Raw genomic sequence first — 461,373 nt, 5'->3', positions numbered from 1 at the left:
GGGTAGCTGATGAGAGCCACTTTGGTGGCGCCGTCGATCGAGATGATGTTCACTGCAGTGAGGGCCAGGGCAATGCCGATGAGCATCCCGGTGAAGAAGAGCACGAAGACCGCATCGAGGGTCCTCGCCCACCAGCGTCGGGTCGGTGGTGCCGGTGTCATCGGACCGGAGCTTCGCCAAGGCCCGGGGCCATGGACGGCAAGTCCAGCCTGGGCACGGTAGTTCGAACTCATTGTGCGTATCTCTCTCGGTGGTGATGGGCCGATGACCTTGACTCTATGCGAACGCCTGCCGGCAGAAGGTGATCGTCAGGAAACATCCTGTGCCAGTACCGGTACGAAACGCTCCCGTGCGCCCGTTTGTGGTCAATGCACCGAGGAGAATCCGACGGTTCGGCGGAGAGGCCTCGGCGCATTGACCACAAACGGGCGCTGAGAGAGGTGTGTCGAGACAGAGAACGAGCCTTCACAGAAGCCGGGAATGAGAAATGTGCCGCGACATCGAGTGAACGAAGTCGCGGCACATTGTGTCGGTGGGCCCCGTGGGGATCGAACCCACGACCCGCGGATTAAAAGTCCGCTGCTCTACCAACTGAGCTAGAGGCCCCGCCCCATCACAAGCGCAGAACACAGGCCTGCCGGCACATGATGGAGACGAACTAATAGTAGAGGTTCGCGTCCGGATTACTCAAACCAGGAGCTCCTCCGTCGACGCACGGCAGCAGTCCGCCGAACCGGGGCCGCCGCAAGCCGAGCCGCCGCGGGCCGAGCCCCGCCCTCACTTATCCAGTTCGGGGCGATCCTCGCCGGTGTGGGTGCGGGGCAGACCGTCCGGCGACTCGAGTTCGTCGGGGTCAGCGGGTTCGATGACGTCGGACTCGATGGCCTTGTTCTTCTTCAGCTTTCCGACCAGGGCGCGGACATTGGTCAGACCCGCCAGCAGCTTCCGGTCCTTCTTCGGTGCCACGTACTCGGGGTCGGTTTCGATCGGGAAGACCGTCGGAGCGGCGCCGAAGGCTTCCTTCGACTCCTTCGCGATCTGGCGGGCCATCTGGCCATTGACGACGGCACCGATGACAGCGCCGACTCCGAAGGGCAGCAGTCGGCCGACGAGAGAACCGCCGGCGCGCGCGGCGAACTTGCGGATGAAGGTCTTGCGCAGCTTGCGCACGAGCAGATCGACCAGGGGAGCGGGCAGCTGCTTGGTCACGGTGGCGCCCCAGCTGCCGAGCATGGAGTCCACTCCGCCGTTCTTCTTGCTGAAACGCTGCACGAGGTTCTTCCCGTCCTTGCCCAGCATCAGCCCGAGCACCAGGGCGTTCGCCCGCTTAGCGTCGGCCACAGGCAGGCCGTGGATCTCCGAGATCGCCTGAGCGAACAGCGCAGTGCCTTCGAGGAATCCTGCGGTTTCGACGCCGGCGACGCCCAAAGCGGCCGTCGTGCCCAGACCCGGAACGGCCGCGGTCGCACCGACTGCGGCGCCTCCGGAAGTGGTCAGGGTGAGGTAGTGCCTGCGGATGATCTTGATGAGCTCTTCGGGGGTCGCCTCGGGGTGTTTGCGGCGCAGGCTGCGCACGTAGGCCAGGGCGACGGGCCGCTGTACGGACAGCAGACGCGACAACATCGACTGGGCGCGGGGATTGAGGGTGCCATCGTCATTGACTGCGAGCTTCGTCGCCTTGTCGATGCCCTTCTTCGCCACGGATGATTTTGCCACGAGAGTTCCTCCTCGTATCGGTCACTCGCGACTGCGGGTCGCAGACACGAATCACTGACAAGTTTAGTGGCCGCCACTGTGAGCCGAGCGAGCGAATCCTGACCGTGGGGCGAAAGTCCGAATGTGCTCCACGTCCTAGTCTCCGCACCCTCGCAGGGACTAAACTGCCGTGACCATGTCACAGCGCGCATTCCACCGTCCCGTTCCCCTCGCCGACCTCGACGCCGTCGGCGCCTCTGACGACCCCGTCGCCCGCTCCGAGACCTCACATGCGACAGCGGCGCTGCTCCTCGGCGACGCGCAAGGCAACCGCGACGAGGCCGCCACCAGGCGCTTCGTCGAACTCGCCGATGACATCGGCTTCGAGGTCATCGCCGAGATGTGGTCGGCCGCTCCTGCCGTTTCCGCACCCGGAGCATTGTGGCGCCTCTACGCCCTGCGCCAATGGATCAAGTCTGCCCCTCGCGCACTCGCTGAGATGTTCTCCGACGGCCAACGCCGCGTCACCGAGGGCATCGGCTACGACGAGATCCTCGCCGGCGTCGAGCTGCCCGCCGGCCCCGACGAGGTCGCCCACGCCATCGACGAAATCCTCGTCGGCGCCTTCCGCGGCGACGTCGTCATCGCGCTGCTGCGCGCCTCCGCCTTCGTCGGCATCTGCGCGGCAGGCACCGACGACCACGACACCGGCGCCCGCCTGCGCCAGCTCTCCGAAGACCTGTCCGACGCCGCCGTCGCCCATCGCCGAGGCGGTCTCGACTGAACGTCGGAACTCAAAGGCCCCGCCCTCGCCGTCGCCCCTCGCCGAGGCGGTCCCGACCGACCGTATGAGTGCGGTCCTCGTCAGGGCCCGATATTCCCACCCGACCCCGTTCTCGACTGTGAGATTCTCAACGGACGAAGTGCCGCCTCGGCGGTGGATTCATGAGCATGAACGAGTATCGTAGGGGGTGGCCTTCGGGCCACCGGACGCTGGATCGCTGAAGCCCCGGGCTCCAAATTCAGCCGCTTCGAGCGGCCTTCCGCCGAGAGGCGCTCTCGGTCCAGTGTCCGGCACATATCATTGAGGCATCATGCATATTCGTCCGGCTCGTCCGGGCCTCGGGCAGGAGGAGCGCATGCGGCTCAAGCGGGTACCTCAGGACTCTGTCTTCTACGAGCGGTTGTCCGCTCTCGTCTCTCAGATGCGGCAATGCAACTTGGTGCTCGCAGAACTCTCCGGAATCGAAATCAGCGAACGGCGCGATGTCGCTGATCGCCTCCGCGAGATCGGGGATCAAGCCGATGAGGACATGGGCGCGATGCTGCGGGCGCTGCGGGAGAACTACATCACCCCGTTCGACCGCAACGACCTCTACCTGCTCAGCCACCACATGCGCGATATCTGCCATCGCCTGCACGGGGTCGGATTCGTCCTCGCCTCCGGAGCCTTCGACCCGCTGCCCTCAGGCGTGCCCGAGACCCTGGCGGTGCTGTCGAACCAGACCGACCACACTTCGCGGATGATCACCCGGCTGCCGGGCAAGCTCGACCAGTGGGACTACGTCGATTCGATCAACCGGCTGACCTACCAGGTCGAGAGCCTGCAGTGGCGGATGTCGGACGCGGTGCCGAACTCCAAACGCGGTCTCACCTATATGGCGGCGGTGTCCCAGCTCGGACAGGCCTTCGTCCGGGCCGCGCACGGGTTCACGGAACTCGGCAAGGTCGTCGCGGCCATCGCGATCAAGGAGTCGTAGTCCGTGGAGCTGCTGTTGGCGGCAGTCATCGTCGCTGCGGTGATCTTCGCCGGTTCGAACGGTTTCCACGATGCTGCCCTGACCGTCGGCAATGCGGTCGTCGGCCGAGCGATGCGACCCGGCTGGGCGCTCAGCCTGGCCGTCATCTTCAACTTCATCGGCGCCCTCCTCGGTGAGGGAATCGCCATCGTCGTGGCCAACCAGATCGTGCTGTTCTCCGGTTCGGCCGACCTCATCCTCACCAGTCTGATCATCGCCTTCGTCGCGGCGACGGCCTGGAGCCTGTTCACCTACTACCTTGCGCTGCCGGTGTCCTCGACGCACTGTCTCATCGGCGGGCTGCTGGGTGCCGGCATCGTCTTCGGCTTCTCGATCAACGCCGAGCATGCGATGAACAACGTGGTGTGGCCGCTGCTGCTCTCACCCATCCTCGGGTTCATCCTCGCGTGGGTGCTGACCCTCGTGCTCTCGAAAGTGCTCGCGTCGACTCCGCCGAAGCCGCTGTACCGGGGTGCGCGCATGGTCGATTCGGTGCTCACGGCGTCGCTGTCCCTCGTTCACGGAGTCCAGGACGCACAGAAGGTCGCGGCCCTGGTCATGGTCGGCATCCTTGCGGTCGAAGCCACGCCGCACGACGGTCTGTCCATCGTTGAGATCTCCTGGCCGGTGCGCCTCCTCATCGCCGGAGCCCTGGCGCTGGGCACCGGGCTGAGCGGTTGGCGCGTGGTCCAGACCCTGTCGGTGCGGATGGTCAGACTCGACCCCCTCAAATCTGCCGTCGCCGATGGCGCGGCATCGATCCTCATGTACACCGCGGCCCTGATCATGCGCGTGCCCGTGTCGCTGACCTTTGTGCTGGGCTCATCGATCCTCGGCACCCAGTACGCCGGTCGCAAAGGCCACGCCCGGGCCCGCTACTTCCTGCCGATGTTCGGCGTCTGGGTGCTGACGATCCCCGCCGCAGCGCTGCTCGCCCTCGTGCTCGGATGGATCGTCAAGGCCGCAGTCGGGCTGTAGCGACCGACGCCGCAGCCATCGTCGCAGTCACCCGCCGGTCGTTTGTCAGCTGGTGAAAGGCCCGTACGTGGCCAACAGGTTTCCCTTGCTGGTGCGCTGGACGTCCTTGAGTGCGAGTCGAGTCGTCGCCCCGCCCTCGAAGAGGGACCGTCCGCTGCCGGCGACAACCGGATGTATGGCCAGCGTCAGCTCATCGACGAGGCCGGCTTCGACGAGCTGACGGACGACGGACATCGAGCCTTCGACGGCGATCTTCCCGCCGTCTGTCTCTTTGAGCGTTCGGACGAAATCGACGAGGTCTCCCTGAATGAGCGTCGATTTCTCCCACCGGAGGTCTGCCTGTGACAGCGTCGTCGAAGCGATGTGTTTGGGCGTCGAGTTGATGAAGTCGGCGAACGGCGCGTCCTCGCCCTCTGTATGGTTCGGCCAGTAGTTCTCCCACTCCTGATAGGTGATCCGGCCGAGGACGCAGTCGTCGACTCCGCCGATGGCCGTGTTCATCCATTCGCCCATCTCTTGGTCGAAGGAGTCGAACTGGAAGTTGAACGGGTCCGAAGCGATGCCGTCGAGAGACTGGAACAGTGCGGCGATGACGGTGCGGCTCATGATGTTCTCCTCGGTGAGTGTCGTGTGAGTCGAGTGTCGCGCAGCTCGTATCAGTTTAAAAATTGAACTGCAGTTTTAATGATGAAGCATTATCGCTACACTGTCAATCATGAAGTCGTACGGGCAATACTGCGGCTTGGCCAGGGCGGCCGAGATTCTGGGCGAGCGGTGGTCTCTGATCATCCTTCGCGACCTCCTCGTGGGGGCGAAGCGCTTCAACGAGCTGCGGCAGGGCATCCCCGGCATCCCATCGAACTTGCTGACTACCCGTCTGCGCGATCTCGAGTCCGCCGGCATCGTCGAACGCAGCCTCAAGGACCGGCATGTCGTCTATCGGCTCAGTGAGTACGGAGAGGGCCTCGGCCCCGTGCTCATCGAACTCGGCCGCTGGGGCTCGCGCCGCTTGGCCGCTCCTCGTGAGGACGAAGTGCCCACCGACAGTTCGTTGGCTGCTGCTCTGCTGACGTCTCGGACCGACGTGAGCGTGCGCCCCTTCACCGTCGAAGTGACGGCCGGTCCGGCAGTCGCTCACGCGGCAGTGCATGAATCCGGGGTCGACGTGGCCGAAGGTGCCGATCCGTCGGCACAGGTCTTCATCGGAGGGACGGGCTTGCGAGGGCTGCTGGCCGGTGGTGATGCGAAGACGGCAGTGGCTGACGGAGCGGTGACAGTCGCCGGGGACGAATCCCTACTGACGGAGTTCGCCCGCGCCTTCCGGGCACCCTTAGACGATGCTGCCAGCACCCCACCGAACGGCAAATGAGTCCAGGCAAAAAAAGTTCTCCGGTCGTTCCAGAGCGATTCTCACGCGGAGAACGCACTGGAACGACCGGAGAATGAGGAGCTGAGGCGCACTGCGCCCGATACGTCACCCCGCCAGAGCCGGAGTCCCGCCAGAGCCGGCATCCCGCCCGCTGCGAACCTCAGATCATCCGAAGCGGCCGGAGATGTAGTTCTCGGTCTCTTCCTTGTCCGGGTTCGAGAAGATCGTCGAGGTCTCGTTGAACTCGATGAGCTTACCGGGCTTGCCGGTGCCGGCGATGTTGAAGAACGCAGTCTTGTCGGACACGCGAGCGGCCTGCTGCATATTGTGCGTGACGATGACGACCGTGTACTTGTCCTTGAGGTCGTTGATGAGGTCCTCGATCGCCAGGGTCGAGATCGGGTCGAGAGCCGAGCACGGTTCGTCCATGAGCAGGACCTCAGGCTCGACGGCGATCGCGCGGGCGATGCACAGACGCTGCTGCTGACCGCCGGAGAGTCCCGAGCCGGGCAGGTTGAGACGGTCCTTGACCTCGTTCCAGAGGTTCGCGCCGCGCAGGGCACGCTCGGTCAGGTCGTCGGCTGCGGACTTCGACAGGCGCTTGTTATTCAGGCGCACACCGGCGAGCACGTTCTCCTTGATGCTCATCGTGGGGAAGGGGTTCGCCCGCTGGAACACCATGCCGACTTCGCGGCGGACGTTGACGGGGTCGACGCCTGCACCGTAGATGTCGTTGCCGTCCATGAGCACCTCACCGGAGACGGTGGCGCCGGGGATGACCTCGTGCATGCGGTTGAGGGTGCGCAGCACGGTGGACTTGCCGCAGCCGGAGGGGCCGATGAAGGACGTGACGGAGCGCGGCTTGATCTGCATCTGCACGCCGTCGACGGCGCGGAAGTCGCCGTAGAAGATGTCGAGATCCTTGATGTCGATCTGCTTGGACATTGTGTTTCCTATCCGTGGATTCTGATGAGTCTGGAAGTCTGTGGGCGGCAGGCGATCACCGGCGGGCGATCAGCAGCTGGTGATCACCGGCCCGTGATCAGCGGCCGGCCTTCGGTGCGAGCACCTTCGCGATGATGCGTGCGAGCAGGTTGAGGACCATGACCAGGAGGACGAGCACGAGGGCGGCGGCCCAAGCGCGTTCGGAGCTGGCCAGTGCCGCAGCGCCGGGAGAGACCGGTCGCAGCTGCGAGTCGTAGATGAAGGTCGGCAGCGTCGACATCCAGCCGGAGAAGAGGTTCCAGTTGAGGGTCTTCGCGAATCCGGCAGTGACCATGATCGGTGCGGTCTCACCGATGACGCGGGCGATGGCGATGGTGACACCCGAGAGGATGCCCGACACCGAGGTGGGCAGAACGATCTTCACGATCGTCTTCCACTTCGGCACGCCCAGTGCGTAGGAGGCTTCGCGCAGGTCCATCGGCACCAGGCGGAGGATCTCCTCGGTGTTGCGCACGACGATCGGGATCATCAGCACGGACAGGGCCACGGCCGCGGTGAAGCCGGTCTTCGCGATCCCCGCGGACGCGGGCATGACCAGGTTCGCGATCGTCGAGAAGAGTGCGAAGGCGAAGAGGCCGGCCACGATCGAGGGAATGCCGGTCATCACGTCGACGAGGAAGGTGATGGACTTGCCCAGACGGTTCTTGCCCGCGTACTCGACGAGGTAGATGGCGGTGAGGACGCCGATCGGGATCGAGATGATGCAGGCAGCGAGTGTGATGAGCACGGTGCCGACGATGGCGTGGTAGAAGCCGCCCGCCAGAGTGGCTTCGCCGGCGACGTACTGCTGGTCGAGCACACCCTTCATGCCGAGCATGGTGCGGGTGAGCAGGTCGCCGCTGATGGCGGCGCCGCCCTTGGACACGGTCAGCCACAGCAGGGAGATGAGGGGAACACAGGCGAGGACGAACGTCGAAGTGACGACGGTGGTCGCCACACGGTCGACGGCCTTGCGGCGGCCTTCGTAGGCTCCGGAGACCGCGAGTACGGCAACGATGTTGATGAGTCCGGCGAGAACGGCGACGACGGGGATGTTGAAGCCGCCGAAGGCGATAAAGCTGATGATGATCGCCGCAATGATCGAGGCGACGGCGATGACCCAGGGCGTGGCCTTGGGCAGCTGCTTCGAAGTCAGCTTCGCGGGTTTGGCGATGGCAGTGTCTGCGGTGGTCAACGTTCTCAGCTTCCCTTCACCGAAGTACGGGCGACGATGGCGCGGGCCCCCATGTTCACCAGCAGAGTGATGACGAAGAGGACGAGGCCGACCGTGATGAGTTCGGACAGGCGCAGGCCCGCGGCCTCGGGGAAGTTCTGCGCGATCTCAGAGGCGATGGTCTGGTTGCCGCTGACGACGAGCGAGGCGGTGAGGACGCCGGGGGAGAGGATCATGGCCACAGCCATGGTCTCGCCGAGGGCACGACCGAGACCGAGCATCGTCGCCGAGACGATGCCGGATTTGCCGAACGGGAGCACGGCCATGCGGATCATCTCCCAGCGGGTGGCGCCCAGAGCCAGGGCAGCTTCTTCCTGCAGGCGCGGAGTCTGGAGGAAGATCTCACGCGTCAGCGAGGTGATGATCGGCAGGATCATGATCGAGAGCACGAGCGAGGCGGTCAGCAGCGTGCGTCCCGTCTGCGAGACCGACCCGTCCGCGGCGGGTGCGAAGATCGGGATCCACCCGAACCACTTCGACAGCCACAGGTAGAAGCCGGTGAGGTTGCCGGCCAGGGCGATGCCCCAGAGACCGTAGACGACCGAGGGGATCGCAGCGAGCAGGTCGATGACGTAGCCGAGCGTCGGAGCGAGCTTGCGCGGAGCCATGTGCGTGGTGAACAGCGCGATGCCCAGAGCGAAGGGCGTCGCCACGACCAGAGCGATGGCTGCGGAGATGAGCGTGCCGATGACCAGCGGCCACACATAGGAGAAGAATCCCTTGCCGCCGGTGATCTGCGACGGATCGTTGATCTGCGCAGAGATGGTGTCCGACGACTGCGCGAGAAGGAACAGGGCCACACCCGCGAGGATGAGCAGGATCAGGATGCCGGCGATGAGTGTGGCGGCGGAGAAGATCCGGTCGCCGGGACGGACGACGGTCTTCTGCTGCTTAGGTGCGGAACTTGAGCCCTGCGGCGAAGCTCCGGACTGTGGTGTGGAGCCGGGCCCTGTGGGGCCTGACTCGGTGGTCTGTGTGCTGGTCGGCACAAGTACTCCTCACGTGACTTGTGGTGGAACCCGGGATGGTCCCACAGGGGGCGGAGCCTGGTGGATGCTCCACACGCGCCGAAAAGCGGCGCAGGGGATCTGCGCCGCTCCCGACTGGTTATTTCTCGAGGTCAGAGACCAAATGTCAGCCTGCAACCTTGATTGAGTCGATGACCTTCTCGATTTCCGTACGGAGTTCGTCGGAGATCGGAGCGGAACCGGCCGAATCGGCGGCCGACTTCTGTCCCTCTTCCGAGACCACGAACTTCTCCCAGGCCTTGACCATGTCCACGGTCTCCTGGTCCTTGTAGGACGAGCAGACGAGGTGGTAGGAGACGAGGACGATCGGGTAGGCACCGGACTCGGTGGTGTCGCGGGCGAGGTCGTAGGCGAGGTCGCCTTCGCTGCGTCCTTCGACCTTCTCCGAGGCGTCGACGACCTTGGTCGCGGCTTCGGGGGAGAGCTCCACGAACTCTTCGCCGACCTTGACCTTGGCGGTGGACAGCTCACCGACAGCGGAGGCATCCGCGTAGCCGATGGCGCCGTCGGTGTCCGAGACGGTCTGGATGACGCCGTCGGTGCCCTGCGAGGCCTCGCCGCCGTACTCCTTCGGGAAGTTTCCGTCGACCTCTGCGTCCCACGTCTTCTCGGCGGTGGCCTTGAGGTACTCGGCGAAGTTCTCGGTGGTGCCCGAGTCGTCGGCGCGGTGGACGGCGGTGATCTTGAGATCAGGCAGATCGGCGTCCGGGTTGTCGGCCTTGATGGCCTTGTCGTTCCAGTTCGTGATGTCGCCCTTGAAGATCTTCGCGATCGTGTCGGGAGAGAGGTTGAGCTCGTCGACGCCTTCGACGTTGAACGTCACGGCGATCGGGGAGATGTAGACGGGGAACTCGTAGGCTCCGTCGGCGCCGCAGGCTTCTTCTCCGGCCTTGACCTCTTCATCGTCGAGGTGGGCGTCGGAGCCGGCGAACTGCGCGTTTCCGGCGAGGAACTGCTCGCGACCGGCACCCGAGCCGTCGGGGGAGTAGTTGACGGTCACGCCGGAGTTCTCCGAGGTGAAGTCCGCGGTCCAAGCATCCATGGCGGCCTTCTGAGAGGATGCGCCGATGCCGGTCAGGGTGCCCTGCAGGTCACTGTTGCCGCCGGAAGCCTCTTCACCGGTGGCCGAGGCTCCGCCGCAGGCCGAGAGGGTGAGGGCGCCGACCGCGAGGATCGCAGCTGAGGGGGCGAGATGCTTCATCTTCACGAAGATGCCTTTCATGTTGTGGACACAGCTCGAGGGGTCTCGATTGCTCGTGTACCACGCTAAGGATCACGCGTGAAGTGCAAGGAGTTGGAACATGAATGGAAGGTGAACGAGCGGCGAAGGGTTGGAACCACCTTGAGTGCTTGATCACAGACCGCATGCGATCCGTGAAAGGATCCCCACAGGGACGCTTGTCCCCTCGCCGAGGCGGCCCGCCGATCCGCTCCCACCGACCGATGCACATCGCCCCGTTCCAGGCGCGTCTGCGACCGTTCCCTGCCGAGTATGCGTGCACTTCCTGAGGTTCGTCGAACCCTTGCCCTGGCCAGGTGCCCATCCCTACCGTCCCTCATGTGAACGGTCCGGAAACCCAAGCTGGGTGCCCGGGCGGAGGACAACGACGGTGGAGGCACCGATGCATGAGCAGAACCGCTATCTTCTCGGGGATTCCGAGAGCGAACACACACGACTGCGCGACCAATCGGTCGTGTTCGACCCACTGACCAGACAGCTGCTGACAGAGGCCGGGATCACCGAAGGCATGAGCGTCCTCGACATCGGCACCGGGGCCGGCAATGTGGCCGCCATCGCGGCCGATCTCGTCGGCGCAGGCGGCCACGTGCTCGGCGTCGACCGGGATCCTTCCGCGCTCGACGGGGCGCGGACCCTGCTGGGCCCGAAGGTCGAATTCGCCGAGGCGGATCTCGCCTCACTCGACCTGGATCGGGAGTTCGACGCAATCGTCGGCAGGGCAGTGCTCATGCACACAGCCGACCCCATCGAGGTGCTGGAGCGGCTCAAGCACCATCTTCGACCGGGAGGCCTGCTCGTGATGCATGAGCTCGACGTCACCCATGACTGGGCGAGCGTGAGCACACCGCTGTGGGAACGGGTGAGGTCTCTCATTCTCGAGACCTTCGCTGAGATCGGCGTCCACAACAGGATGGGTGCGGATCTCTTCGGTGCGTTCCGCGCAGTCGGCCTGCCCGATCCGACACTGACGTTGAGCGCTCCGGTCGGGGGTGGGACAGAGGCGCCGAGCTTCGGCTGGGCGAACGCACTCGCCGCTCTGCTGCCCTATCTCGAACAGCGGGGGAGGGTGAGCGCCGATGAGCTCGATGTCGACACACTCACCGGGCGGCTCAGTGACGAGCTCGACGCCGCGGACGCCACCCTGCTCGGGCCGCTCATGTACGGTGCCTACTGCACGGTGCCCTGAAAACCCACAATGCCTACCGCGTCGTTCCCTGAAGCGGCACTGCCTGCTGCGCCCTCCCCTGAACCGACACTGCGCCGAGGTGCCCGGGCGGCTGGCCCCAGGCGTCCGTCCCCTGAACCTCAGGAGTCGATGGGGCGGACGCGTTCGATCTCGACGATGCGCGGCACTGGGCCGGGCCGGACATAGGCGATGAGCACCTCGCCGGGCTTGAGATACGGATCGTCCTTCGGCAGCTTCGCCTCAACCCGTTTGGGGGAGTGCTCGGCATAGACGGAGAAGATGGTCGGCAGCACGGGTCGGTGCGTGCAGTAGATGACGGGGCGGCCCTTCTCGAGCAGTTTGCGGATGAACCGCGCGGTCTTCTCCGGGTCCGCCGCGGTCGCCTTCTCGCTCAGGGTCGACACTTTCTTGATCGACTTTCCCCGAGCCGCCGACAGCGGCGCCAGGGTGGCCATGCATCGCTTCCACGGGCTAGAGATCAGCTTCTTCGTCTCCCAGGCGCTGAGCAGGCCGGTCAGCGCCATGGCCTGTCGGGTGCCGAGCTTGAGCAGCGGACGCACATGCTCGGTTTCGTACCATTTTGCGCGCGGGAACGCCTTGCCGTGTCTGACGAGGATGAGCGGCCATGCCCGCAGCGCATCCGTGGAGTCGAACTTCTCCAGCGTGTCGAGCTGCTCGCGATCGGCGTAGGACGTCAGCTTCGTCCTGGCCTCGGCGACGGGGAACCAAGCGGCACGGTCGACCTCGCGTCTGTTCACCGGATTGAAGTCGGTCTCGCCAGTGACCTCTGCCGACCAGTAGATGACCTTCTTGAGGTTGTTGCCGCCGACAGTGTATTCGGCCGACGGCAGCGGGATGCCGAGGTGGATGTCGAGTCCCGTCTCCTCTTTGACTTCGCGCACGGCTGTCTCCGGCAGCGTCTCGCCAGGGTCGACCTTGCCCTTGGGCCAGGACCAGTCGTTGTACTTCGGACGGTGGATGAGGACCACTTCGAGACCCTTGGCCCCGCGCCTCCAGCACACCGCGCCGGCGGCGAGGATATCGGCTTCGACACGGGAGGACGCCTGTGCCGAGCTGACCGAGGAGCCGCTCACGCTTCGTCCCCGATTCGCCGACGCTTCCGGTGTCTGCGGATGAGCTCCGACTGATAGTCGGTCAGCGGGCTGCCCTCGGCGTCATGGGTGCGTCTGGTCCAGGTGCCGTCGCTGGTCAGTTCGAACGCCGAGGTGGTCGGGGCGAACGCGAGGTCGAAGAGTTCGATGATCTCCGCCCGGTGGCTGTCGTCGACGATCTGCACGAGCGTCTCGACACGGCGGTCGAGGTTGCGGTGCATCATATCGGCGGAGCCGATGTAGACGATGGGGTCGCCGTTGTTGCCGAAGACGAACGCGCGGGAATGCTCGAGGAACCTCCCGAGCACTGAGTGGACGGTGATGTTCTCGCTCAGCCCGTCGATCCCCGGCCGCAGGGCGCAGATGCCGCGGACGAAGACCTCGACGTCCACTCCGGCCTGGGAGGCCCGGTAGAGGGCGTCGATGATGGCTTCGTCGACGATCGAGTTGACCTTGATGCGCACCTGCCCGGTGCCGCCGGCCTCGACATTCGCGATCTCCGAGTCGATGAGGTCGATGAGGCCCGTGCGCACCTGGCTGGGGGCGACGAGCAGCCGCGAGTACTCGGATCTCGGCGCATAGCCCGAAAGCTGATTGAACAGCTTCGTCAGGTCATCGGCGACCGCCCGGTCTTTCGTCAGCAGACCGAAGTCCTCGTAGCCGCGGGCGGTCTTCGGGTGATAGTTGCCGGTGCCGACGTGGCAGTAGCGGGCCAGGCCCTCGGCTTCCTGACGGACGACGAGGGAGAGCTTCGCATGCGTTTTGAGTCCGACGATGCCGTAGACGACGTGCACGCCGGCGCGCTCCAACTTGCGCGCCCACGTGATGTTGGCCTCCTCGTCGAAGCGGGCCTTGATCTCGACGACGGCGAGGACCTGGATGCCGGCCTGGGCGGCATCGACGAGGGCGTCGATGATCGGCGAATCGCCGGAGGTGCGGTACAGGGTCTGCTTGATCGCGAGCACGTTCTTGTCCGCTGCGGCCTGTTCGAGGAAGGCCTGCACACTGGTGGAGAACGAATCGTAGGGGTGGTGGAGCAGGATGTCGCGGCTGGACACCGCGGCGAACACGTCGACCTGGTCGCTGGATTCGCGCAGGGACAGGTCCTTGTTCATCTGCGGGACCATCTTCGGGAAATGCAGATCATCGCGCGGAACATCGGCGATATCGGACATCCCGGACAGGTCGAGCGGGGTCGGCAGGTGGTAGATCTCGGATTCGTGGATGCCCAGTTCGTCCTTGAGCATCTCGAGCACTCGGGGGTGGATGTTCTCCGTGATCTCCATCCGCACGGCCGGACCGAAGCGGCGGCGCAGCAGCTCCTTCTCCAGGGCCTTGAGCAGGTTCTCCGCATCGTCCTCTTCGACCTCGAGGTCTTCGTTGCGGGTGACGCGGAAGGTTGAGTGGTGGATGACCTCCATGCCTTCGAAGAGGGTGCCCAAGTGCTCGGCGATGATGTCCTCGAGGGCGACGAAGCGGGCCGGGACGTCGCGTCCGGCGGGACGGTCGGTCGCCTCGGCGACATTGAAGAACCGGGGCAGGCGCGGGGGCACCTTGACGCGGGCGAAGAGCTCCTTGCCGGAATCCGGGTAGCGCAGGAGCACACCGAGGTTGAGCGAGAGGCCCGAGATGTAGGGGAACGGGTGGGCCGGGTCGACGGCCAGTGGGGTGAGGACGGGGAAGACGTGGCCGAAGAAGAACTCGTCGACGCGGGCACGCTCGTCCGCGGTGAGGTCCTCGACCTGGATCTTCGTGATCGACTCCGCGTCGAGGCGGGGGCCGATGTCCTCCTTGAGCAGTGCGGCATGTCGGCTCATCAGCTCATAGGCGCGGACGCCGATGGCGTGCATGACCTGGGCGGGCATCCGGCCGGTCACGCTCGGCACGGCCAGGCCGGTGTTGATGCGGCGTTTGAGGCCGGCGACGCGGACCATGAAGAACTCGTCGAGGTTCGTTGCGAAGATCGAGAGGAACCGGACCCTCTCCAGCAGCGGGATCTCCGGATCCGAGGCGAGGTCGAGGACGCGTTCGTTGAAGGCCAGCCAGCTGAGCTCTCGATCGAGGAAGCGGTCCGCGGGATCGGGGAAGCCCAGTTCCTTGCCGGCCGCTGCGATGTCGTACAACGCTCTACTCCTTCTCGCTCGTCGTCGCTGTGCTCGTGGCCCGGTCACCGGCATTCGACTCAGCCGGCGCACCGTCCGTGCCTGCCGATACGTCGCCCGAGCCCGCCGACACGTCGTCGCCGTCTGCCGGCGCGTAGGACACGTGCGCGACCGCGACATGGAATCCCAGCCGCTCGTACAAGCCTAGCGCCGGGGCGTTGTCCGATTCGACGTAGAGCTCGATGACGTTCGCTCCGGCGGCGACCATCCGCCGCATCCCCTCGATCGTCAGCGCCTTGCCCACACCCTTGGCGTGGATGCGCGGATCGACGCCGACGACATAGACCTCGCCGAGGCGGCCCTCGGCAGCCGTGTCCGTGAGCTTGATCTGGTGGAAGCCGATGACCTCGCCGTCACGGACGGCGAGGACGACGGTGTCGGGGTCGAAGTCGGCAGCGGAGACGATGGCGTCGATATCGGCCCGCGTCTGCCCGCCCTGTTCGGGGTGCCAGTCGAAGGCGGCGTTGTTCACGGCCAGCCAGCCGTCCTCGTCGCCGGACGTGAACGAACGGATCTCCACACCGTCGGGCGCCTCGACGGCGGGCATGTCGGTCAGGCTCAGCCCCGCCTCGGTGCGCATCTGATAGAGCACACGGTCACGGCCGAGGTCATGCTTCTTCGCCAGATGGGCCGCGGCAGGGTGGTCTCCGTGGGACCAGCACCAGGAGTCGGGCGTCTCGGCGAGGATCGTCAGCAGCAGCTCTTCGCCGAGGCCCTGCCCGCGATGGTCGGGGTCGATGAGGAATTCGGCGGCGTGACGGTCGCCCTGCAGGGCGCGGATGCCGAAGCCGATGAGCTCACCGGGCGCGGAGGTGCCGGCCTCACCGTCGCACACCCTCCACACGCTCGAGGCGGTCTGCGCCTCGTGGGCGGTGTCCTCTCCGGTGGCGATGGCCATGAGCCCGCCGGAGATCTCGGGGGCGCCGTCGAATGCTGCCACGCGGTCGAGGAACTCGAGCTCCGCCTCGGTGAGGGTGTCGATGGGGGTGCTCGCGGTCGCTCCGCTGGCCTGGATTCTCATGCCTTCACGTCCTCTTCGTCTTCTGATTCGGTGACGCTGTCGGCACTGAAGCGGTAGCCGACGTTGCGTACGGTGTGGATGGCGTTCTCGAGGTCTTTGCCGAGTTTCGCACGGAGGCGGCGAACATGCACGTCAACGGTGCGGGTGCCGCCGAAGTAGTCGTCGCCCCACACGGCCAGGAGGATCTCATCGCGGGTGAAGACGCGTTCGGGGTGCAGGGCGAAGAACTTCAGCAGTGCGAACTCGCGGTAGGTCAGATCGAGGCTGCGGCCGCCGAGGTCGGCGGTGAACGCTGTTTCGTCGATGCGCAGGGTGCCGGTGACGACGATCATCGGTTCGCCGTCGGCGTTCCACGGGCCTTCGCCGTCAAGCGCTTCGCCGGTGCGGTTCGCACCGGAGCGTCCGGCGAACCCGCCGCCGGTGATTCCGCGGGTGCCGACGGCAGGACTCAGACCGCGTCCCGAGCCGGCGCCCCATGCGGCACCTGTGCCACGTCCGGAACCCACGCCGCGTGCGGAACCCACGCCCCGTCCGGAACTCAGGCCGTGTGCGGATGTGTGCGCGGCGGACCATTCTGACTCGAGGTGACGGTCACGGGCCACGCGCAGCCTCGCTTCCACCTCGGCGGGGCCGGCGGTGGTGAGGATGAGATCGGAGACGTTCCACTTCGCCGAGGCGGTCGCCAGTCCGCCCTCGCCGAGGACGACGATGATGGGTGCCCTGACCCTCCGCGCGGCGAGCAGCTCGGCGATCCGCGGAGCCACGGAGAGGTCGAGGCAGGCATCGGCGACGACGACGTCGGCGTCCAGCGCCGCGCGATCGGCGGTGGGGACCGCCTCGGCGCCGATGCGGTCGATGTGATGGCCGAGGTACTGCAGGGATTCGGGGGCGACGGGGGCATCGAGCCTGTCCGTGGGGCAGATGTGCAGAATCCGCATGTGCTGCCACCACCTCCTCGGCGCCCGTCGAATCGGCACCCATCGTCTGTGCAGATTATAGCGAGACCGGCGGTGGCGGTGACGGCCGGTGCGTCACCGACCGGCGGCCGGTGCGTCACCGGTGCGTCAGGCGAAATCGCGTGGGTGCGACCGAATGAGGCACGATAGTGCTGTGATCAGATGGATTCGAGTCGCCGTAGCCCTGGTGCTGGTGCTGGCGCTGAGCGCCTCCGCGTACTGGGGCTATTCGCTGTTCCTGCTGGCGACCGGGCTCATCGTCTTCGGCGTCGCCTACGGGTGGCCGCGCCTGACGGACTCCCCGCAGCCGCGGGCGACGTCGATCATGCTCGCCCTCTTCGGCACGGCGGGACTCTTCGCCGCATGGCAGGACTCTTCCGCCCCGTACCTCGACTGGCTGCCCGTGCTCGCAGGTCTCGGGCTGCTGTGGACCTTCGTGCAGAACCTCACGCGCGGTCTCGGCGCCTCCGATGCTGTGGCCAACGTCTCCGCGCAGGTCTCGGGCCTGGTCATCGTGCTCTCGGCGAGCACCTGGGTGGCTGCCATCACGGTCCCCGGTGACAAGGAGGCCATCGTCATCGGCCTGGCCTCACTCATCGTGGCCCAGTGCATGACCGCACTGCCGTGGCCGGCGATCTACACCTCACCTCTGGCCATCCTCATGTCCACTGCCGTCGCGGGAATCCTGTCGGTGCTCGTGTTCTCCCCGTCGATCTCCCTGCCTGCTGCGCTCGTGCTCGGCGTCGTCATGGGTCTGCTCGTGGCCGCGGTCGACCGGATGCTCGGACTCGTCGCGTTCGCGAAGTTCCAGGCGGCCAACCTCGAGGCCTCACAGAACATCGAGGTGAAGAAGAACGTCGAGAAGGCGCGCAGCTTCGCCGTGCAGCTGGCCCTCGGCGCCGCTCCGATCGCGCTGGGCGGAGTCGTCGTCTACGCCCTGGAGCGCGTCGCTCTCTGAGCCTTGGAGCGCGACGTTGCCCGTCCGCGCACTTGGCGGGCTGGATGCACACCACTTTGCCAGGAACTGTAGACTGGGAGCATGGAAAATCTCGTTGCTCTCGAAATCGTCTTCTCCAGCCTCGTCGGCATCGCTGCTCTCGGTGCCCTGGGCGTCGGAGTCAAGGTCGTCACCGCGCTGTTCAAAGACAACCGCTGATCCCTCATGATCGAACTTGATGCCTCGGTCCATCCGGAGCTCGTCCCCCTGTCCTGGCTCATCGGGTCCTGGGAAGGCGTCGGCGTCGTCGGCTATGCGGACACTCCTGAGAAGCAGTTCGGCCAGCGCATCGACTTCGTCGCCCATGAGGGCACACCGTTCCTCCAGTACACCGCGCATGCGTGGCTGCTCGATGAGGCTGGTGAACTCGAATCGACCCTGACGCTCGAGTCCGGCATCTGGCAGCTCGTGCGCCAGCACGACGAAGGCGATGTCGGCCCGGGCATGATGGTGCCCACCGCTGATCAGAGCTTCACCTCTGCCGCCGCGGTCGAGACCCTGCGCACGAACGACGACGCCTTCGAGATCGAAGCCGAGATCGTCCACCCGCACGGGGTCATGGAACTCTATGCAGGCACCGTCAAGGGCCCGCGCATCGACCTCGCCACCGACGTCGTGGCCCGGACGAAGACCGCGAAGGAGTACACCGCCTCGACGCGGATGTACGGCCTCGTCGGCGGTGAGCTCATGTGGGCCTGGGACATGGCCGCGATGGGCCACGAACTCGCCTCCCATTCCTCCGCCAGATTGAAGAAGCTGTCTTAAGATGACTGATCCCGTGTCGCCGAATTCCGATCCGTCCGATTCGCCGTCGCCGGAGAACACGAACACCCCCGCCGAGGCGGCCACCCCGACGAACGACGCAACCACTGCGACGAACGGCGCCGCCGATTCCGCGACCGATGCCGTCGCCGAGGCGGCGCGCCGGTCCTCACTCGCCCGTGGGCTGAGCTCGACCGCGGTCCTGGGTGCCGGCGAACTGTCGCAGACTCCCATCCATTACGGGGCACCCCTGCGGGAGCAGCGCGTGCTCGAGGAGAAGAACGGGCTCGTCGACCTCGCCCACCTGCGCGTGCTGCGTCTGAGCGGACCCGACCGGCTGACCTGGCTGAACTCGATCACCACGCAGAAGATCGACCAGCTGGCTCCGGGAGTGTCCACCGAGACTCTCGTCCTCGACCCGAACGGCCGCATCGAAGGCTGGCTGAAGATCGTCGACGACGGTGAGGCACTGTGGGCAGTGAGCGAACTGAACACCGATGCGACGCTGGACTTCCTGCGCAAGATGGTCTTCATGATGCGCGTCGAGATCGAGGACCTCAGCGACGAGTATCAGTGCTTCGGCGCCGTCACCTCGCTGCCGGAGACGCTGCCGGTGACCCAGCTGTGGGCCGACCCGTGGCCGCACATCGGCTCGGGGTCGGCATCGTATGCCCAGATCGACCTCGGGCAGTCCGTCGTCGGCACCGATCATCCCGGCCTCGAGACCCCGTTCGTCATCGGCATCGTCAAACGCTCCGACCTGCAGGGACTCTCCGCCCGAGACTTCGAGATGGCGGGATTCGACGCCTGGGAGGCGCTGCGGATCGCCGCGTGGCGGCCCGGGAAGAACGAGATCGACCACAAGGCACTCGTCGGCGAGCTCGACCTGCTGCGCACCTCCGTCCACTTGGCCAAGGGCTGCTACCGCGGTCAAGAGGCCGTGGCGCGCGTGCACAATCTGGGGCAGCCGCCTCGGCGATTGGTCTTCGTTCACCTCGACGGGTCCGGGCACATCGCACCCGAACCCGGCACCGAGGTGCTCGCCGAGGTCCGCGGATCCGAACGCGGTGCGGGCACACTGACCTCGGTGACAGCCCATTGGGAGCTCGGCCCGATCGGTTTGGCCGTGGTCAAGCGCAATCTGTCCCCGGACGCGGCACTGAGTTTCGAAATCAGTGACGGCGAGCGGGTCGTCGGTGCGCAGGAGACGATCGTGGTGCCCGTGCGCGAACACGAACGGACCCTGCCGGAACGGAATAAGGACGTCGACGCCCGCAACCAGAAGCGCTGATCGACGCGGCCGGAACCGCGGCTTCGGCCCCAGTGTGCGCACGCCCGGCAACCCGTGTTCGCAACCGGATCGGATGCCCGATTTCCGGCTGCGCAGGCGCAACGGATTTCGCACCTCATCCGGGCCGATCTCACGTGTTCGTCCGCATAAGCACGCGTGTTCTGCTCAGCCCTCGGACGGCAAGTGACAAAAAGCGTCGACAACCCCTATTCTTCCCCTTATGACAGCTTTGGAAATTGGCGGCGAAGCTCTGCCGCAGGAACGTAAGATCGTCACCGAGATTCCCGGACCGAAGTCCCGCGAACTCGAGGCGCGTCGCAAGTCGGCCGTGGCGACCGGTGTCGGTTCGAGCCTTCCCGCCTACGTGGTGGCGGCCGGGGGTGCGATCCTCAAGGACGTCGACGGCAATCAGCTCATCGACCTCGGTTCGGGCATCGCCGTGACCACCGCCGGCAACTCGAACGCCCGCGTGGTCGAGAATGCGAAGGCCCAGATCGAGGCCTTCACCCACACCTGCTTCATGGTCAACCCGTACGAGAGCTACGTCGAGGTCGCCGAAGCCCTCAACCGCCTCACCCCAGGTGATCACGAGAAGCGCACCGTGCTGCTGAACTCCGGTGCCGAAGCAGTCGAGAACGCCGTGAAGATCGCTCGCGCCCACACCGGCCGCGACGCCGTCGTCGTCTTCGACCACGCCTACCACGGCCGCACCAACCTGACCATGGCGATGACCGCGAAGGCCGCTCCCTACAAGGCCGGCTTCGGTCCCTTCGCCGGTGAGGTCTACCGCGCACCCATGTCCTACCCGTTCCGCGACAACGACGCGGCAGGCACAAAGCTCAGCGGTGAGGACGCGGCCAAGCGCGTCATCACGATGATCGAGAAGCAGATCGGCTCCGAATACGTCGCCGCGATCGTCATCGAACCCATCCAGGGTGAGGGCGGCTTCATCGTCCCGGCAGAGGGCTTCCTGCCCACGCTCGTCGAATACGCTCGCGAGAAGGGCATCGTCTTCGTCGCCGACGAAGTGCAGGCAGGATTCGCCCGCACCGGCAAGATGTTCGCCTCCGAATGGGAGGGCATCGTCCCCGACCTCATCACCACCGCCAAGGGCATCGCCGGCGGTCTGCCGCTGTCGGCCGTGACCGGTCGTGCGGAGATCATGGACTCGGTCGGACCGGGCCGCCTCGGCGGAACCTACGGAGGCAACCCCACCGCCTGTGCCGCTGCTCTCGGCGCGATCGCCGCGTACGAAGAGGACGGACTGGCCGATCGGGCCGGACACATCGGTGAGATCATCGTCGACCGCCTGACCAAGCTGCAGTCGAAGTACCCCGAGGTCGGCGACATCCGCGGCCGCGGCGCCATGATCGCCGCCGAGTTCGTCGAGCACGACTCGATCGAGCCGAATGCGGACCTGGTGAAGAAGATCGCGGACTACTGCGCGAAGAACGGTGTCCTCGTGCTCACCACGGGAACCTTCAGCAACATCCTGCGCTTCCTGCCGCCGCTGACGATCTCCGATGAGCTGCTCCACGACGCCTTCGACGTCATCGAGGCCGGGCTGGCCGAACTCCTCCCCGCCTGACCCCTATTACTACCTGACGGCGCCCCAGCAACCCCGCGCCGGGTTGCTGGGGCGCCGTCAGGTAGTTCCGGGGGGAGTGGGTGTTGCAGAATAGTGGACATGACTTCAGCGACCGACGGTTCGGCCGGGAGCGTCCCGGCCCGAGTGTGGCAGTTCCTCAGGGGCCCGCGTTTCATCGACCTGCCGATCCGATTGCTCGCGCTCATCATGGGCCTGACGATCCTCGTGCCAGGGTCGTTCGAAACCACCGAGCCGCTCTATTCGGGGCTGCTCATCCTCGCCTATGCGCTCATCGTCGTCGCGGCCTTCCTGCCGCTGACGACCGTCATCGCGGCGACCGGTCTCGGAGTCGTCTTCTCCCAGCTCTTTCCCGATCTGCAGAACATGTTCCCCGAGGCGCTGCTGCTGGCGATCGCGGTCCTCATCAGCCGTCGTCGTTGGGTCGGCTTCGCAATCGGCACTGCGGGACTGGCCGGCTACCTCGGGTTCTCGACCTGGCTCGGGTCCTATGACGCGGGCTTCGAGGGGCTCACCGACCTCGGCTACGGCTGGCTGACCTACTCGCTCCTCGGACTGTGCGCGAGCTTCGTCGAGGCTCGGATCCGCAGGGAGATCGCGCGCCGCGAACGCGCGGCCATCGACCATCAGAAGACGCTCGACGCGATGCGGACGCGGTTCACCAGCGACATGCATGACACGATCTCCCACTCCCTGACCACGGAGTCCGCGATCATCCGCACCCTCGCCAGGGAGACCGATTCGGAGCAGGCCGACCGGCTGCTGGCCGAGCTCGCCCTCGTCAACGCTGAAGCGACGAAACGTCTGCGCCAGCTCGTGACGAGCCTGAGCAGCTGGGAGACCGACACCTGCCCCGGGGACACCCGCACCCGCCGTGTCCGTTTCCGCGCCGAGGCGGAGCAGCTGGCCGGTGCGATCGAGGACGGCTGCGCTGCCGGCTCCGTTCCTCTGACCGCGCAGCTGTCACCGCTGCCGACGTATTCCTCGGACTCGCTGGCGCACCATTTCCGCGCAATTCTGCTCGAGCTGGCCACGAACGTCATCCGCCATTCCACTCCGGGCACTCCCGCGAAGCTCACCGTCGAACTGCGCAGCGGGAGCGGCGACCGGATGGAGCTCGTGTGCCGCAGCTGCAACGAGTCACCGACCGAACTCACCCAGGTGCCGCGATCCCTGCACCGCCGCGCAACGGCCGTGGGCGGGACCTGCACCGTGGGTGCAGGGGCAGAGAAGAACACCGTCGTCGAGGTGGCCCTGCCCATCCGTCGACTGACCCCGTCCGCACAGGCCGAGTCCGGACAGGTTAAGTCTGCACGGGCCGAGACCGCACAGGTTAAGTCCGCGCGGGCCAAATCCTCGCAGACCCTGTCCCCGGAGGTCATGTCAGGAACGGCAGAGCCTGCCGAGATGATCGACATCGCCGAGGTCGAATCCAGCGCCAGCTCCAGCTCCGAAGCCGACCACGGTGCCGGTACCGAGACCGACAACGAGCAGGCATCGGCACCGGACACGGACCGCGTGAGCGCCTCGGCGAATGCGGACGACGAACGCCGGTCCGACAGCAGTCCCGACACCGCAGCAACCGACATCGCAGCAACCGGCACCGCAACAACCAGCACTGCCGCGCCTACGACCGGCAACTCGAGCGATCCCGCATCGACGTCGCCGTCCGAGACACGACGCAAGGTCGAGGCGTGAAACCCTCCGTCCTCATCGTCGATGACGATCGGTGGACGACGCGCGCTGTCGCGGCGACGCTGAGCGACGACGGCGGATTCGACGTCCTCGAACCGGTCCACACCGGCGAGGACGCCGTCGACGCCTTCGCTGCGAGCCGACCCGATCTTGTCCTCATGGACGTCAACATGCCGCCGGGGATGAGCGGGGTCGACGCGACGGCGGCGATCATGAACCACGACCCGCAGGCGCATGTCGTGCTGCTGACGACGGTGGCACCGGGCCCGGGCATCGCCCGCGGTCTCGAGGCCGGTGCGATGGCCGTGCTCAACAAGACCGCCGGTGAGTCCGAGCTCGTCGCGGTGGTGCGCGCCGCTTCGGCCGGGGAGACGCCGGAACTGCTCAAGGGGCTGGCCACGGACATCGCCATCAGCGGCGACCAGCTCCCCGAGGCACCCGAAGCGGCCCCGCAGCTGACCGAACGCGAGCTCGAGCTGCTCACCCTGCTCTGCGAGGGGCACGGGTACGACGAGATCGCGGCCGATCTCAAACTGAGCATGCACACGATGAAGTCGCATGCCCAGAACCTGCGCCTCAAACTGGGAGCGAAGAACCTCGCCCAGCTGGTCATCCGCGCCCTCCAGTTCAAGTTCTACTCCCCGGAGTAGACACCCCGCACCGAGGCGGCCGCCCACATTCCGCTACCGCTGACCGTCCCGCGCGGCCCATGTCACCGCGCCCCGCGCCCGCGCGGGGCGGTCCCGCGTTGACTACAGTGGTGGCATGACCGACACCGCGAGCCCGCGCCTGTCCCGCCTGATCCGGGACACCGAAGGCTTCCTCCTGCCGCTCACCGAGGCAGCCGAGGATGTCGTCATCACTCGAATCGAATTCGGCTTCGACCTGTCGACGAGCAATTCCCTCGCCGAGGAGGTCGCCCCCACCCGTCGTACCGTGACCTCTCGACGCGGTGCGGAGCCGGCTGCACTGCCTCGTCGCACACTGACCTCCGAACGCGACGCGGGCACAGCCGAACACGGCACGGACACAGCCGTCAGCGGCGCAGTCACAACCGAGCCCGGCACGCGGTCGGGCACCGTCGTCCTTGTCACCGAGCCGGTGCGCAGTCGCGCCGGTCTCGGTTCGGTGGTGGCTGAATATGCGGGAGCGGCGGCTCTCGTGCTCCCTCCCGGATCGCACTCCCACCTCGGCGAAGCGGCCATCGGACGGGGGAGCGGGGGAGAGACGCCCGTCCTCCTCGAACGCTCGTCGCACGTGACGTGGTCTGAGGCGCTCGTCCATCTGCGGCAGCTCACAGAGGGCGCGACGAGTGCTGTGGCCTGGCCCGATGTCGACGACCTCAGCGCTCTGGCCGCGGTCATCGCCGAGTCCACAGGCGCCTCGATCACGATCGAGGATCCGGCGTCACGGGTGCTCGCGCATGCGAACCTCGGCGATGATCTCGATGAGATCCGGCGCGAGACGATCCTGTCCGGGGCTATCCCCGATTGGCGGATCGCTGAGCTCGAAGAATCCGGGTTCCTCGACACGATCCGGCGTTCGACCGATGTCGTCGAACGTCCCGCCGAAGGCACATCACCGGCACGGTCGGTCATCGCTCTGCGCAGCGAAGGTGAACTCATCGGCACGATCTGGGCGGCCTACCCGGCCGAGGTCGACCCGGCCCCGCTGCGCGAGATTCTGCGCGACGCCGCTCGCGCCGCACTGCCGGTGATGCTGCGGACGCTGCGTCGTTCGCCGTTCGAAAAGCGCATCCGCCGCGAGGCGCTCGCCGCGATCCTCGCAGGCTCCGCTGAGCTCGGGCCCTCGGCGACACTGCTCGCACTGCCGTTCGCCGGTCACTACTGCGTCCTCGCCTTCGCCGAGGTGGCCCCCGAGAGGGAGCCCGTCCTGCGGTTCCATCTGCGAGCCGCCTTCGCCGATGCCGTGCTTTCGCAGGTCGAGTCGGGAACCGGATCGCACCTTGCGGCGCTCGTGCAGATGAGCGCACCCTCGAATGCCGCGCAGATCCGCGATCACGTGGCCTCGACGCTGCGGCGATCGCTGCCGGACGATGAGGCGCTGAGCTTCGGCGTCGGTTCTCCGGTCGACCGCCTCGATGAGGTGCATCGCTCCTGGTCGGAGGCCGCATACGTCGTTGACGCCGTGAACGGCCGACAGGCGAGTGGAGGTGCTCAAGCGGCCCCGACGATCATCGGAGCGACGGCCGCCGACGCAGCCGCCGAGGTCATCGGACTGCGCGTGGCCGATACGCTGCTGGCCGCAGAAGCCGCTGAGACTGCCGAGGTCGGTGCTGCCGGTGCCGGCGCTGCCGTCGGTGCCGGAGCTGCTATCGGTGCGGACGGCGCAGAACCCGCCGGCCGGAACCCCGATGCCGGCAGCGTCGTGTGGCCGGCGCGGGCGCTGGCCCGGCACGATGCCAACCACAATGGCAGCCTGCTCGAGACTCTGCGGGTCTACTTCGCCACTGTCGGCAACTCCGCCGAGGCGTCCCGCCGACTGCACGTGCACACGAACTCGCTGCGGCACAGGCTCGGCAGGATCGAGGAGATCACCGGTTTGTCGACCGTGAACCCGGCCGAGCGCCTGTGGCTCGAACTTGCGGTGCTCGCCCATGACCGCGCCGGCGGCTGAAACCCACCACCGCAGAACGCTCAAGCATCTCCGCGACCGCGACTGAGACAACTCCGCTCCCGCGGCCGAAGCACACCCGAACCCCATCGTGCGAAACCTACAATCGACCTTGGCGAAGTTTGGTGCGCAATCATCCGTTCGCTCAGGTCAGCCGTCCTAATCTGGCATCAGACCACGAACAAAGGACGTCATGCCCCGCAGTCACCACTCCATCCCGGACAGCCGCGCACGTGCGATCAGAGCCATCGCGCAGAACTCCACCTCGACTCCCGAGCGGGGTGACATTCCCGCGCTGTCGGACCAGTCTCCCGTGCTCGGGCTGATGGATCTCGACGCAGTCGATGCCGCCTTCGCAGACCTGACCTCAGCGTTCGACTCCGACCGTGAGGTCCTCCACGCGGTCGCCTGCAAAGCTGTGCCTCTGCCGTCGGTGCTGCGCCGCTATGCCGAAGCCGGTGCCGGCTGCGAGGTCGCAAGCCCCGGTGAACTCGAACTCGCCCTCACCGCGGGGTTCCCGCCGGAGCGGATCGTCTTCGACTCCCCGGCCAAGACCTGGGCGGAACTGCACCGCGCGCTCGAGCTCGGTGTCTCGATCAACGTCGACAACTTCGATGAACTCGCCCGCCTCGACACCCTCGTGGACGAACGCCACGTGAGCGCCGCCTCGGCGACGATCGGATTCCGCATCAATCCGCAGTCGGGAACCGGTGCGATCGGTGCCCTGAGCACCGCGACCGCAACCTCGAAGTTCGGCGTCGGACTCGACGATCCCGGCACTCGCGAGGCCCTCATCGAGGCCTTTCTCGCCCGCCCCTGGCTGAACCAGATCCACGTCCACTCAGGGTCCCAGGGCATCAGCCTCGACAAGGCTGCCGTCGGCATCCGCGCCGCAGTCGACCTTGCCCAGGAGATCAACGATCGGGCCGCCTCGGCGAACTCTTTGACGCGCACCGCCGACCCGAGTCGGGTCACCACACTCGATGACGACCGACGGATCGCCGCAACCGGCGACGAACGCCGCGTCACCCGCATCGACATCGGCGGGGGGCTGTCGGTGAACTTCGATGATGAGGACATCACCCCGACGTTCGCCGACTACCGCACCGTGCTCGAAGAGCACGTGCCGGGGCTGTTCGACTTCGACATCGTCACCGAGTTCGGCCGCGCGCTGCTCGCCAAGGCCGGCACCGTCCTCACCCGCGTCGAATACGCGAAGACCACCGGCAGGCGCCGCATCGCGATGACCCACGCCGGCGTCCAGGTCGCCACCCGCACCGCGTACGCGCCGAACGACTGGCCGTTGCGGATCTTGCCGTTCACCGTTGCCGGAGACCCCAAGATCGCCGAGGCGGTTCCCACCGATGTCGCAGGCCCCGCCTGCTTCGCCGGTGACCTCCTCGCCCGGGACCGGATGCTGCCGCGCCTCGAGGTCGGCGACATCGTGGCCGTGCCCGAGACCGGTGCCTACTACTTCTCGAACCCGTTCTCCTACAACCTGCTCCCACGGGTGCCCGTCTTCGGATACGGTGCTGGTGCTGGTGCAGGTGCAGACGCAGGCGCAGGTGCCGGTGCCGGTGCAGGTGCAGGTGCCGGAGCAGACGCAGGCCCAGACGCCGAAGCAGACGCGCCGCTCCAGTTCTTCCTCATCAGACGGGGACAGACGACTGCCGAGGTCCTCGCCGAGGCAGGGGAGCTGCAGCTGAATGCGCTCAGCCCGACCGACTGCGCTCAGCCGGCAGACAGCGGCCGGTGAAACCCGGGAAACGGACTGTCACAGAGCTGACCTGTGGTGATTGCACAGCGGCGCACAAGCAAGTTTGTGTGTTGTTGTGCGAAAAACACCCCACTTCAATCGTAGAGTGATGAGAGACACACTCGTCTCGAGCTGAACGACCCATTCGTCCGGTTCGAGAGAGCACAACCGCATCATTGCACGAGCAGAAGGACAAGGATGTTCACGCACTCATCACTGCGCAGGGGCTGGCGACGCTGCCTGGCCGGCGTCGCAGCACTGGCATTGGCCGGCTCCATGGCCACCGCTCCGGCTCAGGCCGCCACCTCGGAGGCTCCGGCCCCCGACAACGTCCTGCGCATCGCCACGGACGGCTTCATCGATTCGTTCAACCCCTTCACCTCGTTCTACCTGGTCCCGACGAACACGTTCCGGTACATGTACGAGAACCTCGTGGCCAACGACGCCAAGGACGGCTCGGTCACCGAAGGACTCGCCACCGAATGGAACACCGACTCCGACGGCAAGGTCTGGACGTACACGATGCGACCGGACATGAAGTGGTCCGATGGTGAACCACTCACGGCCGAGGACGTCGCCTGGACCTACAACCAGATGATGGAGAAGGACGAGATGGCCGTCGCCAACGGCAGCCTCGTCGAGAACTTCGCCAAGGTCGAGGCACCCGACGAGGGCACCGTCAAGATCACCCTGAAGAAGCCGCAGGCGAACAACCCCGGCCAGGAGATCCCCGTCGTTCCCGAACACGTGTGGTCGAAGATCGACAAGCCCGGCGAGTTCAAGAACGACAAGAAGTCGGTCGGATCGGGACCCTTCCAGCTCGACAGCTATGAGGCGAACAAGTCCATCACGCTCAAGGCGAATCCGAACTTCTGGCGCGGCAAGCCGAAGCTCGATGAGATCCAGTACCGCTACTACACGGACTCCGACGCCCAGGTGCAGGCGATCCGCTCCGGCGAAGTCGACTTCATCACCGGGCTCAGCCCCGACCAGTTCACCGCCCTCGACGGGGCGAAGGACGTCGAACTCAACGACGGAAACGGGCGCCGCTTCAACGGCATCTCCATCAACTCCGGCGTCGCCGATGCCAAGGACAAGGAATTCGGCACCGGGGCCGAGGCGCTCAAGGACAAGAAGGTCCGACAGGCCATCCGCGCCGGCATCGACACCGAAACCCTGCGCAAACAGGTCATGCAGGACTACGCGCAGCCGGCCACGAGCTTCATCCCCGCTGTCTACCCGACCTGGGCACTCGACGCCGAGAACCCAGTCATCACCGGCTTCGACGTCGACCGTGCGAAGAAGCTGCTCGACGATGCCGGCTGGAAGGAAGGCTCCGACGGCATCCGGGAGAAAGACGGCGAGAAGCTCCAGCTGCGTTTCCTCACCGACGCTGATGCACCCATCGAGCAGAACACCGCGAAATTCCTCAAACCGTGGATGAAGGACATCGGCATCGACCTCAAGAACGAGTCGACCGACGTCGACACCGTGTCCGAGCGCAGCACCAAGGGCGACTACGACATGTACTTCTCCGGCTGGTCGATCAACCCGGACCCGGACTACCAGCTGAGCATCAACACGTGCGGCCAGCGCCCCGATGCCGAAGGCAACGGCGGCACCAGCCAGGACGGTTGGTGCAATAAGGAATTCGACAAGCTCTACCAGGCGCAGCACGTCGAACTCGACCAGACGAAGCGGGCAGAACTCGTGCAGAAGGCCCTGGCCATCCACTACGAAGAGACCCCCTCGGTGACGCTGTGGTACCCGAACCAGCTCGAGGCCTACCGCTCCGACCGGTTCGATAACTTCACGAAGCAGCCCACCGATGGCGGAGCCATCGCCAACCAGGTCGGCTACTGGGGCTACGAGTCGGTGGAACCGGTCAGCGAAGAAGACGCAAACGGCGCCGGCGGGCTCGGCGCGGGCGGTTGGATCGGCATCGCCGCAGCCGTGATCGTCGTCCTCGGCGGAGGCGGCTGGCTGCTCAGCCGTCGGAAGAAGTCCGACGACCGCGAATAGTCCCCGTCCCCGAGGTCCGGGTGCCGCAGCACCAACATCACCAGCAGCGTCTGCGGCACCCGGACCCCCAGACTGCCCCCACTACCTGGAGCACCACAGTGAGCACACCCACCCACGACGATCCCCAATCAGGGGATCCCCGAAACGGGGACCCCGACCCATCGGGCACATTCGCGAAGAACTCAGGAGCCGCCTCGGTGACGGGATCCGACACCGCCGACGGATCCTCCGCTGCCGCAGATATGGACGAACCACCGGCAGGCGGATCATTCGCCCGCTACCTGCTGCGCAAGATCGGCGGGGCCGCGACTTCGATGGTCCTCGTCATCCTCCTCGGCTTCTTCGCGTTCCGCATGCTGCCCGGTGACCCGGTGCTCAAGATCGCGAAGGAACGGCCGATGAGCCCGGCACAGATCGCCGAGCTGCGCAGCCAGTACGGGCTCGACAAACCCGTCATCGTCCAGTTCTGGGACTACCTCGTCGGCATCGTCACCGGCGACCTCGGCGAAAGCTACGTCTACCGCAAGTCAGTGTCCGCGCTCATCGGCGAATACTTGGGACCAACGCTGCTGCTGACCGCGACCGCCGCCGTCATCGCGATCGCCCTGGGACTGTGGCTCGGGCAGCTCTCGGCCTGGCGGCGCAATTCGCTCTTCGACAAGCTCGCCTCCTCGACATCACTGATCTTCTGGTCCGTGCCGACGTTCTGGCTCGGCCTCATCCTGCTCATGATCTTCGGCGGCACCCTGCAGTGGCTGCCCACCGGCGGCATGATCACCCCCGGCATCGACCCATGGTCACCGGCGGGAATCATCGACGTGATCAAACACCTCATCCTGCCCGTCGTCTCACTCGTCGCGGTCGTCTACGCACAGTTCCTCATGGTCATGCGCGCTTCCCTCCTCGAAGAGATGAACGAGGACTACCTCACCACCGCCCGCGCGAAGGGCCTGACCGAGGACGAGGTCCGCCGCAAGCACGCCGTGCCCAATGCGCTGCTGCCGACGGTCACCGTCGTCTTCCTCCACATCGGCGGACTCATCGCCGGTGCCGTCACCGTCGAGGCCGTGTTCTCCTGGCCGGGACTGGGCAAACTCACATTCGAAGCGATCCGCGGCCCCGACCTGCCGCTGCTCCAGGGCACGTTCGTCGTGTTCTCGGCGATCATCATCGTCATGAACCTCGCCGCCGACATCGTCTACCGATTCCTCGATCCCCGCGTCAGGAGGGCCTGATGAGCACGAACACCCCCGCCGAGGCGGCCCCCGGCCCCTCATCGAACGAACCGGATCCGCGCGGGACAGACTCCCGCGCCTCGTCGCCCGTCATCGACGGTGCGAAACTCGTCCGCGAACGTCGGCTGAACAACTGGAAGAAGAACTGGGCTCTGTTCCGCTCGGACGTGCCCGCGCTCATCGGCGCGGTCGTCCTCATCTTCTTCATCGTCATCGCGGTCGCCGCCCCGATCATCGCCCCCGCATCGATGCTCGACGTCACGAAGCAGCTCGACGTACCCCGCTACGCTCCGCCGAGCCTCGACCATCCGCTCGGCACCGATGACCTGGGCAGGGAGATGTGGGTGCGCATCCTCTGGGGTGCACGTGTGTCAATCCTCGTCGGTGTTGCAGCGACCGTCATGTCGATGGTCATCGGCACCATCATGGGACTCGCCGCCGGCCACTTCACCGGACTCTTCGGCGGGATCATCATGCGCATCGTCGACTTCTTCATCGTGCTGCCATCCCTGCTGCTGGCGATCGTGCTCTCCTCCGTCCTCGAGCGCGGAGTCTTCACCATCGTCGTCGCCATCGGACTGACCTCATGGGCCTCGACCGCACGGATCGTGCGCTCGCAGACCTTGAGCGTCGAGTCCCGGCTCTACATCGAAAGGGCGCGCATCCTCGGTGCCGGTCATCGGCATATCCTGTTCCGGCACCTGCTGCCGGCGGTGATGCCGCTGGTCCTCGCGAACACGACCCTGACCGTCGGCGGGGCGATCATCGCCGAATCCACCCTGTCGTTCCTCGGCCTCGGCGATACGTCGAAGGAATCGTGGGGAACGATCCTGAAGAACTCGATGGACGTCTCGGCCGCGACCTCGGGCTACTGGTGGTACGTGCTCACCCCGGGCATCGCGATCCTCCTCGTCGTGCTCGCGTTCACGATGGTCGGGCGCGCGTTCGAAGCCATCATCAACCCTGCCCTGAGGAGCCGCTGATGACCGATCTGAGCTTCGAGAACGTCTCGATCACCTACCGTTCCTCCTCCGACCGCGGCGACGTCGCTGCCGTGTCCGATGTCAGCCTCGACCTGTCCGCCGGGGCCACGCTAGGCATCGCCGGCGAATCCGGATCCGGGAAGTCGACGCTGATCATGTCGGCCCTGCGCCTGCTGCCGAAGTCGGCGCACCTGGACGGGCGGGTCCTCCTCGGCGGGAAGGATCTCAAGGATCTGAGCTTCGGCGAAGTCCGTGCCGTCCGGTGGGCGCAGGCCTCGATCGTGTTCCAAGGGGCGCTGCATTCGCTCAACCCCGTCCGCGAGGTCGGCGGTCAGATCATCGAAGCCCTCGCACACCATGCGAAGGACACGTGGACGACTCCTGAGAAGCGTCGGGCGCGGATGCTCGACCTCCTCGACGAGGTCAACCTCGAACGGGCGAAGGCCAGCGCCTACCCGCACGAGCTCTCCGGCGGACAGAAGCAGCGGATCATGATCGCCATGGCGCTCGCCTGCGAACCTGACATCATCATCGCCGACGAACCGACCACCGCCCTCGACGTCATCGTGCAGAAGCAGATCCTGACCGGGCTCGCCGCCCTCGTCGCCGAGCGGGGGATCTCGCTGCTGATGATCAGCCATGACCTCGCAGTGCTGTCATCGGTGTGCGCGAATCTTGCGATCATGCGCCACGGCCGCCTCGTCGAATACGGGCCCAGCGACGAGGTGTGCCTGCGACCGCAGGAGGACTACACGAAGCAGCTGGCCGGTGCGTTCCCGCAGATCGGGGACCCCGAATCCCGGTTGAATCCACGGACCCTCAAACCCGCCGAGGTGACCCGGGCGGAGCCGTTCGCCATGAGTGATGAGGTGGTGCTCGAGGCGCGGGACCTCAGCGTCTCCTTCGACACCCGCAGGGGGCGGGAGCGTGCCGTGCGCGGGGTCGACCTCAGGCTGCGCAAGGCCGAGATCCTCGCTGTCGTCGGTCAGTCGGGGTCGGGCAAGACGACCCTGGCGCGCTCCCTGCTGGGACTGCAGGAGGTGGAGCCGGGTTCGCAGCTGTCGTTCGCGGGCAAGCCGCTGCCGCGGAAGGCGAAGGCGCTGCGGACGTTCAGGCGGCAGGTGCAGATGATCCTCCAGGACCCCTCCGGTTCGCTCAACCCCAAACGCAGCGTCTATGAGGCCGTGGTCGAGGGGCTGCGGGTGCAGGGGATCAAAGATCGGGAATACGAAAGGGTCATCGGGGCACTCGAAGCCGCCGAGCTCTCTCCGGCCGCCGACTACCTCGAGTCGATACCGCAGGAGCTCTCCGGCGGGCAGCGGCAGCGCGTCGTCATCGCCGGTGCCTTGGCCCTGGAGCCGCAGGTGCTCATCGCCGACGAGCCGGTTGCATCGCTGGATGCCTCGGTGCGCGGGGAGATCCTGTCGCTGTTCCTCGCGCTGAAGAAGAACCTCGGGATGAGTGCGCTCATCATCACCCACGACCTGGGACTGGCCTGGAACATCGCGGACACCGTGGCCGTGATGAAAAGAGGTGAGATCGTGGAATACGGTGAGGTGGACACGGTGCTGTCGAACCCGCAGCACGAATACACGCAGGAACTGCTGGCAGCGGTTCCCCGATTGGGAAGTCAGGCTCTGGTGAGGAATGAGTAGTTTCGCAGCGAACGGCGTCACGTCCGGCTCTGCGGCCGCGTCGGCAGGCTGGTCCGGAGTGGGGCGTACGGGCGCAGCCGAGCCGAGTCCGTATCTGACCTCGGCGCCGCTGCAGACTGGTGACACCGTCCGGCTCATCGCCCCGTCGGGGCCGACCGATGAAGAGTCCCTGCTGCGTGCGATCGCGCAGCTCGAATCCTGGGGTCTGCACGTCGTCCCCGGTGAGAACATCCGTGCCCGCCATCCGCGAGTGACCTATCTGGCCGGCACGGATCGGCAGCGTCGCGACGACCTCGTCGCCGCGTGGTGCGATCCGGACACCGACGCCGTCATCGCTCTGCGCGGCGGCTTCGGTGCGATGAGGCTGCTCGACGGCATCGACTTCGAGCTCATGCGTGAGCACATGTGGCGCCGAGACGGTCGACCCAAACTTCTCACCGGATCATCGGACATCACCGCGCTGCATCAGGCGTGGGAGCACCACCTGGGAGTCGCGACGCTGTTCTGCCCGATGGTCGGCAACGACCCGTTCAAGAACTCGGCCGTCGTGCCCACCGAGGTGGCGTCCTGGCTGTTCGAACCCTGGGGCGGCCGCGAACTCGGCTTCCCTGCAGAGGAGGCTGCCGAGACTTCTGCGGCACCTGCTGGGGCGGAGACCGCTCGTCCGCTCAGCCGGGCTCAGACCTTGGTTCCGGGGAGAGCGAAGGGCCGCCTCGGCGGAGGAAATCTCAGCCTCGTCGCCGCGGGGATGGGCAGTCCCGAGCTCGCCGACGTCCGGCAGCGACGGGAGACGCGCGGGCCGAGCATTCTCATGCTCGAAGACGTCGACGAGGAGCTGTACCGGCTCGACAATCTGCTTGTGCAGCTCGTCCGCGGCGGATGGTTCGCTTCGGCCGATGCTGTGGTGCTCGGATCGTGGGAGGACTGTACGAAGGTGCACGAGGTCGAGGCACTGGTCATCGACTACCTCGGCGACACCGGGATTCCGATCGTCTCGGAGATGGGGTTCGGCCATGACCCGGATGCGCCGAGCGTTCCGCTCGGAGTCGACGTCACCCTCGACGCTCCGGCAGGTGAGCGACCGCGCCTGTGGGTGGACCCAGCAGCGAACACAACAGCAGAAAGTGAGGCTCGACCATGAGCGACCTGAACTTCGACGGACTGCCGGGGGTGCGCTTCAGTGCGCTGGCCTTCGACGTCGACAGCGGCGAACGCGTCTTCGCCCACAACGAGAACGATGAACTCGACACCGCGAGCATGGGCAAGGTGTTCCTGCTCCACACGGCTCTGCAGATGTACAAGGACGGCACGCTTGACCTTGAAGAACGTCTGCACCGCAGACCATCGGAGCGAGTCGACGAATCCGGTATCTGGTACCTCATGGAACAGGACGACCTGAGCATCTTCGACGTGGCGCTGCTCATCGGCGCCTTCAGCGACAATTTCGCCACGAACGTGCTCATCCGCCGGGTCGGTCTGGAGAATGTCGCGGCCCAGGTGGAGCGGCTCGGGTACACGGATTCGGGCCTGCACGACTTCCTCCGCTGGCCGCGACCGGCGAAGGCTCCGCGGACCCTGTCGACCGGAACCGCGGCGGAGCTCAGCGACTTCATGGCTCGGCATGCGAAAGACGAATTCTGGGACGAGTCGACGAACGAGATCTTCCGCCGCTGGCTGGGAGCCGGAGCGGACACCTCGATGGTCGCCTCGGCGTTCGACCTCGATCCGCTCGCGCACTACAACTATCAGCGTGATGTGTGGGTGTGGAACAAGACGGGCACGAACGGGACTATCAGGGCCGACGCCGGGATCGTCATGACGCCGCAGCGCCGCGTCGCCTACGCGGTGTTCGCGAACTGGGAGCCTGGCACCGACCGCGTCGTCGACGTCATGCCGATCATGCGACGGGCCGGCGAAGCGATCCACCGATTCCTGTGAAGGGGCGGATGCTGACACCCGCCGAACGCTCTCCGGTACGGAGTACCGGACGCCGTCCGGCACGGAGTACGGAACGCCGTCCGGCGCGGAGAGCCGTGCGGTAGTCTGGGGGCGATGTCCGAAACGATCTACCTCACAGGCGAAGCGAAAGCTCCGTCGAACAACCCGATCACCAGCCAGTTCGGTCTGTTCTACGTGGCTTTCGAGATCGAGCCGGACACCCACCGAATCCTCGATGTGGACTGCACGGCGACGTTGGCTCTGACCCGAAACTTCATTCGGAGCCTGTTCGTCGATGCCGACATCACGGACCCTGGTCGGCTGCTCGAGCGCATTCAGCGCCGCTACCACGGATCCTCGCAGAAGGCGCTGATCACAGCAGTGAACAATGCTGTGAAGAAGTACCGCGAGGTCACCGCGCAGTAGCGCCGCAAGCTCGCCACGCAGCAGTTTCGCGAAGTTGCTGCGCAGCAGCGCAACCGACCATCACGATTGCCTGGCCCTTCACCGGACCGGATCCGATCGACAACTGCACATTGCTCCACCTCGGGGAACTCTGTCGGGGTGGACGAATTCAATGAGGAAGTGTCGTTAGTGATCACGGACGGTTTTCTATTCATCAGCCTGCTTCTGGCGATCTCCGCAGCCCTTGTGGTCGCGGACCGGAGCGGACGTTTCAAGCTCTTCAAATACGTGCCCGGCTTCGTCATCCTCTACATCGTCGCCGCGCTGCTCAACACCGTCGGCGTCTTCGACCACGACGGCGGAGACATCACTGCGGTCGGCGACACCCTGCGTGAGGTGATGCTGCCCGCGATGATCCTGCTCATGCTGATCAAATGCGATATCCGGCAGATCATCAAGCTCGGGCCCAAACTGCTGCTCACCTTCGCGGTGACCGCGGCGAGCATCATCATCGGCTTCATCATCAGCTACCTCATCCTCCACTCGAGCCTCGACCCTGAAGCGTGGAAGGCCCTCGGCGCGCTCAACGCCTCCTGGACCGGAGGTTCGGCGAACATGGTCGCGGTGCAGGAGGTCCTCCAGGCGCCCAAGAACGTGTTCGGCTACGTCCTCATCGTCGATACGGTGCTCTACTCCTTCTGGCTGCTGCTCGTCTTCTCCTCGGTCACGGTCTCCGACAAATTCGACAAGTGGACGAAGGCCGATATGTCGAAGCTCGACTTCACCGACAGGGTCTCCGCCGAGGAGGAGAAGCCGATGACGCTGTCATCGGTCTTCGGGCTCATCGGATTCGCACTTCTGGCCTCTGCTCTGGCGATCCGCCTCGGCGAACTGCTGCCCGAGGTCGGAGCGGTCATCGACGGCACCGCGTGGACGATCCTCATCGTCAGCGTCCTCGGCCTCGCCATCGGATCGACTCGGTTCGGCAAGACCTCCGGATCCAACGAGCTCGCGACGATCCTGCTCTACCTCATCATCGGCATCATCGCCTCCGGATCGGACTTCACCTCCTTGGCCGAGGCGCCGCTCTACCTCGTCGCCGGCATCATCGTCCTTCTCGTCCACATCGCCATCATGCTCATCTACGCGAAGCTCACCCGCACCGAGCTCTTCAGCATCGCTGTGGCCAGCACCGCGAACATCGGCGGAATCGCCTCGTCGCCGGTCGTCGCGGGTGCCTTCAACCGGCAGCTCGTGCCCGTCGGTGTGCTGTTCGCGCTGATGGGAACGTTCCTCGGCACGTTCCTGGGTCTGTGGTCGGCGCAGATCCTCTCAGGGCTGGCATGATGAACGAAACGCCCCACCCACCCCGCCCATCCCACCGGAAGGACAACACCGTGACAGCACCAGATCCCGTCGACGTCTTCGACGGACACAACGACCTCGCCTGGTTCCTGCGCGAGGAACGCGACTACAGCGTCGACGGGCTCAACGACCCGTCCGTGTCCCCGTTCACCACGATGGATCAGCTGGCCGCGGGCCACGTCGCCGCGCAGTACTGGTCCGTCTACGTCCATTCCTCGATCACCGGTGCGGATGCCGTCAAGGCGACGTGGGAGCAGATCGACGCCGTCCAGCGGGTGGTCACCGCCTACCCCGAACGACTCGCCTTCGCCCGCACCGCCGCCGACGTCCGTGCCGCCCGAGCCGCCGGAAAGGTCGCCTCGCTCATGGGAGTCGAAGGAGGCCAGCAGATCGACGAGTCCCTGGCGATGCTGCGCTCCTACGCCCGCGCCGGGTCCCGGTATATGACGCTGACCTGGTCGACCACGCATTCGTGGGCCGACTCGGCCACGGATGAGCCGGTCCACGGGGGACTGAGCGAGTTCGGCCGCGAGGTCGTGGCGGAGATGAACCGGATCGGCATGATCGTCGACCTGTCCCATGTCGCGCCGTCCGTCATGCACCAGTCGCTGGACCTGAGCACGCTGCCGGTGATCTTCAGCCACTCCTGCGCGTTCGGGCTCAACCCGCATCCGCGCAATATCCCGGACGACGTCCTCGACCGCGTCCCCGGCAACGGGGGAGTGGCGATGATGACGTTCGTGCCCTCGTTCGTCTCGAACGCCCGCCGCGAATGGGTGGAGGCCGGAGAGCAGGGCACCGCCCCCGAGGTGGTCGTGGCGCAAGTCGCCGATCACTGCGATTACGTGCGCGAGAGGATCGGCATCGATCACGTCGGCCTCGGCGGTGACATCTGCGGAGTCGACGAGCTGCCGACCGGACTCGGTGATGCCGGACAGTACCCGAACCTGTTCGCCGAACTCGCCTCCCGCGGCTGGTCGCAGACCGATCTGCGCAAGCTCGGCTTCGACAATGCGATGCGCGTCCTCGACGCGCACGAGGACGCGTACACGGCGTTCCTCGGTTCCGCTGAAGACGCGGGCTCTGCGGGTGACGCGGGCTCCGCGGACGACGGCACAGCCGCGGCGAACGGCACAGCCGCCTCGGCGGGGGCGGGATCATGACCCGTCTCCTCGTCGTCGTCAATGACATCGATTCCCAGCCGGGGCTGCTGACCCAGTGGATGATCAGCGAGAACGTTGAGTTCGATCTGCGGATCGGCGGGGTCTCGCCGCTGCCGCAGCCGGCCGAGCTCGACGCCTATGACGGGCTCGTCATGCTCGGCGGCGGATACATGCCCGATGAGACCGATCGGGCACCGTGGCTGGCCGCTGAGGCCGAGCTCGTTCGCCGCGCCCTGGACACGGACCTGCCGCAGCTGGGGATCTGCCTCGGCGGGCAGCTCATCGCCCACGTCATCGGCGGCGATGTGCGGACACGGACCGGCGCTCCGGAAAAGGGGTACACACGCATCGACACCACCGCCGAGGCGGCCGCCGACCCCGTGTTCTCCGCGATCCGGGAGCAGACGTCGTTCGTCGAAAGCCACGTCGATCGGATCGTGGCGCTGCCGCAGGAAGCGACGCTGCTGGCCAGGAGCGAAGCCTGCGAATTCCAGGCGTTCCGGGTCGGTCGGGCATGGGGCACGCAGTTCCATCCGGAGTCGACGCGGGCGAACATCGAACGCTGGGACGCGGCGAAACTGCAGACATTGGGGTTCGACAAAGATACCCTGTTGGAAGAGGCGACGGAGCTCGGGCCGGAGAGCGAACGTGATGCGAAGGCCCTGTTCTCGGCGTTTCTCGCTGTGGTCCGAGACTGAAACATGTGTCTGAGGCTTGAGTCTGAGGCATACTGGGCGAGGCTCTGACCACAGTCAGGGTTGCCAGGTATGCGGCACAGCAGCCGCATTGGACACGGAGGAATCGTGAGCGATAAGGAACCCACGACCACAATCGACCCCGGTGACGGCCAGCAGCCGGAGACCCTCAAAAGGGTCATGGGGCCGAAGCTTCTGCTTCTGTTCATCGTCGGAGACATCCTCGGAACCGGCGTCTATGCGCTGACCGGCAAGGTGGCCGGGCAAGTCGGAGGTGCCGGATGGGCACCGGTGATCCTCGCCTTCCTCATCGCGCTGATCACCGCGTTCTCCTATATGGAGCTGGTGACGAAGTACCCGCATGCCGCGGGTGCCGCGCTGTACACACACAAGGCGTTCGGCATCCACTTCGTGACGTTCCTCGTCGCCTTCGCGGTTCTCAGCTCAGGAATCACCTCAGCGTCGACGGCATCGAACGTCTTCGCCGCGAACCTCGTGGCCGGCTTCGGCTGGGACATATCGGGCACCGGGGTGATGTGGATTGCGCTGGCCTTCCTCACGCTCATCGCGCTGATCAACCTCCGCGGTGTCGGGGAGAGCGTGTGGTTCAACGTCGTCCTCACCCTCATCGAACTCAGCGGCCTGCTGCTGGTCATCGTCGTCGGGTTCTTCGCACTCGGCTCCGGCGATGCCGACTTCTCGCGCGTGATGATCTTCGAGACCGAGGGCGATAAGAGCGTCTTCCTCGCGGTCACCGGCGCCACTGCGCTCGCCTTCTTCTCCATGGTCGGCTTCGAGGACTCGGTGAACATGGTCGAGGAGACGAAGGACCCGAGGGTGTTCCCGAAGATCATGCTCTCCGGGCTGACGATCACCGGCATCATCTACGTGCTCGTCTCCATCGTCACCGTCGCGGCCGTGCCGATCGGCGTGCTCACCGAGAGCGAGACTCCGCTGCTCGAGGTCGTCCGCGAGGGTGCCCCGGGCCTGCCGATCGATACGATCTTCCCGTTCATGACGATGTTCGCCGTCGCGAACTCGGCCCTGATCAACATGCTCATGGCCAGTCGACTGCTGTACGGAATGGCGAAGCAGAATGTGCTCCCACCCGTGTTCGCGAAGGTCTTGGCCGGTCGCCGCTCGCCGTGGGTGTCGATCATCTTCACGACGCTCATCGCCTATGCGCTCATCTTCGTCGTCACCACGATCCTGCCCGAGAGCGTCACAGCCTCCTTGGGCGGCACCACCTCGCTGCTGCTGTTGGCGGTGTTCGCCGTCGTCAACGTCGCTGTGCTCATCCTGCGCAAGGACAAGGCGGGCAAGGACCACTTCAAGGCACCGACGATTCTGCCGTGGATCGGCATCATCACGTGTGTGTTCCTCGTCGGTCCGTGGGCCCGCCTCGACGACCTCATCCAGTATCAGATCGCGGTGGCGCTCGTCGGCATCGGCGTCGTCCTGTGGTTCGTGACCTGGCTGTGGAATCGTTCGACGAAGGGAACGAGCACCCGGTTCCGCAACCCCGAAGAACTGACGTGAACCCGTCCCCTCGCCGAGGCGGCCCACCGTCCCGCTCCGCCGTGACCACGGCGTCGTGTGCGGTTGGCGGAGGCTGGGCCGCGCTTTCGGGCACGGTCTGTCCGCCGTGTCAGCGAGACTCGTTATCCTGAGGTGGTGGGTTCCCGGCCTGCGCACTCGGATCTGTTCAGCTCAACCCAACGAAGGTGAAAAATGACAGTACTCGTCGGTTACGTCAACAACCCCGCCGGACATGCCGCCCTCGACGCCGGCATCGAGCAGGCGAAGAAGGACGGTTTGGAGCTGGTCGTCGTCAATGCCTCACGGTCGGCCCAGCGCAATGACTCCTACCGTCTCGGCGAGGGTGAGCTCGCGTCTGTGAAGGACTATCTGGGCAGGTCGGGAGTGGAATTCCGCGTCCTGACGATGGGCAGCGAATACGACCCGGCCGAGCAGATCCTCGACACCGCCACCGAGGTGGGGGCCGAGCTGATCGTGCTCGGAACCAGGAAGCGGACACCGGTCGGGAAGTTCCTTCTGGGATCGACGATCCAGAAGGTCATCCTCGACGCCGTGGTGCCCGTGCTCTGCGTGAAGGCCGCACACTGACGGAGTGAGTCTTGGTCTCAGCCGAGCTTTTCCATGATGAGATCGGCGTTGACATGCGCGCCGGCGAGCACGCCGCTCGCTGTGCTGGCGACGACCATCGCCGACATGTCTGCGCTGTTGCCGACCGCCCACACGCCCGGCACATCGGTCTGGCCGGCCATCTGCGTGGGAATGAAGCTGCCCATTCCGCTCGGATGGTCGATGACCTCGCCGCCGAGCTGGGAGAACAATTCGGCATTCGCTCGCGCATACGTGCCGACTGCCAGCGCGTCGAAGACGAGCTCATGCGCAGCGCTGGCTGTGTGGGTTGGTCCTGCTGCCCCCACCGAGACGATGGTTTCCGAATCGGTGCGGGCCACCTCGGTGATGGCGGCGTCGACATACTCGATGTCGAGCTTCTCCAGCATCTCCGACTGCTGCGCATCAGGTGCGGCAGCATTGTGACGAACAAACGTGACAGTGTCGCTGAGCTGGGAGAACAGCATCGCCTGGTGGTAGGACATAGCGGTCGTGCCGATGATGCCGATGCGCTGCCCGCGCACCTCGTACCCATGGCAGTAGGGGCAGTGGAGGACGGTCTCGCCCCACTCTGCGGCGAGCCCCGGGATGTCGGGAAGCGCATCGCTCAATCCGGTCGCGATGATGACGCGGCGGGCCGCTATCACCACCCCCGCCGAGGTGGTCAGTTCGAATCGATGGGACGGAGCCGCCTCGGCGGGGTGATCACTGTCTTCGATCGTGCTGCCGGGCAAGTTGTCTGTGGCACCGTTCGGAACGGCTGAGGCACCGTTCGGATCGGCTGCGTGCGCGTGGGTCACGGTCGCGTCGATGAAGCTGACTCCGTACCCCTCCGCCTCGGCGCGGCCTTTCGCGATGAGTTCTCGCGGGTTGATGCCCTCCTGGCCGAGGACGTTATGTGCATGCGCGCTCGGCGCATTGCGCGGCTGACCCGAGTCGATGACGACGACGGAGCGCAGTGATCGTGCCAGGGCGACCGAGGCGGCGAGTCCGGCGACCCCTCCGCCGATGACGGCCACGTCGAAGGCTTGGCGAGCGAGGGAGTCAGGGGAGTTCGAGGCGGATGGATGTGAGGTATCGGGTGCGGCCGGATTGGCTGGGGTGCTCGGTGCGGCTGCGTTATCGGGGTTGCGTGGTGCGGCTGCGTTGGCAGGGGTGCTTGGTGCGGACATGATGCTCCTTGGAGTGGGTGATCGAATCGCACAAGGCGCTTCGATCGGATTCGTGGTGTCTATGAGCATGTGACACCCAGACGCAACTCTGCAAACTGGTTTGCAGAATCGGCAAATTCTGCGATGCTATGAGCATGACTGAGCACAACCATTGGGAGAATCGGGCCGGTATGCGGGCGGTGGGATCGACGCCCGTAGCAGGAACGGCATCGGCATCGGGTTCGGCTGCGGTGGTGGGATCGGCCGCGTCAGCAGGATCGGCGCCGGAGGATCCGCAGCGGGCCATCCAACAGTCATTGGCCGGAGTCGGTGCGCGACTGCGCGGTCTGCGGCAGGGGCAGGGGCGCACCCTCGACGAGGTGGCAGAGCTGTCCGGAATGTCGACGAGCACTCTGTCTCGGCTGGAGTCGGGCAAGCGCAAGCCCAGCCTCGAACTGCTGCTGCCGCTGGCCGGAGTCTACGGGCTGCCGCTCGATGAGCTGGTGGGGACTCCGCCGATCGGGGATCCGCGCATCCACATCTCGCCGAGGAAGTTCCACGATCAGACCATCCTGCCGCTCAGCCGTGGAGCCATCGGTGTGCAGGCTTTCAAGCACATCGTCGACGGGAAGCAGACGCCGAAGCTCGGTTCCCTGAAGACTCATCCCGGATTCGAATGGGTCTACGTGATCAGGGGGAGGCTCACGCTCATCCTCGGTGACCGGACCATGACCCTCAGTGCTGGCGAAGCCGCGGAGTTCGACACCCGGACTCCGCACTGGTTCGGGGGAGCGGACGAGAACGGCGTCGAATACCTCAGTCTCTTCGGCCCGGAGGGGCAGCGCGTCCATATGAAGAGCTGACGACGGAGGGTCTTCGCGCGAGATCGTCTCGCTTAGTGTTCTCATGAGTCGACCGCGAGCGGCTCTGTGTCAGACGACCGGGGGCGGCCCTGCGCCGGCGACAGGCGACGGCTCTGTGATGCTCCTATAGATGTCAAACTGTTTCGAGCAGATATTTTCGGTACTCATCAGCTAATTCGTCATTGCGAGTCAGTCCGCGTTCGAGCCGTGAGATCGTGGTCTCCCACGTACTGAAATACTCGGCAACTGTCTTCAGCGTTATCTTCCTCGACTTCCGCAACGGCCGCAGATCGTCAATTGTTGGCACGGCAGGTGGATCGGTGATCAGGGAATACACCTCGTTGGCGACGTATCGCTTCAGGCACCGCATGCTTTCCTTCTTTGTCTTGCCCTCTGCTATCCGACGGGCCACATACTCCTTCGTGCGCGGATCATTAGACATCCTGGACTTCACGATGTCGTACAGCGCACTGTTGGCCTGCCTGTCACCACCCCGGTTGAGCCTGTGGCGATTCGTTTTCCCCGACGAGGCTTGCAACGGACTGGTCCCGCACAGGGCCGCGAACGCAGCCTTCGACGTAATGCGCTCCGGGTTCTCGCCCGCGGTCACTAGCAACCTGGCAGCGGAGACCGGGCCGATGCCCTTCGCCGCTGCTAGTGCGGGGGCGACGTCTTTCGTGAGGGCATCGAGTTGGTCGTACGCGGTGTCGATCTCGTCGGTGAGGAACTCGATACGCAGTGACAGCCGGCGCAGGGCTATTCCGAGGTGATCATCGATGACTGGTTGGGTTGCGATGAGGGCGGCGTGGAGGTCATCACCGGTCAGTCCGGCGTATTGCTCCCGGACGACGGCTGGTGCGGTGGTGAGGAAATGGATGATCTGTGTGGTGGCGGCTGTGCGTGCCTTCATCGCGGTCGTCCGGGCCTTCAAGAGCATGCGGATGCCGTCGATGGCTCCGCCGAGGAGCTTGGGGACTGGGAGGTCATCGCCGTCGGCGGCGACGGTCTTGGCTGCGGAGTAGGCGTCGATGGGGTCAGACTTCCCGCCCCGGCGGGTTTGTCTGTTGGGACGAATGACTTCCTTGACGGTGATGTTGTGTGTGCGCAGGTAGGCGGTGATGCCGGCACCGTAGGAGGCGGTGCCTTCGATACCGATGGCGATGATGGTGCCGAAGGTGAGGACGAAGTCGAGCAGTGCTTGGTATCCGGTGCTGGTGGTGGGGAATTCTTTGTCGGCGAGTTTCTTGCCGACTTCGTTGATGATGCCGACGTGGTTCGTGTTCTGGTGGGTGTCGATACCGGCGTACACATTCGGTTGTGGTGCTGTCATGATGGTGTCTGCCTCTTCCATTGGACTGGTGGGGGTGAGGGCCAGTCGGTCGGGCAGACAGGACGTAGACGAGACTCCGTGGTCGCGGAGTCACGCTCCTATGAGGTCATGTCCCCACCGGCTGGTTCTCTTCGGTGGGTGACAAAGCTCCCGGTGGACTGATCACAGGAAAGACACCACGGGGTGGGTCAGTCAGAGCCTGGGTCACACCGGGAACCTGTCTCTAACATTCTCTACGTCAGTGCCGCCACGTAGGGTGGATTCCACTCAAGCGACGGACGCGCCGTCACCTGCACCGAAGTGGCTGAATCTGCGATCCGCGTCGCGGTTTGCAACCATCTCGCCTCGCCGAGAACTATCTTCAATCAACCTCTCTAAATCGTATCTACTCGAACATTACGAAAAATAATTCAGATAAACAGATTGAAAGTATGGTATTTGTTCGAATCATGAATTAGAATAAGACTAGCCGAAGACATCAACGATGATGAACGGACACAGAGAACATGGCTCTCATCCCCGACCGTAGGCATAACGAACAGAACGACGATGACGCTCATTCGGCGTCATCTGAAGCAGCTCAATCCGTTTCCCTAGAACCCGCTTGTTCGGAAGCTGCATCCCCGGAAGCGATTGGCGACACTGGCCCGACCTATCGTGAGCTCCTCGAGCAGGCCGGCCTCGACCTGACCGGGCACCCGCTCGCCGACCGTTTCGACGGCATCGCCGACGAGTCGGAAACGCTCGATCTCACTTCCGAACTCGACCCCGCTTCTGGCTTTGTTTCCGACTCCACCTCTGGTGTTGCTTCCGACTCCGCTGACAATGACTCGGCAGGAAGCCGGTCGACGCTTCAGGGCAGCGACTTCCGCAAAGGAGAAGGCCTGTGGACGCGCAGGCGGACCGAGCCTCAGACGGAGGCCGAGATCAAAGCATGCGTAGAAGAGATCGAAGCGCGTCAGGCCGCATGGATGAAGAAGAAGCGCGAAGAGGGAGAGACCCCCGAACAGCGTGCCGCGCGAGAAGAACGCGAGGCACGCGAGGAACTCGAGGCGGAGCTGCGTCGCGAGGCGATCGCACGCGAAGGCGCAGAGCTGGACGCCAAATTCGCCCGGTTCGATGAAGAGCAGCAGAAGAGGCGCGAAGCTGAGCTTGCGGCGGAGGAAGAGCGTGCAGAACGGTACAGAGCCGTGACCGAACGCCTCGAGTCCGAAGGCGCTGCAGCGGTTTCCGACGGGGCCTCGACCGCAGCGGTTGAGACTGCGGGCACCGGCGACAACGGCGCGGTGGTGAACACGCACCCGCTGCTCGACGAGTACCGCTGGTCGGACCTCAAGCACATTGCTCCCGAGGTCACTGACAGCGTCGAAAAGCTGCAGCGCATGCTGGGCGAGCTCAGCGATTTTACTCGCCCGATGGGTCCTGACGATGCTGTGGTCATGCTCGACGGTCTCGAGACGCTCGGCCGCCTGACTGAATCCCTGTTCGTGGTAACGCTTTCAGTGTTCGAGCGCGTCGGGACTCCGCGCGACTACGGTGCCAAGTCGACGAGGATGCTGATCCAGCACCGCCTCAACGTGTCCGCACAGGAAGCCAGCCGCAGAACCCAGCTCGCCGAGCACCTCGGCAAGCGCACCGCCATGAGCGGGGAGTCGATCGAGCCGGAATTCCCGACCTTGTCCGCGGCCCTGCGGGATGGGGCTCTGTCGTCCAACCAGGCGACGACGATCATCAAGTGTCTGAAGTCTCTGCCGCCCAGGGTCTCCGGCGAAGACCGGCTCAAGGCCGAGCGTCTGCTCGTGGAAAAGGCGCCGAGTGTTCGAGTGCGTGACATCCACGCACTCTTCGAGGAGATTCTCGGCTGGATCGACCCCGACGGGCAGGAGCCCCAGGACGCAGCCGACAGGGAGGACTTCAACGTCAACCTTCGCCAGCTCAAGGACGGAACCTGGACGCTCAAAGGCCGTCTCGACGCGGAGACCGGTGGAGTCCTCAATGGACTGCTCACCTCGAGGATAAAGGCCGATGGCAAGTCGGAAGCAGGCACCGGTGAAGAGGGAGTCGAAAGCAACCCCGAGACAACCGACGCCAGTGACGAGCCAGCAGACAGCGATCAGCCCATCGTCGACACGTTCAACGAGGTGCTGAGCGGCGATCGCTCCGACTGCCTGGACCCCTCGCTCGACTTCACACAGCCGCAGATGGGCGGGAACGGCGAGATTCCCAAAGGGGCCGGGGTACGGGAGGATGGCACGCTCGTCGCAATGGCCGAGCAGCAGCCGAGCGTGCGCCAGCGCATCTACGAACGCTTCTCCAGCCTCGTCGGAAGCATCGAGATGAACCGGATCAAAGCCGGCGCAGCCTATGCTCTGGTTGTCAATGCCAAGGCAGAAGACCTCGCTACCATGACCGGCAAAGCCGTGACCGGGGTTGAAGCTCCGTTCCCGATAACCTCGGCCGCACTCGAAGGCCTCAACGGTTCGGTGTTCTTCCACCTTATGGGTGAGAAAGCCAAGTCGATGGCGCTGGCAACAGAACGGAGGCTGGCGACCGAGAAGCAACTGGCGATCCTCGCCAGCCGCGATCAAGGATGCACCTTCCCCGGATGTGACACGCCTCCCGGATGGTGCGAAGCCCACCACATCGTCCCCTGGGCGGACGAAGGCAAGACGGACGTCAACAACCTCACGTTGGCATGCGGCGCCCATCACCACCTGATCGACAAGTCCGATTGGTATTGCGAAATGCTCTTCGACGGTCGGCCGGCGTGGGTGCCGCCGGCGTCTCTTGACCCCGCGAGAAAGCCGATCCTCCACGCACGCTTCATCGCGCGCGAGATCGGAGAGACGCTCTTCAACTGAACACCGACGGCACGTCGTTCGGTCGCACAGATGTACGCCGGACGACAACTTCCCTCTGCCCGGAATGGTCCTGCCTGTGGTTGGCGCGTTGGCGGAATGAACCTGCCAGCAACACTGTTGACCCGGTATGAAGCTTTCCATCCTTGACCTGATCTCTGTCCGCAAGGGACAGACCACCGCAGATTCGTTCGCTGCATCAAAGCAGATCATCGAAACTGCTGACAAGCTCGGTTTCGTCCGCTATTGGGTCGCAGAGCACCACAACATGCCGTCCATCGCGTCGACGATGCCGGGGCCGGAACTCATGTATCTCGGTCAAGGAACCGAACGCATCCGTCTCGGATCCGGCGGAGTCATGTTGCCCAACCATGCACCTCTGGCCGTAGCCGAACTCTTCGCTCTGCTCTCTGCGGTCTATGGGGATCGCATCGACCTGGGAATCGGTCGTGCACCCGGGACCGACCCCGTCACTTCAGCGGCAATGCGCGGCCACCTCGGTGAGGGTCGGATGGTCGACCGTGAAGGAAATACGATCGACCCGGTGCAGCAGTTCCCACAGCACGTGATCGACACTCTCAGCCTGATGCAGCCCGACGGTCTGCGAGTCCCGCTGCATGGTGGACGCGAACATGTGCTCAAAGCGACTCCCGCCGCAGTTCCCGGCACACAGCCGCTGCCATGGCTGCTCGGATCCTCCGGATACTCGGCCCGACTGGCAGCCGAGCTGGGCATGCCCTACGTCTTCGCGAACCACTTCGCCTCCGGTGCGACCACCGGAATGAAGATCTACCGCGACAACTTCACCCCCGGCGCCTACGGAGACGAACCACAGACCTTCGTCACCGCCAACGTCGTCGTGGCACCCACTGAAGAAGAAGCACAGCTGCGTTCAGAGCCGTTCATGCTGCAGATGTCACGCATGCGCACTGGTGGGCCGATGGAGAAGCTGCACTTGGCAGGCGAGGATGTCCGCTCCGTTATGAGCGACGGTGAGCGCATGGTCGGCGAAGAGCTTGCGAGCAACTGGATCATCGGCGACCCGAAATCCGCAGCCGCCCAGCTCGAGGAACTCGCCGAACGATTCGAAGTCGATGAAATCATGATCCAGCCGATCGCCGGAGCCATGGACGGTGAAGACCTGCGCGAAGACCCGGGTCGAACCCAGACGATCGAACTCCTCGCCGATGAGCTTCTCGATCCCGCAGATGCGCTCAACACCAAGGAACGGCTCAACACCGTGGTCGACGCCTGAAGCGTTGAAGCCTGATGCCAGCGCGCCCCACCTGAAATCAGCGTGCCCCGTCTGACGCCAGCGCGCCCTACCTGCCGCCAGCGTATCCCGCCTGAAACCAGTGCATCTCGCCCGAAAAACCAGTGGGCCGAGTCGTTGAACCTCAGTCGATCGATGCGGAGCCGAGGTCTCGGCTCCGCATCGATTCGAGCAAGTGGACTTCAAACTGCGGGCTGATCGGGTTATCCTGTCACAGTGTCATGATTGCTGGCAGTCATCAGACAGCCAGTAGAATTGCCACCGTGCTGTGACTCGAAGTCGGCGCGATCACCCTCTCGAGGGAGACCGCGTCAGCAGCGAAAACAGTACGCCGAGTGCGCTTGCGCAACTTCGGAGACTTCCCCCACGCGGGCCCTGCGTCCGCAGACCGAAAGAGAAATAATGCGTACCAAAATTGCTGTTTCGGCAGCACTTGGGGTCGGACTGGTTTTCGGCGCCGGTGCTCCCGCAATGTCGAGTAGTCTCACCAAGGCCGATGCCGAGAAGACATCTGACATCTCGGCGGGCGTCGTTCCCGGCCAAGAACTCGAACGGATCACCGACGGAAAAATCGAAAAGGGCGAAACGGCATACGTCGATGTCACAGTGGCGACGCTGTGGACCGACCCGAAGGCCCCACGCAAAGTGGACAAGCCTGCCCTCAGCCACCCCGTCGACCTCGATAAGTGGAACAAGAACCTCAAATCCACCGATGTGCGGCGCGGACTGACCGGCAAGACCGAAACGCAGGCGACTTACGGTTCGGAAGTCACCGTCCTCGAGACCAAGGGCAGCTGGGCCAAAGTCGCCGTCGCGGACCAGAAGACCCCGAAGAACAAAAAGGGCTACCCCGGCTGGCTGCCGACGAAGCAGCTGGTCGAGAACGATCGCTTCGGAAAGCTCCGCGATGAGCAGCCCCGCGCCGTCGTGACCACACCCAAGAGTGAGCTCACCGGCATCGAGTTCACCAAGGACACCGGTGCTGACATCAGCTTCAATGTCGACTTGCCGCTCATCGCTCAAGACGTCGATGACGTCCGCGTTGCCCTCCCCGGAGGCGGAGCCGCCTGGGTCGACATCGACGATGTCGATGTCTACGACGTCGATGGGAAACCAGAGAAGCCCAGCGGCAACGACCTCGTGAAGACCGCGAAGCAGTTCGACGGACTCCGCTACCTGTGGGCCGGTGTCTCCGCCTACGGTTACGACTGCTCCGGATTCACCTACTCGATCTACAAAGCCCATGGCATCGACCTGCCCCGCGACTCGGGAGAACAGGCGAAGGCCGGCAAAGCCGTGTCGTCATCGAACCTCAAAGCAGGCGACCTGCTCTTCTTCTCGACTCCTTCGGGCACCGTCCACCACGTCGGTATGTACATCGGCGATGGCAAGATGATCCACTCGCCGAACGCATCGAAGGACGTCTACGTCACCGATTGGAAGAAGTGGGATTCGGGCAACGAATTCTCAGGAGCCCGCCGAATCCTCTGATCCCACGATCACCGCTGGTACACAGTCCAGCCGACGCCGAAAGCTGACTCACAGTCGGCAGTCACACCAGATGGCCGGTGCCCCAAAGTGGGGTACCGGCCATCTGGTGTCTCAGCGACGAATAGCTTCAGCCGCGAAAAAACTCATTGCCGAAAAATCCCGGCGATGTGAAGCCTCAGTGCTGAAAAGCGGCTGCATTGAGAATTTTCGGTGCCGAAAAGCCTCAGTGGCGAGAACTCTGCGTCGACTTGAGGAAGATTGCGCGAGCCAGGTCGTCGCGGCGTTCGATCACCAGACGGCGCAGAGCTGCAGGCGCATCAGGGTTCGCTGCCAGCCAGATATCGGTCTTCTCGACGACGTCATCCTCGTAGACCGACCACTTCGGGTAGAGACCCAGCACCAAGCGACGCGCGATCTCGATCGAATTGTCCGTCCAGAATCCCAGCAGCCCCGCGAAATACTCATCGACGTAGTCTTCGATGAGCGGCAGCGCACTCGGCGCGATGAACCCGGCGATGATCGCCGAGAGCACATCATTGCTCAGCGCGCCCGCCTCGCGGATGGCCTCCCATGCGCGGATCTTGACGATCGGCAGGGGCAGAGCGGCGCTGGCCGTTTCGGCGTGAAGCCTGCCCGAGGAGCTCGGATCCGACTGGTTCTCCCGCGCAATGTCCGTCTGATCCGCCCATCCGAGGCACACGAGTGCAGTGAGCGCATTCCACCGCAGCGCATGATCGTTGACGAGACCGCGGAACGGCAGCGTCGCAGTCGAATGCTCGGCCCCGCCAGAGCCACGAGCCCCGCCAGATCCGCCAGAACCACCGGCCCCGCCAGATCCGCCAGAACCACCGGCCCCGCCAGATCCGCCAGAACCATCGGCCGCCTCGGCGTTCTGACCAGGAGCCTGCGGATACATGCGGTCGATCTCCTCACCGACCGGCACAGCGAGGATCTGACTGGCGAATCCGCGCCCCATCGCCACCGCCGAACTTCCGTCCGCGCACCGCGCCGTGCGCGAAGTCAGCGCCAGCACGAGGTTCGCCAGATGCAGCTGAGCATCGGATCCTGCCTTCGCTGCCGCCAGCGCATCGAGCGCCGCCCCGAGCAGACCCGTGATCGCAATATCGAAATTCCGATCCGCCACCCACTGATCGATGCAGGTCAGAGCCGTTTGACTGAGACCGGCCATGATCCCCGCGTGGCTCTCCTTGCCGAGGCTGCGAGCATAGGCAGTCAGATACTTCTGCACCGGCATGAGGCCATCGCGGACCGCATTGTCCAACGCCGACCACACCAGAGCCCGCGACAGGGGATCGGTGATCCGTGACGCCGAGGTGACCGCCGCCTCCGTCGATTCCGGGTCCAGTCGCACACGCGCATAGTCGAGATCGCTGTAGTTGAGCAGAGTGATCACGCCGGCGCTGCGCCCGATGAGAGGCTCGACCTCGGCGGTTTCGGTGGAGAACTCGAACCGGAACGTATCGAGCGGCACGATCTCCCGTCCCGACCGGCCGAGCGTGGCGATCTCGAATGTATGCGGACGCAGCAGAGCCGCACCCTCGGCCGAATCGGCCTGAGTGATGGTGGCGCGAGTGATCGTCTCGGACCCGGTCCGTCGCCGAGGCGGCTCGACCTCTGCCTCCGGCGCGGAGTTCCCTGCCCGGGAGTTTCCCCGCACGGAACCGTCCGACGCAGCCCCGTCCGTCCTGGCACCGGCCGCATTCTCGTCAATGTCGGGACTGCGCAGCCGCGCTCCCGTGCTCGAGGCTACGCGCACCCCGCTTCTCGCACCGTACGCCGGGGTCTGAGTCCCGTTTCCGGTCGATGCCGACGTCGAAGCCGACGTCGATGCTGACGACGAAGCCATCGACGAATCGGACGTGGTCAGCTGCAGGGACAGCTCGGATACTCCGGAGGTGCCCAGCCACGCGCTCGCCCAGCTGGCGATGTCACGGTCGGGAGCCGCCTCGGCGAGGCATTCGAGGAAGTCCGCGAGCTCGGTGTTGCCGTACTCGAACCGCTTGAAATACAACCTCGACCCGGCGAAGAACTCGTCCCGGCCGACGAACGCGACGAGCTGCTTGAGCACGGACGCGCCCTTGGCGTAGGTGATGCCGTCGAAGTTGAGCTTCGCGGCCTCGACATCGGGGATGTCGGCGACGATCGGGTGCGTCGTCGGGTACAGGTCCTGCGTGTACGCCCACGCCTTGCGCCGCAGCGCGAAGGTCACCCAGCCGTCGGTGAATCGGGTCGCCTCGGCGAGTGCCAGCCCGCCCATATAGTCGGCGAAGGACTCCTTGAGCCACAGGTCGTCCCACCATTTCATCGTCACGAGGTCGCCGAACCACATGTGCGCCATCTCGTGCAGGATGACGTTCGCGCGTGACTCGTAGTTCGCGTCGGTGACCTTGTCCCGGAAGATCAGCGAGTCGGTGAACGTCACCAGTCCCGGATTCTCCATCGCGCCGAGGTTGTACTCGGGAACGAAGATCTGATCGTACTTCCCCCATGGGTACGGGTAGTCGAATTCCGAGGTGAAGAAGTCGAGGCCCGCCTTTGTGATCGCGAAGATATCGTCGGCGTCGAGGTGATCGACGAGGCTGGCCCGCGTCCATGCGCCCAGCTGCACGGTCTGCCCGGTGTTCGGGTCCGTCCATTCGTCGGTCGCCCCTTCATAGGGTCCGGCGGTGATGCAGGTGATGTAGCTCGACTGCTTGAGCGTCGGTTCGAAATGGTGCGTGACCGCCGACGCTGACCTCGTGTCGTGGGAGCCCGCCGCCGAGGTGGTCCCGGCCGAACCGCCGGCCGGTTGAGTGCGCGCTTCGGCCCGATTCGACAGGACCTGGAAGTGGGCGGGCGCTGTCACGGAGAACGTGAATGGGGCCTTGAGATCGGGCTGGTCGAAGTTCGCGAACACCCGCCTGGCATCGGTGGGTTCGTACTGCGTATAGAGGTAGACCTTGCCGTCGGCCGGGTCGGTGAAGCGATGCAGGCCCTCACCCGACGTCGAATAGCGGGCCTGCGCCTCGACGGTGAGGCTGTTGCGGCCCGCGCGGACGGGGAACGTGACACGCGCACCGTCGAACACCTCGGTGGGGGAGAGGGGCTGACCGTTGACATAGACGGAGGAGACGGAGTCGGCGATGAGGTCGATGAATGTCGAATCTGCGAAACGAGCGGTGAAGTCGACGACCGTGCGCGTGAGGTAAGTGCTGTCATCGGTCTCGGCATTGCTGACATCGATGTGAACCGTATAGGCATCGACCTCGAGCAGCTGTGTCCGGCTCTGCGCTTCGTTTCGTGTGAGATTCGTTGTCATTCAATAGCCTCCTCGGCGCACAGACTTTAGCATGCCACATTTCCGGTACTCTGAGTACAGCACCGGCGAACGGCAGAGGGGACTGATGGCGGAGACTCGAGTCAGCGAACTGCCTCGGCGGGGTTTCAACATCGTCTCCCACCGCCTGCGGTTGGGGTTCAAGCGCGTGTGGGTGAATTCCGGCCAGCTGATCCAGATCCCCATCGCTGCGACCGCCGCCTATGCCTTCTGCGTCTACGTGCTCGGCCACCCATATCCGTTCCTCGCCGCAGTCGCCTCCGCCGTCGGCATCGGCCCTGTCGTCGACCGGCGACTGCGCCGCGCTCTGGAGATCGGCATCGGCGCGACGTTCGGGGTGCTCGTGGGCGAGATCCTCGTCAACGTCTACGGAACCGGAATCTGGCAGCTCGCGCTGACTCTGATCATCGGCCTGGTGATCGGCACGATCCTCAACTCCGGCGGCATCTTCATCACCCAGATCGCAGTGCAGTCCGTCTACGTCGTCGTGGTCCCGGCCACCGCCACGTCCATGCCGTTCCCGCGCACCCTCGACGCGCTGACCGGATCCGTGTGCGCGATTCTGCTGGCTCTGCTCATTCCGCGCGATGCCAGAAAGGTTCCCCGACGCCTGGCCGCGGACATGCTCGAGGAGGTCGACGCCATCCTCAGGATGATGAAACGGGCTCTGGGCGAGGCAGATTCGACGATGGCCAACCGGGCCCTCGAACGTGCCCGCGAAACCCAGGACATCATCGACTCCTGGGGCTCGTCGCTGCGGGTCTCCCGTGAGGCTGCGAAGATCAATGCGCGTGCCCGTCGCCATGCCGCCGAGGTGACCCGACTGTCCCGCGCCCACACCTTCTCCGATCGGGCGATGCGCACCATGCGGGTGATTGCCCGCCGCGTCGTGGGTGTCACCGAGCTGGGTGTCGGCAAACCCGTCATCGCCGACTATGTCGGCTCCTTGGCCGACGGGGCGAAGAAGCTCGAGATCGCGTTGCGTCGCGGTACCGATCGTTCCCTCGCCGAGGCGGCCCTGTCCGAAGCGGCGGGCACTCTGGATCCGCGGGCGAAGTCCGATTGGGACATCCACGACGAATCGATGGTCCTGCTCCTGCGGACCGTCGCCGTCGACCTGCTTCAGGCCGCTGGACTCACGCGTGAGGAAGCGCAGTCTCGACTCCCGCCACTGGCCGAGAACGCCGATGATGAGTCAGGTCCGGCCGTCGAATAGTCGTCGAATGGCTGAGTCGAGAGTCGGACGGCTGTCCCGAGGCAGTTAGGGAGCTCCCAGAGCGATGGGGTTCCGGGTCAGCTGCTCTCGACGACGAAGACGGCATTCGTGCCGGGTTTGAGTGCCGTGAAACGATGCGGCTGATCGCCCGGATGCGTGAGGTAGTCACCGACACCGAGCTCATACGTCTGACCGAGGACCTCGATGCGAGCAGCCCCGTTGCCGAGGATGACATGTTCGATCGTCCCCTGCGGATGCGGTTGGGACGTCCTCGGCTCACCCGGTTCGGCCTGGATGAAGTAGATGTCGCGGCGTGCGTTCGTCGGCGATGGTGACAGCAGCGTCGCCACATAGTTCGCTGTCGTCGACGGCAGGCTCGGCATATCTCCGACGTGCTGCAGCGCGATTTCGTGTGTGGGCGGGTCGAGGAGGCGGGCCAGGGGGATGTCGAGTGCGGCGGCCAGCGCCCACATCGTCTCGAGGCTCGGGTTTCCGCTGCCGGTTTCGAGCCCGGACATCGTTGACTTGCCGATGCCTGCACGCCGCGCGACCTCCGAGAGCGAGAGACCGGCGCGCAGACGTTCCCGCTTGAGTGCCGCGGCGATCTGCTCGCTGGGCGAGAGCGTCGGAGACGACTCGAAACTGTCCGGCAGAACAGCGGCGTCCTGTGGCACAGCAGTGTCCTGCGCGGGGTCGTGGCGTCGTGAACTCATGTGTTCACTATAACGTCAAAGTCGTTCGAGTTGACGAACGAACGGCAGGAGTGCACTGTGTAGAACATGGGTTCATTATTTCGTACGGCTGAGCGGGCGCGTTCGCAGACTCGACAACGCGGGGTCGAGCGGACACTGCCGGGGTCGATCTACCGGGCCGTCGCGATCGTCACCGTCACGATCATCGCCGTTGCGCTGTCGTACGGGGCGATCTCCGCGGTCTCCGGCTTCGCCTGGTGGCAGACTCTGCTGTTGGCGATGTTCGCACTCGGCGGTGCTGCGGAATTCACTTTCGTCGGCGTCATCGCCGCCGGAGGTGCCCCGATCCTCGCCGTTCTGGCAGGACTCCTCGTCAACTCCCGCAACTTCGCCTTCGGCGTCGCCGTCGGCCCCTTCTTCCCTCAGGACTGGCGGGCCCTCATCGCCTCTCACTGGATCAATGACGAGTCCACGGCGATTTCGCGCATGGGACAGAATGATCGAGCGAAATGGCACGCCTTCCTGCTCATGGGGGCTGCGATCGCGCTCATGTGGCCCAGCGGCGCCATGGCCGGGCAGTGGCTCGGCAATGTCATCGATGCTGACATGCTCGGCCTCGACGCGGCGTTCCCGATCATTCTCTTCTGCCTCATCCGCGGTGACCTGAAAAATCGTGTGACGCTGTCTCTCACTCTCGCCGGCATCATCGTCGCCGTGTGCCTCACCCCGGTGCTGCCGCTCGGCCTGGGCGCGGTGACGTCGCTGTCCGTCTTCGTCTTCGTCGCCGCAGGATGGGCGGTGCGGTCGATGCGCCGTCGCCGTGGGACTCACCATGAGGCTCAACATGAGACTCGGGACAGGTTGATGACTGGCACGGCAGATGTGGGCCACTCCGCAGGCCGGCACGATGCCGAACGCAGCGAACCGGGTCATCACGGATCGGGCCTCCACGGATCGGACCATTCGAGCGCAGCGGGGGAGGACCGTCGATGAACGCAGGAAGCTTTCTCATCGCCTTGGCGGCACTGAGCATCGGAACGTATCTCATGCGCTTCGCCGGGGTGAAACTCGGAGCCGCGATCGCCACGAAGGGGCGTCGACGCACCCCGGCGACCGCCTCGGTGGGGGTGGACGGATCCAGTGCAGACGCAGGCTCCGGCGCCGTCGGAGGTTCCGGAGTCGAGGCGGAGCATCGGACCGAGGTGGCAGCCGGTGGCGCCGTCGACGAACCTGCCGACTCGACCGAACGCGTGACCAAGTGGATGGACCGCGCCACGGTCGTGCTCATCGGCGCGGTGTTCGCGACGACCGCGGTCTTCGACGGCAAGGACATTGCGGATCCGGCCCGCCTCATCGGCGTCGGAGTCGGTGTTCTCGCGGCGATCGTGCGCGTGCCGATGCTGCTGGCGGTTCTCATCGGCATGGCCGTGTGCGCGGTCATCCGTATGACCGGGATCCTCTGAGATCACCCCGGCAGGCTGGGTCGCCGGTTCCTTGCTGCCCTGGCCCCCGCGCAGGTACTGCCCTGGCCCCCGCGCAGGTACTGCCCTGGCCACCGCGCAGACCAGCGTCCCCGCATCCACGCGTGCGCGTTCCCCACGGGCGAGCCCGTCTCCCCGCTGAAAGCCAGGTGGGGCTGAGAGCCCGGTGGGACGCGGATGGGCACTTGCCCAGGATCCGCCGCCGGGTCCTGCCCCGTCGCGGCGCGGTTGCTAGGCTGTACAGATGCAATACATCGCGGGCTTTCAGCAGCTGATCTTTCTCGCCCTGACGGTGGCCGCATTCGTCGTCCAGCTGTGGGCGTTCATCGACTGCCTCCGCTTCAAGGACGAGAACTACCGCGCCGTGGACAAACAGAGCAAGAAGTTCTGGGTCATCCTCCTCGGCGTCGGACTCGCGCTCGCCATCATCGCACTGCCCCCGATGGGCATGAGCATGATCTTCCTCAACATCATCGCCCTGGTCGCCGGCCTCGTGTACCTCACCGACGTGCGCCCGAAGGTCCGCGCCGTCGACCCGCGCTACCGCAAGCGGTGAGCACGCTTTTCAGACGAGCCCACTGTCCCGATGAACCCACTTCCCTGAAGAGCGCACTTTCCACATGAGCACAGACCTCAACGTTCCGGGCCCCGAGTCCGGCTTCATCGCCACGTTCGGCACCGGCGAACCGCACACCCTCTTCGGCCACGGATTCGCCGGCGCGATCCGCGACACCCGCCCGTTCGGCACCGGCATCACCGGCACCCGCCACTTCCTCCACCTGCCCGGACACGGCGGCCGCCCCTCACCCGGTCCCGGTTGGAACTACCCGCAGATCGCCGAGGTGCTCGCAGAAGCCGTCGAGACCACCTCGGCGAGCCGTGCTCTGGGCGTTTCGATGTCCGCAGGAGGGCTGCTCCACCTGCTGAGCATCGCCCACCCCGCGATCCGCGATCTCGAAAAGATCGCGCTCGTCCTCCCCGCCTCCTTCACCGGATTCCCCGCCGAGGTGGCCGCCGCCAACCGCTCCCACCTGGAGAGACTGCGTGGTCTGGTCGCCGACGAGGACATCGACGGCATCGTCGAACTCATGCTCTCCCGCGAACCCGCCGAGGTGGCCCAGATGCTTCCCGCGCGGGCGTGGACGAAGGCGAAGGCCGAGAACCTCGTCCACACGGACATGTCCGACGGACTCGGGCTCGCCCTCGAGATCGCCGTCGACGATACGGCTGAGTCCGCCGAGAATCTGCGCAGCTTCCCCGGCGAGGTCCTCGTCCTCACCCATGAGGACGATCCCGCGCACCCCGTCGCCATCGCCGAGGCGGTCCACGAGGCCATCCCGAGCTCCCGACTCGAGGTGCTGCCGGCCGGGTCGATCCTCTGGCGCGGACGTCACGAAGTCCGCCGCATCCTCGGCGAGTTCTTCGGTTAGGCACCGGTCAGCCGTCGTTGGCTAGACTGTCGTCGTGCGTATCAGTGTCCTCTCCCTCCACACCTCACCCGCGGCCCAGCCGGGTCAGGGCGATGCCGGGGGGATGAACGTCTACGTCGACCAGTCCGTGCGCGCGTTCGCCGCCGCCGGCCACCGCGTCGACGTCTTCACCGCTGATCCGGGCGGACTCGACGGAACTGGCGCGAACGCCGGCGCGACCGATGGCACTGGGACTGCCGGCAGGACGATGGAGATCTCCGAGTCGATCACCCTCCACCACCTCCCGGTCGGCGCGTCGACGAAGGACGAGCTCGCCGATGCCATCGACGAACTCGCGCAGCTGCTTCTCGCTCACCCTGACTATCGGGCCGCCGAGTTCATCTGGACCCACTATTGGATTTCCGCCGAGGCGGCCCTGCGCGTCCGTGAGATCACCGCCGACCCGTCGGTCGGCGGTCCTCTCACCGCAGGCTCGCTCACTGCCGCCGGCCCGCTCACCGGCGCTGACCCGTCGGCCCAGTCCGCCCCCGGCGGGTCCGTCGCCGAGTATCTTCGTGCGCCCATCGCGGTGAGCATGCACACGATCGGTGCCGTGAAGAACCGCGATTCCGAGACCAGCCACGAGCGCCCCCAACGATTGGAAGCCGAAGAGCGGATCGCCGCCGAAGCGGACCTGCTCGTGGCGGCGACACCCGTCGAACGTCGTGACCTCATCACCGAACTCCGTGCCGACCCCGATTCTGTCGTCGTCGCCCGCCCCGGCGTCGACCACACCCTCTACACGCCGGGCGCGAAGTCGGCGGCACGGCAGAGGCTCGGCTTCACCGATGACGAAGCCATCGTCCTCTACGTCGGACGGATGCAGTTCATCAAGGGCACGGACGTCGCCGTCGACGCCCTCGCCGACCTGCGAGAACGCGACCCGCACCTGGCATCACGGACCCGTGGGATCCTCCTCGGTGCAGCGTCCGGTGCCGATACCGGAGTCGGAACCCGTTCGGCTCTTCCGCGAGAAGGCAGTGCCTCCTCGTCCTATCTGCGCGAACTGACCTCGGCGATCGCGGCCGAACCCAGCGTCGAGATCCGTCCGCCGGTACCCTCGCGGGTCCTCGTCGACTACTACCGGGCCGCGGATGTGCTCATCGTGCCCTCCCGCAGCGAATCCTTCGGACTCGTCGCCGCCGAAGCCGCGGCCTCAGGACTGCCGGCGATCGCCTCAGCGGTCGGCGGTCTGCCCGAAATCGTCGAACACGGCCATTCGGGCCTGCTCATCGCCGACCACAACCCGCACCACTGGGCCACGGCCATCGAAACCCTGCTGCACGACGAGATTCTGCGCACCGAACTTGCCGAGCACGCCGTCCAGCGCGCCGATCGCTTTGACTGGGGCCGCACCGTCTCAACCGTCCTCGACGCGCTGCCCCGTACGGCCGGCGCAGCGCAGCGGCAATCCGAAGCCCTCGGAGCAAGCTGAAGGACTAGGGGCAGGCTGAGGGCCCGGGAGCAAGCTGAAGGCACGGGGGCGCAGGCTGAAGGACTAGAGTCGGCGGTGAGCATGAAAGCCGAACGAGAGGCGTGAGAGCATGACCACCGACACCGAGGCGATTCTTGCGGGTGTGCGCACTTGGGCCGAGGACAACGACGTTCCCGTCGACTCGGTGGAGGACACAGAGATCGTCGTCACCCTGCCGGGCGAGAAGAAGCTCAAGACGAACGTCGCCATCAGCGTCTTCGCGCGCACCGCACATCTGCAGGCCTTCGTCATCCGCCACCCGGATGAGAACGCCGCCGAATTCAACCGATGGCTGCTGCAGAAGAATCTCAAGCCCGGTCCGGTGGCGTTCGCGATCGACAGCCTCGGCGATGTGTACCTGCGGGCGAGCGTGCCCAGGGAGCATCTGCTCGACGAACTCGACGCTCTGCTCGGAGCGATGCTCTCCACTGCCGACTCGTCCTTCAACGAACTCCTCCTCATCGGATTCCTCACCGGGATGAAGAAGGAATGGGCTTGGCGAGTCGCCCGCGGAGAGTCGACCCGGAACCTCGCCGCCTTCGAAAGCGTACTCAGCGGCGACGACAACGAATTCCTCGGCACCTTCGGCGACGGCGAGACAGACCATCCCGAAGTGGTGCGACCTGAGACTGCGGTTGAAGCGGGGAGCCCGCAGGCGGCTGCGCGGGCTCGCCTCAATCGAGGGGGAGCTTGAGCCCTTCATGGCTGGCGACATAGCCGAGCCGGGAATAGAACCGCTGCGCATCGGTGCGTGACCGGTCGGTCGTCAGCTGGGCGAGGCCCGCCCCGAAACGACGACCGCACTCATGCGCCCATGTGAACACCGCAGTGCCGAGCCCGATTCCCTGCGCCGCGGCACCGACTCGCACCGCTTCGATCTGCAGTCGCAGAGTGCCGCGCCGCGAAAGGCTCGGCAGAAGACTCAGCTGCAGCGTCCCGACCACATCGGATTCCTCTGTGACGGCGACGAGCAGCTGATTGGGGTCGGCTGCGATGAGGGCGAAGGCACGATAGTACGCGGCAGCATCCTCGGTGGTCGTTGTCTCGGTACTCGTATCTGCGGCATCTGAGCCCGAAGCGCCCGTTCCATCGGCTGTCGAGACCTCTGCCTCACGCTTTGCCCCGAGCGCGTCGTCACGCAGCAGAGCGACGAGCGCGGGCACATCGGATTCGCCGGCCCGACGGACGGTGAACGTCCGTCCCCCTGCCTCCAGGGTCTCGGGACTGAAACCGTCGAACCCTCTGCTCGGTGCCGCCTCGGCGCTCATCGGGTCGACCCGGCACCCGTGGCCGCAGTGTCGCGTGCGATGTGGTCGACGGGAGGCTTGCCGTAGGGGCGGCGAGCGAAGATCGAGGCGAGCAGCGCGCCGGAGACGTTGTGCCACACGCTGAAGACAGCGCCGGGCAGGGCCGCCAGCGGCGAGAAGTACGTCGTGGCCAGAGTCGAGGCGAGCCCGGAGTTCTGCAGTCCGACCTCGAAGGACAGCGCTCGACGCGTCGGGGTGTCGAGACGGCAGGCCGCCGCGACCCCGTAGCCGACGCCCAGTCCGAGCAGGTTGTGCGTGACCACTGCCAACAGCACGAGCACTCCGGCGGTGGCGATCGACCCGGCCGAACCTGCCACGACGATGGAGACGATGTAGGCGATGGCGATCGACGCCAACCACGGCAGCACCGGTGAGATCTTGTCGACGAACTTCGAGGCGAACACACGCACGATGACGCCGACGATGACGGGCACGAGCACCGTCTGGCAGATCGAGACGAACATCGACCAGAACGGCACATCCATGTACGACCCTGCCAGCCACAGAGTCAGCAGCGGGGTGAGCACGGGCGCGAGCAGCGTCGACAGTGTGGTGATCGACACCGACAGCGCAGTATCGCCCTTGGCCAGATACGTCACGACATTCGACGCCGTGCCGCCCGGAGCGCAGCCGACGAGGATGACGCCGACGGCGATCTCCGTCGGCAGAGAGTAGACGGTGACGACCAGGAGACCGAGCAGAGGCATCGCCACGAACTGGGTGACGACGCCGAGCACCGCGATCCACGGACGCTTCGCGATCCGGGTGAAGTCCGGCAGCGTCAGCGTCAGCCCCATGAAGAACATGACCACGCCGAGTGCCCAGGTGATCGACGGGGCCAGGGGAGTGAAGGCGTCCGGAAGGAGGAATCCGAGGACTCCGGCGATGACCACGAGGACCGGCAGAGCTGTGACGGCGATGATCGAGCTGCGATCCGCGGCGGGCGCGGTGCCGTTCGTCGAGGATGTGTGTGCTGGTGCGTCTGGCATGCGCTCAGGCTACTCCAGGCGTCTTGTGACTCGAGACACTGCGCCAATTGCTGAGACGATCAGGTGGGTGCAGGAGGCGCCGGTGGACGGTCGTGCCAAAATGGTGCCATGACGCATAACCTCATCCTGCTGCGCCACGGCGAGAGCGAATGGAACCAGAAGAATCTGTTCACCGGATGGGTCGACGTGACCCTGACCGAGAAGGGCCGCGCCGAAGGTCAGCGCGCCGGTGAGCTTCTGCGCGAAAAGGGACTCATCCCCGATGTCGTGCACACTTCGCGGCTCAAGCGCGCGATCCTCACCGCGAACCTCGCGCTCGAGGCCGCCGACCTCTCCTGGCTCGACGTCCACCGCAGCTGGCGACTCAACGAGCGCCACTACGGTGCGCTGCAGGGCAAGAACAAGAAGGAGATCCGCGAGGAGTTCGGCGAAGAGCAGTTCATGACCTGGCGCCGGTCCTTCGACACCCCGCCTCCGGCGCTGGCCGACAGCTCGGAATTCTCGCAGGCCGGTGAGGCGCGGTACGCGAACCTCGGCGCTTCGATGCCCCGCACCGAATGCCTCGCCGACGTCATCGACCGTCTCCTGCCCTACTGGTACGACGTCCTCGTCCCCGAACTCACCGTCGGCAAGACTGTGCTCGTCGCCGCTCACGGCAACTCGCTGCGCGCGCTGGTCAAGCACCTCGACGGAATCTCCGATGCCGATATCACCGGGCTCAACATCCCCACCGGCATCCCGCTGCACTACGAACTGACCGAGGACTTCACTCCGGTCACGCCCGGCGGCACCTACCTCGACCCCGAGGCGGCCGCAGCGGCCATCGGCCAGGTCGCCAACCAGGGGCGCTGAGTCCTATATGGATACGCTCAGCACTTCACGGCGCTGAGCCCCTCACGAAGCTGAGCCCTTCACGAAGGCACTGGGCTGAGCCCTTCATGAAGACGATGATCGCCGAGGCGGCACGTCCGCCTCGGCGATCGTCTTCATCTCCCTGAGCAGGAGCCCGATCGCCGGTGAGGCCGACATCGACTGCCTCCACACGAGGTGGATGGTACGGGCGATGGACGGATCGTCCAAGGGGACGTGCATGACATCCTCGGGCAGGTGCGGACGCCCCAACCTGGGCACCAGCGCGAGCGCACCCATGGCGCGAACGAATTCGATCTGAGTGTCATACTCGTAGGCCAGATAATCGATCCGCGGCTCTGCGTCGAGGTCGACGAACAGGGCCTTCAGCCACCGATGGCAGACGCCGTTGTGCGGGGCGGAGACGAACACCTCGTCGACGAGGTCACGCCGCCCCAGCTCGGCTCGATCCGCCAGGTGATGGTCCTGGCTCATGATGATGTCTGCTCGGTCAACGGCGATGAGCTCCGAATTCACCGTCGACGGCAGGCGCAGAGACGAGCCGTTCCAATCGAAGACCAACGCGGCGTCGATGCGCCCGGCCGTGACCATCTCGAGCAGCTCATCCGGCTCCTCCTCGGTATTCGACACCGTGAGCTCCGGAGCCGAGTCGCGCAATCGCGGCAGCGCCGGCACCAGCAGTCCGCGGATTCCCGTGGAGAAGCCGCCGACCGTGATCCGTCCCCGCGGCACCCCTGACCGGGCGCGGAGGTCGGTCTCCAGACTCTCGAGGTCAGCGAGCAGTCCTGCGCCGCGTCGACTGAGCTCGCGCCCGATCGGGGTCAGGGCGATGCCCCGCCCGATCCGCTCGGTCACCGGCGTTCCGAGCAGGCGCGAGAGCTTCTGCAGCTGATGGCTCACCGCGGCCGGCGTATAGCCGAGGGACTCAGCCGCGGTCGTCACCGAGCCGAGCGAATCCAAAGCGACGAGAGTGCGTAGTGCGACGATATCAATCATGAAATAATCGTAAAGAGTCGACGCAAAGACTTTCAATGGATATTTGATTGCCGGGCTGAAATGCTTGTCCTATGCGCACCGTTCACTACCTGCTCGCACTGCTCGTCGTCGTGCTCTGGGGAGTCAACTTCGTCTTCATCGACTTCGGGCTCCAGGACTGGCCGCCGCTGCTCCTGGCCGCCGCCCGCTTCACTTTCGTCGTGCTCCCGGCGATCTTCTTCGTCCGGTTCCCGCGCGGCTCCTTCCGCCGCATACTCTTCATCGGTGTGTTCATGTCGGCCGGGCAGTTCGCACTGCTCTACACATCCATGGCCCTCGGACTGCCGGCCGGGCTGACCTCGATCGTCATTCAGATTCAGGCGGCATTCACGGTCGTGGTCGCTGCCGTGGCCCTGCGGGAGTTCCCGGCCCGACGGCAGATCATCGGCATCCTCATCGGGCTGACCGGCCTGCTCGTGATCGGGCTGAGTCTCCAATCCGATGTGCCAGTGCTCGCCTTCGTCGTGGCTCTCGGCGCCGCCCTGTCGTGGTCGATCGGCAACGTCGCCGCCCGCGGAGTCAAAGACGGAATCAACGGCGTGCAGATGACCGTGTGGTCAGCGATCGTCGTTCCCCTCCCGCTGCTGGGCCTGTCGCTGCTCTTCGACGGGCCCACCGCAGTCGCCCACGCGCTCACGCATCCCACCTGGGGAGTCGTGGCCTCGGTCGTCTACACGGCCGGCGTGGCCTCGCTCGTCGGCTACGTCATCTGGAATTCTCTGCTGGCCCGCTTCCCGGCCTCCCAGGTAGCTCCGTTCACTCTGCTCGTTCCGGTCGTCGGAGTCCTCTCGGCGTGGGTGGTCCTCGGCGACCGGCCGACGGTCCCGGAGATCATCGGGGGTGTGCTCCTCCTCTTCGGAGTGGCCGTGACGACCGGTGTGCTCAAGGCCATTGCACGAGGAGCCTCGCGCAGGGCCAGGGGCGCCCGCATCGGCCGGCGCCGGAGGGTGGTTGTCAGTGAGGAGCCTGAGCGGGCGGCGCGCACCGGTGCGCGCTGATGATGTCGGATGATCGCGCTGGTGCTGGTGCTGGTGCTGGTGCTGGTGCTGGTGCGAGTGCTGGGGCCGCAGTGCGCTGACGGGCTCGGCACGGAGTCCGAGCTCGGCGCGGAGTCGGAAAGTGCGACAGACGACGATCGCCGAGGTGGATGAACCACCTCGGCGATCGTCATCTGTCTGTGCGGACTGTCGTCACTTCTTCGACAGGTGCGGCTCCCAGTTTCCGGTGAGCAGATATTCGACCTTCTGCGACACCGAAACGGCATGGTCGCCGAAGCGCTCGTAGTAGCGGGAGAGCAGCGTGACATCGGCGATGTGGCGAGGTGCCAGAGTCCCGGCAGGGGCCTCGGCCAGCTTGGAGAACACGCTCAGGTGCAGCTCGTCGAGCTCTTCGTCGATGGCGTTGATCGTGGGCACATCGGCCAGGCCGGGATTCGACAGCAGCCGCTGCGTCGCCTCGGCGATCTTCTCTCCGGACTCGCCCATGCGGGAGAACGTCGATTCGAAGGGGTCGGGAATCGCAGATTCCGGGTAGCGGATGCGCACCTGCTGCGCGATGTGACGGGCGAGGTCGCCCATGCGCTCCAGCGAAGCCGACATCCGCAGGGCACCGATGACGGCGCGCAGATCGGCGGCCACCGGAGCCTGCAGGGCCAGAATCTCGGCGGACTGCTGGTCGAGAGTGAACTGCATATTGTCGATGACGACATCGGCCTCGATAACCTGTTCAGCCAGCTCGAGGTCATTCGAATGCAGCGCCTGATTGGCCAGACGGATCGCCTCGAGGGCCTTGGTGGACATACCGACCAGCTGTGTGGCCAGATCGTCCAGTTCGTTTCTGAAGACTTCGCGCATTGGCGGCGGTTCCTTACTTTCGGTCGTACGAGGTGTTCCTCATAGGGACATCGTGTTCCTCAACGGGACATCAGCGGGTGTGCATACCCGATCTGCGCCTTCGGGCCCGCGCCCGAAAGCGCGTGGATTCGCATGGGGGAGCGCAGGCACACAGACGTCAGCATCGCATGATCGGGTGAACGTCGCCAGACGGGAAGGTGAATTCCTCGGCAAATACGGCGTGCGGAAGTGAATTCGGTGCGCCGACCTGATGGACAGCACCTAAGCTTGAGGCTGTGGATCTCTTAGTAGTGGCGGTCCTGACCGGCGTCGTCGGTCTGGGCCTGGGTATAGCGGGCATCCTTGCGTTCCGGTTCAGCGAACGCTCCCGTGATGCTGCCGATCTGCACTCAGAAGACGACCTGCCCGAAGGCATCGCTGAGGTTCTCGCCGTACTGCCCTCGGCCGCGATCGTCATCGACGCGGGCGACGACGTCGTCAAAGCCTCGCCCGCCGCCTATACGTTCGGCCTGGTCAGAGGTCATTCGCTGGCCTCTCCTGAGATGCTGCGTGTCGTCGGCCGGGTCCGCGCCCGCGGCCTCATCGAAGAGATCGACCTCGAGCAGAAGCGGGAAGCCTCCGATTCCGTCCTCCGCTACCTCCACGCCCGCGTCGCTCCCTTGGGCACCTCGTTCGTCCTCGTCCTCTGCGATGATCAGACGGAATCCAAACGCGTCGACGCCGTGCGTCGGGACTTCGTCGCCAACGTCTCCCACGAGCTCAAGACCCCGATCGGTGCGATGGCACTCCTCGCAGAGGCGGTCACCGACTTCGCCGACGACCCGGCCGCAGTCGAGCGCTTCGGCAGTCGGATGCAGCGCGAATCGAAGCGGCTGACCCAGCTGGTGCAGGAGATCATCGATCTCTCCCGCGTCCAGGACCACGCCGCGCCGGCGACCACGGAGAAGATCTCCGCCGCCGAGGTGGTCGACGATGCCGCCGACCGTGCCCGCACGCGCGCCGAAGGCAAGAACATCCACATCGAACTCTCTCCGCCGCAGGATCTGCTCATCGAGGGCAACTACGAGCTGCTCGTCAACGCCGTGCGCAACCTCATCGACAACGCCATCAACTACTCTCCCGACGGAACCCGAGTCGGGGTCGGAGTCAGCCTCGTCGACGAACGCGTCGAGATCGCCGTGACCGACCAGGGCATCGGGATGAGCGCGCAGGACACCGAACGCGTCTTCGAACGCTTCTACCGGGTGGATCCGGCACGATCACGGATCACCGGCGGCACGGGACTGGGCCTGAGCATCGTCAAGCACATCATCGCCACACACGGCGGCGAAGTGCGGGTGTGGAGCCAGCTCGGCAAGGGATCGACCTTCACGATCGTGCTCCCGCTGGCCGGTACCGCGCCCGAGCATGCCGCCAGCGATTCGGCACCGGAAGGGGTGCTCATCGAGCATTCCGCGAATCCGAGTGAGACCGCCCCGCCGACGGACGGCGATGATGCTGACTCGACAGACGCCGCGAACCGCGGAACCGCCTCGGCGGCGGACGGCGATGATGCTGACTCGGCGAATGACGCGAACCGCGGAACCGCCTCGGCGAATGACGCTGCTGTGGGACGCGATGAGGACCGTGAGGACATCTCGGCCGAGGCCGGAGATAATGGAGGCGGCGGCGACGTCGCCCGAGCCGGGAAATCCGGCTCGCCCGAAGATCAGACCGATGAAAGCGAACAAAGGAAGCTCACAACGTGACTCGTATTCTGCTTGTCGAGGACGAGGATTCGTTCTCGGACCCGCTGTCGTACCTGCTCGGTAAGGAAGGGTACGAGGTGACGGTCGCCGACGACGGACTCAAGGCTCTGGCAGAGTTCGACCGCAACGGTGCCGACCTGGTCCTGCTCGATCTCATGCTTCCCGGCGCCTCCGGCACCGAAGTGTGCCGCGAGCTGCGTGCGAAGTCGAATGTGCCGATCATCATGCTCACGGCCAAGGACTCGGAGATCGATAAGGTCGTGGGACTCGAACTCGGCGCCGACGACTACGTCACGAAGCCGTATTCTTCGCGGGAGCTGCTCGCCCGCGTGCGTGCGGTGCTGCGGCGCAACGTCGAGACCGAGGACTTCGAGGACGAATCCGTGCTCGAGGCCGGGGGAGTGCGCATCGACGTCGAACGGCATGTCGTGTCCGTGCGCGGTGAAGAGCTGTCGATGCCGCTCAAGGAATTCGAGCTGCTCGAGATCCTCGTGCGCAATTCCGGGCGCGTGATGACCCGCGGCCAGCTCATCGACCGGATCTGGGGCGAGGACTACGTCGGCGATACGAAGACCCTCGACGTCCACGTCAAGCGTCTGCGCGCGAAGGTCGAGGAGAACCCCTCCGAGCCGCGGCTGCTCACCACGGTGCGCGGGCTCGGGTACAAATTCGAAGCCTGAGGCAGTCAGCTGCGGGCGGGTCGGTGTGCCGAGTCCCCGCAACCGCCGCGGTGTGAAAGAACGCGGGTGAATGCGAAAGGAGCCGCTCACATGGTGTGAGCGGCTCCTTTCAGCGTTCGCGAAGGGGGATTCAGCCGTTGGCGGTGCCGGTTCCTTCGGTGGCGCCCTCAGTGGCGTCAGTGCTTTCGCTGGGCACGTTCGACGGCGACTCCGACGGCACATACTCCTCGTAGTAGGGGAGCACGTCGGTGAGGAGCTGAGTCTCGATCGTCTTCTCTTCGCCGCCGACCTTGACGGTCACATCGACGAGGTCACCGGGCTCGGCTTTGAGGTCGTCGACCGTGACGACATCCTTGGTCGACGTGGACGGACTCTTCGGGTCCTGGACGAAGGTATCGCCGGCCTTGACCGATTCGCTCACCGAGGTGCCTGCGACATCGAGAGACACCTCGGCGGTGTCCTCACCCTGATTGATGAGCGTGAAGAAGAGCTGCGCAGGTCCCTTGCCGGACTCATCCATGATGAGCATGAGCCCACGGACTTCGACGTCACCGACGGTGCCCCAGGCTCCGTCGCCGCCGTTGTAGCGGTACTCGGCAGTCTGGTGGGGAGACAGCAAGCTTGCACATCCGCTGACGGGGATAACGAGAGCGAGTGCGGCAACGGCGAGAGCCGCGCGGTTGTGCCGTTTCATTATGCTCCTTGAAGTGGCAATACAAGATCAGTCTGTATACTACCCGGTTTTTGACCTCCTGTAGAACCGGATCTCATCGTCGGGTGAAACCGGAACTCATCGTCCGACGAAGGGACGGGCGAAACATATTCGGGCGTGCACGGGAACTGTTGGCTGCGTCTGGGTAAGGGGGTCGGGCGTGGCGCGGGTGGCGCGAATCGAGTTCATTGGAAGTTCATTCCCTGCCCGGTCTCGGAGCCTGTGGCTAGTCGACCTTGGCGGCAATGGGCCCGATGCCGATGTTTCCGCTGGTGGCCCCGTCAGCAAGGGTGCTTTTTGGTGGTTGTCGCGATCGGCAGGAGGCGGAGCCTAGCATGAAGATTCATTACCCTGAACGATTTCTGTGGCGAGCCTCATGGTAAACTGGGATTCCGCGAAAGGGGTTTGAAGAGAATATGAGTTTCCAGGTCGGCGACACTGTTGTCTATCCACATCACGGTGCAGCGACAATCCAAGAAATCAAGAAGCGAACCATCAAAGGTGAGGAGAAACTGTACCTCAAGCTCCAAGTCGCCCATGGTGATCTTGTGATCGAAGTTCCGGCAGAGAACTGCGATCTGGTCGGTGTGAGAGATGTCGTCGGCGAAGAAGGTGTGGAAAAGGTCTTCAACGTCCTCCGCGCAGAATTCGTCGAAGAACCCGCGAACTGGTCACGCCGCTACAAGGCGAACCTCGAGAAGCTGCAGTCCGGTGACGTCATCAAGGTCGCCGAAGTCGTCCGAGATCTCTGGCGTCGCGAGCAGGACCGTGGCCTGTCGACCGGCGAGAAGCGCATGCTCTCGAAGGCTCGGCAGATCCTCGTCTCCGAACTCGCACTGGCCGAGAAGAAGGAAGAGTCCGAAGCAGAAGCCCTGCTGGACGAAGTGCTCGCGTCCTGAGCACCTGTGTCATCATCCCGGCCGCAGGGTTGGGATCTCGTCTGGGCGGCGGTGAGCCGAAGGCATTCGCCTATGTGCATGGGCGGAGTATTCTGACCCGCAGTCTCGAGACGATCATCTCCTCGGGAGTTGCCTCCACAATCGTGGTGGCCGCTCCCGAGGATTTTCTTTTCCGCGCACGCGAGGAAATCGACGCAGTCACAAAGAAATGGGAATGCGAGATTTCAATTACAGCCGTAGCAGGTGGTTCTGATCGTGCAGAATCAGTGCAAATAGCCTTGAAGCATATCGGCGACGCCGAATACGTGCTCATCCATGACGCGGCGCGATGCCTCACCCCTCCTGAGGTGTTCGTGCGAGTGGTCGCTGCGGTGCGTTCCGGCGCCGAGGCGGTCGTCCCCGTTCTGCCCATGATCGACACCGTCCGTCGGGCGGTTGCTGACCCAGCGGTGGGTGCGGAACCGGAAGTCCTCCGCGGCGACCTCGACCGCTCGCTCCTGCGACGGGTGCAGACCCCTCAAGGCTTCCGTGCCGCCACCCTTGTGCGCGCCCACGCACAGCACCGAGTCGACGGCGAACCCGCCACCGACGATGCCGGTCTCGTCGAACGCCTCGGCACCGACGTCGTGGCCGTCGACGGCCACGAAGAGGCGCTGAAGATCACCTATCCGTTCGACCTCATCCTCGGCGAGCAACTGGCTCGGATGCATGACGAGATGGATGCCTGCAAGGCTGCGCGCGATGCGGACGGTGCGGGCAGCGATGCGCGAACAGACGACAGAGGAGCCCCGCGATGACTGCGATCATTCCCCGCACCGGAATCGGTGTCGACGTCCATGCCTTCTCCTCCGACCCGGGACGCGAACTCTGGATCGCCGGGCTGCTGTGGCCGGGACAGCCGGGACTCGAGGGGCACTCGGACTCCGATGTCGTAGCCCACGCCTGCTGCGATGCGCTGTTCTCCGCCGCGGGCCTCGGTGACCTCGGCGAACACTTCGGCGTCGACCGACCGGAATTCGCCGGCGCTGCAGGTTCCGATCTGTTCACCGAGGCGGCCCGCACCGTTCGCGCAGCAGGCTTCGAGATCGGAAACATCGCCGTCCAGGTCATCGGCAACCGCCCGAAGATCGGCACTCGTCGCGCCGAGGCACAGCAGGTCCTGTCCGCGGCCGCCGGAGCTCCGGTGTCCGTCTCGGGCACAACCTCCGACAGGCTCGGCCTGACAGGACGCGGCGAAGGGATCGCGGCCATCGCCAACGCCCTCGTCTACCCGAGTTGACGTCTACCCGAGCTGAAAGGGACAGGTAACCGATGAGAGTCCTCTTCCAAGGAGCCGGTGCCATCAGCCTCGCCGGGGCCGCACTCTTCACCGACTCCCACGACGTCGCCGTCGTCTCCCGCACAGGGAAGGATGAACCACGTGCTGCGTATCCGCGTCGGGTGAGCAGACTCGACCCGACTGACTCGAACGACTCACATGGCGACTGCGGAGCTGCCAGGCGCGACCCGGGACTGACGCCCGAGTCCACTGCGCGCACGCCCGGGACCTCAGAGCGGCCCGTGAATCGGGAATGGACCGTGACCCGGGTGGCGGCGACTCGGCGCGTGACGATCACCGATTGGAACAGCGCCCTTGAAGCCGGTCCGTGGGACCTCATCATCCTCTCCACCAGGCCGGGCGATCTTGACTCTGCGACCGCCTCGGCGATTCGGGAGATCTCACCGACTTACCTTGCGATCACCAGCCAGGTCGACGGTGACCTTGAGCGTGCACAGACGGAATTCCCCGACACCGAGGCGGTCATCTTCGCCCCCGCGTTCCTGTCCGAACGGCTCGAGCCTGGAACGGTCCCGCACGGACGAGAGGTCAGCTACTGGGCACCCCTTTGTGCGCCGCGTTTCCTCGTCGCGGGGCGAGGGGGCACAGTGCGGTCGCTCGTGACGGGTCTCGGGCGTCTCATCGTGCCGGTTCCACTCGCCGCGGTTCTGATGCCCCCTGCGGTGTTCATCCCCTTCGTCGCAGAGCTGAGCATCCGAGGTGGTGACTGGGCCGCGCTGAAGACACACCTCGAGCGTCCATCGAGGGCCGCCGCCGAAGCGGTTCAGTCCCGTCTCGGCGTGCGACTTCCAGTGTTCCGCAGGCTGGCGAGAGGCGTGCTCGAGGTATTGGAAGCGATCGTGCCGATCGATATCACAGACTATGCGGGCAGGCATTTCGCCCGCCACAGCGGGCAGACTCTCGACATGCTGGCCGGTTGGGCCGCGACGAAGCGGCCGACACCGGTGCTGGACGAACAGATCGCGTCACTGAACGCACTGCGGTAAGTCGGCTGCGCCTCGGCGGCGGGGCTCTGACGATCGGTGTGCGCGGGATACCCGGCCACGGCGTCGCCTCTTGGCCTGGCGTCGGCTGCCCGACAGCGGGGTCACACGTTCGCGGCGGGACTCAGACCTTTGCGGTCGGGTTCCGTTTCGTGACGATGATGCCCACGACATAGAGCGCAGCGACGAAGATGAGCGTGCCGACGATCTGGAAGCGCACGGATTCGACGGTGAGGCCGAGCCCGATGATCACGGCGATGCCGGCGAGCGTGACATACGACAGCCACGGGTAGCCCCACATCTTCAGCGGCAGGCGATCTCCGGTCGCCTCGGCGCGACGACGCAGCACGATCTGCGAGACCAGGGTCGCGACCCACGTGACGATGAGCGTGGAGCCGACGATGTTGAGCAGGACCCCGAGCACCTCGGCGGCCCAGAAGTAGTTGAGCGCCACGGCCACGAAACCGAACGCCGAGGTGGCCAGCACCGCAGCCACGGGCACGCCGCGACGACTGGCACGGCCGAGTCCGCGGGGCAGCATGGACCGCTGCGACATCGAGAATGCCATCCGGGACGCCCCGTAGATGTTCGCGTTCATCGACGACAGCAGCGCGATGATGATGACGGCGGCGAGCAGGGAGGCGATGAACGGCAGGCCCGCGGTTTCGAGCACTGCCACGAACGGCGACTCGGCCAGGCGCTCATCCGTCCACGGCAGAACGAGGACGATGATGGCCACGGAGCCGATGTAGAGGAAGAGGATGCGCCACACGATCGTCTTGATCGCCTGGCTCACGCTGCGCTCGGGGTTCGCAGTCTCGGCAGCGGCGACGGCGACGATCTCGATGCCGCCGAAGGCGAAGGCGACGACGAGCAGGCCCGCGGCGATGCCGGAGATCCCGGTCGGCATGAACCCGTCGGCGAAGATCTGCGCGGGCGGTTCCGCAGGCGTCCACCCCACGAGGTAGGCGATGCCGAGGACGACGAACAGGACGACGAAGGCGACCTTGATGAGTGAGAACCAGAACTCGAACTCACCGAAGCTGCCGGAGGTGGTGAGGTTGATGGCGGTGAAGATGAGCATGATCGCCAAGGCGATGACCCACTGCGGGATCGCCGGAACGTAGGAGGCGGCGATCTGTGCGGCAGCAGTGGCCTCAGCGGCGACGACGAGGCACAGCTGCACCCACCACAGGGCACCCACGGCGAACGCTGCGGCAGGCCCCATGGCCTTGCCCGCATAGTGCGAGAAGGCACCCGGATTCGGGTCGGCGGCGACGAGCTCGCCCAAGGCCCGCATGACGAAGATGACGATGAGGCCGGCGACGACATAGGAGATGAGCACGGCGGGCCCGGCCGCCTGGACTCCCGCGCCGGAGCCGACGAAGAGACCGGCACCGATCGCCGAACCGAGACTCATCATCACCAGATGCCGCGGTTTCATCCCCACCTTGAGGCCGGACGAGGTGACGGCGGAACCGCCGGCGGACGCGGCTGCGTCGGCGGGCTGCGAAGACTGTGAATCAGGCACGCGATGAGTCTAGCCGTCGGTATGCGGACACGCAGAAGCGGGTCGCGGGTCCCCGCACGCGCAGAAGCGGGTGGCAGGTCCCCAGGCAGGCAGAAGCGGGTCGCCGCCCACTGTGGGACGTGCGACCCGCTTCGTCGTGACTTCGACCGGCAGTGCCGGCCAGGCTCAGTCCGGCAGTGCCGGCCAGGCTCAGTCCGGCCGCTCCGGTTTCAGCGGCTCAGCGGCTTAGCTGCTCAGCGGCCTACCGGCAGCGCCGGGCCCTGCGGTTCAGTGGCCGCGTTTGAGCCAGTCGTCGAGCGCCGGGCGCTCGGCGCCGATCGACGTCGAATCGCCATGCCCGGTGAGCACGACGGTCGCCTCGGGCAGCGGGAAGAGCACATCGCGGATCGATTCGATGATCGTCTCGAAGCTCGAGTACGACCGCCCGGTGGCGCCGGGGCCGCCGTTGAACAGCGTGTCACCGGAGAACAGCACCGGACCGACGGCCCGACCGGCCCCCGCCGACACAGGTGCCGGCAGACCGGTTTCGACGAAGAAGCACGTCGAACCGGGGGAGTGGCCGGGGGTATGCAGCGCCTTGAGCGTGACACCGCCGACGGTCCAGGTGTCGCCGTGGGCGATCTGCCCGTCTGGACGGTAGCTGTCGTACGTCATGTCCCACAGCACGTAGTCATCCGGGTTGAGGTAGACGGTGGGATTGCCGACGCGCTGGGCGAAGTCGCGGACGACTCCGACGTGATCATCGTGACCGTGCGTGAGCAGAACGGCTTTGACGTCTCTGGATCCGACCGCCTCGGCGATGGCATCGACATCATGGGCGGGGTCGATGACGATGACCTCGGAATCGTCGCCGATGATCCACACGTTGTTGTCCACGTCGTGCGTCTCACCGTCGAGGGAGAACGTGCCCGACGTGACGAGATGTTCAATAGCTGTCATCAGAATTCCACCACCGATCGCAGTACCTTGCCCTGGCCCATCTTCTCAAACGCCTCCTCGACGTCGCCGAGTCCGATGCGTTCGGTGACGAACTTCTCCAGCGGGAAGCGTCCCTGCTGGTAGAGGTCGACGAGCATCGGGAAGTCGCGGTCCGGCAGGCAGTCGCCGTACCACGAGGACTTGAGCTTGCCGCCGCGGCCGAACACGTCGAGCAGCGGAACGGTCAGCTCCATCTCCGGGGTGGGCACGCCGACGAGCACGACGGTGCCCGCGAGATCGCGGCCGTAGAAGGCCTGACGCCAGGTCGCCGGAAGTCCGACGGCGTCGATGACGACATCGGCGCCGAAGCCGCCCGTGCGCTCCTGGATCGCGGCGACGACCTCGTCCTCGCTCATGCCCTTGGTGCTCACCGTGTGGGTGGCACCGAGATCCTTCGCCCAGTCGAGCTTCTTCTCATCGATGTCGAGGGCGATGATCGTTCCGGCACCAGCCAGGGCCGAACCGGCGATCGCCGCACAGCCGACACCGCCGGCGCCGATCACGGCCACGGTCTTGCCGCGGGTGACCTCACCGGTGTTGATGGCGGCGCCGATTCCGGCCATCATGCCGCAGCCGAGCAGACCGACGACGGCAGGATCGGATTCGGGGACCTTCGTGCACTGACCGGCGGCCACCAGCGTCTTCTCGGCGAACGAGCCGATGCCCAGTGCGGCCTCGAGCTCAGTGCCGTCGGGCAGAGTCATCTTCTGCGAAGCGTTGTGCGTGGCGAAGCAGTACCAGGGCTCACCGCGCTTGCATGCGCGGCATTCGCCGCAGATCGCACGCCAGTTGAGGATGACGAAGTCGCCGACCTCGACGTTCGTCACGCCGTCGCCGATCTCGGAGACGACTCCGGCGGACTCGTGGCCGAGCAGGAACGGGTAGTCATCGCTGATTCCGCCCTCGCGGTAGTGGAAGTCCGTGTGGCAGACTCCGCACGACTTCACGTCGACGATGACCTCGCCCGGTCCCGGATCGGGGATGACGATGTCAGTGAGTTCGACGGGTGCTCCCTTGCTGCGGGAGATGACGCCTTTGACTGTCTGTGGCATTGCGTCTCCTTCATGTCTTCGACGATGGGCCGCCGAGGCGTTCGGTGCCTGAGGTGGACCGTGCTCGGTGCCCGAAGCGGACCGAGTGCACCCCGGGATGGGGTGCTCACAGTCCCCACCCTAACCAAGCCGACCGACGTCGACCAGGCCGGTCCGAGAAATCGGCTCTTCACAGGCTGAAACAGGGATTCTCGCATGCTCTGACCTGGTGCAGAACCAGCCGTCGCAGCACCGGAGAGGCAGGCGCCGAGGAAGTGGCGATCGCGGCTCGGAAATTGGTTTATTATTAGTCGGTCAACTCAACCTCAGTGATCCGTGTCACATCAAACGGTGCGGTCCTCACTGCCATACTGCAAAGGAGGAGTCATGGCTGGCGAATGGAAACGCACGAAGTCCATCGAACAGAGCATCCGTGACACTCAGGACCCCGAACATCAGCTGAAGAAGAACCTCGGCGCCCTCGACCTCGTCATCTTCGGAGTCGGCGTCTGCATCGGGGCCGGCATCTTCGTCCTCACTGGGCAGGCCGCGGCCACGAATGCGGGACCCGGCATCGCCCTGTCCTTCCTCATCGCGGGTGTCGCCTGCGGCCTCGCGGCACTCTGCTACGCGGAATTCGCGTCGACGGTGCCGGTCGCCGGCAGCGCCTATACGTTCACCTTCGCGACGATGGGCGAGCTGCTGGCCTGGATCATCGGCTGGGACCTCATCCTCGAGTTCACCGTCGGATCGGCTGCGCTCGCGACCTCATTCAGCCAATACCTGGCTGTCGTCCTCCAGAACACCCCGTTCGCGATCCCAGATGCCATCGCCACAGCCGAGGGCGGATGGATCAACCTGCCCGCCGGGCTGCTCGTGCTGGGTCTGACGATCGTTCTCGTCACCGGCATCAAGCTCTCGAGCGGGATCAACATCATCGTCACCTGCCTCAAGGTCGTCGTCGTCCTCGTCGTCATCATCGTCGGGCTCTTCTTCGTCAAGGTCGCAAACTGGGTGCCGTTCATCCCGCCGGCACAGGAACCCGCCGACACCGGCGGCTCGATGCTCCACCTGCCCGTCATCCAGGGACTCTTCGGTCTCGAACCGAGCGTCTTCGGCATGGGCGGCATCTTCGCCGCGGCGGCCATGGTGTTCTTCGCGTTCATCGGCTTCGACGTCGTGGCCACCACCGCGGAGGAGACGAAGAACCCGCAGAAGAATCTGCCCATCGGCATCTTCGGCTCACTGGCCATCGTCACAGGTCTCTACATCGCCGTCTCGCTCGTCATCACCGGCATGCAGAACTACAAGGACATCGACCCCGAGGACGGTGCTCCGCTGGCGACGGCGTTCGTCAACGTCGGACTGCCCGTGATGGGCAGCCTCATTGCGATCGGTGCCTGCATCGGACTCATCGTCGTCTGCATGATCCTCTTCATGGGACAGACGCGCGTCGGCTTCTCGATGGCCCGCGACGGGCTGCTGCCGCAGTGGCTGGCGAAGACGAACCCGAAGTACGGCACCCCGTACAGGTTCACGATCATCACCGGTGTGATCATCGCGATCATCGCCGCGTTCGTGCCCCTGTCGACGCTCGCCGAACTCGTCAACATCGGTACGCTCTCGGCCTTCGTCCTCGTCTCGATCGGCGTCATCGTGCTGCGGCGCACCCGTCCCGAGCTCGAGCGCCCATTCAAGGTCCCGTTCGTCCCGGTGCTGCCGATCATCTCCGCGATCATCTGCTTCTACCTCATGCTCAACCTCAACATGGACACGTGGATCCGCTTCCTCGTGTGGTTGGCGATCGGCCTCATCGTGTACTTCGCGTACTCGCGCAAGCACAGCCGACTCAACACCCCCGCCGAGGTGGCCGTGCCGTAACAGCGGCACTTCCGCCGCGCTGATCGCGAGGCGGTCCCGCACCGTGCCGAGCCGACCGTGGCCGACGGTCGGGCCGCCTCGGCGAGGGCGAGCATGACGAAGGCGGTGCGCATCCTGTCGGACAGGACGCGCACCGCCTTCGTCATCTCACTTCCGGATTCGTCATCTCATTCCGGAGGAGTCGGAGTGTGCGGGGCGCTCACTCCTCGTCGGGGTGCTTGCGCAGGTGCAGCATGGCTGCGATGAGCCCGCCCCAGACGGTGACCATCGCGATGATCATCATGATGATTGCTGAAGTGCCCATGTCAGACTCCCTTTGTCTCGTTGCGGAGGTTATCTTCGGCGACGGAATCGGCGATCGCCTCGTGCATGTCATCGATCGTCTTCTTCGGCCATTTGACCAGCGTGAGGATGATCGACGCGACGATGAGCAGCGCGATCATGCCCCAGCCGTAGACGCCGAGGATGAGCGGTGGATAGTCCTCATAGCCGTCAGTGGCGTAGGCGATGATCTGCGTGATGAGCATGTAGACGAGCACCACGCCGGTGATCGAGATGAGGGCCATCCAGATCGGTCCGAGCTTGAAGCTCGAGACGGCATTGAGGTGACGGCTGAAGACCGGCATCTTGCGCAGCAGCCAAGCGACGACGATGATCGCGAGCACGGCGGAGCCGACGATACCGAGATTGTTCGCGAACGCATCCATGGTGTCGAGTGCGTACAGGCCGGTGACGGTGGGCATGAGCAGGATGGAGACGACGGCCATGACGCCGACGACCCAAGCGGTCGAGGCCTTGTTGCTGACGCGGAACTTGTCGCGCAGCGCCTGGATGGGCACCTGGACGATCGAGATCAGCGAGGTCAGACCAGCGAAGACGAGGCAGGCGAAGAAGACGAATCCGAAGATCGCGCCACCCGGCATCTCGGAGATCAGCGTCGGGAAGCCGACGAAGGCCAGGCCGATGCCCGAGGAGGCCACATCGGCGACCTCGACACCCTGCGCCGTGGCCATGAAGCCGAGTGCGGCGAAGATGCCGATGCCGGCGAGGATCTCGAACGCCGAGTTCGAGAAGCCGACGACGAGGCCCGCGCCGGTGAGGTTCGTCTTCTTCTTCAGATACGAGGCGTAGGTGATCATGATGCCGAAGGCGATCGACAGGGAGAAGAAGATCTGCCCGTACGCCGCGATCCACACCTTGTGATCAGCCAACGCCGCGAAATCCGGAGTGAACAGTGCATCGAGTCCCTCAGCGGCACCGGGCAGGAACAGCGACCGGACGACCAGGGCGAGGAAGAGGATGATGAGCAGCGGAATGAAGATCTTCGAGAAGCCCGCGATGCCGTTCTGGACGCCCATCAGCAGGACGACGAGGACAATCGCCCAGACGATGATGACCGGGATGAGGACCGCCGGGACGAAGTCCAGGGAGATGCCCGGATCGCCCATCTTCAGGTACTCGCTGAAGAAGAACTCCTCGGCGTTGTCGCCCCACGATTCCTTGAGGGAGAAGAACATATAGGAACCGGCCCAGCCGATGATCGCGGCATAGTAGATGCCGATGACGATCGCGACACCGGTGGCGAACCAGCCGATGGGCTCGGCAGCCTTGTGGGTCATTCGGTAGGCCAGCGGAGCCGAACCGCGCGAACGGTGGCCCATCGCATAGTAGAAGAACAGCAGCGGGATGCCCGCAGTGAGCAGAGCGACGAGGTAGGGGATGATGAAGGCGCCGCCGCCGTTGTCATACGTGACATACGGGAAGCGCCAGATGTTGCCGAGGCCGACCGCCGAACCGATGGCCGCGAAGATGAACGCGCCGCGGGAGACGAAGACCTCCCTCTGGGGTGAAGACTTTGGAGACATGATGTCCTTTCTCGATCGGTCACGGGGTTTCGAGACCGAGTTGCGCCCCCGCAGTCTCGTCCGTGAGACGGGTGGGCTCGTGCGAAGTCCGGAATGCGAGAACGCCACTCGCCTCGGACTTCAGTGCTTGCGTCCACTTTACTGGGAATTTGCTGTGTAATGTGCCGTGCATCACGTGAGGTGCATAACAGTCCTGTATCGAATCCGGGGAAACAGTGAATTCGGTGCGGCCCGGTAGACTTGTGGGCGTGACTATCTCGCTCTATAACACCGCCAGCCGCACGACCGAAGAACTGCGCCCCGTCCACGACGGTCAGGTGGGGATCTACGTCTGCGGCGCCACGGTGCAGGGCGAACCGCATATCGGCCACCTGCGATCGGCGTCGGTGTTCGACACTCTGCGTCGCTGGCTGCTCTACAGCGGGTTTCAGGTGACGATGGTCCGCAACGTCACGGACATCGACGACAAGATCCTGTCGAAGTCCGTCGAAGAGGGCCGTGAGTGGTTCGCTCACGCGTACAAGTACGAGCGTGCCTTCACCGCCGCCTATAACGCACTCGACGTGCTGCCGCCGAGCAGTGAGCCGCGCGCGACCGGGCACATCACCGAGATGATCGAACTCATCTCCCGTCTCATCGAGGCCGGTCATGCCTACCCTGCTCTCGACGGCAGCGCCGATGTCTACTTCGACGCCGCCTCGTGGAGCGAATACGGGGCGTTGACGAACCAGAAGCTCGAGGACATGGAACTGGCCGAGGGCGCCGATCTGCGCGGGAAGAAGGACGCCCGGGACTTCGCGCTGTGGAAGGCGCACAAGGACTCCGAGCCGATCACCGCCTCCTGGCCCTCCCCGTGGGGCCGAGGCAGGCCGGGCTGGCACATCGAATGCTCGGCCATGTCGACGAAGTACCTGGGGTCGAACTTCGACATCCACGGCGGCGGACTCGACCTGCGCTTCCCCCACCACGAGAACGAGCTCGCCCAATCCCGGGCCGCCGGGGATGGCTTCGCGAACATCTGGATGCATTCGGGTCTGCTCAATGTGGGCGGGGACAAGATGTCGAAGTCCCTGGGCAACTCGGTCTTCGCCTCCGACCTGTTCGAGAGCTTCAGCCCGCTGGCCGTGCGCTACTTCCTCACGGGAGCCAGCTACCGGTCGATCCTCGATTTCTCGAATGAGGCCATGGCGCGCTCCGCGGCCTCCCTCGAACGCCTGCAGAACTTCCTCCAGCGTGCCCGCCAGTCACTCGGGGCCGATGCTCCGGCACTGCCCGATGTCACTGACGGCTACGCCGGACGCAGCGTCGACGTTCCCGTCGAATTCGCCGCCGCCCTCGATGATGACCTCGGAGTGCCGCGGGCGCTGTCCGTGGTCTTCGCGACCGTCACGGAGGGGGCGAAGCTCCTCGACGCCGGACGCGATCGTGACGGCCTTGCGCGGACCGTCGCCGAGGTCGAACTCATGCTCGACATCCTCGGCGTCAATCCCAGCGCTGCAGTCTGGGCAGGCTCGGCTGCCGACGCGAAGGCCGAATCCGCGCTCGACTCGCTCGTGGCCGCCATGGCGAACCGACGTGCCGAGGCGAAGCAGGACAAGGACTTCGCCACCGCGGATGCCATCCGCGACGAACTCGCCGCGGCCGGCGTCGTCATCGAGGACACGGCCGACGGATACCGCTACCACCTCGGCGAGGGCTGAGGACAACGAATTTCGGTCACGGGTGTGAGCCCGCGACCCCAACGCATCTGATAGGAATCACATGGCTTCAACTCCCCGCTCCGGCGGTTCGAAGAAGGGCCCGACCAAGGGGTCGGGCGGCAAGAACAAGCGCAGTCTGCGCGGCAAGGGCCCGACACCCAAGGCCGAGGACCGTGTCTACCACAAGGCGCACAAGGCCGCGCAGCACCGGAAGTCCGCGAACGCCTCGGCACAGGCGAAGCGGCGGAAGAAGGAGCTCGGACCGAACATGGTCGCCGGGCGCAACTCCGTCCTCGAAGCGCTGCGCGAAGGGGTTCCGGCCACCGCGATGTACGTCTCCGGGCGCATCGACTCCGATGACCGTGTGCGCGAGTCCATCACCTTGGCCACTCAGCGCGGAATCTCGATGCTCGAGGCGAGCAAGCCCGACCTCGACCGTCTCACCGATGACGCGATCCACCAGGGCATCGCCCTGCAGGTCCCGCCGTACGAATACGCCGATCCCTCTGACCTGCTCGAATACGCGGCCGACCGGGCCGAGACCCCGCTGATCGTCGCACTGGACGGGGTGACCGACCCGCGCAACCTCGGCGCGATCGTGCGCTCGACTGCGGCCTTCGGCGGACACGGAGTGATCATTCCGGAACGGCGGGCCGCCTCGATGACGGCTGCGGCGTGGAAGACCTCTGCAGGTGCGGCCGCACGGATCCGTGTGGCCCAGGTCGTCAACCTCGCCCGCGCCATCGACGAGCTGAAGAAGCAGAACGTCTTCGTCGTCGGCCTCGATATGGATGGCGACGTCGAACTGCCCGAGCTCACGTTCAGCCGCGACCCGCTGTGCATCGTCGTCGGCTCCGAAGGTAAGGGGATCTCGCGCCTGATCTCGGAGAAGTGCGACCAGATCGTGTCGATCCCGATCGCCGCGACCACCGAATCGCTCAATGCGGGCATCGCCGCGGCAGTGTCCCTCTACGAAGTGGCCCGATCCCGCCGCGCCTGACCTCCCCCTCTTACTACCTGACGGGCCCCCAGCAACCTGGCGTGGACTGGTCCCCAAAAGTTGGACTGCTGTGAGGTCAGCATAGTTCGTAAATAGGCTCACCATCCTTGGCGGTCTTGCTTCGATATTCCATCGGGGCAAGATCGCCAAGTCGTGTCGAGATCCTTTCGTAGTTGTACCAATGAATGTACTCATCGATCGCGGCTTTGAGGTCATCGACTGAGTCGAATTTCTGCAGATAGAACATTTCGGACTTCAACTGCCCGAAGAAGTTCTCCGCCATCGCGTTATCCCAGCAGTTTCCCTTCCGCGACATCGACGCTGTCGCACCGTGCTTGGCCAGGATCGACGCCCAGGACACGTGCTGGTACTGAAACCCCTGATCGGTATGCACCAACGGTGTCTGACCCGGCGGAAGCCCCTGACAAGCACTCCTCAATGATTCGTTCGTCAATGCCGTGTTCGGTGACGTCGACATCGAGTACGACACCACACCGGCATCGAACAGATCGATCACTGGTGACAGATACAGTTTCTTGTCTTCAACAGCGAATTCCGTGACGTCAGAAACCCATTTCTCGTTCGGTTCATCAGCGGTGAACTCCCGATTGAGTACGTTGTCAGCAACGGCCCCGACCGTGCCGCGATGGGAGTCGAATTTCTTCTTCCGCACCTCGGTCTGCAGACCCATGTCACGCATCAATCGCAGCACCGTCTTCTTCGCGATCGTGATGCCCTGTTTGACCAAGACAGCCCAGATCTTGCGGTGCCCGTAACGTTTGTGACTCTTCTCGAAGATGTCCTCGATGAGGGTTCTCACCTGCGCGTATGGGTCGGGTCTCACGTCGAATCGTTTCTGGTGATAGAAGAACGTCGACCGGGCCAAACCCGCGACCTGCAGCAGCAATGGCAGTGGATAGTCTGCCTTGAGACTGGCAACGATGCGTGCTTTCACAGCTGCCCTTTTTGCCTCAAGGCCCGCAGTTTTTTCAAGTAAGCGTTCTCCGCTTCAGCCCGCAGCAGCCGGTCTTGTAGCTGCCGGTACTCGGCCAGGCTGATGTCCTCGACATGCGTCTTCTTCGCCATCAGGTCTGGCTTGGATGGGGCCGGATCAGCATCGGGGTCCTGACCGTTGTCGAGGGCTCGTATTCGTGCTGTCTTGCCTTTGGCCGGCGGCGGTGTCGCGAACGCGTCTTCGCCCTTGTCCCGGTATTTCTTCGCCCAATCAACGACGGTGCGTGAGGATGCCAGGCCAAGCTCTTGAGCCAGGACGACTTTGTGTTCGCCGTCGAGGTACCGTTTCGCAGTCGCGATCTTTGTCTCTGCCGGTATGCGGCGGGGCTGGTGCGGTTCCATGACCGATATTGTTCCACGCACCAGCCACCGGTCGTGGAGGAGTTTGAGCGTGGGTTTATGCACGTCGAGCTTCGTGGCGGTCGCGGCGTAGCCGTGCCCTTTGTCGAAGAGCTCGATCGCGGCTTTGGCTTGTTCGTCTGTGATCAGACAGTCCTTACGCATGGACTGGTCCCTTCAAGTTGTCTTGTGTTGATCACAGTCCAACTTTCGGGGACCACTCCAGCGCAAGGTTGCTGGGGGCCCGTCAGGTAGTAATAATCAGGCGTCTACGGTGGTGCGGTAGTCCTGTTCGCTCAGGTGACCGACGACGGAGTGGCGGCGGCTGTAGGTGAAGTAGACGATCGCGCCGACGGCCATCCAGGCGGCGAAGACGATCCAGGTCCGCCCGCCGAGGTTGACCATGAGGAACGCGCACGACAGTGCGCCCAGCACCGGTACGACCGGACCGAAGGGAACCTTGAACGACCGGTCGAGATCGGGGCGTTTGAACCGCAGGTAGATAACGGCGAGATTGACCAGGAAGAACGCGAAGAGCGTGCCGATGCTCGTGGCATCGGCGAGCTCACCCAGCGGGATGAACGCCGCGGTGATCGCCACGAGTCCGCCGATGATGAGGGTTCCGGCCAGGGGAGTGCCCGTGCGCGAGGAGACGCGACCGAAGATCTTCGGGACCATGCCGTCGCGCGACATCGTCAAAAGGATCCGCGACTGTCCGTAGAGGACCGTGATGACCACGGAGAAGATCGCGAGCACCGCGGCCACGGCGAAGAGCAGCACAGCCACATTCGAGTCGGTGATCTCCTCGACGATCTGGACCAGCGGGGCGTGCGCGGAGTCGAACCACTGCCAGTGCCGGGCGCCGATCGCTGTGACGGCGACGAGGACGTACATCGCGGTGACGATGAGCATGGAGAAGATGATGGCCCGCGGGAGGTCTCGCCGCGGGTTCTTCGCCTCCTCGCCGGCCGTCGAGGCGGCATCGAAGCCGATATAGGAGAAGAACACGCTCGACGCGGCCGCAGTGACACCGGCGGCGCCCATCGGCAGCATCGGTGCGAAGTTTCCGGCTTTGAACGCGGTGAACGCGACGATCGCGAAGAACACGAGGATGCCGAGCTTGACGAAGACGAGGACCGTGTTGACGACACCGGACTCGCGGGCACCGCGCATGAGCAGCACGGTCGCCAGGGCCACGACCACGAGGGCCGAGACGTTGATGACTCCGCCGGGGTTGTCCGCCAGGCCGGGACCCGTGGTCAGCGAGGCCGGCAGTTCGACGCCGAAGACACGCAGGGTCTCATTGACGTAGTCGGCCGCCCCGACCGCAACCGCAGCGACCGAGACCGCGTATTCGAGGACGAGGCACCAGCCGCAGACCCAGGCCACACCCTCACCGAGGGTGGCATACGAGTACGAATAGCTCGATCCGGACACCGGCACCATGCCCGCCATCTCCGCGTAGCTGACCGCTGAGAGCAGCGCCGTGATGCCGGCCAGGACGAACGCCAGCCACACGGCAGGGCCGGCGATGGGAACAGCCTCACCGAGGATGACGAGGATGCCCGTGCCCAAGGTGGCGCCGACGCTGATCATCGTCAGCTGGAAGACGCCGAAGGTCCGCCGCAGCCGACCCGACTCCGCGGACTGTTCCGTGGCGTGCGCCTCGGCGGTCATGGCGCTGATCGATTTGCGCCGTCCCAGCTGCCGCAGCACGCCGGTGGGCGAGGGCGACGACGGGGTGGATGGAGTCGAAGGTGCGGTCATATGAATAGTCTTGCATAAACATGCATATCTTCTCGGGAGGGGTCCCCGAGATCGCGGGCCTCGGCAGCACCGACCGTCGTGAACCTCACACGTCGACCCCGCGCAACGCAGCCCGCAACCGCGTCCGCGCAACTGCCCGCGCAACCGCGCTCGCGCAACCTCACACGTCGGGGGTGAACCGTCCGTCCTGCGCCATCCATCCGCCGTCGACGAGCTGGGAATGACCGGTGACGTAGCTGGCGGCGTCGGAGGCGAGGAAGACGACGGGTCCGGCGATCTCGTGGAGGCGTCCCCAGCGGCCCAAAGCAGTCTTGTCCGCGTAGGCGTCCCACCACGTGTCGTCGGCCTTGATCTGCTGAGTCAGGGGAGTGTCGAAGGGGCCGGGCAGCACTGCGTTCACGCGCACACCCTGTCCGCCGAGCTCACTGGCCAGCGTCTTCGTCAGCTGCACCACGCCGGCCTTGGCCGCCGCATAGATTCCCTGCCCGGGTTCGACGGCCAGCGCCCGGAACGACGCGTAGGTGACGATCGAGCCGCGGCCCCGAGCCGCCATCTCGCGTCCGAATCCGCGCATCAGGCGGTAGGTTCCCTTGAGGTTGATGTCGATGACACGGTCGAATTCGTCATCGGTGGTCGCCGTCAGGCGCTTGCGCACGTTCGCGCCCGGTGTGACGACGAGGACCTGAGCATCGGAGAAGGCGGTGACGAGGGATTCGACCGAGTCAGTGTCCGTGATGTCCACGGCATGGGCCGCGGCGGAACCGGCACCGCGGGCGGTGATGAGGGCGGCGGTCTCCTCGGCGCCGGCGACATTGAGGTCGGCGGCGATGACATGCGCGCCGGCGTCGGCCAGCCCGATCGCACTGGCCTGACCCAGCCCTGATCCGGCACCGACGACGACGGCGGTGCGGCCGCTGAGGTCGAACAGGGAGGGAATCGTCGGGTTGTGCTCGTTCGTGGGCATCGGGTCGGTCGCGGTCATCGGGGTCCTTCCACAGGGGAGTCGGTGCGGGAGGGACGTCGTCGTCACCTCCGTCGAATTCCAAGATATGCCCGCCGAGGCGGCCCCGCGGTTCCCGTTTCACCTTGTGGAACATCGGCTGAGGTCAGGGCCGCCTCGGGGATGGGGTCAGAACTTCTTGCTGTCGACGTAGCGGATCTCGTCGGGCAGGTTCGCGAGGTAGTCGACGATGAAGTACGCGATGGCCTCCATCGTCGGAACGTCGCGCTGACGGGCGCGGGCCATGGTGCGGCGGTGCTCGGCGAACTCGTAGAAGATCTGTCCGGGTTCGAGTTTGCGCGTGAGATTCTGCGGGATCGCCTGGATGAGGGGTTTGTAGACTTCGTCGAGCCACCGGCGGGCGGCTTGGTGCTCATCGAGTTCGTCGACTTCGGCGATCTCCGGGGCGGAGCGGAAGGAATCGAGGTCGTTGAGCATCGCACGAGCCTGGTTCTCGTTGGCGCCGATTCCGGTCAGGCGCAGCAGACGCCTGGAGTGGTGATTGGGTTCGACGACCTTCGGTTCGACGAGCAGGCTGATGCCGTCGAGGTCGGTCGTCACTGCCAGTTCGCCGAGGTCGAAGCCGAGGTCATTGAGCCGTCGGATGCGTTCGTCGATGCGCCACCGTTCGTTGACGCTGAACTCCTCGACCCGTGTCAGCTCCGCCCACAGTCCGTTGTAGGACTCGCACAGTCGCTCACCGGCCGCCAGGGGATCCGTCTCCGGAGCGACGAGGCCCGCGGCCTGCAGGTCGAGGAAGTCGCCGGCGATGTTCATCCGCGCGATCCGCAGATCCATGTTCCGCTGCCCGTCGGAGAGCTGGTCATGCAGCTCCCCGGTCTCGGCGTCGACGACATAGGCGGCATAGGCGTCGGCGTCGCGGCGGAAGAGCGTGTTCGACAGCGACACATCACCCCAGAAGAAGCCGACGAGGTGGAGCCGGGCCAGGAGCACGGCCAAAGCATCGACGAGGCGGCCCCCGGTGTCCTCGGCGAGATCCCGGGAGAACAGGGCGCGGTAGGGCAGGGAGAATTCGAGATAGGCGGTCACGAGTGCACCGTTGAGCCGCTCACCTGATTCGGTGGTGCGACCGCTGACGACGGCCCGCGGTTCGACGAGGGGGACATCGAGGTTGCCGAGCGCGCCGAGGATGTCGAACTCGCGCATCGCCTGCCTGTCCTCGGTCTCCTTGATCGCGAGGACCTCGTCACCGATCTCGACATAGCGCACGACGTGGCGGGAGATGCCGCGGGGCAGACCGCCGAGCAGGTTCTCCGGCCATTCCGCCAAAGGCAGATGCCAGGGCAGCTGCGCCAGCTGGGCACGGTCGGCATTGCGGACAGTGTGGATCTCTGGGGCCGGAACGAGGCCGGCACCAGCGGAGGGCGCCGAGGCGGAGGTGGCGGCAGCGGGAGTCGCCGAGGCAGATCCGGACGAGGCGGCCCGCGCGGATCCAGCGGAACCGCCGGTGGTCGGGGTGCCCGCCACGGCTCAGGAGTCCGAGTCGGAGCCTGAGGCCACGAGCGCCTCGGCGAGTTCCGGTTTCTCCACCCCGATGAGCCTGCCGTGGTTGAGGTAGGCGATCCGGTCGCCGAGGATCTTCGCGTCCTCGAGATCGGAGGTGGCGTAGATGGTCGTCATCCCGAATTCCCGCTGCAGGTCCTTGATGAGCCCAACGGTCTCGGCCTGCTGTTCGGGGACGAGGTTGATCACCGGTTCGTCCATGATGAGTACCTTCGGCCGGCGCACGACGGCTCTGGCCAGTGCCACGGTCTGCCGCTGCAGCTGGGTGAGGTCGCCGGGGACGGAATCGAGGATCTCCGAGAGCCCGATCGTGTTCATCACGGACTCGACTCTCTCCGTGATCTCTTCGGCCGGCAGGCCGTCGACGCGGAGGGCGAAGCCGAGGTTGTCGCGGACGCTCATGTGCGGGTAGAGGGCGTAGCTCTCCAGGGCGAGAGTGACATCGCGGTCGTTGACCGCGGCATGGGTGATATCGACGCCATCGATGAGGATGGTGCCCGACTTCGGGGACTCGAGCCCATGGAGCATCCGCAGGATCGTCGATTTGCCCGACCCGGACGGGCCGTAGAGGACGAGGAATTCGCCGGTGTCGACGAAGAGATTGAAGGGATGTACGGACGCGGACGTCGTGTTCTCGTAGATATGACTGAGGCCATTCAACGACACCGTTGACATACGTCCTCCTTTGGGTAGTTCTGTGAGCAGCTGGTCGTCGGTGACCTGGCAGGGATGCTCAGTCACCCTCATCCTACGTGGTGGATCCTCCCGGTGCTCAGTCTATTCGACAAAGCGTAGAGTGATTCTCAGCACCACCACAGTGCGCGAGCGCAGATGACGGCAGCGCACAAGCACAGACTCGTACAGACACGGCCGAAAGTAGACTGACACGTATGAAGGTCACGCACGCATGAAGGTCACGCTGGAGGAGGTCGCCGCCCGGGCGGGAGTGTCCCTGGCCACGGTCTCCCGCGTCCTCGGCAGACGCGGGGCAGTCGCCGAGGCGACCCGGACGAAGGTGCTCGAGGCGATGAGCGAACTCGGCTACTCGCGTTCGACCCTGCTCCATGACGCACCGAGGCGGCTCGTGGCCGTGAGCGCTCCCGGCAATCCCGAACATTGGCAGGTCCAGGTCTGCACCCGTGTGGCCAAGGCCCTCCAGGACCATGATCTGCTCGTCACCCGCCCCCTGGTGGAGACCGATCCGGAGCCGCTGCAGGTGGCGATCGACGCCGGTGCGGTGGCTCTGGTGACCCCGACTCTGACGAGCCTGCACACCGACATCCCCTGCATCCGCGTCGACGAACAGTCCGCGGCAGAGACCTCCGTGGGACCCGTGACCGGCGGGATCCCGTCCGTCGACGCAGCGGACGGATCGACCGGGCAGGCGGCTGCCGGCGGCCGGCCCGGGGCTGCGACCGGTCCGGGCAGTGCCGATATCATCGCCGCCCGCCTCGACCTCGGCGGCGGGATGACCACGGCGTTCGAGCACCTGCAGGCGATCGGCCACCGGCGGATCGGTCTGATCTGCAACGATAGCGGTGAACTTGCCGTGCAGCTCATCCGCCGCTTCCGTGCCGAGCACCCGGCGAGGAACCTGGGCCTCGATCTCGAGGACTGGATCGCGCGGGTGCCGAAGTCGTTCTCCGGTGGGTCCCGAGCAGTGCTGGAACTCAAGGACGCGACCTGCACCGCCGTCATCGTCCAGTCGGCCCTGCAGCTGCACGGGGCGCTGCACGGACTGCGCAACCGGCATCTGCAGGTGCCGCGGGACATGTCGATCGTCGGCTTCGGCGACTCGCCGACGATGAAGTTCACGGGTCCTCCGGCCACTGTGCTCGGCCTCGACGTCGAGGGCCTGTCGAACGCGCTCATCGCCGCGACCCTCACCACCCTTCGGATCACGCCGACCGGGCTGCCGACGGTGCCCCCGGTCTTCCGGCCCCGACTCATCGCCCGCACCTCGACGACGGCGGCCAGGCAGTGACGGCGCGAAACGACGACTCGCGAGGCGAGAACCAGCGAGGCGAGTACAGAGACGGCGGCCCGGCGGCGACCGGAGCGCCGCAGCCCGAACACCGGCATGTTCGGTTAGCCGAGATCGCTGGTGCCGCGGGGGTCTCGAAGGCCACCGCCTCCCGGGCCCTGCGCGACCCCGAATCGGTCTCGGCCGCCTCGTTGGCGAAGGTGCAGCAGGCTCTGGCCATCCTCGGCGCCGCGGGCCACAGTCCCGAAACCCGCCATGCAGGCCGGCCTCAGGCCGCAGGATCCGAGGCCGGGAAACTGCTCATCGCACTCATCAAACCCGCCGTGTCCGCAGGAAACGTCGACCCCTATTCGCGTCTGGCGGAGATCCTCACGAATCGGATGTTCGCCCTGCACATCGCTGTCGTGCACATCGAAGCGATCGCCGAACGCAATGCCGCATTGGCCGAGACGATCCTCGGCGATGATCATGGCGGCCCGACGATCTCCGGGGCCATCGTCGTCGGCGGGGGCGCGGCCGGAGTCCTCGCCGGGACGCTTGCGCAGCGTGGGCTGCCGCTGATCCGGATCTCGAATGCCCAGCACGACGACGGGATCTCCCGCATCTACCTCGACGCGACCGGAGGCATCGACACCGCCGTGGCCCACCTCGTCCACCTCGGGCACCGTCGGATCGGGCTCGCGGTGCTCCGCGACTCCGCGGCACCGGCCCGCATCGCAGGCTTCCGCAAGGCGATGGCCGGCATCCTCCACATTCCTGCGACCCGCGATCAGGCACCGGTCGTCGAGGCCGCCGGGGGAGCCATGGCCGGGGTCGCCGCCGCCGAGGAGCTCCTCGATCTGCGCTGCACGGCCGTCATCGCCTGTGCCCCGTCACTGTCCTTCGGACTGCTCGAGGCCGCACAACGGCTCAAGCTCGATGTGCCCCGCGACCTGTCGCTGCTCACTGTCGGCGACGTCCCCGATGCCGATGTCGTCCAGCCCCCGCTGTCGCAGGTCGTCTACGACTGGGCGACCGTGGCGCAATCGGCGATCGATGAGATCCGCACGATGATCGCCGCCGGTGAGTCCCGTGTGCACGTCGACTACACGGTCGACCCGGACCTGGTGCTCCGGGCCAGCGCGGTTCCCCCGCAGCGTCGCTGAGCGACTCTTCAGTTCCGACCGGTGGCCGCGGCGTCGCTGAGCGTCAGTCCAGTTCCGACCGGTGCCCGCATTGTCGGCAGAAGCGGCGGTTCAGGTCCGACCCGCACCGAGGTGGTCCGCCCGCTCCCGGGCGAGACGTCGGAGCAGGGCGGCGACGGCTTCGGGATCGGCGATCCGCCAGTCTGCCGCCGTCGCAGCGGTTCCCACCTTGACGGACAGGCTCGCGTCGAGAGACGGATCAGCCGGAGCGTCATCCGAGTTTCCGGCCGAGATCCCCGCTGAGCTCCCGGCCGAGGGCCCATCCGAGGTCCCCTCCGTGGGCCTGGAAGCAGCGGTGAGTTCGGCGAGGGCGGCGAAGGCGTCTTCATCGGTGACATCATCGCCGAGATAGACCATTGCCGAGGGTCGCCCGGCTCGGGCGAGCAGCCGCAGACCATCGCCCTTCGTCGCCTGTTTGACCGCGAGCTCGGTGATGTCATGGCCTTCGATGACCCGGATGGCGGGGAACTCTGCGGCGACGGCCGTGGCGTGATCGTGCAGAGCCGCGGCCACAGCGGGGGTGAGCCCGCGAGTGTGCACGGTCCGGGAATAGGGTTTGTCCTCGATGAGGACCCCGGAGATGTCTTCGGGGAGCATGTGTTCGAAGGCGTCGAGATGGTCGTCGATGGCCGCAAGCATCTCCGCCTCAGCGGCGGTGAGCTCGGGAGAGACGGTGGTCCCGGATGAGCTCGTGGCTCCGGGGGAGACGGTGGCTCCAGAAGAACCGGTGGTCTCGGGGGAAATGGATCTCCCGGCGGCAGACCCGAGGTCCGCCTCGGCGCCGTGGGAGCCGATCATCCACACCGACTCCGGGGTCTCGGTCAGCCGGCGCAGGGTCGCGATATCGCGCCCGGAGACCAGCGCCACCCGGGTGCGCGGCAGCCGGGCAAGGGCATCGATCGCGGCCGCCGAGCCTGCTGTCATCCGGGAGGTCTCCGGATCGTCCTGCAGCGGTGCGAGCACCCCATCGAAATCGAGGGCGACGAGCAGCGAATCGGCGGGGACGCACTCGCGCAGATCCACCTCGGCGGGGGTCGACTGGGCAGGAGCAGTCACGGTCGGTTCCATTCTCAGCAGGACTCTTCCTAACGGGAGGTGGAGATCTCGGACACCCAGTCGGCATCCTCGGGGCGGTTTGCGCGATCCGACGGCGATGCGGGCGTGTCCGGAGGGGGAGCGGTTCGGCTCTTCTGCACCACGGGGCGGTCGGGGACGACGGCGTCGGGGTTGAGTCTGATGTGGTCGAGTTCGGCGAGGAAGTTCTTCGACCACAGGCTCACGGTGTCCGTATCGATCTTCCGCCGCATCTGCCGCATCCTCCGCGTCCGCGTCTTATCGTCCATCTCGATCGCCTCGAGGATGCCGGCCTTGAGGTTGCCGATGTCGTGCGGGTTGACCATCACCGCACCCTTGAGCTGCTCGGCCGCACCTGTGAACTCCGAGAGCACGAGTGCACCATCGTCGTTCTTCCGGCACGCCACATACTCCTTGGCCACGAGGTTCATCCCGTCGCGCAGAGCGGTCACGAGCATGACGTCGGCGGCGAGGAAGAACGCCGTCATCTCATCGCGCGGATAGGAATGGTGGAGGTAGCGGACCGGGATCGACCCGACATCTGCCTGTTCGCCGTTGATGCGGCTGACGGCGAGTTCGACGTCGTGGCGGATGATCTTGTACTGCTCGAGCCGCTCCCGCGAAGGGGTGGCGATCTGGATGAGCACGACGTCCTCGACGTCGAGGCGGCCTTCGGCGATGAGCTCACCGTAGGCCTTGAGCCGGTGCCGGATGCCCTTCGTGTAGTCCATGCGGTCGACGCCGAGCATGAGGATCTTCGGGTTGCCCACGTCCTCGCGGATCTGTTTGGCCCGTTCGACGATGGCGGGATCCTCGGCGAGCTCCTCGAGGTACGGGGTGTCGATGGAAATGGGGAACGGTTCGGCACGGACGACATGTGCTGCGACCGCTTCGCCTGCGGGCACGAGGACAGTCGAGCCCTTCGTCGTGAAGTTCAGCCGGCCGCGGACTGCGCGGCGGAAGTTCGCGGCGTCCGCGGGTCGCTGGAACCCGACGAGATCAGCGCCGAGGAGGCCGCGCAGGATCTCATCACGCCACGGCAGCTGAGCGAAGAGCTCATAGGGCGGGAACGGAATGTGGTTGAAGAAGCCGATCGCCACGTCGGGACGCATCCGACGGACCATGAGCGGAACCAACTGGAGCTGATAGTCGTGGACCCACACGGTCGCGGACTTCGCGGCCACCTCGGCGACCTTCTTCGCGAAGCGCTCGTTGACCCGCACATACGCGTCCCACCACGTGCGGTGGTATTCGGGCGGGACGATGACGTCGTGGTAGAGCGGCCACAGCGTGGCGTTGGAAAACCCTTCGTAGTACCTGAGGACATCCTCACTTGTCAGGGTCACCGGGGTCAGGTGCATACCGTCGATGGTGAAGGGTTCGAAGTCCTGGTCCGGCACCCCTGTCCACCCGATCCATGCACCCTCTTGCGACTTCATCACCGGAGCCACCGCAGTGACCAAACCCCCTGGTGAGGTGCGCCATTCCTGGTTTTCGTCATCGGGGTCGCGGTCGACCGGAAGTCGGTTGGCCACGACGACGAAATCGCTGTCGCCGTAGGGGATCTTCGTGCCGGGTTCGGCAGAGTCGACGGTGCTCATCTGCGCCTCCTCCTGTGTCGGTCCTTGGAATGAACTGTACCCGCTCGACTAGGCTTGGCCAGGTGATGGAACAGGAACTGGGAGGCTACCGCCTCATCGAGGAGCTCGGCTCGGGCGGCATGGGTGTCGTCTACCTCGGTGTCGACGGCGGAAACAACCCGGTCGCGGTCAAAGTGCTGCACCCTCACATCGCCAATGACGAGACCGCGCGCAAGCGGCTGGCCCGAGAAACCCGGACCCTGCGCCGCATCCGCCATCCCCGCATCGCCGAGGTGCTCGACGCCGAGCTCGATTCCGCGCAGCCGTTCATCATCACCGAATTCGTCGACGGGCAGACCCTGTCCGATGACGTCCGCGACAACGGGCCCTTCGCCGAGGATGAACTCGTCCACTTCGGCCACGCCCTCCTCGACTCCCTCAACGCCGTCCACGACGCCGGGGTCATCCACCGAGACCTCAAACCCGCGAACGTGATGATCATGGACGGTGAACCCATGGTCATCGACTTCGGCATCGCCCAGGTCGCCGACGAGGTGCGAGTGACCGCGACCGGCCTGGTCATGGGCACACCCGGCTACCTGTCCCCGGAGATCGCCGACGGCAAACCCTCGAGCGAGAAGACCGACTGGTGGGGGTGGGCGGCGACGATGGCGTTCGCCGCGACCGGCCGCAACCCCTATGGTTCGGGACCACTGGAGGCCGTGCTCGGGCGCGTGGCCATGGGCAAGTTCGACCTCGACGGGGCACCGAAGAACTTCGTCCCGCTCATCGGCGCCTGCCTCGACCCGAAACCCGAACGCCGCCCGTCGGGGCAGATGATCCTCGACGCGCTCGTCGACATCGAATCAGGACGGATGCCGCAGCTCGGATCGGGACCCAGCGCGAGCTCTGGCGGAGCGCAGCGCTCACCGAGCGGAACCGCGGTCATGCCCGCCGTCGACGACGGACCCGGTGCCGGATACGGCGGTGCGGCCTTGGGCGGTGCGGCTCTCGGCGGCGCTGCCGCATATGGTGCGGGTCAGGGCAGTCCAGGCCAGGGAGGACCGGGGCAGGGAGGACCGGGTCAGGCCGGGCCCGGTCAGGGCAGCTCAGGTCAGGCCGGTCCCGGTCAGGGCAGCTCAGGTCAGGCCGGTCCCGGTCAGGGTGGTCCCGGACCGTATCCGGGAGCTCCCGGCGGGTCGCCGCAGTATCCCGGCGCAAGCCGGCCGACCAATCATGCATCCGGTCACGGAGCAGGGCAGTACGGCGGGCGGATGCCCGGCCAACCGCAGCAGGGAACCGCTCCGCCGATCGGCAGCCCCAACGGCAATATCCAGGCGGGACCGGGATCCCCGATGGCCGGTGCCGATCTCGGCAGATCCGGATTCGCCCAGCCGGGACAGGTCCATCCCGGACAGGGCCGCCCGGGGCAGGGACTCGCACCCGGACAGGCTCAGGGCTTCGTCGGGTCGAACGGCCAGGGCATGCAGCCACAGGGGCAGGGCCCATGGGCCGGCCGCGGCGGCCCGGGCGGGCCCGGCGGGCAGGGGATGCAACCTGGCGGCCAGGGCATTCAGCCCGGCGGGCAGCCGTGGATGCCGATGACGCATCGCCGGGTCCGCAGCGGCGGTTGGGTCGTCTTCGGCCTCATCGTGCTCGGGGTGGCCGTCATGCCGCTGAGCCCGTTGGTCATCGTTCTCGTTGCGCTCATCTGGTCGGTCCTCGCCCGCACGGGCACGCGTCTGGACCGGAAGGTCCAGCGGTATCGGTTCGACCGCGGACTGGACACGGGCGGATTCGGGCGGGCGCTCGCCTCGGCGCCGGGGGCCGTTGCGGCCTCTGTCCTGACGTCTGTCGCCTCATTCATTCTGCCGGCGATCGCGGGTGTTGCCGCGCTCGTGCTCACCCGCCTCGACATCGGCGGGATCGTGCCCAGCGGAGACTCCGAACAGTGGTCGGTGTGGATGGCCGGAGCTGCGGGCGCCCTCGTGCTGTGGGTCGGTCCCGGCGCGTCGAGCCTGCGCTTCGGTTCGCGGCTGCTGGTCTCGGGGGCGACGCGCAATCAGCTCGGACGGCTCATCGCGTTGGCTGTGATCGCGCTGCTCATGATCCTCGCCGTCATGGTCATCCAGGCAGGTGCCGCGATGTCGTGGTGGCCGTTGACCTTCAATCCGTTCGACCATCTTCCCGGACAGGTGTGAGCAGGACCTGTTCTCGCGCGCTGAATGATCGGTCCCTGCAGGGCTGAATCGTCGACGCAGACTGCAGGTAGTTGAACGTTGTAGTTGAACCTTGAATATTTCTGGGAGTCGGCATAGACCTGATTTCGGTACAGTGGTGCCGTCGGGTCGCGGAAGCCGTCCCGTACCGTTCGGGCCTCAGGCCGCACCGATGTCAGACGATCCAATGTGAGGAACAATGGCGAAGAACAGCTCCGGAGACGACAAGCGGAACAGGGCACGCGAGAACGCCCGCCAGATCGCAGCGAACCAGGCGAAGAAGGAGAAGACCGCGAAGACGATCCTCTACGCCGGAATCGGTGTCGTCATCGTCGCTGTTCTGGCCGTCGTCGGTGTGCTCATCTTTCAGCAGAGCAAGCCGGCCACGAATCCCGATAACTACGTTGCCGGCGGTATCTCCATCGGCAAGGACGACGCACTCGTGCAGCCGCTGAACATGCCTGAAGGCAAGACTTCGGACCTGCCCACAGCCAGTGAAGCCGGTACGAAGAAGGACGCAGCCACAGTCACCGTCTACCTCGACTTCCAGTGCCCCGCGTGCCAGGCTTTCGAACAGGCTAACGCGTCGATGCTCAAGAAGCTCGCCGACGAAGGTTCGGTCGTGATCAACTACAAGCCGGTGTCGTTCCTCGACCGAATGTCCAGCGGCAACGAGTACTCGACCCGCGCGGCGAACCTCGCCGCATGTGTCGTCGACAGCCAGCCCGACAAGGCCGTTGGTCTCTTCGAAGCACTGTATGCCCAACAGCCTGAGGAAGGCGGCGAGGGACGCACCGACGAAGAGCTGCTCAAGGTCGCCGAGAAAGTGGGCGTCGACACCTCGAAGACACTCTCATCCGATGCCGAGCAGACCGTGAAGTCCTGCGTGACCGACAAGAGCTTCGAGAAGTTCGTGGAAAAGTCGACCCAGGACGGGCTCGATGCGGGAGTCGAAGCCACCCCGTGGGTGCTCATCAACGGCAAGCAGACCGACAAGACGGGCGATCCGCAGGCCCTGGCCACCGAGATTCTCAAGGCCACCGGCGAGTTCAAGGGCTGAGAGCCCGAGACTGCTCGGAACAGATCGAACGGATCCATTCGATCGGTTGAAACCATGAGAAGGCCGGACCCCGCCGAGGTGGGGCCCGGCCTTCGTCATCCGCGCGGTTTTGTGGCGGGCGTGGACCATGGACTACTATCGTGTAGGTGCAGATGCTCGGTCTGCGTCACGCCTCCTTAGCTCAGTTGGTAGAGCACCGCTCTTGTAAAGCGAAGGTCGTCAGTTCGAGTCTGACAGGGGGCTCCACACGAGCAAGCCCCGTACACCGCTGAAATCAGCGAAGCGCGGAGCTTCTTCTTTTCCGACCGCTACCCGTCGCCGTCGCGTTTGAACACGAGCATGAGGGAGCGCATGCTCAGCACGAAACCGCCGAAGAGCAGCACGAAGCCGAAGAACGAATACAGGTGGATGTCCTTCGTCAGCAGCGGTCCCTCATCGCTGGTGATGAGCATGATCGCGCCCACCACTGCGGCTCCGGCGAGGACGGCGACGATGAGCTGCTGGAACAGGCCGGTGAGGAAGCGACGATCCGACGAGTTCTCGAGGACACGCATGTTCATCGAGAACCGACCGTGCTCGAGGTCCTCGGTGATCTTGTTGATCCGACGCGGCATCCGGTCGATCATCGGCATCAGCTGCAGGGCCCGACGCTGCAGTTCATCGGTGAGCTTCGTGCCCTTGAGCTTCGCCCTCACGAGCCTGTTGCCCTCCTTGCGGGACACCTCCACGACGTCGAATTTCGGGTCGATCGTCAGCAGTGCACCCTCCACTGAGGCCATCGCCCGGAAGGCGGCGCTGATCGGCGCAGGCACGGAGAACCGATGCGCGAGCACGAGGTTGAACAGGTCGTCGAAGAGCTTCTGCCCCTGTGTGGCCCGGGTGCCTCCGCCGTAGCGCAGCAGGAGCTCACCGACAGCGCGTTCGACTTCCCGGTCATCGAGCCCGTCGGGACGTCCGAGGAGTTCGATGAGGGCATCGGTGGCTCCGGCGCTGTCATTCTGGTCGATCGAATAGAGCATGAGGCCCAGCGACGTCTGCGTGCCCGGATCGAGTCGACCGACGGCACCGAAGTCGAGCAGGCCCAGCTTTCCGTCGGGGGTGATGAAGATGTTGCCGGCATGCAGATCGGCATGGAAGATCCCGTCGCCGATGATCTGTTCGAGCGTGGCCCCCAACAGCGTCGTCGCCAACCGGGACCGCTCGGCCGTGCTGAGCCCGCCCAGCAGTGCGCCCGCCCGCGAGACAGGCTGGCCGGGCAGCCGATCCATGACCAGCAGTCGTTCGCCGCTGAGCTCCGGATAGCCGTGGGGAACGGTGACGTCGAACTTCCCCGACCGTTTGAGAGAGGCCTCGATGCTGGCCATGTTGTCCAACTCGATCCGGTAGTCGAGTTCCTCTTCGAGCGTGTTCGCGAACCCTGCGGCCAGTGATTTCACACCCAGATCCCTGCCCCAGGTCGTCGTCTTGTTCAGCCACGCCGCCAACCGCAGGATGATGTCGAGATCCTGCGTGACCTGATTGAGCGCCTTTGGGCGCTGTACCTTGACGATGACCTCGGTGCCGTCGCGCAGCGTCGCCTCGTGCACCTGCGCCACCGAGGCGGCCGCCAGCGGTGTGGAGCCGATCCGGGAGAAGACCTCTCCGATCGGTCGGCCGAGCCGCTCCTCGATGGCCGGTTCGATGACCGACCAGGGTTCGGGGGTGACCTGGGTCTGCAGGGTCTCGAGCTCACGGACGAAGACCGGGGGGAGGATGTCTCGCCGGGTCGAGAGCATCTGACCGAGCTTGACGAAGGTCACCCCCGCCTCGGCGAGGGAGTCCTTGAGCGCTCGCGCGGTCTTGACCTCGCGGCCCGGCGAATCCCCGCCGAAGCCGCGCAGCTGGGAGCCGAGTCCGTGCCGGACCGCGATCGACACGACCTGGGCGTAGCGGCGGGCGCGGCGACGGCGCGACTTCCAGCCGAAGAACAGCGACTGCGGGCCGGGCAGGGAGCCGGTGGGAAAGGCGGCCTCGAGCATGACGAGGGCGCCGACGCCCAGGGCGAAGATCCAGCCGAGGGCGAGCACCATGAACAGCCCCGCGACACCGGGGGAGACGTCGAGGCCGCTGGCGTTCTGACCGGTGCCGGCTCGGTAGAGGTACTGGACGGTCACGGCCACGACGGCGCTCATGACGAGACCGACGGCGAGCGTGCGCGGCCAGCCGGTGGGAACGCCGACGACGCGACGGACCACGGTGGCGGCGAACCACGACTGCAGGAAGAGGAAGACGAGTGCTGCCAGGCTCACCAGCACATATCCGCCGACGTCCAGCGCTTCCATCGATGACTCTCCTGATCCTGTTCGGGGTCTCAGCCGAACATCGTCGAATCGGTCACTCCCAGACTAGACCGTTGACCGACCACGGTGCTGAGAGCCGCAGCCCATGCTCAGCTCGCAGTGCGCCGCCCGCCCTGCGCTCGAATGACGCGTGCCCGTGTGCGGCCCGCCCACTCCTCAGTCCGAGTGCGGCGGGTCGAGGCGTCCGCGACGGCCGGGCAGCCCCACCTGGCGGGCCCAGACGAGGATCCACACCGCGCCGAGGAGAGCGAGAAGTCCCGGGAACAGCACCCCGAACCGCAACGAGGTCACGGTGATGATGAGCGAGAGCAGGGTCGGCCCGCCGAGCTTGCCGCCGTTGTTGAAGATCGCCCAGATGCCGAGGAACCGGGGGCGGCCGATCGCGGGGGAGAGATCTGCCCCGATCGTCATGTTCACACCCGCCCCGAGGCCGTTGCCGAAGGCCATGACCGCAGCGGCGATGACCATGCCCGACAGATCCGGTTTCGCGACCATGATGACGAACCCGGTGCCGAAGATGGACAGGCACGCGACGAGGGTCGCGACCCGGCCGAGGTGGTCCTTGATGTAGGCACCGAGGAACATGACGATGAGTTCGAGTCCGGCGCCGAAGGCGATGATGAGCGAGATCGACGACTTGTGCAGCCCGATCTCCACGCCCCACAACTGGACGACCACGGGTTGTGCGGCGCGGGCGGCGGCCAGCGCGATGATCGTGACACCGGTGAGGACGACCGATTTCCAGCGCACCTCGAGAGGCGGGCGGCGATCCTTCTTCTTCCCGCGCCGAGGATGGGCGACGTTCCCATCGACGGCATCTGCCGCCTCGGTGGAGGGAGCCGCCTCGGTGCCGGAATCCTTCGCCGAAGCGGAACCGCGGTGATCGTCGAAGCCGGGGATCTGCGCGATCGGCAGAGCCATGATGACGATCGCAGCGACCGCGGTGAGCGCCGAGAAGACGAACACCGACCAGATGGGGAAGACGAGCATGAGACCGGCGCCGATCATCGGTCCGATGAGGTTGCCGACCCGCTGAGTGCCGCCGAGTGCGGTCATCGCCTTTGCGAGATCGGCCGCCGGCATCACCTCGGCGACCACAGCCTGCCGGGCGAGGCTCCACACATCGGAGACCGGGCCGAAGACCATGAGCGCGAGCGTGTAGACGATGAGCGAATACGGCGAATCCCAGATGAAGGAGGCCACGATCGCGCCGAGGACGATGATCGCGGCGCCCGTGGCCACGGCCATGGCCCGGAAATCGCCGAGGCGGTCGATGAGGATCCCGGCCGGCACCGTCGCCGCCAGGGACACGGCCCCCATGATGCCGACGATGGCTGCCGCGAACGCCTGCGTCGACCCCAGCGACAGCGCCCCGAGGACGAGGATCGGCATGATCGCACCCAAGCCGACGGCGAAGAGGGCGAACGGCACGAGCACCGGCCACAGGATGGGTTTGAGCACACGGCAAGCTTAGTTGAGGCCGCACTGCGTCGAGGCCGAGGACGCGTCGGCCTTGTTCTACGGCCGCCGGGCGGTCATAGAATATTCGGGCACAGCGACCGACCATCTGGAGGGCCCATGGCCACGTCGAAGTCACCGACCGGCGATACCGCACGAAACGGCACTGCCGCCGACAACGCCCGGACTGCGCCGACGCGCTTCCGACTCAGCCCCATGCGCCCGCGTGATCCGAACGAACCCGGACGGGCTGCGAGCACACTCGAACTCTTCTTCGATCTCGTCTTCGTCATCGCCGTCTCGATCGCCGCATCACACCTCCATGACACGGTCACGGCGGGCCGCCTCGGCGAGGGCGTGATCAGCTATCTGCTCGTGTTCTTCGCGATCTGGTGGGCGTGGATGAACTTCACGTGGTTCGCCACCTCGTTCGACACCGATGACTGGCTCTACCGGCTGCTGACGATCGTGCAGATGGGCGGGGTGCTCGTCCTCGCCGCGGGCATCGGTCCGGTCTTCGAGAGTGAGGACTTCCGGCTGCTCATCGCCGGCTACGTTCTCATGCGGATCATCATGATCTCCCAATGGCTGCGCGCCGCCCGCGGGGCCGGGACGGCACGGTGGACGACGATCGTCTACGCGGCCGGGATCGGCATCGCCCAGATTCTGTGGGTGGCGTGGCTGGCCATCGATGATCCGACGATGCGGGCGGTCGGGCTGGGTCTGCTCATCCTCGCCGAGATCTCGATCCCGGTCATCGCCGAAACCCGCGGCACCACTCCATGGCACCCGGATCACATCACCGAACGCTATGGCTGCTTCACCATCATCGTCCTCGGTGAGAGCCTGCTGGCCTCGGCGAATGCGGTCTTCGACGCCCTCGGCGAGGTGGCGGACATCGTCCCGCTCATCTCGCTCGGACTGCTGTGCCTGATCGTCACCGCGGCCATGTGGTGGATCTACTTCTGGCCGCCGCACCATCGTGCCATCGGCAGCCTGGGAGGTTCGCTGAAGTACGGCTACGGCCACTACTTCATCTTCGCGGCGGCCGGTGCGTTCTCTGCCGGGGTCGGCGTCGAGGCTGATTCCCAGCTCGGCAACAGCGCCCTCGACCCTGTGCTGGCGACGTTCACGGTGTCGGTGCCCATCGTCGTGTTCGTCCTCGGCGTGTGGGTGCTCGCGATCCGCGCCAATGCGAATGCCGTGGTCAACACGGTCGTGCCCGTGTGCGCGCTGCTCATCCTCGCCGACCCGATCATCCCGATCCCGACATTCCTCACGACGTTCTTCATGATCATCATCGTCATCACCCTCGTCGTCTTCCCGCCGACGACCGAGGACTCGTAGACGACTCATAGTGGGCGACCCTTAGGGTGGTCCCTCGCCGAGGTGGCCCCCGGGTGAGCGTGCCCCGTTGAGCAGGCGTGTGGAAACGGCGATCGGGTTGAGATGCCGAGCCGCCCGGTGAGCGTGCTCCGCTGACAATCCCGATCAGAAGGGCAGCCCGTGGTACCGGTCGAGGTGGCGCTGCTTCGCGGCGTCGACTCGGCGCGACATCTCCGCGGGATCGGTGCGAACGCGCAGGGACCGGACGCGGGACCGGACGCGGCGGCGTTCGACCAGCCACAGTGCCAGGCGCAGGACCAAGCGGTCGAGTCCGGCCGCCTCGGCGGACGTGTCGTCACCGCTGTCGACGACGATTTCGCGGGTGACGATGACCGTGCGTTCGACGATGCGTCGGTGCTGGTCGGCAAGCGGCGGGCGGATGGGTGGGGTGAGCGTGCTCATGATGGTGTTTCCTCTCCATCGATCAGGGGGAAGGCATAGAACTGGATCTGCACCGGGCGCGACCCCGGATCGTTGCGGCCGCGATAGGTGTTGATGAGTGCCATGACCGTTCTCTCGTATTCGGCGGCGACCTCCGCCAGCTGCTCCTTCGTCAGGCGCAGGTTGCTCGTATCGCTGGCGGAGGCTTCGACCCAGTCGGTGGGCAGCCGCCGATCGTCGTAGGCCGCATCGACGAAGTCCGCGAAGTTGCGGTGCATATTGCGCACGAGCTCACGGTTGACGTAGTGGGAGGCGGTCCGTGTCGAGGGGTCCAGATCGCTTTCGGGCCCCGGTACCTTCATGGCTCCAGGGATCCGCTCCCACCACTTCTCCCGTCCGCTGTGCTGGCCCTCGACTTCGCGGATGAGCCGGTGGCGAGCGAGTTGGCGCAGGTGATAGCTCGTCGATCCCGACGATTCGCCGAGGCGCTTGGCCAGGCTCGTCGCCGTCTGCGGCCCCAGCGTCGACAGCGCATCGTAGATCGCCGTCCGCAGGGGATGGGCCAGGCCCTTGAGGGCCGATGTGCTGATTTCGCGAACACCGTTCGGATGTGTGATCTCCTCATGCATACTGCAAAGATACGCTTGCAAAGAAGGCTTTGCAATACTTTCTTCGCGTCATTTTCGTAGCCTGCGCGCGGGCGGAACGGACCTGGTCTCTGTCGATTCGCCGCCGAAAGTGGCAGGCTGGACTCATGACTTTCCACAGCGTGGTCCCGCCCTACCTCCTCGATGCGATCGCCGAACGCGGCATCGAGCGCTTCCCGAAGGCGGCCGCTGCCGCCCGCAGCTGCCGGATGTCCGATGAGACCTGTCGGAACCTGCGCCTCGCCGGGCTCCGCTACACCCCGCCGGCCGACCTCGGCAAGGACGAGGCAGCGCTTGCCGCACCCGCTCCGGCAGGACTCCAGCGACTCATCCACGATGCCGAGAACACCGAGGTGCTGCCCGGCACACTCGTTCGCTCCGAGGGCGAGGAGCCCGTGAGCGATGAGCCGGTCAACGAGGCCTATGACGGACTCGGCGCCTCGTACGCGCTGTTCTCGGAGGCCTTCTCCCGCGATTCCCTCGACGGGCGGGGGATGCCGCTCATGGCCAGCGTCCACTATGGCAATGACTACGACAACGCGTTCTTCGACGGCCGCCTCATGGTCTTCGGCGACGGTGACGCCGAGGTCTTCACCGGCTTCACCGGGTCCGTGTCGATCATCGGCCACGAACTCTCACACGGAGTCATCAGCCACACCGCGGACCTCGAATACTTCGGCCAGCCGGGAGCACTCAACGAGCACTGCGCCGATGTCTTCGGGGCGCTGACCGAGCAGCACGCGGCGGGGCAGAACGCCGAGGACGCCGACTGGCTCATCGGGGCAGGCATCTTCACTCCCGAGGTCACAGGGCGGGCCCTGCGGTCTATGCTCGAACCCGGCACAGCGTATGACGATGACGTCCTCGGCAAGGATCCGCAGCCGGGACACATGGACGATTTCGTCACCACCGATTCCGACAACGGCGGCGTCCACCTCAACTCGGGCATTCCGAATCGGGCGTTCGCGCTCGCCGCCAAGAGCATCGGCGGTCCCGCGTGGGACAGCGTCGGGCAGGTCTGGTACGCGGTGCTCACCGGTTCCGAGATCACCAAGCAGACCGATTTCGACGCCTTCGCACAGCTGACCATCGCCGAGGCGGCCGATCAGTTCGGTGCCGGATCCGACGTTCACGACGCGGTCGTGACCGGGTGGCAGACAGTGGGCATCACCCATGCGGCAGCAGCCCGGGGAAACGAGGGGAGCAGCTGGTGACTGAGAGCCGGGCCGGTTCGGGAGACGGCGACGGCTTCGGTCGTCTGCTCGTCGAACGTTCCGGGGGGATCGGCGGAATGCGGCTCGTCTGGGAAGTCGACATCGACGCGAGCAGCCACGCCGAGGGCCTCGGGCGAACGGTCGCCGAACTGCCCTGGTCGGCAGCCGATGCGAGCAGCCGCGCATCGACCGGAGCCGACGGCTCGGCCCAGACCACTGCCGACAGCTCGGTTCCGACCGGCGCCGACCGTTTCGTCTACCTCATCGAGAGCCGCTACGGGCGCGTCCGATTCGGTGAGGCCCAGATGCCGCAGGAATGGAAGCGACTCGTCGACGAAGTCCGTGAAGTCACCGAACCGCAGAGACGGCCACCGGGCTGAGCCTCATTGCGGCTGAACCGTCCCCGATGCAACTGGGTCACTCCTGCGCAACCGGGCTGACCCTTATGCTGGAGCGCATGACCGACTCGAACACCGAACCGAGCAAAGACGCCAGGTCCACGGCGGAGAAGAACGTGCGTGACCTCGAGGACGGGGTCCACACCGACCTCAAGAAGACGATGACCTACGGGTCGTATCTCGACCTCGATCGGCTGCTCGGCGCTCAGCACCCCGTCAGCAGCCCCGAGCATCACGATGAGATGCTCTTCATCATCCAGCACCAGACCACCGAACTGTGGTTCCGCCTCGTCATCCACGAACTCCTCGACGCCCGCCGGCTCATCGCCCACGATGAGCTGCAGACCGCGCTGAAGCGCATCGCCCGCGTCAAGCACATCCAGAAGACCCTGACCGAACAGTGGTCCGTCCTCGCCACGCTGACCCCGAGCGAATACATCGGCTTCCGCGACCAACTCGGCCGTGCCTCTGGTTTCCAGTCCTGGCAGTACCGAGCGGTGGAGTTCCTGCTCGGGAACAAGAACCGGGAGATGCTACCGGTCTTCGACGGTGAGCCCGAAGCGCGTGCCGCACTCGAGCAGTATCTCGAGGAACCGAGCATCTACGACGAGTTCATTGCATGTCTGGCCCGCCGCGGACTCCCGGTGCCGCAGCGGCTGCTCGACCGCGACAAGTCCGTGGCCCACACCTTCGACGAAGAGCTGAGCGACACCTTCCGCATCATCTATGAGAACCCGCAGAAGTACTGGCAGGAATACGAAAGCTGCGAAGAGCTCGTCGACCTCGAGGAGAACTTCCAGCTCTGGCGCTACCGGCACATGCGCACGGTGCTGCGGATCATCGGCATGAAGCGCGGCACCGGCGGTTCGAGCGGAGTCGGGTTCCTGCAGAAGGCGCTCGACCTCACGTTCTTTCCCGAACTCTTCGATATCCGCACCGGCATCGAGAACGGTCCCGGCATCAGCCCCGAAGGGATCTGAGATTCCCTCATCAAGCCCGGGATCGGCGGCCGCTGAAACCGAGGTGCGACCCTCACCTGATGAAGACCGCCCTTACCCGAGGAGGAGGTCCCTCACCTGCGGGAAATACGGGGACTCGGGGTCGATGACATCGGCATGGTTCGCCCCGGGCAGTTCGGTCAGGGCCGCGGGAAAGACCCGGGAGAACTCGATGGCGACGGTCTCATCGGCATCCCCGTGGATCGAACGGACATCGACGCGGCCCGGAATGAGCACGGCCCGAGACCGAGGATCATGACGCAGATACGCCTGAAGATCCTCCTCGGGCCGCACACCCATGTAGTCGAGGACCGCACCATCACCGAGGCTGCCCGCCACTTCCCGCAGCAGGTCCGTAACCGGCGCCAGCGGTCGCAGACGGAATCTCGGCCCGTCCTCGGGCAGGTGGGAGGCCCACGCGAGGACGAGGCAGCCGCCGGCCGAATGCCCGGAGACGATGAGGTTCTCCCGCCCAGACTCGCTGACGTCCCAGTTCGGCAGTTCGAACTGCACCGCCTCGATGGCCGCGGTGACATCGTCGAGCAGGAGCGGCTGTCCGCCGTCCCGACGGTATTCGACGAGGACGACGAGCACTCCGGAGGCGGCCAACGACAGAGCCAGCGGTCGGGCATGAGCGAGGTCCGTGCGCGGACGGAAGTAGCCGCCGTGGACGAAGATCACCGTCGTCGAGGCGGCTGCCGGGTCACCGTAGACCTCGACGAACTGCTCAGGCGCCTCCCCGTAGGCATGCCGGAAGGCCGGCGTATCCGCCCCCGGACCGCCGTCATCCGGACCGAGCCCTCCGAAGGAGGCGGTCGGTCCGCCGAATGCGGCGCCGGCGGCGGAGAGTTCGGGTATGCGCACGCTCTCACCGCTCATCTCTCGTCCGTACCCCGACCGGCCACACCCCGATCGGCCGCACCCCGATCGGCCGCACGTCGAACGTCTGCGGCGTCAGCTTCCCGTGCCCGCTCGACGAGGTCGGCGACGCGGGTGAGCTCGGGCAGCTTCGGATCGAGCTTGTCCCCGGAGGACTCACCGCGCAGGCGACGGCCGACCCACGGACCCAAGTACTGCTTCGCCCACCGAGACTCTTCGCTCATAGCCTCGCGGATCGCACGCGTCGGACGGGCCGGCACACCGAAGCCCTCGGTCGGCAGCGAATGACCGGATTCGAGCGTGGCCAGTGCCTGCTCGGCGACGAGATGATGGCCCTTGGGGGAGAGGTGGATGCGATCCTCGGCCCACATCTCCGCGGCATAGAGCGACCGCAGACCCCACAGGTCGACCATGTGGCAGCCGTGGCGCTGCGCGATCGACCACAGGTGGGCGTTGTAGACACCGACGCGGGGGCGCACCGCACGGATGAGCGGGGAGCTGAATTCCGTGTCGAAGCCGTTGCACATGAGCACCTCGATGCCGGCTTCGCGCAGGTCGATGACGGCGCGCTCGAACTTCGCGGCCAGGGCGTCGATATCGGCCTTCGGCCGCAGACAGTCATTGCCGCCTGCACACAGGCTGACCAGATCCGGCTTCAGCTCCAGGGCACGGGGAACCTGTTCGTCGATGATGCGGTCGAGCAGCCGTCCGCGGATCGCGAGATTGGCATAGGAGACATCGGGGCTGCCCGCCTTCGACTCCGTGAGCATGAGGGCCAGACGGTCCGCCCAGCCGCGGAACCGGTCGTCGATGCGCGGGTCGGGATCCATCAGCCCTTCGCTGAATGAATCTCCGACAGCGACGTAGGAGGTGATGGTCTCTAGCATCAGGGAACCTTCTCTCTTCGGGCAATGGTCCAAGACTATATGCCGGGGGTGACACGAGGCACCCGTGAGGGAGCCGGGATGAACCGGGAGAAACGGCATGTGGCGTAGACTCGACTCCGCAGCCAGACGTCGTCGCCGACCCCATTGCTAGGAGCACAATGTACCGTTCGGTTCCGGTCCCCGCCGCCGCAGATCTCGTGATCACCAACGCACGGATCGTGCCCGTCGCTGATGCGAACGGGCACCGCGCCGAGGCGATCGAAACGGGTACGCTCACCGTCACCGACGGCCGCATCGCAGAGGTGGTCGACGGGACCGTCGACACCTCATCACTCCCCACGGACACCGAGGTCATCGACGCCGGCGGACGCTGGGTGCTGCCCGGCTTCATCGAAGCCCACGGCCACCTCGGCGTGCATGAGGACGGCGAGGGCTGGTCCGGTGATGACACGAATGAGATGACCGACCCCAACGGGGCCGGGCTGCGCGCCCTCGACGGCATCGACCCGACCGACATCGGCTTCAAGGATGCGCTGCGCGGGGGAGTCACCTCGGCGCTCATCAAACCCGGATCCGGCAACCCCATCGGCGGGCGCACCGCCTTCGTGAAGACGTGGGGACGGATCGTCGACGAGATGCTCGTGACCGAGGACCTGTCCGTGAAGTCCGCGCTCGGCGAGAACCCGAAACGCGTCTACGGGGAGAAGAAGACGACCCCCTCGACGAGGATGGGCACCGCGAAGATCATCCGCGACGCTTTCGTCGACGCCCGCAACTACCAGGCCAAACGTGCCCACGCCGAGGCTGAGGGCACTCCGTTCGACCGGGACCTCGTCAAGGAGACCCTGGCCGATGTGCTCGACGGCAGACTCGCCTGGGACCAGCACTGCCACCGCGCCGATGACATCGCCACGGCCATCCGACTGTCCGAGGAATTCGGGTACCGCCTCGTCATCAACCACGGCACCGAAGGCCACAAGATCGCCGATTACATCGCGGCCAAGGGCATCGACGTCATCCTCGGCCCCCTGATGACCACTCGGTCGAAGGTCGAACTGCGCGACCGCACCCTGGCCACCGCGGCGGCCCTCGCCGAGGCGGGGGTGCGCATCGCTCTGACCACCGACCACCCGGTGATCCCCATCAATTTCCTCATCCACGAGGCGTCCCTGGCCGTCAAGGAAGGTCTCGACCCGATCGTCGCGATCGAAGCCCTGACGATCAACCCCGCAGCGATCTTCGGACTCGATGACCGTCTCGGGTCCCTGGCCGTCGGCCGTGACGCCGACATCGTCATCTGGTCGGGCGACCCGCTCGATCTCGACTCCCGCGCCGAGACCGTGTTCGTCTCCGGACGCCGCGTCTTCGACTACGACGCCGAGACGGGAACCGCGAACGTCGCCGATCCATACGGCCCGACACTCATCTGCGAGCCGTGAGCGACGAACTCGAAGACGCCACCACCGCCGAGGTGCGGGTCGATCCACCGACCGCCCCCGGGCCCGTTCGGGGGTCGTCCCCTGCCCCGGTCAACGGCGGCAATCCTGAGGCCGGATCCCAGGCTCTGAGGGAGCTGCTCGAACGCACCCGACTGCAGCGTCTGGCCGAACTGCGGGATTCCTCGCCGGACCCCAAGCCTGAGGACATCGAGAAGGCCGCTGCCGCGAAGGCGGCGAAGCCCGAACGCAGCGTCGGCCGGTCGAAACCGCGGACGGACCACCGCGGCGCTTCTCAGCGGATCGCGCAGAGCGTGGCCCGGCGCACCGTCGGCAAACTCGTCTCAGGTACGACTCCGAACACGCAGCCGGTGCCGATCGTCACCGCGCTCAAGGGCACCCCGTATCAGGCGCCGGTGCAGGCGACCGAGCCGAGCGAGGACGAAGCTCGGATGATCCTCGACCTCGCCGCCGATATCGCGGCGATGATGATGCGCGCCGGCGCGGGCACCAGCGATGTCGAGGTCTCGGTCATCGCCGCATGCACGGCATGCGGCCTGGCCACCGTCGAAGTCGATCTCACCTCGAACACGCTCGTCGTGCACTACTCGACCTCCGACGGTCGTCTGCTCACGGTGATGCGGGTCAATCGCGGTGAGTCCACGCATTTCGCGAAGCTCGCCTCGGTGCACAAGCTCGTCACCGACCTCGTCGACGGACGCCTGGAATTCCACGAGGCGCGCAGCCGTCTCGACGCCATCCGCGCGCAGCGACGGCCGTTCCCGCAGTGGTTCGTCACCGGAGCATGGGGGTTCATGGTCGGCGCCCTGGTTCTGCTGCTCGGGGGAGGCCCGATCGCGGTGCCGCTGGGTATCGCCATGGCCATCCTCATCTTCCAGGTCGGCAAGTTCCTCGGTCGCACCCACCTGCCGTCGTTCTTCATCACGGCGCTGCAGGCCGCCTCGGCGACGCTCATCGCCACGATCGCCGGCGACATCGGCATCATCAACTCCCCGCAGTACCTCGTGGCCGCCGGCATCGTCCTCCTGCTGCCCACCCAGTCACTGTATTCGGCCGTCCAGGATGCGCTGACGAACTTCCCGCTGACCGCGGCCGGCCGCGTCGTCGGGGTGTTCATGACTCTGGCGGGCATCGTCTCCGGCATCGCCCTGGGCGTCGTGTGCGGGCAGGCGATCGGACTCAGCCATATCGAAGTGCTCGTGCCGAAGACGAGTCCGCATGTGGTCACGGCGATCCTGTCGATGGTCGCCGCCGCCGTGGTGTCGATGTCCGGCGCCGTGGCGATGTCGGCCCGGCGGCGGTTCATCCTGCCGGCGGCGATCGTCGGTCTGGCTTCGCACATCACGATGATGTCGCTGACCCTTCTGCACATCGACAATGTCCTCGCCAGCCTCTTGGCCGCCACCGTCACCGGGTTCCTCTCGAGACCATTGGCGCTGCGGCTGGGAGCGCCGGCGATCGTGCTCATGATTCCCGGCATCTACACCCTGCTGCAGGGATTGTCGATCTTCACCGCCGTCTATCAGATCGCCTCGGAATCGGAGAACGTGACCTTCGCCGTGGGCCTGTCCTCGCTGTTCACAGCGATCCTGGCGAACGCGGCACTGGCGGTCGGAGCTGTGCTCGGCAGCTACCTGGCGCTGCCGTTGAAGAACCTCAAGAGCCAGAGCTCGGCCGAGGAGAAGGTCGAATCGGTGCGCAGCGGCGAGACCTCGACCGCTGTCATCGACTCGGTGCAGCCGGGACCGGCGAAGACCCAGTCGAGCGGGACGGGAACCTCGGGTGTTTCGGGCGCCGGCAAAGGCTCGCCCGAGTCGGGCGGGATCCAGCCCTGAGCTCAGTCGTGAACTGGCAGCGCCCAGTCGATCGGCGCGATGCCCTTCTGGGCGAGCAGCTCATTCGTGCGCGAGAACGGGCGGGAGCCGAAGAAGCCGCGGCTGGCCGACAGCGGCGAGGGATGCGGTGATTCGATGATGGCCACCTCGGCGGTGCCGGAAGTCAGCAGCGGTGCGAGGTTGCGGGCATCCCGGCCCCAGAGGATTGCGACGAGCGGCTGATCTCGCTGTGTCAGCGCAGTGATCGCCCGCTCCGTGATCTCCTCCCACCCCTTGCCGCGGTGTGAGGCGGGCTGGCCCGGAGCGACGGTGAGGGCTCGATTGAGCAGCATCACGCCCTGCCTCGACCACCCGCGCAGGTCTCCGTGAGGGGCAGGTGGGATGCCGAGATCGGCTTCGAGCTCCTTGTATATATTGCCCAGCGAGCGGGGCAGCGGTCGGACATCGGGATCGACGGCGAAGGACAGGCCGATGGGATGGCCCGGTGTCGGGTAGGGATCCTGACCGACGATGAGCACCTTCACCTGTTCCAGCGGTTCGGCGAAGGCACGGAAGACGAAGTCCCCGGCAGGCAGGTACTCGCGACCGGCGGCGAGCTCATCGCGCAGGAAGTCGCCCATCGCATGGACGCGGTCCTCCACATCGGTCAGGGCCTGCGCCCAGTCAGGGGACATGATCTCGGTCATCGGAGGTCTCGACGTCATGGGCACGAGTGTAACGAGATCAGGTGGACGCGAACTCCACGACTGCCTCGGTGAGGGTGATCGCGTACGTCAGCACATCCTCGGTGAGGGCATCGTGCGGGTGTGCACCGAGCGCAGATCGGGTGTGCGCGATCGCCTATCGAACAGGTGTACTGCCCGCAGACGGCACGCGTTATGCTCGGCCTAAGGAGTTCATCGTTGAACGAAAGGACCGAAATGTCGGAATTCCCAGAGGCCAAGAACTGGAAGATGCTCATCGGCGGCGAGTGGGTCGACGCTGCTGACGGCGACACCACCGATGTCATCACCCCCATCGACCGCAACGTCGTCATCGCCAAGGTCCCCAACGGCAAAGAGGCCGACGCCGACCGTGCCGTCAAGGCTGCACGCAAGGCCTTCCCCGAGTGGGCGGCCCTGCCGTTCAAGGAACGCCAGAAGAAGCTTGTGGCCTGCGCCGATGCGCTCGAAGCCGCCTCGGAGGAGCTGGCTCAGCTCACCGCCCTGGACACCGGCAACGCGATCCGCACCCAGGCCCGCCCGGAGACGATCATCCTGGCCGACCTGTTCCGCTACATGGGCGGAGTCGCCGGTGAGGTCAAGGGCAACACCCTGCCAGCCGGAGACAAGCAGCTGCAGTACACGAAGCGCGTGCCGCTGGGCGTCGTGGCCGGCATCCTGCCGTGGAACTCGCCGCTGATGATCGCGGCCTTCAAGACACCTGCCGCGATCGCCGCCGGCAATACGATCGTCCTCAAGTGCGCCGAGGATGCACCGCTGACGATCCTCAAGATGGCCGAGGTCATCGCCGACATCCTGCCCGCCGGTGTGCTCAACGTGGTCACCGGCAAGGGATCGGTCATCGGTGAGGCCCTCAACGTCCACCCCGACGTCGACAAGGTCTCGTTCACCGGTTCGACGAGCGTCGGCCGTCACGTCGCCGAGGTGGCCGGTGGCCGTCTCGCACATTCGTCGATGGAGCTCGGCGGCAAGTCCCCGAACATCATCTTCCCGGACTCGAACGATGAGGACACCCTCGAGCAGGTGCTCCTGTCGACGCGCTTCGCTCGTCAGGGCCAGTCGTGCACCATGGGTTCGCGTCTGTTCCTCCACGAGGACATCTACGACGACTTCCTGGGCAAGCTCGTCGACGCTGTCTCGAAGATGAAGGTCGGCGACCCCCGCGATGAGGACTCCGACATCGGCTGCATCATCAACCAGAAGCAGTACGACCAGGTCGCCAGCTACATCGAACTCGGAAAGTCGATGGACGGTGTGGAGATCGCCTACGACGGCTCCGATTCCCTTGAGGTCGGCGAGCCCGGCTTCTACCACGCACCCGTGATCTTCTCGAAGGCGAAGAACGACTGGCAGACGAGCCGCGAGGAGATCTTCGGCCCCGTCCTCTCGGTCATCCCGTGGAAGGACATCGACGAGGTCATCGACATGGCCAACGATTCCGACTTCGGTCTCGCTGCCTTCGTCTTCACGAAGGACGTCGACGCGGCACTGACCATGGCCAACCGGATCGAATCCGGTTGGGTGCAGGTCAACCAGGGCGGCGGCCAGCTGGCCGGCCAGTCCTACGGCGGCATGAAGACCTCAGGCTTCGGACGTGAGGCATCGCTGGAAGGCATGCTCGAAGGCTTCACCCAGATCAAGCAGGTCAACATCCGAATCCGCTGATCATGCACCCTCGCCGAGGCGGTCCTGACCTTACGTCGAACGCGCGGTTGATCCGATCCCCGAGATCAGGTCAGCCGGGTTCGCCGAGGCAGCGCCACCTCGGCGATGGTCCTGATCGTCACCCCGTCGCGGAGGTCTTCGAACAGATTTCCTGCGGCGGGGTGACGCCGTCTCCGGCGGTTGGGGGCGAGCTCACAGCCGACGGCGGCGCGCCGGAAATTTCGGTCCCGTCGCTCGGGCGATAATATAGAAGCACAGACACCTCTCGAAGGAGCACACCCTCTATGCCGCCGAACAACGACACCTCAGAACTGAGCGAGCTCGAGGTGGCCGTTTTGGAGTTCGAGCGGCGGTGGTGGAAATACGGCGGAGCCAAGGATCACGCGATTCGTGAGCGCTTCGACATGTCCGCCACCAGCTACTTCCAGATCCTCAACTCGCTTCTCGACAACCCTGCAGCTCTGGCCAGCGACCCCATGCTGGTCAAGCGCCTTCGCCGGATCCGCAGCACGCGGCAGAGCGAACGCGCCCAAGCCCGCGTCTCGAGGTAGACATGACCGACGAATTCGACGAGATCGAGCCCGGCCGGCGCAGCGGTGCCCATCGACAGGAATCCGCAGCGTCGTCGAACATCGGTGCCATCTCGCTGGTCATCGTGCTCGCCCTGGTCGCGGTCCTGCTCGTCGTGGCCGCCATCAACATCATCGTCTCGTCGATGGGCAACCCCGAATCGAAGGTCGCCGATCCGCCGGCTTCGGAATCGGCTTCGGCCGAACCCTCGCCGAGCGAGAGCGAAGTCAGCGTCGCTGATGACTCGCTCACCGTCGACGTCCTCAACGGCTCCGGCGTCTCGGGTGCTGCGAAGAAGTTCTCCGAAGCGGTCGACGAGAAGGGCTGGAAGCTCGGGCAGGTCGGCAACTACTCGACGAACCTCACCGATTCGACCGTGTACTACAACGGCGAGGAGAACGCCTCGCAGGCGAAGCTCGTTGCCGAATCGCTCGGCATTTCGGCCACGGAGGCATCGACGGACTTCGAAGCCGATGTCACGGTCGTCATCTGCTCGGACATCGCCGACCGGGGACCTGAGCCCAGCGGAGGCGAAGGCTCGGAGTGATCCGGGGCGACAGTTGTGAACAGGGCGAAAACCCTAAAGTAACGAATTTATAACAGTGTCGAGAGGCCCGGGGCGCAGTGTGTGCCTGCGGTAGAGTTGCATCAGCTAGGCAAGCACAGCACCTTGTGTTCTATTCGTGCTTCACCGAGATTATTCTCCCGAGGTCAATGAGAGAAATCGCGGGGTCAGTTGAGTTTTACTAGCTTCCGCATTCCAGATGCGGTCGCCAGGTCGCGGCTGAAATGCGGGATTTCAATGGCACTGCACTGTATGGAGAAGTAATGGCACAAGGTACCGTCAAGTGGTTCAACGCTGAAAAGGGCTATGGATTCATCACCCTCGAAGGCGACAACCAGGACGTGTTCGTTCACTGGAGCGCAATCCAGATGGACGGCTACCGCTCTCTCGAAGAGGGCCAGCAGGTTCAGTTCGAAGTTGGAGAAGGACAAAAGGGTCCTCAGGCGGAGTCCGTCACCCTCCTCTGAGACTGGCTGCTGACAGCACAGTTTTACAGATTTCTGATCCGCTGCACGGCGGTGTCCGAACGGCCATCCGGTCGACCGGCGCTGTTGTGCGTGGGGAAAGCGCCGAGCAGGCAACTGCCCGGCGCTTTTCAGTTCTCCGGGAGCGGCCCGCTTTGCTCCGGAAAGCCCACTTTCTTCTGTATGGATTTCGGAAGAAGGTGAGCCGTAAGCGGATGGTCTGCCGTGGAGAACGCTGCCTGGGTCGGTTCGGAGGGGATCGTGTCGGGCGACAGCACTGACTTGTGTGCGTCGCGGTGCGCGCCGCTGGCCCCGGCCGCGGGAACCGCCGCGTTGCCCGGCCGCGGGAACCGCCGCGTTGCCCCGCCGCGGGACTCGCCGCTCGCCCCGGCACGCGCCCCAGGCACTGTTTCGCGCTGAGCCGAACCCGCCAGCCGACTCCCGAGCGGCCCCGAGTATTCGCGTTTCGCGCCCACGGACGCCCATGACCGCAGACGGCCAATATTTGCACTCGCATGGGGAGAGTGCTAAATCTAGTACTGGTGAAAACCGATGGGTTCCCACCAGTTGTCTCGAGAGCGTGGTCCATATGTGGAATGGAACATGCGGACACACTCTCTGCCGTCGCGGGCGCTGATGACTGCTCTGGATACCCACTCCACTCCATCAGGGAGGATCTAAGCCACTATGGCAAAGATGATTGCATTCGACGAGGAAGCTCGTCGGGGACTCGAAGCTGGCCTCAACCAGCTCGCGGACGCGGTCAAGGTGACCCTTGGACCCCGCGGTCGCAATGTCGTGCTCGAAAAGCAGTGGGGCGCACCGACCATCACCAACGATGGCGTGTCCATTGCCAAGGAGATCGAACTCGAGGATCCCTACGAGAAGATCGGCGCCGAGCTCGTCAAGGAAGTCGCCAAGAAGACTGACGACGTCGCAGGCGACGGAACCACCACCGCTACCGTGCTCGCACAGGCTCTCGTCCGCGAGGGACTGCGCAACGTGGCAGCCGGTGCTGATCCGCTCAGCCTCAAGCGCGGCATCGAGAAGGCCGTCGAGGCTGTGACGCAGGTTCTGCTGAACAACGCCATCGACATCGAGACCAAGGAACAGATCGCCGCCACCGCTGGCATCTCCGCTGGAGATCCCGCAATCGGTGAACTGATCGCCGAGGCCATCGACAAGGTCGGCAAGGAAGGCGTCGTCACCGTCGAGGAGTCCAACACCTTCGGACTCGAACTCGAACTGACCGAGGGTATGCGCTTCGACAAGGGCTACATCTCCGGTTACTTCGTCACCGACACCGATCGCCAGGAAGCTGTCCTTGAGGATCCCTACATCCTCATCGTCAACTCCAAGATCTCGAACGTGAAGGATCTGCTGCCCGTCCTCGAGAAGGTCCAGCAGTCCAACAAGCCGCTGTTCATCATCGCCGAAGACGTCGAGGGCGAAGCCCTGGCCGTCCTGGTGCTGAACAAGCTCAAGGGCACCTTCAAGTCCGTGGCAGTCAAGGCTCCGGGCTTCGGTGACCGCCGCAAGGCTCAGCTCGCCGACATCGCCATCCTCACCGGTGGCCAGGTTGTGTCCGAGGAAGTCGGGCTCAAGCTCGACAGCGTGACCACCGATCTGCTGGGTACCGCCCGCAAGGTCGTCATCACCAAGGACGAGACCACCATCGTCGAGGGCGCAGGAGACGCCGAGGAGATCGCCGGACGGGTCGCACAGATCCGCGCCGAGATCGAGAACTCGGACTCCGACTACGACCGTGAGAAGCTGCAGGAACGTCTGGCCAAGCTGGCCGGCGGTGTTGCAGTCATCAAGGCCGGAGCCGCCACCGAGGTTGAGCTCAAGGAAACCAAGCACCGTATCGAAGATGCCGTGCGCAACGCCAAGGCTGCTGTGGAAGAGGGAATCGTCGCCGGTGGCGGCGTGTCCCTGATCCAGGCGGGCAAGACCGCTTTCGCCGACCTCGCACTCGAGGGAGACGAAGCAACCGGTGCCAACATCGTCAAGGTTGCCATCGAAGCTCCGCTCAAGCAGATCGCCACGAACGCCGGCCTCGAAGCCGGTGTGGTTGCCGACAAGGTCGCCAACCTCGAACCCGGATTCGGCCTCAACGCCGCAACCGGTGAGTACGAGGACCTGCTGGCCGCCGGCATCAATGACCCGGTCAAGGTGACCCGCTCTGCTCTGCAGAACGCTGCCTCGATCGCCGGTCTGTTCCTCACCACCGAGTCGGTCGTCGCCGACAAGCCCGAAAAGGCCGCAGCTGCAGACGCAGGTGCCGGCATGGACGGCATGGGTGGAATGGGCGGCATGGGCTTCTGATAGCCCCTGCTGTTCGATCGGCCGTGCCGGTGCCCGCGAGGGTGCCGGCACGGCCGTTTTCATGCTCGGGGCATTGTGACCCCGCCTCTTCCCGCTTAGGCTGGACCCATGACTTTCACCGGCACCGATGCCTGCGGAAACAGCCCGAAGAACGTCTTCGTCGCCGAATTCGAGGAGCACCTGTTCGAAGGTGACAGGGGAGCCCTCGCCGAGGCGGTCGCCGAGGACTGCGTCCTCCAGATCGTCCGCCCGGCGGGAGTCGAGACCCACACCGGTCGGGAAGCCGTCGTCGACGTCCTGTTGGAGCTGTCCGCGCATTCGCCTGAAGTAGGTCACCTCGAAGCGGCGATCACTCACGGCAAGGCCGCAGCCGCTTGGGGTTACTGGCAGGCCGAAGCCGACGGTGACGACCTGCGGCATTTCTCGCACACCATGTGGTTCACCACTCACAAGGCTCAGGAGTTCGGGCAGATCCGGGTCTTCCAGAACTGAGCCGAACCCTCAGAGCTGAGCCGATCTCTCAGAGCTGAGCCGAACCCTCAGTCCCAGGGATTGTCGCGACGATGACGACGGCCGTCCCGGCGCCGGTGCCGATCATCCCGACGTGAGATCTGCCCGGGGGAGTACGGCGGGTGGGACGGATGCGGCGGCTGCAGCCCCGTACCGAAGTCGGCTTCGTAATCTCGCGGGGGATCCTCACCCTGTTCGAGCTGTCGTTTGGCCTCGGCATCGCCGAGGTGGGCCCGAGCTCGACGCGTGAGCTCACGTCTGCGATTGCGGATGATCTCGTCCTTGTTCGCAATCCGGCGCAGGCCTCCGAAGAGCATGGGCAGGATGACGAAGATCGGCCAGAAGAAGATGAACTGGCCAGAGGCGATCGACGAGATCGCCCAGATCGCCAGGACGATCCCGGCCGGGCCCGCGACGGCTCCGAGCAGAGACCTGCGCACCCGATCCCGGTAGTACTTCTGCGCCGCCGCATCGATCTGCTCCGGCGTGATCGGCACCCGATCGGCCTCCAGGCGAGCCAGAGCCTGCGCGCGCCCCGCATCGTCGAGCTGGCCGGGCTCGGTCTCGGCGGCATCGGAGAGGACGAGGTCCTCGATCAGCTCTGGGACTTCTCCTAGCGTTTTGATCTTCGCAGCCGCCTCGGTGCGTTCATCGAACTCCTCCACGTCGAGCTGACCGAGGGCGTAACCCTCCGAGAGGACATCACTGACGACCGCGCGATCGGCATCAGAGGCTCGGACCTGCCCATACGATCGCGGATCTGCGCTGAACCGCGACCAGAGGGGACTGGCGTTCATGATGAATACTCTAACCCCGCGCAGCCGCGCGCAGGCTGGCAAAGAGCGGCAAGAGCCCTGCACTAGACTCGGCCAGGTGGAACCCGTCGTCGTGCTCATCCTCTTCGCAGTGTTCCTCGGCGCCTTGTCCCAACGGGTCACCGGAATGGGATTCGGCCTGGTCAGCGGCCCGTTCCTCGTCCTCCTCCTCGACCCGTTCAGCGGCATCATCCTCGTCAACATCTGTGGGATCGTCGCGTCGTTCTCCGTCTTCGCCCGCACCTTCGCCGAGGTGGAATGGCCGTCGTTCCGTCACCTGGCCCTCGGCGCGGTGATCGGGACGATCCCGGGAGCGCTCATCGCCTCGGCTCTGCCGACCGCTCCGCTGCAGATCCTCATCGGCCTGCTCATCATCGTCTCCCTCATCAGTTCCCTGACGCTGGGCAGGCTGGGCCGTCGGATTCCGGCGAACCTGGGCACCCGGATGGGAACCGGAATACTGTCCGGAGCAATGTCGGCGGCTGCGGGAGCCGGTGGACCTGCGGTGAGCGCCTATGCGGTGCTGACGAACTGGGAGCAGAGGTCGTTCGCGGCCACTCTGCAGCCGTTCCTCGTCGTCGGGACCGCCTCGGCGGTGGTGGCGAAGGTGATCGTCCACGGCGGGGTCTGGCCAGATCTGACGATGGGAACGTGGATCGGACTCGGACTCGTCCTCGTGGCAGGACTGGTCGGCGGTGACGTGCTGTCGCGGCGTGTCGACACCTCGATCGCACGGATCGGGATGCTCGTCCTCGCCTTCGGCGGGGGAGCCGCCGCGCTGGTCAAAGGCATCGTCGGGCTGGTCTGAGAGGCGGCCGGGACTGAGCGGATGTGAGGCACAGGCTCAGACGTCTGTCAGATTCGTCGGGCATACTGTTCAAGGACAAAGACAGCCGGGGAGGCATAGATCGTGAGTACGGTATTCCTATTGCTGCTCGTGGTTCTCGGAGCGGTATTCTTCATCGGCCACCGCAAGGAGAAGGCGCGTCAGCGGGAGCTGCACGCCGCTGAGCTCGAGCAGGTGAAGAAGACTGCAGAGGAAGACGTCACCTCGTTCGGCGAAGAGGTCGCCGAACTCGACGTCATCACTGCAGGAGTCGATCTCGACACCGGCGGTGCGCAGGACTACAAGCAGGCGCTGGATTCCTACGACATCGCCAAGGAGACGCTGGAGAAGGTGGACGAACCCACCGATATCCGCCACGTCACCGAGGCGCTCGAAGACGGCCGTTATGCCGCGAAGTGCGTACGTGCCCGGGTCGAAGGCAAACCCCTGCCGGTGCGTCGTCCGCCCTGCTTCTTCAACCCGCAGCACGGCCCGTCCGTCGAGGACATCGACTGGGCCCCGGCCGGCGGCCAGCTGCGCCCTGTGCCTGTGTGCGCCGCCGACGCCGAACGTGTGGCCGTGGGTGCCGATCCGATGGTGCGCAAGGTGGTCACCGGTGACGGACACACTCGTCGCGCCTACTGGGAGGCCGGACCGGCCTACGCCGAATACAACCGCGGCTACTTCAACTCCTATGCCGGCTCCGGACTGCTGCCCGGCGTCCTCATGGGTGCCATGATGTTCGGCGGAATGGGCGGCGGCTGGGACGGTGCTTACGGAGGCGACATGGGTGACGCCGGCGGCGATATGGGCGGAGACATGGGCGGCGGTGACGGCGGTGGCCTCTTCGGAGGCGACGGCGGTGACGGCGGAGGCCTCTTCGACGGATTCGGAGATCTCTTCTGATGGAGACGATCGAGATCCGCGGCGAGTCGATCAAGCTCGGTCAGCTGCTCAAACTCCACGGTGTCGCCGAGCACGGAGCCATGGCCAAGGACATGATCGCCGACGGTGAGGTCACCGTCAACGGTGAGGTCGAGACCCGCCGAGGTGCGACGATCCGGCCCGGCGACCGAGTCGAGGCACTCGGTGAAGCCATCGAGGTGGCACTCGAGCAAGCCTGACTCTCAACTTCATACACAGATGGAGGGCGTCCCCGCAGGGACGCCCTCCATCTGTATGCCTGGTGAATGCGGCTGCTGCGGCTCAGCCGTGCAACTCAGGTACTCAGCTCAGGTGCTCCTGGGGTGTCGTTCATGCCGGGTGCGTCCCACAGGGCCGACCAGTTCGACGTGTCCTCTTCGAAAGGCAGCTCGCCGGAGAGGACGCCCTTGACCTGGATCTCCAACGGATTGTCCCGCTGCTTCGGACCCGATTGCACGAAGGGATAGAAGGTGCCGCGCTTGTACTGGTACACCAGAGCCATGCGACGACCGTCGGGGTGGACGAAGTACACGGTGGTGCACAGCAGCATCGTGTCGAAGCCCTGACTGACCAGCGCCGAGTTCACGGCGTGGATGTTCGTCACGAGGTTGACCACCTCGGCGTTCTCATCGGCAACGACCTGCCACGTGAACCCAAAGCCGTCGTTCTCCTGCCTCACCGAGGCGGCCGGATCGGAGCCGATGAGGGCGACGCTCTCGGACTCCGCGGACTGGAATGCCGCGCCCTCGACCTGACGGAAGGCGACGGCACCGACACCGGTCGGGGTGAAGCCGGTGGCCGCCTGCAGCGTCAGAGCTGCCGGCGGCAGGGCGAAGAGATCGTCGAGATTGGCGCGCTTCGGTTTGGTCCTGCCGAGCAGTGCGTCGAAGAAACCCATGAAACTCCTAGTCGGGGGTGGTGTGGTCGCTGGTGAGGCGGCGAGATGTCACTCGGGGCGGGAGAGCTGAGCGGAGATCTTCGCCAGCTGTTCCAGGCGCTTCTCGAGCGAGGGGTGGGTGGAGAAGAGCTGACCGAAGGCGGCCTTGCCGCTGATGGCCGGGATGAGAGCCAGATGGTTCGCCGAGGCGGATGAGCGCAGGTCCTTCTCCGGGATCTTGGCCATGTCTCCGCTGAGCTTCGTCAGTGCCGAGGCCAACGTCGAGGGAGCACCGGTGAGGATGGCTGCGGCGCGGTCGGCGGCGAGCTCACGGTAGCGCGACAGCGCCCGGATGAGGACGAACGACAGGCCGTAGACGACGGCTCCGACGAGGATGAAGAGCAGCTGGATCGGGACGCCATTGTTATTGTTGTTCGACCGTCCGAAGCTCATGTAGTAGCCGGCGCGCATCATGAGCGCGGCGACGACACCGGTGACACCGGCAACGGTCATCACCGTGACATCGCGGTGAGCGACGTGGGAGAGCTCGTGGGCGAGGACGACTTCGACCTCATCACGATCGAGCTTCTCCAGCAGTCCGCGGGTCACGCACACCACGGAGCGTTCGGGGGAGCGGCCGGTGGCGAAGGCGTTGGGGATCGAGGAATTCGATACGGCCACGCGCGGCTTCGTCGAGTCCGCGAGCTGGCAGAGTCGGTCGATGATCGTGTGCAGCTCGGGAGCCTCCTCGGGGGAGACCTCCCTGCCGCCCATCGCCCGCATGGCGATCTTGTCGGAGAAGTACCACTGGAAGAAGAATGCGCCGGCACTGACGACGACGGCGAAGATCACGCCGGGGATGCTCTGACCGAACATCCACCAGATCGCGAGGATGAGGATGACATAGATGAGCCCGTTGAGGAAGATCGTCCATCCCATCCGCATGGTCAGTCCGTTGTCTTTGACGAAGCGATTCTTCATCGTCGTTCCTCTCTGGGTGTGGCAGAACCGGCCCACTGTCTCAGACAATGGGCCGGGTGCATGATCGTGCTATTCGTTTTCAGGCTGGATCCGGGATGAAGCCCTCACCGGTGAGCAGCTCGGAGATTTCGGCCAAGGTGGCGTCGACGTAGGGGACGACGACATCGGAGGATCCGAGGTAGTCGTCGGCGACAGGTTGGCCATTGGCCTTGACGTATTCGTGGAGGGCCGTCAGTGCGGTGCGCACGGCCTCCTCGTTGCCGGCGTTGACGGCGTCTTCGACCTGGTTGTCATACTTCTGCAGCAGCACCTGGTCGACGTTCTTGACGTCGAACTGGCCTTCGCCCATGATCCGGATGATCATTGCTGATCCTCCCCTTCAAGGGACTTCTGGTCCTTCTTCTCGGATCCTGCCGGCAAGGATTCGCGCATCCGCTGGAGTTCCATCTCCACGTCGTTGTCGCTGGACAGCGAGTCGAGCTGCGCGGTGATGTCGTCCTTCTGCGTACCCGTGACGTCGTCGAGGGCACCGGAGGCGAGCAGTTCGTCGACGGCACCGGCCCTGGCCTGCAGAGAAGCGGTCTTGTCCTCGGCGCGCTGAACCGCGAGTCCGACGTCGCCGAGTTCTTCGGAGATGCCCGAGAAGGCTTCGCCGATCTTCGTCTGCGCATCCGCGGCGTTGTAGGTGGCCTTGAGGGTCTCCTTCTTCGTGCGGAAAGCGTCGACCTTCGCCTGGAGGCGCTGCGAAGCGAGGGTGAGCTTCTGCTCCTCGCCCTGCAGTCCCTCGTGCTGACTCTGCAGATCGGTGATCTGCTGGGTGAGTCCGGACTTGCGGGTCAGAGCCTCACGGGCGAGATCCTCCCGACCGATCTGCATGGCCTTCTCGGCCTGGCCGGAGAGCTTGTTCTGCTGCTGTTCGAGCTGGTTGATCTGCAGCTCGAGACGCTTGCGGCTGGTGGCGACATCGGCAACACCGCGGCGAACCTTCTGCAGCAGTTCCAGCTGCTTCTGGTACGAGTAATCAAGGGTTTCGTTGGGGTTTTCGGCCTTGTCCAAGGCCTTGTTGGCCTTTGCACCGAAGATCGTCGCGATCCGTTGGAAGATGCTCATCCGTAGTCGACTCCTGCATTGGTTTGACCCGACGCTGCCAAGCCGATCCACTCCGGTCCGGAGATTCTTGGCCAACACCGCCGCGAACTATCGCTCTCAGCCTACTAATAAAGGCTGATAGTTTGCCAGATGCCGGCCACGAGAACGAAGAGACTTCGACCCCGTGATCGCAGGGATCGCGGAGGTGGTGTCGGGGCGCCCATGCTCGGGCGTTCCGACGGCGCGGTCGGTCCGTCCGCACGGCGCAGGCGAACCGTTGACGGTCACGGAGCGAAGAGTCGCGAGTTCGCGGATTCGACCTCATCGTATTGGCGAGCCGCGGTGTTGAGTGCTCCGTGGATGGAGTTGAGCGATTCCATCAGCTGCTTCTGCGCGGACTCCCACTGGTTGATGACCGCTTGGAAGTTCTGCGCCGCACTGCCGCGCCAGCATTCTTGGAGTGAGAGCAGATTGCGCAGCATCGTGTCGGATTCGGACACGAGGTTGCGGGACGTGCCCGCGGTGGCGGTGGCGGCTGATTGGACGCGTTCGGCGTCGACTTCGAAACTCACGATGACTCCTCCTGATCAGAGACGTCCCACCGCGGTCGGGCGAGACGACACCAGTGTCATCGTGCAGCTGTGAGGAGCCAAGGGCATGCGAAGAGGGTGTGGACAGCGGTTGGCTGTCCACACCCTCTTCGCGGTCGAGTCGCGGCGGAGTCTCGCCGCCTGTGAGGTCGAGTCGCGACTGGCCACGACCGGGCCCGATCGACCAGGCCCGATTGACCAGACCCGATCGAACCGGCTCGACGGAACCGGCCCGGCTGACCCAGACCAGGTCCGACCCGACCAGCCCCGTGTGCCTACTTCAGCACGAGCGAGACGTCGACCTTCTGCTCCTGGCCGCCGCGCACAAGGGTGACCTCGACGGGTGTATTCACCGGCTGGGCACGGACGAGGGCGCGCAGGGCGATCGCGTTGTTGACCTTGGTTCCGGCCACCTCGACGATGTCGTCGCCGTCCTTGATCCCGGCCTTTGCTGCGGGTGAGCCGCCCTCGACGGACTGCACCTTGGCACTGCCGCGAGAGATGCCGCCGCTGTTGATGTGCCCATCGGTGAGCGTGATGCCCAGGAACGGGTGCAGCGCCTTGCCGTTGTTGATGAGCTGGTCGGCGATCATCACGGCCTGGTTGGCGGGAATCGCGAACCCGATGCCGATGGATCCGGACTGCTGTCCCTCTCCGGCCTGGCTCAGCGACGCCGCCGCCGAGTTCACGCCGATGAACTCACCATCGCCGTTGACGAGCGGGCCGCCGGAGTTGCCCGGGTTGATCGCCGCATCCGTCTGGATGGCGTTGGTGATCGTCATCTCCTTCTCCTGCGAGGTTGCGTCCTCGCCGATGTTCTCCGTCGACACCGGGCGGTCGAGGGCCGAGACGATGCCCGTGGTCACGGTGTCGGCGAGGCCGAGCGGGTTGCCCAGAGCCATCACCGGATCTCCCACGGACAGCTTCTTCGAATCACCCACCACCAGGGGCTTCATCCCGTCGGGAACCTCGTTGAGCTTGATGATGGCGATATCCGTCGACGGGTCGCGGCCGACGATCTTCGCCTCAGTCGTCGCTCCGTTCTTCATCGTCACAGCGATCTCGCCGTTCGGGGTGTCGGCCGGGGCGACGACGTGGTTGTTCGTGATGACGTGACCTTGGTCGTCGTAGAGGGCGCCCGAACCGAGCCCCTGCACCTGACCGTTTGTGCCGACCTGGATCGACATCACGCTCCCGGAGGTCTGCTCCGCCACCTGCGTCCAGTCCGGGGTTTCGATCGTCTGCTCGGCGACCTTGCGCGGTTCTTCTCCCTGCAGAGCCGACAGCGCATAGTTCCCACCGAACGCAAGACCTCCGCCGAGGAGGGCGGCGATGGCCGCGATCGCGATCGTCGCACCCCAACCGGGGCCTTTCTTCTCTCGCCGAGGCGGCTGTTCCGGCCCGTACGGACCCGGGCCTCCCGGCCCACCGTAGAAGGCCGGTCCGCCGGTGCCGGTCATCGGTTGGGATCCGACGTTCGGCTGCTGCTGTGTTCCGGGAGCGGCGAAGACGGAGTTCATCTGCGTCGTCTGAGAATGGGGATCACCGGAGTTCGGCGATCCTGTGTACTGAGAGCCGCCGTACTGGGAGCTGCCATACTGTGAACCGCTGTGCTGGGAGCCGCCATGTTGGGATCCGCCGTGCTGCGATCCTCCGTACTGGGCCGCTCCGGGATATGCCTGCGATCCACCGGATTGCGGGTAGTTCTGCTGGTTGTTCTGCTGCTGGGCGGCACCTGGCTGGTGGGAGCCGTACTGAGAGGGGTTCTGCTGGTACGGGGAACCCGGCTGGTGCTGCGAACCTTGCTGGTGCTGCGAACCCTGCTGGTTCGGCGATGCCCGCTGGGCTTGAGGCGCCGGTCGGTGCTGCGAACCCGGCTGCTGCTGCGATGCCTGCTGGGACTGAGGCGCCTGCTGGTACGGCGAGCCCTGCTGTGGGGAGCCGTGCTGGAAGTCGGGGGACGGCTGGGACGAAGGGCCGCCTCGGCGAGGATCGTCCACAGGGTTCTGCGCTCCAGTGGGCGCATTGTCGGGGCGACGCTCCGGCGGCGCCACGGGTGGGCTGACTCGGGCCGGGCCGGAGGACTGCGATGAGTTCGGGAACGTGCGCGGAACTTCAGCGCCCGATCCTCGGTAGCCGCCGGCGTTCGGCCCGCGGCGGCCGTATGCGGATTCCTCACCCGGGTTCTGGGAATTGCCGTTGTCACTCATCGCTTGTCCTTTCGTGTGTCCGCAGCGGGGCTGCCGGGCTCGGAGATGGGCAGGTCGATGCGGAAAGTGGCACCGCCGCCGGGAGTTTCGTGTACGGAGATCGCGCCGTGATGGTTCTCGACGATCGCCTTGACGATCGACAGACCCAGACCGGAACCGCCGGTGTCCCGGGTCCTGGAGACGTCGAGGCGATAGAAGCGTTCGAAGATCCGCGGCACCACCTCGGGGTCGATGCCGTCGCCGTGGTCACGGACCTCGAAGCGGACGCGGCCGTTGGGGAACCCGCGCAGAGACTCATCGACAGTGATCGACCCGGCAGCCGTGACATCGGGGACGATGCCCGCCGGCGCCTGATCTCCGGTCGGTGCGCCATTCGACGCAGCGGACGGGTCTCCTGATCGGGCGTCGGCCGGCGACTCCGGACGGGACGACTGCTGGGCACCGGTCTCCGGTGAGGTCTGCGGGGTGGGCTGGGTGTCGGCCTGGTCGCCGCCGGTGGAGTCGCCTCGGCGGAAGATGCGGACCCCGCCGGTGACGAAACCGCGCTCACGCGATTTCTCCTTCGACCCGCCTCGCCCGTTCTGACCCTTGGCCGTGCCCTCGCGGATCTCACCGGTGTCCGCGCCGCTGGAACCGGGAGCCTCGGGCAGGCCGATGACTCCGACCGCGAACTCGATCGCGGTGTTCTCAGGGGTGTGGCGCACGGCGTTGCCGGCGAGGTTGACGATGACCTGGCGGATCTTCGATTCGGAACCGCGGATGAGCGGCACCGGCTGCGCGTCCTCACCGTCGAGTCCGATGAAGCTGATGTCTCTGTCCGGGGCCTGCGCGGCCGCATCGGCGGCAGCGTCACGGACGACCTTGTGCAGATCGATGGGACCGATCTCGGCCGGCCGCTGCTCATCGAGGCGGGCGAGTACGACGAGGTCGTCGACGAGCACGCCCATGCGCTTGGCCTCGGCCTCCATCCGCTCCATCGCATTCGCGACATCTTCGCCCTTCGTGATCGCGCCCTGCCGGTACAGCTCCGCATAGCCGCGGATGGTCACCAGCGGAGTGCGCAGCTCGTGCGAGGCGTCCGAGACGAATTGGCGGATGCGCTTCTCCGAGCGAGTCTGCCCGTCGAAGGAGTCCTCGATGCGCCCGAGCATCGTGTTCAGCGCCGCCGACAGTCGGCCCAGCTCGGTGTTGCGCGGATAACTGGGCACACGCTGCGAGAGGTCACCGGCGGCGATCCGCGATGCGGTCTTCTCGATGTCACGCAGCGGCCGGAACGTGTTGTTGATCGCCCAATAGCCGACACCGGCGACCATCGCCAGGGCCAGCAGTCCGATGCCGATCATCGTATTGCGGGCGCGTTCGTTGATGTTGTCGACCTCGCGGTCGAAGGGCACGGCGATGGACACGAGCACGTCGGTGTTCTTCACCTTCATCGCCCGCGCCCGCCACTGCGAACTCGTCCCCGCCACGGTGAAGGGCTCACCGGCTCGGGAATAGACTTCCTGCTCATCGATCTTCGGCAGGATCGGATGGTTCTGCGGCTCCGGGGCGACGGGGTCGCGGATCGGATCGCCCTTCGTGTCATAGAACTGCACATAGAAGCCTCCCGGCAGGAGGCTCTTGAGCTGATCCCAGGAATTCGAATCGATCGTCGTCGACGACGGCGAATCCTCGGTGCCGTCATCTCCCGAACCGGACTGGAGCTCGGCCGGCTGGAACACATCTTGGTAGGCCTGCTTCGCCAGAGTCTCGGATGCGCTGATGAGTCGCTCATCCGTGCGTTGGACGAGGCTGTCGCGCAGGTTCTCCAACACCCAAGCGCTCGTCCCCGTGAGGACGAGCAGCATGAGCAGCATCATGATGGCCAGCAGCTTGGTGGTCAGAGACCATTCTTCCCAGAAGCCGGGACGGGTGGGACGGGATTCTTTTGCCACGTAGGTAATCTATCGTCCTTGCTTGGACGACTACTTGGATTCCGGTGTGCGCAGCATGTAGCCGACCCCGCGCTTGGTCTGGATCATCGGGGTCCACTCCATCTCGATGGGGTGGCCGGCGGCGTCCGTCTCCGGGGTGACGTCGATCTTGCGGCGCAGGTAGGAGATATAGGACTCGACGATTCCCGTGTCGCCGCCGAAGTCGTACTCCCACACGTGATCGAGGATCTGCGACTTCGACAGCACCCGGTTCGTGTTGAGCATGAGGTAGCGCAGCAGCTTGAACTCAGTGGGGGAGAGGTCGATGAGGATGCCGGAGCGGCGGACCTCATGCGTGTCGTCGTCGAGTTCGAGGTCGCCCGCCACGATGACGGCGTTCTCCTCGTCCTCGAGATTCCGGGTGCGGCGGAGGACGGCGCGGATGCGGGCGACGACCTCTTCGAGGCTGAAGGGCTTCGTCACGTAGTCATCGCCGCCGACGGTCAGGCCGGTGATCTTGTCCGAGGTGTCATCACGGGCGGTGAGGAACACGACGGGGGCGTTCATCCCGATCTGACGAAGGCGGCGGGTGACGGTGAAGCCGTCCATGTCCGGGAGCATGACGTCGAGGACGAGGAGGTCGACCTCGGTCTGCTCGGCCAGGCGCAGCGCCTCGGCGCCGTTGGCGGCGGAGACGACGTCGAACCCGGCGAAGCGGAGACTTGTGGACAGGAGTTCGCGGATATTGGGCTCATCATCGACAACGAGCAGGGTGGCTTCGATGTCGGTGTCGTTCTGTGCTGTAGTCATGGCTCCAGTCTGGGACCCATTTCTGGGAGCGGGCTGAAGGTTGACTGAATGCGAATGTGAGGTGCGTCACTGGAAAACTCTCAGGAAAGTCGTTCCGGGGCCGTTTCGCCGCTTGCGTTCTCAGGAATGAGGGGGCGATTTCAGTGAAAAATGTGGTCGCGGTCAGGCAGGGTTCAGAAAGTCTCGCCGAGGTGGTTCTGGGCGGGCAGGTTCTGTTCAGTGTTGGCGGGGTGGGCGGAGGTCGAAGAGCTGCTGAGTGACAGTGAAGCGCAGGACCCGTTCGGGGCGGTGGCGGTCATAGACCACCTGGCCGACAGTGCCTCGCATCGACGGGTCCTGCTGGACGAGGTGGCGGATCCAGCGATCTCGCCCTCTGGTGTCGACGAAATGCACCACGGTCAGTTTCGGTGCTCTGAACTGACTGCCGTCCCAGTAGTCGATGACGCGACCTTCGGCCAAGGCTGTGGTCGGGTGCGGCGGGCGGTCGAGGATCGGATGGCGGGCCTTGCGGAAGGGGAGTAGGGATACGGCGATGAGTGAGACGGCCGCAGTGATGGACACGACCCACCAGATCGGAGCCGCGTCGGACACGCCATCGGACACGCCAGGGGCAAGGCCGAGGCCGAGCGCGCAGCCAACCCCGAGTGCTGCCAGCTGATATCGGAAGAATCGAGATAGGCTGCCGCCGGTGCGGAAGCGGCCGAGCGCCGCGCGCATGAGCAGGTGACAGGCAGCGACGACGATCAGGGTGATGCCGAGTCCGGCAGTGAGGTGGATGACCCTCTCAAGCGCAGATTCCCAGGGGTCGAGCGGAGAGAAGATGAGGGACACGAATGCCCAACCTGCTCCGATGCTCAGGAACGTCACGAACCCGGCAATCGCTGCGGCGAGCTTGCGCCCAACTGTGATGCGCAAAGGCTGCACTGACATCGTCGACTCCTTTCAGCGCGGGCGGGGTGGGCGACGGTCGGGCGGCATCGGCATGACGTGAGGCGACCGAGACGCGGGGTTCTCCCGGACCTCGCGCGGCGGGCGGAGGTCGAAGAGCTGCTGCGTGACGGCGAAGCGACGGACCCGTTCGGGGCGGTGGCCGTCGTAGTGCACCTGCCCTCGTGTGCCGAGCAGCGACGGACTCTGCTGAACGAGGTGGCGGACCCAGCGATCGTGTCCCGTGGAATCGGTGAAGTGAACCACGGTCATGTCTGGGGCCCGGCTCCTGGGCTGGGACCAATAGTCGACGACGCTGCCTTCGGCCAGGCCGATGTCGGGAGAGGGCGGACGATCGAGGATCGGATAACGAGCTTTGCGGAAGACAAGCAGACTGACGGCGATGAGTCCGAGACCTGCGGCGATGGAGATGACCCACCAGATCGGGGCTGCTTCGGCCATTGCTGGGAGGAAGCCGAGCCCGAGCCCGCCGCCGACGCCGAGGGTGGCCAGCTGGTAGCGGAAGAAGCGCGTGAGACTGCCGCCGGTCCGATGGCGGCCGAGAGCGATGCGCATGAGCAGGTGGCAGGCGAGGACTGAGACGATGGCCGCGGCGAAGGTGAGGCCGATGAAGAAGGGCTTCGCGCCGGCCGGTTCCGCGGGGCCGCTGGGGAGGAAGGTGAGCGCGGTGAGGAGGGAGCCGAAGGTCAAGCCGGTCACCATGGTGAGGATGCCGGCGACGCCTGCGGAGAGCTTGCGTCCAGCGCTGATGCGCAATGGCTGAAGTGACATGGTCGGCCCCTTGGGTCAGCGATCGGTTTCCGCGTCGGACTGTCGGGCACGGAAGGCCGCGACGTGGGTGCGGTTGGCGCAGCTGCCGGTATCGCAGAAGCGCTTCGAACGGTTGCGGCTGAAGTCAGCGAGGTAGGCGCGGCAGTCCTCGGCGGCGCACCGGCCGAGCCGGTCGAGATCACCGGAGCGGATGAGGTCGATGAGGACGAGGGCGACATCGGCGGCCACCCGGTCGGCCAGACTGTCATCGCTGCCGGTGGCGTGCAGATGCCAGTTCCAGCTGCCGTGCCGGACCAGCTGCGGCATCGACCCCGAGGTGCGCAGTGTGATATTCACCTCATCGACGACGGCTTCGACGGCGTCCGAGGCCTCCGCGTCGGTCTGGGCATCGATGCTCGCGTCGAGGGCCGAGGCGAATCTCTCCCGCAGCCGCTGCGTCTCCTCGACGTCGGATTTCGTCGCTCGGATCGGCCCGGAGAAGTCGTGTCGGGCCGCAAACTCGCGGATTCCGGCGGTTGTCGTCAGCTCGTCACCGGCCGCGGCGACGGTCCCCGAGGTGTTGAGGAGGTCGACGAGCATGAGGAGGTTCGAGCGGATGTCGTAGGCGAAAGTCATAGCGGAACCATTGTGGCATACGATGTAATGACCAAAATGTACTTGACTCATTTCACGGGCGTGGGAAATACTGAACTCAGGCCGTGGGAAGGGCACGCACACGTCGCCTTCCGGCCGCCTCGGCGAGGGGATTGTCCCTCGCGTCGCTTCACCTGGGCGGGGGATCCTCCGTCACCCAACCCACCCACGTTTCACCGCTTCAGGAGGTCAAGAATGAGTCGCACCGTCATCGCAGGGTTCCTGCTCACTCTTGCCTCCGCGTTCTTCTTCGCGGTGTCCGGGCCGATCGCGAAGACGATGTACGCGATCGGATGGACCCCGGGTGCAGTCGTGCTCATCCGCTTGGCCGGCTCCGCGGTCCTGCTGCTCATCCCCACCCTCATCGCGCTGCGCGGACGCTGGGGCGAGGTGCTCACGCACTGGCGCACCGTCGTCACCTACGGTCTGGTGTCGATGGCCGGCGTGCAGGGGTTCTACTTCGTCGCCGTCGAACACCTCACCGTCGCCGTGGCGCTGCTGCTGGAGATGACCGCGCCGATGCTCATCGTCTTCTGGATCTGGGCCCGGACCAGGACGCGGCCGGCGACCGTGACGTTCATCGGGGTGCTGGTCTCGATGGTCGGTCTGCTGCTCGTGCTCAACCTGCGCGGTGCCTCGATCAGCGTCTTCGGTGTGATCATGGCACTGGCCGCCGCAGTGTGCCTGGCCAGCTACTTCCTCGTCTCCGCGAAGGACGCGATCACGATCCCGCCGGTCGCGCTGACCGGTTTGGGCATGGGCATCGGTGCGCTGGCGATGTCGGTGCTCGTGCTCGCCGGCGTCATGCCCTGGGGCGCTGTCGCCGGTGACGTCGACTTCGGCGGGGTGTCGATGTCGTGGGTCGTGCCGATGGCGATGATCGTGCTCTTCACCGTCGGGGCCTATATCACCGGCATCCTCGGACTGCGCTATGTCGGCGCGACCGTCGGATCGTTCGTCAACCTCGTCGAGGTGCCGTTCTCGGTCATCGTCGCCTGGCTCGTGCTCTTCGAGATGCCCGCACCGATCCAGCTGTTCGGCGGGGTGTTCATCCTCGGCGGCGTCGGCTTCATCAAGTGGGGCGAGGCCCGCCTGGCCGCCCGCGTCGCCCGCCGCGAGGTCGTCCTCAGATCCGAAGCCGACACCCTCATTACTACCTGACGGCGCCCCAACAACCCGGCGCCACCACGCTGGGGGCCCGTCGGGTAGCAATAAGGGGAGGCGGGGTCAGCGGACTTCGATGCTGTAGCTGTAGCCCTGCTCGGTGAGGAAGCGGCGGCGCTGGGCGGCGAAATGCTCGTCGATGGTGTCGGCGGCGACGACGGTGTAGAACGTCGCCGAGCCCTGATCCTCCTTCGGACGCAGGATCCGTCCGAGCCGCTGGGCCTCCTCCTGCCTCGAGCCGAAGGCTCCCGAAACCTGAATCGCCACCGAGGCGGCCGGCAGGTCCACGGAGAAGTTCGCAACCTTCGAGACGACGAGGACGGGGATGTCCCCGGCCCGGAAGTCGCGGAAGAGCTCCTGCCGCTGCGATTCCGGGGTCTGCCCGGTCAGCACCGGAGCACCGAGTTCGGCCCCGATCTCCTCGAGCTGATCAAGGTACTGGCCGATCACGAGGATCTGCGCATCCGGGTGGTCGGCGACGAGTTCGGACACGATCGGCAGCTTCGCATCCGAGGTCGCGGCCAACCGGTACCGGTCCTCACCATCGGCGCGGGCATAGGCGGTGCGGGTTCCCCCGTCGAGGCGCACGCGCACCTCGTGACAGGCCGCCGAAGCGATGTAGCCGAGGCGTTCGAGTTCCTTCCACGGCACTTCGTACTGCTTGGGGCCGATGAGGGAGAACACCTCGTCCTCGCGACCGTCCTCACGCACGAGTGTCGCCGTCAGACCCAGACGACGCCTGGCCTGCAGGCTGGCCGTGAGCCGGAAGATCGGAGCCGGCAGCAGGTGGACCTCATCGTAGATGACCAGGCCCCAGTCCTTGGCGTCGAGGAGTTCGAGGTGCAGGTACGAGCCCTTCCTGCGGGTGGTGAGCACCTGATAGGTGGCGATGGTGATCGGGCGGATCTCCTTCGTCGAACCCGAGTATTCGCCGACCTCATCCTCGGTGAGTGTGGTGCGACGCAGGATCTCGTCCTTCCACTGTTTGGCCGAGACGGAATTCGTCACGAGGATGAGTGTCGTCGTCTGCACCCGTGACATCGTGGCCACACCGACGATCGTCTTCCCGGCACCGCAGGGCAGCACGACGACACCGGACTCACCGGCCAGCGACTGGTCGATGGCCTGCTTCTGATAGTCGCGCAGATGCCATTTCCCGCCATGGGCGTCATCGGAGAGATCGATGTCGTGGGCTTCGCCGTCGACGTAGCCGGCATGGTCGGAGACCGGATGCCCCAGCTGCAGCAGCGCATGCTTGAGCTCACCGCGTTCCGAGGGGTGGACGAGGACCGATTCGTCATCGATGCGTTTGCCGAACTTCCCGACAAGATCGGGTTGACCGGTGAGTTCGTCGAGCAGGCCGGTCTCCGTCGAGGTCAGTGTCAGTCCGTGGATCGGATGGTCGATGAGAGTGAGGACCCCGAAGCGGTCCATGATGTCGACGATGTCGACGAGCAGCTCATGCGGGACCGGGTATTTGGCGAATTCGAGGAGCACGTCGACGACGGACTCGGCGTCATGGCCGCTGGCCCGGGCGTTCCACAGACCCAGCGGAGTGATCGTATAGGTGTGGATGTACTCCGGGGTCCGTGACAGCTGCGCGAACGGGGCGATCGCCACAGCCGCCTCGACGGCCTGCGGGTGTCCCGATTCCAGCAGCACAGTCCGATCGGACTGCACGATCAGCGGACCATTCATTCAATCTCCCATTCCCGACAATGCCCACAGTGGGGCGACACCAGAGAGGACAACACGTCCCCGCCCTCGATTGTTCCCTCCCCGTGCTACCCGACGGGTCCCCAGCAACTCGGCGCCGGGTTGTTGGGGGCCCGTCAGGTAGCAGTTGAGGGGGTGACTGAGACGATGCGGGCGATCGACAGAGACGCCTCGGCGCCGGTCGTCGTGACCGTCCCGCGCACCCGCCCGGCATTGACCGTGGCCGGTCGCATCTCGATGCTGCGCTCTTTTCCCTGCGAATCCGCGATCCGGATGAGCACCCGCCTCTTCGCCTCCGCGGCCTCCCGCAGCAGATCCATATGCCCCAACGGTTCGTCGGTGCTCACCGACTCCTGCCCCTGCGTCGGTGCCGACCGCAGAATCCGAATGTACTCGCCGAGGTGGCCGTCGGTCACCCGCGGACGTCGCCTGACGCTGACCTCGGGTTCCGACTGGGTGATCACCTTCCGTTTGCGCACCGGGCCTGCCGCCGAGTGCAGCAGCGCGTGATGGTCTCCGGCCTCGAGCAGGTGCATCGTCCGCTCCGGTCCGAGCTGGGAGATCGCGACCGTCGGGGCCAGCCGTTCGAGACCTGCCGGCAGCATCGTCTGATCGGAGACGATGACATCGAGGTCGACCGGGTCGTCGACGACGAGCACGGCACGTGCCCCGGCCACCCGGACCCGTCGCAGCTTCGACGCAGTGTTCTTCACGAGGAAGTCCAAGGTCGAGGGCAGCTCCTCGGCGCTGATCTCGGCGAGCTCGCTCAGTGCCTCCTCGGGGGTGAGCCCCGACTGCATGGTGTCTTCGATGGTCTCGGCATCGATGCGGTACACGGTGCCCTGACCGCGGGCCTCGACGACGGCGTACCTGCGCAGGATGTGATGGACCCGCGGTTCGATCGGCCCGGTCGCCACCGCCGTGAGATCGGACTGGATGAGCACAGTGTCGACTTCCGGACCGAGCCCCTCGGTGACCGCGGCGATGACATCTCCGGGAACCTCGAGCGCCTCGACGGCGACGCCGAGCGGAGCGATCGAAGGATCCTGCTTCCCATGCTCGACCAGTGCCCGATCCAGACCGGCGGCCAGCCGGAGACCGAAACGGCTCGGCCCGAAATGGTCCGGCTGCTGCAGGGGAGTGGTCGCAAGCCCGAGGCTTACACACGTGTGCAGCACCGCCTCGGTCATGGCGAACTCGTGCGCCTGCAGCAGCGGGCGTCGACGCAGCACCTCGGCATGGATCCACTGGGCCGACCGGGCGGTGCCCAGACCGATGTCGTGGAGGACGTCGAGGACGGTCAGGCGCAGCAGCGGCATCGCCGGCACGGACTGCGGATACCCCTTGAACAGGGCCTTCTTCGGGGTGGCGAGCACGGTGAGGCGTTCGTTCTCACTCGCCCCGGCCGCCAGCTGGGTGACGTCGAGGGACTCGCGCAGCCACGCGGTCACCAGCGCCGTCCACAGTTCGGCCCGATCGCCGGCGAGCACTGAGTCGGCATCATCGGCGGCCGTCCACTGCGGGTCGAGCGCATCGTCGAGGACGCCGATGAGGTGCAGCGACTTCGCGGCCAGCAGCAGCGTGATCGTCTGCTCGAGCCCCAGATCGAGGGTGCGGGCCAGCCGGGACACATCCCGTTTGGAGATGCCGCCGCTGGTCAGCCGCGAGATGGGGGAGGCGGACATTTCGTCGACGAGGCCGCGCAGGGACGAGATCACCTCGGCGACGGCGGCCTGCTCGCTGTTGTGGATGAGCGGCTGAGCGATCGTCGCAGTGCTCGCATCGACCGTGGTCGGATCGATCTGCCAGGGGAGGGCGCGGGCGGATTCGGCCGCCGATGTCGGCAGCAGGGTGATCGCCTCGGACTGGATCTTCCACGTCCCGGATCCATCGGCAGTCCCGCCGCTGGCAGCCGTCCCCGACCCACCGTTTGATCCCGGCCCACCGGCCGACCCGGACCCGCCCGTGTTCCCACCGGCAGGCCATGCCAAGCCGAGGTCGCGGAGTCTGGGCAGAGCCGCCTCGGTGCGGGTGGGGTCGATGTGGGGATTGGCGGCGATCTCGATCTCCGGCGTCGTCCGGGCCGCCTTGGCCAAGGCGATGAAGACGTCGAGGGATTCCGCGTCGAGGGCTTCGATGGCGCGGGAGACCCCGATGCGCGAGGATGCGGCCGCGGCCAGGGCGGGGATCGTCGGTGACTCGGGTTGGAGGAGGTCGCGTCGGGTCCGGACGAAGGACTCGAACTCGGCATCTGCACTGTGGGACAGCCACTGGCTGAAGGTCATTGACATCGCATTCCAGTCTATCGCGAGGGGTACAATGGAGGGGCAGAACAGGAACCGGGATTGCCCCACGAACCGTCAGGAAGGACGCGCATTGTCAGCCACTCGAGTCGACACGACCATAGTCGTCGCCGCGGTTGTCGCCGCAGCCATCGGGGCGCTCGGCCTCATCGGTGTCCTCGGCCAGGCGTGGATGGGGCAGACCCCGAGTTCGTTCCTCACGTACCTGCCCATGATCCTCGTGCCCATCGCCATCGCCCTGGCCTGCGTGGCCATGATCCGGACGGCGTATCGACGCAGACAGACCGGGGTGGGCCACCGCTGAAACCTTCACTCATGCTGCTCACCCCGGACGGTTCGGGGTCTGTCATGAGCCACGCTCGCACAGTGTGATCCAGGCGGTGTAGCGCCCCACCTCGCCGAGGTGGCCGCCCCCCTCACCGCATCCGTGCACTTCCTCGCCCGCCACCGGGGCGCTCGCCGCCACAGGCTCGCACCTTCCCGGTCCGACACGGGCGAGACACCACACCGGCACCCGCTCCAGCGGGGTGTCCAGAATCGCTCGCAGCTGCGAGCAACCGCACTCAGCCCGCAGACGCGGGCACCACACGACTGGCCCGCTCCTGCGGGCACGCCACTACTGGCCCGCTCCTGCGGGCACGCCACTACTGGCCCGCTCCGGCGGGCACCGCACGACAAGCCCGCCACGGCGGGTGCAAGCAGACAGAAAGAAAGGACATCATGCCTACCGGACGCGTGAAATGGTTCGACGCCGACAAGGGATTCGGCTTCGTCATCGCCGAGGACGGCTCCCAGGCCTTCCTCCACTCCTCCGTGCTTCCCGAGGGACTCGAGGTCACGAAGGGCACCCGACTCGAATACGACGTCGTCGAATCCCGCCGCGGAGCACAGGTGCTCAAGGCCCGCCCGATCAGCACTCCGGGCAAGGTCGCCAAGGCCCGCCGACGTCCCGCCGTGGACATGGCGGTTATGGTTGAAGATGTCATCAAAGTATTGGATGACCTCAACAACGGACTGCAGCACGGCCGCTACCCGGACCCGACGCACGGGAACAAGGTGGCCAGCCTGCTGCGGGCGATTGCCGACGATTTGGAGTCCTGATGTCATCACTGTTCAGTGATTGGCTGGCCCGGCAGACCGCCGCGCCCGCTGAGAACGACGCCGAACAGACCACCGCCGCCGCGGCCCCGGGCGAGTCTGCCCCCGCCGCCGCGGCGGGGGAAGCGACCGCTGCTGGAAGCGCGGTCAGCGTGGATTCCGGCACGGCCGCCTCGGCGAAGGCATCGAAGACCGGCCGTTCGCGGTCGGGCGCGGAGAAGATCGTCCTCGACACCCAGCTGGCCGCGGCGATCGACATCGCCCGCTCCGCCATCACCGAGGTGGCCGGCACCGCCGTTGTCGGCGAGCACCTGGGAACCGTGGCCGAAGGCACCCGCCTGGTCACGCACTACTTCGTGTGTACGGACCCGTCCTACCGCGGATGGCGCTGGGTGGCGGTGCTCGCCCGCGCCCCGCGCGCGAAGAAGGTCACCGTCTGCGAAACCGCGCTGCTGCCCGGACCCGACGCTCTCACCGCTCCCGAATGGGTGCCGTGGGAAGAGCGCCTCGAGCCGGGAGATCTGACGCCGCGGGACACGCTGCCCAAGCTTGACCAAGACCCGAACCTGCAGCCGGGCTTCGAACAGACCGAGGACAACTCGGCCGACAACATCGACCAGATCGCGAACTTCGAATTCGGTCTCGGACGGGAGCGGGTCCTCTCCTCCGACGGACTCTCCGCAGCGGCCAGCCGCTGGGCCGATTCGGAGGCCGGACCCGAAGGCGAATTCGCCTCCCGAGCCTCGGCGAACTGCGGCAGCTGCGGCTACCTCATGCCGATCGCCGGTTCGCTGCGCAAGTCCTTCGGCGTCTGCGCCAACGCGTGGTCGCCCTTCGACGGTCGTGTGGTCGGGCTCGAATCCGGCTGCGGTGCCCACTCGGAGACCGATGTGAGACGCCCCGGTCACGAACCGGCCGAAGCCGTCGTCGACGACTTCTCCGACGCTCTCGAGTTCCAGGAGGGCTGAACCACTCGATGTCCCAGACGTTCCGGTCGCTGGCGGAGCCGAACTACCGGCACTGGTTCGCCGGTGCCCTGATCTCCAACACCGGAACGTGGATGCAGCGCACGGCGCAGGACTGGATCGTCCTGACCATGCTCACGGACAACAATGCATCCGCACTGGGACTGACGATGGCTCTGCAATTGGGGCCGCAGCTGATCATGTTCCCGTTCGCGGGCAACCTCGTCGACAAGTTCGACAAACGGCGTCTGCTCATGGTCACCCAGGCGCTGCTGGGCACCATCGGACTCATCCTCTTCGCCCTCGTCATCACCGACGTCATCGTGCTGTGGCATGTGTACGTGCTCGCGTTCACCCTGGGCATGCTCACGACCCTGGACAACCCGGCCCGGCAGGCCTTCGTCTCCGAACTCGTCGGGGAGAAGCTGCTGCCGAACGCGGTGAGCCTGAACTCGGCGTCGTTCAACGGTGCCCGCATGATCGGCCCGGCCGTCGCCGGAGTGCTCACCGCGCTCATCGGCGCGGGGCCCGTGTTCCTCATCAGCGGCCTCGGTTTCGCGGCAACACTCACGGTGCTCCTCCGCCTCGACAAGTCCCGGCTGCACCCCTCCGGTCGGCGGGGCAAGGGCGGAGTGCTCGGGGGACTGAAGTACCTGCGCCGGCGCCCGGACATCACGATCGTGCTCGTGGTGCTGTTCATCGTCGCGACCTTCGGATTCAACTTCAACATCTACACAGCGACGATGGCGAAGATCGAATTCGGCAAGGACGCCAGCGGTTTCGGTCTGCTCAACTCCGTCATGGCCATCGGCTCGGTCACTGGGGCGCTCGCCTCGGCGCGGCGGGAGAAGCCCCGACTGCGATTCATCTTCGGCGCCGCCGGCGGTTTCGGTGTGGCTGTCGGAGTGGCCTCACTCATGCCGAACTACTACCTCTTCGCGGCCTCCCTCGTCTTCGTCGGCTTCGCTTCGCTGACGATGATGACCTCGGCGAACGCCTACGTGCAGACAACCACGGCCGCGAACTACCGAGGCCGGGTGATGGCGATCTACGCCGCCGTCGTCATGGGCGGCACCCCGATCGGTGCGCCCTTGGCCGGATGGGTCGCCGACGTATTCGGACCGCGGATGGCTCTGACGGTGGGAGCCGCCTCGGGGATCATCGCCTTCGCCGTGGGCCTGCTGTGGATGATCATGGCCAAGGACCTGCGGGTCCACCGCGACCCGAAGTCGCGGATCCGTCTGCATGTGAGCTACCACGGCCGACCGTGATCGGTCGGGGCCGCTGGACTCGGCAGTCGGGTGTGCTGGACTCGGCGGGCATTGAGTTTCGTCGAATAGAATTCTCACGACAGCCTCGGCGCGTTCCGGGGGAACCCCTCGGCGCGTTTCGCAGGACCGCCTCGGCGCAGGAAACGGACTGTTCGTGAACGTTGACATCATCACCTCGGTGCTCGTGGGCTTGGCGATTCTCGTCGGCTGCCTCGGCATCATCGTGCCCGTGCTGCCCGGTTCGATTCTCATCGGCATCGCTGTCCTCGTCTGGGCGATCATCATCGGCGGGCCCACCGCCTGGATCATCTTCGGCATCGTCGCCGTCTTCGTCGTGGGCGGGATGAGTGCATCGCTCGTGCTCACGGGGCGGAAGCTCAAGACCCTGCAGGTGCCGAACACGTCGGTGCTGCTGGCCGGGGTGCTCGCCATCGTCGGGTTCTTCGTCATTCCCGTGCTCGGGCTGCCCATCGGCTTCGTCGGTGGACTTCTCCTCGCCGAATACGCCCGGCTCAAGGACCTGAAGACCGCGTGGACGTCGAGCTGGGAGTCGATCAAGGCGATCGGGCTGGGCGCAGGAATCGAATTCGGCCTCGCACTGCTGGCCGCGATCACCTACGGCATCGGCCTGCTCATCCACTTCGTCGGCTGACAGCTGTTCGCACCGACAGCGGCATCCCCTACATGTACTGACGCATCCCTCACCTTTAGCTCCATAACCTCCCGGTGCAACGGGGTTGTGTGCGGCTAAGGGTGACGGATGCTCGCCGTAGCTAGTAGGGGAGTCGCCGAGGATGCTCTACGCGAGCCGAGGGCGCGAAGAGTGCGCAGAACCCCAGAACTTTGTGCTCCACATACAGTGAGCGCCATAACCTCCCGGTGCACCGGGAGGTTATGGCGCTGACTGTAGGAATTGATAGGAACTGTAGGCATTGCGAGGAGCGCGCGGTTAGGGTCCGGCCCCGCGCGGTTACTTCAGGGCGTCGATGACGTAGTCGATGCACGCCAGCAGCGCGCGGACATCGGCCGGGTCGACGGAGACGAACGTCGCGATGCGCAGCTGGTTGCGGCCGAGCTTGCGGTACGGCTCGACATCGACGACGCCGTTGGCCCGCAGCACCTTCGCGACTGCCGCCGCGTCGATGGACTCATCGAAATCGACGGTCGCAACGACCGACGAGCGATCGGCCGGGTCGGTGACGTAGGGGTGGGCCGCCTCGGCGGAATTCGCCCAGTCGTAGACGAGGCCGGAGGACTCAGCGGTCCGCTCGGTCGCCCAGGGCAGGCCGCCGTTTCCATTGATCCATTCGATCTGTTCGGCGAGCAGCAGCAGGGTCGCCACGGCCGGGGTGTTGTAGGTCTGGTCCTTGGCCGAGTTCTCGATCGCGGTGACGAGGTCGAGCGAGGTCGGGATCCACCGTCCGGAGTCCTTGATCTCCTGCGCCCGAGCAATCGCGCGCGGCGACATGAGAGCCACCCACAGGCCGCCGTCGGAGCCCATGTTCTTCTGGGGTGCGAAGTAGTAGACGTCGGTCTCGGCGATGTCGACGTCGAGGCCGCCGGCCCCGGAGGTCGCGTCGATGACGACGAGGGCATCCTCGGCGATGCCGGCCGGACGGGCCACCGATGTGGCCACACCGGTCGAGGTCTCATTGTGGGGCCACGCGAAGACGTCGGCGGCGGATTCGCCGGTGGCCGACTCGGCGGGGGAGGAGACGAGGCCGGCGGCAGCCAGGGCCTCGGGCGTCGGGATCGCCGAGGTGCCGGGTTCGGCATTGAGGATGAGCGACGATGCAAGATGCGGGGCGGTGTCGGTGGCCTTCGCGAACTTCTGCCCGAACTCGCCGAAGGTCGCATGAGCGGCACGGTTGCGGACGAGGCCGAACGCGGCGACGTCCCAGAACACGGTCGATCCGCCGTTGCCGAGCACCACTTCGTAGCCCTCGGGCAGGCTGAACAGGTCGGCCAGCCCGGAGCGGATCCGGCCGACGAGGTTCTTCACCGGCGCCTGGCGGTGGCTCGTGCCGAGCACCGAGGTCGCGGCCGAGTTCAGGGCCTCGATCTGGGCGGGACGGATGCGGGCCGGGCCCGATCCGAAGCGTCCGTCGGCGGGCAGGAGGTTCTCTGGGATCGTTATATTCGTCGCAGTCACGCTCGACATTCTACGGCGGGCCTCGCCCGCGCCCGCCGCCGGTCCGTCATGTGACGCGGGCGCGCCGAGCGACGATGACTCGTGTCCGTGTCGCGTCGTAGAGTGAAACTATGACTGAACCCGTCGATCGCCTGCCGCAGACCCGGAAGTCCTATGACTCCGCCGTCTTCGAACACCCGGACGCCGCGCCGCTGGCACTGTTCCGACAGTGGTACGACGAAGCGGCCGACCACGTCCGCGAACCCAATGCGATGACCGTATCCACCCTCGACGAATGGGGCCCGAGCTCGCGCATCGTCCTGCTCAAGGGTCTCGACGAACGCGGGTTCCTCTTCTTCACCGACTATGACTCCGCGAAGGGTCAGCAGCTGAACGACGACCCCCGCATCGCCGTGAACTTCCCCTGGCATGACATGGAACGACAGGTCCGCATCCGCGGCCTCGCCGAGGTGGCCGACCCGGCGGACTCGGACGCGTACTTCGCCGTGCGCCCCCGTGGTTCGCAGATCGGGGCCAACGTGTCCAAGCAGTCCCAGCCGGTGACCGACCGTGAGCAGATGCAGGCCGAATACGATGCCGCAGTGACCGAGTTCGACGGCCGCGAGGTGCCGCGCCCTGACCATTGGGGAGGCTTCCGAGTGCGCGTCTTCGAAATCGAGTTCTGGCAGGGACAGCAGAACCGGTTCCACGACCGGTGGGTCTTCCGCCGGGCCGACGGCAGCCACGAGGCGGCCGACCTCGACGATGCTTCTGCGTGGGAGGTCGTGCGCCTCTACCCCTGAGCCCGCCACCACCCCTGAGCGCCGGGCGCTCGCAGTGCACATCCGCCCCGCAGTGCGCAACGGGTCGGTGTTGCAGAACGAATCAGCACCGGCACCCGATCACACAGCACAATGGTCAGTACATATGCGCCGCGGAACCGGGCGCACACAATGCAAAGGAACAGCCATGACGCAGGCGACCACCGAGCCCACCACCCAGCACGGACCCGATGTCGTGTTCGACAACCTCATCGGCGGGCAGCGGGTGCCCAGCGACGACCGGTCGACGAACACCAATCCCTCTGACCCGTCCGACATCATCGGCCGCTACGCACGCGCCGACTCCGCCACCGTCGCCCGAGCGATCGACGCAGCCCGGGCCGTCGCACCCGACTGGGCGGACTTCGGCACCCAGCAGCGCTTCGCGATCCTCGACAAGGCCGGCAGCCTCATCGCCGAACGTGCCGACGAACTCGGCGACCTCCTCGCCCGCGAAGAGGGCAAGCAGCTCGCCGAAGCCAAGGGCGAAGTGCTCCGGGCATCCCAGATCTTCAAGTTCTTCGCCGGTGAGACCATCCGCAACACCGGTGAGACCGTCGACTCCGTCCGCCCCGGTCTCATCGCCGAAATGACCCATGAGCCCATCGGCGTCGTCGGCATCATCACCCCGTGGAACTTCCCGATCGCGATCCCCGCCTGGAAGATCGCCCCGGCGCTGGCCTTCGGCAACACTGTCGTGTTCAAACCGGCCGAACTCGTCCCCGCCAGCGCCTATGCACTGGTCGACATCCTCACCGAGGCGGGACTGCCCGACGGGGTGCTCAACCTCGTCATGGGGCCGGGGTCCGTGGTCGGGGACGTACTGACCACCTCGGCGAAGGTCGATGCCGTGACCTTCACCGGATCCGTCGCCGTCGGCCGCTCGGTCATCGCCTCCGCCGCAGCCCACCAGATCCGGGTGCAGTGCGAGATGGGCGGGAAGAACCCGCTCGTCGTGCTCGGCGACGCCGACCTCGACGCGGCTGCCGACGCCGCGATCAACGGCGCCTTCTTCTCCACCGGACAGCGGTGCACGGCATCATCACGTCTCATCGTCACCTCCGACGTCCACGACGAATTCGTCGCTCTGCTCAAGAACAAGATGGCAGCGTTGACCGTCGGTGACGCACGGGCTGAGGGAGTGGCCATCGGCCCAGTGGTGTCCCAGACGCAGCTCGACCAGGATCTCGCCTACATCGACAAGGCCCGCGCCGAAGGGGGAGAAGTCACCGGCGGTGAGCTCGTCGAATCGGACACCGGCGGCCACTTCCTCGCCCCTGCGCTGGTCACCGGGACGAAACCCGACGACACGATCAACGTCGATGAGGTATTCGGTCCGGTCGCCTCGGTGATCAAGGTCGCCGACTACGACGAAGCCCTGGCCGTGGCCAACGACACCGAGTTCGGCCTGTCCGCGGGCATCTTCACGACCTCCCTGAAATATTCGACCCACTTCAAGCGTTACGCCGAAGCCGGGATGGTCATGGTCAACGCCCCGACCGCGGGTGTCGACTACCACGTGTCCTTCGGTGGGAGGAAAGGTTCGAGTTACGGACCCCGAGAACAGGCTCGCGCAGCGCGGGAGTTCTACACCGTGCACAAGACGACCTACACGAATGCCGGGTGATACGTCGTCGGCACGACCATGTCAGGCGCGGATTCTCGACTCACGGGAAACGCTGAACGCACGATAGGATTGGGGCAGATCGCAAAGGCCGCGAACGGGTTCGCCTGTGCGCGGGCCTGCGCAGGGTCGTGATGACCCGAAGTGGTGACAACGCCTGAAATGGTCGCAATGACCTGAAGACGAAGAGTGGAGTGGCTGGTCAGAAGTGAACGACCTCATTGATACAACCGAGATGTACCTCAAGTCGATCATCGAGCTTGAGGAACAGTCGATCGTGCCATTGCGCGCTCGGATCGCCGAACGACTGGACCACTCCGGCCCCACCGTGTCGCAGACCGTGGCCCGCATGGAACGTGACGGGCTGCTCCATGTGGGCACAGACCGCCACCTCGAACTCACCCCCGAGGGCCGCCGGATCGCCACCGACGTCATGCGCAAGCACCGTCTGGCCGAGCGACTCCTCTCCGACGTCGTCGGTCTCGAATGGGAACTCGTCCACGACGAGGCCTGCCGCTGGGAGCACGTGATGAGCGAGCAGGTCGAGCGCAAGCTCGTGAAGCTGCTGCCCGAGACCTCCTCCGGCCCGTACGGCAACCCGATCCCCGGACTCGACGTCATCGGCGGCGAAGCTGCGAAGAACACCGAGGTCATCGACCTGGCCACAGCAGTCGGTCGGGATGGTGCGAAGAAGCTGACGATCGCCTGGCTGGCCGAACCGCTGCAGGTCGACATCCACCTGCTCCAGCAGTTCCAGGTCGCAGGCGTCCTTCCGGACAGCGAAGTCGAGATCTCACGCAACGGCGAATACATCACCGTGCAGGTGCCCGGAGCGCAGGACGTGCTCGACCTGCCGCTGGAGACGGCCTCGCACGTCTTCGCCTACAGCAGCTGAGCGCGCAGACGCACAGTCGGCCGGGGCTGAGCGCGCGGACGCATGGTTGACGCGGCCTGAGCGTGCTCGCGCGTCGATGACGAAGGTCTCCGGCGACACCGACGAAGGTCTCCGACCATCACGCCGAGACAACCTCGCGGTAACGATGCAACCCGCACCAGAGTCTCGATTCGTTACAAATGACCGTGTTCCGTGACACAGGGGGTGGTTCTCCACCCCCTGTTCTGCGTCGTATAACGGAAGAATGTTACGAAATTTTGAAGACTTTTTAGCCCTCTGACCTGGGCGTTTATGGAAAACATCACGGTTTCCCTCCTCCGGTTGTGACAGAAACGTGACAATCGGTCACCGATTGGTTACAGTTGTGGAGGTCGTTCACGAAATGGCGACTTCACAGCGAGAACCGAACGCCGCGCTGGCTGTGAGATATCAAGGACCGAGAGTGGCGATTGGCCCGGAAAGCCAATAGGTACGAGAGGGAAAACGTGGCAACTAAGCAGCATGGCCGCCGCGCCGCAGATGCCAAGGTCAAGACTCCACTGACCGAACTCACTGAACTTCTGAACGCCAACTCCGGTGTCTTCGGGCGTCGCGCAGCCGTCGTTGCTGCCAGCGGTGGCCTGCTCACCGCAGCCGTGATGCCAGCCGCCGGCCAGGGTGCCGACGACCAGGCAGCTGTCTCCGCCGAGGCCGAGACCACCCAGCAGGTTGAGTTCAAGAACCAGACCGTCACCATCGGTGACGAGTCGAAGGACAAGAAGTCCGAGAAGAAGACCGACTCGTTCGGTGTCGAGAGCGAAGCCATCACCGCTGAGGCTGCTCCGAAGCCCGAACCGAAGCCGGAACCGGAACCGACTGAGTCCGCAACCGCCGCTTCCACCGGTGGCTCCAGCGACAGCGAGGATGCCAACAGCGGCTCCTCCGACTCGGACAAGAGCGATTCCAAGGACTCCGGCTCGGACGCCGGATCCATCGACGGCTCGAAGGCCGAACAGGTCCTCGGCTGGGCAGCCAAGGGCGTCGGAACCCCCTACGTCATGGGCGGCACCAGCCAGAGCGGCTGGGACTGCTCCGGATTCACCTCCTGGGTCTACAGCCACGTCGGCGTGGACCTGCCCCGCACCTCCGGTGCTCAGAAGGGTGCAGGCCAGGTCGTCTCCCAATCCGAAGCCAAGCCCGGTGACCTCATCTGGCGACCGGGCCACATCGGCATCTATGCTGGTGGCGGACAGATGTACGATGCCGGTTCACCGGGGTCGGGAACCTCGAAGCGCAGCTACAGCTGGATGGGCAACGTCACCTTCATCCGCGTTCTCTGATCTTCACACCGATAGCTCCCCGCACGACTCGACGGTCCTCGAGTTGGGCGGGGAGCTTTCGTTTGCCCGGAAACATCCCCGCGCCGAGGCAGCCCACCGCGCCCGCGAACGCGCCCCCTCCGCCCGGTTCGGTGAACGGAATCCGAAGTTTTCGTGACTCAAAGCGTATGAATTGGGTCACAGGCCCACGTGGCGTTACTCTGGAGAAGATCGAATTCCCTGTACGGTTCGCCTCCCTTCAGGAGGAGACCGCTGACTAAGAGGAAAGAAGATGGGGCATAGTCGAATAGTTCGAATAGCCGCTCCAGTCTCTGGTGCGGAGTACATACGTGTCTCCGTGTCCTCTTTCCAGGCGTCGTGCCCATGAGCACGGCGCCTTTTGTGTTCCCTGGGGCCGAGGCAGCCGGTTTCGGCCCCCTAGAGAAGAAGATGAGGGGCGAGATATGAAGACTCTCGTGCTGAATGCCGGTTATGAACCACTGTCGATCGTGCCGTTCACACGCGCCGTGGTGCTCGTGCTGACAGGCAAGGCGACAGTGCTGGCCGCAGAGGACATTCCGGTGAGATCCGAGCACATGAGTCTCGATCAGCCCTCCGTCATCCTGCTCACCCGCTACGTCAGACCTCCGAGCGATCGTCGCGTCTCACTGTCCCGGCGTGGAGTCCTGCGTCGCGACGGTCACCGCTGCGCGTACTGCGCGAAGCCGGCCTATACGGTCGACCACGTGGTTCCGCGATCGCGCGGCGGCGGCAACACCTGGGAGAACCTCGTCGCGTGCTGCCGCGAATGCAACAACCGCAAAGGCAATCGCACCTTGAACGAGATCGGATGGAAGCTGAGCTTCCGACCGCAGGAGCCGCGTCTCGGACAGCTGTGGATGCGCGGGATCGACAAACCGGTCGAGAAGTGGCGGCCGTTCCTCGAGCTGTCGTCTGCTGCCTGAACGACGAAACCTGATCCCCTCGCCGAGGCGGTCCTCCGCAGCCGTGCTTGCGCGGCGGGCGGCCCGGCATCCTCGGTGGCGATTCGGGCATCGTTCCGGTCACAGGCGGGCCGCGATCTGTACATCGTTCCGGCCGCCGGCAGGAGAGGATCCGGGCCCCGTTCCCCGGCATCGTCCCAGATAGGGGACGGTGTTGTCCGCATGGTGATGGAATTCGGATAACGATGTGACATAGGTGAAGTCGTCGCCTGCAAAGTGCCTTAGGGTGGACGAAAGAGAAGTTCGCTTCGACCCAAGGAGCTTGCGATGAGTGAGCAGGACCGCACACAGAATCTCGACACGGGCCCGGCCGGAGAGCCCGAGGCCGTCATTGTCGGAATCGACGGTTCGCCACCGAGCCGCAACGCTCTGGCGTGGGCGATAAAGGAAGCTCGTTCGTTGAATCGGCCGATCCGCCTCGTCGGGGCCTACACGATCCCGAGCGTGGCCGCGGCCGCGATCGACGTCTCGTATGTGCCCATCGACGACAGCTCGATCCGTGCCGCCGTGACGAATACGCTCAAGGAAGCCGCTGCCGAGGTCAAGGCCGCCGGTGTTCCCGTCGAAGCAGTCATCGAGATCGGTGATGCCGCGGGCGTGCTCATCGACGAGTCGAAGTCCGGCGTCCTCACAGTTGTGGGTTCGCGCGGTCGGGGCGGATTCGCCGGGCGTCTGCTCGGCACGGTCTCCAGCGCGCTTCCGGCCCACTCGGCTTGCCCGACCGTCGTCGTCCCCGCCTGTTGGGACGGTCAGGCCGACCGCACTGCGCACCCGACCTCCTCCCGGCCGATCCGCCAGGACAGACGCGAAGTCGAAGAGCACGACCCCAACGCCGAGGCGATCGACGGGCTGCGCTTCGACGGCAAGGTCGTCGTCGGCGTCGATTCCCTCGGAGCCGAATCCCCGGCACTGTGGAAGGCCGCCCGACTCGCTGTGCGCCGGGGTTCCCCGCTGCACATCGTCGCCGTGATCACCACGACCGTCATCGGCCCCGAATGGCTGCCGAGCACCGCCGACCTCGAAAGGCTCGTCAGCGAAGGGGCCGACAAGCTCGTCGTCGCCAAACAGCGCCTGGCCGAGGAGTTCCCCGACCTCGATGTCACGTGGACGCTCTTCGACGGTCAGCCCGCCGAAGTGCTCGTCCGAGCCTCGGACACCGCCGAGGTGCTCGTCATCGGTTCGCGCGGTCGCGGCGGATTCGCCGGACTCCTCCTCGGCTCGACCTCTCAATCTGTCCTGCCGTATGCGCAGTGCCCGACGATGGTCGTTCGCGTCGCCCGCGACCACGGGCGCCGCAAGCACGGAGAGGCCCCAGCCGAACCGGGCCTCTGACCGAGCAGATAAGCACGACCCAGCGGATAAACATCGAGGCGGCCGATCGCAATGATCGGCCGCCTCGGTGCTGGTGATGGCTGGATATGAAGTCTGTGTGCGCCCCCGGGCAGATTCGAACTGCCGACACCCGCTTTAGGAGAGCGGTGCTCTATCCCCTGAGCTACGGGGGCTGTGTGGTCGCGTCCAACCACGATCACCCAGTGTAGCGTAGAAGAAACCTCGGTGTTCCACGGTGTGCCAGCACCTATTATGGGCAGTTTCTCGTTAGGGTCGAATTGTGTCGGATTCCGTTGCAGACGAACAGTTCCCAGAACTCGGAGAAGTCTTTGCCGAGTGGAAGAAACAGGCCGCCCATCTCGGCGGTCGCGACACCATGCTCCATTTCCGGGACTCCCGTGATGGCAGCATCGACCTCTCCGGAGCTCACCCGTCGGGACTGGCGCAGCTGCTGGCCGGACGTGCCACACGCCTGTCGAGTCTGATCCGCGACCACGACATCCTCGCCGATGCGCGCCGCCGCGCGAAGTCCATCCGTTCGAAGGCCGAACAACTCGACAACGAACGCGGCATCCGCACCGCTCACCTGGCCATCGGCTTCGCCTCCTGGACGGAGAAGGACGCGAAGTTCAAGTTCAACGCGCCTGTGGTCATGCGCCACATCACGCTCGTTCCCCGCGGTTCCCGAGTCGAAGACTACGAGATCGTGCTCGACAACGAGATCACGATCAACCCGGCACTCGTCCAGCACCTCCGCGCGGAATACGACCTCGACGTGCCCGTCGAGGAGTGGGTCGACGCGACCGGCGGTCCGCACGGCTTCGATCCGGGCCCAGCTCTTGATCGCCTGCGTGACCTTGGGCAGAGTGTGCCCGGTCTGCGGATCAACCACCGTCTGATCATCTCGACGTTCGCGAATATCGCGAATCCCTTCTCGACCGACTATCTGCCGACGCAGCACCCCGTGCTGCGGGCACTGGCCGGCGACGAAGACGTGCGCGCTTCACTCGGCGGCCCCTCCTACGTGCCGCAGCCGGGAGTGGTTCCCGACGAGAGGATCGCCGCAGCCGAGAAGACCGAGGTCGAGCAGAAGCGGGCCGAGGAGAAGCGGGTCGCCGGAGTCGTCGCTGGGGCCGATGACAAGGGTGCATCAGAGCCGACTGACGCGGCCGAGGGTGCAGCCGAGACCAGCACTGCCGCCGAGGCCGAAGGCAAGGACGCGACGTCCGCGGACGGGACCAAGGGTGATAGCGCCGAGGCGACCCCGGGGCCCGCAGCTGAGTCGGCGACCGCTGGCGGCGAGTCTGCCGACGCGACGACGTCGACCGCGACCACGGATGCCGACGATGACGAGGACTACGGTCAGCCGACCGTGCCGATCACCGACGAACCGCTCGATCCTGCGAAGTCGGACGGCACCGCCGATTCAGCAGACGGCACGTCGGCCGAACGTGAGAAGTCCCCAACCACGACCGAGGCGAAGACCGACAAACGTGAGACCTCGGCCGAGACCACCGCAGCGCCTAACGCCGCTGTTACGGACAAGGCCGACACTGCGGACAAGGCCGACACAGCACCCACGTTCGACACCGCAGACAAGACCGCAGACGACGCTGCCCGAGACGTTGAGACTGATGCCGCGTCCGCTGCTGACGCCGACGGTGAGGACGTCGTCCCCGCCGCACTCCAGGAACCCATCACCCCGCTTCCTGATCGGAAACCGCAGGAAGAGTTTCTCGTCATCGACGTCGACGGTGACCAGCAGGCCGTTGTCGACGCAGCAGTCTCGGGCCACTCGGTCGTCGTCGACACCCCACCCGGAACCGGCGCCACTCAGGTCGCAGTCGCGGTCGCCACGACGCTGGCTCACACCGGCAAGAGCGTGCTGTTCCTCGCTCAGACCTCCGATGCTCTCGACGATTTCTCCTCCCGCCTCGGCGAGGTGGGTCTGTCCGACTTCGCCGTCGACACCCGCGAAGGCCAGGAGAACATCCGCAAGCAGCTCATCGGTCTCATCGCCTCGGCCGAGAAGTCCGAACGCCCGGACCTGTCAAAGCTGCTGGGCGACCTCAACGAACAGCGGGCGACGCTGGCCGAGCATGTCTCCTCCCTCCACCGCCGCCGTGCCCCCTGGGACGTCTCCGTCTACGAAACGATGCAGCATCTCGCGGAGCTGACCTCGGGCGATGACTCCCCGCAGACTCCGGTGCGCTTCGACGAGGACATCCTCGGCGCCAGCGACGACCGCCGCAGCGTGCTGCGTGCCAAACTCGGCGAACTCGCCTCCCTCGGCGCATTCACCCTCGACGTCGAAGACACCGTCTGGTTCGGTGCCGACCTCAAATCCGTCGACGAGGCGGAAGCCGCACGCACCGTCGCCGAACGCATCGGCCGGACGATCCCTGACCTCGTGGAGGCGACCGAACCCGTCCTGCAGAAGGCGAAGCTCAACCCGCGCCGCAATGTCGATGACTGGGCTCGGGCCATCCGGGTGCTCCTGCGCGTGCGCAAGACGCTCGACAGCTTCGCACCCGACATCTACGACCACCGCCTCGACGACCTCATCGCCGCCACCGGCACACCCGAATACCGCACCGAGGTCGGCGTGGAGATGGGCATGATGCAGCGCCGGCGACTGAAGAAGTCCGCTGCCGAATTCCTCCGTCCCGGCGCCGAGGTGGCCGACCTCCATTCGGCCCTCATCGATGTCCGCGCCCAACGCGTGATCCTCACCGACCTCGCCGGCCACGACGGACGACCGCAGATCCCGCGCGGCGTTCTCGAAGCCGATGAGATCCTGCAGAGCGTCGAGGCCGATATGGCCAAGCTCTCGCCGATCCTCGAGACCACCCCCGACGGCGGCGACCTCGGATCGATGCTCATCGAGGAGCTCCAGGCCCGCACCGAGGCGATGGGCCGAGACTCGGAGAACCTCGCCGACCTGCCTGAACGTTCCCGCCTGCAGCGTGAACTCGACGGTGAGGGACTCGGCGATCTCATGTCCGATCTGCGTCGTCGCAAGGTCGACGACGCCCTCGTCGGTGCAGAATTCGACCTCGCCTACTGGGCATCGGTGCTGCAGACCATGGCCGGCGAAGATCCGGCGATCGGCCGCCACGACGGAGCGGCCCTCCACCAGGTCGCCGAAAGCTTCCGGGAGAACGACCGCGCCTTCGTCGCCGCCGGTGCCTCCCGTCTGCGCTTCAATCACGCCCAGGCGTGGAAGCGCAGCATCGAATCCGACCCGATCGCCGCAGGAGTCATCAAGCAGGAGCTGCTGTCGAAGCACACCTCGGTGAACCGGATATCCACCCAGGCTCCCGAACTGCTCACGACCCTGGCCCCGGTATGGATGGGTAGTCCGTATACGGTGCCCGAACTGTTCTCCGCGCTGCCGCTCTTCGACGCCGTGGTCATCGCCGACGCCGGACGACTCTCAGTCGCCGACGTCGTCCCCGGCATCACTCGCGCCCGCCAGGTCATCTCTCTCGGTGACTCCCGACTGCTCGGCCCGCGCCCGTTCTCGATCGCGGTCGATCGCTTCGGGATGGATGACGGGAATCATCCGCGGTCAGTGCAGGACCGCCTCGGCGAGTTTCTGCCGCGGATGCGGCTGTCGAACTCCTACCGGCTGTCCCCGGTCGGGCTCATCGACCTGGCGAATCGGCATTTCTACGATTCGACTATCTCGACGCTGCCGACCGCGCACACGGGGGAGGGCAGCGGCCTCGAATTCTCCTATGTGGCGGACGGACGCGGTCCCACGGACATCGGCACCGGTCGGGTCGAAAGCCCCGATGCCGAGGTCAAACGGGTTGTCGAACTCGTGCTCAAACACGCGCGGAACCGCTCCCGCGAATCGCTGGCCGTCATCGCGCTCACCCAGCATCACGCGCAGCGGGTGGCCACGGCGATCTCACGGGCGATGAAGGACCTGCCGTATGTGGCGGCGTTCTTCAGCGACTCGTCGAAGGAGCCCTTCGTCGTCACCGATGCCGAACGGGTTCAGGGAATGTCCCGGGACGCCGTGATCTTCACCCTCGGGTACGGGCGCACTGTGCACGGACGGGTCATCCACGACTTCGGAGCGCTTTCAGGTCCTGACGGTCGGCGGATCCTGGCGGCCACGATGACGCGTGCGCGCAAACGGCTGACCGTGGTCTCGAGCATCGAGGCCGACGATTTCGATCGCAGCAAGCTCAACGGGGGAGCGGTCATTCTGCCGCAGCTGCTTGATGAGATCGCCGCCGGCGGCGTCAGCCAGCCTGGACCGCACGGTGAGATCTACGATCCGCTGTTCAACGACATCGCCGACCGCCTGCTTCAGCTCGGCGTCGTCGCCCACGAACACTACAACGGCATCGATCTGGCCGTGGCGAACTCCGCAGAGGACGAGCACGGAATGATCATCGCCGTCGCCGGCGACGGTCCCGAGTATGCGTCGATGCGCAGCCTGCGCCAGCGCGACCGCGTGCTGCCCGAGCAGCTGAGCCGGCGCGGCTGGAAGTTCATGCGGGTGTGGTCGACCGATGCGTTCGTCGACCCCCAGACCGAGACCGAGAAGATCTTCGAGGCCTGGCGTGCGACCGTGGAGACGATGAGTCCACAGGCCGTGCTCAACGCTGCCCGGGCCGCGTCGGTGGTCGTGGGGCGCACCGGCAGCCGTCCGAAGCTCGTACCGGGACTGCCGATGCACAAGTACTCCGCCGAGGGTCTCGACCAGATGATCGACTGGATCCAATCCGATGCGGTCGTTCGCGGGGACGGCGAAATCAAGGACCTGCTGCGCACCGCGCTCGCGCAGAAGGGGAACTCCTCCCGTGGAGACTCCCAGCTGCAGGCTGCGGTCGACCGGTACCGTGAACGCCACGCACAGGCGAAGAAGGTCACCGGTTCTGAGGTGTTCATTCCGAGTTCGCGTTCGACCGGTCCCGTCGAGGACGACATCCTGCCGACCTTCGACACCGGCAAGATCCGTGCCGATGAGCTCCGGTCCGCCGGACTCGTCCGGACCGCAAGCAACGAACAGGTGGCCGAGTCGGATGAGAACTCCGATGCGAGCGACACAGGCGATGCCACGTCTGACGGCGCCGATGCGGTCGTGGGCGAAGCGACCGGCGGCCAAACGACCGGCGGTGCAAAGGCTGACGCTGCAAAGACCGACGGTGCGAAGGCTGACGCTGCTGAGTCCGGAGCTGACAGCAGCGATGCACAGGCTGACAGCACCGGCGCACAGGCAGACGGCACTGGTGCCAAACCGGAGTCGAAGAACAACGATGCCTGAGCAGCCCGACGAGGTTGTGCCTGCCGAAGATGCGGCAGGTGGGGATGGCACGTCGGGGTCGGGTGCGGAGCGATCTGCCGACGACGTCGAACCGGTTGACGCGGAAGCGGCCGCCGACGAAGCGGGCGATGCGAAAGCACCCGCCGACGACGAGGCGGTCGATGCGGAACCGGTGGACGCGGAAGCGGAAGCCGAGCGCGCGGCCCGCGTTGAAGCCGCGAAACGACGCTACCGGGCGACTCTGCGCAATGAGGCCGACACGGGTGAAGGCGGCTTCAGCAAGGACTATTACCGTGCACAGAAACCGCCACACTGGTCCTGACTGTTGGCTCCTGACCGCTGACCGCCACACTGGTCCTGGCCGTTGGCTCCTGACTGCTGACCGCTGACCGCCCCGGCCGGAAACGCCCACTTTGATCTGAACGGCTCACGTTCTTCGGTGTGTATTCCGGAACAACGTGAGCCGTTTCGGCGTTTCGAGTCACTTCGGTGGTCGAAGACTTCGCCTGAGCAGTCTTCGCCTGAGCGTGAAGGACAGGAAAGGAAAGAGACACGCAGGGAAATCGTCACGCGGGGAAATCGTCGCGCAGGCAATGAGAAGGGCCCGTCCACCAAGAACTGGTGGACGGGCCCTTCTTCTGCGGCCAGCGCTGAGTCCTGCTCAGACGCTCAGCCGCAATCGCTGATCAGTGACGCGGCGGCTGATTCGGATCGATCGGTCCGTCGGTTGCCGGGCCCTCAGCAGGTCCGGTGGCAGCAGCGGTCTGGTTGCGCAGGATCTCGCGGATGTCGCCGAGCAGATCCTCGGTGGTCGGAGGAACCTCTTCCTCGGGCACTCCGCGCTTACGCAGCTCGTTGAGCTTGTTCATCGGCACGATGATGATGAAGTAGACGATGGCGGCGACGATGAGGAAGTTGATGGCCGCAGTGATGACCGCGCCCAGGTCGATGGTCGTCTCCGGGACGTTCGGCTTGATCTGGAACGAAAGCGCCGGGCCCTCGGCGCCGCCGACGGCGGCGATGAGCGGGTTGATGATCTTGTCAGAGAACGCAGTGACGATCGCGGTGAAGGCACCGCCGATGATGACCGCGGTTGCGAGTTCGACGACATTCCCCTGGAGAATGAAGTCTCTGAAGCCTTTAAGCATTAGAGAAACCCTTTCGGTGTGTGTTCACTGCAATGCGGTTGAGAATTGTTCAATTACGTTCCAATAGTACACATCGGTAACACATTGTCAGCAGAATCGAACCGCGAGTTTCTTCACCGGATTGTCGACCCATTCCACAGGTACGAGGCCTTCTCCCGGGTCAGCTGTTGTCAGCGAGGCAGGATGGCGAAGCTGATCGGCAGGCCGGCGAATTCGGCAACACGCCCGGCATCCTCCGCAGTGAGGATGACAGATACAAGCTGCCCTGATTCAGCGGCAATTCCGTCCGGCTTATCCACGAGGCGGGCGATCGTCACCTTTTCAACGACGACTTCGGAACCGCCGTCGGGCAGGGATGAGAAGAGCCGAATCTGCTGACCGGGCTGAAGCAGGGCAGCCGAGGCATCATCGGCCAGACGGATCGGCATGAGCAGGTCCTTGCCGCCTTTCGGCAGTGCCTGCTGGTCGAGGACCATCGTTTCAGTCAGGGGCGACCCCTTCGACAATCCCGCTGAGGTGTGGCGCCCCTCGGCTTCATCGACAGAGGTGAACGCCTTGTCAGGGACGAGGTCGGGAGGGAAGTCAGTGAGAGTGAGATCCTGTGCGGTCAGCTCCGCGCCGGGAGCCAGATCGGATCGCGCCACGACGACTGCGGTGCCGGCTTCGTCGGGAGTGAACATCCACACGATCAGGGCGCACGCGCAGGCAAGACACAGTGCGGCGAAGACGCGCTGTGGACGGAGACGAGCCGATCGAGCCCAGCTGGTCGACGCGCTGCGGATGCGCTGCAGAATGCTCATGTCCGAAGCATCGACCGCTCAGAGAGAGTGAGCAAGAGCGAATCCCTGTCCTGTGGATGGACTTTCGTCATCCACAGGGGAGCGGTGTCTGAGTGGCGTTCGGCTCCCCGTACGACGGGGTCTTAAGCAGGAGCCAGCGCCCAGGGGCAGCGACGGTGACTGAGCGACGGCGGGTGCCTTAGCGACGGCAGGTGCCTTAAGTGCGAAGAGCCGGCGCGAGGCGCCCGTGTATCAGCCTGCTGCTGGAGTGCTCGCGGACGAAGAGCTCGACGAGGATGAACTGGACGAAGCGTCCGAGGACGAACTCGACTTCGAGGAGTCCTTCGACGATTCGGAGGGTGATGAGCTCGAGGAGCTGACCGTGCTCGACGTCGAGGAGCGGGAGTCGGTGGCGTAGAAGCCGGAGCCCTTGAAGCTGATGCCCACAGTGCCGAATACCTTCTTCAGGCGACCCTGGCATTCCGGGCAGACGGTGAGTGAGTCTTCGCTGAAGTCCTGATGAATATCAAAGGCGTGACCACAGCTCTTGCAGGCATAGGAGTAAACGGGCATTCGAGACCTTTCTTCGACGAGAAGATTATAGTGCACGTCGCGCACCCGAATGCGCACAGGTCCGGACTGTGCACAGGGTTATCCACATATCAACACGTCTGAGTGGGCATTGATTCCCCACTCCGAGGTGCTCGTGGAGGCAGTGCTAGGCGTTCGTGGAGGCAGTGCGAGGCGTTCGTGGAGGCAACGCGAGGCGCCCGCAGCGGCAGAGCGTGGGGCTCGAGGAAGCATCAAGTGTCTCGGCTGCTCGGCAATGAACCTAAGGTCGCTGCTCGCCAGTGAACGTGTGGACGCCATCCTCGGTGATGGCCGAGGGGATGCGCAGATCCCATTCCTCCGCGGTCAGCCCGGACAGGCCGAGCTCCTCGGTGAAGCACACCCCGAGGACACCGCCGCCGTGGTCGAGGGGCGCCACGCCGTGCGGGCCGAACGTCCGGTCATAGAAGCCTCCGCCGTTGCCCAACCGTGCTCCGTCAGCGCCGAAGCCCAACGCGGGAATGAACAGGAGGTCAAGGCCCACCTCGGGGGACAGCAGCTGCGCGGCAGTGAGCAGTTCGACCCCGTCGGCAGGTTCGCGGATGCCCCACTTCCCCTGCGGTTCGAGGCTCGCCATCGATCCGGTGACCTCGCCGAAGGCCAGGGGCTCACCGACCTTCGTCACCACAGGCAGGTAGACGGTCCCACCGGCTGCGAGGAAACGGTCGAGTGCCGGGTCGAGGTCGGGCTCACCCGGCAATGCCGCATAACCGAGCACGACACGGGCGTCCGCGGCGCGGATGACTTCCCACGTCGTGTCCGCCACGGACGCGCCCACGCCCGGGACCGCCTCGGTGCGGGACGGATCTGCACCGGCCGTGTAGGAAGGGTCCTCCTCGGTGCGGGACGGATCTGCACCGACCTTGTGGGAAGGGTCCGCCTCGGTGCCGGTGGGGTCTGCGCCGGCGGCGTGGGCAGGGTTCACGGGGGAGACGCGGGCACGATTCGCGCGGGCTGTGCGGACACGCGACCGCAGCTGCGCCTTCGAAGATTGTGGTTCCACGCAATTCAGACTAACCGGGACCGGGGGATTCGTTAAGATGACTTCATGAGTGATGAAGCGCAGCACACCGTTCGCAAGGCCGTGATCCCCGTCGCCGGCCTCGGAACTCGGTTCCTCCCCGCCACGAAGGCCACCCCGAAGGAAATGCTCCCCGTCGTCGACAAACCGGCGATCCAGTACGTCGTCGAAGAAGCCGTCGACGCCGGGCTGCAGGATGTCCTCATGATCACCGGTCGGAACAAGCGACCGCTCGAGGACCATTTCGACCGGGTCGACGGACTCGAAGACGCGCTGGCGAAGAAGGGCGATGAGAAGAAGCTCGCCGCCGTGCGCCATCCGTCCGAGCTCGCTGACATCCACTATGTGCGCCAGGGGGATCCGAAGGGACTCGGCCATGCCGTGCTCAAGGGCCGCCAGCACGTCGGCAACGAACCCTTCGCCGTGCTCCTCGGCGATGACCTCATCGACGAGCGCAGCCCGATCCTGCCGAAGATGATCGAGGTTGCGGAGAAGACCGGTGGCAGCGTCGTCGCTCTCATGGAGGTTCCGCGCGAGGCCATCCACCTCTACGGCTGCGCCGCCGTCGAACCCACCTCCGATGGTGACGTCGTCAAGGTCACCGACCTGGTGGAGAAGCCCGCCACCGAGGAGGCCCCCTCGAATCTCGCGATCATCGGCCGTTACGTGCTGGCCCCGGAGATCTTCGACGTCCTCGAGACGACCGAACCGGGACGCGGCAACGAAATCCAGCTCACCGATGCCCTCCAGGAACTCGCCGGAGATGCGGATGGCCACGGTGTCTACGGAGTCGTGTTCAAGGGGGCCCGCTACGACACCGGCGACAAGCTCGACTACCTCAAGGCCGTCGTGCAGATCGCGTGCGACCGTGACGACCTCGGCGATGATCTCAAGGGCTGGCTGCGCGAGTTCGTGCCGACCCTGGACTGAGCACCAGGGCAGGGCCGGAACCGCCCGCGGCAGACCCCGGACAGTCCCGGACAGTCCCGGACAGTCCCGGACTGTCCCGGACGGTTCCGGGGCACTGACCCGGCAGGGCAATTCCGGGCCGTCAGGCCGACCGCAACCGATCCCGAGAGCGAGGGCAGCCGCGTGTGGCCTGTCATCCTGACTGACCGTCAGTCCGATATCGTGCTGCGTCCCCTCCGCCGTCGCGATGAGGACGCCTGGCGGGAGGTCCGCCGATTCAACCGCGATTGGCTGCGCCCCTGGGACGCGACTCTGCCCGCACCCGGTCAAGAGCTGCCGGGATTTCGCACCATGGTCCGGATGCAGGACAAACAGGCCAAACGCGGACAGACCGTGCCCTTCGCCATCGAGGTCGGCGGCGACTTCCGCGGCCAGATCACCGTCTCCGGCCTGACCTGGGGATCGATCCTGTCCGGTCAGATCGGCTACTGGATCGATTCGCGCGTGGCCGGTCGCGGCATCACCCCGATCGCCGTGGCGATGGCCGCAGACCACTGCTTCTTCGCCCTCGGCCTCCACCGCATCGAGATCAACATCCGCCCGGAGAACGCAGCGAGCCTGCGCGTGGCGGCCAAGCTCGGCCTCCGCGACGAAGGGGTGCGCGAACGCTATATGCACATCGACGGGCAGTGGTGCGATCACCGCACCTTCGCCCTCCTCGCCGAGGAGGTCCCGCACGGCCTGCTCGCCGCCTACCGGCACGGCACCGGCGGAACCGCAGCGCAGTGACGCGCAGGCCGGGAACGCAGTAACGTTCAAGCTGTGCATCGCGGTGACATCCTGGCTGAGAATTGTGTGAACATCGCGCCAGTTTGACCGACACACCTGCCGTCTTCACGTCTTCGTCGATGCCCGCAACTTAGGGTGGCAGTGTGGACACCAGCATCATCGTCGTCATCGCCATCGTCGTGGTCTTCGCCGTTGCTGTGCCCGCAATGATTCGGAAGTCCGCGACGGAGCTCTCGCGCGCCGAAATCGATACGGTCCCGGACAACGCGGCCGTCGTCGCAGCCGAGATCCCCAACCCCGGACACGACCATTCGGAGCGCACCCAGGTCTTCCACGACAAGCCCCGAAAAACGCCCTCGGTCCCGACCCCGCACGTCTCTGCAGACAAGGACGCACCGACCCTGAGCCTCTCCGCTGCGACCCCCGCGTTCGCCGTCATCGACGGCCTGGGTCAGGCCCGCACCGTCACCGAGGCGGCCGAATCCTCCCAGCCCACCGTCCTTCCCGTCGCGGTCGGAGAGACCCACTCGGCGTTCTCTGCCGACCACGCCTCCGGTCATGCACATGCCGGGCAGGCCGGGACGGGCTCCGGACTGGGGCTCGCCGGGACCGGCAATGTGCGACCCCTCCATCCCGCAGTGTCCGCCGTGTTCAACGACAGCACACCGGCAGGCGGGCGGCAGAACGGTTCCGCCCGTACCCCGCAGGCACCCACGCCGCACGCGTCAGCGAGCGGCCGGACCGAGTCGACCGGCGCGCGCTCACGACCTGCCGACGCGGCAAGTCCGCGAGGCGGCGCACCACGGGGAGGCGGCGCAGGCACGGGCCGGGGCGGTCGCCTCGGCGAAGGCGAAGCCACCACCACAGACACCGATCCACAGATCTCCACTCCGAGCACCGGAACCGACGAGGAACATGCGATGACTGAGCAAGCAACGACTCTGCGCGAGTCCCTGAAGTCGCTGAACACGATGGTGAAGGGATTCGCCGTGGTCTTCCTGGCCTCGGTGCTCGGCATCCTCGTGACCGGAGTCCTCGCGCTGTTCTCGGTCGTGCACATCGCGCTGGCCGGAGTATTCCTCGGCCTCGCCGTTGTGTCGCTGTTCCTCGTGCGCACCCTCAACCTGCGCAAGGCCGCGACGAAGAAACAGCTGCGCAGGCTGGAACGCACCCCGAAGTCGGCCGCACCGACGCGGACCGCACCGAAGCAGACCGCGACGAAGCCGACCACGCCGAACCAGTCCTCATCGAAGCAGACCGTCCCGGTGAAGGAACAGCAGAGCCACGCGAGTACCGCACCTGCCACCGGACGGACAGCTGCCACCGGAGGGACAGCCCCGACCGCGAAGCAGTCCACACCGACTCGAACGACGGAACGCACACGCACCGCGGCACAGCCGGCCGCCTCGGCGCCGACCTCGAGCGGGACTGCCGCGCGCATCGCAGCCGCCGCACAGGCACGCAGCGGATCGACGAAGGCCGCGCAGGCCCGGGCCGCGATGGCGCACGGCGCCGAATCGAAGAAGGCCCGCGAGGAGGCCGACACCGGCGAGATCCCGCTCGTGCGCGTCCGCAAGGAAGACAGCGAGGGACACACCACCCGTCAGGTCCTGCTCACCGGACCGATCCCCGTCGTCAAGGAGAACGCCCCCGCCGAGGCGACCGAGCAGTCCGATCGGGAGTCCACGAAGGCGCCCGCTGAAAAGGCACCCGCCACGGCACAAGCCGAGAAAGTGCCCGCTGCGAAGGCACCTGCTGAGAAGTCATCGAGCGAGCAGTCGTCGACCGCTTCGGCCGCGGAGGAGTCCACGTCCAGGTCCACGTCCGAATCTTCGGCCGAGGCTCCGGTCTCGCTCGGTTCCGATCTGGTGGCCGACCAGTCGACGTCAGGTTCGGCGAACGAGTCCAGCACCGGTGCCGAACGCGACGCCGATGTGCACGCGGCACTCGACGCGGCGGCGCAGGTCGACGACCCGTTCATGCAGAGGCTGAAGTCGCGCGACGGCTGGTCGCCGACGCCGCTGCCGGTGCCCAGCTACGTGGACGCGCCCGAAGCCGAACACCCTGTGCCCTCGGCGACGGCAGCCGATGCGAGCTCGTACGAGACCGAGGCCCGCAGCCGCGAGGACATTGCGGCAGAATTCGCCGCCGAGCTTGGCTACCGCCCGGAACTCAGCGACTCCGCCCGCGAAGACGGGCCGCTCGGACACGGACGCAAGGCGATCCGGACGACGAAGGCCGCCGACCTCGGTGCCGTCAACGACGTCTTAGCCCGCCGCCGCGCCTGAGACTGAAGAACTGGACCGAGGCTCCGGCGTGGAGTCGGAAGTTCCCGGAGGAGTCGTAACTGCCCTGCGGAGCCGGTTGTTCGGTCCCCGCAGGGTCGAATGTGCCCCACGGAGACGGATGTTCGGTCCCCGCAGGGGCGTATGTGCCCCGCGGAGTCGCAATTTCCCCGCGGAGTTTCGGAAGCGGCTCAGCTTGTTCCGAGATACTCACGTTCTTCGGTGAGCTTCTCGGAAGAAGGTGTGCCGTTTAGGCGGAGAGGAGCGACCGTCAGGCGGAGAACACCGACCAGCAGATGGAGTCCCGGGCCGCCTGATCCTCAAGCACGAGATCACGCACCTCGGCCGGTAGCCGCTCACGCTGCCAGTCTCGTTCAGTTCGTCCCGCATTGAGGTCCGTACCCGAGGGGCCGCGCGCGGCCTTGATCGCATAAGCCGCCGCGCCGAGGTCGTGCTCGGCGACGTGTCCGACGCAGGCGGCCTGTCCTGCCGCATACGCAGCGAAGCGCGCGGGTCCGCGCAATGGCCTGGCCGCACCCATGGCGTGGCCGCCGGTCGCACGGGCGGTCATCATCGGCGTGGTGCCCGCAGCCCACTCTCGAGCGGCAGCGATGGCCGCACGCGGGCGTACATCGTCAAGACAGACCGACTCGAAGATGGGGAGGACGTGCTCAGCGCAGTCGGCCGCCCACAGCGCGAGAAGGCTGTGGTGATCGTCGGTCAGCGATCCGCCTCGGCGAACGGTGATCATCCGCGGGTCTCGGACTTCGGGGAGGATCACCGGATGTCCCGGGTCAGGCGAAACGGCGCGGGGCCGGTCAGGCAGGGTGGCACACGGCCGGTCTGAGTGTGACAGTCTGAAATGGCCCCACTTGGAGCAAAAATGATCCTCTGATTTGGCCCCACCCCCGACCTACCAGCCGTACCGTTCGTGATGTCGACCAAGACGTTCACGAAGAGGTGGGGCATATGAAGGAGATGTCGAGAGTGGAGCAATTCGAGAATATCCGACGAGACCACAGAGACCATGAGATGTCGATTCGACAGTTAGCCCAAAAGTACAAGGTCCACCGCAGGACGGTACGTCAGGCGTTGGCGGATGCGGTACCACCGCGGCGGAAGACTCCGGAGAGGGTAGCACCAGTCCTCGGTGAGCACGTTGCCACCGTCCGGGCTTGGTTAGTTGCTGACAAAGAGGTCCCTCGGAAGCAGCGTCATACCGCCCGGCGGGTCTGGCAGCGCCTCGTCGAGGAGGAAGGAGTCGAGGTTGCGGAGTCGAGTGTGCGAACCCTGGTCGCGAAGCTGCGCCGGGACATTTTCGATCAGTCGTTGGAGGTCAAGGTTCCTCAAACCCATGCCCCGGCGGCTGAAGCCGAGGTCGACTTCGGGGAGTTCTACGCCCTCATCGGTGGGGTGTGGTTGAAGCTGTGGATGTTCATTCTGCGCCTATCGCATTCGGGTAAAGCCGTGCACATTGCTTACGCCAACCAGGCTCAGGAGTCGTTTCTCGACGGTCATGTGAAGGCCTTCGACCGGCTCGGTGGAGTCCCGACGGGCATGATCCGGTATGACAACCTGACTCCGGCGGTGGTGCGGGTGCTGCTGGGTCGGGAACGGGAGGAGAATCCCCGGTTTGTCGCCCTGAGGTCGCATTACGGGTTCGATAGCTTCTTCTGCCAGCCCGGGATCAAGGGTGCTCATGAGAAGGGTGGCGTCGAGGGGGAGGTCGGTCGGTTCCGGCGCCGTCATCTGGTGCCGGTGCCCGAGTTCGCCTCCTTAGCCGAGCTCAACGCTTTCATGGTCGCTGCCGATGCTGGTGATGACGACCGAAAGATCACCGGCCGGGTCGAGACGGTCGGGGCCGCGGCGGCCCGGGAGCTGCCTGGCCTGCGGGGTTTGCCCGATGAGGTCTTCGATGCCGCGCAGACCCTGTCGTGTCGGGTCGATGCGAGAGCCAGAGTGTGCGTACGTCAGTCCTATTACTCGGTGCCGGCCCGGTTGGCTGGCAGACGCCTCCAGGTGCGTTTGGGGGCCACGACGGTGACCGTGATCGCTGAGTCGGGGGTGGTCGCTGTCCATACCCGGTCGCTGCATAAGTACACCGAAGATTTGGTCCTCGATCACTACCTGGAAGTCCTCATACGCAAGCCCGGAGCATTCGCCGGGGCCACCGCGCTGGCGGCTGCCCGGAAGTCCGGGATGTTCACGAACGCTCATCAACGGTTCTGGGATGCTGCGCGTGGGCAACTCGGCGACACGGCCGGGACCCGGGCGCTCATCGGTGTGCTGCTACTGCACCGCAGCCTGCCCAACGGTGACATTGTCACCGCATTGACAACCGCGACCGGGTTGGGATGCTTCGATGCTGATGTGGTCGCGGTCGAGGCCCGCCGGGCCGGTCAGGCGATGACTGCGCCACCGGCGGTGGTCGTCCCGGCCCACGTCGGACCAGTCGGGGAGAGGCCGGTGCCGGGCCTGGGCGCCTATGACGAACTGGTCTCGGTGGTGGGAGCATGAACGCGAAAACCATCCCGGCATCGACGCCGGCAGTGACTGCTCTGGGTGATCAGGCGGCTGAGGCCGCGATCGCCACGGCTTGTCGGACCCTGTTCATGCCCACGATCCGTGACCAGGCCTCACCGATGGCCGAGGCAGCAGCCCGAGAACGGCTCTCGCACAAGGCCTACCTGGCTGAGGTGTTGGCCGCGGAGTGTGATGATCGTGATGCCCGCCGTCGGATCCGGCGGATCAAGGAAGCGAAGTTTCCTCGCACCAAGCACCTGTCCGACTTCGATACCGCCGCCATCGAGGATTTGCCGCCGGCCCGGTTGGCGACTCTGGCCACCGGAGCGTGGATCGATGCCGGTGAGCCGTTGGTGCTACTCGGTGATTCCGGGACAGGGAAGACGCATCTGCTGATCGGTCTGGGGACCGCCGCGGCCGAGCAGGGCCGCAGAGTCCGCTACGTCACGACGGCGGCCCTGGTCAACGAGCTCACCGAGGCCGCCGATGCCAAGCAGCTCTCCCGGGTAGTGGGCCGCTATGCTCGCCTGGACCTGCTGTGCCTGGATGAGTTGGGGTATGTCAGCCTCGATTCTCGTGGAGCTGAGTTACTCTTCCAGATCATCACCGAACGTGAGGAACGAGCCTCGATTGCGACAGCCTCGAACGCCTCGTTCAGCGAGTGGGGGCAGACATTCACCGACCCGCGGCTGGCCGCGGCCGTTGTCGATCGGTTGACGTTTAACGCCCACATCATCAACACCGGCACCAGCTCTTACCGGCTGCGCACCACCCGGGCCAGGAGCGAAGAGGCCACTTTGCAGGAAGGAGATCAACCATGATCACCACCGAGGATCAGGAACCAGCCAGCGGAAATGCCATCGATGCCACCGAGGACTGGGTCGCCTACATCAGCCAACGCCTCAATGACGCCCAGGATCTCCTGGACGGGATCAGTGTCACCATCGAGTCTGTTCAGCCCAGTGGCCGCGAGCATGCCGCCGATCTGATCGATTCGGCTATTGAGGACCTTCAGCGACTGCGTCGCCGATTCGGACCAACCGAACCCGACTACGGCCCTGGCGATCCGCCGTTCTGACCACACTGGAACCTGAGAGGCCCGGCCACTCCTGTGGCCGGAGAAAGGCTCGCAACACAACACCGCCCGACCCCGCTGGGCCGCGACTGTTACCAACGCGCGGCGAGCACGACCACACATGCTGGGGTGGGGCCAAATCAAAGCATCACAGTGGGGCCAAATGGGGTTGACACACTCAGCCGGTCAGGCGAAACGGCGCAAGGTCGGTCAGGTGAAGCCGGGCACGCTCGGGGAGAGCCGGTGCCGGCGCCACGTTGCAGCCGCTGCGAGTCATTGCGAGCGTCCGCCGAAATCCTCAGCGATCGAGACCGCGACCGCCTGCAAGCGGGGAACGACATCGTCTTCGATCGAGAGTCCGCGCAGGTGGGAGGTGTGCAGCGAGACATTGACCGCGGCCAGGGTGGTGTCCCCGCGGCGAACGGGCACGGCGAGGCCCCGCAGCCCCTCATCGAGCTCCTGGGACACAAGGCACCATCCCTGTTCGCGGATGCGTTCGAGCTCCTTGCCGAGCTCGTCGCGTGAGGACACGGTCCGGTCGGTGAACGTCGAGATCTCGGTGCGGTCGAGGAATGCCTGCCGATCCTCGGGCGGCAGCTCGGAGACGAGGATCCGGCCCATCGATGTCGCCCACGCGGGCAGACGATTGCCGAGGTTGACCGTGACGGTGTGCAGCCTCGGGGCGGTGGCACGTGCGATATAGACGATGTCGTCCTCGTCGAGGATGCTCAGCGTCGCGGATTCGTCGAGGTCGTTGGCGAGCCGGTTGAGATGCGGCTGCGCGACCTTCGGAAGATCGAGTCCGGCCAGGAACCCCGCACCGATGTCGAGCACGCGCGGGGTGAGTGAGAACTGGGTGCCGTCGGTGGTGAGATACCCGAGGTCGACGAGTGTGAGCAGGAACCGGCGGGCCGCGGCCCTCGTCAGATGGGTCGCCTCGGCGACCTGAGTGACCGACAGGCGCGGATTGTCAGCGGTGAACGCGAGCAGCACGGACAGCGTCTTTTCGGCAGACTTGACGTAGTGGTCGCCGGTGGACGCCTGTGCTCCTGAATTCTTCTCTGACTTCACCGTTCCAGGGTATCGGGAAGAGCCGAACCGCTGTGCATTGTGCGCTATGCGTACATGTGTGCAAAAAGCGCACATCGTGGTACTGTGATCTGCGACAAGCACGAACACGCCCTCATCGCGGAGGAACCGCGGGGGCACCATTCGAAGGGGAATGCCCATGTCAGCAGCGGAACACACAAGCCCGGGGGCCACCGCGGAACTCAAGCGGGCCAGACGGGCCGCCGCGGGATCGTTCATCGGCGCCGTCGTCGAATGGTACGACTTCCTCCTCTACGGAATCGTCGCCGCACTGGTGTTCGGCGAGCTGTTCTTCCCCGACTACAGCTCCCACGCCGGAACCCTGGCGGCATTCGCAACCTTCGGCGTCGGATTCGTCTTCCGCCCGCTCGGCGGCATCATCTTCGGCCACTTCGGCGACCGCCTCGGCCGGAAGTCCATGCTCGTCTGGACGATGACGATCATGGGAGTGGCCACAGCGCTCATCGGATTCCTGCCGACCTATCAGTCCATCGGCTGGCTCGCTCCCGCCCTGCTCGTGCTGCTGCGCTGCATCCAGGGCATCGCCGTCGGGGGCGAATGGGGCGGTGCCGCCCTCATGGCCGTCGAGAGCGCACCACCGAAGCTGCGCGCCTTCTTCTCCAGCGGAGTCCAGATCGGCTATTCCTTCGGACTGCTGCTGGCCACCGGGCTCGTCGCCCTGCTCAGCAGCAACTTCTCCGCCGAGGCGTTCCTCGCCTGGGGCTGGCGCATCCCGTTCTTCTTCAGCGCCGTCCTCGTCCTCGTCGGGCTGTGGATCCGCGCCGGCGTCGAGGAATCCGAAGAGTACCTCGAGCGTGTGAAGAACGCGAAGACCGACAAGACCGCGAAGCTGCCGATCTTGGAGGCCTTCAAACGCTACCCCGCACAGATCTTCCAGATCGTCGGACTGCGCTTCATCGAGCTGCTGACCATGTACATCGTCACGACCTTCGCCCTGTCGTACTCGACCGAGCAGCTCGGCCTCGACCGGCAGATCATGCTCAACATCACCCTCCTCGTCGGCGGCCTCGGCATCATCACGATCCCCGCCTTCGCCTACCTCTCCGACCGCTACGGACGGCTGCGGGTCTACCTCACAGGCGGCGTCATCGGCCTCATCAGCGCCGTGCCGTTCTTCCTCTTCCTCGAGGCCGGCAACATCGTCGGCATCGTCATCTTCGCGGTGCTGCTCATCAACATCGCCCACGATGCCGTCGTCAGCGTCCAGCAGCCGCTGTTCGCCGAGATGTTCAGCCCCGAATTCCGCTACAGCGGCGCCGGCGTCGGCTACCAGCTCGCCAGTGCCATCGCCGGCGGCTTCACTCCGTTCATCGCGACGTTCCTCGTCGGACTCGGCAACGGGACCTGGTACCTCGTGGCGGCCTACCTCGGCGGCGGCTGCCTCATCTCGATCGGGATCGCCGTGCGCCTGGTCCGGAAATGGCAGATCGGCCGCCGCGCCGAACGTCGCACCGCCGAATCCGCGCAGGCAGTGACCGCCTGATGGTTCGCCGCGCCTCCTTCGCCGCCGCCGTTTCGTCTCCCGGGGCGGTCCGGTCGATCCGGTCGGTTGAGATCACCGCTGCCGGGCACGTCGAGGTCGTCGACCGGCCTGCTCCGCAGGGACCTCCTGCCGCTGGGCAGGTGCGGGTGCGGATGCGTGCGGTGGGAATCTGCGGCACTGACCTCAGCCTCGCCGCGGGATCCAGGACGCCTCCGGAGCTGCCGTGGCGACTCGGCCATGAAGGCATCGGTGAGATCGCCGAGGTGGGGCCCGGGGTCGAGGGATGGGCGATCGGTGACGGGGTCGCCCTCGAACCGAACATCACCTGCGGGCAGTGCGAGTACTGCCGCCGAGGCGTGACCTCGGCATGCGCATCCCGGCTGAGCGCCGGGGTGCTCACGCAACCAGGATTCCTCGCCGAGGTGGTCGATCATCCCAGCGAATTCTGCCACCGCCTGCCGGCCGGCATCCCCGTCGAGCGCGCCGTCTGCGCCGAACCGCTGACCGTAGCTTCCGCGGCGATCCGCCGCACCGAGCTGCGGGGAGGGGAAGATGTCCTCGTCATCGGCGCCGGAGCGCAGGGACTGCTGGCGACCCTCATCCTCGTCGACCGCGGATACCGACCGTGGGTGAGTGAGCCGGACGCAGCCCGGCTGCAGTTGGCGACCGAACTCGGGGCCCGGGCCTTCGTCCCCGGGCGCAGCCCTGCTCCCGAGGTCGTCATCGATGCGGCGGGAGTCCCGGAGGGACTCGCCGCCGTCGTCGACCATCTGGCGCCGTTTGCGAAGGTCACGATCGTCGGGGAAGATCAGCACCACCTCGGCGCGTCGAGCTTCCATATCGTCCAGCGGCAGCTGAACATTCGGGGCTCGTTCATCTACGAACACCCGCAGGACATGGCGACCGCGGTCGAACTGCTGAAGAGGCTGCCGACGGAGGCGATCGTCGGACCGGGACGCAGTCTCGATGAAGTGCCCGAACTCCTCGGCGCCCGTTCCGGTGGCATCGACTCAGTTGCCGGTGGTGCCCGTCAGCCCGGGAGCGCCGGTGGGAGTCGCCGGCCCGGGGTCAAGCAGTGGGTGGATCTGCGCGGCTGACCGACCCGGGAACCGAGGCGGTCAGCCGCGGGGCAGGGCCACGTACTTGACCTCGAGGTATTCGTCGATGCCGACGCGACCGCCCTCACGGCCGAGGCCGGACATCTTCACTCCGCCGAACGGGGCCGCAGGGTTCGAGACGAGGCCGGTGTTGAGTCCGACCATGCCGACCTCCATCCTGTCGGCAAGGCGGAGGGCGCGTTCGATGTTCTCGCTGAACAGGTAGCCGACGAGGCCGAACTCGGTTTCGTTGGCCAAGGCGATGCCCTCTTCGTCCGTGTCGAAGGTGACGATCGGGGCCACGGGGCCGAAGATCTCCGTCGTCCTGATCTCCGCGTCATCGGGAATGTCGGTCATCACCGTCGGGGTAAAGAAGAAGCCGTCACCGTCGATCCGATGTCCTCCGGTGAGGACCTTCGCTCCCTTGGCCACGGCCTCATCGACGAGACCCGCGACCTTGTCGAGGGCGTCCTGGTCGACGAGCGGACCCATCTCGGTGCCGTCGTCGAGGCCGTTGCCGACCTTCATCGCGCCGATGCGTTCGGCCAGCCTCGTGGAGAACTCCTCGGCCAGCGAGGAGTGGACGAACATGCGGTTCGCGGCGGTGCAGGCCTCACCGCCGTTGCGCATCTTCGCGAGAACCGCGCCGTCGACGGCTTTGTCGATGTCGGCATCGGCGAAGACGACGAACGGGGCGTTGCCGCCGAGCTCCATGGAGGTCTTCATAACGGTGTCGGCGGCCTGCTTGAGCAAACCCACCCCGACCTCGGTGGACCCGGTGAACGTGACCTTGCGGGCGATGCCGGACTCCATCCACGGAGTCACGACGCGGCGCGCGGACTCGGAGGTGACAAGGTTGAGCACCCCGGCAGGAAGGCCGGCTTCGACGAGGACGTCGACGAGCATGAGCGAGGTCAGCGGGGTCAGCTTCGCAGGCTTGAACACCATGGTGCAGCCGGCGGCGATGGCCGGGCCGATCTTGCGTGCGCCCATGGCCAAGGGGAAGTTCCACGGGGTGATGAGGATGCAGGGCCCGACGGGTTCACGGGAGATGAGCATGCGGTTCTTGCCGTCGGGTGACTGCGAGTAGTCGCCCCCGATGCGCACTGCCTCTTCGGAGAACCAGCGGAAGAATTCGGCGCCGTAGGTGACCTCGCCCTTGGATTCGGCGAAGGGCTTGCCCATCTCGGCGGTCATGACCGCGGCTATGTCGTCGGCACGGTCGTTGAGCAGCTCGAAGGTCCGGCGCAGGATCTCGGAGCGCTCGCGCGGGGAGGTAGCGGCCCACTCCGCCTGGGTGTCACCGGCGACAGTGATGGCCTCGTTGGCATCGGCGGCGGAGCCGTCGGCCACTGTGGTGATGACTTCGCCGGTCGCGGGATTGCGGACCTCGAGGGTCTTGCCGCCCTCGGCCTTGCGCCACTGGCCGCCGATGAACAGTCCGGTGCCCAGCTTGTCGATGATCGGGGTGATGTCCATGACGCATCCTCCTTGAGTGTCGTCAGAGCAGAGCCGCGTGATCGGCGTGAGGAGATCTCCGCAGCGGTCTCGGAACGCGGCCGCCTCCAGTCTAGTGCTCTTCGGGCCGCGGTGTTCTGCGGATTTCGTGGTCTGCGGATGTTGCAGAGTTTGCCTACTGGCCGGGGGAGTCGGTGGGCTCTCCGACCGCGGCGTCGTCACCGCCTGCGGCTGCGCGGGCCATCATCGACAGCGACGCATGGGCTAGCGCGCTGGTGGCGATGAGCTGCCGGTTGTGCATTGTGATGCCGCGAATGACCCGGAGGCAGACTTCGTCGCGGCTGAGCTCGGTGCCGATCGGTCGGATGTTGTCTCCAGCCGTCGAGGCGATGGCTCGGCACTGATCAACGACCGATTCGACGCTGACGCGATAGCCGGCGGCATCGACCATTTCGAGGACTCTGGCCAGGGCACTCCGGGCGGCGGATTCCTCATCCGGCCAGCCCAGCCGGTCGAGAGCCTCGGAGACGATCCCATCGAAACGGTCCGATGGCGACCGCGGAGCCGCCTCGGTGCCGGTGCCGGATCTGAGGGTGAACGGAGGTGAACCGGGTGCTCGCAGCGCCGAGGCGGGAAGCCCGGAATTCCCACGCAGGGCGAACTCCTGGCAGATCCCCATCAGCTCGATCGTCGACAGCGACTCGTCTCCGATCGCACGGGTGAGATCGGCGATGTCAGAGATCGGTGTGCTCAGCTCATCACGGAGCCAGCGGATGAGCTCGAGTCGGTGGAGGTGAACGTCGTCGTAGACCGCTGTCGTCGCGTTCTTCTTCCGCCCCGCGGGGAGGAGTCCCTCGTGGATGTAGAACTTGATGCTCGCGGTCGAGATTCCTGCGGCGGCGGCCAGGGCGCTGAGCTTCATCGCTGGTCCAGTCGTGTCGGCTTCATCGCGTGTCCTGTCTCATCGGCGCTGTGTCTCTTCGCATCAGAACCCCGTCTCTGCGGGTGGGATCGGATAGTGGATGCGGCTCGTGCTATCTACGTTGCCGTCGTTGGTTAGTGGAACTATCTTAATCGCATGTCAACGATGATCATCGCCATCCACGCCATTGCCGCCTCGGGTGTCATTCTGCTGGGCCCGATTCAGATCCTCCGCCGCACCAAGGACCGCAAACACCGTTTCATCGGCCGGTCCTGGGTCATCCTCATGTACTTCGTGTGTGTGAGCGGAATGTTCATCTACTCCCTCACCGGTGCGTTCACGCTATTCCACGCGCTGGCGATCTGGACGTTCATCTCCACGACCCTCGGCGTCATCGCCATCCGTCGCGGCAACGTCCGTCGCCATATCGGCATGATGGTCGGCTCATATCTGGGCGCGCTGACCGCGGGGATCTTCGCCGCGGCCGTTCCCGGTCGCGATATCCCGCAGCTGGCCGTGCACGATCCGGCGCTGCTGTGGATGCTCGTGTCGGCGGTCGTCCTGCTCGTCACCGCGTGGGCGGTCTTCGTCCTGCGGTTCGTGTCCGGGCAGGATCGCTCGAGCGAGAGGGCTCGCTCGAGCGAGGGGGCTCGCACGAGCGAGGGTGCCGACAGTGAACCGTCGACACCGGCCGCCGCTGGGAACTCCGCTCCGGTCGCTGTGAAGTGACGACGAACGCTCAGGCGACGTGCTTGTCGAACTCCGTGTTCTTCTGTAGGAAGTTGTGCACGTAGGAGCATGTGGTGCGGAACTTCAATCCCGCCTCGGCGCTGGTCTCGAGGGCATAGCGCACGAGGTGGCCGGCCAGGCCGCGTCCGCCCCATTCGGGCTCGACCACGGTGTGGGTGAAGGTGCGCACGGTGCCCTCGGCGGTGTCATCGGGTCCGGTCTCGCGGTCGACGTAGTCGGCGACGCCGATGACCTTGCCGTCATGGGAGACGGTGAAACGGTGGGCCGCCGCATCCTCGGCGATGGTGAAGGTCTCTCCGGAGCTCTCGATGTCCATGTCATTCCTCTCGATTGTCCGTGCCGGCGGCACTGTGGTTGCGGTGGCGGCGCTGGGGCGGTGCCCGGCGACGCTGCGATGATCGACGATCGGCGTCGATTCGTCCTGACCTCTGACACTATAGGTCTGCAGTCGAAAAACCGATTAGCCTGTTGAAACATGACGCAATGGTCGGCCCGCCCGGCCGCATCTCAGCCAAACGCTCGCGAAGGAGTCGGTCACATGTCCTCACCCACCCCGGTCACCATGGTCGATGCGCACCAACTGATCCTCCATGAGGCCGGGTACGAGGTCACCGAGCTCACCCCCGCCGACATCGCCGACTACGTCGCGCTCGTGTCCTCGGCCTACCGCGGGGAGGGCTCGAAGCAGGGATGGACCACCGAGGCGGACATCCTCGGCGGTCAGCGACTCGACGTCCCGATGGCTGAGGAGATGCTCGCCGAGGCGGACTCCACGATTCTGCTCGTCCGCGACAGCCAGGGCAGGGCCGTGGCCAGCGTGTACGTGCGACAGCCGACCGACGGAGAGGCCTACCTCGGCGTGCTCGCGGTGTCCCCGGTGGGGCAGGGCAAGGGAGTCGGATCGGCGCTGATCAACCTCGCCGAGGCGTGGGTGGCCGAACGCTGGAGTGCCCACACGATGCGGATGAGCGTGATCAACAAGCGCGACGAGCTCATCGCCTACTACGAACGACGCGGCTACGAACGCACCGGCGAAGTCGAACCCTTCCCCTACGGTGACGAACGCTTCGGAGTCCCGAAGGTCGACGATCTCGAATTCGTGCTGCTCGCCAAACCGCTGGGGTGACGCACATACGCGGGTGAATATAGGTCAGCATCGGATACTTTCCACGAGCAGAAGTGTCCGATGCTGACCTATGTTCGAGCTCGGGTGTCCGATGGCGACCTATATTCGAGCATCAAGCGGGCGGGCGAAGAGCCGGACGCCCTGCCCGCCCCGCGCTGAGCCGGGCCGGCGGCGCATCCCCAGAACTGAAGTGCCTCAGAAGACCATCGCAGGTACGACGAGTCCGCCGACGAGGGCGACCGGCCCGATGATCACCATCGACATGCCGAACTTCACGAGGATGCGCGTCAGACGCGGCTTGTCCTCGACCGGGGCAGTCGCGACGACCGTGGCACCCAACGTCGAGAACGGTGACACGTCGACGACGGCCGAGCACACGCCCAGCGCCGCGATGAGCGCCCATCCCGGCACTCCGCCGGCGGCGATGAGCGGCAGAGCCAGCGGCACCAGCGCGGCGAGGATGCCTGTGGTCGATGCGAATGCGGAGACGAGTCCGCCGACGACGCAGAGGACGAACGCGGCGATGAGCGGCGAACCGATCGCTTCGGCACCTTCGCCGAGGAGGTCGACGGCGCCCATGTTCTGCAGCACCCCGACGAAGGTGATGATTCCGCCGACGAGGAGCACCGTCGACCAGTCGATCTTCGGCAGCGCCGCCTTGCCGGTCTTCGGATCGACGAGGGAGAGGATCGCACCGAACATGAAGCACAGCAGGCCGATGTCCGGTTCCTTGCCGATGGCGGCGAGGACGACGACGGTGCCGATGAGCCCGATCATGAAGACGACGGTGAGGATCTGCACGAAGGTGAACGGAGTCGACTCGGAACTCGCCTCCGAGCTCGAGGAGTCGAAGAGCGCTTCGTCCTCGTCGTCTTCACCGAAGGCGACACTCGAGGCCGAGGCGGAGCCGCGGGAGACGCGGGTGTCGGCCATCTCGGGCACGGTCGCCTTCTGCTTCGAGAACAGCGACCGGCCGTACATGAAGTAGGCGACGACGAGCATGACCAGATAGACGGCGACAGCGATGCCGAAGAGCAGGAACGGTGAGAGGTCGATTCCGGCATCATGAGCGGTGGAGTACGTGACGATGCCGTAGAGGCTGGTCGGGGCGAAGCCGCCGGCGCCGATGGCGAAGCAGATGGCCAGACCCATGAGCGCATAGTCGACCCCGTACTTGCGGGCGACCTGCATGCCCACGGGCATCATCACCAGGCCTGCCAGCGGTGCACCCATCGCTGCGATGCCGCCGGTGATGAGGAAGAACACCGCAGGCAGCAGCACGGCCGAGGATCCGACGCGTTCGAGCGCCCAGTCGATGATCTTGTCGACGGTCCCGTTCTCCTGCGCGATCGCGAAGAAGTAGGTCACTCCGGCGAGGAGGACCATGATGCTCAAGGGGAATTCGGCGACGATGTCCTCGACAGCCATATCGGCGAGCAGCAGTCCGGTGCCGGCCGCGCCGACGAGCATGAGCACGCCGATCTGTACGCCGCGGATCGCGCCGATTGCGAAGAGGGCGATGAAGATGAGCAGAGCGATGATCTGAGTGAGCATGACGTCCTCGGGATTCTGGAGCGACACTGAGTATCGCCGGGCCATTCGCTGAGAGACACTACCAGCGTTACCGGCCGGTACAGTGGCGACGTGTCCGACTGCCCGCGGATTCCCGACAGGTGGCACACCCTCGCCGAGGCGGCTCTTCCCTCCCGTACGAAACCGCCCACTCCTGCAGGTGGGGAGAGGGTTGCGCTTGGAGGTGGGAGAGGGGGATGCGCCGAGGGTGAGCGGCCCCAACGGCTCAGGTGAGCAGGAGGGCTCCGCCGAGGCCGATGAGGCCGACGATGATCGTGACCAGGGCGGCCAGCACGAGCGGGCGACCGCCGAGGTTCTTCAGCGAACGCCACTGCACTCCGCGACCGAGGGCGAACATCGCCATGGCCAGGCACACCGTCTGGATCCAGTTGAGTCCGGTGACCGCGAACTCCGGCAGCACGCCGACGGTGCGCAGAGCCGCCATGATCAGGAAGCCGACGACGAAGAGCGGCACGATCGGCGGTCGCTTGGTTGATGCCGGGGCGGTCGAGGAGGCGGTCATCTGTCCGGTGCGCCCCGAACTGGCACCTGCCGCATCTGACCCGGCGGCCGCGGAACCTGATTCGGCCCCAGCCGTCGTCGATCCATCACCTGTCGCATCCGAGCCGGCGGCCGCCTCGGCGGTGGTGCTGGCCTGCGCTTGTGCCTCGCTGCGGCGCACGGCCCAACTGAACACCGCGACGGTGGGGGCGAGCATGATGACGCGGGCGAGCTTGACGAGAACGGCGATCTCGAGCGCGGCGGGACCGATGATGCCGCCGATCGCGACGACCTGCGCGACCTCGTGGGTGGAGGCGCCGCCCCACATTCCAGCGGTCTCCGGGGACAGCCCCATGGCCGTCGACAGGGACGGCACGACGGCGATCATCAGGGTGCCGAAGAGGACGACGAGGCCGATCGCGGCGGCAACATCCTCCTTCTTCGACTTCAGCGTCGACTCGACTCCGGCGACTGCCGCGGCACCGCAGATGCCGAAGCCGCTGCCGATGAGCACGGCCAGGGGGCGGTCGACCTTGAGCGGTTTCGCCAGAGCCAGGGCCGAGAGGATGCCTGCGGCGACGACGACGGCGGCGAGGACGAGGACCAGCCAGCCGAGATCGAGGATGTCGCCGAGCACGACCTGCGCGCCGAGGGCGATGATGCCCAGGCGCAGCAGCGGCTTCGCGGCGAAGTTGAGGCCGGGGACGAGCGCCTCGGGAAGGTTGGGGACGAGGTTGCCCAGCAGAATGCCCAGCACGATGGCCACAAGCAGCGGGGAGAGCACCGGCAGGAGCATGGAGATCGGCCAGGCGATGGCCGTCGCCGCAGCGGCGATGGCCAGGCCGGGCACGAGGGAGGTGAAGCGGTTCATGACCTCAGTCTGGCAAGGCGCAGTCACGGCCGGTAGACGGCGATTGCGAAGCAACCCATATGCATCTGATATGCCATGATGAGGCTATGCATGATCTCGGGGATATGAAGAAGTGGCCCGAGCTCCAGGCCCTGGGGCTGCTGGTGGCGCTCAGCGGCAATGCGCGGTCGATCGGTCAGGCAGCGGCCATGCTCGATCTGGCCCAGCCGAACGCCTCCCGCAGCCTGCGCAACCTCGAACGCGACCTCAAAGTGCCGCTGCTCAGGCGATCTCCGCGCGGAACCGAGCTCACCGTCGAAGGCCGAGCAGTCGCCGAATGGGCGTCGAAGGTCATCGAAGCCTATGACACCTTGTACGCGGGAGCGCGTGCCATACAGGACGCCCGCGCCGGCACCGTCAAGGTCAGCGCCTCACTGACCGTGGCCGAATACCTCATGCCCCACCGCCTCACGACCTTCCGGGCCGCGCACCCGGACATCGACATCGGTCTGTCAGTGGAGAACTCGGCGACCGTCATCGATAGAGTGCGCAGACAGACCTGCGACCTCGGACTCATCGAATCCGTGTCCCTGCCGACGGGACTCGAGACCGCGGTGGTCGGCCGCGACCGGCTGATGATCGCCTGCGCTCCGCAGTTCGCCGGAGCGTGGACGAAGCCGATCACCGCCGAGGCGCTCGCCGAGGTTCCGCTGCTCGTGCGCGAAATCGGTTCCGGAACGAGAGAGGCCATCGACGCGGCACTGGCATCGGTCGGCGGAGTGACGACGGCGGGGGAGTACGAGTCGAATTCGGCGCTGCGCATCGCAGCGGCCACGTCGATCGCCCCGGTGGTGCTCTCCGAGCTGGCGCTGCGCGATGACTTCCGGGCCGGACGACTGCTGCCGCTGCCGGTCTCCGACAGCCTCGACCTCTCCCGCGAACTCCATGCCGTGTGGTCACCGGCCAGACGGCAGTCCGTGGGAGCCCGGCTGCTCCTCGACCACATGGTCGACAGCCTCGGCTGAGCGGACTTCACACAACCTGGCCGGGCGGCCGCTCGACATGGCGAAGCGGCGCCGAAATGCGTCTGTTACACCGCCGTCGACATCGTGTAACGAGGTGGGCATATATTGGTCGTATGACTTCGCCCGAGCCCGACTCTTCAGCCCGCCCCGCACTCTCCCCGGACACCCTCGTCGTCGAAATCGGGCGCCCTCCGCGCACCGACGGCGCCTCGGTGAACCCGCCGATCGACCTCTCGTCGACCTTTGTGAGCACCGGCGACATCTCATCCTCTCCCTACGCCTACGCCCGCTTCGACACCCCGGCCTGGTCGCCGTTCGAAGAAGCTCTGGGACAGCTCGAACATGCTTCCCTGCCCGGGCTGGTCTTCGGCTCCGGATTGGCAGCGATCTCCGCGGTGATCAGTCTGGTCCCGGCCAGCGGCACGCTCGTCATCCCGGCCCACACCTACCAGGGGGCGCTCGCCTCGGCCGAACAGATCGCCCAGCGGCAGGGCTTCGACCTCGTGACCGTCGACATCGCCGACACCGAGGCGGTCATCGCAGCCCTCGACGAGGCGTCTGCGAAGACGGCGGGACCCGGGATGCTGTGGATCGAATCGCCGACGAACCCGATGCTCGAGGTCGGCGACGTTCCGGCGCTGACGGCGGCTGCGAAGGATCGCGGCTTCCTCGTCGCCGTGGACAACACCTTCGCCACACCGCTGCTGCAGACTCCGCTGGATCACGGCGCCGATATCGTCGTCCACTCGGTGACGAAGTACCTCGCCGGGCACTCCGACGTCGTCCTCGGAGCAGCGCTGACCAGCAGCACCGAACTGCGGGAGCGCCTGCACACCGAACGGTCGATGCGCGGGGCCATCGCCGGGCCCTTCGAGGTCTGGCTCGCCCTGCGCGGGCTGCGCACCCTGGCCGTGCGGCTCGACCGCGCGCAGGCCAACGCCCAGGCCATCGCCGAACGCCTCGCCGCGCACCCGACCGTCACCGAGACCCGCTACCCGGGCCTGCCCGCCGATCCCGGCCACGCCCGCGCGGCAGCGCAGATGAACGGGTTCGGCGCGATCATCGCCTTCACCGTCGACACCGCGGAGAAGGCCACCGCCATCGCCGAGGCGGTCCGACTGTGGACGCCGGCGACCTCCCTGGGCGGGGTGGAATCCCTCATCGAACGTCGTCGCCGCCACCCGGCGGAACCCGAGACGGTGCCCGAGGGACTCATCCGGCTGAGCGTAGGCATCGAGAACCTCGAGGACCTGTGGGCCGACCTCGAGGCGGCCCTGGGCTGACTCCGGCGGTGCCGTCCGCCGAAACACGGGTTGAGTGTTCGAGAGACGCATGTGTGCACGCGTGCCTCGGCGCTCAACCCGTTTTTCGACGGTGAGCGAAGCAGCGCAGACGCAGTTCGGACCTGTGACGCAGATCAACTTAACGTACGTTAAAGTGGCGGTGGAAGCCCCATCATCCACATGGACCACCACCGGATTCGTACGAAGGAGTCGCATTGTCCTCCAGTGTTCTCACCGAAGTCACCGGCGATGTCACGACCATCACCATCAACCGCCCGGAGAGCCTCAACGCCCTCAATGAGGAGACGTTCCAGTCCATCGGCGCAGCCGTCACCGAGGCCGCAGAGAACTCACGCGCCCTCATCCTCACAGGCAGCGAACGCGCATTCAGCTCCGGGGCGGACCTGCAGGGAGGAGTCGCTGAGCGCGAGGGCATCGACCTCGCCGGAGCGAACGCGATCATCGCATCGATCCTCGACCTCTCCATCCCCACGATCGCTGCGGTCTCCGGACCGGCTGCCGGCATCGGGTGTTCCCTCGCCCTCGCCTGCGACTACCTGGTGATGAGCGAGAAGTCCTATCTCATGCTGCCCTTCACGAAGATCGGTCTCATGCCCGACGGCGGCTCCACCGCCCTGGTCGCCGCCTCCGCCGGACGCCACCGGGCACTGCGTCTGGCACTGACGGGAGAGAAGCTGCAGGCCGCCGACGCCCTCGACTGGGGGCTGGCCAGCGAAGTCGTCCCGGCCGGGAGCCACCTGACCCGTGCCGAAGAGGTCGCCGCAGTCTTCGCGCAGGGCCCCACCCTGGCCCTGACCGCTTCGAAGCGAGCGATCAACCGGGCCAGCTTGACCGCACTCGAGTCGTCCTTCGGCCGCGAGGTCGAAGGACAGGACGCACTGCGTGCCAGTGCCGACTTCGCCGAGGGGGTCGCCGCCTTCCTCGACAAGAGGTCCCCGGACTTCACCGGACAGTGACATTCCTCGGACAGTGACACTGGAGACGAAGCGGAGCGTCGGCGCGGCTGTCTCTCCTTGATAACGTTCCGCACCGCTTCGCCCCTCGGAGTCCGCTGCGAGGATAGTCTGACGGTGATGATCGCCCACCGGGGCACCCGCCCACCGGGGCGCCCACCGGGACACCCGCCCACCAGGGCAACCGGGCGTCCGGCGATCGACGGTTCGATCACCCGCCGTTGAAAGTGGTGATCACCCTTAAATCTCTGCCGCGGCCGCAGATCCGCTGCAGGTTCCGAGCGCGAACGAAGGAGTCTCATGCTGACAGGAATTCCGTCCACTCTGGGCGACAGCTACCAGCTCAACACCACCACCCTCATCCGCCATGCGGCCACCGTCTTCGGCACCTCCGAAGTCGTCTACCGCCGTTCGGACGGGTCCTGGGGGCGGTCGAACTACGCCGACGAGTTCAAGCGCATGGCGCAGCTCGCGCACGGCCTCGATGAGCTCGGCGTCGGCGCCGGTTCCATGGTCGGCGTCCTCGACTGGAACTCCCGCCGCCACCTCGAGCTCTACTTCTCGGTGCCCGGTGTGGCCGCGACGATGCTTCAGCTCAATCTGCGTCTGGCGCCCGAGGACCTCGCCTATGTCGTCAGCCATTCGAAGTCCGACTGGATCTTCGTCGACGAATCGCTGCTGCAGGTCGCCGAGTCCCTGGCACCGAAGCTCGACGTCAAGGGCTGGGTCGTGATGACGGACAAGCCGGTCGGTGAGATCGAGACGAGCCTGAGCAATGTCGTCTTCTACGAGGACCTCATCGCCGACAAGCCCGAGACCTACGATTGGCCCGTCATCGAGGAGAAGACCGCCGCCTACGCCGGCTACACCACCGGCACCACGGGGCGGCCCAAGGGCGTCTACTACTCCCACCGGTCCATCTACCTGCACACCATGGGCGGTCTGGCCGCGCTCAATGCGACGTTCGACGACTGCGTCATGCCGATCACCCCGATGTTCCACGTCCTGTCTTGGGGCTTCCCGCAGAACGCCGTGGCCGCCGGAGCCAAGCTCGTGCTGCCGGGCAAGTTCGCCGCCGAGGAGTTCGGCGCCATCGCGCAGGCGTTCATCGATGAGAAGGTGACCCTGGCCAATGGTGCGCCGGCGATCTTCGGCCCGATGCTGCAGATGATGAAGAAGATGCCGCAGGCACCGGACCTCAGCGGTGTGCGTCTCGTCTCCGGATCCTCGGAACCGCCGCTGTCGATGATGCGCGGGTTCAAGGAGATCACCGGCGCGGATGTCATCCACGGCTACGGCGCCACGGAGACCACCCCGTTGGCGACGACGAACTGGAAGCTCAAGCCCGACATGGACCTCACCGAGGAGGAGAAGTGGGATCTCAAACGCTCCCAGGGTCTGCCGATCATCGGCGTCGAGCTCAAGACCGTCGACCCCGAAGGCAATGAGCTGCCCCGCGACGGGAAGTCCATGGGAGAGATCGTCATGCGCGGCCCGTGGATCACTGAGTCGTACTTCAAGCTGCCCGACAATGCCGACCGCTTCCTCGACGGCTGGTGGCGCTCCGGCGACGTCGGCGTCATCGACGAGCACGGGTACCTCAAGATCACCGACCGGCTCAAGGATGTCATCAAGTCCGGCGGCGAGTGGATCTCGTCGATCGACATGGAGAACGCGATCCTCGACAACCCCGACGTCAGTGAGGCCGCCGTCATCGGCGTCCCCGACGAGAAGTGGGATGAGCGTCCCGTCGCCTACGTCGTGGCCAATCCCGGCGCCGAGGTGACCCGAGAGTCGATCATCGAGACGCTCGGTTCCCGTTTCGCCAAGTGGCAGATGCCCGATGAGGTCAACGTCGTCACGGAGATGCCGCGCACCTCGGTGGGCAAGCTCGACAAGAAGCTGTTGCGCAAGAACTGGGAAGAGCGCTGATCACAGCAGAAGCCAGCCGAGCAGTCCGGCACCGATGACGCTCGCCCACGCCGGGACCTTCCACATGGTCCCGGCGACGAACACGGCGACGGCCAGTGCCAGGGCCGCCGGCGAGGTGATGCCCTGGATGAAGACGGGGTCGTAGAGCGCGGCCCCCAAGAGCCCCACGACGGCGGCATTGACTCCGGTCAGTGCCGCCGTCGCCGGTTCCCAGGCCCGCAGCCGCTCCCAGAACGGCAGGACGCCGATGACGAGCAGAGCGGCGGGGAGGAAGATCGCGAGCAGAGCGATACCGGCACCGAGGATGCCGCCGGGTCCCGTCGTCATCGACGCACCGAGGAACGCCGCGAAGGTGAAAAGGGGACCGGGTACCGCTTGGGCTGCTCCGTAGCCGGCGAGGAACGTGTCGTGGTCGACCAGTCCCGTCGGCACGAGTTCGGCTTCGAGCAGCGGCAGGACGACATGTCCGCCGCCGAAGACCAGGGCGCCTGCCCGGTAGAAGATGTCGATGAGTCGCAGGGTCGCGTCCCCAGTCGTCGCAGCCAGGGCAGGCAGCCCGATGAGGAGGGCTGCGAAGGCGATGAGCGAGGCGATGCCCAGACGTCGCGAGGTTCGTGACCCGAGCCGAGGAGTCTCGGCTGCGCCGTCGGCATCGGCAGCCGCGGGTGCAGTGGATGCCTCTGCGCCCGTGGAAGGGCCGGTGTCGGCGGAGTCGGCGACCGCCTCGGCGGGGGTGCGACGGGGACGCACCCACACAAGTCCGAGCACTCCGCCGAGAACGATCGCCGCGACCTGGACGACCGCAGTCGGAACGACGGAGGCGGGGACGACGAGCATGAGGATGAGTGCGACTGCGGCGATGGTGGCGCGCTTGGCATCCGGGGTCAGCGACTTCGCCATCGACATCACCGCCCCGGCGACGACGGCGACCGCCGCGGCCTTGAGCCCGAGCAGCCAGCCCGAATCGCCGACATCGCCGATGGCATCCAGCCCGAGCGCGAAGAGAGTGAGCACGATCGCCGAGGGCAGAGTGAAGCTCACCCAGGCCGCGAACAGTCCGGGAAGACCGGCTCGCCGCAGACCCAGACCCATTCCCACCTGGCTCGAGGCGGGGCCGGGCAGCATCTGGCACAGAGCCACGAGGTCCGCATACTCCCGGTCATCGAGCCACCGTCTGCGGTCGACGAAGGCCTCACGGAAGTAGCCGAGGTGTGCGACCGGACCGCCGAAGGAGGTCAGGCCCAGGCGCAGGAATGACGAGGCGACCTCGGAGGTGCGGTCAGTTGCGGTGGTCATCGGATCAGTGAACACGGCTCAGATGACGCCGAGGTGAACGGCCCGCGCCCGAGTTCAGGGGTGGTGGAGCAGGTACGTGCCTCCCTTGAGGCAGGTGTCGACGACCCAGCCGTCGCCGACGAGCCCGGTCAGCGCGGTCCGCAGAGCCAACCGCCACCGGCTGGCCAGATCCGCGTCCTGACCGCGCAGGTCCTCGATGTCGGAGGGGAAGTCGAGGGAGACGAACTCTGTCTCCTTCGGCACCTCGCTGAGCAGCGGTTCGCCGTCCTCATCGGCGCGCAGGCAGGGGAAAGCCGAGCCGGGATCGGTCGTCGCCACCCGCGCCGGTCGGTCGAGCGGCCACGAGACCATCATCCGGTCGCTGGCCTGACCAGCATTGACTCCATCGCGCATCTGACCGTAGAAGTCCTCGAGGTATTCGACCATGCCGACGCCGAGGCGCTGGAAGTTGAAGTAGGCGTTGCGAGCCACCAGCGGATCGAAGGTCCAGGTCATCTCCGTGATGCCGAGGTTGAGGCACCACAGCCGCTGGTGCAGCTTCATCGCCGAACCGGCGCCGCGGCCGATGACCTGATGGCGCACCCCGGCGATGTGCGAATGCATGACGGTGCCCAACGGCTGCCCGAAGAAGCCGATGGTCACACCGATCATCTCGTCGGGATCGTCGACGCTGTAGGCGGCGGAGACATAGTTTCCGGCGTGCGTGAAGGCGATGATGAGGCTGGGTTCGAACACGTTCGTGCCGGTCTCGTCGACGTTCCACACCTCGTCGAGCAGCATCGACGCTTTGGCCGCCTCATCGGCAGTGTGGATCTCGCGCACCTCGATGCCGGCGGTCTCGGCTGCGGCGGCGTACTCGTCCTCGGCCAGTGCGATGATCTCCGAATCCACTGTTCTCAATCCTGCGTTCGCGCTCATGGTGACATTGTGCCACCGGATCCCGGCCCCGACAGGGCTCACACGGCAACGATTCGACTACGGCGAACGCTGCCGCCCACACCCGTGAAGCAGGTATAGCCTGGACGTATGAGCTCGTCAGTCGCTGTCATCGGTGCCGGAACCATCGGCCGGTCGTTCGCCTATCTCTTCGCCCGCAGCGGGTACACGGTGCGGGTCTTCGACCCGCGTGAGGACCTCGCCGAGGTGGTCGCCGGTCTCCAGGCCGAGGTCACGTCCGCGGCTTCCGCACACGACGAGCTGGCCTCCCAGGTCGGCACCGTCGAACTCGCCGAGACCGTCGAGGACGCCGTGTCCGGCGTGATCTTCGTGCAGGAATCCGGTCCGGAGGATCCGGAGGCCAAACCGGCGCTGTTCGCCCAGATCGCCGAGGCGGCACCGACCGAGGCCGTGCTCGCGACCTCCTCGTCGACGATCCCTGCGTCGTTCATCGCCGAACACCTCGACGCTGCGGCGGCCGCCCGGGTCATCGTCGGCCACCCGTTCAACCCGCCCCACCTCATGCCGCTCGTCGAGGTCGTGCCCGCACCGGCGACATCGCCGGACACTATCGAGGCAACCGTCGACTTCTACCGCAGCTGCGAGCGCGAACCCGTGGTGCTGCGGCAGGAGATCCGCGGCTTCGTGGGCAACCGGCTGCAGAACGCGCTGATGAAAGAGGCGATCGCGCTCGTCGAGAACGGCGTGATCTCCGCACCCGACCTCGACACGGTGATGAAGAATTCGCTCGGTCTGCGCTGGTCGGCCGTCGGACAGTTCGAAGGCATGCACTTCGGCGGGGGAGAGGCCGGCATCCGTGGGTTCATGGACCACATCGGTCCGGCCTTCGCCGCCATCGAGGACCTGCCCGTCGACGTTGACCCGGCCGCGATGGGCGAGATCTTCGACCAGGTCGAACAGGCCTACGGGCCGACCCCGACACCGCAGGCCGCCGCGGTTCGCGACCGGATCCAGCGTGCGGTGCTCGACGCCCGCGGCCAAGGAGTCTGAAGCCTGCTGTTTGGTGACCAAACAGACAGTCTGACTTGGTAAAACAAGGAATCTTCCGGGCGCCCTTCAGCGTTCTCTCAGTAAAGGGACACGAGGCTCGAGGACATCGAGCCTCAGAAGGGAAGTGCCATGAAGACGTTCTTCACCGGAGTGGAATCTCCGGGGATGATCGATTGGGCGAGTATGCCCACCTACAACACCATCATGTCGATTGCCGTCGGCGCAGGACTGCTCGCAGTCGTCCTGTTCTACCGCGAGCTGAGCAAGGCGAGCGTCGCCGGCGGAGACGGCAGCCCGTCGGGTCGAGCGACCGGGTCGACGGTGTCGACGTGGAGAGGACGGGCAGCGGGGCTGAACACCGATGGTTGGGCTCTGACGTTCGGCGTCCTCGGCCTCATCCTCACCGGCACCGGCCTGCACATGAGCCTGACGTGGCCGCTTGCATCAGGTGGATTCGCCTTCGACAACGTGATCTTCGGTGAGACGAGCCTCGCGTTCGGCGTGCTCATGCTCGCCGCGGCCTGGTACCTGTGGAAGCGGGGAGTCGATCTGAAGGCCGATTCCGATCCTCTGGGCCGGGCCGCCAGCACGGTTCGCCCGCTGTCGATCTTCATCGCCGCACTCGGACTGGCTCTGTTCGCCATTGCGCTGGCAGGAATCGTCTACCAGCTCTTCGCGGCTCCGCCGCAGGAGCCGATCTCAGGGGCGTTCGCCGAGCATCCGCTCATCGAAGCGACATTCATGTCGCTGCTCTTCGCCCTCGTGGGAATCGGCGCCGTGGTGTTCCCGTTCGCTGTTCGCGCAGTGCTCAAGGCCCCGGTCGACGCGCCCGTCAAGAGCGGTGCCGTCACCGTGGCCGGAGTGGTCTGGACGATCACCGGTATCGTGTTCGTGCTCTTCGGCGCGATGAACTTCTATACGCACATCGGACTCATCGTCAACACCATGTGACGACAGGGCCGGTGCCGGAAGCTCGGCCTCTGCCGGAGGCCGAGCTTCTGTCGTCGGGTCTCAGACGGCGGCTTGGTAGAAGTATGTGGTGCGTTCGGCGATGAGCCCTTCGGTGTCGAAGAGGAAGAAGTCGGCGAAGCCCACCGAGGTCTCGGTGCCGTCCTTGAGTCGACCGCTGAAGATGCCGCGGCTCGACGCCCGGTCACCTTCGACGAGGATCTCCTGCAGAGAGTGCGAACCGGATTCGATGACCCGCTCGCCGTGGTAGAAGTCCGTGATCTGGCTGCCGACCATCGTCGGGTAGCCGGGACGGTCATAGCTGGCGCCGGTTGAGAACAGCGCCGAGGTGGCGTCGGCATCTCCGGCATCGACGGTGGTGTAGTAACGCTTCACAAGTTCAGTCACACTGGCCATGGTCTTACCGTAGCAGTGACCCGTGACACAGTCGCTTCGAAGCCTGGGCGCAGTCGTCTTGAGGTTCGGGGTGCAGTCGCCCGGCCGGCGCCCGGGGCGCAGTCGTTTCGCATATCCGTTCGCCATCGGGTTAGTATCGACCTGCTAATGATAATGAGTCTCAATAGAAAGTGAACGTGGATGATGAAACGACCTCAGATGCTCATCGGAGCCGCCGTGGCCGCCTCGGCGCTGCTGCTCGGCGGATGCCAGCCCGGTGATGACACGACCGATTACGACGCTGTCGGGAAAGATGAGAAGACCTCCGGCACCGAATCCGAAGCAGACGGGGAGGGGTCCGGAGACGGCCACGCCCAGGAGCTCGCGGGCGCCCAGCCCCGGCTCGTCGCCACCTACGACGGCGGCATCATGACCCTGGACGCGACGACTCTCGAGGTCGTCTCCGAGACGAAGCTCGAAGGCTTCAACCGTCTCAATCCGGTCGGCGACGACCGCCACCTCATGGTCTCCGTGGCCGAAGGCTTCCGCCTCTTCGACGCCGGTGTGTGGACCCAGCCCCACGGCGATCACACCCACAGCTACGCCGCAGACCCCGTGCTCACCGACACCGTCTTCGGCACCGAACTGCCCGGCCACGTCGTCAGCCATGACGGCTCCACAGTGCTCTTCGGCGACGGCGACGGCAAGATCCAGACCTTCGACACCGAGGACTTCGCTGAGGAGAAGCCGACCCCGAAGGTCTCCGAGGTCGACGAACCGCACCACGGAGTCGCCGTGCGACTCTCCGACGGGTCGACCCTGCACACGATCGGCACCGAGGATGAGCGGACCGGGGCGAAGGTCATCGACGAATCGGGCAAGGAGCTCGCCCGCAGCGAAGACTGCCCCGGCGTCCACGGAGAAGCGGCGGCGAAGGATGAGATCATCGCCCTCGGCTGCGAAGACGGCATCCTGCTGTTCAAGGACGGGAAGTTCGAGAAGCTTGACGCCCCGGACGACTACGGCCGCATCGGCAACCAGGCGGGCGATGAGGACTCCCGCTTCATCCTCGGCGACTACAAGGTCGATGAGGACGCCGAACTCGAACGGCCCGAGCGTGTGAGCGTGACGGATACGAAGAAGGGCAGACTCTCGCTCGTCGACCTCGGCACCTCCTACAGCTTCCGCTCGCTGGGTCGCGGCCCCGAAGGGGAGGGCGTCGTCCTGACCACGGACGGCACGTTGAAGATCATCGACCCGGCGACCGCCTCGGTGACGGACGAATACCCGGTCATCGACGAATGGGAAGAGCCCGTCGAATGGCAGAAGGCCCGCCCGACCCTCTTCGTCCAGGGCGAAGTCGCCTACGTCACCGACCCGGCGAAGCAGACGATCCACATCGTCGATCTCGACAGCGGTGAGGTCATGGCCAGCGAGAAGCTGCCGCACGCGACGAACGAACTCACCGGGGTCGCCGGGTGAGGGGACGCGTCCGCTGAGGGGCGTCGCTGCGTATGAGGGGTGTCGCCGCGTATGAGGGACGGCAGCTCCGGCGTCGGGAGAGGGAACACCTCTCCGGCGCCGGGGGCGGCCGCCTCGGTGCCGGCTGACAAGATGCTCAAGAACTCGCCCAGGAGGTGAGACATGGATTGCCGGGGCCGCGCTTCGGCCATAGGTTTGACAGTGACGAAGGTTCAACCCCGAAGCGAAACGAGGACCGTCATGACCAGCACCATGTACCGTGTGACCAACCCGGCGACCGGCGAAGTCGCCGAAGAGTTCGCCACCAACACCGATTCCGAGATCCTCGCCGCGCTCGACCGATCGGCCACGGCCTTCACCGAGTGGGGCCGGACCCCGGTGGCCGAACGCGCTGCCATCCTCACCCGCGTCTCGGAGATCTACGCCGAACGCGCCGAGGAGCTCGCCGAGGTCATCCGGCTCGAAATGGGCAAGTCCGTTCCCGAGGGCAAGGGCGAGGTCCAGCTGAGCTCGATGATCTACAAGTACTTCGCCGACAACGCCGAGGCGTTCATGGCCGATGAGCCGCTGCGCGGACCCAAGGACGCCACCGCGATGATCCGCCGCAAGCCGGTCGGCTCGCTGCTGGGCATCATGCCGTGGAACTTCCCCTACTACCAGGTCGCCCGCTTCGCCGCCCCGAACCTGGCCCTGGGCAATACGATCCTGCTCAAGCACGCCCCGCAGTGCCCGCGCTCGGCCGCGATCATGGAAGAGATCTTCATCGACGCCGGCCTGCCCGAAGGCGCCTACATCAACATCTATGCGAGCAACGAGCAGGTCGCCGAGATCATCCTGCCCGATCCGCGCAACCACGGAGTGTCCCTGACCGGATCCGAACGCGCCGGTGCCGCCGTCGCCGCCGAGGCGGGCAAGAACCTCAAGAAGGTCGTCCTCGAGCTCGGCGGATCCGACCCCTACATCCTCCTCGACTCCGCCGATGTCAAGGCCTCGGCGAGGACCTTCTTCCGCACCCGCATGGGCAACACCGGGCAGGCGTGCAACTCGCCGAAGCGGATGATCGTCATGGATGACCTCTACGACGACTTCGTCTCCTCCATCACCGAGGAGGCCAAGAAGTCCACCCCCGCAGACCCGAGTGAAGAGGGCTCCCGCCTGTCACCGCTGTCGTCGGTGGCCGCGGCCGACCGCTTCGTCGAACAGGTCCAGGACACCGTCAGCCAGGGTGCGACCCTGCTCGCCGGCGGCAAGCGCTACGACGGGGGCGGCGCCTACGTCGAACCCGTCGTCCTCACCGATGTGAAGAAGGGGATGCGCGGCTACTACGAAGAGCTCTTCGGCCCCGCCGTCATCGTCTACCGGGTCAGCAGCGAGGAAGAGGCCGTGGAGCTGGCCAACGACACCCCGTTCGGCCTCGGCGCGGCAGTGTTCTCCGGCGATATCGAGCGGGCCGAACGCGTCGGCTCGCAGATCGATTCGGGTATGGTCTTCCTCAACGCCCCCGAGGGCTCCCGCGAATTCCTGCCCTTCGGCGGAGTCAAGCGCTCCGGAGTCGGCCGCGAGCTCGGACCGCTGGCCATGGACGAATTCGTCAACAAGCAGCTCGTGTACAAGCAGCACTGATCGTGTTGAGGCAGCACTGATCTGCCCGAACCCGACGAGGGTCACGGTCAGACGAGATCACGATAGGGTGCTGAATTGCCGTCAGGGCGCTGTTCCATTCCATGGGACAGCGCCCTGATTGTATGCTGAGTCACACACAGCAAACTCTCAGCGGAGGTCATTCAATGTCGGCACCGAAGCCGTCAACCCAGGTCAACGTCGCAGCCTCGAAGGGGGTCATGCGGCCGATCAACCGATTCCTCGAACAATGGATACCGTCGGCACTGACCTTCGCCATCGTTCTCACCCTCATCGTCGCGGTCCTCGCGCTGATCTTCACCGATGCCGGCCCGGCCGAGGTCGTCACCGGGTGGGGTGAGGGGCTGGCGGGTCTGCTCGAGTTCATGACGCAGATGTGTCTGATCCTTCTGCTCGGGCACATCCTCGCCAACACCGGACCGGTGCGGAAGCTGCTGGCCTGGCTGGCCCGGGTGCCGAGCAACGCTACCTTCGCCTATGTCTTCGTCTTCCTCGTCGCCGCCATCGCCAGCCTCATCACCTGGGGCCTAGGCCTCGTCGTCGGTGCGCTGCTGGCCCGCGAGATCGCGGTGCAGTCGCGTGAGCGCGGCATCAAGGTCCACTTCCCGCTGCTCGTGGCCGCAGGCTATTCGGGCTTCGTCGTCTGGCACATGGGCTATTCGGGATCGGGTCCGCTGACCGCGGCCACCCCTGATTCGTTCCTCTCCGAATCCCTCGGCGGGAAGACAGTTCCCGTGTCCGAGACGATCTTCGCCGGCTGGAACCTGCTGGCCATCCTCGGCGTCATCATCGTCTGCGGTCTCCTCTTCCTCCTCATCGCCCCCAAACCCGGCGCACCGGTCTACGAACTGCCCGCCTCGGTGTCCTCGGAGAAGCAGTCACAGGTCGACGATGAGGTCGTCACCCCGGCTGACCGCATCGACGCCTCGCGCATCCTCACCCTCATCGTCGGTCTCGCGCTCGTCGTCTACCTGATCATCCACTTCGCCCAGGGCGGGGGACTGACCCTCGACATCGTCAACTGGTCGTTCCTCGCGCTCATCTTCCTCCTCGTGCGCAACCCCTTCGAGCTCATCCACCTGACGAAGGGAGCCGCCTCGAACGTCGGCGAGATCCTGCTGCAGTTCCCGCTCTATGCGGGCATCCTCGGCATCATGTCGACTACCGGCCTCATCGCCGTGTTCTCCGATGCTTTCGTCTCGATCTCGAACCCCACCACCTTCGGTGTCCTCGCCCTGCTCTCCGCTGGCCTCGTGAACTTCTTCGTCCCCTCCGGCGGCGGACAGTTCGCCGTGCAGGGGCCGATCATGCTCGATGCGGCCAACCAGCTCGGCGTCGATCCCACGATCGCCATCATGGCGGTGTCCTACGGTGACCAGTGGACGAACATGCTGCAGCCGTTCTGGGCCCTGCCGGTGCTGGCGATCGCCGGGCTGAAGATGCGCGACATCCTCGGCTACACAGTCATCACGTTCCTCGGTGCAGGGGTGGTGATGGCAGCCGCGCTCTTCTTCGTCTCTCTCTGACACGGCTCGTTTCGCGGCGGGTGTGACTGGCTGACCTGCATCGCGGTTGTGCGTCGGGCAGAAAGTGACGGTAAGTGTCTCTGTGGTAACCTCCGATGTTGGCCGCTTTCCCTGATCGGGAGCGGGCGCCGACGGAATTCTTCATTACGCAGCAACCGTTGTTCATGCTCGGTTGAGCACGCCGTTCGACCGGGTCCGATGCCATGACGCGAACGCGTCCGGATAAGGAGCAGAACCATGTCAGCATCAGTCGACACCCCGCCGGGTGAGCCGAAGGGAGACGCGAAGGGCGGTGCAAAGCCCTCGCTGCCTCCGGTGAATAAGCGAGTCTTCCTCGCCGCGGCTCTCGTGGCCCTCGCGATCACCGTGTGGGCTCTCATCTCGCCGTCCAACGCTGAGGGGGTGCTCGGCGCCGTCGTCGGGTGGACCTCCGACTGGTTCGGCTGGTTCTACGTTCTGCTCGTCCTCGCCGTGCTCGTCTTCGTCATCTACCTCGCCGCCTCCCGCTACGGCAATACGAAGTTGGGGCCCGAACATTCGAAGCCCGAATTCGGGCTCGTCGCCTGGGCGTCGATGCTCTTCGCCGCCGGCATCAGCACAGACCTCATGTTCTTCGCCGTGTCCGAACCGGTCACGATGTACCTCACTCCGCCGAGCACCGAAGCCGAGACCGTCGATGCCGCTCGTGAGGCCACGGTGTGGGCGCTGTTCCACTACGGTCTGAGCGGCTGGGGCCTCTACGCGCTCATGGGCATGGCCCTGGCGTACTTCGCCTACCGGATGAACATGCCGCTGGCGATCCGCTCGGCGCTCGCCCCGATCTTCGGCAAGCGGGTGCACGGCGTGCTCGGCGAAACCGTCGACTTCGCGGCCCTGCTGGGAACGATCTTCGGTGTGGCCACCTCGTTGGGCATCGGCGTCGTCATGGTCAACGTCGGCCTCAACACTGTCTTCGGTGTCCCGATCGGCACCGCCACCCAGGTCGGCATCGTCGTCGTCGGCGTCGGAGTCGCGACCCTGTCGGCCGTCTCGGGCGTGGACAAGGGCATCAAGTTCCTCTCCATCCTCAACGTCATCCTCGCCATCGGTCTGAGCCTGTGGGTGCTCGTGGCCGGCAATACGCAGTTCCTGCTCAACGCCTTCGTGCTCAACATCACCGACTTCTTCCGGCTGTTCCCGAACATGGCCGGGCAGACCTTCGCCTTCGAGGACACCGGCACGTGGATGACCGACTGGACCCTGTTCTTCTGGGCCTGGTGGATCGCCTTCGCCTCGTTCGTCGGTCTGTTCCTCGCCCGCATCTCCCGCGGACGGACCATCCGCCAGTTCGTGCTGGGCACCCTGACGATTCCGTTCATCTACATCTTCATGTGGATCTCGATCTACGGAAACTCCGCACTCGACCTCATCCGCAGCGGGGACAAGAAGTTCGGCGAGGCGGTCGTGCTCAGCCCCGAGGGCGGCTTCTACGACCTGCTCTCCCGCTACCCGGCCTTCGCCTTCATCGCGGGCCTGGCGACGGTCACAGCGCTGCTGTTCTATGTCACCACCGCGGACTCCGCGGCCCTGGTGATGGCGAACCTGTCGTCGAATCTGCGCAACCCGTCCGAGGACGGCCGCGCCGGTCTGCGCATCTTCTGGGCACTGGCGACCGGTGCCCTGACGATCGCGATGCTGCTTGTCGGAGGGGTCGGGGCGCTGCAGAACGCGACGGTGATCATGGGCCTGCCCTTCGCCTTCGTCGTCATCCTCGTCATGATCGGGTTGTACAAAGCACTGCGGGTCGAAGCGCACCGTGTCGACAGTGTTGACACGAGCCTGCCGGCCTCCCTGGCTCGCCGTTCCCGCGGACCCGGTCACGAGACGTGGCAGCGCCAGCTCGGCCGTGTCCTGTCCTTCCCGAACGAGTCCCGGGCCAGGGAGTTCGAGCAGAAGGTGCTCACCCCGACCCTCACCGAGGTGGCCGCAGAGATGGAAGGACGTGGCATCTCCTCCCGGTGCGGTCGCGTCGACAGCGAGGGAGTGTTCGTCGACGACGGCGAACTCATCCAGTTCGAGGTCGACGGAGAAGGGGAGTACCCCTTCCGGTACCAGGTGTGGCCGCACAAGGTCAGCGTGCCCTCGTTCGGCGGCATAGTTCCGCGCGGAACCGGTGAGGACTACTACCGCATTGAGGTCTACCTCGACGGCGGCACCGGTCAGGGCTACGACATCATGGGCTACTCGAAGGAGCAGATCATCGATGACGTGCTGGATAAGTACGAACGCCACGTCGAATTCCTGCAGCTGCAGGAGAACATCGCCCACGGCGAGGACTGAACGAGCCGCTGAGGGTTCGTCCGCGGCCTCGCTGAAGGATGACATCCTCGGCTGAGCCGACGCCCGGGAGCATCGATCGAACGGTCGAGGTTCCCGGGCGCTGTCATATCCTCGCCGAGGCGGCGGATCGTCCAGTGCTCACCCCGCCATCGCATAACGCAGAGTGCGAGTGACCGATAAAGCAGTGAGTCCGCTGGTGGCGGGGTTCTCCGGGCTCGGTGTTGAGCGGATGTCGAAGGCGAACTCGCCGGCCGAGCCGGACGCCCGGATCTGGTGGGCGGACTGAGTCTGACCGGCCACGGCCTGGAGCTCGACCTGCACCCGCTCGAGGGCTGCGGCGAGAAGATCGGCGTCGGTCGTGGCTGGGTCAGTGCCGCGGGTGGCCCAGGCCAAGGCGACGGCGATATTGACGTTGGCGGGGAACTTCTCGATCGCCTCGGCGGGATTGCCCGTGAACACGGTCAGGGGGCCATCTTCCGGGGCAAGGGCGCGCAGTCGTTCGGCCTCGGTCTCGGACATCCACGGTCTGATGAGCCCGGTCGCCTCTTTCGACGTCGTGATCTCGATGGTGTCGAGGCCACCGGCCTGAGCCGCTGCCTCGAGGACGTCGAGTCCGCCGATGGCACCGTTCGTCACATGCAGGCGCCCGGGTCCGGCGAGCAGGTTCGCACGAGCGTCAGGGTCGGCGAGTGCGCCGACGCTCGTGAGCACAAGCGGCTTGCCTGAGGCGATGACAGCGGGACCGAGTTCGGCGGCGGCCGGAACCCCGGCGCATTCGACGATGATGTCGAAGGCGTCGAACATCCTCGGTGACGGTGAACCGGTCGAAGATTCCTCCGCCGGACTCGGTTCATGGAGTCCCACGTTCAGCGTGGGGAGGTCGACCACCTCGGCGCCGTGATCGGGACGACCGAAGTGCTTGGCCGTATCCGAGACCAGGGCAGTCAGTCTCACCGAACCGGACGTGATCTCCGGAGCGAGAAGCTGGGCGACGTGGCGGCCGATGGCGCCGAATCCGATGAGCAGCACAGAGGTCATGGCCGCACCCTATCCGAGGGGTCTGACATGCGCGACCGACCCGGCAGGCCAGCACGAGCTCGCGGCAGGTCAGCACGACCTCGCGGCGGGTCAGTTCGACCTCGCAACTGACCACTATGACCTTGCGACGAGTCGTGTCTGTGCGACGCGATACGGTTGCCTCATGGACGAAGAACCACAGTCAGCCGCCGACGGGGGAGCCGTCGTCGGTGAGGACGGGCTGGCCCGCACCCCGTGGGCGTACGGCGACCCGATGCTCTTGAGCTACTACGACACCGAATGGGGACTGCCCATCCACGACGAGGCGGGACTGTTCGAGCGGATGAGCCTCGAAGGGTTCCAAGCTGGGCTCTCATGGCTGACGATCCTGAAGAAGCGGGAGCGCTTCCGTGAGGTCTTCGCCGGTTTCGATCCCGAGACCGTGGCGGGCTTCGGCGAGACAGAGATCGACACGCTGCTCGGCGACGCCGGCATCATCCGCCACCGCGGGAAGATCGAAGCCTGCATCAACAACGCCGCACGCGTCATCGAGCTGCGTGACGACGGAGGCCTCGATGCGTTCCTGTGGTCGTTCACACCCGCACAGACTCCACGCCCTCGAACCCTCGCCGAGATCCCGACCACCTCGCCGGAATCCGTGGCACTGTCGAAGGCGCTGAAGAAGAAGGGATTCCGCTTCGTGGGACCGACGACGATGTACGCGCTCATGGAAGCCATCGGAATGGTCGACACCCACCTTCTCGACTCGCACCGTCGCGGCACGTCAGGGGTGTGGTCGCAGTGAACGATATCCGCGTCTCCGCGCTCGTCCTCCTCCACCCGGAGCGGGAGGAGCTGCTCATGGTCCGCAAGTCGGGCACCACGTCGTTCATGCTTCCCGGCGGCAAACCCGAGGACGGGGAATCCGCCGAAGACACCATCATCAGAGAGATCGCCGAGGAGCTCGGGCTCGAACTGCACCCCGATCGCCTGCAGGCCCTGGGCACCTTCACCGCCGCTGCCGCGAACGAGGCCGACCACCGGGTCATCGGCGATGTGTTCTGCTACGACGGGCTGCCGGAGACGCTCGATGTCGAGAACATTGCGCATCTGGCCGAGATCGCCGAAGCCGGCTGGTTCCCGATCGACCCGCTTCCTGCGGATTCGAACGCCCGCCAGTTCGCGCCGTTGACGCGCAGCGAGGTGATTCCGGCTCTGCACGCCGCCGGCCGGGCGGTCGGCTGAAGGAGAGACGATCTGCGCTCTCAGACCATCCGACGTTGGAAGCCGAGGTCGAGGACGAAGAGATGGATCGAATGGGCCAAGGCGATCGCCGCGACGAGGAAAGCCAGCGTGATGTCGATGATGCCGAAGACAGTGAGCGCGGGCGGACTGACATAGCCCGGTGACTGCAGGAGCGTGCAGCCGATGATGATCGCCCCGGTGAGAACAGCGATGAGGCCGGGCACCGACGTCCTGGCGAAGGCGGCCAGACCGAGCATGCCGACGGTGAACAGCAGCACGAACAGGGCGAAGACGTCGACCTCGCGTCCCGTGAGGAGAACCTCCTGCCAGAGATTGCCGTAGGTGGTCGAACTCTGTGCGGCCGGGGAGTAGTAGGGGAAGAACGATGCGGCGATGATCAGCAGGGACAGCGGGCCGTAGGCGCGGGCGTAGACCGAGTTCGTCCTGCGGATGCGAGCGGTGAGCTCCGCGGCACGGTCAGCACGTGCGGGTGCGGTCATCGATGATCTCCATTCGATGAGGGATGCGATGAGTGGTCCGGGAGACAAGCCCGGTTTGAATGGCGGGGGCCGAAAACAATCGGTCGCCGCCGCTGAAATCGGCGGGTGAAACATATCCAGGAAAGCTACATTCGCCGATTAGACGGATTCAAGGAATGAACGAGACTCACGTGTCGTGCCCGTGAAATTCTGAATTATCACACAATGGTGACGCGTGAATATTGTGGCTTTCACTCGGAATGTGCCGAAACAGCGCTGTCAGAGATTCCTTCCTCGGACGCTGCTCTTTCCAGCCTGTGTGAGAGTCGGCGCAGGAATTCGCTGAGTTCGTGATTGTCGACGACGGTGAAATCGACATCCAGGCGTGCCAGACACAGGGCCATGGTGGCGATACTCTGCCCGCCGACGGTCACCAGGCAGCGATTGTCTGCGAGGGCTTCGACCGTGGCTTCGGCCGGTGCCAGCGACTGCGCCGCCTCGGCGGCCGGGGCATTGACGATGGCTTGCGCCGAGTGTCGCCAGCGTGACCCCGGCACGCGCCGTTCGACATAGTCGCCGATGTCCTCGGCAGGAAGCGGCCGCGGGTCGAAGCGCGGTCCGCTCGGTGACTTCGGCAGGATGTGCTCAGCGTGAAAGACCCGCCACTCCTCGACCTCGGGCGCATACGCGAGCAGGTACCAACGATGAAGCCTGTTGACGAGCCGATAGGGCTCGACCTCGAGGTGCACGTCCTCGACGCGGCCTGTGGCTTCGGAGGCCTCGCTGCGATAAGTGAAGCGCAGACGTTCGTGTCGGTGACAGTGGTCGATGAGTGTGACGATGAGTGCGGGTTCGACGATCGGCACCGGCTGGTTCTCGGCGAGGGGAACGGTGAAATGCGCGAGATTGTGCACCCTGGTGCGGACTGCGTCCGGGAGAATGCTCTCGAGCTTCGCCAGCGCTCGAGCCGAAATCTCCTCCATCCCGCCGATGATGCAGCTCAGCCCCGAATGGAGTCCGACGGCGACAGCCACCGCTTCGTCGGTGTTGAGGAGCAGAGGAGGAATGGTGGAGCCGTTCGGGGTGAGGCGATACCCGCCGTCGGAACCGCGGGTCCCCTCGATGGAATAGCCGATTTCGCGCAGAGCATCGATATCGCTCCGGACGGTGCGCGGACTCACGCCCAGACGATCAGCCAGTTCATTTCCAGACCATATGCGGGGCACCATCAACAGTGACAAAAGCCCAAGCAGCCGTGCTGCACTCTGTGACATAACTGCGTCTTCCGTCGTTTAGGAAGACCTCCTGCCTATTGCCACATTAGCATTGTTCAGATCATTTCGGGTCGGCTCGAAACAAAGAGGTGGCCGACCGGAATCGTCAATGAACAAGGATGTTTATGCACAATCAGCAGAATACGCAATCGTATTCGGCACCGATGAATATTTCAGCGGACGTCGATGTCCGTGATTATCTTGATCTCTATTCCTCGGCGAGGAAGAAGGACAAGGGGTGGATCCTCGACGAGATCATGATCCTCACCGGCTGGTCACGTGACCATACGCGACGGAGACTGTCACAGCTGGCGATCGCTGAAGCCCACGTCGATTCGGGCGCGATCGGCTCCGGTGCGGAGGAGGCGCCAACGGGACCTCCGACGCCAGGTGATCGGACTGCGCGCCGCTGCAGGTACTCACCAGAATCGCGTGCCCTGTTGGTTACGATCTGGGAATGGTCGGGCCATCAGAGCGGCAAGTACCTGGCTGCGGCGATGCCGCGGCTGCTCGAGGCGGCTGAGCGTCATGGCGCCCTCGTGCCCGACCGCGACGGATACAGCAGCGAGGTGCGCTCCGAGCTGCTCTCGGTGAGTCCGGCCTCGATCGACCGGTACCTGAGCACGACGCGGGCGGGAGAATTCCACGAACGTCGCATCTCGACGAAGCGGTTCAACAATCCCAGTGAGGAGTTCCTCGAATTCGCATCGGGATCCAACCAAGCTGAGCCCGGCTTCTTCCTCGTCGATACCATCGCTCACGCGGGGCCGACTCGGCCGCGCAACTGTGCGTTCACCGTCAGCGCCACCTGTCTGCACACGGGATGGGTCTTCACCCACAGCCTCGGCGGCAACGAATCCACGGACATGGTGGGACTGCTCGAATGGTCGCTCGACGAGGTTCAGGGGATTCCCTTCTGGGTCAACGCGATCGAACTGAGCAATGCCGAGGAATCGGTCCACGAGGGTGTCGGGCGATGGGCGGGGAACCTCGATATCCACTTCAGTCCGATCCTCAAGGACCACCAGCGGGACCGTCTGCCCGAGGCTTCACGGCACCAGCATCTCGTCCACGAATACGGCAGCATCCGTCGCTATGACACGGATGCCGCCAGGCATGCGCTCAACGAACTGTGGAGGGCCGTCGACGACCGCCTCAACTACTTCACGCCCACCCGCAAACCGAGCGGGTGGGACGATGACGGCCGCGGCGGGTTCCGGCGCACCTATGACGATCCGCGCACCCCGTTCGACCGGCTGCGCGCCGCGGGAGTCATGTCGCCGGGACAGGAAGCGGAGCTCATCGACTATGCGGAAGGGCTCGATCCTGCCCGGCTGACCGAGGAGATCGTGTTCTGGCAGAAGCGTCTCGAGGAGCTGGCTGCCTGATCAGTCCCGGTCCTGTCGCGAATAGGCGATGAGCGCCCGATACAGATCGATCGGTGCGCAATTGGCGCCTTTGGCCAGGGACTTCATGAGTTTGCGATAGGTCCGGTAGTCCATCTGCGTCGGATTGTCCGTGGGCACGAGGTTGAAGTCATGCAGCACGCCGAGGGCCCGGGAGTCCATGATCGAGAACTTCTTCGGATTGACCACTGCGAGCAGTGTGCTCGCCATCGGGGTGCCCACCCCGGGCAGCATCTGGAGCAGCGGCAGTCGGAAGTGGTTGGGAGTGTCGTCGTCGAGGGCGACGGCGGTGACGAACTCGATGTCGTCGGAGTCGATCTCTTCGAGACCGGGCAGGACACCGATGGCTTTCCACTCGGCGACCTTGAGGAAATGCTTGCGTTTGTACGATTCGCGGGTCTTCGTCTTCGGGCCGATCTCGCCGAAGAGCTCGGACTCGAGGTCGGTGACTACATAGAGCGGTTCGTACTTGAGGACGAATGCGGTGTCGATGGTGCCGCTGGGAGCATCGCGATTGAGCTTCGATGAATTCATGAACCGATGGTAGACGATGATTCTGACGTGCAGGTGAACTCTGCTGCACTGAATGAGCGGGAATCAGGGCGGGCACGGCAGGTGCAGTGCCGATGTCGTAACCTCGGACTATGACCCCGGAACCTCAGCATCAGCGCACCTACACCCCGGCCCTGCTCGGGCTGGTGTGGACGGCGATGTTCGGGTTCTCCGCGTTCTTCTTCAGCTATTCGACGATGGTCTCGATCGCCGCGGTCAGCGGGCTCTCGACGGTCACCGGCGGATCGGTGCTCACGACCATGATGATCGGAGTCATCGTCGCCCAACCCTTCGCCCCCTGGCTGGGACGCGTGTGCGGGTTCAAGGCCGCACTGTTGGGTGCCATCGCACTGCAGTTCCTCGGCCAGCTCATTGCTCTCCTCGTCGCCCCGCCGCTGCTGTCCCTCGTCCTGGCAGGACTCTGCGGTGGCGTCGGGTTCGGGCTCTTCGTCGTCATCGCCAATGCGGCAGTGCCGGCGACGACCGCCCCGGGCCGCATCGGCAAGGCGCTCGGCTTCTTCGGTGGGATCACCTCATTGGCCGCCGCAGTCGGTGCGCCGCTGGGACTGTGGCTGGTGGGCACCATTCCGATCACAGCCTTCCGCATCATCGTCTGCGCCTGTCTCCTCCTCGCCATCCCGACGGTGCTGAAATTCATGACCGGGCGGTCGCCTCGGCGCCGGGAAGACGCACCCGATCCCGGCACACCCGATCCCGGTACAGCTGCCGATGACCTCGCCATCCGATCGGGGCGCAATGAGCGGCGCAGCCTGCGGTGGGCGGGGCGTCGGGCCGGAGAGGTGCTCAGCCTCGTACTCATGCTCTCCCCATTCCTCGTCGGCATGATCGTCTTCGGCATCATCCTCGGCTTCGGACCCGGCGAGGAGGTGGCCGCCCCGGCGCTGTTCATCGCCGGCATGCAGGTCTCAGCGGTCATCGGACGCTTCGTCGCAGGCGCCGTCGCCGACAGCTTCCCACCCTTCGCGCTCAATGTCCTCGGCCTTGGGCTGGCCGCGATCGGCCTCGTGTGTGCCGTGATCTTCTACGGCGGGACACTGTTCGTGGCGATGATCATCATCGGACTGGGGCTGGGCACCATGCAGTCGGCGAGCCTCATCATGGCCTTCGCCTCGGTGAGCACGCCGAGTCGCGCCAGCGTCGCGTGGAACATGAACTTCGACATCGGGCTGGCCATCGCCGGTGTCGTCGGCGGGCTCGGCTTCACCTACCTCGGTTCGGCTTCGACGTTCCTGCTCTGTGCCTTGGTGCTGCTGCTTGCCGGGGCGCTGTCGTGGATCGCGCGGACCCTGCAGATGCGCAACTCCGGTCGCGACTGAGCAGATCGGTGCGACAGCACGGTGCGGCGCGGCTGTGCAGGGCAGGGTTCCTGCGGCGCGGCTGTGCAGGGTTCCGGCGGCGCGGCTGTGCAGGGCAGGGTTCCTGCGGCGCGAACAAGTCGGGTTCCTGCGGCGCGAACGAGCCGGGCTCCTGCGGCGTCTCTCAGTGCTGCGTCGAATCCTCGTCCAGCTGGGCCAGCAGACCGACGGCGGCACGGGTGTATTCGCCGATCCAGCGATCATGGATCCGCTTGATCGGCAGCGGCGCCAGGGCCAGACGACGGGTGCGTCCGATCTTGCGGCCGGTGACCAACTCGGCACCTTCGAGCACCCGAATGTGCTGGAGCACCGTCGTGCGATCGAGTTCGGAGAACGCCTCGCAGACGTCTCCGGTCGTGCGCGGCTGAGCCCGCAGCAGATCGAGGATGCGCCGACGGGTGGGGTTGGCGAGTGCCTTGAACACCGCGTCATCGGATTCTTCGGAACCCGTTCCCTTCACCTGCGACATGTGGTAAAAATATCACATGACAGATGAGCAGAGCACCCAGAACGCACCAGCCGCGCAGAATGACCAGTCCCGGCCGTTGGAGGAGCTGTCCTTCACCGTCACCGGGTATATCTCGAAGACTCCGCACGAAACCTACGAAGCGGTCGCCGACCCTGAGCAGCTCTCGCACTATTTCACCACCGGCGGAGCCCGCGGGCGCCTGGAGGCAGGCGCGGAAGTCACCTGGGACTTCGCCGATTTCCCCGGCCGCTTCCCGGTCGAGGTCGTCGAAAACGTCCAAGACGAGAAGATCGTCATCCGCTGGGAAGGCTCCGATGACTCCGTGGAGGCGAATACGACGACGACCTTCGAGTTCACTCCCGTCGATGACGGGGCGCGGACGCTCGTGACGATCACCGAGAAGTCCTGGAAGCTCACCGAGGGTGGAGCACAGGGCGCCTTCGGCAACTGCATGGGCTGGACCGGAATGCTCTCGGCGCTCAAGGTCTGGATCGAACACGGAATCAACCTCCGCGAGGGCTATTACAAATAGGCCTCAGCGGGCTTGTCGGCGATTCGCCGGCCCCGTGCTCGGAGCTCCGGGACGAGCACGATGAGGACGGCGGCGAGGAAGACGATCTGCAGCGCCGTGCGCGGCAGCAGCTCGTCCTCCCACGGCAGGTCATCGCCGGTGAGCGCCAGGTGGATATTCGCCGGGAACATGACGATGAGCATGAGGCCCAGGCCGAGCGCGGCCCACAGCCGGGTGGGCTTCACGAGCAGGCCGACAGCGCCGAGGAGTTCGAACACTCCGGTGAGCGTCACGAGCGCTGCGGCACCGGGTGCCCATGGCGGGACCATGGCTATGAGTTCCTCGCGCATGCCCACGAAGTGAGAGATTCCGGTGACGGTGAACATCACCGCCAGGCCGAAGCGGAATGCCGTCGGCCAGGTGCCGAGGCCATGCCTGGCCGCCCATGGGTGAGCGCGACCGAAGACGTAGACGGCAAGCGTGGTGGTGAGCAGGAAGAGCAGGGGTGCCATGATCGGCTCCTTCGACGAGGCGACACCGCGCGACTGCGAAGTATCTTTACGGTGACAAGATTCGCACGCCGATGGGATCTTGTCAATGAAAAGTTTACTCGGGTACGATCGCAGTGTGACTTATCATCATGGGGATCTGCGGCGGGCGCTGCTGGCTCAGACCGCCTCGGCGATTGCCGAGGACGGCGTCGCCAAACTCAGCATGCGAGCCCTGGCGAAGCGGGCGGGAGTCTCGAACGCGGCGCCGACCTATCACTTCGGTGACAAGGCGGGACTGCTCACCGCGCTCGCAGCCGAAGGTTTCGAACTCCTCGCGGAGGCGATGAGCAGAATCGACGACAGCGGGCTCGTCGCCCGGGGAGTCGCGTATGTGGAGTTCGCGTTGGCCTGTCCGTCGCACTTCACCGTGATGTTCCAGCCGCGGCTGCTCCACGATGATGACCCCGAGCTGGTGGCCGCGCGGCAGCGAGCGTGGGCGGCGCTGTCGGTCGGCGTCGCTGTGACGCGGTCGGGCCCGGACGCCGACTTCGGGGTCGCGGCGTGGTCGCTCGTCCACGGCTACGCGACGCTCGTGCTCAGCGGCGCGGTGGAGCCGGAAGATGCGCTCTCGCAGGCCAGAGCTGTGGCCGCGCACCTCGTGGCCGGTTCCGAGGGATCAGGCTGAGGTTCACTTTCCGGTCGTCTTCTTCTGTCCGGGCTCGAGTCCGTGGGAGTTCTTGATGAAGAACGCTCCGATGATGCCGAAGATGCCGATGCAGGCGGCGACGAAGAACGCGACATTCGCACCGTGGACGAGGCCGGCCATGCCGTAGGTCTCGGGGTTGCGTGCGGCCGAGACCATGATGGTCACGAGCGCGGCAGTGCCGACCGAGGCTGCGATCTGACGCATGGTGTTATTCAGCGCCGTGCCGTGCGGGATGAGTTGAGAAGGCAGCTGGTTGAGCGCCGCCGTGGTCACCGGCATCATCACCATGGCGACGCCGAACATGCGGATCGTGTTGACCACGGCGAGATAGAGGAACGAGGTGTCCGTTTCGAGCCGAGCGAAGAGGAACGTGGTTCCGGTGAGCAGGACGAAGCCGGAGACCGCAAGCCATTTTGCGCCGATGGCGTCGAAGACGCGGCCGGTCACCGGTGACATCAGACCCATCACCGCTGCGCCCGGAAGCAGAACCAGGCCGGACTCCATGGCTGAGAAGTCATTCATGTTCTGCATGTACAGCGGGAGGACCATCATGCCGCCGACCATGACGATGAACACGCACATGCCCAGCAGGGTGTTGAGGGTGAACATGCGGTAGCGGAGGATGCGGAATTCGAGGATCGGCTGTTCGAGCTTGAACTGGCGGGTGATGAAGAACGTCAGCGTGATCGCGCCGATGACCAGCGGGATGAGCACCTCGGCGCTGAGCCAGCCGGCGTCACCGGCGGTGCCGAAGCCGAACAGCAGTCCGCCGAAGCCGAGGGTGGAGAGGATGATCGAGAGGACGTCGAGACGGGGGAAGGTCCGCTCGGTGACATTCTTGAGCAGGAAGTAGGCGATCACGAGGTCGATGATCGCGATCGGCAGCATCATGTAGAACAGCGTCTGCCACGGGAAGTGGTCGACGATCCAACCGGAGAGGCTGGGGCCGATGGCCGGAGCGAAGGCGATGACGAGGCCGAAGGTGCCCATGGCCGAGCCGCGCTTCTCGACGGGGAAGATCGCGAAGAGGATCGTCTGCATGAGCGGCATGATGATGCCGCCGGCCGAGGCCTGGATGACACGACCGATGAGCATCACCGGATAGACCGGGGCGATTGCGCAGACGAGGGTGCCGAGGATGAACAGGCCCATGGCGGTGAAGAACAGGCCCCTCGTCGTGAACTTCTGAATGAGGAACGCCGTCACCGGGATCATGATGCCGTTGACGAGCATGAAGCTCGTCGTCACCCACTGCGCGGCACCGGAGGTGATGTCGAAGTACTCCATGAAGTGCGGCAGAGCAGTGTTGAGCAGCGTCTGATTGAGGATGATGACGAACGCGCCTGAGACGAGAACAGCGAGAACGAGGTTCCGGTTGATCGGGGCGCCTTCTGTCGTGTCCTGCTGGTTGTTGTCTCCGTTCGCCAATGGCATCCCTTCGTATCGTCGTCTGCATCTCGTCTTTCAGCGACAGACCGCCTGGGGCGGTGTGCTGAATCGGCCCTTCATCGCGCCCGGAAGATCAATTCCCTGGTTATATAACCACTTTATGCAGTTTAACGCACCGCCCTCGCCGAGGTGGCTCCGGGCAGTGTGAGATTCGTCGAGTTCATCTGCCGGCTGGCTCACGGACACCGGCCGTCGCCCCGACGATTCCGGCGATTCCGGCCTCGGCCTCTCCCTGCAGGCGGATCGAGGTCAGCGTCGGGACTGACGTCCGACCGCCTCGGTGAGGGGTCAGGTCAGGCGGGTGGCCGGTGATTGGGTCTTGTCGGGGTCGGTCTCCGGCAGGTCGCCGAGGATGTCGTCGATGCGAGTGAGGACGTCCGTGTCGAGGGTGACCCCGGCCGCCTCGGCGTTCGAGGCGATCTGCTCGGGGCGGGAGGCTCCGACCAGGGCGGTGGCGACATTGTCGTTGGCGAGCACCCAGGCGACCGCCAGCTGCGCCATCGTGATCCCGAGCTCGGCGGCGATGGGTTCGAGTTTCGCCACGGCGGTCAGCTTCTCGTCCTGGAGGTAGCGGGTCTTTATCGACTCCGCGCCGCCGCCCTTCTCATCGGTGGCGCGCGATCCTTCCGGCACCGGCTGGCCGGGTTTGTACTTGCCGGTCAGTGCGCCTTGGGCGATCGGCGACCATACGATCTGGGAGATGCCGAGTTCCTTCGACGTCGGCACAACCCGTTCTTCGATGACTCGCCAGAGCATGTTGTACTGCGGCTGATTCGACACCAGTTGGATGCCGAGATCCTTGGCCAGGTGGTGGGCCGCGCGCAGCTGGTCGGCGTTCCATTCGCTGACTCCGATGTAGAGGGCCTTGCCGGCGCGCACGATATCGGCGAAGGCCTGCATGGTCTCTTCGAGCGGGGTCTCGTAGTCGTAGCGGTGGGCTTGGTAGAGGTCGACGTAGTCGGTGCCGAGTCGGCGCAGCGAGCCGTTGATCGATTCCATCATGTGCTTGCGCGACAGGCCGGTGTCGTTGTGACCTTTGGGGCCGGTCGGGAAGTAGACCTTCGTGAAGATCTCGAGCGATTCGCGTCGCTGTCCTTTGAGCGCGTCGCCGAGGACCTGTTCGGCGACGGTGTTCGCGTAGACGTCGGCGGTGTCGAAGGTCGAGATGCCCGCGTCGAGGGCGGCGTGCACGCATTTCGTGGCCGTCTCGTTCTCCACCTGAGAACCGTGAGTGAGCCAGTTGCCGTAGGTGATCTCGGAGATCTTGAGTCCGCTGTTTCCCAGATATCTGTGCTCCATGACCTCAGCCTACGACCGGGCGGGGGAGTGGGGAACCCCTTCGCCGAGGATGCGCAGCAGCTGACGCGAAGGTGCCGGTGGGCGCGAGTCGTCGACACGGCGTGTGCGGGTTGCGGCGGGCGCAAGTTGTCGACGCGGCGCGAGCGGGTTGCGGCGGCCGGAGTCGCACGGGCGACTTCACTGCAACAGTGCGATCCAGCGAATAGGCTCACACTATTCCGAAAGGCTCACAGAAGAACGTGATGATTCCAGAAGTACCTGGGCCCAAACAGCCGCCGCCGACGGTCCTGTCGTCAGCACCTCACCGAAGAGGGCATTCCTCTGCAGCGAGGACATTCCTTGGAGGCGAAGTCAGTCCTCGGAGCTGCTGTGTTCCTGCAGGCGATGCAAACGAATCTCTTCAGCATCTGTTCTTTGTACTTGTCGACGCTGTCGCGATCCACCGGATGTTCAGCAAGGAAATCGCTGAGTGATTCAGCCATGAGAGTCATTCTCCCATTCACAGATGGACCGGCGCAGCTGCTCGCAAAGTGACCGGCGCAGCTGCTCACGGATGAAAAGGCCCGGCGTTCTCCGCGATATGTCCCTGCAGTGCTGCCGCGAAAGCTGCGGAGTCACCGGAGCGCAGGTGGGCGACGAGGCTCTCGTGTTCGGCGATGATCTCATCGCAGCGGTCGATCAGGTGACGGCTGTTCATGAACAGGCTGAAGCGGTGCCGGTCGGAGAGCAGCGAGTACATCTCGAGCATCACCTGGCTGTCACCGGCTTCGACGAAACCGCGATGGAATTCCAAGGTCAGCTCGATGAAGCGGGCGATGTCCGCCTCGGCGAAGGCGGACCGCTGCCGGCTGACGAGGTCATCGAGTCGCGAGGCCAGCTGCTGCCGCAGAGCCTCGGGCGCGCGGTCGACCGCGGTCGTCTCAAGGAGATAGCGCGCATCGGCGAGCTCGGCGATGGTGCGCTCGTCGATGCCCTGGACGACGGCTCCGCGCTTGGGGTAGATGCGGATCCAACCCTCGTCCTGCAGGCGGGCCATGGCCACACGCACCGGGGTGCGACTGACCCCGATCTCGGTGGCCAGGGCCGCCTCGCCGAGCATCGTCCCGGGCAGGTGTTCGCCGTCGAGGATCTGGCCGCGGATGTGGGAATACGCGCGTTCGGCCGCGCTCTGCGATTCGGATCCTCTGCTCATCCCCGGCCCTCATTGTGACTGCCCGTGCCCTCTGCGGCGGTGACCCCGTCGGGCCGGGGCGGTGTTTCCGGTGACTTGTCGGCCGCCTCGGCGAGGGCCGGTGCACGGCGTCCCGGCCAGCTCATGAGCGGGATCGCGCGGATCGAGAATCCGACGGCGATGAGCAGGACGAACGTGGCCATGAGGTTGATCCACAGGAACCCGCCCGCGCCGAGCACGGACCCGGCCATCGCCGCCATGAGCGCCCCGCCGAGGTTCATCGCCGAATCCGATGCCCCCTGCAGCGGCACCTTCGCATGCGCCGGCACCGAGGCGGTCAGCAGGGACGAGCCGCCGATGAGGAACATCGACCACCCGATTCCCAGCAGCGACAGCGCTGTCGAGAGCAGCACCATCGACGACTCCGGGGCCACCGCATCGATGACGCCGAGGGCGATCGTGAGGACGAAGATGCCGGCCCCACCGGCGATGACGACGCCCGATCCCCATCGGTCTGCCATCCAGCCGAATACGGGGGAGAGGCCGTACATGCCGGCGATGTGGATGCTCACGACGATTCCGATCGCGCCGAGGCTGAACTCCTGGTGGTCCATGTGCACCGGGGTCATGACCATGACGTTGGTCATCATCATCTGTCCCGCGATGATCGTGACCATTGCGAACAGCGGTACCGGGCGGGCCAGGGCGAAGCGCAGCGCTTCGCCGAGTTTCATCGGGGACGGGGCGGTCGCCTCGGTGGTGGTGGACCTGTTGGTCGGGGTGGAACCGCTCGCCGAGGCGGAATCCTTCGCCGAGGCGGCCCCGCCGTTGTTTTCGGTCGTGCCTTCACCATCGTGGCCGGAATCGTCGACCCCGGGTTCGCCCGGGTGGTCGGTTCCGGCGGCCACCGACTTCGTCAGCGTCGAGGCCGACAGCGTCGCCAGGGCGAACGCGATCATGGAGATGAGGTAGGGCCCGGCCAATCCGTTCATGCCCAGTGTTTCGCCGAGGTGGGCGCCCGGGGCGGTGAAGCTGGGGCCGAGGACGGAGCCGACGGTCGTGGCCCACACGACCAGGGACATCGCGCGACCAGCGGCGGCCGGGTCAGCGAGGTCGACGGCGGCGTAACGGGCCTGCAGGCCGGAGGCGGTCGAGGACCCGCACATCATCATCCCGAGCATGAACAGGGGAAGGAACTGCAGGGAGACGCCGATGAGGACGACCACGGCGCCGAGCGTGCCGATGCCGAAGCCCAAGGTCAGAGCCTTGCGACGGCCGGAGCGACCGGCGAGCACGGCCAGGGGATAGGCGATGAGGCCGGCGCCGAGGATGACGCTCATCTGCGCGAATCCGGCCATCGAAGTCTGCCCGGTGATCTCTTCGGCAAGCAGTCCGCCGACGGCATACCCCGAGGCGATGCCGGCTCCCGAGAGGAGCTGGGCGGTGATGAGTTTGGCCTGTTCGCGGATGCGGCTGGTCATTGATTCCTCGGGCTTTTCGGTGGTTGCTTGTCGCGCTCCCAAAAGTATCTTGGATGCGTCTTGGATACAAGAGGTATCCGATGGGTGGAGAAATTGGGCTGTCTGATGAGAATCTGAGTGGGGTTGTGGAATTCAGAAATCGTGTCTTGAATCCGACTGCTCATTGATGGCCAACGGGCCGTCCTCGCTCACGGCCTGAGGGGTCTAACGGGCCGACGAGGTTGCCCCTTCGTCCGCTCTCGCGACAGCGTATCGACAGACTCTCAGCCTGTCGTCGCTGGTCACGGACTTCCGCTGCTTTCGATCTGCGTGGCGGCCAGCTTTCAAGTACCAGGGCCGCAGCCTCGTTGAGCGGGGTTATGCTCGTTTGCCGCCGTGGCGCGGACTTGCCGTTTGTTGTTGCAAGCTCGCCGTCGTCTGCCGAATCGTTGCTGGTCCGACGGTGTCGTCGCCTGGTCGCAGCATCTGTCCGATATGCCCGGGACCCGGCTGGCAGTTTACTTTCGTGCCTTCACATAAGGATGAGCATTGCTGTCATTCCGAAGCCCATCAGCGCATGGCAGAACGCGTGGATATCGATGCGGCGTGAGCGCGCAGACTGAACTGCCCACCAACAGGTAGCGATCGCGCAGAGGATTATCGCAGTCCAGTTGGTTGGGGCCGCCCAGATCGGAGTCGGTGCCATGGTCATCGCCATCTCCGAGCCCCCCATATCTCCATGGCCGGTATTCTGGCCCATCTGATCATTCATCAGTATGGGCATCGCTGCCAGCATCCACACCATGGCGGCGTTGAGGGTGATGTGGAATCCGACGGTGATCTTCTGTGCTGTCTCCGGGGTACGGAACAGACCGGTCACCATGATTGCTCCAGCGGCGGTGAAAAATGCTATCTGTGCCCAGGTGGCAATCTGGCCTGCAGATGTCCACACCATGACCAGCATTGCAATGCTCATGACAAAATGGTTGGCGTCTGCGACAAGCGCCAACCTATGTGGCTCGGCGATCGGTCGGGAATCTTTCCGGCTGGCTCTCCAGCAAGTTGCGAAGTGCTGAATGCAGATGATGCACGTGAGGGCGAACGTGAGGGTGAGCACGAGGGACCATGGAAATGAGATCATTCGCTAATACTACATCTTGTAGTAATTATGGCCATGGTGCCGGAGGGTGTCGAGCGAGACTATGCCGATATGCATCAGCTGGCGGTGCTGTCAGGATGCTGTCGAGCGTTCCCGGTGTGCAGTCCCGCAGTGGCTCATTTCACTATTCTTGTGAAGCGATTCCGGATTCTCCCCTGACAGTCGCTGCAAAATCTGCCCGGTCTTTACTCTCGCGCTCCCAAACGCGCAGCCGGCGAATCCGACCGGAACGCCTGAACCTGCATTGAGTACAAGCCGCCAGATTCGAGGAGTCAGCCGAACGGAGTGCGCGTGGCATCCTGGAGACGTTTGCCCCTCCCGCCTGCCCTTAATCCAAACACAATTGGTTTGATCGTAGGCGGCAGATGGTGCAACCGCTCATCGACCCGAAGCCATGAGCGGTTGACTGTCCGTCGTTCCATGTCGCCGCCGCCGGGTTTTGCCGCACCGCCGCCGGAGACCGCCACACGCGAGTCGAAGGATCTTGACCTGTCGCAGAGCGAGATTGTTGAGTATCCTCGTGATTGACCTCAGACAGATCGGGTGAGTGAGACAGCAGATGGCACGCAGAACCAGTGGAGAGCTTGAGAACGCAGTTCTCGCCGCTTTGTGGGAGCGCGGCGATTGTCTGACGGTGTCCGAGCTCCAAGCTGCCGTCGCACCACCTCGGCCAGCCTATACGACAATGATGACTGTCCTGAACCGAATGGAAGGCAAACGGCTGATCAAACGCGAACGGCGTTCACGGATCTTGACGATCAGCCCCGTCCGGTCACGGGCCGTCACTGCGGCTTCGGAGATGTCCCGGGCCCTGCGGGACTCCGAAGACGCACGTGAAGTGCTGATGTCGTTCGTCGGTTCGCTGAAGGACGAAGAGATCGACCTGCTCCGCGATTTCGTCCGCGACTGAGCCGCACAATCGGGTTGTGTTCGTTTCCGCGATAGTCTTCATATTCGCTGCAGTCGTGGTGTTCTTCGCCTCGCCGATGCTGTTAGCTTCGGGGGAGTGGCAGGTGAGGCGGCCTGTATCGGCTCTCAATGCCTGGCTTGGGGCACTTGGTCTGGGACTCATCCTCACCGCTCTGGGATTGATATTCATGCTTGTAGGTGCTCTCGAGGCCGACGGAGGTGCCAACGCGGTGGTACTTTGGACCATCGGCTGGATCGCGATGGGCGGTATCGGTGCCGTGCTCGCGTTGGTGCTCAAGGCATCCGGCGAATTCGGCGATCGGGTGCGCGTTGAAGTTCGCGCTCTGCGTTCGCGGTGGATCGACTGGCGGATCGACCAAAACTATCGGATAATCACGGTCGATGACGACAAGCCATATGCCATCGCAATTCCGGGCAGTCCCCCTGAGATCTGCCTGAGCGCCGGTTTGCATAGGATCCTCGATGAATCGGAATGCGCAGCTGTCATCGCTCATGAGAAGTCTCACCTGAGGCGTCGACATGCTCTGGTCCTTCGGATCGTGACCGTCAACCTCGCATGCCTGCCGCAGCGGTTGGCGGTTTCAGGAAAGTTTCGCGCTGCAGTTCTCCCCCTCATGGAGATGATCGCTGACGATGATGCGGTCAGCGTGACATCTCCGAAGTCAGTCAGGAGTGCACTGGAGCGCCTCGGCCGAGCCAATTGTGATGAGTCATTGAAGCTGCGTGCGCTGAGACTCCGCCGTCTTCATCCCGAGATGGGCTGAAGACCGCACCAGCTTCGTCTACTACACTGTTACGTAATATGATGGAGAAAACCTCACCACCTTCCGACGCTACGGTTCGGGATCTCAAATTTCAGAAGACTCCGGCGGCGGTGATCATCGCCGCCGCCACTGCGATCTCTATATCTGTGACGACTGCTACGGGTCTGCTTGCAGGGCCGGAAGTCTACCTGTCGATCGCGCGTGAGTACCCTGGCCGGGGGATGGTCGCGGGTGTTGCGATCTTGCGCAGCATCCATGAAGTCTTCTCTATCCTCACACTCGGATTGCTCGCAACGGTGCTCATGTTCGATTCGCGCGACAGGAGCTTGGGGCGATCGACCGTCAGCCGTACCGCTCGGAGCTTATTGCAGATATGCAGTGCCATCTGGGCGTCTGCGGTACTCAGCCTCGTCGTTGTAGACGGTCTGAATACCAACGGACTATCGCTGCCAGCTCTCGAGGTGCCGCAGCAACTTTGGTTCGCCATGACTGCCACCCCCTATTCCGCGGCGTGGCTGATTGTCTTCGCAGCGGCTTTCCTCATCTTCGTGATCTCGCTCCTCTCGGAATCTTGGACGGCTCATGTTGCTGCCCTCTGGTTCGGCTTGATCGCAATTCTTGCTCCAGTCGTTATCGCCCAAGTCCTTGTTGGTCCGAATCACGACTTGGGTGTGGACGCCGCTGTAATCCAGACGCCGGTGTCTGCATTCGTTCTGGGACTCTTGGCTGCAGGGGTGCTTCTCGAATCGATGCACTCCCGCAGCCGGGTGCTGCACAGACTGGTCAGATCCCGACTGCTGTGGATCGGTGTGTTCTTCATCATTGCTTCGGACGTGGTGATCACCGTGTTCAAACTCTCCGGGAGTGGGCTGACCGAATCGACAACAGGGTGGCAGATAGTCGCCAGGTGGGTCGCGTTCGTGGGCGTGTGCATCGCATCCGGTGCTGTCGCGTCGAAGCACGGAGGCCGATGGGCACGCACGACTCTCGTCGTCGGCATCGCCACTTGGGCGGCCGTGACGGCTTCCATGGCGCTAGTCCCCTCCCCGAATTACTTTGTGCCCAACGACCCGGTTGCCGCTGTTCTCGGCTACGTTGTCGAAGAAGCCCCAGACGCAATCGTCCTTCTCACCAATTGGCGGGTCAACCTTCTATTCAGTGTGCTCGCTGTGACAGCCATTGTCGCGTATGCCTATGGAGTGTTGAGGCTGAAACGCAGAGGCGATGTCTGGCCGGTATCACGCACAATTTCGTGGCTGATCGGCTGGAGTATCCTTCTCATCCTCCTGAATTCCGGTTTGGGCAAGTACTCTCCGGCTGATTTCGGAATCCATATGGTCGTCCACATGACGTTGAATATGCTCATTCCGGCGTTCTTGGTAGTCGGGGGACCGATCACCTTGATGTTGCGTGCATTGGCGGGAACTGGAGCAGCAGGTAAACGAATCCATCGTAGGGTCAATCAGCTGCTCCATTCGAGAGGAGCGCGATTCATGATGCACCCTCTCTTCGTCTTCACCGTCTACATCGCCTCGTATTACGTTCTCTATCTGACGCCTCTCTTCAGTGGACTCATTCGGTACCATTGGGGACACCAATTGATGAATGTCCATTTCCTCATCGTTGGTTATATGTTCTTCTCGCTGGTTGTCGGGGTCGACAGGGTTCCTTTCCAGTTGCCACAGATCGGAAAACTTGGGTATGTGCTCGCCGCAATGCCTTTCCACGCTTTCTTCGGAATCGTCTTGATGATGTCTTCAACGCCTGTGGCGCTGAACTTTTACCGTACTCTCGACCTAGATTGGCTCGACATCGAAGCTCAACAGTATTTCGGTGGTGGAATCGCCTGGGCGGGCGGCGAGTTGCCGTTGCTCGGCGTAGTCGTTGTCCTCGGTATTCAGTGGGCCAGGCAAGACAAACAGGAAGCGAAGCGTTTCGACCGCCATGAGGACGCCGGCCTCAGTGACGAATTCACCGCATACAACGCGATGTTGCAACGTCTGGCGACGCGAGACGGGAAAGTCACCGCTACTGGCAAATCCTCTGAAGAAGAGGTGACGAACCGTGAGAAGTAGGGGGACAGCGACTTACAACGGTCTGCTGCAAGGCGAAACTATGACAAGCATCGATATCGACATTTCCGGAATGACGTGCACAGCTTGCGCGCGTCGGGTTGAGAAGTCGCTCAATAAGATCGATGGCGCGACCGCTTGGGTGAATTTCGCCACGGAACGCGCTAGGGTCACTGGCCTCGCCGATCCCGACACCGCGTTGAAAGCGGTGCAGAAGGCCGGCTACGGCGCGCAGATCCACACTCCCGGTGACGATGCTTGGTCGCAGCGAGCAGCCGAGATGCGGGTGGGTTCGATGCGGCGTCGTCTGATCATCGCCGCGCTCCTCACAGTCCCGCTCATGGATGCGACGATCGCCCTCGCGCTGGTCGAGGCTTGGCGCTTTCCCGGCTGGGAGTGGGCGTGCATCCTCCTCGCGGTGCCGATCGTCACCTGGGCGGCGTGGCCGTTCCACGTCTCGGCCTGGAGGAACCTTCAGAACCGTACGTCGAATATGGACACGCTCGTGTCGCTGGGTGTCATCGCCGCTTTCGGCTGGGCGGTGGTGACCGCTGTCTTCGACGTGAGCGGAGCCGACGCCTGGCTTGGGTTCGGCTTCGTCCCCGAGGGGGCCGACGCCCTCTACCTCGACGTCGCAGCGGGGGTGACGACGTTCCAGTTAGCCGGACGATATTTCGAGACGCGCTCACGTCGAAAAGCGGGTGACCTCCTTGCCGCGCTCAGCAACCTGGCACCGAAGACCGCCCGTGTCCGCGACGCAGCCGGGGAGTTCATCGACACTCCCATCGAACTCGTGTCCCGTGGGGACGTCGTCCTTGTTCGCGCCGGTGAGACTGTGCCCGTCGACGGGCTCGTCATCGACGGCACGGCGGAGCTCGATATGAGCAGTCTGACGGGTGAGCCCGTGCCGGTGGCGACCCGGCCTGGCGAACGTGCGGTCGCAGGATCGTTCGCGTCGAATGGCCAGGTCATTGTCGAAGCCGAGGCGGTAGGCTCCGGGACACAGCTGTCACAGATCGCCATGATGGCGGAGAAAGCACAATCGCAGAAGGCGATCATCGAAAGTCTCGTCGACCGGATCACAGCTGTATTCGTTCCGGTGGTGCTCGTTTTGGCTCTGGGGACGCTGCTCGTGTGGCTGTTCCCCCTCGGATACTCTCCCTCACGGGCGATCGGAGTCGCGATCTCCGTACTCATCATCGCCTGTCCCTGCGCTCTCGGACTGGCGACCCCGACAGCACTCATGGTCGGCATCGGCACTGGCGCTCGCTCGGGCATCCTCGTCAAAGGCCACACCGCGCTCGAAGCGAGCGGCCGAATCGACACAGTACTCCTCGATAAGACCGGCACCGTGACGACCGGATCGCTGCAGGTCGCGGAATCATGGTTCGCCCAACCTGCACGTGGCGAGTTGCTTGAAAATCTCGAGGCACTCGAGTCTCGGTCCGAGCACCCGGTCGCCCGGGGCATTCTCGAATTCGTTCGATCCTCCGAAACGGCAGTGCACGAAGAGTCAGTCCCCTCCGACGGTTCGTCCAATGAAGCCGTCACAGCCTCGGCCGGACTCCTGCCTGTCGTACGAGACGTGGTGGTGTTGCCAGGGGTCGGAATCAAAGGCATCGTCGACGGCCGGGCGTTGGAAGTCATCAGCGCGGCTGCCGCCAGTGACCGATTAGGTCTGAGCCTCGAGCTCAAGAACTGGGTCGATCTGCAGGCTGAGGCTCAGCGCACGGTCGTGGTCGTCGTGGAAGATGACACCGCGGTCGCCGGAATGGCTCTGAGCGATGAGGCCAAACCCGATGCCAAACTCAGCGTGGCGCTGTTGCGGTCGATGGGGCTGCGCACTGTCCTGCTCACAGGGGACAGTCCGGCACCAGCCGGAGTCATTGCTGAGAAGGTCGGTACCGACGACGTCATCGCTGAAGTCCTTCCTGACGACAAGGCCGCGGCTGTCGTCTCCCTGCAGGAGGCGGGCCACCGTGTCGCAATGGTCGGCGACGGGATCAATGATGCAGCGGCGCTGGCCGCCGCTGACCTCGGCATCGCTGTGGCGACCGGTTCGGACATAGCCATGAAGTCAGCTGACATCATCATCATTCGCGACGATCTCGCTGCTGTCGCAGAATCGATCACATTGTCCCGCAAGACGCTGAGCACTATTCGCAGCAACCTGGTATGGGCGTTCGGCTACAACATCCTGGCAATCCCGATCGCAATGTTCGGGATGCTCAACCCGCTGATCTCTGCGGCCGCCATGGCAATGTCATCGGTATTCGTCGTCTACAACAGTCTTCGACTCCAACGCGCGAAACTGCAACCGGAGTTGAAGGCGACCGATCGCTGAAATCGGGACATGCCTACCTCGCCCGGCGTGAAGCTGGGACCGGCAACGGTTCTGGGCCCGATCCGAGTCGTGCCGCCGCGATCTTCTCCCCGGCGGCTACGGACTCACGCACCGGCAGGAGCTCCATATGATCACACCCGACCGCACTGACAACGTCCTCACCATCACCATCGACAACCGGGACCAGGCGAACGCGCTGACCAAAGAGATGCTCGACCAGCTCATCGACGCCTTCGCCGAGGCGAGCGCTGACGAGAGCCTGCGCGCAGTCCTCCTCACCTCGGCCGGCGGGCGGGGATTCTCAGCGGGGATGGACACGGCACAATTCGCGCACACGAGCGCGTCGCGAGCCTACGAGACGATCAGCCGCCTCGGCGAGGTCTGCGAAGCCATCAAGAACTGCGCACTTCCGGTCGCCGTGGCGATCGACGGCTACTGCATCGGCGGGGCTGCCGAGATCGCCGCGGCCGCAGATTTCCGCATCGGCAGCAGCGAGTGCTGGTACTCGATGCCCGAGGTGCGCATCGGCATCCCATCGGTGCTCGAATCGGTCAACCTCCACCGCCTCATGGGCTGGACGAAAGCGACCGAATTCGTCCTCACCGGCAACCGATTCACTGCGGAGGACATGCTGCGGTGCGGATTCCTCAACGACATCGTCGCCGAGGCGGCCATCCCGGTGAGTGACGGAACTGTGGTTGCAACTTCGGTGGGTGGAAGGACCGCGCTCGAAGAGCGCGCGCTCGCCCTTCTGCGCGACACCACGCAGGCCAGCCGCGCAGTCATCGCGCAGCAGAAGCGACTGCTGCGGACGTGGAAGAACACCTTCGAGACCGAGGCGATCGCCGACAGTCAGAAGGAATTCGCGCTCGCCTTCGCCGCGAAAGCCGAGGGACAGTAGCCTGAGTGCTGAATGAACGATTGAGGAGGATGCGTGACAGACAACGAGGTCACACCACTGCCCGAGGCTTTCTATCTCCCGCGCGGTGAGAACGAATTCGACTCGACCCGGGCCACGACGAGCCCCTGGGACGAACGCATGCAGCACGGCGGGCCGCCCGCAGCGCTGCTCGCCCGAGCCGTCGAACGCGTCCGCGAGGATGAGGCGATGAGCATCGGCCGGCTGACGATCGACATGCTCGGCCCCATCCCGCAGGGCCGCATCCGCACCGAGGCGTCCATCGTGCGACCCGGAAAGCGTATCGAACTGGTCGAAGCCAAACTCTGGGCCGAGGATCGGCTTGCCGTCACCGCGACCGCGTGGCGGATGCGCTCGACACCGGAGTCCAGCGCCGAGGTGGCCTCGACTTTCGACACCTCGGCGGTGCCGGAACCGCAGGAGCAGAAGTACTTCCCCGGCATCAGCCTCGACTGGGGCTACGGGCGTGCTATCGAGTGGCGCTTCGTCTCCGGCGGTCTCCAGGAACTCGGGGCCGCAGACGTGTGGGTGCGTCCACGCATCCCGCTCGTCGCAGGGGAGGACACCAGCCCGATCCAACGCTTCGTCATCGTGGCGGACTCGGCGAACGGCGTCTCGGCGGCTGTGCCGTACGGCGAGTGGACGTTCATCCCACCGTCGCTGTCGCTGACCTTTGCGCGCGAACCGAAGTCCGAATGGCTGAACATGAACGTTCGCACTCATGTCGGACCCGATGGTCGCGGTGTTGCCAACGGCGACCTGGCCGACGAGATCGGCTACGTTGGAGCCGTGACCCAACCGTTGCTCATCGCCCGGCTCTGAGGCTGGCCTGACCGCGTGGAATTCCTCGGGCTCGTCCTCATCGGCTGCCTCGTCGGCCTGACCACCGTGCTCTTCGGGTTCGGCGGAGGCTTCGTCACGGTCCCGATCATCACCCTGGTCGATGCGGACCTCGGACAGGACACGGCGCGGGTGGCGGCGGCCACCTCGGCGCTGGTGATGCTCGTCAACGCAATCGTCGCGACGGTGTCGACGAAACGATCCACGCTCGCTCATCTCAAGGGGCGGTGGTGGCTGCTCGGCTTGCTCGCACTCGGGGGAGGCCTCGGTGCCTTCGCGGGACGGTTCGCTCCGGAAGTTATGCTGCAGTGGGGATTCGTTGCGTATATCGCGGCTACTGCCATCGATCTGCTCGCCCGGCCCGGATTCTTCCGGCGCAAGGCTGCAGTTGTCGATGAGGTCGGCGAGGTCAGTGAAGGCGGACGCGGAATCGCAGCGGTCTGGGGTGTGCCGATCGGTGGTCTGGCGTCGTTCCTCGGCGTCGGCGGGTCGGTGATGACGGTGCCGATGATGCGCCGATCCGGGGCGACGATGACCGTGGCCACGACCCTGGCCAACCCGCTGACCTTGGTGATCATGAGCCCGGCCGTGCTCGTGACGATCCTGACCCCGGCAGCGATCGACGCCCCGGGCATCGTCGGATCGCTCGACCTGGTGGCGGCCGCGGCGCTGCTCATCGGCGGATTGCCGATCATCGTGTTCCTGCGCCGCCGAGTGCCGAAGATCCCCGAGATCCTCCACGCCTGGGGCTACTTCGTGCTGCTGCTTGCGGCCGGAGTGGTTGTTGCCGTGGCGTGAGGGTGTGAGCGGGGGAGCCAGAGAATGTGCTCAGCTTTCCCAGCGGCGCTGACGCAGGATAGGCGGCAGGCCGAAGTAGATCGGCGGGCGAGCGGACGGCGCCGGTGGTGAAGACTTCGCGGCGGCCGTGTTGCTGGCGCCGTTCGCGCCATCCGCGCTGGCCCCGGTGTCGCTCTCACTGCCGGCATCACTCGTGCCCAGCGCCCACGCGCTTTCCCAGCTGATGAGCTCACCGGCGTGGCAGACAGGGTCGCCTCCGCTCGACGGCGGCTCGGCCCACATCCACAGGTTGATCCCGTACTCCATGAGGACCAGCTTGTCGCCGGTCTCGCGTGACGTGTTCTCCTGGAGCAGTCCCGCCCGCAATTTCGCCGAGGCGGATTCGAGATCCGTCCACCCGTCCTGTCTGTGCGGCAGAAACACCCACGTCCCCGCGGGGACGCGATCCGGTACGAGCTCCTCGACGGTGACGATCTCAACCGAGTCCCCGCACGCGTCGAGCAACTTCCCGAAGCACGCCCGGGCCACCTCCGGGGAAGGCGCGACGATGAGGTGGGGGGCCGCCTCGGTGCGTACCTCATCCAGCGCAAGATGCGTGAACGGATTCGCCCGCATCGCCCCGAGCACCTGAGTCCAGTGCCCCGGTACCGTCCCGTCGGCCAGGAACCCGCTGGTGCGCGGGCGCTCCTCATCGTGTCGCATCGAAAATCCTCCTCGCCGAGGCTGCTCACCGTTCCCCTCAATCATGCACCCACCCGCCGGTGACCTCACCCTCCCCTCGGTAGAACTGAGGCAACCGCCGAGAATCTCATCGCGACGATCATCCGGGGATCTAACGAAAGGGATACGTTCCTGCCGACCGTATGCCACCGCCGCGCCGCCGGCTCTAGACTGATCGAAGTGGATCGAGCAGCGACATTCGTGTCGGCTCGGTCCACGACCACGTCTGTACCATCTCGCCGAACCGGCGAGCCTGCACGCCCGAAAGTCCATGCCCTTGCTCTCTTCCTCACGCCGCGCACTTGCGGCACTTGCAGCAGTCCTGTCTCTCGGCCTCCTCTCCGGATGCGCCGAGGATGCCCAACCGGCCATCGACACCGCCTCATCCAGCTCGGCCGATCCCAAACCCACTCGAGAAGCCACGGCAACGAGCGAGGAAACTCCTTCGCCGTCGAAGTCCGGCGACACAGACGAAGATCGCGAAAGCGAGGAAGGGGACGAAGGCCGCGCGGGCAGCTCGGCGACGGGGACCGCCTCGGCGATGTTGGACGAACTCACGGTCAAGGGCCGCGCACCGAAGACCGGCTACAACGGTGAACTATTCAAGTGGCGCTCGGACACCGACCACAACGGCTGCGACACCCGCAACGACGTGCTCCGCCGCGACCTCACGACCATCACGCTCAAGGCCGGAACCCGCGGATGCATCGTCCTGGCCGGGATTCTCGCCGACCCCTATGCCGGGGAGACCTACGACTTCGACCGCAGTGCAAATGCCGTCGACATCGACCACGTCGTCGCCCGCTCGAACGCGTGGCAGACGGGCGCATTCAACTTCGACGAGGAGACGCTCAAGGAATTCGGCAACGATCCCCTGAATCTGCTCGCCGTGAGTTCGAGCCTCAATCGGCAGAAGGGCGACGGCGACGCCGCGACCTGGCTGCCGCCGAACAAGAGCTATCGCTGCGAATACGTCGCCCGACAGATCGCCGTGAAACACAAATACGATCTCTGGGTGGTCCCGGCCGAGAAGGACGCCATGGAACGCGTCCTCGGCAATTGCGATGACCAGCCCGCCTTCACCGAGGATGCCGACTGGCCCGGTCCCGGCGACGGTGACAATGTCACCACGAAGGAAGAGACCCGCCCCGCCAAGCAGAAGTCCTCGAGTTCCAGCTCGTCGACCTTCTTCGAAAACTGCACGGCCGCCCGCGAGGCCGGTGCGGCACCCGTGCGCAGCGGTGACCCTGGATACGGGTCCCACCTCGACCGCGACGGCGACGGAATCGCCTGCGAATAGGCCGCCTCGGCGAGGGGTGGTGTGCACGCGATCACACTCGCTCGGTAGTCTGATGTCGAACGCCGTCGCAGCTGCTTCTGGCGACGGCCGCCACGATCATCGACGATGAGGAGACCTGCCATGTCCGGACTCGATACCGCCCTGACTCCGCTGCGCTTCCTCGAGCGTTCGCTCGAGGCTCACCCCGACCGGGAAGCGATCGTCGACGGGCCACGCCGCTTCACTTATCGGCAGATGGCCGAGACCGTGCAGAACCTCGCCGAAGGGCTGGTCAAGCGCGGACTCAAAGCCGGGGACACGGTTGCGGTGCTCGCCCCCAACAGCGCCGAGGCGCTCATCGCCCACTACGCGGTACCGTTGGCCGGCGGTGTGCTCGTCATGCTCAACACCCGACTGGCTCCGCCCGAGGTCGAATACATCCTCGGCCACAGCGAGGTGAAGTTCCTCTTCGGCGATGCCGGACTCCTCCAGCCGGTCATCGACGCCGGAGCCGCGAACGCGGTCGAAACCATCGTCGTCCACCCCGACGAAGATGGAACCCCCGGTGAGGTCACCGCGACCGATCTCAACGTCGAAGCTTATGCCGACTGGACCGCCTCGGCGCCGGAAACACCCCGGGCTTACGAAGTCGAGGACGAGACCGCGACGATCACCGTCAACTACACCTCGGGCACGACGGGGCGGCCGAAGGGCGTCATGTACACCCACCGCGGGGCGTATCTGAACTCGCTCGGCGAGGTCGTCACGCAGAACTTCGCGGCCCTGACCCGGTACCTGTGGACGCTGCCGATGTTCCACTGCAACGGCTGGTGCACAACCTGGGCGCTGACCGCGGTGTCGGGCACGCACGTGTGCATCCGCGCCGTACGCGGGCCCGAGGCGTGGCGACTCATCGACGACGAGAAGGTCACGCGGATGGCCGGTGCTCCCGTCGTGCTCAACACCATCGCCGGAGCGAAGGAAGCCCACGATCTGGGCGGATCGCTGTCGATCACCACGGCCGGTGCCCCGCCGTCGCCGACGACGATCGCCCTGCTCGAAGGCCTCGGCATCGAGGTCATCCACGTCTACGGACTCACCGAATCCTATGGCCCGTACTCCTCGTGCGAACCGCAGCCCGAATGGACCGGCCTGCCGGTGGAGGAGCGCGCGAAGCTGAAATCCCGGCAGGGAATCGGCATGATCAGCGCCGAACGCATGCGCGTGGTCGAACTGCGCGACGATGATGTGCTCGCCGACGTGCCCCGCGACGGGGTGACGATGGGCGAGATCGTCATGCGCGGCAACAACGTCATGAAGGGCTACCTCAACGCTCCCGAAGCCACCGCTGAGGCGTTCCGCGGCGGCTGGTTCCACACCGGCGACCTCGCCGTGATGCACGACGACGGCTACGTCCAGATCCTCGACCGGGCCAAGGACATCGTCATCTCCGGCGGTGAGAACATCTCCACCATCGAAGTCGAGCAGGCCATCGTCGCCCACGATTCCGTCGCCGAGGCGGCCGTGGTCGGAATGCCCGACGAGAAGTGGGGACAGCGACCGTTGGCCTACGTCGTTCTCAAGCCCGGCACCGAGGTGTCCGAAGCCGACCTCATCGCGTTCGTCAAGACCCGCATCGCCTCCTATAAGGCACCGGCCGGAGTCGAATTCGTCGAAGAGCTGCCGACGACGTCGACCGGCAAGATCCGCAAGAACGCCCTGCGGGAGATGGCGGGGAGCTGAGTGTCCTGGGCGAGGCTGGGGAGGGTCATTGATCAGATCCCTTGCAAAGGCGCACTCCAAGAGTGACTAACTTGTTCCATGGTGAGGCGCAACCAGCAAAAGAAGCGTGATGAGGCGCGAGCGAAGAAGAAGGCCGAAGAGCAGGTCGTCGAAGCGGCCGGAAACTATGTGCCGCTATCACGGGACGAGTGCCAAGAGCGGTCGTATACGGCTGAGCTGGGAAGCGGAGGGTTGCTTTGACTGAACTCACGTGCAGCCACCGCCGTGTGTGCTGTGCCTGTTAATGACAACGACAGGGGAGAGTCGGACGCGTGTCGGCAATCGTCTATTCGACCGGTTTGTTGGCGTGCGGCGACCATCTTTTCCACAACCGAGACGTCTGAATACGGCTAAGCAAAACTCTCGCCATCGGCAATCCGGCTGAGCCAGCACGCGGATTTTCCGGTCGGCGTGCCTTAGCTTTCTTCAACTGCCGAGGAAGTCTACAGAAGCGCGTGCCGAGCGACCGCCAACGTCATCAGATTTCTGTGAAATCTACTCCATTTGGGGGATGTCAAATGGGGTGCCGGAAGCATACGATCCTCGAGGCCATCTAATGAAACACGAAAATAAGGCAACTGAATACATGGTAGAAACGAGAGCAGGGCGATTGAACTTCGCTATTGCGACAGTGATTGGACTTCTGACGTTGGCATCTGGCCTTCTCGGCCCAGCACAGAGCAGCACTGCTGCCGAGAAGCCCTCAGAGAGGCAAGCACCAGCCCAGGAGCGAATTGTCATCGATCCGTCACAGATTGAGGATCAGAAAGGCCTGTCAGCACGGGCGCAATCCGGACAGAGTACGGAACCTATCAAGGCTGAAACAACTTGTCCAAGGACCCCGATGGGGCAAGTATCTGCGTGACGTTGGGAGAACAGGAAGAGTCTGGGCTGAAACCGCACGCGGCACTTCCATTGCCGAAGAATCTTTGCAAGTCCGGGGTTCGATCGTCTGACAGAACCAACGGCTGCGTCGGTGTTCCACTCACGATCAAGCATCATTCAGGGAAGGGAGCAGTGCTGGGAACACTCACCGGGACTGCCTACGTCTACCAGTACAGCGCAACTAATCAGACCCGCATCGGAAACCAGCTCACACTCGTGACCTCAAAGACATCGGGGACAGGAAACCAGTTCTCGATCGTCGGCAACACACCCAAATGCAGCGGAAGTTGTTCTCGCACGGGAGCTCTAACGTCGCTGGCAGGAAAGGCGTTGAAGGCTGGAAAGACTCTCAGCGCCGAAAGCTATTACAACTGGACTGGAAAATCCGCCCGCACGAATCAGAACCTGTCGTGGAACCTCACAATCAAGCACCCAAGAGTCGCACAGGTGCTGCCCTTCAACTATGCCGGAGCGAGCCCAGTGCGGTGCGATCGAGAGTACAAGTCAATATCCGCCGGATGCATCATGACTAAGGGCCAGGTCGCAATCGGATATGACCGGGCTTCTCACCCCAACTTCGCCAAGCACGTCACCGATGCACAGAAGAGCGGACTCCCCGGAAAATCAACGGCGCTCAAGAGGCTGAAGCCGGGACAGTCGTCGGCCAAGAACCGCTCAAAGGCTTGCCCGTCACGGCTCAAGCGACCGTCCGGCTACTCATGCGATGAATACCCGTTCGCCTCGACCCAGCAAGGCGCCTATTACGGCGGTGGTACAGGGCGCACGTTCAGCCAATGCAAGATCTCCGACAAAGCGTATCCGGTCGGTGCTAAGGGTGGAAAAGGATACAGCGCATGTCTGATTCCCCAGAAGGAAAATTCCGCGGCAGGTTCTGAGCTCAGCAAGTTCTTTAAAGAGAGCCGCGTCCTGACAGGCGATTCATTCTTCGTCCAGATTCTTTAAGAGGCAGATGACTGACATGTACAAGCAGGTAGCCCAAACTGAAAACTGGAGACTCGATCTGCTTCCTCTTGTAGCGACGGACACGTCCGACACAGTTCTCGGAGGAACGGTATCGATTGACGACGAAGGTGGAATTGCCCTGCACACTGGCGCGATGTACGGGCCAGTTGACGCAGCGTTCGAAGTTCTCGGTAGCGTCCCAGATGGCCCGGCCCAGGAGTGGGAAGATGTTGTCGAATTGAGCGTGCGAGCCGCCGAAGCAGCACCTTTGATACTGATCGGCATCTTCAGCGGCGGTGGCGAAGCCGACGAGCCAGGCACTGACGCGGACATGCTTGAAAGCGGTCGAGACTACCGAGTGCGAATTCATGTGCGAGGTCGAGATAAGTCGGGTAGCGACGAACTGATCGAACCCGACGGCACTCCAAACGATCATGTCCTTGTGCAGGTGTGGCCGTCTGAGCCGAATAAACCTACGGTCACAAGAATGAGTTCGGCAAAAGCCGGCGAGGATGAGAGGAACTCGGAGACGTTCAGCGGATCCGGATACGTCACTCTCGGCATGGGCGATCCAGACCGCGAGGATCTGATTGCACAAAACCTCAGGGACGCTGGAGAATAACCTCTCGTCGACCTCCGTCCGTGTATCGCTATTTCAACTGACGGCCCGAGCTTCAAAGCACGGCCACGCTTCATGCTCTGCCACACGACGAACGGCACTGTGAGTTAGATAGCCCGGCCCCACAAGTTAACTGTGGGGCCGGGCTATTCAATGAATCTTGACTGCAAAAGAAGAGAGGCGCCGTCGCTCTTTCAATCGGTTTGAGATCTGTCTTCCCACGGCCCCGGCGTTGCCGCACGCTGGCGGTGACGACGGTCGCAGATTCATACGCTTAATCTGTTGTCGTTCACCAAGACACGTCCACTTCTTCCGGCAGCTCGTACCGACAGGCATCTCGCACCTCGCGGAGGAACTGCGTGGCAGTCTCGACGGTGCCCCAGCCATGTGGGGGGGGCTTTGTTTGGTCCAGTGCGCACCTACTTCGCGTCGGTCGGCAGCGGCACGTTCTGCAGGCGCAGCTGACCACGGGCGAGTACCTTCTCTGTCGCGGAATCGGCGATGACGACATCCCGCAGCTGCTGGCTGCGGACCTGGTGGAGCGCCTCGGCGGTGACCGTGACCCGGGCCGCCGAGGTCGGGCGAAGGAAGTCCGTGGCGTTGTGGACTCCGACAGCGAACTCACCGCGCTCTGCCACGGCATGGCTCGCTCCGATGCTGCCGGCGCTTTCGACGATGGAGGTGTAGACGCCGCCGTGGACGACGCCCCACGGAGTGTGGTGGTGCTCGTCGAGGTCGGCGTGACCGCGCACCGAGGTGGTGCTGACCTCTTCGACGATAAGTCCGGTCGCCGCGACAAACCGGCTCGAGCCCTCCAGGGAGACATCGGGCAGTGCCGACTTCTGCAGCGTGGATTCCTGCTGTGCGGACGGGGCCCGGTCGGTCATCGTATCTCCTGAGGTCGGTGATGTGTTGTCTTCGCCAGACTACATTTCCCGAACCGCAGTCGGGTGTCCGCCCTCCGGGCAGCTCAAACCTTGACGCAGATCGCGTCCGCTCGGTCAGTCCGCTCTTACGCGAAGAGCGCGAGACCGAACACGACGAAGATGATGAGATGAGCGGCCCCCTGGACAGCCGTGACCTTCTTGGCGGAAAAACCGATGACAGAGACCAGCAGGGTGATCGCCAGCAGCGCCAGGTTGATCGGTGACTCGGCGAGCACGATCGGCTGATCGGTGAGCATGCCGATGACCAGCACCGTCGGAATCGTCAGCCCCACCGTGGAGACCTGTGCTCCATGGCAGAGGTTGCTCACGCGCTGGATCTCCCCGTTCCACGCCGCGCGCAGAGACGTGAGCGTCTCCGGCAGGAACACGATCATCGCAATGACCACCCCCGACAAAGCAACAGGAGCGCCGAGGCGGCCCAGGCCGTCATCGAGCAACGAGGCCATGTCATGGGAGAGCAGCACGATCGGCAGCACCGTGGCGACGAGGAGGGCCAGGCGGACGGCGATCTCCACTCGGTGGGTTGAGAGGATCTCGACGATTCCCTGAGGTGCGTCGTCGGCCTGGTCGGCTGCCTCGGTGGAGGCGGACTGCGTCGTTTCGGCAGTCGATGAGGCGCCCGCCGAAGCAGCCCCGACGGGGACCGCCTCGGTGAACTCGTGGGCCTGCGGTCCCATCTGCCGGTAGAGGAAGAAGACGTAGGCGCCGACGGTGACGACGATGATCGGGATCTCCTGCCAGATCTCATAGGCGCCGTCGGGCGTGCCGATGAGGGCGGGCACGGCGAAGGCGAGGGCGGCGAAGACGACGATCATGACCAGGTAGTTCGAGACACCCGTGCGATTGTGGGTGAGTGCGCCATGGCGCAGTCCGCCGACCAGCAGGCACAGGCCGATGACGGCGTTGAGGATGATCATCGACACCGCCATCACCGAATCGCGGGCAATCGTCGCGTGATCGCCGGGGCCGAGCAGAACCGCGGCGATGAGGATGACCTCGATGAGGCAGATCGAGATCGTGAGGACGAGCGAACCGTAGGGATCGCCGAGGCGGGACGCTAAGTGTTCGGCTTCGGTGACGACTCCGAAGGCGCAGATGAGGATGACCGCAATGATGACGAGAAGCGCAGTGACGAGCAGAGGCATCGGCACCGGTGGAGCGAGCAGAGAACCCATGAACTGCAGGGCGATGAACACGCCCCAGCCGAGGATGAGCCGAAGAATCGCGGTCGGCGTGACGATGGTGCGGAGGGCGGCGATCATGAAAGGTCTTCCTGTCTCTGAGGCCGTCCTCATCGTGAGTCTCACTCAGCCGGGTCGTCCCGACTGGTTCCTTCCACTTTCAGGTTAACCAGGCCCATCCGGCCCGGCAAATCCGGTGATCTGGGGCACCGGGGGCTGTTGGCGTGGGCTGGCAGAACGTGAGCTCGTGCGGGCGCGCTCAGGTCGATGTGTAAAGGCACGGTTTAGGGTGAGCAGCCCAAGTTTGAAACTGGGCTACTCACCCTAAACCGTGCCGACCCCTAACTGAGTCAAGGGAGTGACGGGATCACCTTCTCAGAACCCGTAGGCCGCGTCCCGCTCTTCCCGGATCGAGGCAAAGGTGCGGGTGAGCACGATCGTGTCCTCGACGAGGCGGTCGAGTCGCTGCAGGACGTCATGGCTGACGATCTCGCCGCGGTGCAGGTCGCTTTCGCCGACGAACACATACGGCTGGACTACCTGTGCCTTCATGTAGCTCAGTATCGGCAGCAGGTGCTGGGCCGGAATGAGGTAGTGCTTCGACGAACCGGCCGTGGCGATGACGCCGACGACCTTGTCGAGGAATGCGCTGATCGGCAGCAAGTCGAAGACGTTCTTCAGTGCCGCCGGGATCGAGGCCTGGAAGATCGGGGTGCCGATGATGATCGCATCGGCGTCCATGAGCTCCCGGGCCACCCGACCGGTATCACCGGTGTACTCGGTGAAGTTCCGACCGTCGGCAAAGACCATGTCCGCCTCGGCGAGGTCGATGACGCTCAGCTCGATGGTGGAGTCGTAGGCGGCGACCGCCTCGGCGAGGTGATCGATCACGGTCCGAGTCTTCGTACCGACGTTCGACCCTGACAGCAGAATCAGCTTCATGACAGGGCCTCCTCGGCGGAATCGAACGCGGAGCTGGCAGTGCCGATCGCGGATCCGGTGGACTCAGCCTCCAAAGCCGCGGGCGCGGCGGCGGTGTACTTCTTCACGGCGGGCAGGATCTCGGTGCCGATGATCTCGATCTGGTTCATCACGTCCCCATACGCCATCCCGCCGAAGTCGATCTGCGCGAGGTAGCGCTGATGACCGAAGACCTCATGCTGGTGGAGGATCTTCTCGATGATCTGCTGCGGGCTGCCGATGTTCGCAATCGACGCCGGGTGGACGCTCTGCGCGAAATGCTGCTTGGGCATGCCCTGCCCGTTCGTGCGCTTCATCCCCTCGTTGATATGCGGATACATTCCCGCCAACGCCTGCTGTGAGGTCTCGGCCGCGTGGAAGAAACCGGCCGTGGCGATCGGCAGGGTGGCCGGATCGAACCCGGCATGAGCGGCTGCGCGCCTATAGGCATCGACGGTGCCCTTGAACACCGAGGTGGTCCCGCCGAGGTGCGCCATGACCATGGGAACCCCGGCCAGTCCCGCCTTCACCGCGCTCGCCGGCGCTCCGCCGACGGCACGCCAGATGCGCAGCGCCTGCCCGGTGGGGCGGGGGAGGACTTCGGCGTCGTTGAGCGGCGCCCGGAACTGACCGGACCAGGTCACCTGCTTCTCGCGGTTGATCTGGAGCAGCAGATCAAGCTTCTCCTCATACAGTTCTTCGTAGTCGCGCAGGTCATAGCCGAGGAGTTCGAACAGGCCGATCCGGGAGGCGCGACCGGCGACGAGCTCGACACGACCGCCGGAGATGAGATCGATCGTCGCGAAGTTCTCGAACACGCGAACCGGGTCCGAGGTCGACAGGATCGTCGAGGAGCTGCCGATGCGGATGGTGTCCGTTGCTTGGGCGATGGCTCCGAGGATGACCGCGTGGGCCTGCGAGGCGAAGAACTCCTGATGGCTCTCGCCGAGGCTGAAGAAGTCGAGTCCGGCATCCTCGGCGGCCTGGGCGTAGCCGATGAATTCGTGGATGCGCTGGCCGGCATCGACGCGAGATCCGTCGTGCGGGTCGGGCAGATGATCGCCGAGGCTGTAGATGCCGAACTGCAGTCCCTGGCCTCGGTCGAAGCCGAATTCCTGCATATAGTTCGGCTGCTGTGACGGCTGTGATCCAGCCGTTCCGGAATGCTGTGACGGGGTGGTGGGCAGCTGCGCGGACTCGCTCAAGGTGTCTCCTCGTGACGGCGACGAAAATGTCATTTGCCATGTCAACTGAGAACGCGGAGCGATTATTCCCGACTGCTCCCGCCGCGCTTCCGGCTGGTGTCGTAGAGCTTCTTCATCAGTGCGTGCAGCTGCACCTTCTCGTCCTCGCTCAATGACTCGTCGAAGAGAGATGACTGCTGCTCCAGTTGCGAGGGAAACGCGCGCTCGAGGAGTTCGCGGCCTTTGTCCGTCAGCGAGATGTGTTTGGTTTTCCAGTCCTGTTCGCGGGAGATGAGGCCCTCGGTCTCGAGCCGGGCGAGCATGCGGGAGATCCCGCCGCCGCTGACGGTCAGTCCTTCGGCGAGGGCGGACTGCGTGATCGGTTCGAAATTGCGGATATGGGCAAGGGCCTCGAACTGTGCGACGGTGAGTCCGAACTGACGCAGGTGGTCGTTGGAGAGCTGGTTGCTGTTCTGGACGAAGCGGACCATGCGCAGCCAGATGAGCGTGCTCAGGCTCAGGTCCTCCACCGCTTCTCCTTCTGCTGACTGCGTACCGGCCGCTGACAACACGGCCGCCCCGATTCGTTCTCACATTACCTGCGCTTCGCGAGGGGTCGGGAACGGCCCGCGGCGAGGTGCCGGCTACGGTGGGCGAAATGGTCACGCTCCCTTGAGTCTTCTGTGACCATTTCGCCCACCTATGGCCGTGCTTCCGCCAGGCCTGGTTGTGCCAAGTGCCTGGCGCCTACGCAGGCTCAGGCGTCTGCAGACACTGTCTGTGAATCGCTTGCGTGCTTGCGCCCCTTGCCTGGCTTACCGGCGAAGAGGAAGCGGTCGATGCTCAGTCGGCCGGGACCCGCGGTGGCAATCAGAAGAGCACCTGCGGCGAGGGCTGCGACGAGCTCCCAGCCTCCCTGATCGACGAACGGGGTCGGGGTGAGGTGGACGATGATCAGGGCGCCGATGACATTCGCTGCCAGCAGGAATCCGACGATGGGAGTGAGCGCGCCGAGGATGAGCAGTGCTCCGCCGATGAGCTCGATGAAGGTCGCAACCGGGGCCGCGATATCGGCCATCGGCACTCCCATCTGCGCAAACGAATCGCTCGTTCCGGCGATGGTCCACTCATTGAACTTCTGCCACCCGTGGGCGATGAAGATCGCGCCGAGGCCGATCCGGGCAATGAGAGTGATGATGTCGCGGGCAGAGGTCGGCAGTCCGGTCGTTGCGTACACGGTGATCTCCAAAATTGGTTGAAACTGCAATCACACAGTATGCGCCGAAGATGGCAGGACGCTGGCAACCCGTCATCGTCGGCGATAGATGACCAGCAAAGCAACGTGAACGAGAAGCATTCCCGCAGCGGCGAAGGAGAACGCGATGTCGAGGATTCCGACATCGGTGAGTTCGGGCGGATCCGAGAATCCCGGGGCGTTCCACAGCATGATGCCGATGGTCAGACTGAGTGCGGCCGCGATGAAGAGTCCGGACCCCGGCAGCTTGCGCAGCGCCGCGATGGTCAGCAGGGCGATGAGTGCGACGAAGATCAGCATGGCGGCGGCGTTATAGCTGTGACCGGTGCGTGCGAGTTCCTGCCACAGGCCGCCGAAGCGAAACGAGCTCTCCGGTTCGGACCGGTAATAGGGAAGGAAAGTGAGAACGAAGGCGACGACGGCCAACGGTGCATAGAAGCGAGAGAATCCGTCATTGATTCGGTCCCTGCGCACAGCCGCATCGGCGGCGACTCTGGCCGCGATCTCGGCAGAGAACGCATCTGGTGTCGGCACTCTGTCCATCCTCCTCGGGGAATCCGGTTCCACTCCGTTGTGGTTGTGGGCGCTTCCATGGTCGGTGGGTCGAATCCGCGTGACAAGGATTCGACGATCCTCACTCCTGTGTCGGTGAAACGGACGCCTTCTAAATGGGCCGCCTGGAGCCGTGGGTGTCTCTGGTCATCCCCGGCCGGAGTGGGACAATGGAGGCAATGACTGTGAGTGCAGGGACCGCTAGCGGGCGCACGTAACGTATGCGCTGCCCACGAGAGTGACTGAACTGGGAAGAAGGCAGATAGGTGAGCGAAGAGAACAGCGAACTCCTCGGAGCGGGACGCAAGGCTGCCGTCATCATCGCCTCCACCTCGGCGGCCAGGGGCGAGGCTGCGGACACGACGGGTCCGATCCTCGTCGATTGGCTGCGCGGCCGCGGTTATGAGACCCCCGACGCCATCGTCGTCCGGGACGGCGAACCCGTCGGTGAAGCGCTGCGAACGCTCCTCGTCGACACCCCGGAAGTCGATCGTCCTCGTGTCATCGTCACCAGCGGCGGGACCGGGCTCGCTCCCGACGATCGCACTCCGGAGTTCACTGCCGAACTCCTTGAACGACAGTCGCCGGGCCTCATCTATGCGATGTGGCGCAAGGGTCTCGAATCGACATCCTCGGCGGTGATGAGTCGCGGAGTCGCGGGAGTGCGCGGACGCAGCTTCGTCATCAACTTCCCCGGGTCTAAGGGCGGGGTCAAGGACGGAATCACCATCATCGACGACCTCCTCGAGCACATTCAGACCTCCGTCGAGGACACCACCGACCACGGCCCCCGGGCCTGAGAGAGGAACGAGACCATGCAGATGCGCAAGGCCGTGCGAGCCCGGGTCTACAAGTTCGACGCCACCGGTGAGATCTCGGCCGGTCCGGATTCCCTGGCAGGCGAGGAGCCGCTGGAGATCCAGCTCGACGGTGAGCAGTACACCGTGACCATGCGCACCGCCGGACACGACGTCGAACTCATCGCCGGATACCTGCTCTCCGAGGCTGTCGTGACCTCGATGGACGATATCGACGAGGTCAACTTCTCCGCCGGGCTCGCCCCCGATGGCAGCCGGAACTACAACGTCGCCCAAGTGCGACTGGCTCCTGGGATCTGGAATCCCGAGACGGCTCCGGCCCGCAATGTCTACACCTCATCGTCGTGCGGGATCTGCGGAACCGCGGCCGCCGATGCCGTCACGAAGACCTCTGCATTTCCCCTCATTCCTGGCGCCTTTCATGTCGAGGACCATGGAGAATACGAGTTCCCCAAGCTGCTTTCCGCGGCTCGGATCGGTGAACTGCCCGATCGTCTGCGGCAGACGCAGGAGATCTTCGACAAGACCGGCGGAGTCCATGCCGCTGCACTCTTCGCCGTCGGTGACGATCCGAACGTCGAACCCGAGCTGCTCGTCGGTCGTGAGGATGTCGGCCGGCACAATGCCGTCGACAAGGTCATCGGCTGGGCCATGGCCAACCGGGGCCTGCCGCTGCGCCAGACCGTGCTGCAGGTGTCCGCACGGGCATCGTTCGAGCTCGTTCAGAAGTGCGCCATGGCCGGCATCCCGATGATGTCCGCCGTCAGCGCCCCCTCGGCGATGGCCGTCGACCACGGCAAAGACGTAGGCGTGACCGTCATCGGCTTCAACCGCAAGGGCAAATTCAACGCGTATTCGTACCCGGAGCGGGTGGCCTGAATTCGCCGAGGCGGCCCCGCGGTTCCGGTGCTAGATTCGCTGGCATGGACATCAATGACGATCCCACCAGCTCCACCTCCTGTCTGACTATCGCGCAGGCCCGTACCGAATGGGACGTGCAGAAGGCCTTCCTCGATTCCTGCTCCTACGGTCCGCCGCCTCGGCGCGGATGGAATGCGCTGCAACGATCCCTCGACGAGTGGCGGGCCGGAAGCGTCCCCTGGCCGCGGTGGGCGGAATCGGTCGACACCAGCCGAGAACTCTTCGGTCGCCTCGTCGGTGTTCCCGCAGATCAGGTGGCCACCGGGGCCGCCGTATCCCAGTTGCTCGCCCCGATCGCCGCTGCGCTGCCTGACGGCGCGGAGGTCCTCATCCCCGACATCGAGTTCACCTCCGGGGTCTACCCTTTCGCCGTCCACGCCGACCGTGGGGTGCGGGTGCGCACCGCGCCGCTGAACACCCTCGCCGAGGCGGTCGACGAGTCCACGACGCTCGTGTCCTTCTCCGCCGCAAGTCCGCGACCGGCGAGGTCGCCGACATCCCAGCGATCACCCGTGCCGCCCGAGAAGTTAGGGCCCTCACTGTCCTCGACGGCACGCAGGCGGCCGGATGGCTGCCGCTCAACGCCTCCGAGGTCGACTTCCTCGCCGTCGCCGCCTACAAATGGCTGTGCGCTCCGCGCGGGACGGCGTTCCTCACGATGCCGTCGCAGTTGGCAGCCGCCGACGACTCTCATCCCCGCCGTGCGGAGTTCTTCGACCGGCTCAAGCCTCTGGCCGCCGGGTGGTTCGCTGCCGGGGGAGCAGCCAGCTACGGGAGGCCGATGCATCTGGCCGACGGTGCTCGCGCCTTCGACATCTCACCGGCCTGGCACTCGTGGGTCGGCACGGCTCCAGCGCTCGAACTGCTGCTCGACGTCGATGTCGACCAGATCCACACCCACGACCTCGCCTTGGCCAACCGTTTCAGAACCGGGCTCGGCCTTGCAGAGTTGAACTCGGCGATCGTGTCAATCGACCTCGGGATCGTCGGCCGGTCCTGGCCCGGTGCCCCCGACCGACTCGACGCGGCCAGGGTCAGGTACTCGCAGGCCGGAGGGAATATGCGCTTCGGTTTCCACCTCTTCAACGACGAGTCCGACGTCGATACGGCGCTCAACGCTGTGACGGACTATGCACCTGCCTGACGGGTGCCGTCCGAGACCCGAGCGGTCACGATCGGCTGACGAGAACTCAGAGCGATTCGAGGATGCTTTCCAGCCTGCCTGCGGTCGCCTCGAGCTCCCTGGCTTGAGCAAGCAGTTTCTTGTGCTCGCGTTGCAGCGTGGCCACGGTGTCAGAAGTCGCTGATCCATTCATACAGGGCAGAAGCTCTCGAATCACCTCGGTGCCGAGGCCGGCGTCGATGAGCCTTCGGTAAAGGAGGACCCGCTCAACAGCGTCAGCTGGATAGCGACGTTGACCACCCTCGGTGCGCTCCGGCGCGAGGAGGCCCTGTTCCTCGTAGTAGCGCAGGGCACGCGGACTGCTGCCGGAGCGACGTGCGGTCTCACCGATCGATAACAGGGCCGGCGACTGCGGAATCTGTGACATGTGTCTCTTTGACTTGAAGCTGACGTCCACGGCAGATTTTAGCATCGAAGCACCCGCCTGAACCGGTGGGAGATGCGAAAGGAAGCACAGTCATGAAGATCAAGTACAGCGTTGTCGTCATCACCGGAGCGAACCGCGGACTGGGGGCTCAGTTCGCCACGCAGATGCTCGAGCGCGGCGCCGCAAGAGTCTATGCGGCAGCGCGCCGTCCAGAGTCAGTCGACGTGCCCGGAGTCGAACCCATTAGTCTCGACGTCACCGACCAGCAGCAGGTCGAGGAGGCGGCTCGCGCGGTCGGCCAAGCAGACATCGTCATCAACAACGCAGGATTCTCCTCATTCGCCCGCCTCATCGATGGAGAGATGCGCGATATCAGGCGAGAGATCGACATCAACTATTTCGGTGCCCTGCGTATGGTCCGGGCGTTCGCCCCGGCCATGCGGAAGCGCGGCCGCGGCGCCTTTCTCAACGTCTCCTCTGTCATGGCCTGGCTGGGTTACGAACACTCGAACTCCTATGGGGCGTCCAAAGCGGCGAACTGGGCGATGTCGAACGGGCTGCGTGAAGAGCTGGCTGGGGCCGGCATCCAGGTCAGCTCGATGCTGCTTGGAAGCACCGACACCGACATGATGGCAGGAATCGATGTCCCCAAGAACCGCCCGGACGAACTCGTCGCCACCGCCCTCGACCAGTTCGAAGACGGGGTGAACGAGATCCTGGCCGACGATGCGGCCACAATACTCAAGGCAGGGCTGTCAGGCGACCCTGGTCGATTCGTCGAGTGATGTAGCGGACCGGCCCTGAATCCCGAGGAATTCGGTAACACAGCCATAACGATCGACCGGCCTCTCTTCGGCGGCGGGAAGTCATCCACCCCTGCCGTTCGGGGCGGGGCGGCCTTTGTGAAAGATCTGCAACATTCAACAATTTCTTCATGTGGCGATAAGAGCGCGAACTCGAGGCTAATGTGGCTCTCGGTGCCATTTCCGTGCGAACGGGAAGGGCGCGACAGACAGACCACTGTGCATCACCGCCACACGCTGCGGAAATGCCGACAACGAGATGGAGTGACAATGACCTACACGCTGCAGGCCGTTGAGAACTCGGATGAGAAGGCCAGCCTGGTCCGGCGCTGCCGCAACGGGGCGCTCATCGTCATCTTCGCCTCCGTGCTGTGTGGGCTGCTGGCATGGAATGAGCCGCACCCGATCGCAGTGGCCCTCGCCGTCCTCATCGGCGGTGCCGGCATCCTCGCCATCGACACTGCACTGGCCTACCGGTCTTCCGTGCGACGCTCCAAAGGCTGAATCGCACCAGCTGAGACACCTCACCACCCGCCATTCGCCTCCGGCTAGCATGCTGACTTGAAGCATGCGACAGGAGGTGTACGATGACCAGCCGTGACCAGAAGGCACCTGGCATCGGTCTGCTCACCGTCCTCCTCGGGGCCGTCGCTGCCGGGCCCATCATGCTCTATGGGCTGAGCGCCACCAGCGATGCGATCATCGCCGAGCTCGGCATCTCCGAAGCCCACTTCGGCCTGCTCGCCACCACCTGTTTCGGTGCCGCCGCGATCGGCAACGCCACTCTGGGCCGCCTCGCCGATCGGCATTCCGATCTCTCGCTCATGGCGTTCATCTTCGTCCTCGCCACGCTGGCACTCCTGCTCGTGGCCGTTCCCGACGGGTTCCCGATGCTTCTGCTGGCCGCAGCCCTGTCCGGCATCGCTCAATCCTTTCCCAACGGAGTGACCAACCGGATCCTCCTCGAACGCGTCCCCGACACCAAGCGCATCGGCTGGGTCGGCATCAAACAGTCCGGAGTCCAGGTCAGCCAGCTCATCGCCAGCCTTGCCTTCCCGGTTCTCGCGCTCGGTGTCGGGTGGCGCGGTGCCGCCCTGACCATCGCGGTCATCCCACTCATCCTGCTCGCGATGACCTGGTATTCGGTGCGCACCACCCCGCTGCTGAGCGCTCCGAAACCTGCATCAGACACCGCCGCCGAGTCGGCCGCCACCACCCCGAAACCCTCAACGGACACCCCCGCCGAGGCGGCCCAACCCGATCCCGAACCGGCACCCACCCGCCCGGCCAAGCACCCCGGCATGGTGTGGGCATTGGCGCTGTTCGGGCTCATCAACGGCATCGGCGTGCAGGCGACGAACGTGTACATACCGCTCTTCGCCGTGCGCGAGATGGGCTTCAGCCTCGTCCTCGGCGGCGCCGCGGCCGCACTGGCCGGCGTCATCGGCGTCATCGCCCGCGTCACCTGGGCCAGACGCATGGCCAAGGGCGCATCAGGCCCCCGCCTGCTATTGGTCCTCGCCCTCATCGCCCTGGCCGGAGCGGTGCTGTTCCTCATTGCCGACGCAGCCGGGTGGGCTCTGCTCGTCTGGGCGGCAGTGGCCTTCCACGGCATCTCCGCGCTCGGCGTCTCGGTCGTGCTCATGGCCGCACTCATGCGGGCGATCCCCGCATCCTCGATGGTCTCGGCCAGCGGCATGGTCACGGCCGGAATGTTCTTCGGCTTCGCCTTGGGCCCGCTGCTCATGGGCATCATCGTGGGTTCACCCGGCGGGTTCGTCCTCGGCTGGATCACCGTCGGCATCACTTATGCGCTGTGCGTGATCCTCGCGCTGATCCTCATCCGCGTGAGCTCCCGCCGCCGCTGACGACCGCCCCGCTGACGACGGGTGAGGGCAGATTCCTCCGATCCGCTGTCCCCTGTCAGACCGAAGTCTTAGAATAGAACACATGTCTGAATATGATCCCCCGGCATGGATGATCCGCTACCGGAACTTCAAAACGCTGTGCTCCTATGTCTGTGGTGAGTTCATCCGCTTCTACCTCACCACCGGCTGCGACCAGATCAGATATACGCATTCGCAGATCACCGAGGGTCTGCCGAACTATTCATGCCGTCTGACCTCCGTCGACGGTTCGGTTCTGCTGCTGCCGCTCGATGATTGGGTCGACCGTCTGGACGAGGTCATGCCGATGGTGCGGACCTGGCTGGGGGAGCATTCGGATCTCAAGGGGTGCAAGCCGGAGAAGTCGCACTACCAAGGCGACCGCTATTGGTTCACCCGCTGGCAGGAGGCCAACCCGTGGTGACGGCGACTCGTCGTCGGGCACCATGGACACTAACCGGGGGAGTCGCAGTAGAATCCGGACCATGCGCAAACGTGTGATCGTGTACGTCATCGCGGGCCTGGCGGTGCTGGGGCTGATCGCCAGCATGCTCAACGGCGTGCCTGCCTGAGTCGCGTCCTGACGCAGGCGAGGTTGACGAGAAGCGACTCAAGTGTCGCTTTGGGGCCGATGTGGACCCGTGTTCTGCTTCCTATCGTTGAAGGTGTCAACGACGGTGAGGGCATGCGACTGCCCTCATGAAACAGGACACTCATCATGCCTTATCAACAGAGTCCACCGGAAGATCAGGCATCTTCCATATCGCCCCGACTCGATCCGACCACACCGCGGCACCGGCTCGGCCTGCCTGTCATCGCCATCGTGGGTCTCGCGCTTCTGGCGGCACCGCGAGTGGTGCTCCACGATCTGAACATCATCGAAGAAGGCACATCCGTCAATGCGCTGTTCGTCTTTCTGCCGCCGCTCGTCTGGATCGTCACCGTCCTGATCACACGTGTGCCGAGACCTCTCATCACCCTCCTGGCAGTCGGGCTCTTCTATGGAGTCTTCCTGGCACTCGGGCATCAGATCCTGTGGAATCACTCCCTGGGTGACAACCCGCCGCAGCTCGGAGGGAACCTCGCAGGCCTCGACCCGACGGCGCAGTCGCTCATCTTCCGTTCGTTCGCAGTCGCCTCGAGCCTTCTGATCGGAGTGGTGGTCGGAGCGATCTCCGGTGCCATCGCATGGGGTCTGAAGGTGCTGCTCCGGAGGCCGCGGAATGGTGGGTGAGCCTGAGCGGACTGACTGAATCAGCCGTGCCGACGCGGCTCTGGAATGCTATGTTGAGCGGCATGGGAAGCGACGACGATCTCAACTCTCAGAAGTCAGACGTGACGGATCACAAACCGATCGTGAAGACCTTTCACGACGACATCGGTGTGCTCAATCAACTGGTGAAGCTCGCGTCGGAGGGCGTACCGAAGACAGCCCTACACGTCTTCGCCCACGATGCGGAGAGCACCGACGAGGTGGTCGGTGCCGACGGAACTCTGAAAGGACTCGGAGACCTCGTGGACGAGCGATACAACGAACGAGGCGACGAACTCAGGAACCGCTTTCAGCGGTACGGCTTCGACTCCGATGAAATAGAGACGTTCGAAAGTGATCTCGACAACGGAGCGATTCTGCTTGTGATCGACGACCCCGATCTGCGTGCGCATTATAGAGGCAATCGTCGGGCACCGTAAGGGGCTGGTCGCCGTCACCGGGGTTTGAGACGGTGGAGTCTCGGTTCGGCAGAGGTCGCGGAGCGGAGATGATTGCTGCTCCGCAGAGCACCTTGACGAACCTCGAGGAAAGGAGAAGCCGTGACCGCGAAATTCAACACCACGAACCCGGCGACCGGAGAGGTCCTCAAGGAATTTCCCACAGCCAGCGACGAGGAGATCTCCGCCGTCATCGACGCCTCCGACGCGGCCTTCCAGACATGGCGGACGACCGATGTCCGGGAACGTTCTTCACCGCTCGCCCGAGCGGCGGATCTCATGGACGAGCGCAGGTGGGACCTCGCTGAGCTCCTCACACTCGAAATGGGCAAACTGCGCGCCGAGGCCGAAGCAGAAGTCGAACTGGCAGCGAGGATTCTGCGCTACTACTCCGAAGAGGGACCCCTGCTGCTCTCCGACGAGGTGCTCGCGCCGTCCAGTGGAGGCAGCGCGGTGATGAAGTACGAACCCATTGGTCCGATACTCGGTGTCATGCCGTGGAACTTCCCCTACTACCAGGTGGTCCGCCTGGCTGCGCCGAACCTCGTGGCGGGCAACACCATCATCCTCAAGCACGCTTCGAACTGTCCGCAGTCGGCGCTGGCCTTCGAACAGGTCATGAACGATGCGCAGCTGCCGTCCGACTGCTATCGCAACGTCTTCGCCGACAATGATCAGATCCAGACGATCATCGCGGACGAGAGAGTTCGCGGCGCCTCGCTGACCGGTTCCGAAGGCGCCGGAGCGGCAGTGGCAGGGGCCGCCGGCCACAATCTGAAGAAGTCCATCCTCGAACTCGGCGGCAGCGATCCGTTCATCGTCCTCGACTCCGCGGATCTGGACGCGACCGTCACCGCCGCCGTGAAAGGGCGGATGACGAACTCCGGCCAGAGCTGCATCGCCTCCAAACGCCTGATCGTGCTTGAGGAGCACTACCGCGAATTCGTCGATCTGTTGACGGCGAAGATGTCGCAGTTCGTCGCCGGGGACCCACGGGATTCTGCGACGACAATGGCACCGCTGTCCTCCGAGCAAGCGGCACAGGACCTCATGGAACAGGTCCAGGATGCCATCGACCATGGCGCCGAGGTGCACACCGGCGGGCATCGAGTCGACAGGCCGGGTGCCTTCGTCGAACCCACGGTGCTGACCGGGGTGACCGAACAGATGCGCGCCTACTCGGAGGAGCTGTTCGGACCCGTCGCAGTCGTTTACTCGGTCGCAGACGAGGACGAAGCCGTGGCACTCGCCAATGACTCGTCCTTCGGCCTCGGCGGCACGGTCGTCAGCGATGACATCGAGAAGGCCCAACGCGTCGCCGACCGCATCGACACCGGAATGGTGTGGATCAATCAAGCCACCTGGACCGAACCTGACCTGCCGTTCGGCGGGACCAAGCGCTCCGGCGTCGGCCGTGAACTCGGCGCAGAGGGTATCCGCGAATTCGTCAACAAAAAGCTCATCCGTACGCCCTGACACAGCAGACCGACAGTCGACCGAGATACCGGAAGGAGACAGATGGATCTCAACATCCGCGACCGCAAGGCACTGGTGACGGGGGCGAGTTCGGGCATCGGGCTGGAGACGGCCCGTCAGCTCCTCGCTGAAGGAGCCGTCGTCGTGATGACCGGGCCCGAGCCCGACGAACTCAAAGCCGCAGTCGACGAACTCGCCGAATTCAAGGAGCGGATCTACGCCCACGACGCCGATATCGCCGATGACGAATCAGTCGACGAACTCGCCGCGTCCGTCGCCGCCGAGGTCGGCGACCTCGACATCCTCGTCAATGTCGCCGGCATCCACGGGGCCGGTGGGCTGTTCCATGAGATCAGCCAGGAGGGCTGGGACCGAACCATCGACGTCGACCTCATGGGACCGGTCCGTGTCACTCGGGCGTTCCTTCCGGGACTTCGCCGAGGCGGCTGGGGCCGTATCGTGTTCGTGTCCTCTGAAGACGCGGTGCAGCCCTATGACGACGAGCTGCCGTACTGTGCGGCCAAGGCCGGCATGCTCTCCTTGGCCAAGGGACTCTCGCGCACCTACGCCTCCGAAGGGTTGCTGGTCAACACCGTCTCTCCGGCGTTCATCGCGACCCCGATGACCGACGAGATGATGAATGAGCGAGCCCAGCAGAAGGGAACGAGCTTCGATGAGGCCATCGCCTCGTTCCTGCGAGAAGAACGGCCGTTCATGGAACTCGGACGTCGCGGCCGACCGGAGGAGGTGGCCAAGGTCATTGCATTCCTCTGCTCGGACGCCGCGAGCTTCGTCAACGGCTCGAACTATCGCGTGGACGCTGGATCGGTGGCCACGATCTAGTGCGCCAGAGCGCCCCGAACACCGAATACAGGCACAGCAGAGACGACAGGAAGAGGAGCATCCGACATGGCTGAGTTCCGATATGTGATCATCGGCGGCGGCATGGCCGCTGACTCCGCGGCCCAGGGGATACGGGAGATCGACGAGGAGGGTTCGATCGCCATCATCAGCGATGACGTCGACGAGCCCTATACGCGTCCCGCGCTGAGCAAGCGACTGTGGACCGACGAGAGTTTCGACGAGAGCGACAACTACCTCGACACCGCCGAAGCGACCGGAGCCCGGATCAGCCTCCGTACGGGGGCGACCGCAGTCGACGTCGAAGCGAAATCCGTGAGGACGACCCACGGCGACTTCACCTATGACAAGCTGCTCTTCGTCACCGGCGGGAGACCGAAGGGCATCGATCTGGACGAAGGTGAGCGGGTCATCTGCTTCCGCGAGTTCAACGACTACCGCCGTCTGCGGGATCTGTCGGGCCGGAACCTGAGCATCGCAGTCATCGGCGGCGGCTTCATCGGCACTGAACTCGCCGCCGCCCTGGTGCAGAACGACACCCGAACGACTCTGATCTTCGACGACGACACCCTCGGCGGGTCCATCTTCCCGCCGGACCTCGCCAAGCAGTTCCACGAACTCTATCGCAGCCACGGAGTGACTCTCGTGCCGGGCACGAAGGCCTCGGGTGGGCACGTCGACGGCGATCGAGTGGTGCTCGACTGCGACGGCGAGCCCCATGAGTTCGACGCCGTGGTCGTCGGCCTCGGCATCGAACCTGCGACCCAGCTCGCAGAGGATGCGGGGCTGGACACGGACGACGGGATCATCGTCGACGAATCGCTGCGGACCTCAAAGCCGGACGTCTTCGCAGCCGGAGACGTTGCTCGCTATCCCGACAGGATCCTCGGACGACAGCGTGTCGAACACGTCGACAACGCCACCCAGATGGGCAAGGCCGTCGGGCGGATCATGGCCGGCGCGGACGAGTCCTACACCCATACACCGTACTTCTACACGAACGTTTTCGACTTCGGGTACCAGGCGGTCGGCGAGCTCGATCCGACACTGCGCACCGTCGAAGACTGGAAGAAGCCCCATACGGATGGAGTGGTGTACTACCTCGGCGAGGACGGACGCGTGCGCGGAGTCCTCATGGTGAATATGGAGGACCGTCTCGACGCCGCGCGGGAGATCCTCGGCGAAGACTGGGACCACACACCGGGCGACCTCGTGACCAGGATCTCGTGAACTGAGTCTCCGGGAATAATCTCACAGAGGCCGGCGACGCTGAGCCGTGGCCACGTCGGCTCGCGACCCTACGGCTCACCGCCACCGTGCGCTGCGGGCGCAGAGTACTCTCCTTCAGGCCTTCGCACCATGCCTTGTCGGCCCGGCGGAGTGTGCTTAGACTGCCTGGCAATCGAGTGGCGTCGTCCAGGAGGTGTCTGATGAGTGAGAACGTCGAGCTCGGAACGATCAAGACGGATGTGCCGGCCCGGTTGGACCGGCTGCCGTGGGCCCGGTTCCACTGGATGGTCGTCGTCGGGCTCGGCAGTGTGTGGATCCTCGATGGTCTCGAGGTGACGATGGTCGGCAACGTCGCCGCTCGGATGACCGAAGAGGGCAGCGGCATCGACATGACCGCGGGGCAGATCGGCACCGCCGGAGCCATCTACGTCCTCGGCGCCTGCGTCGGTGCGATCGTCTTCGGCCAGCTCACTGACCGATTCGGCCGACGCAAGCTCTTCCTCATCACTCTCGTGCTCTATCTCGTCGCCACCGTCGCCACGGCGTTCTCGTTCTCCGCCTGGTACTTCTTCCTCGTGCGCTTTCTCACCGGTGCCGGCATCGGCGGGGAATACGCAGCCGTCAACTCCGCCATCGACGAACTCATCCCCGCCCGCGTCCGGGGCCGCATCGATCTCATCATCAACGGCTCCTACTGGCTCGGCGCCGCCGGTGGGGCGGCGACGACGCTGTTCTTCCTCAACACCGATATCCTGCCGAAGATGATCGGCTGGCGCCTGGCCTTCGCCGTCGGCATGCTGCTGGCGATCTTTGTGTTCGTCGTGCGCAAGAACGTTCCAGAGAGTCCGAGGTGGCTGTTCATCCATGGTCGGAACGACGAGGCCGAACGCATCGTCGGCGAGATCGAAGACGGCATCGAGACGGAGACCTCACAGACCCTGCCGCCGCCGAAGAAGACCATCACCGTCCGGCAGCGGAAGACGATCTCGTTCGTCGAGATCATGAAGGTCGCTTTCACGATCTATCCCAAACGCGCGATCCTCTGCCTCGTCCTCTTCGTCGGGCAGGCGTTCCTCTACAACGGCATCACCTTCAACCTGGGCACGATCTTCAACGGATTCTACGGAGTTGCGGCAGCCACCGTGCCGATCTTCATCATCCTCTGGTCGCTGAGCAACTTCGCCGGCCCCGTCATCCTCGGCAGATTCTTCGATACGATCGGTCGGAAACCGATGATCTCGTTCAGCTACCTCGGATCGGCGGTCGTGGCAGTGGTCCTCGCACTCGTCTTCAACGCTGATGTCGGCGGCGAATGGCTCTTCCTCGTCATCCTCATCGTCTGCTTCTTCCTCGCCTCGTCCGGAGCCAGTGCGGCCTACCTCACCGTCAGCGAGATCTTCCCGATGGAGACCCGAGCACTGGCCATCGCATTCTTCTACGCCATCGGCACCGCCGCCGGAGGCATCGCCGGTCCGCTGCTCTTCGGCGGCATGATCGAGTCCGGTGATCGTTCCCAAGTGGCCTGGGCATTCTGCATCGGTGCGGCGGTCATGGCGCTCGGCGGCGTGGCCGAACTGATCTTCGGCGTCAAGGCGGAAGGTGCCGACCTCGAAGACATCGCCCGACCCCTGACGGCCGAGGACGCTGAGAGTGCCGAAGGCGCCGCGGAGAGCAGTGCCGAGCCGACCGAGCGAGGTGAGTGGGCAGATTCCGCTGAGGCGGCCGAACCGTCGGCGAGCCCCGAGGCTCGAAGCCGAGGAGATCGTCTGCGTCCGGGCCCGGGATCGGTCGGCGTCTATGCACCGTGGCCTTCGGTGTCCTCACGCGACGTTCCGCCCGAGGTCTCGGCCAACGAGGTCAACGGCATCATCGATTTCGTCCGCGACATGGAACCTGTCGGAGAGGTGGAGCTCTACCGTGCGATCGGGGCTCGCCGCTGGGGCCCCGGACGCTTCCGTGCGGCGGTGCGTGAGGCGATTCGGCAGGGAGCCGTCCATCGCAATCGCCGCGGCAGGCTGGAGTACCGAGGCGACCGGTCATAGACCGGTTTCGTCGGTCAGCGGGGCTCGCGGAGGCGGGGGAAGCATATCGATGAGCTCATTGACGGCCTCGGCCAGGATGTCGTGCTGATAGGGCGTGAGGAAGTAGGCCTCGTGGAGGTAGGCGTCGAGCTCGTATTCGGTGAGGTCACCGCCGAGGCTGACATAGTGCAACCACACTCCGGCAACCGACATGTTCCAGAATTCGGCGGCCTCTTTGAGCTTCCTCCGTCTCCTGATCGCTCGCTCGTCTGAGAATGCGATGCTGGATCGGGGATCGATGCGCTTCGGGTTCTGATCGTCCATTCGTCTGCTGATTCGGCTTGTGACTTTCGTGGCAGGAGGTTCCTCCTGCCCGGTGTGCCAGCGATCCGGGACCCAGCGACCCTCGCTCATGCTTTGGCCACTCGTCTCGAATCTTCCCGAAAGTGTAGGTTCTGCTTCTCGATGGAGGCTAGGGGTGATCGACGATCCGGCTGCCGCGTCTGAATCGCCGCGAGAGCGCCTACCGCTCACACCTGCCGCCGGGGCCTCTTCGCAGGTATTTCCGTGAGGTCCCGCATCTGCTGTCGAATCCGCGACCCGTCCAATAGCGTGAGCGGGTCAGAAACGGAATGAGGTGACGATGAGCGAATTCGGCATCGAGGAGGAATTCCTTCTCGTCGATCGACATTCACTTCTGCCTGCTCGATCGAAGAGCAGCCTGCAGGAGATCGAGGACGAGGTGAGGCCGAGCCGCGGAGCAGCCTGTGCCGAATGGCTGCCCGGGCAGATCGAGTTCGCGACTCCCGTCCTGACCACGGCTGAAGAAGCGTTCGAATCGCTGCACTCTTTTCGACGCGGCCTCTCGGCAGCGGCTCAGGCGCGCGGACTGCTCGCTGTCGGCCTCGGCACAGCGCCTCAGATTCCGGCGGCCCCGCCGGGGGTCAGCGACGGCAGCCGTTACCGTGAGTTCGCGCAGCTCGCTCCCGCCATCGCCGCCGACCAATACGTCAACGGCATGCATGTCCATGTCGACATTCCCGACAGGGAAGCGGGGCTGAGAGCTGTCAACGGCCTGCGCAGGTGGATTCCCGTGCTCACCGCGTTGAGCGCGAATTCTCCCCTCTGGCGCGGAGCCGACAGCGGCTTCGCCAGCTGGCGTTCCATCCACTACCGGCGGTGGGTCGTCTTCGGCATCCCGCCTCACTTCCACGACCTCGACGACTACGATGCGCAGATCGATGCTGCGCTGCGATCGGACGTGGTGCTCGACGAGGCGACTCTGGGGTGGCTGGTCAGGCTCTCGCCGAAGCACAGGACAGTCGAAGTCCGGACCAGTGACGTGCAGCTGGACACCGCGACCACTGTGACCCTCGCGCTGCTCACCCGTGCGCTCGCAGACGTCGCCATGGACGACACGGGACCGGAGGCGGTCCCTGCGAATCTGCTGAACATCGCTCATTGGCAGGCTGCGCGTTTCGGTCTCACGGGCTTGCTCATGGACCCGGACACGCAGACGAGTGCACCGGCCGCGGAGGTAGTCCGAAAGGTCTTCCACCGCGCACGACCGGCGCTGATGCGAAGCCAGGATATGGGCCGTGTTCACCGTGGACTCCGCCGTCTGCTCAGCCAGGGCACCGGCTCCGAGGAGCAGCGCCGGGTGGCGGAGAGACAGGGGGTAGGCGGCTTGTTGGAACACGCAGCCCACAGATTGACAGACAGTTCTCAGGATCAATTTGAGCAACCGGCTGACAGCTCCAGGGGCGTTTCTGACCCCCCTTGACGGATCAGGGGTAGCTGAACAGATGATGGTGCAAAGGGCAGAGTGCTCTTGGCTTCCGCGACACAGGAAGCCCGCAGACGCGGTCAGGAGTCTGCGACAGCTTCGGACGATGGGCGGAGACGATTCCCGCCGTTGTCGTCACGAGGCGATGACCCTCGAATCAGTGATCAGCACGAAGGAGCGCCAACCCATCGCATGGCAATCCCAGCCCTGGGCTCCTGGCTTCCATTCTTCAATCTCGGTCCGTGCCCATCAGCGCGGAGACGGAGGCAATCATGAACAACAAGATGAAGATCACCGGTCTGATACTGGCGGGCTACATGCTCGGCAGGACCAAGAAGTTAGGCCTGGCACTCACGGTAGCCTCGGCTGTCGCCGGAACGACTGCCGCGAAGAATCGCGATCAGCTTCTGGGCGGCCTCAAGGATTTCGCTGATTCTTCCCCCGAGCTCAAGAGTCTCCAGGAGAAGATCACCGGTCGTCTGGCCGAATCCGGCAAGAGCGCGGTCAAAGCCGTGGCCGCGAAGGGAGTCGATCAGCTCAGCGTCAAGCTCCAGGATCAGACCGAGAAGATGAAGTCGACTCTCGACGACGCCGCCGACTCGATCGACCCCAATGTCGATGACAGCGAGGGTGCGGACGACGAAGAGGACGCACCCGAGTCGGAGGCCGAGAACGCTGCCGCGCCGTCGGAGGGTTCCGAGCCCGATGAGGAAGGGTTGACCGAGGAGGCAGAGTCCACCGGCGAAACGGAGACGACCGACGAGCCGCAGGAGACCGACGAGGAGCCGCAGGACGAGGAGGAAGCTCCGAAGAAGAAGCCGGCAGCCAAGCGCCCCTCGACGGCGAATCGCTCTGCGAAGGGAACGCGTTCGTCGAAGTCGTCGACTGCTTCACGCGGTTCGCGCACGAAGTCGGGCTCCAAGCGCTCGACGACTGCGAAGAAGACATCGTCGACCCGCGCCGCTGCCAAGCCCGAGGAGGCCGAAGATGAGTGATGATTCGATCTTCAGCGGCCTCAAGCAGCAGGCCGGAGACTTTGCCAAGACCGTCGGACGCAAGGCGGTCAACTCCGTCGGGGACAGGGTCGAGAAGATCGCCGACCGCCTCGACGGCGTGGGCGATGGGCCCGGGCCTGCGGCCCAAGCCGGGGCAGAGGAGATCGCCGAGGGCAAGTCACCGGCGAAAGCGGCGATGTCCGCGGCGACGACCGGAGTCAAGGAGAAGGTCAAGGGTCTGTTCGGCGGCTCGAGCGGTTCGGGCGGCTCCGGTGATTTCAAGTTCTCCAACATCGTGGAGACCGCCGAGGTCGGTGTCCCGCTGAACGTGGCCTACAACGCGTTCACGACGTTCGAGGACTGGCCCGACTTCATGAAGAAGGTCGAGAACGTCGAACGCACCGACGATGTCACCCTCAGCATCAAAGGGCAGGCCGTCTGGTCGCACCGGACCTGGGAAGCCACGATCACCGAGCAGGTTCCCGACTCCCACATCGTCTGGGAATCGACTGGCGAGAAGGGCTATATCAGCGGCAGCATCTCCTTCCACGAGGTCGCGCCCAGGCTGACCCGGATCATTGCAGTGGGCGAGTACCACAAGCAGGGCTTCATGGAAGGCGTCGGTGCACTGTGGTTCACCGTCCCCCGCCGTTTCCGCCTCGAACTGAAGTTCTTCGTCCGCCATGTGATGAGACAGATCATGGTCGACCCCGACAGCGTCGAAGGATGGCGCGGAGAGATCCGCGACGGGGAACTCGTCACCTCCCACGAGGACGGCCTCGAACAGGACCAGGCCCAACCCGAAGACAGCGAGGACGAGCCGGCCGAGGACCAGGTCGCGGATGTCGACTCCGGCGCGGATGAGGATGAACCCGACGAATCCGAGGCGGAGGAGACCGAGGTCGAGCCCGCCGAGGGCGAAGCCGGAGAGGAGTACGAGGACGACGAACCGGCCGAGGGCGAAGCCGAAGAGGAGTACGAGGAGGAGCCGGCAGAGGAATACGAGGACGACGAACCGGCCGAGGCAGGCGACGCGGAGCCCGCAGAGGACTACGAGGAGGAGCCGGAAGCCGCTGACGAGCCCGTGGAATACGAGGAATCCGAAGAACCAGAAGACGAGGAACGCCGCTGAGCGTCCTCCGATTGGGAAGTAGGCAAGAACAATGAGCACCAGCACTGTTGAACGTTCACGCGGCAGCTACGTCGACCGTCCGTCGTCGAGTTCGCTTGCAGACGTCATCGAGATCATCCTCGACAAGGGCCTGGTCATCGATGCATACGTACGCGTCTCCCTGGTGGGGATCGAGGTCCTCACGATCGACGCACGCATCGTCATCGCCAGCGTGGACACCTATCTGCGCTTCGCCGAGGCGACGAACCGGCTCGATCTGACACAGCAGGGCGGACGCGACCTGCCGGAGATGATGGGCGGAATGATGGAGAACGGCTCCAAGGGCAAGACACAGGGAGCTGTGGAAGGCATCAAGGACGCCCTCACCTCGGACGACTCCGATGACGACTCGGGCGAGAGTTCGAGTCAGGAGAAATCACGTCGCCGGACCAAACGCCCGGCGCGCAACTCCTCGGAGTCCGAATGAGTGAAGAAGGCGCACCCTTGGCAGATTGGTATCTGTACGGGATCGTACGCGCCGGTGCCGAGCTGCCGACCGGGCCCGACGGGGTGCAGGGCAATGCCCTCGCTCTCGTCGAGTCCGGGGCGGTTGCGGCCGTGGTCACGGAACTCGCGGACAGTGGGATGCTGGGCACTCCCGAAGCTCTGCAGAACCACAGCGTCGTCCTCGACGAGCTGGCCGAGAAGCAACCGGTGTTGCCGCTCGCATTCGGCACCGTCGTCCCCGGAGGGGCCGATATCGCCGAACAGGTGCTGGCTCCGCAGGCGGACGTCTTCGCCGAGGCGCTCGACCAGTTGGCAGGGTGCACGCAGTTCACCCTGAGGATCAGCTTCGACCGCGACGCGATACTGCGGGAGATCGTCAGCGGTAACCCCGAGGTCGCCGAGCTGAGGGAGAGGATCAGCGGCACGAGCGAAGACGAGACGAGGAACGAACGTATCCGGCTCGGAGAGATCGTGGTCACGACGATGGAGAGCTGGAGAAGGACCGAAGCTCCTCCGATACTCGAGCAGATCCGCTCCGCGACAGTCGAGACGGCGATGCGGGAAGTCGGCCAGGCCGAGGACGTCGCCGAGGTGGCGGTGCTGGTTCGCAGGGACGCCATCGACGAGTTCGACTCCGTCATCGAGGAGTTGGCGGAGGCGAACCGGGAGCGGATGAGATTCCGGCTGATCGGACCGCAGGCACCCTACGACTTCGTCCCCGAGATGTAGGTGACGTCATGGGACTTCTGTCAGCAGTCTTCGGTGCTCCCTTGGCACCGCTCAAGGGAACCGTATGGGTCGCCGAGCAGGTCAGAGGAGAAGCCGAGAAGCGCTATTTCGATCCCGGTGCCATTCGGCGTCAGCTGGAAGAGGTCGCCGGGGCACGCGAACGCGGATCGATCAGTGATGACGAAGCCGATGCCCTCGAGCGTGAGCTCGTCGGACGACTGCTCGAGGGCCGTCGGCGCAGAACCGAGGAGGACCGATGAGCGAAGAGTCGACAGCGAACGAAGAGTCGAGAGCAGAGGGCAGCTCTGCAGACGATGGAGGCACGACCACGAAGCGCGCCAGGAAGCCGGTTGAGAAGGAGCGCACGAGCGGCGGGACGTCCCGCCGGTCGTCCTCATCGGCGTCTTCCTCACGCGAGAAGGCGACGTCCTCGTCATCTGAGAAGGCGAAGTCGTCCTCGCGCTCGGAGAGTCGGTCTCACAGCGCGACCGGTCAGAGGATCTCTGCGGTCAGCGCGGTGAAGAGGGCGATTGAGCAGTTCAGCACCCTCACCGGCAGGCCTCCGGAGTCCGTGGTCGGCACGAGGTGGAAGGACGACCGCTGGTCCGTGCGTCTGGAGGTCGTGGAATCCCGACGCATTCCCGACAGCGCGGATCTGCTGGCCGAGTACGAGGTCGAGCTCGATGCGGACGGTGAGCTCATGGCCTATGACAGGAAGGATCGCTACGTTCGCGGCCGGCCGAGCGAGTGATCGAAAGGGCGATATGAGCATCATGAATCAGCCGAACGATGCGATGCAGCCGCAGCGCAGCCAGGAGGGCACGCTGCTGCACGTCGTGGAGACGCTGCTGGACAAAGGTCTGGTTCTCAACGCGGACATCATGGTCTCCGTGGCCGGTGTCGAGCTGCTGGGAATCCGGATCAGGGCCGCCCTGGCCTCCTTCGAGACCGCGGCCCGCTACGGTCTGGACTTTCCCGCGGGCACGGACCGGGAGACCGTCGCATGGAAGGAAGCAGTCGAGCAGAAGGACACCTGCCCCGAGTGCGGGAAGCGCTCCGCACTCGCGCAGCTGATGAACGACTACTGCCCCTGGTGCGGGTGGCAGAGTGCGCGTTCGAAGCGGATCGAGGCCGGTGAGCCGGCGCAGCTGAACTCCGCGGACGACGGTGACACCTCCGCGGAGCAAGCCGCCGGCTCATCCGCCGACGCAGGCACTCCCGCCGCCGGCTCTCCCGGCGACGACCGCTGAGGCGACCATGCCCGGAGACGCGATCATGCAGCCCACACGCGACCCGCGAGCGACTCTGCCCGACCTCATCGAAGTGCTTCTCAACAAGGGCGTCCATCTCAACCTCGACCTCATCATCTCGGTGTCGGACATCCCGCTCATCGGAATCAATCTGCGCGCCACGATCGCGGGGATCGAGACGATGATCGAGTACGGGATGATGCAGCAGTGGGACCGCGACACCCGAGAGTGGGTGCAGAGAGCCGTCCGCACACATCTGCCGCTGGCCGCCGACGAGGAGATCCTCGCCAAGATGGCCGGAGGGCACTATCAGGACAACTTCTATCGGACGTGGCGGCCCGGCAGCGCCTATCTCACCACCCAGCGTCTCATCATCCATCGACGTGACCCTGCAGAGACACTATGGCAGACGCGCCTGGACGCGATCGCCTCGGTCTCCGCGCTGCGCGAGCCCTCCATCGGAGGTGAAGAGCGCACGCGCATCCTCGTCGGGCTCAACGACGGCACCGAGGCGATCCTTTCGGCCCTCGAGCCCGATCGCCTCATCTCCCTGGTCCAGGCTCGGCTCGACCGGACCGACGGCGCCCCATCCTCGACTCCGGAGGCGACGACGGCGGAGGACCGGCCTCTGCGAGAGGGTCGGATGTGGTTTCTCGAGACCCTGTCGTCCGGGAGCACGTGGCGCGGCGGGCAGGCGCAGCTTTCGAACACGGAACTGACCTGGAGGTCGCCGATGGACGGGCGCGCACGAGTGAGGATCCCACCCGAGCAGCTGCTAGACATCCGCCGCGAGGAGCGCAGCAACCCGACCGACGAACGGCGGGTCCTCATCCTCGAGACCGCGGACTCGACCATCACCCTGGCCGCAGACGACGCCGGCGCATGGTTCGCCGGACTCGACGAGTGGCGGACCGGGCCCGGTGACAGGCGTTCCGCGCCGCTCGAGGCCACCATTTCACCAGGCCGCAACCCCGACGAACGCGCCGAAGAAGGAGCAGCATCATGACGCTCAATGTCAACGAGGAGAGCCTCAAACACGGGGTTCTCACACTCGTCGTCACCCTCGTCGAGGTGATCCAGGAAGCCCTCGAGACCCAAGCGGTGCGCCGGATGGAAGGCGGGGACCTCACCGAGGACGAACAGAACCGCCTCGGCGAGGCTCTCCTCGAACTCGATGAGGCGATGGATCAGATCAAGGACCAACACGGGATCACAGGTTCCGTCGACGATCTGCACCGAGGCCTCGACGATGTCGTCGATGAAGTCGTCGACAAGCTCATCAATCCGGCCAGATGGGCCGAGGAGAATGGAAAGGGCGTCGAATGAACGCCGAGGGTGACATGCTCTACGTCTACGCCATCGTCGCCGGCGACGACTACGCTCCTGCCGTCACGGGCATCGACGGTTCCGCGCTCCACATGGTCGGACGCGACACCGGCCCGAGGGCCGTGGTCCACCGCCACACCCGAGGTCCCTTCGACGGGCCGGACGATTCCGTGCGTCGGTGGGTGCTCGAACACAGCGAAGTCATCGATGATGCCTGGCAGAACTCACCGGCCCTTCTCCCGGTCTCCTTCAACGTCATCGTCCGCTCGGATCCCGAGACCGAGGCGACGGCGACCCAACAGCTCGAACATTGGCTCGACGACTCCGCGGTGATGCTGTCGAGACGACTCGAGGAGCTGTGCGACACCTCCGAGCTGCGAGTCGAAATCTTCCTGGACGGAGGCCTGCTCGAGGAGGTCGACGCAGAGGTCGGCGAAATGAGGACGGAGACGGAGAGCCGTCCTGCAGGAGTGCGCCGACTGCTCGAGAAGCGACTGGAGAAGACGGAGAAGGAGATCGTCGATCGAGCGGCCGACAGGATCTACCCCGAGATCAGGGCCAGGATCGCCGCCCACTGCCTCGACATCGAGGAACACCGCTCCACGAGCCGCGAAAGTGGATTGACACCGGTGATCATGGCCTCATGCCTGGTGAAAAGCACAGACGCCACGGCACTGGGAGCCGAGCTCACCGCGCTCAAGAAGGCCCAGCCCGCTCTGTCCATCCGCTTCCTCGGCCCGTGGCCGCCGTATTCCTTCGCCGACGTCTCCATCAGCGAGGAGCGGAACCCGAGCAGCTCTGCACCAGACTCGCCGACGCCGAACCCGCAGGGCGAGACAACATGAGAGTCGCAGTCATCGGAGCCACCGGCAACGTCGGCACAGCGGTCCTCGACGTGCTCGGGCGCATGCCCGAAATCACCTCGGTGCTGGGGATCTCCAGACGGATGCCCGACACCGAGGCCGAACCGTATTCCGGATGCGAATGGAGATCGATCGACATCGCCGCCGCGAGCAGCGAGAGCACGGCCCACCGCGATCTCACAGAAGCGCTGACCGGTGCCGACGCCGTCATCCATCTGGCCTGGCTGATCCAGCCCAACAGCGACCGGGACCTGCTCCGACGCGTCAACGTCGACGGCACGGCCCGTGTGGCCGCAGCCGTCGCGGCGGCCGGCGTCCCACATCTCGTCGTGGCGTCCTCGGTCGGCGCCTACTCTCCCGATGACAGCATGGACAAGCGCGATGAGGAATGGCCGACCGAGGGGATCCGCTCTTCCCACTACAGTGTGGACAAAGCCGCCCAGGAACGCGTGCTCGACGACTTCTGCGCCGACCACCCCGAGATCACCGTGACCCGACTGCGTCCTGCGCTCATCTTCGGTGCCCCTGCCGCCTCGGAGATCCAGCGCTATTTCCTGGGAACCTGGATGCCCGTCCAGCTGCTGCGCGCGGGCCGACTGCCGTTCCTTCCACTGCCTGCGGGACTGCGCGGCGTCCAAGCCGTCCACTCGACCGATGTCGCCCGTGCCTATGTCGCCAGTGTCCTCCGTCGCCGTTCGGGCGCCTTCAACATCTGCGCCGATGATGTCCTCCATCCGAAGGATCTGGCCGAACTGCTCGACCACGGCAGGCACATCCCGGTGCCGAACGGCGCAGTGCGCGCGGCTCTGGGCATGGGCCATAGCAGCTCACTGGTCGCCGCCGATGCCGGATGGCTGGACATGGGCCTGCACGTGCCGCTGATGGACAACGGCCGCGCACGCCGGGAACTCGGCTGGGAGCCGGAGTACAGTGCCATGGACGCCGCGCGCGAACTGCTCAAAGGCATGGCCGACGGCGAGGGTGCCGCCTCCGTCCCGCTGCGTCCACGCGATGTCGAACATACGCGCCTGCGGGCAACGGACGATACGAGCCGCGGGCACGACGCACCGGGTGCGGACGAGCACGTCGACATGGACCTCCTAGGTCTCTATCTCAGCGACCATCTCACCGGGGCCACCGCCGGCGCGGAGAGGATCGAACGGATGGCGGCCGACTTCATCGACACTCCCGTCTTCGCAGCCCTGTCCGAGCTGGCCGCGGAGATCCGCGGAGAGCATCTCTACGTGCGGCACCTCATCGGCGAGCTCGGTTTTCGGCGCCGTTCTCTCGCCGAGGCTGTGTCGTGGGTCGGCGAACGGGTCGGCAGGCTCAAGAGCAACGGCTCGCTGCTCAAACGCTCGCCCATGACCCTCGTGCTCGAAGCGGAGCTGATGCGCAGCGCGGTCATCGGCAAGCTGGGAATGTGGCAGACGCTTGAGGGCAACGCCGAGGCACTCGGCCTGGATGCCGAACAGTTCCGTGGTTTCGCGCAGAAGGCAGAACACCAACGTGAAGTGCTCGACACTGTGCACAGCTATGCTCGGAGCCGCGCGTTCCGCCGGGATCGGGCTGTCTACGATCAGGCCTCGGGAGTCAGCCCTGTGCGGGGCGACTGAGACACCGTATCCTGCTCCGGTCCTCGATGCCTCCGGGCGCATCGACGAGCTGTGAGCCGGATTCCTGGGCTTCCCGCTACCGGCGACGTCACCTTTCCTTCAGCAATGGCATGCAGTGTCTCAGGCCTCGACCCGGGCCCAAGCTCGGTGCTCGCTCAGCCCCTCCTGCAGCTGCGAGAGCGCCGTTTCGAGGTCATCTTTGCAGTACACTCCGGGGTCGTCGGCCGTGATGCCGTACTTCTCCATCATGGTGCAGGAGTCTCCGCTGGCGGCGATGAACTTGAGATGACGCCACGCTTCCGTGATCAGGAGCTCGATCTCGGTGGTCAGCTCGGCACCATCGGCGAAGAAGAAGGCGTCGAGTTCGCTCGAGGCCACGGTCAGGTATGTCCGCTCGACGGCGACGCTCCGCTCGCCGGAGGTGATGCGTCCACCCACCGGAGCGATCGTGATGGGGACCATTCCCGCCTCGGCGATGCGGTCGTAGGCGCGGATGACCTGCTCGGGGTCGGTCCCACTGCCGGTGACGATGCCGATCTTGCGCCCGTCGACCGGCCAGCGCTTCCCCACCTGGGACAGTGCCGGGCTCGGTTCGATATCGCTGCGCGGCGGCGTCTGAGCCGCAGGGGCCTCGAGACCCAGCCCCTCGGCGACCATGCGGGCAAGCTCCGAGTCGATGCAGGCGAGCACAGCGACCTCGCGCTCCCGGATCGTCTCCTCGTAGCATTTGCCGAGCTCGAAGGTGAAGGCATCGGCGAGGTGCTGCTGTTCGACGGGGGTGAGGCTGAGCCAGAACATGCGCGGCTGGGAATAGTGGTCGTCGAAGGACTCCGGCGAACGGCGTTCCTTCTTCGACGCCGGAATCTCGTGGGCGATTTCGACGAACGTATGCTCGTCGGTCTGCTCGGCAGGGAACGGGTTGCCGCCGTCGAGCGAATTCGGCTTGTACGGTGCGGTGCCGCGATGGTCGGCAGTCTGGTGCATTCCGTCGCGGAACATGTCGTTGACCGGGCAGTGCGGACGGTTGATCGGGAGCTGAGAGAAGTTCGGCCCGCCCAGTCGGGTGAGCTGGGTGTCGAGATAGGAGAACAGCCGCCCTTGGAGCAGCGGATCGTCGGTGATGTCGATGCCCGGGACCACATGCCCGGGGTGGAACGCCACCTGCTCGGTCTCATCGAAGAAGTTGCTGGGATTGCGGTTGAGCGTGAGCATTCCCAGCGGCTGTACGGGTGCGAGCTCCTCGGGCACGATCTTCGTCGGATCGAGCAGGTCGATTCCCTCGAAGGTCTCATGGGGGTCGTCGGGGAAGACCTGGACGCCGAGTTCCCACTGCGGGCATGCTCCGGCCTCGATGGCGTCGGCGAGGTCCCGGCGATGGAAGTCCGGATCGACGCCGTTGACCATCTGGGCCTCCTCCCAGATGAGCGAATGCACACCGGCCTTCGGCTTCCAGTGGAACTTCACCAGGGAGGTCTCTCCGGCGGAGTTCTCGGTTCGGAAGGTGTGGATCCCGAAGCCCTCCATCATCCGGAAGGAGCGGGGGATGCCCCGATCGGACATCTGCCACATCGTGTGATGAGTCGCCTCGGTGTGCAGGGACACGAAGTCCCAGAAGGTGTCGTGAGCGCTCTGCGCCTGCGGGATCTCACGGTCCGGGTGCGGTTTGGCCGCATGGACGATGTCGGGGAACTTGATCGCATCCTGGATGAAGAACACCGGGATGTTGTTGCCGACGAGGTCGAACACACCGTCCCTCGTATAGAACTTCGTCGCGAAGCCCCGGGTGTCGCGGACGGCGTCGGCCGAGCCGCGCGAGCCGACGACCGAGGAGAAGCGGGTGAAAACCTCCGTCTCGACGTCGGGGGCGAGGAAGGCCGCCTTCGTGATGGTCGCGGCATTGCCGTAGGAGATGAACGTGCCGTGGGCGGCAGAACCGCGCGCGTGGACGACACGTTCGGGGATGCGCTCATGGTCGAAGTGGGTGATCTTCTCCCGCAGGTGGTGGTCCTGCAGCAGGGTCGGTCCACGGGAACCCGCCTTGAGCGAATGGTTCGTGTCATAGAGCCGGGCGCCCTGGGCAGTGGTCAGCCAGCTGCCCTGTTGGGCCTGGTCCTCCTGCTCGTCGCGACTGGGCGCCCCTGTGGGTGACGTCGGCTTCGGACCGCTCTGATCGGGCTTCGGCGGCAACGGCTCTCGCGGCGTCGTCGGCTCCTCGAAGTCCGGAGTGCGGGAACCGGGTTTGCCCGGAATGATCGGTCGATCTTCTGTACTCATGGTGTCTCCTCAATGGTGGGTTGACTGCAGAAGCGGTGGGCGGCTCACAGATCCGCGTTCGGGTCGAGGACGACCTTGATGCAGCCGTCGGTCTTCTGCTGGAACATCTCATAGGCTTCGGGAGCTGAATCGAGGGGAAGCCGGTGGGTGACGAGGTCATCGACGCCAAGCGGATCGTCGGAGCTTTCGACCAACGGCAGAAGGTCATCGGTCCAGCTGCGGACGTTGCACTGCCCCATCCGCAGCTGGATCTGCTTGTCGAAGAGGGTGAGCAGCGGCATGGGTGAGAGTGCCCCACCGTAGACTCCGCTGAGCGAGAGGGTCCCGCCCCGACGGACCAGATCGATCGCCGCGTGGAGGACCGCGGTCCTGTCGATGCCGCTGGTCTCCATGAGCTTCCGCGCGGCCGGAGGCGGGAGCAGACCGGTCGCCTGCTGTGCGGCCGAGGCCAGCGGGGACCCGTGTGCTTCCATCCCCACGGCGTCGACGACCGCGTCGGGCCCACGCCCGGAGGTGGCCTCTCGGATGGCCGAATGTGCGTCCTCGTCGAAGTCGAAGACCTCGATCCCGTGGCGAGCGGCCATGTCACGACGTTCGGGGACCGGGTCGAGAGCGAAGACCTGCGCGCCGAGGTGTCTGCCGATGCGGGCGGCGAACTGGCCGACAGGCCCGAGACCGTAGACGCCGAGCGAGTCGCCTTCCCTGATCCCGGCGTATTTCACTGCCTGCCATGCCGTGGGGAGGATGTCGCTGAGGAAGAGGTAGCGGTGGTCGGGAAGATCGGCACCGACCTTGATCGGTCCGACGTCGGCATAGGGGACACGGAGGTATTCTGCCTGCCCGCCGGGCACAGACCCGTAGAGTCGGGAGTAGCCGAACAGCTGTGCCCCGGACCCGTACTGCCTCACCTGTGTGGTCTCGCATTGGGTGTACAGCCCCTGCTCGCACATCCAGCAGCGGCCGCAGGAGATGGGAAACGGCACGACCACCCGATCGTCGGTCGACAAGCCGGAATCGGGGCCGGCCTCGACGACTCGACCCATCGTCTCGTGCCCGATGATGTCCCCGCGGTCCATGAATGGACCCAGCACTTCGTAGAGGTGAAGGTCGGAGCCGCAGATGGCGGTGGAGGTGACTTCGATGATCGCGTCGTTCGACTTGTGACGGATCGGATCATCGACCGTCTCCACAGAGACGTCTCTCTTGCCTTGCCAAGTGACTGCACGCATTGTCTTCTCTCCTTTTCGATCGACAGTGTGTTCGCCCGTCGGAGCGGTCGCTCGCCCGCGGGTCAGTCGTTATCCGATGGCTCCGCGGGGTCTGTCGGCTGGTCTTCTGTCGGCGGTGGTGCGGGAGCACGGAAGCCGACGGCCCGATGGGAGCCGTCGCACAGCGGTGGGATTCCGGTCTTCCCGCACCGGCAGAGGGCGACGACCCGACGTTCGGTTGCCGTCTCCTCCCGTCCTGGTGCTGTGAGGACCGCGAAGTCGCCTCGGATCAGCAGTGGCCCGTCCGGGCACGGAGTGATGGTGGTGGTCGGAGTCGTGTTCACAGCGACCTCCCGCTCGCTCGCAGCGAGCTGGCTCCTGTGGACCAGGCCGCGAGCATCCGGGAACCGGTGATGTCGTCGAGGCGGAGGCAGGCCGCGGCACCGAAGAGGATGTCGGGGATGAGTCCCGGTTCGTCGTTGGCTGCCCCTCCCGCGAGGTCATGTGCGGCGATCTGTTCGTGAACGGCGTCGGCTTCGACGTGTTCGTCGAAGTACCACGTGACGTCCCGATCGAAGCCGTTTCTGGAGAAGGCACGAGAGAAGAGGCCGTTGGGGATGGACGAGGTCATCTCGAACGCCGCGAGATGACCGATGGCGGCACCTCGCAGGCGCCGGTTGAGACCGAAGAGGTTCATCGCGTTCACCGAGGCGAGAGTGACCGCAGGCACGTCATCGAGGTAGTGATCGGGTCGGTCGTCCAGACCGAATCCGCGCAGCGCCTGGGCGAAGATCTCGGCGTGGACGCGCTCGGGTCTGCCGCCGCCGTATTCGTCAGCCTGGATCTCGACGAGGGCTGCCTTCGCCCGTCCGCGCAGTCGAGGTATCGCCCAGGAATGGGGATCGGCTTCGCGCAGGGTGTAGATGGACTTGTGGATGAGGAATTCCCGCAGCTGGTCGACGGACGCGTGCTTCGCCGCCCATGTGGCCAGCTCCGGCTGCGCCACCTCGCTGGTCATCGAGAACAGTGTCTGTGCGAGTTCGGCGCCGGTGTTCGGAAGGGGTTCCGGGAACGGTGCGAGCGCCCGCAGCGCCGTCTCGAAGCTCTTTTCGATCCGTCCTCGGACTCCGATCAGCAGAGGGTTCCACTCCCATTCACCGCGCACGAAGTCGGCGGGCCCGCTGTGGAGGAGGTAGAGGAGGTGGAGTGACAGCTGGAGATCCTCGTCTCGGAGCAGATCCTCACTCGCCGTCAGGCCGCGTCGGGTCGCGGCGTCGAGTTCGAGCAGCGCCTCGGCCGACACGTCGCCTTCGGCAGTGAGCACGGTGAGCAGAAGGGAGCTGACCTCGCCTCTCGGACTGGGCGTGAGTCCGCTGCCCGTCGGGGGACTCAGAACTCGGCCGTCCTGCTCATCGATCGCACCAGTCTGTGTCATCCGCTGACTCCTCATCGTCGGCCGTCCCTGAGTAGACAGCGTGGCAAAGTGCGCTGCCGATGTCAGCGTCCGCACGAGACTCATACTTCATCGCCGCTGAGCCGTCGGCAGGCGGGCCAGGCACGGAACGCGGCCCGAGGACGGTCGCTTGGGACGGCGTGACGACCGTCTCTGTGTCCGCGAACGGCAACGTTGTCTGAGGCACCCGCCGGGGGGCGGCGGCCCCCTGGACAGTGCTCGGGAGCACTCAGCATGATGAGCGTCCCGCACCCGGAGAGTGGGTCATCCGACCGTTCCCGCTGCGGGGGAGCAGACGACACGCACACTGACACGAGGAGACGATGAAGATGACGACAGCACATCGGCGGGCACGAACCGCGCCTCGGCCCATGGCAGCTCGTGAGCGGCGACGACGGTCGCCCGCCACATGCGCAGGTCCTTCGCGCTGAAGTCGTGTCCGGCGACGTCTCGGATGTTGTCGTTGCCGGCGACGGCGGACAGCTGATCCTCTGTTGGCGCCCTTCCTCAGAATTTCCTCACCGCTGAGATCGACGAGCACGATGTTTCTCGTCGCCCCAGGATGTCGAGACCGATGCCGAGACGCAAGAGGTGTGACAGATGCGGTCGCTGCCCTATTCGACGGAGTTCTCGTGCTTATGCCCCACGTTCTTGGGCAGAGTCTGCATCTGGGCACCGATGACCGGGTCGCTGTCGATGTGCTTGCGCGCGATCGGGCACGAGACGGTGATGGGGATCCGGCGATTCAGTGAGTCTTCGAGCGCCAGACGCAGGAGTTCGCGGCAATGCCGGTCCGAATCGAGGGGCTCAATGGCTTCGCAGTAGACGAACATGATCTCGTCCGCTGTGATCGTGTAGTGAAGAGAGGCGACGAGCTGTCCGGGAAGGTAGAGATCGAACTTGGACGCTTCGCTGTTGTTGAGCAGAGTGTACACAGTGGTTCCCTTGGGTCCAGGAAGGCGGCCATCTGCTTGACCGATTCTCAGATTATCCCAGAGCCGCACCGGACAACAAGTGGCAGGTCGAAGTGAGTGAGAAGTCGGACGTGCCGGATCAGTCGGTGACCGTGCCCGGCAGCGCACCGGTGCTGACGAACTCCTCGGCGACCTCACGCAGCTTCGTGTTCGTCTTCGAGCTCATCTTCGTGAGCAGCAGGAACGCCTCGTGCTCACTGATCTTGTGCCGTTCCATGAGGATCCCTTTCGCCTGACCGATGAGATCCCGCGAGGCCACTGCCTCTTAGAGCTGTCCCTGCTTCTGCGCGTTGGCCAGAGCCAGAGAGGCATGAGCGGCCACTCCGCTTCCGATGTCTTCCGATTCCTGGTCGAAGGCGCGGGGAGTCTTCGAATAGAGATTGAGGGCACCGAGGCTGTCGACCTCGACGAAGAGTTGGAAGGCGAGCATGCTCCTCACTCCCTCAGAGACCGCGCTGGAGGCGAACCGGGGCCAGGGGGTGGGGTCGGTGAGATCCGGGACCCGGACGATGCGATGCTCGCGGATGGAGTCGAAGCACCCTGCTCGCCGATCTGCGCAGTAAGTCGATGCCGTTCGTCATCGGTAACGGTGGGCGCGGGAGCGACAGCCGCGTCGCGGGGTATGTCATCGGTCGGTTCTGCCGAGGTCTCGTCCATCAGAGATGCCACTCCAATCGTGTCTCAGGTGTCGACCCTGGGATGGCTGTCTTCAGTATTCGTCCATGTCGGGATCTTCGTCAATGGCCTCCGACGGCCGTTTCTCGTCGCCTACCGCCGGACCTGGCGGCGAAGTGTCCCTTCACCGCAGAGTCGACTTCAGCTCCTCGACGCGTGCGGTGAGCCCGGCGATGTCGAGTCCCTGACTCTTCTCGATCAGTTCCCGAGTCTGTTCGGGGCAGAGGATGCCGGATGCGATGAGTCGGGAGACCGGCGTGTCCGGACGATCGTATTCGCGTCGACGCTCTCCTGCAGGAGAGAGGCGCCAGCCCACGGGGTTCTTGACAGGCATGAAGTAATTGAGGCGGTCGGCCAGGGCCGACCACAGCTGGTTGACTCTCGCGACCGCGGCATCGATGTCGTGCGGCGTGCCGAGCGGGAGGTTGAGGCCGCTGAACGTCCGATCGGGTACGCGAGACCCTTGTCGGAGATCGCTCATGCAGTGGACTTCGATGAGGTTGTCCTCTGCCCACTTCTCGATGGCGCTGTCCGGGACCGCCGGTGGCAACAGGATTCCGGTGACGATGAAAGGCACCGCGCGCACCATCTGCGCGAGCATGTCGACCACTTGCGTGCCGGGGGCGAAGGTCCTCGTGTGCACCCACCCGATCTCCACGTCGGTGAATGTCACTGTGACGCAGTCCTCGTCGGTCAGTGTCGTGATCGTCAGCAGTTCGACGAGGAAGTAGCCGGGTTCGGGCTCGAGGAGCGAACGCATGCGCTGCCGCGGGAGGGAAGCACGCATCCCCGCCCCGGTGCCGGTCAGCCACGAATCGTCCTGGTCGCCGGCCTTGGCACCGCGCAGGTACCGATCGATCGTCGCCGCGGAGATGTCGAGGAGTTCCCTTCGCACCGAGGGCGAATAGCCGTGCCGTCCCTCACGGAGGTGACCGTGCCGCTCCAGGGAGTCGAGGCAGTCGGCCATCGCCGCCTCGAGGTACTTGCCGCAGGGGCGGCCGGAGGACTTCCACACGAGTTCGAGAGCCCGCTGGGCACGAGAGGAGAACTTCTTCGGCTTGAGGCGACGGCGGTCGACGACAGCGTCGAGGGAGACCCCGGCTCTGATCTGGTGGAACTGGCTGCGCAGTTGGTGGCGCGCGTGATCGCGTGTCCACCCGGTCGCCTCCGTCAGCGTGTCGAGGATCGTGCCCTTGCCCTTGCGCGACGACGCCTCATAGGAGCGAGCATAGGTGCGGGCTAGTTGGATGGGTGAAGTCATGATGTCATCCTCCGAATCGGATCGGGGAGCCACCGGGACTCCCGTTGTGCCAGAGACGCTATTGAGCGCGAAGTTTCTGTGGAAGGGTCTTTACAGATCCGCGGGTTTCGTCTAGGCGACCCGAGCGACCTCGGGAATCCTCAACCTCGGTCCTCGCAACGGCAAAGCGGGGGTTTGCATTGGGCGCCGAGGGGTCTTGTCGCTGTCGAGTCCCGGCGTCTAGCGTGACCACATTGACAATGCGGTCACGGCCACAGCATTCCCTGCACTTCGGTGAGGAAGGAAGGATCACGATGATCGACGCCGGCGGCAGGCTCCTCGACGATTCGGACGAGCACCCGACCTTCCGTGTCTACGCCGACCTGATCGGGCGTCCCTTCTGCCTCGTCCTCGAATGACACCGCGACGCCGCCCGAGCGAAGATTCGCTTACTTGGCAGATATTTAGCTAAGCTAACGAACATGACGCGGCGAAGCAGCACCATCGATGAGCTCTACACGCGCACCGCCGAGGATGCGTCCAGGGCCGTGATCGCGAGCTATTCGACCTCTTTCGGTCTTGCGGTCAGACTGCTCGGAGCCAGAAACCGGCACCATATCCGCAATATCTACGCCCTGGTCCGCATTGCCGATGAGATTGTCGATGGCCTGGCCCTCGAAGCAGGGCTTGACGAGGCCGAGCAGCGGGAGATGCTGGACCGGTTCGCATCCGCCACCCACGCGGCGCTGCGCAACGGCATCAGTGACAACCTCGTCATCCATGCCTTCGCCCGGACCGCTCGCGCAGCAGGCATCGACTCCGAGCTCATCGACCCGTTCTTCGCCTCCATGCGGGCAGACCTGGAATCCGCGGACGCCGGTTCCGGTCGTAGGACCGAGGCGGCGACCGCGTCGCCGGTCCGCGGCTTCGACGCGAAGGAACATGCCGAGTACGTCTTCGGGTCCGCCGAGGTCGTCGGACTCATGTGCCTCAAGGTCTTCCTCATCGATCTCGACCGCACCCCCGCCGAGGTCGCCCGGCTCGAGTACGGGGCACGGCAGCTGGGAGCGGCGTTCCAGAATGTCAACTTCCTGCGCGACCTGGCCGATGATGATCAGCGCCTCGGCCGCAGCTACCTCACCTCGGGACACCGACTCACCGAGGCTGAGAAAGCCGAATGGGTGAACACGATCCGGCAGCAGCTCGACGCCGCGCAGGATGCCATCACCGGACTGCCGAAGGACGCGCGCACTGCGGTCCGCTGCGCCTGCGCGCTCTTCACCGCGCTCACCGAGAGGATTGCCTCTACTCCCGTCGCCGAGCTCTACCGACATCGGGTGCGGGTCCCGAGCGCCGTGAAGGCTCGACTGACAGCCCACGCAGTCATGACTTCAGCCCGCGAAGGTCGGAAGTGAACCGGCGGAGCGGCTCCGGTGCCGTCAGCAGCCCGCGCACCGGCATCATCGGCGGGGGAGCCGCCGGGCTGGCCACAGCTATCCTCCTCGCCCGCGAAGGCCACTCGGTTGACCTGTTCGAGAAGAACAGCGAACTCGGCGGGCGCATCGGCGTGTTCGAGAGTGAGGGCTTCCGTTTCGACACCGGGCCCTCTTGGTATCTCATGCCCGAGGTCTTCGAACACTTCTTCGCTCTCGCCGGCACCAGCGCCGAGGCCGAACTCGACCTCCGCATGCTCGATCCCGGCTACACCGTATTCAGCCCACCGGGGCCGGTCGATGAGAGCACGGGCGCCCCGGGGCGCACGCGAGAACTGACGATCCCGCAGGGCAGGTCCCGGGTGCGGGCGATCTTCGAAAGCGTCGAGCGAGGCACGGGAGGTTCCCTCGACGACTATCTCGTCTCGGCCGAGCACACGAAGGAGCTCGCGCTCGCTCACTTCCTCTACAACCCCTTCACCTCGCCGCGGTCCCTGCTCCATCGGGACATCCTCAGCGGGCTCCCGAAATTGGTCCGGCTGATGGGGACGTCGCTGGCCGGCTTCGCCGAATCCTCGTTCAACGATCCGGTGCTGCGCCAGATCCTCCAGTACCCCGCGATCTTCCTCGGCACCGACCCGAGACGGGCACCGGCGATCTACCACCTCATGAGTACGCTCGACCTCGCCCAAGGTGTCAGTTACCCCATGGGCGGGTTCCATACGATCATCGACGCCCTGGTCCAGTTGGCCGAACGCTCCGGGGTGCGCCTCCACACGGGAGCCGATGTCACGCACATCGACACCGGGCCAGTCGGGCGCGGCCGAACCAGACGTCGAGTCACCGGCCTGAACTGGACCGACGAGGACGGACGCGCACACACGCATTCTGCCGATGTCGTCGTCTCCGCCGCTGACCTCCACCACACGGAGACGAAACTGCTCTCTCCCGAGGACCAGAGCTTCCCCGAACGCTCCTGGACATCGGTGACGAGCGGTCCCGGCGCGGTGCTCGTCTTCCTCGGCATCGAAGGCGAACTCGAGGCGCTGCCGCACCATTCGCTGTTCTTCACCGAGGACTGGGCGGCGAACTTCGACGCGATCTTCGGGTCCAGGCAGAAGATCCCCTCACCGGCCTCGATCTATGTCTGTCGTCCCAGCGCCACCGATCCCACTGTCGCTCCGCCCGGGCACGAGAACCTCTTCCTCCTCATCCCCGTCCCCGCCGATGCGGGACTCGGGGCCGGGGGAGACGACGGCGGAGGCGACCCGCGGATCGAGACGGCCGCCGACCGTGCGATCGACCAGATCGCCCGGTGGGCCGACATCCCCGACCTGCGCCGGCGGATCAGAGTGCGCAGAACCCAGGGCCCGACGGACTTCGCCGAAGGATTCAACTCCTGGCTCGGCGGAATGCTCGGTCCTGCGCACACACTGCGACAGAGCGCGATGTTTCGATGGCAGAACGCCTCGAAGACTGTCGACGGGCTGTTCTATGCCGGCGCCACCACGACGCCCGGCGTGGGTGTGCCGATGTGCCTCATCAGCGCCGAGCTCGTCCTCAAACGCCTCCGCGGAGACTCCAGCCCGGGACCACTGCCGATCCCTGCACCGTGAGGGACTTGGGGGCGGCGGTCAGCGCCCGGTGCCTGCTCCTCGCCTGGGCCCCGTTGCCCCACTCCTGCGCAGTGCGCCGAGGAGACCCCGGCGGAGCAGACCGCGCCGAGGCGGCGACCAGATCTCGGTTCCCTCCACCCGCCAACCGGCGAGCAGTTCGTTCGCGGCCATGAACCCCGTCGTCGCCGCGCGTTCCATGAGCGCCACAGGTGCCTCACAGCGGATCGAATCCCCGGCGAGCACCAGCCCGGGAAACGCGGTGGTGACCCCGGGGCGGTCGTCGTGCGGCCGCGTGTCGGCCAGTGCGCAGTCATCGGCGATGAGCAGCTCCTGGGCGGTGATGGCGATGTCGGCTGTCTCTGGGTAGACAGCGTGGAGGTCGGCCAGCAGTTGGCGTGTCACGGCTTCCCGGTCGACGTCTTCGGACTCGATCATCGCTCGCGCGCCGCCTCGATGCGCGGTGCCGAGCGCATAGGCGTGGAGTTCGACGACGGAACCGCCGTGCGTATGCCGCCATCTCTCGGCCCCGGCCTCGAAGCGTTCGAGGATCGAGATGTTGTCGAGCAGCGCATAGCCGGTCGTGCCGAGGAAGGCCGGGCGGCTCCGATCCACCTCGTCTTGCAGCCACAGTCTGAGCACCGCGAACGGCGGGGCGTTCCGCTGCGAGGTGACGCTGCTCAGCCACCGCTCTCGAGTCTCCGTGCCTGCGGCCGGTGAGCCGGGTGCGTGTCCGAGCGCGTCGGTGTCGACCGAGTCCTCGAGTCCGGCCAGCAGCGTCCGAGTGCTCCGCGGATCAGCGGCGAGCACGAGCGCATCGCTCTCGAGCGTCCCGCTCGTCGTCTCGGCGCGCCACCTACCCGCACTGTCCCGTGGGCGGAGCGCGGTGACCGCGGTGTCGGTCTCGATCCGCACCCCAGCCTCGGCGAGGTATTCGCTCAGGGGCGACCACAGTGCGGTGTCGTAGTCGTCGTCGGGGACGTCGAAGAGCAGCCCTTCGGCGGAGCCCGTGAAGTACGTGTGGAACATCGCGACGAGCTCCCCGGCGGAGAAGTCCGCGGGGTGGGCGAAGAAAGAGCGGGCGAAGACCTCGAGCGCGAGATGCCGCGCCCCGACCGGGAACCGCAGCCGGTCGAGGAACTGCTCGGCCGACTCTCCGTCGTAGCGTCGATAGGAGTCCGGGAAGTCGACGTCGATGAGTTCGAATGCCGTCGTCAGGTCGACGTCGGCCAGACCATGCAGCGGGAAGGACGGGCTGGTGAGCACGAATCCCGCGAGACTGAGCGGGGGAGTCCGGGGAATCCGGGCGAAGGAGTCGCGCAGACCGTCCCGACCCACGAGTGGATAGTCCGTGACCGGGACCAGACGGTCGAGGCCGGGATCGGCGCGTGCGAGCAGGCTGCGGAGATTGTAGTACTGGCGGAAGAAGGCATGGAATCCGCGGCTCATCGACCGGTCCCCGTCGAGGCTCCAGGCCCGGACCCGTCCACCGAGGCTGGATTCGGCCTCGACCAGGTGCACACTCACGCCGTGCTCGGCGAGGACCGCGGCCGCGGCCAGTCCGGCGATGCCGCCGCCGACGACGGTCACCCGCTTGGGCCGCAGCAGACGCGGACGTCCCGGGTGGGAGGGGTTGAGGATCGCGTGCCGGTCGCGGGGGCGTAGCTGGGAGGCGCGGCGGTTCATGTGCTCTCCTCTCCGGTGGACGCAGCGTGCCTGTTCAGGCGCCACTGCCAGAGCATGAGGACGGCGGTGATCATGGCGAAGCCGAAGCCGAAGTCCTCGATCGGGATGTCCCACGGGAACCGGATACCACTCAGACCCTGCGGATTGTAGATGACGATGGGGTCAGAGAGCTTCGTCAGCCAGCCGTCGACGAAGCACTGGAAGACCAGGCAGATGCTCAGCGCCGCCCAGTACTTCGCCCGGCGGAAGATGCCTGAGCGGAAGACGAACAGCTCGAGGCCGACGACGAGGATCATTCCGACGACGGTCATGATCGTGTACTCGGGCACGCTCATCGTTCGCCGCCTCCTTCGGATTCGGGCGGCCGGTCGGTGCGCTCGTGTGGCCGGGACTGGATTGCGGGCCGGGGTGGACTGTCCTGCCGGGGCAGGCTTCCCGGCCGGGTGCGCTTGCGCACCGCCGTGAGCACCGTGCCGACCGCCTCATAGCTGAGCAGGGCGCACAGGGGGATGACGATGAAGAACACGAGCTCCTCGAGCGGGAGGTTGCCGAGGTGGATGCCGGTGACGAATCGCGGGTTGTACACCCAATGGTCACGGGCGATAGCGACGACGTCCCAGAGGCAGAAGACGACGATGACGGGCACGAGCGCCCACAGCACGGTTCTCCACCGACGGTACACCCGAGCCCGGAAGAACAGCTCCAGCGGCAGGGTGATGAGGACGCAGGCACCCATGAGGAGCAGATACTCGAAGGCGCTCACGACAGTCTCCTCTCCGGGCCGGAGCACTCGTCGAAGGCCAGTTGGAGTCCACGCAGCCGGTAGCCCGAGATGACGCTGTCCCAGCCGATCTCCGGCTCGGCGACCAGTCGCGGGCCGCGGTCGAACAGGCGATGGACGAGGGCATCGGTCTCGAACAGCGCCAGCGACTGCCCCGGGCACTTGTGCGCACCGTCGCTGAAGCTCATGCCGACCGCCGGGACGGCTTCTGCGGTGTGCCGCACGGGGCACAGGGAATGCGGCTCGGATCCCATCGCCTCTTCATCGGTGTTCGTCGCGCGGACGCAGACGTCGATGAGGTCCCCGGCGGGGATCGTCACGGTGCGATCCGGTGCCGTGACCTCGATGTCGGCCTGAGTGCGTCGAAAGAGGTGGCCGACGACCGGTTCGAGGCGGATGATCTCCTCGAGGATCTCCAACCGGCGAGGCCGGTCGGCCGCGAGGTACTCCGCCCCGAGCTCGCCGTCTGAGAGCAGGTGCCAGCACGCCATGGTGATGAATTCGCGGGTGGTGACCATCCCGGCCGTGCCGTAGGTGACGCACTCGACGAGGATGTCCGACGTGCTGTGTCCGGCCCCGATGAGATGGGACAGGACGTCATCGCGCTGCCTGCGGCGTCGGGCCCGAAGCGCCGGTCGGACGTCGGCGAGGTAGAACCGGACGATCGGGACGAGGCCGTTGACCGCGGCCTGCAGCCACTGCTTCCGGGTCCGGCCCCAACCGGGGGCGGCGAGGTCGACCGGCGGCTGGGTGAAGAATCCCTCGAGCCGCCGCGACATGCCCGCGATGGAGGATTCGGTCAGTCCCACGACTTCGGAGGTCACGGCCACGGAGAAGTGCAGAGCCACCTCGTCGAGGCGGCACCGGCCGGTCTCGGCAACCCGGCCGACCGTGTCCTGCGCGAGAGCATCGATGCGCTCGCCGTACCTGTCGGCGATCACAGCGGGGGCGAAGAATCGGGCGAGCTCTCGGCGCTGCGAGTCATGGGACTCCCCGTCGGAGATGAGGATCGGGTGGCGGCGGAAGATGCCGCGAGGAATCCGCTCCGCGGTGAATCCGGCTTGAGTCGTGAGGTGTCGGGCCCGCAGCACCTGGCGGGCGGCGTCGAAGGAGCGGATGCGCCAGAGGTCGGGACCGTGTTCGAGTGGCACCTGCTCGACCGGGGGGCCGGCCGGCTCGTCGCCGGGTGCCGCCAGCCGGCTCGGACGGTGCCGATCGGCCCCGCTCATGCGCACCTCAGACTGCAGGCGGAGGTGAGGTCCGCGAGTCTGCCGGCAAGCGCCTGCGGCAGCTCCGCCTCGGCGATGAGCCCGGCGATGGTCTTGCAGTGCTCGGCGATCATCGATTCGACGTATGCCCTCGCCCCGGACTCCTCGATGGCCTGCCGCAGCCGGAGGCCACCCTCGGCGTCGAGGCCCCGATCGCCGAAGAGATGGGCGACCTGGGACCAGGCCGAATGGGTTCGGGCCGTGTTGATGAGCAGGGTCTCCTTGCCTTCTCGGAGGTCGCTGAGTACGGATTTGCCGGTCTCGTGCTCATCGCCGAAGAGCCCGAGGACATCGTCCCTGAGCTGATAGACGATGCCGATGCGGCGGCCGATGGCGCGCAGCCGCTCGACCAGGCTGTCGTCGCTTCCGGCGAGGACCGCGGCGATGGACAGCGGGGCTTCGAATGAGTAGGCGGCGGTCTTGCGTCCGATCATCGTGAGCACGTCACCGGAGTCGGCCTCGTCGAGGTGGAGGCTCAGCCACACGTCGGACTGTTCTCCAGCGACGCTCTCGGCGATCGTCTCATCGTAGATGTCGAGGATCGCGAGTCTGCGCGGCGCCTCGAGGTCGAGGCGCGCCAGGAGGGACTGGGCCTCGTTGAGCATGAGGTCACCGGCGAGCAGGGACGAGGAGATCCCCCACGTCTGCGCTGCGGCGCTCGTGGCTCCGAGGAGCATGGCCTCGGAGGAGAACTGACCGGTGATGTTCATCTCTCCTCGCCGGACGGTGTCGTTGTCGATGACATCATCGTGGATGATCAGGCCGATGTGCAGCAGCTGCATCGCGCCGGCGGCGTCCGTCGCGGCCTGCGTTGCCGTGCCTCCCAGGCCCTCATGGGCATCGATGAGCAGGCGGGGCCTGATCATCTTTCCGCCCAACGCCATCCTCGACAGCGCTTCCCAGAGCTGTTCGTACTGCTGGGTGCGGACTCGAGAGCGTCGCCGAGCAGCGGCGAGGACTTCGACGAGGCGGGATTCGACGGTCAGGACGCTCTCCAATTTCTTTAGCCAGGCGAGAGTTCAATCTAACACGTCAGCGGTATGCTGTCAGCGTGCCGTCCGCAGACTCGAAGGCAGCTGGGCTGACCTACTTTTCGAATGAATCGGAGTTCTCCGATCGCTCGGCCCTGTCCGAATCCGAGATCGCGGAGTGCACCGCGCTGATGGAGGCCCTGCGGCAGTGGCACGAGGCCGAACGCGACCTCGCCGAGGCGTCGCGGCGGTATATGCAGCTCAACGACAGCGATATGCGCACCATCCGCCTGCTCATCCGCGCGCAGCGCCAGGGGCTCATCGTCACTCCCAAGGACATCGCTGCTGCCGTCGGGATCTCCAGCGCCTCGACGACGAAGCTCGTCGATCGCCTCGTCGCCGGTGGGCACCTGATCCGGGTTCCCCACCCCCACGACAGGCGCACCACCAGCGTCGAGGTGACAGAGGAGACCGCGCAGGCAGCGCACGAGTCGGTGGGTCGCCAGCATGCCCGTCGCTTCGACGTGATCGCGGCCCTGAACAGCCGGGAGCGCCAGACCGTGCTGCGGTTCTTCTCTGCCATGACCGAAGCCGACTGCCCGCAGGGCGTACTGGCTGATGACGGGAGCGGACGGTCGACGCAGGACCGTGATTAGGACCGGGCTGTTCCCGTTCCTCTCACCGTCCCTGAGTCTTCGCTGCGGTCGGATCAGCCGAAGACCCCGACGATATAGGCGACGAAGAAGAAGATCATGATCGCCAGCAGGCAACTGATTCCGACGATCACCCATTTCGTCTTCGGGGGCCGCGACGCCGGAGGGTGAGGCGGCGAGGCGGTCGCCGAGTGCGACTCAGGAGGAGTCGCACCTGGTCGGACGCTTCCGCCCTCATCGAGGTCGGGGTCGCCGGCTGGGCCCGGGTCGAGGTTGGGATTGCCGGTGCCGTGCCGGTCGGTGTTCGGTTTCGGCTGTTTGTCATCGTGTGAACTCATCAGGTCTCCTTCGGGGCGCGGGGCCGCGGTGACCATCCTGGAGCGGTTGCTCACGGGGTGGGCTGGCCGCCGTTGACGTTGAGGGTCTCACCGATCACGTAGCTCGACTCCGACGAGGTGAGGAAGACGTACGCAGGTGCGAGCTCTGTCGGCTGCCCTGCCCGTCCCAGCGGAGTGTTCTTGCCGAAGTGCGGCAGCGCCTCCTTCGGCTGGCCGTCGGAGACCTGCAGCGGGGTCCAGATCGGCCCCGGTGCCACGGAATTCACTCGGATGCCCTTCGGAGCCAGCTGAGTGGCCAGTCCCTTCGTGAAGTTGTTGATCGCCGCTTTCGTCGACGCATAGTCGATGAGGTGGGCGGACGGCGAATACGCCTGCACGGAGGTGCTGTTGACGATCGTCGACCCAGGCTCGAGATGCTCGAGCGCGGCCTGGGAGACCCGGAACATCGCGTGGATGTTCGTCCGGAATGTGTCCTCCCACTGCTCGTCCGTGAGGTCGGCGATGTCTTCGACGGCGATCTGTCGGCCGGCATTGTTGACCACCGCATCGAGCCCGCCCAGTTCCTCTGCCGCCCGGCGGACCACTTCGCGGCAGTACTCGGGATCGGACAGGTCTCCCGGGAGAGGCACGGCCTTGCGGCCGGCCTGGCGGATGACTTCGCAGACGTGCTGGGCATCCTCCTCCTCGGCGGGCAGATAGGACAGAGCGACATCGGCTCCCTCACGGGCGAAGGCGATCGCGACGGCGGATCCGATGCCGGAGTCCGAGCCGGTGATCAGCGCCCTGCGGCCGCGGAGCCTGCCTGTGCCGGTGTAGCTGTCCTCACCGCGATCCGTGCCGGGGATGAGTTCCGCGTCGAGTCCCGGTTCGGGCTGATCCTGCTTCGGCGGTGAGATGTCGGGAAAGCGAGTGGTGGGATCCTGGAAGGTCAGCTGGTCGCTCATCGTATTCCTCCTTTGTCGTCGGTGGCCTCTGTATGTCCTGCCTCGCGCGCACAGTGCGAGCAGCAGAACAGCGCTTGGCCGTCATGGACACCGTGGCCGAGGATGCGGCATCCGCAGTGTTCGCAAGTGGGTGCGGCCTTATGGATCGCGCATTCGAAGCTGTCGAATGTCCACGAGTCGTTTCCGAATGACAGGGTGAATGTCTGTTCGTAGTCGTTTCCGCAGGTGTCGCAGACGGACATGGGAATCTCCTTGCTGGTGGGTGAGTCATCGGCACCGCTGCCGGGGCGGCTGTGCCTCCACCGCGGGGGCGGCCTCAGCTCGGCCGGCGCGTCTCGGCGCTGATGAACCAGGCCTGCTGTTCGAGCTGGGCGATGTATTCGTGGAACAGATCCGCGGTCGTCGGGTCGGCGGAGTCGACCTCGTCGTGGCAGGTGCGCATGCTGCCGACCGTCGTCTCGATCGCGTCCACGACGTGGTCGATCGCATCGTGGGTGGTGATCTCTCCGGCCGGGAACGTCGCCAGATCGGTCTGCGCGGCGATGACCGCGGGCCGTCCGTCGGGCGAACCGTGCAGTGCCCTCATCCGTTCGGCGAGGGCGTCGCTGCCGTTGCGGGCCACTGTCGTCACCTCGTCGAGGTTGAGATGGAGATCTCGGAAGTTCGTGCCCACGATGTTCCAGTGCGCCTGTTTGGCGACCAGGCTGAGGGCGATGAAGTCGACGAGGACGTTCTGCAGGTTCTTCGTCAGCGACTCGGGTGCGACGAATCCCCTCTCGGCGTTCTCCCTCCGGGTGTCTTCGGATCCGTGCGGTTCGGGAACGGTGACTGTGTCTGTCATGGTGCTCCGATCTCTGTTTGTGCGTCTGTCGGGACAGCGGGACGGAGATCCTCACGGTAGTCTCGGTGTTCGGCCGCCGGAAGAACTCTCCATGCCGCTTCGTTTTCGCCGCTTCGGGTCGGTGTCAGGAGTTCTGCTTCGTCTTGCGCTTGCTCTCCTTCTCGAGTGCGTCGACGAGTTCTTTCTTCGTCATCGACGAACGTCCCGAGATCTTCAGCTTCTTCGCCTGCTCGTAGAGGTGCTCCTTCGAGGCTTTCGCGTCGACTCCGCCGGCGGTCTTGCGGTCGGTGTTCTTGCCACCGGAGCTCTGAGCGTCCGACGGGCCGGAGGAGTCCTTCGCCTCCCACTTGTCGCCGACCTTCTCATAGCTGTGTTTGAGAGCGTCGTAGGCGACCTGGTGAGCGCGCTTCTCGTCTCCGTATTGGTCGATGGCCGAGTCGTAGGCCTTGGCGAAGGTCCGCTGCGCCTTCTTGCTCGACTTCTCCAGCGTCGAGGGCAGCTCGGTCTCCTTCGGCTTTCCTGTCTTCGTCGTCTTCGGCATGGTGTGAACTTCTCCTATCGTGTCGTTCATGGCCAGAGGTTTCTGCAAGGTTGGCTGAGGTTGCACTTCATCCGGTGCGTTTCTTCGGGGCCGATTTCTTCGCCGTCGACTTCTTCGGTTTCGCGCTCGACTTCTTCGACGAGGTCTTCTTCGCATTCGACTTCTTGCCCGGCGTCCCCTTCTTCGCCGACCGCGAACTGTCCACGGATTTGCGCAGCGCCTCCATGAGGTCGATGACATCGCCTCCGGTGTCCTCCTCGGAGTCTTCCTCGTCGAAGGTCTTCTCGATGTCGAGGCTCTCGCCGGATTCGATCTTCGCGTCGATGAGTTTGCGCAACTCGACCTGGTAGTCGTCGCTGAACTCCTCGGGGGTGAAGTCCTCGGAGTAGGACTCGACGAGCTTCTCCGACATCTCGAGTTCCTTGTCCGAGATCTTCGCCTTCGAGTTCACGCCCTTGAAGTCGACGTCGCGGATCTCATCGGCCCAGCGCAGGGTCTGGATCATGAGGACCTTTCCGCAGACCCGCAACACGGCCAGACGCGTACGGGTGCGCAGAGTGAGCTTGACGATCGCGGTCCGCTCGGTGTCCTCGAGCGTCTTACGCAACAGGAGGTAGGCCTTCGGCGTCTTCGACGTCGGCTCGAGGAAGTAGGCCTTCTCGAGCATGATGGGGTCGATCTCGTCGCTGGGCACGAATTGCAGGACGTCGATATCGTCGTTGTCCTCTGCCGGAAGAGCCTCGAAGTCCTCACTGGTGAGGACCACGCGGTGCTCGCCGTCGTCGAAAGCCTTATCGATGTCGTCGTACTCGACGGTCTTCCCGCATTCCTCGCAGTGATGCTGATTGCGGATCCGCCCTCCGTCCTTCTTGTGGACCTGATGCATTCGCACGTCGTGGTTCTCCGTGGCCGAGTACAGCTTCACGGGCACATTCACGAGGCCGAAGGCGATGGATCCGGTCCAGATAGCTCTCATGACCCCATTGAAACGCAGGTTTCGAGCACTGGCTAGCCCCCTCAGGCCGACCCGGGAAATGTAGGGAGCAGGCACCAGCCCCGCGCAATCTGGTGGTTGCGCTCATCTTCTCGACGCAGGAGAAGACGAGACAGAGCTCGTTGGAGGACTCCGTGCGATCGATCGCGAAACTCAGAAGTGCGCGTGGGGACCGCGGTGACCCCGGTCTGGGACGGGATGACACCGCATACATCGTGATGCCCGGATGGCTCAACCGGCTGCGGCTGCTGACAGGAATGGTGCGCAGCAACCGGCCCGGGCGGATGCTGCCCGCGCTGACCACCTCCATCGCCGCGGCGGCGGCCGTGGGCACATTCGGTGTCTTCTACAGTTCGATGTGGACATTGGCCGATTCCCTGCATCCGGCGCGTCTGCTCCTGATCGGTCTGCTCGTCATCGCGGCGCTGACCTTCTGGCTGATCTTCCGCAATCGCCTCTGGACCAAGCGGCGCGATGCGGTGTACGCATGGCAGGGCGGGCTGGACAACACCACCACGGTCATCATGGTGGGTACCAGCGTGGCCCTGATGTTCCTGGTCCTGTTCGCCTTTTTGTTCGCACTGGGACTGGTCGTCGTCGATGATGGCCAGCTCGGTTCCGAACTCATGCATTCCGTGAGCTTCTTCAACTATCCGAGGCTTGCGTGGTTGGCGGCTTGTCTGGGCACATTGGCCGGAGCACTCGGCTCCAACTTCGACAGCGACGATGAGATTCGGCGAGCAACGTACAGCAAGCGCGAAAGCGAACGCCGCGAACGCCGCGACACCGACGACGAGGCAGAGGCCTGAGCTCTTCGGGCTCAGACCCGCGCGTACGTGCCCAGGGAGTCGGGGTCAGTCGGATTCCCGTGCGCTGCGCGCCGAGGCGACATCGTCGACGATGACGACGATATGGCGCAGGCTCGTGATGAGTGAGCCGTAGATCGGCCACGTAATCTCTGGAAGCGACCGATCCTGGGAGATATCGGTCGACAGCTGTTGGAGACGGTCGAAGATCGGTTCGACCTCGGCATCGGGATCGGCGATGGACCGTCCGGCCTCGGCGACGATCGACGTCCACTCATCGCGGAACCAGGTGTTCCATTCTCTTTCGGATGAGGAGGCTTCACGGAGAGTGCGGGCGAGGTTCCGCAGGTGGGAGATGCCTTCGTCGGCTCTGAACAGGATGTTCTCGTAGCTTTCCTTCTCTGCGGAGTCGGCTGTGTCTGCCCGGCGTCGCAGTCTCTTGGCCCGGATCGCTGTGCGGGGATTGATGCGTCGGCTTTCACGGGCGAATCGCACGGTCTGCCACGCCGATTCGAGCTCTCGGCTCATGGCCTCAGTCCGTTCGAACCACTCCTGGGCGGCATCCGAGTCCCAGGAGCGAGAGAACTGGTCCGACATGTCTGTGAGCACTTCGCCCATCTGCCGGTTGACGCTGTCGATATAGCGAGCCGCCTGTCGGTCCCGCAGAGGCGGGACCATGAGGAGATTGACTGCGAGGCCGACTGCCACCCCGAGGGCGAGTTCGAGGAGACGGTCGACGAGCAGAGGCTGCTGGGAGTCGAATCCCGAGCCGAGGATGAAGATCGCCGTCGTCGCGATCGCCACTCCTTCGTCGCGGATCCACGACAGGCGGGCACCGGCCAGACCGACGAACATCGCCAGAGCGAAAGTCCAGAGACCGACACCGAGGTAGTTGCCGATGAGGAAGGACACGCCCACGCCGATCGTCGACGCGATCGTCGTCTGCACCCCTCGAGAGAACGACCGGTAGACGGTGGCGTGGACCGTCAGCAGCGCCGTCCACGGAGCAAGGAACGGCATCTGACTGTCAAGCACGGCGTCAGAGACCCACCAGGCGCCGGTGGCGGCGATCACGCCCTTGGCGATCTGCAGCAGGTCGGTGACGAACTCCGGCTGCCGGAGATATCCCTCCTGTGAGCGATCATGGGGCATGGCTGGCTCCTCGCCTCGAAGTCCGGTCAGAACAGTTCAGCTTCGGCAACAGTGTACGGGGGTGGTTCGCACGCTCTTCCATCGGATTCGCTTGCCGGGAGTGTCGTTCCCGGTTCCACCTGCTGAGGCACCGTCGCCGTCCTGCCAGGTCAGCGAAGCGGTGTTAGATTGGCTTTTCGAAGGCGAACCGGTTGCCGGTAAGCGAACTTCGCAATCAACGAATGAAGGAGTACCCGTGGCTGTCATTCTCTGGATCATCGCAGCGCTGCTCGTCGTCTCCGGTATCGCTGCCCTCTTCAGGAAACAGATACTCTGGGGAGTCGTGCTCATCGTCGTGGGCTGCCTCGTCGGGCCCGGGGGAGTGAGCATCTTCACCTGAGACAGGCGGACGGGACGGAAGGGGATAGAGTGAGCGGATGTCTCCGCTGAGAAATCCTTCCCTCCGCCAGGTCGACCGTCTGCGGCGAATCGTGCCCTGGGCGGTAGTCGGCCTCGTCGGCGCAGTGCCGACGACCGTCGCAGCTTCGATGGCCATCGACCTCATCCAGAAGCGGGGACGAAAGACGCGCGCTGCTCCGCGACCGGGGACCTTCAGTTCGACGGTCGAAGAGTCAGAGCTCGACATCTACACCGATGGTGCCACTCTCTACGAGGACATGCTCGATGCGATCGGCTCCGCACGCGAGTCGATCCTCATGGAGACGTTCATCTGGAAGAACGACGAGGTGGGTCAGAGGTTCATCGACGCATTCAACGCGGCATCGGCCCGCGGTGTGGAGGTCCATCTCATCTACGACGGCTTCGCCAATCTGTCGGTGCCCAGCTCGTTCTACCATCAGCTCTTCGAGCAGGTTCGTGTGCTGCGTCTGCCGACGGTGGCGCGGAGGTTTTGGCGGGGACCGATGCGGCATTCGGGTTTCAACCATTCGAAGATCCTCGTCATCGACGACGATGTAGCCTTCGTCGGCGGGTTCAACATCGGCTCTCTCTACGCCCGTCACTGGCGCGACACCCACCTGCGATCGGTCGGCCCCGGAGCCTGGGGTCTGCGGCAGACCATCGCGGAAGTGTGGAACGAGTTCCACGACTCCGACGAACAGATCGCATGGGTGCCGCCCGCGGCCTGGGAGTCGAAGCTGCGGGTCTCGGCGAATCTTCCGATCCACCTCGTCTATCCCATTCGCAGTATGTATCTCAACGCCTTCGCCCGTGCGCGGAAGCGGATCTGGCTGACGACACCCTATTTCATTCCCGACCAGCAGCTGCTGCACTCTCTCGTCGAGGCGGCGGAGCGCGGCGTGGACGTGCGGGTCATGGTTCCGCAGGAGTCCAACCACATCCTCGGCGATTGGCTCTCCCGCGGATTCTTCGAGCAGATGATCAACTCGAAGGTCACGGTTCTGCTCTACACCGCGAGCATGATCCATTCGAAGGTCGCCACTGTCGACGGCGAATGGTCGACGGTGGGTACGGCGAACATCGACCGGCTGTCGTTGACGTTCAACTACGAGACGAATGTCGAAGTCATCGACCGTGCATTCGCCGCCGAGATGGAGAAGGTTTTCGACAGTGACTCCATGCACTGTGTCGAACTCGGTTCGGAGTGGCTCAACCGCCACCGGCTGACCAAACTCGCTGAACGCGCTCTCGTGCCGATGCGCCCCTGGCTGTGACGCGGGCTTTCCGCACTCTTCCCTCCTGTCCTCGCGCGCGGTCCCATCCCGATCATTTTCGGGGTACCGTGGACGAGAGGACCTGCCAGCAGAGAGGGCAGATGCATGGACGCATCAGGAGCATTCACCGTCGAGACGTTCACCCCGATCGATCTTCCGCGCGAGGAGACGCCGACGACGGCCACGCCGGTCGGTCTCGCGCGGATGGAGAAGCATTTCACCGGCGAAGTCAGCGGGCACTCGACGACGCTGTTCACCTACGCGGTGGATCATTCGACCGACGTCGGCGGCTATGTCGCCATGGAGTCGTTCGCAGGGAACCTGCACGAACGCACGGGCACCTTCAACTTCACTCATTCCGCGACGACATCCGGTGAGGACAGGGACAACGAATCGTTCGTCATCATCCCGTCGAGCGGCACCGGAGATCTGGCTGGGATCACTGGGACCGGTGGGCTGAGGAACGAAGCCGACGGCACTCATCGTGTCTGGCTGACGTACGAACTGCCCGAATAGTCCGTTCGCGTCAAGGCTCTGTCGGTGAGGTTCCCGACGGTATAGTCTCGGCCCATGCTCGACGTTCTCTCCGCCGCTGCGACGCGGCTCTTCGACTCGCAAGAGCCGCAGAATGTCGCCGTCGCGACGGTCATCGCGACAGAGGGTTCGGTCCCGCGACCGGTGGGGACCTCGATGCTCGTCGATGCCGCCGGCAGCATCGTCGGATCGCTCACCGGAGGATGCGTCGAAGGAGCCGTGCTCGAGGCGTGCCGGGAGGCGCTCGCCACCGGGGACTCCTCGGTACAGAGGTTCGGCTACAGCGATGACGATGCCTTCGCCGTCGGTCTGATGTGCGGTGGCCGCATCGACGTGCTCATCCAGCCCTTCCGCTCAGGCTGTCCCGGTCTGCGATCGGACAGTGGACCGACAGCCGTGGTGATGCGCCTGCCTTCCGCCGATGACGATTGTGCCCCAGCGGCAGCTGTCTCGGCCAGCGCTGTGGATGAGAGCACGGGGCCGAGCACCGAATCCTTGGCTGTCAGACTCGGTCCTCTGGTACCCGAAGACGTGGTCGAGACCGCCGCGCAGCGCGTCGGGGCCTTTATCCGCAGCGGCCGCACCGGCAGCATCCGCCTTGCGCCCCCGGAAGGCGGGAGCGAGCCGATCGAGCTCTTCGTCGAGACCCGCATCGAGCCGGCCCATCTGCTGGTCGTCGGAGCCAACGCCTTCAGTCTCGCCCTCGTCGAAGCGGCCAGACCCTTGGGACTGCGCATCACAGTGTGCGACCCCCGTCCGTCCTTCGCCGACCAGACATCGTTTCCCGGCGCCGAGGTGGTTCGGGCCTGGCCGCACCGATTCCTCACCGAAGCGGCCGCCACCGGTGAGTTCGACACCCGGAGCATGATCTGCGTCCTCAGCCACGACCCGAAGGTCGACATCCCCACCCTGGCCGTCGCACTCGACCTCGACGTGGCCTACGTCGGGGCGATGGGCTCGCGGCGCAGCGACCGCGACCGCCGCGCCGCGCTGCGCGAAGCGGGAGTGGCGAGCCCAGCACTGGCACGGTTGCATTCGCCGATCGGTCTCCATCTGGAGACGTTCACCCCCGCCGAGGTGGCTGTGTCGATCCTCGCAGAGATCCTCGCTGTACGCGGTGGCCGCCGACAGGTCGTTCCCCTCAGCGACGAACGGGAAGATTCGCCTCTTCACTGAGGCGAAACGAGTCGCCAGTCGCTGGCTGCATCTTCGCATTCGACTTCGATATGTCAGTCATAGCATTCTGTTGTTCCGCATAGTGCCTGCCCCTGGCGTGCGACACGACCTCGCCTTCAGGACTACAACTCATGACGAGCGCTGGGAAGCATTCATATGCGATGATCGCTCAGTCATGGGCGATGGCGGACTGTGGCAGTCTTGCCGATAAGTGCGCGAGCGAGTGCTCGAGCGTGCCAGGGCCAGACAATCAACAGTTTCTCCAAGAAGCTGACGAACATGTTCTCCTCGTTTCTCATCTCAACCGAACATGGTCTGGCCCCGGGGGATAGCCCGGGGCCAGAAGGGGAAGCCGTGGACGGGCCCGCATCACTTCGTCGTCATTGTGACGTCACTGCCGCGCATCTTGCGTCGAGCGCACTGGTAGAAAGACTTGCGGACGCGACCACACGGCTGTGTAGCTCATCCTGGGTGCGGAAACGTCTCACCTCCTTTCATCGAAGATGTCAGCGCCGTTTGAACCGGGGAGGAGAGCGCTGACAAGCGAGGACTCGGTAGGCGATAACCTGGGCTGCTGAGAGACCGGGAGACCGGAACAGCAGCCACGGTGAGGAGTGCCTGAAGGTCCGGCACTCGCAATGACTCAAAGCCCGCGGTTCATCATCTGCGTGGTGACTCGTGTCGAGGCCGCGCAGTTCGCGGTCGCTGAGGATGATCGCCCAGAACGCAGCATCGATACCCAGCTGGACGTCTGGTGCACACGTCTGCATGGGAACACCCCACCAGTTGTAATTAGGCGCTGATGGCTGCCGGTTCAGCAGAGCCTGAGTTGATGGCGATCTTGCGGGGTTTCGCTGATTCCGCGACCGGGATGCTGAGTGTGAGCACACCGGCGTCGTAGTTCGCCGTGATGTTGCTGGTGTCGAGGTTGTCGCCGAGGACGAGTTGTCGGCTGAAGGTCCCGCGGGGCCGCTCTGCCGCGACCGAAGACTCCCCGTGGTCGGTCGCAGGCCGTTCAGCTTTGACGGTGACGACGTTGTTCTCGACGTCGAGGTCGATGTTGTCAGGATCAATTCCTGGCAGGTCGAGTTCGACGCGGAAAGTATCGCCGTCGCGCCAGGCGTCCATCGGCATCATCACGGGGCGAGCCGTTGTGCCGGTGGCTCCGAAGATTTCTCTGCTCAGGCGTTCGACTTCGCGGAATGGGTCAGTGCGCATCATGATCATTGGTGAAACCTCCTTTGCTGGATGGCGGATTCGTGCAGATGATAGGATCTACATCATCTGATAGACATATGATTTAGTCGATCAGAATGCGAATGTCAACACTGTTTCAGGAGGAATTTTGGGACATGGGGAGACGGCGACTTCAGAGTCCGGGGGGCGCTTGTTCTCGATTTCGCATGTTGCGGAGTTGACCGGTGTCGGGGTGCAGTCATTGCGGCAGTACGAGGCTCGCGGCCTCGTGGCGCCTATGCGAAGTGAAGGCGGGACGCGGCGGTTCAGTCGCGAGGATATTGCTCGTCTGCGGCGTGTGCGGGAGCTGGTTGACGTGGGCGCGAATCTCGCTAGCATCGGAATCATTCTCGATCTCCAGGATGAGAACACCTCGCTTCGGTACGAATTGAGGAGGATGCAATGATGGCAGACAGTGTCCGCCCCGGCGTCGAAGTGCCCGGGCCGGATTGGAATGAACAGCTCGTCGACGCCGCAACGCATATCGACGACGGTTACGAAGAGGCTGAGCCTCACTGGGGAGCAATCCGCGAAGCGGATGTGGGCGATGTTGCCGATCAATCCATCGTCGTCGAGGTTGATGACGAAGACGGGTGAGAAGCCGCGCTGATCTGATGGCGGCATATCGGGCTATAGGGGGAAGCTGCTGTGCTTCTTCCATCGGCCTTGCCGGCGTTCGAATGCGAACCGTTCCGCTCGCAACCGCCTCACCCGCTCCACAACGTCCGGGGCGTAACCGTATGCGGCGTCCGTATCCACGATCCCCTCGAGCACGATGGCGTACCTCTCTGCTGGAAGTTCGATTCGCTGGCACAACTCGTGTCGCCCCGCCGCAGCAGACGCAGTCTTCTCGAAGTCGAGGATCAACCGATCATGCTCGGACAGTTCGTGCACAGTGCCGGGGACCATGGAGACCATTGTGACACAGCAGAATTCGACACCGCGTATGTCGCTGCTCACTCTGTCTTGGTCACCTCGATTCAGGGGGACTGCTCGCCGGCCAGTCCGAAGCAGTTGTCCGCGGCTGCGCTGGCGATAAAGCTTCAGACAGTGAAGCCTACGTATAGGACTACCCCATAGTGATTACGCTCACTAGACTTCGGAACCAGAACAATCTTCTACACAACTCGCTGGTCGAGTAGCGGAGGACTTTATGCCCACCACCTCATCCCAGGCTCTTCAAGTGCTGGTCGTAGCCGACCCAGGTCTGCCCAGCAGGCGAGCGGCTTCCATCCACTCCTCGTTAGAGCGCTATCTGCGTGAGGCGTATGGGGTCACAACGACGCTGTACACTCGCACCGACACGGTCTATCTGACACCCGAGCGCGAGCTGGCTCTAGACGCAGTCGAAGACCTCCGCGCTGATTACCCCGACGTCAACATCATCCTCATCCTCACAGAGATCCCCCGGCACACCCAGGGCGACCCTCTGATCGCCGAAGTCTACTCTGACCGCAACCTTGCGGTCGTCTCATGCCCCACACTCGGCGCGTGGGCCACCAAGCGCCGCATCATCAAAGTCATGATGAGCTCGGTGAACAAGTTGGTTCCGTGGGACCCCGAAGCCACGACACGCAAATTTCTGCTCGGATGGTCGAACTGGTCGAACAACGAAGACTCCAGCCATCAGTCCCTGCATGCCCACACCATCACCGGAGGCCCACGGCTGATTATGGGGATGACGATTGCCAACGAACCTTGGCGCACGGCCCCGAAACTCTCAGGAGCCCTCGCAGCAGCCTCGGCAACCGGAGCTTTCGGCATCTTCTACAGTTCGATCTGGCAGATGTCGACCTACCTGTCCACCCTCCGGCTGCTCTCAATCGGCGCGCTCGCCATCCTAATGATGGTCGCCTGGTTGATCGTCAGTCACAGACTTTGGGATCGACCGGTCAACGAACGTCTGGCCACGGTGGTCATGTACTACAACTTCTCCACCGTCCTCACACTGCTGATCACTGTGATCGTTCTCTACGCGACACTGGTCGTCCTCATTCTCCTGGGCGGCCTCGTCGTTATCGATCCGGAATTCATGACCCAACAGATTCAACAAGACGCGTCGTTCACCAACTACCTCGATATCGCATGGCTCAGCGCAGCCATGGGTGTGGTCGCCGGCGGCCTCGGTGCCAGCTTCGACACTGATGCCGACGTGCAGAAGCTGACTCATGGCCAGCGGATGCGGCAGCGAGTCTATACAGACAACAGCACAGATGCCGACGACACGGTAGAGAGCAGTTGACTGAGATCTGCCAAGCATGCCGCTAGTCTGCACATTGGGGTGATGTGGAAGAGCCGGCTGGAATTGGGTATCTGCACCCACTTGAGATATAAGCGTGTTCAGAGCCATCACCTCCGACTGCCTCCTGCGTGTTCACTACACACCGAGTTCCGACGAAATGTTCTGCCCGAAGGACGTGAAATGGAAACCCTGTTCGACTCAACCTCGTCTCGGATCATCGCCACACCGTTCGAACCGTGGTGGGAAACTCCAGACTTCAGGGATGATCTCACCGAGGTCGTCACGAGCAGTGCGTCCGCTGTCGACAAGATCACCGCCCTTGCCCGTCTTCTGCAGCTCACAGGGTGCTCACCTCAGATCGATCAATGGGAAAGGCTGCTTCAACTGGCTGCGATCGACATCGGCGTCGCTCGTATGCTCGAACCCCACGTCGACGCTCTGGGCATCCTCGCCGAGGCCGGACACGAAACACCTGATCCCGATTCGGCCTGGGGCGTGTACGCGGCTGACCTGCCCACACATCGCGTGAACGTGATCGATGCCGGTGCGGAGAACCTCCTCACCGGCACGAAAGCGTGGTGCTCTTTAGCCGCGGAACTCACCGACGCGATCGTCATCGCCAGCGGCAGCGACGGGAACCGAGCCTACGCGGTGAATCTTCGGCACCCTCGTGTACGACCGCAGACAGGTGCTTGGCCGAGTCTGGGGCTCAGAGAAATCCCGAGCGGCTCAGTCGTCTTCGACCGAGCACCGGCGACGAGTGTCGGCCCCCCGAATTGGTACCTTGACCGGCCCTCTTTCGCTTGGGGTGGGATTCGCGTGGCAGCCTGCTGGTTCGGTGGAGCATTGGGACTGGCCCGGCGTGCAGCCCAAACCCACCTGAACAGGGCTGGGCGCTCGCCGATGGGAGAGATGCAGCTCGGGCAGCTTGATGCTGAGATCTTCGCGGTCCGCACCATGTTGGCGCAAACTGCTGCTGCAGCGGATGGGGATGAGAAGTTCTCGCGAGAACACGCGTGGAGACTGGCTCTGAGAGTTCGCAACAACATATACCGCAGTGCCCAACGGATCCAGCTTCTGAGCCGGGAGCTGGCCGGTCCTGCGGTTCTGACGAGTGATGCGGCATTTGCCAAAGCTGACGCTGATCTCACCGTCTACCTCAGTCAGCATCACGGGCCTCGGGACGAAGCTGCTTTGGGCGAGAATATCTGTGCAGAGCCAGATGTCGATGAGGTTTAGCCACCAAGACCGCAGCACCAGAGAAGATGCCTGGGTGCAGGCGGGTGCCCTTGATCTTCCGGCGGTTCCAGAGAGCACAATCGCCAGAGGCGGAACCATCATCGTCCTTGCCGCACACCCAGACGATGAAGCGCTGGGAGCCGCTGCGCTGCTCGCACGTGCCGATGAGTGGAGCTGCCAGCTGAAAGTCCTACTCTTCAGCGCAGGCGAGAAATCGCACCCTGAGTCGCCGACGTATACCGGCGATCAGCTCAAAAGCATCCGTCTGGAGGAGTTCGATCGTGCGCTGAGCACCTTCGACAAGGCGCACTCCAGTCGTTTTCTCGATCTGCCCGACGGTCAGCTGCCCGAATATTCAAGCCAGATCAGAGACGTGATCCGACAGGAGATCGCACGATCACATGGGCCGGTGACACTCGTTGCGCCTTACAGCCGGGATGGGCACTGTGACCACGAGGCGGTGGGCGCCGCGGCGCTGGACATCGGGCGATCACATTATGCCGTAGTGCTCGAATATCCCATCTGGTTCTGGCACTGGGCTGCTCCCACAGACCCTCGCTGGCAGGCCTGGGCAATCTTACCTGACCCTCAAGGTCTTGATCGAAATGCTCTGCTCGCGTGTTACCCGTCGCAGACCGAAGCGCTGTCGGATCAGCACGGGGACGAAGCGATCCTCACCAGCGCCCATTTGGAACACTTCATCCGGAGCCACGATACCTTCGTGATCACGGATTTCAGATCCGGTGAGGCATCGGCCGGCTATGGTCAGGAGGGAATAGGCAGACCGATCAATGATGCGTCCACTGCGTCGGCGGTGTTCGATGATGTGCACAGAGAACGCAGTGATCCGTGGACGGTGTGGGAGTCCGAATACGAAATCGCCAAACGCGAGACCCTTGTGTCCCACCTCCCGTCGACCTCGTTTTCCCACATTCTCGAGATCGGTTGTTCAGTCGGCGCTTTGACCCGAGAGCTTGCCGCTTACAGCGTCAGAGTGACAGCTGTCGATGCCAGCTGCGAGGCGCTGAAAACAGCGAAACGTCTGCACACGACCACTGCAACCGAAATAGCCTTCCTGCACGCCACTGTCCCATACGAATGGCCCGAAGGGCATTTCGACTGCGTCGTCCTCTCAGAGACCGGCTTCTATCTGACACGTGCACAGCTGCAACGAACGTTGGAGCGCATTGATGAATCAACCCCATCGCGCTTTGTGCTCGTTCTCTGTCATTGGAAGGGTGACATCGAAGATTGGCCTCTGACCGCCGATGAAGTCCATGACGCGTGCCTGGACTACTGGCCCCGAATGCGGACCGATTTTCGCTCCGAGGCCGAGTATCGTCTCGATATCGTGACGGTGGACAAAACTGACGATTTCCTCCCTGCGGAAGCCGTTGAGTGATCACGCACCTGGGCATCGTCATCCCGGCTCACAATGAACAAGACGAGATCCTCGGCTGTCTCGACTCGGTGGCCCAAGCGGGTGCTCAGCTCCCTGACGGGTTCGCGCAATCCTCCACTCGAATCCTCGTCGTGGCCGACGCCTGTACCGACGAGACGGTGAGTCGCGTCGCAGACTTCGCCGAACAGCATTCACAAGTCACGCTACTTGAGACGACGTTCAAGAACGTGGGCAGTGCCCGGAATTTCGCCTGGAACCATTTCAAGCAGACGGCTGAAGCTGATCGCGATGTCAACTTCGACCTGACATGGATTGCGTTCACCGATGCGGACAGCAGAGTTCCCACCCACTGGCTGACGACGCACCTTGCCATGGCGGAAGCCGGAAGCGACTGCCTGGTCGGCACGGTGTCGCCTCGACCTGATACCGGGTCGGCAGCGCTGATCGCGAAATGGCACTCTCACCACACGTTACTTGAGGACCATCCCCACGTGTTCGGCGCGAACCTGGGCATTCGAGGCTCGTATCTCAACATCATCGGCGGCATGCCTCAGCTGCCACTCGGCGAAGATGCCGCAACTGTTGCTGCCGTGCTCGCCGCGGGGGGAAACGTGAGACGCACCGACACCTGCCGGGTTCTCACCTCGGCCCGTCTGGAGGGACGCGCGGAGGGAGGCTTCAGCAGCTTTATGCAGAGCCTTCTTTGAGACCCGACTCTGCTCACAGCACTTCAGGGCGCCTCCGGCCGAGTTGCTCCCGACAACCCAGAGCTAATCGCGAGAACTGACGACTGTCAGCCTGTGCAGGTCCTTGGGCACATCGACATCGGCCCCGTCGTCGAGGTCGGAGCAGTCGACGAGGTCGACGACAGCTCTGTGCGTCGCGAGCAGGTCGCGGGCACCGACGTCGCCGTGCGCGGCGGCAGCCGCCCGGCTCGTCCAGCTCTCGTCGAAGAGCACAGGGTGACCGCGGTGCAGCGACCCGTTCGCATCACAGTGGCCCGCAGCGGTGATCGCTCGGGGACGATGGGCGGCGATGAGACGAGCGACTTCCGCCGCACAGATTCCGGGACGGTCCACAGGTGTGACCATGACGTCGGGTCCGGGGCCGATCGCCTGCAGGCCGCGGCGCAGCGAGGAACCCATACCCGAAGACCAGTCAGGGTTGAACGCGACGGACACGCGGTCACACCCGCCCAGCAGGCTCGCAACCTGCTCGCTGCAGGCTCCGGTGACGACTGTGACGTCCCGGCAGCCACCGTCGAGCAGGGCGAGGACCATCGACTCCACCAGGGTGAGCCCATCCATTCGCACCAGCAGTGCCTTCGGCCCTCGGCCGAGGCGTCGCCCCGCTCCGGCGGCGAGGACGAGCCCTCTCGGGGGACCGGGGACGGGTCGTTTGGGAGGAGTCGACCCGGTCTCGCCGCTCACGACGGCAGGAACGCGTCGCCGAAGATCGGCAGATCGCGGACTCGGACTCCGGTGGCGTTGAAGGCGGCGTTCGCGATCGCGGCTGCGGCACCGACGATGCCGATCTCACCGACGCCGCGCGCGCCGATGGGACCGGCCTGCGGGTCCTTCTCGTCGAGCCAATCTGCCTCGATGTCGGTGATGTCTGCGTTGACGGGAACGTGATACTCCGCGAGGTCGTGGTTGACTACGTGACCGAAGCGCGGGTCGAGCTCGCCCTTCTCATGCAGAGCCATCCCGACGCCCATGGTCATGCCGCCGATGAGCTGTGAGCGTGCGGTGCTCGGGTTGACGATCCGCCCGGCGGAGAACATGCCGAACATGCGGTCGAGTCGGATCTCACCGGTGGTCGGCTGGATGCGGACCTCGGCGAAATGGGCGCCGAAAGAGTGCAGGGCGAACTTCTCCGCCGCGGGATTGGCCTCGGCCTCACCATGGGCCTCGGCGCCGATGGCAGGATCGGCTCCGTGCTCGGAACGGAGCTCCTGGGCTGCGGCGACGATCGCCGTGCTCCAACTCGCCAAACCCGTGGATCCGCCGGCCACGGTCGCGTTCGGCAGCGCGGTGTCGCCGATCCGCAGATCTACTTGCCCGATGGGAACTCCGAGAGCGTCCGCGGCAGTCTGAGACAGGACGGTCCACGTCCCGGTGCCCAGATCGGCGGCACCGATCGAGACCTCAAAGCCTTCGGGAGTGCGGCGGATCCGCGCGACAGAGCCCGGCTGTCTGCCTGCCGGGTAGGTCGCAGAGGCCACGCCCATGCCGACGAACCAGCCGTTCTCCTGACGCGTGCGCGGCTGCGGATTCCGCTTCTCCCAACCGAAACGGTCTGCTCCTTCTCGCAGACAGTCGACGAGGCGGCGCTGGTTGAACGGCAGCCCGGTGTCCGGGTCCGTGGTCGGGTCATTGCGCACCCGCAGCTCGATGGGGTCGAGGCCGGCGGCCACTGCGAGTTCGTCCATGGCGATTTCGAGTCCGACCATGCCTGAAGCCTCGCCGGGAGCACGCATCCAGGAGGGCACCGGCACGTCGAGCGGAACCACTCGCTGGGTGAGGCGGCGGTTGTCGCCTGCGTACATCATGCGGCCCGGCTTCGTCGACTCCTCGGGGAACTCCTTAGTCTGCGAGGACATGGAGATCGCATCATAAGCGAAGGCCGTGAGCGTGCCGTCGGCTCTCGCGCCCAGACGGATGTGCTGCAGGGTCGGAGCTCGATAGCCGGTGATCGAGAACATCTGCTGCCGGGTCACGGCATATTTCACGGGTCGACCCGGCACCGCCTGTGCCGCGAGGGCAGCGAGCATCATATCCGCGTGGGGGAGGCCCTTGGAGCCGAAGCCGCCGCCGACGTGCGGGGAGATGATGCGGATCTTCTCCTGCTCCACCCCGAGGATCGGCGCCAATGTCGCGCGTGCGGGGTGCACGCCCTGCGTCGAGGTCCACAGGGTCAGTTCGTCTCCGTCCCAGAGGGCGACGGTGGTATGCGGTTCCATGGGATTGTTGTGCTCCATGGGGGTGCTGTAGCGCTCATCGATGGATACGGCCGCCTCAGCGAGGGCTGTGTCGACATCGCCTGTGCGCACATCCCCGCTGCCCGACTCCGGTTCCCGGGAAGCAGGGTGATCCTCGCGCAGCTCGACGTCGTGATCGTCCTGCACATAGGTGATCTCGACGAGGCCTGCCGCGTGGCGGGCCCGCTCGGGGGTGGTCGCGATGACAGCGCCGAGGTACTGGCCGCGGAATCCGATCTCAGCAGAGCGCAGGATCGCGAGTTCGCCGTCATCGGTGCTCGCCAGCTCGGGTGCGTTGTCGGCGGTGAGCACGTACACCACCCCCTCGGCTGCTTCCGCCGCGGAGACATCGATGTGCGCTGTGCGTCCGCGGGCGATCCCCGCCTGCAGGGGGTAGAGGTAGAGAGGATCGGTCAGGGGGTGTTCGTAGGCGTAGGGGGCGCGTCCACGCACCTTGTCGGGTCCGTCGAGGCGCACCTGGTGCGTGCCGACGGACGTGGTCGTGAGCAGGTCACTCATGAGTGTCCTCCGTGGTCGTCTCCGGCAGGGCTTCCGACGCTCCGGTGAGCTCGGCGAGCACGGTGGTGATCGCTCCGCGGGTCATCGGAACCTTGAAGCTGTTGCCCTCGAGGGGTTCGGCGGTCTCGAGCTCGGCGTCGGCAGCTGCCAGGAACGTCTCGGCAGTCGGTTCCGCGCCACGCAGCACCGCCTCGGCGGCGCGTGCACGCCAGGGTTTGTGTGCGACTCCGCCGAGGGCGATCGCGGCCTCACGGATGATCGGTGCCGGTCCCGAGGCGTCGACGTCAACCCGGGCCGCGACGGAGACGAGAGCGAAAGCGTAGGACGCGCGATCGCGGATCTTCCGATACGTCGCGGCGCCGGGCCGTGGGGGAGGGAGCTCGAGCGCCGTGATGAGCTCCCCGTGTTCGAGGACCGTGTCCTGCTCGGGACGGTCGCCGGGCAGCCGGTGGAGCTCGGTGACCGGGATCCGGCGCTCACCGGAGGCACCGAGGACGACGACCACGGCGTCGAGTGCGGTCAGAGCGACCGCCATATCCGAGGGATGCGTCGCCACGCAGTCCGCTGAGGCACCGAGGATCGCGTGGTAGCGGGTGTAGCCGCCGATGGCTGAGCAGCCGGAGCCGGGTTCGCGTTTGTTGCAGGGGGTAGTCGTGTCCTGGAAGTACACGCACCGGGTGCGCTGCAGCAGGTTGCCGCCCATCGTGGCCGCGTTGCGCAGCTGACCGGAGGCACCGGAGAGCAGGGCACGTGAGAGCATCGGGTAGTCGCGTCTGATGCGCGGGTCGGCGGCGGCGTCGCTGTTGCGCACCATCGCACCGATCCGCAGGCCTCCGTCGTCGAGCGCCTCGACCTCCGTGAGCTCGAGGCGGTTGATGTCGACGACGAGGTCGGGTTCTGCGACTCCGAGTTTGAGATGATCGACGAGGTTCGTGCCTCCGGCCAGGAACACCGCATCGGGACGATCGGTGACAGTCGTGACGGCTCCGGCGGCATCGGCGGCGCGTTCGTAGTCGAAGGGGTTCATCGTGACTCCTCTGCGGCTCGGCTCACGGCCGCGACGATGTTGACGTAGGCTCCGCAGCGACAGAGGTTGCCGCTCATCCGCTCGCGGATCTCCTCCTCGGACAGCTCCACGGGCCCTTCGAGATCTTCGGTGACCACGCTCGGAGCGTCGTCGGCGGCCTCGGCCAGCATACCGGCGGCCGAGCACACCTGCCCCGGGGTGCAGTATCCGCACTGAAATGCGTCGAGGGCGAGGAACGCCCGATGCAAGGGCGAGAGTTCGCCTTCGGGAGCCAGACCGTCGGCGGTCGTGACCTCGGCACCGTTGTGGGTGAGCGCGAGCGCGAGGCAGGAGTTGAGCCGACGGCCGTCGACGAGGACGGTGCAGGCCCCGCATTGGCCGTGGTCGCAGCCCTTCTTCGCAGACATCACCCCCAACCTGTCCCGCAGGGCATCGAGAAGGGTGGTTCGGGAATCCACGACCAGGGTGTGCTCCTGGCCGTCGACGGTGAGGTGCAGCGAGTGTCCCATGAGGGCCCTCCAGACAGCGTTGTCGACGTCCGGCCAATCTAACCCCGTTCGGACACCCCGACAAGAGGGGTCAGCTTTCGTCATCGCGGCGCTCCTGGCTGTGGCGCGGATACTCGGCCACCTGTGGTGAGGATCGGGCGCTCGCAGATGCGGGAGGTCGGGCGATCTCGCACCCCCTGTTGCCCATGGCGGTCTCCGACTACCGTGAAAGGACGATCTTGGGTATGAGCCCGAACGGTGCACAGAGGAGGTGCTCAGTGGCACGTCACGAGCAGAAGGTCACGGTCGAGGGCCATCGACTGACATTGAGCAATCTGAACAAGGTCCTCTACCCGGAGACCAAGACGACCAAGGGTGAGATCCTCGACTACTGCGCCACCATCGCGCCGCATCTCATCCGTCATGCTCGGGACCGGATCGCCACACGCAAACGCTGGGTCGACGGGGTCGGCACTCCCGATGACCCCGGGGACGTGTTCTTCGAGAAGAACCTGCCCGAATCCGCCCCGTCATGGATCCGCTCGCGCGCGATCCGACACAGCACCGGCACCAAACGCTACCCCTTGGTCAACGATCTCGCGACGCTGACCTACCTCACTCAGATGGCCGCGCTCGAGATCCATGTGCCGCAGTGGACGGTGCGCGCCGGAGCGAAGGACCCCGGAACGATCGATTCGGAGACCCGCTTCCCCGACCGGATGGTCTTCGACCTCGATCCGGGCCCCGGTCGCGGCCTGGCCGACTGCATCGAGGTGGCTCAGCTCGTCCGCGAACTGCTCGAGGGCATGGGCCTCGACGCATACCCGGTGACCAGCGGTTCCAAAGGCGTCCACCTCTATGCACCGCTGGACGGGTCGGTGAGCTCGCAGCAGGTCTCCGATGTCGCCCATGAGCTCGCCCGCAGCCTGGAGGCCGACCACAACGATCTCATCGTCTCGGCGATGAAGAAGACGCTGCGGGAGAACAAGGTGCTCATCGATTGGTCGCAGAACTCAGCGGCCAAGACCACGGTCGCCCCGTATTCGCTGCGCGGACGCTTCACCCCCATGGTCGCCGCTCCCCGCAGCTGGGACGAGTTCGATGATCCGGCCGCGGTCGAGCAGGTGCGTTTCGAGGAGGTCCTCGACCGCGTGGACGACTTCGGGGATCTTCTCGAACCCCTCGCCGAGGCGGTCGGAGGAACCGCCTCGGCGCCGGAGCCCGGAGCCGGTTCGGAGCCCCAATCCGACCCGATGTCGGACGAGGCCCCAGAGGTCGTGCGCGACCGACTGGAGGTCTACCGGTCCAAACGGGATCCGAAGCGCACGAGCGAACCCGTGCCAGCGAAACAGGGAACGAGCGGGGACGGACTGACCTTCGTCATCCAGGAACACCATGCGAGGAGCCTCCACTGGGACTTCCGACTCGAACACGACGGTGTGCTGGTCTCCTGGGCCCTGCCGAAGGGGCCGCCGACGGACCCGGGGAAGAACCACCTGGCGGTACAGACCGAGGACCATCCCCTCGAATACGGCAGCTTCGAAGGCACGATCCCGAAAGGGGAGTACGGAGCCGGCGACGTGGAGATCTGGGACTCCGGAACCTGCGACATCGAGAAGTGGCAGGAGGGCAAGGAGGTCATCGCGGTCCTCCACGGGCGTGAGGACGGCGGCCTCGGGGCAGTGCGGCGGTTCGCACTGTTCAACACCGGGGGCCACGGTCCGAACAAGGACCCGGAGAAGAACTGGATGATCCACCTCATGGAGGACGAATCGACGAATCACGGATCGAAGAAGGAGGCTCTGCCCACAGATCTGTCTCCGATGCTTGCGAGCATCGGCGACATCGATTCCGTGCGCAGGGAAGCCGAGGACTGGGCCTTCGAGATGAAGTGGGACGGCATCCGCGCTCTGGCGAGGGTGCAGCCGGGTGACGGGGACCGCAACGGCAGCGTTGAGCTGACCAGCCGCAACGGTCGTGACATGACGAGCACTTATCCGGAGCTTCGCGAGTTGGTCGACTGTGTCGATGTCGACTGCGTCCTCGACGGGGAGATCGTCGCTCTCGGACAGGGCAGCAGACCGGATTTCGGGAGACTCCAGCGCAGAATGGGGTTGAGCCGGGAGAGCGATGTCGAACGAGAGCGGAGACGCACCCCGGTTTACCTCATGCTCTTCGACGTCCTCCATGCCGACGGATCCTCGTTGCTGCGGAAACCGTACACGGAACGTCGCGAACGTCTGTTCGAACTCGTGGCCGAAAGTGACCACATCCAGGTGCCCGATGCTTTTGAAGGCAGCGTCGATGCAGCATTCGAATCCAGCCGGAAGCTTCGCCTCGAAGGGGTGATGGCGAAGCGGACCGACAGCATCTATCTTCCCGGAAAGCGCACTCGCACCTGGGCCAAGCTCAAGCATGCCTCGACCCGAGATGTCATCATTGTCGGCTGGCGGACCGGAGAAGGCGAACGCTCTGACAGCTTCGCCTCATTGTTGGTCGCCGCCCACGACGGCGACGACCTCGTCTACCTGGGGCGTGTGGGCACCGGGTTCGACGAGGCCGCCCTGCGGAGTCTGCGTTCCAGTCTCGATCGCCGGTCTCGGAAGACGCCGGCGCTCACGGTGCCGGCTGCTGAGTCGCGAGATGCCCACTGGGTGCGACCCGACCTCGTCGGGGAGGTCCGGTTCTCGGGCCTGACCGAGGCCGGGCGCCTGCGGCACCCGGTCTGGCGCGGCCTGCGCTCCGACATCGACTCAGAGGATGTGCGGGGCTGAGCTTCCTTTGGAAGGTGGGCAGTCGCCTGAGACCGATCAGCTCTGCGAGGCGGATTCCGACCGAGTGTCGCCGGCGTATCGGAGCGGTGTGAGCTCCCAATAGGTGCCGCAGCGCCACAGCCATTCCAGGGGACCGTAGCGGAAATAGCGCAGCCACACCGTGGAGAATGCGCACTGGGCAATGATGATGACTGCCCAGACGATGAGCGCGGCAGCCGCGGATACATGTCCGTGAGCGGTCAGGTGCGGGATGACCAGCACGCAGACCACGGTCTGTCCCAGATAGTTCGAGAACGCCATCCGACCGTACAGACGCAGAAAGGACAGGCTCTTTCGGCCGAGTTGGGTGCGCAGCAGAAGGATGAGACCGGTGATGTACATGAGACCGGGGACCAAAGCGGTGCGGAAGGCGATCTCGTGAGCCTCGGTCGATCCGGTCCCGGCAGCGGTGGTCCAGATCCAGATCGGCACCGAGCCGAGGAGGCTGAGGATGAAGAGTCCCGTGACCGGGATTCGAGTCGCTGCGGAGTACAGGCCGAGACCGGTCAGCCAGAACCCCAGCATCATGTGCCCCAGAGTCCGGACGTACGACAGGATGGGAAACAGCAGCGTCGGCGGGTCGAGATCGCCGAGGCTCGACGCCAGCTGCAGCACGTCGGGAACCGTCGCCGCCGCGACGCCGAGAATCACGAAGGCCCAGCGCGGCAGCCGAGTCAGCGGCAGAAGCAAGAGCGCGAGGACGCCGTAGGAGGCGAGCACATCGATGCCTCCGAGGGCTGAGTTGATGATGCCGGCTGCGATGAGGATGATCATCCGTCGGACGTAGACCCAAGTCGAACGATGCTTCGCGCGCAGCCTGCTCAGGAAGATGTGCATGCCGGTGCCGAACAGGAAGGCGAAGACGAAATGGAACTTGCCTAGGGCGATGTCGTCGACGACCTGCCAGATCACTGCGTCTATGCCGACGGGATCCTCTGTCTGCCCGGCTTGGGACAGGAAGTAGCCTAAGTTGATGAGCAGAATGCCGGCGATGGCGATGCCGCGGATGACATCGATCGAGACGATGCGGTCTTGCGGATTCGACGGCTGCGTTCGATCGGCGGCAGATTTCGCGTGCGCGGGTTCGTGGATCACGCCGGGCCACGGTATCAGACTAGGTTCCTTGTCAGCGAAAGTCGCTGAATCCCGTGCTCAGACCGAACGGAACGTTCCCGCATCGGCCCTCGCCCAGTCGCGGCTCCAGGACTCGGGCGGCTGCGTCAGCAGCTCTCCCGGCTCGAGCCAGTCGAAGAGCTCGGCGTACGACACGTGTTCATTGCGGCCGAGGTTGCAGTGGAGCTGCTGCGGGGAGAGTTCGGAAGGATCGCTGACGCCCATGGATGCCATGATCTCCACGGCCTGCTGCACGGTCGCCTCCTGGTAGTTCCGCACCCGCTCACTCTTGTCACCCACATGCAGGGCCCTCTGCCGTTTGGGGTCCTGGGTGGTGACGCCGACAGGGCACTGTCCGGTATGGCAGATCTGAGCCTGAATGCAGCCGACGGCCATCATCATGGCGCGGGCCGAGTTCGTATAGTCTGCCCCCTGGATGAGGCGTTTGACGATGTCGTTGCCCGCGGCGACCTTCCCGCTGGCGCCGACGCGGATCCGATCCCGCAAGCCCGTTCCGACCAGCGCGTTGTGGACGGTGAGCAGGCCGTCGGTGAGCGGAGTCCCCACGTGATCCTCGTACTCGAGGGGAGCGGCTCCCGTGCCGCCCTCGGAACCGTCGACGATGATGAAGTCGGGTGCGGTTCCGACTTCGAGCATCGCCTTGCAGATCGCGAGCACATCTGTGCGGGATCCCACGCAGAGTTTGAATCCCGTGGGCTTGCCGCCCGAGAGTTCGCGTATCCGGGCGATGAACTCGATGAGTTCGACCGGGGTGCTGAAGACGCTGTGGGCGGCCGGGCTCACGCACTTCTCGCCTTGCGGGACGCCGCGGGTTCGGGCGATCTCGGCGTTGACCTTCGCCGCGGGCAGGACGCCTCCGATTCCGGGTTTCGCACCCTGGCTCAGTTTGAGTGAGACGCACTTGACCTGGTCGCGGGAGCTCTGGTCGGCGAACTGGGCGGGGTCGAAGTCGCCGCTGTCGGTCCGGGCGCCGAAATAGCCCGAACCGATCTCCCAGACGAGGTCGCCGCCGTTCTCGAGGTGGTAGTCGGAGATCCCGCCTTCACCGGTGTCATGGGCGAAGCCGCCGAGTTCGGCACCGCGGTTGAGCGCCCTGACGGCGTTGGGCGACAGGGAGCCGAAGCTCATGGCCGAGACGTTGAGCAGCGCCATGCTGTAGGGCTTCGTACAGTCCGGCCCACCTACCTGCACACGAGGCGTCTGGTCCGGAACCGCGACGGGAGCGGTGGAGTGGATGAGGAATTCGTAGCCGGCGGAGTTGACGTCCCGTTCGGTGCCGAAAGCGAGCTCTCCGTGGATTCCCTTCGCACGTTCGTAGACGAGGGAGCGGATGTCTCTATCGAAAGGGCGTCCGTCCCAGTTGCGTTCGATGAAGTACTGCTGGAGTTCGGGTCGGAGAGTCTCCAACAGGAATCGTAGATGACCGACTACCGGGTAGTTGCGCAGAATAGAGTGCTTGCGCTGAAGCAGGTCGTACGCGGCCACGCCGACGATGGCGAGGACCACCGCACCGAGGACCCACCATGCCCACGGTCCGACGGCGGCTGCCCAGGCGACCGCGATGAGCGCGATGAGTGTCGACGTGATCAGCAGAAAACGTCCCATGAGTCCTCCTCAGACTGGAATCCGAGCCGAGGTCGAGCTGCCCCGCTCTCTCACTCCATCGTGGACCTCCGACCGGTGCTTGGGAAGCGGCGGCGACGTCAGTGGGAAACCTGCTTGTCACCGCTGCCGGTGTCATCGTCGGTGCCGTTGTCGTTGAAGCCGATGAGGTCGTAGCCCATCTCGGCGAGCTCTTCGTCTTCGGAGCCAGGTGGAGTGGCACCGTCGATGGGTCGGCCGGCTGTCTCATTGAAGAAGCGGATGCCGATGAGTCCGATGAGACCGGCGGCGACGAGGTAGACGGCGGGGAAGAGTTCGAAACCGGTCTTCTGGATGACGAAGGTATTCACTGCCGCGGTCGTGCCGCCGAAGATCGCGGTGGAGATGTTGTAGCCGATGGCGAACCCGGAGAAGCGCACTTGTGTGGGGAAGATCGCCGGCAGGGTCGCCGAGACACACGATTGGAGCATCACCTGGAGCAGGGCGATGATGCCCAATCCCAGGATCTGCAGGCCGGCGCCCTCAGCCTGAATGAGCAGGAACGCGGGGAGGGAGAGGACGATGAACCCGATCGCCGAGGTGTAGAGGACCGGTTTGCGCCCGATTGTGTCGGTCAGCCGGCCCAAAGGTGTGATGACGACCATCATCGCCGCGAGCACAATGACGAGCGTGAAGTTGCTCTCGACCTCCGAATGGCCCAATGTGCTGCTGAGGTAGGTGGGCATATACGTGAGCACCATGTACTGGCCGATGTTGAGCAGGACCACGAAAGCCATGAGCATGGTGATCTGCTTCGAGTAACCGCGGAAGAGATCTCGGAAGGGCTTCTTCGTCGTCTGCTGTCGGCTCGTCGCCGCGGAGAACGCCTCGGGCTCATCGAGTTTCATCCGAAGCCACAGGGCGATGCCGCCGAGCGGGAGTGTGAGCAGGAACGGCAGCCGCCACCAGCCGGCATCCATGCCGTCGCTGCCGACGAGGACGAGCAGAACGGTGCAGACCAGGGCCGCCGAGGCGGTACCGGCCAGAGTGCCGAGTTCGAGGAACGACCCGCAGAAGCCCCGGCGCTTATCAGGGGCCGACTCTGCCATGTAGACAGCAGCACCACCGTATTCTCCACCCGTGGAGAAGCCTTGGACCATCCTGCACAGCAGCAGGAGGATGGGAGCGAACGCACCCAGCGTGGCATAGGTCGGCAGGATGCCGATCAGCGTCGTCGGGATGGTCATCATGATGATGGTGAGAACCATGATGTGCTGGCGCCCCACCTTGTCGCCGAGGGGGCCCAGGACGAAGCCGCCCAAGGGACGGAAGACGAAGGAGAGGGCGAGGAAGGCGAAGGTGAGCGCCACACCCCACTCGCCGGGGAAGAACGCATTGGCGATGTAGACGGAGACGTAGGAGTAGACACCGTAGTCGAACCATTCGACGGCATTTCCGAGGGCGGAGCCGCTGATGGCTCGTCTGAGTGTGCGTCTGTCTCCGGGCGGCATCGTCTTGATGTCGATGCCGTCGGGCGTGGGGATCTTCTCATCGGACTCGTTCACGGCGTCTGTCCTCCCGTCTGCGATTGTCTCTGTTCCGTAATGTCTCAACGGCTTCTGGCCGGCAGGTTAGCACTGTGACCAGGGCTGCTGCGCCCCCTTACGGGAACGCGGCAACTGCGTTAGTCTCGGGAGACCTGTGACATCAGCATTAGTGAGGAGCAGACAGTGAATACACCTGAGAGCATCGCGTACACCGCTCGCGCGGAGATCACCGGCGGCCGGGACGGACACGGCGCCACCGATGACAAGATGGTCGACGTCGACCTGCGCACACCGAAGGAACAGGGCGGACCGGGCGGCGGCACCAACCCCGAACAGCTCTTCGCCGTCGGCTACGGGGCCTGCTTCCAGGGCGCACTCGGGCTGGCGGGCAAGGAACAGGGCGTCGACACCTCGAAGTCCGTCGTCAACTCGCAGGTCGGGATCGGCAAAGAGGGTGAGAGCTTCGGCCTGTCGGTGAGACTCGAGGTGAGCATCCCCGGTGTGGACCCCGAGACTGCGCAGAAGCTCGTCGACCGCACCCATGAGCTCTGCCCCTATTCGAAGGCCACTCGCGGCAACATCCCCGTCGAGGTCGTCGCGGTCTGAGACCGGTCGAGGACTTCAGCCCTCCTCGTCGTCCTCTTCGTCGAGGGTGCTGAAGTCCTCCACCTCGCGGGGAGATCCTGCGACGAGGATCTCGTCGTTGGCATAGAGAGTGACATCCTGATCAGCGATGTTCCAGGTGTCCTCACCGTCGCGTCTGAATGCGACGACACTGATCCCGTACTCGCGTCTGATGTCGAAGGACGCCAGCGGTGAATCCGAGATGCGCACTGGCGGGGCGGTGCGAGCCAGCACGAAATCTTCGCTGACTGACATGAAGTCGGACATGTGTCCGCGGATGAGATGCGCTGTCCGTCGCCCCATATCGTTCTCGGGACGGATCACATTGTCGATGCCCAACTGTCCGAGGATGTCCGCATGAGTCTGGCTGACGGCTTTGGCCCAGATATGCTGATTCCCGATCTTGAGGACCTTCGAAGCGACGAGGATGCCGGCTTCGACGTCGTTGCCGATGGCGATCACCACTCGGCTGACCTCCTCGATGCCGACCTGGCGCAGAACGGTCTCATCCGTCGCATCCGTCCGGGAGACGAAGGCCAGTTTGTCAGAGTATTGGGCCACGACCGCCTCGTCGATGTCGATGCCGATGACGTCGACGCCGTAGGCGGCCAGTTCTGTGGCCAGTGATCCGCCGAAGCGGCCCAGCCCGATGACGGCCACCGCCCCGTCCCTGGCCAGGGGGTGGGGGTTGCCCAAGAAGAACGCCGCAGGTCGTGTGCGCCACTTTCTGCTCTTCATCTCCGGTCTCCTTTCCGAGAGTGCGTGGGGTCTGGCTGGGAGGCAGCGGTGCCGGTCACCCGGCTCAGCCGATGAGCGGCCGTTCGACCGGAAGCTCGTAGCGGATGGCGCGGGCCCGCAGTGCCAGTCCGGAAGCGACGGTCACCGGACCCAGTCGCCCCAGGATCATCACTGTGATGAGGACGGCTTGACTCGTTCCGGGCAGTCCGGCGGTGATGCCGGTCGACAGGCCGACGTTGCCGAAGCCGGAGATGACCTCGAAGAGGAGTCGGCCGAGTCCGGGCCGCGGGTCGTCGAGCATGAGGACGATGGTGGCTGTGGCGATGAGCGCGAGAGCCAGAACGATCACCGTCGCCGCCTGTCGGTACGCCGAACGTGCCACACGGGATCCGAAGAGGTTCGTTGCCGTGCCTCCGGAGATCTCTGCCCAGGTCATCGCCAGCAGCACGAGAACAGTGGTGATCTTCACGCCACCCGCGGTTCCCGCCGGGCCTCCGCCGACGAACATCAGGATGTCCATGACGAACCAGGTGGCGGGGTGCAGCTGCGCGAAATCGACCGTGCTGAAGCCCGCCGTGCGTGTGGTCGTCGATTGGAATGCGGCCACCTGCAGTTTGTCCCACCAGTCAAATCGTCCCAGAGTGCCGGGATTGTTCCATTCGACGGCGGCGATGAACACCGTGCCGGCAAGGAGCAGAACGGGAGTGGCGGCGACCATCGCACGCGTCGTCATGCTCCACGCCAGCGGAGTCCGGTAGCGGCGGACGATCTCGATGAGCACCGGATAGCCGAGTCCGCCGAGGATGATGGCCGCGGCGACGGGACCACAGACGAAGGGATCGGTGGCGTAGCCGGCGAGACTGTCGGATCTGAGACCGAAGCCGGCGTTGTTGAAAGCCGAGACTGCATGGAAGACCGCGTCCCACGCCGCGTTTCCGGCTTCTTCGCCGTAGTGGGTGGAGAAGCGAAGGAACAGCATCGTGGCAACGGCCGCCTCGGTGGCGACGGTGAGACCGATGATCCGCAGAACCATGGGTCGGACGCCTCCGATATCGGAGCTTTTGGCCTCGGCGGCGGCCGACTCGCGGAGCCTGAGCCCGACCTTTCCCGCGACGAGCATGGCCAGAAGAGTCGTGAGCAGCAGGACGCCGAGGCCGCCGATCTGGATGAGACCGAGGATCACGGCCTGGCCGAAGAACGTGTAGTCGCTGCCGGTCGAGAGCACCTCCAGGCCCGTGACGCTGATCGCGGAAGTGGCGGTGAAGAGCGCAGACAGCACTGAGATGCCGCCGGGAGTGGACGTCGCTGCGGGCAGCATCAGCAGGCCTGTGCCGAGGATCAGAGCCGCAAGGTAGGTCACTACTACACGGTCGATGGCGTTGCGATGAGGATGATGCGCGGTCGGCATGCTATCGACCCCGAATGGCCTCTGCCATTGTCGTCATAGCTTCAACAGTACCGATGTTCCTCCGGGCCACAAGGGGGTCTGTTCGGTACTCGTGCCTCGGGGCGTCTAAGGTCCTGTCGCAGGTCCGGACAGACCAGAGCCCCGGCGAACCGGGGCTCTGTCTAGACGTCATTGAAGACGTTGGAGAAGCATCTCCTTGCCTTGCTGGCCGGCCGTACGGTTGTTCTCCTGGATCTTCCTGAACCAGTCGGCGAGTTCCTCATCGCCCTGTTCCCGAGCATCCTGGACGTAGGTCTCGAGCTTCCACACATTGCTCAATGACGCTTCGATCGCCCAGATGAGGTTGTAGTTCTTGTCCTTGACCGGGCTGCTGATGTCGGTGGCCATCGTAATCATCTCCTTAGCGCTCTGCGGGGCTTCTGCTCCCGCTGAGATGATCCACGCTACGGATGGAATCTCGGCCACGACAGGGGTTATCGACCACGCTGTCTCTTGTTACCGTGTGGAGGAAGTGTGTCTGATCGTCTGTTCCGTCATCGCTGACAGCAGATCGGCACGCGGTCGGCTCACGGGCGGATCGCCCGTTCCTCGGCGCTGTGCCCGGGGCTGAGGTCTCCCAGTTGTGAAGGGCGCAGCGACGCGAAGCCGCCCTTCGTCTCGGTCGCAAGCACACGGGCCGTGAGGCAGACGTGATCGCCTCCGTCGTCGAGCATCGTGATGCGTTCGACGATGAGGCGATTCGGCAGGTCCGCGAGCAAGGGCACCCCATCCTCGGTGACGGTGAAGTCAAGACCGGCGAACTTGTCCGTCTCCGATCCGGAGCGCGACCCGAAGAACCGGGCCAGCTCACTGTCCCCGGTGGTAGGGAAATGGACGGCGAAACGCTCGGAACGCAGCGCCACCCGGTAGGTGTGATTGGCTTTCGACAGCCAGAAGCAGTAATGCTCCGGATCGATGCTCGCCTGCGAATGGAATCCGACCAGACAGCCGGCCCGTTCGCCCTCCGCCGAGGTGGTGACGACGATGAGTGGGGAATCGACCGATCCAATGAGGTCCTCGATGGTGTTCATGAGCCGTTTCCGTCAGGCGGTTTCGCCTCGTAGCGGAGGAAGAGGGTGTCATCGGCGACCATCGTCGACTTCAGCGAGAACTGTGCGATCCCGGCACCGGGCGGCGCAATGCTCACCGGCAGCGGATCACCACCCATCATCGGTGAGATCGACAGGCACAGTTCGTCGAGTCGGTCCGCTGCGACGAGCTCCCCGAGCCACCGGGGTCCGCCTTCGCAGAGCACGACCCGGTAGCCGAGCCCGGCGAGAGCCTGCAGAGCCTCCGCTGGTTCGACACGGTCAACACCTGCGATGATGATTGTGGCGACCTTTTCTGCGTCTGCCAGCCGCTGCGGGTCGGCCTTGGCACACGTGATGACGATGGTGCGTGCGTGTTCGGGGGCTCCAGTGAAGACCTGTGACGACCAGTCGAGGTCGAGGCTGCGACTGACAATGGCCACCGGTGGCATCTCGGACTGGCCCCGCATTCGACGCTGTTCTCGGGCGGACTCGTCCAGGTGCATCGGGGCATAGCCTTCATTGCGGATGGTCTGAGCACCGACCATGACGACATCGGCGATCTGCCGCATCCGTCGAAAGAGGTCCTGGTCGGGCTCTGTCGACAGCGCGCCGACGCGCCCGTGGATGGCAGCGGTGCCGTCGAGACCGGCGACCATGTGACCGGTCACCCAGCATTCGTGCCGCGGCTGGGAGCGGTTGACCTCGAGATAGGGTGTCAGCGGGTCCGGGATCGGGGTGCCGCGTTCGAGAGGCTCCATTCGTGCAGTCTACTCAACGTCGCGGGCACTCGCGGCGGTGATTTTCCGACCCTCTCCCGGATCCCGCTGTTTGATCATCGGTGCGAGGAACTCAGTCAGTCCAGGCGTCGTCGGTGAAGTAGCCGTCGATGAACCTGGGCAGGCGCTGCCCGTCCTTCGAAGTCTCGAGCGTGTACGGGGCGACGTGGAAGCCGGCCTTGTCGAGCTCGCGCATCTTGTTCGTCGGCAGGTTCTTGCTCGGTCCCACCCATTCGATTCCGGCGTCCTTGATCTCGGCCGGTGATTCCTTCGGCATGGTCGAGCCCATGAGGTAGAGCGAGGTGTATCCGCGGTCGGCGATCGTCTTCGCCGCTTCGAAATCGAAGGACTGGACGACGAGCGAGTCCTTGAGTCCGCGTTCGTCGAATTCGTCGAGGACCCGGTCGACCTCCTTGGGGGTGGCCCCGGGCTTGATCTCGGGAACCATGACGACCTCGCCGCCCATCTCGTCGAGGAGTTCGTCGAGAGTGACAGTGGCGGCTTCCTCTCCGCCGGCCGGGTGCTTGATCGTGGCCGAGTCCCATTCCTCACGGCTGAGGTCCCGGATGGGTCCGGTCACGCCGTTGAGGGTGCGGTCTGCGGTGTCGTCGTGGATGAGGACGGGGGTGCCGTCTTCGAGGAACTGGATGTCCATCTCGGGGAGGAATCCGTCCTTCGCCGAGGCGGTGAATCCTTCCATGGATTCTTCCGGGTAGACGTTGGCGCCGCCTCGGTGGGAGATTGTCGTCGGGAATTCGATGTCGGCGACCTTGTCAGGGGCGGTGAAGCCGCTGGGGGAGTCGAGTCCCGGTGCTTCACCGGTGGATCCGAGCCCGGTGGCTGCCGCAGGGGCGAGGCCTGCACCGAAGGTGGCCGATGCCGCTAGAACGGCAGTGGCGAGAATCGTGAACGGACGGGTGCGTGTGGATTTCTCTCTCTGTGTATTCACGACCGCGACGCTACGAAGCGCAGGCGACCGTGCGGCAAAGGTGCTGTGAACGTCATCGGCAGAGTGGACGAACGGGTGGGAAATGAAAAATCTCGCCGAGGCGGCCGCCCACTGCCGTACGTCCGCATTCGCGGACATCGTGGTGAGGAACGTGCATCCCTGGTTTCGCACCCGACCGGACTCTATTCTTTGCGCTATGGTCACCGACCCCGCCCTCGGAAGCGTTCCGGTTGACCCTGTCGTCACACGGGGTCGCCAGGATGAAGAGGTGCTGCACAGATACGATCGCCCGGTTGCGTTCTATGTGTGGGCGACGGCGCTGCCGTGGGCGTTCTGGTTCGCGGCCGCCTACCTCAGTCATCTGCCGGAGCAGAATCAGACCGTGCTCGTCGGGACCCTGGTGCTGTCATTGGCGGGGCTGTTCGCCCCTCTCGCCGTGGTCGTCGCGTTTGTCCGGCATCGGCCGGAGTTGCGAGCCGACATCATCAACAGGTTGAAGTGGCCGAGTTTTGCGCGGTGGCCGTTCCTCGTCGCGGCGGTGTTCCTGGTTCCCGTGACCCTGATGGCAGCTCAAGGACTGTCACTGTTCTTCGGCTACGATCCCGGTCAGTTCAGATTGCGGGGAGGGTTCACCTTTTCGACGGGGCTGATGCCGGGCTGGGTGACGCTCATCGGGGCCGCCGTCATCGAAGAGCTCGCCTGGCACAGCTATGGCACCGACACCTTGGTGAGGAAGATGCGGGTGTTCTCGGCGTCGCTGCTCTTCACCCTCATCTGGGCGCTGTGGCATGTGCCGCTGTCGTTCATCGACGGCTATTACCAGAACGAGGTCGTCGAATCGGGTGTGCTGCAGACCTTGAACTTCCCGGTCTCGATGGTGGCGTTCGTGCTCGTGATGAACTGGCTGTATTTTCGGTGCGGACGCAGCATCCTCATCCCGGTGGTCTTCCACGCTTCGGCGAATATGTCCGCGGAGACTTTCATGACCGACCCGGACTCGAAGGTCATCCAGACGGGACTCATGCTCATCCTCTCGGCGATCATCATCGTCAGGGAACGCCGCCTGTTCTTCGACAGGCCGGGGTTACAGTGAACGGCCTCATGACCCGGAATCCGCCAAGGCTCATCGTGAAATGCACATCACCATTCGGTTGTGGTGTGTCGGCGGTCGGCTGCTCCGCGGTCGGCCTATATTTCTGTAGTGAACAGCATCCCCGAAACATCCCCAAGACAGTCCCATCCCCACCGATTCCCTCATCGCGGTCTCCTGCCCGAAGGCAGCTACTTCACTCTGACGTGGACCATCGGCTACGACTACGGCGGCATGACCACGGTCGCGCTGGAACGGAGCTCCGCCTTCGCTCGGCTCGACAACCGGCGCGTTGAGATTCTGACTCTGAGCCCTGAGATGAAAGGCCTGGATCGGGAACGCGAGCTTCGGGCCGCCGGGTCAATCGATCGTAAGGTGAAAGTCCGCAATCTGTGGCAGGACCTCACCTCCTGGTCTGACCGAAAACTGCGCAGAATGGTCGGCACGGTCGACCCCGATCCGACAGCAGCCGATGATGTCATCACGCGGACCGGTCAGGAATGGACTGAACAGAGGAACGATTCCGAGGACAGTCTGCTCCAGGCCGACAGATACCACGATCGAGGGCACCTGCTTGTCATCGATCGCCAGGACATGAAGAAGCCCGGTCGCCGAGGCGGTCGTCGGATCACACTGTTCGACCGCGAACAGACGGTCATCGCACAATGGTCAACGGCGCGAGATTTCTATCAGGCGTGGCTCGACATCGTCATCGGAGACAAGCCCTCCTACCTCATCTGCGACTCTGCCTTCGTCGGCAATTTCATTCATGAATACCGGCGCGACAACGTCATTCTCTGCATGGTCAACCACAATCACTTTCTTGCTGATGCCGATGATGAGCCCACCGGTGCGTTGGCTGAAGACAAGTTCGGCTACCTCCGTCAACTGGACGGATTCGATCTGGCGACGACGCTCACCGATTCGCAGCGAGTCGCCATGGAAGGACTGGACCTGTCGGCCGGAAAGCTTGCGACAGTGTCGAACCTGACGGACGATCTGCACGGAGATCCGGACCGACCACGGCCTCGCAGCAGAGGTTCCATGGTTGCTCGTCTATCACCGCAGAAACGCGTGGAAGACGCAATCGCCGCCGTTGCAAGCGTTGTGGCCGATGGTCAGCAGGTGATGCTTGACGTGTATGGGGACGGCGACGACCGGCCGATGCTCAGCGAGCTCATCGAGAGCGGGAACGCAGCCGGCCGAGTCACGCTCCACGGCCACGTGGATGGAGCGAAGTCGAACTTCCTCTCCAGCTCATTCAGCCTCCTGACGAGCCGCTTCGAAGGTCAAGGGCTCGTGGTGCTGGAAAGCATGTCGGCGGGGTGCATCCCCATCTGCTACGCGGTGGACTACGGACCCGCAGACATCATCGAGCACGGGACCGATGGATTCCTCGTCGCACCCGGCGACGTCGACGGACTGGCCGCCGCGATCTCGACGTTCCTGTCTCTGCCCGAGGACGAGGTCTCGAGGATGCGCCGAAACGCCGTCGCCCGGGCCGCGGACTTCTTCCACGATCCCATCGTCCGACGGTGGGGAGAGGTTCTGGCGGCTCAGCCGTTCGTTCCGATCATCCGTGCCGAGAACGCGCGGGCAGAGGTTCGAACTGCCGAGGTGACTGCCGATGGAGTCTCTGTCACTCTGAGCGTCTCTGATCTCGGAGGAAGCACGCCCGAGCAGATGTTCATCTCGTGGAAGTCGCGAACTGGGACCTTCTATGGGCGAGTCGAAGCCCACAGCAGCATGGAGCTGATCACGGCCGATATTCCGCTCTCTCGGATTGAACCCATCACAGAAGAGTATGTCGACTTCTCCCTCGACCTCGTCTTCGGGCGAGGATTCGAAAGAGTGCGCTTAGCCTGCAGCGAGGACTCAGCCCTCTCATCGTCGGCTGCGCTGCATCTCTATTCGACCAAACACGGAAATCTCAGCGGTCGCTTCATCCGAGACGGACTCACATCCACTTCTTGACTCGGAAGACGACGTAGAGCACAACACCTAGTCCGAACATGAGCCCCAGCGCCATCGGGTAGCCGAACGCCCAGTGGAGTTCGGGCATATCGTCGAAGTTCATTCCGTAGATCGCTCCGACGAGAGTGGGGGCGAAGAGGATCGCGGCCCATCCGGAGATCTTCTTCATGTCCTCGTTCTGTCGTTGGGCGACCAGCGTCGAATTGACGTTGAGGATCTGGGACAAGGCCTCGCGCAGTTCGCCGGCTTCGGCTAGGACTCTGGTGAGGTGATCTGTGACGTCGTCGAGGTAGGCGCGAAGGTCGTCAGGAATCGCGTATTTGGCGGCCCCGTTTCCGAGCGCCTGCGTCAGCCGATTGAGGTGGGTTGAGTTGTGAAGGACATCGATGACTTCTTGGCTGAGGAGATAGATGCGCTCGGCAGCGGCAGTGTCCCCGCTGAAGACCTGTCTCTCGATCCCGTCCTTGTCGTCCTGCAGCCCATCGAGAACAGGGAAGTACCCGTCGACCACGGTGTCGAGCAGGCGGTACATGAGCGCTTCCGGTCCGAGCGTGAGAAGTTCGCGGTCTTTCGCCCAGCTGCGCTTCTCGTTCGTGAAGTACTCCTGGACTCCGCTGGTGTCCGCCGGAATCGGTGTTCCGTCGATGAAGCGGTCTCCCTGACAGATGATCACGAGCACATCGTCCTTCATGAGAAGGTGGAACTCGTTGAACTCGACTTCCTCTTTCGCGTCGATGTAGATCGCTGATTTCAGAACGACGAAGAGGACATCGTCGTAGCGTTCGACCTTCGCCCGTTGATTCGCATGAAAGAGGTCGTCGATGAGAACCGGATGGAGATCCCACGCAGAGGCGATCTCGGTGAGGAGCTCGGGAGTCGAGCGCGGAATGACCACCTGAGTGATCGACCCGGTCGTTTCTGTCGGTGTGCCCTCCGGAATATGCGCGGCCAATGCGTCGCTGAAGGTCGACGCAGTTGTCAGCTCCTGGGGTTCGCTGTTGATGATCTGCCGGCTGAACAGCGTGGTCTCCCGAGCGACGTTGTCGTGGGGCGTGGTCGAAGGACGCTTCCGCAGAGACGACCGTTCGAACCGCAGCCGACGTTCAGGTGACATGTACTCCCTTTCGCAGAATCTCACCCAAAAATAGCCGATTGTCGATGAAAGAGTCGATTATCGATCGGACATCCGTTCACCTGGAACGGAGGCGTAATTCAGGGGGAGCACAGATAGGCATGCACAATAGTCTCCATGACCTTCCTACCGGCAGAATTGCCGCAGACCGCAGTTCGTGGTGCCTCGTTCGCGCAGTCAGTGGCCAAGCTCGCCGCGCAGAGACTGCGTGAGCGTGTTCGTGAATCTCGGCTATCTGATGATTTCCATCCTCAGGACGACGACGCATTCGTTGCGGCCGCGTACTTTGCCGGGGACCTCAGCTCTGTCTACCAGCTCGAACAGTGGCTGTGGCCGTTCGAACAGCTCGAGTCCCGACTGAAAGACCTCGGCTTCGGGGACCGCCCCTTCGGCATCATCGTCCGGAATTCACTCGTCGCCAGACATCTCAAGGGCGTCACCTCGTTTCCTGTCCGCTTCTCACGCCTGACGAAGGGACTGGACGAGTTCATGCAGGCACCGAGTCTGCGGACAGTGTTCTATGTCAACCAGGGGACAAGCAACTTTCAGGCACTCCGCTATCCCGAACCGGCTCATGTGCACCTCAGCCACGGTGAGAGCGAGAAGATCTCGATGATCTCCAATCAGCTCAAGGGATATGACTATGTTTTCACCGCCGGCCAGGCGGCGAGAGAACGGATTGAGCAGACTCTTTACGGTATGCGCGGTGATCGGATGCTCGATGTCGGCCGCCCCCAACTGGACCGTCCACGATCCGTCCCGTCTGATTGGGAAGAGTTCAAGAAATCGAACCCCGATGGCAGAGCGGTGCTCTACGCACCGACGTGGGAAGGCGACTCCCCGTCGATGGCGTATGGCACCATCGCCTACAACGGAGAGAAGATCGTCACATCTCTTCTTGAAGCGGGATACCGAGTGATCTTCCGACCGCATCCACGTACCGGAGTGATGCGTCATGAGTTCGAGAAGGCTGTAGAAGATGTAGCGGAGATCGTCGAATCGGATCCTCGCGGGTTCCTCGACAAGAGTCCGGACGTGTCATGGCAGTTGGACGAAGCCGATCTTGCCGTCGTCGAAATGACCTCCGTGGCCTTCGATTGGCTCGCCTCCGGGAAACCCCTTGTGATGGTCAAACCCCATGAGCCAGCTGCGGAGGTGCTGGAAGGCGGACTTCTTGACCAGTGCCCGGCGGTCGACCCAGCGAGCAAGCAAGGAGTTGTCGACCTCATTGAAGAAGCCGACGCGCGAATCGGATCCGTCGCTGAGTTGGCTCAGTTCTATCTTGGGGATACTGCAACTGGCCAACAGACTTCGCGCTTCATCAAATCGAGCGAACAAGTGATCAGACACCGTTCGGAAGAACACCGTATGAAGCACGCCGAGTGAGCCGTGTGACATTTTCTAAACTTTAAGTAACAGAATGATAAACTAACGCGGAACTAAATCTGCGGCTCACGAGGTGAGCTTCGACCTCTGAACGGAATCAGCCATGAAACGAGTCATCACGTACGGAACATTCGACCTGCTCCATTACGGGCACATTCGACTGCTCCAACGGTGCAAGGAACAGGGCGATTACCTTGTCGTTGCACTGTCGAGCGATGAGTTCAATGCGGGTAAAGGTAAGAAGTCGTACTTCTCTTATGAAGAGCGCAAGCACATGCTCGAAGCCATCCGCTATGTCGACCTCGTCATTCCTGAAGACAATTGGGAGCAGAAGTCGACCGACGTCGAGAAATACCATATCGACACCTTTGTCATGGGCGACGATTGGGAAGGGGAGTTCGACTTCCTCAAGGACAAGTGCGAGGTCGTCTATCTGCCGCGCACTCCTGAGATCTCGACGACGCGGATCAAGAGCGAGCTGGGCAAGTCCTGACCGTGACGGCGCGGGCTTCGCGCTATCGTGACTGGACACCATCATGGATCTGAGAGGAACGGACGTGCCCGAAAAGCCTTCGGCGAAACATCCGACGCTGTCGGAGCTTCGGGCCAAGGCGCAGCCGCCGGAAGTTCGCAGCCGGAAGAATGCCGAGCACTGGACGGCGCAGCTGTACCTCCGCCATATCTCGATCTACTTCACGATGTTGCTCGTGCGTACGAAGATCAGTGCCAATGGTGTCACCGGCCTGATGATCGTGGCAGGTTGGTGCATCGCCTTCAGTCTTCTGATCCCAGGCATCTGGGGCGCGATTCTGGCTGTCTTCTTCTCTCAGGCCCAGATGTACATCGACTGCTGTGATGGTGAGGTTGCCCGTTGGCGAGGAACCAGCGGTGCCAAAGGTGTGTTTCTGGACAAGGTCGGCCACTACACGACTGAGGGTCTGGTTGCGGTTGCACTCGGAATCCGAGCAGTGGGGGAGTGGAACAACCTCATCGACGATCCCGCTGGGTCCTACCCGCTTCTGCTCGCCGGAACGGTTCTCGCCGGACTGGTGCTTCTCAACAAGGCTCTCAACGACATGGTTCATGTCTCCCGCGCGTTCAACGGACTCGATAAACTCGCGGATTCGAAGGAAGCCACAGCACTGAATCCGGGAGTCATCTCCACCCTCAAACGAATCGCTCGGTTTGTGCCCTTCCACCGCATCTTCCATTCGGTAGAGATGTCTCTGATGGCATTGGCCTCGAGCATCATCACCGCGATAGCGGCATCGGCAGGAGCCGAGCCCCTGTTCGGCGAACGTTGGCTCGTCCTCATCATGGCTCCGCTGTGCCTGCTCTCCGTCATCGGCCACTTCATGGCGATCATGGCATCAAGGAGGCTGTCATGAGCGAGTCATCGAGGATCCTCTCCCAGAAGTTCGAAGACAATCGACGTTACACATTCGGCGTTGTCGTTCTCAGCCAAGGCAAGCGACTGGACGACCTCAACCGAGGATTCGAGTCGCTGCTGGCGCAGAAGGGCGTCGATCTCGACATCGTCTGCGTGGGAAACGGTTGGGAGCCGGAAGGCATTCCGGACCAGGTCAAGAAGTTGGGACTTCCGGAGAACCTCGGAATCCCTGCCGGTCGCAACGCCGGCGTTCCTCACGTCGATGGCGAATTCCTGTTCTTCCTCGATGATGACGCTTGGCTGCCTGATGACACGTCGCTGATGCGCATGGCCCAATTGATGCGCACAAAGCCGCAGATCGGGCTGATCCAGCCGAGGGTCGAGGAACCAGGTGGACCGGATGCGCCGAAACGGTGGATTCCCAGACTGAAGAAGGGAAGCGCTGACCACTCATCGAACGTGTTCTCGGTGTGGGAAGGCGCGGTCTGCATGCAGCGTCGGGCATTCGACGAGTGCGGCGGATGGCCTGCACCATTCTGGTATGCGCACGAGGGCATCGAACTTGCATGGAGGGTCTGGGACGCCGGCTACATCGTCTGGTATATGGGTGACCTCGCCGTCGCCCACCCGGTGATCGACCCGAGACGTCACGACGAGTACTTCTACATGAACGCAAGGAACAGAGTCTGGCTGGCGCGACGCAATCTGCCGTGGCCATTCAGCTGGGCATACGTGGGCTCCTGGACGTTGATGCAATTCATCAAGTGGGCGAACAAACCGCACCAGCTCAAAGCTTGGATGGAAGGATGGCGTGCCGGGTGGCGTCTCGACCCGTGGGGTCAAGACGAAGACAGGCAGAAGCTCTCACGGAGAGGCGTCCTTCGAATGTCCCGGCATGGCAGGCCGCCGATCGTGTGACTTCACGCCGCCGTGTCGAACGGTGCGCGTAAAGACGGCAGGAATCAGTCCGGGTGAGTCTCCGGAGAGCATGCTGTCTGCCGCGTACGACGGAAACGAGTAATGACAGGGACCGCAGTCGGGTCCGAACCAACCGACTGAGAAACTGAGTGGAGCCGATTGATGCAGTCGACAGCCCCCGTCGCTGAAAACTCCCCGCAGAGGGCGAGTGCGCCCAAACCCACGGGTTTTCGTTCCGATATCCAGGGGCTGCGAGCTCTGGCCGTGGGTATCGTTCTGCTCTATCACCTGTGGCCCGACCGATTCGTCGGCGGGTTTGTCGGTGTTGACGTATTCTTCGTCATTTCCGGATTCCTGATCACCAGCCACCTCATCAAATCCCCTCCACGGAGTTGGGGCGACGTGGCAAAGTTCTGGGCACGACGAGTCAGGCGCCTGTTGCCGGCATCGCTGCTCGTCCTCTTCCTCGTCGGCATCGCCACCTTCCTGGTTGCTCCGCAATCGATCTGGGCAGATACCGGACGCCAGATCCTCTCCGCAGGGCTCTACGTCGTCAACTGGGATTTCGCTGTATCCAGCGTCGACTATCTGGCTGCGGACAATGCTCCGTCGCCGGTCCAACATTTCTGGTCGCTGTCCGTCGAGGAACAGTTCTATTTCGTCTGGCCGATGATCATCGGCTTGGCGTTCCTCGTCGGGACGAAGCTCGGCCGGTCCAAGCAATTCATCGGTTTCACCGTCCTCGGAATCTTCCTGGCCTCGTTCGTCTTTTCCATCTGGTACACGGCTGCCGAGCCGGCCATGGCCTACTTCATCACCCCGACCAGGATGTGGGAATTGGCTACCGGCGGTCTGGTTGCCGTATTCGTTCTCTACGTTCGCCCGGAGCGGCTCCCGTTCAGCTCACTGCTCGGATGGATAGGACTCGCCGGAATCGTGGCGGCCACCTTCCTCATCCGTGCAGACATGCCGTTCCCCGGCTACATCGCGCTGGTTCCTGTGGTGTCGACAGCTCTCGTCATCCTCGCCGATTCCCGGGGCAGGACGTCTGTGCTTCCGCTGCTGTCACTGCGGCCGATTCGGTTCCTCGGAGATATCTCTTATTCCGTGTATCTCTGGCATTGGCCGCTCATTGTCCTCGTGCCTTACCTCTCCGCCAAGCTCGGACGCTCGGAGAGCCTCGGCGTACTGGACAATATCGCCATCATCCTGGTCTCGATCATCGCCGCGTGGGCTTCAACGACTTGGGTTGAGAACCGGTTCCGCAAGTCGTCGTTCTTCAGCAGTTCGAAGAAGACCTTCGCATTTGCGGCACTTGCCATGTCGCTGGTCGCTGCGCTCGGTCTCAGCCAGATGGTCATCGCCAACACTATTGTCGAAGAGAATGAGGACAAGCTGCAGGCCCAGCTGGACGACCCTGATTCCTGCCTCGGAGCCGGGATTCTCCTCCCCAGTGCAAAGGACAATCCCAACTGCGAAGACAAGGACTCGCTGCAGATGGAACCCGCTGCGGCGAAGAAGGACAAGTCGAAGGCCTATGCCGATGGCTGTTGGGCCAGCGCACCATATGCGAGCAAACCGGAATGCACGTATGGAGACGGGTCGAAACGTGTCGCACTCGTCGGAAATTCGCATGCCGGTCATTGGCTGCCGACGCTCGAGCGCTTGGCCGATGAGCACGATCTGACGATCACGACATTCCTCGCATCGAACTGCAGCATTTCGACCCTGCCTCAGGACCTGTCGACTCCGGACGAAACCAAGGGATGTCAGGACTACGCCGACTGGGTCTCGAAGAGAACGACCGAAGGCGGCTTCGACGCAGTGATCACTTCGGAGCGGCAATCAACTCCGCTGGATGGTATGGACTGGGAAGAAACCGAGAAGAAGGCCCCCGAAGGACATCGTGAGATCCTGCAGCGCTGGGTCGACGCCGATCTCGACGTCGTAGTCATTCGGGACACCCCATATCCCGGTGGGGCCGATATCACCGTGCCGGATTGCGTTGCCAAACACGAAGACGACCTCGAGCAGTGCTCCGGAACCCCGGAGTCATGGCACTGGATGGATCCGCTTGCCGCCTCGGCGAGGACCATGGATGCAAAGAATCTGTCGGTTGTCTACCCTCAGGACTGGTTCTGCCCGGACGGGCGATGCGAACCGGTCATCGGCGGAGTCATCACCTATTTCGATACCGCCCATATCACCGCGACCTATGCGCAGACTCTTGCCCCGCAACTTGACGCCAGCCTCCGCAAGACAGGACTTGGCACTTTCGATTGAGACTGCGACTGCTGCGGTTCATCGAACTGACAGTCAAGTCGGATAGCGTGTGCCTGATTGCCCCTGACCGTCGACCGTAACCAACGACCGATCACCGAAACCTCTGCAAAGGACTGAACGAGTGACCACTGGACGAAACGCCGCCGACCGATACTTCAGCAAGGGACGAGAACTGGTGAAACCCGTCGTCCACGGAATCGCCCGACGTGCCCTGCCCGTGGTGGAACGAGCATCCGGGACGAAGTACGTGCGTGAACGAGCCGCCGGAGGAACAGGGGCCGGGAAATCGGCCGGTTCGTCGAAGAAGATCGCGACGGACACCGCTCGCGCGTATCGAAAGCTGGCGTCAGGGCTCAAAGGCAAGACAGCCGACAACACGGACGGATGGACGGTTGCACCCTCGACTCGAGAGGTCGACGCAAAGGCGTGCCAGCAGGCGCGCGTCAAGGCTCACGCGACACTCTCGGAGGCACTTGCACAAGGATCAGCTTTCGGTGAGTCGGTTGTCGACGCGGCGCGGATTCTCGTCGCAGAAGGAAACTTGGCCGAGGCAGTGTCCATCGGTCTGAATCTGCGCAGCGGTGCATCGACCGAGGAACCCGGCAGGGTGATCCTCGGAATGGCGTATCAGCGGTCATCTGACCCAGAGGTGGCGTGGGCAGAATTTGCAAAGATCGACGACCGCGACATCATCGTCTCCGCAGCCGAAGAATACTTCCCTACTGCAATCGACACCCTCGGGCAGGAAGCCCTGCCGCTCCTGGACCGCTCGAACGAAGCAGGCGAAACCGACCGTTGGAGCGACAAAGCAGTGCTGCGCACAGCCGAGTCGGCATTCTGCATCGGAGCTTTCGACCATGTGCGCACACTCATCGAGTCACGCCTCGAAAGGCAGTCGGACCAGATGGAATCGGCGGTGCGCTACGAGCTCAACCGCATGCTCGATTGGCTTCCGGGCGGAAAGCACCTCGAGCCTCTCCCGACTGCGGCCGGCAAACGCAACTTCGGTGTGCTCAGCTACGACCAGCCTGGGATCCGCTCCCGCAACATCGGCGACTACATCCAGACGATCGCGTCGATAGGTCACCTTCTGCGGTACCAGAATCTCAGCTTCTCGGGCGACCAGGGGCTGACCGAGCTCTTCAAGAAGCTCCGCAAGTCGGTTAAAGACGAACGAAAGTATGCAGGACCTGAGGCTGAGCTCAACCTCGTTGAGGTCTACAGAGACGGCAACGTCTATCAGGATATTCCGGAAGACACCTGGTACATCGCCTTCGGCTGGTACATGCATGACATCTTCGGGAAGTCATTCAACATTCCCTTCCACCCGAATCTGCGTCCCATTCTGCTCTCCGTCTTCGTCCGCTACCCGGAGATGCTCACCCCCGATGCCATCGCCTACCTGAAGAAGTACGGCCCAGTGGGGTGCCGTGACTGGCAGTCGGTCGCCGTGCTCAGAGCCGTCGGCGTTCCGGCATTCTTCTCCGGGTGCCTCACCACAACGGTCGACACCCTGTTCCCGGCTCCGTCGGCTGATCGTCGATCCGGCACGGTGCGAATCGATTGGACCAAGGGCGGAAAAGGGCCGAAGAAGAAGCAGACGGTCACCGCGATCCGCGACAAGACGTTCCCGGAGAACCTGGAACTGGCCCGCAACTGGGTCGCCGACTACGCCTACAAGTACAAGCGAGTCCTCACCTCGCGACTGCATGCGAACCTGCCCGCACGATCGGTGGGCGCCGAGGTCGAATTCGAACCGAAGAACAAATCGGATTCACGTTTCGGCGGACTGATCGGCATCGACGAAGCCGAGTTCGACACAATCCGGAACGGAATCTTGGACAAACTGTCTGTCCTGCTTCCACTTATCGCGACTGGAGCTTCGGAAAGCGAAATCTACTCGAAGTGGGAAGAGATCACCGCGGACGACATGGTCGCCGCCGATGAGTACCTGGCTGCAGCTGAGCTTCCTATCGCTGACGGCACTGCGATCGATTCGGCAGTGAGCAAGGTGGACAAGGCAGCTCCCGAAGCACAGGTCACAGACGTCTTCATGACTGTCGAGAAGGGTGAAGAGTCACTGGTTGCTACGGCAATCAGGTCCATCGATGCCCACGCCTCAGGGCAGTATCGCCTCTGGCTTCCGTCTGGAGCGGTGAGTGCTGAGGCCGCCGATGAGATCCAAGCACAGCTCTCACACGGAACAGTTCGGAGCTTGGAACCCGTGTCCTATGGCGATATTGCCAACGAATCGGACCTGGTGCAGGCGCTGCTTCCCGTGCTGTTCCCTGACCATGAGCGCCTCGTCGTTGTTCCCGCAGCCGGCGAATTCTCTGCCGACATCGTCGAGTTCTCAAGCGCCGAACTCGAGGGTGCACTGCTCGCCGCGAAACATGACGTGAGGAAGAACCGCTCCAGCGGTCTGACCCTGATGAGGAGGATCGCGAGCGCGTTCGGCGACGACCATGTCGGCGCGCTGAACTTCGTCTTCGCAAGTCATGCCGGCCTCACCGAGGACTTCCTTCCCTTCGACCCACAGACTGCGGTCCTCAACCTCAGCGAAATGCGCAGCGAAGGCCTCGTCACCAAGATCATCGGCCTGATGCAGGACCTCAAGCTCAGCTACGTTGACGCAATGCAGACGATCGTCGGCGGAAAGTACTCCGACATCGACGACGAGTGGAACGTCCGCGCCCAGTGGGAGACGTCGGACAGCCCCAAGATCGTCAACTGGCGACGCCAGACACGCTACTACGGTCGCATGACGCTGACACGTTGATCAGCGCGCCGAGACTGCCGCACGACCAGAGCTGAGAAGGATACCATCAGTGAGTTTTATGGCTCGACGAACGCATGACGTCAACGACAACAGTCAGGTCCAGAACGATCGCGACTACCAGCTCGGGACCGATGAAGTGCACGTCTACAACGTCCTGTGGGGGATCCCCGAATCGATGGGCGGAATGACGACCGCGGCCCTCCGACGGATTCGGAGCTTTCAGAACTTCGGGAGGCCGATGTCGCAGACTATCCTGACGTTCAGCCCTCGAATGGACACAGAGGAAATTCGGAATCGGTTGGTCTCGTCGGGACGGATGCGTGATGACGTCGAGCTGATGAACATCTGGTCGGACTTGCGGTGCAGGTCCGACCAGGAACTCGCGCAGCTCGAAGGTGAACAGCCGCAGAGCCCGATTCCGGACGTCGATGGTGAAATCGAGAACATCACCTCATTCTTTGACGTAGTCCGCAATGCGCGCAGCGGCAAGATCATTCGCCGCAACTATTACAGGGAAGATGGGAGCCTGCTGGTCGCGGACATCCGGGATCCGAAACTGGGCAGCAGGTTCGTCCTCTGTGCTCCGAATGGAACACCGATCGCGGAATGGCGACGTCCGCGAGATTTCTACAACGCCTGGGTCAAGGCAGTTGTGAACAAGGAGCCCGCTGTCGTCATCGCCGATGACAAGAAGGTCAGCGAGTTCATCCACGAGATCGCAGATCGGAACTTCGCACTCATTTTGTTCCTCCATGGAACCCACCTACGTCATCCGTGGAACGGCAACCACGGCCAGGTGCTGCCCCGCAGAGTTGATACTGTGCGCAACTTCGACCGCTTCGACGTGGTCGGGGTGCAGACACGTCAGCAGGCGGACGCCGTCCGAGCGCTCGGATTCACTGAAGACAACATCAGGCTTCTGACCGGAGAGCTGCCGGCAGGGTCGGTGCTGACCGAGGCTCGGCAAGAACGGTCAGTGGGTAAGGCCGTAATGATCGCCAATCTCATTGAACTCAAGCGGGTGGACCACCCGATTCGGGCAGTGGCGAAACTGCGTGACCGTGGTGTCGACGTCTCTCTGACTGTCCTGGGAGAGGGGCCAGCACGGCCCAAACTGGAGAAGCTCATCGATGACCTTGACGTTCGTGATCGAGTGGAGCTGCCCGGCTATGTCAATGATGTCGCAGACAGGTTGACATCGGCTTCATTCTCTATGCTGACGAGCACCAGTGAAGGACTGCCGTTGTCGATGATGGAATCGATGGGTGCTGGTTGCATCCCGATCGTCTACGACATCACCTATGGCCCGCGCGACCTGATCGAGCAGGGCCACAACGGCTTCATCACGCCGAGGAATGATATCGACGCCCTCGCAGATCAGATCGAGGAATTTCTCTCTCTGAGCACAGATACCGTTGCGGAAATGCGCAATTCTGCCATGGACACGGTCGAACGCTATCTGCCGGAGACCGGATACCGGCGCTGGCAGACGGTCATCGAGGAATTGCCTGCGGCTGCACACTTGGCCGATGACCGCATCGACACGTCAGGTTTCCCCGTCGCGGTGAAGAGAGCCTCGTGCGAAGCGATCTCTGGAGGTTGCAGAATTGAGCTCGAATTCGCGCATCTCCACCGACAGGTCCTCGAAAGCCTGGAGATGGTCGTTGCCGCGCGCGATATCAACACGTTCTTCGTCTGCGGAAGCACTTCGGTGTCTACCCGGCGGATGGGGCGGCGGCAGGTGGTGACATTCGATGTGGATTTTGAGAACTTCTCCGAGTCGGTGGGTGAGACGTTTGACGTCTATCTGCGGAGGCCCCGCGATCTATGGACGTCGAAGCGGAGGATCCGACTCCCGAGAACGCACAGTGGGATGCAGTCGGGGGAGTGGGAGTGGTATCCCACGAAGCATGGGAATCTCTCGGTACGACCCCTGAAATCACAGTAGGAAGACCGCCCGGAGGCGGGACATCGCCAATCGGTGGCTCTGTCCCACCTCCGACTCCTATTCGCCGTTGGACTCGTCCTCGGACTCGGCGTTGATACTGTCGTCGGAATGGAAGTGCTCCAGATCTACGGCCCGAGCGGAGATCAGCTTCGACACCGCTTCAGTGAAGAGGACTGTCGACGTCCCCTTTCCTCCGGCACCGAAGTAGTGACGGCGCAGATCGAGACGAGCCTCCGCTGCCGAATCCTCGGACAGCATCGACCCGAACACCTGATTCAAGCTGTCGATGGTCGATATGTCGATGATCGGAGTGGCACGACTGATCGGTGCTTCGGCATTGAGCCGAGCGGTGTCATTGCGGCGATCTGTCAGCGCAAGTGGCTTTTCGGGGTGCAGGTAGAGAAAGTCGAGCCCGACACTGGAGATATCGGTGATAAGCAGGTCGACCGCGTCGAACATCGCGAGAATATCGCCCTGCATGAGCACCTGATGTTGCATGGACTCGTCTGAGATCGATTCATTGGCTGTCTCGAGGAGGTCGAGGATCCGAGTATTCGCTTCAGCCATCGCAGGATCTTTGGACGTCTCCACTCGGGGATGCGGTTTGTAGATCACTCGGGCGTTGGGAATCTGCAATGCTGCTTCGACGATCTGGGGACCGAAGAGATCGACCGAAGTGTAGTTGTTGGAATCATTCTCACCCTCCCACGTCGGCGCATACATGATGGTTCGCGCATCGGACGGTTCCAGTTCCACAGGTCGCTCGATGTCGAGCTGTGGTCGTCCGACCTTGACGAGAGCGGATTCGTTGAAATCGATGAGTGCTCTGCGGTGCCGTTCGATCGCAGCATCGCCGGCGACGAACACTTTGTCATAGGATTTGGCCTGGTTCGAGACCATGCTCAGTTTGTCCGACTCGCCGTGGTTGACGTGTACGTGCACCATCGGTGCGAAGGCCAGCGACTGGAAGTTCGTCATCCCGTTGTTGACGTAGAGCGCCAACTTGAAGTCGTTGGCATGATAGAAGGTGTGCAGCGGGTCGAATTTGCGTTTGAACACCACGGGAAGGTTCGTGGTCTCAATCGTCCGAAGCAGAGCGGAGCCCTTTCGCATCACCAAGACGACACGGTGCTTCTTATGCAGCTCTTCAAGGACAGGGATCCACTGCTCGAGCTGGTAGAACTTCGAGCTCCGATCACCGAAATAGACGACCACCTCAGCCTTGACGTAGCTGCCGTCGAATTCGTCCTCGAGACGGTTCCACCGTTCGGTGCCCCTGAGCCACTTGCTCGTGTTCTTCCATGCGGAAGAGCGCACGGCCCATAGGGCTGGTTTACGGATCAGGTTCTTCAACGGGAGCCTCTTCTACCTCAGACAGTTTCTTGAGCCAGCTCATTTCGTGGACTAGCCCCATCAATGGTAAGTGCAGAAGTCGGGGGCTGTCTGCTCGCCGATTGTGAATTTGATCTGTGTCAGCTTGAGGCAGACGAAGAGCTTCTGGTCTCTCGTGGCTCTGCCACTATGGCAGACCGACTCCAGAAAAGAGAACCTCCGTGCAGAACCCGATTCTCACTGGCCAGTTTGTGCGGAACCAACATAGTCCCCTGGAATGAACGGGACCAGCTCAAAAGGAAATGCGTTGATAAGCGCGTCAGCGGAATATTGTGGCTGAGGCAAGGAAGCCCGAGTCGCCAGCTCCGGAATGTCAAGGTTCTGTAGTTCGTCCTTGGTGACCTCAGCAGTAGATACCTTAGATGCCTCGATAGTTGAGAAGAAATCTTTGAACTTGAAATCGTCTCCAACGAGGCCCTGGTCTGAAATGCGAAGCCAGATCCACGGAACACCATAAGCTTGGGCGATTATTAGGCCATGCAATGACGTCGAAACGATTGACGATGCATTTGCGATTTGAGATACGACGATCTCTGGCGATTTGCGGACATCGACAGTTTCATACCCATTATGTTCGCTGGTCGCAGGAAGTAGATCTCGGTGAGCGTAGTGTGGGACTAGAGCTGGCAGTTTCGATGATTCAGGTCGTAAGTGCGGTTTGAAGTATGACGGAAGAAGCAGTGCTGGATCTCCAAAAGTGGATGGCACTTCCCACCCGAGCTTCTGAGCAAGCTCCGCGCGTGTGAATTCACCCCTTACAGCGGTGATTCTGCGCGGCTCACGACGTTTCAACACAGATACTCTTGAGTCGTTGAGCGGAGATATTAAGCCGGATCCCCAAATTGTCATACCACCACGATTCATCGCAGTAATGATCGAACCAGCAGCCATAACTGCCTGACCAGCACCAGGAAGGCCCATAGTGTTATAGGCAGACCGGCCAGTCATCATCTCAATCAGCCATGGCGTGATCTGATCTCCGAAGTTGCTCTTTTCGTCCCACCAGTACGCTGGAATGCCTCTGGTCGGCACTTCAACTTCCAGCGACATAAGTGCGCTTACACGATTAATGCTGGCCAATGCCTCCAAGACCAAATCACGGTTGCTGATAGGTAGTTGCCAGCTCTTAACCCGACGCTTGTGAGACTTCTTGATGGGCTCACCCAAAGCGCCTAATCGAGTTCTCACCGAGTATCGTGAGGGATCATCACGGCCTACGACGCTCAGAGTGGCTCGCCCGTCGGTTAGAACTAAGTCGATCCCATACTTCGCTCCATACGAAGTCCCGAACTCGAAAACCAAGGTGCGCTCTTTCCAGAACCACGATTTGGTGAAAGTAGAGTCAGTTTCAAGGTGAGGAACTAACAAGTTCTGTACTTTGTTCAGTCGTTTTGTGAGCGAGGGAACGCCTCTCAAGTTCGGAAATCTCATGATGCTCCTGAATTTACCGCGCCGTAATGACTCTAGTATCGATCACTGTCAGTTGGTGGCCTGCTGCATCGGACAATTTGATTTCGTATCTCGACTTCGAAGTGATCCGCCGTGGCAGCACGACAGCAATGCAAGATGACGTCAATCGATGCCAAGCAGCCTGGATTTCTTTAGTTGTAGAGTCTGAAACCACGGTAGCGTTGACGATGTTGGAAAGTTGACCTTCTACAATCACTGACTGCCTCTTGGGCGACGGAAACGAACCGACGATCTGAGGCAGGGACTCGGTGGTTACTTTTGTGTACTCTCGAGTTGGACCGACATCGAGACTGAGATTTCCGAACTTTGTGAAGAACACAACGACAGAGTTCTTATTGCCTAGGAAGACAGGTTGAGTAACGAGGCCCTTTCCTTTGGCTCTCCCGAATCGCTCTCGAACGGTGCAGTTGCCCCATTGCATTTCGACGTAGGAGTCCCACTCACTGCTGAGTTCGAGTTGATCGGTCTCAAGCCAGGAGCTGAACTCGATACATGCGCCGCGGTCAGTGAAATACTGGGCGTCAATCTTACCTGCACCGACAGTTTGCTCTCCACTGCGTCTGTGTACCCATACTGTGGACACCCGTTCAGGAAGTCGATTGGAGCCAGGCAGAGTGACAGTGCCTCTGACCCCCACATTCATGCCGCTGAATATGATCTGCGCCAGATATGGCTCGATAGACAAAGCCAGATCACCAATTGAAAGTCCCTGCTTTGGTTGATAGACGAAATGTTGCGCTTCTTCATCGAACTCCAGCGGCACCGGTAGTCGATCGCCCAGGAACTGACACAGTTGCTCGAGGGACTCTACGTCGTTACGGCAGAGTAAGTCGGCGATTACCTGTGCTTCTAGGTTGCCTTTCGCTCTCAGAGAGTTCGTCATCAAAGGACTGACAAGTTTGTGCAGTTCGTCGACCACTTCTTTTCTCTGATGCGCATCGAACAAGGTCAGAAATGAACCGCCGAATACTGTTCTGAAACCGGTGGGAGCTACTGTTGGTCGCTCTAGTAGCGGGTTGCGCCGCTCAGGCGGGAGATCAAATGAAGCCACAACCTCAATAAGTCGTTTGATTTTCTTATAATGCTCGGTAGCAGGTTGACCAATGCTTGTGACATTGGTGCCATCGTCTCGGCCCCTTGCCCAGTAGTAGATTCTGTCAGCCAGTATCGTAACGTGCGGACTGTGGAAGTAGGCTTCCATGGTAAAGGGCTGGTCTTCACCGACTGCGTAGCCGGGCGGGAACTGAATCCGGTGATCTTTCAGAATCGACGTTTTGAAGAGTTTGAGCGCACCCAAAGTTGTATAGGCTTTGGAATCAATAAAGTCGACAGCGAATTGGGACTTCTTAAACGCGCGTGATGGTAGGGCGCTGGCGCGTTTACTGGGGCCAAAGGGTCCTAGTTTACATGCGATGACGCCAGAACCTGTTTGATGGGCAGTTGTGAGAAGCCTATCCAGCGCGCCTTCAGCCAGCTTGTCATCTGCATCGAGGAAGAATACGTATTCACCGGAAGCTAACTCGAGTCCGCGATTTCGTGGGGCTGAAGCGGACCCACTGTTCGGAATTGATTCGACGATCATATCGGACCGATGTTCCGCAATCTCTTTCAGTATCGCCAGACTGGCGTCTGTCGAGCCATCGTCTACTGCGATTATCTGCAGCTGGTATTCACCAAGATTCTGGTTGATTACAGACTGCAGGGTTTCGGATATGTAGCGCTCACAGTTGTAGACAGGAATGATGACTGACACGTCAGGTCGGGATGTCGCCGAAACTGGAGATGCATTGGCGGATCCTGTGAACTCGGTGGTCATGTTGCTCCATTGTGAGGTTGTGGTATCAGTCGAGCAGTCTTGGAACGCTGTGCTTGCCGGGTCGTTCACTGCAGGTGGGAAATCTTATCGTCATGCTACTTGAGCGTGGAAGATGGTGCGCTCGGTGCGAAGGCGAGACTTTCTGCACCTCAGCTGAAAATGGTATCGGCTACGCCGGGCTTGTCGTCTAGATAAAGATTCGCCGGTTAATGCTTCATGAACAGTAGCGGAATACTCAGCGCTGGTAGACTGACTACGGCTGTTCGCGCGCCAGCGAACGCATGGAGTCGAGTTAGCTTGGAGTCGGTCGTTGGAAAGTACGCGCAATATTGCGGTTGTCCTTGCAGGAGGAGTTGGGACCCGAATCGGACTGGACACCCCGAAGCAGCTGATCAAGATTGCTGGCCGTCCGATTATGGAACACACCTTGGCGATCTTCGACGAGCACCCACTTATCGATGAGGTCATCGTTCTGATGGCACGTGGGCATCTTGACAGGGTTCACGAAATCGTGAGGAAGAATCAATTCAAGAAGGTGGGTTCTGTCCTCGAGGGCTCCGGAACGCGCAACGACACGACCCAGGTGGCGCTCAACGCGATCGCAGAAAAGTATGATGAAGACTGCAATGTGATCTTGCACGATGCAGTACGGCCTTTGATGGCGCCGTCGATCATCAACGATGTGGTTCGCGCATTAGAGTCGAATGACGCAGTTGATGTGGCAATACCCTCAGCCGACACAATCATTGAAGTTGAACCTGGTGCCGGAGACTACCCCGTAATCAAAGACGTACCCCCGCGCGCCAACCTCCGTCGTGGACAGACTCCTCAAGCGTTCAAGCTCTCAGCAATCCGGCGCGCGTATGAGCTCGCTAACCAAGACGCGAACTTTGAGGCCACGGATGATTGCACCGTCGTTCTCAGATATACCCCCGACGTTCCGGTTGCGGTTGTCACGGGTGACGACAGCAATATGAAAGTCACCGAGCCGATTGACATCTACATTGCCGATAAGCTCTTCCAGCTGCCGGCGCGCAATGAGCACGCTGCAACTGAGGAGACCCTTAAGTCTGCGCTGTCGGGTAAGACGATGGCGGTCTTTGGCGGTTCCTACGGCATCGGTGCGGACATCGCAGCTCTGGCGCGTGAGTACGGGGCAACTGTTAAGACCTTCTCGCGTTCATCGACGAAGACTCACATCAACAGGCGCGATGACCTCATTGCAGCTCGAGATGAAGTCTTAGCAGAAACAGGGCAAGTGGATTTTGTCGTCAACACTGCGGGAGTCCTGCCGCTTGCTCGTCTGGAAGACACGAGCGACGAGACGATTTATGAAGCCACCGAGATCAACTACATCGGACCTATCCTCCTGGCGCAGACCTTCTATCCCGAGCTGGTCAAGACCCAGGGTTCTCTGCTTCTCTTCACTTCGAGCTCCTACACGCGGGGGAGGGGCAGCTACAGCCTGTACAGCTCAGCGAAGGCTGCGACTGTCAATCTGACGCAGGCTCTCGCCGATGAATGGGCAAACGAGAAGGTGCGGATCAACTGCGTTAATCCCGAAAGAACCGGGACACCGATGAGAACCAAGGCCTTCGGTGCCGAAGATCCGGATTCGCTCTTAGAGTCGAGGACCGTTGCCAGAGCATCTCTCGAGGTCCTAGTCGCCAACAAGACCGGGCATGTGATCGACGTCCGACGCGAGGATCCGCTCTCTGGGTATGCGGCAGAAAACGTCGACTGACAAAAATTGAGTAAAACCGGGCGGGTCCAGCACTAAGAGGATTCGGTCATACGGACTGACTGATCTGGGCTGCCTTCCGATCAAGAGTCGACCATCAGACAAGGTAGAACATAGTGGCAGATTCCGAATCTAAGTCCGCACCGGACGGAGTGTCTGGCAATGAGCCGGCCAGAGCTTTCTTGAAGGGTGCGTTGACTTCGTTTGCTTCATACGAGGTCCTGGCGCTGCTGTCGCTGTTCTCCGTTTTCATTGCGCTGAGTGGCAGTGCACTGTTGCTATTTGCTGTATGGGTTGCGGCGATTTCGGCCTGGGACACCTTCCGATTGTGGAAGAAGCGTTCCCGGCTGGGCCACCGTGCAGTTGTCAGGGCACTTCTGGTGATCGCGGTCAGCACAGCGTTTACGGCGGTCGACTCTGATAACGGGCTGCTGGCTGCGATCGCGGGAGTAGTCGTGGTCGGACCTATCTTCTTCGAGAGCCTGCTGGCAAAGGGAACCAACAGCAAAGAGACCTTCATAACCGGGCTTCCAGGAATCCGAACCTACGGGCCATTGAAGGGATACGATCGTCCTCTGCTTACCGTCAGCGAGATCGCCATACTCGTTGGAGCGATAACGGTCTGGCTGGGAACCGGCCCAATTTTGTGGCTGATATCAGGATTGTTCCTTGACGCTCTCTATTTCTCCCTGGCGGCTGCGGCTTTTGTTCGCATTCGGAAGAACGCGGAAGCAAAGGCCAGTCTGCACGATGCCCTTGTTTCCTACCAGCCAGAGTTCTACATCTACACGTCACGGCCCGATGATGCGTCATATCAGGTGATGATGTGGCTACCCTATTTGGCGCGAACAGGTAAGAAGTTCGCTATCATCACACGGAACAATGTCCCGGCCAAAGCTCTTGCCGAGCTCACGGATGCTCCGATCATCACCTGCCCGAAATCGGCCGATCTGGAGAAGACGCTGGTTCCTTCATTGGGCGCTGTGTACTATGTCAACGCTTCTTCTCGTAACGGAGAGATGATCCGTCACCAGGAGTACACCCACGTCTATCTCGGCCACGGCGACTCAGATAAGCCGCCTTCTTATAATCCGACCCACGCAATGTACAACCGAATCTTCGCCGCAGGTCAGGCTGCGACTGAGAGATACGGGGCACATGGCGTAACGATCTCGCCCGAAAAGTTCGAGATCGTCGGTCGGCCACAGCTGGAGACTGTCGACGTTACGACCGAGTTGCCCGCAGGCGGCAGCACAACCGTCCTCTACGCCCCCACCTGGCGCGGACACGTTGATGAGACGATGCTTCACTCACTGCCAGTTGCGCCGCAGATGATCACGGAGCTGATCAAGCGTGGCATGACGGTGGTATTCCGACCTCACCCATTCAGTTACGAATTCGAAGAGGACGCGGCGACTATCCGGCAGATCCAGGGGATCCTCGACGAAGACCGCATGCAGAGCGGACGCCAACATGTCTTCGGCGATGCCGCCGAAAAGGACATGGACGTCATCGAGTGCATGAACCTGTCCGACGCCATGATCTCAGATGTTTCCAGTGTGGTGTCGGACTATCTCTATTCCGGCAAACCTTTCGCCATGACAGCGGTCAGCGCTCAAGGTGAGGACTTCATCGAGCAGTATCCGATTGCTCGAGCGTCCTATGTCCTCAACGGTGACCTCAGCAACCTCGACGAGGTGCTCAACGCAATACTCGAGACAGATCCGCGCAGGCAGAACCGACTACAGTACCGAAGTTTCTATCTCGGTGATTTTCCAGATGAAGGTTACGCTGAGAACTTCGTCTCCGCAGCAGCGCGGATGGTCACGGAGTCTCATAACTACGCTGGCGAGATCGACGAGTCCGACAATATTGTCGAAGATGATTCGGCGGCTGATAACGACGGCGAGGGGGAAAAGGACGAAGCCTCATCCGCGGAAAACGCGAGTGAAGTGACCGAGCCAGACGCCGACCTCGTCGATTCCAGAACGGTTCGCGGCACTCTGTCGCTGATCTATCGCAAACTCGGTGGCAGAACCCTTATCCCAGCGGCACTCGCATCACTGACTTTCATTCTGGCCTCAGCTGATCTCCCTGCGGTACTCGCGTGCGGTTCCGGCCTACTGGCTGGCTTGGGCTTCCTATTCGTCCACCGTCGCAGTTTCAAATCAAAGAGCAGGTTGGCCGGAGTACTTCGAGCAAGCAATTCTGCGCGAGCTGTGGTGGCTGCCGTGTTGGCAAGCTTCTGGGCTGGCGAATACGGCCTGAACTGGGTGGTTAACTCAGCCGTTGCTGTTCTTGTCATCACCATCGTGATGGAGTCGAGTTTGGCCAAGTCCTGGAAAGTGACCGGACTTGAAGCAAGGAATCTTCCGAATGCAGAGACGCGAGGTTTCCAGCCCGTTAGCCGGGGAACTGTAGCCGTCGCCAACGCAGTCGTGATCTCACTTGGGTGGCTCTTCGCAGCCTTCGGCACGTTCGAGTATCTCCTACTTGCTCTGTCCGTCGTACCAACAGTTTTGGCCACGATTCTGTTCGTTGCAGGGCTGAAACGAGGGCTGCGCAGTATTCGATTGGACTGGCAACTATATGACCTGCTCGATGAGTACGGAGCCGAGTTCGTCGTCTATTTCGGTTCGAACGTCGGCATCACCTACCAGCTGGGTATGTGGCTACCGTACTTGGACCGGATCGGGAAGAAATTCATTGTTGTGACCCGCAGCTTGAAGATGATGAGAGCCGCGGGTCAAATCACAGAAGCACCAGTGATCAACCGTCCGACTCTTCGAAGCCTCGAAGAAGTGATCACTCCATCGGTCGGTGCCGCGTTCTACGTGAATAATGCGGGTAAAAACACCCACTTCATCGAGCGTCGGGAAATAAAGCACGTATGGCTCAACCACGGAGACTCGGAGAAGCCTGCATGTTTCAACCCGGTTCACGCGATCTATGACGTCATCTTTGCTGCTGGCCAGGCTGGAATCGACCGGTATGAACGGCACGGAGTTCGGATTCCACTTGAGAAATTCAAGATCGTCGGTCGACCGCAGGTCGATCAGATCAAATTCGGGGGGAGCGAACCAACCGTTCAAGGCGCTGGAAAGACCGTGCTCTACGCTCCAACGTGGAAAGGTGCCTATCAGGACTCGGAGCTCTATTCTCTTCCCAGCGGTGCTGAAATCGTCCGCGAACTTCTCGCCAGAGATTGCACTGTCGTATTCAGAGCCCATCCTCTGAATTACCGGTATGCGAACGCTCGCGAATATATCGCGGAGATACATGAGATTCTCGAAGCCGATGCCAAGGCGAGCGGTCGTCAGCATGTGTGGGGACCTGCGGCAGAAAAAGAAATGACTACTGACGAGTGCTTCAACGCGTCGGATGCCATGATTTCTGACGTTTCGGCTGTTGTGACGGACTTCCTCCAATCGGGAAAGCCACTGTCAGTCGTATCTGTCGCAAGGACAAGGGAAGAACTGCTTAATGAAGTTCCTGCTGCGAAAGCCGCGTACATCCTCGAAGAGGACCTGTCGAACCTTTCCGAGGTCCTCGACGGATTGCTCGTTGACGATGTGAAGGCCTCTGAGCGAGACTCAATGCGGAAGTACTACCTCGGCGATTTTGCACCCGAGACATATGCAGATACCTTCCTCGCGACCTCGAGGCAGATGATTGCCGCTGGACAGCAGAGGAATCAATGCGAAGTGGGATTCACGTCGGACCAAGGCGGAGAAGATGACTGAGATTCTGCTTCGTGCCGCTAAGGAACCATGGGAATCCACCTCAGCTGCAGACGTACTGAAAGCCAACACGATTGCGAACAACACTGGAAATCTGTTGTTCGCCCAATCGGTGTATCGAATGCTCTCAGCCCCGGAGGTGACGATCACTCCCGACCGCTACTCCAGTCATCGCACAAGAGAGCCAGTTGCATATGCAGATTGGATCAATGACTCTTTCGACCACTTCGTCATCCCGCTGGCCAATGCTTTTCGTCCTGCTTTCAGGCCGGCTCTCCGCCGTCTTACTAGAGTCGTTCGGAGGCTGAAAGTGCCGGTGACAGTCATCGGCGTCGGCAGTCAGCACAAACTTGACGACGGCATAGTCGACGGGGATCTCGGTCGAGATGTACAGGGCTTCATGTCCGCCGTTCTCGATCGCTCGTCCAGTGTCGGTGTTCGTGGGGAGCGAACAGCGGATTTCCTCGAAACGCTGGGTTTCGACGGCAACCAGGTGGATGTCATCGGGTGTCCCTCAGTATTCATGACCGGTAATCCCCAAACCGTCGTGAAGGCAGCCCCGTCACTGACGGACGATTCGACGATCGCGATGACGATCTCGCCCTATGTTGGTCGTCTCAATGCGATCGTGGCTTCGCACACGAGGCGCTACAAGAATCTCATCTACGTACCTCAGAACCTCTCGGACCTCAACATGATGGTGTGGGGAGAGAACCGCGCGAACCCAAAGAATCGTTGGAACCCCACTCATGTTGCTCATCCTCTGTATACCGAGGATCGGATGAGGTTTCCTCTTGACCCGCTCACCTGGATTGATTACCTCAGTGACTTCGAGTTCGTCTTCGGCAGCCGCATCCACGGTTCCATCGCAGGAATTTTGGCTGGAGTGCCGACAATGTTGTTGGCTCACGACTCCCGCACTCTGGAACTCGCCGAATATCATGCCATTCCACATCTGAAGGTGAGTGAGCTGAATTCGAAGTCAGATGCGAAAGAGTTGTACGAGCAGACCGACTATTCAGAATACAACTCTCGGATTCCCGAAATTCGGCAGGCATTAGTCGCCTTCCTTGAGAAGAACGGCTTGAGCCATGCGCTGAATGAAACTGATGCAGCAGCTGAGTTCGACAAGAAGCTCGACGCGGCTGAACTACCGGGAATGGTAACGACGATCTACGCCACTCAGAACGAAGGCCGAACAGCTATTCTCGATAGAGTTCGTGCGCTCCACCATGAACATAATCAGCTTGAAGCCCGAGTCGAAGAGTTGGAGAAGTTCGTTGCAGGTTATTCCATCGAGGCCGAGACTCGGAAACTGATCGGCTCGTGGCGCAGACGCGCTGCACGCAAGCTCGGGATGCGCAAATGAGGCGGCAATTTCGACGAGCTGCGCGATTGCTGTTGGATTCCAACACCGGCAGCTACCTCAAATCCCTGGTCAGAGACACCGGACCTGCACGTCGGAAGGGCATCTTCGTACATGGTTCCAGGCAGTCGGCCGACGTCATAGCCTACTTCGGCGACAGCTTGGACAAGATGTACCAACTCGAACAATGGCTGCCGACGTTCGAGCGCCTCAATCTGAACCGTCCGGTCGTCGTAGTCATGAGGAACCCGGAGTCCTTTGCAGCGGCAAAAGACATCACCGACCTCCCGCTGGTCCTGGCAGAGACTCAACCCGACCTGATCGATCTGTACGCGCAGAATGACTATCGGCTGGCGATCTATGTCAACAACAGTATGCGCAACTTCCAGTCGATGGCCGAGACATCGATCATCCATGTTCACGTGGATCATGGTGAGAGCGACAAGACCAGTTCGATTTCGAACCAGCTCAAAGCCTACGACAAAGTATTCGTGGCAGGACAAGCAGCGAAAGACCGGTGTCTGCGAGCGGTGTGGGGAATCGATCCGAACAAGCTGATCTCAATAGGGCGGCCACCCTTAGACGGAGACTTCCAACGTGTTCTTCCTGCCGACCCTCGGCCCACTGTGCTCTACGCCCCTACCTGGCAGGGAGAGAACGAGGCGAACAACTTCACGTCAGTCGATGTGTTGGGACCGGAGATCATTCGACACCTTTTGGCAGACGGGGTTCGAGTTGTCTATCGACCCCATCCTCGTCTGACGGACATGGGGGAGTCATCTGTCCAACAAGCTGATGCGGAGATTCGTTCCACCCTGTCGGATGCTTCTGCAAAGGGAAGCGAGCAGTTCATTGCGACGGACCAATCGATCTTCGACCTCTTCGAAGATGCAGATGTCCTGATCTCTGATATCTCAAGTGTGAGTTTGGACTTCCTCTATCTGCATACTGACAAAGGTCTCATCATCACGGATCGGCACGACGATCCGTCGGGCACGAGGAGTCAGTCTGCGATCGGTGCTGAGCTGAGTGTGCTCTCCTCGAGCACCGTACAGGGGCTTGCTGAGATCGTCGAGCAGGCGCTTAATGGATCGAATGCGTTGAGCAGCAGGCAACGACTCAAGTCACACTACTTCGACGGCCATCAGGCCGGGGAATCGACTCAGGCCTTCATCGATGCTGTTGAGCACGCGATATCGGAACGGGAAAACTAGCCCCTGAGGACTGACGGAAATGCTGCCAGCGACGGCTGATCGCAAAATTGGTCACTCGTTGTTCACTTGGGCACCAGGAGGAACCCGGAGGCTGAGGCTGCCGAACCCCGTCGGATGGGCCGCCGGATTGCCCAACGGTAGAGGTTCGAATTCGGCAGCTCCTTTGATGCGGGTTCGGCAGGGACGACCGGCGATTCTAAGATCGATTCAGAAATTCAATTCACCATGATCGACTGAGGCGAAGTCAGCCCCGCGAGCATTTGCGGCGACCTGAGTTTCGTCGTTGACCTGCCCAAGTGGGGCAGGCAACCCACCGAATCGGCCAGCCGTTCGTTCGGTCCACGACAGCCTTCAAAGCCTTCAACTTTGGTGGAGGAGCTGTTTACAGTCGATGCGCGTCGTCTGAAAGCATCCGGTTTCCGCCACGACTGTTCACCATGGCGCGTTCGCGAGATCCTGGCCTTGCGTTAGGGTGGCAACCTGACTGCGAAGTGCTGATCGTTGACTCGCCCGAGCATCACGATCTACTACCTAAAACCCCAGTAAGTCTTGCCAAAATCGCAACTTCTGTGCAGACTTGAGTGGTGGTTACGACAGGCAACGGTGCTGACAGCACAGAGACGACGCTGGTCAGCCGTGTCCGCACCGCCATCAAAGGCGCTGGAATCAACCACAGCGAAGTCGCCCGGCACATCGGGCTCGACGCCAGCAAACTCTCGAAATCTCTAGCCGGGACTCGGAAGTTCAGGGTCGAGGAGATCTCGCTCATCGCCGAACTCACCGAGGTCACCACGGACTGGCTCACGACTGGGAGAACAACACGGCCGCCTCGGCGAAGCATCGTCGCTGACCTTCCGGTCGTGCCCGCTGATCCGGGTGAGGATCACACCGCCGGTCCGATGCCGGCGGCCGAGACGCCGCCGCGGACACCGGTGCCCGAGTGGATGTCGAAGGGTACCCGCAACCGTCTGAAGATCATCGCGGCCGCCTGGCGGCTCTACGCCGATCTCGGCATCGACAAGGTCCGCACCGAGGATGTCGCGGACGCGGCCGGGGTGAGCGCCTCGGCGGTGAACTACCACTTCCGGACGAAAGACCAGCTGCTGCAGTCGGCCCTACGGCACTCCCTCGATGTCATCGCCGAGACCCGCCACCTCAACGACTCCTCCGACCCCATCGGCGTGCTCCGCCACTTCGCACGCATCCATGCCGGAGTCGACCCGAAGATCCGGCGCGTGTGGTCGATCTGGCTCCAGTGCTGGGCCCGTGCGGCCACCGACGAAAGCGCCCGCGCGAACCTCACCGCCGTCTACGGCGAATGGATGGACATGATCACCACCGTCATCGACGGCGGCCAACGATCCGGCAGGATCCGCTCCGGCGATACCGCACTCATGGTCAAATCCCTGTCGATCTTCATCGACGGCCTCGGCGTGGCCCGCACCACCGAACACATGCCCATCACCGATGACGAAGCGCTGACCATGCTCGAGAACTACCTCGCCGCCCACGTCCTCAGCGACGATACGCACTCCTTTGGCAGTCCAATCCCGAAGTCAGACCGGGTCGCCTCAGGCAGCCGGCCCGAACCGACGTCCCAGGAAGAAGGCACATGAACACACCGAACCGAAGACAAGCGCTGGGGGCAGGCCTTGCCGTCGCCGGCGTCGCGGGCTTGAGCGCCTGCGGCGGCGGGGAAGTCGGCGCCGCCGACGCCGGAGACCCCGTCAAGGGCGGAACCCTGCGCGTCGGCGTCACCGGAGGCAACTCCGCGGACACCATCGACGCCCACATCCCCGTCAACAACGGCGATGTCTGCCGTGCCGTCAACCTCTACAACGCCCTCTACGGCTGGGACGACGACTCCCAGGTCGTACCGCTGCTGGCCGAATCGATCAAAGCCAACTCCGACTCCACCGTGTGGACGTGCACACTGAAAGAGGGCCTCAAATTCTCCGACGGCAAACCGATCACCTCCGAAGACGTCGTCTTCACCTTCGAGCGGATCAACGACCCCGACGACCCGAAGACCGCGGCAGCGAACTTCTCCATGCTGGAGAAAGTCGTCGCCAAGGACGATCGCACCGTCGAATTCCGCCTCAACGAACCCAACGGCCTGTTCAAGGACGCCGTCGCCGAATACACCGCCGCCATCGTCCCCGTCGGCTACGATCCGGAGAACCCGGTGTGCTCGGGACCATTCAAACTCAAATCCTTCACCGCCGCTCAGTCGACGGTGCTCGTGCCCAACGAGCACTACTTCGACTTCGACAAGATGTACCTCGACGAGGTTGAGATCCTCAACTTCAACGACGACGACGCTCTCATCAACGCCCTCCTGTCCACCCAGGTCGATGCGATCGCCGGCATCCCGCTCGCGCTCGTCGAAGTCATCGACGCCGATGAGCGCATGTCCATCCTCAACTCGAAGACCGGCATGTGGCTGCCCTTCACCATGCGGGTGGACAAGAAGCCCTTCGACGACGTCAAGGTCCGGCAGGCCTTCCGCCTCGTCGTCGACCGCGAACAGATGATCGAACAGGTGCTCTCGGGCTATGGCACCGTGGGCAACGACATGTTCGGGCCGCTGAGCGAGAACTACCCGAAGTTCCCGCAGCGCAAACTGGACCTGGACAAAGCCAAGAAGCTCCTCGCCGAGGCGGGCTACCCCGACGGACTCGACGTCGAACTCGTCACCGCCCCCATCCAATCCGGAGCCGTCGAAGCCGCCCAGGTCTTCGCTCAACAGGCCGCCGACGCCGGAATCCGGGTCAAGATCCGCAAGGTCGACGCCACCACGTTCTTCGGCGACGGCTACCTCAAATGGGATTTCGCCCAGGACTTCTGGTACACCCGCGACTTCATGCCGCAGGTCATCTCCTGCGCCCTGGACGAATCGCCGTTCAACGAAACCCACTGGGACGACCCGCAGTTCAACAAGGTCTTCGACAAGGCCCGCGCGATTCCGGAGCCCGAGAAGCGCCGGGACCTCGAGCACGAGCTGCAGAAGATGCTCTACGACGAGGGCGGATACATCGTATGGGGCTTCGCCAACCAGGTCGACGCCTTCCAGAAGTACGTCGGAGGGCTCGTCCCCAACTCGACAGGACGTCCGCTGAGCGGTTGGAGATTCGACCGCGTATGGATCGGAGAGGTCTGACATGTTCGGAAAAGTCATCGGTAAGCGGCTGCTCTTCTCCGCGTTCATCCTCATCGCAGTCTCGCTGCTCGTCTTCGGCGCCACCCTGCTGCTGCCCGGCGATGCCGCCCGGGCGATCCTCGGCCAGCAGGCCACCCCGGAGCGCATCGCGGCCCTGAACGAACAGCTGGGACTCGACCAACCCGCCTGGCAGCGGTACTTCACCTGGCTGGGAGGACTCTTCGTCGGAGACTTCGGAACCTCCTCGGCGACGGGAGGATCGGTCGGCGCACTCCTCGGCGATCGGATCGGGGCTTCCTTCATCCTCATGGGACTGGCTGCGATCATCTCCGTGCCCTTGGGCATCGGCCTCGGCGTCTACCAGGCCCTGCACCGCGGGAAGCGTCGCGACCAGGGGATGACCGGAATCAGCCTCGTGCTCGCGGCCATGCCCGAATTCGTCATCGGCATCGGCCTCATCGCCATCTTCGCCACCTCGGTGTTCCAGATCCTGCCGGCCGTGACCCTGGCCCCGCCGGGAGAGCCCGTGTGGAACCGGCCGGAACAGCTGATCCTGCCCACCTTGACTCTCATCCTCGTCGTCACGCCCTATATTGTGCGAATGATGCGGGCGACGATGATCGAAGTCCTCGACTCCGGTTTCGTCGAAATGGCGCGGCTCAAGGGTGTCCCGGAGAAGCGCGTGATCATGCGCCATGCCGTGCCCCACGCACTCGGACCGGTCGCTCAGGTCGTCGCGATCCAGCTGGCCTGGCTGGCCGGCGGCGTGGTCGTCGTCGAGTTCCTCTTCCGCTACCCGGGACTCGGCCAAGCCCTCATCGATGCGGTGACCTACCGTGACGTGCAGGTCGTCCAGGCGATCTCCATGCTCGTCGCCGCCGTCTACGTCGTGGTGAACCTGGCGGCCGATGTCGTCGGCATCCTCACCAACCCGAAACTCAGGAGCGCAGCATGAGCACCGACGCCAACAGCCTTGATGACCTCAAGTCCGCGGCCACCGATGCCGCTGAAGTGCCCAAGGAATCCGCCACCACCTATGTTCCCTTCTACAAGCGGGTGCTCGCCCAGAAACAGGGCAAGATCGGCCTGATCATCACCGTGGTCGTCGTCGCGCTCGCTCTGTGCGGTCCGCTGCTGCTGCCCTGGGCGACCGGCAACACCGCCACCGAGTTCGTCACGAAGCCGTTCAGTCCCTATGGTCTGTTCGGATCGGACAACCTCGGCCGCGATGTGTTCTCCCGGTTCCTCGCCGGCGGTGTGACACTCATCGTCTACGGTGTGCTCGCCACGGCGCTCGGCATGGTCGTCGGTGCGATCATCGGCATGCTCGCCGCCTATGTCGGAGGAACCTTCGACGCCGTGATCATGCGGCTCAACGACGTCATCCTCGCTATCCCGCAGCTCGTGTTCGCCCTCCTGGCGATCACAGTGCTCGGACCGCAGGGGTGGGTGCTCGTGACCGTCATCGGCCTCACCCACGCCCCGCGCATCGCCCGCGTCGCGCGGTCAGCGACCCTGGGCGTCATCACCGAGGACTACATCAAGGCCGCGGAGATGTACGCGATGCCCAGGTGGAAGGTCCTCGTCCGTGAGCTGCTGCCCAACATCACCGGCCCGCTGAGCGTGGAGGCGGGACTGCGTCTGACCTACTCGATCGGCTACATCGCGTCGCTGTCGTTCCTCGGACTCGGTCTGCAGCCGCCCGCGGCCGACTGGGGCCTGATGATCAACGAGAACCGCATCGCCCTGTCCATCCAGCCCTGGGGTGTGCTGCTGCCGGTCGTTGCGATCGCGCTGTTGACCATCGGCACCAACCTGCTCGCGGACTCCTTCGCCCGAGCCACCGCATCAACATCCGTGGAGGCATGATGAGCCCGAAGACAGAGACCGTTCGCCACGATGATGCGAACGAACCGAACGAGAAGATCGTCCTGCGCGTCAGCGACCTGCGCGTGCTGACGAACGCCGGGGATGAGATCCTCCACGGTGTCGACTTCGCCCTGTCCCGAGGAGAGATCCTCGGGCTCGTGGGCGAGTCCGGTTCCGGTAAGACCACGGCCGGTCTGGCCTGCATGGGGCACTTCCGGGAGGGGCTGAAGTTCGGGTCGGGGTCCGTGAGCATCTGGCCGCGCGGTGACGCCACTCACCTTGAGGTCGGCGAACTCGACGAGGTGGCTCTGCGGGATCTGCGCGGATCCCGAATCGCGTACATCCCCCAGGATCCAGCACTTTCGCTCAACCCGGCCATGCGCGTGGGCGAGCAGATCCGGGAGGTCCTCGACATCCACGACTTCGGAGCCTCGGATCGTGAGCGAGCTGATCGCGTTGCAGAGGTGCTCGTTGACGTCGGCTTGCCCGGGGATCGCGCCTATCAGAAACGCTGGCCCCATCAGCTCTCCGGCGGTCAGCAGCAGCGCATCGGCATCGCCATGGCCTTCGCCATGTATCCTGACGTGCTCATTCTCGATGAACCGACGACGGGTCTGGACGTGTCCACGCAGTCGGTCGTGCTCGACACGATCCGGCAGATGACGGTGGCGAACAACGTCGCCGGTCTCTACATCACCCACGACCTCGCGGTGATCAAGGACATCTCCGACCGGGTGGCCGTGATGCTGCGCGGCGACCTCGTCGAAGAGGGACCGGTGTCGGCAGTGCTCGAACGTCCGCAACATGAGTACACGAAGATGCTCATGGCAGCGGTGCCGGACTTGGCCGGGCGGAAGACGATCGGTGACGGGGCCGCGGAAGCGAAAGCCGTCGCCGAGGCTGATGAGAAGACACATATCCTCGTGTCGGCGGGGGAGAAGTCCGGCGATTCGGAATCGGATCGGTCCGTTGCTGACGGGGTGGCCGCCTCGGCGAATGACGGGGACGGCGGGGCCGCGACTGCACCTCTGCTCGAGGTCAAGGACGTAGCGCTCGCCTACGGGAAGGCGCAGATCCTCGACGGGATCAACCTGGTCCTGGAGCCAGGGGAGTGCACGATGCTGCTCGGCGAATCCGGATCGGGTAAGACGACGCTGTCGCAGTGTGTGGCCGGGCTCAACGACGACTACCAAGGATCGGTGAAGCTGCGCGGAACGGAGCTGGCTCGGTCGACGCGCAAACGCACGAACGAGCAGCGCGTGGGCATCCAGTACGTGTTCCAGTCGCCGTTCTCCTCACTCAATCCGCGACGATCCATCGGTCAGTCGCTGACGGTGCCATTGGAGATGAGCGGTCAGGGAACGGCCGCGAGCCGGAAGGCCGCTGTCGAGGAGGCGCTGGATTCGGTGCGTCTGGGACGGACGTTCTACCACCGGCGCCCCGGTGACCTCTCCGGTGGTGAGCGGCAGAGGGCGGCGATCGCCCGCGCCCTGGTCAACGCACCGTCGGTGATGGTCTGTGATGAGATCACCTCTGCGCTCGACGTCAGCGTGCAGGCATCGATCGTCGCCCTGCTGCGGAGCCTGCGGGAGGAGCGGCAGCTGGCGATGCTCTTCGTTACGCACAACATCGCACTCTCCCGGCACATCGCGGACAATCTTGCCGTGCTCAACAAGGGCAAGATCGTCGACTACGGGCCGACTGCCTCGGTGCTCGAGGATCCGTCGCACGAGTACACGCGGGCGCTGATCGCCGACGTGCCGAAGTTCTGAGGGCTTGTGGCACAGTTTGGGGCGGATAGCACCTGTTCAAACAGGTGCTATCCGCCCCAAACTGTGTTGTGAGCCGACGATGCTCTGAAGGTCGTCAGCGATCAGTCGAGGTAGAACCGTTCGCCGATGCGTTATCGTCGGAGGCGGCATCCTCGTCGCGGTCCTCATCCTCGCCGGTTTCATCGTTGCGGCCGAAGTCGTCGGGATCGACCTTATCGAGGTACTCGGATGACGGTGCACCTCCGGCCTCGTGATCGAGGTTCTCCGCAGCCTTGCGCATGCTGTCTGATGTGTTGCCTTCGGTGCTGTTGTCGTCGGTTGACATTCTGGTCACCTTTCGCTGGAGAGCGCGGATAGGTGATCAGTCTACGTGGGGCCTCTGCCGAGCGGCACCCCCGTAATGCCTCATGCCAATATGCCCGCACCCCCCCTACCCAGTTGGATCAAAGAGTGTCAGCATAGGTTCGTACACTCGATAGAGAAGGGACGATCGTGATGAGCGATTTCAGCGAAGACGAGAAGGATCCGAAAGCGGCCCCCGAGGGAGCCAGGGATGACGTTGCGGAAATGCCCGGCACGGATTCCGCGTCGAAGGAGAAAGAGGACGAATTGGTCGATGAGTGGGAGGAAGAGTCCTTCCCCGCGAGCGATCCGCCAGCACACTACTGACTTCCGTGATCGCAGGGCCCGGCACCGATGCACAGGTGCCGGGCCCTGCGTCGCGGCAGTGAGCATGGTGCCGCTTCGACTGAGGAACTGACCAGATTGCGCTTGGCCTACTCGTCCATAGTGAGTACGAGTTTGCCGGTGGTGCGATTGGTCTCGCCCTCTCGATGGGCTTCTGCTGCCTTCGAGAGTGGGAAAGTCCCGGCGATGGTGGCACGCAGTGCACCGTCGTCGACGAGCCCGGAGACGATTTCCAGCGTGCTGCGCGAGGAGTCCACGAGCATTCGAAGAGCTCGCACTCCGAGCTGATCTGCTTCGCGAAAGAGATCAGCGGAGCCGACGGGGATGAGCGACACGAGACACCCGCCTTTGCGAAGAGTGTGCAGGGAGCGCATCGCTGTGTCACCGCCGATCGTGTCGAGCACCGCGTCCACGTCTCGCACTCGATCGGCGAAGTCGTCCGTACGGTAGTCGATGACCTCATCGGCGCCGAGTTCGCGCAAGAAGCCGTGTTTCTCCGCGCTCGCGGTTCCGATCACGTATGCGCCCAGCGATTTCGCGATCTGCACAGCGATGTGCCCGACGCCGCCTGCGGCCGCGTGAATCAGCACACGCTGTCCGGGCTGTAAGCCGGCGTTGTCGACGAGCGCCTGCCAAGCGGTCAGAGAGGCGAGGGGGAGTGCTCCCGCCTGCACATGGTCGACCGATCGGGGTTTCGACGCGAAGAATCTGGCCGGGGCGGCGACGTATTCGGCGTGTGAGCCGAGCCCAAACGGATACGTCAGCATGCCGAACACCTCGTCTCCGGGCGCGAACGTCGCGACGCCGATGCCGACGGCTTCGACCACTCCGGAGACGTCCCAGCCGAGCACCAATGGCAGATCGTCGACGAAGCCGTGGCCGGAACGGTGCTTCCAATCGGTCGGGTTGAGACCCGCAGCGTGGACTTTCACAAGGATTTCGTTGGTGCGGGGCTTCGGTCGTGGGATCTCGGTGATTTCGAGGACGTCGGCGCTTCCAAAAGTCTGCTGACTGACGGCGCGCATCATCGTTTCGGTGTTTATATCGGTGTTCATGTTCCCATTGTGTCACTTCAGAAGCCGAAGCTGGCCAGACTTTTCCTATAACCGCCCGACCCTGGTTTGTCAAGACTGTTTACAGCGGTCTCCCCACAATGCCACGCTGAGAACACCGCGCGCAGCGCGGCGAGCCCCGCGGGGGCGAGTCAGACAGCCACAGACGCTGAGGAGGAACAGGGGATGAACCATAATCACTTGCGCAGGGTCGTCGAGAGCGGCGGGCCATATGCCACCGTCTACCTTGAGGGTCGTACTCCGTCAGCCGATGCCGAGACGCAGCTGCGTCTGCGCTGGTCAGAGCTGCGCGACCAGCTGTCCGAAAGCGGGGCAGAGGAGTCGCTCCTCGAGCCCATTGACGCGATCATCCTCGTCGACGAACCCACCGAGGTGCACACGGACGGTCGGACCATCGTTGCGAACTCCCAAGGAGTTCTGCTGGACGAACATTGGGATGCGGCGTTGGGAGATGGCGACGCGGCCCACTACGGAGACGTGCCCGAACTCGGCGCCTACCTCCGCCAGGAGTCCAGGCAGTTCGACGTCGTTCTCGTCATCGCCGGACAGGATGGAGCGGCCGTGCGTGAACTGAGCGTGACCCCGGATCGTGAGCGCACCGAGAACGAATCGGTCCACGTGACCGGCGACAACGACGAAGACATCAACAAGCCGCGGCGAGGAGCTTACTCACACAACCAGATCCGGCGCCGCGTCGACGAGATCATCAAAGACAACGCTCGCGCTGTCGCCGACTTCATCGACCGACTGATCACCGATCATGCTCCGGGCGCCGTCGTCCTGGCAGGAGAAGTGCAGGGCAGAACTGTCGTCAAGGCCGAACTGTCGGTGAGGGCCGAAGAGTTGCTGCACGAAATATCAGAAGGCGGCAACGACGATGACGCTGCCGAAGAGGCGATCGATGTGGCGGTGCGCACACTCGTGACTAAACTCGCCGGCGAGCGCGAGGCCGATAACTCCGAACGGCTGGCCGAGAGCAAAGCCCACGACCGCGCGGTCGAAGGTCGCACCGAAGTCGCGAAAGCAGTCGAACGTGGTGCGGTGGCGACCCTGCTGCTCGACGACGCCGAGGCGGCAGAGGGAGAGGCAGGCATCATCGCCCAGGCTGTTCTGTCCTCAGCAGAGATCGGGCTCAGTCATGATCCGATGTCCGAAAACATCGCCGCGATCCTTCGATACGACGTGGGAGCTGCGTTGGCGGACTGAGGATCAGATTTCTGCTGGTAGATAGTATCCAATGGGTTAATAAAATGTGTAGGGTTGGTCCATGACAGCCGATCCCGGCAGGCCGGAAGGACCCTCGGATGCATCGCCCGACGAAACGCTCGACACCGCACCACTCGGAATCACTCGGTGACGAAGTCATCCGACAGACCCGCAGCCCTCGTCGTGTCCTCGTGCTTGGGGCGACCGGGTACATCGGCGGTCGCCTCGTGCCTCGCCTGCTTCAGGCCGGTCACGAGGTCCGGGTCGGGGTGCGGCGACCGGAGAAGCTCGAACAGGTTCCATGGGCAGCTGACGTCGACGTGAGAACCGTCGACCTCGACTCCGGTCGTGGACTGTCGGACAGCCTCACCGGCATCGACACGGCCTACTATCTTGTGCATTCCATGGGCTCTGGCGGGGACTTCGAAGCCGCCGAGTCCGCGGCGGCCACACGTTTCGCCGACGAAGTCGCCGCGTCCGGTGTGGGCCGTGTCGTCTACCTCGGAGGACTCCATCCGGAGGGTCGCGAACTGTCCAAACACATGCGCTCGCGGGCGACCGTCGGACGGATTCTGCTTGACTCCGAGGTCGACGCGATCGTCTTCAACGCCGGCATCATCATCGGCTCCGGCTCCGCCTCGTTCGAGATGATCCGCCATCTCGCCCTGACGCTGAGGTGGATGCCGGCACCGGACTGGGTGGCCAACCGCGTCGAACCGCTGTCGGTCCGTGACGCTCTCTACTATCTTCTCTCCGCCGCTGACGTCGACGGACGGGTCAATGAGTCCTTCGACATCGGTTCGCGCCAGATCCTCACATACGCCGACGTGATGCGCACCTTCGCCGCCGTCGCGGGCCTCAAGCCTCGACATGTCCTCGCGCTGCCGCTGCCCGCCCCAACCCTGTCGGGTATCTGGGTCGGACTGGTGACACCGCTGCCGTTCCGCCTCACCCTCCCTCTCGTCCAGTCCCTTCAAGAAGACGCGGTGGCCACATCACATGCGATCGACGAGGTCATCCCACCGCCAGAATCCGGGCTGATCAGGTTCGACGATGCCGTCCGACTCGCGCTGCGTCGCGAAGTCGAGGGCGCCGTGGACACGAACTGGGACGCCGATGCCGGAGAGCTCGACGAGGCGGCCAGCCCGCTGCCGAATGACCCGCAGTGGGCGGGACGGCGCATCTGCACCGACGAACGCGCGGCAACGATTACCGGCCTCTCGGCCGCCGATGTGTGGCCCGTGATCGAGGGCATCGGCGGGGCTCAAGGCTGGTACTCCTGGCCCCTTGCCTGGAAAGTCCGCGGAATCTGGGACAAAGCCGTCGGCGGCGCCGGCCTCAACCGAGGTCGACGGCTGCCCGATTCCCTGCGCATCGGCGATCCCGTCGATTGGTGGAGGGTCGAACAGCTGGAGCGGAACTCGCGTCTGCTGCTGCGCGCCGAGATGAAGGTCTCCGGTCATGCGTGGCTCGAATTCACGCTGACCGACTCAGCCGACGGCTGCGAGTACCACCAGACAGCGACCTTCATTCCCACCGGTGTGCGCGGCCGCCTCTACTGGGCCCTCGTCGCCCCGTTCCACCGATTCATCTTCCCTGCAATGGCGAAGAACATCGCCGCCGAGGCGCGCCGTCGGGTGCGAGCGTGACCGTTCCCCGATCTCGTTCGTGATCAGGCAGTTGCCGTCAGCATCGAAGAGAAGCCGTCCCGGTAGGTGGGGTAGCCGAGTTCGCCCACAAGTGCGCGGAAGCGAGTTCCGTCGATCCGTTTGCCGCCCGGCTTCTCGTCCTCGATATGGTCGGGGACGGGCACGCCGAGGCGGTCGGCGATGAAGGCGGCGACCTCGCCCATCTGGGCAGGTTGGGAATCGACGGCATGGACCAGGTTCGGCGGTTCCGGGTCAAGGGCCAAGTGCTCCAGACCGTGAACCAGATCGTCCCGGTGGATGCGGTTCGTCCACCGCTGATGATTGAACTGCTGCCCGCGACGCACGGAGTCGATGAGACGGGTGCGGCCAGGTCCGTAGATACCCGCCGGGCGCACGATCGTGACGTGGTCGAAGAGTTCGCCCGCTTCGGATTCGGCTGCCGTGAGCACCTCACCCGGCCCGGACTCCGGGGCGCTCGGAGTGTCTTCGGTGGTCACACGTGTCGGGTCGTCAGCGAGGACACGCGTGGAGGAGACGAGGACGACTCGGCCCGGCTGTGACTCGAGCACGCGCGCGAGGCCTCTCAGCCCGTGGAGGTAGGACCGTTCGTATCCGGCCCGAGTCGGTTCGTCCGGAGTGAGGGTGATGACGACCGCGTCGAGTGCGTCCAGTCGTAGATCGCTGCGGACCGGGGCGTCGGCCCCGCCGCGCTCTGGCGATCCGAGGAGGGAGAGGTCCAGGCTGATCGTCTCGAAGGCATCGGGCAGTTCGGCGACGCGCCGGCGCAGTCCGATCACCTTGTGCCCCTGGTCGACCAGCCGCAATCCCAACCGCGTGCCTAAGTCTCCGCACCCGGCCAGGAGAATTCTGCGTCCGTTCGTCGTGCTCAATTCGCCTCGCTCTTCATCCGGTCATAGGCTGCCAGCGCCGCCTGGCGCGATGCCTTGAGATCGACGATCGGCTCGCGATCGCCGTGTGAACGTTCCGTTCGGGTGAGACCGCCCGGACCGCGGCCCAACCACCTGCTCACGTACTCGCTGTTCGGATCGAAACGCTCACGTTGGCGTTCGGGATTGAAGATCCGAAAGTACGGGGCCGCATCGGCTCCGCACCCGGCGACCCATTGCCACGAGACGGGATTGTTGGCCTCATCGGCGTCGACGAGCGTGTCCCAGAACCACTGTTCGCCGTGCCACCAGTGGATGAGCAGATTCTTTGTTAGGAAGCTCGCCGTGGCCATCCGCACTCGATTGTGCATCCACCCGGTCTGCCACAGCTGCGCCATGCCGGCGTCGACGAGGGCAATCCCGGTCGTACCGCTGCGCCAATGCTCAAGCGCCTCGGGGTCGTTCTCATAGGGGAAGGATGCGAATTCCGGTCGCATCGGCTCGGACTCGATGGCCGGCAGGTGATAGGTCAGGTGCCAGGAGAACTCCCGCCAGTAGAGCTGCCGGATCCATGCCTGTCGGTCATCATCGCTGACTTCCCGCAGGTCCAGGGCCGCGGCCAACAGCTGCCGTGGGGAGAGTTCGCCGAAGCGCAGTCGCGGAGACAGGCCGGTCGTGCTGTCGGGGTCGGCTGGGACATCGTGCGAATCGGCGTAGCCGTCGATCCCGTCGCTCACGTCCGCCAGCGCTCGGGCCGCCTCTCGACACCCGGGGCTCCAGTGCTCGGCCACGGTCGTCTGCCACCACTGCGGGGTCTTCGCCGAGGCGAATTCGCCCGAGCCTGTGTCTGTTCCGTCGAGAAGGCCGAGGCCGTCGAGGTCGCACACCCACGAGTGCCCGTCGAGGGTCTGGCGGTCCGCCTTCGACAGAGAGGTCTGTCTGCGCGGGGCCGGGAGGACGTCGCCGACGCTGCGATCGCGCACGGCGTTGAAGTAAGGCGTGAACACCTTGTAGAAGTCTCCGCCCTGCGGGCTGATGGTCCAGGGTTCGACGAGCAGCGCGCCGGTATGGGAGTGCACATCACGCCCGGCATCAGCCAGGTCCGTCTTGATCTGCGCGTCGAGGTCACGTGAGGCCGGTGCATAGCGGCGCGACCAGCGGACGGCATCGACCTCCAGGTCCGCAGCCGCCTGCGGGACGATGTCGGCGGCGGAGCCTGCTGCGAAGAGCAGCGGGATACCGAGCTGTGCGAGTTCGGTCTCCAGGACGCGCAGCGACTCGTGCGCCCACCAGCGGGCCGCCCCACCCAACGGGCGTGGACCCGGGCCGTCGTCGTTGCGGGACTCCCTGATCCAGAGGCCGATCACCTGACCGTCGGCGCGGGCCGCGGTCAGGGCCTCGTGGTCGTCGACGCGCAGGTCGTCGCGGAACCAGACGAGGGTGAGATGCGCGTTGCTCATCTGTTGATTTCCTTCTTCGCTCTTCGCAGCCGCCCGAGCAGACCGCGCCGCAACAGCCCCTGCGGCGGCGGAGACCAGATCGGGGTGCCTGCGACCCGCCATGTGCCCAACAGCTCGTTGGCGGCGAGATACCCGGTGGTCGCCGCACGTTCCATCAGTGCCACCGGCAGCTCGCAACGAATGTGGTCACCGGCCAGGACCAGGCCGGGCAGCGGAGTGGAGACGCCCGGCCGGTCGACCCAGGCTCGGGTGTCGCTGAGCCCGCAATCGGATTCGATGAGGAGTTCGCGGTGGAGGATTTCGATGCGTCTGGTCTCCGGATATACCTCGTGCAGATCTGCCAGGAGTCTCTCCTCCAAGTCGTTCTCGGCGAGGTGGTCGGCCAAGGCATAGGCGTGGAGCTCGACGACGGATCCCGAGTGCTCTTCGGCCCACCGGCAGGCACCTGCCTCGAAGCGTTCGAGCACGGAGATGTTGTCGAGCAGAGCGAAGCCGCTCGTGCCCAGGAACGCGGGCCGGTCCGGCGCGACCGCCTCCGCGAACCAGAGCCGGAGCACCGCAAACGGCGGAGCGTTGCGCTGCGTGGCGACACGGGTGAACCAGTCATGCAGTTCCTGCCGCCCGGCCGAACCTTCCCGACCGGCCAGGAGGGCCACTGCAGAGTCGTCGTGCGCCTCGATCGTGGAGATCAGACGCCGAGTGCTCGCGGGGTCGGCGGCGAGGACAAGCGCATCGGAGTCGATGACCCCCGCAGTCGTCTCGACGCTCCAGCTGTGGGGTGAGCGGCCGATCGCGCGAGCCTCAGTCGACGTCTCGATGCGCACCCCGAGTCCGTCCAGGTATCCTCCGAGCGGTGCCCACAGGGCAGTGTCGTAGTCATCGTCGGGGACGTCGAAGAGCAGCCCTTCGGCCGAACCTGCGAAGTAGGTGTGGAACATGGCAACGAGCTCACCGGCGGAGAAGTCACTCGGGTGTGCGAAGAAGGACCGCGCAAAGACCTCGAGGGCGAGGTGGCGCGCTTGCTCCGGGAAGCGGAGCCGGTCGAGGAACGCGTCCGCCGATTCCCCGTCATATCGACAGAAGGAGTCCGGGAAGTCGACGTCGATGAGTTCCAGAGCTGTGCCGAGGTCGACATGCGCCAGGCCCCGCAGCGGGAAAGTGGGGCTGGCGAGCACGAAGCCGAGGAGATTCAGCGGTGGAGTCCGCGGGATCGAAGCGAACGAATCGGTGGGGCCGCCTCGGCGAATGAGGGGATAGTCCGGGATCGGTCGGAGACGATCGAGGTCAGGGTCAGCGCGGCTGAGCAGGTCGCGCAGGTTGTAGTACTGCCGGAAGAACGCGTGGAATCCCCGGCTCATCGTCCTGTCCTCTGCCACCGGCCAGGCACTGACACGTCCGCCGAGGCGGGGCCCGGATTCGATGATTGTCACCTCGACTCCGCGTTCGGCCAGAACCGTCGCGGCCGATAGGCCCGCAATTCCGGCGCCGATGACCGTCACGGTCTTCGGGCGCAGCAGGCTGTGTCGTCCGGGGATGGCGGGCAGCTGTCGAGCATGCGGATCGTGCGGGGTCATTCCGCCTCCTCGGGGATTCGGTTGAGGTTCCACTGCCAGAGCATGAGCACCGCGGTGATCATGGCGAAGCCGAACCCGAAGTCCTCGATGGGGATGTCGAAGGGGAAGCGGATGCCGAGGAACATGTCCGGGTTGTAGATGACGATCGGGTCGGACAGTTTCGTCAGCCAGCCGTCGACGAGGCATTGGAACCCCAGGCAGATGGCCAAGGCCGCCCAGTACTTCGCGCGGCGGAAGATGCCGCTGCGGAAGACGAGGAGCTCGAGTCCGACGACCACGATCATGCCGAGGGCGGTCATCACGGTGTACTCCGGGATCATGGCGCCTCCCCGTCATTCGGTGGGCGGTGATCAGACTCGGTTGAGCGCTGCTCGGTCTTCGTCGGGACAGCGACTTCGGTTCGGGGTTCGGTCTTCGTCCCGCCGCCGGCGAGTCGCCGGACCCAGCCGATCACGGTGCCGACCGCCTCGTAGCTCAGCAGCGCACAGACCGGGATGACGAGGAAGAACACGAGTTCCTCGAGCGGCAGGACCCCGAGGTCGATACCGGTGACGAACCGGGGGTTATATGTCCAGTGGTCTCGGGCGATGGCGAAGACGTCCCAGACGGCGAAGACGACGACCACGGGGATCAGTGCGGTGAGCAGAATCTGCCAGCGACGGTAGACGCGGGCCGCGAACACGAGTTCGAGCGGCAGCGTGATGAGCAGGCAGGCGGCCATGAGGCCGAGGTAGTCCCAATGGTCGATCATGGGCTCGCCTGCCCAACGGACGGTCCGGCAGGCGCGGTCGCGCGGGTGCCTGCGGAGTCGCCCGTGCGATGCTCCGCGCGGGCCGGGCGGGCGCTCACATGGAAACCGAGATCGAGATTGCGGATCCGGTAGCCCTCGATGAGATCGTCCCATTCGACGGTGGGTTCCGTCAGCAGTCGGGGACCGCAGGAGAGGAGACGGTGCAGGAGCGCATCGGTCTCGTACAGGGCCAGGGACTGTCCCGGACAGCTGTGGGCGCCGTCGCTGAAGGTCAGCCCCGCGGCCGGGGCGGCCGCGTGCCGAACCGGGCAGAGCGCCTCGGCGTCGTCTCCGTAGTGATCGGCGTCGATGTTGGTCTCACGGACGCAGACATCGATGAGGTCGCCGGCGGGGATGGTGACCGGTGCGTATTCGTCGCTGATGTCGATCGGCGAGGTGGCGCGACGGTAGAGGTGGCCGACGACGGGTTCGAGGCGGATGATCTCCTCGAGGATGGACAGGCGCCGTGGATGGTCGGCGCTGAGATAGTCGCGTCTGAGCGGGTCGTTCTCGAGCAGGTGCCAGCAGGCCATGGCGATGAACTCGCGGGTCGTGACCATCCCCGCGGTGCCGTAGGTGAGGCACTCGACGAGGATGTCACCGGTGCTGTGCCCGGAATCGAGGAGGTGGGAGATGACGTCGCCGCGATGCCGACGACGGTGGGCGCGGATGGCGGGGTAGACGTCGTGGGCGAAGAAGGTGATGAGCGGAACGATGCCGTTGACCGCCGCCTGCGCCCATTGGCGATTCGTGCGACCCCAATCCTCGGCGGCGAGATCGACCGGCGGCTGACGGAAGAACGCGGTGAGACGCGCGGCCATGCTGTCGGTGTCGGACTCGGTGAGGCCGACGACCCTCGAGGTCACCTCAACCGTGAAGTTCAGGGCTGCTTCGTCGAGTCGGCACCGCCCCGTGACAGCCGCCTCGTCGACGATTCGCTGCGCGGAGGCAGCGATGTGCTCACCGTAGCGGTCGGCGATGACCGCCGGTGCGAAGAAACGGGCGACCTCACGGCGCTGTCGGTCATGAGCCGGGCCGTCGGAGATGAGGATCGGATGCGCGCGGAAGAGACCGCGGGGGATCCGCTCCGCGGTGAAGCCGGCTTGGGTCGTCGAGGAGCGGGCGCGCAGCACCTGCCGGGCCGCGGTGAGCGAGCGGACCCTCCACATCCCTCGGTCCGCCTCGAGGCCAGGAGAGGTCCTCTCTTCCGGGCGTCGGGCCTTGCGCTGGCCCACCTTGGAGCGGGGGCCCATCGGGGAGCGGGGGCCCATCGGGGACGTCGCGATCACAGCTGCTTCGTCCAGTCGGCGTTGCTCAGCGACAGTTCCTCGGTCATGCCGTCGAGGAAGCGGATGACGGCATCGCGTTCGCCGGTGGTGAGGTCAGCGGCGGCGTGGATTCGCCGAGCCTGGGTGCGTCCGACGGTCTCGCGGGCCGAGCGGGCTGTCTTCGCGGTGACGTCGAGCGCGTATGCGCGGCGATCACTGGGATGCAGCTTCCTGATCACGTGCCCCTCCCGTTCCAGGCGGTTGATGAGCTTCGTCACCGAGGCCGCCGACATGTTCATGTGGACCGACAGCATCTTCGGGGTCACGACGGCATTCTGACGCTTGGCGGCGATGAGGTAGTGCAGTGCGCGCATGTCCTGCTCGCTGAGCTTCATGAATCTGCGCGAGGCTTCGGAAAGCGCGCGTTCGGCCTCACGCAGTCGGGCGAGCGCGTTCATGACCTCAGCGATCTGCTTACGGTCGGGCGCGGACAGTTCGGAGCAGTCGATGAGGTCGTCGGGAAAACCGGTCTGCGAACCGGTGTAGATGTTCTCTGTGATCGGGTCGTGAACGCCCGCGGCCCTCGAAGACTCCATAGCGGCATCTTACTGATTTTCATCCCTTGAACGCTGAAGAATAACTCCGTGCATATATTAACCTAAAGTGTAGTATATCGTTGAGGTTACTGCAGATCGACAGAAGGACTCACCGATGACTACTGCCGAGGGCGTCGGGTTCGGACCCCCCGTCACCGCCGACATCGAGTCCGAGGTGCGGCGTGTGCTCGACTCCCGTGCTGACCGAGTGGCGGCACTGGGCCCGGCGATCGTCGAAGCGTGGGACCGTGCTTCGAGCCTTCTGCTCGGCGGAAAGCTGCTGCGACCGCGACTGCTCATGGGCGCCTTCGATGCGCTCGCCTCCGCGGCGTTCCCTGAGTCCCTCACCGAGGCAGACCCGCGTGCCGAGGAGAGCCCGCGTCCCGAGGAGGGTTCGCGTCTCGAGGAAGGTTCGCGTCTCGAGGAGGGTTCGCGCCTCGAGGCGGGACCGGGTTCCGAGGCGGGACCGCGTGGACCGGAGGCCGCGATCGACGGCGCGCTTGCGGCGAGGGCCCGGGCCTTGCGCATTGCGGCAGCCATCGAGCTGCTGCACTTCGCCTTCCTTCTCCACGACGATGTCATCGACGGTGACCTCATGCGCCGTGGGCGCCCGAACTTCATCGGTCTGCTGCTCGAGGACTGGCGGGCTGCCGACGGCACCGCGGCCGATCCGAGTGCGGATGCAGCCCTGCTGCAGGCGGCACGCAGCACGGCGATGCTGATCGGCGACCTGCTTCTGTCGGCTGCGCAGCAGATCGTCTTCAGCGAAGTCCGTCCCGGCGATGCCGGTGAGCGACTGATCGAGCAGTTCGATCGGGCCGTGACGGAATCGGTGGCCGGTGAGCTGACGGACGTGGCGCTCAGTGCCGGGCACATCGGGGCGGACCTGGCAGACGTGGTGGAGATGAGCCGCCAGAAGACTGCGACGTACTCCTTCGAACTGCCGCTGCGGTCCGCCGCGATCATCTCCGGTCTCGGCGCCGATGTCGAGGCCGTTCTCGGCCGGGTGGGTGCCATGCTCGGACTGTCCTACCAACTCCAGGATGATCTGCTCTCGACCTTCGGCCATCCCGACGACCATGGCAAGGACGCCTATTCGGATCTGCGTGAGGGCAAGCAGACGGCTCTCATCGCCATCGCCAGAGGGTCGGCTGTCTGGCCGCTCATCGAACCGCATTTCGGCACAGGAGAGCTCAGCGAGAGCGAGGGAGCGAAGGTGAGATCGCTGTTGTCCGAGTGTGGGGCCGACCGAGAGGTGCGCGTGCTCATCGACGAACTCTCCGACAATGCGCGGGCACTCGTCGCGACCGAACCGGCCGGAATCGGTCCGGAGATGTCCGTGCTCATCGACGACCTCATCGAGACACTCAAGGGGAGGCGATCATGAAGCGGGACCTCGACCGGTTGGGGCCACTCGGACGCTATTCCCTCGTGTCGGACCGGATCTCACGGTCGGTCATCGGCGCCTACTCGACGTCCTTCGGCCTGGCGACGCGATTGCTCGGCTCTCGCCACCGGGACCATGTGCGCAACATCTACGCATTGGTGCGGGTGGCGGACGAGCTCGTCGACGGGGTGGCGACCGAAGCGGGCATCCCCGCCGAACAGCAGCATCGGATGCTCGACCAACTCGAAGCGGACACCGAGAGCGGGATGCGCCTGGGCTACAGCAGCAACCCCATCATCCACGCCTTCGCCCGCACCGCACGCGACTCCGGGTTCGCAGACGAGCTGACCCGCCCGTTCTTCGCCTCCATGCGGACCGACCTGCAGACACCGTCCGCAGGGGACTCTGCCGCCGGCGCCGAGGAGCGGGTCGGCTTCGGCCAGAAGGAACATGCCGACTATGTGTACGGGTCCGCGGAAGTCGTGGGGCTGATGTGCCTGCGGGTCTTCGCTCGTGACGAGTCGTATTCGCCGGAGGAGGAACGCACCCTCGAACACGGTGCCCGCAACCTGGGTGCCGCCTTCCAGAACGTCAACTTCCTCCGCGACCTCGGTGACGACACGCAGCGTCTGGGGCGAAGCTACCTCACCGAGGAAGGCACGGTCGATGACCGGACGAAGGAGCGCTGGATCGTCGCCATCCGCGAACAGATCGCTGCCGCCGCGCAGACGATTCCGCTGCTGCCCGGTGACGCCCGCCTGGCAGTCCTGTCCGCATTGCGCCTGTTCTCGGCACTGACCGACAGTCTGGCCCAGACACCGGCCGCGGAGCTGCCGCGGCGGCGGATCAGGGTGACGGGCCCACATAAGGCGGCACTCTTCTTCCGGACGATCTGCGAGATGCGGATGGGGGCGAAGCGATGAGTCGGGTGATCGTCATCGGCGGGGGAATCGCCGGTCTCGCCACCTCGGCGCTTCTGGCCCGCGACGGACATGAGGTCACCCTCCTCGATCGAGGCAGCAGCCTCGGCGGGCGCGCGGGCAGTGTTGAGGATCGGGGATTCCGGTTCGACACCGGACCATCGTGGTTCCTCATGCGGGAGGTCTACGACCATTTCTTCGCACTGCTCGGCACGAGCACGGATGAGCAGCTGGATCTGCGGCTCCTCGACCCCGGGTATCGGGTCTTCTCGGAGCCTGATGATGTCACCGGTCTGCGCAGCGTGGAAGTGCCGCACGGGATCGATGCGGTAGCTGATCTGTTCGAGAGCATCGAGCCGGGAGGGGGTGCCGCGGTGCGGAAGTATGTGCGATCCGCGGGGCTGACAGCCGAAGTCGCCCGCAACCGGTTCCTCTACAACCCCTTCGCGAAGCTGAGGCCGGCCATCGGCCGAGACGTTCTCCGGTCTCTGCCGCAGCTGACCCGATTGCTGCTGCGGCCGCTTGCGAAATTCGTGGAGCGGCGGTTCGAGGAATCGATCCTGCGTCGGATCCTGACGTATCCGGCGGTGTTCCTCGGCACCGACCCCAATCGCGCTCCCGCGATCTACCACCTGTTGAGCGCATTCGACCTGGACCAGGGCGTCTTCTATCCGATGGGTGGATTCTGGGCCGTCGTCGAACGTCTGGAAGCGCTGGCCCGTGGGGCCGGGGTCACGGTCGTCACCTCGGCGGAGGTGACCGAAGTGATGACACAGGATCGACGCGGTCGAACGGTCGTCAGCGGAGTCCGCTGGACCGATTCCGATGGTCGATCGCATGTGGAGCTGGCCGACCTCGTCGTGTCTGCGGCCGACCTGCATCATACGGAGACCGAGCTGCTTCCGCCGCAATCACGCAGCTACCCCGAAGCGGCGTGGTCGAAGGTCGAGAGCGGACCCGGGGCGATCATTGCGATGCTCGGCGTCGACGGGAGCCTGCCCGAACTCGATCATCATTCGCTGTTCTTCACCGATGAGTGGGAGGAGAACCTGCAGGCGATCTTCGGTGCCAAGCAGAAGATCCCCGAGCCGGCGTCGATGTATGTGTGCAAACCCAGCGCCACGGATCCTGCGGTCGCACCGGATGGGTGTGAGAATCTCTTCGTTCTAATCCCGGTTCCGGCGGACGTGGAGATCGGCCACGGGGGATCGGACCGGGAGGGAAGTCCCGTCCTCGAGGCGGCCGTCGATGCTGCGATCGAGCGCATCGAACAGTGGGCCGGAATCGAGGACCTGAGCTCTCGGACCAGACTGCGGCGAACCCTCGGCCCGGCCGATTTCGCTCGGGACTTCCACTCCTGGAAGGGCGGAATGCTCGGGCCGGCGCACATCCTCCGGCAGAGCGCATTTCTGCGGATGCAGAATCAGTCACGACGCGTGGACGGGCTCTATTACGCCGGAGCAACGACTGCGCCGGGGATCGGTGTGCCGATGTGCCTCATCAGCGCCGAGGTCGTGGCCAAACGAATTCGCGGCGATCACTCGGCAGGCCCGACGCCCGTGTGACGTGCGCCGGTGCTCTGCTGGACTCAGCTGCTGGTCGAGTAGACCTGTTCGGAGCCTCCGGTGCGCACGCGATTGCGGCGACGGGTCTCCGGGCTCGTGCCGCGCGAATCGGATGAACGGCGGTTGGCCGGCTGACCGGAGCGCGAAGCTGAACCCTGACCGCCGGTGCGGCTGCCGCGAGCAGACTCGCGACGGCGGTTGCCTTCGCTGCTGCGACCGGAACCATTGTTTCGACCGCCCTGGCCGGAACCGGTGCCACCGCTTCCACCGCGTCCGCCACGGCCGCCTCGGCGACGGGACGAACGACCACCGGACTTCGCCGGTTCGGTCTTCTTGCGCGGCTGGACGGGTTCCTTCGGCTGCGGGGCGACGAACTCGGCGATCTCACCGACGAGCTCGGTCACCTCGGGAGACACTGCGGTGACCTTCTGCGGGGTCGCCTTGATGGCGGCCTTGCGCAGCAGGATCTGGGTATCTTTGCGCTGGTCAGGAGTCATGATCGTGACGACATCACCTGCGCTGCCGGCACGCGCGGTGCGTCCGGAACGGTGCAGGTAGGCCTTGTGCTCGGTCGGAGGATCGACATGGACGACGAGCTCGACGGAGTCGACATGGACGCCGCGGGCGGCGATGTCCGTGGCCACGAGCACCTTCGCCTCACCATTGGTGAACGCGGCGAGGTTGCGATCGCGGGCACCCTGAGACAGGTTTCCGTGCAGGTCGACGGCCGGGATGCCAGCAGCGGTGAGCTGGCGGGCGAAGCGCTTGGCGCGGTGTTTCGTACGAGTGAAGAGAATGCGGCGGCCCGTGCCGGAGGCGAGCTTGTGCACAAGCTCGTTCTTGTCGTCGTTCGACACTTCGAACACGTGGTGGGTCATCGCCGATACATGCGAGGTCGCCTCGTCGACGGAGTGCAGCACCTCGTTGTGGAGGAAGCGACGGACGAGCTTGTCGACGTCGTTGTCCAGCGTGGCGGAGAAGAACATCCGCTGCCCCTCGGTCGGGGTCTGCTTGAGGATGCGGGTGACGCCGGGCAGGAAGCCCAGGTCAGCCATGTGGTCGGCCTCGTCGAGGATGGTGACCTCGATGTGCTTGAGCGTGAGGATGTCCTGCTGGAGCAGATCCTCGAGGCGGCCGGGGCAGGCCACGACGATGTCGACGCCGGAATTGAGTGCGTTCTCCTGGCGGCGCTGTTTGACGCCGCCGAAGATCGTCGTCGTCCGCAGGCCCACGGCCTTGGCCAACGGGTCGATGACCTCGGTGATCTGCGTGGCGAGTTCGCGGGTGGGAGCGAGCACGAGTCCGCGCGGATGGCGGAACTTCTGCGAACCCTTGACGGATTCGGCCAGGCGGGCGACGAGTGGAATGGAGAATGCCAGGGTCTTGCCGGACCCGGTCTTTCCGCGGCCGAGCACATCGCGGCCGGCCAGCGTGTCGGGCAGAGTGTCCTGCTGAATGGGGAAGGCCTGGGTCTTGCCTTCACGGTCGAGGGAGTCGACGAGCTTGGCGGGGACACCGAGTTCGGCGAACGAGGTGGGTGCCGGGGTGGCCTTCTTCGTGCGATTGCCGGTGCTGCCTGTGTTGGCGTTGCGGTTGCTGCCTCCGCGAGTGCGGGTGCTGCGGGGATTGGTGCGTGTCTGTGAAGTAGTGATGGGGTGGCCCTTCGACGTGCCGGAGGGCGTGCCGGTGCCGTGAATAGGTGGCAGGCAGCCGCTTCCGGTCATGGAATGAGCGCTGTCGGCGCTCTCGATCGCCGAGAGAAAACGGCTTCGGAAATGCGCGGGTGCTATCACCCAGCTGCAGAGACGAGGCGTCCTGACGACGCAGGGAACCCGAAAACGGGATCGCAAGTACTTTCAGTATACTGCCGGCAGCGCTGGGAGCAGAATCCGCCGGCGCGCAGACTGTCTACGAAGAGCCTATGCCGGTCGCTCGACGCGCTCGTCGGGTGCCAGCTCCGGGGCGTCCTCTGGGATCGGATCGAGCGGTCCGCGGGCGGCCGCCTCGGCGTCGGATTCCGTGTCTGGCACGGCATCGGTCACTGAGCTGGGCACGGTGTCGGGCAGGGGGAGGGACACGGTCGAATCCGAGAGCTCAGGTGCGGGCGCGACCGGCTTCGGACGGGTTCGGCGATGTCCGGTCACCCGAGCGGCGAGCATCACCGAAGCCCAGCCGATGCCGATGCCCGCGATGTCGTCGAGGATGTAATGCCATCCGAAGTAGAGCGTGGCTACGACCGTCACACCGAAGAAGATCCAGGTGAACACCTGGACGGCGCGATGCTGTTTGGTCAGCGTCATGAACAGTGCTGCGGCGAAGGTGACGGAGACGTGAAGCGAAGCGAACGCGGCGACACCCTGGATGGAATCGCTTCCGATCGGGTTGCTGAGGTAGTCGAGGCGAGTGTCGATGAGGGATTCCTGGAGCTCACTGACTCCGGTGTCGGGCAGCGCCCGGAAGACCTCCGGGTGGCTGAACACGGGACCGACCGAAGGCAGGAGATAGTAGCTGACAGTGCCGAGTACCCAATTGAGGCTCAACATCGTCGTATACCAAGCGCCGACGGCGAGTCTGCGATTGAGCACGAGGACCGCGCCGAGGCTGATCGGAATGAGAGGCAGGTAAGCGAGGTACGCGATCGACAGCAGGTTTGCCGCAATGCCGGTCCCCAGGAGTTCGTGCAGGAGCACGGCCGGAGTGTTGCCGCCGGCGAGCCAATGGTCGAGGCGGAACAGCTGCTGATCGAAGAGGGTGCCCTCGCGGTACACCGGCAGCACGCTCTTGAGATTGCGGTAGGCGACGTAGCAGACGTAGAAACTCAGCAGCCCGGCGCCGATGCACAGCAGCCGGTGGGTGTTCCACTCCTTCTTTGCGATGTCGACGACAGACGTCGGCAGATTTCGCCACCCGTTTCGCCTCACCGTTTCCACGATCAGCCCGGCGCCGATGAATCCGAGAATCAGCAGAGGCAGACGGATGTATGAGGGGCCGAGGAATCCGTCGGGGTCTCGCAGCGGGAGATCGAGGAAGAGGGAGGAGAACACGGCGGCCGCTCCGACGAGGAGAGCGAGCACCATGGCAAAGGTGTAGGGCCAACGTCGCAATCTGGTCATCGGAACACCGTAGTAATTCACTTTTAGTACATCTTCGGATTTTCCTCGGAGGCGGCTGACCGGAGCCCCGTTCTCGCCCGCGCCGGCGGGGCAGGCGAGTGTCGAAATCAGCTCAAGTGCCGTGCCGCGAACCCGGCGGCATTGTGCAGCACCATGGTGGTGTCATCGAGGACTCGACCGAAGTGGAGGAACGAGTGGAGCACATGCGGGTACTCCTCGAAGCGGACGTCGTTGCCGGCCCGTTGCAGGGTCCTGGCCAGCGCCCGGCTGTCATCGCGCAGCGGATCGAGGCCGGCCGCCGCGACGAACACCGGTGGCAGGCCGGTCAGGTCGGCGGTCAGATGCGCGACCAGCGGTGAATGCTCGTCCTCCGGCGTCGGCAGATAGTCGCCGAGGAGGCTGCTGAGGTCGTGCATTCCCATGCCGTCCCAGTCACCGCCGTAGAGCCTGCGGCTGGCCGAGTCGACAAGCCCGTGGCTGCCGTAGATGGGCAGGAGGGCGCGCAGAGCCGAGTAACTCTCGGGGTTCGCACCGATGGTCTCCGGCTCATCGCGCAGCAGCAGACCGGCGCCGAGGGTCAGGACTGCCCCAGCGGAGTCTCCGGCAATGGCCAGACGTTCTCCGTCGATGCCGAACTCCTCACAGTGACGGGCGAGGTGGTCGACGATTCCGGCGCATTCGTGCAGCGCCTGCGGGAATTTCACTTCCGGTGAGAGCGAATAGTCGACTCCGATCACGGCGAAGCCGCCGGCGGCGGCGAGCACGCGCATGATCCGGTCGTGCGTATCGAGGTCTCCGAGGCTGAACCCGCCGCCGTGGAGGAGGACGAGTCCGGGAAGGACCGCCTCGGTGGTGGGGCGATGGATGCGGATCGGAACGTCGACCCCGGCGGTTCGGACGTGGTGATCATCCGTGCGGGCCATGGTGGGGCCGCCTTCGTTCCACAGCGTGCGCTCGGCCCGATACTCGGCGCGTTGGGCAGCCAAGGAGCGCGCGGCGGGGGAGAGGACGCCGGCGGCAGCGGCGAAGTCCTCACCGGCCCGGCGGCAGTCGTCGGCCCGGGTGGCCTGGATGGCCATGACCTCGCGCATCTGGGGCGACATCGACGCCACGATGTCGGCAGGGATGGTGGCGAGCAGCGCATCGGTGAGCGCGGGATCGACGGTCACGCCTGGAATCATCAGCCTCATTCTTGGTCGGCGGCAATGCCTCCCAGCTTAGCGAGGGCACCTGGTCATCAAGCGGAGGGGCCAGCGGTTCGGGTGCGACGGCGGGACCGTGCGGCGCGCATCGGCGGTGTCGCGGAATATCCGGCGGTCGCGACTGTTATGACTATGGGACTGCGGCACCGGCGGCCCCGCACCCCGAACGACAATCCTCACGGACACTGACATTGCAGGAGCGAAACCTTGACCGACAGCATGCAGCCCGGGCATCCGCAGCCTGGCGATGTGCCGACCGAGAATCTGCGCACCGATCACATGCGCCGGCACGAGACCGACCACGACATCCCGTGGTCCCTGCCGATCGTCGTGCGTCGGTCCAAGACCGCCATCGCCCGCCATGTCGACGTCCTCGAGGCCACCTCTCGCGCCGTCGTGACCTTCCTCGACGATCCGCGTTCGCAGCCGGGCGGGGAATGGAATGAGGCCGTTGAATACTGGCGGGACGGAGCCATCCGCAAGGTCGTGCGCCGTGGCGACGGGAAGAAGCTCGAGGACGCACGTGCCCTCGGGTGTGTGAGCGTGACCTTCGGCGGCACCGACGACTTCGCTCCCGCCGAGGCGCTCGTGTTCGCCCCCGGACCCGTCGAACCTCTGCCGACTGAGCTGAAGAAGCTCCAGGTCGGCGGCACCGAATTCCCGGATGAGGGAGAGAGCTCCGTGTCCGCGGCCGAAGCGGTCGTGACGATCGAACTCTCACCTGCGTTGACGCTGACGACCGGGAAGGCCGCCGCCCAATGCGGTCATGCTGCGCAGCTGGCGTACGAGCAGATGCCCGACGATGTGCGGAATCGCTGGCGCGAATCCGAGTTCAGCCTGCGCGTGATCACGGCAAGCCGAGAATCGTGGGCGGCGAACGACCAGCAGATCAGCGTCGTCGACGCCGGTTTCACGGAAGTCGACGGACCCACAGAAACCGTCCGCGCCCGCTGGTGAGGGCGCGACTGACCCCCATGGGTCGTCGGTGAGTCGGGAAGTGGGGGGAAGCCGCCTCGGCGAGGGAAGACTCAGGCGTCGTCGAGGTCTTTGAGCTCTTCCTCGCTCAACGGCCGTGTCTTCGTGCCGTTGCCGAACTCGTCGAGGTAGATCATGTGCTTGACCATTTCACCGGTCTCTTCGTCTTCGACTTCGATGATGTCGCCGGGATGGGTCTGGGGCTGGTAGAAATCTTCATTGACTCCGGTCATTGTGACCACCTCCTATAGGTATGTTCACCTTACGATGCTGTGATCTGAGTCTCAAGGGATCCCCTTACTACCTGACGGCGGCCCAGCAACCTCGCGCCAGGTTGCTGGGCCGCCGTCAGGTAGCAATTGGGGATTTGTGGGGGCGAGACCGTTCGCTGAGGTCGGCTGTCATACTGAATGAGCAGCAGGTCGCCTGCGCGGCACGCCACAGACGAGGAGACCGGATGCGAGAGAACCTGTTCACCTTCCTCGCACCGGGATTCATCCTCATCATCGGCGGGGCACTGCTCGTCCGCGTCGCCGAGGCGGTCGCGATCCCTCTCATCATCCTCGGTGTCCTCGTGCTCATCGGGTGGCCGATCACCGCCATCATCGTCGACGTCCGTGTCACCCGGCAGCAGAAGCACGACCAGCCGATCTCGTCTGGTTTGGCTCGAGCGCATTCCTTCACCGAGGCGGTCTCCGCGATCACGATGATCTTCGTCATACCCTCGGCGGTCCTCGGTGGGCTCGGCATCTTCTGCCTCGTTACCGCCGCTGATGACCCCGAGGACACGATGTTCAAGACGATCGTCGGATTCGGCGCCCTCCTTCTCCTCGTCGGCTACCTGTCGATCTTCGCCTTCGGTCGCTCGAAGACGGTGCTGCGGTTCATTGGCATGGCAGTCCTCATCTTCGGAGTGATCTGCCTCGTGGGAGCCACCCAGGAATTCATCGTTGGAGAGGCCGGTCGTCGTTCGGGCGCGGGACTCATCGGCGGCCTCCTGATGTCCATCGCCGGCTTGTGGCTGACCATCACCGGGCGCACTACCTGGTCACGGAACACTCAAACGGGAGGGCAACGGCCCTTATGGCAGCGAGTCGAAGGGGACAACGAGAAGTGAGGCAGAGCTAGCCCGGCATTGCCCGAGGGGCGAGTTCCAGGGTGCCTGCCATTATCAGAATATGCCACGGATGGGGCCTTGCCGCAAGGCCCCTATCAGCGGGAACAATGGTGTCTTCCCTCTTCCGATCAATCCGATCAAGGAGCCTGTGTGCCTGCCACTGTCTTCGACCTGCCCGCCCGCCTGTCCGCTAAAGGGACCGCGGATCTCATCGCCGCCGATGACCACCACTTCGCCCGCATCGCCAGTCAGCTCGACCGTGAAGTCGCCACGCTCGAGGCCCGCCTCGCAGAACTCCGCCGATCGTCCGGAGGCAGCGGCGAAGCAGCACTCGAACGGGACACCGCGATCCACCGACTGTCGTCCGACCTGAACGTGCTGCGCCGCTTCGACCTCGATGTCTGTCTGGGGCGAATGGTGTTTGCCGAGTCCGGAGACACCGTCTATATCGGCCGTATGGGATTGCGCGACGAGGACGGACACGCCCTGCTCGTTGACTGGCGGACGCCCATGGCCAAGCCGTTCTTCGCCGCCACACTCGCCTCCCCGATGGGGCTGTCCACACGGCGCCGCTATCGCTGGGCGAACGGTCTGATCTCGGACTACTGGGACGAACGTTTAACCTCGGCGACCGCCGACGACACCGCGTCCCTCGATGATCAGTCAGCGTTCATCGCCTCATTGGGCACGAGCCGGTCAGCGAAGATGCACGATGTCCTCTCCACCATCCAGGCTGACCAGGATTCGATCATCCGCGCGCCGGCCGATGCCCCGATGGTCGTCGACGGCGGGCCCGGAACCGGGAAGACCGTGGTCGCCCTGCACCGTGCCGCCTACCTTCTCTACAGCGACCCCAGCATCGCCAGGGGAGGAGGACTGCTCTTCATCGGACCCAACCATACGTATCTGTCATATGTCGATGACGTTCTGCCCCGCCTCGGCGAAGACGGTGTTCGTCTGTGCACGCTCGACGACCTGGTCGAGGAGGGTGCCACCGCCGAGGATGACGATCGCAGCGCTCGCCTCAAGGAGAATCTGAACCCCGGTGCGGTCATCGAGCGGGCGGTGAGCATCTATGAGGAACCGCCCACCACCGCCATGGTCATCGACACTGTCAGCGGTGACCTCACCGTTACGCCGGGTGATTGGGCGGCGGCGTTCACCTCTGTCGATGCGGACGTCGATCACAACGCGGCTCGTGATCAGGTCTGGGACGAACTGCTGGAGATTCTCACCGAGGCGGCCGTCGACGCCGATGAGGACGCCGAACCTCTCGAGGTGCGCCGTCACCTCAGTCAGGACCCCGACCTGCGGGCGACCCTGAGCACCGCCTGGCCGATTCTCGACCCCTTGGACATCGTCGGCGATCTGTGGAGTGTCCCGGCCTACCTGAGTCTGGCTGCTCCCGACCTGACCGAGGAGGAGGCAGCCTCTCTTCAGCGCGCCGATCCCAGGGCCTGGACGAAAGCCGATGTCCCGCTCATCGACGCTGCCAGGCGCCGCATCGGCGATCCAGCCGATCTGAGCAGGAAGCGCCGAGCCGCGGCAGAAGCGGCGGCCGAACAGGACCGGATGGCCGACGTCGTTGAGGACCTCATCGCCGCAGACGACAGCGAACTGAAGCAGATGACGATGCTGAGGGGTGATGATCTGCGGGGCGCACTGGACAACCCCTCGGGGCGGGAGATTCCCGATGCAGATCGCCTGGCCGGCCCTTTCGGCCACATCATCGTCGACGAGGCGCAGGAACTCACCGATGCACAGTGGCACATGCTCCTGGACCGGTGTCCGTCGAAGAGTTTCACCATCGTCGGCGATCGGGCACAGGCGCGACATGGATTCTCCCAGAGCTGGGACGAACGGATGAACGAGCTCGGCCTCACCATCAGCGAAGTTCGCCTCAGCATCAACTACCGCACCCCCGCCGAGGTCATGGCCGCGGCAGAACCGGTGATCCGTGCCGTCCTCCCGCACGCGAACGTGCCGCAATCGGTGCGGCAATCGGGAAATTCGGTCCGATGCAGCCGGGTGGACGAAGTGCCATCACTGGTTGACTCGTGGTTGGATTCGCACCGCGAGGGAACGGTTTGTGTCATCACAGCGTCACCGGCCTCGTGGAACTTCGCGGAGGCTGAGCGAGTCAGTGTGATGGCCCCGGCCGAGGTCAAAGGGTTGGAATTCGATCTGGTGATTGTCGTGGACCCGGACACCTTCGGCACCGGGATACAGGGAGGCGTGGATCGCTATGTGTCGATGACCCGGGCAACCGCTGAATTGGTGATAGCGACGGACGCGTCCACAGTGAGGTAGAGCCGGCCGAGCAGGTGGTCGGCAGACTCAGGCTGAACCACGTGTTTTCCGCTCCGTATCGAGCCAGGCGACGAGCTCCTCTGAGTTCGCTTTCAATCCATTCGGCAGCCAGAGTACCGGCTGTTCGCTGCCGTCCTCATTCACCGCGGTGGCCACTCCGAGTCCGGCGGCCGACTGGTGCATGGCCTCATCCTCGGTGATGGCGATCTCGATGAAGGTGTTGGAATTCTGACGGACAGTGCGCACCTCGAGGATCGAGGCCCAGGGCACTGTACCTGCCCGTGCCGTCGTCGGGCTCGATATGCCGACGGTGGAGACGGTGACGGACGGCTTGAAGGAGAACAGTCGACCGACGAAGACGATCAGGCCGAAACCGAAGAAGATGACGGCGATCCAGCCGATGATCGCGATGAAGATGCCGTCGTCGTCGAAGGCCATCCACAGACCGGAGACGACGAAGAGGAGGGAGATGAGCAGCAGCCCGGCGGCACTCCTGCGGGAGTTGCGCAGACCGACGGTCTTGCCGTGATCCAAGGTGGCTGCCCACCGCGCCGCAGCGCTGTTCTTCGCCGACATCGTGTGTTGTCCTCCTGAAAGCGTCGGAGCCAGACTCCGGACCTCGCCCACTACAAAAGTGTAGAGAAGGATCTCGGTCGCCTTGCCGCCGGTGTTCCGTTCCGCGTGGGCCGGTGCCAATCGGTAGGCTGGTGAGATGGAACGCCAGAGATTTCACTTGTCCGGAGGTCGCGACCGCAATGTCACCGAGGAGGCCCGTCCCGGAGAGGACGAGTTCCGCGTCGATATCGAACGGATCCGGTTCTCCCCGTTCTTCTCCCGCCTGGCCTCGGTCACCCAGGTCATTCCGCAGGCCGGGTCCGGCACGGTCATCCACAACCGGCTGACGCATTCGCTCAAGGTCTCCGCGGTGGCCCGATCGATCGCGATCACATTGAATAACGCGAACGAGGCGACCAGGGAAACGGTCAACCGCCTCGGCGGATGTGATCCGGTTGTCGTCCAGGCGGCCGCAGCCGCCCACGATCTGGGGCACCCGCCGTTCGGCCACCTCGGCGAGAAGGAACTCGACCGGGTGTCGCGGCAGGTGCTGCGCCTCGATGACGGGTTCGAGGGGAATGCGCAGACGTTTCGGATTCTCACCGCGCTCGACAGCTGCGAGGCCACGGCGCGCGGTCTCAACCTCACGCGCGCGATTCGGGCTGCGGTGCTCAAGTATCCGTGGGAGCGCGGGGAGTGGAGCGGGGATCAGACGGCGTCGGCGGCGCGGATGCCGCGCGGGGTCGGCAATGAGGTGGACGAAGGGGCGATGAAGTTCTCTGCCTATGCCACCGAGGTCGATGAGATGGCCGATGTGCTGTCGGTGTTCCCGGCGATCGGTCGCTATCAGCAGACGCTCGAGTGTTCGGTCATGGATGTCGCCGACGATATCGCGTACGCGGTGCATGACCTCGACGATTTCTACCGGTCGAACGTGCTGCAGTACACGGCCGTGTCCGCCGAGCTCGGGCGGTGGCTGCGTGACTGTGCCGAGCTGGCGAGCCTGGACTCTGCGGAGTTGGATCGGCGCCGGCCCGGGCATGCACTCGAGGCGATCCGGCGGCATATTCGGGAGAAGGATCCGTGGATCGTGTCAGAAGAAGCCTTCCGGGCGTCGGTGGAGCGGGTCAACAGGGACCTCGTCGAAGGGCTGCTCGGGGTTCCGTATGACGGGGGATTGGAGGCGGATCGGGCGGTCACCGGGTTCACTCGGCGGTGGATCGACCGGCTGCAGGCGTCGATCGTCGTGGACCCGGACCCGCATGTGCGCAGCGGTCATGTGCGGCTGAGTCAGGAGGCGTGGCACGACGTCGTGGTGCTCAAGTTCGTGCATTCGAGGTTCGTTCTCGAACGGTCCGACTTGGCTGTCTATCAGCGCGGACAGACGCGGATCATCGCCTCCCTGGTCGAGGGGTTCCACGAGTGGCTGCTCGATCCGGAGGAGGCGACGAGGATTCCGCGGCGCCTCGTCGATTCCGTCGAGGCGGCGACGCAGGAGTATTCGGATCTGTACGCGCGCAACCCTGAGGCGTTGGGGGAGGAGGGAGCGGCCGGGATCGCCAGGCGAGGCCGAGCACGGGCGGTCGTTGATTACATCGCTTCGTTCACCGATGCGCAGGCGATGTCGGTCAACGCCTTGATCACCGGTGCCTCCGACGAGCCGTGGGAGGCCGGGCGCGGGTTGTAGTTTTTTGGCGGGCGGCTGATGCACTAAACGGCGGCGTACGCACGAAACGGCGGGACCGAAGATTTCTCTTCGATCCCGCCGTTTGCTGTGTTTGCTGTGTTCAGCTCAGCCGGGAGGCTGGGCCGGCCTCAGCGTCCGGGCTTTCGGACCCGGACGCTGAGCGCCTGTGCACGTCAGTGCTTGCCTGCCGAGGCGCGGTAGCGGCGGGTTGCCCACACCGCTGCTGCGCCACCGGCGATGAGCAGTGCCGCGAATCCGGCCATGGCCGGGATGCCTTCGGCACCCGTCCGCGGCAGGTCTCCATCGGCATTGCCCGAGGCGTTCGTGCTCGAACCGGCCGAGGCGTTCGCCCCGGAAGTCGCGTTGGCGGACGCACCAGCGTTCGCTGCGGATCCGGCGTCAGTCGATGCCGAGGAGTTCGCCGAGGCGGCCTTCTCGGAATCCGCCGAAGCGCTGGCTGCTCCTCCGTCGGCTGAGGCGTTGGCCTCGTCACCGTCGGCGGACGCGTTTGCTTCGTCGCCATCTGCGGCGGCACTGGCTGCTCCACCATCGGCGTCGGCTGTGGCTTCGGCAGACGCTGTGCTCGATGCTTCGGCGTTAGCCGCTGCGGTGGCGGCCGCTGCCGTGTCGACGTCCGCCGCTGCTGTGGTGTCAGCGTTTGCGGAGGACTCATCGGTGGCGTCGGCTGCTGCAGTGGCTGCGGCCTGAGCCGAGGCGTTGTCCTCTTCGGTGGCATCTGCTGATGCTGTGGTCGAGGCTTCCTCTTCGGCTGCTGCTTCTGCCGCGGCTTCAGCGTTTTCGTCAGCTGCTGCAGATGCGGTGTCGTTGGCATCAGCGTCGGCCGCTGCTACTGCGGCTGCTTCTGCTGCTGCGTTGTTGTCCGAATCTGCCTCAGCTGACGCTGCTGCGGATGCTGACGCGTTGGTGTTCGTGTCAGCTTCCTCTGCCGCTGCAGCATCGGGATCGGCTGCCGCATCCGGATCGGCCGAAGCATCGGCTTCGGTCGTCGCTTCTGCCGCTGCCTCTGCTGAAGCTTCGGCAGAGGAATCCGCGTTCGCTGCAACAGATGCTGCTGCTGCCGAGTCGGCGTTCGCCGCTGCTGTGGTGTCAGCGTTGGCGGAGTCTTCGTCCGTTGCGTCGGCTGCTGCAGTGGCTGCGGCCTGAGCCGAGGCGTTGTCCTCTTCGGTGGCATCTGCTGATGCTGTGGTCGAGGCTTCCTCTTCGGCTGCTGCTTCTGCCGCGGCTTCAGCGTTTTCGTCAGCTGCTGCGGATGCGGTGTCGTTGGCATCAGCGTCGGCGGCTGCTACTGCGGCTGCTTCTGCTGCTGCGTTGTTGTCCGAATCTGCCTCAGCCGAAGCTGCTGCGGATGCCGAGGCATTGGCATCAGCCGTGGTTTCCTGAGACGCATCGGCAATGGTCGAGTCATCCGCATTCGCGGCTGCCTCTGCAGATGCCTCGCTGGACGAATCGGCCGTGGCTGCCGTGTTGGCGGCTGCGGCCGGATCGGCGTCCGCTTCTGCGGTTGCGGCGGCGTTCGTATCGTCCTCATTGTCCGCGTTGGCCGCTGCAGTGGCTGCGGCCTGAGCCGAGGCGTTGTCCTCTTCGGTGGCATCTGCTGATGCTGTGGTTGAGGCTTCCTCTTCGGCTGCTGCTTCAGCGGCGGCTTCAGCGTTTTCGTCAGCTGCTGCGGATGCGGTGTCGTTGGCATCAGCGTCGGCGGCTGCTACTGCGGCTGCTTCTGCTGCTGCGTTGTTGTCCGAGTCTGCCTCAGCCGATGCCGCTGCGGATGCTGTCGCGTTGGTGTTCGTGTCAGCTTCTTCGGCTGCCGAGGCATCCGGGTCCGCTGCGCCATCGGGATCGGCTGCCGCTTCGGCGTCCGGGTCCGCTGCCGTGTCAGCGTCAGCTGCTGCGGCAACCGAGGCATCGTCCGAGGACGTTGCATTGGATGCTACTGCGGCCGAGGCCGCGGGATCAGCGTCAGCTGCAGCCGAGGTATCAGCATTGGCAGCATCATTCGTGTCTGCAGTCGGGTCGGCCGCGGCCTGGGCCGCTGCCGTCGACGATGCATCCGGGTCGGTCGTGGCATCGGCCGATGCTGTGGTCGACGCGTCCGGATCTGCTGCAGATTCAGCTGCGGCGGTGGCATCTTCGTCGGCCGCAGCTGAAGCTGCGGTCGTCGCATCCGCCATCGCGGCGGGGTCCGCAGCGGCCTCGGCAGATGCATTGCTGTCGTCATCCGCGTCTGCCGAGGCTGCAGCCGAAGACGAGGCGTTGGTGTTCGCGTCGTTGTCGCCGGGCTCATCAGGAGCATCGGCAGTCGCACGGACAGAAGACGAAGCGAGGTTGATGTCAATGGCATTCGCTGCCGGAAGCAGTTCAAGGCTCACGGCATTGACGGTGAAGCCGTCGCCGTTATCGCCATCGACGTAGCTGTTCTCAAGCGCAGACTGAGCGCTAGCACCCTCCTGCTTGGCCGGCACAGGCGACTGCTCATTGATCGTGAGATCGACGACCTGGTTGAGAGCCTCGAGAACGGGATCGAGCGAGCTGAGGATCGGGTCGATGATGCCTGTGACAGAGCCTGAGACCTCTTCGACCGTGGCTTCGAGGATGTCTCCGATGAGGGGCTTCGTGATTCCGAGAACAGCGTCGAGCACCGGTTCGGTGATGAGGTTCAGGAGCTCGCCCAACGGAATGATGCCGAGCAGATCCAGCGTGGTCGAGATCTTCGGATCGCTGTCATCAGTGCCGGCCAGCTGACCAAGCGTGGCGTCGATGACGATCTCGCCATTGGCGATCGGCACTAGAGCTCGAATCTCTGCAGGTAGCTCGATCTTGAGATGCACATTGTTGAGTGCATCGGTGAGAGTGTCGGTGAGGGTGCCTGTCAGTTCCCCGAGCGCATCGGAGACCGCGGTTGTGATCTTTGAGATCGTGTCCGAGGTCAGAACCTGCGTGTTCGGATCCAGTCCGTTGAGGTCTTCGCCGTTGCCACCTTCGACGACTTTGGCCAGGTCGATAGCGATCTCGCCCGAGGCCAGATCGATCGAGACGATTCCGGACTTGTCTTCGAGCTTCTCCTTGACGACGTTTTCGACAACGCTGTTGAGTGCGTCGCGGACCTCAACTGAGACCTTTGCGTCGTCGCCGCCGATGGCGATTCGGCCGACACGACCGAGGTTGACATCAAGACCGATGCCGGCGAGCTGGTTGAGGAGGCCTTCGTCTCCGATGACTTCTTCGAGGGTGCCACCGGTTCCGTCGACGACGGTATCGAGCGCGTCGGAGATTCCTTTGACAGCAGGGCTCGAAACAGTCAGCGTGCCATCCGCGACAACGTATTCTGGAGTGTATTCCGTGCCGTTGCTGTTTGCGGTCGACGCGATCGCGCCGAGCTCGAGGCTGAGATCATCGACGACCTGGTCGGTGACTCCGTCCAGTCCGAGCTGCCCGAGGACCGCGGTCAGGTCGACACTTGCATTGCCGTAGTCGCCGTTGTTGATGTCGTCGAGGTTGAGGGAACCGTCAGACCCCACGGCACCGGCACTGGCCTTCGCGCTGTTGTACTCGGGTGCGTGACCGTAGGCATTTAGGACACCAGTGTTGCCGAGGTGAAGCAGGCCATTGCCCTCGGGAGTGCTGGCCAGTGGCAGAGACACTCCATTTCCGAGATCGATCTTGAGCGCATTGAGCGCCTCGATATCGAGCGGGGTCGAGACAGCCTCGGTGCTGTCAGGGGAGCTGCTGTAGGCAGACGCCACGTCCGCAAGCTGACCCTTGAACAGTTCAGACTGGATCAGCTGACCCCAGGCCTCAGCGTCCTGCTGTGGTCCATTGTCTGGTCGGCCGGCGGCAGCCGCCGGGGACACGGTCATTGCAGTCAGCGCGAGCGCCGACGCGGCGGCGACTGTGCCGACTGCAAACTTTCGACCGGTTCCGGGCCGGCCTCTCAGTATTCTCATGGTTCTCCACATCGTTCGGATCTTGATCGTTTCCGGGCAGGGCCTGGAAGGAAACGGGCAGTTTCCTGACAGATCTCTCACAACATTACGGAGTAATCAAAAAGTAATCAGTGAATCACAAGAAAAGTTACCTCGTCGTTATAGTTACGCCAAGGTAGGGCTGAGCTGCTGTTGCAGGTGCTGAATGATGTAGGCATCGTGCAGGTCTTGCGCTATAAAACTCCAGGTGACAGACCTATGGAGTGCCGGTGATCCTCCTTCCCGGAAATGTGTCACAGTCATAGTCGTGTCATTGCGGCAGGTCGTGATTGTCACGGATTGAGGTACACAGTCCGAGCTTCGCCGTCGACTCGTGACCAAGCGGTGACCAGCAAGATCACGACTCCCGTGGTGTGGACGGCCCCCACCGGACGGCCCGTCAGCACCTACAGTCGACTCAACCGGCAGGAGCGACGGAGATCGACGAAGGAGTTGAGACATGGCGACAAAGACGCGATGGGCTGTGATCGGGGCCGGCATCATCGGTGCCGCCGTGGCACGAGAGATCCTCAACCGCCACGACTCCGCCGATGTCACCCTCTTTGAAAAAGAAGACCACCCCGCCGCGCACCAGACCGGCCACAACTCCGGTGTCGTCCACGCCGGCCTGTACTACGAACCCGGCAGCCTCAAAGCCACACTCTGCCGACGCGGAGTCTCCCTGCTCACCGACTTCGCCCACGAACACGGAGTCGCCGTCGACGAATGCGGCAAGGTCGTCGTCGCCACCGACGAGGTCGAAGTCGACCGTCTCCACGCCATCCACGACCGTGCACTGGCCAATGGCGTGCCCGACATCGCGCTGGTCGACCGCGACGGCCTGCAAGAGATCGAACCGAACGCCGAAGGCCTCGCCGCACTCCACTCACCCCACACCGCGATCATCGACTATCCCGGCCTCACCGAAGCCCTCGTCGCCGACTTCCGCGCCCGCGGCGGGCGCGTGCGCTTCTCAACCCCGGTGAAAAACATCGTTCGCCGAGGCGGCCCCACCGGAACCGACACCGCGATCGTCCGCACCCCGGTCGATTCCCAGGAATTCGACCACGTCATCGTCTGCGCAGGCCTCCAATCAGACCGCCTGGCCGCCCGCTCCGGAGAGAGCCGCACACCGACCGTGGTGCCCTTCTTCGGGCAGTACTTCATCCTCGACGCGGACTACAACGACACAGTCAACGGGCTCATCTACCCCGTGCCCGACCCGAAATACCCCTTCCTCGGCGTGCACGTGACCCGCCGCATCGACGGCGGGCTGATGATCGGCCCGAACGCCTTCCTCTCCTTCTCCCGCGAAGGGTACCGCGGCCTCGGCTTCAATATCCCCGACTCCCTGGCCGTGGCCGCCGACCCCGGATTCTGGCGCTTCGCTGCAGGAAATATGGCCACCGCCGCCCGGGAGCTGCCAGGTGTCCTGTCGATCGAGAAATTCGTCGCCGAGGCGGCCCGCTACGTCCCGGACCTCGCCGGGGCGGGCGGACGCCGCGCCACCCGCGGAATCCGTGCACAGGCGATGAGACGCGACGGCACCCTCGTCGATGACTTCGTCATCGATCGTGCGGGAGCCTCCATATTCGTCAGGAACGCACCTTCCCCGGGAGCCACCTCGGCGCTGGCCATTGCCGAACACCTCGTCGAACTCGCAGTCGACGGGTAGGACGCTCAGTCGGCGGTGTCGGTCTCGGCGACATAGACACGCGAACGCAGCCGCTGGACGTGGGTGAGGTTCTTGACGTCGGCGCCGTCGTCGAAGCTCGACCCCAGGGCGCCGGCGACGACGCCCATCGCGGCGCTGAGCCACGCGATGTCGAGGTAATTCGAGAACTTGGCGTGCGGGCGACCGATGATCTTGGCCATGAAATCGGGATCGATGATGACGAGACTTCCGATAAGAATCCCGATTACCAAGCACGCGTAGAGGGCGGCCACGCAGATGAGCAGCGTGAGCACTGTCGAGAGGTTGTAGTAGAAGACGACCTGCGTCAGCCGTTCGTTGACCGGCCGGTCCCACAGTCTGTTGATGGTGATGAGCCAGCTGACCATGACCACGATGGCGATCATGCCGATCGAGATCAGACGCAGCGTCGACAGGTGATGGGCCATCTGCCAGATGGAGCTGTAGAAGATGCCGAAGGCGCCGGTGGCAGACGCCGCTGCCAGTGCGCGGGAGAGCTTCGAGGCCATGCGCAGAGGTTCATTGGCCATCGTCATTCCGGACACGAGCCTGGGACCACCGGTGAACGTGTGGGCATGCAGGGTGCGTCGGCCCGCCGTGCCGCTGCTCGTCCACTCGCCCCACCTGGGCAGACGGTGTCGCTGAGCGATCTGACCGGTGGGCAGCATCTGGTTGCTGCAGCTCATGAGGATCTTCAGCAGCCGTTTCCGCGAACACAGCGCCCCGAGGGTGGGGCCGGAGACGACCGCGACGTGGCGGGAGGGCAGGACCTCGGCGATGAGCGGGTTGCCTTGAGTGTGCCGGGGGATGCCCGTGAACATGATGACGAGATCGGCCTCAGGATACCCGGCGACGAGGGCGTCGATGGTCGAGAACTCCAGCTGATGGTCGGGCCGGACGCGGAGGGTCTCGACACACGAGTCCACCCGCGCCGAGTCGTCGAAGTCCTCACGCAGAAGACTCTCGAACTCGTCCTTGATCGCGGCTATGCGGCGGTTCGGCGGCCCGGGATCGGAGATCAGCAGCACATGCATAGGGGGTGGTCCTGCCTGGTCGGGGATTTCGGTTCCACTGTCGCAGGACTGGGAAAGGCGTGACCACCCGCAGGCCCCTATTTCAACCGATTCCACACTGCGTTCCCACCGGGTCTGGAGGTGGCCGGGAGGCGTCGTGTCAGGGTGACCACGTATTCTTGGGAACATATCTGATGCAACTCTGCATATCCCACGTGTCGGCCGGATTTCGGTCGGCGTGATCGTGGGCAAGCATTCGTGACGTAGGAGGATACGGCGCATGGCAGTTCTGGTGACCGGCGGGGCAGGCTACATCGGTTCGCACGTGGTGCGGCTGCTGAACGAACGCGGTGACGACGTACTCGTCGTCGACGATTTCTCCACCGGCATCGCCGCCCGGGTCGACGGCTTGTCCGTCGTCGACCTCGACCTGGCTGCACCGGACGCCACTGACCGCCTCGTCGATGCGATCAGGGAACACGGCGTGGATTCGATCATCCACTTCGCTGCGAAGAAGCAGGTCGGTGAGTCCGTCGAGGAACCGGTCATGTACTACCGGCAGAACATCGGAGCACTGACGAACATCCTCGCGGCAGTGGAGGCCACCGGCATCGAATCGCTCGTCTTCTCCTCCTCGGCCGCCACCTACGGCATGCCCGACGTCGAGATGGTCGGCGAAGACCTCGACTGCCGCCCCATCAACCCCTACGGGCAGACGAAGCTCATCGGCGAATGGATGATCGACAACCAGATCACCGCCTCACAGATGCGCGGAACCGCGTTCAACGCCGTCAAGCTGCGCTATTTCAACGTCGCAGGTGCCGGCTGGTCGGAACTCGCCGACACCGCAGTCATGAACCTCATCCCGATCGTGCTCGGCCGGATGAAAGACGGCAAGGCCCCGATCATCTTCGGCGACGACTACGACACCCCCGACGGTACGTGCATCCGCGACTACGTCCACGTCAAGGACCTCGCCGAGGCGCACATTGCTGCACTCGATTACATGAAGTCCGGCGGCACCACGGAGACCGTCTTCAACGTCGGCACCGGAACCGGTGCCTCGGTGAAGGAAGTCATCGACACCATCGCCGAGGTGACCGGCCGTGACATCGTCCCCGAAATGGGCGAGCGTCGCGCAGGTGATCCGCCGGCGCTGGTCGCCGATGTCTCCCGGATCTCAGCACTGCTGAGCTGGAAGGCCGAGTTCGGGCTCGAGGAGATCGTCCGCAGCGCCGTCGAGGCCGCCGGGATGCTGCCCGAGCAGAAGTGATGGTGACAGGCAGGGCAGGTCGGCCCGCGCGAGGGTCGGTCTGGGCTGGACGGGAAGGGTGAGTCGATGACCCACCACATCATCGTCGGCGCCGGACTGGCCGGTGCAGCAGCCGCCTATTCTTTGACCGCGCGGGGCGAGGACGTCACCGTGGTCGAACGGCATACCCCGGCCAACGACCGCGGCAGCTCGCACGGTTCGGCACGGATCTTCCGCTATGCCTACCCCGACCAGCTCTACACCGAACTCGTCGTGCGATCCCGGGAACTCTGGGATCAGCTCGAAGCGGTGTCGGGCACCGAACTGATCACCCGTACCGGAGCCATCGACCACGGCGATGCCCGGCACACCAGCCTGCTCGCCGAGATCTTCGAGACGGTCGGTGTCGATCATGAGGTCCTCGACCCGGCGCGCGCCGCCGAACGCTGGCCGCAGTTCACCTTCGACACCGAGGTCCTGTGGCATCCGGATGCCGGGGTCATCGATGCCGAGACCACAGTGACGACCCTGCTCGACCTCGCCGTGGCGACCGGTCGGGCTCGGATCCTCACCGATTGGACTGTCACTGAGGTGACTCGACGATCTGCGGGCGGCTTCCGTGCCGCCTCGGCGACGGGGGAGGTCATCGAAGGTGACCGTGTCATCGTCGCTGCCGGCGGATGGCTGCCTGCCCTCCTCGGCGATCTTGGGCTTCCGGAGGGGTTTCTCAATGCGCTGCCGCAGTTCGAGGTTCGACAGGAGCAGGCCTTCCATATGCCCTACCGTGATGCCGATGCCGATGGCCGAGCGGCGACCGTGTGGCCGACGTTCATCCACAAATCCGGTGAGATGTTCACCTATGGTCTGCCCGGTGGGCGGGATGCCGGTTTCGCCGGGCAGAAGCTCGCCCAGTTCAACGGCGGACGCGTGATCGGTTCGGCGCTCGACCAGGACGGGCAGATCACCGAGGAGATGCGTACGCGGATGATCGACTACGCGCAGTGCTTTCTGCCGGGGGTCGTGCCCGAGCCGTATGCGGAGACGACGTGCCTGTTCACGAACACCCCGAATGAGGACTTCGTCATCGACGAGGTCGACGGGCTTGTCGTCGTCTCCGCGTGTTCGGGTCACGGGGCCAAGTTCGCGCCGCTGCTCGGAGAGTTCGCCGCCGATCTCGCCATCGGTGCTGGCCGAGTGCCGGAGCGATTCCGTGTGGGTGCGTCGGCCTCGTCCTGAGGCGGGCTACTTCGCGGGTTTCATCTCGCTTTCGACCATCCACTTATGGTTGGTCATCGACATGTCCTTGCCGTTGACGTCGACCATGTAGACGGTCTCGTCGGTCGACGAGTCGATGGTGGCCTTCGCGCCCTTCAATCCGGGCATGTGATCGGCATTGACGGTGATCTCGGTGCCCTCCTTCAGCGGCGCCTGGCCCGGGTTCTCGAGCTCCTCGTGAACGACCCACTTGTGGTTCTTCACGGGTTCGCCGCCATCGGTGGGGGTGTAGCTGATCTCGTAGGCCGTGGTGTCGAAGGCACCAGTGACCTTCGCAGGGGCGTTCTTCATCCCCGGCATGTGGTCGGCGGTGAGAACCACGTCGTCGCCGATCTCGAACTTCGGGTCCGCGGCCTTCTCGATGCCCTTCGGCGGGGCACCTCCGTCCATGTTGTTCATTCCTTCGTGGCCGCCGGATTCCTCATCGGACCCGCTGTCCTCGTGCTTCATACCGGCGCGATCGGACCTGTCGCCGTCGTGGGCTGATTCGCTGGCGGCAGTCTCGGTTGTCATGCCGCCGGACTCCTGAGCCTCGTCGTTCGGGGCCGAGCAGCCGGCGAGGGCGAGCCCGATCGCCGCGGCGACGGCGGTGAGCCGCATCATCTGAGCGGACTTCTTCATGGGAGACCTCCTGGTGTTGGCATTCGTTTCCTGCGGTCGCCTCTTCGGCGGGTCCGCAATGGCAACGATATACCCCCGCAGGGTATTCCGAAGGCAGGGGGTCGGCGGAAGTCTCGCTCTCGGATGCGCGGACGACCGTCGGCGAAGTCGACGCCGTCATCGACCTCCGCTGAGTCAGCGGCGCTTCGAGGCGATGATGAGGTGCCGCGTCGAGTGGGCGACGAAGGGCTCACCCCGGCGCATCTGAGTGTCGAGTTCCCGCAGCTGAGGCAGGTAGTCTGCGACGGCGAAACCGGGCACCCACCACGGGCACTTGCGCAGGATCCACACGATCGCACCGATGTCGAAGAACTCCATGCGACACCGCGCGGTCTGCACGGTATCGACGTCGAGCCCGGCCGCCTCGGCGGCAGCAGTTTCGGTGTCCGGATGACGTGCCCGGCGATTCTCGGGCTGCGGTCCGAGGAAGAACTCGATGAGCTCGAACGCCGAGGCCGGACCGACGTGCTGGGCCACATAAGTACCTCCGGGAACGAGCACGCGGGCGATCTCCGACCACGCGGGGCTCACGGGATGGCGCGAGCTGACGAGGTCGAAGCTGCCGTTGGCGAATGGCAGATGTCGGGCGTCGGCCTCGACGACGTCGACTCCCCGCGGGCCGAGCCGATAACGGGCCACGGCGACATTGGGTCGGTGCGCCTCGGACACCGTCATGCGCGGGGGCAGCACGGGAGCCTCGTCGACCACTTCGCCACCGCCGGTGTCGATGTCCAGGGCAGCGGTCGCCGTCGACAGTCGCCTGGCCAGCAGCGCGGAGTACCGCCACAGCGGTCGCTCTTCGGTGGCACGTCCGTCCAGCCAGTCGAACCCCCACCCGGTGACGTCGGCGGACTGTGCCTCGGTGACGAGCTCGTCGAAAGTGCGCATGGTGCCATAATCTCGCACACGGCTCTCACCCGTCGAGCCAGGCGGTCACCTCGGCGAGGAGATCCTGCGGAGCTTCAAGCGGGACGAGATGCGCGGAGCGCGGGAAGCGGGTCACTTCGGGTTCTCCTGGGAGTGCTCGAGCCAAGCGGTCGGTTTGCTCGACAGGGATCCACGGATCGTCCTCACCCCAACCGATGCGCACCGGGCAGCGCACCTCGCCGAGGCGGTCGACGATCGGTGCCGTGTGTGCAGGGCTCAAAGCGGCGATCTGTCGGTAGAACGCAGGTTGACCGGCCTCGGTGCACCACGGGGTGGTGAGTTCGGTGAGGTGAGCATCGCTGAGATTTCGGTCGGCGGGCCGAAGCGGGCCGCCGAGATCGGTCGCATCGGCGGGATCTCCAGGGCCGCTGGCACCCGCAATGTATTCGCGGACCAGCGCGCCATGGAGCGGAGACGGAAGGGCGGCGAAGACCGCTTCGTTTTCGGCCACGAGACGGAAGAACGGTGAACCCCACGGATCGAGGGTGACGACGTCGAGCAGAAACAGCGATGCGAAATCGCATTCCTCCAACAGGTGCGCGCCGAGAGCCACGGCCCCGCCGATATCGTGAGCGATGACGTGCGGATTCGATACTTCCCAGTACTCGATGAGCTCGGCCAGACGGCGACGTTGGGTGATGAGATCAAGGGCGGGGGCCGCCTCGGTGAGTGGAGTCACCGACTGCTCGTTCGTGTGGTCCTCATCGCCCGATGGCCATGTGGTCCGAGCTCCGGGAATCGACTCACCATAACCGGGCATGTCCCACAGGCGGACGCGATGGTGCCGCGCGATCTCGCGGGCGAGCGGCAGCCACATCCGCGATGACCACGGGGTTCCATGGCAGATGATGACCTCGCCGAGGCGGCACTGCCGGTTGTCGGTGCCGGTCGGTTCGATGGTCGTGGTGACCGCCTCGGCGCCGTCGCTGAAGGTGATGCGGTCGGTTCTGGTGCGGATGTCGCTGTCTGTCATGGATCGACAGTAGAACTTCAGGTTGACCTTAAGTCAACGTGTCACTATGGATCTATGAAGATCGGAGAGGCTGCGGCACAGATCGGCGTCGCCGCGCATGCGCTCAGGCATTGGGAGGACGAGGGCGTCGTCGTTCCGGGGCGGGCGCCGAGCGGGCACCGTGACTATTCGGACGAGCAGCTGAGCCGGTGCCGGATCGTGCGTTCCTGTCAGGGCGTGGGCATGAGCCTCGCCGAGATCCGTGCGGTCCTCCACCGCGGTGAGGAAGGCCGCGCTGCGGTGATTGCGGCCCGGCTGTCGGCGATCCGAGCGCAGCGGACCTCGCTCGATTCTGCGGAGAAGTTCCTTCTCCACGTTCGCGAATGCCGGCACGATCTCATGACCCGGTGCCCGGAGTGCTCGGAGTATGCGGGGTGAGATGGGAGGGCCGCGGAATACTTTATGAAATACCCGCGAAATGCTCAATGGGAACACCGCGAAATGCTCAATAGGAGCACCGCGATTTGCTCAATTGATGTACCGCAAAATGCTCAATTGGGATCAAGATGGTGGTAGATTGAACTCATGTCGTACACCAGGCGAATCATTGACTCCGTCCTTGATGAGGTCTTTCCTCCCTTGTCGGCGATCGCTCTGGAGGGGGCTAAGGGCGTCGGCAAAACGGCGACGGCGACACAGCGAGTGCGATCCGTTCTGTCGCTGAACCGGCCCGCTCAGCGAGAGGTCGTACAGGCGAACTATGACCACATCATTGATGTCCCGGCACCGGTGCTGATCGACGAATGGCAACTTGTGCCGGAGGTCTGGGACCGAGTTCGAACCGCAGTTGACGATGACGCTCGAGGCGGTCAATTTCTGCTTGCTGGGTCGGCAGGTGTAACGCCGAATGCGAGGATCCATTCAGGCGCAGGTCGCATCGTCACAATGACCATGCGCCCGCTGTCGTTGGCGGAGCGTGAGATTTGCGAACCTAGCGTTTCGCTGTCGGATCTTTTGCAGGATGGAGAGCTTGCAATTGGCGGCGAATCGCCGATCCGGCTGTCTCAGTACACCGAAGAGATACTCGCTTCAGGATTTCCAGGTATCAGACAACTGCCCTCCCGAGCCCGCCGTCCTCAGTTGGACAGTTATGTCTCACGTATCGTCGAAAAGGAACTCCCAGACAATGGAATCGAGGTCAAGAGACCTGACGCGCTGAGGTCGTGGCTGTCGGCCTACGGTGCCGCAACGTCGACGAATGCGAATTTCACCCAGATCCTTGACTCGGCAGCTGCAGGAGAGGCCGACAAACCTGCGAGAAATACAGTTCAATCGTATCGGGAGCACCTGCAACGGCTATTCATTCTCGACCCGCTGCCGGCGTGGATCCCGGCTCTCAACCCGCTCAAGCGACTCACAAAGACTCCGAAACATCACCTGGTTGATCCAGCGATCGCCGCCCGAATGAGCGGAATCGGCCACAGTGGACTGCTCAAAGGAGACGGGCAAAGAGTAGCTGCCACGACGGGCACATGGCTTGGTGCACTGTTCGAGTCGCTGGCGACGCAGAGTGTGCGAGTCTATGCGGAAGCAGTTGAAGCACACGTGGGCCACCTGAGAACGAGGGACACTGAGCGCGAAATCGACATCATCGTCGAAGGTGAGGATCGACGCGTTGTTGCCATCGAGGTCAAGCTTGCTGCAACGGTCCGCGACTCCGACGTGCGACATCTCAATTGGCTAGGGGAACAGATCGGGGACCGGTTGGTCAACAAGGTGGTCGTGACTACCGGTGAGGCAGCCTATCGTCGTCCCGACGGAGTCGCGGTGATTCCGTTGGCGTTGCTTGGACCCTAGCCAACGAGTCAACTCTGATCATTCTCTTAGGAGCATCGCGCAACGTTCAGTCGGCCACGGGACGGTGGGCCGCCTCGGCGAGGGGAATGATGAGGTGGCCGGAACTCAGCGCACATTGCGCGAATTCTCTGTTCGGGGGTGGTCACAAAACCCGGTCGAAGCGGCATGATGGCCTTATGACCACAGATATGGATATTGCGCTCAGCGCCGAGCTCGATCCCATCGTCGACATCGCCGCTGGGCTGGGACTCGACGCGCAGGACATCATTCCCCACGGATGGACGAAGGCGAAGGTGCCCATCGACGTCCTCGACAAGGCGTCCGCGGACGCCACCGACGGCCGACTCATCCTCGTCACTGCCATGAGCCCGACCCCGGCAGGCGAGGGCAAGACCACGACGAGCATCGGCCTGGCCGACGGTCTCAACGAACTCGCCCGCTCGAACCCCGAGGTCGGTAAGGCAGTGCTGGCGCTGCGCGAGCCGAGCATGGGCCCGGTCTTCGGGATGAAAGGCGGCGCGGCCGGCGGCGGTTACGCCCAGGTCGTGCCGATGGAGGACATCAACCTCCACTTCACCGGGGACTTCGCGGCCATCGCGGCGGCGAACAACCTCGCCGCGACGATGCTCGATAACCACATTCACTTCGGCAACGATCTCGACGTCGACCCGCGCCGCATCCACATCCGCCGTGTCGTCGACCTCAACGACCGAGCGCTGCGCGGGGTCGTCGTCGGACTCGGCGGCATCAACGGGGGAGTGCCCCGCGAAGACGCCTTCGACATCGTCGTCGCCAGCGAGGTCATGGCCGTATTCTGCCTGGCCACCTCGTTGGCTGACCTCAAGGAGCGGCTGGGGCGGATCGTGCTCGCGCACAGCCGTTCGAGGGAGCCGATCACCGTTAACGATATCGGCGCCGCCGGAGCGATGACCGCGCTGCTGCGCAACGCCTTGGCGCCGAACCTCGTGCAGACGCTCGAGCATTCGCCGGCATTCATCCACGGCGGTCCCTTCGCCAACATCGCCCACGGCTGCAACAGCCTGCTCGCGACGAAGGCGGGACTGGCGCTGGGCGACTGGGTCGTCACGGAAGCGGGCTTCGGCGCCGACCTCGGTGCCGAGAAGTTCCTCGACATCAAGTGCCGGACCGCTGGGATCTGGCCCTCGGCCGTGGTCGTCGTCGCAACGCTGCGGGCGCTGAAGTACCACGGCGGAGTCGACGTGAAGGACGTGAACTCTACCGATGTGTCAGCGGTTCTGGAGGGGATGAGCAACCTCGAGCTGCACTGCAAGAACCTGCGCGAGATCTACGGGCTGACCCCGGTCGTGTGCTTCAACCGATTCCCCACAGACACCGACGAGGAGATGGCCGCGGCGATCTCCCACCTCGACGGGCTGGGGGTTGCCGCCGTCGAGTCGACGCATTGGGCCGATGGCGGAAAAGGTGCGCTGGACCTGGCCGAAGCGGTCGTCGAGGCCGCCGGTGGGGTCTCGGGCAGCGGCGGCGCTGGTGCTGGACGCAGTGATGGTACGGCTGGACCGGCCGTCGACGATGGTTCGGTCTTCGTCGCCGGCACCGCCTCGGGGGATGCCGAAGCTCCTGCCGTCGATCCGACTACGCGTGCGCGGTACAGCTACGAGCTCGATCTGCCTCTGGAGGACAAGATCCGCACAATTGCGCAGCGGATCTACCAGGCGGCGGACGTCGACCTTCCGGTCAAGGTCAAGCGGAAGCTCAAGCAATTCACCGAGGAAGGGTATGGAGATGCGCCCGTGTGCATCGCGAAGACCCAGTACTCGCTGTCCACGGACGCGACCCTGCGCGGGGCCCCGACCGGTCACATCATCGAGGTCAAGGATGTGCGCCTGTCGGCTGGTGCCGGGTTCGTCGTCGTCATTGCCGGCGACATCATGACAATGCCCGGCCTGCCGAAGGAACCTTCGGCACTGAGGATCGACATCACCGAGGACGGAAACATCACCGGCCTCTTCTGACAATGCGGAGCTGTCCCGCCCTTACTACCTGACGGCGCCCCAGCAACCCTGCGCCGGGTTGCTGGGGCGCCGTCACGTAGTAACTGGGGTCAGTCTGAGCCGGTGACGCGGTTGAAGACACGGTCGAGGGTTGCGGCGAGGTCGGCGCGGTTGGTCTCGTTCATCCACTCGCGGTTGACCATCTCGTTGAGACCGCCCGGGGTTTCGTGGGCGGCGACGAGGTCGTTGATGGGGTCGGTCGTCTCGGCGAGGGTGGTGCCGAGACCGACGAACTGGCCGCGGATGAAGTGATCCGCGTCGGCCTGATCCCAACCGCGGTCGACCAGCCATGCGGTGATTGTCTGCAGGAACGCGAAATGCGTCGACATCGTCGCCGTCACCGCCGAGAGCGTGGAGAACATCGTCTCGTCCGCCGCAGTCACAGACCCGCCGAGGTGGCCCAACAATGCCTCGACTGTGTCGTTGGCCGGGTACATGGCGGTGACGCCCTTGCGCTCGCGGACCGCGGGCAGCGGAATGATCCGCACGGTCGTCGGGGAATGCGGCAGATGGTCGTTGAGGACGTCCGTGGAGACCCCGGCGACGGCGCAGACCAGGGTCTTCTCGGATCGAACGCTCAGTTCGTCGAGGACGTCAGCCGCCTGCTGGGGGAGGACTGCGAGGACGATGAGGTCGCTGCGGTCGACGACATCCTGGTTGCTTTCACAGACCGTGGCGGATTCGATGGATTCGGCGAGGTTCTTCGCACGGTCGGCGTTGCGAGGGGAGAGGAAGAACTGGAGGTCGCCCACTTGGGAGGCGCTCTGCTCGGCGGTGCCTGCCTCGCTGCGGGCGAGACCTTCAACCATCGCCGAGGCGATCTCTCCGACCCCGATGAAACCGATGCTGGTCATGTGCTCCTCCTTGAGTGGCGTGGTTGATTCATTCGCTTATTCGGATTATGTCATTGGCGCGTGCGGGAGGGCAGAAGGTCTGCAGACTCAGTGGCGAATCACTTCGGACCAAATTGGTGCTGTGCGTTTTGAGCGTTTTGGGTACATTGGAGAGTATGGCTGAGGCAATCGCACACGAGAAGGCCGATGAGTTGAGAGCGGCGATCGACGAGATGTTCGCCGAGTTGCAAGACTCGTCCGCAGCGTCGGTCGTTGCCCACAATGCGTTTCTCAGGTTGGTCGACGTGCTGGAATCGAGTTCAGACGTTGTTGTGTTGCCGTCGAACAAATTGGTCTCCACGCAACAGGCGGCGGACTTGCTCGGGGTAAGTCGAATGACTGTCGTCAGGTTGATCGAGCGAGGTGAGATCACGACGCAAGGTGGAGGCCTTCACCGTCGTATTCCTGCAGATGAACTGGCTCGATATCAATCGACAAGCTCAGCGCGGAGAAGAACGGTGATCAGAGAATTCGCCGCGGAGATCGATGAGAATACTCCGCCTGATGAGATCATTCAGACTCGGTGAATGGCCCGCTTGCAGTCGTCCTTGATGCGTGCGTTCTAGCCTGTGTCAGATCCAGCCTTCTCGGCGGGCGTTTCTCAGAGCTTCGGCGCGATTGCGGGCTCCGAGCTTGCCGATCGCGCTCGACAGATAATTGCGGACAGTGCTCGGGGACAGATGCAGCGTCTCCGCCGCATCGGCAATCGGAGTGCCGTCGTCCGAGGCGATGAGGACCTGAGCTTCGCGCTCCGAAAGCGGGTTCTCACCGGAGCTGAGCGCCTGAGCCGCCAGCAGGGGATCGATGACCGTTTCCCCTTGTGCGACCCGCCGGATCGACTCGGCGAGGGTCTCGACCGGATCGTCCTTGACGAGGAATCCCCTGGCCCCTGCGTCCATGGCTCGTCGCAGGTAGCCGGCTCGGCCGAAGGTCGTGACGATGATGACGGCAGGATCAGTTGAGTCAGCGATGTTTCCGTTGGAGGTGGTTCCGTCTGCCGACCGGCTCAGCTCCTCGAGCGCTTCGAGCCCACTCATGCCCGGCAGCTCGATATCGAGGAGAATCACATCCGGCCTGAGTTCGCGGACCAATTCGACGACTTCGTCACCGCGTCCTGCCTCACCGACAACGGTGATGTCGTCTTCGAGATCGAGGAGGCTGATGAGAGCCGAGCGCATGAGAGTCTGGTCTTCGACGACGGCGATCCTGATCATTGCGGTGCTCCTGAGATCGGGGCGTGAACGGTCAGGGTGAAGCCATTCGGACCCGACCGGATGTGCGTGTGACCGCCCAGACGTTCTGCCCTCTCTCGCACCCCGAGCAGTCCCGAGCCTGCCGATTTGGTGCTCGCTCCACGGCCATCGTCGGTGATTTCGAATGTCGCAACCGCCTCGGTGACGGTGACTTTCATTGTGCACCGGGACGCGTGGGCATGACGGAGGATATTTGTCGTTCCTTCTCGGACAGCCCACGCGAAGAGAGTGTCGGTCGGGTTATCGAGGTCCGGCAGCGGAGTCGTCGTGCTGACCTCGATCCCGGCGTCATCGAGTACCTCGACTGCGTGCGACAGCTCGTCGGCGAAGCGCATCTCACGGTACCCGGCGACCGCCTGCCGAACATCGGCCAAGGCCGTGCGTCCGATGTCTTCGATCTCCTGCGCATGCTTGATGCCAACAGCGGAATCACTGTCGGCGAATCGACGGATGGCCTCGGCCTTGACCACGATCACCGAGAGCGTGTGACCGAGCAGATCGTGGAGATCTCTCGAGAACCGCTGACGTTCCTCGACCACCGCGAGCCCGGCCAAGCGACGACGTGTGGCGCGCAGGTCATCGACCGTGCCGGTGAGGCAGCGGATCAGGTACGTGCTGGCCCCGGCCATGACGGTGGCGAAGCCGAACTGCAGCGCGTTGCTGAGTGACATCGTGGCGAACCCCTCGGCGAAGGAGCCGCTGATGGCCAGGCCGATCACGATTCCGAGTGCCGCGCGGAGCCGGATCGCCGTCGCCGCCGCAATGGCCAGCAGGGGATAGAGGAACCCCTGACCTCCGGGAGACACGATGAACTGGATGACGACGAGGGCCATGAGCCCGATCGTGCAGAGCTCTCCCACCCGCTGCGGCAGATTTCTGTGCGCAACGAGGATCGTGACGACATAGAGCGCAGCGATCGCCAGATGGATCGTCAGTGTCACGGGCTCGCCGTCGAGGATGGCCGACAGGATCGGGGACAGCATGAGGACCGGCAGCCAGATCAGCGCGAACCCAGGTCCGCGGGTTCGGGCGACCCACCGCGTGACTCCATCGTCGCAGTCGGGTGAGATGGATTGCTTCATCATTGTCGCCTCCGTCTCGTACATTACTCGGACACTGCCGTCGACGGGGCCGAAACCGAAGCTGCGGAGCCTCGGTCGGGGGCGCGGCGCATCCTGCGCGGGACGAAGAGCAGGAGCCCGAGCATCATTGTGCCTCCGACGAGTACGTGCATCACTTCCAGTACGACCAAGACCGAACCCGTGGCCCCCGACAGCAGAGGACCAGTCATCGACAGGACGAGAACGATGCAGCCGAGGACCGTCCAGATCACCGGTCCGCTGCGGAAACGTCGAGCGATGAGATAGGAGATACTGGCTGCGCAACCGCTGCCGAGGGATACGAGCGCGACGGCTGCAGGTGAGACGGACCTACCGCTGGCAGTCAGCGTGACTCCGGCGATCGGAACGGTGATCACCCACACGGCCAAGGCTGCGAAGACTGCCGTGAGGATGACGACGGCGGCGGAAGCCAAAGAACGCTGGGTCGTTTGGTTGGAGTGAGTCGTCTGGGCCGTCTGGTTGGAATGGTCCGATCGGCCCGATGCTGGGGGCGCTGATCTGTGGTTGCTGCGACGGTTCATCGTGACCGCCTCCTCGCTGTTGTTATCGGTGTTCTCTGACACCTATGACGCTACGGAGGAGCGAAAAGACGGGGTAGGGAGCGCGATCCCGAATGCAAAGTGACAAACGTCCTGCGTCATCTCTTCGCAGCGAATTGCCGGCGATAGTCCGTTGGGGTGGTCCGGAACGCCTCGGCGAAGTTCTGGCGGAACGTAGTCGCGCTGCCGAACCCGCAGTCGGCGGCGATCCGATCGATCGAACGGTCCGTCGATTCGAGCAGTCGGCGGGCCTCGTCGAGGCGCCGGTATCGAACCCAGGCGGCAGGGGTGGTGCCCGTGGAGCTCTTGAACAGACGGACGAAGGAGCGGGAGATCATGTGCGCCTCCCGGGCAAGCCGTTCGACGGAAAGATCTTCGCCGAGGCGGTTGAGCGCCCACGCGAGGATCTTCGCGATGGGGTCGTCCTCAGTGCGCGTGGGCAGCGGGCGCTGAATGTACTGAGCCTGCCCGCCGTCTCGGTGCGGCGCGATGACGAGGTTGCGGGCGACCTGATTCGCTGCGGCCGCCCCGAGCCTGGCCCGGACGAGGTGGAGGCAGGCATCCAGCCCAGAGGCCGTGCCGGCCGAGGTGAAGACATCGTCGTCGTCGATGTAGAGGACCGACTCATCGACGCACAGATCAGCGTGACGTTCGGCGAGGAGCTCGAAGGCCCGCCAGTGGGTGACGACGCGTCGACCGGTGAGGAGCCCCGCATCGGCGATCGGAAACGTGCCGAGGCACAGTCCCGCGACCGTTGTTCCGCGCGCATGCTCGCTGACGAGCAGCTGTCGCAGCTCCGCGCCCGCCGGGCGACCATCGCGATGCCAGGAGGGGATGACGACGATGTCTGCGTCCGAAGCCGTCTGCGGACCCGCAATCCCGCTGATCTCGTAGCCTTCAGCGGTGCGCACCGGCGAACCGTCGCCGGAGAACACGGCAGTCTCCCAATCGGCGAGGCCCAGACGTGCCACTTCGTCGAAGACCATCTGCGGGACCGAGAGGTGGAACATCGTGATGCCGTCGAACGCGAAGATGGCGATCTTGACCGCGGACTTCTCGGACATGTTCCTCTGTCCCTCCCTATCCATGCTCGCCGCTATGCCACCGAAGGCGGCACGATCGCGGATGACGATCTCTGCCACCTTATGATTTTGGCGGAAAATCATCGGTAATAGGTCATTCTGCCACTGGTAGGGATGAACATCCTCGGCGATGGTGGAATGAGTCGCAGATCGGTGCGGCTGTTCGGTTGCCGACAAACAGGAGAATGACAATGACCGTTCCACAGCGTGCCCTCGTCCTCGTCGACGTCCAGCAGGACTATTTCGAAGACAGCCCCTTGGTGATTCAGTACCCGAACCGTGAGGATTCTCTGGCCAAGATCACCGAGGCCATCGACGCTGCCGCTGCGGCCGACGTCCCCGTCATCATGGTTCAGCACACGTCGGGCAGCGGGGCTCCGGTGTTCAACCCGGACAGCTCCGGATTCGACGTCCGCCCCGAGATCAAGGAACGCCGCCAGGACAGCTGGAAGAGCGTGGTCAAGCAGTTCGGATCGGTGTACGCCGATACCGATGTGGCGCAGTGGCTGCGCGAACAGAATGTCGACACCGTGACCCTGGTCGGCTTTATGACGAACAACTGCATTCTCGCCTCGGCGGTCGAAGGCGAAGGGCTCGGATTCACCACCGAGGTTCTCCGGGATGCGACCGGCGCGATCAACATCTCCAATGATGCCGGGTTCGCCGACGCGGAGACTGTGCATTCGACGCTGATGACCGTGCTCAACTCGAACTTTGCGGCGGTGGCGACAACTCAGGACTGGACTGCCGCGCTCGGTGCCGGCGAGGCGCTGCCGAAGAGCGACCTGGGAAGCTCGGCGGTCGCCGGTGCCCAGGAAGCGGCACGCAACGTGGCCTGAGTCGCCCGATTCCTCCCCGAACTACGTGACGGCGCCCCAGCAACCTCGCGCGAGGTTGCTGGGGCGCCGTCGGGTAGTAAGAGGGGTCAGAAGCTGGGGAGGACCGAGCCGTCTGCCCACTTCTTCTCGATGAACTTCTTCACTTCGGGGGAGTGGAGCAGCTCGTCGAGCTTCTTGATGTTCTCGTCATCCTTGTTCGCGGTGCGCACGGCGAGGAAGTTTCCGTAGGGGTTGCCGTCGGCCTTCTCGAGCAGGATGCCGTCCTTGGCCGGGTTCAGTCCGGCTTCCAGGGCGTTGTTTCCGTTGATCACCGAGGCGTCGACGTCTTCGAGGGTACGGGCCAGCTGAGCCGCGTCAGCCTCGACGAACTTCACGTTCTTCGGGTTGTCTTCGACGTCGGAGAGCTTCGCGTCGACCGCGTCGACTCCGTCCTTGAGGGTGATGAGCTTCGCCTCTTCGAGCATCTTCAGCGCACGGCCCTGGTTCGACGGGTCGTTGTTGATGCCGATCTTCGCGTTCTTCGGGATGTCCTTGACGTCCTTGATGTCCTTCGAGAACAGCGCGAAGGGTTCGAGGTTGATGGGCTCGAAGCCGGTGATCTCGTAGCCCTGGCCTTCGACCTCTGAGTCGAGGTACGGCTTGTGCTGGAAGTAGTTCGCGTCGATGTCGCCGTCGTTGAGCGCCTTGTTCGGCAGGGTGTAGTCCGTGTACTCGGTGACCTCGATGTCGAGGCCGGCATCCTCGGCGAGGTTCTCATCCACGTACTTGAGGATGTCGCCCTGCGGCACCGGGGTCGCACCCACGGTGAGCTTCGTGATGTCGCCGTCCTTCTCACCGACAGAATCGGTGCCGCCGCCGACGAGCCCGCAGCCCGAGAGCAGCAGAGTCGCGCTGGCCGCGATCGCAATGAGTTTCGTCTTCATGGTTCTCCTAGATGTGTGCTGTGTGCCGTGTAATGAGGTGGGTAGTGGTGCCGTTAAGTGGGTTCAGATTGCCGGATTCGTCGCCGATTCGGACATTCTGTCCCCACTTAACCTGGAGTTCCGTCGTAACTCGGAATTCCGCAGCAGAGCCGGATGTGATCGGCCCTCACCGAGGCGGCTCACCGGTGATCGACCGCGCGGGCCAGGCGATCGCCGATGAATTGGATGAGTGTGACGATGAGGACGAGGACGATGATGCACGCGATCATCGTGTCCGCCTGGTAGCGCTGATAGCCGTAGGAGATCGCGAGCGCACCGAGGCCGCCGCCGCCGACGGCACCGGCCATGGCCGTGTAGGACACCAAGGTCACCGAGGTGACTGTGGCGGCCCCGATGAGACCGGGCTTGGCCTCGGGCACGTAGACCTGGCGGACGACCTGTCCGTTCGAAGCCCCCATCATCAGGGCCGCTTCGACCTTGCCGTCGGAAACCTCGCGCAGAGAGTTCTCGACGAGGCGGGCGTAGAAGGGGATCGCGCCGATGGTCAGCGAGACCACGGTCGCCTGCCAGCCCAGAGCCGAACCGACGACGAATCGGGCAAACGGGATGAGGGCGATGATGAGGATGATGAAGGGGATCGAACGGGTGATGTCGACGATGAAGGACAGCACCCGGTAGACGAACTGGTTCGAGTTCAGTCCGCCCTTCGACGCAGTGAACAGCCAGATGCCCAGAGGCAGGCCGACGAGGACCGCCAGGCCGGTCGACCAGGCGGTCATGAGCAGGGTCTCGATGGTCGCGGGCCACATCTGATCGGTGATCGCGGGATTGTCGAACCACATGGGATCGTTCATCAGGCAGCCTCCTCCGCATAGATTCCATCGGCTTTCAGCGCCGTGATGAGCCCCTGAGCTTCGTCTGCCGAGTCCACGGTGAAACGCAGGCGGCCGATCTGGCGGCCCTCGATCGTCTCGACGGCTCCGGCGAGGATCGCCTCGGCGCTCACTCCCGCCTTCTGCGCGGTGGTGAGCACGGTGGGCAGGTCGGTGCCGGCCAGGGACACCTCGACGAGGCGGTTCGCCGAATCGTCGATGCTGACCGGCGGGAGGGGGACGAGGTCCTTGGCCAGCGCCGATCCGGGTTCGGCGATCACCTCGGCGAGGCGTCCGGTCTTCGCCACCCGGCCGTCGGCCAGCAGCGTCACGGAATCACAGATCTCGCGGACGACGGACATCTCGTGGGTGATGATGAGGACGGTGATGCCCAAGCGGTCACGCAGGGAGCGGATGAGACCGAGGATCTGGTCCGTGGTCGAGGCATCGAGCGCCGAGGTGGGCTCATCGCAGAGCAGCACCTTCGGCTCTGCGGCCAGTGCTCGGGCAATGCCCACGCGCTGCTTCTGTCCGCCCGAGAGCTGAGCGGGATAGTTGTCGACGCGGTCGCCGAGGCCGACGATCTCAAGCAGCTCGCGCGCCTTGTCCAGCCGTTCCGCCTTGCCCACACCGGCGATCTGCAGGGGGTGGGCGACGTTATTCAAGGCCGTGCGGGAGTCGAGGAGGTTGACGTGCTGGAAGACCATGCCGATGCTGCGGCGGGCTTCGCGCAGCCCGGACCCGGACTGACCGGTGAGGTCGACTCCGTCGATGGACACCGTCCCCGAGGTGGGGGATTCGAGTCCGGTCAGGCAGCGGATGAGCGTGGACTTGCCGGCTCCGGACCGGCCGACGATGCCGTGGATCTCTCCGGCAGGGACCGAGAGGTCGATCTCCTCCAGGGCGACGGTGTCTCCGAACACCTTTCGCAGTGCGCGCAGTTCGATCACAGGCGCCTCCTCGTGTGGTTGACGGATGCCGCGCACGGTGGTGGACGGCGAAGATTGGGGAAGGCCGACTTACGGTCCAGTAAGGCCGACGATTCAGGATGCCAAGGAATCGCATGATCCTCACAGGCAGATGTCATAAAAGGACGCATAACTGGGCGATCGTGATCGAGAACTCACCGCGCAGGCCCGTCTGACCTCCTCGACGGCCGAGATGACGAGTCGGTGAACAGAGTCGGAAATCGACGCAGAATCTCGACGCAATTCTCTTCGTCGTAACCCCATGTCCATGTCCGGGGCGTACCTGTGAATGATCGACAGGTACGCCTGTCCGGAGTATCGGGCAAGCGGTTGAGCTCCACGAGGGGACCGGTGAATGCACGAGCAGACGACGAGGATCGCAGCGATCGTTCCTTGCCACAATGAGGAGATCACCGTCGCGAAGGTCGTCGGCGACCTCAAGGCCGCAGTGCCGGGAATCACGGTCTACGTCTATGACAACTGCTCGAGCGATCGCACCTCCCAGCGCGCCGCGGAGGCCGGGGCCATCGTGCGCAAGGAGAATGTGCCGGGCAAGGGCAACGTCGTGCGTCGGGCCTTCGCCGACATCGATGCCGACATCTACGTGATGATCGACGGCGACGACACCTACGAGGCCGCTCACCTGCCCGAGATGATCGATACCCTCATCTCCGGCCCGTTTGACCATGTGCTCGGGGTGCGGCAGGACAATCAGGAGACGACGTCCTACCGACCCGGCCACGAAGCCGGGAACAAGATGTTCAACCGGCTGACCGGGTGGCTCTTCGGTTCGCTGGTCTCCGACATGCTCTCCGGCTACCGCGTGTTCTCCCGCCGCTTCGTCAAGTCGTTCCCCGCGATCAGCCGCCGGTTCGAGATCGAGACCGAGCTGACCGTGCACACGATGTCCCTGCGTCTTCCCACCACCGAGGTGGCCGTGGACTTCCGTGACCGACCCGACGGAAGCGAGTCGAAGCTCTCGACCTTCAAAGACGGGTTCCGCATCCTCGGGCTCATCTCCGCCCTCGTCCGGCACGAGCGCCCGCGGCTGTTCTACGGCACCCTCACCGTCGTGCTTGCGGCGCTGTCCCTGGTGTTCGGAATTCCCGTCGTGTGGGAGTTCTGGCAGACCGGACTCGTGCCCAGGTTCCCCACGGCGATCCTCGCCGCCGCGCTCATGGGACTGGCGTTCCTCCTCGGCAGCGTCGGACTGACCTTGGACGGACTGCGCCGTGCCCGGCGCGAGACCTCACGGCTGGCGTATCTCGGCCTCCCCGCCGTCACCGGCCGCCCCGTGATCCAACGGCAGACCCCGGGGCAGAACGCTCCCGGCGGTGAGGTCGCAGCTTCGACAGCGGGGATCTACGTTGACGCGGCACGGGTGAAGCCGAGCCAGCAGGTGCGGGCCCGCTTCGCTTCATGACCGAACCGAGGCTGAAAGCTGCACGTCCCCTTCTCTCCGCCGAACCTGAGAACGCCGGACCCAGTGCGCGGCTGCGTACCATCCTGTCGTCCGCGCTCGCCTGGGACATCCTGCTGGCAGCGATCACGCTGGCCTGGTCGGTGCTGTTCGTTCGACTCTTCTTTCCCGGACGGGTCAACGTCGACATCGCTGAGCAGTATCTGCAGGCCACAGGGAAGCACCCCTTCACCGACTGGCATCCGCCGGTGATGAGCGCGGTGTGGCACGGACTGATCGAGCTCACGGGGGAGGCCGGGAGCCTGCTGGTGTTGCAGGTCGGGCTGTTGGCTGCGTCAGCATGGCTGATCGGTGTGCTCCTGCACCGGACCGGGACTCCGCGGTGGATGTCGCTTTTGGGTCCGGCCATGATGGCCACACCGTGGGTCGTGTCACAGATGACGACCTTGTGGAAGGACACGCAACTGGCAGTGGCCCTGCTGCTGGGAACGCTGCTGATCGTCATCACCCGGTTCGTCCCGAGGGCCTGGATCCTCTGGCTTCCTGCCCTGGTCCTTCTCGTCTACGCCGTGGGCGTACGGAAGAACGCGGTCTTCGCCGTCGTGCCGATTGCTGTCTATGGCGGCTGGTGCATCCTCAGCTGGTGGCGGAACCGTCGCGAGCCGTCCCGTTCTGCTACGAGGAAGCACGGCCGATCGATCCTACTCACCGCAGTGCTGTCACTGATCGTGCTCGTACTCATCGGCGGGGGAGTCAAGGCCACCGACGCGGCCATCGACGCACAGGTCGGTGTTGAGAAGACCGGACAGATCTCGCAGATCTTCCTCGACGATGTGATGTTCTCGGTGCCCGAATCCCGGCTGCAGGCGTCCGACGCGCCGCAAGAACTCAAAGACCATATCAGCTCGGCCCGCGACATATGTCTGGAGAAGGGTGAGACCTGGGATGCCTACTGGAACTGCTACGGCAGAGGCACCACGGGACGGGCATTCAGCCCGATCGCCTACCAAGATGAACTGAAGAAGCTGTGGCTGAGCGAGGTGATCACTCATCCGGTCAGCTACATCGAGTACCGGACCGCGGTATTCTCCTCTTACTTCTTCTCCTCGAAGCTCGAGTATTGGGAAGCCACCTGGGACGGTGACGCCGAGAAGGTCGGTTTCGACCCTGGAAGCGTAAAGGCCGACTACATCTTCCGCCCCTATGTCGAGGACTTCGCCTTGGCGACGTTCCCGATGCTCTTCAAACCTTGGTTCTGGACACTCGTCGCCGTCGTGCTGCTCGGACTCGCCTATCGAGCTCGCCGGCGCACCGGGGGTGACCTGCGTGGACGTGCGGCAGGCGACCACACATCGACCTGCGAGAGCACCTTGTCAGACGACCGCGCCTCGGCAAGGGGAATCACCCCGACGGGAGAGATCGCCTCGGACACGCGTCGCGTGGCGAACCGGGCACGGACGTTCTGGCCCGAGATCACGACCTTGGCCGCCTCGGCGCTGTGTTATGTCTTCGGGTACTTCCCGATCGTGCCGGCCAATCATTTCCGGTACACGTTCTGGCCCGCGCTGGCACTGACTGCGGCCGGCGTGCTCGCGGTGGCGATGTGGCGGCACCCCTGGAAACGGGGACCGGGCGGAACCGCCCACAGCGAGGTCGGCTCGAATCGGGTGGCAGCCACTCCGCGCAGGGCGGCATCCAGCAACTCCGAAACCTAGGGCCATAGACTGGTGACAGTTATGAAAGAGTCATTCTCGGACCGTCTCCGGCGCCTCGCGGTGGAAGCCTTCAAGTTCCTCACCGTCGGCGGGCTCGGCTATATCGTCGACGTCGGGCTGTCCAATGTGCTGGCCTATGGGCTCGGTCCGATCCCCGCCCTCCTCGAGGGCAGCCCCATCAAGTCGAAGATCATCTCGACGATCCTGTCCATGATCGTCGTGTGGATGGGCAACAAACTCTGGACCTACGGGGACCGGACCACGCACTCGAACATGCGCGGCATCGTCCTCTTCGTCGTCGTCAACCTCGTAGGCATGATCATCTCCGTCATCCCGCTCGGCGTGACCTGGTACCTGCTCGATATGCGCGACCAGCTCACCTACAACATCTCGACGAACGTCATCGGAATCGGCCTGGCGATGATCTTCCGCTTCTACGCCTACCGCACCTGGGTGTTCAAGGACGAATCCCCCGACACCGAGGTGGTCGTGCCCATGGACGAACCGAGCCGAGTCCCCGACGACCGGAGCTGAGACTGCCGAGCTCCGCTCGTGCGCTTGCTTCGCCTCTCACTCCGACGCTTTTCCGGAATCCAGGTCGCTATCGGATAGTTACCGGCGCGGAATATATCCGTTGGTGACCTATTCTCGGCTAGCTGCGTGCCAGGAGCCGGGCGCCAGCGGCGGGAGTGCCGCTCCGAGCCGGGGTCAGCGGGTGTGGCGCAGCTTGCGGTAGGCGCTGATGATCGGGGTCGGGGTGACGGTGCGCAGCTCGGCGCGCAGCAGCATCCGCTTCTGCTTGAGCAGTGCTGACCGACGGTTCGGCAGCTGACCGCTCTTGGTACGTGCGGCCAGGAGTCCCAAGTCGCGACGCAGCTGGCCGTCCTCGGGGTGGAAGTAGTTCTCAGCCAGCCACTCAGGTGCAGGGAAGCCGATGGACCCGGCCGCCACCTCGGCGAGTGTCCCGGTGGCGCCGGAGTCGGCGAAGACCTCATTGAGCAGCTCGGTGTTGAAGCCGAAGTCCGAGATGAGCAGCGTCGGCACGCCTCGGTCGATGGATTCTAGCGCGGCCGTCGAGGACACGGTGACCAGGGCCGAGTCCTCGGCGAGGAAGTCACTGAGCGGACCGTAGCCCAACTCGATGCGTGCTGCACCCGGAACACCGCGCCCACGGAAGTCCTCGATGATGTCGAAGTAGGAATGCAGTTCGTGATGGGTCTCGAACTCACCGGGACGCGAGCGCATCTTGACGACCGCCGTCGATTCCGGGTGACGGTCGGCGAAAGCGGCCAGGGCCGCGATGATCGCCTCTCGGTCGCGGCGTTCGGCAGGGACCTTCGCCTGCGGAGCGAACACCAGGGTGCGGGGGACCGCCTCGGCGGTGGTGGATTTCACGAGCTGCGGAAGACTCTGCGAACGGAGCATCGGCAACCGGGCCAGCATCACCTCGCACGGGACCTGCGACTGCGCGCTGGCCTCGGTGTAGGCGGCCACCTCGGCGAAGGAATGGGCGATGAACGCATCCATCAGCCGGCGATAATTCATTCCCTTGCCGCTGGCCGGCAGCCCCATTCCGGGCAGGCCCGAGACCAGGGCCGGCCGGTTGGTGCGGGTATGCGCGGTGAGGAAGACCTGGGCGACGATTGGGCCGGTCGCTGCCCCGAGAACGATGTCGGGGGAGTGGTCGGCGATGACCTGCGCCAGGTCGGTGCGGGAGATGACGGGGACCTCACGGTGCTCCCAATCGGTGCCCGCGACAGCGCTGGCGATCTGTTCGTCGGTCGGCAGGATCGGATTGTCGATGAGGAATACACGACCCTCGACATCCGGCAGGGTCGACAGCAGTTGGGTCGCCCATTTGAGGTAGGACTCACTGTCGGAGACCGAGAGGATGCGGATGGGGTCGAGCCCGGCCGATCTCTGCGGTGGGGCGTCGGCGAGCGACGGCGGAAAGATCGGCCCGCTGTAGTGGGCATCGCCTGGTTCAGGAATCGTCATCTGCCTTGACCGACTGGGCGTTGAGGGACTTTCGCAGACTATCGGGTGAGGCGCCGGTCCACCACTTCGCGGGGATCTCAGTGACCTGGATGTCGACATCCGGGTTGAGCACGGCCAGGGACACCGCAGCAGTCGAGGGCAGGGTACGGATCGTCGACTTCGGTGGCAGATTGATCAGACGCAGCTCGATGGGCAGGCCGAGGTTTTTGATCCGAACTCTCTCATCACCTGCGAGGTCGGCGAGGAACTCATCGGTCTCTCGCCTGTGCGGGTAATAGGTGATCGATCCGTTGGCGTCGATGATGTCATCGACCCATGACCGGTAGGCGAAGGCGTCGATGAGCCCGTCGGCGGCCAAAGACGAACCGATGACTGGATTGTCCCGCGGGTGGCTGCCGCCGGTCGGCAGGGTCTGGAGGTGTTCGAAGCCGTGGCGGGTGATCTCGCCGCCGGCCTTGAGGAACCCCTTGCGCAGCGGCTTCGACACCGGAAGCGCTGTGTGCCAGCGCAGCTTGCCCATTGTCGCTAGACTGCGCAGGCGGTCGGCGACGTGGGCGGCCATAACCATGCGAGACGCTTTGAGCTTCTGTCGGGGACGCACGAGGGGTCCGCGTTTGGCAGTGAGGATCTCAATCGCCGAATAGGTGGCCAGACCGTCGTCGAGGATGACGACCTCGGGCATGCGGCGCTCGAGATACGCCAGTGCCAAGGCCTTGTGCACCTGCCCCGAGCAGGCGTCACCGAGGTAGATGCGATCGAAGTTCCTCTTTCGCAGCACCCCTGGCTTCGCGCCCTCACGTTCGAGGCGGACGTTCTTCGGCAGCCAGTCCGTGTCGAAGGCATCAAGAAACGAGGTCATTCCCTTCGCGCTCGCCCGCGCCCGGATGAGCAGGTCCTCCATCGGTTCATTGGATTCGAGAGCAGACAGGAACTGGAGTGGGGATTCGACGAAGGCGATGGCCCGACGTCGCTTGCCTGCAGGGGTCAACGGCTCTGGATCCGTTTCATGATGCGCTGCTGTTTACGTGCCACCGCTTTGACTACGAGCGTTCCCGAGCGTTTGATCATCCGCTTCGGCGCGAACGCCTTCGAGGTGCTGCCCGGCAGAGCGAGCGCGGTCAGCCGACGGCGCTTGAAATAGCGGTGGAAACGGACGGTCGATTCATTGTCCTCGTCGAAGACCTCGGTGAGAAAATCAGTGGCCGAGTCGCGCAGATCGTGTGAGAGCGTCGGTGCCATGCAGTAAGTGACCGCTGCGAGCAGACGCCGCAGCCGCGGATGCGAGGGGGCGTCATCCGGGGTGCTGCCGTCGCAGATCTCCGAGATGATCGTCAGCGGAATGCGGTTGCTGTTCTGATACGGCGCGATGGCTTCGAGCAGCAGGTCGGTGCCCACAGCCAGAGCTGGCACCCGATAGATCTGGCGTGCCGTGATCAGCGCGGTCGAGAATCCGCCGACGATGAGGTCGGGAGACAAACGGTCGATGATCACTTCGGCCATGATGGGCAGATCGAACATTCGCAGGGTGATCCCAAGTCGCTCTGCGGCATCGAGCAGCGGACCGGTCTGTGACGGCGGAGCAGCAGGGTGTGGTTTGAACACCACGACTTCCATGCCTCGGGCGGCTGCGGCCTCGATCATGTCGATGTGCAGCTGCGTCTCCTCCTCGGAAGAGATGAGCCCGAGCGCTGACAGGTACTGACCGACGATCAGCGCCCACGGCCGAGCCTGTGCAGACTTGCCCAGAACATCCCCAATCTCCCCCTCGAGCGCATCGGTGGAATGCTCACCGAGCTCGTGCACCACGGCGGTGAAGGACTCCACCCCCAACGGACGGTGGACGATATCGAACTCGTGGAGCAATCTCGGCGAGACTCCCGGCACGAGCGGCAGATGGTGCAGCACGGACATGCGCTGTCCATTCGTCATCGGGATCTGATTGCGGGTCGGACCGTAGCTCATCAGCCCATCGGCATGCACCCGTATTGTCGCCCGCGAGAACACTCGCCCCAAGGCGATAGCGGGGTTGACCTGGGGGGATTCGATGATGAGTTCGATCTCGTCAGCCTCATCAAGACCCCACCGTCTCCGCAGATACGACTCCACGATCGGCAGATCGGCGTGATCGGGCCGCCACGACGACGGGTGTACGTGAAGCGGTGCCAGAGCGTCGTTGAGATCGACGACCCGATCGAACCGCTCCACCAACGAGGCGGCTCCCGGAGCATCGATGAACGACTCGGACAGCTCCATGACGACGGCGTTGTTGCTGACCAGAAGGATACGCTCGGTCGAGGTCGGGGCGTCCTCGGGGCCGAGCCCACCGGTTCCCATCAGAACCGGAGCCGCAGGCCGATCGTAGTCACCGCCGTCGATCCCTGCCGCGAGGCAGACGAGCTCGAACAGTGTTGAGGCCAGAAAGATCTGTTTCACTTCACCATCTCCAGCACAAATGAGGGTGCGTCATTGAGGTAGCTGCTTACATTGAGCTGCCGTCCCTGCTTCTGCAGAACGAACTCCTCGCGCAGATATTCGGGGGGAATCTTCGCCGAAATCGTCCGTGAACCACGCCGCAGCTGGTTTCGCAGCGACGCCGGGGACGCGGCGAAGCGATTGATCTGATGATCGAGGATGGCTAACCAGTTCCGGATCGCCTTCGGCCACAGCCGATCGGCGTCCGGCTCGCTGGCAACGAGATCGAAGATCTGCCCGAACGCCCGAATGAAGTCCAGCTGCCGAGCGTCGACGATGCGCGACAGTGACCCGGCCAGGCCTCTTCGGTAGAGGATCCCAGGAGCATCGACGACAGCAAAGGACTCCGCCTGAAGGTGCAGACGCCAGATCCAGGACCGATCCTCAGCCGTCATGAAGTCGGCAGGGAACTCGAGAATCCCCTGGTCATAGACGCGCCGATGGAAGATGCCGGCCCACGCAAACGGATAGTCGACCATTGTCGATTCGTAGACGGGCAGGATGCCCACTCGCGGATCGAGGGACACATTGCGCACCGTCATCGGAGCAAGCTTGCGCACCCGCTTTGTCCCCTCGACCGTCGTATGGTCGCAGCGGATGAAATCTACCCCAAGTCGGTTCGCCGCCTCGAGTATCGTGGGCAGATGCCCCGGAGCCAGCCAGTCATCCCCGTCGAGGAAGACGATATGTTCCCCGCGTGCGGCGGCTAGCCCTTTGTTGCGGGCATTGGCAAGACCCGTTGCCTCGGGGTTGGTGAGCACCTCGAAATGCGGGAACCACTTGCTGAATTCCTCGAGCAGCTCCGGCGTCTCGTCGCTGGATCCATCGTTGACGAAGATGAGCTGTGTTCGGTCCCAAACGGGACCCTGCAACAGAAGCGAGCGAAACAGGGTGCTCAGGTAGGGAGCACCATCTTTGGCGGGAATGATGATACTCAGGTCGAAATCGGTCACTTTGAGTCTCCGGATCTGATGGTCAAGGTCGGGTATGCGAAGCCGTGGGCTGCGCGGACAGCGCAGAGCCACCTCGGCGCAGAAACGTCCGGCCGAGGTGGCTCTCCCGATGGTTCAGGCTGTGACCTTGCGCAGCGAGTCGATCTTCGATTCCTCGCCCGGCATGACGCGCTTCTGCCCGTCGCCGAAGGCGGTTTCGAGGACGCGGATGCCCTTGACGAGGGAGGCGAACTCGCGCGGTTCCATCGACGCGGACTGGTCGGATCCCCACATCGAGGAGTCGAGGGTGATGTGGCGTTCGATGGTCACAGCACCCAGAGCGGCGGCGGCGAAGGAGATCTCGAGGCCGAGCTCGTGACCGGAGTAGCCGACAGGGACTCCGTAGCGTTCGCGCATGGCCGGAATCGCCTTGAGGTTGACCTCTTCGGGCGGCAGCGGGTAGGTCGAGGTGGCGTGCATGAGCACGAGCTTGTCACGGTCGAAGACCTCGACGGCCCGGTCGAGGGTCTCCCAATCGGACATGCCCGAGGAGCAGAGGACGGGCTCGCCGGTGGCGGCGATCGCGCGCAGCAGCTCGAAGTCCGTCAGCGAGGCCGAAGCGACCTTGTAGGTCAGGGCGTCGAACTCGTTCTCGAGGAAGTCGACTGAGTCGGTGTCCCACGGGGAGGCGAACCACTGGAGTCCGACTTCCTTCGCGTAGCGGTCGATCTCGGTGTATTCGTCGATGCCGAACTCGACGCGGTGCTTGTAGTCGATGTAGGTCATCTCGCCCCACGGGGTCGAGCGCATCTTCGACTTCTGGTGTTCGGGGACGGCCACCTCGGGGTTGCGCTTCTGGAACTTCACAGCCTGGGCGCCGGCGGTGACGGCGACGTCCATGAGCTGCTTGGCGATGTCGACGTCTCCGTTGTGGTTGATGCCGATCTCACCGATCATGTACACGGGCTGGTTCGGGCCGACGAGGTGTTCTCCGATGGCCACGGGGGCGAGTTGATCAGTCATGAAACCTGCTTTCGGTTGGCACGCGCCGAGGCGGCGTGATTGGTGAGCAACGGCTGTTGCTGCTGGGTGGACGGTTGTCTGTCAGCGAAGGTGGATGGGTGTCCGGTGGCGGTCCGCAACGAGGTGAGGGTGGGTCCCGGAAGGGAACCGGACGCCTCGGCGGGGACGGGGATGAGGTCGCAGACCTCACGGACGGCGCCCTTGCCTCCCTCGCGGTCGAGGACCACACGGGCGGCGGCGAGCACCTTGGGGTGGGCGTCGGCGACGGCGATGGGCCAGCCGACGACATCGAAGGCTTCGAGATCGTTGATGTCGTTGCCGACGTAGGCCACGCGAGCCGGGTCGAGTCCGTTGGTCTCGATCCAATCGCTGAGGATGTGGGCTTTGTTGTCGATGCCCTGGGCGACGTCGACACGCAGCTTCTCCGCACGACGGGTCACGACCGGGTTGCGTTCCTTCGACAGGATCATCACCGGAACGCCGGCCTTCACGAGGCGGGAGATGCCCATGCCGTCGCCGCGGTGGACGCGGACCTGTTCATTTCCGTTCTCGTCGACGTAGGCACCGTCGTCGGTGTGGACTCCATCGAAGTCGGTGACGAGAGCGTCGACGTCGACGACCTGCGCGGTCTCCTGCGTGGAGGCGATGGCGCGGACGAGGGTGAGATCGGACATGTCGTCGATCTCGCGAGCGTGCTCGGGCGGGACCTCCTCGATGCCGATGCGGCCGAAGAAGCGGTGTTCGTTCTCGATGAGTCCGGAGGTGCGCATGACGTAGAAGGCACCGGTCTCGTTGAAGTGCTTGGCCCGGTCCTGACGGCGGGGACGGAAGCTCGCCTCATGTCCGACGGCCACGGCCTGGGTGTCATCGTCGAGGCGCCACAGGAAGGAGTGGTCTTCGACGGCGGAGAAGACGACGTCGGCCTCATCACCGCGAACCGTGCGGACCGCGTTCTCGATCGAGGCGGAGTCGATGAAGGGGGAGGTGCACTGCATGAACACCGTGATGTCGAAGTCCTCGTCGAGGGTCGACAGGGTGTGGATGAGTGCGGATTCGCTCGTTGCGGTGTCACCGGCGATCTCGGCGGGACGGTGGGCCACCTCGGCGCCGGCGCGCTGGGCTTCGGCGGCGATGCCGTCGTGATCGGTCGAGACGACGACGCGGTCGATGCTCGGGCTGGCCTGGGCGGCGTAGATGGCGCGGGCCAGCAGCGAGACTCCCGCGACCTTCTGCAGGTTCTTCAGCGGGATGCCCTTGGATCCGCCGCGTGCCGGGATGATGGCGACAGCGCGGTGCGGGCGGGAAGTGGTGCTTTCTGCCGCTGGACGCGCGGCCGTGGTGGTGCTCGCAGCCGGGCGGTGCTCGGATGCGTTGGGTGCAGGGGTCGTCGAAAGGTCATTCACAATGATTCGACGCTAACGACGCAGTGTTGCCTCCAGGTGAACACGCAGTGTCCCCGAGGCGACCCTTCGATGGCGAAGCTGTGACGGATCAAGGCCGCTGGTCAGAAAGTGCGCGGGGACGGGGCGCACGAAATGTGCTCGGCACGCGGACGAAATGTGTGAATGGGTGCTCGGAATGGAACGGCCGTCAGCGCCAGGTGATGTTCCACATGCGGTTGTTCCAGGCCGAGAACGGGATGACCTCTCCGGTGTAGACCGGCCAGAAGTAGGCGAAGGCGAGGACCGCCGCTGCGAGGATGATGCCGACGGTGAACCGGCGGGCGAACAGCGTCGCGGAGACGCGAACGAATCGCGCCTTCGCTGCGCCGCCATTGACGGCCACACCGCCACTCACGGCTGCGCCCGAGGATCCCTCTGCGCCTCGGTTCCCAGTCGTGTGCCCCCACAACAGGGTGAGGCAGTAGGTCACGGCGAGCACGACGAAGGGCACCATGACGATCGTGTAGAAGGTGAAGATCGTCCGCTCCTGGTAGGCGAACCACGGCAGCCAGGTTGCGGCGAGTCCGGCGAGGATGATGGCCGGTCGGATGTCTCGGCGGATGATCCATACGACCAGGCAGATGAGCACGGCAAATGGTGCCAGGCCCCAGAGGACGGGGTTGCCCACCGAGGTGATCGCCGACGAACACTTCTCTGCCATGCATCCCATCGAGCCGTGGTTATAGGACTCGTAGTAGAACGACGTCGGCCGCCACTGCACGATCCAACCCCACGGGTTCGACATGTACGGGTGCTCGGAGTCGAGTCCGACGTGGAACGAATACGCCGTGTAGTGATAGTGCGCCAACGACGGCAGCCATTGCAGCCACTCCGGCAGCGACTGCCACCAGCCGAAGTTCTCAGCCGCCCACTGGCGATCCCATGCATCGGTCGATCGGATCCAGCCTGTCCAGCACGCCAGATAGGTGACGAGCGCGACCGGCACGAGCTTGAGGAACGACGGAATGCTGTCGCGGATGAGCATTCCCAACCACGGGTGCACGACCCCGGCCCTGTGCCGCGAATGAACGTCCCAGAGCACGAGGAGGATCCCGAACGCGGCCGCCGCGTAGAGGCCCGACCATTTGACACCCATCGCCAGACCGATGCTGATCCCCGCGGCGATGATCCAGGGGCGCACGCCGAGGCGGGGCCCGAAATTGATCTCGTCCCGCGTCTTCCGGTCGTGCCGTCGTTCCCTATCGGTGCGTTGGGTCCAGGCGGCCAGGCGCTTCGTGACGTGCTCGCGGTCGAGGACGATGAAGAAGAAGGCGAGGAGGATGAAGGCCATGAGCACGATGTCGAGCAGGCTCGTGCGGGAGTGGACGAAGTGCTCGCCGTCGACGGCGAGGAGTCCGGCGGCGACGCAGGCGAAGAACGCCGAGCGGAAGAGCTTCCACGCGATGACGCCGATGAGGAAGATCGTCAGGGTGCCGACGATTGCGACCGAGAAGCGCCAGCCGAAGGAGTCATCGGCGCCGAAGAGGTCGATGCCCCACCCGATGATCCATTTCCCTAGCGGCGGGTGGACGACGTATTCGGGGTCGGGTTCGATGACGCTAGGGTCGCCGGCGTTGAAATGGTCGTCGGCTTTCTCCGGCCAGGAGCGTTCGTAGCCGAAGTTGAACACCGAGTAGCCGTCCTTGACGTAATAGGTCTCGTCGAAGATCAGGCGGTGTGGGAAATCAAGGCGGAACAGGCGCAGAGCTGCGCCGATGCCGGTGATGACGAGCAGCGCCGGCCACATCCACACGGGGGCGCGGGTGGCCCACATGCCGGCGTGGAAGGTCTCCCGCCGCATGGCCGCGGCTCCGGCGCGGACCTTTTCGCGTTTCCTCGCCAGGCGCTCGCGAGCGATGCGCCTGGTCGGGGCCGGAGAGTCTGCGGTATGTGTCATCGCTTCCAGTTTAGAGAGCGCAGACCACCGGGCTCTCATGCGACCCGCAGGGAAGAGCGGGGATCGTGCTCATGCGACCCACAGCGGAATGGTGGGGAACGCTTTCACACGTCTGGCAGGGGAGCGGCGGGGATCGCTTTCACACGTTCGGCACAGGTGCGGTGGGGAACGTCGGGGCGCTGCGCTGGGACGTTGGGCATTCTGCGGAGCGCACCACTAGGGTAGTAGAGAACGAAGTGTGTCTGAGTAGAAGCGGTGCTGAACGTGTCGAACAATCCCCATTACCGTCCGAGCGATCCGCCTCAGGTCGGCTCGCAGCAGTTCAACAACAACTATGGCTCGCAGCCGCAGAATGGTTCCGGGCAGTACGGCCAGGGTCAATATGGCTCGGGTCAGTCCGGTGCTGGTCAGTATTCGCAGGGCAGCCCGGGTCAGTACTCGCAGGGTCAGCAGTATGGTCAGGGCGGATACAGCCAGTCGGGTTCCTACGGTTCGTACGGCCAGGCGGACAGCTACAGCCAGCCCGATGCCTATGGCCAGCAGGGATCGTACGGCTCCTACAGTCAGCCCGGCGCGTACGGCGGCTACAGTCAACCCGGTGCGTACAGCCAGCCGATGACCTACGGTGCGCAGCCGCTGGTGGTTCGTCCCGTGCCCAACAAGATGGCAGTGTGGTCGATGTGGATGGGCATCACCGGAATCGGCGGTGGATTCGTCTGCGGTCTGCTGTCGATGATTCCGGTCATCGGCATCATCTTCAGCATCATCGCGATGTTCCTGTGGATCGCACCGGTGCTCGCCGTCATCTTCGGCCATATCGGCCTCGGCCAGATCAAGCGAACCGGTGAAGACGGCCGCGGGCAGGGCATCGCGGGCCTCATCATGGGCTACGCCAGTATCGCTCTCGGTCTGATCGGCCTCGTCATCATGATCGGGCTCTTCGGACTCGGGTTCATGGCGATGCTGGGCAGCTACTGAAGCGGTATCTCCTGATACGGAGCATCTCCGCCTGAATTCGGAGCTCTCCGTCTGAACTAGGACTCGCCACGCACGACAACCGTGCGTGGCGATTTCTGTCTGGGGCCGCCTCGGGGTGGGCGAACTTGCACCGCTTCCTCGGACATGGACGGTCTGCGCGTCCGCCTCGGGGATGGGCTGTCTGCACCGTTCCCTCAACGACGGTCGACTCCGCCTTGTCACCGGTGGTGCAGGACTGCAACACGAATCGCAGCTTGACCGCCCCGGGCCCCGATAGCGTTGTCAACGGACATCGAGAACCACGCATCGAGAACCACGCAGCACGGTTCCTCAACCACACGCCACAGACCACGGAGAGCAGCTGACATGAACACTCGCGTACTGCCCATCAGGAACACCGGCTTCGGCTCGAACCGTGCCCCGGCTCCTGCACCCATGTCAGCCCCGGCTCCCGTTCTCGCCCCTGCGCCGGTTCCTGTGCACGCACCTGTCACCTACGGCAACGCGGCACCGGTCGTCGTGTACCAGCAGATTGCGCCGACGAACTCCGCTGCCATCGTTTCGCTGGTGCTCGGTCTCATCTCGTTCACCACGTCGATGTTCTTCCTCGGGATCGTCGGCATCATCTTCGGCCACATCGCGCGCTCGCAGATCAAGAAGCGCGGTGAACGCGGCAACGGGATGGCGGTGGCCGGTCTGTGGCTGAGCTACGTGAGCGTGATCTTCTGGATCGTCTTCTGGCTGGCGTACTTCGGGATCATCGCGCTGGCGATCGGGCTCGGCATCGCTGCCGAAAGCGGAGCCGTCAGCTGAGGCCTGGGGGGCTTGGGGCTTCCCCACCGGCCGGATTGCGACAAAAGCCCCACAACTGTGACAGACCTGTAACCGCCCCACCTTTTGCCCGAATCGACGACTCTGTACCGTTGATGGCAGACACAAGGAGACTTCACCATGAGCAGCCAGAACAACTGGAACAATCCGGACATGTACTATCAGCAGCCCCAGTCGAACGGTGCAGGCGCGTACAGTGCGCAGTCCTATAGCCAGAACCCCGCATACGGTGCCAACCAGCAGTACGCCGGCGGCCCGAGCTATGTCTATCAGCAGCTGCCGCCGACGAACGTGCTGGCCATCATCGGCATGTGCGCTTCGATCTTCGGGTTCGTCTCGTCGTTCTTCATCGGTGGTATCGCCGGCATCATCATGGGCCATATCGCCCGCAAGCAGATCAGGGAACGCGGCGAGCGCGGCGACGGCATGGCGGTCGCCGCCCTCTGGGTCGGCTACATCGGCACTGCCCTGTGGATCCTCTTCTGGGTGTTCTTCGCCCTGTTCTATCTCGGGATGTTCGCGCTGCTATTCGCCGCTGAATCCGGCGCCTCGTGACCGAGGATTCCACCATTCCTGACCTTCAAAACCCCTCGAACGAAGGTCCCGCCGCGGACAATGACGGCATCGACCCAGCGGGTCAGAGTTCGGACCTCACCGGTGGGCGGCTCATCCTGGTCGGGACTCCGATCGGCAACCTCGGTGACGCGAGCCCGCGGATGCGACAGGCCATCGAAACTGCCGATGTCATCGCAGCCGAGGACACTCGCCGGTTCCTCTCCCTCGCACAGCGACTGAACCTCACCCACACCAATCGGGTCATCAGCGTATTCGACCACAACGAGGGCCATCGGGCTCCCGAGCTCGTCGAGCTCATCGCTTCAGGTCAGACCGTTGTCCTGCTCTCCGACGCGGGGATGCCCGCCGTCTCCGACCCCGGATACCGCGTGGTCAAGGCCTGCGCCGAGGCGGGGCTTGCGATCACGTCGACACCGGGACCGTCCGCTGTGCTCATGGCCCTCGCGGTGTCCGGGCTGCCGAGCGACCGGTTCAGCTTCGAAGGGTTCCTGCCGCGCAAATCCGGCCAGCGCAAGACTCTGCTCGAAGAGCTCAAGGCAGAGAAGCGGACGATGGTCTTCTTCGAAAGCCCCCACCGGATCGCCGATGCGATGGAGGACTTCGCCGAGGTCATCGGCGTTGACCGGCCCATGAGCATCAGCCGCGAACTGACGAAGACCTACGAGGAGACTCTGCGGGGGACAGTCGGTTCGCTGCGCGAGCTCGCCTCGGAAGGACTTCGCGGGGAACTGACCCTTGTGCTGGCCGGGGCCACCGAGGTCGAGACGGCTCCGGAAGACCACCTCGAGGAGCTCGGTGCCCTGGTCGACTCCGGTGTGCGGGCGAAGGACGCAGCCGGACAGGTGGCGAAGAAGTTCGGCCTCTCGAAGCGCGAAGTCTACGAGGCCTGGCTCCACCGCGACTGAGGCGGGAGTCTCACTGCGGGCGATGCGTGAGGCCACTTCCATGCTCCGAGCTGTTGACGGAAAGAGCACACTCGACTCCGGAAGGCTCACAGAAGAACGTGAGACATCCAGAAAAAGGTGCTCCTCATTGGGCGCGTCTACGCGATTGCCGAGGTGCGGAGCGTGTCATGTCGGAGGTGACTTGTGTGCACACGGCAGTCGACTCGCGCGTACCTGGCCTGTGGATAGCCGAGGTCCATGCACAAGGGCGAAACTGGGCCGTGACAACTGCGGCGCGTCCACACACCCTCGAGACATGAGCCTTGAGTATCTGGAGAAGTACAACGTCGTCGATCACCGGACTCTTCGGTCCGTCGGAATGACCAATGATGCGATTGCAGGTGTGGTCGATTGCTGCATGCTGAGGTTGGCGCGTGGCATCTATTCGATTGTGCGGGCTTGCCAGAAGCCGGCCCACACGTCGGCTGCAGTCCTGATCTCGGACACGGATTGGACTGAGTACTTCCGTGCGACTTCGAAGAGCCGAGAGCAGAACCCCAAGTATCAGGAGCATCTTGCCCGACTGCGAATTGTGCACTATCGCTACTACCGAACCGACGATGTCGTCAGCGGAGTGTCCGCCGCATTGCTTCATGAGATGTCGCTGTACCGACAGCCAATGAAGCGGATCTCAGTGGTGCACCCGACCGTCAGCTCGCGCAGCACTGAGATCGATCGGCGCAGACGCAGGTGCGATTCCGACGATCTGTGCACCGTGTACGGCCTTGACTGTGTCAGACCTGAGCGCACGGGGCTTGATCTGATTGCCGCTTTGGGTCCTGCCGACGGAATGGCAGCGCTGGAGAGCGGGCTTCGAGCGCAGGTGGAACGAGAGACCGGGAAACCGAAGATCGGTATGACTGATCCGCCTCGGATGCGCAAGGTCGGGAGAGAGATTGTGGAACGAGACTACGGTCCGGCAGTCCAGCGTCTCGCTCGGGGCAGGAAACGTGCTTCGGCGATCCTGTCGATCATCAGCCCACTGTCGGAGAGCTATGCGGAGAGTCGGACGTCGTTCGCCCTCCACCAATTGGGGCTGCACGACTTCACCCAGCAATACAACGTCGGGGCAAACGGTGACTTCGTGGCGAGGCTGGACTTCCTGCATCGGCCGACGAACACGATTCTTGCCTTCGACGGTGACCAGAAGTATGCCGATGCGGGTGCGGACACGCGTGTGAAGGAGGGCCGCCAGCAGAATGAGCTGCTCAACATGGGCTTTCGCATCGTCCACCTGAAGTTCAGCGACCTGTTCAACCTGAAGTTCTTCGGGATGAAGCTCTTCGACCAGGCACCGCAGCTGATCCCATTCCAGTGCGCACCGACTCTCTGATTTCGCTGATGCTGTGTCAGGATCTGCTGAAGTTGTGTCAGGGCCGACGTCGAATTGGCAACAGTGGCGCACCGGCGATGGTGTCGCACTGAATGCGGGGTGAACGGGCGGGTGGCGACTTTGCTGAGTGGCCAAGTACTTCTGAAAGGCACACGTTCTTCTGTGAGCTTTTCGGAGGGGAGTGGGCTACTTGTGGGGGAGTGCCTAGAGTAATGGGTGCTTTTTGGAACAGAGTGCGCCGTGGCGAGCAGGGTGAGCCGAACGCCGCAGGCAACTCAGGCCTCGGGTAACACCGCCACCCACCGTACCCGCACCACCGCCTGCGGGCCCATGCACACCACGCCGCACGGCCACCACCGCCTGCGGACCCATGCACACCACCTGCCCCCGCACCCGCACCACCGCCTGCGGACCCATGCACGCCCGCCATGCCGCGTCCTTTAGACTGAGTTCCCTATGGGTTACTACTTGACGACAGCGATTGCCTACCCCAACGGGGCCATTCACATCGGGCACGCCTACGAGTACATTGCGGCCGACACGATCGCCCGGTTCAAGCGACTGGACAATCACGAGGTCTTCTTCGCAACCGGCACCGATGAGCACGGGCTGAAGATGCTGCAGGCGGCCAACAAGCTCGGCATCACCCCCAAGGAGCTCGCCGACGACAACGCGAAGAACTTCCGCGATACCCAGCTCGCCCTCGGTTCGACCTTCGACCGGTTCATCCGCACCACAGACGAAGACCACTACGAGGCGTCGAAGGCCATCTGGCGCAAGCTCGAAGAGGCCGGCGACATCTACCTCGACACCTACGCCGGCTGGTACTCCGTGCGCGACGAGGCCTTCTACACCGAAGACGAGACCGAAGTCGTCGACGGTGTGCGCCTGTCCAAGGAAACCCGTACCGAGGTGACCTGGACCGAAGAGGAGTCCTACTTCTTCCGTCTCTCGAAGTACCAGGACAAGCTGCTCGAGCTGTACAAGGCACATCCCGAGTTCATCGGCCCCGATTCCCGCCGCAACGAGATCGCCTCGTTCGTCGCCTCCGGCCTCAAGGACCTCTCCGTCTCCCGCACCACCTTCGACTGGGGCGTGCCGGTTCCAGGCAACGAGAAGCACGTGATGTACGTGTGGATCGACGCCCTGACGAACTACCTCACCGCCGCCGGCTACCCCGACGACCAGGAGCGCCTGACCAAGTGGTGGCCCGCCGACGTCCACATCATCGGCAAGGACATCATCCGCTTCCACTCGGTCTACTGGCCCGCGTTCCTCATGAGCGCCGGCATCGAACTGCCCAAGCGGGTCCACGCCCACGGCTTCCTCTTCAACTCCGGCGAGAAGATGTCGAAGTCCGTCGGCAACGTCGTCGACCCCATCGACCTCGTCGATGCCTTCGGCCTGGACACCCTGCGCTTCTTCCTCTTCCGCGAGTTCTCCTACGGCCATGACGGCTCGTACACGAAGGATTCGATCATCACCCGGAAGAACTCCGACCTCGCCAACGAGTACGGCAACCTCGCCCAGCGCTCGCTGTCGATGATTGCGAAGAACTGTGACGCCCAGGTCCCGCAGCCAGGCACCCTCACCGAGGCGGACGAAGCCCTCCTCGCGCTCGCCCGGGCCGTTCCCGACACCGCCCGACGCCACGTCGACACCCAGGCCCTGCACCTCTACGTTGAGGCCTGCTGGAAGGTTCTGTCCGAGGCCAACCGGTACTTCTCCGCGCAGGAGCCGTGGAAGCTGAAGAAGACCGATCCCGACCGCATGGCCACCGTGCTGTGGGTGACGATCGAGGTCGTGCGCATCATCTCGATCCTCATCCAGCCGGTCATGCCCGAATCCGCCGGCAAGATCCTCGACCTCCTCGGAGTGCCCGCAGGAGACGGTGAGGCCGGCGCGAAGATCCTGCCGACCGCCACCGAAACCGGATCCGGCGCCGAGGCGATGGGATCCGTGAGTGCGAATGCCAGCATCGGCGTCGCGGCCGGCGCTGCCTATGCGTCCGCGGCTCTGGCACCGAACGTCGCCGAGGCGGCCACCGGCGGTCTGGCCGCCGCCGACGTCGATCCCCGTTCCTTCGCCGCCGTGGAGTTCCCGCTCGAGCCGGGCACCCCGCTGCCGAAGCCCGAACCCGTGTTCCCGAAGTACGTGGAGGAAACCGAATAATGGCCTCGCGCGCCGCCGGAACCTATCCACCGGTGCCCGAACCGCTGACTCATCCCGTCGTTGATACCCACACCCACCTCGACATCTGCACGGGTGTGCGGCTGCCTTTGGGGTCCGGTGAACCTGAACCCGAGGTGACGCCCGACGCCGAGGAGGAGTTCCCGTCGCTGGATTTCTTCCACGACACCGCCGCCGAGGCGGAGGTCCGTCGCATCGTCCAGATCGGCTGCGACCTCCCGGCAGCGAGGTGGACGACCGCGCTCGTCGCCTCCCAGTACTCCGGCACCACCGCCGAGGCGGCCGACCACCGAACCGTGCCCGCTCCTCCCTCGGGTGGTCGGAGCTGGATGCTCGGGGGAGCGGCACTCCACCCGAACGAAGCGCCGCGGCTGGCCGAACGCAGTCTGCTCGACGACGCTCTGACCGAGATCGAATCGCTCGTGTCCTCCCACGACCGGATGCGTGTGGTGGGCGAGACCGGCCTCGACTACTTCCGGACGGAAGAAGACGGCATCGCCGAACAGCAGCGTTCCTTCCGTGCCCATATCGAGATCGCCAAACGCACCGGCCGGGCCCTGCAGATCCATGACCGCGAAGCTCATGCCGACGTGCTGCGCATCCTCAAGGAGGAAGGCGCCCCCGAGGTCACGATCTTCCACTGCTTCTCCGGTGACGAAGCAATGGCGCGCGAATGCGCCGAGGCGGGCTACTTCATGTCCTTCGCCGGCAACCTCACGTTCAAGAACGCCGAGGAGCTGCGCCGAGCCGCGGCGACCGCCCCGCTGGATCTGCTGCTCACCGAGACCGACGCTCCCTTCCTCACTCCTCACCCTCACCGCGGCAAACCCGGCGGTCCGTATCTGACGGCGATCACGGCCCGGAAGCTCGCTGAAGTGCGGGGGATGAGCGAAGAGGACCTGTGCTCGGCCGTGTGGAGCAACGCCGAGAGGGCACTCGGCAGCTGGGACTGAGGCACCGACAGCTGGGATTGAGGTGACCTGCCGGCCCGAGTCGGACCGAGGGGCGGCACGTGACTCACAGTGACCGGGGCCGAACCTGAACCAGCGACGGGCCGGCGGGCTCGAAACGGCACCGGCGACGGACCGGCGGGCGGAGCGAAGGCCGCGGATTGTGAGCGGGATAACGGATGGCAGGGCCGCCTCGGCGAGGAAATATCACGGTGGATTCGGCCCCGAAAACACGGGGAATTCCAGGTCAGACACGCCCTCAGGAAACTCACAACGTTACATTTCCGTGATATTTTGCCAGCGGTGTAACGAATCGGTTACAGTGAACAGGTCGATAAACTCTGCTCAGGGATATTTTTGTGATTGATTTTCTGAAGAACCGCAAGGTTCAGATTGCCGCACAGGCAGTCGTCATTACCGGACTCGTGGGTGGCACGGGCGCGGTCGTCTCCATGAACAAGCCAGTGACCTTGGATGTCAACGGCCAGGCCGAGGAGATTCGCACCTTCGGCGGTACCGTCGGTGACATCCTCGACAGCCACGACATCGATATCGATAAGCGTGACAAGGTCAAGCCCGGCGTCGGCACGAAGGTCGACCGGGACATGACGATCACCGTCAACACCGCGAAGAAGGTCTCGCTCTCCGTCGACGGTAAAGAGTCGAACGAGTGGACCAACGCCAACACTGTCGGTCAGGCACTCGCCGATCTCGGAGTCGACGCCAAGGGCGCCGACCTCAACGCCGATGCCAAGCAGCGGCTGAAGGAAGACGGCAACGACATCAATGTGACCACGGCGAAGGACCTCACGGTCGTTGCCGATGGCAAGGACCACAAGGTCTCGGCCGCTGTGGGCACTGCGAAGGAAGCGCTCAAGGATACGGGCGTCAAGCTCGACAAAGACGACTTCCTGTCCGTGCCGATGTCCGCTGAGGTCTCCGACGGCCAGGTTCTCACCGTCAACCGCGTGAAGAATGACACCGTCAAGGACAAGCAGGCCATCAAGGCCAAGGTCGAGACCAAGAAGTCCGATTCCCTCTACGAGGGCGAGACCAAGGTCGAGTCCGAGGGCAAGGACGGCGAGAAGCAGGTCACCTACAAGGTCAAGACCATCAACGGCGAAGAGGTCAAGAAGGAGAAGAAGGACGAGAAGGTCCTCTCCGAACCCAAGGCCAAGGTCGTCGTTCAGGGCACCAAGAAGAAGGAAGAACCGGCTGACACCGGCGGCTCCGATTCGGGTGACTCCGGCGATTCGGGCGACTCCGGTGATTCGAGCACCGGCGGCGGCGACTCCGGTTCGAGCGGCGGCTCCATGAGCACCGAGGAGATCAAGGCCATGCTCGGCGGACCCGGTTCCAAGTGGTACCAGGTCGCCAAGTGCGAGTCGGAGTTCAACCCGCGCGCAGTGAACAAGTCGAATAACGCCCACTTCGGACTGTTCCAGTTCAAGCTCGCCACCTGGCAGGCCATGGGCGGCAGCGGCAACCCGATCGATGCCAGCCCGCAGGAACAGTTCGAGCGCGCCAAGAAGCTCCAGGCCGAAGCCGGCTGGGGACAGTGGGCCTGCGCCTGATCTGCAGTGAACTCTGGCCGCCGTTGACAACAGATATCGACAACTGAGCTGAGGCGGTCAGCAAGGAGCGTGGGCCCCGAGGAGAAATCCTCGGGGCCCACGCTTTTTGGCAGCCGAGTCATGGAGTTCCGGACACTTCGTGTTGGAATCGGGCCTTGAATCCCGCACGCAGCGTCCGCAACTCGCCTCCGCAGGTGGCCGGCTTCGCCTCCGACGGAGCCGGCCAGGGCCCCAATCTGAACTTTCGCCCAGAGCATGACGAATTGTTGGCACTCAAGTTGACCGAGTGCTAAAGCCGTTCTAGAGTCAGAATTAGCACTAGCACTCATTGAGTGCCAGTTTCATGAGACGGTCGAATCGCTCGGCACCCGCGACGACGAGAGGTTCATGGCAGCAGCCGCCGTCTGACTCGATGAAATAGAACCCAGCGAAGGGAGAGAGCCCGAAATGTCGGTCTCCATCAAGCCACTCGAAGATCGGATTGTCATCCGTCAGGTCGAAGCAGAGCAGACTACCGCCAGTGGTCTGGTCATTCCCGAAACCGCCAAGGAAAAGCCTCAGGAAGGCGAAGTTGTCGCAGTGGGCCCCGGCCGCGTTGCTGATAACGGAAACCGCGTGCCGGTCGACGTCGCCGTCGGCGACAAGGTCATCTACTCCAAGTACGGAGGCACCGAAGTCAAGTACGCAGGCGAAGAGTTCCTCGTGCTTTCGGCTCGCGACGTGCTCGCAGTCATCGGCTGAATCCCCTGAACAACTACTTCACAGACAGGAGGACGAATGCCTAAGACTCTGGAATTCAACGACGAAGCTCGTCGTGCACTCGAAAAGGGTGTCAACACCCTGGCCGACACCGTCAAGGTGACGCTGGGACCCAAGGGCCGCAACGTCGTGCTCGACAAGAAGTGGGGCGCTCCCACGATCACGAACGACGGTGTGACCATCGCTCGTGAGGTCGAGGTCGACGACCCGTACGAGAACCTCGGCGCACAGCTGGCCAAGGAAGTCGCCACCAAGACCAACGACATCGCCGGTGACGGAACCACCACCGCGACCGTTCTCGCTCAGGCCTTCGTCAACGAAGGACTGCGCAACGTCGCAGCAGGCGCCGCTCCCGGACAGCTCAAGCGCGGCATCGAGACCGCAGTCGAGGCTGTCTCCGAGCAGCTGGGCACCATCGCCCGCGACGTCGCCGACTCCTCGGAGATCGCACACGTCGCCGGACTGTCGGCTCAGTCGCCGGAGATCGGCAAGCTCATCGCCGATGCCTTCGACAAGGTCGGCAAGGACGGCGTCATCACGATCGACGAGTCGCAGGCCGCGTCCGTCGAGCTCGAGATCACCGAAGGTATGCAGTTCGACAAGGGCTTCCTGTCGCCGCACTTCGTGACCGATGCCGATCGTCAGGAAGCTGTGCTCTCTGACGCTCTCATCCTCATCAACCAGGGCAAGATCTCCAACATCCAGGAGCTCCTGCCCGTCCTCGAGAAGGTGCAGCAGGCCGGCAAGCCGCTGTTCATCATCGCTGAGGACATCGAGGGTGAAGCGCTGTCGACCCTGGTCGTCAACAAGCTGCGCGGCATCATCAACGTCGCCGCGGTCAAGGCTCCCGGATTCGGTGACCGCCGCAAGGCCATCCTCGAGGACCTCGCCGTCCTCACCGGTGGCCAGGTCGTCACCCCGGACATGGGCATGAAGCTCGACCAGGTCACCCTGGAGGAGCTCGGCAACGCCCGCACAATCACCGTCACCAAGGACAACACCACCATCATCGATGGTGCCGGTGCCGATGATGCTGTTGCCGGTCGTGTCGCCCAGATCCGCGCCGAGGTCGAGAACACCGACTCGGACTGGGACCGCGAGAAGCTGCAGGAGCGCTTGGCCAAGCTCTCCGGCGGAGTCGCCGTCATCAAGGTCGGCGCCGCCACCGAGGTGGAGCTCAAGGAGCGCAAGCACCGCGTCGAAGACGCTGTGTCCGCAACCCGTGCCGCCATCGAAGAGGGCGTCGTCGCCGGCGGCGGATCGGCTCTGATCCACGCTGCGAAGGTCCTCGACGGCAACGACCTCGGTCTGACCGGGGATGCACTCACCGGTGCTGACATCGTCAAGCGCGGCGTCGTCCAGCCGCTGCGTTGGATCGCTGCCAACGCCGGCCAGGACGGTTTCGTCGTCGTCGCCAAGGTGCAGGACCTCGAGTCCGGCCAGGGCTACAACGCCTCGACCGGTGAATACGGCGACCTCATCGGCGCCGGAATCATCGACCCCGTCAAGGTCACCCGCTCGGCGCTGCGCAACGCCGCTTCGATCGCCGCCCTGGTTCTCACCACCGAGACCCTGGTCGTCGAGAAGAAGGAAGAGGAGGACGAGGACTGAGCGATCCGCTCGATCTGAGTCGACTCTGAACCACACAAGTGGCCCGGAACAGCATGTTCCGGGCCACTCGTGCATTCACTTGGTCGTAGTGTGCGATTCATCTTCCCGAGGCATCGTGGCACTAATCTGTCGCGGAGGCCTCGCCTCGCACACGGTTCGCGGAGATTCTAGGGAGACATGAAACGCATTACGATGATCGGCGATGTCGGTTGGAGTCGGTTCTACCACCTCGGCGATGAGGCGATGACCGAACTCGCCATCGATGCGTTGCGCGATCGCACTGAGGTCGAGATCACCTTGATTGCCGGCGACCCGCAGCACGCGGCGGAGATGTACGGCGTCGATACCATCGCCCGCATCGGCTTCAAGCGCGAGAGGGAACCGAACCTCGCACGGATGGAACGTGTTCTCGCCTTCGCCGAATCGGACGGTGCCCGCGGGGGTCTGAGACCGAACGATCCCGCACGTACTGTGATCGAAGCGATCCGAGATTCGGATGCCGTCCTCATCGCTGGCGGCGGCAACCTCAACTCAATGTTCGCTCATCACATCTACGAACGCGTGACCCTGGGTCGTCTGGCCAAGCTCTTCGGAAAACCATACGCTCTGACCAGTCAGACGCTAGGACCGCTCATCTACGACGAGGATCGCAAGCTCGTGTACGAGTTCCTCGCCGACGCGGAGTTCCTCGGCAGCAGAGAAAGCTACACTACGCGCTTCGCCAAAGAAGTCGGAGGCAAGCGCGCCGTCATTCGCAGACAGGTCGATGACGCGTTCTCGCTCGAGGCACGTGATGAGGATCGTCACGCCGTCGCCGATCTCGTGAAAGAGCCATTCATTGTTGCGAGCTTTGCGGAGAAGGCGTCCTCACCGGTGCTCTCGGACGCGGACTATCATGCGCATCTGGTCGACATCACTCGGCAGCTGAGCGAGGAGACCGGACTCACATTACTCCTCGTCCCCCACGGTGGGGGACTGCCGCCGGCGGCGCCGACCCGAGATCAACTGACCAACGATCAAATTGTCGCTGAGGTCAGCCGCAGCAATGTCATATCCACGAGGATGCTCACCGCGCGTGAGCTCGTCGCGCTCACGGAGGAAGCGGAGTTCGTCATCGGCACGCGCTATCACGCCGGAATCTTCGCTGGAGCTGCCGGCGTTCCCTTCATCTCGCTCGTGCCCAATCTCTACTCCTCCATCCGTATGCGCGGAGCCGCAGAAAACGTCGGGATGGAACAGTTTGTTCTGCCCGTGGAGTCGGTCGACGATATCGTTCGGACCGGTGTCGGGGTGTCGCAGTCTCGCGATGAATTCAGAGCCGCGCTCAAGGACAGCTCCGCACGTCGTCGTGCTGAGCACGCAGAGTGGTGGGATTTCGTCGTCGCTCACACCATCGGCGTTGACTCGGGTGAGAAACCCAGTGCCTCGTCCGTTCCTGCCCCCGGGTTCTTCCATGCCGACGAATTGGCCAATCGGTTCGACTCCGCGCCGAGCGCCAATCGTGCTCGACTCTCGGCAATTGAGGAGTACGGGCTGCTCCTAGCCAAACGTGACCGTCAGCTGGCCGTGGCCCGGCAGAAGGCGAAGGAAGTAACGCAAGCATTGGAAGTCAGCAATGCCAGGCACGAACGGCAGGACAGCATGCTCTCGGTCAGGGCGGCACGCAGAGTCCGCGGCTGGCAGCGGAAGTTCAAACGTGGAGTGCGACGGGGCGCAAAGGCCGCTGTTCGCCACATTGGTGAGCTCTCCTCGAAATCGGTCCGCAAGACGAAATGGTCGCAGGCTCCTGCAGGAGCCATTGAGTAAACACCCTCACCGAGGCGGCCACGCCGGCCCAGAGCTTACGCGCGGTGAGTCTCACGCCGCGTTGCCCTCGAGCCGGGAACGCAGGCGCTCGAGATCGGCACGGACCATGGCAGCGTCCCGATCGAACTCGGCGTCATCGACACCCGGCAGACGGAAGAGCGTGAAGACCACCTCGGCGCCGGTGTCGTTGGCAAGCACGCGCAGCGGATTGTGCACCACGGTTCCGTCGGGGAAGAGCACATCGTGATCGAGGATGCCGAGATCGACGTGCGGGCCGAACCGGACCTCGACCTCGCCCATCGGGGAATCCGTGATCCACCGTCCCGCTTCCTCGCGGATGCCGTTGCTCAGGCCTGCCGCCCAGGCCGGGAGGTTCGCGGGATGACCGGCGAACGCGATGACCTCGGCGGGGGAGGCGTCGATGGGTGTGGAGAGATGGAGCGCAGGGTGCGTCATGTCTTCAGTGGACCACATCACGAGCCGCGGCGACAGGGACGGGCGGTCCCAAGGAGATGGGCGGCTGAAGAACGCAGACAGCGAGCAGCCACCCCACCGCCCAGGTGCCTCTCACCTACTGGTCAGTCAGTTTTCATGTTGATGACTGCCGATGGTCGTTAGTCTGGAATAGACAGATAGCACCGACGCTAGAGGGACACCATGACTACCGGCCTGCCGATGCCCATCGCCCGACTCCGTGAGGTCTCGAAGGTCTTCGACTCCTCCGGTGCCGCGGTCACCGCGCTCAATCAGGTCAGCCTCGATATCGCACCGGCCCGACTCACCGCAGTGATGGGACCCTCCGGCTCAGGCAAGTCGACCCTCATGCACGTCCTCGCAGGACTCGACCGCCCCACTTCCGGGACCGTCCACCTCGGCGAAAGGAAGATCACCGGTCTGTCCGACGATGAGCTCACCGCCCTGCGCAGGCGTCGGATCGGGTTCGTCTTCCAAGCGTTCAACCTCGTGCCGACTCTCAGCGTCAAAGAGAACGTCCGGCTGCCGTTCGAACTCGACGACCGCAAGCCGAACGCCGAGGAACGCGCCTGGATCTCCACCATCGTCGGGCGGCTCGGCCTCGCGGACCGACTCAAGCACCGGCCCAACGAACTCTCCGGCGGTCAGCAGCAGCGCACCGCCATCGCGCGGGCACTCGCGACCCGCCCCGACATCCTCTTCGCCGATGAGCCGACCGGCAACCTCGACGCCAGATCGGGGCGCGAAGTCATGTCGATCCTCACCGAGGCTGTCGCCGAGTTCGGCCAATCGATCGTCCTCGTCACCCACGACCCGATCGTCGCCGCCCACGCTGACCGCGTCATCTTCATCGCCGATGGCACACCGGTCACCGAGCTCAACGAGGGGATCACCGCCGAAGCGATCGCGCAGGTGATGCTCGAACTCGACGAACGCGCCGACTCTGTGGTGAACCGATGAACCCGCTGCGTGAGATCCGATCCAATCCTCGGCAGTTCTTTCCCAGTGTCCTCGTCGTCTTCATCGCCGCCCTCTTCGGCACCGCAATCATGCAGGGCATCGCCATTCTCACGGCATGGCTGTCCGCGGAGAGGATGGTCGCCGAATCCGACAATGCGCAGAACCTGCTCCGGGTCGTTGGGTTCACTTTCTTCCTCATCGCACTCTTCGTCTCAGCGCTCGTCATCGCCAATACCTTTTCGATCATCATCGCCGGCCGCAGCCGTCAGCTGGCCCTGCTTCGCCTCATCGGGGCGTCCTCGAAACGGCTGCGACGGGCCGCCTCGGTGGAGGGCCTGCTCATCTCCTTTCCCTCCGCCGTCCTCGCCTTCGCCGCGTCGACCGCTCTGGCGCAGGCGACTCTGCGCTACCTCGGCGAGCGGATCAGCGAGCCCGTCGCCCTCATCACGCCGCTCATGGCCGTTCCCGCGTTTGCCACCATCGTCGTGACCTGGCTGTCGGCGTATCTGGGGGCGCGTCGGATCACGGGGATCTCGCCGATCGAAGCGACCTCGCAGGCGGTCGAGCGTCGGCCGGAGGATGCCCGCGCCTCGCTGGGCGAGCTGGCTGCCACCCTCGTCCTGCTGTCCATGGGGCTCACGTTCCTCATCAGCACAGCCGTCGGTGCCTATGATCACCGGGTGAGCATCATGGGCGTCTTCATCGTCGCGCTCGGCTCGGTGCTCACCTTCGTCGGCATCGTCGTCGGTCACCCGTGGATCCTGCCGCCGATCCAAGGGCTCGTCGGCCGACTGCTTGGGCGCACCGCGGTCGCCCGTCTGGCGGCAACGACGATCGCCCGCCACCCCACGCGCAATGCCCGCACCGTCATCGGGCTGGTCATCGGCATCACCCTCATCGTCATGTTCGCCACCGCGATGACCACATTCCGCAACCAGATGCTGGACTACGCGCACTCGCTCGGTGCCGAGGGCTGGGGCGGCATGGAAGACGTGCTCGCGTCGGTGATCGACAAGACGATGCTCTTCTTCCTCGGCCTCATCCTCTTCTCCGTGGTCATCGCCGTCATCGGCGTCGCGAACACCCTCATGCTCTCCGTGCGGCAGCGCACCCAGGAGATCGGCCTGCTCATGGCGCTCGGCCAGACCCCGAAGCGCGTGCGCCGCATGATCGCCGCCGAAGGTCTGCAGCTGAGCGTGACGGCATGCGTGGTCGCCGTTCCGCTGGGCATCGTCTACGGCTGGTTCGGCGCGCTGACGCTGCTGTCGCCCCTGCTGGGATTCTTCGCCCCGTCCGTGCCGTGGTGGGTCATCGTCGCCGCCGTCCTCGGAAGCACAGCCGCCGTCTTCGCCGCCAGCCGCGAACCCGCCCGTGCGGCGACGTCGATCAGCCCCGTCCAGGCCCTCGAGACCGTGTGAAGTTCGGGGACCGCGGGACGGTCCTCGCTGAGGCGGAACTGGTAGTGTCGGGACTTCCGCGGAGGGGAGACGAACGTGCCTGAGGACGATGGCGAACCTGACTGCCGTGACGACCGTGACCGCGCAGGCAACCGCCTGCGCATCGGCGACGTCGAACGCGATGCCGCCATCGAGGTCCTGAGGACCGCGGCCGGCGAAGGACGGATCACTGTCGAGGAACTCGATGACCGCATGGAACTCATTGCCATCGCGCGATTCCCCGACGACCTTGATCGCGTCCTCGCTGACATCGTCACAGAGCTGCCATCGGAGCGTTCAACGATCGAGCTCAGCGGAGCACGGGAGGGTGTGACACCAGAAACCCACGCAGGAGAGTTACCCGGCAACCGCGAGGTCCTGCGCTCGCCGTGGACAGGCCTCACCAGGCAGGGTCGCTGGCCGGTCAAACCGTATCTGCGCTGCGAACCCGCGGGAGTGCTGCTCGAACTCAACTTCCTCGAAGTGATCACCGACCTCGAGATCATCGACATCGACGTCGCGGCCCGCACCGGCACCCTCAAGCTCATCGTGCCCGACAGCTGGGGAGTCGACTCCACTGGTCTCGCACGAAGCCCGATCTCCGTCACCACGTTCAAGGCCAATGAGACCGCGCAGGAAGGGCACCCCACCATCCGAGTCCGCGGCAGCATCGGGTCGGGGGCATTCATCGCACGGGGCCCGAACTTCCGACAACGACGCAGGCTGAGGAAGTGAGTGCAGCTCACTGAATGGGCACCAGAGCAGCGAGGAGCCGCAATCAGATGCGCAGCCAGGTTCCGCCGCTGCAGATCCTGCTCCTGCGAATGACGCGGCACAGGCCGGCGGCGCCGTACAGAGTTCCTGACCTCAGCTGCGACGGTGAGCGGAGACGCAGCGGCGGCGGTCGACGCGCATGACCCGGCCCTTGTAGCGGAGGCGACGCTTCGTGCACTCCGACGGGGCCAAGAAGTCCGGTCGGGGAGTGCGGGTCACCGCGGCCGGAGTGCGTTCGGCATTGAACGTATCGGCCTGCCAGTCCGGAGTGCGACGCGCACCGAATTCGGACCGGTCGATGAATGCCCTGAACTCGTCGAAGAGCCGCTCCTGCATGTCATAGAGGCTCTCCTCGTTGCCCGGGAAATCGAGGAGGACTTCGACAGCTTCACCGGCGACGACGACCCTCGCGATGAGACGACGATCGTCATCGGGGTCGTGGAGCATCGCGATACTGTCCCACTCATAATTGGCGAACATCGCGAGAACGATCGGCGTGACGACCTTCTCGCAGAGGAAGTCCTGCGTGAGCTCGGTGCGGTCCATGTATCCCACCATAGGTGCTCATTCGTCGGGAAATCGAAGGCGTCTCGGAGTTTTGCGGAATCCGCCATCAATCTGCGGTTTGCGGCAGACCTCGTGCGGTTGTGCGCCTGCACATCCGCGACCGGACCGAAGGCGGCACCGCATAGACTGGGCCAATGCCCCGCAGCCCGCTTCCGCCTCGAGAGGGAATCTCGGCGACCGCCCTGCGCGCCCCAGGTGGGAAGGCCACCCACGCGAAGAATCATCTGCCCGTTCCCGCCACGATCGGGGCCTGGCTCGAAACCGAGTTCCCTGAGGCGGCCCCCGAATCCCGACGGGCGCTGCTGACCGATGGGGACATGCGCGACGAGGCGGGCCTGCCCGTCGCCTGGGACGATCCGGTCATCCCCGGCGGGTTCTACTTCTTCCATCGCCCGGTCCCGCCCGAAGAGCGGATCCCGTTCGAAGTCGGCATCGTCTTCGAGGACGACGACCTCCTCGTCGTCGACAAACCTCATTTCCTCGCCAGCACCCCGAACGGCCGATTCGTCCGCGAATGTGTCGTCACCCGGCTGCGTGTCGACCTCGACCAACCCGATCTCGTCGCCATCCATCGTCTCGACCGGATCACCGCAGGCCTCCTCGTCCTGTCCAAACGCACCGAGACCCGCGGCCGTTATCAGCGTCTGTTCCAAGATCGCAAGGTCGACAAGACCTACCGGGCCCTGGCGTCGGCACCACCGTCAGACATGGAGTTTCCGCTTGAGCGGAGATCTCGCCTGATCAAGCCCGTCGGTGGACGGCAGGTCCTCGAGGTCGAGGGGGAGGCGAACGCGATCAGCCGGATCCGGTTGCTCCGCACCTCCGCCGTAGATGGGGGACCGACGGACTGCACCGCGGGAGTGCCCGCGGGGGAGGGGCCCGGTCGGTCGACGAATACGGTCGGGCCGCCTCGGCGAGGGGTTGCCGAATACGAACTCGAACCGTTCACGGGCAAGACCCACCAGCTGCGAGTGCACATGAACGCGCTCGGGCTGCCCATCCTCGGCGATCCGGTCTATCCGGTCGACATCGCACCGGATCCATACGACTTCAGCTCACCGCTGCAGCTGCTGGCCGCGGAGATCGCCTTCGACGATCCACTGACAGGTGAACCCCGCCATTTCAGCACCGGGCTCGAGCTCGATCCGACCGCATTCAGCGCCGAATCAGGCGGGACACGGTAGCCTGGTGTCATGAGTCCACGTTCCCCCGGCTGCACGTCAGAGGCGATCGTCGCCCTTGTCCGCACCCGCATCACCAACGGTGAATACCCCGCGGGAAGCCCCGTCCGCGACGGTGCCCTGGCCAAGGAATTCAACGTTTCGCGCAACACTGCCCGCGAATCTCTGAGCCTGCTGCGCCACGCCGGGCTGCTCACCCAAGAGCCCAACCGCGGATTCTTCGTGTCCACCTTCGGCCTCGACGAACTCAAAGACCTCTACCGTGCGCGTCGAGTTTTCGAGATCCGCGCCGTCCAGGAATCCCAGGACGCCACCGACGAGGCGATGGCCGCCGTCGAAGCCTCCGTCGTCCGCGCCGAGACCGCACCGAAGAATGAGACCTGGACCGACGCACAGGAACATTCGGCCTCGTTCCACCGGGCCATCGTCGGTCTGCTGGGCTCCCCGCTGCTCGACGAGTTCTACCTCAATCTCATGGCCCGGCTGTCGACGACGTTCTCGCGGTCGCCGGAGCCGGGCAAGTACCACTCGCACTGGGCCAACCCGCACCGAGACATCCTCGAGAAGATGAAGTCCGGCGACCGGCAGGGTGCCGAGGGCCTGCTGCGCATCCACCTCGACGACTCCGAAGCCTCAACCCTCGACCTGGCCAGGTCCGTGGGGGAGGGGCGGTAGGTTCGGGAGCTTTCGGGCTGCAGCGATCTGAGCCGTTGAGCAAGTGCGGCGTGGACCGCGAGACGGAGTCAGTCGTCTCTGTGCTCGACAGTGATGCCGTACTGAGCGACCTCATCGACCAGTTGGCGCCTCGCTTCGGCCTCGGCCAGCTCCCACACTCGCATATTCTCGTTTGTGTCCCACCCCGTTGCTGTCGGAGTGGTCCAGAGGCCGGTGTCATGGCGTTCCCAGAAGTCATGTAGCGCTCGAAGGTTCAGAGTGAGCTCATCGGAAAGATCGAGGTCAGAGGGTTTGAGGCACAGTTCGTCATGCTCCACGTCGCCCCAGAGCGGCCAGCGACGTCCGTGGCTGGGAAACATGCGGATCTCCGGCGTCTTGATCATGGATCCAGGCTACTGGACCGGAATCCAGTGCGAGGCACGTCGACGTGCTGATTTCAGCGCAAGTGCCTGTGTAGCCAGTCTCACAGTGCTCGGTGCTTGAACCCATAGCGGTCAACTCTCTCGCTCCGATAGCATTGAGCCACCTCATCTTCGCGTCGAAAGGCTGTCTTCATGGGAAACCCTGAGCAGGAATCACAGGCCGCAAACGATCCGTTCTCCCTCACGGGACTCACGTATGACGATGTCCTCCTCCTGCCAGGCGACACCGATGTCATCCCCTCCGAAGCCTCGACCACCACGCGCCTGACCAAGGAGATTGAGCTCAATATCCCGCTCGTCTCCGCGGCCATGGACACCGTGACCGAATCCCGGATGGCCATCGCCATGGCCCGCATCGGCGGCCTCGGCATCATCCACCGCAACCTCTCCGCCGAAGACCAGGCCGACCAGGTCGACTACGTCAAGCGCTCCGAATCCGGCATGATCAACGACCCGCTGACGATCACCGCGGACAAGACGCTGGAAGAGCTCGACGAGATCTGCGGCAAGTACCGCATCTCCGGCCTGCCGGTTGTCGATGAGAACAACGTGCTCGTGGGCATCGTGACCAACCGCGACCTGCGCTTTGTCACCCGCAGCGAATTCCCCACCCGCACCGTCGCCGAGACCATGACGAAGATGCCGCTGGTCACCGCGCCCGTCGGCGTCGCGGCCGAGAAGGCCTTCGAACTGCTCGCCGAGCACAAGGTCGAGAAGCTGCCCCTGGTCGATGACAACAACGTCATTAAGGGCCTCATCACCGTCAAGGACTTCGTCAAGACCGAGGAATACCCGTTGGCCACGAAGGACGACGAAGGTCGCCTGCGCGTGGGTGCGGCCGTCGGCTTCTACGGCGACGCCTACGAGCGTGCCGGAATGCTCGCCGAGGCGGGCGTCGACGTTCTCGTCGTCGACACCGCGAACGGTCACGCCCGGGGCGTCACGGACATGATCCGGAAGATCAAGTCCGATCCGGCGTTCGCGAACGTCCAGATCATCGGCGGCAACGTTGCGACGAAGGAGGGCGCGCAGGCGCTCGTCGACGCCGGAGTCGACGCCGTCAAGGTCGGCGTGGGCCCCGGGTCGATCTGCACCACCCGCGTCGTTGCCGGTGTCGGCGTCCCGCAGGTCACCGCCGTCCACCTCGCCGCTCAGGCCGCTCGCGCCGCCGGTGTCCCGGTCATCGCCGACGGTGGCCTCCAGTACTCCGGTGACATCGGCAAGGCCCTGGTCGCCGGTGCCGATACCGTTATGCTCGGCTCCCTGCTGGCCGGCTGCAACGAGTCACCGGGCGAACTCATCTTCGTCAACGGCAAGCAGTACAAGGCCTACCGCGGCATGGGATCCCTGGGCGCGATGGCTCCACGCAAGGGCAAGTCGTACTCGAAGGACCGCTACTTCCAGGCCGATATCGCCACCGATACCGACCTCATCCCCGAAGGCATCGAAGGCCGAGTCGCCTACCGCGGTCACCTCAAACAGGTCGCGCACCAGCTCACCGGAGGCCTGCGCCAGACGATGTTCTACGTCGGCGCACGCACCATCGACGATCTCAAGGCCAAGGGCAAATTCGTCCGCCTGACCACTGCGGGTCTGAAGGAAAGCCACCCGCACGACATCCAGATGACCGTCGAAGCCCCGAACTACGTCGTGAAGTGAGGCCCTTGGGCACTCTCTGACACGACTGTGGGGTTCCTTCCTCGGACTCAGCCGCAGTTCCTGCATCTACGCAGGGATTGCGGCTTTCTGCATGCGGGGGTCCGGGACTCGATGCTCAGCGAAGCACCACGGTCACCCCGGAACGTCTCACGATGTTGGACAACACACCCTCTTGTGACGAAGACCACTCGGCGCATTTCGACATGATGCACCCGTAGTGCGAACAGCGCCCTTGCCGCTTCATCGCTGGGGAGGCAGTGCGTCGACCCAGGTGAGGTGGCGACGTCCGTAGTTGACGACTTCGAAGATAGGCTCTTCGGAAACCCAGAAAGTTAGGGTAGGTTTCCCTAATGCGAGCTGCGCTCCGCGGTTCGTTCATCGAAGGAGGAAACCTCACAGTGACGACTTCTCTGCTTTCCGAGTCCGAAGCGACACCCACCGCAGCACCCCTTCGCACCCTCACCCATCCCCACACCGACGCACTCCTCGGTGCTCACAGCGCGGACGAGTACTCGGCACTCATGCACGACGTCGTCGACTCGCTCGGCGACCGATTCCGCACCACCGCCAGAACCGCCTCGGCGAAGGACCGGTCCGGTCTTCAGGCCGCGGTCGACTCGGTCGACCTCGACACCACCGGCGTCGGCAACGCCGAGGCGCTGCGCGAAGTCGACGCTCTCTATGCCGACAACGCAGTGTGGTTCCACCACCCCAGCTACGTTGCCCACCTCAACTGCCCGGTCGCAGTGCCGGCCGTCGCCGCCGAAGCGATGCTCGCGGCCATCAACACTTCGGTCGACACCTACGACCAATCCGAGGTCGCGACCCTCATGGAGCGCCGCCTCATCGACTGGACCTGCGGTCACCTCGGCTTCACCGGAGGGGACGGAATCTTCACCTCCGGAGGCACCCAGTCGAACCTCCAAGCACTGTTCCTGGCGCGGGAGAACGTGGTCGCCGGGCTGGTCGACACCACCCACCGAGGCGGCCCTACCCGACCGGCCCGACCGGACCTGCTGTCCCGGATGCGGATCCTCGCCACCGATCAGGCTCACTTCTCCGTGTCCCGCGCAGCGTTCCTCCTCGGCCTCGACGCCGAGGCGGTCGTGACCGTCCCGACCGACGTCACCGGCCGCATGGACGCCGAAGCGCTCAAGGCGAGCCTGCTCGCCATCGACGCGAACGATCAGATCCCGATGGCCGTCGTCGCCACCGCCGGAACCACCGACCTCGGCGTCATCGACCCTCTTGAGGCCATCGCCGAGGTCTGCGAATCGGTCGGCGTCTGGCTCCACGTCGACGCCGCCTACGGTGGGGGTCTGCTCTGGGCCCCGCGCCGAGCCCACCTGCTCAACGGAATCGGCAGGGCCACCTCGGTGACCATCGATTTCCATAAGACGTTCTTCCAGCCGGTATCGTCCTCGGCCCTGCTGATCAGGGACGGGAGCCTCTTCGGCCCGACGATCCACCACCACGACTACCTCAACCCCGAAGCCGAAGCGCAGGACGACGACGCCGAACCCAACCAGGTCGACAAGTCCCTGCAGACCACCCGGCGCTTCGATGCACTCAAACTCTGGACGACGTTGCGCGCCCGCGGTGCGAGCGAGATTGGGACGATGATCGACACCGTCTGCGACCTCGCCGCCGACGTTCGGCAGCTGCTCGACGACCAGGGCGACTTCGAGGTCCTCGGCACCTCGGATCTGTCCACCGTGCTCTTCCGCTTCACCCCGGCGATCGCTGATGCGCAGACCTGCGACGAACTCGTCCCACTCATCCGCCGGGTGCTCTTCCGGTCCGGCCGCGCCGCCGTCGCCCGCACCACCATCGACGGCACTCCGTGGCTCAAACTCACGCTGCTCAACCCCGACACCAGCATCGACGACATCACGGCGGTGCTCGACCTCGTCCGCGCCACCGGCCACGGAATCCTCGCCGGCCGAACCCTCGAAAACGAGGGCGAGCTCGGTACGTCCGCGACTGCCGAACCCGTGCCCGCCATGACCGAAGGAGGCGCAGCATGAGCGCACCGTCCACGCACGTCCACGACCTCCTCGGCGTCGGCATCGGCCCCTTCGGGCTCGGCCTCGCAGCCCTGTCGGAACCGCTTGACGATGTCGACGCGGTCTTCGTCGACCAACGACTCGAATTCCGCTGGCACCCGGGCATGATGATCGAAGGTTCGACCATCCAGGTGCCGTTCCTCGCCGACCTCGTCACCATGGCCGACCCCACCTCGCCCTATTCGTTCCTCAACTTCCTCAAGGAATGCAAGCGCCTCTACCCCTTCTACATCCGCGAATCCTTCTACCCCCTGCGCGCCGAATTCGACGAATACTGCCGGTGGGTCGCCGCCCAGCTGGACTGCCTGCGGTGGAACCGCCGCGTCGTGTCCGTGACCAGGGAAGATGGTGTGTTTTCAGCCCTCGCCGAGGTGGTCGATCCGTCCGGTTCCGTGGTGGCCACCGAGACCTACCGCGCCCGGCATCTCGTGCTCGGGGTGGGCACCCAGCCGGTGCTGCCGCCCGCTCTGCAGGGGCTCGGGGGAGAGGATGGCGGTGCTGGTGCGGCGGGCACGGCCGGGGCTGCCGGATCGGTCGGCCAGACGGGGGCTGGGTTGATCGGGTCGGCCGGGGCCGGGCCGCTCATCCACACGGCCGACTACCTCGAGAACCGGGAGGCGCTGCTCGACTCCGGGGCGGTGACGATCATCGGCAGCGGCCAGTCCGCCGCAGAGATCTACCGCGACCTCATCGAGGACGCCGAAGACCGCGGAGTGCGGCTGGACTGGGTGACCCGCTCGCCGAGGTTCTTCCCGATGGAGTACACGAAGCTCACCCTCGAGATGACCTCCCCGGAATACACCGACCACTTCCGTGCCATGCCCGATGAGCTGCGCGAACGCGTCGGTCGTGAGCAGCGGACCCTGTACAAGGGCATCTCGGGCGACCTCGTCGACGACATCCACGACACCCTCTACCGGCTCAGCCGCGGCGGGCGTCAACTGCTGACGAACCTCATCTCCGAAGCCGAACTCGAAACCGCCGAGATCGACCCGATCAGCGGCGAATACCTGCTCGGATTCCGCAACACATCACTTGATCAGACCTTCACCCGGCGTTCCGGTTCCGTCGTGGCAGCCACCGGATACAAGTCGCAGGTCCCGGACTTCCTCGCACCGCTCGGGGGAGAGGTGTGCCTGGATTCGCACGGTCGCCTCGACGTCAGCCGCCACTACACGATCAACGACGAGGGCACGATCCACGTCCTCAACGGCGAAGAGCACACCCACGGAGTCACCGCACCCGATCTCGGCTTCGGCCCATGGCGGGCCTCGGTGGTGCTGGCCGCGGTCACCGGCCGTGAACCCTATCCGATCGAGAACCGCATCGCCTTCCAGACCTTCGGGGTGCCCGCCGACGAATCGGATGCTTCCGCGCTGTCGGCTGTGGGCCCGACCGCAGCTGTCGACGCTGCAGACGATGAACCGATCGAATCCGACTCCCGGGCCGATTCCGCCGCCTTCGCACTCGACGACTCCAAGGAGATGTCACACGCATGACCACCGAACTCAAAACCGACCCGACCGCCGCCACCATCGACACGACCGGTATCAACGAGCCTGACGCACCCGGCGAGGCTGACAAGTCCACCGGTGCCCATCCGAAAGAGAACGGGGCCGTGAAGCTCACAGCTGCCTCGGCGAGGGTGACCATCCGACCGCTCGACGTCGACCGAGACGTCGCTCAGATCCACGCATGGCTCACCCACCCGCGCGCCCACTACTGGATGATGACCAAGCTCGACGAGGCCGGAGCCAGAACCTACCTCGAAGGAATCCGCGACTCCGCGGACGACGCCGGCTGGGTCGGCTCCGTCGACGGCCGCGACTGCTTCTACGTCGAAACCTACGTGCCTGCGACTCTCATCCCGCAGAACGTCCTGGCCACCGGAACAGGAGATATCGGGATGCATCTGCTCGTCGCGCCCCCGGCCGGGCCGGCCGTGCACGGGCTGACCGATCGCATCATGGCCGAGGTCATCGACTTCTGTCTCAGTCCGTCTGACCAGGGCGGACGCGGAGGCGAACGTGTCGTCGTCGAACCCGATGCCCGGAACGATGGGATCCTCGAGAAGAACCGAGCCGCCGGCTTCACACCCGTTCGTGAGGCCACGATCATGATGGGCGAGATCGAGAAGCAGGCGCTGGTGAGCGTGTGCTCGCGTGCCGACTTCGCCGGAAGCGCGCTGTCGCCACTTGCCGGTGGCAGTGTTGAGCCGCACGAGGTGAGCGGCAGTGCTGAGCCGCTCGAAGAGTGCGGCACCGTCGAATCACGCCGGGATTTGGCCGTTGCAGTGCCGCCGGGCGAGTATGCCCACCTCAATGCCGATGGGTTCAGCGTCGTCCAGCGCCACCTCGTCGCGAAGGCGCTGTCCGAGTTCGCCCACGAACGACTCATCACTCCGGTGAAGTGCCAGGATGAAAACGCGTGGGACCTGACCATCGCTGGTGCCACGCGCTACACGTTCACTGCACGGGTGCTGCCGCTCGAGCATTGGGTCATCGACGAAGCGAGCATCACCCGCCTGCGCGGTGAGGTCGAGGTTCCGCTCGACGTGCAGGAACTCGTCGTCGAACTCCAGGACGATCTGGCCATCCCCGAGGATCTCATCTCCACCTATCTCGAGGAGCTCGCCTCGACCCTGGCCGGGGCCGCGTTCAAACTCGAGGACGGTCGGGCCGGGCGCAGGCCGACCTCGCGCGCCCTCGTCGACGCAGGCTTCCAGGCCACCGAGGCGGCCATGACCGAGGGGCATCCCGGATTCCTCGCGAACAACGGCCGCATCGGCTTCGGGCTCAGCGACTTCCGGACGTGGGCACCGGAGAACGGGGAACTCAATAGCATCGAATGGGTGGCGGTCAGACGCGAACGCAGCCGCCTCTCCTTAGGCGAGGGACTCGACGAGGAGGCCCATCTCGGTGAGGCGCTCAGTCGCGCCGAGCGGGACCTCTTCGGCTCCCGTATCCGGGCGGCGGGCCAGGATCCGGCGGATTTCCATCTCATGCCGATCCACCCCTGGCAGGCCGATCATCGGCTGGCGATCACCTTCGCCGCGGACATCGCCCGCGGGGATCTGCTCCCGCTCGGGGAGGGACTCGACAAGCACCAGGCGCAGCAGTCCCTGCGCACCTTCTTCAACCATTCGCGGACCGGTGCCCCGTACGTCAAGGTCGCGCTCGCGGTGCAGAACATGGGCTTCCTGCGCGGTCTGTCGCCGAAGTACATGCGAGACACCCCGGCCATCAACGACTGGGTCGCACACCTCATCGCCTCCGACGACACCTTCGCGAAGGCTGGATTCCGGGTGCTGAGAGAACGTGCGGCGCTCGGGTACACGGGCGATGTCTACCACCGGACGAAGGAGACGAACCCGCATCGGAAGATGCTCGCCTCCCTGTGGCGTGAGAACCCTGTCGACCAGATCGCCCCAGGACAGAAGCTCATCACGATGGCAGCTCTGCTGCACCGCGACCACGAGGGCGTCTCCTTCGCCGGGGAGCTCATCCGGGCCTCCGGCGAGAAGCCCGCCGACTGGGTGCGCAGCTACCTGCGCGCGTATCTGCACCCGCTCGTCCATGCCCTGCTCGCCCACGACCTCGTGTTCATGCCGCATGGGGAGAACCTCATCCTCGTCCTCGATGGCAGCTCTGTGGTCGGGGCGTTCATGAAGGACATCGGCGAAGAGGTCGCTGTGCTCGGCCACCGCGAACTGCCCGCCGACGTCGAGCGCATCCGTGCCGTGGTGTCGGGGGAGGAGAAGGCGCTGTCGGTGTTCACCGACATGTTCGACGGGGTCCTGCGGCACCTCTCGGGCATCCTCGACGCCGACGGTCTGCTGCCGGCCGAGCGGTTCTGGACGGTCGTCGCCGAGGTGCTCGACGAGTACGAAGCCGAGCACCCGGAGCATGCTCGTGGGGTGAACGGCGACGTCGATCTGCGCGCCGAACGCTTCGCTCATTCGTGCCTCAACCGCCTGCAGCTGAAGAATACGAAGCAGATGGTCGACATCGGCAACCAGGCCGAATCCCTGCTCTACGCGGGCACCATGCCGAACCCCGTGGCTCGGTGATCTGAGCGGTCTGTGGGCTGCGAAGGTCGAATATCTTCCTCGCCGAGGTGGGACTCCGATACGGAGTCCCACCTCGGCGAGGAAGATATTCTGGCCTCGGCGAGTACTATGCACAGTGGTGCCGGGACTCACTTGTGCGACGGCACGGCCCCACTCTCGGGGCACTCACGGCATGACTCAAGGAGGAACTCATGGCCGATGAAACCGCGTACGACATTGTGCAGAGATACCACCAGGCCTGGACGAGCGGGCGAATCGATACGGCAATGGATTTTGTCGCTGATGGCATCACCTGCCGCGCACCCGGCCAGGACCTTGAGGGCAAGGACGCTTACCGACAGTTCATAGCCGGATTCGCGCCGCAGCTGACCGGAATCGCCGACATCGCAGAATTGGTCGACGGGCAGAGCGTCGCGCTCTTCTACTACCCGCAGACCGCGGCGACGTCGAAGGCACCAGCGGCCGAACTCTTCACCGTCGCCGACGGACTCATCACCGACAGTGTCCTCATCTTCGACCGGCTCTCCTATGTCCCACCCGCGCAGAGCTGACCGGCGGGCCAGCAGATGACATCTGAACAGACTGCGCTCATCGAGCGGATCCGTGCACTCATCACCGACGAGGCGAACGCCAGAGAAGTCTCGATGTTCGGCGGCAGAGCGGTGATGGTCAACGAGAAGATGATCGTCAGCGCAGGGAAGAACGGTGACCTTTTGGTGCGCGTCGATGCCGACCGGCACGACGAGCTGCTCACACGAGAAGGTGCCGCCCAGGCCGAGATGGGAACCGGGCGTGGCATGGGACCCGGATGGATCGACGTGAGCGCCGAGGCGATCACCGATGACGAGGCTCTGTCATCGTGGATCGAGACCGCCATGGACTTCAACCGGGAAGTGACGGAGCGGCGGGACTGACGTCGCTGCCCATCATCGCGCCGGTTCCCAAATAACCGGCGTCGCCCATGCGAACCGTTCAACGCACCACCGGTTAGTATCATTCCAACGGCCGCCTGCGTGATTCCGCGCGGCGGCCCTGACCGGTTCACAGACTCAAAGGTGCAGTCATGGCGAAGCAGAACGATCGGCCGACGCTGGCCACGGTCGCTGCGCGCGCCGGAGTGAGCATCAAGACCGCCTCCCGGGTCCTCAACGGAGAGAAGCACGTCGCTGCCTCCACCGCGGAGAAAGTCGAAGACGCTGCCGCGGAACTCGGATTCCGCCTCAACCCCACGGCCCGGAGACTGCGCGCCGGCGGGCGCTCGCCCTATATCGGCGTCGTCCTCTCCAGCGCCGACGACCCGTACCAGGTGCGGGTCCTGTCCGCCCTCGAAGCCGAACTCTCGACCGTCGACCTGCGGCCGGTGGTGACGGTGACCGCCGACGATCCCGACCGCGAAGAGGCCTTCCTCGACGAATGCCTCGCCAACGATCTGTCCGGAATCATCGTCGTCCGCTCCCAACCCGACACGGCCCACATCTACACCCGCGCCGCATCGACCTCGGGCGTGAGAGTCGTGTCCTTTGACCCTGCGGTCAGCGGGGACGGGATCAGCATCGTCACCGGCGACGATGTCGACGCCGGGTACCGTGCCGCTCGGCAGCTGCTCGACCACGGGCACATCGCCCTCGGCGTCGTCGGCGACCATTCGACCTCGATCATCACCACCCGCCGACTCGAGGGCATCCAATCCGCATTCGCCGGCCGCCACGATGTCGGCTGGCGGGCCTATATGCGCGAAGACGCCCACGACGAAGCGAGCGCGAAGAACGTCGTCGCCGCCTGGCTCGGCTCCCGCAGCGCCCCGAGCGCGCTCATCACGCTCTCGGCCACGCTCACCCAAGGCGCCATCGACGCCTGCCGCCGCCTCGACGATTGGCCGGCACTGGTCGGCATCGACGATTTCCCCACCGCGGAACTCCTCGACGTCACCGTCGTCGACCGTGATGTCGAAACCATGGCCGCCGAGGCGGTCCGGCGACTCCAGGACGATGCGCGGGAACGGCCGGGCCGCCTCGGTGGGGGTGCCGATCAGGGACAAGATGTCTTTCCTGTCCGCGTCATCCCACGCGGCAGCGGGGAGGAGAGTCCCGAGCTGCGGCGAAGAAATCTGCCGCGAAACAGTTGACACCGGGGTCCGATCAGCGAATCATATTCAACAGCCTGACAACGTTGTCAGAATGATTGAAAGGTTCACAATGAGGCACAACCTTAAGTCCCACAGGAAGCTGGCCCTCTTCGGTGCCTCGGTCGCGATCGGCGCACTCGCGCTCAGCGGCTGTGGCAATCAGAAGGGTCAGGGCAACGACGAAGCCGACAGCGGTTCCGGCGGCGACGGGGACGTCACCATCGCGCTGCTTCTGCCCGAGTCGAAGACCACCCGGTACGAGTCGCTCGACAAGCCGAACTTCGAGAAATACGTCGCCGAGGCCAACCCCGACGCGAAGGTCGAATACCGCAACGCCAACCAGGACGCGACCCAACAGCAGCAGCAATTCGAAGCCGCAGTGACCGAAGGGGTCGACGCCATCGTGCTCGACCCGGTCGATGCCTCCGCGGTTGCCTCGGCGCTGTCGAAGGCCGAAGCGAAGAAGATCCCGGTCATCGCCTACGACCGCTTCTTCGAAGGCGCCGACTACTACACCTCGTTCGACAACAAGAAGATCGGCAACCTGCAGGGCCAGGCCGTCCTCGACGGGCTCAAGGCGGAGAACGTCGACCCGAAGTCGGGCCCGGTGTGGATGGTCAATGGCGATCCGAAGGACCCGAACGCCGCTGACTTCAAGGCCGGCGCAGAGGAGACGCTCAAGGGCGCAGGCGTCGACATCGCAGCCAGCCACGACACCCTCGACTGGAACCCTGACGACGCCCGCCAGTGGGTCGAAGGTCAGCTGCAGGGCAAGGGTGAGAAGCCGATCGCGATCTATTCGGCCAACGACGGCACCGCCGGCGGAGTCATCGCCGCGACGAAGAAGGCCAAGGTCGACCCCGTCGTGACCGGTCAGGACGCCGAAGTCGACGGACTGCAGAACATCCTCAAGGGCGACCAGTTCGCCACGATCTACAAGTCCATCCCACCGCAGGCCGAATTCGCAGCCAAGGCCGCAGTCGCTCTGGCCGCGGGCGAAGAAGTCGATGCAGGAACGACCTACAAAGACACCCCGACTGACTTCGTCGAGGCCAAGGTCGTGACCAAGGACAACATCAAGGACATCGTCGGCGACCAGATCAAGGCCGAGGACATCTGTTCGGGAAGCGTGAAGAAGCTCTGCGACAAAGCGGGCGTGAAGTAGCCAGCGCTGCAGTGACACGCAATGACCGACCTCGTGCCGGCGGCCTCATCGGTCGCCGGCCACCGAGGTCATCGACAGCGACAAGTAGGAACAGATGACACCTGAGAAACCTGAACCGGCTCCCGCCGCAGCGCGAGAGCCGGGAAGCGGCAGCGACACCGTGCTCGAACTGCGCGGAATCAACAAACGGTTCGGCGCCGTCCAAGCCCTGACCGACATCCATCTCACCGTCGGCCGCGGTGAAGTCGTCGGACTCGTCGGCGACAACGGCGCCGGCAAATCGACCCTCATCAAGGTCATCGCCGGAGTCCACTCCGCTGATGAAGGCGAACTCATCATGAACGGCACGGCGCAGAGATTCTCTTCGCCGAAGGACGCACAGAAGGCCGGAGTGGCCACGGTGTTCCAGGACCTCTCACTGTGTGAGAACCTCGATGTCGTCGCCAACCTCTTCCTCGGACACGAGAAGACGCGTGGGGGAGTCCTCGACGAGGTGGCCATGGAAGCCAAATCCTGGGAGCTGCTGCGCAGCCTGTCGGCAAAGATCCCGAGCGTGCGCGTACCGATCGCAGCTCTGTCCGGCGGGCAACGTCAGACAGTCGCGATCGCCCGGTCCCTCCTCGGCGAACCCTCGCTGGTCATGCTCGACGAGCCGACGGCTGCCCTCGGCGTGGCCCAGACGGCCGAGGTGCTCAACCTCATCGAGAGGCTCAAGGAACGCGATCTCGGGGTGCTGCTCGTCAGCCACAACATGGCCGACGTGCAGGCCGTGTGCGACCGGGTGCACGTGCTGCGCCTGGGCAAGGACGCCGGCGACTTCCCCGGCGACGAACGCACCGATGTGCTCGTCGCCGCGATCACCGGAGCCAGCGACAACGTCGTGACGAAGCGCGCGGCACGAAGGGGTGAACGCCGATGACTCGCAATTCCTTCATCACCGACGAACGGATCTCTTCCGAAGGCATCGTCGCTACGTTCATCCGCCGCGTCAAAGAGGGCCAGCTCGGGTCGTTCCCGGTCATCCTCGCCCTCGTCGTCATCGTCATCGTCTTCCAGACCGCTGACAGCAACTTCATCTCACCTGCCAACCTCGTCAACCTCTCCACCCAGGTCGCGTTCCTCGCGATCCTGGCACTGGGCATCAACCTCATCCTGCTGCTCGGTGAGATCGACCTCTCGCTCGCGCAATTGGGTGGCCTGGCCGCCTCGCTGCTCGGTGTGCTCGTCGTCCGGCAGGGTGTGCCTCCGTTGATTGCGCTGGTCATCATGCTGCTGCTCGGCCTCGTCGTCGGTGCGATCCAGGGCTGGTTCTTCGCCGTCGTCGGCATACCCGCCTTCGTCGTCACCTTGGCCGGCCTGCTCGCCTTCACCGGCCTGACGCTGACGACCTTGGGCACGCAGAAGAACCTGTCGATGTCGGACACGTTCGCCTTCGACTTCGCGAGCTACTATTTCCCGGCCATCTGGGCCTATGTCTTCGGAGCGATCGCGGTCATCGGCTTCGGCGCCGGCATCATCTACTCGAAGCTGCGTCGTCACCGTGAGGGTCTGTCATCGCCGAGCTGGACCTCGGTGATCGTGCGCATCGTGCTCTTGGCCGCGATCGTGTTCGGGTTCCTCATCCTCGTCAACCAGGACTTCGGTCTGGCGATGCCGTTCTTCCTTATGATGGTCATCGCCATCGTCATCGACCTGGTGCTGCGCAAGACCCGCTACGGTCGGTCGATCTACGCGGTCGGCGGCAAGGTCGAAGCCGCCAGGCGTGCCGGCATCCGGGTGACCTGGGTGCGCATCAGCGTATTCATGGCCGCCGGGGTGCTCGCTGCGCTGTTCGGCTTCATCAAGACCGGTGTGACGACGAACGCGGGATCGACGCTGGTGAGCACCCAGGACCTGCTCAACGCGATCGCCGCGGCCGTCATCGGCGGCACCTCGCTCTTCGGCGGTCGCGGAACAGCGTGGGCGGCCGTGCTCGGTGCGCTGGTCGTCGGCGCAATCAACAATGGCCTCTACCTCATCGGCTTCAACTCTGATGCTCAGCAGATCATCACGGCTCTCGTGCTGCTCACTGCTGTGGTCATCGACGCACTCAGCCGCCGCGGGCAGAGGTACGTCGGGCGCGGGTAGGTCAGCCGGAGGCAAGCCAGGTGGCGGTGGGGCCGCCGAGGATAGGTGAGGTGGGAATCGGTCAGCCGGCAGCGAGCAGATCGGCTTCGACCTCAGGGGTGATCGGGTTTCCCTTCCCCGTCGTGATGAGTCGGTGCAGGCTGTCGTGGGCGTTGACCGTCCACCCCTCCGCGCAGCCGTCATAGCAATCCAGCGCCGAGGTGAGCCCCACGTGAGTGAAGGTCAGCCGAGTCCCTGCGGTGGTCGGCGCGATGTCGAAGCGCACGGTCGTCCCCGCCCATTCGTCGACTTGGTCGGGAGATGCTCCGAACCGATTGTCGAGGATTCTCCAGACAACGCGTTCCCCGGGGATCAGTTCGATGATCTCGGCGCGGGTGGTGTGGATCTGCGGAACCGTATAGACGAACTCGCCGAGGCGGTCGGTCGCCCCGTCGATGCGCTGAGACCACCATCCGCGCACATTCGTCACCGCGTCGAAGACCTCGTTCGGTGACTGCGGCACCTCGTAGGTGAAGGTGAAATCAGGCTGTTGAGTTGTGTCGGGTCGAGCAGTGGGTTCGGTCGTGGACATGGCGAGGCTCCTTTGCCGTTGTCTGCCATTCTTTCAACTTGCTTCATGCAAGTCGGTGACACGATAGTCTCACGGCCACTTTCATCATGCAAGTAAAAGGGTAGAATCGTTTCCATGCTGGGCAGAACATATGACAACGAAGTGTGCTCCATCGCGCGATCTCTGGAGATCGTCGGCGAGAGATGGAGTCTGCTCATCATCCGCAATGCACTGTTCGCGGGAGTCACGCGGTTCGGAGACTTCCAGAAGCGCCTGGGGGTGGCGACCAATGTGCTGACGACCAGGCTCGAGAGTCTCGTCGCCTCGGGAATCATGACCAGGGAATCGGCCTCCGGGGGAGCCGAATACCACCTCACCGACAAGGGGCGCGACCTGCGTGGAGTGCTCGTCGCCTTCACCGACTGGGGCGATCGGTGGGAGGCGCCGGGTGGTCGTCCGATCATCTACCGCCACGACGACTGCGACGGCGAGGTGCATTCGGGGCTCGAGTGCACCGCCTGTGATCGCGTCCCTGAGGTGGTCACGGCGTCGAAGGGTCCCGGAATGCCGGACGAGAAGTGGGCGCACCGGGCCGACTAGGGGTGGGATGACTATCTTCTCTTCATCGTCGCGTGCTTGATCTTTTCGAGCTTCGCGAGGTCCTCGGGACTCATGCCTCCAGAGCCCGTTTTCTCTTGGACTGGGCGCTCGGACTTAAAGATGTCAAAGTTGTTGAGATCATTGAGCGAGCTCTGCCAAAGGCGAAGCTTGGATTCATAGGTGATGCGATGGTGCATGTGATTGCTCAGGGCTTGAGGTATCCAGCTGTACTTTGACTCGCGTTCGAGTTGGTAGTCGATCGCTCGGCTGACGGCGGCTGCAATCCAATCGGCAAACTGAATATTGGAGCTGAGAGCGCTGTCAATGTGCATGGGCGGCTCAATGGCAGCATTCATTTCCCTAAACTCTTGGGAACGCGAGAATATGTGTGCGTATATCGTCGCTACTCTTGCAGCCCGTTGCTTCTCATTGATCTGGTCCATCAGCATCAGTAGATTTTCGCCGCAATTGTCAGCGTGACGACAGAGACGATTGACCGACTCTCGCATAGCTGAAGCTTCGCGTTGCTCATCGGAGAGCCGCACTTGCTTCCTGGTGCCGACTTCCTTCTGTTCGGCATAGAAGAAGACTCGTCCACTCAGTTCTGCGAGCCTGTTGATCAGCCCGCGAAAGACACGGATCTGCTCACCGTAGCTTCGCCAAGCGTCTGGAGTGAAGATATCTGATCCCTTGCGCTCCCAGCGGCCCGGGTTGTCTATGCCCCGCAGTTCGCTGGCAAAGACACGTCGCTTCTCTGCAGTGAAGATCTGCCCGAATCTTCGAGCCGAGTTTTCGGGGATGACGAAGCCTGCGTAGCCGAAGACCGGGTTTGTGTTGAACTTTGGGTGGTCTTTTGCAACGTAAGGGCCAGGTTCACCGATCTCATCGATATAGGCGAGCAACATGGTCGAACTCTACCCAGCGTCTCTGACACGAGGCCCAACGCAAAAACCCACGTCTGAGACGTGGGCTTGCGACTTGGCGCTCTAGGAGGTGACCTCCTCGCTACCACCTCAATATTCTCACAGCACAGATTTCCCCGCAATAGTTCTGGTATGGGGGACCAACGGCAACCATGGTGAGTGAGTATCTTTGGTGCCCCTCATCCGTCATTGTTCTTTCGACATCGAAGAAGTCGCTCGTGTCCGGTGGTGCTGATACAGTCGGAGCCATTGACATGGGGTGCCTCATGAGGATCCGTTCGCACCGAGACGCTGCGCGCGGAGGACACCGAGGCTGAGAGAACACCCATCGAACCTGATCTGGGCCATACTAGCGAAGGGATCGTCATGGTTGACTTCGACCTGCGTTCTGCCAACGCACGACTGCGTGCGTCCAACCCGCTCATCCAATGCATCACGAACACCGTCGTGCAGCAATTCAGCGCGAACGTGCTCCTGGCCGTCGGCGCGTCCCCGGCGATGCTCGACCATGAAGCCGATGCAGGACAGTTCGCCGGCATCGCCAGCGGGATCCTCATCAACTTCGGCACCGCCTCGAACCATCAGCTGCTTGCTGCCGACGCCGCCATCGACGTTGCGAATGCCGCCGGCAAGCCCTGGGTCCTCGACCCAGTGAGCGTCGGAGCCGTCGACTTCCGCACCTCCCGCATCCGCCGCGCCGCCGCCGATCACCCGACCGCCATCCGCGGCAACGCCTCCGAGATCGCCGCACTCGCCGGAGTCGGCCTCGGCGGTCGCGGAGTCGACTCCACCGACGAAGTCGACGCCGTCCTGCCGGCCGCAGCGAAACTGGCCCGGGAAACCGGCGCGATCGTTGCCGTTTCCGGTCCCACCGACGCCGTCGTCGCCCATATCGATGGCACCGACCACGTCGCCCGCGTCTCCGGCGGATACGAACTCATGCCGCTGGTCATCGGCACCGGTTGCTCCCTCGGTGCCGTCACCAGCGCCTACCTCGCCGCGGCCCGCACCGGACTCGCCGATCCCGACGCTGATGCCTCAGCCGTGCACGCACCGGAACAGGCCGCGGACAGTCAAGCCGCCTCGGCGAGGTTCGAAGCCGTCGTCGCCGCCCACGCGCACTTCGCGGTCGCCGGGGAACTCGCCGCCGACGGGGCGAAGGGACCGGGCAGCTACTCCGTGAACTTCCTCGACGCGCTCTACGCCGTCGACGGCGACCGTCTGGCCGGAGCGCGGGTCAGCATCGATGCACTCGACGCGAGCGAAGGCGTGCAGGCATGACCGCGGGGTCCGCGCACACTGCCGAAAGCCCGTACGCGACCGACCGCGTCGCAGGCGCAAACAGTCGCTTCGCAGGCATCGATACCCGCCTCTACCTCGTCACCGACTCCGCCCAATGCGCGGCCGCCGGGCGCACCGTCGCCGAGACCGTGCAGGCCGCCGTCGCAGGGGGAGTGGGCATCGTCCAGGTTCGCGACAAGGACATCGACGACGGCGAATTCTACTCACTCACACGTCAGGTCATCGCCGCCGTCGACGCCGCCACCCGCGGCACCGACCGCACCGTGCCCGTCGTCCTCAATGATCGCGTCGAGGTGGCCCGTCGCCTCATCGACGAAGGCGAGGACATCCACATCCACGTCGGCCAGACCGACACCACCGTCGCCGAGGTGCGCGCCGCCCTGGGCGAAGCACCGCTCATCGGTCTCTCGGCCGCCAGCAGCGACGAATTCGACGCCGCCCGCGACTCGGGAGTCGTCGATCTCGTCGGCATCGGGCCGGTCTATGACACCACGACGAAGGCCGACGCCCCGGACGGAATCGGACCGGACCGCCTCGGCGAACTGGTCACGAAAGCCGGCATCCCCGCCGTCGCGATCGGCGGCATCAGCATCGATCGGGCCCCTGACCTGCGTGGGCGCGGACTGCTCGGGATCTGTGTGGTCTCGGCGATCTGCATGGCCGGCGACCCGCAGGCCGCAGCCGCTGAACTGCTCGCAGCGTTTGCCGGCGGTCAGTCATGACCACTCGCCCGCCGATCGCTCTGACCATCGCCGGCACCGACCCGTCCGGGGGCGCCGGAATCCACGCCGACCTCAAGACCTTCACCGCACGGAAGACCCTGGGCACGAGTGTCATCACCGCCCTCGTTGCGCAGAACACGCACGGCGTCTCCCGGGTCTACCCGATCGACGATGATTTCGTCGCCGACCAGTTCGACTCCGTGCTGAACGATATGCCCGTCGATGCCACGAAGTCCGGGATGCTCGGCAGCCGGTCACTCGTCGAGCTCGTCGTTTCCCGCGCCGCCGCGGGTTCGCTCGGCTTCTTCACCGTCGACCCGGTGATGATCGCGACCTCCGGTCACCGCCTGCTCGCCGCCGACGCCGTCGACGCGGTTCGCACCCACCTGTTGCCCGTCGCCGACCTCATCACCCCCAACCTCCCCGAGGCGGCTCTGCTCCTGTCCGACGACGAGCCCGAAGCGCAGGCGCCGGACCAGATGCGTGACCAGGCACTTCGACTGCTCGAGCGTGGCCCCGGCGCCGTCCTCCTCAAGGGCGGGCACGGCACCGACGGGGACGTCACCGACATCCTCGCCACCCGTGACGGGCAGATCCGCGAGTTCACCCACCCCCGCGTGGCGACTGCGAACACCCACGGAACCGGGTGCACCCTCTCGGCGGCCATCACCGCCGAAGCGGCCGTCCTCGGACACGGAAGTGGACGTGCCGGGATCGGGTTCGACCTCCTCGGCGAGGCCGTCGGCAATGCCCTGGAATACCTGGCCAGAGCCCTGAGATCGGCCGCGGACTGGCAGGTCAGCATCGACCCGGAAGGGGCGCACGGTCCCGTCGACCATCAGGTCGACATCGTTCGCGGGTCGCCCGCCTGACGACGCATTCCCACTTGACGACGCATTCCCGCCTGAGCACACGACCGCTAGAGCACAGACCGAATGAGTACAAAGGAGTTCCTATGACCGTCAACTTCGCCGCCGGACCGCAGACCACTCAGCTCTGGGACCGCGTCCGCCCGATCGTCACACAGATCGAAGCGCTGCCGTTCCTCGCCCAACTCGCCGACGGCACCCTGGACACGAGGGCCTTCGTCAACTACATCTCCCAGGACAGCATCTATCTCAGCGGCTATGCCAAGGCCATGTCGTTCCTGGCTGCGAAGACCGTCGACCGCGACGAATCCCGTTTCTGGGCCGGATCCGCCGCCGAGGCGATCACGGTCGAAGAGGGAATGCACGAGGAGCTGCTCGCCGACCCGAGGCTCGCAGCAGACCTGAACGAACTCACCACCTCAGGCTCCCGGTTCAAGGCCTCGCCGACGACGCTCGGCTACGTGTCATTCCTCGTCGCCACGGCCGCCAGCCGCTCATACGGGGAAGGCGTGGCCGCAGTCCTGCCGTGCTTCTGGGTATACGCCCACATGGGCAAGGTGCTCGTCGAAGAAGCCGGACAGATGTCCGAGGACCACCCGTACCGGACATGGGTGCAGACCTACGACTCACCGGAATTCGACGATTCGACCCGCCACGCCGTGCAGATCCTCGAACAGGAATTCGCGAAGGCCACCAGTGAAGAAGCCACCCGCATGCGGGCAGCCTTCGAACAGGCATGCACGTACGAACTGCACTTCTGGGCCTCGGCGCACGCGATGCAGAACTGGGACGCCTCCGTCTTCCTGCCGCAGGATGTCACAGTCTGATCCTGGTCACGATCTCAGCCCGTTCGCCGAGGCGGCCCTGACCTCTGATCGGTCACCTCGGCGGGCGTAAGCGTTCGCGATCCCGCGGTCGAATTCGACCGCGCGGTCATCTCGGCGGGGTGAGCCTGCGGTAGAGCCGCCACACGGCGAGTCCGGTCGCGATGAGGAAGATCGCCGTGGGAACAAGCGTCATCCACTCCGGCATCGTCGCCGTGCGCGCCTCCCTCATGATGATGACGAGGATCGAGGCGAACAGCAGGGCGAGCAGACCGCCGACGATGCGCATGAATTCCATGAGACAGTCGAAGAGAAACGTGCGCTCCCCGCGCTCGAGCCAATAGTCCTTCGACGGCATGTTGATGAGACTGATCGGAAGCCTCGCCCAGATCCAGCGGATCGAGAAGAGCAGGGGCAGGCCGACACCCAAAGGCACGAAGATCCCGAGGAGCCCGGTCTTCGACGACCAGTCATCGGGCTGCCCGGCAGAGTCGAAGTGAGTGGCCACGGTGTCCGGAGCCTGCACCCAGAACCAGACGGAGAACCCGAGAAAGATCAGGATCGACGCGATCGCGAAGACGAGCGCGGCAAACTCGCTCGGTGGGTTCCGTCGCGGCTCTGCAGAGGAAGTCATCCTGCCACTCTAACAACAGCGGAAGTCAGCACCACCGGGTCAGAGTCGCCCGCCTCACCGTGCGACGTCGGCACCGTCTTGGTCCGGTCTCAGGCGCGAGCCGCGCCACCCGGATCATCAGGGTAATGGGTGAGCGGACCGAACGAGCCGAGTGCATGCCAACCGCGACGCAGGGTCGTCCACAGCAGCACATGGTCGACCTCGATGAGCGGCACGCGGTCATGCTTCGGGCAGGCGAATCGACCGATGAAGAAGACAACAGTCGAAAACATCACTGCAATCATGAACAGAATCAGCAGATCCATGGCGGCCCCCTCACACCCGTCGCGAATACTGCTTTCAGTCTCACCCCAAAGCGCGGAGAAAGAAAGGGTCTATCCCACCTGCTGAGAGCGCTATGGTCAAAATCACATGTAGGTGCGTTTTCGGCTACGCGAAACTCGTGGCGAGGCTCTCCGCAGCTGCGATGACAGCGTGGGCGGCGGTCCGTCCCTGCTCGGCTGTGATCGATGAGGGGAAGGTGAAGCGGACACTCGTCTGAGCGACCTCGGCGGCGATTCCGAGGGCAGTGAGCACGTGCGAGGGTTCGTCCGATCCGACCGCGCATGCCGAGCCGCTCGAGGCAGTGACACAGAGGCGCTCGAGCTCAAGCAGCACCGCCTCACCGGAGGTGTCCGAGAAGCAGAACGACGCATGATTCGGCGAACGAGTCGGTCGACCGTCCGCGCCGGCACCGTCTGCAGCACCTGTGAGGAACGCTCCGGGGACGCCGCCGAGGACAGTGGCAATGAACTCATCCCGGATGGCTGCGACACGGGCGGCGGCTTCGGTCCGTTCCGCCTCGGCGAGTTCGAGGGCCGTGGCGAATGCGACGGCCAAGGCTACGTTCTCCGTCCCCGACCGTCGCCCGGCCTCCTGCCCGCCGCCGTGGATGAGCGGTTCGACGGGAATCCGCGCGCGGATCGCGGCCACCCCGATGCCCTTCGGCGCTCCAACCTTGTGCCCGGCCAAGCTGAGCGCATCGACGCCGAGCCCCGACAGCGGCAGCCACCCGGCGGCCTGCACCGCATCCGTGTGGAACAGGGCTCCTGCCTCGCGGGCGACGGCTGCCAGGGCGGGGATGTTCGCGACAGTGCCGATCTCATTATTCGCATACCCCAAGGTCACGAGCACGGTGTCCGGGCGCATCGCTTCTGCCAGCGCCTCCGGGGTCACGGTTCCATCGGAGGTCAGCGCCGCCTCGGTGACAGTGAATCCGTGGACGCGGGAGAGGAACTCCACCGAGGCGAGCACCGCCTCATGCTCGATGGGTGAGGTGACGATGTGTCGCCGAGGCGGGGGCGTGCTCCCAGCCGTACCCGCAGTCTGCGCGCCGAGGGCCATGCCGATGATCGCGAGGTTGTCCGCCTCGGTGCCGCCGCTGGTGAACGTGATGTCAGTGGCCCGCATGCCCAACACCTTCGCCACGCGCGAGCGCGCATCGGCCAGAGCCTCCGAGGAGATGCGGCCGATCGCGTGGTGGCTCGACGGATTCCCGAACGCCCCTGCCAGATACGGCCACGCGGCCTCAAGGGCCTCCCGGCGCACGGGTGCCGCCGAGGCGGTGTCGAGGTAGAGCCGGCCGCCGTCCATCTCAGTTCTCCAGCACGAGGTCGAGGCCGAGGTCGATCGCGCGCACACTGTGGGTCAGCGCTCCCGAAGAGATGACATCGACGCCGGTCGCTGCGATCTCCGGGATCGTGTCCAGGGTGACGTTGCCGCTGGCCTCGACGACCGCGCGCCCGGCGATGAGCTCGACACCCTCGCGCAGCTGGTCGGTGGTGAAGTTGTCGAGCATGATGATGTCGGCGCCGCCGTCGAGGACCGCCTGGACCTGATCGAGCCGGTCGACCTCCACCTCGATCATCGTCGTGTGCGGCAGACGGGCGCGTGCTGCTCGGATCGCTTCGGCGATGCTGCGGCCCTCACCTGCGAGGACAGCGAGGTGATTGTCCTTGGCCATGACCGCGTCCGAGAGCCCGAACCGGTGATTGTGCCCGCCGCCGCACACGACCGCGTGCTTCTCGAACGCCCGCAGCCCCGGGGTCGTCTTGCGGGTGTCGGCGATGCGGGCACGTCCGGCGGCCGCATCGACATACGCGCGAGTCTGGGTGGCGACGCCGCTCATCCGCTGGCAGAAGTTCAGGGCGATCCGCTCGGCGCGCAGCACCGCTCGCGCAGGGCCCGTGACGGTGGCGAGCAGCTGACCAGCAGAGAAGGCATCACCATCGGCCGCATCGAGTTCGACCGTGACCGTGTCGTCGACGAGGGTGAAGGCGCGGGCGAAGACCTCGATGCCGGCGAGCACCCCGTCCTCCCGCGCGCGCAGCTGCGCCCGTGCCGAGGCGGTCGCCGGGATGAACGTCTCCCCGGTGATGTCGCCCCAGGGAGCATCCTCGTCGAGCGCGATCCCCAGCGCAGAGTCGATGGTCGCGGTCGTCAGCATGCGGTGGCCTCCTGCAGCAGGGCGGTGGACGAAATGAATGGAGCATCGGTGCGGGTATGTGCGCCGAGGCTGTGCTCACGCGCCAGCGCATGATCGGCCATATGCCTGGCGATGAGCGCAAGATTCGCAGTCTCGAGCTGTTCGGCGGAGATGGTGGTGCCGCGGTCGGCGGCGACAGTCGTGCCGCGCTCGCCGTCTGACGTGTCGGGGGTTCCCTCGCCGAGGCGGTCGAGCAGGATTCGCAGACCCGTGGCCGTGCGTTCGACGCCGAGGTGGTCCCAGGCCAATCTCTGCAGTTCGGTCCGTGTCAGTGCCGTCTGGTGGAATGAACCGTACTGGGGGAGTGGACCGAACCGGGGGAATGGGAGGTGATGATCAGGATCGATGATGACGGAGTCACGGCGCAGCTGCGCCTCGATCGCTGTGGCGGCCCGGCCGGCGAAGACTGCTCCTTCGAGCAGGGAGTTCGAGGCCAGACGGTTGGCCCCGTGCACTCCCGTGCATGCGGCCTCACCGACGGCGAAGAGCCGGTCGATGCTCGTGCGCCCGCCGACGTCCGTGGCCACCCCGCCCATGAAGTAGTGCGCGGCAGGAGAGATGGGAATGAGGTCCCGGGACAAGTCGAGACCATGCTCGGCCAGTCCTGCGGTGATGCTCGGGAACTTCGCCGCCACATTCGGTATCGCTCGGGCATCGAGGAAGCAGGGACGTCCGTCCTGGGCAGCCTGGCGGCGGTGCAGAGCCAGCGCCACGACATCGCGGGGAGCGAGCTCGGCTCTCTCGTCGACCTCACGCATGAACCGTCTGCCCTGCTCATCGAGCAGCAGGGCACCGGCGCCGCGGACGGCCTCGGAGATGAGGAACCCGGCACCGGCCAGAGCGGTCGGATGGAACTGGAAGAACTCGAGATCACGGACCACGGCGCCGGCGCGAATGGCCGCGGCCAGACCGTCCCCGGTCGCCGCTAGCGGGTTCGTCGTATGCGCGAAGAGCTGCCCGGCCCCGCCGGTGGCGAGCACGATTGCATCCGCGGCCAGTCGCTCGAGACGGCTGCCGCGGAGCACGGTGACTCCGGTCGCTCGGCTCGGGGTCTCACTGGATGCGAGCATGGTCCGGCCGTGTCCGGTGGGTTCGTTGTCAGCGGTGATGATGTCGACGAGCATCGTGTGCTCGTACAGCTCGACCCGCCCGGCGGCCACCTCCGACCGCAACCGGGCAGCCAATGCCGCGGTGATCGCGCGTCCGGTCGCGTCCCCACCGGAATGGAAGATGCGGGGATGCGAATGTGCTCCTTCCATCCCCCTGGCCCAGTCCCCGGTCGGGTCCGTGTCGAAGTCGACCCCCGCCTCGGCGAGGGTGGCAAGCGCGTCCCCACCGGCCTCGCACAGCACGCGCACGGCGTCGACGTCGCAGTGCCCGACCCCGGCGGACAGGGTGTCGGCGATATGAGAATCGATGGTGTCTTCGACCCCGATGACCCCGGCGATCCCGCCCTGGGCCCACGCGGTGTTCGACTCACCGAGGCGGCCCTTCGTGATGAGAGTAACCCGATGTCGGCCGGCCAGGTTCACGGCCGCAGTCAGTCCCGCGATCCCGGTCCCGACGATGATGACGCGGCTCATCAGATCCGCGGCTTCGCAGCGAGCATCCGCTCCAGGGAGACGCGGGCGGGGTCGGCCACCTCGGCGTCGACGGAGATCTGATTGACGACCTCGCCGGCGATGAGGGACTCGAGGACCCAGGCGATGTATCCGGGGTGGATGCGATACATCGTCGAGCACGGGCAGATGACGGGATCGAGGCAGAAGATCTCGTGCTGCGGATGCTCGGCGGCCAGCCGCTGGACGAGGTTGATCTCGGTGCCGATGGCGAACGTGGTCGGCTCGGTCGCCTCGGCGATGGCCTTCGTGATGTACGCGGTCGACCCTGACTCATCGGCGGCCTCGACGGTCTCGCGCGGGCATTCGGGGTGAACGATGACGCGCACATCGGGGTGTTCGGCCCGGGCCTTGGCGATCTGGGCGGGGGTGAAGCGCTTGTGCACGGAGCAGAATCCCTGCCACAGGATGACGCGGGCGTTGCGCAGCTCGGCTTCGGAGTTGTTGCCCAGCGGTCGCGCGGGATTCCACAGGGGCATCTCGTCGGGGCCGATTCCCATGTTCACCGCGGTGTTGCGGCCGAGGTGCTGGTCGGGGAAGAACAGGACCCTCTGCCCGCGTTCGAAGGCCCACTCGAGGACCACCTCGGCGTTGGATGAGGTGCACACGATGCCGCCGTTGCGGCCGCAGAAGCCCTTGATCGCGGCCGAGGAATTCATGTACGTGACGGGGATGACCGGGACGCGACCGTGCTCATCGGCCTCGGTGCCGAAGACCTCGGCCAGCTGCTCCCAGCAGTCCTCGACCTGGTCGATCGAGGCCATATCGGCCATCGAACAGCCAGCCGCGAGATTGGGCAGGATGACCGACTGGTTCGGCTTCGAGAGCAGATCGGCGGTCTCAGCCATGAAGTGGACGCCGCAGAAGACGATGGCCTCCGCTTCCGGGTGGTTCTGCGCGGCCCGGGCAAGCATGAATGAGTCGCCGATGTAGTCGGCGTGTTCGACGACCTCGACCCGCTGGTAGTGGTGTCCGAGGAGGACGACCCGGTCTCCGAGGGTCTCTTTGGCCCTGCGGATGCGAGCATCGAGCTCCTCGGCCGAGGCCTGCTTGTACTCCTCGGGGATCTCGCCCTGACGCGGGGCGGCGGCGGGGATCGGATCGGCCAGTGAGGCGCCGGGGCCATAGCCGGGCCGCTCGTCGACATCCCACGGGGCATCGAGCAGCTCCGTCGAGCACATGTCGTCCTTCGTCCCCGTGGCAGAGATGTCCTTGAGGGTGAGTTCGATCGAAGCTGTCGTGGTCATCATCGTCCTTCTCTGCAGTGGGCGGAGATCGTGTCCGGTGTGACTGACACGAGAGCAGAACCGCCCGAAATGTTTTGCGCAGTTGTGCGTTTAATTCTTTGCGCAGATTTGAGCTTAATCCCGTGGGCGGGCAATATACAACTCTCGGGCGCTGGGTGCGGCGGGGTGCGTCGCGACTGCTGTGTCCGGGAGTCAGGCCCTGGCGGCGATGATGGCCGAGAGGCCGAGGATGCAATAGGCTGTGACCTGGCTCGCAACCCGAGCCTATGCGCACCGTGGTGGTCGCCCCGTGAGAGTGACCGCGGACCCTCACCGGAGCCGCGGACTCGACCCGCCTGCGCCAGAACCGACGACCTCGCATCTCCGAAGGACTCTCATGCCCGACGCGGCACACCCGAACCAGAACACGACCGCCACCAGCGCCGATGCGGCCGCGGAGCAGCCCGCCCCGTACGGCAGTGCACAGGCGTCCGCTTCCGCGGCACCGCCTCGGCGAATCCGCACCCTCGACCTCATCAAGGCGAAGGCCGAAGGCAGGCGGTGGGCGATGCTGACCAGCTACGACCAGTACACGGCCGCCCTGTTCGAGCAGGCCGGCGTCGAGGCTCTGCTCGTCGGCGATTCCGCGGCGAACAACGTCTTCGGCCACGCCACGACCCTGCCGGTGACCGTGGACGAGCTCATTCCCCTGGCCCGCGCGGTCGCCTCGGCGACGAATCGTGCGCTCATCGTCGCGGACCTGCCTTTCGGCAGCTATGAGATCTCCGATGAGCAGGCCGTGGCCACGGCAGTGCGGTTCATGAAGGAGGCCGGCGTCCACGCGGTCAAGCTCGAAGGCGGGGCGCGGATGGCCTCCCGGATCCGGGCGATCACGAACGCGGGGATCCCCGTCATGGCGCACATCGGCTTCACCCCGCAGGCCGAGCACAACCTCGGCGGATACAAGGTCCAAGGGCGCGGCGAGGCCGGGACCGCCCTGCTCGACGATGCTCGCGCGGTCGCCGCGGCCGGGGCGTTCTCCGTGGTCATGGAGATGGTGCCCACGGGCCTGGCCGGGCAGGTCACTGCCGAGCTGAAGGTCCCGACCGTAGGCATCGGCGCCGGTGCCGAGACCGACGCGCAGGTGCTCGTGTGGCAGGACATGGCGGGTCTGCGCACCGGCCGTGCCCCGCGCTTCGTCAAGCGCTACGCCGACCTGCATTCGGTGCTCACCGAGGCGGTCGAGACCTATGTCGACGAAGTGAAGTCAGGGGTCTTCCCCGAGCCCGAGAGGAGCTTCGACTGATGGAGGTCGGCGGCATTCAGGCGCTGCGTCGGTGGCGGGCCGAGCAGTCCGGTCGCGTCGGTCTCGTGCCGACGATGGGCGCCCTCCACTCGGGGCATCAGGCGCTTATGACCCGGGCCCGGGCCGAGGCGGATCTGGTCGTGACGTCGATCTTCGTCAATCCGCTGCAGTTCGGTGCCGATGAGGACTTCGTGCAGTATCCGCGTCCCATCGAGGCCGATCTGCAGAAGTGCGAGGAGGCCGGAGTCGACTTCGTCTTCGCCCCTGCCCTGGCGGAGATGTACCCGTCCGCGCCCGAGGTCCGCGTCGTCGCCGGACGCATGGGAGCGGTGTTCGAAGGGGCGGCCAGGCCCGGTCACTTCGACGGTGTGCTCACGGTCGTGGCGAAGCTGTTCACCCTCATCGCCCCCGATGTCACGGTCTTCGGACTCAAGGACATCCAGCAGTTCTGTCTGGTCAAGAGGATGATCGCCGACCTCAACTTCGATATCGAGCTCATCGGCCTGCCCGTCGTGCGCGACGGCGACGGCCTGGCGATGTCGAGTCGCAACGAATACCTCACCGGACCCGATCGGGAACGTGCCCTGGCGATTCCACGGGCCCTCGACGCCGCCGCCGATGTGGCTGCCGGGCCCGCCGAGGTCGAAGCTGCCGCGCGGGCCGTGCTCGAGGGCGCGGCCGCACGTGGAGATCTCGAGGTCATCTACCTCAGCCTCGTCGATGCCGCGGACCTGCGGCAGTGCACGCCGGACTTCCGGGGATCGGCTCTGCTGCTCGTCTCTGCGAATGTCGGCGGCACTCATCTCATCGACAACCTGCCGTTGGAATTCTGAGCAACCCCGAGACGCAACCCCGAGACGAACGCGAAGCAACCGCGCCGCCTCGGCGAGTGATTCTTATTCTGGTCGCTTCGGTGCGGTCGGGATCGTCGGGCGCCTCAGATCGGGATCGCGATGACCGCGATGCCGATGACGAGCAGGATCACGGTCGAGGCAGCCTCGATGAAGAAGTCGGCACTGCGGTGCGCCATCGCCGAGGCGGCCAGGCTCGCCAGGCACGCGAGCACGAGCTGATAGGACAGGAGCACGCCGAGGATGAGGAGGACGAGCACCGCATAGTCGACGCTGCTCGGGGCCGCGGGCACGAGGGTGGGCAGGATCGCGAGGAAGAACAGGCCGACCTTCGGATTGCTCAGCGAGGAGATGATGCCGCGGCGGTAGGACACGATCGAGCGCAGGTGGCCCCACGAGGACGAGTCCATGACGGTGGCGATCTCGCTGACCGGGCCGGCGGCCGCCTCGGCGGAGGTATCGTCGGCGGCACTCGACGCGGGATCCGGTGTGTCCTTGAGAGCGGAGTCGGCCGAGGCAGCGCGGAGTTCGCGACGCAGCCGCAGCGCCTGTCGTCCGGCGAGGAGTCCGAGGAGGCAGAGGTAGAGTCCGCCGCCGATCTTGAGCACCTGGATGGCGGCCGGGTAGACGGTGAGCAGGGCGGAGACTCCGGTGAGTGCCAGCACCATCCAGATCACGGTGCCCGTGGCGGTGCCGAGGGCGTAGACGAGTCCGGCCTTGCGGCGCAGGGAGGACAGACGGATCGTGAGGATCGTCTCGGGGCCGGGCGTGATCGCCAGAGCGGCGGCGGCACCGGTGATGGTCAGGATCTCGGGTCCGGTCACAGCACTCCTTCTTCTGCGGTTTCTGCGGTGGGGATCTTTTCGGTGGGAATTGGTGGATCCTCTCCATTGTCAGGGCCGTCAACGATCGGGAAAAGCAACTGATCGTGAACGATCATCAGGCAGAACCGAATGGTTCACGGCTACGATGCACTCATGTGGGATCTCAATCGACTCCGAATCTGGCGAGCCGTCGTCGCCACCGGTTCCGTGGTCGCGGCCGCGAAGAACCTCAACTACACGCCAGCCACCGTCAGCCAGCACATCACGACCCTGCAGAAGGCCGTCGGCGCGCCCCTGTACCGGCGCTCAGGGCGCGGCATCGAGATCACCGAGCTCGGCAGGCGGTTGGCCGAGGACTCCGGTGAGGTGTTCACCTCGGTGGCGCGGCTGGACGAGATCGTCGAGAGCTTCCGCAACGTCACTCGGCCGCGGCTGCGGATCGCGGCGTTCACCTCGTTCAATGCGCGCCTGCTGCCCGGGATCATCGAAACCGTGGCCCGTGACCACCCGAATCTGCGCTTCGACATCCAACTCAACGAACCGGCGAAGAACCGGCGCACCCACTGCGTCATCGAAATCCGTGCCGAGGTTCCGCAGGAAGGCGAGATCCGTCTGCCGGAGATGACCCGGGTTCCGCTCTTCGATGACGACTACCGCGTCGTGGTCTCAGAGCGGCACGAATTCGCCGCGTGTGAGACCGTGCCGTTCAAGGACCTCGAGGACGAGCAGTGGGTCGACTACGACATGTGGGCGGGACCGTCGAGCAAGGTCGTCGACCATGCGTGCGCGGCGGCCGGCTTCGAACGCAAGGCCTTCGCCGCCTGCGAGGACGACTTCGCCGCGCTCGCCCTCGTTGCCTCGAACCTCGGTGTCACTGTGCTGCCCAGGCTGTCGACGCTGCAGCTGCCGCCCGGACTCGTCGCCGTCGACCTCACCGACCCGGTGCCCACACGCAGGGTCGTCATGCATGTGCGCGAACGTGACGCGCACCTGCCCCACGTCCGCGCTTTCGTGGCCGCCGCCGAATCCGCCGCAGCCACCCACCTCACCCCACTTGCTACCTGACGGGTCCCCAGCACCCTGGCGCTGGAGTGGTCCCCGAAAGTTGGACTGTGATCAACACAAGACAACTTGAAGGGACCAGTCCATGCGTAAGGACTGTCTGATCACAGACGAACAAGCCAAAGCCGCGATCGAGCTCTTCGACAAAGGGCACGGCTACGCCGCGACCGCCACGAAGCTCGACGTGCATAAACCCACGCTCAAACTCCTCCACGACCGGTGGCTGGTGCGTGGAACAATATCGGTCATGGAACCGCACCAGCCCCGCCGCATACCGGCAGAGACAAAGATCGCGACTGCGAAACGGTACCTCGACGGCGAACACAAAGTCGTCCTGGCTCAAGAGCTTGGCCTGGCATCCTCACGCACCGTCGTTGATTGGGCGAAGAAATACCGGGATGAGTGTGACAGTCTGAAATGGCCCCACTTGGAGCAAAAATGATCCTCTGATTTGGCCCCACCCCCGACCTACCAGCCGTACCGTTCGTGATGTCGACCAAGACGTTCACGAAGAGGTGGGGCATATGAAGGAGATGTCGAGAGTGGAGCAATTCGAGAATATCCGACGAGACCACAGAGACCATGAGATGTCGATTCGACAGTTAGCCCAAAAGTACAAGGTCCACCGCAGGACGGTACGTCAGGCGTTGGCGGATGCGGTACCACCGCGGCGGAAGACTCCGGAGAGGGTAGCACCAGTCCTCGGTGAGCACGTTGCCACCGTCCGGGCTTGGTTAGTTGCTGACAAAGAGGTCCCTCGGAAGCAGCGTCATACCGCCCGGCGGGTCTGGCAGCGCCTCGTCGAGGAGGAAGGAGTCGAGGTTGCGGAGTCGAGTGTGCGAACCCTGGTCGCGAAGCTGCGCCGGGACATTTTCGATCAGTCGTTGGAGGTCAAGGTTCCTCAAACCCATGCCCCGGCGGCTGAAGCCGAGGTCGACTTCGGGGAGTTCTACGCCCTCATCGGTGGGGTGTGGTTGAAGCTGTGGATGTTCATTCTGCGCCTATCGCATTCGGGTAAAGCCGTGCACATTGCTTACGCCAACCAGGCTCAGGAGTCGTTTCTCGACGGTCATGTGAAGGCCTTCGACCGGCTCGGTGGAGTCCCGACGGGCATGATCCGGTATGACAACCTGACTCCGGCGGTGGTGCGGGTGCTGCTGGGTCGGGAACGGGAGGAGAATCCCCGGTTTGTCGCCCTGAGGTCGCATTACGGGTTCGATAGCTTCTTCTGCCAGCCCGGGATCAAGGGTGCTCATGAGAAGGGTGGCGTCGAGGGGGAGGTCGGTCGGTTCCGGCGCCGTCATCTGGTGCCGGTGCCCGAGTTCGCCTCCTTAGCCGAGCTCAACGCTTTCATGGTCGCTGCCGATGCTGGTGATGACGACCGAAAGATCACCGGCCGGGTCGAGACGGTCGGGGCCGCGGCGGCCCGGGAGCTGCCTGGCCTGCGGGGTTTGCCCGATGAGGTCTTCGATGCCGCGCAGACCCTGTCGTGTCGGGTCGATGCGAGAGCCAGAGTGTGCGTACGTCAGTCCTATTACTCGGTGCCGGCCCGGTTGGCTGGCAGACGCCTCCAGGTGCGTTTGGGGGCCACGACGGTGACCGTGATCGCTGAGTCGGGGGTGGTCGCTGTCCATACCCGGTCGCTGCATAAGTACACCGAAGATTTGGTCCTCGATCACTACCTGGAAGTCCTCATACGCAAGCCCGGAGCATTCGCCGGGGCCACCGCGCTGGCGGCTGCCCGGAAGTCCGGGATGTTCACGAACGCTCATCAACGGTTCTGGGATGCTGCGCGTGGGCAACTCGGCGACACGGCCGGGACCCGGGCGCTCATCGGTGTGCTGCTACTGCACCGCAGCCTGCCCAACGGTGACATTGTCACCGCATTGACAACCGCGACCGGGTTGGGATGCTTCGATGCTGATGTGGTCGCGGTCGAGGCCCGCCGGGCCGGTCAGGCGATGACTGCGCCACCGGCGGTGGTCGTCCCGGCCCACGTCGGACCAGTCGGGGAGAGGCCGGTGCCGGGCCTGGGCGCCTATGACGAACTGGTCTCGGTGGTGGGAGCATGAACGCGAAAACCATCCCGGCATCGACGCCGGCAGTGACTGCTCTGGGTGATCAGGCGGCTGAGGCCGCGATCGCCACGGCTTGTCGGACCCTGTTCATGCCCACGATCCGTGACCAGGCCTCACCGATGGCCGAGGCAGCAGCCCGAGAACGGCTCTCGCACAAGGCCTACCTGGCTGAGGTGTTGGCCGCGGAGTGTGATGATCGTGATGCCCGCCGTCGGATCCGGCGGATCAAGGAAGCGAAGTTTCCTCGCACCAAGCACCTGTCCGACTTCGATACCGCCGCCATCGAGGATTTGCCGCCGGCCCGGTTGGCGACTCTGGCCACCGGAGCGTGGATCGATGCCGGTGAGCCGTTGGTGCTACTCGGTGATTCCGGGACAGGGAAGACGCATCTGCTGATCGGTCTGGGGACCGCCGCGGCCGAGCAGGGCCGCAGAGTCCGCTACGTCACGACGGCGGCCCTGGTCAACGAGCTCACCGAGGCCGCCGATGCCAAGCAGCTCTCCCGGGTAGTGGGCCGCTATGCTCGCCTGGACCTGCTGTGCCTGGATGAGTTGGGGTATGTCAGCCTCGATTCTCGTGGAGCTGAGTTACTCTTCCAGATCATCACCGAACGTGAGGAACGAGCCTCGATTGCGACAGCCTCGAACGCCTCGTTCAGCGAGTGGGGGCAGACATTCACCGACCCGCGGCTGGCCGCGGCCGTTGTCGATCGGTTGACGTTTAACGCCCACATCATCAACACCGGCACCAGCTCTTACCGGCTGCGCACCACCCGGGCCAGGAGCGAAGAGGCCACTTTGCAGGAAGGAGATCAACCATGATCACCACCGAGGATCAGGAACCAGCCAGCGGAAATGCCATCGATGCCACCGAGGACTGGGTCGCCTACATCAGCCAACGCCTCAATGACGCCCAGGATCTCCTGGACGGGATCAGTGTCACCATCGAGTCTGTTCAGCCCAGTGGCCGCGAGCATGCCGCCGATCTGATCGATTCGGCTATTGAGGACCTTCAGCGACTGCGTCGCCGATTCGGACCAACCGAACCCGACTACGGCCCTGGCGATCCGCCGTTCTGACCACACTGGAACCTGAGAGGCCCGGCCACTCCTGTGGCCGGAGAAAGGCTCGCAACACAACACCGCCCGACCCCGCTGGGCCGCGACTGTTACCAACGCGCGGCGAGCACGACCACACATGCTGGGGTGGGGCCAAATCAAAGCATCACAGTGGGGCCAAATGGGGTTGACACACTCACCGGGACAAGGGCGAAGACGCGTTCGCGACACCGCCGCCGGCCAAAGGCAAGACAGCACGAATACGAGCCCTCGACAACGGTCAGGACCCCGATGCTGATCCGGCCCCATCCAAGCCAGACCTGATGGCGAAGAAGACGCATGTCGAGGACATCAGCCTGGCCGAGTACCGGCAGCTACAAGACCGGCTGCTGCGGGCTGAAGCGGAGAACGCTTACTTGAAAAAACTGCGGGCCTTGAGGCAAAAAGGGCAGCTGTGAAAGCACGCATCGTTGCCAGTCTCAAGGCAGACTATCCACTGCCATTGCTGCTGCAGGTCGCGGGTTTGGCCCGGTCGACGTTCTTCTATCACCAGAAACGATTCGACGTGAGACCCGACCCATACGCGCAGGTGAGAACCCTCATCGAGGACATCTTCGAGAAGAGTCACAAACGTTACGGGCACCGCAAGATCTGGGCTGTCTTGGTCAAACAGGGCATCACGATCGCGAAGAAGACGGTGCTGCGATTGATGCGTGACATGGGTCTGCAGACCGAGGTGCGGAAGAAGAAATTCGACTCCCATCGCGGCACGGTCGGGGCCGTTGCTGACAACGTACTCAATCGGGAGTTCACCGCTGATGAACCGAACGAGAAATGGGTTTCTGACGTCACGGAATTCGCTGTTGAAGACAAGAAACTGTATCTGTCACCAGTGATCGATCTGTTCGATGCCGGTGTGGTGTCGTACTCGATGTCGACGTCACCGAACACGGCATTGACGAACGAATCATTGAGGAGTGCTTGTCAGGGGCTTCCGCCGGGTCAGACACCGTTGGTGCATACCGATCAGGGGTTTCAGTACCAGCACGTGTCCTGGGCGTCGATCCTGGCCAAGCACGGTGCGACAGCGTCGATGTCGCGGAAGGGAAACTGCTGGGATAACGCGATGGCGGAGAACTTCTTCGGGCAGTTGAAGTCCGAAATGTTCTATCTGCAGAAATTCGACTCAGTCGATGACCTCAAAGCCGCGATCGATGAGTACATTCATTGGTACAACTACGAAAGGATCTCGACACGACTTGGCGATCTTGCCCCGATGGAATATCGAAGCAAGACCGCCAAGGATGGTGAGCCTATTTACGAACTATGCTGACCTCACAGCAGTCCAACTTTTGGGGACCAGTCCACGCCGGGTGGCTGGGGACCCGTCAGGTAGTAATGGGAGACAGGCTGTTCCTCATAGTGGGCTGAGACCTCGCAGGGAGGGTGGTGGGATAGGCTGTTCGCGTGAGTTCTGAAATCGAAATCGGCAGAGGCAAGCGCGGTCGTCGCGCCTATTCGCTCGATGACATCGCCATCGTGCCCGCTCGACGCACCCGTGACCCCGAAGACGTGTCCCTGAGCTGGCAGATCGATGCCTATCAGTTCGAGCTGCCCTTCATCGGCGCCCCCATGGATTCGGCGATGTCGCCGGAGACCGTCATCGCCCTCGGCAGATTCGGCGGACTCGGCGTCCTCGACCTCGAGGGACTGTGGACCCGGTACGACGATCCCACCCCGCTGCTGGCAGAGATCGCCCAGCTGCCGACCGAGATGGCGACCTCGCGGATGCAGGAGCTCTACTCCGCTCCCATCCAGGCAGAGCTCATCACCGCCCGCCTCGAGCAGATCCGCGAGGCCGGGGTCACCGTCGCCGGCGCCCTGACCCCGCAGCGGACCCAGGAGTTCTACAAGACCGTCGTCGACGCCGGAGTCGACATCTTCGTCATCCGCGGCACCACGGTCTCGGCCGAACACGTCTCGACCCACACCGAACCGCTCAACCTCAAACAGTTCATCTACGAACTCGATGTGCCCGTCATCGTCGGCGGAGCCGCCACCTACACCGCGGCCCTGCACCTCATGCGCACCGGTGCCGCCGGCGTCCTCGTCGGCTTCGGCGGGGGAGCGGCGGCCACGACCCGGAAGACCCTGGGCATCCACGCCCCGATGGCCACGGCCGTCGCCGACGTCCACGCCGCCCGCCGCGACTACATGGATGAATCCGGCGGCCGCTACGTCCACGTCATCGCCGATGGCGGACTGGGCACCAGCGGAGACATCGTCAAGGCCTTCGGAGTCGGCGCCGACGCCGTCATGCTCGGCACCGCCCTGGCACGGTCGACCGAGGCCCCGGGCCGCGGCATGCACTGGGGAGCCGAAGCCCACCACCCGGAGCTGCCGCGCGGCCACCGCGTCGAACTCGGCACCGTCGGCAGCCTCGAACAGGTCCTCTTCGGACCCGGACGCACCGCGATCGGCGAACTCAACCTCGCCGGTGCCCTGCGCCGGGCACTCGCCACGACCGGCTACCTCGACCTCAAGGAATTCCAACGCGTCGACGTTACCGTCTCGCCTTACCAGTCTGGAACGGTGGTCTGAACTGTTCCGTCTGGCACTGACTCCCAAATGGCTTGGGTCCCTGCTCCTCGTCCTGGTGCTCGTCACCTGCTTCGTCGGCCTCTCCGCGTGGCAGGTCGACCGGGCCCAGCACAAGAACGACATCACGAACTCCGCCGATGTCGACGAGGTCAAGGACTTCAACGCGGTGATGAATGCGCAGGCCCCGATGCCCGGCATCCTCGCCGATCAACGGGTCAGCCTGTCCGGCCACTGGCTGCCCGACGCCCAGGTCGTCGTTCCCGGCCGCGTCCAGGACGGCGATGACGGGTACTGGGTGGTCACGATGTTCGCCCCCGACGACGCCCACCTCGGTGAGGGAGTCACCGCCGAAGGCGCCGACGAGAAGACGATCGCGATCCCCGTCGTCCGCGGATTCACCACCGGCGAGGATGCCGCCATGTCCTCGCAGGCGAAGTCCGGCGACGTCGAACTCACCGCCCGGATCGGACCGATCGAAGGGCCGGAACCCGGCAACGACCTGCCCGAGGGGCAGGTGCGCACGGTCTCGACCTCGCAGATCATCAACATGTTCCCCGACCTGCTCACCTACTCCGGTTTCCTCATCCCGGAGAAGGCCAGCGGCGCGGCCGCCTCGATCGGCACCGACGGACTCGCCCAGGTCCCGACCACGACGACCCGCGATGAGGGCGGATTCGATCTGCAGTCGGCGGTGTACGCCCTCGAATGGATCATCTTCGCCGCCATGGCCCTCTACATGTGGTTCCAACTGCTGCGTGACGACTATTTCAAGCGCCGCCTCGGCGAGGATTCTCAGGATTCGGAGAACCGCGCCGAGTATGTTGTCGTCAAACCCGCCGGCTCGTCGACCATCGACCCCGAGGTGATGTCGAACCTGACCGGACTGCCGGCCCACCGCCACGGCGGGAAGAAGCCGGGCAAGGCGGGCAAGAGCACCCGAAAGACCGATACATCCACGACCGGAGGAAATTGAGCGTGAGCGAAGAACACGAGTCCTTGGACTCCCGCCCCAACTTCGATGAGAGCAATGTGTGGAGCGTCAAGCGCTTCACCTCGGCGCGCAATGCGCTGAAGTTCTACCGCGTGATGGCGCTCATCACCGGCACCATGCTGCTCATCCTCACGGTCGAGATGATCTACAAGTACCTCATCGCCGCCGATTCCGCCACGGCCCTGACCTTCGGTGACTTCAACCTCGCCGCGGCCATCGCGATCTGCCACGGCTGGTGCTACGTCGTCTACCTCATCGGCTGCTTCTGGCTCAATCAGCAGATGCGCTGGACGCTGGGCCGCTACCTCATCCTCGCGCTCGCCGGCGTCGTGCCGGTCATGTCGTTCATCCTCGAACGCCGCATCCACCGTCAGGTCGAAGGCGAACTCGAAGCCGCCGTCGTCGTCGCGCCCAAGAGCTGAGGGCCCGGGTCCGACACCCGTATCCCCTCGCCGAGGCGGCGCTGCCCACGGCCGCGTATGTGCCCTTTTCGTCGGCTGAGAGCCCGAATTCGGGCGTCGCGTTTCCGACGCTTAGAATTGGACCATGACGCAATCTCAGTCCACGCAGGTGCCCCCTGTCCTCGTCGTCGATTTCGGCGCCCAGTACGCCCAGCTCATCGCGCGCCGCATCCGCGAAGCCGGCCTGTACTCGGAGATCATCGCCCATGACGCCCCGGCGTCCGAGTTCGCGGCGAAGAACCCCGTGGCCATCGTGCTCTCCGGCGGTCCTTCGAGCGTCAACGACGAGGGCGCCCCGAGCTTCGACACGTCTGTGTTCGACCTCGGCATCCCGACGATGGGCATCTGCTACGGCTTCCAGCTCATGTCGACGGCCCTCGGCGGGCGGGTTGCGAAGACCGATAAGCGCGAATACGGCTCCACCCCGGTCTCCGTGACGGCCACCGGTTCGCTGCTGGCCGATACCCCGGCCGCCTACAAGGTGTGGATGTCCCACGGAGATTCCGTCGCCGAGGCGCCTGCCGACTTCGATGTGCTCGCCTCCACCCCGGACACCCCCGTCGCCGCGTTCGAATGCCCGGCGAAGAGGTTCGCCGGCGTGCAGTGGCATCCCGAGGTCCTCCATTCGGAGAACGGGCAGAAGATCCTCGAGAACTTCCTCTTCAACGTCGCCGGCCTCGAAGCCGACTGGACGAACGAGTCCGTCATCGACGAGCAGGTCGACCTCATCCGCGCCCGCGTCGGCAACAAGAAGGTCATCTGCGGACTGTCCGGAGGCGTCGACTCGTCCGTGGCCGCAGCACTCGTCCACAAGGCCATCGGCGACCAGCTCACCTGCGTGTTCGTCGACCACGGCCTGCTGCGTCAGGACGAACGCGTGCAGGTCGAGAAGGACTACGTCGACTCGATCGGCGTCCGTCTGGTCACCGTCGATGCCCGTGAGCAGTTCCTGTCCCAGCTTGCCGGCGTCACCGACCCGGAAGAGAAGCGCAAGATCATCGGCCGCGAGTTCATTCGCACCTTCGAGACGGCTGCTTCTGACCTCGTTCTCGAAGCCCAGGAAGGTGAGGGCGAGGAGATCGCCTTCCTCGTCCAGGGCACCCTCTACCCCGATGTCGTCGAATCCGGCGGGGGATCGGGAACGGCGAACATCAAGAGCCACCACAATGTCGGCGGACTGCCTGATGACATCCAGTTCCAACTCATCGAACCCCTGCGCGCCCTGTTCAAGGACGAGGTCAGGGCCATCGGCCGCGAACTCGGCGTGCCAGAGGTCATCGTCTCCCGCCAGCCCTTCCCGGGGCCCGGCCTGGGCATCCGCATCATCGGCGAGGTCACCGAGGAGCGCCTGGCCATCCTGCGCAAGGCCGATGCCATCGCCCGCGAGGAGCTGACGAAGGCCGGCCTCGACGGGGAGATCTGGCAGTGCCCGGTCGTCCTGCTGGCCGATGTCCGCTCCGTCGGCGTCCAGGGCGACGGCCGCACCTACGGCCACCCCGTCGTGCTGCGCCCGGTCTCGAGCGAGGACGCGATGACCGCCGACTGGACGCGCATCCCCTACGATGTGCTCTCCGTGATCTCCAACCGCATCACCAACGAGGTCGACGACATCAACCGCGTCGTCCTCGACGTCACCTCGAAGCCCCCGGGCACCATCGAATGGGAGTGATCGTCTGCTGAGGAATGCGTAAACCCTGCGGGGAACCGGCATTCGCTCAACCGGCACCGAGGCGGCCACCGGGACCCCCGAATTCCACTCCTGAACACTGTTCAGTTACAGTGGTGGGGACCCGGGGCCGCCTCGGGTGCATCCGGCGGCAGATCCGCTGCCGTCCGGGGAGAAGACGAACAACGGAGCACTCATGTCTCAGGCCCACAGCACCGCCTCGGCGGGTATCACTCGTCCCCGCTCCGCCGGTCGTGCCGGCGATATCGCGCTCATCGCGGTCTTCGCCGCCCTGCTCGCGGCCTTCGCCATGATGCCTCCTGTCCCGGTCGGACCCGCGGGTGTGCCGATCACGCTGCAGACCTTCGCGATCGCACTGTGCGGAATGGTGCTGGGGCCGTGGCGGGGTGCTGCGGCGACGCTGCTCTACGTCGTCCTCGGGCTGCTCGGCCTGCCGATCTTCTCCGGCATGAACGGCGGCATCGGTGTGCTCGCCGGGCCCAGCGCTGGCTACATCCTCTCGTTCACCCTCTACGCCCTGGCCGCCGGACTCATCGCCCGCTGGGCGGTGCGTCGCTTCCGCGGAGCCAAGCTCGGTGTGGCTCTGTTCCTCGGCGGGTTCGCCGCAAGCCTTCTGCTCAACCACCCCCTGGGCATCCTCGGCATGTCGATCAACGCCGATCTGCCGCTGGGTGTTGCCGCCGTCGCCGACCTCGCCTACTGGCCCGGTGACATCATCAAGAACATCCTGGCCGCCTCGGTGGCCGTGCTCATCCACCGGGCGTTCCCCGATGTGCTGCGTCGTCGCGGAGTGAGCGTGGACTCGGTGGCCGGAGCGAACACCGCTGCCGAAGCGAACTCCGTGGCCGGAACGAACACCGCTGGTCCGGCAGGTCCGCACGGCAACGGCGCGACCGCCTCGGCGACGGATCAGGAACCGGGCGTCAAATGACCCGGGAGATCCGCTTCTCCGATGTCGGCGTCGGGGTCCTCGACGAAGGACCCGACGGCGATGTCGTCCGCCCGATCCTCAGCGATGTGAACTTCACCCTCACCGAGGATGTCGTCGCCGTCATCGGAGCCAACGGGTCCGGGAAATCGACCCTGCTGCAGCTGGTCAACGGGCTCGTCACCGCGAACGCGGGGCAGGTGCTCATCGATGGGCTCGACCCGTATCGGGAGCCTGCGAAGGTGTGTTCGCGGGTGGGTTTCGTCTTCACCGACCCGGCCGCGCAGCTGGTGATGCCGACCCCGATCGAGGACATCGAGCTCTCCCTGCGCAAATCCGTGCCGCGAGCCCGGCGCAGGAGCGCAGCTCTCGCAGTGCTCGAGGAACTCGGCATCGCCGACCTCGCTGAGCGCAGCGTCTACGAGCTCTCGGGCGGTCAGCGGCAGCTCGTGGCTCTGGCCGCGGTGCTCGCTGTGGACCCGCAGATCCTCGTCCTCGACGAGCCGACGACCCTGCTCGACCTGCGCAACAGGGAGAAGCTGCGGGTGCACCTGCAGGAGCTCGTCTCCCGCCGCGGCGTGCGCATCATCCTCACCACCCATGACCTCGAGTTCGCGCAGATCGCCGAGCGTGCCCTCGTCGTCGAGGACGGTCGCATCGTCTGCGATGCCGCCCCCGCCGAGGCGGTCGCCACCTACCGGGACATGATCATGAGCGATACGCCATGAATGGGAATCCCACCGTGGGCGCGGCCGGATCCCCCTCCGCCGGCGGAGCCGGTGTGACCTGGCGGAAGAATGCCGGGATCAGACCGCGGCCGCAGCTCTTCGGCAAGGTCGCGGCGCCTCGCGGGTGGCTCCATCGAGTGCCGACGGGTGTGAAGCTCGGCCTCATCGCCGCCATCGGTGTGGTGGCGCTGATCTTCCGCGATCCGGTCATCAACTGGTCGATGTTCGCAGTCCTCGTCATCATCGGCTTCACCGCGAGGCTGCGGCTGAAGTATTTCCTGCGCACGTGGCTCTATGTTGCGGTGCTGGTGACCATCGTCATGACCCTGCAGTACTTCTTCGGGTCGCTGCAGTCCGGTCTGGCCGTCGGCGGCACCGTCTTCGCCTGTGTACAGGCGGCCCTGCTGCTGACGCTGACGACGTCGGTCGCGCAGCTGCTCGACACGTTCACCGTCATCGTCTCTCCGCTGCGGTTCGTCGGCGCGAACACTGAGGCGATCGCTCTGACGGCGAGCCTCATGGTGCGCGCGATCTCGCACATCTCCGGTCTGCTCGGGGAAGCAGAGCGGGCCGCTCGGGCCAGGGGGCTGGACTCGAGCATCAAGGCGCGGGTGGTGCCGGCGATCCTGCGGTCGGTGAAGTATGCGCAGGACACCGGGCGGGCCCTCGACGCCCGCGGCATCGTCGATTGAGACCGTCCCCGTCGGTCGTGTCATGGGCGCGAGATCGCCGGTGCAGGGTCGCCTCGGCGAGGGGATCCGTTTTCTGTGTCAGGACCGACCCGTAGAGTGCTGGCACGTCATCGGATGAGAGCAATGTTGCTCGAGGAGATCAGCGTTGCCGGATGAGAGCGGAGACATGTCGAGCCCAAGCCTGCGGTCGCTTGTACTGGAGAGGTTCTACCTCGCCGCTGCGCCGAATCCGATTGCGTTCATCGACGAGTCGATGCGGCAGCCGACCGTCGCGGGGAAGGGCCCCGCTGGGCGGGAGATTTCGTTCTATCAGATGGCCGCGGTCATCTTCTCTCATGCGCGCTTGGATTCGATTCGCGAGCGATTGGTGGATGTGGCCGGCGGAACCTATTGGCACACGAACAAGAAGTTCCGAGGAAGCGATTTCGACCGTGGTGACATCGTCGAGATGATCGCGACGGTCACCGAGGAATCGGTGTGGAATGTCATCGCTGTGAGGCTGCCGTTGGCGGGCAGCTCTCGGCGGGACCTCGCCCGGGCCAGGGCGCTGTGCCTGGATAGGCTGGTCCGCAACCTCACAAGCGGCACTGGAGACGAGGCTGTTCGCGGGATCGTCGCGGACAACAACAAGGATCAGAAGCTCAACGGGCTAGACGAACAGGTCGTCGACAAGTTGCGCAGTTCGGGCTCTATTCACTCCGACGTGGCACTTGCTCATGGTCGGATGGGAGCCGAGCCGCTGCTGTGGTCGGCGGATGCAATGTCGTGGGCGGTGCAACGCAATATCCTTCGTGATGATGTGAGGTTCATCGAGCCGGCACTGCGAGAGGGAAAACTGACGGTGATCAATGCCGTCGACGGAAAGTCCCTGAATATGAAGCACCCCCTGGGTGCTTGCGCAAAAACCAGGGGGCCGTCTTCCCAAAGGCCGGGATTATCCGGTAGCCCGGGGCATGACGTTGCTTCACCATCCACGATACCAGCGCGATTTGCCGTCGACAACGGCGCGTTGTCTGCCCCCGGGCAGTCGGTGGGCCGTGATCTCCTGCGCCAGATCCGGGCCTTCGGGGAAGACGCTCGGCGGAGCGCGAATCGCTCTTGGACCCAGTCGGCATTGAGCCCCGACTCAGCGGACCATCCGGGGGAGGGAGTAGCCTCGGCGAATGGGACATGAGTCCCCTCGAAACGAAGGAGACATGATGACTGGAGCCGATCGAACCGTCCTGTTGGCCATGGACTTCCAGAACGGCATCGCCGGGGGCGAGGCCTTCGCCTCCAGTGGTGTCCTTGAGCGTGCCCGAGATGCCGTGGCTGCGGCGCGGCAGAAGAACGTTCCCGTCGTGTGGGTGCGGGTGGCGCTGCGCGAAGGCCAGCCCGAATTGGCGGAA

At 64.6% G+C, this 461,373-nt stretch carries 422 protein-coding genes, 3 tRNA genes, 2 pseudogenes and 1 riboswitch (2 of these 428 running past the window's edge); of the genes and pseudogenes, 249 read left to right on the top strand and 178 right to left on the bottom strand.

Annotation, left to right across the window (positions count from 1 at the left end; genetic code table 11):
- From L1F31_RS15810 to L1F31_RS15800, 3 genes are all read right to left on the bottom strand, one after another.
- Positions 1 to 161, bottom strand: the 5' portion of a protein-coding gene (locus L1F31_RS15810; protein WP_265418187.1) for an RDD family protein. It extends 247 nt beyond the left edge of the window; only the first 161 of its 408 coding nucleotides appear in the window; its start codon is at positions 159 to 161; the stop codon falls past the left edge of the window.
- A gap of 372 nt (positions 162 to 533) precedes the next feature.
- Positions 534 to 606, bottom strand: a tRNA-Lys gene (locus L1F31_RS15805).
- A 171-nt stretch (positions 607 to 777) separates the two neighbouring features.
- Positions 778 to 1,716: a hypothetical protein gene (locus L1F31_RS15800; protein WP_265418186.1), complete on the bottom strand. Its 939-nt coding sequence runs from the start codon at positions 1,714 to 1,716 to the stop codon at positions 778 to 780.
- A 175-nt stretch (positions 1,717 to 1,891) separates the two neighbouring features.
- Between L1F31_RS15800 and L1F31_RS15795 the strand changes: the two genes are divergently transcribed.
- The 3 genes from L1F31_RS15795 (at position 1,892) to L1F31_RS15785 (ending at position 4,472) form a co-directional block, all read left to right on the top strand.
- Entirely contained in the window at positions 1,892 to 2,479 is a 588-nt protein-coding gene (locus L1F31_RS15795; RefSeq protein ID WP_265418185.1) for a hypothetical protein, read from the top strand.
- Between the two features lie 310 nt (positions 2,480 to 2,789).
- A complete protein-coding gene (locus tag L1F31_RS15790; RefSeq protein ID WP_265418184.1) occupies positions 2,790 to 3,455 on the top strand; it encodes a DUF47 domain-containing protein in 666 nt (221 codons plus the stop codon).
- Between the two features lie 3 nt (positions 3,456 to 3,458).
- On the top strand, positions 3,459 to 4,472 hold the full coding sequence (locus L1F31_RS15785; RefSeq protein ID WP_265418183.1) for an inorganic phosphate transporter: 1,014 nt from the start codon (positions 3,459 to 3,461) through the stop codon (positions 4,470 to 4,472).
- A 45-nt stretch (positions 4,473 to 4,517) separates the two neighbouring features.
- On the opposite strand, the gene L1F31_RS15780 is transcribed toward L1F31_RS15785, so the two are convergent.
- A complete protein-coding gene (locus L1F31_RS15780; RefSeq protein ID WP_265418182.1) occupies positions 4,518 to 5,078 on the bottom strand; it encodes a dihydrofolate reductase family protein in 561 nt (186 codons plus the stop codon).
- A gap of 109 nt (positions 5,079 to 5,187) precedes the next feature.
- Between L1F31_RS15780 and L1F31_RS15775 the strand changes: the two genes are divergently transcribed.
- The gene (locus L1F31_RS15775) at positions 5,188 to 5,841 is read left to right on the top strand and encodes a winged helix-turn-helix transcriptional regulator (protein ID WP_265418181.1); all 654 of its coding nucleotides are present in this window, start codon (positions 5,188 to 5,190) and stop codon (positions 5,839 to 5,841) included.
- Between the two features lie 165 nt (positions 5,842 to 6,006).
- Here L1F31_RS15775 and pstB read toward each other — a convergent pair whose 3' ends face one another.
- The 4 genes from pstB to pstS all read right to left on the bottom strand — a co-directional run bounded on the left by pstB (position 6,007) and on the right by pstS (position 10,294).
- Positions 6,007 to 6,786: a phosphate ABC transporter ATP-binding protein PstB gene (gene pstB, locus L1F31_RS15770; RefSeq protein WP_265418180.1), complete on the bottom strand. Its 780-nt coding sequence runs from the start codon at positions 6,784 to 6,786 to the stop codon at positions 6,007 to 6,009.
- Between the two features lie 97 nt (positions 6,787 to 6,883).
- Complete coding sequence (gene pstA / locus L1F31_RS15765; RefSeq protein ID WP_265418179.1) at positions 6,884 to 8,020, bottom strand: phosphate ABC transporter permease PstA; 1,137 nt, start codon at positions 8,018 to 8,020, stop codon at positions 6,884 to 6,886.
- Between the two features lie 5 nt (positions 8,021 to 8,025).
- Positions 8,026 to 8,916 carry a phosphate ABC transporter permease subunit PstC gene (gene pstC, locus L1F31_RS15760; RefSeq protein ID WP_265420455.1) on the bottom strand — a complete coding sequence of 297 codons (891 nt, stop codon included), beginning with the start codon at positions 8,914 to 8,916 and terminating at the stop codon, positions 8,026 to 8,028.
- A 277-nt stretch (positions 8,917 to 9,193) separates the two neighbouring features.
- Complete coding sequence (gene pstS, locus L1F31_RS15755; protein ID WP_429860930.1) at positions 9,194 to 10,294, bottom strand: phosphate ABC transporter substrate-binding protein PstS; 1,101 nt, start codon at positions 10,292 to 10,294, stop codon at positions 9,194 to 9,196.
- Positions 10,295 to 10,709: 415 nt separating this feature from the next.
- On the opposite strand from pstS, the gene L1F31_RS15750 reads away from it, so the two are divergent.
- Positions 10,710 to 11,513, top strand: a complete 804-nt coding sequence (locus L1F31_RS15750) for a class I SAM-dependent methyltransferase (RefSeq protein ID WP_265418178.1) — start codon at positions 10,710 to 10,712, stop codon at positions 11,511 to 11,513.
- A gap of 119 nt (positions 11,514 to 11,632) precedes the next feature.
- Here L1F31_RS15750 and L1F31_RS15745 read toward each other — a convergent pair whose 3' ends face one another.
- The 4 genes from L1F31_RS15745 to L1F31_RS15730 are packed head-to-tail and all read right to left on the bottom strand — an operon-like array spanning position 11,633 to position 16,746.
- Complete coding sequence (locus L1F31_RS15745; protein WP_265418177.1) at positions 11,633 to 12,607, bottom strand: NUDIX hydrolase; 975 nt, start codon at positions 12,605 to 12,607, stop codon at positions 11,633 to 11,635.
- Positions 12,604 to 14,748 (bottom strand): RNA degradosome polyphosphate kinase, encoded by a 2,145-nt coding sequence (locus L1F31_RS15740; RefSeq protein ID WP_265418176.1) that lies wholly within the window; start codon positions 14,746 to 14,748, stop codon positions 12,604 to 12,606. Before L1F31_RS15740 ends, L1F31_RS15745 begins: the two co-directional genes overlap by 4 nt.
- Positions 14,749 to 14,752: 4 nt before the next feature.
- Entirely contained in the window at positions 14,753 to 15,808 is a 1,056-nt protein-coding gene (gene mshD / locus L1F31_RS15735; RefSeq protein ID WP_265418175.1) for a mycothiol synthase, read from the bottom strand.
- Positions 15,805 to 16,746 (bottom strand): winged helix-turn-helix domain-containing protein, encoded by a 942-nt coding sequence (locus L1F31_RS15730; protein WP_265418174.1) that lies wholly within the window; start codon positions 16,744 to 16,746, stop codon positions 15,805 to 15,807. Before L1F31_RS15730 ends, mshD begins: the two co-directional genes overlap by 4 nt.
- 172 nt (positions 16,747 to 16,918) lie before the next feature.
- Between L1F31_RS15730 and L1F31_RS15725 the strand changes: the two genes are divergently transcribed.
- The 20 genes from L1F31_RS15725 (at position 16,919) to L1F31_RS15630 (ending at position 41,093) form a co-directional block, all read left to right on the top strand.
- Positions 16,919 to 17,722: an ammonia permease gene (locus L1F31_RS15725; RefSeq protein ID WP_265418173.1), complete on the top strand. Its 804-nt coding sequence runs from the start codon at positions 16,919 to 16,921 to the stop codon at positions 17,720 to 17,722.
- A 204-nt stretch (positions 17,723 to 17,926) separates the two neighbouring features.
- Positions 17,927 to 18,526, top strand: a complete 600-nt coding sequence (locus L1F31_RS15720; RefSeq protein ID WP_265418172.1) for a heme-binding beta-barrel domain-containing protein — start codon at positions 17,927 to 17,929, stop codon at positions 18,524 to 18,526.
- A gap of 1 nt (position 18,527) precedes the next feature.
- Positions 18,528 to 19,814: a CAF17-like 4Fe-4S cluster assembly/insertion protein YgfZ gene (gene ygfZ / locus L1F31_RS15715; protein ID WP_265418171.1), complete on the top strand. Its 1,287-nt coding sequence runs from the start codon at positions 18,528 to 18,530 to the stop codon at positions 19,812 to 19,814.
- A 220-nt stretch (positions 19,815 to 20,034) separates the two neighbouring features.
- Positions 20,035 to 21,402, top strand: a complete 1,368-nt coding sequence (gabT, locus tag L1F31_RS15710) for a 4-aminobutyrate--2-oxoglutarate transaminase (RefSeq protein WP_265418170.1) — start codon at positions 20,035 to 20,037, stop codon at positions 21,400 to 21,402.
- A 99-nt stretch (positions 21,403 to 21,501) separates the two neighbouring features.
- Complete coding sequence (locus L1F31_RS15705) at positions 21,502 to 23,118, top strand: histidine kinase (RefSeq protein WP_265418169.1); 1,617 nt, start codon at positions 21,502 to 21,504, stop codon at positions 23,116 to 23,118.
- Positions 23,115 to 23,765 carry a response regulator transcription factor gene (locus tag L1F31_RS15700; RefSeq protein WP_265418168.1) on the top strand — a complete coding sequence of 217 codons (651 nt, stop codon included), beginning with the start codon at positions 23,115 to 23,117 and terminating at the stop codon, positions 23,763 to 23,765. Before L1F31_RS15705 ends, L1F31_RS15700 begins: the two co-directional genes overlap by 4 nt.
- A gap of 115 nt (positions 23,766 to 23,880) precedes the next feature.
- On the top strand, positions 23,881 to 25,752 hold the full coding sequence (locus tag L1F31_RS15695; RefSeq protein ID WP_265418167.1) for a PucR family transcriptional regulator: 1,872 nt from the start codon (positions 23,881 to 23,883) through the stop codon (positions 25,750 to 25,752).
- A 190-nt stretch (positions 25,753 to 25,942) separates the two neighbouring features.
- Positions 25,943 to 27,505 carry a type III PLP-dependent enzyme domain-containing protein gene (locus L1F31_RS15690; RefSeq protein ID WP_265418166.1) on the top strand — a complete coding sequence of 521 codons (1,563 nt, stop codon included), beginning with the start codon at positions 25,943 to 25,945 and terminating at the stop codon, positions 27,503 to 27,505.
- Between the two features lie 198 nt (positions 27,506 to 27,703).
- Entirely contained in the window at positions 27,704 to 29,527 is a 1,824-nt protein-coding gene (locus L1F31_RS15685; RefSeq protein ID WP_265418165.1) for an ABC transporter substrate-binding protein, read from the top strand.
- A 98-nt stretch (positions 29,528 to 29,625) separates the two neighbouring features.
- On the top strand, positions 29,626 to 30,762 hold the full coding sequence (locus L1F31_RS15680) for an ABC transporter permease (protein WP_265418164.1): 1,137 nt from the start codon (positions 29,626 to 29,628) through the stop codon (positions 30,760 to 30,762).
- Complete coding sequence (locus L1F31_RS15675) at positions 30,762 to 31,745, top strand: ABC transporter permease (protein WP_265418163.1); 984 nt, start codon at positions 30,762 to 30,764, stop codon at positions 31,743 to 31,745. The genes L1F31_RS15680 and L1F31_RS15675 overlap by 1 nt, the downstream gene beginning before the upstream one ends.
- Positions 31,745 to 33,400, top strand: a complete 1,656-nt coding sequence (locus L1F31_RS15670) for an ATP-binding cassette domain-containing protein (RefSeq protein WP_265418162.1) — start codon at positions 31,745 to 31,747, stop codon at positions 33,398 to 33,400. Before L1F31_RS15675 ends, L1F31_RS15670 begins: the two co-directional genes overlap by 1 nt.
- Positions 33,393 to 34,541: a S66 peptidase family protein gene (locus L1F31_RS15665; RefSeq protein WP_265418161.1), complete on the top strand. Its 1,149-nt coding sequence runs from the start codon at positions 33,393 to 33,395 to the stop codon at positions 34,539 to 34,541. The genes L1F31_RS15670 and L1F31_RS15665 overlap by 8 nt, the downstream gene beginning before the upstream one ends.
- Positions 34,538 to 35,338: a serine hydrolase gene (locus tag L1F31_RS15660; RefSeq protein ID WP_265418160.1), complete on the top strand. Its 801-nt coding sequence runs from the start codon at positions 34,538 to 34,540 to the stop codon at positions 35,336 to 35,338. Before L1F31_RS15665 ends, L1F31_RS15660 begins: the two co-directional genes overlap by 4 nt.
- A 114-nt stretch (positions 35,339 to 35,452) precedes the next feature.
- Positions 35,453 to 35,764 (top strand): DUF3870 domain-containing protein, encoded by a 312-nt coding sequence (locus L1F31_RS15655; RefSeq protein WP_265418159.1) that lies wholly within the window; start codon positions 35,453 to 35,455, stop codon positions 35,762 to 35,764.
- Positions 35,765 to 35,932: 168 nt separating this feature from the next.
- A complete protein-coding gene (locus L1F31_RS15650) occupies positions 35,933 to 37,090 on the top strand; it encodes a DUF819 family protein (RefSeq protein WP_265420453.1) in 1,158 nt (385 codons plus the stop codon).
- 50 nt (positions 37,091 to 37,140) lie between these two features.
- The gene (locus L1F31_RS15645) at positions 37,141 to 38,271 is read left to right on the top strand and encodes a dipeptidase (protein ID WP_265418158.1); all 1,131 of its coding nucleotides are present in this window, start codon (positions 37,141 to 37,143) and stop codon (positions 38,269 to 38,271) included.
- On the top strand, positions 38,268 to 38,969 hold the full coding sequence (locus L1F31_RS15640) for a type 1 glutamine amidotransferase (protein ID WP_265418157.1): 702 nt from the start codon (positions 38,268 to 38,270) through the stop codon (positions 38,967 to 38,969). Before L1F31_RS15645 ends, L1F31_RS15640 begins: the two co-directional genes overlap by 4 nt.
- Before the next feature lie 105 nt (positions 38,970 to 39,074).
- Entirely contained in the window at positions 39,075 to 40,505 is a 1,431-nt protein-coding gene (locus tag L1F31_RS15635; RefSeq protein ID WP_265418156.1) for an APC family permease, read from the top strand.
- 192 nt (positions 40,506 to 40,697) lie between these two features.
- Positions 40,698 to 41,093, top strand: a complete 396-nt coding sequence (locus L1F31_RS15630; protein WP_265418155.1) for a universal stress protein — start codon at positions 40,698 to 40,700, stop codon at positions 41,091 to 41,093.
- Positions 41,094 to 41,110: 17 nt separating this feature from the next.
- On the opposite strand, the gene L1F31_RS15625 is transcribed toward L1F31_RS15630, so the two are convergent.
- Positions 41,111 to 42,283 carry an NAD(P)/FAD-dependent oxidoreductase gene (locus L1F31_RS15625; RefSeq protein ID WP_265418154.1) on the bottom strand — a complete coding sequence of 391 codons (1,173 nt, stop codon included), beginning with the start codon at positions 42,281 to 42,283 and terminating at the stop codon, positions 41,111 to 41,113.
- A gap of 134 nt (positions 42,284 to 42,417) precedes the next feature.
- Between L1F31_RS15625 and L1F31_RS15620 the strand changes: the two genes are divergently transcribed.
- A complete protein-coding gene (locus L1F31_RS15620; protein ID WP_265418153.1) occupies positions 42,418 to 43,125 on the top strand; it encodes a helix-turn-helix domain-containing protein in 708 nt (235 codons plus the stop codon).
- Positions 43,126 to 43,258: 133 nt separating this feature from the next.
- Here L1F31_RS15620 and L1F31_RS15615 read toward each other — a convergent pair whose 3' ends face one another.
- Entirely contained in the window at positions 43,259 to 44,455 is a 1,197-nt protein-coding gene (locus tag L1F31_RS15615; RefSeq protein ID WP_265418152.1) for an IS110 family RNA-guided transposase, read from the bottom strand.
- 506 nt (positions 44,456 to 44,961) lie between these two features.
- On the opposite strand from L1F31_RS15615, the gene L1F31_RS15610 reads away from it, so the two are divergent.
- The 3 genes from L1F31_RS15610 to L1F31_RS15600 all read left to right on the top strand — a co-directional run bounded on the left by L1F31_RS15610 (position 44,962) and on the right by L1F31_RS15600 (position 50,077).
- Positions 44,962 to 47,316 carry an HNH endonuclease signature motif containing protein gene (locus tag L1F31_RS15610; protein ID WP_265418151.1) on the top strand — a complete coding sequence of 785 codons (2,355 nt, stop codon included), beginning with the start codon at positions 44,962 to 44,964 and terminating at the stop codon, positions 47,314 to 47,316.
- Between the two features lie 127 nt (positions 47,317 to 47,443).
- Complete coding sequence (locus L1F31_RS15605) at positions 47,444 to 48,568, top strand: LLM class flavin-dependent oxidoreductase (RefSeq protein ID WP_265418150.1); 1,125 nt, start codon at positions 47,444 to 47,446, stop codon at positions 48,566 to 48,568.
- Between the two features lie 489 nt (positions 48,569 to 49,057).
- Positions 49,058 to 50,077: a C40 family peptidase gene (locus L1F31_RS15600; protein ID WP_265418149.1), complete on the top strand. Its 1,020-nt coding sequence runs from the start codon at positions 49,058 to 49,060 to the stop codon at positions 50,075 to 50,077.
- Between the two features lie 223 nt (positions 50,078 to 50,300).
- Here L1F31_RS15600 and pepN read toward each other — a convergent pair whose 3' ends face one another.
- Positions 50,301 to 53,396, bottom strand: a complete 3,096-nt coding sequence (gene pepN / locus L1F31_RS15595; protein WP_265418148.1) for an aminopeptidase N — start codon at positions 53,394 to 53,396, stop codon at positions 50,301 to 50,303.
- 85 nt (positions 53,397 to 53,481) lie between these two features.
- Here pepN and L1F31_RS15590 point away from each other — a divergent pair, with 85 nt between their 5' ends.
- Positions 53,482 to 54,630 (top strand): FUSC family protein, encoded by a 1,149-nt coding sequence (locus tag L1F31_RS15590; protein WP_265418147.1) that lies wholly within the window; start codon positions 53,482 to 53,484, stop codon positions 54,628 to 54,630.
- 77 nt (positions 54,631 to 54,707) lie between these two features.
- Here L1F31_RS15590 and L1F31_RS15585 read toward each other — a convergent pair whose 3' ends face one another.
- Positions 54,708 to 55,343: a helix-turn-helix domain-containing protein gene (locus L1F31_RS15585; protein ID WP_265418146.1), complete on the bottom strand. Its 636-nt coding sequence runs from the start codon at positions 55,341 to 55,343 to the stop codon at positions 54,708 to 54,710.
- Between the two features lie 66 nt (positions 55,344 to 55,409).
- On the opposite strand from L1F31_RS15585, the gene L1F31_RS15580 reads away from it, so the two are divergent.
- The 6 genes from L1F31_RS15580 (at position 55,410) to L1F31_RS15555 (ending at position 60,440) form a co-directional block, all read left to right on the top strand.
- Complete coding sequence (locus L1F31_RS15580; protein ID WP_265418145.1) at positions 55,410 to 56,315, top strand: AzlC family ABC transporter permease; 906 nt, start codon at positions 55,410 to 55,412, stop codon at positions 56,313 to 56,315.
- A complete protein-coding gene (locus tag L1F31_RS15575; RefSeq protein WP_265418144.1) occupies positions 56,312 to 56,785 on the top strand; it encodes an AzlD domain-containing protein in 474 nt (157 codons plus the stop codon). Before L1F31_RS15580 ends, L1F31_RS15575 begins: the two co-directional genes overlap by 4 nt.
- Positions 56,786 to 57,047: 262 nt before the next feature.
- Positions 57,048 to 57,359, top strand: coding sequence for a DUF2516 family protein (locus L1F31_RS15570; RefSeq protein ID WP_265418143.1), 312 nt, complete (start codon positions 57,048 to 57,050; stop codon positions 57,357 to 57,359).
- 64 nt (positions 57,360 to 57,423) lie between these two features.
- Positions 57,424 to 58,233 (top strand): alpha/beta fold hydrolase, encoded by an 810-nt coding sequence (locus tag L1F31_RS15565; protein ID WP_265418142.1) that lies wholly within the window; start codon positions 57,424 to 57,426, stop codon positions 58,231 to 58,233.
- 34 nt (positions 58,234 to 58,267) lie between these two features.
- A complete protein-coding gene (locus L1F31_RS15560; RefSeq protein WP_265418141.1) occupies positions 58,268 to 59,707 on the top strand; it encodes a glycosyltransferase in 1,440 nt (479 codons plus the stop codon).
- Between the two features lie 109 nt (positions 59,708 to 59,816).
- Positions 59,817 to 60,440 (top strand): YbjN domain-containing protein, encoded by a 624-nt coding sequence (locus L1F31_RS15555; RefSeq protein WP_265418140.1) that lies wholly within the window; start codon positions 59,817 to 59,819, stop codon positions 60,438 to 60,440.
- Here the strand turns inward: L1F31_RS15555 and L1F31_RS15550 are convergent.
- Together L1F31_RS15550 and L1F31_RS15545 are read right to left on the bottom strand one after the other, a co-directional pair.
- Positions 60,421 to 61,014, bottom strand: coding sequence for a GNAT family N-acetyltransferase (locus tag L1F31_RS15550; RefSeq protein WP_265418139.1), 594 nt, complete (start codon positions 61,012 to 61,014; stop codon positions 60,421 to 60,423). The genes L1F31_RS15555 and L1F31_RS15550 overlap by 20 nt on opposite strands.
- Positions 61,011 to 62,042: a bile acid:sodium symporter family protein gene (locus L1F31_RS15545; RefSeq protein ID WP_265418138.1), complete on the bottom strand. Its 1,032-nt coding sequence runs from the start codon at positions 62,040 to 62,042 to the stop codon at positions 61,011 to 61,013. Before L1F31_RS15545 ends, L1F31_RS15550 begins: the two co-directional genes overlap by 4 nt.
- Before the next feature lie 108 nt (positions 62,043 to 62,150).
- Here L1F31_RS15545 and L1F31_RS15540 point away from each other — a divergent pair, with 108 nt between their 5' ends.
- Entirely contained in the window at positions 62,151 to 62,894 is a 744-nt protein-coding gene (locus L1F31_RS15540; protein ID WP_265418137.1) for a phosphoglyceromutase, read from the top strand.
- 84 nt (positions 62,895 to 62,978) lie between these two features.
- On the opposite strand, the gene L1F31_RS15535 is transcribed toward L1F31_RS15540, so the two are convergent.
- Positions 62,979 to 63,908 (bottom strand): LysR family transcriptional regulator, encoded by a 930-nt coding sequence (locus L1F31_RS15535; RefSeq protein WP_265418136.1) that lies wholly within the window; start codon positions 63,906 to 63,908, stop codon positions 62,979 to 62,981.
- 71 nt (positions 63,909 to 63,979) lie between these two features.
- Here L1F31_RS15535 and L1F31_RS15530 point away from each other — a divergent pair, with 71 nt between their 5' ends.
- Together L1F31_RS15530 and L1F31_RS15525 are read left to right on the top strand one after the other, a co-directional pair.
- A complete protein-coding gene (locus L1F31_RS15530) occupies positions 63,980 to 64,945 on the top strand; it encodes an EamA family transporter (protein ID WP_265418135.1) in 966 nt (321 codons plus the stop codon).
- Positions 64,946 to 64,954: 9 nt separating this feature from the next.
- Complete coding sequence (locus tag L1F31_RS15525; protein WP_265418134.1) at positions 64,955 to 65,098, top strand: hypothetical protein; 144 nt, start codon at positions 64,955 to 64,957, stop codon at positions 65,096 to 65,098.
- Between the two features lie 39 nt (positions 65,099 to 65,137).
- On the opposite strand, the gene phoU is transcribed toward L1F31_RS15525, so the two are convergent.
- The gene (phoU, locus tag L1F31_RS15520) at positions 65,138 to 65,800 is read right to left on the bottom strand and encodes a phosphate signaling complex protein PhoU (RefSeq protein WP_265418133.1); all 663 of its coding nucleotides are present in this window, start codon (positions 65,798 to 65,800) and stop codon (positions 65,138 to 65,140) included.
- Between the two features lie 275 nt (positions 65,801 to 66,075).
- Here phoU and L1F31_RS15515 point away from each other — a divergent pair, with 275 nt between their 5' ends.
- Together L1F31_RS15515 and L1F31_RS15510 are read left to right on the top strand one after the other, a co-directional pair.
- Positions 66,076 to 67,548, top strand: coding sequence for a sensor histidine kinase (locus L1F31_RS15515; RefSeq protein ID WP_265418132.1), 1,473 nt, complete (start codon positions 66,076 to 66,078; stop codon positions 67,546 to 67,548).
- Positions 67,545 to 68,228 (top strand): response regulator transcription factor, encoded by a 684-nt coding sequence (locus L1F31_RS15510; RefSeq protein WP_265418131.1) that lies wholly within the window; start codon positions 67,545 to 67,547, stop codon positions 68,226 to 68,228. The genes L1F31_RS15515 and L1F31_RS15510 overlap by 4 nt, the downstream gene beginning before the upstream one ends.
- A gap of 130 nt (positions 68,229 to 68,358) precedes the next feature.
- On the opposite strand, the gene L1F31_RS15505 is transcribed toward L1F31_RS15510, so the two are convergent.
- Entirely contained in the window at positions 68,359 to 68,922 is a 564-nt protein-coding gene (locus L1F31_RS15505; protein WP_265418130.1) for a hypothetical protein, read from the bottom strand.
- Positions 68,923 to 69,356: 434 nt separating this feature from the next.
- On the opposite strand from L1F31_RS15505, the gene L1F31_RS15500 reads away from it, so the two are divergent.
- Genes L1F31_RS15500 through L1F31_RS15485 form a run of 4 tightly spaced genes read left to right on the top strand, consistent with a single transcriptional unit; the run spans position 69,357 to position 72,164 of the window.
- A complete protein-coding gene (locus L1F31_RS15500; protein ID WP_265418129.1) occupies positions 69,357 to 69,839 on the top strand; it encodes a CarD family transcriptional regulator in 483 nt (160 codons plus the stop codon).
- Positions 69,840 to 69,868: 29 nt separating this feature from the next.
- Positions 69,869 to 70,636 (top strand): IspD/TarI family cytidylyltransferase, encoded by a 768-nt coding sequence (locus tag L1F31_RS15495; RefSeq protein ID WP_265418127.1) that lies wholly within the window; start codon positions 69,869 to 69,871, stop codon positions 70,634 to 70,636.
- The gene (ispF, locus tag L1F31_RS15490) at positions 70,633 to 71,118 is read left to right on the top strand and encodes a 2-C-methyl-D-erythritol 2,4-cyclodiphosphate synthase (protein WP_265418126.1); all 486 of its coding nucleotides are present in this window, start codon (positions 70,633 to 70,635) and stop codon (positions 71,116 to 71,118) included. Before L1F31_RS15495 ends, ispF begins: the two co-directional genes overlap by 4 nt.
- A gap of 32 nt (positions 71,119 to 71,150) precedes the next feature.
- Complete coding sequence (locus L1F31_RS15485; RefSeq protein WP_265418125.1) at positions 71,151 to 72,164, top strand: hypothetical protein; 1,014 nt, start codon at positions 71,151 to 71,153, stop codon at positions 72,162 to 72,164.
- 121 nt (positions 72,165 to 72,285) lie between these two features.
- Here L1F31_RS15485 and L1F31_RS15480 read toward each other — a convergent pair whose 3' ends face one another.
- The 3 genes from L1F31_RS15480 to L1F31_RS15470 form a co-directional block, all read right to left on the bottom strand.
- Positions 72,286 to 73,605 (bottom strand): amino acid permease, encoded by a 1,320-nt coding sequence (locus tag L1F31_RS15480; protein ID WP_429860971.1) that lies wholly within the window; start codon positions 73,603 to 73,605, stop codon positions 72,286 to 72,288.
- A 354-nt stretch (positions 73,606 to 73,959) separates the two neighbouring features.
- Entirely contained in the window at positions 73,960 to 74,631 is a 672-nt protein-coding gene (locus L1F31_RS15475; RefSeq protein WP_265418123.1) for an MBL fold metallo-hydrolase, read from the bottom strand.
- Positions 74,631 to 75,722 carry an S-(hydroxymethyl)mycothiol dehydrogenase gene (locus L1F31_RS15470; RefSeq protein WP_265418122.1) on the bottom strand — a complete coding sequence of 364 codons (1,092 nt, stop codon included), beginning with the start codon at positions 75,720 to 75,722 and terminating at the stop codon, positions 74,631 to 74,633. Before L1F31_RS15470 ends, L1F31_RS15475 begins: the two co-directional genes overlap by 1 nt.
- 366 nt (positions 75,723 to 76,088) lie before the next feature.
- Here L1F31_RS15470 and L1F31_RS15465 point away from each other — a divergent pair, with 366 nt between their 5' ends.
- Positions 76,089 to 77,582 (top strand): amino acid permease, encoded by a 1,494-nt coding sequence (locus L1F31_RS15465; protein ID WP_265418121.1) that lies wholly within the window; start codon positions 76,089 to 76,091, stop codon positions 77,580 to 77,582.
- Between the two features lie 199 nt (positions 77,583 to 77,781).
- Here L1F31_RS15465 and L1F31_RS15460 read toward each other — a convergent pair whose 3' ends face one another.
- Together L1F31_RS15460 and L1F31_RS15455 are read right to left on the bottom strand one after the other, a co-directional pair.
- Positions 77,782 to 77,886, bottom strand: coding sequence for a methionine/alanine import family NSS transporter small subunit (locus L1F31_RS15460; RefSeq protein ID WP_265418120.1), 105 nt, complete (start codon positions 77,884 to 77,886; stop codon positions 77,782 to 77,784).
- Between the two features lies 1 nt (position 77,887).
- Positions 77,888 to 79,447: a sodium-dependent transporter gene (locus tag L1F31_RS15455; protein WP_265418119.1), complete on the bottom strand. Its 1,560-nt coding sequence runs from the start codon at positions 79,445 to 79,447 to the stop codon at positions 77,888 to 77,890.
- 248 nt (positions 79,448 to 79,695) lie between these two features.
- Here L1F31_RS15455 and cysS point away from each other — a divergent pair, with 248 nt between their 5' ends.
- Positions 79,696 to 81,147, top strand: a complete 1,452-nt coding sequence (cysS, locus tag L1F31_RS15450; protein ID WP_265418118.1) for a cysteine--tRNA ligase — start codon at positions 79,696 to 79,698, stop codon at positions 81,145 to 81,147.
- Between the two features lie 61 nt (positions 81,148 to 81,208).
- Complete coding sequence (rlmB, locus tag L1F31_RS15445) at positions 81,209 to 82,147, top strand: 23S rRNA (guanosine(2251)-2'-O)-methyltransferase RlmB (protein ID WP_265418117.1); 939 nt, start codon at positions 81,209 to 81,211, stop codon at positions 82,145 to 82,147.
- A gap of 76 nt (positions 82,148 to 82,223) precedes the next feature.
- Here the strand turns inward: rlmB and L1F31_RS15440 are convergent, their stop codons facing one another.
- The 6 genes from L1F31_RS15440 to L1F31_RS15415 all read right to left on the bottom strand — a co-directional run bounded on the left by L1F31_RS15440 (position 82,224) and on the right by L1F31_RS15415 (position 88,466).
- Positions 82,224 to 83,102, bottom strand: a complete 879-nt coding sequence (locus tag L1F31_RS15440) for an IS3 family transposase (RefSeq protein ID WP_265417743.1) — start codon at positions 83,100 to 83,102, stop codon at positions 82,224 to 82,226.
- Positions 83,099 to 83,665 (bottom strand): helix-turn-helix domain-containing protein, encoded by a 567-nt coding sequence (locus L1F31_RS15435; protein ID WP_265417744.1) that lies wholly within the window; start codon positions 83,663 to 83,665, stop codon positions 83,099 to 83,101. Before L1F31_RS15435 ends, L1F31_RS15440 begins: the two co-directional genes overlap by 4 nt.
- Positions 83,666 to 83,761: 96 nt before the next feature.
- Positions 83,762 to 85,267 (bottom strand): amino acid permease, encoded by a 1,506-nt coding sequence (locus tag L1F31_RS15430; protein ID WP_265418116.1) that lies wholly within the window; start codon positions 85,265 to 85,267, stop codon positions 83,762 to 83,764.
- Positions 85,268 to 85,427: 160 nt separating this feature from the next.
- A complete protein-coding gene (locus tag L1F31_RS15425; RefSeq protein ID WP_265418115.1) occupies positions 85,428 to 86,249 on the bottom strand; it encodes an SDR family NAD(P)-dependent oxidoreductase in 822 nt (273 codons plus the stop codon).
- A gap of 147 nt (positions 86,250 to 86,396) precedes the next feature.
- The gene (locus L1F31_RS15420) at positions 86,397 to 87,755 is read right to left on the bottom strand and encodes a DUF4032 domain-containing protein (protein WP_265418114.1); all 1,359 of its coding nucleotides are present in this window, start codon (positions 87,753 to 87,755) and stop codon (positions 86,397 to 86,399) included.
- A gap of 3 nt (positions 87,756 to 87,758) precedes the next feature.
- Positions 87,759 to 88,466: an ABC transporter ATP-binding protein gene (locus tag L1F31_RS15415; RefSeq protein ID WP_265418113.1), complete on the bottom strand. Its 708-nt coding sequence runs from the start codon at positions 88,464 to 88,466 to the stop codon at positions 87,759 to 87,761.
- A gap of 232 nt (positions 88,467 to 88,698) precedes the next feature.
- Here L1F31_RS15415 and L1F31_RS15410 point away from each other — a divergent pair, with 232 nt between their 5' ends.
- Complete coding sequence (locus L1F31_RS15410) at positions 88,699 to 89,775, top strand: LacI family DNA-binding transcriptional regulator (RefSeq protein ID WP_265418112.1); 1,077 nt, start codon at positions 88,699 to 88,701, stop codon at positions 89,773 to 89,775.
- A complete protein-coding gene (locus L1F31_RS15405; RefSeq protein ID WP_265418111.1) occupies positions 89,772 to 90,920 on the top strand; it encodes a substrate-binding domain-containing protein in 1,149 nt (382 codons plus the stop codon). Before L1F31_RS15410 ends, L1F31_RS15405 begins: the two co-directional genes overlap by 4 nt.
- Before the next feature lie 90 nt (positions 90,921 to 91,010).
- Here L1F31_RS15405 and L1F31_RS15400 read toward each other — a convergent pair whose 3' ends face one another.
- Together L1F31_RS15400 and L1F31_RS15395 are read right to left on the bottom strand one after the other, a co-directional pair.
- Positions 91,011 to 92,015 (bottom strand): trehalose-phosphatase, encoded by a 1,005-nt coding sequence (locus L1F31_RS15400; protein WP_265418110.1) that lies wholly within the window; start codon positions 92,013 to 92,015, stop codon positions 91,011 to 91,013.
- Between the two features lie 29 nt (positions 92,016 to 92,044).
- Positions 92,045 to 93,634, bottom strand: a complete 1,590-nt coding sequence (locus L1F31_RS15395) for an alpha,alpha-trehalose-phosphate synthase (UDP-forming) (protein ID WP_265418109.1) — start codon at positions 93,632 to 93,634, stop codon at positions 92,045 to 92,047.
- Between the two features lie 65 nt (positions 93,635 to 93,699).
- On the opposite strand from L1F31_RS15395, the gene L1F31_RS15390 reads away from it, so the two are divergent.
- The 3 genes from L1F31_RS15390 to L1F31_RS15380 all read left to right on the top strand — a co-directional run bounded on the left by L1F31_RS15390 (position 93,700) and on the right by L1F31_RS15380 (position 97,138).
- Positions 93,700 to 95,814, top strand: coding sequence for a serine/threonine-protein kinase (locus L1F31_RS15390; RefSeq protein ID WP_265418108.1), 2,115 nt, complete (start codon positions 93,700 to 93,702; stop codon positions 95,812 to 95,814).
- Between the two features lie 217 nt (positions 95,815 to 96,031).
- Positions 96,032 to 96,892: a DsbA family protein gene (locus L1F31_RS15385; protein WP_265418107.1), complete on the top strand. Its 861-nt coding sequence runs from the start codon at positions 96,032 to 96,034 to the stop codon at positions 96,890 to 96,892.
- A gap of 170 nt (positions 96,893 to 97,062) precedes the next feature.
- Positions 97,063 to 97,138, top strand: a tRNA-Thr gene (locus tag L1F31_RS15380).
- A 62-nt stretch (positions 97,139 to 97,200) separates the two neighbouring features.
- On the opposite strand, the gene L1F31_RS15375 is transcribed toward L1F31_RS15380, so the two are convergent.
- On the bottom strand, positions 97,201 to 99,213 hold the full coding sequence (locus L1F31_RS15375) for an ABC1 kinase family protein (protein ID WP_265418106.1): 2,013 nt from the start codon (positions 99,211 to 99,213) through the stop codon (positions 97,201 to 97,203).
- Between the two features lie 174 nt (positions 99,214 to 99,387).
- On the bottom strand, positions 99,388 to 100,692 hold the full coding sequence (locus L1F31_RS15370) for an MFS transporter (protein ID WP_265418105.1): 1,305 nt from the start codon (positions 100,690 to 100,692) through the stop codon (positions 99,388 to 99,390).
- Between the two features lie 117 nt (positions 100,693 to 100,809).
- Between L1F31_RS15370 and L1F31_RS15365 the strand changes: the two genes are divergently transcribed.
- Positions 100,810 to 102,036 (top strand): low temperature requirement protein A, encoded by a 1,227-nt coding sequence (locus L1F31_RS15365; protein ID WP_265418104.1) that lies wholly within the window; start codon positions 100,810 to 100,812, stop codon positions 102,034 to 102,036.
- Between the two features lie 144 nt (positions 102,037 to 102,180).
- On the opposite strand, the gene L1F31_RS15360 is transcribed toward L1F31_RS15365, so the two are convergent.
- Together L1F31_RS15360 and L1F31_RS15355 are read right to left on the bottom strand one after the other, a co-directional pair.
- Positions 102,181 to 102,477: a hypothetical protein gene (locus tag L1F31_RS15360; protein WP_265418103.1), complete on the bottom strand. Its 297-nt coding sequence runs from the start codon at positions 102,475 to 102,477 to the stop codon at positions 102,181 to 102,183.
- A complete protein-coding gene (locus tag L1F31_RS15355; RefSeq protein WP_265418102.1) occupies positions 102,474 to 103,085 on the bottom strand; it encodes a winged helix-turn-helix domain-containing protein in 612 nt (203 codons plus the stop codon). Before L1F31_RS15355 ends, L1F31_RS15360 begins: the two co-directional genes overlap by 4 nt.
- 125 nt (positions 103,086 to 103,210) lie before the next feature.
- On the opposite strand from L1F31_RS15355, the gene L1F31_RS15350 reads away from it, so the two are divergent.
- The 3 genes from L1F31_RS15350 to L1F31_RS15340 all read left to right on the top strand — a co-directional run bounded on the left by L1F31_RS15350 (position 103,211) and on the right by L1F31_RS15340 (position 105,695).
- The gene (locus tag L1F31_RS15350) at positions 103,211 to 104,317 is read left to right on the top strand and encodes a M4 family metallopeptidase (RefSeq protein WP_265418101.1); all 1,107 of its coding nucleotides are present in this window, start codon (positions 103,211 to 103,213) and stop codon (positions 104,315 to 104,317) included.
- The gene (locus tag L1F31_RS15345; RefSeq protein ID WP_265418100.1) at positions 104,314 to 104,697 is read left to right on the top strand and encodes a protealysin inhibitor emfourin; all 384 of its coding nucleotides are present in this window, start codon (positions 104,314 to 104,316) and stop codon (positions 104,695 to 104,697) included. Before L1F31_RS15350 ends, L1F31_RS15345 begins: the two co-directional genes overlap by 4 nt.
- A gap of 77 nt (positions 104,698 to 104,774) precedes the next feature.
- A complete protein-coding gene (locus tag L1F31_RS15340) occupies positions 104,775 to 105,695 on the top strand; it encodes a tryptophan 2,3-dioxygenase (RefSeq protein ID WP_265418099.1) in 921 nt (306 codons plus the stop codon).
- A gap of 72 nt (positions 105,696 to 105,767) precedes the next feature.
- Here L1F31_RS15340 and L1F31_RS15335 read toward each other — a convergent pair whose 3' ends face one another.
- Positions 105,768 to 106,592 (bottom strand): alpha/beta hydrolase family protein, encoded by an 825-nt coding sequence (locus L1F31_RS15335; protein ID WP_265418098.1) that lies wholly within the window; start codon positions 106,590 to 106,592, stop codon positions 105,768 to 105,770.
- Positions 106,589 to 107,479 (bottom strand): SGNH/GDSL hydrolase family protein, encoded by an 891-nt coding sequence (locus L1F31_RS15330; RefSeq protein WP_265418097.1) that lies wholly within the window; start codon positions 107,477 to 107,479, stop codon positions 106,589 to 106,591. Before L1F31_RS15330 ends, L1F31_RS15335 begins: the two co-directional genes overlap by 4 nt.
- Before the next feature lie 158 nt (positions 107,480 to 107,637).
- Here L1F31_RS15330 and L1F31_RS15325 point away from each other — a divergent pair, with 158 nt between their 5' ends.
- Both L1F31_RS15325 and L1F31_RS15320 read left to right on the top strand, forming a co-directional pair.
- Positions 107,638 to 108,918: an amidohydrolase gene (locus L1F31_RS15325; RefSeq protein WP_265418096.1), complete on the top strand. Its 1,281-nt coding sequence runs from the start codon at positions 107,638 to 107,640 to the stop codon at positions 108,916 to 108,918.
- Entirely contained in the window at positions 108,915 to 110,771 is a 1,857-nt protein-coding gene (locus L1F31_RS15320) for a threonine/serine exporter family protein (protein ID WP_265418095.1), read from the top strand. The genes L1F31_RS15325 and L1F31_RS15320 overlap by 4 nt, the downstream gene beginning before the upstream one ends.
- 2 nt (positions 110,772 to 110,773) lie before the next feature.
- Here L1F31_RS15320 and L1F31_RS15315 read toward each other — a convergent pair whose 3' ends face one another.
- Positions 110,774 to 111,475 carry a uracil-DNA glycosylase gene (locus L1F31_RS15315; RefSeq protein WP_265418094.1) on the bottom strand — a complete coding sequence of 234 codons (702 nt, stop codon included), beginning with the start codon at positions 111,473 to 111,475 and terminating at the stop codon, positions 110,774 to 110,776.
- 216 nt (positions 111,476 to 111,691) lie between these two features.
- On the opposite strand from L1F31_RS15315, the gene L1F31_RS15310 reads away from it, so the two are divergent.
- From L1F31_RS15310 to L1F31_RS15285, 6 genes are all read left to right on the top strand, one after another.
- On the top strand, positions 111,692 to 113,158 hold the full coding sequence (locus L1F31_RS15310) for an aldehyde dehydrogenase family protein (RefSeq protein ID WP_265418093.1): 1,467 nt from the start codon (positions 111,692 to 111,694) through the stop codon (positions 113,156 to 113,158).
- A 284-nt stretch (positions 113,159 to 113,442) separates the two neighbouring features.
- Positions 113,443 to 113,709, top strand: a complete 267-nt coding sequence (locus L1F31_RS15305) for a DUF3263 domain-containing protein (protein ID WP_212129048.1) — start codon at positions 113,443 to 113,445, stop codon at positions 113,707 to 113,709.
- 2 nt (positions 113,710 to 113,711) lie between these two features.
- The gene (locus L1F31_RS15300) at positions 113,712 to 114,275 is read left to right on the top strand and encodes a LytR C-terminal domain-containing protein (protein WP_265418092.1); all 564 of its coding nucleotides are present in this window, start codon (positions 113,712 to 113,714) and stop codon (positions 114,273 to 114,275) included.
- Positions 114,276 to 114,556: 281 nt separating this feature from the next.
- The gene (locus L1F31_RS15295) at positions 114,557 to 114,760 is read left to right on the top strand and encodes a cold-shock protein (protein WP_025780447.1); all 204 of its coding nucleotides are present in this window, start codon (positions 114,557 to 114,559) and stop codon (positions 114,758 to 114,760) included.
- Between the two features lie 684 nt (positions 114,761 to 115,444).
- Positions 115,445 to 117,085 carry a chaperonin GroEL gene (gene groL, locus L1F31_RS15290; RefSeq protein WP_265418091.1) on the top strand — a complete coding sequence of 547 codons (1,641 nt, stop codon included), beginning with the start codon at positions 115,445 to 115,447 and terminating at the stop codon, positions 117,083 to 117,085.
- Positions 117,086 to 117,193: 108 nt separating this feature from the next.
- Entirely contained in the window at positions 117,194 to 117,577 is a 384-nt protein-coding gene (locus L1F31_RS15285; protein WP_265418090.1) for a nuclear transport factor 2-like protein, read from the top strand.
- A 47-nt stretch (positions 117,578 to 117,624) separates the two neighbouring features.
- Here the strand turns inward: L1F31_RS15285 and L1F31_RS15280 are convergent, their stop codons facing one another.
- Positions 117,625 to 118,392, bottom strand: coding sequence for a DUF1707 SHOCT-like domain-containing protein (locus tag L1F31_RS15280; protein ID WP_265418089.1), 768 nt, complete (start codon positions 118,390 to 118,392; stop codon positions 117,625 to 117,627).
- A 76-nt stretch (positions 118,393 to 118,468) separates the two neighbouring features.
- Here L1F31_RS15280 and L1F31_RS15275 point away from each other — a divergent pair, with 76 nt between their 5' ends.
- From L1F31_RS15275 to L1F31_RS15265, 3 genes are all read left to right on the top strand, one after another.
- Complete coding sequence (locus L1F31_RS15275) at positions 118,469 to 119,218, top strand: TSUP family transporter (protein ID WP_265418088.1); 750 nt, start codon at positions 118,469 to 118,471, stop codon at positions 119,216 to 119,218.
- 102 nt (positions 119,219 to 119,320) lie between these two features.
- Complete coding sequence (locus L1F31_RS15270; RefSeq protein WP_265418087.1) at positions 119,321 to 120,142, top strand: hypothetical protein; 822 nt, start codon at positions 119,321 to 119,323, stop codon at positions 120,140 to 120,142.
- A complete protein-coding gene (locus tag L1F31_RS15265) occupies positions 120,142 to 120,360 on the top strand; it encodes an RNA-binding S4 domain-containing protein (protein ID WP_265418086.1) in 219 nt (72 codons plus the stop codon). The genes L1F31_RS15270 and L1F31_RS15265 overlap by 1 nt, the downstream gene beginning before the upstream one ends.
- 95 nt (positions 120,361 to 120,455) lie before the next feature.
- Here the strand turns inward: L1F31_RS15265 and pspAB are convergent, their stop codons facing one another.
- From pspAB to L1F31_RS15210, 11 genes are all read right to left on the bottom strand, one after another.
- Positions 120,456 to 121,058: a PspA-associated protein PspAB gene (pspAB, locus tag L1F31_RS15260; RefSeq protein WP_265418085.1), complete on the bottom strand. Its 603-nt coding sequence runs from the start codon at positions 121,056 to 121,058 to the stop codon at positions 120,456 to 120,458.
- A gap of 48 nt (positions 121,059 to 121,106) precedes the next feature.
- Entirely contained in the window at positions 121,107 to 122,018 is a 912-nt protein-coding gene (htpX, locus tag L1F31_RS15255; RefSeq protein WP_265418084.1) for a zinc metalloprotease HtpX, read from the bottom strand.
- A gap of 79 nt (positions 122,019 to 122,097) precedes the next feature.
- Positions 122,098 to 122,382 (bottom strand): PspA-associated protein PspAA, encoded by a 285-nt coding sequence (pspAA, locus tag L1F31_RS15250; RefSeq protein WP_265418083.1) that lies wholly within the window; start codon positions 122,380 to 122,382, stop codon positions 122,098 to 122,100.
- Complete coding sequence (locus L1F31_RS15245; RefSeq protein WP_265418082.1) at positions 122,379 to 123,128, bottom strand: PspA/IM30 family protein; 750 nt, start codon at positions 123,126 to 123,128, stop codon at positions 122,379 to 122,381. Before L1F31_RS15245 ends, pspAA begins: the two co-directional genes overlap by 4 nt.
- A gap of 263 nt (positions 123,129 to 123,391) precedes the next feature.
- Complete coding sequence (locus tag L1F31_RS15240) at positions 123,392 to 123,679, bottom strand: WXG100 family type VII secretion target (RefSeq protein ID WP_265418081.1); 288 nt, start codon at positions 123,677 to 123,679, stop codon at positions 123,392 to 123,394.
- A 293-nt stretch (positions 123,680 to 123,972) separates the two neighbouring features.
- The gene (locus L1F31_RS15235; RefSeq protein WP_265418080.1) at positions 123,973 to 125,907 is read right to left on the bottom strand and encodes a trypsin-like peptidase domain-containing protein; all 1,935 of its coding nucleotides are present in this window, start codon (positions 125,905 to 125,907) and stop codon (positions 123,973 to 123,975) included.
- A complete protein-coding gene (locus L1F31_RS15230; protein WP_265418079.1) occupies positions 125,904 to 127,841 on the bottom strand; it encodes a sensor histidine kinase in 1,938 nt (645 codons plus the stop codon). The genes L1F31_RS15235 and L1F31_RS15230 overlap by 4 nt, the downstream gene beginning before the upstream one ends.
- Before the next feature lie 30 nt (positions 127,842 to 127,871).
- Positions 127,872 to 128,630, bottom strand: coding sequence for a response regulator transcription factor (locus L1F31_RS15225; protein ID WP_265418078.1), 759 nt, complete (start codon positions 128,628 to 128,630; stop codon positions 127,872 to 127,874).
- Positions 128,631 to 128,846: 216 nt separating this feature from the next.
- Positions 128,847 to 129,560, bottom strand: coding sequence for a hypothetical protein (locus tag L1F31_RS15220; protein ID WP_265418077.1), 714 nt, complete (start codon positions 129,558 to 129,560; stop codon positions 128,847 to 128,849).
- Between the two features lie 12 nt (positions 129,561 to 129,572).
- Positions 129,573 to 130,349, bottom strand: coding sequence for a hypothetical protein (locus tag L1F31_RS15215; RefSeq protein WP_265418076.1), 777 nt, complete (start codon positions 130,347 to 130,349; stop codon positions 129,573 to 129,575).
- 15 nt (positions 130,350 to 130,364) lie between these two features.
- A complete protein-coding gene (locus L1F31_RS15210; RefSeq protein ID WP_265418075.1) occupies positions 130,365 to 130,964 on the bottom strand; it encodes a CGNR zinc finger domain-containing protein in 600 nt (199 codons plus the stop codon).
- 213 nt (positions 130,965 to 131,177) lie between these two features.
- On the opposite strand from L1F31_RS15210, the gene L1F31_RS15205 reads away from it, so the two are divergent.
- Positions 131,178 to 132,143: an EamA family transporter gene (locus L1F31_RS15205; protein WP_265418074.1), complete on the top strand. Its 966-nt coding sequence runs from the start codon at positions 131,178 to 131,180 to the stop codon at positions 132,141 to 132,143.
- Positions 132,144 to 132,209: 66 nt separating this feature from the next.
- On the opposite strand, the gene L1F31_RS15200 is transcribed toward L1F31_RS15205, so the two are convergent.
- Together L1F31_RS15200 and L1F31_RS15195 are read right to left on the bottom strand one after the other, a co-directional pair.
- On the bottom strand, positions 132,210 to 133,844 hold the full coding sequence (locus tag L1F31_RS15200) for a DNA repair helicase XPB (RefSeq protein ID WP_265418073.1): 1,635 nt from the start codon (positions 133,842 to 133,844) through the stop codon (positions 132,210 to 132,212).
- Positions 133,845 to 133,978: 134 nt separating this feature from the next.
- A complete protein-coding gene (locus L1F31_RS15195; protein WP_265418072.1) occupies positions 133,979 to 136,153 on the bottom strand; it encodes a helicase-associated domain-containing protein in 2,175 nt (724 codons plus the stop codon).
- An 85-nt stretch (positions 136,154 to 136,238) separates the two neighbouring features.
- On the opposite strand from L1F31_RS15195, the gene L1F31_RS15190 reads away from it, so the two are divergent.
- From L1F31_RS15190 to L1F31_RS15170, 5 genes are all read left to right on the top strand, one after another.
- Positions 136,239 to 136,469: a hypothetical protein gene (locus L1F31_RS15190; protein WP_265418071.1), complete on the top strand. Its 231-nt coding sequence runs from the start codon at positions 136,239 to 136,241 to the stop codon at positions 136,467 to 136,469.
- A 416-nt stretch (positions 136,470 to 136,885) separates the two neighbouring features.
- Complete coding sequence (locus tag L1F31_RS15185; protein WP_265418070.1) at positions 136,886 to 137,266, top strand: cold-shock protein; 381 nt, start codon at positions 136,886 to 136,888, stop codon at positions 137,264 to 137,266.
- Entirely contained in the window at positions 137,266 to 138,231 is a 966-nt protein-coding gene (locus L1F31_RS15180; protein ID WP_265418069.1) for a DUF3027 domain-containing protein, read from the top strand. Before L1F31_RS15185 ends, L1F31_RS15180 begins: the two co-directional genes overlap by 1 nt.
- A gap of 8 nt (positions 138,232 to 138,239) precedes the next feature.
- A complete protein-coding gene (locus L1F31_RS15175) occupies positions 138,240 to 139,499 on the top strand; it encodes an MFS transporter (protein WP_265418068.1) in 1,260 nt (419 codons plus the stop codon).
- Between the two features lie 154 nt (positions 139,500 to 139,653).
- The gene (locus tag L1F31_RS15170) at positions 139,654 to 140,151 is read left to right on the top strand and encodes a DUF456 domain-containing protein (protein ID WP_265418067.1); all 498 of its coding nucleotides are present in this window, start codon (positions 139,654 to 139,656) and stop codon (positions 140,149 to 140,151) included.
- A gap of 318 nt (positions 140,152 to 140,469) precedes the next feature.
- On the opposite strand, the gene serC is transcribed toward L1F31_RS15170, so the two are convergent.
- Positions 140,470 to 141,651: a phosphoserine transaminase gene (serC, locus tag L1F31_RS15165; RefSeq protein ID WP_265418066.1), complete on the bottom strand. Its 1,182-nt coding sequence runs from the start codon at positions 141,649 to 141,651 to the stop codon at positions 140,470 to 140,472.
- A 110-nt stretch (positions 141,652 to 141,761) separates the two neighbouring features.
- Here serC and pdxH point away from each other — a divergent pair, with 110 nt between their 5' ends.
- The 6 genes from pdxH to L1F31_RS15135 all read left to right on the top strand — a co-directional run bounded on the left by pdxH (position 141,762) and on the right by L1F31_RS15135 (position 148,604).
- Entirely contained in the window at positions 141,762 to 142,433 is a 672-nt protein-coding gene (pdxH, locus tag L1F31_RS15160; RefSeq protein WP_265418065.1) for a pyridoxamine 5'-phosphate oxidase, read from the top strand.
- A 166-nt stretch (positions 142,434 to 142,599) separates the two neighbouring features.
- Positions 142,600 to 144,078 carry an aldehyde dehydrogenase family protein gene (locus tag L1F31_RS15155; RefSeq protein ID WP_265418064.1) on the top strand — a complete coding sequence of 493 codons (1,479 nt, stop codon included), beginning with the start codon at positions 142,600 to 142,602 and terminating at the stop codon, positions 144,076 to 144,078.
- Between the two features lie 205 nt (positions 144,079 to 144,283).
- Positions 144,284 to 144,970 (top strand): iron-dependent transcriptional repressor DtxR, encoded by a 687-nt coding sequence (locus L1F31_RS15150; RefSeq protein WP_265418063.1) that lies wholly within the window; start codon positions 144,284 to 144,286, stop codon positions 144,968 to 144,970.
- A 485-nt stretch (positions 144,971 to 145,455) separates the two neighbouring features.
- Positions 145,456 to 146,289, top strand: a complete 834-nt coding sequence (locus L1F31_RS15145; protein ID WP_265418062.1) for a C40 family peptidase — start codon at positions 145,456 to 145,458, stop codon at positions 146,287 to 146,289.
- Positions 146,290 to 146,732: 443 nt separating this feature from the next.
- The gene (locus L1F31_RS15140; protein ID WP_265418061.1) at positions 146,733 to 147,233 is read left to right on the top strand and encodes an HNH endonuclease; all 501 of its coding nucleotides are present in this window, start codon (positions 146,733 to 146,735) and stop codon (positions 147,231 to 147,233) included.
- Positions 147,234 to 147,539: 306 nt separating this feature from the next.
- Positions 147,540 to 148,604, top strand: coding sequence for a universal stress protein (locus tag L1F31_RS15135; RefSeq protein ID WP_265418060.1), 1,065 nt, complete (start codon positions 147,540 to 147,542; stop codon positions 148,602 to 148,604).
- 100 nt (positions 148,605 to 148,704) lie between these two features.
- Here L1F31_RS15135 and L1F31_RS15130 read toward each other — a convergent pair.
- Positions 148,705 to 148,777: transfer RNA gene (locus tag L1F31_RS15130), tRNA-Arg, on the bottom strand.
- A gap of 107 nt (positions 148,778 to 148,884) precedes the next feature.
- Here L1F31_RS15130 and L1F31_RS15125 point away from each other — a divergent pair.
- Both L1F31_RS15125 and L1F31_RS15120 read left to right on the top strand, forming a co-directional pair.
- Positions 148,885 to 153,888 (top strand): DUF4011 domain-containing protein, encoded by a 5,004-nt coding sequence (locus tag L1F31_RS15125; RefSeq protein WP_265418059.1) that lies wholly within the window; start codon positions 148,885 to 148,887, stop codon positions 153,886 to 153,888.
- The gene (locus L1F31_RS15120; protein ID WP_265418058.1) at positions 153,881 to 154,210 is read left to right on the top strand and encodes a hypothetical protein; all 330 of its coding nucleotides are present in this window, start codon (positions 153,881 to 153,883) and stop codon (positions 154,208 to 154,210) included. The genes L1F31_RS15125 and L1F31_RS15120 overlap by 8 nt, the downstream gene beginning before the upstream one ends.
- 364 nt (positions 154,211 to 154,574) lie before the next feature.
- On the opposite strand, the gene mscL is transcribed toward L1F31_RS15120, so the two are convergent.
- Entirely contained in the window at positions 154,575 to 155,036 is a 462-nt protein-coding gene (gene mscL / locus L1F31_RS15115) for a large conductance mechanosensitive channel protein MscL (RefSeq protein ID WP_265418057.1), read from the bottom strand.
- A gap of 170 nt (positions 155,037 to 155,206) precedes the next feature.
- Positions 155,207 to 155,836: an SAF domain-containing protein gene (locus L1F31_RS15110; protein WP_265418056.1), complete on the bottom strand. Its 630-nt coding sequence runs from the start codon at positions 155,834 to 155,836 to the stop codon at positions 155,207 to 155,209.
- A 226-nt stretch (positions 155,837 to 156,062) separates the two neighbouring features.
- Between L1F31_RS15110 and L1F31_RS19010 the strand changes: the two genes are divergently transcribed.
- A complete protein-coding gene (locus tag L1F31_RS19010; RefSeq protein ID WP_346732507.1) occupies positions 156,063 to 156,233 on the top strand; it encodes a hypothetical protein in 171 nt (56 codons plus the stop codon).
- A 14-nt stretch (positions 156,234 to 156,247) separates the two neighbouring features.
- Here the strand turns inward: L1F31_RS19010 and L1F31_RS19005 are convergent.
- Positions 156,248 to 156,388 (bottom strand): annotated as a pseudogene (locus L1F31_RS19005) (FmdB family zinc ribbon protein); the annotation flags it as partial.
- A gap of 259 nt (positions 156,389 to 156,647) precedes the next feature.
- Entirely contained in the window at positions 156,648 to 157,427 is a 780-nt protein-coding gene (locus tag L1F31_RS15100) for a 5-formyltetrahydrofolate cyclo-ligase (RefSeq protein WP_265418054.1), read from the bottom strand.
- A gap of 45 nt (positions 157,428 to 157,472) precedes the next feature.
- Between L1F31_RS15100 and galU the strand changes: the two genes are divergently transcribed.
- From galU to L1F31_RS15085, 3 genes are all read left to right on the top strand, one after another.
- Complete coding sequence (gene galU, locus L1F31_RS15095; RefSeq protein ID WP_265418053.1) at positions 157,473 to 158,375, top strand: UTP--glucose-1-phosphate uridylyltransferase GalU; 903 nt, start codon at positions 157,473 to 157,475, stop codon at positions 158,373 to 158,375.
- Positions 158,376 to 158,537: 162 nt separating this feature from the next.
- Positions 158,538 to 159,143, top strand: a complete 606-nt coding sequence (locus L1F31_RS15090; protein WP_265418052.1) for a GNAT family N-acetyltransferase — start codon at positions 158,538 to 158,540, stop codon at positions 159,141 to 159,143.
- 143 nt (positions 159,144 to 159,286) lie between these two features.
- Positions 159,287 to 161,431, top strand: a complete 2,145-nt coding sequence (locus tag L1F31_RS15085; protein WP_265418051.1) for a hypothetical protein — start codon at positions 159,287 to 159,289, stop codon at positions 161,429 to 161,431.
- A gap of 268 nt (positions 161,432 to 161,699) precedes the next feature.
- Here L1F31_RS15085 and L1F31_RS15080 read toward each other — a convergent pair whose 3' ends face one another.
- The gene (locus L1F31_RS15080) at positions 161,700 to 162,209 is read right to left on the bottom strand and encodes a putative immunity protein (RefSeq protein ID WP_265418050.1); all 510 of its coding nucleotides are present in this window, start codon (positions 162,207 to 162,209) and stop codon (positions 161,700 to 161,702) included.
- A 197-nt stretch (positions 162,210 to 162,406) separates the two neighbouring features.
- Here L1F31_RS15080 and istA (L1F31_RS15075) point away from each other — a divergent pair, with 197 nt between their 5' ends.
- The 3 genes from istA (L1F31_RS15075) to L1F31_RS15065 are packed head-to-tail and all read left to right on the top strand — an operon-like array spanning position 162,407 to position 165,029.
- Positions 162,407 to 163,945, top strand: a complete 1,539-nt coding sequence (istA, locus tag L1F31_RS15075) for an IS21 family transposase (protein WP_265420372.1) — start codon at positions 162,407 to 162,409, stop codon at positions 163,943 to 163,945.
- Positions 163,942 to 164,772, top strand: a complete 831-nt coding sequence (gene istB, locus L1F31_RS15070) for an IS21-like element helper ATPase IstB (protein WP_265417432.1) — start codon at positions 163,942 to 163,944, stop codon at positions 164,770 to 164,772. The genes istA (L1F31_RS15075) and istB (L1F31_RS15070) overlap by 4 nt, the downstream gene beginning before the upstream one ends.
- Entirely contained in the window at positions 164,769 to 165,029 is a 261-nt protein-coding gene (locus L1F31_RS15065) for a hypothetical protein (protein WP_265417433.1), read from the top strand. The genes istB (L1F31_RS15070) and L1F31_RS15065 overlap by 4 nt, the downstream gene beginning before the upstream one ends.
- A 270-nt stretch (positions 165,030 to 165,299) precedes the next feature.
- Here L1F31_RS15065 and L1F31_RS15060 read toward each other — a convergent pair whose 3' ends face one another.
- A complete protein-coding gene (locus L1F31_RS15060) occupies positions 165,300 to 166,097 on the bottom strand; it encodes an IclR family transcriptional regulator domain-containing protein (protein ID WP_265418049.1) in 798 nt (265 codons plus the stop codon).
- A gap of 157 nt (positions 166,098 to 166,254) precedes the next feature.
- On the opposite strand from L1F31_RS15060, the gene shiA reads away from it, so the two are divergent.
- Together shiA and L1F31_RS15050 are read left to right on the top strand one after the other, a co-directional pair.
- Positions 166,255 to 167,619, top strand: a complete 1,365-nt coding sequence (shiA, locus tag L1F31_RS15055) for a shikimate transporter (RefSeq protein ID WP_265418048.1) — start codon at positions 166,255 to 166,257, stop codon at positions 167,617 to 167,619.
- Positions 167,619 to 168,716: a zinc-dependent alcohol dehydrogenase gene (locus tag L1F31_RS15050; protein ID WP_265418047.1), complete on the top strand. Its 1,098-nt coding sequence runs from the start codon at positions 167,619 to 167,621 to the stop codon at positions 168,714 to 168,716. Before shiA ends, L1F31_RS15050 begins: the two co-directional genes overlap by 1 nt.
- 21 nt (positions 168,717 to 168,737) lie before the next feature.
- On the opposite strand, the gene L1F31_RS15045 is transcribed toward L1F31_RS15050, so the two are convergent.
- A complete protein-coding gene (locus L1F31_RS15045) occupies positions 168,738 to 170,195 on the bottom strand; it encodes an NAD-dependent succinate-semialdehyde dehydrogenase (protein WP_265418046.1) in 1,458 nt (485 codons plus the stop codon).
- Positions 170,196 to 170,349: 154 nt separating this feature from the next.
- A complete protein-coding gene (locus tag L1F31_RS15040; RefSeq protein WP_265418045.1) occupies positions 170,350 to 171,096 on the bottom strand; it encodes a MerR family transcriptional regulator in 747 nt (248 codons plus the stop codon).
- 156 nt (positions 171,097 to 171,252) lie between these two features.
- Between L1F31_RS15040 and L1F31_RS15035 the strand changes: the two genes are divergently transcribed.
- Positions 171,253 to 171,825: a DUF2306 domain-containing protein gene (locus L1F31_RS15035; protein WP_265418044.1), complete on the top strand. Its 573-nt coding sequence runs from the start codon at positions 171,253 to 171,255 to the stop codon at positions 171,823 to 171,825.
- 10 nt (positions 171,826 to 171,835) lie between these two features.
- On the opposite strand, the gene L1F31_RS15030 is transcribed toward L1F31_RS15035, so the two are convergent.
- On the bottom strand, positions 171,836 to 172,162 hold the full coding sequence (locus L1F31_RS15030) for a GNAT family N-acetyltransferase (protein WP_265418043.1): 327 nt from the start codon (positions 172,160 to 172,162) through the stop codon (positions 171,836 to 171,838).
- A 222-nt stretch (positions 172,163 to 172,384) separates the two neighbouring features.
- Here L1F31_RS15030 and L1F31_RS15025 point away from each other — a divergent pair, with 222 nt between their 5' ends.
- A complete protein-coding gene (locus tag L1F31_RS15025) occupies positions 172,385 to 172,972 on the top strand; it encodes a GNAT family N-acetyltransferase (RefSeq protein WP_265418042.1) in 588 nt (195 codons plus the stop codon).
- A 195-nt stretch (positions 172,973 to 173,167) separates the two neighbouring features.
- Here L1F31_RS15025 and L1F31_RS15020 read toward each other — a convergent pair whose 3' ends face one another.
- Both L1F31_RS15020 and L1F31_RS15015 read right to left on the bottom strand, forming a co-directional pair.
- Entirely contained in the window at positions 173,168 to 174,526 is a 1,359-nt protein-coding gene (locus L1F31_RS15020) for an SLC13 family permease (RefSeq protein ID WP_265418041.1), read from the bottom strand.
- 244 nt (positions 174,527 to 174,770) lie between these two features.
- Positions 174,771 to 175,916, bottom strand: a complete 1,146-nt coding sequence (locus L1F31_RS15015) for a YeiH family protein (RefSeq protein WP_265418040.1) — start codon at positions 175,914 to 175,916, stop codon at positions 174,771 to 174,773.
- Between the two features lie 86 nt (positions 175,917 to 176,002).
- Between L1F31_RS15015 and L1F31_RS15010 the strand changes: the two genes are divergently transcribed.
- The 4 genes from L1F31_RS15010 (at position 176,003) to L1F31_RS14995 (ending at position 181,109) form a co-directional block, all read left to right on the top strand.
- Complete coding sequence (locus tag L1F31_RS15010; RefSeq protein WP_265418039.1) at positions 176,003 to 176,920, top strand: LysR substrate-binding domain-containing protein; 918 nt, start codon at positions 176,003 to 176,005, stop codon at positions 176,918 to 176,920.
- A 113-nt stretch (positions 176,921 to 177,033) separates the two neighbouring features.
- Positions 177,034 to 178,203, top strand: a complete 1,170-nt coding sequence (locus L1F31_RS15005; protein WP_265418038.1) for a trans-sulfuration enzyme family protein — start codon at positions 177,034 to 177,036, stop codon at positions 178,201 to 178,203.
- Positions 178,204 to 178,418: 215 nt separating this feature from the next.
- On the top strand, positions 178,419 to 179,180 hold the full coding sequence (locus tag L1F31_RS15000) for an enoyl-CoA hydratase-related protein (RefSeq protein ID WP_265418037.1): 762 nt from the start codon (positions 178,419 to 178,421) through the stop codon (positions 179,178 to 179,180).
- A gap of 297 nt (positions 179,181 to 179,477) precedes the next feature.
- Positions 179,478 to 181,109 (top strand): long-chain-fatty-acid--CoA ligase, encoded by a 1,632-nt coding sequence (locus L1F31_RS14995; protein WP_265418036.1) that lies wholly within the window; start codon positions 179,478 to 179,480, stop codon positions 181,107 to 181,109.
- On the opposite strand, the gene chrA is transcribed toward L1F31_RS14995, so the two are convergent.
- Together chrA and L1F31_RS14985 are read right to left on the bottom strand one after the other, a co-directional pair.
- Positions 181,110 to 182,405 (bottom strand): chromate efflux transporter, encoded by a 1,296-nt coding sequence (gene chrA, locus L1F31_RS14990; protein ID WP_265418035.1) that lies wholly within the window; start codon positions 182,403 to 182,405, stop codon positions 181,110 to 181,112.
- A 54-nt stretch (positions 182,406 to 182,459) separates the two neighbouring features.
- The gene (locus L1F31_RS14985; protein WP_265418034.1) at positions 182,460 to 183,323 is read right to left on the bottom strand and encodes a hypothetical protein; all 864 of its coding nucleotides are present in this window, start codon (positions 183,321 to 183,323) and stop codon (positions 182,460 to 182,462) included.
- 108 nt (positions 183,324 to 183,431) lie between these two features.
- Between L1F31_RS14985 and L1F31_RS14980 the strand changes: the two genes are divergently transcribed.
- Both L1F31_RS14980 and L1F31_RS14975 read left to right on the top strand, forming a co-directional pair.
- Positions 183,432 to 184,352, top strand: coding sequence for a 3-hydroxyacyl-CoA dehydrogenase NAD-binding domain-containing protein (locus L1F31_RS14980; protein WP_265418033.1), 921 nt, complete (start codon positions 183,432 to 183,434; stop codon positions 184,350 to 184,352).
- Between the two features lie 129 nt (positions 184,353 to 184,481).
- A complete protein-coding gene (locus tag L1F31_RS14975; RefSeq protein ID WP_265418032.1) occupies positions 184,482 to 185,303 on the top strand; it encodes a DUF981 family protein in 822 nt (273 codons plus the stop codon).
- A 60-nt stretch (positions 185,304 to 185,363) separates the two neighbouring features.
- Here L1F31_RS14975 and L1F31_RS14970 read toward each other — a convergent pair whose 3' ends face one another.
- The gene (locus tag L1F31_RS14970) at positions 185,364 to 185,717 is read right to left on the bottom strand and encodes a nuclear transport factor 2 family protein (protein ID WP_265418031.1); all 354 of its coding nucleotides are present in this window, start codon (positions 185,715 to 185,717) and stop codon (positions 185,364 to 185,366) included.
- Positions 185,718 to 185,897: 180 nt separating this feature from the next.
- Between L1F31_RS14970 and aztD the strand changes: the two genes are divergently transcribed.
- From aztD to betT, 4 genes are all read left to right on the top strand, one after another.
- Positions 185,898 to 187,178, top strand: a complete 1,281-nt coding sequence (gene aztD / locus L1F31_RS14965) for a zinc metallochaperone AztD (RefSeq protein ID WP_265418030.1) — start codon at positions 185,898 to 185,900, stop codon at positions 187,176 to 187,178.
- Positions 187,179 to 187,418: 240 nt separating this feature from the next.
- Positions 187,419 to 188,801, top strand: coding sequence for an NAD-dependent succinate-semialdehyde dehydrogenase (locus L1F31_RS14960; protein ID WP_265418029.1), 1,383 nt, complete (start codon positions 187,419 to 187,421; stop codon positions 188,799 to 188,801).
- Between the two features lie 164 nt (positions 188,802 to 188,965).
- The gene (locus L1F31_RS14955; RefSeq protein WP_265418028.1) at positions 188,966 to 190,345 is read left to right on the top strand and encodes a short-chain fatty acid transporter; all 1,380 of its coding nucleotides are present in this window, start codon (positions 188,966 to 188,968) and stop codon (positions 190,343 to 190,345) included.
- A gap of 237 nt (positions 190,346 to 190,582) precedes the next feature.
- The gene (gene betT / locus L1F31_RS14950) at positions 190,583 to 192,664 is read left to right on the top strand and encodes a choline BCCT transporter BetT (RefSeq protein ID WP_265418027.1); all 2,082 of its coding nucleotides are present in this window, start codon (positions 190,583 to 190,585) and stop codon (positions 192,662 to 192,664) included.
- Between the two features lie 138 nt (positions 192,665 to 192,802).
- Here betT and L1F31_RS14945 read toward each other — a convergent pair whose 3' ends face one another.
- Complete coding sequence (locus L1F31_RS14945) at positions 192,803 to 193,702, bottom strand: aspartate dehydrogenase domain-containing protein (protein WP_265418026.1); 900 nt, start codon at positions 193,700 to 193,702, stop codon at positions 192,803 to 192,805.
- Between the two features lie 163 nt (positions 193,703 to 193,865).
- Between L1F31_RS14945 and L1F31_RS14940 the strand changes: the two genes are divergently transcribed.
- Both L1F31_RS14940 and L1F31_RS14935 read left to right on the top strand, forming a co-directional pair.
- Positions 193,866 to 194,486: a DNA-3-methyladenine glycosylase I gene (locus L1F31_RS14940; RefSeq protein WP_265418025.1), complete on the top strand. Its 621-nt coding sequence runs from the start codon at positions 193,866 to 193,868 to the stop codon at positions 194,484 to 194,486.
- Positions 194,483 to 194,926, top strand: coding sequence for an NUDIX hydrolase (locus L1F31_RS14935; protein ID WP_265418024.1), 444 nt, complete (start codon positions 194,483 to 194,485; stop codon positions 194,924 to 194,926). The genes L1F31_RS14940 and L1F31_RS14935 overlap by 4 nt, the downstream gene beginning before the upstream one ends.
- 20 nt (positions 194,927 to 194,946) lie before the next feature.
- On the opposite strand, the gene L1F31_RS14930 is transcribed toward L1F31_RS14935, so the two are convergent.
- Both L1F31_RS14930 and L1F31_RS14925 read right to left on the bottom strand, forming a co-directional pair.
- Positions 194,947 to 195,426, bottom strand: coding sequence for a hypothetical protein (locus tag L1F31_RS14930; protein ID WP_265418023.1), 480 nt, complete (start codon positions 195,424 to 195,426; stop codon positions 194,947 to 194,949).
- A 230-nt stretch (positions 195,427 to 195,656) separates the two neighbouring features.
- Positions 195,657 to 196,634: a helix-turn-helix transcriptional regulator gene (locus L1F31_RS14925; RefSeq protein ID WP_265418022.1), complete on the bottom strand. Its 978-nt coding sequence runs from the start codon at positions 196,632 to 196,634 to the stop codon at positions 195,657 to 195,659.
- 209 nt (positions 196,635 to 196,843) lie between these two features.
- Here L1F31_RS14925 and L1F31_RS14920 point away from each other — a divergent pair, with 209 nt between their 5' ends.
- Positions 196,844 to 198,067, top strand: a complete 1,224-nt coding sequence (locus L1F31_RS14920) for a hypothetical protein (RefSeq protein WP_265418021.1) — start codon at positions 196,844 to 196,846, stop codon at positions 198,065 to 198,067.
- Here the strand turns inward: L1F31_RS14920 and L1F31_RS14915 are convergent, their stop codons facing one another.
- On the bottom strand, positions 198,068 to 198,619 hold the full coding sequence (locus L1F31_RS14915; RefSeq protein ID WP_265418020.1) for a hypothetical protein: 552 nt from the start codon (positions 198,617 to 198,619) through the stop codon (positions 198,068 to 198,070). It lies immediately after the preceding gene.
- A 110-nt stretch (positions 198,620 to 198,729) separates the two neighbouring features.
- Here L1F31_RS14915 and L1F31_RS14910 point away from each other — a divergent pair, with 110 nt between their 5' ends.
- A complete protein-coding gene (locus tag L1F31_RS14910) occupies positions 198,730 to 199,974 on the top strand; it encodes an MFS transporter (protein ID WP_265418019.1) in 1,245 nt (414 codons plus the stop codon).
- 163 nt (positions 199,975 to 200,137) lie between these two features.
- Here the strand turns inward: L1F31_RS14910 and L1F31_RS14905 are convergent, their stop codons facing one another.
- Positions 200,138 to 200,482, bottom strand: a complete 345-nt coding sequence (locus L1F31_RS14905) for an ArsR/SmtB family transcription factor (RefSeq protein ID WP_265418018.1) — start codon at positions 200,480 to 200,482, stop codon at positions 200,138 to 200,140.
- Positions 200,483 to 200,498: 16 nt separating this feature from the next.
- On the opposite strand from L1F31_RS14905, the gene L1F31_RS14900 reads away from it, so the two are divergent.
- Positions 200,499 to 201,014, top strand: a complete 516-nt coding sequence (locus L1F31_RS14900) for an SRPBCC domain-containing protein (RefSeq protein WP_265418017.1) — start codon at positions 200,499 to 200,501, stop codon at positions 201,012 to 201,014.
- On the opposite strand, the gene L1F31_RS14895 is transcribed toward L1F31_RS14900, so the two are convergent.
- Entirely contained in the window at positions 201,005 to 201,505 is a 501-nt protein-coding gene (locus tag L1F31_RS14895) for a DoxX family protein (protein ID WP_265418016.1), read from the bottom strand. The genes L1F31_RS14900 and L1F31_RS14895 overlap by 10 nt on opposite strands.
- A gap of 115 nt (positions 201,506 to 201,620) precedes the next feature.
- On the opposite strand from L1F31_RS14895, the gene L1F31_RS14890 reads away from it, so the two are divergent.
- Complete coding sequence (locus L1F31_RS14890) at positions 201,621 to 202,169, top strand: TetR/AcrR family transcriptional regulator (protein WP_265418015.1); 549 nt, start codon at positions 201,621 to 201,623, stop codon at positions 202,167 to 202,169.
- A 3-nt stretch (positions 202,170 to 202,172) separates the two neighbouring features.
- Here L1F31_RS14890 and L1F31_RS14885 read toward each other — a convergent pair whose 3' ends face one another.
- The 5 genes from L1F31_RS14885 to L1F31_RS14865 all read right to left on the bottom strand — a co-directional run bounded on the left by L1F31_RS14885 (position 202,173) and on the right by L1F31_RS14865 (position 208,710).
- Positions 202,173 to 203,624: an MDR family MFS transporter gene (locus tag L1F31_RS14885; protein WP_265418014.1), complete on the bottom strand. Its 1,452-nt coding sequence runs from the start codon at positions 203,622 to 203,624 to the stop codon at positions 202,173 to 202,175.
- 303 nt (positions 203,625 to 203,927) lie between these two features.
- The gene (locus L1F31_RS14880) at positions 203,928 to 204,938 is read right to left on the bottom strand and encodes an aldo/keto reductase family protein (RefSeq protein WP_265418013.1); all 1,011 of its coding nucleotides are present in this window, start codon (positions 204,936 to 204,938) and stop codon (positions 203,928 to 203,930) included.
- Positions 204,939 to 205,485: 547 nt separating this feature from the next.
- The gene (locus L1F31_RS14875) at positions 205,486 to 206,130 is read right to left on the bottom strand and encodes a GntR family transcriptional regulator (RefSeq protein WP_265418012.1); all 645 of its coding nucleotides are present in this window, start codon (positions 206,128 to 206,130) and stop codon (positions 205,486 to 205,488) included.
- On the bottom strand, positions 206,127 to 207,590 hold the full coding sequence (locus L1F31_RS14870; protein WP_265418011.1) for an MFS transporter: 1,464 nt from the start codon (positions 207,588 to 207,590) through the stop codon (positions 206,127 to 206,129). The genes L1F31_RS14875 and L1F31_RS14870 overlap by 4 nt, the downstream gene beginning before the upstream one ends.
- 511 nt (positions 207,591 to 208,101) lie before the next feature.
- Entirely contained in the window at positions 208,102 to 208,710 is a 609-nt protein-coding gene (locus tag L1F31_RS14865) for a DUF5134 domain-containing protein (protein WP_082819439.1), read from the bottom strand.
- A gap of 577 nt (positions 208,711 to 209,287) precedes the next feature.
- Between L1F31_RS14865 and L1F31_RS14860 the strand changes: the two genes are divergently transcribed.
- The 7 genes from L1F31_RS14860 to L1F31_RS14830 all read left to right on the top strand — a co-directional run bounded on the left by L1F31_RS14860 (position 209,288) and on the right by L1F31_RS14830 (position 217,395).
- On the top strand, positions 209,288 to 209,638 hold the full coding sequence (locus L1F31_RS14860; RefSeq protein WP_064485812.1) for a BlaI/MecI/CopY family transcriptional regulator: 351 nt from the start codon (positions 209,288 to 209,290) through the stop codon (positions 209,636 to 209,638).
- Positions 209,639 to 209,654: 16 nt separating this feature from the next.
- Positions 209,655 to 210,422, top strand: coding sequence for a M56 family metallopeptidase (locus L1F31_RS14855; protein WP_062862344.1), 768 nt, complete (start codon positions 209,655 to 209,657; stop codon positions 210,420 to 210,422).
- A gap of 38 nt (positions 210,423 to 210,460) precedes the next feature.
- Positions 210,461 to 212,497 (top strand): cytochrome c oxidase assembly protein, encoded by a 2,037-nt coding sequence (locus L1F31_RS14850; RefSeq protein ID WP_062862343.1) that lies wholly within the window; start codon positions 210,461 to 210,463, stop codon positions 212,495 to 212,497.
- Positions 212,498 to 212,537: 40 nt separating this feature from the next.
- The gene (locus L1F31_RS14845) at positions 212,538 to 214,838 is read left to right on the top strand and encodes a heavy metal translocating P-type ATPase (protein WP_062862342.1); all 2,301 of its coding nucleotides are present in this window, start codon (positions 212,538 to 212,540) and stop codon (positions 214,836 to 214,838) included.
- 127 nt (positions 214,839 to 214,965) lie between these two features.
- Complete coding sequence (locus L1F31_RS14840) at positions 214,966 to 215,739, top strand: enoyl-CoA hydratase/isomerase family protein (RefSeq protein WP_062862341.1); 774 nt, start codon at positions 214,966 to 214,968, stop codon at positions 215,737 to 215,739.
- Positions 215,740 to 215,772: 33 nt separating this feature from the next.
- The gene (locus L1F31_RS14835; RefSeq protein WP_265418010.1) at positions 215,773 to 216,579 is read left to right on the top strand and encodes a thioesterase family protein; all 807 of its coding nucleotides are present in this window, start codon (positions 215,773 to 215,775) and stop codon (positions 216,577 to 216,579) included.
- A 15-nt stretch (positions 216,580 to 216,594) separates the two neighbouring features.
- Positions 216,595 to 217,395, top strand: a complete 801-nt coding sequence (locus tag L1F31_RS14830) for a sulfite exporter TauE/SafE family protein (RefSeq protein ID WP_265418009.1) — start codon at positions 216,595 to 216,597, stop codon at positions 217,393 to 217,395.
- Positions 217,396 to 217,425: 30 nt separating this feature from the next.
- Here L1F31_RS14830 and L1F31_RS14825 read toward each other — a convergent pair whose 3' ends face one another.
- Positions 217,426 to 218,097 (bottom strand): hypothetical protein, encoded by a 672-nt coding sequence (locus tag L1F31_RS14825; protein WP_265418008.1) that lies wholly within the window; start codon positions 218,095 to 218,097, stop codon positions 217,426 to 217,428.
- Between the two features lie 295 nt (positions 218,098 to 218,392).
- Between L1F31_RS14825 and L1F31_RS14820 the strand changes: the two genes are divergently transcribed.
- The 4 genes from L1F31_RS14820 (at position 218,393) to L1F31_RS14805 (ending at position 223,646) form a co-directional block, all read left to right on the top strand.
- Positions 218,393 to 219,415 carry a GmrSD restriction endonuclease domain-containing protein gene (locus L1F31_RS14820; protein ID WP_265418007.1) on the top strand — a complete coding sequence of 341 codons (1,023 nt, stop codon included), beginning with the start codon at positions 218,393 to 218,395 and terminating at the stop codon, positions 219,413 to 219,415.
- 120 nt (positions 219,416 to 219,535) lie between these two features.
- On the top strand, positions 219,536 to 221,137 hold the full coding sequence (locus L1F31_RS14815; protein WP_265418006.1) for an AMP-binding protein: 1,602 nt from the start codon (positions 219,536 to 219,538) through the stop codon (positions 221,135 to 221,137).
- A gap of 867 nt (positions 221,138 to 222,004) precedes the next feature.
- Positions 222,005 to 223,024, top strand: coding sequence for a NucA/NucB deoxyribonuclease domain-containing protein (locus L1F31_RS14810; RefSeq protein ID WP_265418005.1), 1,020 nt, complete (start codon positions 222,005 to 222,007; stop codon positions 223,022 to 223,024).
- A gap of 7 nt (positions 223,025 to 223,031) precedes the next feature.
- The gene (locus L1F31_RS14805) at positions 223,032 to 223,646 is read left to right on the top strand and encodes a hypothetical protein (protein ID WP_265418004.1); all 615 of its coding nucleotides are present in this window, start codon (positions 223,032 to 223,034) and stop codon (positions 223,644 to 223,646) included.
- 416 nt (positions 223,647 to 224,062) lie between these two features.
- Here L1F31_RS14805 and L1F31_RS14800 read toward each other — a convergent pair whose 3' ends face one another.
- The 7 genes from L1F31_RS14800 to L1F31_RS14770 form a co-directional block, all read right to left on the bottom strand.
- Positions 224,063 to 224,530, bottom strand: coding sequence for a PaaI family thioesterase (locus L1F31_RS14800; RefSeq protein WP_082018769.1), 468 nt, complete (start codon positions 224,528 to 224,530; stop codon positions 224,063 to 224,065).
- A 125-nt stretch (positions 224,531 to 224,655) separates the two neighbouring features.
- Positions 224,656 to 225,852 carry a calcium:cation antiporter gene (locus L1F31_RS14795; RefSeq protein WP_265418003.1) on the bottom strand — a complete coding sequence of 399 codons (1,197 nt, stop codon included), beginning with the start codon at positions 225,850 to 225,852 and terminating at the stop codon, positions 224,656 to 224,658.
- Positions 225,853 to 226,146: 294 nt separating this feature from the next.
- Positions 226,147 to 226,713: an NADPH-dependent FMN reductase gene (locus tag L1F31_RS14790; RefSeq protein ID WP_265418002.1), complete on the bottom strand. Its 567-nt coding sequence runs from the start codon at positions 226,711 to 226,713 to the stop codon at positions 226,147 to 226,149.
- Positions 226,710 to 227,936 (bottom strand): LLM class flavin-dependent oxidoreductase, encoded by a 1,227-nt coding sequence (locus L1F31_RS14785; protein ID WP_265418001.1) that lies wholly within the window; start codon positions 227,934 to 227,936, stop codon positions 226,710 to 226,712. Before L1F31_RS14785 ends, L1F31_RS14790 begins: the two co-directional genes overlap by 4 nt.
- Before the next feature lie 62 nt (positions 227,937 to 227,998).
- Positions 227,999 to 228,445 carry a MarR family winged helix-turn-helix transcriptional regulator gene (locus L1F31_RS14780; RefSeq protein WP_265418000.1) on the bottom strand — a complete coding sequence of 149 codons (447 nt, stop codon included), beginning with the start codon at positions 228,443 to 228,445 and terminating at the stop codon, positions 227,999 to 228,001.
- A 227-nt stretch (positions 228,446 to 228,672) separates the two neighbouring features.
- A complete protein-coding gene (locus L1F31_RS14775) occupies positions 228,673 to 229,152 on the bottom strand; it encodes a DoxX family protein (RefSeq protein ID WP_265417999.1) in 480 nt (159 codons plus the stop codon).
- A gap of 72 nt (positions 229,153 to 229,224) precedes the next feature.
- Positions 229,225 to 229,704: a hypothetical protein gene (locus L1F31_RS14770; protein ID WP_265417998.1), complete on the bottom strand. Its 480-nt coding sequence runs from the start codon at positions 229,702 to 229,704 to the stop codon at positions 229,225 to 229,227.
- Positions 229,705 to 229,988: 284 nt separating this feature from the next.
- On the opposite strand from L1F31_RS14770, the gene L1F31_RS14765 reads away from it, so the two are divergent.
- The 3 genes from L1F31_RS14765 (at position 229,989) to L1F31_RS14755 (ending at position 232,605) form a co-directional block, all read left to right on the top strand.
- Positions 229,989 to 230,522 (top strand): MogA/MoaB family molybdenum cofactor biosynthesis protein, encoded by a 534-nt coding sequence (locus L1F31_RS14765; RefSeq protein WP_265417997.1) that lies wholly within the window; start codon positions 229,989 to 229,991, stop codon positions 230,520 to 230,522.
- A gap of 15 nt (positions 230,523 to 230,537) precedes the next feature.
- Positions 230,538 to 231,419, top strand: a complete 882-nt coding sequence (fdhD, locus tag L1F31_RS14760; RefSeq protein ID WP_265417996.1) for a formate dehydrogenase accessory sulfurtransferase FdhD — start codon at positions 230,538 to 230,540, stop codon at positions 231,417 to 231,419.
- A 538-nt stretch (positions 231,420 to 231,957) separates the two neighbouring features.
- Positions 231,958 to 232,605 carry an aminotransferase class V-fold PLP-dependent enzyme gene (locus L1F31_RS14755; protein ID WP_346732505.1) on the top strand — a complete coding sequence of 216 codons (648 nt, stop codon included), beginning with the start codon at positions 231,958 to 231,960 and terminating at the stop codon, positions 232,603 to 232,605.
- 46 nt (positions 232,606 to 232,651) lie between these two features.
- Here L1F31_RS14755 and L1F31_RS14750 read toward each other — a convergent pair whose 3' ends face one another.
- Positions 232,652 to 233,041, bottom strand: a complete 390-nt coding sequence (locus L1F31_RS14750) for a MerR family transcriptional regulator (RefSeq protein WP_265417995.1) — start codon at positions 233,039 to 233,041, stop codon at positions 232,652 to 232,654.
- A gap of 62 nt (positions 233,042 to 233,103) precedes the next feature.
- On the opposite strand from L1F31_RS14750, the gene L1F31_RS14745 reads away from it, so the two are divergent.
- The 10 genes from L1F31_RS14745 (at position 233,104) to L1F31_RS14700 (ending at position 243,019) form a co-directional block, all read left to right on the top strand.
- Positions 233,104 to 233,796, top strand: coding sequence for an SDR family oxidoreductase (locus L1F31_RS14745; protein WP_265417994.1), 693 nt, complete (start codon positions 233,104 to 233,106; stop codon positions 233,794 to 233,796).
- 288 nt (positions 233,797 to 234,084) lie between these two features.
- A complete protein-coding gene (locus L1F31_RS14740) occupies positions 234,085 to 234,318 on the top strand; it encodes a hypothetical protein (protein ID WP_167198826.1) in 234 nt (77 codons plus the stop codon).
- Positions 234,319 to 234,401: 83 nt separating this feature from the next.
- Positions 234,402 to 235,682, top strand: a complete 1,281-nt coding sequence (locus tag L1F31_RS14735) for an MFS transporter (protein ID WP_265417993.1) — start codon at positions 234,402 to 234,404, stop codon at positions 235,680 to 235,682.
- An 82-nt stretch (positions 235,683 to 235,764) separates the two neighbouring features.
- Positions 235,765 to 236,124, top strand: coding sequence for a hypothetical protein (locus tag L1F31_RS14730; RefSeq protein WP_265417992.1), 360 nt, complete (start codon positions 235,765 to 235,767; stop codon positions 236,122 to 236,124).
- A 294-nt stretch (positions 236,125 to 236,418) separates the two neighbouring features.
- Positions 236,419 to 236,934, top strand: a complete 516-nt coding sequence (locus L1F31_RS14725) for a hypothetical protein (protein ID WP_265417991.1) — start codon at positions 236,419 to 236,421, stop codon at positions 236,932 to 236,934.
- Complete coding sequence (locus L1F31_RS14720) at positions 236,931 to 237,392, top strand: general stress protein (protein ID WP_265417990.1); 462 nt, start codon at positions 236,931 to 236,933, stop codon at positions 237,390 to 237,392. Before L1F31_RS14725 ends, L1F31_RS14720 begins: the two co-directional genes overlap by 4 nt.
- Positions 237,393 to 237,512: 120 nt before the next feature.
- Positions 237,513 to 238,886, top strand: coding sequence for an NAD-dependent succinate-semialdehyde dehydrogenase (locus L1F31_RS14715; protein ID WP_265417989.1), 1,374 nt, complete (start codon positions 237,513 to 237,515; stop codon positions 238,884 to 238,886).
- 42 nt (positions 238,887 to 238,928) lie between these two features.
- On the top strand, positions 238,929 to 239,729 hold the full coding sequence (locus tag L1F31_RS14710) for an SDR family NAD(P)-dependent oxidoreductase (protein WP_152347522.1): 801 nt from the start codon (positions 238,929 to 238,931) through the stop codon (positions 239,727 to 239,729).
- A 66-nt stretch (positions 239,730 to 239,795) separates the two neighbouring features.
- Positions 239,796 to 240,977 (top strand): NAD(P)/FAD-dependent oxidoreductase, encoded by a 1,182-nt coding sequence (locus tag L1F31_RS14705; protein ID WP_167198808.1) that lies wholly within the window; start codon positions 239,796 to 239,798, stop codon positions 240,975 to 240,977.
- Between the two features lie 200 nt (positions 240,978 to 241,177).
- The gene (locus L1F31_RS14700; RefSeq protein ID WP_265417988.1) at positions 241,178 to 243,019 is read left to right on the top strand and encodes an MFS transporter; all 1,842 of its coding nucleotides are present in this window, start codon (positions 241,178 to 241,180) and stop codon (positions 243,017 to 243,019) included.
- Here the strand turns inward: L1F31_RS14700 and L1F31_RS14695 are convergent.
- Entirely contained in the window at positions 243,014 to 243,322 is a 309-nt protein-coding gene (locus L1F31_RS14695) for a hypothetical protein (protein ID WP_265417987.1), read from the bottom strand. The two genes, L1F31_RS14700 and L1F31_RS14695, sit on opposite strands and share 6 nt — an antisense overlap.
- Before the next feature lie 319 nt (positions 243,323 to 243,641).
- Between L1F31_RS14695 and L1F31_RS14690 the strand changes: the two genes are divergently transcribed.
- The 12 genes from L1F31_RS14690 to L1F31_RS14635 all read left to right on the top strand — a co-directional run bounded on the left by L1F31_RS14690 (position 243,642) and on the right by L1F31_RS14635 (position 253,181).
- A complete protein-coding gene (locus L1F31_RS14690; RefSeq protein ID WP_265417986.1) occupies positions 243,642 to 244,781 on the top strand; it encodes a carboxylate-amine ligase in 1,140 nt (379 codons plus the stop codon).
- Positions 244,782 to 245,056: 275 nt separating this feature from the next.
- Positions 245,057 to 245,779: a hypothetical protein gene (locus L1F31_RS14685; RefSeq protein ID WP_265417985.1), complete on the top strand. Its 723-nt coding sequence runs from the start codon at positions 245,057 to 245,059 to the stop codon at positions 245,777 to 245,779.
- Positions 245,772 to 246,911 (top strand): SRPBCC family protein, encoded by a 1,140-nt coding sequence (locus L1F31_RS14680; protein WP_265417984.1) that lies wholly within the window; start codon positions 245,772 to 245,774, stop codon positions 246,909 to 246,911. Before L1F31_RS14685 ends, L1F31_RS14680 begins: the two co-directional genes overlap by 8 nt.
- Before the next feature lie 31 nt (positions 246,912 to 246,942).
- Positions 246,943 to 247,377, top strand: a complete 435-nt coding sequence (gene gvpJ / locus L1F31_RS14675; RefSeq protein WP_167198792.1) for a gas vesicle protein GvpJ — start codon at positions 246,943 to 246,945, stop codon at positions 247,375 to 247,377.
- Positions 247,374 to 248,126 (top strand): GvpL/GvpF family gas vesicle protein, encoded by a 753-nt coding sequence (locus L1F31_RS14670; RefSeq protein ID WP_265417983.1) that lies wholly within the window; start codon positions 247,374 to 247,376, stop codon positions 248,124 to 248,126. Before gvpJ ends, L1F31_RS14670 begins: the two co-directional genes overlap by 4 nt.
- Positions 248,127 to 248,134: 8 nt before the next feature.
- Positions 248,135 to 248,386: a gas vesicle protein GvpG gene (locus L1F31_RS14665; RefSeq protein WP_039206887.1), complete on the top strand. Its 252-nt coding sequence runs from the start codon at positions 248,135 to 248,137 to the stop codon at positions 248,384 to 248,386.
- Entirely contained in the window at positions 248,383 to 248,877 is a 495-nt protein-coding gene (gene gvpO / locus L1F31_RS14660) for a gas vesicle protein GvpO (RefSeq protein ID WP_167198786.1), read from the top strand. The genes L1F31_RS14665 and gvpO overlap by 4 nt, the downstream gene beginning before the upstream one ends.
- 22 nt (positions 248,878 to 248,899) lie before the next feature.
- Entirely contained in the window at positions 248,900 to 249,376 is a 477-nt protein-coding gene (locus L1F31_RS18940) for a gas vesicle protein (RefSeq protein WP_283255775.1), read from the top strand.
- A 25-nt stretch (positions 249,377 to 249,401) separates the two neighbouring features.
- Positions 249,402 to 250,382: a gas vesicle protein gene (locus L1F31_RS14650; protein ID WP_265417982.1), complete on the top strand. Its 981-nt coding sequence runs from the start codon at positions 249,402 to 249,404 to the stop codon at positions 250,380 to 250,382.
- Positions 250,379 to 250,702, top strand: a complete 324-nt coding sequence (locus tag L1F31_RS14645; protein WP_167198780.1) for a gas vesicle protein K — start codon at positions 250,379 to 250,381, stop codon at positions 250,700 to 250,702. Before L1F31_RS14650 ends, L1F31_RS14645 begins: the two co-directional genes overlap by 4 nt.
- Positions 250,699 to 251,547, top strand: a complete 849-nt coding sequence (locus L1F31_RS14640; RefSeq protein ID WP_265417981.1) for a GvpL/GvpF family gas vesicle protein — start codon at positions 250,699 to 250,701, stop codon at positions 251,545 to 251,547. The genes L1F31_RS14645 and L1F31_RS14640 overlap by 4 nt, the downstream gene beginning before the upstream one ends.
- Positions 251,544 to 253,181, top strand: coding sequence for an NAD-dependent epimerase/dehydratase family protein (locus tag L1F31_RS14635; protein WP_265417980.1), 1,638 nt, complete (start codon positions 251,544 to 251,546; stop codon positions 253,179 to 253,181). The genes L1F31_RS14640 and L1F31_RS14635 overlap by 4 nt, the downstream gene beginning before the upstream one ends.
- A gap of 120 nt (positions 253,182 to 253,301) precedes the next feature.
- Here the strand turns inward: L1F31_RS14635 and L1F31_RS14630 are convergent, their stop codons facing one another.
- From L1F31_RS14630 to L1F31_RS14590, 9 genes and pseudogenes are all read right to left on the bottom strand, one after another.
- A complete protein-coding gene (locus L1F31_RS14630) occupies positions 253,302 to 255,455 on the bottom strand; it encodes a catalase (protein ID WP_265417979.1) in 2,154 nt (717 codons plus the stop codon).
- A 44-nt stretch (positions 255,456 to 255,499) separates the two neighbouring features.
- Entirely contained in the window at positions 255,500 to 256,684 is a 1,185-nt protein-coding gene (locus L1F31_RS14625; RefSeq protein WP_167198768.1) for a zinc-dependent alcohol dehydrogenase, read from the bottom strand.
- 62 nt (positions 256,685 to 256,746) lie between these two features.
- The gene (locus L1F31_RS14620) at positions 256,747 to 257,007 is read right to left on the bottom strand and encodes a CDGSH iron-sulfur domain-containing protein (protein ID WP_139908832.1); all 261 of its coding nucleotides are present in this window, start codon (positions 257,005 to 257,007) and stop codon (positions 256,747 to 256,749) included.
- Positions 257,004 to 258,098: an iron-containing redox enzyme family protein gene (locus L1F31_RS14615; protein WP_265417978.1), complete on the bottom strand. Its 1,095-nt coding sequence runs from the start codon at positions 258,096 to 258,098 to the stop codon at positions 257,004 to 257,006. Before L1F31_RS14615 ends, L1F31_RS14620 begins: the two co-directional genes overlap by 4 nt.
- A 282-nt stretch (positions 258,099 to 258,380) precedes the next feature.
- The gene (locus L1F31_RS14610) at positions 258,381 to 258,527 is read right to left on the bottom strand and encodes a hypothetical protein (protein ID WP_167198764.1); all 147 of its coding nucleotides are present in this window, start codon (positions 258,525 to 258,527) and stop codon (positions 258,381 to 258,383) included.
- A 203-nt stretch (positions 258,528 to 258,730) separates the two neighbouring features.
- Positions 258,731 to 259,051: a hypothetical protein gene (locus L1F31_RS14605; protein WP_265417977.1), complete on the bottom strand. Its 321-nt coding sequence runs from the start codon at positions 259,049 to 259,051 to the stop codon at positions 258,731 to 258,733.
- A gap of 118 nt (positions 259,052 to 259,169) precedes the next feature.
- Positions 259,170 to 259,349, bottom strand: coding sequence for an ANTAR domain-containing protein (locus L1F31_RS14600; protein WP_265417976.1), 180 nt, complete (start codon positions 259,347 to 259,349; stop codon positions 259,170 to 259,172).
- 6 nt (positions 259,350 to 259,355) lie between these two features.
- Positions 259,356 to 259,619: pseudogene (locus L1F31_RS14595) on the bottom strand (GAF domain-containing protein); the annotation flags it as partial.
- A 270-nt stretch (positions 259,620 to 259,889) separates the two neighbouring features.
- Positions 259,890 to 261,026 (bottom strand): hypothetical protein, encoded by a 1,137-nt coding sequence (locus tag L1F31_RS14590; protein WP_265417975.1) that lies wholly within the window; start codon positions 261,024 to 261,026, stop codon positions 259,890 to 259,892.
- Between the two features lie 461 nt (positions 261,027 to 261,487).
- Here L1F31_RS14590 and L1F31_RS14585 point away from each other — a divergent pair, with 461 nt between their 5' ends.
- Positions 261,488 to 262,420, top strand: coding sequence for a phytoene/squalene synthase family protein (locus L1F31_RS14585; protein WP_208091427.1), 933 nt, complete (start codon positions 261,488 to 261,490; stop codon positions 262,418 to 262,420).
- Positions 262,417 to 264,054, top strand: coding sequence for a phytoene desaturase family protein (crtI, locus tag L1F31_RS14580; protein ID WP_265417974.1), 1,638 nt, complete (start codon positions 262,417 to 262,419; stop codon positions 264,052 to 264,054). Before L1F31_RS14585 ends, crtI (L1F31_RS14580) begins: the two co-directional genes overlap by 4 nt.
- Before the next feature lie 18 nt (positions 264,055 to 264,072).
- Here the strand turns inward: crtI (L1F31_RS14580) and L1F31_RS14575 are convergent, their stop codons facing one another.
- From L1F31_RS14575 to L1F31_RS14555, 5 genes are read right to left on the bottom strand one after another with little or no spacing between them, the layout of a single operon-like run.
- Positions 264,073 to 265,737, bottom strand: coding sequence for an FAD-dependent oxidoreductase (locus L1F31_RS14575; protein WP_265417973.1), 1,665 nt, complete (start codon positions 265,735 to 265,737; stop codon positions 264,073 to 264,075).
- Positions 265,734 to 266,072 (bottom strand): lycopene cyclase domain-containing protein, encoded by a 339-nt coding sequence (locus L1F31_RS14570; RefSeq protein ID WP_265417972.1) that lies wholly within the window; start codon positions 266,070 to 266,072, stop codon positions 265,734 to 265,736. Before L1F31_RS14570 ends, L1F31_RS14575 begins: the two co-directional genes overlap by 4 nt.
- Positions 266,069 to 266,500 carry a lycopene cyclase domain-containing protein gene (locus L1F31_RS14565; RefSeq protein ID WP_167198742.1) on the bottom strand — a complete coding sequence of 144 codons (432 nt, stop codon included), beginning with the start codon at positions 266,498 to 266,500 and terminating at the stop codon, positions 266,069 to 266,071. Before L1F31_RS14565 ends, L1F31_RS14570 begins: the two co-directional genes overlap by 4 nt.
- Positions 266,497 to 267,747 carry a cytochrome P450 gene (locus L1F31_RS14560; protein ID WP_265417971.1) on the bottom strand — a complete coding sequence of 417 codons (1,251 nt, stop codon included), beginning with the start codon at positions 267,745 to 267,747 and terminating at the stop codon, positions 266,497 to 266,499. The genes L1F31_RS14565 and L1F31_RS14560 overlap by 4 nt, the downstream gene beginning before the upstream one ends.
- A complete protein-coding gene (locus L1F31_RS14555) occupies positions 267,744 to 268,784 on the bottom strand; it encodes a polyprenyl synthetase family protein (protein WP_167198735.1) in 1,041 nt (346 codons plus the stop codon). The genes L1F31_RS14560 and L1F31_RS14555 overlap by 4 nt, the downstream gene beginning before the upstream one ends.
- A gap of 53 nt (positions 268,785 to 268,837) precedes the next feature.
- Here L1F31_RS14555 and L1F31_RS14550 point away from each other — a divergent pair, with 53 nt between their 5' ends.
- Positions 268,838 to 269,413 (top strand): MarR family winged helix-turn-helix transcriptional regulator, encoded by a 576-nt coding sequence (locus L1F31_RS14550; protein ID WP_265417970.1) that lies wholly within the window; start codon positions 268,838 to 268,840, stop codon positions 269,411 to 269,413.
- 53 nt (positions 269,414 to 269,466) lie between these two features.
- Here L1F31_RS14550 and L1F31_RS14545 read toward each other — a convergent pair whose 3' ends face one another.
- The 6 genes from L1F31_RS14545 to ku all read right to left on the bottom strand — a co-directional run bounded on the left by L1F31_RS14545 (position 269,467) and on the right by ku (position 273,050).
- Complete coding sequence (locus L1F31_RS14545) at positions 269,467 to 269,748, bottom strand: DUF6480 family protein (RefSeq protein WP_167198733.1); 282 nt, start codon at positions 269,746 to 269,748, stop codon at positions 269,467 to 269,469.
- A 50-nt stretch (positions 269,749 to 269,798) separates the two neighbouring features.
- Entirely contained in the window at positions 269,799 to 270,692 is an 894-nt protein-coding gene (locus L1F31_RS14540; protein ID WP_167198730.1) for an SDR family oxidoreductase, read from the bottom strand.
- A complete protein-coding gene (locus tag L1F31_RS14535) occupies positions 270,689 to 270,934 on the bottom strand; it encodes a hypothetical protein (RefSeq protein WP_265417969.1) in 246 nt (81 codons plus the stop codon). Before L1F31_RS14535 ends, L1F31_RS14540 begins: the two co-directional genes overlap by 4 nt.
- A gap of 74 nt (positions 270,935 to 271,008) precedes the next feature.
- Entirely contained in the window at positions 271,009 to 271,533 is a 525-nt protein-coding gene (locus L1F31_RS14530) for a Dps family protein (protein ID WP_167198727.1), read from the bottom strand.
- 124 nt (positions 271,534 to 271,657) lie between these two features.
- On the bottom strand, positions 271,658 to 272,074 hold the full coding sequence (locus L1F31_RS14525; RefSeq protein ID WP_167201057.1) for a ChaB family protein: 417 nt from the start codon (positions 272,072 to 272,074) through the stop codon (positions 271,658 to 271,660).
- A 67-nt stretch (positions 272,075 to 272,141) separates the two neighbouring features.
- Entirely contained in the window at positions 272,142 to 273,050 is a 909-nt protein-coding gene (gene ku, locus L1F31_RS14520; RefSeq protein ID WP_167198724.1) for a non-homologous end joining protein Ku, read from the bottom strand.
- 152 nt (positions 273,051 to 273,202) lie between these two features.
- Here ku and L1F31_RS14515 point away from each other — a divergent pair, with 152 nt between their 5' ends.
- Positions 273,203 to 273,877: a hypothetical protein gene (locus L1F31_RS14515; RefSeq protein WP_265417968.1), complete on the top strand. Its 675-nt coding sequence runs from the start codon at positions 273,203 to 273,205 to the stop codon at positions 273,875 to 273,877.
- Between the two features lie 45 nt (positions 273,878 to 273,922).
- Here the strand turns inward: L1F31_RS14515 and L1F31_RS14510 are convergent, their stop codons facing one another.
- Complete coding sequence (locus L1F31_RS14510; protein WP_265417967.1) at positions 273,923 to 275,026, bottom strand: FUSC family protein; 1,104 nt, start codon at positions 275,024 to 275,026, stop codon at positions 273,923 to 273,925.
- 235 nt (positions 275,027 to 275,261) lie between these two features.
- On the opposite strand from L1F31_RS14510, the gene L1F31_RS14505 reads away from it, so the two are divergent.
- The 4 genes from L1F31_RS14505 to L1F31_RS14490 all read left to right on the top strand — a co-directional run bounded on the left by L1F31_RS14505 (position 275,262) and on the right by L1F31_RS14490 (position 278,409).
- Entirely contained in the window at positions 275,262 to 275,405 is a 144-nt protein-coding gene (locus L1F31_RS14505) for a GPGG-motif small membrane protein (protein ID WP_167198715.1), read from the top strand.
- Positions 275,406 to 275,442: 37 nt separating this feature from the next.
- Positions 275,443 to 276,699: a phospholipase D-like domain-containing protein gene (locus L1F31_RS14500; protein ID WP_265417966.1), complete on the top strand. Its 1,257-nt coding sequence runs from the start codon at positions 275,443 to 275,445 to the stop codon at positions 276,697 to 276,699.
- Positions 276,700 to 276,804: 105 nt separating this feature from the next.
- On the top strand, positions 276,805 to 277,215 hold the full coding sequence (locus L1F31_RS14495) for a DUF3224 domain-containing protein (protein ID WP_039206908.1): 411 nt from the start codon (positions 276,805 to 276,807) through the stop codon (positions 277,213 to 277,215).
- 54 nt (positions 277,216 to 277,269) lie between these two features.
- Positions 277,270 to 278,409 carry an XdhC family protein gene (locus L1F31_RS14490; RefSeq protein ID WP_265417965.1) on the top strand — a complete coding sequence of 380 codons (1,140 nt, stop codon included), beginning with the start codon at positions 277,270 to 277,272 and terminating at the stop codon, positions 278,407 to 278,409.
- Between the two features lie 792 nt (positions 278,410 to 279,201).
- Here the strand turns inward: L1F31_RS14490 and L1F31_RS14485 are convergent.
- Entirely contained in the window at positions 279,202 to 279,633 is a 432-nt protein-coding gene (locus tag L1F31_RS14485) for an Hsp20/alpha crystallin family protein (protein WP_039207043.1), read from the bottom strand.
- Positions 279,634 to 279,754: 121 nt separating this feature from the next.
- Here L1F31_RS14485 and L1F31_RS14480 point away from each other — a divergent pair, with 121 nt between their 5' ends.
- On the top strand, positions 279,755 to 280,051 hold the full coding sequence (locus L1F31_RS14480) for a MerR family transcriptional regulator (protein ID WP_167198709.1): 297 nt from the start codon (positions 279,755 to 279,757) through the stop codon (positions 280,049 to 280,051).
- Positions 280,048 to 280,242, top strand: a complete 195-nt coding sequence (locus L1F31_RS14475) for a hypothetical protein (protein WP_098731641.1) — start codon at positions 280,048 to 280,050, stop codon at positions 280,240 to 280,242. The genes L1F31_RS14480 and L1F31_RS14475 overlap by 4 nt, the downstream gene beginning before the upstream one ends.
- Before the next feature lie 33 nt (positions 280,243 to 280,275).
- On the opposite strand, the gene L1F31_RS14470 is transcribed toward L1F31_RS14475, so the two are convergent.
- Positions 280,276 to 280,554, bottom strand: a complete 279-nt coding sequence (locus L1F31_RS14470) for a DUF3263 domain-containing protein (protein WP_167198706.1) — start codon at positions 280,552 to 280,554, stop codon at positions 280,276 to 280,278.
- 244 nt (positions 280,555 to 280,798) lie between these two features.
- Here L1F31_RS14470 and L1F31_RS14465 point away from each other — a divergent pair, with 244 nt between their 5' ends.
- The 4 genes from L1F31_RS14465 to L1F31_RS14450 all read left to right on the top strand — a co-directional run bounded on the left by L1F31_RS14465 (position 280,799) and on the right by L1F31_RS14450 (position 285,235).
- Positions 280,799 to 281,887, top strand: coding sequence for a hypothetical protein (locus L1F31_RS14465; RefSeq protein WP_265417964.1), 1,089 nt, complete (start codon positions 280,799 to 280,801; stop codon positions 281,885 to 281,887).
- Between the two features lie 180 nt (positions 281,888 to 282,067).
- Positions 282,068 to 283,126, top strand: a complete 1,059-nt coding sequence (locus L1F31_RS14460; protein WP_167198703.1) for a hypothetical protein — start codon at positions 282,068 to 282,070, stop codon at positions 283,124 to 283,126.
- Positions 283,098 to 284,528: a PIG-L family deacetylase gene (locus L1F31_RS14455; RefSeq protein ID WP_265417963.1), complete on the top strand. Its 1,431-nt coding sequence runs from the start codon at positions 283,098 to 283,100 to the stop codon at positions 284,526 to 284,528. The genes L1F31_RS14460 and L1F31_RS14455 overlap by 29 nt, the downstream gene beginning before the upstream one ends.
- The gene (locus L1F31_RS14450) at positions 284,525 to 285,235 is read left to right on the top strand and encodes a glycosyltransferase family 2 protein (protein WP_265417962.1); all 711 of its coding nucleotides are present in this window, start codon (positions 284,525 to 284,527) and stop codon (positions 285,233 to 285,235) included. The genes L1F31_RS14455 and L1F31_RS14450 overlap by 4 nt, the downstream gene beginning before the upstream one ends.
- Positions 285,236 to 285,298: 63 nt before the next feature.
- Here the strand turns inward: L1F31_RS14450 and L1F31_RS14445 are convergent, their stop codons facing one another.
- Genes L1F31_RS14445 through L1F31_RS14430 form a run of 4 tightly spaced genes read right to left on the bottom strand, consistent with a single transcriptional unit; the run spans position 285,299 to position 289,563 of the window.
- On the bottom strand, positions 285,299 to 285,958 hold the full coding sequence (locus L1F31_RS14445) for a nucleotidyltransferase family protein (protein WP_167198697.1): 660 nt from the start codon (positions 285,956 to 285,958) through the stop codon (positions 285,299 to 285,301).
- On the bottom strand, positions 285,955 to 288,027 hold the full coding sequence (locus L1F31_RS14440) for a xanthine dehydrogenase family protein molybdopterin-binding subunit (protein ID WP_265417961.1): 2,073 nt from the start codon (positions 288,025 to 288,027) through the stop codon (positions 285,955 to 285,957). The genes L1F31_RS14445 and L1F31_RS14440 overlap by 4 nt, the downstream gene beginning before the upstream one ends.
- Entirely contained in the window at positions 288,020 to 289,054 is a 1,035-nt protein-coding gene (locus tag L1F31_RS14435) for an FAD binding domain-containing protein (RefSeq protein WP_167198690.1), read from the bottom strand. Before L1F31_RS14435 ends, L1F31_RS14440 begins: the two co-directional genes overlap by 8 nt.
- Positions 289,051 to 289,563, bottom strand: a complete 513-nt coding sequence (locus L1F31_RS14430) for a (2Fe-2S)-binding protein (protein WP_167198687.1) — start codon at positions 289,561 to 289,563, stop codon at positions 289,051 to 289,053. The genes L1F31_RS14435 and L1F31_RS14430 overlap by 4 nt, the downstream gene beginning before the upstream one ends.
- Positions 289,564 to 289,820: 257 nt before the next feature.
- Here L1F31_RS14430 and L1F31_RS14425 point away from each other — a divergent pair, with 257 nt between their 5' ends.
- The gene (locus L1F31_RS14425) at positions 289,821 to 292,316 is read left to right on the top strand and encodes an ATP-dependent DNA ligase (RefSeq protein ID WP_265417960.1); all 2,496 of its coding nucleotides are present in this window, start codon (positions 289,821 to 289,823) and stop codon (positions 292,314 to 292,316) included.
- A gap of 36 nt (positions 292,317 to 292,352) precedes the next feature.
- Here L1F31_RS14425 and L1F31_RS14420 read toward each other — a convergent pair whose 3' ends face one another.
- The 3 genes from L1F31_RS14420 to L1F31_RS14410 form a co-directional block, all read right to left on the bottom strand.
- A complete protein-coding gene (locus L1F31_RS14420; protein WP_265417959.1) occupies positions 292,353 to 293,450 on the bottom strand; it encodes a DUF418 domain-containing protein in 1,098 nt (365 codons plus the stop codon).
- Positions 293,451 to 293,507: 57 nt separating this feature from the next.
- Complete coding sequence (locus L1F31_RS14415; protein ID WP_265417958.1) at positions 293,508 to 295,094, bottom strand: FMN-binding glutamate synthase family protein; 1,587 nt, start codon at positions 295,092 to 295,094, stop codon at positions 293,508 to 293,510.
- Between the two features lie 98 nt (positions 295,095 to 295,192).
- The gene (locus L1F31_RS14410; RefSeq protein ID WP_265417957.1) at positions 295,193 to 296,635 is read right to left on the bottom strand and encodes an MFS transporter; all 1,443 of its coding nucleotides are present in this window, start codon (positions 296,633 to 296,635) and stop codon (positions 295,193 to 295,195) included.
- A gap of 165 nt (positions 296,636 to 296,800) precedes the next feature.
- Here L1F31_RS14410 and L1F31_RS14405 point away from each other — a divergent pair, with 165 nt between their 5' ends.
- Complete coding sequence (locus L1F31_RS14405) at positions 296,801 to 297,223, top strand: organic hydroperoxide resistance protein (protein WP_167198675.1); 423 nt, start codon at positions 296,801 to 296,803, stop codon at positions 297,221 to 297,223.
- A 15-nt stretch (positions 297,224 to 297,238) separates the two neighbouring features.
- Here the strand turns inward: L1F31_RS14405 and L1F31_RS14400 are convergent, their stop codons facing one another.
- The 6 genes from L1F31_RS14400 to L1F31_RS14375 all read right to left on the bottom strand — a co-directional run bounded on the left by L1F31_RS14400 (position 297,239) and on the right by L1F31_RS14375 (position 302,182).
- On the bottom strand, positions 297,239 to 297,979 hold the full coding sequence (locus L1F31_RS14400) for a potassium channel family protein (protein WP_265417956.1): 741 nt from the start codon (positions 297,977 to 297,979) through the stop codon (positions 297,239 to 297,241).
- Positions 297,980 to 298,043: 64 nt separating this feature from the next.
- Positions 298,044 to 299,339 carry a TrkH family potassium uptake protein gene (locus tag L1F31_RS14395; RefSeq protein ID WP_265417955.1) on the bottom strand — a complete coding sequence of 432 codons (1,296 nt, stop codon included), beginning with the start codon at positions 299,337 to 299,339 and terminating at the stop codon, positions 298,044 to 298,046.
- A gap of 216 nt (positions 299,340 to 299,555) precedes the next feature.
- A complete protein-coding gene (locus tag L1F31_RS14390) occupies positions 299,556 to 299,774 on the bottom strand; it encodes a hypothetical protein (RefSeq protein WP_167201047.1) in 219 nt (72 codons plus the stop codon).
- A 179-nt stretch (positions 299,775 to 299,953) separates the two neighbouring features.
- Positions 299,954 to 300,457 (bottom strand): flavin reductase family protein, encoded by a 504-nt coding sequence (locus L1F31_RS14385; protein ID WP_265417954.1) that lies wholly within the window; start codon positions 300,455 to 300,457, stop codon positions 299,954 to 299,956.
- Positions 300,454 to 301,215, bottom strand: coding sequence for a pyrimidine reductase family protein (locus tag L1F31_RS14380; protein WP_265417953.1), 762 nt, complete (start codon positions 301,213 to 301,215; stop codon positions 300,454 to 300,456). The genes L1F31_RS14385 and L1F31_RS14380 overlap by 4 nt, the downstream gene beginning before the upstream one ends.
- 91 nt (positions 301,216 to 301,306) lie before the next feature.
- Positions 301,307 to 302,182 (bottom strand): glycerophosphodiester phosphodiesterase, encoded by an 876-nt coding sequence (locus L1F31_RS14375; RefSeq protein WP_265417952.1) that lies wholly within the window; start codon positions 302,180 to 302,182, stop codon positions 301,307 to 301,309.
- Between the two features lie 196 nt (positions 302,183 to 302,378).
- Here L1F31_RS14375 and L1F31_RS14370 point away from each other — a divergent pair, with 196 nt between their 5' ends.
- Both L1F31_RS14370 and L1F31_RS14365 read left to right on the top strand, forming a co-directional pair.
- Positions 302,379 to 303,275, top strand: coding sequence for a CPBP family intramembrane glutamic endopeptidase (locus L1F31_RS14370; protein WP_265417951.1), 897 nt, complete (start codon positions 302,379 to 302,381; stop codon positions 303,273 to 303,275).
- Positions 303,276 to 303,383: 108 nt separating this feature from the next.
- Entirely contained in the window at positions 303,384 to 305,246 is a 1,863-nt protein-coding gene (locus L1F31_RS14365) for a glycosyltransferase (RefSeq protein ID WP_265417950.1), read from the top strand.
- On the opposite strand, the gene L1F31_RS14360 is transcribed toward L1F31_RS14365, so the two are convergent.
- Complete coding sequence (locus L1F31_RS14360; RefSeq protein WP_265417949.1) at positions 305,230 to 306,360, bottom strand: magnesium and cobalt transport protein CorA; 1,131 nt, start codon at positions 306,358 to 306,360, stop codon at positions 305,230 to 305,232. The two genes, L1F31_RS14365 and L1F31_RS14360, sit on opposite strands and share 17 nt — an antisense overlap.
- A gap of 198 nt (positions 306,361 to 306,558) precedes the next feature.
- On the opposite strand from L1F31_RS14360, the gene L1F31_RS14355 reads away from it, so the two are divergent.
- The 7 genes from L1F31_RS14355 to L1F31_RS14325 all read left to right on the top strand — a co-directional run bounded on the left by L1F31_RS14355 (position 306,559) and on the right by L1F31_RS14325 (position 317,082).
- Positions 306,559 to 307,764, top strand: coding sequence for a CDP-glycerol glycerophosphotransferase family protein (locus L1F31_RS14355; RefSeq protein WP_265417948.1), 1,206 nt, complete (start codon positions 306,559 to 306,561; stop codon positions 307,762 to 307,764).
- Positions 307,765 to 307,867: 103 nt separating this feature from the next.
- Entirely contained in the window at positions 307,868 to 308,257 is a 390-nt protein-coding gene (gene tagD / locus L1F31_RS14350; RefSeq protein WP_039206950.1) for a glycerol-3-phosphate cytidylyltransferase, read from the top strand.
- 64 nt (positions 308,258 to 308,321) lie between these two features.
- Positions 308,322 to 309,152, top strand: a complete 831-nt coding sequence (locus L1F31_RS14345) for a CDP-alcohol phosphatidyltransferase family protein (protein WP_265417947.1) — start codon at positions 308,322 to 308,324, stop codon at positions 309,150 to 309,152.
- On the top strand, positions 309,149 to 310,072 hold the full coding sequence (locus L1F31_RS14340) for a glycosyltransferase family 2 protein (protein WP_265417946.1): 924 nt from the start codon (positions 309,149 to 309,151) through the stop codon (positions 310,070 to 310,072). The genes L1F31_RS14345 and L1F31_RS14340 overlap by 4 nt, the downstream gene beginning before the upstream one ends.
- A 162-nt stretch (positions 310,073 to 310,234) precedes the next feature.
- Positions 310,235 to 312,355: an acyltransferase family protein gene (locus L1F31_RS14335; RefSeq protein ID WP_265417945.1), complete on the top strand. Its 2,121-nt coding sequence runs from the start codon at positions 310,235 to 310,237 to the stop codon at positions 312,353 to 312,355.
- Positions 312,356 to 312,476: 121 nt separating this feature from the next.
- A complete protein-coding gene (locus L1F31_RS14330; protein ID WP_265417944.1) occupies positions 312,477 to 315,134 on the top strand; it encodes a glycosyltransferase family protein in 2,658 nt (885 codons plus the stop codon).
- 58 nt (positions 315,135 to 315,192) lie between these two features.
- Positions 315,193 to 317,082, top strand: coding sequence for a glycosyltransferase (locus tag L1F31_RS14325; protein WP_265420451.1), 1,890 nt, complete (start codon positions 315,193 to 315,195; stop codon positions 317,080 to 317,082).
- Positions 317,083 to 317,139: 57 nt separating this feature from the next.
- Here the strand turns inward: L1F31_RS14325 and L1F31_RS14320 are convergent, their stop codons facing one another.
- From L1F31_RS14320 to L1F31_RS14310, 3 genes are all read right to left on the bottom strand, one after another.
- Entirely contained in the window at positions 317,140 to 318,435 is a 1,296-nt protein-coding gene (locus tag L1F31_RS14320) for a CDP-glycerol glycerophosphotransferase family protein (RefSeq protein ID WP_265417943.1), read from the bottom strand.
- A 216-nt stretch (positions 318,436 to 318,651) separates the two neighbouring features.
- Positions 318,652 to 319,905, bottom strand: a complete 1,254-nt coding sequence (locus tag L1F31_RS14315) for a polysaccharide pyruvyl transferase family protein (protein WP_265417942.1) — start codon at positions 319,903 to 319,905, stop codon at positions 318,652 to 318,654.
- Positions 319,906 to 319,918: 13 nt separating this feature from the next.
- Positions 319,919 to 321,760 (bottom strand): glycosyltransferase family 2 protein, encoded by a 1,842-nt coding sequence (locus tag L1F31_RS14310; RefSeq protein ID WP_265417941.1) that lies wholly within the window; start codon positions 321,758 to 321,760, stop codon positions 319,919 to 319,921.
- 310 nt (positions 321,761 to 322,070) lie between these two features.
- On the opposite strand from L1F31_RS14310, the gene L1F31_RS14305 reads away from it, so the two are divergent.
- The 9 genes from L1F31_RS14305 to L1F31_RS14265 all read left to right on the top strand — a co-directional run bounded on the left by L1F31_RS14305 (position 322,071) and on the right by L1F31_RS14265 (position 336,622).
- A complete protein-coding gene (locus L1F31_RS14305; RefSeq protein WP_265417940.1) occupies positions 322,071 to 323,504 on the top strand; it encodes a bifunctional cytidylyltransferase/SDR family oxidoreductase in 1,434 nt (477 codons plus the stop codon).
- Positions 323,505 to 323,617: 113 nt separating this feature from the next.
- A complete protein-coding gene (locus L1F31_RS14300) occupies positions 323,618 to 327,244 on the top strand; it encodes a CDP-glycerol glycerophosphotransferase family protein (protein WP_265417939.1) in 3,627 nt (1,208 codons plus the stop codon).
- Complete coding sequence (locus tag L1F31_RS14295) at positions 327,237 to 328,610, top strand: polysaccharide pyruvyl transferase family protein (RefSeq protein ID WP_265417938.1); 1,374 nt, start codon at positions 327,237 to 327,239, stop codon at positions 328,608 to 328,610. Before L1F31_RS14300 ends, L1F31_RS14295 begins: the two co-directional genes overlap by 8 nt.
- Positions 328,568 to 329,821 (top strand): CDP-glycerol glycerophosphotransferase family protein, encoded by a 1,254-nt coding sequence (locus L1F31_RS14290; protein ID WP_265417937.1) that lies wholly within the window; start codon positions 328,568 to 328,570, stop codon positions 329,819 to 329,821. Before L1F31_RS14295 ends, L1F31_RS14290 begins: the two co-directional genes overlap by 43 nt.
- 584 nt (positions 329,822 to 330,405) lie before the next feature.
- A complete protein-coding gene (locus L1F31_RS14285; RefSeq protein WP_265417936.1) occupies positions 330,406 to 331,437 on the top strand; it encodes a TetR/AcrR family transcriptional regulator in 1,032 nt (343 codons plus the stop codon).
- Complete coding sequence (locus L1F31_RS14280; protein ID WP_265417935.1) at positions 331,434 to 332,981, top strand: ABC transporter substrate-binding protein; 1,548 nt, start codon at positions 331,434 to 331,436, stop codon at positions 332,979 to 332,981. Before L1F31_RS14285 ends, L1F31_RS14280 begins: the two co-directional genes overlap by 4 nt.
- Before the next feature lies 1 nt (position 332,982).
- The gene (locus tag L1F31_RS14275; protein WP_039206970.1) at positions 332,983 to 333,936 is read left to right on the top strand and encodes an ABC transporter permease; all 954 of its coding nucleotides are present in this window, start codon (positions 332,983 to 332,985) and stop codon (positions 333,934 to 333,936) included.
- Positions 333,933 to 334,850, top strand: coding sequence for an ABC transporter permease (locus L1F31_RS14270; protein WP_265417934.1), 918 nt, complete (start codon positions 333,933 to 333,935; stop codon positions 334,848 to 334,850). The genes L1F31_RS14275 and L1F31_RS14270 overlap by 4 nt, the downstream gene beginning before the upstream one ends.
- On the top strand, positions 334,850 to 336,622 hold the full coding sequence (locus L1F31_RS14265) for an ABC transporter ATP-binding protein (protein ID WP_429860970.1): 1,773 nt from the start codon (positions 334,850 to 334,852) through the stop codon (positions 336,620 to 336,622). Before L1F31_RS14270 ends, L1F31_RS14265 begins: the two co-directional genes overlap by 1 nt.
- A 94-nt stretch (positions 336,623 to 336,716) precedes the next feature.
- On the opposite strand, the gene L1F31_RS14260 is transcribed toward L1F31_RS14265, so the two are convergent.
- A complete protein-coding gene (locus tag L1F31_RS14260) occupies positions 336,717 to 336,947 on the bottom strand; it encodes a hypothetical protein (protein ID WP_039206972.1) in 231 nt (76 codons plus the stop codon).
- Between the two features lie 170 nt (positions 336,948 to 337,117).
- Between L1F31_RS14260 and L1F31_RS14255 the strand changes: the two genes are divergently transcribed.
- Positions 337,118 to 337,291, top strand: a complete 174-nt coding sequence (locus L1F31_RS14255) for a hypothetical protein (RefSeq protein WP_265417932.1) — start codon at positions 337,118 to 337,120, stop codon at positions 337,289 to 337,291.
- A gap of 107 nt (positions 337,292 to 337,398) precedes the next feature.
- On the opposite strand, the gene L1F31_RS14250 is transcribed toward L1F31_RS14255, so the two are convergent.
- Positions 337,399 to 338,364: an NADP-dependent oxidoreductase gene (locus L1F31_RS14250; protein WP_265417931.1), complete on the bottom strand. Its 966-nt coding sequence runs from the start codon at positions 338,362 to 338,364 to the stop codon at positions 337,399 to 337,401.
- Between the two features lie 183 nt (positions 338,365 to 338,547).
- Between L1F31_RS14250 and L1F31_RS14245 the strand changes: the two genes are divergently transcribed.
- Both L1F31_RS14245 and L1F31_RS14240 read left to right on the top strand, forming a co-directional pair.
- Positions 338,548 to 339,588, top strand: a complete 1,041-nt coding sequence (locus L1F31_RS14245) for a baeRF2 domain-containing protein (protein WP_265417930.1) — start codon at positions 338,548 to 338,550, stop codon at positions 339,586 to 339,588.
- A gap of 98 nt (positions 339,589 to 339,686) precedes the next feature.
- On the top strand, positions 339,687 to 341,237 hold the full coding sequence (locus tag L1F31_RS14240) for an SDR family oxidoreductase (RefSeq protein ID WP_265417929.1): 1,551 nt from the start codon (positions 339,687 to 339,689) through the stop codon (positions 341,235 to 341,237).
- Positions 341,238 to 341,260: 23 nt separating this feature from the next.
- Here the strand turns inward: L1F31_RS14240 and L1F31_RS14235 are convergent, their stop codons facing one another.
- Genes L1F31_RS14235 through L1F31_RS14205 form a run of 7 tightly spaced genes read right to left on the bottom strand, consistent with a single transcriptional unit; the run spans position 341,261 to position 347,812 of the window.
- On the bottom strand, positions 341,261 to 342,127 hold the full coding sequence (locus tag L1F31_RS14235) for a Rossmann-fold NAD(P)-binding domain-containing protein (RefSeq protein ID WP_265417928.1): 867 nt from the start codon (positions 342,125 to 342,127) through the stop codon (positions 341,261 to 341,263).
- Entirely contained in the window at positions 342,124 to 343,584 is a 1,461-nt protein-coding gene (locus L1F31_RS14230; protein ID WP_265417927.1) for a cryptochrome/photolyase family protein, read from the bottom strand. The genes L1F31_RS14235 and L1F31_RS14230 overlap by 4 nt, the downstream gene beginning before the upstream one ends.
- Entirely contained in the window at positions 343,581 to 345,158 is a 1,578-nt protein-coding gene (locus tag L1F31_RS14225; RefSeq protein ID WP_265417926.1) for an FAD-dependent oxidoreductase, read from the bottom strand. Before L1F31_RS14225 ends, L1F31_RS14230 begins: the two co-directional genes overlap by 4 nt.
- The gene (locus L1F31_RS14220; RefSeq protein ID WP_265417925.1) at positions 345,155 to 345,478 is read right to left on the bottom strand and encodes a lycopene cyclase domain-containing protein; all 324 of its coding nucleotides are present in this window, start codon (positions 345,476 to 345,478) and stop codon (positions 345,155 to 345,157) included. Before L1F31_RS14220 ends, L1F31_RS14225 begins: the two co-directional genes overlap by 4 nt.
- Positions 345,475 to 345,909, bottom strand: coding sequence for a lycopene cyclase domain-containing protein (locus tag L1F31_RS14215; RefSeq protein WP_283255774.1), 435 nt, complete (start codon positions 345,907 to 345,909; stop codon positions 345,475 to 345,477). The genes L1F31_RS14220 and L1F31_RS14215 overlap by 4 nt, the downstream gene beginning before the upstream one ends.
- On the bottom strand, positions 345,906 to 347,237 hold the full coding sequence (locus L1F31_RS14210; RefSeq protein WP_265417924.1) for a cytochrome P450: 1,332 nt from the start codon (positions 347,235 to 347,237) through the stop codon (positions 345,906 to 345,908). Before L1F31_RS14210 ends, L1F31_RS14215 begins: the two co-directional genes overlap by 4 nt.
- On the bottom strand, positions 347,234 to 347,812 hold the full coding sequence (locus L1F31_RS14205) for a MarR family winged helix-turn-helix transcriptional regulator (RefSeq protein WP_265417923.1): 579 nt from the start codon (positions 347,810 to 347,812) through the stop codon (positions 347,234 to 347,236). Before L1F31_RS14205 ends, L1F31_RS14210 begins: the two co-directional genes overlap by 4 nt.
- 115 nt (positions 347,813 to 347,927) lie before the next feature.
- Here L1F31_RS14205 and L1F31_RS14200 point away from each other — a divergent pair, with 115 nt between their 5' ends.
- From L1F31_RS14200 to crtI (L1F31_RS14190), 3 genes are read left to right on the top strand one after another with little or no spacing between them, the layout of a single operon-like run.
- Entirely contained in the window at positions 347,928 to 349,199 is a 1,272-nt protein-coding gene (locus L1F31_RS14200) for a polyprenyl synthetase family protein (protein WP_265417922.1), read from the top strand.
- Entirely contained in the window at positions 349,196 to 350,122 is a 927-nt protein-coding gene (locus tag L1F31_RS14195; protein WP_265417921.1) for a phytoene/squalene synthase family protein, read from the top strand. The genes L1F31_RS14200 and L1F31_RS14195 overlap by 4 nt, the downstream gene beginning before the upstream one ends.
- A complete protein-coding gene (gene crtI / locus L1F31_RS14190; protein WP_265417920.1) occupies positions 350,119 to 351,684 on the top strand; it encodes a phytoene desaturase family protein in 1,566 nt (521 codons plus the stop codon). Before L1F31_RS14195 ends, crtI (L1F31_RS14190) begins: the two co-directional genes overlap by 4 nt.
- Before the next feature lie 23 nt (positions 351,685 to 351,707).
- Here the strand turns inward: crtI (L1F31_RS14190) and L1F31_RS14185 are convergent, their stop codons facing one another.
- From L1F31_RS14185 to L1F31_RS14175, 3 genes are all read right to left on the bottom strand, one after another.
- Positions 351,708 to 353,408 carry a DEAD/DEAH box helicase gene (locus L1F31_RS14185; RefSeq protein WP_265417919.1) on the bottom strand — a complete coding sequence of 567 codons (1,701 nt, stop codon included), beginning with the start codon at positions 353,406 to 353,408 and terminating at the stop codon, positions 351,708 to 351,710.
- Positions 353,409 to 353,603: 195 nt separating this feature from the next.
- Positions 353,604 to 354,797, bottom strand: a complete 1,194-nt coding sequence (locus L1F31_RS14180) for a phosphatase PAP2 family protein (protein WP_265417918.1) — start codon at positions 354,795 to 354,797, stop codon at positions 353,604 to 353,606.
- A 107-nt stretch (positions 354,798 to 354,904) separates the two neighbouring features.
- Entirely contained in the window at positions 354,905 to 355,966 is a 1,062-nt protein-coding gene (locus L1F31_RS14175; protein WP_265417917.1) for an alpha/beta hydrolase fold domain-containing protein, read from the bottom strand.
- Positions 355,967 to 356,206: 240 nt separating this feature from the next.
- Between L1F31_RS14175 and L1F31_RS14170 the strand changes: the two genes are divergently transcribed.
- On the top strand, positions 356,207 to 356,956 hold the full coding sequence (locus L1F31_RS14170; RefSeq protein WP_346732467.1) for an aminoacyl-tRNA hydrolase: 750 nt from the start codon (positions 356,207 to 356,209) through the stop codon (positions 356,954 to 356,956).
- 71 nt (positions 356,957 to 357,027) lie between these two features.
- Here the strand turns inward: L1F31_RS14170 and L1F31_RS14165 are convergent, their stop codons facing one another.
- Positions 357,028 to 357,207, bottom strand: coding sequence for a hypothetical protein (locus tag L1F31_RS14165; protein ID WP_062245423.1), 180 nt, complete (start codon positions 357,205 to 357,207; stop codon positions 357,028 to 357,030).
- Positions 357,208 to 357,431: 224 nt separating this feature from the next.
- On the opposite strand from L1F31_RS14165, the gene L1F31_RS14160 reads away from it, so the two are divergent.
- The gene (locus L1F31_RS14160) at positions 357,432 to 358,091 is read left to right on the top strand and encodes a hypothetical protein (protein WP_265417916.1); all 660 of its coding nucleotides are present in this window, start codon (positions 357,432 to 357,434) and stop codon (positions 358,089 to 358,091) included.
- 150 nt (positions 358,092 to 358,241) lie between these two features.
- Positions 358,242 to 360,401, top strand: a complete 2,160-nt coding sequence (gene helR, locus L1F31_RS14155; protein WP_265417915.1) for an RNA polymerase recycling motor ATPase HelR — start codon at positions 358,242 to 358,244, stop codon at positions 360,399 to 360,401.
- A 27-nt stretch (positions 360,402 to 360,428) separates the two neighbouring features.
- Here helR and L1F31_RS14150 read toward each other — a convergent pair whose 3' ends face one another.
- Positions 360,429 to 360,977: an STM3941 family protein gene (locus L1F31_RS14150; protein ID WP_265417914.1), complete on the bottom strand. Its 549-nt coding sequence runs from the start codon at positions 360,975 to 360,977 to the stop codon at positions 360,429 to 360,431.
- Positions 360,978 to 361,113: 136 nt separating this feature from the next.
- On the opposite strand from L1F31_RS14150, the gene L1F31_RS14145 reads away from it, so the two are divergent.
- Positions 361,114 to 362,643 (top strand): deoxyguanosinetriphosphate triphosphohydrolase family protein, encoded by a 1,530-nt coding sequence (locus tag L1F31_RS14145; RefSeq protein ID WP_265417913.1) that lies wholly within the window; start codon positions 361,114 to 361,116, stop codon positions 362,641 to 362,643.
- Between the two features lie 173 nt (positions 362,644 to 362,816).
- Here L1F31_RS14145 and L1F31_RS14140 read toward each other — a convergent pair whose 3' ends face one another.
- Positions 362,817 to 366,605, bottom strand: coding sequence for a choice-of-anchor G family protein (locus tag L1F31_RS14140; protein WP_265417912.1), 3,789 nt, complete (start codon positions 366,603 to 366,605; stop codon positions 362,817 to 362,819).
- Positions 366,606 to 367,083: 478 nt separating this feature from the next.
- On the opposite strand from L1F31_RS14140, the gene lhgO reads away from it, so the two are divergent.
- Positions 367,084 to 368,298 (top strand): L-2-hydroxyglutarate oxidase, encoded by a 1,215-nt coding sequence (lhgO, locus tag L1F31_RS14135; protein ID WP_265417911.1) that lies wholly within the window; start codon positions 367,084 to 367,086, stop codon positions 368,296 to 368,298.
- A 5-nt stretch (positions 368,299 to 368,303) separates the two neighbouring features.
- On the opposite strand, the gene L1F31_RS14130 is transcribed toward lhgO, so the two are convergent.
- Positions 368,304 to 369,350 (bottom strand): hypothetical protein, encoded by a 1,047-nt coding sequence (locus L1F31_RS14130; protein WP_265417910.1) that lies wholly within the window; start codon positions 369,348 to 369,350, stop codon positions 368,304 to 368,306.
- Between the two features lie 259 nt (positions 369,351 to 369,609).
- On the opposite strand from L1F31_RS14130, the gene galE reads away from it, so the two are divergent.
- Both galE and L1F31_RS14120 read left to right on the top strand, forming a co-directional pair.
- Positions 369,610 to 370,602 (top strand): UDP-glucose 4-epimerase GalE, encoded by a 993-nt coding sequence (gene galE / locus L1F31_RS14125; RefSeq protein WP_265417909.1) that lies wholly within the window; start codon positions 369,610 to 369,612, stop codon positions 370,600 to 370,602.
- A 66-nt stretch (positions 370,603 to 370,668) separates the two neighbouring features.
- The gene (locus tag L1F31_RS14120; protein WP_265417908.1) at positions 370,669 to 371,817 is read left to right on the top strand and encodes an FAD-dependent oxidoreductase; all 1,149 of its coding nucleotides are present in this window, start codon (positions 370,669 to 370,671) and stop codon (positions 371,815 to 371,817) included.
- 6 nt (positions 371,818 to 371,823) lie between these two features.
- On the opposite strand, the gene L1F31_RS14115 is transcribed toward L1F31_RS14120, so the two are convergent.
- The 3 genes from L1F31_RS14115 to L1F31_RS14105 form a co-directional block, all read right to left on the bottom strand.
- On the bottom strand, positions 371,824 to 372,477 hold the full coding sequence (locus L1F31_RS14115; RefSeq protein ID WP_265417907.1) for a YdhK family protein: 654 nt from the start codon (positions 372,475 to 372,477) through the stop codon (positions 371,824 to 371,826).
- 174 nt (positions 372,478 to 372,651) lie between these two features.
- Positions 372,652 to 373,404 (bottom strand): class I SAM-dependent methyltransferase, encoded by a 753-nt coding sequence (locus L1F31_RS14110; protein ID WP_265417906.1) that lies wholly within the window; start codon positions 373,402 to 373,404, stop codon positions 372,652 to 372,654.
- A 25-nt stretch (positions 373,405 to 373,429) separates the two neighbouring features.
- Positions 373,430 to 374,416: an alpha/beta fold hydrolase gene (locus L1F31_RS14105; protein ID WP_265417905.1), complete on the bottom strand. Its 987-nt coding sequence runs from the start codon at positions 374,414 to 374,416 to the stop codon at positions 373,430 to 373,432.
- A 54-nt stretch (positions 374,417 to 374,470) separates the two neighbouring features.
- Here L1F31_RS14105 and L1F31_RS14100 point away from each other — a divergent pair, with 54 nt between their 5' ends.
- From L1F31_RS14100 to L1F31_RS14090, 3 genes are all read left to right on the top strand, one after another.
- On the top strand, positions 374,471 to 374,833 hold the full coding sequence (locus tag L1F31_RS14100; protein WP_265417904.1) for a MerR family transcriptional regulator: 363 nt from the start codon (positions 374,471 to 374,473) through the stop codon (positions 374,831 to 374,833).
- A 147-nt stretch (positions 374,834 to 374,980) separates the two neighbouring features.
- Entirely contained in the window at positions 374,981 to 376,252 is a 1,272-nt protein-coding gene (locus L1F31_RS14095; RefSeq protein ID WP_265417903.1) for an ATP-binding protein, read from the top strand.
- 176 nt (positions 376,253 to 376,428) lie between these two features.
- Positions 376,429 to 378,246: a formate--tetrahydrofolate ligase gene (locus tag L1F31_RS14090; protein WP_265417902.1), complete on the top strand. Its 1,818-nt coding sequence runs from the start codon at positions 376,429 to 376,431 to the stop codon at positions 378,244 to 378,246.
- 89 nt (positions 378,247 to 378,335) lie between these two features.
- Here L1F31_RS14090 and L1F31_RS14085 read toward each other — a convergent pair whose 3' ends face one another.
- Positions 378,336 to 379,139, bottom strand: coding sequence for an NAD(P)-binding domain-containing protein (locus L1F31_RS14085; protein WP_265417901.1), 804 nt, complete (start codon positions 379,137 to 379,139; stop codon positions 378,336 to 378,338).
- Between the two features lie 155 nt (positions 379,140 to 379,294).
- On the opposite strand from L1F31_RS14085, the gene L1F31_RS14080 reads away from it, so the two are divergent.
- Entirely contained in the window at positions 379,295 to 379,705 is a 411-nt protein-coding gene (locus L1F31_RS14080) for a helix-turn-helix domain-containing protein (RefSeq protein WP_265417900.1), read from the top strand.
- Between the two features lie 45 nt (positions 379,706 to 379,750).
- On the opposite strand, the gene L1F31_RS14075 is transcribed toward L1F31_RS14080, so the two are convergent.
- From L1F31_RS14075 to L1F31_RS14060, 4 genes are all read right to left on the bottom strand, one after another.
- Entirely contained in the window at positions 379,751 to 380,392 is a 642-nt protein-coding gene (locus L1F31_RS14075) for a response regulator transcription factor (RefSeq protein ID WP_265417899.1), read from the bottom strand.
- On the bottom strand, positions 380,389 to 381,516 hold the full coding sequence (locus L1F31_RS14070) for a sensor histidine kinase (RefSeq protein ID WP_265417898.1): 1,128 nt from the start codon (positions 381,514 to 381,516) through the stop codon (positions 380,389 to 380,391). Before L1F31_RS14070 ends, L1F31_RS14075 begins: the two co-directional genes overlap by 4 nt.
- 20 nt (positions 381,517 to 381,536) lie before the next feature.
- Positions 381,537 to 381,965: a DUF6069 family protein gene (locus tag L1F31_RS14065; RefSeq protein WP_265417897.1), complete on the bottom strand. Its 429-nt coding sequence runs from the start codon at positions 381,963 to 381,965 to the stop codon at positions 381,537 to 381,539.
- A gap of 224 nt (positions 381,966 to 382,189) precedes the next feature.
- Entirely contained in the window at positions 382,190 to 383,233 is a 1,044-nt protein-coding gene (locus L1F31_RS14060; protein WP_265417896.1) for a GlxA family transcriptional regulator, read from the bottom strand.
- A 131-nt stretch (positions 383,234 to 383,364) separates the two neighbouring features.
- Between L1F31_RS14060 and L1F31_RS14055 the strand changes: the two genes are divergently transcribed.
- Positions 383,365 to 384,012 carry an isochorismatase family protein gene (locus L1F31_RS14055; protein ID WP_265417895.1) on the top strand — a complete coding sequence of 216 codons (648 nt, stop codon included), beginning with the start codon at positions 383,365 to 383,367 and terminating at the stop codon, positions 384,010 to 384,012.
- 86 nt (positions 384,013 to 384,098) lie between these two features.
- Here the strand turns inward: L1F31_RS14055 and L1F31_RS14050 are convergent, their stop codons facing one another.
- The 3 genes from L1F31_RS14050 to L1F31_RS14040 form a co-directional block, all read right to left on the bottom strand.
- Complete coding sequence (locus L1F31_RS14050) at positions 384,099 to 384,935, bottom strand: MetQ/NlpA family ABC transporter substrate-binding protein (protein ID WP_265417894.1); 837 nt, start codon at positions 384,933 to 384,935, stop codon at positions 384,099 to 384,101.
- A gap of 179 nt (positions 384,936 to 385,114) precedes the next feature.
- Entirely contained in the window at positions 385,115 to 385,789 is a 675-nt protein-coding gene (locus tag L1F31_RS14045) for a methionine ABC transporter permease (RefSeq protein ID WP_265417893.1), read from the bottom strand.
- Entirely contained in the window at positions 385,789 to 386,757 is a 969-nt protein-coding gene (locus L1F31_RS14040; protein WP_265417892.1) for a methionine ABC transporter ATP-binding protein, read from the bottom strand. Before L1F31_RS14040 ends, L1F31_RS14045 begins: the two co-directional genes overlap by 1 nt.
- Before the next feature lie 373 nt (positions 386,758 to 387,130).
- On the opposite strand from L1F31_RS14040, the gene L1F31_RS14035 reads away from it, so the two are divergent.
- From L1F31_RS14035 to L1F31_RS14025, 3 genes are read left to right on the top strand one after another with little or no spacing between them, the layout of a single operon-like run.
- Entirely contained in the window at positions 387,131 to 388,198 is a 1,068-nt protein-coding gene (locus L1F31_RS14035) for a glycosyltransferase (RefSeq protein ID WP_265417891.1), read from the top strand.
- Positions 388,195 to 389,910: a hypothetical protein gene (locus tag L1F31_RS14030; protein WP_265417890.1), complete on the top strand. Its 1,716-nt coding sequence runs from the start codon at positions 388,195 to 388,197 to the stop codon at positions 389,908 to 389,910. The genes L1F31_RS14035 and L1F31_RS14030 overlap by 4 nt, the downstream gene beginning before the upstream one ends.
- Positions 389,911 to 389,931: 21 nt before the next feature.
- Positions 389,932 to 390,444 carry a GtrA family protein gene (locus L1F31_RS14025; protein WP_265417889.1) on the top strand — a complete coding sequence of 171 codons (513 nt, stop codon included), beginning with the start codon at positions 389,932 to 389,934 and terminating at the stop codon, positions 390,442 to 390,444.
- Positions 390,445 to 390,618: 174 nt separating this feature from the next.
- Here L1F31_RS14025 and L1F31_RS14020 read toward each other — a convergent pair whose 3' ends face one another.
- From L1F31_RS14020 to L1F31_RS13990, 7 genes are all read right to left on the bottom strand, one after another.
- The gene (locus L1F31_RS14020; RefSeq protein ID WP_265417888.1) at positions 390,619 to 391,908 is read right to left on the bottom strand and encodes a DUF6716 putative glycosyltransferase; all 1,290 of its coding nucleotides are present in this window, start codon (positions 391,906 to 391,908) and stop codon (positions 390,619 to 390,621) included.
- A complete protein-coding gene (locus L1F31_RS14015; protein WP_265417887.1) occupies positions 391,895 to 392,896 on the bottom strand; it encodes a hypothetical protein in 1,002 nt (333 codons plus the stop codon). Before L1F31_RS14015 ends, L1F31_RS14020 begins: the two co-directional genes overlap by 14 nt.
- The gene (locus tag L1F31_RS14010) at positions 392,893 to 394,341 is read right to left on the bottom strand and encodes a polysialyltransferase family glycosyltransferase (RefSeq protein ID WP_265417886.1); all 1,449 of its coding nucleotides are present in this window, start codon (positions 394,339 to 394,341) and stop codon (positions 392,893 to 392,895) included. The genes L1F31_RS14015 and L1F31_RS14010 overlap by 4 nt, the downstream gene beginning before the upstream one ends.
- Positions 394,338 to 395,333, bottom strand: coding sequence for a glycosyltransferase family 2 protein (locus L1F31_RS14005; protein ID WP_265417885.1), 996 nt, complete (start codon positions 395,331 to 395,333; stop codon positions 394,338 to 394,340). Before L1F31_RS14005 ends, L1F31_RS14010 begins: the two co-directional genes overlap by 4 nt.
- Before the next feature lie 114 nt (positions 395,334 to 395,447).
- Positions 395,448 to 396,335 carry an N-acetylneuraminate synthase family protein gene (locus tag L1F31_RS14000; RefSeq protein ID WP_265417884.1) on the bottom strand — a complete coding sequence of 296 codons (888 nt, stop codon included), beginning with the start codon at positions 396,333 to 396,335 and terminating at the stop codon, positions 395,448 to 395,450.
- Positions 396,332 to 397,615 (bottom strand): acylneuraminate cytidylyltransferase, encoded by a 1,284-nt coding sequence (locus L1F31_RS13995; protein ID WP_265420448.1) that lies wholly within the window; start codon positions 397,613 to 397,615, stop codon positions 396,332 to 396,334. The genes L1F31_RS14000 and L1F31_RS13995 overlap by 4 nt, the downstream gene beginning before the upstream one ends.
- 310 nt (positions 397,616 to 397,925) lie before the next feature.
- The gene (locus tag L1F31_RS13990; RefSeq protein WP_265417883.1) at positions 397,926 to 399,674 is read right to left on the bottom strand and encodes a dolichyl-phosphate-mannose--protein mannosyltransferase; all 1,749 of its coding nucleotides are present in this window, start codon (positions 399,672 to 399,674) and stop codon (positions 397,926 to 397,928) included.
- A 264-nt stretch (positions 399,675 to 399,938) separates the two neighbouring features.
- Between L1F31_RS13990 and L1F31_RS13985 the strand changes: the two genes are divergently transcribed.
- The 11 genes from L1F31_RS13985 (at position 399,939) to L1F31_RS13935 (ending at position 413,226) form a co-directional block, all read left to right on the top strand.
- Complete coding sequence (locus L1F31_RS13985; protein ID WP_265417882.1) at positions 399,939 to 400,652, top strand: DUF4190 domain-containing protein; 714 nt, start codon at positions 399,939 to 399,941, stop codon at positions 400,650 to 400,652.
- A 366-nt stretch (positions 400,653 to 401,018) separates the two neighbouring features.
- Positions 401,019 to 401,465: a DUF4190 domain-containing protein gene (locus tag L1F31_RS13980; protein WP_265417881.1), complete on the top strand. Its 447-nt coding sequence runs from the start codon at positions 401,019 to 401,021 to the stop codon at positions 401,463 to 401,465.
- Between the two features lie 138 nt (positions 401,466 to 401,603).
- Entirely contained in the window at positions 401,604 to 402,038 is a 435-nt protein-coding gene (locus tag L1F31_RS13975; protein ID WP_265417880.1) for a DUF4190 domain-containing protein, read from the top strand.
- Positions 402,035 to 402,964 (top strand): 16S rRNA (cytidine(1402)-2'-O)-methyltransferase, encoded by a 930-nt coding sequence (gene rsmI / locus L1F31_RS13970; RefSeq protein ID WP_429860929.1) that lies wholly within the window; start codon positions 402,035 to 402,037, stop codon positions 402,962 to 402,964. Before L1F31_RS13975 ends, rsmI begins: the two co-directional genes overlap by 4 nt.
- Before the next feature lie 295 nt (positions 402,965 to 403,259).
- On the top strand, positions 403,260 to 404,336 hold the full coding sequence (locus tag L1F31_RS13965; protein ID WP_265417879.1) for a hypothetical protein: 1,077 nt from the start codon (positions 403,260 to 403,262) through the stop codon (positions 404,334 to 404,336).
- A gap of 456 nt (positions 404,337 to 404,792) precedes the next feature.
- Positions 404,793 to 406,508: a methionine--tRNA ligase gene (gene metG, locus L1F31_RS13960; RefSeq protein WP_265417878.1), complete on the top strand. Its 1,716-nt coding sequence runs from the start codon at positions 404,793 to 404,795 to the stop codon at positions 406,506 to 406,508.
- A complete protein-coding gene (locus L1F31_RS13955) occupies positions 406,508 to 407,479 on the top strand; it encodes a TatD family hydrolase (protein WP_265417877.1) in 972 nt (323 codons plus the stop codon). Before metG ends, L1F31_RS13955 begins: the two co-directional genes overlap by 1 nt.
- A gap of 356 nt (positions 407,480 to 407,835) precedes the next feature.
- Positions 407,836 to 409,050 (top strand): resuscitation-promoting factor, encoded by a 1,215-nt coding sequence (locus L1F31_RS13950; protein WP_265417876.1) that lies wholly within the window; start codon positions 407,836 to 407,838, stop codon positions 409,048 to 409,050.
- A gap of 447 nt (positions 409,051 to 409,497) precedes the next feature.
- A complete protein-coding gene (gene groES / locus L1F31_RS13945) occupies positions 409,498 to 409,791 on the top strand; it encodes a co-chaperone GroES (protein WP_039209993.1) in 294 nt (97 codons plus the stop codon).
- A gap of 36 nt (positions 409,792 to 409,827) precedes the next feature.
- Positions 409,828 to 411,420 (top strand): chaperonin GroEL, encoded by a 1,593-nt coding sequence (gene groL / locus L1F31_RS13940; protein WP_265417875.1) that lies wholly within the window; start codon positions 409,828 to 409,830, stop codon positions 411,418 to 411,420.
- Between the two features lie 177 nt (positions 411,421 to 411,597).
- On the top strand, positions 411,598 to 413,226 hold the full coding sequence (locus L1F31_RS13935; protein WP_265417874.1) for a polysaccharide pyruvyl transferase family protein: 1,629 nt from the start codon (positions 411,598 to 411,600) through the stop codon (positions 413,224 to 413,226).
- Positions 413,227 to 413,277: 51 nt separating this feature from the next.
- Here L1F31_RS13935 and L1F31_RS13930 read toward each other — a convergent pair whose 3' ends face one another.
- Entirely contained in the window at positions 413,278 to 413,682 is a 405-nt protein-coding gene (locus tag L1F31_RS13930; RefSeq protein ID WP_265417873.1) for an SRPBCC family protein, read from the bottom strand.
- Positions 413,683 to 413,883: 201 nt separating this feature from the next.
- Here L1F31_RS13930 and L1F31_RS13925 point away from each other — a divergent pair, with 201 nt between their 5' ends.
- From L1F31_RS13925 to L1F31_RS13915, 3 genes are all read left to right on the top strand, one after another.
- Positions 413,884 to 414,660: an ABC transporter ATP-binding protein gene (locus L1F31_RS13925; protein WP_265417872.1), complete on the top strand. Its 777-nt coding sequence runs from the start codon at positions 413,884 to 413,886 to the stop codon at positions 414,658 to 414,660.
- The gene (locus L1F31_RS13920; RefSeq protein ID WP_265417871.1) at positions 414,657 to 416,078 is read left to right on the top strand and encodes an FtsX-like permease family protein; all 1,422 of its coding nucleotides are present in this window, start codon (positions 414,657 to 414,659) and stop codon (positions 416,076 to 416,078) included. The genes L1F31_RS13925 and L1F31_RS13920 overlap by 4 nt, the downstream gene beginning before the upstream one ends.
- A 75-nt stretch (positions 416,079 to 416,153) precedes the next feature.
- Positions 416,154 to 416,831: a DUF1707 SHOCT-like domain-containing protein gene (locus L1F31_RS13915; protein WP_265417870.1), complete on the top strand. Its 678-nt coding sequence runs from the start codon at positions 416,154 to 416,156 to the stop codon at positions 416,829 to 416,831.
- Positions 416,832 to 416,963: 132 nt separating this feature from the next.
- On the opposite strand, the gene L1F31_RS13910 is transcribed toward L1F31_RS13915, so the two are convergent.
- A complete protein-coding gene (locus L1F31_RS13910) occupies positions 416,964 to 417,416 on the bottom strand; it encodes a hypothetical protein (RefSeq protein WP_265417869.1) in 453 nt (150 codons plus the stop codon).
- Between the two features lie 155 nt (positions 417,417 to 417,571).
- On the opposite strand from L1F31_RS13910, the gene L1F31_RS13905 reads away from it, so the two are divergent.
- Together L1F31_RS13905 and L1F31_RS13900 are read left to right on the top strand one after the other, a co-directional pair.
- A complete protein-coding gene (locus tag L1F31_RS13905; protein ID WP_265417868.1) occupies positions 417,572 to 418,621 on the top strand; it encodes a pseudouridine synthase in 1,050 nt (349 codons plus the stop codon).
- Between the two features lie 9 nt (positions 418,622 to 418,630).
- Positions 418,631 to 419,293, top strand: a complete 663-nt coding sequence (locus tag L1F31_RS13900; protein WP_265417867.1) for a GntR family transcriptional regulator — start codon at positions 418,631 to 418,633, stop codon at positions 419,291 to 419,293.
- A 68-nt stretch (positions 419,294 to 419,361) separates the two neighbouring features.
- Here L1F31_RS13900 and L1F31_RS13895 read toward each other — a convergent pair whose 3' ends face one another.
- On the bottom strand, positions 419,362 to 419,676 hold the full coding sequence (locus L1F31_RS13895) for a hypothetical protein (RefSeq protein WP_265417866.1): 315 nt from the start codon (positions 419,674 to 419,676) through the stop codon (positions 419,362 to 419,364).
- Between the two features lie 171 nt (positions 419,677 to 419,847).
- Here L1F31_RS13895 and guaB point away from each other — a divergent pair, with 171 nt between their 5' ends.
- From guaB to L1F31_RS13845, 10 genes are all read left to right on the top strand, one after another.
- Complete coding sequence (gene guaB / locus L1F31_RS13890; protein ID WP_265417865.1) at positions 419,848 to 421,374, top strand: IMP dehydrogenase; 1,527 nt, start codon at positions 419,848 to 419,850, stop codon at positions 421,372 to 421,374.
- A 398-nt stretch (positions 421,375 to 421,772) separates the two neighbouring features.
- Positions 421,773 to 423,401, top strand: a complete 1,629-nt coding sequence (locus tag L1F31_RS13885; protein WP_346732466.1) for a pyridoxal phosphate-dependent decarboxylase family protein — start codon at positions 421,773 to 421,775, stop codon at positions 423,399 to 423,401.
- A complete protein-coding gene (locus L1F31_RS13880; protein ID WP_265417864.1) occupies positions 423,398 to 424,939 on the top strand; it encodes a lysine N(6)-hydroxylase/L-ornithine N(5)-oxygenase family protein in 1,542 nt (513 codons plus the stop codon). Before L1F31_RS13885 ends, L1F31_RS13880 begins: the two co-directional genes overlap by 4 nt.
- Entirely contained in the window at positions 424,936 to 427,509 is a 2,574-nt protein-coding gene (locus L1F31_RS13875; RefSeq protein ID WP_265417863.1) for a GNAT family N-acetyltransferase, read from the top strand. Before L1F31_RS13880 ends, L1F31_RS13875 begins: the two co-directional genes overlap by 4 nt.
- A 191-nt stretch (positions 427,510 to 427,700) precedes the next feature.
- Positions 427,701 to 428,060, top strand: a complete 360-nt coding sequence (locus tag L1F31_RS13870) for a nuclear transport factor 2 family protein (RefSeq protein WP_265417862.1) — start codon at positions 427,701 to 427,703, stop codon at positions 428,058 to 428,060.
- Positions 428,061 to 428,075: 15 nt separating this feature from the next.
- Entirely contained in the window at positions 428,076 to 428,423 is a 348-nt protein-coding gene (locus L1F31_RS13865; RefSeq protein WP_265417861.1) for a TfoX/Sxy family protein, read from the top strand.
- Positions 428,424 to 428,572: 149 nt separating this feature from the next.
- Positions 428,573 to 429,634 carry a LacI family DNA-binding transcriptional regulator gene (locus tag L1F31_RS13860; protein ID WP_265417860.1) on the top strand — a complete coding sequence of 354 codons (1,062 nt, stop codon included), beginning with the start codon at positions 428,573 to 428,575 and terminating at the stop codon, positions 429,632 to 429,634.
- A 70-nt stretch (positions 429,635 to 429,704) separates the two neighbouring features.
- A complete protein-coding gene (locus L1F31_RS13855) occupies positions 429,705 to 430,799 on the top strand; it encodes a substrate-binding domain-containing protein (protein WP_265417859.1) in 1,095 nt (364 codons plus the stop codon).
- 94 nt (positions 430,800 to 430,893) lie between these two features.
- The gene (locus L1F31_RS13850) at positions 430,894 to 431,718 is read left to right on the top strand and encodes an ATP-binding cassette domain-containing protein (protein ID WP_265417858.1); all 825 of its coding nucleotides are present in this window, start codon (positions 430,894 to 430,896) and stop codon (positions 431,716 to 431,718) included.
- Complete coding sequence (locus tag L1F31_RS13845; RefSeq protein ID WP_265417857.1) at positions 431,715 to 432,926, top strand: sugar ABC transporter permease; 1,212 nt, start codon at positions 431,715 to 431,717, stop codon at positions 432,924 to 432,926. Before L1F31_RS13850 ends, L1F31_RS13845 begins: the two co-directional genes overlap by 4 nt.
- A 61-nt stretch (positions 432,927 to 432,987) precedes the next feature.
- Here the strand turns inward: L1F31_RS13845 and L1F31_RS13840 are convergent, their stop codons facing one another.
- Positions 432,988 to 433,497 carry an SRPBCC family protein gene (locus tag L1F31_RS13840; protein ID WP_265417856.1) on the bottom strand — a complete coding sequence of 170 codons (510 nt, stop codon included), beginning with the start codon at positions 433,495 to 433,497 and terminating at the stop codon, positions 432,988 to 432,990.
- A gap of 114 nt (positions 433,498 to 433,611) precedes the next feature.
- Here L1F31_RS13840 and L1F31_RS13835 point away from each other — a divergent pair, with 114 nt between their 5' ends.
- Positions 433,612 to 434,076, top strand: coding sequence for a winged helix-turn-helix transcriptional regulator (locus L1F31_RS13835; protein WP_265417855.1), 465 nt, complete (start codon positions 433,612 to 433,614; stop codon positions 434,074 to 434,076).
- A gap of 11 nt (positions 434,077 to 434,087) precedes the next feature.
- Here the strand turns inward: L1F31_RS13835 and L1F31_RS13830 are convergent, their stop codons facing one another.
- Complete coding sequence (locus L1F31_RS13830; protein ID WP_265417854.1) at positions 434,088 to 434,981, bottom strand: DUF3800 domain-containing protein; 894 nt, start codon at positions 434,979 to 434,981, stop codon at positions 434,088 to 434,090.
- A gap of 263 nt (positions 434,982 to 435,244) precedes the next feature.
- A riboswitch (TPP riboswitch) is annotated at positions 435,245 to 435,378 on the top strand.
- On the opposite strand from L1F31_RS13830, the gene thiM reads away from it, so the two are divergent.
- The 4 genes from thiM to L1F31_RS13810 all read left to right on the top strand — a co-directional run bounded on the left by thiM (position 435,366) and on the right by L1F31_RS13810 (position 438,719).
- Positions 435,366 to 436,280 carry a hydroxyethylthiazole kinase gene (thiM, locus tag L1F31_RS13825; protein ID WP_265417853.1) on the top strand — a complete coding sequence of 305 codons (915 nt, stop codon included), beginning with the start codon at positions 435,366 to 435,368 and terminating at the stop codon, positions 436,278 to 436,280. Its footprint overlaps the riboswitch before it by 13 nt.
- Complete coding sequence (gene thiE, locus L1F31_RS13820; protein WP_265417852.1) at positions 436,277 to 437,023, top strand: thiamine phosphate synthase; 747 nt, start codon at positions 436,277 to 436,279, stop codon at positions 437,021 to 437,023. Before thiM ends, thiE begins: the two co-directional genes overlap by 4 nt.
- Complete coding sequence (thiD, locus tag L1F31_RS13815) at positions 437,020 to 437,895, top strand: bifunctional hydroxymethylpyrimidine kinase/phosphomethylpyrimidine kinase (RefSeq protein ID WP_265417851.1); 876 nt, start codon at positions 437,020 to 437,022, stop codon at positions 437,893 to 437,895. The genes thiE and thiD overlap by 4 nt, the downstream gene beginning before the upstream one ends.
- A gap of 83 nt (positions 437,896 to 437,978) precedes the next feature.
- The gene (locus tag L1F31_RS13810; protein WP_265417850.1) at positions 437,979 to 438,719 is read left to right on the top strand and encodes a TenA family protein; all 741 of its coding nucleotides are present in this window, start codon (positions 437,979 to 437,981) and stop codon (positions 438,717 to 438,719) included.
- A 106-nt stretch (positions 438,720 to 438,825) separates the two neighbouring features.
- Here the strand turns inward: L1F31_RS13810 and L1F31_RS13805 are convergent, their stop codons facing one another.
- The 6 genes from L1F31_RS13805 to nadA form a co-directional block, all read right to left on the bottom strand.
- Complete coding sequence (locus L1F31_RS13805; RefSeq protein WP_265417849.1) at positions 438,826 to 439,350, bottom strand: DUF1648 domain-containing protein; 525 nt, start codon at positions 439,348 to 439,350, stop codon at positions 438,826 to 438,828.
- 89 nt (positions 439,351 to 439,439) lie between these two features.
- Entirely contained in the window at positions 439,440 to 439,655 is a 216-nt protein-coding gene (locus tag L1F31_RS13800; RefSeq protein WP_265417848.1) for a hypothetical protein, read from the bottom strand.
- A 124-nt stretch (positions 439,656 to 439,779) separates the two neighbouring features.
- Entirely contained in the window at positions 439,780 to 440,982 is a 1,203-nt protein-coding gene (locus L1F31_RS13795) for a cysteine desulfurase family protein (RefSeq protein ID WP_265417847.1), read from the bottom strand.
- 1 nt (position 440,983) lies between these two features.
- Complete coding sequence (gene nadC, locus L1F31_RS13790; protein WP_265417846.1) at positions 440,984 to 441,835, bottom strand: carboxylating nicotinate-nucleotide diphosphorylase; 852 nt, start codon at positions 441,833 to 441,835, stop codon at positions 440,984 to 440,986.
- On the bottom strand, positions 441,829 to 443,457 hold the full coding sequence (nadB, locus tag L1F31_RS13785; protein ID WP_265417845.1) for an L-aspartate oxidase: 1,629 nt from the start codon (positions 443,455 to 443,457) through the stop codon (positions 441,829 to 441,831). The genes nadC and nadB overlap by 7 nt, the downstream gene beginning before the upstream one ends.
- Entirely contained in the window at positions 443,457 to 444,740 is a 1,284-nt protein-coding gene (gene nadA, locus L1F31_RS13780; RefSeq protein WP_265420445.1) for a quinolinate synthase NadA, read from the bottom strand. The genes nadB and nadA overlap by 1 nt, the downstream gene beginning before the upstream one ends.
- 376 nt (positions 444,741 to 445,116) lie before the next feature.
- Here nadA and panB point away from each other — a divergent pair, with 376 nt between their 5' ends.
- Together panB and panC are read left to right on the top strand one after the other, a co-directional pair.
- Positions 445,117 to 446,025 carry a 3-methyl-2-oxobutanoate hydroxymethyltransferase gene (gene panB / locus L1F31_RS13775; protein WP_265417844.1) on the top strand — a complete coding sequence of 303 codons (909 nt, stop codon included), beginning with the start codon at positions 445,117 to 445,119 and terminating at the stop codon, positions 446,023 to 446,025.
- The gene (gene panC, locus L1F31_RS13770; RefSeq protein ID WP_265417843.1) at positions 446,025 to 446,858 is read left to right on the top strand and encodes a pantoate--beta-alanine ligase; all 834 of its coding nucleotides are present in this window, start codon (positions 446,025 to 446,027) and stop codon (positions 446,856 to 446,858) included. The genes panB and panC overlap by 1 nt, the downstream gene beginning before the upstream one ends.
- A gap of 104 nt (positions 446,859 to 446,962) precedes the next feature.
- On the opposite strand, the gene L1F31_RS13765 is transcribed toward panC, so the two are convergent.
- Positions 446,963 to 447,700 (bottom strand): LysE family translocator, encoded by a 738-nt coding sequence (locus tag L1F31_RS13765; protein ID WP_265417842.1) that lies wholly within the window; start codon positions 447,698 to 447,700, stop codon positions 446,963 to 446,965.
- 153 nt (positions 447,701 to 447,853) lie between these two features.
- On the opposite strand from L1F31_RS13765, the gene L1F31_RS13760 reads away from it, so the two are divergent.
- From L1F31_RS13760 to L1F31_RS13685, 16 genes are all read left to right on the top strand, one after another.
- A complete protein-coding gene (locus L1F31_RS13760; protein ID WP_265417841.1) occupies positions 447,854 to 448,765 on the top strand; it encodes a LysR family transcriptional regulator in 912 nt (303 codons plus the stop codon).
- 82 nt (positions 448,766 to 448,847) lie between these two features.
- Positions 448,848 to 449,204: a transposase gene (locus tag L1F31_RS13755; RefSeq protein WP_265417840.1), complete on the top strand. Its 357-nt coding sequence runs from the start codon at positions 448,848 to 448,850 to the stop codon at positions 449,202 to 449,204.
- A gap of 91 nt (positions 449,205 to 449,295) precedes the next feature.
- Positions 449,296 to 450,834, top strand: a complete 1,539-nt coding sequence (gene istA, locus L1F31_RS13750; RefSeq protein WP_265420372.1) for an IS21 family transposase — start codon at positions 449,296 to 449,298, stop codon at positions 450,832 to 450,834.
- A complete protein-coding gene (istB, locus tag L1F31_RS13745) occupies positions 450,831 to 451,661 on the top strand; it encodes an IS21-like element helper ATPase IstB (protein ID WP_265417432.1) in 831 nt (276 codons plus the stop codon). Before istA (L1F31_RS13750) ends, istB (L1F31_RS13745) begins: the two co-directional genes overlap by 4 nt.
- Positions 451,658 to 451,918 carry a hypothetical protein gene (locus L1F31_RS13740; protein ID WP_265417433.1) on the top strand — a complete coding sequence of 87 codons (261 nt, stop codon included), beginning with the start codon at positions 451,658 to 451,660 and terminating at the stop codon, positions 451,916 to 451,918. Before istB (L1F31_RS13745) ends, L1F31_RS13740 begins: the two co-directional genes overlap by 4 nt.
- Before the next feature lie 302 nt (positions 451,919 to 452,220).
- Positions 452,221 to 452,355, top strand: coding sequence for a hypothetical protein (locus L1F31_RS13735; RefSeq protein WP_265417839.1), 135 nt, complete (start codon positions 452,221 to 452,223; stop codon positions 452,353 to 452,355).
- Positions 452,352 to 453,230: an IS3 family transposase gene (locus L1F31_RS13730; protein WP_265417743.1), complete on the top strand. Its 879-nt coding sequence runs from the start codon at positions 452,352 to 452,354 to the stop codon at positions 453,228 to 453,230. Before L1F31_RS13735 ends, L1F31_RS13730 begins: the two co-directional genes overlap by 4 nt.
- Before the next feature lie 134 nt (positions 453,231 to 453,364).
- Positions 453,365 to 454,498, top strand: a complete 1,134-nt coding sequence (locus tag L1F31_RS13725) for a GuaB3 family IMP dehydrogenase-related protein (RefSeq protein WP_265417838.1) — start codon at positions 453,365 to 453,367, stop codon at positions 454,496 to 454,498.
- 55 nt (positions 454,499 to 454,553) lie between these two features.
- A complete protein-coding gene (locus L1F31_RS13720) occupies positions 454,554 to 455,471 on the top strand; it encodes an SURF1 family protein (protein ID WP_265417837.1) in 918 nt (305 codons plus the stop codon).
- A gap of 2 nt (positions 455,472 to 455,473) precedes the next feature.
- On the top strand, positions 455,474 to 455,911 hold the full coding sequence (locus L1F31_RS13715) for a DUF3817 domain-containing protein (protein WP_265417836.1): 438 nt from the start codon (positions 455,474 to 455,476) through the stop codon (positions 455,909 to 455,911).
- Between the two features lie 124 nt (positions 455,912 to 456,035).
- Positions 456,036 to 457,619 (top strand): glutamine-hydrolyzing GMP synthase, encoded by a 1,584-nt coding sequence (guaA, locus tag L1F31_RS13710; protein WP_265417835.1) that lies wholly within the window; start codon positions 456,036 to 456,038, stop codon positions 457,617 to 457,619.
- A gap of 193 nt (positions 457,620 to 457,812) precedes the next feature.
- Positions 457,813 to 458,568, top strand: coding sequence for a biotin transporter BioY (locus L1F31_RS13705; protein WP_265417834.1), 756 nt, complete (start codon positions 457,813 to 457,815; stop codon positions 458,566 to 458,568).
- Positions 458,565 to 459,293: an energy-coupling factor ABC transporter ATP-binding protein gene (locus tag L1F31_RS13700; RefSeq protein ID WP_265417833.1), complete on the top strand. Its 729-nt coding sequence runs from the start codon at positions 458,565 to 458,567 to the stop codon at positions 459,291 to 459,293. Before L1F31_RS13705 ends, L1F31_RS13700 begins: the two co-directional genes overlap by 4 nt.
- The gene (locus L1F31_RS13695; RefSeq protein ID WP_265417832.1) at positions 459,290 to 459,985 is read left to right on the top strand and encodes an energy-coupling factor transporter transmembrane component T family protein; all 696 of its coding nucleotides are present in this window, start codon (positions 459,290 to 459,292) and stop codon (positions 459,983 to 459,985) included. The genes L1F31_RS13700 and L1F31_RS13695 overlap by 4 nt, the downstream gene beginning before the upstream one ends.
- Before the next feature lie 145 nt (positions 459,986 to 460,130).
- Positions 460,131 to 461,159 (top strand): hypothetical protein, encoded by a 1,029-nt coding sequence (locus L1F31_RS13690; RefSeq protein ID WP_265417831.1) that lies wholly within the window; start codon positions 460,131 to 460,133, stop codon positions 461,157 to 461,159.
- Between the two features lie 22 nt (positions 461,160 to 461,181).
- Positions 461,182 to 461,373, top strand: the beginning of a protein-coding gene (locus L1F31_RS13685; RefSeq protein ID WP_265417830.1) for a cysteine hydrolase family protein. It continues 378 nt past the right edge of the window; the window shows 192 of its 570 coding nt (coding positions 1-192); the start codon lies at positions 461,182 to 461,184; its stop codon lies off the right edge, out of view.

The sequence above is a fragment of the Brevibacterium spongiae genome, from assembly GCF_026168515.1.
Lineage (GTDB): Bacteria > Actinomycetota > Actinomycetes > Actinomycetales > Brevibacteriaceae > Brevibacterium > Brevibacterium spongiae.
This window is presented reverse-complemented; position numbering and strand designations above follow the sequence as displayed.

Bases quoted from the DNA above. Each gene is read 5' to 3' on its own strand.
- L1F31_RS15575 (WP_265418144.1), top strand. From the start codon at position 56,312: ATGAACGCAGGAAGCTTTCTCATCGCCTTGGCGGCACTGAGCATCGGA.
- L1F31_RS15525 (WP_265418134.1), top strand. From the start codon at position 64,955: ATGATCGCGCTGGTGCTGGTGCTGGTGCTGGTGCTGGTGCTGGTGCGA.
- L1F31_RS14630 (WP_265417979.1), bottom strand. From the start codon at position 255,455: ATGAGTACAGAAGATCGACCGATCATTCCGGGCAAACCCGGTTCCCGC.
- L1F31_RS14180 (WP_265417918.1), bottom strand. From the start codon at position 354,797: ATGACCAGATTGCGACGTTGGCCCTACACCTTTGCCATGGTGCTCGCT.
- L1F31_RS15355 (WP_265418102.1), bottom strand. From the start codon at position 103,085: ATGCATGAGGAGATCACACATCCGAACGGTGTTCGCGAAATCAGCACA.
- L1F31_RS13755 (WP_265417840.1), top strand. From the start codon at position 448,848: ATGCGTAAGGACTGTCTGATCACAGACGAACAAGCCAAAGCCGCGATC.
- istB (WP_265417432.1), top strand. From the start codon at position 163,942: ATGAACGCGAAAACCATCCCGGCATCGACGCCGGCAGTGACTGCTCTG.
- L1F31_RS14985 (WP_265418034.1), bottom strand. From the start codon at position 183,323: ATGAGCGCGAACGCAGGATTGAGAACAGTGGATTCGGAGATCATCGCA.
- L1F31_RS13800 (WP_265417848.1), bottom strand. From the start codon at position 439,655: ATGGATCTGCTGATTCTGTTCATGATTGCAGTGATGTTTTCGACTGTT.
- istA (WP_265420372.1), top strand. From the start codon at position 449,296: ATGTCGAGAGTGGAGCAATTCGAGAATATCCGACGAGACCACAGAGAC.
- L1F31_RS13910 (WP_265417869.1), bottom strand. From the start codon at position 417,416: ATGGACCGCACCGAGCTCACGCAGGACTTCCTCTGCGAGAAGGTCGTC.
- L1F31_RS15665 (WP_265418161.1), top strand. From the start codon at position 33,393: ATGAGTAGTTTCGCAGCGAACGGCGTCACGTCCGGCTCTGCGGCCGCG.
- L1F31_RS15020 (WP_265418041.1), bottom strand. From the start codon at position 174,526: ATGCTCACTCAGATCATCGCTCTGCTCATCTTCATCGCCCTCTTCGCA.
- L1F31_RS15285 (WP_265418090.1), top strand. From the start codon at position 117,194: ATGACTTTCACCGGCACCGATGCCTGCGGAAACAGCCCGAAGAACGTC.
- L1F31_RS13735 (WP_265417839.1), top strand. From the start codon at position 452,221: ATGGCGAAGAAGACGCATGTCGAGGACATCAGCCTGGCCGAGTACCGG.
- L1F31_RS15220 (WP_265418077.1), bottom strand. From the start codon at position 129,560: ATGTCAGTGCAGCCTTTGCGCATCACAGTTGGGCGCAAGCTCGCCGCA.
- L1F31_RS13935 (WP_265417874.1), top strand. From the start codon at position 411,598: ATGAAACGCATTACGATGATCGGCGATGTCGGTTGGAGTCGGTTCTAC.
- L1F31_RS15600 (WP_265418149.1), top strand. From the start codon at position 49,058: ATGTCGAGTAGTCTCACCAAGGCCGATGCCGAGAAGACATCTGACATC.
- L1F31_RS14280 (WP_265417935.1), top strand. From the start codon at position 331,434: ATGAACACACCGAACCGAAGACAAGCGCTGGGGGCAGGCCTTGCCGTC.
- L1F31_RS14045 (WP_265417893.1), bottom strand. From the start codon at position 385,789: ATGAACGATCCCATGTGGTTCGACAATCCCGCGATCACCGATCAGATG.
- L1F31_RS15780 (WP_265418182.1), bottom strand. From the start codon at position 5,078: ATGAGCCGCACCGTCATCGCCGCACTGTTCCAGTCTCTCGACGGCATC.
- L1F31_RS13740 (WP_265417433.1), top strand. From the start codon at position 451,658: ATGATCACCACCGAGGATCAGGAACCAGCCAGCGGAAATGCCATCGAT.
- galE (WP_265417909.1), top strand. From the start codon at position 369,610: ATGGCAGTTCTGGTGACCGGCGGGGCAGGCTACATCGGTTCGCACGTG.
- L1F31_RS14315 (WP_265417942.1), bottom strand. From the start codon at position 319,905: ATGAGATTTCCGAACTTGAGAGGCGTTCCCTCGCTCACAAAACGACTG.
- L1F31_RS14735 (WP_265417993.1), top strand. From the start codon at position 234,402: ATGACCAGCCGTGACCAGAAGGCACCTGGCATCGGTCTGCTCACCGTC.
- L1F31_RS15235 (WP_265418080.1), bottom strand. From the start codon at position 125,907: ATGAGTGACAACGGCAATTCCCAGAACCCGGGTGAGGAATCCGCATAC.
- L1F31_RS14270 (WP_265417934.1), top strand. From the start codon at position 333,933: ATGAGCACCGACGCCAACAGCCTTGATGACCTCAAGTCCGCGGCCACC.
- L1F31_RS14160 (WP_265417916.1), top strand. From the start codon at position 357,432: ATGCGAGAGAACCTGTTCACCTTCCTCGCACCGGGATTCATCCTCATC.
- ku (WP_167198724.1), bottom strand. From the start codon at position 273,050: ATGAGAGCTATCTGGACCGGATCCATCGCCTTCGGCCTCGTGAATGTG.
- L1F31_RS14385 (WP_265417954.1), bottom strand. From the start codon at position 300,457: ATGAACACCATCGAGGACCTCATTGGATCGGTCGATTCCCCACTCATC.
- L1F31_RS15605 (WP_265418150.1), top strand. From the start codon at position 47,444: ATGAAGCTTTCCATCCTTGACCTGATCTCTGTCCGCAAGGGACAGACC.
- crtI (WP_265417920.1), top strand. From the start codon at position 350,119: ATGAGTCGGGTGATCGTCATCGGCGGGGGAATCGCCGGTCTCGCCACC.
- L1F31_RS14700 (WP_265417988.1), top strand. From the start codon at position 241,178: ATGAGTGAGAACGTCGAGCTCGGAACGATCAAGACGGATGTGCCGGCC.
- L1F31_RS13705 (WP_265417834.1), top strand. From the start codon at position 457,813: ATGTCTCAGGCCCACAGCACCGCCTCGGCGGGTATCACTCGTCCCCGC.
- ispF (WP_265418126.1), top strand. From the start codon at position 70,633: ATGACTGCGATCATTCCCCGCACCGGAATCGGTGTCGACGTCCATGCC.
- L1F31_RS15010 (WP_265418039.1), top strand. From the start codon at position 176,003: ATGCATGATCTCGGGGATATGAAGAAGTGGCCCGAGCTCCAGGCCCTG.
- groL (WP_265418091.1), top strand. From the start codon at position 115,445: ATGGCAAAGATGATTGCATTCGACGAGGAAGCTCGTCGGGGACTCGAA.
- ygfZ (WP_265418171.1), top strand. From the start codon at position 18,528: ATGACTGATCCCGTGTCGCCGAATTCCGATCCGTCCGATTCGCCGTCG.
- groES (WP_039209993.1), top strand. From the start codon at position 409,498: ATGTCGGTCTCCATCAAGCCACTCGAAGATCGGATTGTCATCCGTCAG.
- L1F31_RS14980 (WP_265418033.1), top strand. From the start codon at position 183,432: ATGAGCTCGTCAGTCGCTGTCATCGGTGCCGGAACCATCGGCCGGTCG.
- L1F31_RS14940 (WP_265418025.1), top strand. From the start codon at position 193,866: ATGGACGAAGAACCACAGTCAGCCGCCGACGGGGGAGCCGTCGTCGGT.
- L1F31_RS13880 (WP_265417864.1), top strand. From the start codon at position 423,398: ATGAGCGCACCGTCCACGCACGTCCACGACCTCCTCGGCGTCGGCATC.
- L1F31_RS15200 (WP_265418073.1), bottom strand. From the start codon at position 133,844: ATGAATGGTCCGCTGATCGTGCAGTCCGATCGGACTGTGCTGCTGGAA.
- L1F31_RS14665 (WP_039206887.1), top strand. From the start codon at position 248,135: ATGGGACTTCTGTCAGCAGTCTTCGGTGCTCCCTTGGCACCGCTCAAG.
- L1F31_RS14215 (WP_283255774.1), bottom strand. From the start codon at position 345,909: ATGATCGACCATTGGGACTACCTCGGCCTCATGGCCGCCTGCCTGCTC.
- L1F31_RS15610 (WP_265418151.1), top strand. From the start codon at position 44,962: ATGGCTCTCATCCCCGACCGTAGGCATAACGAACAGAACGACGATGAC.
- L1F31_RS13865 (WP_265417861.1), top strand. From the start codon at position 428,076: ATGACATCTGAACAGACTGCGCTCATCGAGCGGATCCGTGCACTCATC.
- L1F31_RS14845 (WP_062862342.1), top strand. From the start codon at position 212,538: ATGACAAGCATCGATATCGACATTTCCGGAATGACGTGCACAGCTTGC.
- L1F31_RS14240 (WP_265417929.1), top strand. From the start codon at position 339,687: ATGCATCGCCCGACGAAACGCTCGACACCGCACCACTCGGAATCACTC.
- L1F31_RS14475 (WP_098731641.1), top strand. From the start codon at position 280,048: ATGATGGCAGACAGTGTCCGCCCCGGCGTCGAAGTGCCCGGGCCGGAT.
- L1F31_RS14400 (WP_265417956.1), bottom strand. From the start codon at position 297,979: ATGAAGAGCAGAAAGTGGCGCACACGACCTGCGGCGTTCTTCTTGGGC.
- guaB (WP_265417865.1), top strand. From the start codon at position 419,848: ATGGGAAACCCTGAGCAGGAATCACAGGCCGCAAACGATCCGTTCTCC.
- L1F31_RS14075 (WP_265417899.1), bottom strand. From the start codon at position 380,392: ATGATCAGGATCGCCGTCGTCGAAGACCAGACTCTCATGCGCTCGGCT.
- L1F31_RS14870 (WP_265418011.1), bottom strand. From the start codon at position 207,590: ATGACCAGCCGCATCCGCGAACAGGCCAAACTCATCACCGCCCAGCTC.
- L1F31_RS13870 (WP_265417862.1), top strand. From the start codon at position 427,701: ATGGCCGATGAAACCGCGTACGACATTGTGCAGAGATACCACCAGGCC.
- L1F31_RS15455 (WP_265418119.1), bottom strand. From the start codon at position 79,447: ATGTCTCCAAAGTCTTCACCCCAGAGGGAGGTCTTCGTCTCCCGCGGC.
- L1F31_RS14185 (WP_265417919.1), bottom strand. From the start codon at position 353,408: ATGACCGGAAGCGGCTGCCTGCCACCTATTCACGGCACCGGCACGCCC.
- L1F31_RS15245 (WP_265418082.1), bottom strand. From the start codon at position 123,128: ATGAGCATCTTCCAACGGATCGCGACGATCTTCGGTGCAAAGGCCAAC.
- L1F31_RS14910 (WP_265418019.1), top strand. From the start codon at position 198,730: ATGACCCCGGAACCTCAGCATCAGCGCACCTACACCCCGGCCCTGCTC.
- L1F31_RS14030 (WP_265417890.1), top strand. From the start codon at position 388,195: ATGACCGAACCGAGGCTGAAAGCTGCACGTCCCCTTCTCTCCGCCGAA.
- L1F31_RS14880 (WP_265418013.1), bottom strand. From the start codon at position 204,938: ATGGAGCACAGATATCTGGGAAACAGCGGACTCAAGATCTCCGAGATC.
- L1F31_RS14650 (WP_265417982.1), top strand. From the start codon at position 249,402: ATGCAGCCCACACGCGACCCGCGAGCGACTCTGCCCGACCTCATCGAA.
- L1F31_RS15375 (WP_265418106.1), bottom strand. From the start codon at position 99,213: ATGGAAGCGCTGGACGTCGGCGGATATGTGCTGGTGAGCCTGGCAGCA.
- L1F31_RS15750 (WP_265418178.1), top strand. From the start codon at position 10,710: ATGCATGAGCAGAACCGCTATCTTCTCGGGGATTCCGAGAGCGAACAC.
- L1F31_RS15265 (WP_265418086.1), top strand. From the start codon at position 120,142: ATGGAGACGATCGAGATCCGCGGCGAGTCGATCAAGCTCGGTCAGCTG.
- L1F31_RS15065 (WP_265417433.1), top strand. From the start codon at position 164,769: ATGATCACCACCGAGGATCAGGAACCAGCCAGCGGAAATGCCATCGAT.
- L1F31_RS14150 (WP_265417914.1), bottom strand. From the start codon at position 360,977: ATGTCGGCGAAGAACAGCGCTGCGGCGCGGTGGGCAGCCACCTTGGAT.
- L1F31_RS14865 (WP_082819439.1), bottom strand. From the start codon at position 208,710: ATGATCTCATTTCCATGGTCCCTCGTGCTCACCCTCACGTTCGCCCTC.
- metG (WP_265417878.1), top strand. From the start codon at position 404,793: ATGGGTTACTACTTGACGACAGCGATTGCCTACCCCAACGGGGCCATT.
- L1F31_RS14685 (WP_265417985.1), top strand. From the start codon at position 245,057: ATGAACAACAAGATGAAGATCACCGGTCTGATACTGGCGGGCTACATG.
- L1F31_RS15425 (WP_265418115.1), bottom strand. From the start codon at position 86,249: ATGACCGCGACCGACCCGATGCCCACGAACGAGCACAACCCGACGATT.
- L1F31_RS14585 (WP_208091427.1), top strand. From the start codon at position 261,488: ATGACGCGGCGAAGCAGCACCATCGATGAGCTCTACACGCGCACCGCC.
- L1F31_RS14615 (WP_265417978.1), bottom strand. From the start codon at position 258,098: ATGACACAGACTGGTGCGATCGATGAGCAGGACGGCCGAGTTCTGAGT.
- L1F31_RS14260 (WP_039206972.1), bottom strand. From the start codon at position 336,947: ATGTCAACCGACGACAACAGCACCGAAGGCAACACATCAGACAGCATG.
- L1F31_RS15140 (WP_265418061.1), top strand. From the start codon at position 146,733: ATGAAGACTCTCGTGCTGAATGCCGGTTATGAACCACTGTCGATCGTG.
- L1F31_RS14145 (WP_265417913.1), top strand. From the start codon at position 361,114: ATGGAACGCCAGAGATTTCACTTGTCCGGAGGTCGCGACCGCAATGTC.
- L1F31_RS14625 (WP_167198768.1), bottom strand. From the start codon at position 256,684: ATGCGTGCAGTCACTTGGCAAGGCAAGAGAGACGTCTCTGTGGAGACG.
- thiD (WP_265417851.1), top strand. From the start codon at position 437,020: ATGACCACTCGCCCGCCGATCGCTCTGACCATCGCCGGCACCGACCCG.
- L1F31_RS15620 (WP_265418153.1), top strand. From the start codon at position 42,418: ATGACTGAGCACAACCATTGGGAGAATCGGGCCGGTATGCGGGCGGTG.
- L1F31_RS14265 (WP_429860970.1), top strand. From the start codon at position 334,850: ATGAGCCCGAAGACAGAGACCGTTCGCCACGATGATGCGAACGAACCG.
- L1F31_RS15705 (WP_265418169.1), top strand. From the start codon at position 21,502: ATGACTTCAGCGACCGACGGTTCGGCCGGGAGCGTCCCGGCCCGAGTG.
- L1F31_RS14530 (WP_167198727.1), bottom strand. From the start codon at position 271,533: ATGACAGACACAGTCACCGTTCCCGAACCGCACGGATCCGAAGACACC.
- L1F31_RS15215 (WP_265418076.1), bottom strand. From the start codon at position 130,349: ATGTCACTTCAGCCATTGCGCATCAGCGCTGGACGCAAGCTCTCCGCA.
- L1F31_RS13805 (WP_265417849.1), bottom strand. From the start codon at position 439,350: ATGACTTCCTCTGCAGAGCCGCGACGGAACCCACCGAGCGAGTTTGCC.
- L1F31_RS15660 (WP_265418160.1), top strand. From the start codon at position 34,538: ATGAGCGACCTGAACTTCGACGGACTGCCGGGGGTGCGCTTCAGTGCG.
- L1F31_RS14360 (WP_265417949.1), bottom strand. From the start codon at position 306,360: ATGTCACCTGAACGTCGGCTGCGGTTCGAACGGTCGTCTCTGCGGAAG.
- L1F31_RS15210 (WP_265418075.1), bottom strand. From the start codon at position 130,964: ATGACTTTCGCCTACGACATCCGCTCGAACCTCCTCATGCTCGTCGAC.
- L1F31_RS15120 (WP_265418058.1), top strand. From the start codon at position 153,881: ATGCCTGAGCAGCCCGACGAGGTTGTGCCTGCCGAAGATGCGGCAGGT.
- L1F31_RS13895 (WP_265417866.1), bottom strand. From the start codon at position 419,676: ATGATCAAGACGCCGGAGATCCGCATGTTTCCCAGCCACGGACGTCGC.
- gvpJ (WP_167198792.1), top strand. From the start codon at position 246,943: ATGAGCACCAGCACTGTTGAACGTTCACGCGGCAGCTACGTCGACCGT.
- L1F31_RS15585 (WP_265418146.1), bottom strand. From the start codon at position 55,343: ATGAGTTCACGACGCCACGACCCCGCGCAGGACACTGCTGTGCCACAG.
- L1F31_RS14370 (WP_265417951.1), top strand. From the start codon at position 302,379: ATGGTCACCGACCCCGCCCTCGGAAGCGTTCCGGTTGACCCTGTCGTC.
- L1F31_RS15720 (WP_265418172.1), top strand. From the start codon at position 17,927: ATGATCGAACTTGATGCCTCGGTCCATCCGGAGCTCGTCCCCCTGTCC.
- L1F31_RS14110 (WP_265417906.1), bottom strand. From the start codon at position 373,404: ATGCGCACTTTCGACGAGCTCGTCACCGAGGCACAGTCCGCCGACGTC.
- L1F31_RS14245 (WP_265417930.1), top strand. From the start codon at position 338,548: ATGAACCATAATCACTTGCGCAGGGTCGTCGAGAGCGGCGGGCCATAT.
- L1F31_RS13925 (WP_265417872.1), top strand. From the start codon at position 413,884: ATGACTACCGGCCTGCCGATGCCCATCGCCCGACTCCGTGAGGTCTCG.
- L1F31_RS14805 (WP_265418004.1), top strand. From the start codon at position 223,032: ATGACTGACATGTACAAGCAGGTAGCCCAAACTGAAAACTGGAGACTC.
- L1F31_RS14795 (WP_265418003.1), bottom strand. From the start codon at position 225,852: ATGATCGCCGCCCTCCGCACCATCGTCACGCCGACCGCGATTCTTCGG.
- L1F31_RS13990 (WP_265417883.1), bottom strand. From the start codon at position 399,674: ATGACACATACCGCAGACTCTCCGGCCCCGACCAGGCGCATCGCTCGC.
- L1F31_RS15670 (WP_265418162.1), top strand. From the start codon at position 31,745: ATGACCGATCTGAGCTTCGAGAACGTCTCGATCACCTACCGTTCCTCC.
- guaA (WP_265417835.1), top strand. From the start codon at position 456,036: ATGACGCAATCTCAGTCCACGCAGGTGCCCCCTGTCCTCGTCGTCGAT.
- shiA (WP_265418048.1), top strand. From the start codon at position 166,255: ATGTCAGCAGCGGAACACACAAGCCCGGGGGCCACCGCGGAACTCAAG.
- L1F31_RS14860 (WP_064485812.1), top strand. From the start codon at position 209,288: ATGGCACGCAGAACCAGTGGAGAGCTTGAGAACGCAGTTCTCGCCGCT.
- L1F31_RS15325 (WP_265418096.1), top strand. From the start codon at position 107,638: ATGTACCGTTCGGTTCCGGTCCCCGCCGCCGCAGATCTCGTGATCACC.
- L1F31_RS14105 (WP_265417905.1), bottom strand. From the start codon at position 374,416: ATGACAGACAGCGACATCCGCACCAGAACCGACCGCATCACCTTCAGC.
- L1F31_RS15335 (WP_265418098.1), bottom strand. From the start codon at position 106,592: ATGAGCGGTGAGAGCGTGCGCATACCCGAACTCTCCGCCGCCGGCGCC.
- L1F31_RS14035 (WP_265417891.1), top strand. From the start codon at position 387,131: ATGCACGAGCAGACGACGAGGATCGCAGCGATCGTTCCTTGCCACAAT.
- L1F31_RS15675 (WP_265418163.1), top strand. From the start codon at position 30,762: ATGAGCACGAACACCCCCGCCGAGGCGGCCCCCGGCCCCTCATCGAAC.
- L1F31_RS14465 (WP_265417964.1), top strand. From the start codon at position 280,799: ATGCCCACCACCTCATCCCAGGCTCTTCAAGTGCTGGTCGTAGCCGAC.
- L1F31_RS15050 (WP_265418047.1), top strand. From the start codon at position 167,619: ATGGTTCGCCGCGCCTCCTTCGCCGCCGCCGTTTCGTCTCCCGGGGCG.
- L1F31_RS14815 (WP_265418006.1), top strand. From the start codon at position 219,536: ATGTCCGGACTCGATACCGCCCTGACTCCGCTGCGCTTCCTCGAGCGT.
- L1F31_RS14335 (WP_265417945.1), top strand. From the start codon at position 310,235: ATGCAGTCGACAGCCCCCGTCGCTGAAAACTCCCCGCAGAGGGCGAGT.
- L1F31_RS13810 (WP_265417850.1), top strand. From the start codon at position 437,979: ATGACCGTCAACTTCGCCGCCGGACCGCAGACCACTCAGCTCTGGGAC.
- L1F31_RS13695 (WP_265417832.1), top strand. From the start codon at position 459,290: ATGAATGGGAATCCCACCGTGGGCGCGGCCGGATCCCCCTCCGCCGGC.
- L1F31_RS15195 (WP_265418072.1), bottom strand. From the start codon at position 136,153: ATGTCAATGACCTTCAGCCAGTGGCTGTCCCACAGTGCAGATGCCGAG.
- L1F31_RS15555 (WP_265418140.1), top strand. From the start codon at position 59,817: ATGACCACCGACACCGAGGCGATTCTTGCGGGTGTGCGCACTTGGGCC.
- L1F31_RS13760 (WP_265417841.1), top strand. From the start codon at position 447,854: ATGTGGGATCTCAATCGACTCCGAATCTGGCGAGCCGTCGTCGCCACC.
- L1F31_RS14790 (WP_265418002.1), bottom strand. From the start codon at position 226,713: ATGAAGCTGATTCTGCTGTCAGGGTCGAACGTCGGTACGAAGACTCGG.
- panB (WP_265417844.1), top strand. From the start codon at position 445,117: ATGCCCGACGCGGCACACCCGAACCAGAACACGACCGCCACCAGCGCC.
- L1F31_RS15155 (WP_265418064.1), top strand. From the start codon at position 142,600: ATGACGCAGGCGACCACCGAGCCCACCACCCAGCACGGACCCGATGTC.
- L1F31_RS15615 (WP_265418152.1), bottom strand. From the start codon at position 44,455: ATGACAGCACCACAACCGAATGTGTACGCCGGTATCGACACCCACCAG.
- L1F31_RS14850 (WP_062862343.1), top strand. From the start codon at position 210,461: ATGATGGAGAAAACCTCACCACCTTCCGACGCTACGGTTCGGGATCTC.
- L1F31_RS15640 (WP_265418157.1), top strand. From the start codon at position 38,268: ATGACCCGTCTCCTCGTCGTCGTCAATGACATCGATTCCCAGCCGGGG.
- L1F31_RS15040 (WP_265418045.1), bottom strand. From the start codon at position 171,096: ATGAAGCTCAGCGCCCTGGCCGCCGCCGCAGGAATCTCGACCGCGAGC.
- L1F31_RS15730 (WP_265418174.1), bottom strand. From the start codon at position 16,746: ATGCGGATTCTGCACATCTGCCCCACGGACAGGCTCGATGCCCCCGTC.
- L1F31_RS14025 (WP_265417889.1), top strand. From the start codon at position 389,932: ATGAAAGAGTCATTCTCGGACCGTCTCCGGCGCCTCGCGGTGGAAGCC.
- L1F31_RS15035 (WP_265418044.1), top strand. From the start codon at position 171,253: ATGTCAACGATGATCATCGCCATCCACGCCATTGCCGCCTCGGGTGTC.
- L1F31_RS15470 (WP_265418122.1), bottom strand. From the start codon at position 75,722: ATGCCACAGACAGTCAAAGGCGTCATCTCCCGCAGCAAGGGAGCACCC.
- L1F31_RS14165 (WP_062245423.1), bottom strand. From the start codon at position 357,207: ATGACCGGAGTCAATGAAGATTTCTACCAGCCCCAGACCCATCCCGGC.
- pspAA (WP_265418083.1), bottom strand. From the start codon at position 122,382: ATGATCATCCGGATCATGGGCGAAGGCCAGTTCGACGTCAAGAACGTC.
- L1F31_RS14435 (WP_167198690.1), bottom strand. From the start codon at position 289,054: ATGAACCCCTTCGACTACGAACGCGCCGCCGATGCCGCCGGAGCCGTC.
- L1F31_RS15330 (WP_265418097.1), bottom strand. From the start codon at position 107,479: ATGCTAGAGACCATCACCTCCTACGTCGCTGTCGGAGATTCATTCAGC.
- L1F31_RS14275 (WP_039206970.1), top strand. From the start codon at position 332,983: ATGTTCGGAAAAGTCATCGGTAAGCGGCTGCTCTTCTCCGCGTTCATC.
- L1F31_RS14510 (WP_265417967.1), bottom strand. From the start codon at position 275,026: ATGCCCCATGATCGCTCACAGGAGGGATATCTCCGGCAGCCGGAGTTC.
- L1F31_RS14325 (WP_265420451.1), top strand. From the start codon at position 315,193: ATGGCTCGACGAACGCATGACGTCAACGACAACAGTCAGGTCCAGAAC.
- groL (WP_265417875.1), top strand. From the start codon at position 409,828: ATGCCTAAGACTCTGGAATTCAACGACGAAGCTCGTCGTGCACTCGAA.
- L1F31_RS14085 (WP_265417901.1), bottom strand. From the start codon at position 379,139: ATGACCAGCATCGGTTTCATCGGGGTCGGAGAGATCGCCTCGGCGATG.
- L1F31_RS15340 (WP_265418099.1), top strand. From the start codon at position 104,775: ATGACCGACTCGAACACCGAACCGAGCAAAGACGCCAGGTCCACGGCG.
- rlmB (WP_265418117.1), top strand. From the start codon at position 81,209: ATGGCTTCAACTCCCCGCTCCGGCGGTTCGAAGAAGGGCCCGACCAAG.
- L1F31_RS15475 (WP_265418123.1), bottom strand. From the start codon at position 74,631: ATGACAGCTATTGAACATCTCGTCACGTCGGGCACGTTCTCCCTCGAC.
- thiM (WP_265417853.1), top strand. From the start codon at position 435,366: ATGGTTGACTTCGACCTGCGTTCTGCCAACGCACGACTGCGTGCGTCC.
- L1F31_RS13930 (WP_265417873.1), bottom strand. From the start codon at position 413,682: ATGACGCACCCTGCGCTCCATCTCTCCACACCCATCGACGCCTCCCCC.
- phoU (WP_265418133.1), bottom strand. From the start codon at position 65,800: ATGCGCGAAGTCTTCAGAAACGAACTGGACGATCTGGCCACACAGCTG.
- L1F31_RS15395 (WP_265418109.1), bottom strand. From the start codon at position 93,634: ATGAGCACCGTCGACTCTGCCGAACCCGGCACGAAGATCCCCTACGGC.
- L1F31_RS14745 (WP_265417994.1), top strand. From the start codon at position 233,104: ATGAAGATCAAGTACAGCGTTGTCGTCATCACCGGAGCGAACCGCGGA.
- L1F31_RS14995 (WP_265418036.1), top strand. From the start codon at position 179,478: ATGCTGACAGGAATTCCGTCCACTCTGGGCGACAGCTACCAGCTCAAC.
- L1F31_RS15625 (WP_265418154.1), bottom strand. From the start codon at position 42,283: ATGTCCGCACCAAGCACCCCTGCCAACGCAGCCGCACCACGCAACCCC.
- L1F31_RS15390 (WP_265418108.1), top strand. From the start codon at position 93,700: ATGGAACAGGAACTGGGAGGCTACCGCCTCATCGAGGAGCTCGGCTCG.
- L1F31_RS15430 (WP_265418116.1), bottom strand. From the start codon at position 85,267: ATGACCGCACCTTCGACTCCATCCACCCCGTCGTCGCCCTCGCCCACC.
- L1F31_RS14205 (WP_265417923.1), bottom strand. From the start codon at position 347,812: ATGGAGTCTTCGAGGGCCGCGGGCGTTCACGACCCGATCACAGAGAAC.
- L1F31_RS14825 (WP_265418008.1), bottom strand. From the start codon at position 218,097: ATGCGACACGATGAGGAGCGCCCGCGCACCAGCGGGTTCCTGGCCGAC.
- L1F31_RS14610 (WP_167198764.1), bottom strand. From the start codon at position 258,527: ATGTGGCGGGCGACCGTCGTCGCCGCTCACGAGCTGCCATGGGCCGAG.
- L1F31_RS15540 (WP_265418137.1), top strand. From the start codon at position 62,151: ATGACGCATAACCTCATCCTGCTGCGCCACGGCGAGAGCGAATGGAAC.
- L1F31_RS15505 (WP_265418130.1), bottom strand. From the start codon at position 68,922: ATGAAACGGCACAACCGCGCGGCTCTCGCCGTTGCCGCACTCGCTCTC.
- L1F31_RS15175 (WP_265418068.1), top strand. From the start codon at position 138,240: ATGTCCCAGACGTTCCGGTCGCTGGCGGAGCCGAACTACCGGCACTGG.
- fdhD (WP_265417996.1), top strand. From the start codon at position 230,538: ATGCAGATGCGCAAGGCCGTGCGAGCCCGGGTCTACAAGTTCGACGCC.
- L1F31_RS14500 (WP_265417966.1), top strand. From the start codon at position 275,443: ATGTCTCCGCTGAGAAATCCTTCCCTCCGCCAGGTCGACCGTCTGCGG.
- L1F31_RS14575 (WP_265417973.1), bottom strand. From the start codon at position 265,737: ATGAACCGCCGCGCCTCCCAGCTACGCCCCCGCGACCGGCACGCGATC.
- L1F31_RS15480 (WP_429860971.1), bottom strand. From the start codon at position 73,605: ATGAAACCGCGGCATCTGGTGATGATGAGTCTCGGTTCGGCGATCGGT.
- L1F31_RS14120 (WP_265417908.1), top strand. From the start codon at position 370,669: ATGACCCACCACATCATCGTCGGCGCCGGACTGGCCGGTGCAGCAGCC.
- L1F31_RS14495 (WP_039206908.1), top strand. From the start codon at position 276,805: ATGGACGCATCAGGAGCATTCACCGTCGAGACGTTCACCCCGATCGAT.
- istA (WP_265420372.1), top strand. From the start codon at position 162,407: ATGTCGAGAGTGGAGCAATTCGAGAATATCCGACGAGACCACAGAGAC.
- L1F31_RS15030 (WP_265418043.1), bottom strand. From the start codon at position 172,162: ATGGACATCGAGAGCTCCGGAGAGACCTTCACCATCGCCGAGGATGCG.
- L1F31_RS14900 (WP_265418017.1), top strand. From the start codon at position 200,499: ATGACAGATGAGCAGAGCACCCAGAACGCACCAGCCGCGCAGAATGAC.
- L1F31_RS15415 (WP_265418113.1), bottom strand. From the start codon at position 88,466: ATGTCAACGGTGTCGTTGAATGGCCTCAGTCATATCTACGAGAACACG.
- L1F31_RS13835 (WP_265417855.1), top strand. From the start codon at position 433,612: ATGCTGGGCAGAACATATGACAACGAAGTGTGCTCCATCGCGCGATCT.
- L1F31_RS14000 (WP_265417884.1), bottom strand. From the start codon at position 396,335: ATGACTGATCAACTCGCCCCCGTGGCCATCGGAGAACACCTCGTCGGC.
- L1F31_RS15500 (WP_265418129.1), top strand. From the start codon at position 69,357: ATGAGTTTCCAGGTCGGCGACACTGTTGTCTATCCACATCACGGTGCA.
- L1F31_RS15185 (WP_265418070.1), top strand. From the start codon at position 136,886: ATGCCTACCGGACGCGTGAAATGGTTCGACGCCGACAAGGGATTCGGC.
- L1F31_RS15565 (WP_265418142.1), top strand. From the start codon at position 57,424: ATGAGCACAGACCTCAACGTTCCGGGCCCCGAGTCCGGCTTCATCGCC.
- L1F31_RS14955 (WP_265418028.1), top strand. From the start codon at position 188,966: ATGTCGGCACCGAAGCCGTCAACCCAGGTCAACGTCGCAGCCTCGAAG.
- thiE (WP_265417852.1), top strand. From the start codon at position 436,277: ATGACCGCGGGGTCCGCGCACACTGCCGAAAGCCCGTACGCGACCGAC.
- L1F31_RS13980 (WP_265417881.1), top strand. From the start codon at position 401,019: ATGAACACTCGCGTACTGCCCATCAGGAACACCGGCTTCGGCTCGAAC.
- L1F31_RS14200 (WP_265417922.1), top strand. From the start codon at position 347,928: ATGACTACTGCCGAGGGCGTCGGGTTCGGACCCCCCGTCACCGCCGAC.
- lhgO (WP_265417911.1), top strand. From the start codon at position 367,084: ATGGCGACAAAGACGCGATGGGCTGTGATCGGGGCCGGCATCATCGGT.
- L1F31_RS14905 (WP_265418018.1), bottom strand. From the start codon at position 200,482: ATGTCGCAGGTGAAGGGAACGGGTTCCGAAGAATCCGATGACGCGGTG.
- L1F31_RS14925 (WP_265418022.1), bottom strand. From the start codon at position 196,634: ATGGTGCCCCGCATATGGTCTGGAAATGAACTGGCTGATCGTCTGGGC.
- L1F31_RS13830 (WP_265417854.1), bottom strand. From the start codon at position 434,981: ATGTTGCTCGCCTATATCGATGAGATCGGTGAACCTGGCCCTTACGTT.
- L1F31_RS13850 (WP_265417858.1), top strand. From the start codon at position 430,894: ATGACACCTGAGAAACCTGAACCGGCTCCCGCCGCAGCGCGAGAGCCG.
- htpX (WP_265418084.1), bottom strand. From the start codon at position 122,018: ATGAAGAATCGCTTCGTCAAAGACAACGGACTGACCATGCGGATGGGA.
- L1F31_RS15535 (WP_265418136.1), bottom strand. From the start codon at position 63,908: ATGATTGATATCGTCGCACTACGCACTCTCGTCGCTTTGGATTCGCTC.
- L1F31_RS14710 (WP_152347522.1), top strand. From the start codon at position 238,929: ATGGATCTCAACATCCGCGACCGCAAGGCACTGGTGACGGGGGCGAGT.
- L1F31_RS14560 (WP_265417971.1), bottom strand. From the start codon at position 267,747: ATGAGCGGGGCCGATCGGCACCGTCCGAGCCGGCTGGCGGCACCCGGC.
- L1F31_RS14070 (WP_265417898.1), bottom strand. From the start codon at position 381,516: ATGATGAAGCAATCCATCTCACCCGACTGCGACGATGGAGTCACGCGG.
- L1F31_RS14020 (WP_265417888.1), bottom strand. From the start codon at position 391,908: ATGACGATTCCTGAACCAGGCGATGCCCACTACAGCGGGCCGATCTTT.
- aztD (WP_265418030.1), top strand. From the start codon at position 185,898: ATGATGAAACGACCTCAGATGCTCATCGGAGCCGCCGTGGCCGCCTCG.
- nadC (WP_265417846.1), bottom strand. From the start codon at position 441,835: ATGCTGACGACCGCGACCATCGACTCTGCGCTGGGGATCGCGCTCGAC.
- L1F31_RS15795 (WP_265418185.1), top strand. From the start codon at position 1,892: ATGTCACAGCGCGCATTCCACCGTCCCGTTCCCCTCGCCGACCTCGAC.
- L1F31_RS15570 (WP_265418143.1), top strand. From the start codon at position 57,048: ATGCAATACATCGCGGGCTTTCAGCAGCTGATCTTTCTCGCCCTGACG.
- L1F31_RS14540 (WP_167198730.1), bottom strand. From the start codon at position 270,692: ATGAGCGACCAGCTGACCTTCCAGGATCCCACCACTCGCTTTCCCGAC.
- L1F31_RS14490 (WP_265417965.1), top strand. From the start codon at position 277,270: ATGCTCGACGTTCTCTCCGCCGCTGCGACGCGGCTCTTCGACTCGCAA.
- L1F31_RS14090 (WP_265417902.1), top strand. From the start codon at position 376,429: ATGACCACAGATATGGATATTGCGCTCAGCGCCGAGCTCGATCCCATC.
- L1F31_RS13840 (WP_265417856.1), bottom strand. From the start codon at position 433,497: ATGTCCACGACCGAACCCACTGCTCGACCCGACACAACTCAACAGCCT.
- L1F31_RS15695 (WP_265418167.1), top strand. From the start codon at position 23,881: ATGACCGACACCGCGAGCCCGCGCCTGTCCCGCCTGATCCGGGACACC.
- L1F31_RS14050 (WP_265417894.1), bottom strand. From the start codon at position 384,935: ATGAAGACGAAACTCATTGCGATCGCGGCCAGCGCGACTCTGCTGCTC.
- L1F31_RS14250 (WP_265417931.1), bottom strand. From the start codon at position 338,364: ATGAACACCGATATAAACACCGAAACGATGATGCGCGCCGTCAGTCAG.
- L1F31_RS15045 (WP_265418046.1), bottom strand. From the start codon at position 170,195: ATGGACATCACCCCGATCATCGACAAGCTGGGCACCGGACTGTTCATC.
- L1F31_RS14645 (WP_167198780.1), top strand. From the start codon at position 250,379: ATGACGCTCAATGTCAACGAGGAGAGCCTCAAACACGGGGTTCTCACA.
- L1F31_RS14415 (WP_265417958.1), bottom strand. From the start codon at position 295,094: ATGGGACGTTTTCTGCTGATCACGTCGACACTCATCGCGCTCATCGCG.
- L1F31_RS14590 (WP_265417975.1), bottom strand. From the start codon at position 261,026: ATGACTTCACCCATCCAACTAGCCCGCACCTATGCTCGCTCCTATGAG.
- L1F31_RS15435 (WP_265417744.1), bottom strand. From the start codon at position 83,665: ATGCGTAAGGACTGTCTGATCACAGACGAACAAGCCAAAGCCGCGATC.
- L1F31_RS15135 (WP_265418060.1), top strand. From the start codon at position 147,540: ATGAGTGAGCAGGACCGCACACAGAATCTCGACACGGGCCCGGCCGGA.
- L1F31_RS14080 (WP_265417900.1), top strand. From the start codon at position 379,295: ATGGCTGAGGCAATCGCACACGAGAAGGCCGATGAGTTGAGAGCGGCG.
- L1F31_RS14255 (WP_265417932.1), top strand. From the start codon at position 337,118: ATGAGCGATTTCAGCGAAGACGAGAAGGATCCGAAAGCGGCCCCCGAG.
- L1F31_RS14295 (WP_265417938.1), top strand. From the start codon at position 327,237: ATGACTGAGATTCTGCTTCGTGCCGCTAAGGAACCATGGGAATCCACC.
- L1F31_RS14535 (WP_265417969.1), bottom strand. From the start codon at position 270,934: ATGTCCGTCTGCGACACCTGCGGAAACGACTACGAACAGACATTCACC.
- L1F31_RS13795 (WP_265417847.1), bottom strand. From the start codon at position 440,982: ATGGACGGCGGCCGGCTCTACCTCGACACCGCCTCGGCGGCACCCGTG.
- L1F31_RS15775 (WP_265418181.1), top strand. From the start codon at position 5,188: ATGAAGTCGTACGGGCAATACTGCGGCTTGGCCAGGGCGGCCGAGATT.
- gabT (WP_265418170.1), top strand. From the start codon at position 20,035: ATGACAGCTTTGGAAATTGGCGGCGAAGCTCTGCCGCAGGAACGTAAG.
- L1F31_RS14130 (WP_265417910.1), bottom strand. From the start codon at position 369,350: ATGCATGTGCTGCTGATCTCCGATCCCGGGCCGCCGAACCGCCGCATA.
- L1F31_RS14730 (WP_265417992.1), top strand. From the start codon at position 235,765: ATGTCTGAATATGATCCCCCGGCATGGATGATCCGCTACCGGAACTTC.
- L1F31_RS14670 (WP_265417983.1), top strand. From the start codon at position 247,374: ATGAGTGAAGAAGGCGCACCCTTGGCAGATTGGTATCTGTACGGGATC.
- L1F31_RS18940 (WP_283255775.1), top strand. From the start codon at position 248,900: ATGAATCAGCCGAACGATGCGATGCAGCCGCAGCGCAGCCAGGAGGGC.
- L1F31_RS15460 (WP_265418120.1), bottom strand. From the start codon at position 77,886: ATGGGCACTTCAGCAATCATCATGATGATCATCGCGATGGTCACCGTC.
- L1F31_RS13860 (WP_265417860.1), top strand. From the start codon at position 428,573: ATGGCGAAGCAGAACGATCGGCCGACGCTGGCCACGGTCGCTGCGCGC.
- L1F31_RS14140 (WP_265417912.1), bottom strand. From the start codon at position 366,605: ATGAGAATACTGAGAGGCCGGCCCGGAACCGGTCGAAAGTTTGCAGTC.
- L1F31_RS13965 (WP_265417879.1), top strand. From the start codon at position 403,260: ATGAGCCTTGAGTATCTGGAGAAGTACAACGTCGTCGATCACCGGACT.
- L1F31_RS14705 (WP_167198808.1), top strand. From the start codon at position 239,796: ATGGCTGAGTTCCGATATGTGATCATCGGCGGCGGCATGGCCGCTGAC.
- L1F31_RS14915 (WP_265418020.1), bottom strand. From the start codon at position 198,619: ATGAATTCATCGAAGCTCAATCGCGATGCTCCCAGCGGCACCATCGAC.
- L1F31_RS14230 (WP_265417927.1), bottom strand. From the start codon at position 343,584: ATGAGCAACGCGCATCTCACCCTCGTCTGGTTCCGCGACGACCTGCGC.
- L1F31_RS15310 (WP_265418093.1), top strand. From the start codon at position 111,692: ATGTCGGAATTCCCAGAGGCCAAGAACTGGAAGATGCTCATCGGCGGC.
- betT (WP_265418027.1), top strand. From the start codon at position 190,583: ATGTCAGCATCAGTCGACACCCCGCCGGGTGAGCCGAAGGGAGACGCG.
- pspAB (WP_265418085.1), bottom strand. From the start codon at position 121,058: ATGGGTTTCTTCGACGCACTGCTCGGCAGGACCAAACCGAAGCGCGCC.
- L1F31_RS14545 (WP_167198733.1), bottom strand. From the start codon at position 269,748: ATGAGTTCACACGATGACAAACAGCCGAAACCGAACACCGACCGGCAC.
- L1F31_RS14875 (WP_265418012.1), bottom strand. From the start codon at position 206,130: ATGAGCAGAGGATCCGAATCGCAGAGCGCGGCCGAACGCGCGTATTCC.
- L1F31_RS14225 (WP_265417926.1), bottom strand. From the start codon at position 345,158: ATGACCCCGCACGATCCGCATGCTCGACAGCTGCCCGCCATCCCCGGA.
- L1F31_RS15655 (WP_265418159.1), top strand. From the start codon at position 35,453: ATGTCCGAAACGATCTACCTCACAGGCGAAGCGAAAGCTCCGTCGAAC.
- L1F31_RS14970 (WP_265418031.1), bottom strand. From the start codon at position 185,717: ATGGCCAGTGTGACTGAACTTGTGAAGCGTTACTACACCACCGTCGAT.
- L1F31_RS14840 (WP_062862341.1), top strand. From the start codon at position 214,966: ATGATCACACCCGACCGCACTGACAACGTCCTCACCATCACCATCGAC.
- L1F31_RS15110 (WP_265418056.1), bottom strand. From the start codon at position 155,836: ATGAGCATTCTGCAGCGCATCCGCAGCGCGTCGACCAGCTGGGCTCGA.
- L1F31_RS14895 (WP_265418016.1), bottom strand. From the start codon at position 201,505: ATGGCACCCCTGCTCTTCCTGCTCACCACCACGCTTGCCGTCTACGTC.
- L1F31_RS14095 (WP_265417903.1), top strand. From the start codon at position 374,981: ATGTCGTACACCAGGCGAATCATTGACTCCGTCCTTGATGAGGTCTTT.
- L1F31_RS15005 (WP_265418038.1), top strand. From the start codon at position 177,034: ATGACTTCGCCCGAGCCCGACTCTTCAGCCCGCCCCGCACTCTCCCCG.
- L1F31_RS15295 (WP_025780447.1), top strand. From the start codon at position 114,557: ATGGCACAAGGTACCGTCAAGTGGTTCAACGCTGAAAAGGGCTATGGA.
- L1F31_RS15350 (WP_265418101.1), top strand. From the start codon at position 103,211: ATGACTTTCCACAGCGTGGTCCCGCCCTACCTCCTCGATGCGATCGCC.
- L1F31_RS14690 (WP_265417986.1), top strand. From the start codon at position 243,642: ATGAGCGAATTCGGCATCGAGGAGGAATTCCTTCTCGTCGATCGACAT.
- L1F31_RS13975 (WP_265417880.1), top strand. From the start codon at position 401,604: ATGAGCAGCCAGAACAACTGGAACAATCCGGACATGTACTATCAGCAG.
- L1F31_RS14800 (WP_082018769.1), bottom strand. From the start codon at position 224,530: ATGACCGACCGGGCCCCGTCCGCACAGCAGGAATCCACGCTGCAGAAG.
- L1F31_RS14725 (WP_265417991.1), top strand. From the start codon at position 236,419: ATGCCTTATCAACAGAGTCCACCGGAAGATCAGGCATCTTCCATATCG.
- L1F31_RS14100 (WP_265417904.1), top strand. From the start codon at position 374,471: ATGAAGATCGGAGAGGCTGCGGCACAGATCGGCGTCGCCGCGCATGCG.
- L1F31_RS14470 (WP_167198706.1), bottom strand. From the start codon at position 280,554: ATGGTCCCCGGCACTGTGCACGAACTGTCCGAGCATGATCGGTTGATC.
- L1F31_RS15365 (WP_265418104.1), top strand. From the start codon at position 100,810: ATGGCCACGTCGAAGTCACCGACCGGCGATACCGCACGAAACGGCACT.
- L1F31_RS15590 (WP_265418147.1), top strand. From the start codon at position 53,482: ATGGCGGAGACTCGAGTCAGCGAACTGCCTCGGCGGGGTTTCAACATC.
- L1F31_RS14055 (WP_265417895.1), top strand. From the start codon at position 383,365: ATGACCGTTCCACAGCGTGCCCTCGTCCTCGTCGACGTCCAGCAGGAC.
- L1F31_RS15205 (WP_265418074.1), top strand. From the start codon at position 131,178: ATGAGTCGCACCGTCATCGCAGGGTTCCTGCTCACTCTTGCCTCCGCG.
- pstB (WP_265418180.1), bottom strand. From the start codon at position 6,786: ATGTCCAAGCAGATCGACATCAAGGATCTCGACATCTTCTACGGCGAC.
- L1F31_RS15690 (WP_265418166.1), top strand. From the start codon at position 25,943: ATGCCCCGCAGTCACCACTCCATCCCGGACAGCCGCGCACGTGCGATC.
- L1F31_RS14695 (WP_265417987.1), bottom strand. From the start codon at position 243,322: ATGGACGATCAGAACCCGAAGCGCATCGATCCCCGATCCAGCATCGCA.
- L1F31_RS15465 (WP_265418121.1), top strand. From the start codon at position 76,089: ATGGCTGGCGAATGGAAACGCACGAAGTCCATCGAACAGAGCATCCGT.
- L1F31_RS14195 (WP_265417921.1), top strand. From the start codon at position 349,196: ATGAAGCGGGACCTCGACCGGTTGGGGCCACTCGGACGCTATTCCCTC.
- L1F31_RS14570 (WP_265417972.1), bottom strand. From the start codon at position 266,072: ATGAGCGTGCCCGAGTACACGATCATGACCGTCGTCGGAATGATCCTC.
- L1F31_RS14640 (WP_265417981.1), top strand. From the start codon at position 250,699: ATGAACGCCGAGGGTGACATGCTCTACGTCTACGCCATCGTCGCCGGC.
- L1F31_RS14220 (WP_265417925.1), bottom strand. From the start codon at position 345,478: ATGATCCCGGAGTACACCGTGATGACCGCCCTCGGCATGATCGTGGTC.
- L1F31_RS14380 (WP_265417953.1), bottom strand. From the start codon at position 301,215: ATGGAGCCTCTCGAACGCGGCACCCCGATCCCGGACCCGCTGACACCC.
- galU (WP_265418053.1), top strand. From the start codon at position 157,473: ATGAGTGATGAAGCGCAGCACACCGTTCGCAAGGCCGTGATCCCCGTC.
- L1F31_RS14460 (WP_167198703.1), top strand. From the start codon at position 282,068: ATGGAAACCCTGTTCGACTCAACCTCGTCTCGGATCATCGCCACACCG.
- pepN (WP_265418148.1), bottom strand. From the start codon at position 53,396: ATGACAACGAATCTCACACGAAACGAAGCGCAGAGCCGGACACAGCTG.
- mshD (WP_265418175.1), bottom strand. From the start codon at position 15,808: ATGAGAATCCAGGCCAGCGGAGCGACCGCGAGCACCCCCATCGACACC.
- istB (WP_265417432.1), top strand. From the start codon at position 450,831: ATGAACGCGAAAACCATCCCGGCATCGACGCCGGCAGTGACTGCTCTG.
- L1F31_RS14740 (WP_167198826.1), top strand. From the start codon at position 234,085: ATGACCTACACGCTGCAGGCCGTTGAGAACTCGGATGAGAAGGCCAGC.
- pdxH (WP_265418065.1), top strand. From the start codon at position 141,762: ATGACTGAACCCGTCGATCGCCTGCCGCAGACCCGGAAGTCCTATGAC.
- L1F31_RS15550 (WP_265418139.1), bottom strand. From the start codon at position 61,014: ATGAGCGCCGAGGCGGCACCGAGCAGAGGGTTCGACGGTTTCAGTCCC.
- L1F31_RS15300 (WP_265418092.1), top strand. From the start codon at position 113,712: ATGACCGACGAATTCGACGAGATCGAGCCCGGCCGGCGCAGCGGTGCC.
- gvpO (WP_167198786.1), top strand. From the start codon at position 248,383: ATGAGCGAAGAGTCGACAGCGAACGAAGAGTCGAGAGCAGAGGGCAGC.
- L1F31_RS15485 (WP_265418125.1), top strand. From the start codon at position 71,151: ATGAGAGTCCTCTTCCAAGGAGCCGGTGCCATCAGCCTCGCCGGGGCC.
- L1F31_RS14885 (WP_265418014.1), bottom strand. From the start codon at position 203,624: ATGCCATTGGCGAACGGAGACAACAACCAGCAGGACACGACAGAAGGC.
- L1F31_RS13875 (WP_265417863.1), top strand. From the start codon at position 424,936: ATGACCACCGAACTCAAAACCGACCCGACCGCCGCCACCATCGACACG.
- L1F31_RS14930 (WP_265418023.1), bottom strand. From the start codon at position 195,426: ATGACCGCACCCGCACGTGCTGACCGTGCCGCGGAGCTCACCGCTCGC.
- L1F31_RS14920 (WP_265418021.1), top strand. From the start codon at position 196,844: ATGAATATTTCAGCGGACGTCGATGTCCGTGATTATCTTGATCTCTAT.
- L1F31_RS13905 (WP_265417868.1), top strand. From the start codon at position 417,572: ATGCCCCGCAGCCCGCTTCCGCCTCGAGAGGGAATCTCGGCGACCGCC.
- L1F31_RS13900 (WP_265417867.1), top strand. From the start codon at position 418,631: ATGAGTCCACGTTCCCCCGGCTGCACGTCAGAGGCGATCGTCGCCCTT.
- L1F31_RS14635 (WP_265417980.1), top strand. From the start codon at position 251,544: ATGAGAGTCGCAGTCATCGGAGCCACCGGCAACGTCGGCACAGCGGTC.
- L1F31_RS14115 (WP_265417907.1), bottom strand. From the start codon at position 372,477: ATGAAGAAGTCCGCTCAGATGATGCGGCTCACCGCCGTCGCCGCGGCG.
- L1F31_RS15385 (WP_265418107.1), top strand. From the start codon at position 96,032: ATGGCGAAGAACAGCTCCGGAGACGACAAGCGGAACAGGGCACGCGAG.
- L1F31_RS14310 (WP_265417941.1), bottom strand. From the start codon at position 321,760: ATGACCACCGAGTTCACAGGATCCGCCAATGCATCTCCAGTTTCGGCG.
- L1F31_RS14975 (WP_265418032.1), top strand. From the start codon at position 184,482: ATGAAGACGTTCTTCACCGGAGTGGAATCTCCGGGGATGATCGATTGG.
- L1F31_RS14960 (WP_265418029.1), top strand. From the start codon at position 187,419: ATGACCAGCACCATGTACCGTGTGACCAACCCGGCGACCGGCGAAGTC.
- L1F31_RS15015 (WP_265418040.1), bottom strand. From the start codon at position 175,916: ATGAACCGCTTCACCTCCCTCGTGCCCGGCCTGGCCATCGCCGCTGCG.
- tagD (WP_039206950.1), top strand. From the start codon at position 307,868: ATGAAACGAGTCATCACGTACGGAACATTCGACCTGCTCCATTACGGG.
- L1F31_RS15530 (WP_265418135.1), top strand. From the start codon at position 63,980: ATGCGCACCGTTCACTACCTGCTCGCACTGCTCGTCGTCGTGCTCTGG.
- L1F31_RS14430 (WP_167198687.1), bottom strand. From the start codon at position 289,563: ATGGGACACTCGCTGCACCTCACCGTCGACGGCCAGGAGCACACCCTG.
- L1F31_RS15180 (WP_265418069.1), top strand. From the start codon at position 137,266: ATGTCATCACTGTTCAGTGATTGGCTGGCCCGGCAGACCGCCGCGCCC.
- L1F31_RS13700 (WP_265417833.1), top strand. From the start codon at position 458,565: ATGACCCGGGAGATCCGCTTCTCCGATGTCGGCGTCGGGGTCCTCGAC.
- L1F31_RS14390 (WP_167201047.1), bottom strand. From the start codon at position 299,774: ATGGCCACCGACATCAGCAGCCCGGTCAAGGACAAGAACTACAACCTC.
- L1F31_RS15280 (WP_265418089.1), bottom strand. From the start codon at position 118,392: ATGAACGCCAGTCCCCTCTGGTCGCGGTTCAGCGCAGATCCGCGATCG.
- L1F31_RS13955 (WP_265417877.1), top strand. From the start codon at position 406,508: ATGGCCTCGCGCGCCGCCGGAACCTATCCACCGGTGCCCGAACCGCTG.
- L1F31_RS15630 (WP_265418155.1), top strand. From the start codon at position 40,698: ATGACAGTACTCGTCGGTTACGTCAACAACCCCGCCGGACATGCCGCC.
- mscL (WP_265418057.1), bottom strand. From the start codon at position 155,036: ATGCTTAAAGGCTTCAGAGACTTCATTCTCCAGGGGAATGTCGTCGAA.
- L1F31_RS15315 (WP_265418094.1), bottom strand. From the start codon at position 111,475: ATGACGTCGAGACCTCCGATGACCGAGATCATGTCCCCTGACTGGGCG.
- L1F31_RS15790 (WP_265418184.1), top strand. From the start codon at position 2,790: ATGCATATTCGTCCGGCTCGTCCGGGCCTCGGGCAGGAGGAGCGCATG.
- L1F31_RS15360 (WP_265418103.1), bottom strand. From the start codon at position 102,477: ATGAGCACGCTCACCCCACCCATCCGCCCGCCGCTTGCCGACCAGCAC.
- nadA (WP_265420445.1), bottom strand. From the start codon at position 444,740: ATGACCACGACAGCTTCGATCGAACTCACCCTCAAGGACATCTCTGCC.
- L1F31_RS14340 (WP_265417946.1), top strand. From the start codon at position 309,149: ATGAGCGAGTCATCGAGGATCCTCTCCCAGAAGTTCGAAGACAATCGA.
- L1F31_RS15410 (WP_265418112.1), top strand. From the start codon at position 88,699: ATGAAGGTCACGCTGGAGGAGGTCGCCGCCCGGGCGGGAGTGTCCCTG.
- L1F31_RS14680 (WP_265417984.1), top strand. From the start codon at position 245,772: ATGAGTGATGATTCGATCTTCAGCGGCCTCAAGCAGCAGGCCGGAGAC.
- L1F31_RS15580 (WP_265418145.1), top strand. From the start codon at position 55,410: ATGGGTTCATTATTTCGTACGGCTGAGCGGGCGCGTTCGCAGACTCGA.
- chrA (WP_265418035.1), bottom strand. From the start codon at position 182,405: ATGACCACCGCAACTGACCGCACCTCCGAGGTCGCCTCGTCATTCCTG.
- L1F31_RS15025 (WP_265418042.1), top strand. From the start codon at position 172,385: ATGTCCTCACCCACCCCGGTCACCATGGTCGATGCGCACCAACTGATC.
- L1F31_RS13920 (WP_265417871.1), top strand. From the start codon at position 414,657: ATGAACCCGCTGCGTGAGATCCGATCCAATCCTCGGCAGTTCTTTCCC.
- nadB (WP_265417845.1), bottom strand. From the start codon at position 443,457: ATGAGCCGCGTCATCATCGTCGGGACCGGGATCGCGGGACTGACTGCG.
- L1F31_RS14945 (WP_265418026.1), bottom strand. From the start codon at position 193,702: ATGACCTCTGTGCTGCTCATCGGATTCGGCGCCATCGGCCGCCACGTC.
- L1F31_RS15305 (WP_212129048.1), top strand. From the start codon at position 113,443: ATGCCGCCGAACAACGACACCTCAGAACTGAGCGAGCTCGAGGTGGCC.
- L1F31_RS15225 (WP_265418078.1), bottom strand. From the start codon at position 128,630: ATGACTACAGCACAGAACGACACCGACATCGAAGCCACCCTGCTCGTT.
- L1F31_RS13845 (WP_265417857.1), top strand. From the start codon at position 431,715: ATGACTCGCAATTCCTTCATCACCGACGAACGGATCTCTTCCGAAGGC.
- L1F31_RS14525 (WP_167201057.1), bottom strand. From the start codon at position 272,074: ATGCCGAAGACGACGAAGACAGGAAAGCCGAAGGAGACCGAGCTGCCC.
- L1F31_RS14440 (WP_265417961.1), bottom strand. From the start codon at position 288,027: ATGAGTGACCTGCTCACGACCACGTCCGTCGGCACGCACCAGGTGCGC.
- L1F31_RS13855 (WP_265417859.1), top strand. From the start codon at position 429,705: ATGAGGCACAACCTTAAGTCCCACAGGAAGCTGGCCCTCTTCGGTGCC.
- L1F31_RS15685 (WP_265418165.1), top strand. From the start codon at position 27,704: ATGTTCACGCACTCATCACTGCGCAGGGGCTGGCGACGCTGCCTGGCC.
- L1F31_RS15545 (WP_265418138.1), bottom strand. From the start codon at position 62,042: ATGCCAGACGCACCAGCACACACATCCTCGACGAACGGCACCGCGCCC.
- panC (WP_265417843.1), top strand. From the start codon at position 446,025: ATGGAGGTCGGCGGCATTCAGGCGCTGCGTCGGTGGCGGGCCGAGCAG.